The organism is Polynucleobacter rarus, assembly GCF_003072505.1.
Taxonomy (GTDB): Bacteria; Pseudomonadota; Gammaproteobacteria; order Burkholderiales; family Burkholderiaceae; genus Polynucleobacter; species Polynucleobacter rarus.
Genome location: NZ_NTGB01000001.1, coordinates 504,351 through 965,723, shown reverse-complemented (window position 1 = coordinate 965,723; position 461,373 = coordinate 504,351). Strand labels below are relative to the sequence as shown.

Genomic DNA, 461,373 nt, shown 5'->3' with positions numbered 1-461,373 from the left:
ATGCGGCAGTTGAAGCAGCTGAAGCTGGTGCATCCATTGTGCACTTGCACGCACGTCACCCAGTGACCGGTCAACCAGTTCAAACAGTAGAAGCTTTCATGGAGTTTTTACCGAACATCAAAGCACGTTCGAATGTGGTGATTAATATTACTTCTGGCGGATCACCTGCGATGTCAGTTGAAGAACGCTTAAGACCTCATTTGACTTTGAAGCCAGAAGTCGCTTCACTCAATATGGGTTCGATGAATTTTGGCTTGTATCCAATGTTGAAGCGTAAGAGAGAATACCAGTATGACTGGGAAGTACCATATCTTGAAGGTTCTGAAGACCGTATTTTTAAAAATACGTTCAAGGATATTCGTTACATTTTAGAATCCTGCGCTGAAAACAATACGCGTTTTGAAGTGGAGTGCTATGACATTGGTCACCTTTATACATTGGCTCACTTCTTGGACCGTGGACTGATTAAAGCACCTCTACTAATCCAATCTGTTTTCGGTATTTTGGGCGGTATTGGTACCCACCCGGAAGACGTTCAAATGATGAAACGTACTGCTGATCGACTTTTTGGTGACCAATACTATTGGTCAGTTCTCGGCGCTGGTAGAAGCCAAATGCCGATTGCTAGTATGTCTTTAGCAATGGGTGGTAACGTCCGTGTCGGCTTAGAGGATTCATTATGGGATGGTCCAGGTCAGCTTTCTAAATCGAATGCTGATCAAGTTAAACGTATTGTTGGCATCGTTCATGCATTGAATCTAGAAGTCGCTACACCTGATGAAGCCCGTGCAATGCTTCAGCTTAAAGGTGGCAATAACGTCAATTTCTAAACCAACGAATCCCTCCTTGCGTGAGCAAGGAGGGGTTTAACTGGTACGCAAAGTACCAATCGTGTTACTAAATGGCTGAGATAACAAATAAGCCAGTAATCGCTAAAATCCCAACTGACCAGCACACACTTCTCAAAGTCGCTTTATCTAATAAATAACAAGCAACGAAAGAAATTCTTGCTAAGAGATAAGTAATTGCGAGTAGATTAATATCTACCTGAGGTGCCTTGGTATAAGTTGCGACCAAAACAGCCGCTGCAAAAAACGGAAAGGACTCAAAACAGTTTGCTTGTGCTGCATTGGCACGTGCTCTAAAGCCAGTTTGATTGGCTAACCATTGTCTTGGGTTATTGTTATCGTAGTTTTCAAAGCCCCATTTAGCAAAAGCTGTTGCAAAATAAGGTAATATTCCTGCAACAAAAATACTCCAAAGCCCTAAAGTCATAATCTATTCCTTAAAATTTAATTCATTAATCTTATACTGAAAACTCTAAAAAAAGTCGTATATTCAGTAATGTGTATATATCATTTCTTAAAAAAAGGTCTGCTATGCAATTTCAAGATGCGATTAAAACCTGTTTTAACAAGTATTTACAATTCGAAGGCCGCGCTGGCCGCTCCGAGTATTGGTGGTTCTTCTTGTTTACGATTTTAGCGGTTCTGGCCGCTGAGATTTTGGGCCAAAATGTCGCGGCAGTGGTTGGTTTGGTCTTGATGGTGCCACATATAACGGTGGAGGTGCGTCGGTTGCATGATATCGATAAGTCAGGCTGGTGGATCCTTTTAAAAATGATTCCCCTACTCAATCTGATTCTTTTATATTGGTTAATCAAAAAAGGCGATCCCAAAATAAATCAATTTGGAGCTCCTTCTGATAATCCATTGCACGAAATTAGCTAAATACAGATTAAGGAAGGTAAAGATTCAACTCTTTACCTTCTATTTTGACTAGATTAACTAGACCTGCGCCACGCTCAGAAGCCAAAAAGCCTCATTTGAACTGACCCATAAAAGTTGGACAGTTTAATTAGGATAGCAGAAGGGATTGATTTCGGTAATTAACCGGACTCAATCCCTTTAATTTTTGCTTGATTCGATCATGATTGTAATAGTGGATATATTCTTTTAATCCTTTCTTAAATAAATCAACATTTTCAAACTTCTCTTGGTAGTAAAACTCTGTCTTCATAATGCCAAACCAGTTTTCCATAACCGCGTTATCCAGGCAGTTACCCTTTCTCGACATGCTTTGTGTGATACCGTTATTCGCAAGTTCTCTTTGATAATGACGCATTTGGTATTGCCACCCTTGATCCGAGTGGATGATGGGTTTTTCTTCAGGTTTAAGTTCCCTTATTGCTTGGTTGAGCATGTTCATCACCATACTTATATTGGGTCGCTGTGCGATCTCATAGGAGATAATCTCTCGGTTATAAAGGTCGAGGATGGGTGAGAGGTATACCTTCTCACCTTTAATATTGAACTCGGTGACATCCGTGACCCACTTTTGATGGGGCTTGTTGGCTTCAAAGTTACGATTGAGAAGGTTCGGAGCTGCTTTTCCCACTGTTCCTTTATAAGATTGATAACGCTTCGGCCGAACTAGGGATTTGAGGCCCATCTGTACCATTAATTTTTGTACTGTCTTAGGGTTTAAGTAGCAGTTCTGATGACCTAGTTCTTCCTGTACGCGTCGGTATCCATACCTACCCTTGTGTTTATCGAAGATAGCTCTAATCTGCTGCTTCGTAGTTTGATAAGGCTCGGGCTTACTACTGGCTTTCAGCCAGTAGTAATAAACACTCCTAGGCAAGTGTGAGACATCTAACAAGATCGTTAATGGATAATCTTGCCTTAACTCAGTAATTACTTGGACTTGGTCTTGTTTGCCAAGGCCTTTTGCTGAGCTAAGGCTTCTAGCTTTTTTAGATAAGCATTCTCCGCTTCCACGTAATGAACTCTTTGTAGTAACTCTTCATGGGAGAGTTCATTAATCGGCTTCTTGAGAAGAGTTTGGATATCCTTAGAGGTTCGTTTCACAGGTCGTCGTCCTTTCGGCTTAGGCTCTAGAGTCGTTTCACCACCTTGATTGTAAAGCCGTAGCCAAACTCCTATCAAGCTAGGTGACGGTATATTAAAGTAAGCAGAAGTTTCTTGGTTAGACCAAGAGTTTTCAAAATGCTTTTTAAGAACATTCAACTTAAATTCAACACTGTAATTGGTATGACGCTTGGCTAGACTTTCCGTTCCATGCAGTTCATATAGCTTGACCCAGTTGGCTATATAGCGAGGATTAACGCCATATAGTTGAGTTAAAGTCATATAACCAACTTTTCCTTCTAAATATTACAGAACAATCTTTAATTTAAACTCAGATGAATACTTTGACATAAAACTAAACCCCCAGAAGTTAGACATTTCGTCCAACTTTTGGGGGTCAGTTCAATTTAAGCTTTTTTCAAAGAGCCTAGTAATTGTGTAGCAATCGAACTAAGCTGTTCCGCATTTTGTGGGAGCTCACCATTGGGTGTAAAAGAATCGATTAGTGTTGGTAAAAAATGGGCAATTTGTTGAGAGGCCAGTTCTGGATTAACACCTAACTGCTGGGCCAGTTCTGCAACTTTGGTATTCCCCAAGACTTTCATAATGTCACTTGCCTCAATCGGTTGATTAGCTCCTGTACCGACCCAAGATTGAACGTGACTAGAAAGTCCTGATTGTTCAAACATATTGACTAATGTGCCGATGCCGTTTACTAGATTCGGTTCATTCGTTTGTGTATTTGCTTGACTATTTGGATTGCTTAAAAAAGCCGTTAAGACATTCATTAACATCGGCGAAGCTTCTTGATTAGACTGTGATTTATTTCCCAATAAAGCACCTAATATGCCCATTACATTCATCGTTTTCTCCCAAAATTCTTAGTATGAAAGTAGATTGTGACATGTTAGTGATGATGTCGAACGAGTGAAATAAGTTTATGCACCGATATCAGTAGGTTTTTCTTGAATTAAATTATTAGACTAGGCTTACAATATAGTTACTAATCATGATTTTGAGATTTTTAGTATCTCAATGAGAAGATTTAAAATATTAGAAGAAATAAATTTTCGTTGTAACTTTTCCAGGAGAAATTGATGTTAGAAGCTTACCGCGCCCATGTTGCAGAACGTGCTGCATTGGGTATTCCACCGCTACCTTTATCTGTTGCCCAAACGACTCAACTCGTTGAATTGCTCAAAAATCCACCCGCCGGTGAAGACACAAGCTTAGTTGATTTACTAACCTTCCGTATTCCCGCAGGTGTAGACGATGCGGCTAAAATTAAAGCTGAGTTTTTAGCCAAGGTGTCTCATGGTGAAGTTGTTTCACCTTTAGTGAGTAAAGTAAAAGCGACTGAATTACTTGGCACGATGTTAGGTGGCTACAACATTAAGCCTTTGATTGATTTATTAGCGGATACAGAGTGTGGCGAAACGGCTGCAAAGGCACTCAAATCAACACTTCTGATGTTTGACTATTTCCATGATGTTCAGGAATTAGCAGAAAAAGGCAATGCCAATGCCAAAGATGTAATGCAAAGTTGGGCGGATGCTGAATGGTTTACAAACCGTCCAGAACTACCAGCCAGTATGAAAATTACAGTGTTTAAAGTTTCAGGTGAAACAAACACGGATGATTTATCTCCAGCCCCAGATGCTTGGAGCCGTCCGGATATTCCACTACATGCAGTAGCGATGTTAAAAAATGCTCGTCCAGGTATTACACCAGATGAACCCGGCATGAAAGGACCCTTGAAGCTGATTGAAGAGCTAAAGAAAAAAGGTAATTTGATCGCTTACGTTGGCGACGTAGTTGGTACCGGATCTTCACGTAAATCAGCCACAAACTCTGTACTTTGGTACACAGGCCAAGATATTCCATTTGTACCGAATAAACGCTTTGGTGGCGTTTGTATCGGCAATAAGATTGCACCGATTTTCTTCAATACAATGGAAGATGCTGGTGCATTACCTGTTGAGATGGATGTTAGCCAAATGGAAATGGGCGATGAAATTGAATTGCGCCCTTATGAAGGTAAAGCCTTTAAAAATGGCCAAGAAATCGCTAGCTTTGCGCTCAAGTCTGATGTGATTTTTGACGAAGTACGTGCCGGTGGTCGTATTCCCCTCATCGTTGGTCGTGGTTTAACCATGAAAGCACGTAATGCCTTGGGTCTACCAGCATCTACTGTTTTCCGTTTACCTCATGTACCTGCCGGTGATGACAAAGGCTTCACATTGGCCCAAAAGATTGTTGGTCGTGCGTGTGGATTACCAGAAGGTCAAGGCGTACTGCCTAACTCCTATTGCGAACCACATATGACTACGGTTGGTTCACAAGATACAACAGGACCAATGACACGGGATGAATTAAAAGATTTAGCTTGTTTAGGTTTCTCTGCTGATTTAGTAATGCAGTCTTTCTGCCACACAGCGGCTTATCCAAAGCTCGTGGATATCAAAACACACCGTGAATTACCAACCTTCATGACAAATCGTGGCGGTGTTTCCTTGCGTCCAGGTGACGGTATTATTCACAGTTGGCTCAACCGTTTACTACTCCCCGACACAGTTGGTACTGGTGGCGATAGTCATACACGCTTCCCAATTGGTATTTCTTTCCCAGCGGGTTCTGGTTTAGTGGCTTTTGCTGCTGCGACTGGTGTGATGCCCCTCGACATGCCTGAATCTGTTTTAGTACGCTTTAAAGGAACGATGCAGCCTGGTGTCACTTTACGTGATTTAGTCAATGCCATTCCTATGTATGCGATTAAAGCAGGCTTATTAACTGTTGAGAAAAAAGGCAAGAAGAATATTTTCTCAGGTCGTATTCTCGAAATCGAAGGTTTACCAGACCTCAAAGTAGAACAAGCGTTTGAACTGTCTGATTCATCAGCTGAGCGTTCTGCTGGTGGTTGTGTAGTCCAACTCGACAAAGGGCCAATCATTGAATATATGCGCTCCAATGTTACGCTCATGAAGTGGATGATTGCTAATGGCTATGAAGATGCACGTACTTTAGGTCGCAGAATTAAAGCAATGGAAAAATGGATGGCAGATCCACAACTCCTCAAAGCCGATCCGAATGCAGAGTACGCCGCAGTGATTGAGATCGATTTGAACGATATCAAAGAACCGATTCTTGCTTGCCCGAATGACCCAGATGATGTGAAGTTCTTGTCCGAAGTTGCCGGTAACAAAATTGATGAAGTCTTTATTGGTTCTTGTATGACCAATATCGGTCACTTCCGCGCTGCTAGCAAAATTCTTGAAGGTCGTGATGACTTACCAACACGTTTGTGGATTGCTCCGCCAACGAAGATGGATGCGATGATTCTGACAGAAGAAGGCTACTACAGCACTTTTGGTAAAACAGGTGCTCGGATGGAAATGCCTGGCTGTTCACTCTGTATGGGTAACCAAGCACAAATCCGTAAAGGATCGACTGCTGTCTCAACCTCTACACGTAACTTCCCAAATCGTTTAGGTTTAGATACACAGGTGTACTTAGCATCTGCTGAACTTGCGGCCGTCTGCGCTTTACTCGGTAGAATTCCAACGACTGCTGAATACCTCGAAAAACATCATATTTTGATTAGTCAATCTGCAGAGATTTATCGCTATATGAATTTTGATCAAATCAGTGAATTCAAGGACTTAGCTGATACGGTTACAGAATAATTCGATTATTCGATGTTGTTGTTTATAGTAGTTGATGTAATTTCATAAAATTTGGCATATACTGTATAAATAAACAGTATATGCCATGCCAAAAACTCTCAAATCCGAACTCTACCCTCTTTTTAGCCACTCTATTTCTGCAGGATTTCCTTCGCCTGCGAGTGATTACATTGACCAACGTCTAGACCTCAATCAGTATCTTGGCATGCACTCTGAAGCTACGTTTTTTCTACGTGTGCAAGGTGATTCCATGCAAGGTGCTGGTATTTTTGATGGCGATTTACTCATTGTTGATCGATCCGTTCAGGCCAAATCAGGCAATGTCGTCGTCGCAGTCGTCGATGGTGAGTTTACTGTCAAACGTTTACAACGACGTGCTGGGGTGACCTGGTTAAAAGCTGAAAACCCAGCCTATCCTCCAATAGAACTCAGAGACGGTCAAGAGCTGGAAGTTTGGGGGGTTGTCTCACATGTGGTACACAAGCCTTAATTATCCATCATGCTATTGCCGACAGAAAAAGCGATTGCGCTAATTGATGGTAATAATTTCTATGTCTCTTGTGAGCGTGTATTTAATCCAAGTTTAGAAAAAAAATCCTTAGTCATTCTGTCTAACAACGATGGCTGCATTGTCTCTCGGAGTCAAGAAGCAAAGAACCTCGGAATTGGCATGGGTGTGCCACTTTTTAAAGTAAAGCATTTGATGACGAAGCACCAATTGCAATGGCTGAGTTCAAATTACACCTTATATGGGGATATGAGCGCCAGAATGATGGCGACTTTAGCTGAATTTTCACCTGAGCAAGAGATTTATTCGATTGATGAATGCTTCTTAAACTTATCAGATGTCATCTCAGTACAAGAACAGATTCCTTACGGTAAAAAAATGCGGGCACGTATTCAACAATACTTAGGATTACCAACTTGCGTTGGTATTGGTCCCTCCAAAACATTAGCGAAATTAGCAAACCATATCGCGAAAAAAAATCAGCAATTTGAAGGTGTTTTTGCTTGGGCTAGCTTAACTCCGACTGAGCAAACCTATTGGCTCCAACAAATCGCTGTGGGAGAAGTATGGGGCGTAGGTAGAAAAATTGGAGCACATCTAGAAAAGATGGGGATTCAGACAGTCTATGATTTACAACAAGCTGATAGCGAAACCATTCGACGTAGGTTCTCGGTAGTAATGGCTAGAACGGTCAACGAGTTAAAGGGGATCTCGTGCATTGCGATGGCAGATATCGCAGATTCTGAACGGAAACAACAAATTATCTCCAGTAAAAGTTTTGGCAAGCCAGTACGTGAGCTCTACCATTTAGAAGAAGCGACTGCTAGTTACGTGAGTCGTGCCGCTGAGAAGCTGCGCCTACAAAAGAGTGTTTGTCATTACGTGACTGTCTTCATTCATACCAATCCGTTCAAACCCCAAGAGCCACAATATCGTAACCAAATCACTATCCCACTCTCGATTGCTAGTGCGGATAGTCGACGTCTCATCAAAGCCGCATTATTTGGCTTACATCAGATTTACCGAGTAGATTTTGCCTATAAAAAAGTGGGGGTCATTCTGTCTGATTTTAGAGATGCTGAACACCATCAAAATGACTTATTTACGCAAATTGATGAAACAAAATCCCATCAGGTAATGCAAACGATGGATTTACTCAATCAACGTTTTGGCGCCAATACCGTTGCGATTGCAGGGACTGGCAGCAACGCGGGGAATAATCAACATTGGCGAATGCGAGCCAATCATAAAAGTAAACGATTCACCACCTGCTGGCAAGAGATTCCCATTGCACGCGCATCTTAAGCTCTCAAAGCCAACTCCATCTATACTATTCAGTATTGTTTGAAAACCGCTAAAATCAAATGAGTTTGGTGGTACACAAGTAAACCAAACGATTTCTTTAAATGATTCTTGATAGGACGTATGTAACATGCCATTTTCTTTAATGACCAGAGCATTCTTCAAACAACTCACGAGAATAAGTCTTAGTACAGTTCTCGCCTTGAGCATCAGCTTTGTAGCGCAGGCGCAAAGTGTTAAGCCATTACCGCAAGTAATCTTTACGACGAACATGGGACAATTTACAGTAGAACTAGAACCTGAAAAAGCGCCTAAAACCGTTGCCAACTTCTTAGCTTATGTGAACAGTGGTTTTTACACTGGTACTATTTTTCACCGCGTCATTAACGGTTTTATGGTCCAAGGTGGTGGTTTTACTAAGGATCTAATGCAAAAACCAACGCGCGCACCGATTCCGATTGAATCCAATAATGGCCTCAAAAATACCAAGTATTCGATTGCAATGGCTCGGACCAACGATCCGAACTCTGCTACTGCACAATTTTTTGTCAACGTAAAAGATAATGCGATGCTCGATTATCCAGGTCGTGATGGCTATGGCTATACCGTCTTTGGACGTGTGATTGCTGGGATGGAGGTAATCGACAATATTAAATTTGTTGACACCAATGTACACATGCCAACTCGGATGTCTGACGTACCCGTTTCAGCGATTGTGATTGAATCTGCCAAAGTCATCAAATAATTTAGCCCATGAAATACTGTTCCCTTTGCGGTAAGCATGTTGAATTTAAAATTCCACAGGATGATAATCGACCACGTTTTATCTGTAACTCCTGTGGTGAAATTCACTATCAAAACCCTAAAAACGTTGTTGGAACAATCCCTATTTTGGGTGAAAAAATCTTACTCTGTCGACGCGCCATTGAACCACGTAAGGGTTTATGGACTTTACCTGCTGGTTTTTTAGAACTCGACGAAACCACCGCCGAAGGTGCGCAGCGTGAAACGATTGAGGAAGCCGATGCGCAAATAGAAATAGGTCCACTATTTTCCATCCTCAATGTGGCACATATTGGGCAAGTACACTGGTTTTATTTAGCACAAATGACGAGCCCAGTATTTAGTCCAGTGACATCTGAGAGTCTAGAGGTCGCCCTCTTTGATGAAGCAAGTATTCCGTGGGATGAAATCGCATTTTTGACCGTAAGAACAACTTTGCAATGGTTTTTTGCTGATAGAAAAGCCGGTAAAATCTCCTTTTCAGAAAGCATGCCAACCCATCAAATTGATTTAAAACCGGTACTTCGCGTTGAATGAATGAGTTATCCAACGTATTTAAATCCGAACGATCCCCTACCACTTCCAAGGTTATTTGAACAAGATCCAAAATTCCCTGATGGCTTGATCGCAATCAGCGACTCAATCGACCCCAAACGGCTCATCGAAGCTTACCAAAAAGGGATATTCCCTTGGCCTAGTGAGAACCAACCAATTCTGTGGTGGTTTACTTCACCAAGAATGACACTACGCCCTAGGGACATGATTATTCGGCGTAGTTTTAAAAAAAAGATTCAGCAAGTACTAGTCAATCCAGATTGGGAAATCAAAATTGATCATTCCTTTGAAACGGTGATCCAATCTTGTGCGAATAGCCCTAGACAAGGCCAAAACGGTACTTGGATTACACCGGAAATCCAAGAAAATTATATCGAGTTATTTCATCAAGGAATTGCACATAGCATTGAGACTTGGTACCAAAATGAGTTAGTCGGTGGTCTCTACGGTATCAATTTGGGCAGAATGTTTTATGGTGAATCGATGTTTATGAAAACTGCCGACGCCTCAAAACTTGCTTTAGCTGCTCTTTGTGCAATCGCGATCCAAAGCGGTATTGCCTTGATTGATTGCCAGCAAGAAACACCCCATTTAAAATCACTTGGTGCGCAACTGATGGATAAGACATCCTTTCTCAATGCCATCGAAAAGTTAACCATAGAGCCATCCCCAAATTGGTTTTTTAATAAAGAAGTATTGGCATATTGGCTTTAATTCTTGCTAAAATTATCTATGGCTAATCTTCATGACTTCCCAATCAAATCCTTGCAGTTTTATGCAACATCGCCATATGAGTGTAGCTATTTACCGAACATAGAAGCTCGCTCGCAGGTTGTGACGCCGACTCAATTCATCACAACAGAGGTATATGACAACCTCATCTTGGCAGGATTTCGTAGAAGTGGACACTTTACCTATCGACCTTATTGTGACAACTGCAAAGCGTGTATTGCTTCACGGGTGAAGGCGTATGATTTTCAGCCAACAAGGAGCCAAAAACGGGCCTTTAAAAAGCACCAAGGACTTACCGCACGAATCATACCATTGCAATTTGTAATGGAACACTTTGAACTTTATCAACACTATTTAGCATCTCGTCATACTGTTGAGGATAAGCCGACAAGCGCCAATAATATCGCTGACGACGAAGAGCAATACCGGCAATTCATTATCCAGTCTCATATAGAATCCTACTTAGTTGAATTTAGAGAAGGCCCTACACTTAGGATGGTGAGTGTCATTGACCAGGTGAAAGATGGCATCTCTTCCGTCTATACTTTTTTTGATCCCTCGGTTGAACGGGCCAGTTTTGGTACCTATGGAATTCTTTGGCAAATTCAATACGCTAAAGAAATACAACTACCTTATGTCTACCTAGGGTACTACATCGAACAGAGTCGAAAAATGTCCTATAAATTACAATATCAACCCCTTGAAGGTTTGGTTGATGGTAAATGGTCAACATTAAGAAATACTGATACCTAATTTTTATGACACGCGGAAAAAATCTATTAAACTGTTCCCTATGGATTTATATTCAATAATTCGCCCGGCTTTATTTCGCTTTGACCCTGAAAACGCTCATCATCTCAGTTTAGAGAGTTTGTCCTTTTTACATAGGCATCAACTTTTAAATCCATTCATTAATAAATCCAGTTATATTCCTACAAATTTATGCGGACTGACTTTAGGTAATCCAGTTGGACTTGCAGCAGGACTTGATAAAGACGGAAAATATATTGATGCCTTAGCGGCACTAGGTTTTGGGTTTCTCGAAATCGGGACGGTGACCCCCTTGCCTCAATTTGGTAATCCGCTGCCAAGAATGTTTCGACTTAGCAATTCAAAAGCCATTATCAATCGTATGGGTTTTAATAACGACGGAGTTCAAGCCTGTATCAAAAGGGTTGAAGCTTCATCCTACTATCAGGATGGTGGCATTATCGGATTAAATATCGGAAAAAATGCGACGACTCCGATTGAAGAAGCTCATACTGATTATCTGATTGGATTAAGATCTGTTTATCCTTTTGCTTCCTATATCACCATCAATATTTCCTCACCTAATACAAAAAATCTCCGTCAACTTCAATCGAATAATCAGTTGTATCACTTACTCGAACAAATTTCTATTGAACGAGATAAGTTGATCCAACAATTCAGTAAGCGTACACCGATTTTTTTGAAAATAGCTCCAGATTTAACACTAGAAGAAGTAGAAGTCATTGCTCAATATATTGAGCAATTTCAAATTGATGCCATCATCGCAACAAACACTACCATTTCCCGTGATCAAGTTTCCCAAGAGAAACAGAAGGATCAAGCTGGTGGACTATCAGGTGCTCCCTTGGCCCATCTTTCAAATCAGATTATTAAGCAATTCAACCATTTATTAAATGGGAAAATCCCCATTATTGGTGTGGGTGGAATTATGACTGGGACAGATGCTCTCGAAAAGAAATTAGTGGGTGCTAAAGTAGTTCAACTTTATAGTGGTTTAATCTACCGCGGCCCTAATTTAATCCAAGAATGTATTTCAGCAATGGATCTCGACTAAGTAAGGCTGAATAATTTTTTTATTTATTTACGCTTTTTTTATGGTGAATTGGGCTTTCATGATGTGCAATTAATTGTATTAAAGTTACAATAAGAAAATGATTAATGCCAACTGCAAAATTTGACAATGACAACCGGAAAGACTGCAATCCAAGTCATCGAAAGAATGATGAACTTGTTAGATGTTTTAGAAATTTTTGATGAGCCCTGCTCCTTAAAAACTCTTGCGGAAACCACTGGATTACACCCCTCTACAGCCCATAGAATATTAAATGACATGGTTGCATGTCGATTAGTGGACAGGTCTGAGGGAGGCGCTTATCGACTTGGACTACGCCTTCTTGAACTTGGCACTTTGGTTAAAGCTCGTTTGTCTGTTAGAGATGCTGCGCAGCTACCAATGCGAGCATTGCACAAATTAACCAATCAAACAGTCAATTTATCTGTCCGTCAAGGTGATGAGATTGTGTACATCGACCGTACCTACAGTGAGCGTTCTGGCATGCAAGTGGTGCGTGCAATTGGTGGTCATGCTCCGTTGCATTTAACCTCCGTTGGCAAACTTTTTCTAGCGCAAGATGATACCGCCAGAGTACGTGCTTATGCTACTAGAACTGGGCTTGCTGGCCATACAAGAAACAGTATTACGCAAATTGCTCAATTAGAAAAAGAACTAGCCGAGGTCTTGAAGAATGGCTCTGCAAACGATGATGAAGAGTTAGAACTTGGCGTTAGTTGTATGGCGGCAGGCATTTATGATGATAGCGGCAAAATGGTAGCTGGCCTTTCTCTGAGCGCCCCGACAGATCGACTACAGCGTGAATGGAATAAACCACTTCTAGAAACGGCATTACAGATCTCCAAAGGCATTGGATTTAAACCACGTGAAGATAAAAATTCTGATAAGTCATGATAAAAATATATTGCTCAACAGCCTTTAAATCAATACTACCGACATTGTTAGACAATTTTGAGAAAATGCATGGTGTTAGTGCCTCAGTTGAATTTGGTACCACAAATCATCTGCTTAACTTAATTCATCAAGGTGATTCAGCGGACTTAATGATATTAACGCATGAAGGAATCAATACATTAATTGATACGGGTTATTGTAAAAAAGGAAGTCTGAAAGATCTTTGTAAAACCAGTATTGGTATGGCCATTGCAGCAGATGCAGTTAAGCCAGATATACAAAATACTGCAAACTTCATCCAAGCAATTTTAAATACGCCTTCCATCACTTTTACAAGTAAAGGCGCTAGTGGAGTTTATTTTAGAGATTTAGTTGAGCGCTTAAACTTATTAGATGAGATTTTGCCTAAAGCAATTATTCCTGAGGGAGGTCTCGTCGCAGAACAAATACTGTTGGGTAAAGCTCACATGGCTATCCAATTAATTAGTGAAATTAAAGCAGTACCCCAAGTGCAATTAGTAGGACCACTTCCAGAGGAAATCAACCAAACCACCCTCTTTACTGCTGGTATTGGTATCGATTCAACTCATACTGAAACCCTGGAAAATCTTTGCAATTTTCTGACAAACATCAGCAATCAAACTTTCTTGATTGAAAAAGGACTTAATCCAATTTAACTGCTTTTTAGATGGAAGTACTAACTATTTCTACCTGAACGATCAACGATTGTTTTTTAGAACACCTTCAATCGTCTGACTGTTAAAAGGCGCTTCTTCTGCAGGAGATGCATTAGCAGCATTCGATAAGCTAGGTATCAAGTAATTGGAGTTATTCGGATTTGAATTTCCTTTAAGTGCTAATTTACGCACTGATTTCAGATCAGGTTGATCATCAATCCATTGTTTTACCCGAACTGCATCTGCAAATCGCGACTGACTTCCCTCAGAGTCCAGAAACACCATGATGTAAGGTTTATTGTTTATAAATGCTTGCATCACAAGGCATCGACCAGCCTCAGAGATGTACCCTGTTTTCTGCAGACCAATCTGCATATTTCCAGACCGAACTAAACGGTTACTACTAATGAACTCTTGCATACGATTACTAATAAATTTGGAATACTCATGAGTAGTAGAAAATTCTCGGATCATCGGATACTGAGATGCAGCGTTCACCATCAAAGCGAGGTCTTCAGGACTTGATACATTCTTACTGGTTAGACCCGTAGGATCTTCAAATGCAGAATGAGACATACCAATTTCACGGGCTTTACGGTTTACAGCAGCCATAAACGCATCAATTCCACCAGGGTAATTTCTACCTAAGGTATAGGCAGCTCTGTTCTCAGATGACATCAAAGCCAATAATAGTGCCTCACGACGCGTTAGCTCAGTACCTTTGGCCAATCTTGACTTCTTGTAGATAGCAGCGTCTTCATCATTGATTCTCAAGGTTTCATCGAGATTTAATTTACTATCCAAAACAGTCATTGCCGTCATTAATTTGGTAATAGAGGCAATAGGTAAGATAGCGTTAGCATTTTTTTCGAAAACAACAGCTTGACTTTGCTGATCAACCACAATCGCTGCATTCGATTTAAGATTGAGTATATCTAAATGTTTGCCGAGGCCCATCGCATTCCCTAGAGAAACACGCTTTGGTGGAGTGGCATTTGCGGTAGTACTGCGAGGTAGAACAGAGGTTCTAACTTCTCTTGAATTTTTAGGCCTTTTTTCTACTTTTTTGCGTTCATTTGACTGTTTTACATTACTATCTTGCTTCTTCTTAGAAGTAGTAGTCTCATCAGACGTTTTAGAAAAACTTACTGCAGGAAAAAATACATTAATGGAAAGGGAAATTAGTAAAGAAAGAGTTAGATATTTTATTTTCATTCGGTCTTGGTCAATATTAAAAGAACTACGAGATGATTTTAAACGCTAAAAATCATTTTCTTTAATTTTTGTAGAGAAACATTTTGATTCACGATTAAAACACCTAACATGCTAATCACGGTACCAATAATAATCAGGATAGACAACTTCTCATCAAACAGAATCCAGGCCATCAGAGCAGTAGTTGGAGGGGTCAAATACATTAAACTACTTACCTTCGTCGCATTACCCTTTTGAATTAAAAGGAATAGTAAGGTCATTGCACCGATTGAAATACAGAGAATCCCCCAAAGTAATGCTCCAATCATTTGCACATTCCACTCAACCTGTCCTGTTTCAAAAAAATAAGCACCGATTGAAGCTAAAACAGCACTGGTAGCAAATTGAATCATTGAGCCGGTTCGCAAATCAAACTGAGGGCAAAATTTCTTTTGATAAATAGTCCCACCTGTAATGGCAATTAAAGCCACCACATTGAATAATAAGTTCATCATCGAGACGCCAGTGGTGTCAATCTTTGCATAAACCACTAAAAAAACTCCTAATAAACCTAGCATCAAACCAACCCACTGTGTTCGAGTCACTTTCTCGGCCAGTATGGATGCAAAAATAGCTGTTAGGATAGGTTGTAAACCAACAATCAGAGCAGATAAACCGGCAGGCATTCCATGTCTAACCGACAACCAAACGCCACCAAGATAAACAAACTGAATTAATGCACCAGCAACAACAATATGTCGGGCCTGTTGCCAAGAGGGCCATGGTGCTTTAAACCATAAAATAAAGGGAAAAAGGATGAATAGAACACCAACAAACCGCATTGCTAAAAAGGTCATTGGTTCAGAATAAGGCATGCCGTATTTAGCAATAATAAAACCCGTACTCCAAATAATAATAAATACTGGAGCAAACCAATTAGGATGTTTTATTTCCACAAATTTCCAATCGCTAGTTCAATCGTTTTTGTATGAATGGCAACAGTCTCTGTAATATCATGACCATAACCACCCGCCATCGCTACCGCAATGGGCAATGTTAACTCTTTGCACCAATCAAAGACTATTTGATCTCGCTGCGCAAGACCGGCCATCGATAGGTTTAAACGTCCTAATCGATCACCGATATAAGGGTCTGCGCCAGCTAAATAAATAACGAGATCAGGTTCAAAAGATTTTACTTGATGAAGTCCCCCTACTAAAGCGTCAAGATATAAAGTATCTGTACAACCATCTGCTAACGCAATATCTAAATCACTACTTTCCTTACGAAAAGGAAAGTTCTTTTCGCCATGCATTGAAAACGTAAAAACGCTCGTATCACTCTTTAAAATGGACGCAGTCCCATTACCTTGATGAACGTCTAAATCGACGATAGCTATCCTAGGCAAGCGATTCAGCTCAGGAAATTTTAATTGTTGCATTACCTTTGCAGCAATTGCAGCATCATTAAAAACACAAAAGCCACTACCTTTATCAGTATAGGCATGATGCGTACCGCCTGCTAAATTTGCTGAAACGCCTTGATCCCAGGCTGTTTGACAGGCGGCAATCGTTGCTCCCGCAGATCTTGCTGAGCGCACAACCATTTGGGGAGTCCATGGAAATCCAATCTCTCGCATTTGAGCATCCGTCAAGAGTCCATTAAAAACCGCCTCAACGTAGACTTCATCATGAACTAAGGTTATTTGATCTCTCGAAGCAAGAGGTGCCTCTAACAACTGCACTTGTACAAATTGCTCCACGGATTTACGCAGTAAAGCATATTTCTCCATAGGAAAACGATGCCCTTCTGGCAAAGGTAACACAAATTGATCTGTATAAAAAAGGGAGATTTTATGCAATGTCGATTAACTCTAATTGAAGTAGGAAAAGATGATTAGTAGAAATACTAAGTACTATTTTCCCATATCAAGACATTAAAGATCGCAAGCTGGTTATTTTTAGGATAAGATGAACTTCAACAGTTATATTTTTTTACAAGGGTTTTTGATGACGCTCACTCCAGAACAAATTAGTGCCTCAAACAAAGCGAATATGGAGACATTAAACAGTCTCTCTAAAAATGCCTTTGCTGGCCTTGAAAAACTATTAGAACTTAATTTACAGGTTGTTAAAACCGTCTTACAAGAACAATTAACTCACATTCAATCAACTGCAAATGTGAAGGATGCGCAAACCTTATTGATCATGCAAGCTCAATTTCTTCAGCCCTTTGCGGAAAAACTAAGTTCCTATAGTCAGCACCTTCAGAACATTAATTATGAGACCCAAACCGCGATTATGGAAACGGCTAATGCTGATATGAAGGATCGTTCTTCGAAAATCCAGAATCTAGTGAATGAAATTTCAATATCCATCCCAGGCAATGAGGATTTGATGGTCACAGCGCTAAAAAATGCCATTGCAAATGCCAATCAAGTCTATGAGTCTTCACAAAAAGCGATTAAACAGGTCATCGATATTTCGACTCAACAAACTAAAACGATGACGGATGCCGCCATCAAAGTAAGCGAAGAACTGTCAATCATTGCGAAACAAAAAACGCTTTAAACCTTCTCTAGATTACTGCGTCACTTCGAGTCGGATTTGGTGAGTCGTAATCGGTAATTGATCTTTTTCCCAAGGTCTTAGGCTGTTCCACTGTAAAACAAAAACTCCTGAGCAACTTGGCTTGATGACCCATTCTTGAAGACCGGGAGCTCCTACTAGGGGAATCGCCTGATTGGCTGAGTTTGGATCTCGCAAAAATTCTCCATCCTTTAATATCGATAAACAATTCACCGCCTTAGGTGGCAAAGATAAAGTCCAGCGGTATCCAGTAGAAGGATTACTTGGTACCTGAACTATCAGAGCGGACTGCCCAGTCAATAACACCCTCGAAATACCCGCTCCTAACTTAATCGGCCCCACTGGATTTGACAGAGTAGATTCTTGATTATCTGCCATCTGCACACATGAAGATAATAAAGTGATCAAGCAGATATAAATTTGTTTTCTCATACAGCTTTTTCGAGCATCTCTATCGCTTGTTTAACCACTAAACCTCGATAAATCAAATAAAAGCTAACCATCGTAAAAGCTGTGATAACAACAAGTTCAATCAGCATGGGCGATTTCATCACATAGAAATAAACATAAACGCCAAGAATAAAAAACACGATTCCAGCCAAGATGTTTGCCCACCATACAGAACTATTTTGTGTTAGATTTTGACTAAAGTTTTTAAAAGTTAAAACGTTCAACTTACCATTTTTTTCTTCACCACAAACCGAAATCTGATCACCATTCTTGATCAATACTTCTTTTGGGAATTCAGCATTGATTTGCTTTTCTCCCAGTCGAAATTGCGCAATATAGGTCGTCCTTGTATTCTCTTTGATCAACTGTTGATGAGGGTCGCCATCTTTACGAATCTCAATGGTTTGCTGGAAGTTTTGAACTATCCCCGAATAAACAGAAAGAGATTTCCCTGAAAAAATTTGTGGATTAATAAAGTTCACAATCACTCCTAACATGAGTAAAAAAAGACTTAAAACAATAACAAAAATTGGCTTAGATATTCCGATACTCATTTGATTTCAAGCTTTATGGGCTTACTGTTTTAATTGCAACACTTGCTAATTTGGCAGTTTCTCTTGCTTGGTCGGTATCATTGGCACTCGCCAACGTCACCCCCATTCGACGCTTCAGAAACGCTTCTGGTTTACCAAATAATCGAACCGCGACGCCGGGCAATGCTAACGCTTTTTCTAGGCCAGTAAAACCAATTCCTTTGACATCCATGCCACCATAAATAACGGAACTAGCGGCAGGCGTTTTCAAAGAAACGTCAACTGGCAAACCTAAAATTGCCTTTGCGTGTAGTTCAAACTCACTCTGAGTTTGACTTGCCAATGTTACAAGACCAGTATCATGAGGCCTTGGACTGACCTCAGAGAACCACACTTCATCGCCTTTAACAAATAACTCTACGCCGAAAATTCCTCTTCCACCGAGATTATCTGTAACTTTTTTGGCAATCTCTTGTGACTTTTGTCTTGCTTTCTTGGTCATTTGCATGGGCTGCCAACTTTCAACATAATCACCATTTTTTTGTACGTGACCTATCGGCTCACAAAAGGCAGTAACCGACTCACCATTCGCATCCAGAGTTCTCACCGTAAGTTGCGTAATTTCATAATCAAAATCAATTAATCCCTCCACAATGACTTTACCAGCATCAACCCGTCCAGCTGAGGCAGCATACTCCCAGGCCTTCACCACATCTTGTGGCCCGTCTAGTTTCGATTGACCCTTACCCGATGAAGACATTACTGGTTTGACAAAACATGGATAACCGATCCCTTGATCAATGGCTTGTTGCAACTCTTCCAAACTAGAAGCAAATTTAAATGGCGAAGTCGGCAAACCTAAATCCTCAGCCGCAAGCCTACGAATACCCTCACGGTTCATCGTTAAGAAAGTTGCACGTGCTTTTGGAATTACCTCCACAATGCCCTCAGCTTCTAGTTCTATGAGAGTTTGAGTCGCAATTGCCTCAATTTCTGGCACGATTAAATGGGGCTTTTCCTCTAAGACCAAGGCTCTGATTGCCATGCCATCTGTCATATCAATCACATGTGATCGATGCGCTACTTGATGACCTGGTGCATTCGGATAACGATCTACAGCAATCACTTCGATGCCGAGTCGTTGCAACTCAATAATCACTTCTTTACCTAGTTCACCGCAACCTAGCATCATGACTCTGATGGCGTTTGAGGTTAAAGGAGTTCCAATGATTGGAAAACGTGGATAGGAATAGGTAGACATAATATTACTCAAAAAAAAAGACATGGTTTATTTTCCCATGTCTTTGATTGTTTCCTGAAAATTTGATAACTGATTACGTTATTGAATCACTGAACACTTCTTATTTTTTTCTTACGGGTGGTAAGTCTGTACAAGAACCATGAGCGACTTCAGCAGCTAATCCAACAGACTCCCCTAAAGTTGGATGAGGATGAATTGTTTTACCGATATCGATAGCATCTGCGCCCATTTCAATCGCCAAACAAATTTCACCAATTAAATCACCTGCATTAGTACCGACAATGCCACCACCAATAATACGGTGGGTAGTTTCATCAAATAGCAGTTTTGTAAATCCTTCACTACGCCCGTTGGCAATCGCCCGACCACTTGCAGCCCATGGAAATAGACCTTTCGTGTAAGCAATACCTTTTTCTTTACATTGCTCTTCAGTAAGTCCTGCCCAAGCAACCTCAGGATCGGTATAAGCAACTGAAGGGATTTGTTTAACATCAAAGTAGGATTTCTCCCCATTGGCAGCTTCTGCTGCAACATGGCCCTCATGTACTGCCTTGTGGGCCAACATCGGCTGACCTACGAGATCACCAATTGCAAAAATATGTGGAACATTCGTTCTCATTTGCTGATCTACTGGAATAAAGCCACGCTCATCTACCATTACCCCTGCTTGATTTGCAGCAATTTTCTTACCATTTGGGGTTCTGCCTACCGCAACTAAGACTAAGTCATAACATTGGGGCTCTGACGGCGCCTTGTCCCCTTTAAAGTCTACCCAGATACCATCATCTTTAGCTATAGCAGAAGCAGCACTCGTTTTTAACATGACCTTGTTAAATCGTGGCAAGTTCATTTTTTCCCAAACTTTGACTAAATCTCTATCAGCGCCAGCCATCAGAGTATTAGACAACTCCACAATATCAATTTGAGAGCCTAAAGAACTATAGACGGTGGCCATTTCTAAACCAATAATTCCCCCACCAATAACTAACATGCGTTTAGGAATGGCTGAAAGTTTTAGGGCACCAGTACTATCTACAATGCGGGGATCGACAGGTAAGAACGGTAACACTACGGACTGGCTACCGGCAGCAATAATGGCTTTGTCAAATTTGATGACCTCTTTCTTAGAGGTCATGTCCCAGCCGGTTCCTTCAGTAAGGGTAACTTCTAAATGATGAGCATCTAAAAAAACACCAACGCCCCGAATCGTTTGTACTTTGCGAGCTTTGGCCATTCCAGCCAGCCCAGAAGTTAACTGTCCAATTACACCATCTTTGTGCGTCCTTAATGCATCTAAATCAATTTGTGGTTGACCATAAGAGATACCGTGCTTAGCCATCGACTTGACCTCTTCCATTACAGCCGCAGTGTGAAGTAAGGCTTTAGAGGGTATACAACCGACATTCAGACAAACACCACCCAAAGTAGCATAACGCTCGACTAGGATTGTTTTCATACCGAGGTCAGCGCCTCTAAATGCAGCACTATAACCACCGGGACCTGAACCCAACACTAACAACTGACAATCATGTTGAACGCTACCTTGGTATGCTCCAGCTTGAGGTGTAAAAACAGTAACTTGAGGAGTCGGTACAACCGGCTTGACAGGTTCTTTTTGCGTGGTATTTGGTGAAATGTTAGGAGCTGCTGCAGAAGAGGTAAGGGTTGGTTCAACATGGGCAACAACTGATCCCATACTGATTAAATCCCCCATCTTCACTTCAATAGATAGCACAGTTCCGTCCACGTCACTCGGCACTTCCATCGTTGCTTTATCAGACTCAAGAACAATTAAAGGCTGTTCTTTTTTAATCACATCCCCAACTTTGACCAATATTTCAATCACAGGTATCTCAGAGAAATCTCCGATATCAGGTACTTTAATAGCTAATGATTCCATCATCACTCCTTATAAGGTAACGCGACGGAAGTCACTTAATAGTTCAGCGATATAGGCGTTAAATCGCGTCGCAAGGGCTCCATCAATGACCCGATGATCTGCGGTTAGTGATAGAGGGCAAATTAATTTAGGATTAAATTGTTTACCATCCCAGATAGGTTTCATCGCTGCTTTACTGACACCTAAAATGGCTACTTCTGGAGCATTGATAATCGGTGCAAAATAAGTTCCACCGATGCCACCAACCGAGGAAATAGTAAAACAAGCTCCCTGCATTTGATCTGGCTTTAACTTACCATCTCTTGCTAATTTCGCGAGTTCGCTCGTTTCCTGAGCAATTTGCATGACACCTTTTTTATCAACGTCTTTAATCACTGGCACCACTAAACCATTTGGTGTGTCTGCTGCAAAACCTAAATGAAAGTATTTTTTAAGAATTAACTCGTCACCATCAAGTGAGCTATTAAACTCCGGATATTTCTTGAGTGCCTGGACACAGGCTTTCATTAAAAAGGCTAACAGAGTAACTTTCAAGCCTGATTTTTCATTGAGCTTATTCGTCTCAACTCGGAAGCTTTCTAAAAGAGTGATATCCGCATCTTCATGATAGGTTACCGCGGGTATCATCGCCCAATTACGAGAGAGATTTGCCGCTGAAATTTTTTGAATTCGAGATAAGGGTTTAGTCTCAATTTCACCAAATTTCTTAAAGTCGACCTTTGGCCATGGCAATAAATTCAAACCACTACCGCCGCTTACAGGGGCCGCAGCTGCTGTCTTAGGCGCAGAAAGAATTTGTTTAATAAAAATTCTAACGTCCTCTTGGGTAATTCTACCTTTCGGTCCAGTACCTTTAATTTGACTGATATCGGCACCCAACTCACGGGCATACTTGCGTACAGTTGGACTGGCATGGCTTATCGTCGCCCTAACGTCTGGCATTGAAGTAACTGAAGTCGCACTCTGCTGGGCCACAGAACTGACTGGCACTTGAGGGACCGGAGTTGGAGCGACAGTTGGTGCCGGTGAGGAAACTGCGCTTTGCGCAGTAGTGATTGCCTGAGTTACTGCAGGGATCAATGAACCGGAGGCTTCTAAAAGAACAACGACACTTCCTTCTGAAACCAAATCACCTAATTTCACCTTCACTTCTTTCACAACTCCTGAGGCTGAACTAGGTACATCCATTGTGGCCTTATCAGATTCCAAAGTGATCAAAGATTGTTCGGCTTTCACCACATCTCCAACCTTCACATGAATTTCAATGACAGGAATTTCTTTATAGTCGCCAATATCAGGTACCGAAACTACCGTCGCTTGCGGGGATACAGCAATACTTGGAGTTGGGGCTACCGAGTTTGTAGCTTTAGGAGTAGCTTCAATCGTTGAAGAACTAACAAGCTCTTCCAACACTAATACAACAGTGCCTTCAGAAACATTGTCGCCTAATTTGACACGTAACTCTTTAACAACCCCAGCTCCTGAACTTGGCACATCCATCGTCGCTTTATCTGACTCCAAGGTAACAATAGATTGCTCTGCCTTGACGGTATCACCGACCTTGACATGTATTTCGATAACAGGAATATCCTTGTAATCACCAATGTCAGGTACTTTAATTTCTAATAAATTCGTCATGACTTTCACTCCTTAAACGGACATTGGATTTGGTTTACTAGGATCTAACTCATATTTAGCAATTGCTTGTGCAACCACTTTGGCTTCCAACTTACCATCATCTACGAGTGCTTTTAAAGCTGCGACCGTAATCCACCGACGATCTACTTCAAAGAAATGTCTTAAGTTCTCACGTGTATCTGACCGCCCAAAGCCATCCGTACCAAGAACGGTATATCGTTTGCCAACTTGCTGAATCGCTGGTCGAATTTGTTCTGCAAAGGCACGAATATAATCGGTTGCAGCAACTACTGGACCCGCATGATCCTTCAAACAGGATTCAACATGGGATAAGACACTCGGCTGTGTTGGGTTCAATAAATTCGTTCTAGCAACTCTCTGAATATCTCTGCCTAACTCTGTAAAGCTCGGACAACCCCAAATATCAGCCGCAACTCCCCACTCTTCCAAAAGCATTTCTGAGGCAAAGATAACCTCTCTAAAAATGGTGCCACTACCTAATAATTGCACTTTCAATTTAGCTTTTGGAGTGCCAGTACTGGATAAATAATACATACCTTTAAGGATGTCTTGTTCAGCACCTTTAGGCATCGCAGGATGAGCGTAGTTCTCATTCATGAGAGTAATGTAATAGTAAACATCCTCCTGCTCAGTCAACATTCTGCGCATACCTTCTTGAATGACAACAGCAAGTTCAAAACTAAAACTTGGGTCATAACTTACGCAGTTGGGAATAGTTGCACTCCATAAATGACTATGACCATCTTCATGTTGCAAGCCTTCACCGTTCAGAGTTGTTCTACCAGCAGTTCCGCCGAGTAAAAAACCACGAGAGCGCATATCAGCGGCAGCCCAGGCTAAATCACCAATTCTCTGAAATCCAAACATGGAGTAGAAAATATAAAAAGGCAACATTGGGACGCCGTGGGTGGAGTAAGAAGTGGCAGCGGCTATCCAATCACACATAGCACCCGCCTCATTAATACCCTCTTGCAAAATTTGGCCAGTTTTATCTTCTTTATAAAACATTAATTGATCACGGTCTTGAGGCTCATATAACTGGCCGATATGACTCCAAATACCTAATTGGCGAAACATCCCTTCCATACCAAATGTTCTTGACTCATCAGGAACAATTGGTACTACGCGTTGTCCAATCTCTTTATCTTTGATGATCATATTTAGCATGCGTACAAAAGCCATCGTAGTAGAAATTTCACGACCTTCAACTGTTGCTTCACACAGCGCCGCAAAAGTTTCTAATTTCGGCACATTCATCGACTCCGCTTTTGAACGACGTTGCGGTAAATACCCCCCCAACTCCATTCGACGCGAACGCATGTACTCTAATTCAGGACTACCTTCAGCAAATTTAAGATAAGGGACGTTTTCTAAATCTTCGTCCTTAACAGGCAATTTAAAACGATCGCGGAAAGCTTTCACATCTTCCATGCCCATTTTTTTCTGTTGATGAGCAATATTCATCGCCTCACCAGAACTGCCCATGCCATAACCTTTAATTGTTTTAGCTAAAATTAATGTAGGTTGACCTTGATGGTTTGCGGCAGAGTGAAAAGCCGCGTATACCTTGTGTGGATCATGCCCGCCGCGGTTTAAGTTCCAAATATCCTCGTCTGACCAATCGGCTACTAATGCAGCGAGTTCTGGAGTGTTGAAAACTTTTGCTCTAACATAGGCCCCGTCTTTGGATTTAAGAGTTTGGTACTCTCCATCAACAATTTCGCCGAGCCTTTTCATTAAAATACCTTTTTTATCTCTTGCAAAAAGTGCATCCCAATGAGTACCCCAAACTACTTTGATAACGTTCCAGCCAGAACCTCTAAATTCTCTTTCTAATTCTTGGATAATGCTACTGTTACCACGGACAGGACCATCAAGTCTTTGTAAATTACAGTTAATCACAAAAATTAGATTGTCTAAATGCTCACGCCCAGCCATGCCAATAGCGCCTAATGATTCCGGCTCATCGGTTTCACCATCACCTAAAAAAGTCCAAACTTTACGGCCCGTAGTTTTAGCCAGTCCACGATCATCCATATACTTCATGAACCTAGCTTGATAAATAGCCATAATGGGACCTAGGCCCATTGAGACAGTTGGAAACTGCCAGAAATCAGGCATTAACCATGGATGCGGATAACTAGAAATACCTTTACCACCGACTTCCTGACGGAAATTATCGAGTTGCTCTTCTGTTAAACGCCCCAACATAAATGCTCTTGCGTAAACCCCAGGTGCAGAGTGACCTTGTACAAAAATCAAATCACCACCATGTTGCTCGGAGGGTGCATGCCAAAAATGGTTGTAACCGACGTCATAAAGTGTTGCTGCGGATTGAAATGAGGAAATATGCCCACCAACGTTGGTGGACTTATTGGCTCGTAATACCATTGCCATTGCATTCCAGCGCGTGTAAGAACGAATGGTATGTTCAATCTCTTGATCGCCAGGGATTCGAGCCTGTCTTTCTACAGGAATCGTGTTGATGTAAGGAGTTTCAGCATGGAAAGCTTGATCAACACCGTTGATTCTTGCGTAAGAAATTTGTTGATCAATTAAATAAGCGGCTCTCTCAGTTCCCTCGGCCTGAATTACCCCTTGCAGAGCCTCCAACCATTCCTTGGTTTCAAATGGGTCAATGTCAACTGATTGATTATTATTTACGCTCATTTGCTCTGGAATAGTAGCCATTTTAATCTCCATATTAAGTTATGTTTAAGTCTAAGTTTTGACATATAAAATTACAAGAACTATTTCACATTCCGAATTAATATTTTACATTGTGAAATTTAATAGCTAGCTAAAGATTTATTAGAAAAAACTTTTTTGTTGATGACTAATGGAGCAAAATATCAAACATGATATTCAAAAAGAAAACATTACGTCGATTCACATCGTGGTTCAAACCAGCTAAGTCGACGCAAATTTTCACGAATCAATCCGTAGATTATCTTTACACACCTATTATTGCAAGCATGCTGTTCATGGTTGCGATGTTCACTATTTTGTGGACACTGAATAATCAAGAAACTAAACAAGCAGAAATCACATTATTTCGCGATATTGATTATTCGGAGCAAAGAATACAAGTAAACTTTGATGAGAATGAAGAAGAGTTTTTAATCCTCAGTAAGGTTTTTACTGACAACATTTCAAATTCAACGATTGAGTTTTACCAACGAACTGGGGATTTATTATCTCGGCACACCGAGATTTTACAAATTAGAGCCATATCAACCGATAACGTCAGAACTCTGAAATACCCACTCAATGGTGGAGACGATTGGACAGATGCTCTAGAACATAAAAATAACGTTATAAAAAACTATCAAGAGACCCTTCAAGACGCTCTCAAATCAGGAAATGGTCAGTATGGAAAACTATTTAATCTAGAGCCTATCAGCTCAAATCAATCAATTAATCGTAACCGATCTTTGGTATTTTGGTACGTACAACCCACTACCATTTTTAGTTCAACAAATTACCACATTGCAGTCTTATACTCAATGCCTGCACTCCTATCTAAAATTATCCCTAAAGACATTTTGAGTCGCCATCGATTTTCGATCATTAATGAAAATGGGCGTCCAATCATTAGCTTGTCTGAAAAAAACCTTAACAAAATCCATGCCACCCATCAAATTCGCTTAATTAAGTTCCCTGAGAATATCTCACTGCAGGCTGAAAGTTACCCTTCTCCAAGTAATATCAACTATAAAATGTTGTATTGGCTGGTGATTGGTTTAAGTGCTTATGTTATTTGGAGCTTTTGGTCTATTTGGCGTCAAATGAAATCACGCCAAGATATTCAAAAGAACCTCATTCAAGAGACAAATTTTCGGCGAGCTATTGAGGAATCCAATCCAGTAGGTTTAAGAGTGCACGACATGGACGGAAGGATCAACTATGTCAACCCTGCCTTTTGCAAAATGGTCGGCTGGAGCGCAGATGAATTATATGGTAAATATCCTCCCTTTCCATTTTGGTCAAGTGTGGAAGAAGTAACAAATAATATGCTCAAACTTGATAATGCATTTAAAACTAAAACGGGGTCGATTGTAGGGATAGAAGCCACGATTACATCTAAAGCTGGCAAAAAAATTGCCGTAAGAAATTTTGTATCGCCAATGATTGATGCAAAAAATCGCCAAACTGGTTGGATTAATTCATTAATTGATATTTCTGAACCTCAAAGAATTCGAGAAGAGTTAGCAATTTCTCAACAACGATTTATAACAGTGCTTGAAGGTCTTGATGCTGCAATCTCCGTAATCAATCCTAAAAATGGGGAATTACTTTTCACCAACGGTCTATATCGTGAAATGTTTGGAAACTCTTCTGCAGCACACCTACAATTAATTGGTAATCCAGATGGAGTCATTTCGGATATATTAACCGAGGACGATAGTGTTGATGACTATGCGGGGATTCCATCCGCAATGCTGTTGCCGATTACAAGTGACTCTGAAGAGGTTCAATTGCCTAGTCTTAATGAAAATTGGTATGAAGTACGCCGAAGGTACATTCCATGGACGGATGGTGGCTTAGCTCAACTCTTGATTACAACCGACATTTCATCAAGAAAACTAGCTGAAGAGAACTTGAGAAATCAGGAGGAAAAACTTCAATTTTCTAGTCGTTTAACAACCATGGGAGAAATGGCCTCATCAATTGCTCATGAATTAAATCAACCACTTGCGGCCATTAATAACTATTGTATGGGCGTCATCACCAGAGTAAAAAATTATTCGGATCCAAACTTTCAATCTGAAATTTTACCAGCCCTTGAAAAAGCCTCCGCACAGGCACTTCGTGCTGGAACCATTATTCAAAGGATTAGAAACTTCGTAAAAAGAAGTGCTCCACAACGAATTATTTGTCGGATTGAGGATGTCGTTCAACAATCTGTCGAACTAGCCGAAATTGACGCGAAGAGATATAGCTTAGAAATTAGGTCACTAGTACCCAGCAATTTGCCAGATTATTATCTTGACCCAGTCCTCATTGAACAAGTCATCGTTAACTTACTGAAAAACGGAATTGACTCCATGCGCAGTTCAACTCCTCTTCACCTAAGATCTCTGGTAATACCCTTGCATTTAATTGTTGATTTAGATAAAAGTTCAGGTAATGAAATGTTACGTATTAGGATTATTGATAGCGGCCTAGGAATTCAACCAGCCGCCATTCCCCATATTTTTGAACCCTTTTACAGTACTAAGGCAGAAGGAATGGGCATGGGCTTAAACATTTGTCGATCCGTGATTGAATCCCATCAAGGTCGTCTTTATGTGGTGAATAATTCTGATATAGCAATTGAAGAAATCAATACGGAAACTTATTTACCAAAAGATAAAGGCTGTACTTTTGTTGTACTGCTTCCAATTGGTGTTCATAATTAGTATTATTTGTTACAAATCTTGCTGAATTATGTAAAGTCAATCATCTAGGTAGGTATTTTTTCTACCCAATTTCGAAAATCGTTTTAAACTAAGGGTAAATTTACTTTAAATCCTATAAATATGCCAACAAATGAAAAATCTCGAGAAATCATTTATGTAGTAGATGATGATGAAGCCGTTCGCGACTCCCTTAGCTGGTTACTAGAAAGCAATGGATATTTTGTTAAATGTTTTGGCAGTGCCGAACGTTTTTTACAAACAGTCATTGGTAACGAAAGAGAAGTCACCTCTTGTGCCATCCTTGACGTCCGAATGCCCGGAATGTCAGGCCTAGAATTACAAGAACATTTATTGGCAGAGTCGATTCCGATGCCAATCGCATTCATTACTGGACACGGCGATGTGACGATGGCAGTTTCAACCATGAAAAAAGGTGCCATTGATTTCATTGAAAAACCTTTCAATGAAAACGAGTTACACACCTTAGTTGAAAAAATGTTGGTTCAAGCTCGGTCCTCTTATAAAAATGCAAACTTACAAAAGAATAATCAAAACTTATTAAGTAAACTCACCAGCCGAGAAAGACAAGTCTTAGAAAGAATCGTGGCGGGTAGATTGAACAAGCAAATTGCCGATGACTTAACCATTTCTATCAAAACAGTGGAAGCACATCGAGCCAACATCATGGAAAAGTTAAATGTAAATACAGTAGCTGACTTACTTCGATTGGCTCTGTCTGAAAAAACCTCTTAATAATTAAAGTATGCCTGCAAAAATTTTAGATGGAAATGCCTTATCAAAACAACTTCGTACTCAAATTGCTACCAACTCTGCAATCTTAACGGCTAAAGGAACAAAGCCTGGATTAGCGGTAGTCTTAGTAGGAAACAATCCCGCTAGTCAAATTTACGTTAGAAATAAAATCAAAGCTTGCCACGATGCCAACATTCACTCGGAATTAATTTCCTTAAGTGAAAACGCGACTCAAGAAGAATTACTTTCTGTGATTCACGGGCTCAACGATAATTCATCGATTCATGGCATCCTAGTTCAGTTACCACTCCCCTCTCAGATTGATTCTCACGCTGTTCTAGAGTCCATTGATCCAGAAAAAGATGTTGATGGCTTTCATGTGGCGAATGCAGGGGCTTTAATGACCGGTAAACCATTATTTATTCCTTGTACACCATATGGTTGTATGAAAATGTTAGAGAGTATTGATTACCCAATTCGCGGGGCAAGAGCGGTCATTGTCGGTGCATCGAATATCGTTGGTAAGCCAATGGCAATGCTCCTTCTTCAAGCAGGTGCAACCGTAACTATTTGTAATAGTAAAACCAAAGATTTATCCGCTCATACCAGAGAAGCAGATATTTTAGTTGTGGCTACCGGTAAACCTAAAATGATTCTTGCACAAATGGTAAAGCCAGGAGCAGTCGTAATTGATGTTGGCATCAATCGTCTGCCGGATGGTAAGCTATGCGGTGACGTTGATTATGATGAAGTGAAATATGTTGCTGACTGGATCAGCCCTGTACCGGGTGGAGTCGGCCCCATGACCATTACCATGCTATTACAAAATACACTTGAAGCAGCACAACACTTTCACCAGAAAAAATAATCCATATGCACAACCCGTTATTATCAATTGGGCGGGATGTACCTGCCTATAATCAAATCCTACCTGAGCATATTCAGCCAGCGATCAATACCCTACTTACCAATGCCTATCAGGTTTTAAAAGAAATCGAAAATCTTCAAGATGTTCCAAGCTGGGCGAATTTGATTGAACCATTGGAAGATGTGAACGAATCTCTGGGGCGTGCATGGGGGGTTGTAAACCATTTAACCAGTGTTATTGATTCACCTGAGTTACGAACTGCTCACGCTGCCATGATCCCAGAGGTAACGGCGTTTAGTAGTTACTTCTCACAAAATTTAAATATCTTTGAAAAAGTTAAAAATCTCAAAAACTCCTCTGAGTGGCCGACACTCAGCATGGCGCAACAAAAAAGTATCAACAATACCATTCGAGATTTCCAATTAGGTGGTGCAGAGTTAGCCGATAATTTGAAACCTATATTTGCCAAAAATTCGGAGAATCAAGCAAATGCTTCTAAGGAATTTTCTGATCACGTGTTAGATGCAACGGATCAATTTATCCATGTCGTCACAAACAAGGATGAGCTTGCTGGCTTACCAGAGGATATTTTAGCTGCAGCCAAGGAGTTTGCAACTGAGAAAGGCTTCGAAGGATGGGCCTTTAGTCTTAAATTTCCCTCTTATTTTCCAGTACAACAGCTCGCTCAAAACCGTCCCCTTCGGCAAACACTTTATCAAGCCTATGTCACAAGGGCTTCAGAATTAGGTCCTGAGTATGGCCAAGGAAAAGCCGAATGGGATAACACTCAATTAATGTTAAAAATATTGAGCTTACGGCAAGAAGAAGCTCAACTTCTTGGCTACCCAAGCTACGCTGCATTAAGTCTAGTTCCAAAGATGGCGCAAGATGTTGATCAGGTTAGAAAGTTCTTAAGTGAGTTTGCCACCAGAGCCCATCCGAAGGCGCTATTAGACCTCGAAGAATTATCGGCGTTTGCCAAATCAAAATTGAACATAGAGTCCTTAGAGCCATGGGATGTTGCTTTTGTTTCAGAGGCTTTGAAAGAAGAAAAGTATTTATTTTCTGAAAATGAAGTCAAACAATACTTCCCAATTGATCAAGTTTTAGCTGGACTTTTTAATGTAATTGAAACGGTTTTACAAATTAAGATAGAAGCGTTTGACCTACCCAAATGGCATGAAGATGTTAAATCCTTTCAAGTGCGCAATGAGCATGGAGAAATTGTTGCCTACTTTTATTTAGATGCTTATGCTAGAGCTGGTAAGCGTGGCGGTGCATGGATGGATGATGCCAGAGGTCGTAAACTGCTGAGTAATGGTGTAATTCAAACTCCGATTGCTTATTTAGTCTGCAATTTTCCAGCTCCTTTAAAATTAGCAGATGGGGTATTTAAACCTGCGACGATCTCGCATGATGATGTGATTACCCTCTTCCATGAATTTGGTCATGGGCTCCATCATATGTTGACAAAAGTTGATACGCTTGGCGTATCGGGTATTAACGGGGTTGAGTGGGATGCCGTTGAATTACCTAGCCAGTTTATGGAAAATTTCTGTTGGGATTATGAGGTTATCTCAAAACTTTCAAAGCATGTTCAAACAGGTGAAAAATTACCAAAAGATTTATTTGCCAAAATGAATGCTGCTAAAAACTTTCAAAATGGTTTATTCACACTCAGACAAATGGTGTTTGCGATATTTGACTGGGAATTGCACGCGTCCTTTGAACCAAACAAGCAACAAGCCTCTGATATCTTAGCCTTAGCCAAAGAGATCAACGCGAGGATACATGTAATGCCACAATCAGATTTATCGCGTTGGCCAAATACTTTTAGCCATATTTTTTCTGGTGGATATGCAGCTGGCTACTATAGTTACAAATGGGCTGAGGTTTTATCAGCTGATGCCTTTGCAGCCTTTGAAGAGCAAGCATCAACTGTTGGCTCGGTGTTAAATTCTGAAGTCGGCATTCGTTACCGCCATGAAATTTTAGAAGTTGGTGGAAGTCGTTCTGCAACAGAGTCCTTTGCCGCCTTTAGGGGTAGAGCACCCTCAATTGATGCCCTACTGCGACACGGCGGTTTGCTTGCCTTGAATGAAGGATTACCACGTTGAACCAATACCGAATTGCTACTTGGAATGTGAACTCCATCAAGGTGAGACTTCCTCATCTTTTAAATTGGCTTGCCCAACAGGCGGCAAAAAACGAAGCGATTGATATTATTGGACTACAAGAACTGAAGTTGACTGAGGATAAGTTTCCGTTTGATGAGTTAGAGAAAGCCGGTTATTACAGTCTTGTTGCAGGTCAAAAAACCTATAATGGAGTTGCTGTTCTAGTCCGTAAAGAAGCACTCTCACTCGTCACACAAAACCCTGAGACTGCGTTCTTAGATTTTCAAAAAAATATCCCTGGATTCGTTGATGAGCAACAGAGGTTAATTGCTGCCACAATTCATTTAAAAAACACTCAACCTTTACGATTTATCTGCGGATATTTCCCCAATGGTCAAGCTGTTGGGTCAGAGAAATTTAGTTATAAATTAAGCTGGTTGGAAGCACTACAGAATTATTTACAGAGCCAATTAAATGCTTACGACAGACTATTACTCGTTGGCGACTATAACATTGCTCCAAAAGATCAAGATGTACACGATCCTGCAGCATGGGTTGGTCAAAACTTAGTATCCGATGAAGAGCGAAAATACTTTTTTAATATGGAAGCAATGGGACTGATCGATAGTTACCGACTGTTTGATCAAGCTCCGAAATCTTTTAGTTGGTGGGACTATCGTATGATGGGATTTCGCCGAAATGCTGGTATGCGAATAGACCATATCTTAATCAGTCCGGCCTTAAAAGAAAAAGCCCTTGCTTGTACCATTGATAAGATACCTAGAACATGGGAACAACCGTCAGATCATGCTCCAGTAATCATTACTATCAACCAGTAGTCAATTTACGACTCGGACAATAAAAAATTACGGCTCAAAAAATTACCGCACTAAAGGCGGTAATTTTTCACTCATAAACCAATCATCATTTACCGAGTTACAAACAGGTATTTTCGGCAAAAAATATTGATACTAAAGGATATTTAATTCTTGAACCTTGCGAGTAATGGTATTGCGACCAATCCCTAAACGCTCCGCTGCCTCTACTTTTCTGCCTCTGGTAACTTCAAGCGCAGTTTCAATCAAGGATTTTTCAAATTTATTCAATAACTCTTGATAAATACCTTCGTTATTTGCCTCTAACATTTTTTTTGCTACCGTCTTTAAGCCACTTTCCCAGGATGAAGAGCTACTCGGTTGAATCACTTGTTTAGGAATCGCTGCTACAGGAATAATGTTTTCAGGATTGACATAGTCTAATGAATTGACTGAGGAATTTGTTGGAGTAAATTGATGAAAATCCTTTGGAAGGTCTTTTGGCATAATTTCTTGAGCAGAAACCATCACTGTTAAACGGTGACAAATATTTTGTAGCTCACGAACGTTTCCAGGAAGTTGCATCATGGAAAGAATATCTAAAGTTAAGGGATTTAAAATCTTCGGTTTTACATTTAATTCTCGAGCACTCATCATTAAAAAATGTTGCGTCAAAATTGGAATATCCTCTTTTCTTTCGCGTAAAGCTGGCAAACGAAGGCGGATCACATTAAGTCGATGAAACAAGTCTTCTCTAAACTGACCGCTGGCAACTAAGGCCTCTAAATTTTTAAAACTAGAGGCAATAAATCGGACATTACACTTCAGTTCTTGCTGACCACCAATTCGGTGAAATCGACCATCTTCAATTAGTCGTAGTAAAGTGCCCTGCAATTCAAGCGGCAAATCCCCTACCTCATCCAAAAACAGAGTACCACCATCTGCTTGTTCAAAACAACCCCGCTTCATGGTTGCTGCATTGGCAAATGCCCCACGCTCGTATCCAAATAACTCAGCTTCAATTGAATCTTTTGAAATTTTTGCTAAATTAAATTCAATAAAGGGTGCGGAAGAACGATCACCGTGGCGATGTAATGCTCTGGCAACTAATTCTTTACCAGTGCCAGATTCACCCGTAATCAAAATACTGGCATTGGACTGAGCAAGTCGGCCAACTGCTCTGAAAATCTCTTGCATCGAAGGTGCTTGTCCAATCAGTTCGGTTGGCATGGAACTGCTTGCTACCATATTAGGAGCAAATTGCGTTTTAACCACTTCTAAACTAATACTTTCATTGACCGCACGCGTGATGAGAGCAATCACTTCACCAATATCAAAGGGCTTCGTAATATATTCAAATGCACCACCTTGAAATGCAGAAACAGCTGACTCCATATCAGAGAAGGCAGTCATGATGATGACTGGAATCTTAGGAAAGTCCTGTTTTATCTGTTGAAGCAAAGTGATACCACTACCCTTAGGCATACGAATATCTGAAATAATGACTTGGGGCTTTTCTTTTTCTAATAGATCTAAAACATCATCTGGGTTAGAAAAACTTTTAAAGGGAATTCCTTCTCTTGCTAAAGACTTTTCTAAAACCCAACGTATAGATTGATCATCATCTACAATCCAGACCGCTCTCATTATGAACTCCTTGAATCAATACTTGTTATGAAATCTGCAGAGGTATACGGAATTTGTATATGAAATTCCGTCTTACCAGGAACACTTTGAACGCTAATAAACCCTCCGTGCATCTGCACAAATGACTGGGCAAGAGTCAGACCCAAACCACTGCCAGAGGCTCTCCCAGACACTAAAGGTAGAAAAACATGATCAATGATCTCAGGGGGTATTCCCGGTCCGTTGTCAATGACATGAATATTAAGAGCGAGCTTAAAACGTTTTTTTGCAATCGTAATATTTCTTGAAATACTCGTTTGAAGCTGTATCAACGCATCACCTTCTTTTATACGATCTTCAAGTATTTGAGCTGCATTGTGCACAATATTCAAAACGGCTTGAATCAATAATTCTTTATCACCCACAAAGTCCGGCATACTAACGTCATAGAAACGAGTAATGTTTAAGCCTTTCGGAAACTCGGCAAGCACAACGCTGCGAACTCGCTCTAAAACCTCATGAATATTGACTTCGCTAACTTGCTTTTGCTTTTTTTGTGGTGCCAAGAGGCGTTCAACCAAGAGTTGTAAGCGGTCAACCTCTTTAATCATTACCTTGGTATATTCTTTTAAGGAAGGATCTGGTAATTCGTAATCTAGCAACTGCGCAGCGCCCTTAATCCCACCCAAGGGATTTTTAATTTCATGGGCTAAATTTCTCATTAAATCTTTATTTGCCCTTGCTTGCATCATTAAACGTTCTTCCAGAGCACTCTTATTGCGTTGATCAATTTCAAACCATTCCATTAAAAATAAATCTGCACCTTCTAAATTCGAAAGGATGAGGTAAGCCTTACATTCCTTTTGATCTAAACGAAGGGAACCAACACCTAACAAAATATCAACGCGCTGCGTAATTCCTGTTCTTTGAAATAACTCGAGGGATTCATAAAATGGCCCATCATCACCAAACAAATCTCTCAATTCACACCCTACAAATGACTTTCTCGAAGATTTAAAAAAGACTTCAGCTGCCGTATTCGCATAAATGACAGCTAAGGTACTCTTATCAACGATAAGTACCGAGTTTGGCATCTGATCGAGTGCCTCTTGAGGATTAAAAAGGGCAGCCGAAGCTGCCCTAGTCGGTATCATGCGCATGGGCGCTTATTTCTTAAATTAGAGTGAATAATACATTTCAAACTCAATTGGATGAGTCGTCATACGGAAACGTGTGACTTCTTCCATTTTGAGGGCAATATAAGCATCAATCATTGAGTCAGTGAAAACACCACCACGCGTTAAGAACTCGCGATCCTTATCAAGATGCTCTAAAGCTTGATCCAAACTGCTACAAACCGTTGGGATTAATGCATCTTCTTCAGGTGGCAAATCATACAAGTTTTTATCAGCTGCTTCACCTGGATGAATCTTGTTTTGAACGCCGTCAAGACCAGCCATCAACAATGCTGAGAAAGCCAAGTATGGGTTTGCAAGTGGATCTGGGAAACGTGTTTCAATACGACGACCCTTAGGATTAGATACGTAAGGGATACGAATTGAAGCAGAACGGTTACGAGCAGAGTAAGCAAGTTTCACTGGAGCTTCAAAACCAGGCACTAAACGCTTATATGAGTTTGTTCCTGGGTTTGTAATTGCATTCAATGCACGTGCATGCTTGATGATGCCGCCGATGTAATACAAAGCAAACTCAGACAAGCCAGCATAACCATTACCAGCAAAAAGATTGATACCATCTTTCCAAACTGACTGGTGAACGTGCATACCTGAACCGTTATCACCAACTACTGGTTTTGGCATGAATGTTGCAGTTTTGCCGTACTGATGAGCAACGTTATGAACAATGTATTTCTGGAGGATTGTCCAGTCAGCACGTTGTACTAAAGTACTAAATTTTGTACCTAATTCGTTTTGACCTTGACCAGCAACTTCGTGGTGATGCACTTCAACAGGAATACCAACTGATTCTAAAATTAAACACATTTCAGAACGCATATCTTGGAATGTATCTAATGGAGCAACTGGGAAATAACCGCCTTTTTTACCTGGACGATGACCAGTATTACCACCTTCGATTTCCAAGCCAGATGACCATGGAGCCTCTTCAGATTGAATCTTAACGAAAGAACCTTGCATATCAGTATTCCACTGAACGCCATCAAAAATAAAGAATTCTGGCTCTGGACCAAAGTAAGCTGTATCACCTAAACCAGTGCTCTTTAAGTATGCTTCACAACGTTTAGCAATAGAACGTGGGTCACGGTCGTAACCTTTACCATCTGAAGGCTCAACTACATCACATGTTAAAACAAGGGTAGGCTCTTCATAAAATGGATCAATGTAAGCAGTAGTCGGATCTGGCATCAACAACATGTCAGATGCTTCAATACCTTTCCAGCCAGCAATAGATGAACCATCAAAAGCATGACCACTTTCAAATTTATCTTCATCAAATACTGAAACAGGAACGGAGACGTGCTGCTCTTTACCTTTGGTATCTGTAAAACGGAAATCAACAAAAGTGATTTCTTTGTCTTTTACAAGCTTTAAAACATCTGCAACTGCTTTACTCATTTAATTCTCCTAAAACATTAAAACTAGGTTAAATAATTCTTAATCTATTAAAACAAATTAAGGTTTTGCTTAAAACTCCTCAAGCACTATTATCGTGCATATTTAAAATCATGCCCCAAAATCGTACCTACCTCACTACTCAATGTCATACGTAACAGAATTTAATGCCTCAACCCCATTACGTAGTTCAATTAAAGCTTTTTCAACTGCTTCACTATTACCTTTAACACCTAATTCGATATGACGTGTAGCGTAAATACCGCCCCGAGATGGATCGCCTAGGGAAGGTAAGCTAAATACTTTAATCCCCGGAAAAGCAGCCTCAATTTGCTCCATCACTGGAGTAATCGTCGCTTCTATAGCGCCCTGAACGATAAAACTCTTTTCAACATAATCATTTTGATGAAATAAATCACTATAAAAGGTATCTAATACCCAAGTCATCATTGGATCTGCCATCACTGGAAAACCGGGCATAAAATAATGCTCACGAATATAAAAACCTGGAATTTTGTTATAAACGTTGGGAATAATGTTACTACCGACCGGAAACTCCCCCATCTTAAAGCGATGTTGGTTACCTGGGGAGGATAAATCAGCTTTGACTGGATCACCCTCTGCCATATCAATAATTCTTTGTCCAATTAAATCCTTTGCTTCAGGATGCAAAGCAAGTTCTAAACCCAAAGCTTTGGCAACACAGGCTCTAGTATGATCATCTGGCGTAGCGCCAATACCTCCAGTACTAAACACAATATCTGTACTAGCAAAAGTACGCTGGAGTGTTTCAACAATCCGTGTTGGATCGTCCCCAATATACTCAGCCCAAGATAACTGCAAGCCCCTAGCCGATAGATGCTCGACTAACTTAGGTAGGTGTTTATCAGTTCTACGACCTGACAGGATCTCATCACCAACGACGATTAATCCAATTTTTTTTAATGCATTACTCAAAGACTTTCTCCTCTTAACTGTCGATCAACCCTTAAAGCGAACAATAAATAATGACCAAACCACAATGATACAAATATAAAAATTAAAGAATACACCCACATCATAAACAAAGAAACAAACGGGAATAAGATTAAAACAAATACAGAAGATAACCAGAAAAAGCTAGGGACGGCCCCAAGCAATCCAGACAGTATTCCAATCAATAACAAACCATAACGTCGTTCCTCACAAATTTTAATTCGCTCAGCCTTTTCCGCATGAATTGATAACAAATCGTAACTCATTAACCTCGCCGTTAACCAACCCCAAATACAAGGGGGAATGAGCGAAAACAAAGGTGGTATCCACCACAAAGGAAAAGATAGCGTCAATAGTAATAAAGCTAACACGCTTAAACCAAGCGTATTCCAAAGACTTCCTAAAAAAGATCCCCCCTTACCCCTGCGAAGACCCTGATAATATTTTTGTTGCTCCAAAAGAGTCACAACTGCAGTCATTGAGGTATAGGAAATAATTACGATTAAAGTAATAATAATGAATGGCATCAAAATAATTGCCGTCAAATAAGGGCTCATGATCGCTCTCACCCCCTCCCAACCAACGCTAGTCAAGACTTTACTGATCCAACCAGACAACCAAGATTGGGTGATGATTAACTTAGTCCAATCTAATAAGGGATTCCAAGTAAACCAAAGAATGATGGACCAAAAAATCGCCGTTAACAAAAAGGGACGAAAAGATAACCACAATACTTTAGGTTTTAAGATGTCTCTGCAGGCAAATAAAAAGGCACGAACGATATCATTCATAGGGCATCCTGCCGAGAAAAAGCCCTTTTCAATGACTCGATACTATTGCGCAGAAATTGAATTTGTTGGATAAATGGGTTATTGGAAGGAACAATAGAGTCCACTCCAGTAGGATGATAGGAATTGTCAAAAATAGCGGTTTGAAACAAAAGATCCCACCAAGGAAACAGAACCCCAAAGTTACAACCTCCAAGCACACCAGGCTTCCCTGGCAACTCGTAACCCAAGCGCATGGCATGATGATATCGATGAAAGCTAGGGGTCACAATGAGGTATTTTAAAAAATGAAATTGATACACATAATAACCATGCTGCCAACTTTGGATTAAATGGCTCAATGCCACAAGCAAGATGAACTGACTCGGTTCGATACCAATCACTAAGGCAACTGTGGAAAATACAAACGCCTTCAATACGTCATCAATCAAATGATTGCGATTATCAGTCCATACAGTCATGTGTCGCTGACTATGATGTAAAGCATGTAATTGCCACCACCAACTAAAACGATGCGAGACCCGGTGGTACAAGTAATCCACAAAATCAAGAATAATTAAATAAATGATAAAACTCAGAAGTGGTGTAGCGTTGATACTCGGTAAAATATTTTCCAAGTTCAGTCTTTCAAAACGCACATCATGTAAGGAGGAACCAATCTTAATGAATAGTGGATTGAGGGTAAAAAAGAACAGTAACTGAATCAAGCCCAAACGATGAATGAAACAATAAAAAATATCTGAACTAATTGCTGCTTTACCCGAATAACCGCTCTTAGACAGCCCCTCTTCCTTGGCCTCCGCTGGTCTAAGAATAAAGGCAATGATGGTAATTTGGAAAACACCCAACAGGAACCAATCTACTGCAAGGGTACTATCTTCCACATAGCTCATCCAATCCAACTGAAAAAAAATGGGCAAAATGAGGTTTTGCATTAACCATTCATGTAAATCATCGTAAAGATTCATCAAAATGTTTCCCCAATTTTTCTAAAACAAAAACCTTTACTCTTCAATCCAATGATTAAAGGTTCTAACACTGCTGGGGCCCATGGATCTTTGCGCGACCAGATTCCTAGATGTGCCATGGTTATATTATCTTTTTCTAGAGAATTTAAAGCGCGATTCAGTAAAAAAGTATTCGGAAAATCTGTCGAAGAGAGCTCATCGCCTAAAAAACCAGTTTTTGACCAGCCAATATGTCGATAACCGCAAATATCCCCAAACTGCACGAGACGAGGAGATGTTTTACCTCCCGGAGCTCGCCAAATTCTACTTAATGCCTTGCCAGTTAGTTCTTGAAAGCGTTGGTCTACATTTTTGATTTGTTGACAAAATTGCACATTCTTCATTTGAATATTACGACCAGCATCAGGACCAAATTGCGACTTTACCAACACGCTGTCTGTACCAACATCTTTTTGCCAATAGGTATGGTTTAAGGTATGACTACCAAAGGCATGACCCTCTTCGACTAAAGTATTCCAGAAACCCTTCCAAGAATCATCTAATGCGTAATCATTTCGAAAGGTTTTCTCATTTGCTAAGAAAAAAGTTGCTTTCACTTGCTGTTTTCGCAATATGTCAGCAACTTGCTCAGCTACTGACATATTGCCTGTATCAAAAGTTAAATAGATATTTTTACTACATGCATTTGCCGCGAAAGCAGGTAATGAGAGGGAGAAAAAAATCATTAAAGCTATGCAATATGATTTTACAAACCAATTCAAATACGCCTGGATTGAATCCATTTGATACACCACTAATTCCAACTTGAGTTCGGGGTAAAGAAAATACCGTGGGGACTTTTTCCTACTTTAATAGTTTTTTCTAATTGGTTAGTGCTTAAATTAATCACACCCACTTTTTTAGAAAAACGAAAACTAACCCACATTTCTTTTTGATCAGCGGTAATATCCATGCAATCAGGACCTGCAGGTAGACCTTTGATATCGGCGATTTTTTCTAATGTCAACATATCAAGTTTGCTAATTGTTGCTTCAATACGATTCGAGACAAATACATGTCGACCATCTCCAAGGGGTCTAAAGTTATGAGCGCCTTTACCCGTTGTGATGGATTTCACAATTTTTTGTTCACGCCAATCAATTACCTGAACCTTATCTTCGCCGGTTAGGCCAATTAGTAAATACTTATCTTCAGGGGTTAACCAGACTCCTGCGGGTAATTTACCAACTTGCATCTTCCATAAAATCTTTTGCTGTTCAAGTTGAATCGCTACAATTTCATTTGAGTCCTGCAGAGTCACAAAAGCAATCTTGCTGTCTCGTGTAAAGTTAATATGGCTTGGCGTCTTTGGTGTTTTTAAGATTTTCGGAGGCTGTTGAATTTCCCCATTGACCACAGCATAAATATCGACCCGATCCAATCGATTACCAGCGACAACAAACCATTTATTGTCCGGTGAGAAACCTAATTGATAAGGGTCAAAAATATTTGGAATGATTTGTTTTTTTTGCCCTGTTATGGGATTTATTAACACTAAATTATTGCTCGCTGCATTGGCAACAACTAAATTTTTTTGATCTGGCATGATCATCAAATGGTGAGGCTCTTTACCCACCGGATAATCATCAATCACTTCTCTTTTTTGCATATCTATGCGACTGATCGAAGCAGATCCCGAATTGAGAACAATCGCAATTTTAGGGCTTGGTGACAGCGAATCGTTACCCTTAGAGGTGTTTAATGGAGCAATTGGTTGCGCAATTGAGCCATTTACTAAAAGGACGCATTGTAAGAAAACGAACTTTTTGATTAATCTATTGAATTTTGTATTCATAGTGATATTTTAACCTTGAAAACTAAGAATGATTTTTTCAATCCTTTTTATCGACATGGGTACAGGAGTTTTTAACTCTTGGGCAAAAAGGGCAATCCGTAACTCCTCAAACTGCCAACGAACCTCCTGAATTTTTTGAGCATGCTGGTTACCTGATAAACCTTGGTTTTGCATCATTCGTTGCCATTGCCTAGTTAATTGCGCAAAATTATCTTGATTTTCTTGATCTCTGGCCAATGCGCCCCGCATTTTCTCTACTCTAACAACAATTCCCTTTAGATATCTAGGTAAATGAATTAACTGTTCATACGGTGTTGACATAACAAAGTCTGGATAGATCAACTCCTCTAATTGCTTTGCAATATCAGTATGTGCAGAAGGTGAAATGAGTTTCACTTGTGATAATTTTTTCTGGACTTCATGATAGTTTTGCAAAGCAACACTCACGTGACGGGCAATTTCTTGGGCAATTAAGGATAACTTGGTTTTCCCTGCTTGTAAGCGGGCTAAAAATTCTTCCTGATTTTTGGGTAATGGCTCGTTAAGACAAGCACGGTTAAGGGCTAAATCAATAATTTGTTGCATCAAATGTTCTGGTGTGCCAATTTGTAAAAATAGCAATCCCAACTCGCGTGCTCCAGGTAATTGTTTTTGAAGCGCTTTAATAGAGTCCTTTTGAGCTAACGCAAAAAGTCGTCTTAAGCCTTTTAAATGAATCGCTCTGGCTTTGACAGGATCATCGTATACATTCAGTTCGCAATGGGTTATGTGATCTTCTAGGGCGGGATAACCCAAAAGTACTTGACGATTCTTTTGTATCTCTAAAATTTCTGGTAATTCCCCAAAACTCCATTGAGTGATGTGGGGGGAAGATTCACGATTACTCTCATTCGCATCATCTTTCAGCTTTTGGGGCGTTACGTTGGTCAACTTCTCATTTTTTATGCCTACCGGAGTAATCACTTGTTGAACCGCTTCTGCAGCCGCTTTAGAAAAAATTTCCCGAACTTCATGCACATACTTATTTTGTAAAAGACTTAAGTTTCTTTCCAATTCTAGTTGGCGACCATGCTGATCAAGCAAACGATAGTTCATAAAACAATGAGGCGGTAAATTTTCAGGCCGAAAGTCGGCTCTTTGCATCACTACTTTCGTCATTTCTCTAATGTCAGCAATTAATGCATCGATCAATTCTCCCCTACCAAATTGATCGTTATCTAAAGCCCGATCAACAAATTGCTTGGCGTACTCGGGTAAAGGAACGCAATGACGCCTTAATTTTTGAGGTAGTGTTTTTAAATATAAATGGATCTTTTCTACACACAAACCAGGTACCAACCAATCACACTTGCGTTGATCAATTTGATTCAGAAATGCGATGGGGACTACCAAAGTAACACCATCTTTAGGACTGCCTGGCTCAAAATGATAAGTTAGGCTTAAATTTGAACCCATCATGCTCAATGTTTTGGGATAACGATCATTGGTAATACTTTCGGCACTATGCCGCATTAAGTCTGCTTTAGTTAATAACAGCATCTCACTATTTTTAGCATCTTTATCTAACCAGGCTTGCAAAGTGCTTCGACTGAAAACCGATTGAGGAAGTATTTTTTGATAAAACTCAAAAATAATTAAATCATCTACCAATACATCTTGACGTCTTGAACGATGTTCAATTGCTTCAACCTGTCGGATTAATTGATGGTTTAACCAAAAAAACCTAAAGGCACTGCCAAACTGTTTTTGAATTTGAGCGATTTCAGTTGAACCAAACAACTCTCCTTCGACCATGGCTCTTTGGATAAAGAGTAGCCTTGCTTCTTCGGGTTGCATTAAAGAAAAACGTACTTTTCGACCGTTGTATAGAACTAAGCCGTATAGCGAGCCTTGTTCGTGGGCCATCATTTCACCGGTCCGTTGATCCCAAAAAGGATCACTCCAACTTTTGATAAGGCGATGTTGGCAAATCTTCTCAACCCATCTGGGGTCAATTTTGGCAATAGTCCTTGCATAGAGACGATTTGTCTCAATCAGTTCAGAAGCCACTAACCAGTTGCCTACTTTTTTAGAGAGGTTAGATCCAGGCCAAATATTTAACTTAATACCACGGGTACCATCATAAATTTTTTCAAGTTCCGACTTTTTGGCGATATTGCCAAGTAGTCCTGTGAGTAATGAGATATGAATTTGCTCATAAGTCGCTTCAATTTTATTTTCTCGCCATCCCTGTTCATTCAAAAGACTTTGCAGTTGACGATAAACATCTAACCATTCACGCATGCGTCGAGGGGATATAAATTGTTTTTTACAAAGGGTATCTAATGCCCGATGACTTAGTTTTTGACTCAGGGCCTGTTGATACCAATCCATCATTTTTATATAGGATAAGAATTCAGACTGAGCATCGGCAAAAATTAGATGTGCCCGATCAGCTACCTGCGCTTGTTCTAAAGGACGATCACGCGGATCTTGAATCGCGAGTGCTGAAGCAATTATCAACACCTCCTTAAGAGCCTGATTCTCCCTCGCCGCGATTAACATTCGACTTACTTTTGGATCAAGCGGTAATTTGGCAAGCTCTTTACCAATCGGCGTGAGTTCAATGATTTTGCCAAAGGAGTTCTCACTCGATTCAACTGCGCCTAACTCTTCTAACAACTGAACACCGTCGCTAATGGCTCTACCAAGGGGCGGCTGCAAAAAAGGGAAATCTTGAATCCTTGACAATTTCAGGGCCGCCATTCGTAAAATGACTGCGGCTAAAGAGCTTCTCAATATTTCTGGATCAGTTTGTCCTGGTCTCGCTAAAAAATCTTCTTCACTATACAAGCGAATACAAATTCCATCTGATACCCGTCCACATCGCCCAGCTCTTTGTTTAGCAGCGGCTTGAGAAATAGACTCAATTTGGAGTTGTTCAACTTTGTTACGGTAAGAATAGCGTTTTACTCGTGCTAAGCCAGTATCAATCACAAAACGAATGCCAGGTACTGTTAGCGAAGTTTCCGCCACATTCGTAGATAAAATAATTCTGCGACCGCCACTATTCCCAAAGACCTTCTCCTGCTCAGAGATGGACTGACGAGCAAATAAACTCAGTATTTCTGGTTGATACTTTTGCATCAGACTGAAATCTTTTCTTAAAACCTGTTCACACTCCCTAATTTCGCGTTCGCCAGGAAAAAAGACCAAGATATCACCTGCACCTGAAACACCTGATTGCCATAATTCCAGAATTGCATCTTTGATAGCTTCCGACTGTTCTTTGCTATCCTTTGTCTCACGCCCCTCTTTCGTCAAGGTAACATCAATCGGACGATAACGGACTTCAACGGGATAGAGTCTCCCGCTGACTTCAATAATGGGTACGTTTTCATCAATCGATGAAAAATGCTTAGCGAAAGCTGTCGCATCAATGGTGGCTGAGGTAATGATGACTTTTAAATCAGGTCGCTTCGGTAATATTTGCTTTAAATACCCCAAAAGAAAATCAATATTTAAACTTCTCTCATGGGCTTCATCGATGATGATCGTGTCATAGGCTAACAATAGAGGATCATTTTGCGTTTGCGCCAACAAAATACCATCGGTCATCAGCTTAATGGAAGCAGTCGCGCTTGATTTATCGCTAAACCTTACTTGAAAACCAACATCTTGACCAAGGGGAGTACCAAGCTCTTGAGCAATTCTTTTCGCTGTAGCGGTAGCGGCAATTCTTCGAGGTTGGGTATGACCTATTAAACGATTTGTCTGATTCATCCGTCCCCGACCAATAGACAAACAAATTTTTGGTAACTGGGTTGTTTTACCCGAACCAGTCTCACCACAAACAATTACCACTGGATGGTCTTTAATTGCCTGCGCAATGATTGCTCTTTGGCCACTGACTGGCAAAAGTTCGGGAAATTCGATGTTTATGTGAGATTTTTCCAACTTTAAATACTTTTTTTAGCAATTAGAATGATAAGCGTCCTATAATTTTCGCTTATGTTGAATAATTCCTCCCAAAATTCCAATTCTGACTCGATGAACACTACTCCGTCAGAATTAGACACCTTCCCTTTCGTCAGTTGGTTAAGGACTGTTGCACCTTATATTCACTCATTTCATGGTAAGACTTTCGTAATTGCCTTTGCGGGTGAATTAGCCACAGATAGTGAATTAGAAAACTTGGTAGAAGACATTGCCATGCTGCATGCCATGGGAATGCGTATTGTACTAGTTCACGGCTCTAGACCACAAATCCAAGAACAATTAGCACTGCACTCCATTGAAGCCAAATACGGCACAGGACAAATGCTAGGCTACCGGATTACTGATTTGGCCACCATGGAATGCGTAAAAGAAGCGGTTGGTGAATTAAGACTAGATATTGAAGCTTGCTTTAGCCAAGGTCTTCCCAATACCCCAATGGCAGGTTCAAGGATTTCAGTAATTTCTGGCAACTTTATAACAGCACGTCCTGTCGGCATTGTGAATGGTGTAGATTTTGTGCACACAGGACTAGTGCGTAAAGTGGACCATGAATCGATCATGATGTCCTTAGATCATAACAAGATTGTTCTTTTATCACCTCTTGGCTATTCGCCCACAGGTCAGGCTTTTAATCTTGCCTATGAGGACGTAGCTTGCTCCGCTGCTACGGCATTAAAAGCAGATAAACTCATTTTCTTATCGAGCGTTCATGGGCTAAAAGATGAATTTGGGGAACATATTGCTGAAATCTCTTTACCACAACTGACGCCGATGCTCGGACCGGAAGGGATGGAACCAGGAGAGTTGAGATCTTTATTACACACAGCGGTTAAGGCTATTAAATTAGGTGTTAACCGCGTACACTTGTTGCCCCATAATCGAGATGGAGCCGTACTCGAAGAACTTTTTACCCACGACGGCATTGGCACAATGATTGTGGCCTCGGATATCGAAAACCTTAGAGAAGCGACGATTGATGATGTTGGTGGTATCCTCCAAATTATTTCTCCTTTAGAAGATGAAGGAGTGCTCGCGCCTCGGGGACGGGATGTAATCGAACGTGATATTTCCTCCTTTTCAGTGATCGAACATGACCATGTCATCTTTGGCTGTGCCGCCCTATTTCAATTTTCTGGCGGGTTAGGCGAACTAGCTTGTTTAGCTGTTGACCCAGACACGCAAGGAACTGGCGATGGCGAAAGACTATTAAAACGGATTGAAGCACGTGCTAAAGAAATTGGTATTAAAAGACTCTTTGTGCTTACAACACGCACCGAACACTGGTTTTTAAAACGTGGCTTTATCAAGAGTTCCGTTGATGAACTGCCAAAGGAAAGAAAATCGCATTACAACTGGGATCGTCGATCCATGGTTTTAATCAAAACACTTTAAAAACTCTTTAAAAACATTACCGAGGTTAATATGACAAGAATGGTCCAGTGCATCAAGTTAGGCAAAGAAGCAGAAGGTTTACAGTTCGCTCCAGTACCTGGAGAATTGGGAAAAAAGATTTGGAATACTGTATCAAAAGAAGCTTGGGCAGATTGGTTGAATCACCAAACAATGCTTATTAACGAAAATCGTTTGAATATGGCTGACGCTAGAGCCCGTCAATATTTACTCAAGCAAACAGAACAGTATTTCTTTGGCGATGGAGCCGATCTTGCGACCGGATACGTTCCACCATCAAATACCTAAAAAACTGAAGAGTTAAAAATAATGCTCAGTTGTTTTTATCTTTTCTGAAATGGATGGTTTGCACTTTGTCATTGAGAGTTACCAAAAGTGTATCCGCTGATTGCACGGCGAACACTCCATTACAAATCACCCCTGGTAATTGATTTAATTGGGTCTCAAGGGCTAAGGGTTGATCAATGACGAGTCCTTTCACATCTAAAATCCAGGCTTGATTATCAGTAACAAAATTTTGGTTCAAGTCGGTCTTGGTTTTCCGTAATTCAACATTGCCGCCGATAGACTCCAAAAATCTTTGTATTTGTGCACTAGCCATCGGGATGACTTCTACAGGCAATGGAAATACTCCAAGAACATTTACCAGTTTTGTGGCATCACAAATACAAATAAACTGATCGGCTAGTGAAGCGACAATTTTTTCTCTAGTTAATGCGCCTCCCCCCCCTTTAATCATGTTTCCATGGGGATCAATTTCGTCAGCGCCATCAATATATAGAGGTAAAGAGGTCACTTGATTAGCGTCTAATACCTTAAAACCTCTCTCTTGCAAAAGTTGAGAAGTCTTATCAGAACTTGACACAACCCCTCGAAAATAGCTGGCATGAGTCTGGAGTGCATCAATCAAATAATTCACTGTAGAACCTGTCCCCATACCAATCAAGGATTGGGGAGGTAAAATCGCTAAGATTTCTTGAACAGCAGCAGTTGCTACCATTTGTTTTAATTCATCTTGAGTCATCAACAATACCTTATATTAATAATGGCTATTTTAGCTTTCTCGGTTAAAAAATTCATCAATATTGGGTAAAATAAAAAAATGAATTTACTTGAACAATTAAAGAAAGTAACCTTCGTGGTTGCTGATACCGGCGATTTTGAGCGGATGAAAGACTTCACGCCAAAAGATGCCACGACCAATCCTAGCTTGATTTTAAAGGCAGCTCAACTGCCTGCTTATCGCTACCTGATTGATGAAACTATTCAAAAAAACCCAAATACAGAAATCAACCAACTGATTGACCATTTATTAGTTGCTTTCGGGGTTGAGATTTTAAAAATTATCCCTGGACGAGTTTCTACAGAAATAGACGCTGAATTCTCTTATGATCTTGAAGCTTCTGTTGCAAAAGCTCGCCGCATCATCGACCTTTATAAAGCTTTAGGAATCGATCAAAATCGAATCTTAATTAAAATCGCGGCAACTTGGGAGGGAATTCAATCGGCAAGAATACTGGAGGCGGAAGGTATTCATTGCAATCTCACCTTAGTCTTTAATTTGACGCAAGCTGCCACCTGCGCAGAGGCTAAAGTAAAACTAATATCCCCTTTCATTGGCCGGATTACCGATTGGCACAAGAAAAATTTAGGTGAACAATGGAATGAGTCCACGATGTCGGGTCTGAATGATCCAGGAGTTCTATCAACATCAAAAATTTACAATTATTTTAAATATTTTGATATTAAAACTGAAATCATGGGAGCAAGTTTCAGAAATATCGGTCAAATCCAAGCATTAGCTGGTTGTGATTTATTAACTATTAGCCCCGAGTTACTCGAGCAACTTCAACTCGCTGAAGGTGACTTACAAACACAGTTGAGTTTTTTTAAAGCTAAAGCCATGTCCTTTGAACCCGTCAAATGTGATGAGATTTCTTTTCGAAATGGCATGAATGGTGACCCAATGGCTTCAGAAAAATTATCTGAAGGTATTCGGAACTTTATTGCAGATACCCAAAAACTTAAAGAATTATTAGGTTCTTGGCAGTAAATCATATCCCTATCAGTCTTACTTAGGCAACCTTTGTCGTAAAGCTTCGTACAAACAAACACCGCTTGCAACCGAGACGTTCAAGCTTTCGACACCACCCGACATGGGAATGTTTACTAGTTCGTCACAGGTTTCCTTGGTTAGTCGTCGCATGCCTTCCCCTTCAGCTCCCATCACAAGGGCAATAGGACCCGTTAAATCATGCTCATAAATTGTTTTAGGAGCATCTTCTGAAGTGCCGATAATCCAAACACCAAGTTCTTGAAGTTCACGCATCGTTCTTGCTAAATTAGTCACCGCTATGAATGGCATCGTTTCGGCAGCTCCACTAGCCACTTTACTCACCGTAGCATTCAATTGGGCAGACCGGTCCTTTGGCACAATGATTGCATCGGCTCCAGCACCATCAGCAACCCTTAAACAAGCCCCTAAATTATGAGGATCTGTCACACCGTCTAAAATCAAAAGTAATGCTTTTTTGTTACCAAGTGAGTCCATTAACTCAGGTATCGTTCTGGCCATCGATGTCGGCTCTGCAAAAGCAACCACACCTTGATGACGATCATGCCCTGCTAATTGACGCAGACGCTCGGTATCAGCTTGATGAAGTTTTCTTCCTAGCAACTCATTTGCGACCTCAATAAAATCTTTCATCCTACGATCTCTTCTAGAAAAATCATAGTAAACCGTTTTAAGACTATCCGGTGCCTGACGGATTCTGGAAATTACTGCATGAAAACCTACTAAAATTTGTTGACTCATTTAACGCCGACTCCGAGTTTTACGTGAGGATACTAAAGTACTTTCAGCTTTATCCATACTGACTAAAGAACTTTTTGAATTACTCTTCGATTTTGATTTATTACCACCTTTGGCTGCGGCAGATTTTTTCGATGCTTTAGATCTTAAAGGTTGAGGTGCCTTTTCTGGCGGTCTTGTGTGTTTCGAAGCTGCTTTTTTTTGTGGTCTACCTGTATCGTCCACCGTCAGAATGGGAGCGTAGCGTCCTCGATCTTGATTATTCTTAACTAGACTAAATTCAATTTTTCTAGCATCAAGATCTACCCTGCTCACTAAAATATGCACTCTGTCACCGATTCGGTAGCGAATCCCCGTTCTTTCACCACGTAACTCTTGCCTGGCTTCATCATACTGAAAATAATCGCCACCTAATTCAGAAATATGGATTAAGCCTTCTACAAATAAAGTTTCTAACTGAACAAATAATCCAAAGGTCGTAGCTCCAGTGATAGTTCCGGCAAACTCTTGACCTAAACGATCTCGCATAAAGTAGCATTTCAACCATGACTCGACATCTCGAGAAGCTTCATCTGCCCTTCTTTCATTAGCTGAACAGTGAACCCCTAATTGCGCCCAAGCTGCCATATCAACTCCATCACTAGCAGTTTTTCTACGCGGCTTGGTAGTTCCTCCATCATTCGAAATATCAATCGCAATTTGTTGTTTTACTTGTGCAACGTTAACCCTACCTGGTCCTTTTCTTGGCATTGCCAAGTTAAGAGGAACATCTTCCGGAATAGAAGGTTTATAGTTTTTCTTAGCCAAAATTGCTTTAATGGTTCGATGAACGAGTAAATCAGGATAACGACGAATCGGACTTGTAAAGTGGGTGTAAGCTGGATAAGCTAATCCAAAATGTCCTAAGTTCTCAGGTTGATAAACAGCTTGTTGCATTGAGCGAAGGATCACGGTTTGTAACATGGAGGCATCTGGCCTAGGTTTAATCGATTGAATCAATTTTGCATAATCCATCGGATGCGGTTTTGTACTTCCCTCTAAAGTTAAGCCAGAAGATCTCAAGACGTCTCTTAAAGCATTCACCTTTTCTATTGTCGGCTCACCATGCACCCGAAATAAACTAGAGTGATTTTTAGCTCCAATAAAATTGGCGGCACAAACGTTCGCTACCAACATACATTCTTCAATCAAACGATGAGCATCATTTCGTGTTCTTGGTTCAATGCGTTCAATCTTCCCAAACTCATTACTGATAATCTGCGTTTCCGTTGTATCAAAATCAATCGCCCCTCTTTTCTCACGAGAGCCTTTTAATACATGGAATAATTTATATAAATTTTGTAAATGGGGCTTTAAGTTTGCAAACTTCGTTGCTTCAGGCCCACTGGTATTACTTAAAATTTCCCAAACGATATTGTAGGTAAAACGCTGCACTGAATGCATAATTGCAGGATAGAACTGATAAGCTAGAATTTGCCCTTTATGATCAATGATAGCGTCACTCACCATACATAAGCGATCAACAGATGGCTTTAAGGAACACAATCCATTAGAAATTTTTTCAGGCAACATCGGTATGACTCTTCTTGGAAAATAAACCGATGTACCCCGTCGTATTGCGTCAGAATCTAATGGATGGCCAGGCTTAACGTAGTGCGAAACGTCTGCAATCGCAACAATTAATCGAAAACATTTCGATCCTTTATAGTTCGTTGGCTCACAATATACTGCGTCATCAAAGTCCCGTGCATCTTCACCATCAATTGTCACTAACGGAATATCTCTTAAATCTACTCTACCTTCTAAATCTGATTCCTGAACTTCATCTGGAAGTGCAGCAGCCTCTTTGACTGTTGCGGGTGAAAACTCGTGGGGAACCCCATACTTTCTCACCGCAATTTCGATTTCCATACCTGGATCATCAATGTCACCTAATATCTCTACTACTCGGCCAACTGCTTGTCGATAACTATCGGGGTAATCGATAATTTCTACACTCACAACCTGCCCCATCTTGGCATTCATATAGCCTTTGGGGGGTATTAAGATATCGTGAGAAATTCTTTTATCTTCTGGCGCCACAATTAAGACACCGTTTTCATTTAAGAGGCGTCCAATTACGAATCGATTTGCTCTATGTACTACCTCCGAAATTTGTCCTTCAGGCCTTCCTTTACGGTCAGTTCCTGTAACCCTAACGATCACACGATCGCCATGCATGACTCGAGCCATTTCTCTTTCTGAAAGAAAAATGTCCAACTGTCCGTCATCTGGAATCACGAATCCAAAACCATCTCTGTGACCTTGGACTATTCCAGTTCGTTCGTCTTTTTTTTCTTTCAAAGGATTGGATTGTTTTATCATGTGGACCTTGTTCAAAGTTCTATACTAACTACGATAATAACAACTAATTTAACTCATTTCGGAGAACATTTGAAATTGTCGGAAAAAACACGTATCGTAGTCGACACGAACATATTACTAGACATTATTTTTTTCGAAGATCCCCATGTTGAGGGACTTAAAAATGCCCTTGAAAATGGTCAGCTTGAAGCCTGGTCTTGCGACTTGATTTGGGAGGAGTTTCTTGATGTGATGAGACGCCCCGCTTTTTACAAAAATGAAGAAACCTATCAAAAAATGATTGAAAAAGCACTGAAATATTTTCAATTTGAAGTCAGTAAAATACCACCATCAACATATAAATGTAGGGATCCAGATGACCAAACTTTTATCGATTTAGCAGTAATAAAAGCTCCTTGTTGGTTAATTAGTCGAGATCTTGAGGTATTAAAACTAGCTAAAAAATTAAAACTGGTTAATGTCGAAGTTACCTCAAATAAGAAAACAAAACTTTCGCTAACTCCCCCATGGGAGAGCCTGATTCAAATCGCCTAAGATCTTCCCAACTTCATAAGGTATAGAAATATACTATTTCCAATTGTCGTTATTTAACGATCCAATGCCGACCAACTTTTATTAAAATTTTTTATGCCCAGAATTGAATGGATTCCAATCAATTTAAATGATCATAGCCAAGAGCCGATGAACATTACGTATTTCGCTCCGGAACCAGCTTTTGCTTATTACCTTAAACAAAGAAAAGATTCTCTGCTGATGAAGTGCCCCGCATTTTCAGAACAGCTAAAAAATACGTATGTGATTAAAAGTCCTTATGACATCTCATTTAAGTTTGACAAGGAATCAAAAAAATTAAAAACAACTAAAACTAGTCAAGATTTTTATAATGAAAATATCAGTTTTAGATTGTCAGAGACAGATCCAATAATCGTCCATTTCTTCCCTCGCTATCTCTTTTTAACTGATAGCAAGACTCCGCTTCAAATCATCCAATCGCCTCTCTTGCTTCAACCAAGCAAGGTGGGAATGGTTGCAGGTACCTTTGATATTTCTAAATGGGTGCGTCCCATTGAATATGCCTTTGAACTATATGATGAAAACCCTATTCACATCAAACGTGGAGATCCCTTGTTTTTAGTGAAGTTTGTTTCTTCTGAAAACACTCCGATTCATTTAGAAAAAGGACTAATGACTCCAGACATTCTTGCTTTAACTAAAAACTGCATTAAAGTCAAAAAACTCATTCCTCAGATGAATTTAAAAGCACTTTATTCAATGAGTGAAGAGTATGTCAATTTAATGCAAGACAAGATTTGGGAAGATAAGTCTTAAATCAACGTTCGGATTTAATCAGTACCTAAAGCCAATTGAGTAGAAATACAATTAGGCTTTAGGAATATCGTTTTGAAGGAGATTCGAATCTGATATTAATTTTTAAACGGATGTCTGAGCAAAATTGTCTCATCACGATCTGGCCCCGTAGAAACCATATCAATCGGGGTTTGACTAATTTCTTCTATACGCTTCAGGTAAGCCTGAGCTTGTGGTGGCAATAAGTTCCAATCAGTTATACCCACAGTACTCTGAGTCCAACCTTCAAAGTACTCATAAACAGGAGTACAGTTGGCAACTAACTCAGCCCCTCTAGGCAATACATCCCAAAACTTACCATTCAGATCATATCCAACGCATAATCCGATTTGTTCAAGGCCATCTAAAACATCTAGTTTCGTCATACACAAACCATTGACACCATTAATTTGAATAGAGCGCTTTAAGGCTGCGGCATCTAACCAACCAGTTCTTCTAGGTCTTCCAGTTACAGAACCAAACTCTTTGCCAACTTCTGCCAAACGAATACCAATTGGACTATTTTTTTCCGGATTGTCGTGATCATAAAGTTCACTTGGGAATGGTCCGGCACCAACTCGAGTACAGTACGCTTTAGTAATTCCTAAAATATAGTGAAGACTACTAGGACCAACTCCAGAACCAGCGGCTGCATTACCAGCGACGCAATTGCTAGAAGTAACGAAAGGATAGGTGCCATGATCGATATCGAGCATTGTTCCTTGTGCACCTTCGAATAATAGGTTTTTACCTGCACTTTGAGCTGCATATAACTCACTTGAAATATCAGATACCATCGGCTTTAACTTTTCAGCAAAACTCATCGCCTGATCATAAGTAGTTTGATAATCGACGGGTGCAACACCGTAGTATTGGGTCAAACAAAAATTGTGAAACTCTAAAATTTCTTTTAATTTTTTTGCAAAATCTTTTGGAGAAAATAAGTCTTGGACACGTAATGCTCTTCTAGCGACCTTATCTTCATAAGCAGGGCCAATACCTCTTCCTGTAGTACCAATTTTTTCAACTCCACGCTTTACTTCGCGAGCTTGATCGATAGCAACGTGATAAGGGAGAATTAGAATTGCTGCTTCAGAAATTTTTAAACGTGAACAAACATCAAGTCCTGCAGTTTCGAGTTCTCCAATTTCTTTAAACAAAGCTTCCGGGGACAGCACAACACCGTTGCCAATATAGCAAACAACCTCAGGGTGCATAATTCCCGAAGGAATTAATCTTAAAATTGTTTTTTTTCCACCAATAATTAAAGTATGACCAGCATTGTGTCCACCTTGAAAACGAACAACACCATGAGCATGATCGGTCAGCCAATCTACAACTTTACCTTTACCCTCATCTCCCCACTGAGTCCCAATTACAACAACATTCTTACCTAAATTTAACTGTTCCATGTCAAGTGTTTGCTCTTTCGTTCGGTGATTGCCATTATTTAATGGCCAATATTACATTTTACTGTGTTGTGCAAGTGTTTAGACAGAAACGACTTTCCACTGATTTTCCTCCAGTATCAGTTTTCGATCAAACTCATAGATCGATTGTGAATGGGACTCATCAGAAAAGTGCTGAATAACTACTTCTCCTGATTTTCTTAGTTCGCTAATTGCGTCTCTTAAGTCTTGACGATTGTCCCAAGGGGCACTGATAGCCTTTAAAGCAAAATCTAACTTAGAAACATTGCTCAGAGCAAATAAATCTAAAGAAAAACCCGTGGCAGCTCGGTCTCTTCCAAAAGCACTACCTACCTGGTCATAGCGTCCACCTCTTGCAATTGCCACAGGATAGTTATCGACATAAGCAGCGCACATCAATCCTGTATGGTATTGAAAGCCATCTAAATCCGCTAAATCAATATTCAACTGAGTCTGGGGACGAATTAAATGAATAATCTGACAGAATTGTTCTAAGGCATTGATTGCTTCATTAAAGATTGATGTATTCGGTAAAGCCTCACGCGCGCGGGCAATCACACTAAAGGCCTCACCACTAAGATCCAATAATGAATGCAGTGTTTTAAACTTTTCCTCGCTCCAATTTGCACAAAGATTTGTGAGTAATTTTTTATTTTTAGCTTGTAATGCAACGTGAAGAGACTGAACATCTTCTGCTGACATTTCAACATTTTCTAGTATCGCCTTCAGGATACCAGCATGACTTAAATCAAGAGTAATGGTACCCACATTTGCACAGTTCAATGCATCTAACATCAAAGACAGAATTTCAATATCCGCTTCAATCCCAGAGTGGCCATAGATCTCTACGCCAATTTGTAATTGTTCTCTAGAAAAAATACCAGGTACAACCTTAGTTTGTAATGTAGTACCCGCATAGCAAAGACGACTCACCCCTGTTTGATTGAGAATATGCGCATCAATTCTAGCAATTTGCGTGGTCATATCCGTTCTAAGGCCTAAAGTTCTGCCTGATAGTTGATCAATCAATTTGAAAATTTGCAAGTTCATATCACTGCCACCAGCAGTTAATAAGGACTCCAAATATTCCAACATAGGTGGAATTGTTAATTGATATCCATAAGATTTAAAAACACCGAGTAGGGTACCTCTTAGGTACTCTACTTTGAAAGCCTCAGAGGGCAATACATCAGAAATATTTTCTGGCAATAACCAACGATTTGTCATTCTATTTAAATATATTATTTACTTTTTTTCATGAATTTTAAAAATTCATTATTAGGTTCGAGAACCATGACGTCCTTCTTATCGGTAAAGGTATTTCTATAAGCCTCTAAAGAACGGTAAAATTGGGCAAACTGTGGATCTCGGTTGAAGGCTTCATTATAAATTGCATTTGCCTTTGCATCGCCCTCACCTTTGATTTTTTGCGCTTCTCGGTAAGCCTGGGCAAGAATAACATCCCTCTGCCGTTCAGCATCGGCTCTAATTTTTTCTGACTCAGCAGCCCCCGTTGAGCGTAATTCGTTAGCAACTCTTTTCCGCTCAGCCTCCATACGACGATAGACTGAATCACTAATTTCAGCTAATAAATCGACTCTTTTTAAACGGACATCAACAATCTCAATCCCAATTTCACGGGTATCTTCGATGACTTTTTTCTTAATACCTTGCATCACTTGTTCGCGTTGTTCAGAGATCAACTCCCGCACAGTTCGCTTTGTAAACTCCTCATTCAGAGCAGACTTAACCAATTGAGACAATCGATCTTGCGCTAATCTTTCATCTCCCTTAAAACTAATGAAGAATTTTCTAGGGTCAACAATCCGCCATTTTACGTAAGAGTCTACTAAAAGATTTTTCTTTTCAGAAGTAATAAAACGCTCTGCTTCTGGATTGTCAATGGTCATGATTCTACGATCAAAAAACAATACATTTTGCAGAGGTGAAGGCAGCTTTAAACTTAACCCTGGCTCTTCAATAACGCGTTTAATTTCACCAAACGAAAACACAACTGCATATTTACGTTGATCTACAACAAACAACATAGAGTTGATTAAATAAAGTACGCCCAATAATAGAGCTGAAATCGGAAATAGTTTTTGGTTCATTTTTTTATCTCAATTTCTCTCACGACTGCGAAAAAGATCGCGTTTATCTGAATTTGAATTGCCAGGCGTAGCAGGTACAACACCTGATGATGAATTATTTGGCGAGTTTAATGGGACCGTAATTGATCCACTCGGGGGTTGAACCGCAGAGTTCGGATTCAATGCTCCAGGGCCTGCAGGACTACTTGCATCTCTAGGAGTAGCTTGCTGTATCAACTTATCTAGTGGTAAATATAACAATTGATTGCTTGAATGCGTATCAACGATGACTTTAGTGACATTTTGATAAATCTGCTGCATGACATCAATGTACATCCGATCACGGGTAATTTGAGGAGCTTTGGAATACTCGGTATAAATTTGCTTAAACCTCGATGCATCACCCTCAGCGGTAGCTACCACCTTCGCCTTGTAACCCTCAGCTTCTTCGATTAATCTACCGGCAGCTCCCTTTGCACGAGGCACAATATCGTTAGCATAGGCTTGACCTTCATTTTTTTGGCGCTCTTGATCTTGCCCAGCTTTTACTGCGTCATCAAAAGAAGCTTGCACCTGCTCAGGTGGTTGGACGTTTTGTACGTTAACGCTGGTAATGAAAATACCAGTTTTATAACTATCTAAAATTGCCTGAATCGAACTGGCCAAATCGATTCCTATACGCTCTCTACCGACGTATAAAACATCATCCATCTTACTTTTACCCACAATTTCACGAACAGAGGTTTCTGCTGCCTGAACAACCGCAGCATCAGGATCCCTATTTAAAAATAAATAATCGGTCGGATCTTTTAATCGATATTGAACTGCAAATTTGACATCAATAATATTTTCATCCTCAGTCAACATGGATGAGTCTTTTAAATTTGTTGCCTGGATGACAAAAGATCTTCCAATCTCTACCGACCTGACGTTGGAGACATTGACGATTTCATGAGATTGAATCGGGAAAGGCAATCGCCAGTTAATACCAGGACGTGTCGTATCTTTAAATTTACCGAATTGTAAAACAAGACCAGCTTGTCCCTCTTGAACGATAAAGATTCCACTAAACATCCAAACCACGAAAATACCTAATAAAACAATCCCTGCCCCAATTTTTGGAAAAATCAAATTTGGTTTTTTACCGTTGTTATTCGAATTATTCATATTGCGTTTAATCCAATCTTGGGCTTTATTACCAATATCTTTCGGATTGTTATTCGAATTATTTTGATTGATTGGTTCAGGGCGAGAAAAATCTTGATTCTTACCTTCGGATGAATTTGAATTATCTGTAGGTTTTTGATTTTTATTGCCGAACAAACTACCAAGTTTACGGTTAAAGTCATTCCATAACTCATCTAAATCGGGCGGTCCATCTTCAGGCCGAGGATTGGGTTTGGAATCAGAACTAGGCTTTGTGTTCTTTGGAGCAGAGGTTTGCTCACCTGACTTCCCTGCATCATTATTGGCGTCATTTTCCTGATTCAATAAGGGTGTTTGTGGCTTTACTTGAACGAGTCTAACTAAAGTCCACAAAAAACGATTACGCATTACTAGAATTTTATTCATCAATGATTTGCTAACTTTTAAAGATTTACTTAAATTTTCGTTAAAAAACTGCGCCATTTATATATCTCTCGGAATGTAACCCTTACCAATATCACTCAGGTCATTAAAATAATCAGCTTCTGCTGGCCTGTTTTCTAAGGTTTCGGGGATATTTGTTTCATTTTCCAATAAATTTTCATACTGTTTGATTTTATCAGTGTCTGAGGAAAATTGGCTCAGGACATCCCTTAATAATTCTATGCCATCTCCATTTTGTGCTGATAAGTAAATTCTCGAAACACTACCATCTTTGTGATAACGAATTTCTGGCTCTCTACCAACATATTCCGGCAATTGGTCTATTTTATTCATGACTAAGATTGTAGGGATATTGTTTGCGCCAATTTCTTCAAGAACTTTATTCACCTCAAGAATTTGTTCTTCTCGAACGGGACTTGCAGAATCCACCACGTGAAGAAGTAAATCAGCATGAACTGTTTCATCCAAGGTTGCCCTAAATGCCTCTACTAACTGGTGGGGTAACTCTCGAATGAAACCAACCGTATCAGAGATTACTGCGTTTCCATAATCTGGCAAATAAATTCTTCTAGTAGTTGTATCTAAGGTTGCAAAGAGCTGATCGGCTGCGTAGGTACCTGCCTTTGTCAGTGCATTAAAGAGTGTTGATTTCCCAGCGTTTGTGTAACCCACCAATGAAATTGAAAAAACATCTCTTTTCATTCTAGAGCGTCTTTGATTCGCTTGCTGTTTTTGTAACTTACCAAGTTCCACAGAAAGTCTTTTAAAACGATTTTCCAACATCCTACGATCCAACTCCATTTGAGTCTCGCCGGGACCACCTCGGAGACCAATACCACCTTTTTGTCGCTCTAAATGACTCCAGGCTTTTACTAGCCTGGACATGCGATATTTAACATTTGCCAGCTCAACCTGCACTTTACCAATATGGCTTTTTGCTCTTTGAGCAAATATATCTAAAATTAGGCCAGTCCGATCAATGACGTGACAACCTAAAGTTCTTTCAAGATTTCTTTGTTGGGCGGGTGTTAGTGGGTCATTGAAAATAGCAATCTCAAGATCATTTAACTCCATGAGACTTTTAATTTCTAGTGCTTTACCAGATCCAATAAAGAGTGCAGGATCTGGCTTTTGCCTTTTAGTCACGACAATTTCGACTGGATTTGAGCCGGCTGTCTGAGTTAATAGCCTTAACTCAGACATACTTTCAGAAAAGTTTTCTTGTCCTGAATCTACGCCAACAATAACTGCCCTGACTTGTTCAGATTGTCGCAGAGTACTAACTTGAAACTTCCTCGTCGGGACGGAAGGTTACTGATTTAGCAGGAACAATAGTAGAAATAGCATGTTTATATACCATTTGCGTCACGGTATTTCTAAGCAAAATAACATACTGATCAAACGAGTCAATGTTACCTTGCAATTTAATTCCGTTCACTAGGTAAATAGATACAGGAATGTGTTCTTTACGAAGAGCGTTCAGAAACGGATCTTGGAGGAGTTGGCCTTTATTAATATTCATATTTCGCCTTTTTTTTATTTTTTATTGTTTGATGGTGTTTACTACTTTTTTATTATTTTTTACTACTAGTTCTACTAGTTCTACTAATTACTACTATTCGATACTTTAAGAGATAGTTCTAATTTTACAAAGAGAAATTTTCATGTCAATGTCATATTAAAACTGTAAAGAACTCCAATGTTATGATAAACCATTTGTTAATTAGACTCAAGGAATGGGTTTTTACTTGAACGGAATTCAATTCTTAGAGGTGTTCCTCTTAACTTAAACTCTTCTCTATAACGACCTTCTAAATAACGCTTATAACTATCGGTGACACCGTCCAAACCATTACCATGAATAATGACGATTGGAGGATTTGAACCGCCCTGGTGAGCATATCTGAGTTTAGGTCTAAAACGTCCCACCCTTTTAGGTTGTTGAAACTCCACTGCCTCAATCATAATTCTAGTCAATTGAGGAGTTGGCATTTTCATCATGGCAGCACCAAATGCGAGGTCAATATCTTTAAATAATTCCTTTAAGCCAAATCCTTTAATTGCAGAGATGGTATGAACATTAGCAAAGTCTAAAAACCTTAACTTTCTAGCAATGTCATTACGACAAGTTTCTTTTTGATGGGCGTCTAAACCATCCCATTTATTAACCGCCACAACTAGGGCTCTGCCAGCTTCAACAATAAATCCAGCTATATGAGCATCTTGCTCCGAAATATCCTGTTGTGCATCTAACATCAGGACAACGACGTTGCAATCAGCAATAGCTTGTAATGTTTTGACAACAGAGAATTTTTCAATTGCCTCAAAAATTTTCCCTCTTTTTCTCAGTCCGGCAGTATCAATTAAGGTATAAGGTTTGTTACCCCTGACAAAAGGAATTTCAATCGCATCTCTGGTTGTACCAGGCATGTCAAAAGCAATCACTCTTTCTTCACCGAGTAAAGTATTGATTAAGGTTGATTTCCCCACATTTGGACGACCAACTACTGCAATCCGAGTTGACCGGTTTTTTTCTTGAATATCATCATCTGGCTCAGGTATTTTTAGGGTATCTAAAGCCTCATCTAACATTGCACGGACACCATCACCGTGCGCTGATGAAATGGGAATTGGCACACCGAGGCCCAACTCATAAAAATCAGAGGCTACTACATTACCCGAAATACCCTCTGCTTTATTAACCGCCAAAATAATCGGCCTACCTGTTTTTCTCAAAAAATCTGAAATAACACGATCTTGAGGGGCAAGACCCAAACGACCATCAACCAAAAACACCACAATATCCGCTTCGACAACGGCTTGTTTAGTTTGTTTAGCCATTTCTGCCAAAATTCCAGTTTTGGCTACAGGTTCGAATCCACCTGTATCAATACAAATAAACTCTCTATCACCGAGACGACCATTACCATAATGGCGATCTCTAGTTAACCCTGAAAAGTCAGCAACCAAAGCATCTCTGGACCTAGTTAAACGATTAAATAAGGTTGACTTTCCGACATTGGGACGACCTACTATTGCAATTACTGGTTTCATTGCAGCCTATAAGAAGCTAAAGTACCACCTTTGGACTGAACAATAATCTGTCCGTTACTTGGAATCGGAGGAGCTTCAATTGGGGTACTATCAACTCGAACTCTTCCTAAAATATTACCATTGTCTTGTCCAAATAGGTGTAAATATCCTTCAGAGTCACCAGCAAGAATCACTTTCCCAACCGCTAAAGGCTCGCCTAAATCTCTCCACACCAACTTTTCGTTGCGCCAAATCTCCTGTCCATTTGCAGCATTAAATGCCACTAGGTAAGATTTTTCATTGACCGCATAAACAGCATCTGGGCTCTGAGTAGTGCCACTGAAGCTAGAAAAGTCCTTGGTCCAAGACATCGCAGCATTTTTAATTTCACCGCAACCAATTTTTCCTTGATATGAAACTGCGCACATTCTTGAACCCAACAAAGTTGGCTTCGCTGTTACATCACTCAATCGTTCGATTTCTGAAGCGCCTTTTGGTGGCGCTAATAAACTTTCCCAAATCAAATTACCATTAGTAAGAGCCAGTAATCCGTATTTACCGCCAGAAAGACCAGTAAAAATGACCTCATTATTGATAGAACCCATGCTGTAACTTGTTCTTAAGCTCAGCGCCGATTGTCCTCGTGGATTCACCCATTTTCTTTTACCGTTACTAGCATCCAGTGCAATAAATCGATTGTCAATGGTTCTAATCACTACAACACCTGCCACGACGAGTGGTTCAGTAAGTACTTCGGTAGCTACGCTGGTGTCCCATAAAGGTTTGCCCGTTTCAGCATCAAATGCGTATATATTTCCTTTGATGGTTGGCACAATCACAATTTTTCCATCAGTCCCTGGACCAGCAGAAATGGTTTCTTTAATATTTGCTTGCCATAAGGATTGACCTGTTTGGCTATTGAATTTATAAACTTCCCCAGCAGCTGCAGCTGTATAAATCGCATTGTTGACTAATACAGGCTTAAAGTTATAGGGCATCGATTTACCAATCGACACCGACCAAACTTTTTGCAAGTTAACCGGATTTGTAATTGGGGTTAACTCTGCGGCTAATCTTCTCTTGCTACCTGAACAAGAAACTAAATTAGTGAAAACCAATAGCAGACTAAAGACAACACATATTGTTTTGAAAAATTTCATTAGAAGCCGCCCAAACTGTCAATTTTAACTTTTAATAAACGCTGATTTTCACCAGGATTTCTCTTTTCCATTTCCTTGGTCATTGCATCTAATTCTTTGAGGCCTGATTGCTTTGCTTTTTGCGCATCTAAGATATCCCATGCTTGAAGATACTCTTTTTTTGCTTCCTCGTTTTTACTTTGAACCAACCACAAGTCTCCTTGCCTTTCATGTAGCAGAGCTTCATAACCAGGAGCTACTTTTTTCTTTAATAGCTCAGTTGCCTTTGTGATGGAAGATTCATCCTTTTTGTCAATCAAGAGTGCAATTAGTCTTAACCTTGCCAATGACTGGAAACTTGGGCTTTTAGCCTTATCCTCAACCCACTGAAGTTGTGTGCTTGCTTGCTCAAAGTCACCAATACTATACGCAAGATTCGCGGCAACTAAACCTGCCATCGCAGAATAAGCTGTGTTCGCAAAATTTTGCTCTAAGTTCTGTGCTTTTTTAAGCACTAAAGGAAAATCAGATTTAGTCGCAGCTGCAACTAATTCATCGTATTGTTGGGCAGCATCTAAAGCGACGCTTTCTTGATGTTTTTGATAAAACCAATAAGCACCATAACCAATTAATGCAATCACAATACCAATTGCTAACCAACGACCATAGTTAACCCAGAAGGATTTTAAATTTTCTAACTGTTCTTGTTCTTCTAAATCTAAAGGCATAGCTATATCTTTCTTTGGAAATCTAAACTTATTTAATCACTCTGAGAAACAATGGCGTCAATTACTTTATCCAATAAATCTTCCATTTGATAACTGAACTGGTCACCACTTTTTCTTAAATCTTTTAGTAAAAAGGAGTTTGTTTCTAATTCATTTTCGCCAATGATCAATGCAAAGAGAGCACCACTCGCATCTGCTTTTTTCATTTGAGATTTAAAACTACTCACTTTGCCATCTGGACTAGCATGGACCATCACATCGACTCCAGCAGAACGTAATACCTCGGCACTAACCATTGCTGGCACAACTGTTTTTCCGCCAGAGTGCAGGACATACACATCGCACTGAGTTGATCGGTCTTCAACAATATCCTGTTCCTTCATCAACTCAACAATTCGCTCGATACCCATTGCCCAACCACAAGCTGGAGCAGGTTTTCCGCCCATCCGTTCAATTAATGGATCATATCGACCACCACCGGCCACAGTTCCTTGAGCTCCTAATTGATCGGTAATCCATTCAAAGACAGTTAGATTGTAATAGTCTAAACCCCTTACTAATCTAGGGTTGATTTTAAAAACCACATTATTTGCTTTTAATATCTCTTGTAATTGGTCAAAGTGACTTAGTGACTCTTCACCAAGAAAATCAATTAATCGAGGTGCCTTCTCCACCATATCTTGCATTGAAGGGTTTTTTGTATCCAGAATTCTTAAAGGATTCAATTTCAAACGGCGAAGAGAATCCTCATCTAGTAGAGCTTGATTCGTTTCAAAGTATTCAACTAAAGCTGTACGATGCGCTAACCTCTCGACTTCATTACCAAGAGAATTAATTTCAAGTCGCAAACCTGAAACACCCAGATCATCCCATAAACGTTGGCTCATGAGAATGATTTCAGCATCAATTTCAGGGCCAGAAAAACCTAAAGCCTCAATGCCAAACTGGTGAAATTGACGATAACGCCCTCTTTGCGGTCTTTCATGACGAAACATTGGACCAATATAGTAAAGCCTACGAGGTCCATCATACAAGAGATTATGTTCAACGCAAGCACGCACTACCGATGCAGTTCCTTCGGGCCTTAAAGTGAGTTGTTCACCATTCAGTCGGTCTTCGAAAGAGTACATTTCTTTTTCGACGATATCCGTTACCTCTCCAATTCCTCTTAAAAAGACCCCTGTATTTTCTAAAATGGGCGTACGTATATTTTGATACCCATAAGTTTTAGCGAGGCTAATCAAACTTCTTTCTAACTTTTCCCAAATAAAAGAATCGGCAGGCAATAGGTCATTCATCCCTTTTACACCAACTAATTTAGCAGGTTTTGGGGGATTTTTTTTAATAGGATCGGAGATATTTTCTTTTGAATCTGACATTCTTTGTAACTTTTAAATATTATTTAGATGAATATCTCTGATGAACATATTGTTGAACAATTTGCTCAAACTCACCGAGGATATTGTCGCCTCTGAGAGTCTTCGCTTTTTGTCCATCAATAAAAACTGGCGCCGATGGAGTCTCACCAGTTCCGGGCAAACTAATACCGATATCAGCATGTTTACTTTCACCAGGGCCATTTACGATGCAGCCCATTACAGCCACACTCATTGATTCAACGCCTGGATAATCTTTTTTCCAAATTGGCATCTGATTTCTAAGGTAGGACTGTATTTCCGAGGCAAGGTGCTGAAAATAAGTACTAGTCGTTCTTCCACAACCAGGGCATGCAATCACCATCGGTGTGAAATGTCGCAGATTCATGGTTTGCAAAATTTCTTGAGCAACAATCACTTCGTTATCTCTAGATGCACCGGGTTCAGGAGTTAAAGATATACGAATCGTATCTCCAATTCCTTCCTGTAAAAGAACACTTAAGGCGGCAGTTGATGCAACAATACCTTTACTACCAATTCCCGCCTCAGTGAGGCCAAGATGCAAGGCATTATCGCAACGCGTAGATAATTCTCGGTAGACACTAATTAAATCTTGTACGGCACTGACTTTGCAAGAAAGAATAATTTGATTGCTCGGCATACCAATTTCAATAGCCTTTTGAGCGGATTGTAAGGCTGATTGGATGAGCGCCTCTACCATCATTTCGCGAGCATCTTTAGGTTGAGCAAGAGCAGCATTGGCGTCCATCAACTGCGCTAATAAATCTTGATCAAGACTACCCCAATTGACTCCAATTCGGACCGGCTTATCGTACCTGATAGCTGCCTCAATCATCTGTGAGAACTGAATATCTCGTTTCGCCCCTTGGCCAACGTTGCCAGGATTGATCCGATATTTAGATAAAGCCTTGGCGCAATCTGGATAATCTTTTAATAAAGTGTGGCCGTTATAGTGAAAGTCACCAATTAACGGAACTTTTACATCCATCTTATCCAACTGTTCACGTATATAAGGCACCGCAGCAGCAGCTTCTGGTGTATTGACAGTAATCCTGACGAGCTCGGAACCGGCCCTAGCTAGTTCTTTAACCTGAATTGCTGTACCAACAGCATCTACAGTATCCGTATTAGTCATTGATTGAACACGAATTGGTCCATCACCACCAATCGTCACGATGTGATCACCCCAAGACACAATCGCCTGTTGGGTTTTTTTCCTAATATAGTTGGTTAATTGCAAACTTGAATCACTCATATCAATTAAGTTTAATTTTTTTCCATCCAACGAATTTCACGTTGGGCCAAATTAGTTCGATCTTGCACTTCTCCTGCTAACTGCCCACAAGCGGCATCGATATCATCACCGCGAGTCTTACGAACTGTTGTTACCATTTTTGCATCTAATAATATTTTTGCAAATTGATCAATTCTAGACTTTGGCGATTGTTTTAATCCAGAGTCCGCAAAAGGATTGAAAGGAATCAAATTTACCTTACATTTTATCGATTTTAATAGTTGAATTAACTCGTGTGCTTGTTTATCTGAGTCGTTAACTCCATCTAGCATACAGTATTCAAAAGTTAAAAAATCTCTAGGTGCAAACTCTAGGTAACGTTTGCAAGAGTCCAACAAAACAGCTAAAGGATATTTACGATTGATGGGAACTAACTCATTTCGTAGTGCATCATTGGCTGCATGCAATGAAACTGCAAGTGCAACAGGTAAATCTTGCGATAGACGATCTATGAATGGCACAACGCCGGAGGTTGATAAGGTCACTCTTCTTCTAGATAGTCCATAAGCGTTATCGTCGAGCATCAACTTCATTGCGCTCAAAACGGGCTCATAATTTAACAGCGGCTCACCCATGCCCATCATTACAACATTAGAGATTACTCGACCCTCTTCATGTGCTAAGGTGGTTTTGTCGTAAGCATCGACCCTTTTAATCGCCTTAGGATCATTCCTCAGATGATGTTCTGCGTACCATAACTGCCCAATAATTTCGGCAGCCGTCAAATTTCTGGAAAAACCCTGTTTACCGGTAGAACAAAATCGACAATTAACTGCACATCCTGCTTGGGAAGAAATGCAGAGAGTTCCTCGATCTTCTTCAGGAATATAGACCATTTCAACTGCATTTCCCTCACCAACATCCAATAGCCATTTACGAGTTCCATCGGAGGCAGTTTGATCGGAAATTACGGGTAAGGATTTAATTTCGACTAAATCCTGTAATTGGGTGCGAAAAGTTTTCGCTAAATCGCTCATTTGATCAACGTCGGAAACACCTCGTTGGTGAATCCAACGCATCAATTGCTTTGCTCTGAAAGGTTTTTCGTCCAGGCCGGCTATAAAGCTAGCCAGCCTGTCCCCGTCAAGATTTAGAAGATTAATACGGGGTTTATTGGTCATCAATTAACGTGTGTAAACCTGCATGCCTGGAAAAAAGAAGGCGATTTCTGCAGCAGCAGTCTCTGCGGCATCAGAACCATGCACAGCGTTGGCATCAATACTTTGAGCAAAATCAGCACGAATAGTACCTTTTTCAGCTTTTGAAGGATCTGTAGCACCCATCAATTCACGATTTTTGAGAATAGCATTTTCACCTTCTAGTGCCTGAATCATTACAGGACCAGAAATCATGAATCCGACTAAATCTTTGAAGAAAGGACGCTCTTTGTGAACAGCATAAAACTGGCCGGCTTCCACTTCAGATAAATGAACCATTTTTGCAGCAATAATTTTCAAACCAGCGTTTTCGAAACGACTGTAAATTTGTCCAATTACATTTTTTGCAACTGCGTCTGGTTTAATAATTGAAAGGGTTCTTTCGATTGCCATGGGAAAAGCTCCTGATTAATAATAAAAGATAACATTATACCTAGTTAATACCTTAAAACTCTCATAAAATTAAATTAAACACATTGACAAGAAATTAACATTTTGTAGAATAAATTCATTATTTAGGGTTATTTTTAATCCTCCTATTGAAATTTTGAAAAATGCCTATAATTAAACTACAAGTATCAATAAATACTTTTTAAGGAGAGTAATCAATGAGTGAATTAAATAGTTTTGGTTATAGTGGCCGCAGTGGTCTAACAGACGCCATTACACGTAATAGAGTATTGCGTAATACTTTTGCTTTGTTAGCCCTTTCAATGTTACCGACAATGTTAGGTGCATGGATTGGAGTTACAACAGGTTTTTCTTTCTTCAAGTCTAGCCCATTTATGGGTATGATCATTTTCATGGGCGTCGCATTTGCTTTCTTCTGGGGTATTGAAAAGAATAAAAACTCCGGGACAGGCGTATTACTTCTGCTCGGCTTCACCTTCTTCATGGGCCTAATGCTAACTGGATTACTTACCCATACGCTCCAGTTTAGAAATGGTGCCGAGCTAATTATGATGGCGTTTGGTTCCACTGCTTTGATCCTTTTCGGTATGGCATCCTGGGCTGCAACTTCAAAATCCAATTTTGAAGGTCTTGGAAAATGGTTGTTTATTGGCGTAGTGTTGATGATTCTTGCTTCTGTTGCCAACATTTTCTTGCAAATACCTGCCCTCATGCTAACCATCATGGTTTTTGCCGTTGGTATTTTTTCAGCGTTTATTTTGGTTGATGTACAAAGAATCGTGAACGGTGGAGAAACAAACTACGTAATGGCTACACTTTCGATTTATTTGAATATTTACAACATTTTCACTAACTTACTAGCTATTTTCGGTATTGTTGGTGGCGATAGAGACTAAAAAAGTTCACTTCGTTAAAAGCTGCTTTTCAAAAGCAGCTTTTTTTACGCCTTTTCAAACACGGCGATTGATTCAACATGAGATGTGTGGGGAAACATATTCATGATGCCAGCTTTTAACAATTGATACCCTGCTTGATGAACTAATACCTCTGCATCTCTGGCAAGCGTCGCAGGATTACAAGATACATAAACAATTCTTTTAGGTAAAAATAATTGATCACCTTTATCCTGGGAAGAAGCTAATGTCGCTAAAGCATTAACCAAGGTAAAAGCACCATCTCTTGGAGGATCAATCAACCATTTACTAGCAATTCCCCAAGACTGAATGATGGCAGTCGTTACATCAAATAAATTTGCTTGAAGCCACTGGGTATTATGGTCAACCCTATTCAATGAAGCATTATTCTTGGCTCTTTCAAATAGCTCATGACTACCTTCAATACCTAAGACTTGATTTGCTTTTTTGGCGATCGCTAAAGTAAAGTTACCAATCCCACAAAACAGGTCCAACACTCTCTCCTGTGATTCAATTTCCAAGAGTCTAATCGCCTTAGACACCATCACTTGATTCATGGCATGATTCACCTGTGTAAAATCTGTTGGATGGTAGTGTAACTTTAGATCAAATTCCGGGATTGTATAAAACAAATCGCCCTCAAGGGGATAAAAGGGTTTAGTCGTTTCAACACCCTGTGCTTGGGTCCATATCCAGAGATTATGCTCGTCAGCAAATTGCTTAATCAGCGATTCATCCTGTATTGTGAATGGTAATAAATGTCGAATTACCATGACTGAATTTCTGATGGAGGAAGGGTCGCCTCGTGATAACTCAATTTGTGGGATCCGATCTCGAATCGACAGAGCCATGACAAACTCACGCAGTGGCATCAATAAATGAGACCATTCCTCGGGGAGTATTTCGCATGAAGTCATATCTGACACATAGCGGTTTTGAGGTTCATGAAAACCAACTAGTACAGTACCTTTTTTAATGGAGCGATTGACTACACTTAACCTAGTACGATGGCGATAGCCCCAATCTGAACTGACAATCGGACGCATGATCACTTGTGGGGTCACCCGTCCAATGAATCGTAGGTTATCTTCCAACGCCCTTTGCTTAATGGCAATCTGGGTACGTGAATCAATATGTTGCATGGTGCAACCGCCACAATTACCGTACCACTCGCAGCGAGGTTTTATTCTTGCAAAGGACTCTGAAGCGATTGAATTAATCTTTCCTTTTTGAAATCGACTTTTATCTTGGGTGATGGTATAGCTTATTTTCTCACCAATCATGGCTCCATTGATAAAGACAATTTTTCCTGGAGAGTTCGGATCATCCTCAGGAAGTCGACCAATTCCATTCGCTTCTAAATCGATAGCATGGATTTGAACAGTCTTTTTTTGACCTTGCAGTGGGCTGATCGATTTTTTTCTCAAGATAGTGCATTCGTAAAACCAGATAAATATTCCTGCCAATGGCTGCCATCTGGATTACTTGCCTCTTGTAATAAGTTTTTCTTCACAAATTCCAGCTCTAAAAGGTACTCTTCCTTGGAAAAAGCGCCCCTTAATAGTTGGAATCGACAATACATCAAATAAGTATTCGCCACGTCTGTTTCACAATATCGACGGATCTCAGGAAGTTTGCCTTCTAAATAGGCGGGCCACACTTGTGAACCATCCATCCCCATCTTGCCAGGAAAACCGCACAGCTTGGCTAGGGAATCTAGTGGGGCATTAGCTTTTGATTGGTAAAAAGCCAAAAGATCCATCAAGTCCAAATGACGCAGATGGTACCTAGCTATATAGTTGTTGTATTTAAACTCTTTAGAATCATAATCTTGGCTCTCACCCATTTCCCAAAATCTTGACGCGGTTACTTGATTCACTAAGGCCCTGTAATTTAAAACGGGTAAATCAAATCCTGAACCATTCCAGGACACCAATTGAGGCGTGTAACGGTCAATTAATTGATAAAACTCTTGAATAATTTCCCCCTCAGAGCTTTCAATTTTGCCAAGAGTACCGACCTTAAATTGTGGACTTCCATCTTTTAAGGTTCTACGTATAACGCAAGAAATGGCTACGATCTTCTGCAAATAAAGTGGGAAAAAGTCATTTTGCCCTTTATCTAGTCTTTCTTGCTTGGCTATTTCAACAATCTCTTGGTCTGATAAATGTTCATCATAATCCCCTAGTCGACGCAGGCCAGATGCATCTGGAATCGTTTCGATATCAAAAACAAGGATCGTTTTCATCTATAAAATTAATTTTCAACAAAATAGCTACTTGGGTCAATGGGTTTACTATTTTTGCGTAACTCAAAATGGAGTTTGACCTTATCTGACTCAGAATTACCCATTTCCGCAATTTTTTGACCACGCTTCACTGTTTCGCCTTCTTTGACTAGTAAGGTTTTGTTGTTTGCATAGACTGTCACGTAACTATTGTTATGGTTCAGAATAATCAGATTCCCATAAGTGCGAAGATTACTACCAGAATAAATAACCCTACCATCAGCAGCAGCTAAGATAGAATCACCTAACTTACCTGAAAACTCAACTCCTTTACTAGTCGTATCATTAAATGGGGTAATAACGGGCGCATTAGTAGGTTTTAATAATTTAAAACTGGTTTCCGTTGGGGTTATAGGCTTTGGGTTTTCAGTTTTTGTATCAGATTTTGGCTCTGTTTTTGGCTCAGTTCTCACAACCTCACGAGGATTACTCTTTTGAATCATTGGCTTCGGTGCGGCAATTGGAGTCACTTTCACACTGGGATTTGAGTTAACTGAATTCAGATTGGTATTAGCATTGCTTGAGCTTGAACTAGTTGTGCGATCAGAAATAGGTGCAGGTTTACTGGCTGAACAACTAGCTAAGGTGAAAATGATTAGCATTAGGGCTAAGAGCAGGATACCTTTTGAAAAAATAAAAGCGGAAAAAGAAGTTTTATTTCTAGACTGTTGGAAAAGAAAATCGTCACAAAACATAGTTAAATTGTTCCAGTTTGTAATGGCACAAAAAACACCTCATCCAGCGTCGTTCTTTTATAACGCATGGAACTGAGTCTCTCGACTAAGAGTAACTGTTGTTGATTCTCACCATTTGCAACTGGAGCTATCAACTTTCCACCAATCGCCAATTGCTCAAGCAGTAGCCTTGGGATTTCTGAACCCGCAGCAGCCAAAATAATATTGTCAAATGGGGCAGCTTGAGGTATCCCTTTATTACCATCATCAAAAATCAATCTTAAATTTGAAATTCTGAAAGGTCGCAAATTCGCTCTAGCATTCTCATGAAGCGAACGAATTCTCTCCACAGAATAGACTTCTTCGGACAATAAACTGAGAACGGCCGCTTGATATCCACAACCTGTTCCAATTTCTAAAACCCGCCCCATTTTTGTTTGTTTTTGCATTAGTGCTTGAATCATTTTTGCAATAACAGATGGTTTGGAGATGGTTTGTTCCCGGCCAATTGGTAAAGATGAATCCTCATAAGCCTGACCTTCAAGAGCAGGCTCTACAAAAACGTGCCTTGGAACAGTTGCCATCGCTTGTAAAACTTCATGATGGGTAATTCCTGACATCGCAAGACGTTGCGCCATCGAACGTCTTGCCGCATCCAAATGAGTCCAGTCTGGTTTCACCACAGTCTCTAGCCTTGGTTCCAAGTGGATTGCATCATCTTCAAACGTCGCTCTTCGTCAGACAGATTGAGTTGCAGTGGAGTGATTGAAACATAATTTTGATTAACTGCATGAAAATCAGTGCCATCAGATGAGTCTTTGGCTTCTCCTGCAGCACCAATCCAATAAATCCTATCGCCCCGCGGGCTGTTTTGCTCAATCACAGGTTGGGAAGGATGACGATTTCCTAATTTTGTGACTCTCCACCCCTTAAATTGTTCATAGGACAAATTGGGAAGATTTACATTCAGTAATGGAGCATGTTGAGTATGTTCATTTTTTAGACCAGACTGAATTGCATGAGCCACGATATCGTGAGCAACCCTTGCTGCATCATCAATTTTGGACCAACCACGATCAGTTTGAGAAAAAGCAATACCTGGTACGCCAAACATAACTCCTTCAATCGCCGCCGCAACGGTACCTGAATACAGAACATCTTCACCCATATTCTCACCCTGATTAATACCAGAAATAACAAAATCCGGCTTTTCAGTCAAAAATCCTGTCAAGGCTATGTGCACGCAATCCGTTGGGGTACCATTAACAAAAATAAACCCATCCCGCTCACCACCAGCCACACGATGTACAGAGAGGGGTCTAGAAAGTGTCAAGGAGTTAGAAGCGCCACTATGATTCTGCTCAGGTGCAATCACTGTCACTTTTCCAAGTGGACGCATTGCCTTAACGAGTGCAAGAAGACCCGGAGCTAAATAACCATCATCATTCGAAACTAATAAGTGCATAGTTATATTATCAACTAAAGTTGCCGTTTTATAAAAAAAATTGAAATATTTTTTTCAGTTTATTGGGGATTTGAAACAAAAATGAGGTTTCTTTTTGACTTACCTAAATTCAATCCTATTTAAAAATTGATGACTTTCTTCATCCAGCAAAAAAGAATTAGCTTCCTAAAGGTCTTCGATCCATCATTGCTCTGGCAAGAGTACCTGCATCAACGTATTCTAATTCCCCACCCACTGGAATGCCTCTAGCAATTCGAGAGATTGCGATACCTTTTGCTTTTAAAACTTCACCTAAATAGTGCGCCGTAGCCTCACCTTCACTCGTAAAGTTCGTCGCAAGAATAACCTCTGAAACAGGATCTCGACCATCAAAAGGCGACAAAAATATTCTATTCATCAGTACATCAAAACCAAGTTCCTTGGGCCCCTGCCCCTCCATTGGCGAGAGCCGACCCATCAATACATAGTAAAGCCCCTTAAAAGAGAGGGTTTGCTCAACCATTAATTGGTCTGACGGAGTTTCCACAATACACAGGATTTTGGAATCGCGTCGATCATCGGAACAGGTCTTACACAACTCAAATTCCGAGAATGAATTACACATTCGACAATGCCCAATGTGATTCACAGCAAACTGTAAGGACTCTCCTAAAATTTGTGCACCAGCTCGATCATGTTGTAATAAGTAATAGGCCATGCGTTGTGCAGATTTTGGGCCAATTCCAGGAAGTACTTTGAGGGCTGAAATCAGCCTTCCCAGAGCATCTTGCTGAACTTCTTCCTGAAATTTTTTATTCATTTAAATCGATCAAAATGGCAGTTTGAAACCTGGAGGCATTGGCATCCCTGCTGTAGCACCTGACATTCTTGATTCAGCAGCTAATTCAACATGTTTATGCGCATCAGTTAAAGCTGTAACTAATAAGTCCTCTAACATTTCACGATCATCCATCGCACTAGGATCAATTTCTACTCGCTTTACTAAATGTTTGCCAGACAAGGTAACTTTAACTAGTCCACCAGCAGCTTGCCCAACAACTTCTAAAGCGTTCAACTCTTCTTGAGCTTTTTTCATTTTTTCCTGCATTTGCTGAGCTTGTTTCATTAAACCCGCAATTTGACCTTTCATCATCTCTATTTCCCTCAATTATTTGTTTTGAAAATTTTACTTGTTCTCTTTTAAAGGTCTAATTGAACCTTCAATTACTTTGACGCCAATAATATTTTGTAAATCTTGTAGATAAGGATCTTTTGTCAAAGATGCTTCTACAACCAATTGCTCGCTAGCCTGTACTTTCGCTTCTAATTTTGCAACAGTATGTTCTGAAACTCCTACATCTACCTTCATTCTGACGGACCTCTTGAAATGGTGTTCAAGTGCTTCAGTTAACTTTTCGATTGAAAATGTGGTTGCAAGCTGAGGTAATTCGCTAGTTAGGTGCAGATTAATCGAGTCAGGTTGTTCGTGCCAAGATTTCAGAGCAGTTTGCAACGCAAATTGACCAACTAGACCCTTTAATGGTAATTTTTTAACTAAATTTTGCCATTCAATAGGATCCGCAATACTCGTGTTGGTTATGGGACTAGAATCTTGAGCTGCGGCACTTTCAACTAGAGTTTTTTTTTGAGGCTCAGGACTTAAGGGCTTTACTATGCTTGGCTTAGTTTGCTCTTGAAGCTTTGGAGTTATCCCCCTAGCTGCCAGATTTGATGTTGGAGTTGCATTAAATGATCCATCATCCACTTTAAAAGCTAACATACGCAAGAGTGCCATTAAAAACCCGACCTCTTCTTCTGGTGCCATTTGTAAATCGGCCCGACTAGTTATGGCAATTTGATAAAGCAGTTGAACCTCTTCTTTAGTAAAACTAGTGGCCATTTTTTGAACAGCTTCTGCCTCTGGCCATTCTTGAAGTATCGAGTTTGGTATTAATTGTGCCATTGCCACTTTTTGCAAGAGAGATGCTAAATCTTGCAAGGCAACCAAAAAAGACATACTCATGATTGCCATTTCTCTCGATATGTCAACCAACTCCTGCCCATTATTAGTGGCAAGGGCATCTAATATTCTAATTAAGTAGGCATCATCAAGAGAGCCCAGCATATTACGCACTAACTCTTCAGTAATGCTTCCAGAAGTATAAGCAATAGCTTGATCAGTTAAAGACAAGGCATCTCGCATCGAACCACGAGCGGATTTTGCAATGATTCGAAGAGCCTTTTCTTCAGCACTGATTTCTTCTTTTTCTAAAATACTTTGTAAGTGCTGAACAATAATTGGGGACGGCATTTGCTTCAAATTAAATTGTAAGCAACGAGAAAGGACTGTTACGGGAATTTTTTGCGGATCGGTCGTTGCCAAGATAAACTTGAGATGAGGTGGTGGCTCTTCCAAAGTCTTTAACATCGAATTAAAGGCATGATTGGTTAGCATGTGGACTTCGTCAATCATAAACACTTTAAAACGCCCACTCGTCGGACCGTAGATAGATCTTTCCAGTAACGCTGCCATGTCGTCAACCCCGCGATTACTCGCTGCGTCCATCTCGACATAATCAACAAACCTACCGGCATCAATTTCTTGACACACATAACATGTTCCGCAAGGTTTTGAGGTCGGAGCAATCACGGGGTGATCTGAAGTACCCACACAATTTAATGATTTAGCTAGGATTCTGGAAATGGTAGTTTTACCCACACCACGCGTACCCGTAAAGAGCCATGCATGATGGAGTCGATTTTGGTCTAAAGCATGCGTTAGGGCTTTAACAACGTGGTCTTGACCGACCAAAGTACTAAAATCGCGAGGACGCCATTTTCTAGCTAGCGCTAATCCTGCTTGAGAAGGGGAAGAAGGCGTTTCGAATAAATTAAATTCAGACATATCTCTATTCTAACAAGCAACAGGGTACAATATCATTAAGACGGGCCTCCCCGCATATTGGCATGGCAATCTGGTCAGGTCGGGAACGAAGCAGCCAAACCCATTACCCAATAGTGCCGGGGGTATGGCTCGTCCCACTAACATCCTTGCATGCATCAGTTTTATGATTATTCAACAATTAAATTATTTATATTAACCTTATAAATAGATCCATGTTGATCGATTAAATACCCTTCGACCAACTTATCTCCTCTTAGCTTTCGAATTATTTCTGCATATTTCTGAATTTGATTTTCGTATTTAAGAAGTGCCTCAGAACCATGTGCTGGGATATTCAATTTGTAGTCAAGAATGACTAGTTTTTCTTGCAACTCAACCAAGCGGTCGACCTTAAATAAATTACTATTTTCATCAATTAGATCCAACTCATTCCAAGCATTAAGGTATTTACTAGGATCAAAATAATTTAATAAATGTGGTTGGGACAAAATGGATTGCGCAGCTTGAAAAGCTTCATTCATCAATTTGGCATCAATATTTAACCAATTTTGTAAAACTGAAACCTCCGGTAAGGCTGTAAATATTTTGCGACGGTCTACCTCATTCAGATGCCTTTCCAGAATCAAATGAATTGCCGTACCTAACTCTTGAGCATAAGAGGGAGAATGATTATCTTTAGCTTCGATTAGATCTTCATTCTTTTGCGCTAATGGATCAATCAATATTGCAGTTGGTATTTTAGGTAATACTGGAAAGGTAACGTTTAACTCATCAGCAATCGTAGTTGTATTTTTTAACTTTACAAGTGATTCACTATCTGTCTGGCTAACTAGCTTCATCAATTCTTCAGAATTCATTTCTGACATGCCAGCATCAATTAGAGAGCCATACCAAGATTCATCATTAACAAGTGAAAGATTATTCGTCGTCTTTTTCCGTCCAAGGCCTGAAACAACTAAACATTGTTTAGCCCTGGTCATGGCAACATAGAGTAAATTCCAGTTTTCTTTATTGGCAATTTCATTTTCAATGGCAAGTAAACGATCCACATACTCTGATTTCAACTTAGACTTATAGATCGAAAGGCCTTGTGGAGTTGTCTTACCCAATGGCCAATCGAATAGCACAGCACTACTATCGGTCTTTTTTCCTTTAGTATTTGCATTTGTTAAAAATACAAAAGGTGCCTCAAGTCCTTTGGCAGAGTGAATCGTCATGACTCTCACAAATCGAGAATCTTCAACCGATGAATCAGGCATATCCTCATTTTGATCACTCGCCTCTTCTTGCATTTCTCCTTCATCTGGACTATCTTGAAGATCCCCTTTTGAAAGAATTTCTAATTCATCAATAAAACGACTTAAAGAAGGATATCTGCCAGCATTTGTATTTAAAGCAAGCAATAAAAAAGCTTCTAAATTGGCTAATACCTTTGCACGGATTAAGGCCGGAGATGCGCTTGCATAAACCTGCAAAATATTTCCTTCGTGATAAATCCGATCTAATAAATCATGCACTGGTAAAAATTTTGCTAGATCTCTCCAAGCATTTAAATTCACACAGGCCTTCTTCAAATTAGCATTGCTAACAACTTGTAATGCGGCCCACCAATTTTGATGATATTTTTTCGCATAAATCGCTAATTCTTCAAGGTCTTTCTCTGAACAAGAAAAAATCGGCGATCTTAAAACATGGGCTAGAGTTAAATTATTGGCAGGAATTAATAGAGTTTTCAGTAAAGCAAGAATGTCGTCTGCCTCGAGAGATTGAAGCAAGCCACCGGTTCTTGGCGTATCGCAGGGAATCCCTAATTGGTTAAACACTTTCTCAATCACTTGTAAGTGTTTTTTTACCCGAATAAGAATTAAAAAGTCGCCAAAGTTTGGTCTCCTTGGCTGTGTTCCTTCCTTTGTATCCGGAATAACCCACTCAGTTTCGCGCCACTGCAGAATGAGTTGACCAATTTGCCTTGCTTCGTCTTCGCTTTGAATAGAGTCAATTTTCAAATTCCGATCGATCATGGGCGTTTCGAATGGATTGCGGGAATCAATTTCAGAAGGCAACTCAAGTTGATCTATCAATGGTAAGCAGAAAACCTGCGCTTTAATATGCTGCTCTGAAGGATTTTTCCATAAAGTAGAATGTTCTTCAAATGGATAATCAGTAATCTTTTCCTTCACTTTAAAGAACAAATTATTGACTAGATTAATTAATTCTGGAGGATTCCTTCGTGTCTCAGAATGACCGTAAGGAATTGCGCCAAAATTTTGATGTAAATAAGATTTGGCTTCATTAAACAACCTAGCATCCGCTCTTCGAAAGCGATAAATTGATTGCTTTGGATCTCCTACTAAAAAGATTTTAGGTTTTTCACTTACACCCTGATATCCATCTAACCAAGACTTCAAAATCTGCCATTGGAGAGGATTCGTATCTTGGAACTCATCAACCAAAATATGTTTATATTTGGCATCCAAACGCTCTTGTAAATAAGAAGCAGTTTTTTCATCAGACATTAAGCGATAGGCATTGTATTCAAAATCACTGAAATCAAGCACACGATTGTTTTTCTTGAATCGAAGATAGTGATCAGCGGCTGATTTAGCCAGGTCCAGCCAATTCAAATTTAGCTTGATTAGCTCTGTTTCAATGCGCCAGAGTTGGTAATTTTCAAAATGGCCAATCCAATCTGCAAATATTTTTAAAATTTTCTCTTCAAAATGAGAGATTTGATTACTCTTTAGAAATTTTTTAACTGCTGTAGAGTTCTTTAATAATTTCGATCTGGGCTTTTTTATTTTATCTTTCGTAAATAAAAACTGATCAAGCAGATCAATCAAAACTAATGAATCAACCTTAGACTCTTTCTTAGAAATGATATCTAAAATATCAGTTGAAGTTTCTTGATCCTCAGGTCCACCATTAACTAAATATTGAGCCACTTCTTCGAGTCCTGCCCAATCAAATTTCTTTTCATCCAACATATCAAGAAGTGGATTCGGTTTATTAGCTATGGGAAATTGCCTCTCTAACACTTCTTGAACACTAGAGCCTTGATCTAAACAATGTTGTTCAAATAGATCCCACATTGCTTTTTGTTGTAACAGACTTGATTTACCGACAATCAAGGCATTAAGTTGACTTGGCGAGAGTTGGTCAAATAATTCTAAATATGTGTTTTTTAATTCGGCAAATTCCCCCTCACCTTTACCGAGTTTTTCCCACCAAACTTCCATTGCTTCTTGCATCATTCGAGCTTGATCCTCTCGAACTACCCCTTGAGTATTTATATCTGAAGTCAAAGGGGCGGCTTGGCTAATCTTACTAAACCAACCATGGAAGGTATCAATCGATATTTCTTGTGGATTAGACAAGACCTTTTCAAACAAGGCACGAGCTCGAGGAATATTTGCATCAATATCGCTTTCTTTAATACCTCGGTCAAGTAACTCTTTACGAATTTGCTGATCATCAAATGTTGTAAAGTCAATCAGGATTTTTTCTAATCGATCCCGCATTTCTTGTGCTGCTTTACGTGTAAAGGTAATCGCTAAAATTTCGTGTGGCGCAATACCACTTAGAAGTAGGCGGAAAATTCTGGAAATTAAGATCCAGGTTTTACCACTTCCAGCGCAGGCTTCAATGACAATGGAGATGTCAGGATTACAAGCTTTAATGGCAATTGATTGATCGGGTTCAGAATCTACAGTTATCACTTCTTGATGCTCATTCATTATTCCACATGCCTTTCCGACAAATTCCTCTGACATCACAATATTGACAAACATGGTTTGGACCACTAGCAATTAGTGGCTTACCTTGCCAAATGGATTGAAAATCTTTTTGAATTTGAATTTCTATTTCACTCCTCAGTTCGCGTGTCACCTCTTTCGAAAGATAAATTTCTTTATCATTTGCATCAGGCTTTAGACTGACCCACTCTACTTCATTAACTGAGTGAGTCGAACCGATAGATTGTTGATCTAGTGCCATTGCATACATTAATAATTGTGGATCATCATTAAAATGTTCATCTCTATCCTGTAACTTTTTTTGACCTTGAACTTTATAGTCAAGGACCAGAGCTTGCTCATCGCGAAGATCAATTCGATCAATTTTTCCTCGAATTTTAATGCTGTATGAATCGTTAATTTTAAAATCGTATTCGAAAGGTGCCTCAGATTGATAAACTAACCACCCCTCTTTTTCATGATCCAACTGCCAATTAATGAAGGTTTCAATTTGTTCGTTCCAAAGATACTGATTACCAACATACTTACCATTACTTTGGGTTAAGCTTAACCATTCAGCATTAGAAATTTCTGTTAATTTTTGAATCATCCAAGCACGCCGATACTCTCCCCCTAAACTTAACTCTTGATTCACTTCACTCTCAACTTTTAAGATTCGATAAAACTTATCTAAAACTGTATGTAGGAGTTGTCCAATTTCGCCAAAGATTGATTCTTCTGCATAAGCTTTAGGTGAGGATATTTTTAGAGATCTAGTGACATAAAATCGATAGGGACATTCGCGCAGAGTTTTATAAGAGCTTGGGCTTAATTGGCTTGGCAATAAAGGATGTTCGCCCCCCAGGATCACGTTAGATTTTTTTACTGGGGAGTAACTTGTTGAGTTAATCTCAACTTGAAAACTCTTTTCATAAAAGCCGTCAATACTACTAATCAGTCGGGTTAACCAAGAGGTTCGACGATTTTTTTCACCCGCTTTTTGATACTCTTGCCATAAAAAATCGACATACTGATGGGATTGCATCAATTGAGATAAATCTCTTGCTTGTTGTTGATAATCATCTTCAATCGAAGAAAGACCAAGTTCTCTCATTAAACTTTTTGAAAAAATTAAACCTTCTTTTCTTTTACTAGGGAAATGTTCATCATCACAACCAACCACAATGACCGCTTTATATTGATGCAGTCTCATGGCGGAAAGAGGAATAATCGAAATATTGATAGCACTTTTATTGGTTTTTTCTGTAAAAGATGACTCTTCCATACCTAAATCTAACAAACTAAACCAACTGTTTGCTTGAAGTTTTACAGCATTCATCTTCATTAAGTCATCGATTAGACCCAAAAAGGTTTGACCAGCTTCATCTTTTTCTAGTTTATTCGCCATCTCCAATTGTTGAAGTTGTGTTAACAGTAGATGCGAATAAAAACTTCCATTTTGAAACTGTCCCTGCCATTCTTGGCATTTGAGAGTCAAAAATTGGATCACTTTTAGGGAAAGGGTATTAAAAGTTTCGGTATTGAATTCGCTACCAAATATCCTTTCATCGGCTGATTTTCTCTGAAATGCATTGATTAAGGCACTCCATCCAACGCCATCCATTCGTTCTAAAAGTTGCTGATCTAGATAATTCATCCAATTATCGATTTGCGCCAAGTCAAAATTTGGATCTATCTTTTTAATGACCTCAGACCACTCGATCAAAGGATTTTTAAGAAACCCCATCCATTGATGTAAGTTTGGCCCTTCGGGACTTCTAACGATCTCAATCCAACTATTAATTGCGGCAGCAACCCCAGTCGTTGAGAGTTTCCAACCAGTAGCATCCTGAATGGAAATACCCACGTAACGGGCTAATAATGCTCTGACTCGCCTGACCACCAATCGATCCTGAGCAATAATAGCTATATTTTTACGATCCTCTTTTACATGAAGGGCAACTCGTTGAACTGTTGCCCAAGCCAATTTCTCAAAACTTGGCGGTGACATTAAATGCCAGTGATCTTTGCAGACAGCTTTCCGGTTTGTTTGCACTAACGATTGTTTTTGTTCCTCGGATAAAGATGGGCTTTCTAAACTGAAAGCCTCTGGCCATAATGCGATCTCTTTCCAGTCTGGAGTTAAGCGATAAACATGACCAAGTTGTCCATATTGTGATAAAAATTCCTCTTGGGTTTTTAATTCAGCTCCTTTAACTTGAGTAAATTCAACCCAAATTAATGGCGGCAATTGCTTTGATTCAATTAATTCTTGAATTCTAAATTTCCAAGAAAGTTGTCTCCTAACTGGAGCATCTTGGATCGTACTAATATATTTCCAAAAGGTTAGTAAGATATTTGCTTCTGGTAAGACAAAGTGTTCCGAGTTTGGATAAGCGCGTTTTAACGCCTCCTGAAACAAGGATTCAATATTACCTAAGTGAATGTCTCGGCCACCCTCTTTAACTTCAGTCAAAGATAAATATGCACTTGATAAATAATCACACCCCTGCACAATCGATTGACTCAGGGCCCATTTGCTAGCATCACCATGAACACCAAGTCTTGCACTAATTTCTTGATGAATCTCCAATTGCTTAAAGACAATTTCCCATCGTTGAAAATCAGAAAATACATTTTGGGTGCTTTGCAAATCTGATGTTAAATTTAACCACTGATCCAAACCAAATAGTGTCGGTAAAAATGCCAGCTCAATGGGGCAAGGAGTAGGTCTTTGAGACTCTAAAATTTGTCGTAGTTGATATGTGGGACCTGAAGTACTCAGAATAACAAGAGGTCTTTGAAGATATCGCTTCGATACTTCCCAAATATGATCAGCAATTTGCTCTAGAGCACCTTGGTTCGGTTGAAATGAAATCTTTTCGATGGGCATTATTGTTTTAGTTTTGGGTAATGTTTTATTAAATCATTAATCAGCATCAAAAAGTGAGCCTTAGATATTTTTTTAGAACAGATGTAGAATAAGGAATTAGAAAATAATATCAACTTTTACTTACACAGTTAATTAAGGAAGCTTTATGAGCGAAGGAATTAAATACGTTACCGATAGTTCTTTTGAAGAAGACGTAACCAACTCAACCAAACCAGTTCTTCTAGACTTTTGGGCAGAATGGTGTGGTCCTTGCAAGATGATTGCCCCCATTCTTGAAGAAGTAGCAAAAGACTATGGCGATAAAATTCAAATTGCTAAAATTAACGTGGATGAAAATCAAGCCGTTCCTTTAAAGTTTGGAATCCGTGGCATCCCAACATTAATTTTATTTAAAAACGGTGAAGTTGCAGCACAAAAAGTCGGTGCTTTAGCTAAATCACAATTGACTGCATTCATCGATTCACATTTGTAAAATATGGCCTTATCAGATTGATTTAGCCACATCATTAGAATTTTTTTTGCTAGAGTGTGTTGTATATTTAACAAGAATGTAGGACACACTTTAAATAGTGTTAGAATCATCCCATAAACGCTGATTCAACATCTGAACCCAGACTTATTCAAGTTTATTGCCTGTTTTCTTCGCTAGACTTGGTTGCTGAACCAAAAACATCTTACTTTTCCTTGTTCGTTATAGTCTTACTAAACCTTGATTTAACGCCTCTTTTTAATCTTTAGATTTTTTTATTTTCTACTGACTTTAATTTAACTTCATTTTCCTACCTATCCTCCTTCTAATTCTGACCACTCGCCTCAGACTCCCCACATTTAACTGTTTATATATTTATGCAACTAACTGAATTAAAAATCCTGCACGTTTCTCAACTACTCGAGATGGCTGCATCACTTGAAATTGAAAATACCCAAAGGATGCGCAAACAAGAACTGATGTTTGCTATCTTAAAAAACAGGGCCAAGAACGGTGAAACCGTATTTGGCGATGGCGTTTTAGAGGTGTTACCTGATGGTTTTGGTTTCTTAAGGTCACCGGAATCCTCTTATTTAGCTTCTCCGGATGATATCTATATTTCTCCAGCTCAAATTCGTCGCTTTAATCTTCATACTGGCGATGCAGTTGAAGGTGAAGTTAGAACGCCAAAGGAAGGTGAGCGTTACTTTGCTTTGGTAAAGGTCGATAAAGTCAACGATATCGCCCCTGAGGCTCTCAAAAATCGAATTATGTTCGAAAACTTGACGCCATTACATCCCGACCGTCCGATGTTGTTAGAACGCGATATTAAAGCTGAGGAGAATTTAACAGGTCGAATTATCGATATGATCTCTCCGATCGGATTTGGTCAAAGGGGTTTGATTGTTGCCTCACCTAAATCAGGTAAAACGGTCATGATGCAACACGTTGCACATGCAATTGCTGCAAACCATCCAGATGCTATTCTAATTGTGCTTTTAGTCGACGAGCGTCCAGAGGAAGTTACAGAAATGCAACGTTCTGTTCGCGGTGAAGTAGTGGCATCGACGTTTGATGAACCTGCAGTAAGGCACGTTCAAGTTGCTGAAATGGTCATTGAAAAAGCAAAGCGTTTAGTTGAAATGAAAAAGGATGTCATCATTCTTTTAGATTCGATCACTCGTCTAGCACGTGCTTACAATACTGTGGTCCCTTCCTCTGGCAAAGTCTTATCTGGTGGTGTCGATGCAAATGCCCTGCAACGTCCTAAACGCTTTTTTGGAGCTGCTAGAAATATTGAAGAAGGTGGTTCATTAACCATCATCGCAACTGCCTTGATTGAAACCGGCAGTAGGATGGATGATTTGATTTATGAAGAGTTTAAAGGTACCGGTAACCTTGAAGTACATCTCGAAAGACGCTTAGCTGAAAGAAGAGTCTACCCAGCAATTAATTTGAATAAATCTGGCACTCGTCGTGAAGAATTACTCATCAAACCTGATATTTTGCAAAAAATATGGGTCCTCAGAAAGCTGATCTCAGACATGGATGATGTTGAGGCGATGAACTTTATTGTTGATAAGTTAAAATCCACTAAAAATAATGCCGAGTTCTTTGATTTAATGCGTCGTGGTGGATAAGTAGGAAGATTTAATCACTTTTCCAGGCCTTTAATTCAATTTATGGCTCTACAAAACAGTAAAATTGTGTCATAATAGTCATTTATCTGGAAAGTTTTACACCTCTAACATGCTTTTAGATGTGCAATGTGTAAAGGCTACCTAAACAATAAGGATCAAACATGAAAGACGGAATTCACCCAAATTACAGAGAAGTTGTTTTTGTTGATGTATCAAACAACTTCAGTTTCAAAACACGCTCCACGATTAATACTCGTGAAACCATCAAATGGGAAGATGGCAAAGAGTATCCATTATCCAAGATTGAAACATCATCAGAATCTCACCCTTTTTACACTGGTACCCAGAAGATTATGGATACTGCTGGTAGAGTTGAGAAATTCCGTCAGAAGTTTGGTGCTAAAGCAGGCGCTAAGTCAAGCACAAAGAGCTAAGCTAAAAACCTACAGAAATCAGGCAGCAAAGGATTACCTTTGCTGCCTTTTTTATTGTTAATATGCAAAATCCCATCAAATTAACTTCTGACGCAACCACCTCTATTCCGAGGTGGATTATGCTTACGATCACGTTGATTTATGCCTTTTCTGGGCTATTTGGACATGACCCTTGGAAAAACGATGATGCTGTGGGCTTTGGTGTCATGTGGACTTTGGCACATGGTAGTTTCATGGATTGGATTTTACCGAACCTACAAGGTCGTGGTGTTTTAGTAGGCCCCCCATTACCTTATTGGTTAGGTGCTATTTCCATCAAGTATTTTGGTGGAATCATTGGAGAAGTAAACTCAGCGAGATTGGTCTCAGGCTGTTGCTTTGTTCTAAGTTCAATCAGTATTTGGTATGCAAGCTATTTATTAGGCAGAAGATCTGAAGTGCAACCAATGCAATTTGCCCTGGGAGGACAACCTAGCCCTAAAGAATATGGCAAGACAGTGGCTGATGGAGCACTATTAATCTTTTTAGCATGTGTAGGATTAGCCCAAAGAGTGCATGAAGCCTCACCACTTTTAGTTGAACTACTTGGACTTACCTGGTTGATTTATGGCATTGTTAGAAGCTATGACAAACCTTGGCAAGGAGGTATCATTTCTGGCCTAGGCATGATATCAATTGGTTTATCAGGCATGCTATGGACAGCAATCTTTCTTTGGGTTGCTGCCTGTCTAGGCTTTTATACTCGCCCTAATAAACGATTAATTGGTTGGCTGATTGGATCTATTTTGGTGACAGTTATTGGTCTTTCTTTTTGGCCAATACTTTGGTACCAAGCAGGTTTATCACCAGAAAAAATTACCAACGCATGGTTTATTTGGCTAGGTAGAGACCAGCTACAAGCAAGCATCTCCATCAATTCATTGGAATTTTTAACCATTAATTTTTGGGCATATACTTGGCCCGTTTGGCCACTCAGCTTTTGGAGTATCTATTTATGGAGTACCAAAGGTAAATCCGGTATTAACGCAGCTCACTTGGTCATTCCTGGCCTATTATTTGTGGCTGAGATGATCTTGTTTTTACTTTACAAAGATTTGAGCGAGCGCGATTTAATGTTGCTCTTACCACCAATGGCAATCCTTGCTAGCTTCGGCTTACCATTTTTACGTAGGGGTTTGATTAGTTTTATTGACTGGTTGTCTTTATTAACCTTCACTCTTGCCGGTGCATTTATTTGGGTGATATGGTTTGCCAAAATGACTGGATATCCGAAATCTACAGCAGATAATGTCGCACGTTATCTGCCAGGTTTTGTTGCTCAATTTAGTTTTTTAGATTTATTCTTTGCGCTAATTATCACCGCTATTTGGTTCGCAATTGTCCGTTGGCGAACCTCAAGAGCACCCAAAGTGATTTGGCGATGCTTAATTATTTCAACTAGCGGAACGATTTTATTGTGGGTCTTACTAATGAGTTTATGGCTACCTACCATCAATTACGCAAAAACTTATCAACCAGTTGCTATGCGGTTCTTAAAAGCTTTACCAAAAGATGCTAAGTGCGTTGATAGTACATTTTTAGGTGACGCTCAATTAGCTTCATTTCATTTCTTTACTTCACTTAATTTAAAAGATGATGAGAATTGTGATTACAAATTAACACACTCTTCAGAAGAGGCGCGAGCATCAGAAGTTCTGAATCGTCATCAACTTGAATTAGTATGGGAAGATCGCCGTGATAGCGATCGAGACGAAAGATTAAGGCTCTATCGAGTCAGTACTAAACCATAAATTACTAATATGTCGACATCCAAACTTCCACTATTTTCTCGCTTACGTCGGGACGTTCCACAAATACTTAAGTTGGCAATTCCAATACTTTTGGGTCAACTAGCCATTATTACTTTTGGAGTCATGGATACAGCAATGACTGCTAGGTATTCCACGGACGACTTAGCAGCACTGGGTATGGCAGCCTCCATCTTTATTAGTATATATGTTGGTTTGACAGGCATTTTATCCGCTCTCAATCCAATTGGTGGCCAGTTATTTGGGGCAAAAAAATATAAAGCCATCGGTGAAGAAACCCGGCAAACATTATGGCTTTCTTTAATTTTGGCTGGGATCGGGATGTTGGTTTTAAATCATCCCGAGATGTTTATTGAGATTGGTAACGTTTCACCAGAGATTGCAGAAAAAGCAAAGTTCTATTTAATGATCTTATCTTTTTCAACACCAGCAAATATGATCATGCGAACCTATATTGCTCTTCATAATGCAATATCCTTGCCAAAAATGATTACCTGGCTTCAAGTGATTGGCTTGGGCTTAAAAATTCCTCTCAATTATTTATTTATTTTTGGTGGATTTGGCATCTCTGCAATGGGCGGTCCAGGTTGTGCAATTGCTACTTCCATTGTTCAATGGTTTTGGGTCATTACTTTAACCATCATTATTTGGAATGGTTCAGCCTATAAAAAATTCCATATATTTACTACTTTTAGTCGGCCAAATCTCAAAAGAATATGGAAAATTCTTAAGCTGGGTGCACCGATTGGTTTTAGTTATCTAATTGAGGTTACCTCTTTTGCTTTTATGGCATTGTTTATTGCTAGATTTGGTACATCTGTTTTAGCGGGACATCAAATCATTGCCAATATGGGCACTGTGATTTATATGGTCCCCCTCTCCTTATCGATTGCAACCATGACGGTTGTATCCCAACATCTGGGTGCAAAAGAATATACGCGATCTGAAGAAGTGGGTTGGTCAGCGGTGATTTTTAATGTTTTTGTCAGTGTCGTTATTGGTGCCCTAGTTTGGATTTTTCAGGATGCCCTACTTGGCTTATATGCACCTAGAGATGAAGCCCGAATGATTGCTAAACAACTCATCTTTTTTATTGCTATTTACCAAATCAGTGATGCAATGCAAGTCACAGCAGCGTTTATCCTACGTGGATATAAGGTGGCATTTTGGCCAATGGTGATTTATGCAGGCTCACTTTGGGGAATTGGACTACTTGGCGGTTACTTAATGGCTTTTAATAAAATCCCTCATGTCCCCGAGATATTGCAAGGAGCAAAAGGATTTTGGGCAGGAAATAGCATCAGTTTGGGCATCGCTGCGCTTTTCTTACTGATGCTCTTTAAAATGACTGCTAGAAAAAAACTACTACAGCTCAATACATAGTTCCGCCCCACTTGGGGAAGGAACTTGGAAGTTAGTTAGCAGTAATTCCCCTGGCATCTACAACCTTACTTAAATTATCAATATCTCGTTGCACTCTGGTTTTAAACTCCACGGAACTACTAGCCTGGGGCTTACCACCAAAATCAGTTAATTTTTGTTTGACATCGGGTTGGTTCACCACCGCAATGATTTCTTTATTGAGACGAGTTGTGATTTCGGTTGGTAGGTTTGCAGGAGCCGCAATCCCTAACCAGGATTCGAATTGCACTCCCGGCAAAGAATCCGCAACAGTTGCAGCACCTGGAATGGGGCTCATTCCTTTAGGAGAAGTCACAGCTAGCAACCTCACCCGCTTATCTTTTAGCAAGTTAGCAGTTAATGTCATCGTATCAATCATCAAATCTACTCGGCCAGCGAGAAGTTCCTGAAAAGGTTGCGTGCCTCCTTTGAATGGCACATGTACCACATCAACCTTCGCCTCAGAAAAAGTCCACTCAGCCATAATATGCATTGCGGTGCCAACTCCAACGGAAGAGTAGGTATATTTTCCAGGCTCTTTTTTAGCTGCTAACAGAAATTCATCAAAGCTCTTAAAAGGAGAGTCTGGTGCAACAGTAAAAGCGAGCGGATAAGTGGTCACTGTACTGATCCAAGTAAAGTCATTGACAGCATCATAGGTGGAGTTTTTACGTCTTAATGCGGCAATACTGGCATGTCCACTTGGCACGAAAAATAATGTGTAACCATCAGGCGTTGATTTAGCAGCCATATCGGCAGCAATAATTCCCCCTGCACCAGCATGGTTTTCAACAATAACATTTTGTCCTAATCGGTCGCCCAGGTTCTTAGCAATCAGTCTCGCCACAATATCCGAACCACCGCCTGGAGGATAGCCTAATAACATTTTGATTGGTTTATTGGGCCAAGTTGATTGCGCATTGACACTACTTGAGAATGTAAAAGAAGTGATTAACCCCAGGGCAGTAACGAGGGCTAAAAAATTTGTAGTTTTAAATTGATTCAAAAATATCTTCATTGGTTATTTAAGCTCCCATTAAATGATTCATTTTTTTTAACCAATCTTCCCGCAAACAAAACCCAGGGCGAGACTGAGCACTTGCTAAAGCTTTTGCCATTAACTCGTCATCCGGCAAATTTAAATCAATCATGTCTCTATGGGGTTGTTCACAGTACCAAGGCGTGTCGATAAAAATCTCAACGCGGTTGTTTTCAGGATCACGCAAATAAATGGACAGAGCATTGCCGTGGCAAATACTCACGCAGTCTTTGGTATCAGGATGATCAGAAGCTCGCTGTTTGAAAAGCCGCAGATACTCCAAACTTGGTACCCGAAAAGAAATTTGATTAACCACACAAAAATCGATGGTTGAAGGTCGTCCAGTAGCCATCACTATTTGATGATGCTCTAGGGGGTTTCTGCTTAAAAAAACCAACTCAACATCAGCTAACTGCCCACGATCCGTAACCCTAAAATCTAATACTTCTTGATAGTAATTCGACATTGAAACAATATCTGTGACAAAAATACCCATATGACTTAACTGAATTGCTTCTGGGGGTAAATGTTGCAAAGTTTTTGACATATGTTTACTCAGCCTTGATATTGTTATTTAGGGTGTGCCAACCGATTAAACAATTTACAAAAATCACTTTACTGAAGATCGATTGAAAGCGCTTTAAATTCGTGAACAAGATGATAAATCCCCTAATTTATAATTATTTTTAATTTACCTCCTAACAATTAATCACTGTTTAGGAAATCTTTTCAATTCAAAATATCTTATCATGTCGTATGATATTGCTAAATTGATTAAACACTAACTATTGAGAGACACCTCACCATGCAATCCCCAAACCCATTAGGCAAAGCTGATCAAACCTTATCCAGAAATATGACCCTTCTTGCACACCACGAACTAGGTGGCTTTGGCGGTCTTGGTGAAGGTATTAGTTTACAAATCACTGCGGATGGCAGACGCATCCTATGGGTTGCCCATGAATCAGCGCCTAAAAATTTCAGTGGTATCGATGTCACTGACCCCAAGAACCCCAATCTCATCGTTCAAACAGATTTGCCGCACATGCAAGTCCGTTCCAATTCATTGGATGTATTTGGCAATATTCTAGCTGTGGCCTATCAAACCCAAGTAGTTGGCTTAAAACCAGCTGGTGTAGATTTATTTGATATCAGCGTCCCGGAACAACCAAAACTTTTATCTCACTTTGATTGCTCAGGACCTCACTCTCGTGGCGTCCATGCCTTATGGTTTGTCGATGGCAAGTATATTCATATGTCATCTGGGTCAGAAGATTTTGAACCAACCCACCCTTTAGATGACCAGTTTTATCGCATCCTTGATGTAACCGACCCAACCCAACCTTTTGAAGCTGGTCGTTGGTGGTACCCTGGAACTCGTAAAGGCGATATTAGTCCGCCGCCACCAAGAATGCCAAAACTAGACACTGGCTATCGTGTTCACAACACCAATGTATTTCCAAGAGAGCCAAATCGTGCTTATGTTGGGTACATTGATGGCGGAGCTTTTGTATTAGATATTGAAGATATGAAAAATATCAAAGTGATTTCACACTGGAATCATTCACCGCCACTAAATGGCTTTATTCATACCGTTTTGCCACTATTTGATCGTGGTCTATGGATTGTTAGTGATGAGTGCGTAATGGATGATGGCGCGGATTGGCCAAAACTAGTTTGGGTGGTAGACGCTAGAAATGAAGAAAATCCCGTTTCTATTGGAACATTCCCAATGCCAAATCCAGAGGTATTTACGAAACGCGGCGGTCGTTTTGGTGCACATAATCTGCACGAAAATTTACCGATTCCCGGATCTTTTTACTCTGATACGATCATCATTGGTACTTTCTTTAACGGTGGAGTCAGAGTCTTTGACACGACGAATCCATACCGTGTTGAGGAAATTGCCTACTACGTCCCAGGTGCCCCAAAACTATCCCCCGCTGGTGCCATTCAAATTAACGATGTTTTCGTTGATGAAAATGCCATTGTTTACGCGATTGATCGTTTCGGCGGAGGAGTCTATATCCTAGAAATGAATATTTGATTGTGAACTTTAAGAGAGATGTAATTTCTGGAAAAATCCCTGTAACGATCATTACAGGATTTTTAGGAAGCGGTAAAACCACTCTTATTCGTCAGTTATTGGTGCATCCATCGATGAATAAAGTAGCCGTGGTCATTAATGAAATTGGTGAAATTGGTATTGACCAAGACTTGGTGACACTTAGTTCGGAAAATATCTCTTTGTTAGCCAATGGTTGCATTTGCTGTTCGGTAAGAACAGATATGCAAGAAACGTTACGAGACTTATTCACGCGCAGAACGATCGGTGATATTTTTGATTTTGACAGAATCATTATTGAAACTACTGGACTCGCAGATCCCGCGCCCATCTTACAAACTCTAGTCAGTGATACTTTACTAGAGGCCCAGTTTCGATTTGATGGCTTAGTCACACTCGTCGATGCAGTTAACCTGCCAGATCAGCTTGAGAACTTAAAGGAACCAGAAAAACAATTAGCAATCGCTGATCGAATTTTTGTCACAAAAACAGATTTAATTGACACAAACCAAATGGATCAGTTAGTTCAATTAATTCGCAATGTTAATCCTTCAAGCCCGATTCAAAAGATTTTGCATGGGAATATTGATCCAAATGAATTAATGGGTATTGGTTTAACCTCCTCGAAAGCAAGTCAAAAAACGCTTCATTTTTTAGGTGAAAACACTCCTCAAACTGGTGAAAAATACTTAGGTGTCTTCGCTAAGCGCCATACCAGTAATATTCAGACTGAAACTCTGAGATTTAAAACTCCGTTTACTTGGCAAGCTTTTTCATCAGCTTTAGATTTATTAACTACACTTCGGGGTGTTGACCTTTTAAGAGTAAAAGGTATCATTAATGTGGAAAATCAACCGATTGTCGTTCAAGGAGTCCAGCATATATTCCATCCACCAATTACTCTTGATAGATGGCCAAGTGAAGACCATGATTCTCGGATTGTTTTTATTACTAGAAATATTCCAAAAGAAGTATTAAAAAGTTTATTTGATGTGGTAACCCAAGTTGTCAAGCCTGCTGGATTAAATTAGTTCTTTATTGAACCCAAGATTAAAAGGATTTAAGTATGTTGAAAAATACTACTCAAGATATTGAAGCGCTTCAAGGGAAGAAATTAGATCAAGGTTTAACTAGAAGAGACTTTATCAAAACCACCTCAATGGGAACGCTTGGCGTTGGGTTTGCAACCTGCTCTGATGCAATCAAGGCCCAAGCCATCAAGACTGATTTTGAAGGTATTGTCAGCAAAGAGGATACAGTTAACTACAAGGACTCCAAATTACCTGTTTATGTAGCTTATCCTAAAGACGCTAAAGGTTCATTACCACTGATGATCGTTATCAGTGAAATCTTCGGAGTGCATGAATACATTGCAGATGTAACGCGACGCTTTGCTAAACTTGGTTTTTTTGCAGTAGCTCCTGAATTTTTCTATCGAGCTGGCGATCCATCTAGCATGGGTACGATGGCAGAACTCTACAGTAAGATCATCACGAAAACACCAGATGTTCAAGTATTACAAGATGTTCAAGCAGTGATGGATTGGTCTAAAGGACAAGGTGTCAATCCTAATAAAATTGCTTTGAATGGATTTTGCTGGGGCGGTAGGATTGTTTGGTTAGCATGTGAACGACTAGAAAAAATCACCACTGGCATAGCTTGGTACGGCAGACTGAGCGGTGATAGATCATTAAACAATCCAACTCATCCACTAGATGGTGTGAATCAACTAAGCGCTCCAGTTTTGGGCTTATACGGTGGTAAAGATACGGGGATCCCAATCCAACAAGTTGAAAAAATGAGTTCTTTATTAAAAGAACAGACCAATAATATTTCAGCAAAGAAATCAAAGCTGATTATTTATCCAGATTCTGGTCATGCTTTTCATGCTGACTATCGTCCTAGTTACATCCCCAGTGACGCAAAGGCTGGCTGGGAGGAAGCAACTAAATGGCTAAAGCAACAAGGTTTTTAATTATTTTTTTCTAGGTATTTAAGAGCCAAATAAGCGCCACCAATGAAACCAGCGATGGCAATCATTGAACTGATGGATAAAGTAGAGATGCCACTAAGCCCCTGGCCAAAAGTACAACCAAGAGCTGTCACTCCTCCCACACCCATGAGGGCAGCACCAATTAAATGGCGGCTTAAATCAGGCAAGCCAGTAAAACCTTGCCAACGCCAATCCTGATCCAACTGGACGGCTAGAAAGGATCCAAACATCATGCCAAAAATGCTAACGATACCTAATGTTAGCTTTTTGGATACGTCGCTGAAAAGAGTGAGATAGTCTAATAAATAGGCAATTGGTGCAACAAATGAAACCATTTCTAGTCGATTTGAATTAGTTGCCAGATATGCCTTTTCGAGGGTGTTTGGATCTTCTTCTAAGAAAGCAAAATTTCCTACTAACCACCAAAAAGAAATAATACAAAAACCTACAAACAGACCGATTAAGCAATTTTCTAAAGTCCAAAATTTCTTTTCTGAAAAGACCCAAGCAATCATCGCTAAGCCTAAAACAATGGTGAACAGAAAAATGGCTAAGGGACCTAAAGCAAATAGATAATCAAGAATACTTAAAACATCTTGATTGGAAGGCAGTGTAAAAAATACTTGATCAACCGTATTGACGCGAATCACGGCAAAAACGCCACGCAGCGCCATTTGTGCAAATATTCCAGCAACCACCACAACTACCAAAGCGCGAATACTGCCACTACCAACGCGCATCAAATTTCGTCCGGCACATCCAGAAGCAAAAACCATACCGACACCAAACATCAAACTACCAAGAAGCACAGATAACCAAAGAACTTTCGGGGCAATGTAAATAGAATCTTCAAGCACCACCAATTGGAAATACCTCAACGCCCCAACCCCAATCACGGACACGGCAATGGCTAAGATCCATTGACGAGCTCTAGTCAAACTGCCCATTAGAAAATAATCACTAATCGCACCCATGGTGCAAAAGTTAGTTCTTTGCATAATGTAACCAAGTATCAAAGTGATACTAAATGAACCACACAAGACGAGGTCATAAATTGTCTCAGGTGAGTGTAAATTCAACATTAATTTGCTCTTAACTTTTAGAAAAATACAATTTTAGTCTTATTTCAGAATAGCGATTAATCGATACTGATTTTTTTCTCTTTAATTACCTTCGACCACTTCAATATTTGCGCCTTTTCAAACTCAACGGCTTGTTGGGTATTGCCAGTAAATATCTCACCACCTAAACTCACAATTTTTGCTTTAACCTCAGGGGTTTGTAAAACTTTAGAAATTGCTTCCGTGATTTTTTGATAAATCTCCTCTGAAATACCGCTTGGAGCAAACAGCGCATTCCACTCATACACTTCATATTCCGGAATCCCTGCTTCTAACATCGTTGGAATAGTTGGCATGGAAGTAGCTCGTTTTTTACTGGTAACGGCAAGGGCAATTAATTTACCCGAGTCCACATATTGCTTGGTGGACGCGACGCTACCGAAGAAAACAGGTACTTGTCCGCCCAAAACATCATTTAAAGCCAGTCCAGCGCCTTTATAAGGTATGTGTTGCATTTCAATACCAGAGCGCAACTCGAACAACACACCAGATAAATGTTGGGCAGAACCGTTGCCAGAGGATGCGTAAGAAATACTATCAGGATTTTTTTTAGCGAGGTTGACCACATCTTTTGCGGAACGAGCCGGAAAACTCGGATTGACGAGTAAAACATTGGGATACTGCGCAATCACACCAAGCATCCTAAAGTCCTTCAAGGTGTCATAGGGGAGTTTGTTGAAAAGACTGGGATTTACAGCAAAAGAGGAGGCATCTAACATGAGAGTGTAGCCATCAGGATTAGATTTTGCGACAAAATTTGCCGCGATTTGACCACTTGCGCCCGGTTTGTTTTCTACAATGATGATTGTGCCAAGGAATTTACCCAAGGGATCAGCAATAGTTCGAGCCATAATATCTGCGGTTCCGGCAGGAGGGTAGGTAACCACGAGAGTAATTGGGCGACTCGGCCATGGCTTTGTTTGAGCTATGGAATGACTTGAAATGAGTGCCATAAACACAGTCAAAGCAAGCGCTAAATGATTCCTTTTTAGCGCATTAATGGCATGCAATTTTGATCTCAATTTTTGTTCCTCCCAATTTAACGCAGTGGCGTTTTAGTATTAGACACATTAGCATACAAGACTTCATCGACACATTACACATAAGAACCTACAATAGACTCTTTTGTTCTTTCATCAATATTAATGAGACTCAACAATTTATTCAAAAATCCAGTACTCCGAGAATCGTTCAATGATATGTTAGGACCTTCGATCGGCATTTTTACCTGGTCGATTGTTTTAAATCTGGCCATTATCAAAACCGGGTTTGCCGTATTGAACACGATTGTTATGTCTTTAGCTGTCTATGCAGGCTCTGCCCAACTTGCATCCATTCCGCTGATGAATGGTAACTTTCCAATTTGGATTATTTTTTTTACAACGATGGTGATTAACTCCCGTTTTATTGTCTACAGTGCTGCTATTGCACCCCACTTTAAAGACTTATCTTTTTTTCAACGAGCTATTTTAGGTTATTTAAATGGTGATATTTCTTTTGCCGTCTTTACTAGAAAATATCCAACTGCAACAACAGATTCCAAGAAAGAGGTTTATCAGTATTTTTTAGGGACAGCCACAATCAACTGGGTGGTATGGCAATTGGGGCTAGTAGTAGCCTTAGTCTTCGGGATTTATATTCCTAATGAATGGAATTTTGCCTTTGCAGGAACCTTGGTGTTGATTTGTTTAATCGCCCCTAATTTAAAGACTCCTAAAGAAATTACCATCGGCATAGTCAGTATTCTTGTTACCATGTTTACCATTAATCTCCCCTACCGTTTAGGTATTTTAAGTACCGTGTTAGCCGCAATGTGTACTGCTTTTTTAATTGAACGTATGCGTCCGGTGAACACATCTTGTCCTGAAGTACTTATTAAGTGAACATGTCTCCACTTAAAAAATAAGTGGAGAAGTGTACACTATGGATCTTACTAGTCCAACCGAAACACGAATAAGACAACGATATAGTAAAGATTTTAAATCGGAGGTCGTTGCTCAAGCGCGTCAACCACATGTTTCGATTGCATCTGTTGCACTTAGTAATGGGTTGAATGCGAACTTATTGCGACGATGGATCCGCGATGCTGATCCAAATTACGTTAAGCGAGGAAATAGTCTCTCAGGTTCCAGTGGTTCTGTATTGATGGGTCATACGCCAGGTTTTTTACCGGTAAGCCTTCCTCACCCCTCCTCTAAAGCTGATGGCCAATCGATTGAGATTGAAGTTCACAAGGGTAGCTCGACGATTAGAGTGAAGTGGCCCATGCAAGCTAGTGCGACTTGTTTAGCGTGGTTACGGGAACTTACCAAATGATTCGTGTTGACGCCGTATGGATTGCAACGGAACCGATGGATATGCGAGCGGGAACTGATACGGCGCTAGCACGCGTAGTGAAGGTGTTTGGGTCGGCATATCCAAATCACGCTTATCTATTTGCGAATCGTCGCGCTAATCGCATAAAGGTGCTAGTGCACGATGGTTTTGGCATCTGGTTAGCCGCTCGTCGCTTACATGAAGGTCACTTTATTTGGCCTCGAACGGACACTGCAACACAGATGCAAATCAGTCGGGAACAGTTCGATGCATTGGTCCTTGGACTACCTTGGCATCGCCTCGGAGAGGCAGGTATCATAAAGCTCTTATGATCTTTTTAGTTGGTTTAATAACTTAAATTTTTCCTTAATTTACCTAAAAAATCAATTAGGAAAACCTATAATTATCAGCTCATTACGAATGTGAAATACTATCGTTATGGTTACTTCACAAACTCTTGAGCATCTGAATCCGCAAGCTTTGCGTGAGTTGGCCTTGAGGTTGATGTTAGAGAACCAAGAGCACAAACAAGTCATCGCTCAGAGTCAGGCGGAAATTGAGCAGCAGAAAAAAGAACTGTTGTATCGACAAACCAAGATTGATCAACTCACCCATGAGATGGCTATCAGTAAGCGTTGGAGGTTCGGACAGCAAAGTGAGCGATTAGATCCTGCACAGGCTAGCTTACTTGAAGAAACGCTCGACACGGATATCGCTGCCATGGAATCAGAAATGGAGGAGCTGGCAACTCCCGAAGTCTTTCAGCGTCAGCGTCAAACACCGAAGCGTACCCCTTTACCTGCGAACTTACCTCGGGTCGAGTTCCGACATGAACCCGATTCAACCCTCTGTCGTTGCGGATGTCAACTGAAACGCATTGGTGAAGATATTAGTGAGAAGTTAGATTACACGCCGGGTGTTGTCACGGTAGAGCGTCATATCCGTGGTAAATGGGCTTGCGGTTCTTGTAAGACATTGACGCAGTCACCAGTCCCTGCACAAATCATTGATAAAGGCATTGCTACTGCTGGTTTATTGGCACAGGTATTGGTTGCGAAGTATGCAGACCATTTACCACTGTATCGTCAAGAAACTATCTTTACTCGCGCCGGTGTTCATTTACCACGCTCGACCTTAGCTCAGTGGGTTGGTATCTGTGGTGTGCGTTTACAACCACTAGTAGATGCACTGCGAGAGCTAGTACTGACTCATCGTGTCTTACACGCAGATGAAACACCCGTACAAATGCTCAAGCCTGGCAATCAGAAAACACATCGTGCTTATTTATGGGCTTACGCTCCTGGAGTACATGAAGATTTAAAGGCCGTCATTTACGATTTTGCAGAGAGTCGCTCTGGTGAGAACGCCCGTAACTTTGTGGGGGATTGGCGAGGGAGTTTAGTTTGTGATGACTTCAGTGGCTATAAAGCAATGATTGCCAATGGCGTGACCGAAGTCGGTTGTATGGCACACGCACGACGAAAGTTTTTTGAATTGCATGTGGCGAATAAAAGTCAGATTGCAGAACATGCCCTTGAGCTCATGCGGCAACTTTATGAAGTAGAGCGGGAAGTAAAAGATTTGGACTGGCCAAGAGTCGTCAGAAGTTACGACAAGAGCGATCTCGCCCAATTGCAAATGTTTTATTTGAATGGATGCGTTTGCAACGAATGAAGATTACTGATGGCTCGGCTACAGCACGGGCATTAGATTACACCTTGAAGCGATGGACAGCACTCACGCGTTACATTGATGATGGTCAGTTGCCGATTGACAATAATTGGATTGAAAATCAAATACGGCCCATCGCTATTGGACGCTCAAACTGGTTGTTTGCTGGCTCGTTACGTGCAGGCAAACGTGCTGCTGCCGTCATGAGTTTGATCCAATCAGCGAAGATGAACGGTCATGATCCATATGCCTATATGAAAGATGTTCTAACAAGGTTGCCCACCCAAAAGAACAACCAGATCGAAGAATTATTGCCGCATCGCTGGCAACCCACTTCGCAGTAACACAAGCCCATCAAAATGCAACATGTGTTGGCTAAACGCTTACAATTGAACAAGTTCAGAGGAAAAATGTCTGAAATTTATTTCTGGTCTTGCATCCTTACCTTAAGTTTTGTAACCTTTTTTACGCGTAGTTTTTTTCTGACTGTTGGTGCTAAACTTAAGTTGTCACCATCCGTCAGAAACTTAATCCAATATGCCCCAACAGGTGCATTAATAGCAATTGTGATTCCAGAATTGCTTTTTGAAAAAGATGCCCTCACTAAAAGCTACCAATTTGCAATGCAGCCAGTGCAAATTTACTCAAGTATTTCAACAATCGTGATCTTCTACTTTTCTAAAAGTATGGTGCTGAGCCTAACTACTGGTATGGTAGTTTTGACATTATTGTCAAAATATTGGCAATAGAAATGAGAGTGAAAATTAATAATATAAACTTGTTGATGGAATACCTAAATTTAATTTCTGTATCAATTCATGAATTTAAATAAAGGCTGGCTATTTTAGTTTCATCTGAATCAAAAATGTAGGACTAACTAAAATTTAAAATAAAACTTATTTAGGAAATTTACATCTAAGTTGTAACCAAGGAAGTTCAAGTTTTCCATCTGCGGCAAATCTATATCGATTTTCAAAATGCCCAACACCGAAAAGGGACAAAATATAATCATAATAAAAGGCAGGATTAGTATCTCTATTTTCAGTTTTGGTAGTCTTAATTTGATTTTCTTTGGCAGTAATAAATAGGGATTTAGCCAAAGAAGATGAACCTAAAGCGGTCAAATAAGGCAAAAGAGCCGCTGTAAATCCATAAGGAGCAAGCTTATCACCCTCTGCATTTGATACGGAAACTTCTTCAGGAGGAAATCCTTTTTTTTCAACAATCTTTGCCATTCCTCTAGTTAGAGAAAGAAGCTCGTTTGATAAGGGATCTTTTTTATTTACTAATCCAGCCCACAAATATACACGGATAGAGTTATACGAACTTATAGTACCCCTTGTTGGAACAACATAAAAAAAACCTGCTTTAGTAAATTCATCATACTGATATGAAACCCATTCAGGAACGATTCCAATTGGGCTGGTTTCTTTAATCATTTTTAAAGAATTAATTGCTATTTGATTCCAATCACCTTTAGGATTTATATTATCCATGTAACTTAACTGAAAGATAGGAAGGTAACTTGGATTAAACTCCCAAGATTTTGGGTTCTCAGTAGCAAAGCCGAATTGACCAGGTAACATCATCGGTCCTAATGATGGAATATTAACTATTTCTAAGCTTTCGATTTTATTGAGAATCCTTAAACCAGCTTGGGTATAGTTTTCATTTTTCCAAATACGTCCAGCTTCTAGTAAAGAATATGAAATCCATAGATCTGCATCAGATGCAGAATTTTTATCTAATACGGTAAAAATACCAGATTTATTCTGCCCCCAAGACCATGATGGTAAATTATTCTCATCACCACGCATGAGATTATTTTTGGTCCATACCCACAGTTTTTCAAAAAGCAATGGGTTATTGTTAACGAGAGCAAAAAATAAACCGTAGGATTGACCCTCGCTTGTTGTCTGATTAAAGGTTGGATTATTGTCCATTACCCGTCCATCATAAGAAATAAAGTTTTCAACGAAAGTTACCCACAAAGGCCAACTTTGAACTTTACAATTTTTAGATGAAATTAAGGGCACTGAGAAACTAATAATTGAATAACTCAGTGCACCTAATAAAAATACAACAAACGATAATAAGATTTTTTTCTTTAACCCAAAAAACCAATTATTTTTAAATTTTTCCAGCATTACTTCTTTTTTTAATAAGGTCACGAAGCAAATAATAACTAACTATCGACAAGAATAAAATAACTAAAACTGTAAAAAATACAAAGAAGAAAGGGTATTTAGCAAGGAAAAAGTATAAGCTTTCAGTTAATGTAAGGCTTCCCAAATAATACTCACTTTTGTCAGATAACGAAAACTTACTTTGATTAGTTACAACTGTTCGTGATCCATATACTTTGCCGCTTAACTCGTCAGACTCACCAAAAATATCATCAATTAATTTATAACCATCCTCCGAGTTAAATGAAAATAAAACTACTGTATTTTTATTTGACAGAGGTGATTGGAATTCAAGAATATTTGCTTTAACATCAGTCTGGTTAAAATTTGGCGTTGAATTTACAGGGTCTGGTTCTTCCTTTAACAGTTTTGAGAATAGCCTATTAATTTTATCAAGATAAGTATCACTTACATTACCAGTATCTAAGTTGATATCCCATGAGTTTAATAACTTTGAACTATTAGAAGAGTTATTGAAGATTATTAAATTCTTTTGCTTAAATTGATCAACTTCGTTTTCATTATTAACCGTCATAGAAACAGCTGGAAAACGAATTGATTTACCAAACCATCCTAAAACATTCAAATAGGATTTAACCAAGCTAGGTGATAAATCTCCAGAAATAATGAAAGAAGTATCTGAAAGATCTGCCATCCGACTAAATGGATAACCATGAGTTTTAAAGACTGCCAAATTTGGCATTTTTATAAAATGGGATAAATTCGAAATATCAATTGTTGAATTTGGGTTTATTGATTGCTTCGTACTTGCAATCATTAAATTGTTTACACAGTCCATTTTATTAGAATAATTATAATTAAAAGAAGGTTTTAATTTTAATAAACTATTTTTTTGTTCAACTGGAACATGAGTTGAAAGTGTACCATCTAAAAATCTAACATTTTCTTCACTTTTTGCTTTAAAAAAGTTTGTTGGATTTAACAAATTCTCAAAAAAATTGTTTTTACTACTACTGTTTAAAGTAGTTGCTCGAATTATTTGATCATCTGTGGAAATGATAAATTTAGCACTTTGACCTTTTGCAAAATTAGGCTCATCGTAGCTATATTTAATATCTATTTTTATTCCATTATTTTTATTCGTTAATGCAAATAAATCAGGGGGAAGATTAATATCTACAGGGAATGTGCTTGTCCCATAACTTGATGCATTCAACGAGTTTAGGTTAGGATATACTTGAGAAAACTTTACAGGCCCTTCTGACTGCAGCCATGCTGGTGAATCATATGGTCTTCTTTTCTCCATTAAAGGTTTTGAAGTAAAAACTGCTAAATTACCAGACAATTTACTTGATTTAGATATTAAATTTAAAATTGTAGTTTTTTGATCCTCAGGATTTTTACCATAAACAAGCAGTAGTTTTCCATTTTGATCGCTTGGATTAGAAACAATTAATAATTGAGAGTCAGAATTGCTACTATCAGAAGAATTATTGAAACTATTTAGAGTTTCTAAACTATCCAGAAAAACAATAGCATTACCTTTATTGGGGATGTTGTTGAAATAAACTGGATAATCAATATTATTATTAGTAGAGATAGATCCAAAATATGAAGCAAGAATACCTGCTGATTCTAACGATGTTTTTCCTAATTTATTTAGAAAGACAAAAGGTACGCTGGACTTTTTAACATCTTGTGCATCAAGAAAGGGCAAAGGGAAATATTGCAAATCATTTTGAAGTACAAACTGATTTGATACTATCTCAATTGTGCTGTGATTACTGATGACAGACCATAAACGACTATCTCTAGGGTCTTCACATTCTTTTGAATAGTGAGCAATCAGTTGAAATGTAAGAATATTATTATCAGAAACTAATTCTTTGGGTATTTCAATTGTTTTATTGATACGTTGGCCACCAAATCCATCTTCTATGTTAATAGCATCTAAAGGCTCACCGTTCATTAAAATATTAATTTGAGAAAGTTCACTAAGTAGTTGCTTTGAATAATAAAAACTTAAATTCAACTTTGCACTACTAACTACTTCATCAGATCTAATTTTGAAGTTAATGTTTTGTTCACTTTCAATACCTCTGAGAACAATAGGAGATTCAATACCTAACTTTTGAAAGGTAAGAATATGAGGTGCTCTTTGTTCGACTGGTATTAGACTATTTTTATTTGTTTCATTTTTTGGGAGACTAGTTACTTGCTTTTCATTTTCTTGATTCGTGTTTACTTTAGCAAAAACAGTTGTAGGTTCTATGAAAAAACTAGAAGTTGGAATTAAGTAAATAAAACTGAAAAAACAAGTCTTAATAAAACGATTCTTTAACAAAGGTATTTTTAACATTAAATTTCTCTTTTAAATTTTATTTAAGTTCCTGAGATTCAAGAGCTTTTTAGGACTAACAACACCATGCCCCATTAGCTCCTTTAAAGATGCAAGTGGAGAGGCTCTTCTGTTATTACCCCAATCCTTTGCCCAATTATCTGCACGAGAAAACGTAACATTTACTAATTTGATTAAATCTTCTTGACTTATTTTTTCAATTTCTAAACCCAATTCATTACCACCTTTTTTTACTTTAGCTGTAATAATCGACTCCTCCTTACCGCGGAATATGCCAACTGAAAGGGTTGAACCAGCAGGGATATTACAGCCCTCAGGTAATAACAAGCCAAACCCATTACTTGAAAAGTTCGTGGTGCTACAAAATATAGTCTTTCCGTTTGGCAAATAAATTGCTGCTGGTAAAGTCATCTGTACTCTCGGTGTAGATCTTAACTCTCGAGCCTCAAGCGCAACGAAAACACAAGCACCTAGAATAATGATATTGAATACTACCCAAACAAGATTTAAAAGTGAAGTGTATAGATCACCATTTTCTAAAACAATCTTATGTATTGTGCCGTAAAAAAGTCCAAATATATTTAAACCAAGCAAGATAATTATGGGAGTTGCGATTCGTAAATCGAAATAATCGTTTGCACTGGTTTGTCCACCTTTCTTAGTTACGTTAAAGCTACCTAACTTTGGATTAATAAGGGCAACAAGAACCGGCAGGAGAACGTAAGGAGATAGTAAGGTATCATAAATTTCTCCCCAAAATGAATGCCTAAATTGAGCTTGGACTTTATGCCCTGCAATTTGAGACATGACAACGTGAGGAATTGCAAATGAAAACACTGTTAATGCAAAAGCTTGATAAATCTGCAAACCAGCAAGCAAATATGCAAGCGGTGCTAATAAAAACAAAACTCTTGGAACTCCATAGAAAAATCCAACCATTGCAGTAGAGTAGCAAATTCTTTGACCAAATTTTAGTCCTTTACCAAAAAAGGGATTATCAATTCGGAAAATTTGAGCCATACCCCGAGCCCATCTAATGCGTTGGTTCACGTGGGCAAACAAGCTGTCTGTAGCTAAACCCGCAGCTAACGGGATAGCTAAGTAAGACAGGTTATAACCTAATCTACTAATTTTTAAAGCAGTATGAGCATCTTCCGTCACTGTTTCAACAGCAACTCCACCAACCTCTTCAAGAGGTTTTCTTTTCAAAACAGCACATGATCCACAAAAGAACGAAGCGTTCCATAAATCATTACCTTCCTGAACGATTCCATAAAATAATTCCCCTTCATTAGGAACCTCTCTGTGAACCTTAAGGTTACGCTCAATAGGGTCAGGTGAAAAAAAGTAGTGCGGAGTTTGAACGATAGCAAGTTTGTTGTCTTTGAAAAACAAACCCATAGTCATCTGAAGAAAAGATCTACAAGGAATGTGATCGCAGTCAAAAATTGCTACAAACTCGCTTTTAGATTCTTTAAGCGCATTGTTTAAATTTCCAGCTTTCGCGTGTCTATTATCTTTACGAGCAATGTAATTAACACCTAATTCTGAAGCAAATTTTTTAAACTCAGGCCTATTACCATCATCTAAAAGATAAATATGTAATTTGTCCTCTGGCCAATCAATCAATTTAGCGGCAACGATTGTGATTTTTACAATACTTAGAGGTTCATTGTAAGTTGGGACAAAAATATCTACATGTGGCCATAAGTTTTCATCAGATGGTAAAGGAACTGACTCCCTCTTGTAAGGCCAAGAATTTTGAAAATAGCCCAGCAACATAATTACTAATCCGTAAAGCTCAGCGGATAATAAAAGATAACCTAGGACAGCCTCGAGAGACGACTCAAACTCAAGGGTAGTTGTGAAACGCCAATAAAAATATCGCATTGTCATTATGAAAGACATAAATATTACCAACAACACTGCGAATCGATTGTCAAATTTCCTGGAAATATAAGAACTCAAAATTATAAAAGCAACTCCAAAGATAAACTGCATTTTATAATCTAGAGGAAAGCTTATAACAATATATAAAAGAATACTTGAAATTCCTAAAAGAACAATTCTTATTAAGGGATTAGACCAGTTAATGATGCTTAATTGAGAAGATAAATTATCTATTAAAGAATTATTCTTAGAATTTTCTTGCTTCATTGTAGATAAGGAATTCATAAAAATTAATTCCCTAAAAGATAAGATTCTAAAGTCTGAGCTGCATCAATAAAGTCTTCAGTAGCTAAACTTTGAGGAGCGTATTTCAAAATATTCATTCCATTTGCCAAAGACTCAGCAACAGCCTGGTCTTGATGAATTTCAACGATAATATGGTTTTGCAGTTGATATTGCAACATATCAAAGACGTCGCTATTTAACTCAAAATTTCGATGAACTTGATTTACCAAAAACATTGTACCTATGTAGTCTTTTCCGACACAATGTTTGTTAATTAACTTTAAAGATCTTTCCAAAGTTAAGTAAGAAGCGGCATCAGGTAACATAACCAAAACAGAAATATTTGCAGCATTAAGAACTTGTTGTGTAAAGATAGAAGAACCTGAAGGAGCATCAAGTAAAAGAATTTCATTATCTTTTAACTGTAAAGAAGCAATTTGTTTTTTCAAAAAATAGGGATCTTCTAACAATTTTTTTTCATATGCAACTAACTCTACTTCTGTTAAGTTACCAAAAGGAATAATTTTTTCGCCTGTACTAAGTTGATGTACACAAGAAGAGATAGGAGAATTGTTCAGTCCTAGCAATGCGTGACCTTCGGAATAGTTCTGACTGAGGCCATAATGGTATTTGAGCGTATTGTTAGGGTCACAATCCATTGAAACAACTTTACGGTTCTCAAGATTCATAACTGAACCAAAATTTGAAGTAACAGTTGACTTACCAACTCCACCTTTTGTGGAAAACATAGCTACTATTTTCAATTTTTTTCCAATCTTTTAAATAATGAAGCAATTTGACTACTTTGACTTTCAACTACTAAGTTAGATTCGACGCCAAATTGAAGTACTTTTGGTAAATTTGATTTTTCTTGAGCGTCGTTAGAAATTGTATTAGTTTGGAGAAATGTTGGGATTGAACTTACTTTCTCTACATTTGTCTGACCTAAGGTTACCGGAATTGAGAAAACATTCTCTTGAATTTGATTGGTTAAAGCTTTTGAAGGCTCTACTTCAATTTCTGTAGAGACCTGATTAGAAATAGGATTAGATGAAGGCTCCTCATTTTCTAAACTCTCAATAGAATTAATAGCTGGTTTTGTAAAAATATTTACAGGAGTTTGTAGCTGTATAGGTTGTGTAGGACGATTAGTTCCTGAAATTGATATACCAGCCAAAAATGGCCACTTGCTTAAAGCAATTTCACCCTCTTTTTTAGGGTAGAACTCTAAGTATCCATCAGGAGACTGATTAATTAAAGTATATAAAACATCAATGTCACTATCATTTGCCATAAGTAAATTCTCATAATTATCAAAACATATTAAAAATCAGTTACTTTACTAACCGATGATTTGCTAACAAAATCAACTGTAATACATTACTATCGAACTATCTGAAACAGCTTAAAATACACTTTTTCGATTGTTACATCAAAATAAAAATCTATTATTAAATCGTGGATTCAAGTACGAAGTGCAACACGTTTTAATGATTACAATTTTACATAATAAATTTAAAAAATCACTTTTATATTAAATTATTCAACTCTATTTTTAGAATTTTGAATAACCCTTTCAGGAATTTCCCAAATCAAACAACTAGGAGGAGTTTCCTTAAAGGATGATGATCTAAGATAAGAACTCATAGAGCCTGCAAAATCACCACCATCTTTAGCAAAATTACCAACCTTAGTTTTCAATGCCTTACCTAGAAAATCTGAAAAATGTGAATTATTAGAATAAGAAGTACCTATTAATGCAATATTGGGTAAATCTTTATCCCCAAACAAATCATCTACTACGTTAGATGATGTTGATGAAATTGGTTTATAAACAAATGTTGAAAACTCTGTATAGTCAAGTGCAGGTTGCTTATCAGCTGAAAGCCAATCTAAACCAGCTAATTTAACTAAGTCTCCGCTACGATTGCGTAATTCAGTATTTGAAATCACTTCCATCTTTGGCATTGGTTGACATTTACCATCTAAAAGAGTCTGGCCGATAGCTGTAGCAGCTAATTGAGCACCCGATTCACTCCAATGAGTATCAGCTTTTAAAAAGAGAGGTTTAACCTTGACTTTTTCTAGAAAAATGTCAGTAACATTTAAAACATTAACTTTTGACTTAAGTAAGTTTTGCTCAAAAAAGTTAACTCTAGAAATTAAACTTTCTGATCTTTTTAAATTACCTAATTGTTCTGATTGAACTCTTGACTTATCTGGGATTAGCAAAACAAATAAAGTAGTCCCTTTATCTGCAAGAAGTTTTTCGACACGTTTAACTTCGTCTGTTTTCGATATGACACTAGCCACAGCATTTTCATGGATAACAAATTCATCACTTAGGAACAACCATCCTTGTGTTCCTTCTCTTACTTCCGGACCTAAATCTCGAAAAAGTGTCCAAGAGCTAAGTCTTTGTAGCTGAGCAGATTTTTCAGAAAATCCAGTCTTTTTTAATGCAGTTGCAATATCTGCAGTAGTTTTGCCTGACAAAAATCTTTCTTTTGAGATCTCTCCAGGAAATAAATTTAATTTGTCTGTCGATACCTCATAAATGGTGTTTCCGAAGCATAAGATCATTACTAAAAAGAAAAAAATGCCAGATACCAAGCTACTTGAACTCAAATTTTGAATTAAAGGTATAGGTTCAACAGGATGTTGTGAGTTATGAGTCATTTTTAGAACTGAAAGTAAAGAAAAGGTGATTCACCGCGACTAGAGATTAAAGCAAAGGCTATTAAAAACCCAACGATAGGCCATACAACTCGAACTAACTCAACCATGCCTTTTGCTAAAAATTTTTCAGGCATTTTAATCTTTTGCAACGCAATACAAAATATGGCTAGAAGTATTGTCATAATATGAATCCAACGAATTTTTGCACTCAATGTATCAGATATCCCAAAGTCATTCAAACCAAATTGACCCATATACATATTCATTGCCCCATCGAAGGTATGTGCTCTAAAAATTGTCCAAGCAAGCATCACAAAAATCAAGGTCAATATGTAAGATACAAATTCTGGAATCTTTGGCATAGATTTTGCTCTAGACCATGCTCGATCGAGACATAAGGCAATACCATGCATTAAACCCCAGAATAAAAAGTTCCAACTATCCCCTCCATGCCATAAACCGGCAATCCCCATAGTTAAGATAAGATTGATATAAGTACGGATTGAACCCTTGCGGTTTCCACCTAATGGTATGTAAAGATAATCTTTGATCCACGACGAAAGAGATATATGCCATCTTCTCCAGAAATCCTGAATACTTGTAGCTAAATACGGGTTATTGAAGTTTTCTGGAAACCGAAATCCCAACATCATACCCAAACCAATTGCCATCGCACTATATCCAGAAAAGTCAAAAAATAACTGCAGCGAATAGCAAAGACAACCAATCCAAGAGTCAACAAATGATGGTGTAGATATTTTAAAAACTGTATCAGCGATTGGAGCGATAGTATCAGCAATCAGCACTTTCATGCTTAATCCAATCATAAATCTTCTTGCACCAGCAAAAAGATGAGGCAAATCGAAAGGACGATTGATTAGTTCTTTTTTAACCCAATCGTATCTTATGATTGGTCCTGCAATTAAATGAACAAACATTGATTGATAAGCACCAAAACTAACTAGACTTCGATCTACAGGGATAGTCTTGCGATATACGTCAATCAAATAAGAGATAGATTGTAAAACAATAAATGAGAGGCCAATTGGTAGCAATACAGATTCCCATTCATAGGGCAATTTACCAGCATACTCTCTAAATTGATTGGTTGTTAAAACTACAATATTGGCATATTTAAACCAACAGAGTAGTCCGATATTACTAAAAATAAAAGTGAATAAGGCATATTTTCGACCATTTTCTGTTTTTGTCTTATCTATGAACAGACCACCCAACCAACCATTGAGAGTCAACCCCATAAATAAGATTAAGAAAACAGGACTCCACCAACCGTAAAAAACCCAGCTTGATAAAAGCAAAACAGTATTTTTAAACTTTGAACTAACTAGAGAGTAAAGTATTAGAAAAAGTGGCAGGAATATTGTTATAAACTCAAGAGATGCAAAAACCATATTATCAACCCTACTGAAGGGTGTCCTCAGTAAATTTTAAATGTGCTGATTTTGAACCAGGAAGAGCAAAAAGCGTATATCTTTTACCTGCCTGTAGGTTTCCTAGATTAAAATTTATGCCCGTATTTTTATTATCACAAGAAAGCTCAACTGAAATGTTTAAGGGGTTAATGGAGCGACGAGCAATCTGATTCTGTTGAACTTTCTCAACTAGATTCACTCCTTTTCCCACAATTACTAAACTTGCAACATTACATTGCGACCCAGATAAGTTATAAAGTGCGACTGAAGCTTTCAAAGAGTTAAAGTCATCAGGAGTTTCACGAACGATAATTGGCTTTAATTTATTATCTTTTAACACTGCGACTGCTGAAACAAATTCCCCTGGCTTGACGGTTAGGGCAACATCTGATTTGAAAGTTTCTCCAACAAATTGACCTTTAATTTCCTTATTAGCTGCAATTGGAAAAAAGTTAGATGATGGTTTTTTTTCATTTAGTAAGATTTTTGATTTCGATCCTGATGCCACAATCTCCAATGAGCTTTCTGAACCATTTACAAACCTAACAAACGCAGAATCTTGACTCGGTCCGGTAGGATACAGTGCCATTTCAGTTGCAAATACAACTCCGAAAAACATACTAGCTAAAAATAGAATACTTTTGGTGATCATTTTGTTAATCCCTTAGATGAAACAATTGCTTCAGTTATGGCTTCTCCCCATAATTTATAACCTGGGGCTGTAAAGTGCTGACCATCAATTGTTGCCCAAGCACCTGGCTTAGATAATTTTAAAGAATTTAAGTACTGACAAGGGCTAACATTTTTCTCAATTAGATTTGATAACTCCTCTACACGAGCAAATGTTTTACGAAACTTTCCACCCTCACTTCCCCACGCTGGACCAACCCAAATACATTTAGTATTTGTCTCCCCTACTTCCCTTGATAAAGTGGAAACTTGTTGCCATATCCAACTCTTAGGCAGGGATGGCTTATCATAAGAAGCAATTGTGTCTCCTTGTACGATTACTACCAAGTTTGTTTTTTCACTCTTGATCAATTCTTTTATCGGTATAGTTCCCTCAGTCATTCCGTAAACTTTAGCTGGGCTTGTACCTATTTTTTCTGCTTTGCCGCATGTGCCCTTAGCGCCTTTAACCCAATCAACTGGATTTGATCCACATACGCCAATTGAGTGTACTTGAGCTCCTTGGGCCAACAAATCATTGTGTAATGAATTTAATAAGTGATCAGGAAATGCAAGATGACTATCCCCGATAACTAAGATAGATAATCCTGCTAAAAGTGTTGTAGTTGCCATAATTTCTAATTTATTGTGCTAAGTAAGAGTAAGGAGAGTAAAGAGCAGACGCTGGCATAGTTAATGGTATGGTTGTTATTCTTTCAAAAGGAATGCGTAAATTAACTCCCAGTCCCCATTGGCGATAGTTTCCTGAGTTATCAAATAATACATTTCCACCCATAAACAACTGCGGTGCAACTTGGTACTCCATAGCACCAAATAAGTTAAATGCAACACCAGTATTAGAACTAGATACTGAATTAGGTGTAGTTGCTCCATATAAATTGGAATTAGTACTCAAGTATTTCGTGGCTAAATCTTGCATACTAGGATCATTTGGATAATAAGGAGCACTATTTTCATTGAACTGTTGCCAACCTACTGCAGTTTTAATTAAATAGGAAATATTACCTGTTCTTTTTTCAAAGGACAACGGAACCGTCAAGGCAACGTACTGTTGAGGACTGAAGTAACCACCATTTCCATAAGTAAAGCCGCTTAGGTTATCTTTATAAAAAATACCTGAAGCACTTAAACCTAATTTAAATAACGAATTAGATGTTTTCAACAAATCCTTATGGACTTCAGCTGTTATTTCGGCTCGAGTATTCGTTTTAACATTGGTTCCATTAATTTGATGATACGAGGCAGTAACAGAGCTTCCAAAGGATGGATTAGCCACGAAAGTATTTGAGAAGCTTACACGTGCACCATTGGCCATTACGCCACCCCAAGATAAACCCGATCTTGGATCAGTTGATCCTGCAAAAGAAACAACAGAATCTGTTACTGGCCTTGATGACAGACTAAAACTCATGAACTTTGTTGAATTATCATCAAGAGCGGTTTGGTATTTAAGACCACCAGTAAACTTAGAAAACAAAAATCCTAATGGAGTTACACCAACGTCAGCAGTAAGACCACCTTGTTGAATTCCCGCTGATAATCCTACACCCCTTGCAGAAATTCCACCTAACACTGGAGGTATGTTGTTAGCAATATCGCTCGTCAAAACACCGCTACCAAAGGTTGAGTTATTATAAAAACTATCTTCAATAGTCCCAGCATTTAGAGAAACTTGTGTAAGTTTAAGGCTTACTTTTGAATCGTTTATTGGAAAACGGATTTCTAGGGGAACTTCTTGGTCAGTTAGATTTGATGAACCAGAAGTGCCATTTTTAGATCTATAAGAAAAACCAGCAAGTACCTCTGGAGATCTTTCTTGTTTAATTTGATTAACTTCTAGCTCGGTCTCTTCTTGTTTTTTAGCAAGATTTGAAGCAACTACAATCTGACCAGATATAACATCTGCAATTGTCTCATTTAAAGGAACTGGCTTAGTAACTGGCTTAGGCTCAGCCTTAGCAATAATTTTATTTTTAGAGGATTTAGGTGAAGGTCCTGCTGTCACAACAACTTTGTTGGTATAAAAGTTATCTGGATTAGTTCCAACAGTTTTTATATCAGTTGGTTTTGAGGAAAGAATTGGCGTGTCCGGGTTGTTAACCATTGATTGCTCAAACATACTTAGTGCCAAAGCATTTTTTCCTATACTACGGTATACCTTTCCGGCATTCCTCAAGTATTCAGAATTATTAGGATCTAAGGATAAGTATTTATCTAATGTTTGAGTTACCAAGCTAAAATTTCTTGACTGAGCAGCAACCTGAGAAAGTCCAAGTAAAATTTCAGGCTGATTTTCGTTTTTTTGAAGTAACTCATTGTAAGTGTTAATTGCTTCTTGATTCATGCCTAATTTGGAGTATGTTCGAGCTATAGCGCCATCAACATATGTTTCATTGGGTCGTTTTGCTTTTAGGATGATTAGTTTTTCAAGTGCCTCTCTAGGGTTACCATTTTGATTTAAGGATTCAGCTTGGCGAACTGAGTAAGGAAATAGCAAGTCATCAAATAAATTTCGTTGCTCAACTGTCAATTTTCGAGATTGAATCTTATTAATTACATTTCCGAATTCAACATCTTGATTTGTTTTTAATAAAATAGATGCCTGTTGCAACAATACGTCCGTTGATGGATCACTAGATTTATTAACCATTTCATTAACTAGTTTCATACCTTCTTGAGGAAAACCTAAATCGACATATGAATTTGCTAATAAACCCGTTAGATTAGTATTATCAACAACTAGTGGTTTTACTTTTGACAATATAGTTAAGGCATCTGACTTCTTACTAGACTGATCTAAAGTTTCGGCGTAAGCAATTTGTGTTTGAACCCAAGCTATTTTATGGAACTCTGCAATATCTTTAGTTCTCTCAGATGGTTTAATGAGCTCTAAAGTTTTCAGAGCATTTTGCCAGTCAGGGATTGTAGATGAAAAAATTGCGCTCGCAAAAAGTGCTTGTGTATCGGAGGGGTTTGAAGATAAGTAACCGTTTACAAGTCCCTTTGCTTCACTTGCTTGGCCGTTTTTCATGTAGATTTTTGCCAACTCTAATCTTGTCCAAGGATCATTACGATCAATGGCTAAAGCATCTAGAAAATATTTTTTAGCTTCAAGGTCATTTCCTTTAACTAATGCATCACTAGCTTGTTTTTTTGCGGCAATCAAACGAGGATTAGCCGAAATTGGAGGTGGAGCACCAATAACACCTGCTGACGATCCTTGGGAAGCTGCTGCAGTAGTTATGTCAACTAATTTCTTTTTTCCAGCATTCAATTGGGCAATAATTTCTTTGTCGTCTGGAGTTATTTTTAAATATTGTTCAAACAATTGAAACTCTTCAGGTCGCGGAGGACCAAACCAAACTAAAGCCTGTCGAATACTTTCCATCGCTTCACTTTTAACAGATGGATTAGCGGTTAACCTGAGTAACTGTTTTAGTCCTTCAATACGCGTAGACTCTGCAACAATCAAGCGCTTAGCTAAAAATAAATCAATTTGTAAGTCATTAGGTGATTCTTTTTTAAGTCTAATAAAGCCTTCAATCGACTCTTTCGCTTTCTCTGGCAGATGAGCCATTGCGCTATAGTACTCAAAAGCTTCAGCACCATGAGGCGTGTTTGTCCCCAAGGCCTCGCGATATTTTTCTACAGCTCCGGAATAATCTTGATTCTGAGTTGCTATTCTAGCCAACTCCAATGATTTGGAATTAGTTGGGTTTCTTAAACGAATGTCTTGATCAATTCTTTCTAAAAAAGAACTTTTAGGATTGATAGCAACTATTTTATTATAGTAATCCATCGTTACATCTAAATTCTTTTTATCTAATTCACTGATAGCCATTCCATATAAGGCATTTTCATCTTTTGGATTGATTAGTAATAGTTTTTTCCAAGCTTGGGCAGCCCTTTGAGAATTTCCTCTATCAATCCAAAATTGGCCTTGTGCATTTAGATCTTTAATTACATCTATATCCTGAGAGAAAGAAACTGGAGCTGAGCTCAACAATAGAACACTAACAGAAAATTTGAATTTTGAAGTTGACAAAGAATACTCCTGAAATTGATAAATTTTGAATAATTAATTTAAGTCTAGATTAAATTTTCTTTGGTTTCGTCAAAGGGCTATTGAGGACTGATTGGGTTATCTTGCTACTCCAACTTTTATAACCAGCTGGGGTTAGATGCTGACCGTCTATAGTAGCCCAATCCCCTATATTGGAAAACTTTGTTGATGCAACATATTCGCAAGGCGAAACATTGTTTGCCAAAAAAGTACTGAAAAATTTCACTCGATCATTATTCTTTCCGTACTTACCACCCTCTTTACCCCAGGCTGGGCCAACCCAGATGCAAGGAGTATTTGTTGAACTTATTTCTTTAGCTAAACTTGTTACACCTTGCCAAGCCCAAGCCTGAGGAAATGGCTTTCCATACGATGCCATAGTATCCCCAATAATTACTAGAACGATATCTGGTTTGTCAAAAGAAATTAAATCTTTTATCGGAGTTGTTGTAGCATCACTGCCTTTTACAGTTGCCTTTTCACTACCTACTTTTTTAGCGCCACACGGTACTTGAATTTTTTTTAACCAATCACCAGCGCTTGCTCCGCAAGCTCCATATGCATATACCTTAGCTCCTTGATTAGTCAAACTCTCAGTTAGCGGGTCTAACAAATAAGACGGAAGAGACATATGACTCTCTCCAATGACTAAAACTGCTATTCCCGCTAAATTCGCTAATGCCATTGATTTCTTTCTTAAAAAAAATTTTTATAAACTTAATGATAATACAAAAATAAGTCATATTAACTTTTTTGTAACAAGTATTTAAAAGGATAATTTAAAATACCCAAACTGATTACATTAAGTCAAACATTAAAAAATTCAAAAGTATAATTAATTTCATTCTCAAGCTAATTTGAGTAGTAGCTTTATTAATTTTGGTGATTTTTTGCTACAAATATATTGTAGATTGGATTGATATCCTCTTTGTGGGTGAGTGAATTTAGAATCATTACTTACTCATAGGAGGCCTTCTCCCAAAAATCAGATTGTTTAAAACTAAAATTTGCTGCTTACTATCGTATTTCTGAATCCGCTTACACTAACATTTTTCAGCTCATTTTGCATCGGATTATTAGTGCTTGAACGGAATAACAGCCACATGGAATGCTTAAAGACCTTATCAATGACTATTCCATTAATTCGCCTTCCCCAAATCATAAGCATGCTTGTGGGGACCAGTTTAAGATTTTTTGAAAGATATTTTACTTAGATAAAATCCGCCAGGAGCCCCCTTAGCCAAGTGTTTTCATCCCTATCAAAGCTTAAGAAGACTTTTTCAGCCAAGTAATGTTTACAAAATTAAAAAATGTAACCAAAAGGAATGTTGATAAAATACCTAAAATTGAAAAAAAGACAGCATCTATGAATGTTTGAGTTTTCCAGCTCGTGTCTTCAATTCTTTTTAACGTCATATAAACATCTCTAGAAGAAATAATCTCACCATTTCTAGAGCTTGCGAATTGAGTAAGTCTAATAGCAGTCCAAATTGATACAAGGCCGGAGCACTTTATACCTGCAGATACCAATACATCTTCAGGGATTATCATGTAATTAGAACTAATAAGTTCTTGACAATTAGGACTGTAAAAATCTTCAATGGCATTCTTTTGCAGAAAAACCCAGTATGCATCAGGTTTGCTATTTTGATACACCCCATAAAGGAAAGAAAGGGAGAAAAACAAAAAACCGCTTATGGCAATTAAACCAAAACTTGGTAGGATTTTGTTGAAGTATGAAAGTATACGCTGGAATATGTTCATTTAAGATATTGAAAGGTTTGTATTTATTTTAATTAAAGTTTTTTCCATTTTTTATTTTATATTTTCTAGAGTAATTACGAAGTTTTCTAATGATAACAAGTGTTTATGCATTATAATGCTAATACAGCTAGACGTATATTTAAATATTTAAACACAAAGAATATCCCCCGTCAAGGGGATATTCTTAATAATTACAAGAAACTAAAAAGGCTTGGCAATATAAAAAAAGAAGGTTTGCACAGAATTACAACTAATTTTTTATTAAAAAACTTCAGTTGAATTAGGAGCTAGTACGCAATCAAAATTGCACAAGTAAAACATAAAACCAGGTTTTTATTGTTTTTATTCTTAACTATGAATACTTAATTTTCAAAGCAAACGAATTTACTATTGACCTCCGTTGGTGTGTATGAATTAATTATCAAAACATGCCCTTTATTTAATGGCATTACTATTTTCTTGCCATATGCACCGAAATTTTCGTAACCATAGTTCTCCAAAATTTTATAAGTATTGTTTTCACAATTAATTAGAATCTTTTTTTGGGAACTGCGGATAGTTTTGTTATAAAAAGTTTTAATTTCTTCAGAAGAATAATTGATAATCACTTTATATTTCACAAAAGGATAATCTTTTTGAACAGAATCCGTAACTAAAAAATATAAGTTATCGTTTCCCGAACTTTGAAAACTAAGAAGATTTGCTCCAATCACTTGAAAAGGGAACAAAACCAAGAAAATATATATTAATTTCATTTTTATTTACAAAATTAAGGCCATAGTAATTTTAATGGTTCTATTCTACTTGTTCCAAACTTAAATTTTCAAATTATTTAGTTTATAAATATTTGTTTCAACTCCAAAGGGAAATAACCCTTTAATTATCGAGATGGTGTTTATAAAATAATAATCATGTAAAACCCAAACAATCATTTCTTTGCCAGAGAAAAAATATAAGGCAATTTTTTAATAGGGAAAATGTATTTAATGTCAATCTAAAAATTTTTCCTATCAAGAAATCATCCTCGACCATACTGATCTGACAATCGAACAATATCGTCTTCACCCAAATAAGAACCTGATTGAACCTCAATTAATTCCAAGGGCAATTTTCCAGGATTTTCCAAGCAGTGAACAGCTCCAATCGGTATATATACCGAATGATTTTCACTCAGCAATTGTTCTTTGTCGCCAATTAAAACCTTCGCAGTCCCTGATACAACGATCCAATGCTCCGCTCGGTGATGATGCATTTGAACCGACAGTTTAGCACCTGGTTTGACTGTAATTCTTTTTACTTGGTAGCGCTGACCCTGATCAATAGAATCATAAGATCCCCAAGGACGGTGGACTTCCCGATGAAGTTCAGTTAAGGTACTTTTTCTTGCTTTGAGTTCCTCAACGATTTTTTTCACATCTTGTACTTTATCTTTGTTTGCAATTAATAACGCATCTGAGGTTTCGACAACAACAATATTCTCAACACCTAATAAGGCAACAAAGCGATGATCAGCATGTACAAAGCTATTTTTACAATCTTTAAGAAGGGTATCACCTCTTTGAACATTACCATTCTCATCTTGGGGTAAGGCTTGCCAAACAGAAGACCATGAACCAACATCATTCCATCCAGCATCCAAAGGGACTACCAAAGCATTATTGGTTTTTTCCATTACAGCATAATCAATTGAGTCAGATCGGCACTTACCAAAACTCTCTAAGTCCAAACGGATAAAATCTAAATCTTTTTTAGCTTCTTCCCATGCTGTTTTAGCTGAACTATAAATATCTGGTTGGAACTTCAATAACTCTGCAAGAAAGATAGAGGCTTTAAACATAAACATGCCACTATTCCAGGTATAAGTTCCCTCTTGAATGTATTGTTTAGCTGTCTCAAGATCTGGTTTCTCAACAAACTTTTCAACCGCTACCGCTTTTGTTGGATCAAGAGGTACTGAGGACTTTACATATCCATAGCCAGTTTCTGGAGCAGTCGGAATAATACCAAAAGTTACCAAGCCATCTATTTCTGCAGCATTAGCACCCACTTTAACTGCATCCAGAAAAGCTTGATTATTCGTAAAGATATGATCAGATGGGAGTACTAATAAAATTGGATCTTCCTGCAGTAGAGAAAATGCAGCGACGGCAATCGCTGGGGCAGTATTTCTACCGATGGGTTCCAAGATTAATGATTTTGGCACTACATTAATGTCCAGACATTGTTGAGCAACCAAAAAACGATGATCATCGTTCGCCACGATCACAGGAGACTCTATCTTTAATTCATTTAAATTACTTTGTAAGCGACTCAAGGTCAATTGAAATAAAGATAACTCCTCCGTAACACCCAGGAATTGCTTGGGACGTAATGCTCTTGATAACGGCCACAATCTTGAGCCAGAACCGCCAGATAAGATAACAGGTGTGATATTTGTCATAAAAAACTTCTTAGGTTAAATAATTATGACTTATATTATCTCATTGTATTATTTACATCTAAATATTGATTTATTTTGTTTTGTTGAGAAAAAATAGAATAAAATCAGCAAATAATAAGAAATTATTCATTTCAAAAAAACGGAGACAATTCATGCAAAGTTGCTTAACTCAGGCATTAAAGCCCAGCCTTTTTAAACTCATCACTATTAGTTTTTTAGCGCTAACAACACTAAATAGCGTTGCCCAAGGTGTTACAGATTCCAAAAATATGGCCTTATTAGGCTACAGCGATTTGCAAGGAAGAACTGCATATCAACCAACCATTCAAAAGCAAGGGAATCGTTGGATTGCTTATGTAGGTCACCATGGTGACTTCAAGTTAAATACCTTGAATGGTCAAATGGAAAACAACGGCACTTCAATTATTGATGTTACTGATCCCAAAAATCCAAAATATTTAAAACATCTGCCTGGTGAAGAAGGCAAAGCTGAACAAGGTGGCGCACAAATGGTGCGCGTATGTTCAGGTGCCACATTACCTAGAGCAGATAAGAGCAAATTTTACATGTTGAGAGTTTTTGGTAATCAATCTCATGAGATTTGGGATGTTACACAACCGGAAAACCCTAGTCTTTTGACTACTGTCGTAAAAGGTTTAAAGGGAACACATAAAAGCTTTTGGGAGTGTGATACCGGAATTGCTTACCTTGTTTCAGGTAATCCACAGTGGCGAACGAACCGTATGACGCAAATTTATGATTTGTCAGATCCAGCAAAGCCTGTCTTCATTCGGGACTTTGGACTCGTTGGACAAAATCCTGGATCTAGTGGAGCCGTACCGATTGCTTTGCATGGTCCAATTTCAACAGGTCCTAAAGGAAATAGAGTGTATTTTGGTTACGGAACCAACACAGAAGGGATCATTCAAATTGTTGATCGTGAGAAATTATTAAATGGTCCAAAAGAGCCAACTCCTGAGAATTTACTGTATCCACAAGTATCTAGAACAGAGTTACCGCCAATGCACGGCGCCCACACTACCTTCCCGATGTTAGACATGGAGTTTCCACAGTTTAAAAATAGCCTATTAGGAAATAAAGGCGATATTTTGGTGACTACTGACGAAGCAATCCAAAAAGAATGCTTAGAAGGCCGTCAAATGGTCTGGTTTATGGATATTTCAAGTGAAACCAAACCTTATGGAGTTTCTAACTGGGCCTTACCTGATATGCCAGGAAATTTGTGTAAAAAAGGTGGCCGTCATGGTGCTCACTCATCTAATGAAAATATGACTGATATTTTCTACAAGAAAATTATGTTCTTCGCCTATTTCAATTCAGGGGTTAGAGCTCTTGATGTGAGAGATCCTTTTGCACCCAAAGAAATTGCCTATTTTGTGCCCGCCATTAATAAAAATACGGTAGCCCTTGAAACTCCAGCAAGTTCTGCAGGTGCGAAATTACCGTATACAGCGGCTGCAACGAAAATAGCAATACAAACCAATAACGTGGAAGTTGATGACAGAGGCTATATTTATATCGTCGATCGTGCAAATACAGGAATGCACATTCTTCAGTTAACAGGGCCTGCTAGAAAGATTGCTAATTGGGATGCAGTAGTTAAGTAAACCACCATAAGTCAATTTCATTTTTAAAATGAAACGATTTTTGTGTTTGATATTCTTCAGTTGGGTAATGGTTTACCCAACTGAAGGAATTACTGATACGACTAAAAAAGTATTTCAATTTCAATTAATTGATGATCAACTAATTCACTCAGAAAAACCCCCACTTCGCATTAAAGTAAAGCAGCATGAGCAGATTGAATGGCAAATAACTAGTAACAAACCTGGTGAGTTGCACCTGCATGCCTACGGAATAGAAGTGAGAGTACCAAAAAATCAATTAGTGGTTTATAAGTTTGAGGCAAAGGCAACTGGCAAATTTCAAATAGAGTGGCATCCACAAAACAGTAATACCAGTCCCAATGCCAATATCAAATTAAATCATTCACCCTCAGCCTATTTTGAAGTTTATCCGAATTAAGTTTTTTTCTATCCTTTACTTTTTTTCATCGCAAGCCTTCGCGCATGCTTTTGATGAAAAATATGATTTACCACTCCCCATCAATTATTTTTTATGGGGAGCAGCAGGAACTGTTGCAGTCACTTATTTTTTAGCCATTCTGTTCTTAAAATTACCCATTGATTCAATCAGAAAGAATGAGCCACTTCAAATTAGATCTTTCACTTTTTCAAATACGAAGCTTCGATTCTTGTTATTACCTATTCAACTTTGCTTTTTAAGCATCGTTGGAGGGTTATTAATCATTGGTTTAACTGGTCCACAAAATCCTCTCATGAATTTAATTCCTCATGTTTTATGGGTAAATTGGTGGATTGGCATGCCTCTTTTATTTATGGTCTTTGGTAATGTATTACAGCTCTTTAGTCCTATTAATACTCTTTTTAATGGCATTTCCCTGCTATTCAAAAAACCTTTAATTCCACTTTTAAAATATCCAAGTTGGCTAGGCTGTTGGCCAGCAACATTTCTATTATTATCATGGTGTTGGATTGAAGTCGTTTATCCCAATGCGGCCCTACCTCGTTATATTAGTGTCATCGTGATTATTTGGTTAATTACCTGTACCAGTTTAAAAATAGTATTTGGTAAAGATTGCGTTCGAAATCATCTAGATTTTTTTGCAATTTATTTCTCCTACTTTGGCCAGACATCCCCTTTTTACTATCAAGAGAAAAAAGCTCAAGGAGTCGCCTTTATTTGGCCATTCAAAGGCTTGTTGGTAAATAATCAACCCTCAATTTCTGGGTCAGTAAGCTTCGTTATAGCGATGCTTTCCACGGTTTTATTTGATGGCTTACACGGCAGTGATGCATGGCAATTTTATGAACAGTTTTTAATAAAATACGTACCAAAACTTTTAGACCTTAATGGCTATGTGGCAGGAGTAATTGGGGTTTTCCTAGTTTGGTTTGTCTTATATGCTATTTTTCTTTTGAGTTGTGTACTCAACTTAATACTGTGTAGATACTTGTATCCACATATAAAAATTAATTTCCAGATCATTGTTAAAAATTTTGCGCCAACGCTTGTTCCCATTGCAATTGCCTATTTGATAGCACATAATTTTTCAAGCTTGATATTACAAGGACAAAATTTTTTAGCCTTATTGTCTGATCCATACCAATTAGGCTGGGATATTTGTGGAACCGCAAATCTTAGACCTGATATCACTTTGATTGATGCAAAATTAACTTGGTACATTGCTTTAAGTTCAATTTTGCTTGGACATGTAATCTCCATTTGGCTATGCCACATGACAGCCTTACAAATTTTTAATTCGCGCTCAATTGCAGGAGTTTCTACTCTCCCATTGAGTCTAGTAATGGTTATTTATACCGTAATCAGTTTGATTGTTTTAGCGGAGCCATTAGTCAACGGCTAATGCTAACTTCCAAAACATTCTTTGGAAGTTAGCACGAAGAAAGATCCTACTGTAGAAAAACTGACAAGGGTTTAATGCGCTTGATAACCAATATCTTTAACCAATTTGCCGTATTTGTTATAGTCTTTTAACAACTCTTGAGCAAAGTACTCTGGAGACTCTGCCACCACTGCAAGACCATATTGAGCCATTTGTTCAACAATTTCTGGTGACTTCATGGCTTTGTTAATTTCTGTATTTAACCGCTGAACTATCTCTTTAGGAGTTCCAGCTGGAGCTGAATAACCGAACCAACCATTCGAATCCCAACCCGTTACAGTTTCTGCAACGGCAGGAGTATTTGGCCAATCCTTGACTCGAACTTTATTGGTTACTGCTAGTAACTTAATCAGGCCAGATCGAATATGCGGTGTCGGACCACTTACTCCGTCAATTCCCAACATGACTTGACCACCAGCCATATCTGTAATCACTGCAGCTGATCCTTTATAGGGTACGTGAGTAAAAGTAAAGTCTGCTGCTTTTGCTAAATGCTCAAAAGTTAAATGAGGGAAACCACCCTCACCGTTAGAACCAACCGTTAATTTACCAGGGTTTGCTTTAGCCCAAGCAATCATCTCCCCTACGGTTTTAAAAGGAACGTCTTTATTACTAATCACCACTAGATAATTCGTAGTAGATAGTGCAATAGGCGCAAAGTCTTTAATTGGATTGTAGGGAATCGTTTTACTAGTGTGAGGCAAAACCACCATGTTTCCGCCTTGTGAAGCAGCGATCGTATATCCGTCAGGTTTTGATTTGGCCACAAAATCCATCCCAATCGTTCCAGACGCACCAGCCTTATTTTCAACCACAACAGTTTGACCCAGAGCTTCCTGAAGTTTAGGTTGAATCATCCGAGTCATAATATCCGTGGTATTTCCAGGGGGAAACGGAATAATAATTTTAATCGGACGATTAGGAAAGTTTCCACTTTGAGCAAAAGCAAAACTACTCGTGATAGACAAAAAAAGACCTAATAGAACTTGTTTCATCCAATGATCATTAGACATCAATATCTCCTTATTAATTTGATTCTTTACTTGGTATTACCGGAATTAATAACTCGGCAGGGTAATTGGGTCCAGTCAGTAAAGTAACTTTTCCACCAAAAATTGCAGGTGGTCTATCCGTCTCATCATCATGCATGAATGGACCACAACCTGTCATCGGATTCTTCATATTTGATAAAACAGCTGCTTCACCTGCAAACTCGTAATCTTTTCCACGTATCGTTAATGCAATCCTGTAACCTTTAGGAACCACAATACAGGTTGGCCAAATTTCAACATCTAACTCATAAATTTCGCCAACGACTAAGGGCTGTTTTTCATCATGAGTGTGCCATGGACGATAAGGTAGACATTTCGTTAGGTCCAGTTTTCGATGTGAAGCTCTCAACCATCCTTGGGCAATGGGAGTGTGCGGATCGAGCGCACCATGGAAAGTCAATTCTTTATTATTTTCATCAAATACTCTGACAATGGCAAAGATATCAGCGTCAATCGTACTTGAAGAGATAAAGAGCTTTAATGACATTGGCCCAGTGATTTCCACTTCCTCAGTTTGAACGGGCAGGGAAAAGGTAACGCCCTCACCCATCATGTCATACGTTAACTGGCCTGCACTAGATACAGGGGCTGGCTCAAGAGACATCTTCTCGGCATTTAAATACAAATGAGTCCAATTTGTTCTAGCTAATGGCCATTCATATTCATCGCGCTGCTCGAACTTTTCACCAGGACTTCTTACAAGTAATGAAATCGGGGGTGTTTTATCCCAGCCGTTGTCAATTCCTTTTAAAAAATGATCAAAAAATCGTTTTTGAATATCAATTCCATAATCAGTATAAAAAGGCGCCCAATGTGAGCCACCGTGGACTTCAAGCCATTTTTGATTGGAAGCAGCACGCACATAACCTTCAAAATTGCCTCTGCCGTGTAAACCTTGACCACCCCAGTTTGCAGCTGATAAGACTGGGACAGTTACTTTACTTAAATCAGCAGTTCTTTCTATGTACCAGTCTGTCAGCATTTCTTGTTCAATCACCTTCTGCCATACATTCTCAACATTTTTAAGAAGTTCTTCTTGTGTGAGTGTCTCTGGTCCACAGACTGTTTCACCAGTGATTGGATTACGTTTACCGCGATCACCCACACCATGTTGAACTGTTTTAACTTGCATTTCCATCCAATTTTTGCGGAAGGTACAAGCAATACCCCCATGTCGATTCGACTCACGATAACCATCATTCCACCCCTCCCAAACGCAGATAGCAGCCAAATGAGGAGGTTGTACCGCTGCGGCACGCCATTGATTGCTTGCGAAATAAGAAATACCATTCATCCCAACTTTAGTATTCGACCAATCTTGTGCAGCCGCCCACTCAATACATTGAGCAATATCTTTTGTTTCGCGCGCATTATTGTGGGCCATAAAACCTGGTGAACGGCCCGCCCCTCTTGAATCGACTCGGATACAGACATACTCATTTGGAACCCACTTTTCAGGATCTACAACTTCCCAATTTTGATATTGATTAGTAGTTCCACGCATGACATCAGGGTTCTCTTTTTCCATAATCTCCCAAGCTGTCTTATAACCTTCTTGAAAGGACAGACCTTTGCCGTAGGGTCCATAAGTTAAGAGGGTCGGAAATTTACCCTCATGGATTGGGCGAAAAATATCAGCTCTTAAAATAAGACCATCATCCATTTGAATGGGCATATCCCAATCAATTCTCATACCATCGCGTATTTCTGATTTCAAAGCTTGCATTGTTGTCTCCAATTAATATTTTTTATTTATTCATCTTTTTATTAATCATTTGATTAATTAATGGAGTAAGTATAAATTGCATCTAGTAATTCTAGTAACAATTTTGAAAATATTTAATGTCTAGAAAATCTTATTTTGGTGTTCTTAGCACCAAAAACAGGAATGCTTTTGCATAAAAACGAAATCACCACAATGTTTGGTTTTTTAGAAATTCACCCCAGTTTCTTGGGATAACTGCATCAGACTTTGAATAGTGTCTTCTGGCAGAGTTAATCCTTGGGCACGATATTTTTGGTTCGCTAGAGTTTCCATCTCTCCAGGGTAAAAAACTTGATCAAATCCTTGAGCCAAAGGAACATCTTTTAGCGATGCCACATAGGCCTCGATTTTTTCTTCAAATTCTGATAATTTTTGAAATGCGTCCACATTCATACAAATCATCAAATGTCCTGCGCCACTTCGATTCACCGGGTCGTATGGACCATGGACTTGATCTAAGAATGAACTACCCGAAAGAACTCCGGATAAGATATCGATCATGACCCCGAACACATAACCTTTGTGACCCGCCATAGGTAAAATCAAGCCCTCAATCGCTGCAGCCGGATCCGTTGTTGGTCGCCCCTCTTTATCAATCGCCCAATCATTTGGAATTGGCTCACCACGGTTTTTCGCAAGATAAATTTTGCCTCTAGCAACCCCTGAATTAGCCATATCCATGACTATCGCATCATGTTTGCCGCCAGGCACAGCAATTGACCAAGGATTAGTACCGATTTTCTTCTTTCGACCACCCCAGGGTGCCATGTTCGGGCCAGCATTACTCATTAACATGCCAATACAACCTTGTTTAGCAGCCATCCTTGTGTAATACATACAAGTGCCAAAATGATTCGAGTTTCTAACTGAAACCACACCAATACCGTGTAATTTAGCTCGCTCAGTCGCTTGTAAAACAGCTTGCTTAGCAATAACCGGACCAAGACCATCATTACCATCTATCACAGCAACAGCGCCTGCATTGACTACTGTATCAACTTGAGTAAGTGCTTTCATGGCTCCAGACTTTAAGCGGGCAAAATACCAAGCAAGTCTTAAAACACCATGCGATTGATGCCCCCATAAATCTGCTTGAACTAGAGTATCAGCAGCAAAATCAGCATCTTCCTTGGGAACCCCAATAGATTGGTACACTCGAGAACAAAAATCAATGAGCTGCTCCGACTGAATCGGAGAATTATTGATTGGAAAATTAGTTGTCATACAAAGCCTCAAAGCCAAAAATAAAGTGAGTTGGCTGTTAATTAAAATTGATAAAGGATGGCGGGATTATCCACTAGTATTTTTTTTATCATTTGAGAGTCTTGCGCCCAAGCTGCAAATCGATTCAAGGCATGACCATCATCAATTGGATGAAATGGTTCAATGCTCTCTTTGACTCTAGGTACGCCAGGATGCGCTCCAGAATGCGGCCAATCACTCCCCCAAACCAAACGATCAGGATTCATTTGGATTAATTTTCTCGCTAAATCTGTAACGGCTTGCCCATCAGGATTATTTGAGATGCGTTGAGGAGCAGACATTTTCATCCATACTTTGCCACTTTCAAGTAGCTCAAAAATATCCTTTAATCCTTCTTGATTTAAACCTAAATCAGCTGGGATACGTGCAAAGTGATCTAAAACAACCGGTATATCACTTTGTAAAATCACCTCTTTCAGTTGAACAATTAGGGCCACATTAGAATAAAGTTGAACGTGCCATCCCATGGATTGAATGAGCCGAGCCGTCTTTATAAACTTTTCTTTAGCCGCTGTTGGCTCATGCATACCAGCAGTTTCTAAATTGAGTCGCGCTCCCCTAAAACCTGCTTGATGTAGGGATGCTATTTCTTGCAAAGAAACTGTATCTTCTTCGATTACCGCAACACCTCGCGCATTTTGATGAAAGAAAGCAATCCCATCTTGAGACCGTTGGTTATCAACTCCATATGGACTTGGATGAACAATCACTAAACGTTCTATTCCTATTTTCTGATGCAATTGTGCTAAGTCTTCTTCACTCGCATCACTTGGGGTATAGGCCCTATCCTCTGAATAAGGGTATTTGCTCTCTGGACCAAATACATGCACATGACAATCGCAAGCACCTTTTGGAATGCTAAATTGAATCTGTTCTTGCTCTACTTTTGGCAACATATAACTCCATTATTTATCGGTGATTAACTCTTTAGTAGTAATATTAAACCTAAAATAATTGAATTAAATTTTAAAAAAAGAGACTGATGAATTATTCTACAAATTTCCCCAGCGTTAAAAATCAGGTTAGTCCTGAAGAATGGCAAACCCGCGTTGAACTAGCAGCATGCTACCGCTTGATTGATTTATACGGCATGTCAGATTTAATTTACAACCACATCACATCAAAAATTCCGGGTACGGAGCATCTTTTGATTAATCTTTACGGTTTACTTTATAAAGAAATAACCGCCTCAAGTTTAGTGAAAATTGACATCAACGGAAACATCTTATCGAGTCCACAAACTGATTACGGCATTAACAAATCAGGCTATGTAATACATGGCTGTATTCATGAGGCAAGGAAAGATGTCAACGCGATTATTCATACCCATACTCGAGCAGGTATGGCTGTATCAGTAATGGCCTGTGGCCTTCTACCAATTACTCAAACTTCAATTCGCTTTGTAGGTCATCATGGTTATCATGAATTCGAGGGCCCGGCAATTGATCTAGAGGAACGTAAGCGACTAGTAGTTGACTTGGGTAATCACGATGCAATGATATTAAAAAATCACGGTCTACTTACCTGCGGTGCAACTGTTCAACAAGCTTTCAACACCATGTATCAATTAGAACTGTCCTGTCGAGCTCAAGTCGATGCAATGGCAAGTGGCCAGTCTTTAAACATGCCAAGTAAAGAGGTCTTAGAAAAAACGGCCCACTTATATCAACCTGGCACAAGAAGACCTTATGGAGTCCTAGAATGGCCAGCAATGATCAGATATCTTGAGGCAGAATCAAGAAATTCTGGTTATCCACGCTACGATTCTTAGATACACTTCAGTAACAAAACCACACTATAACAACGACAACTACAGAGAGACTGCCATGAAAAAAATTGCTTTTGGAATACTACCATTCATTTTTTTAATATTGGGTTTGCAACAACCTGTTTACGGCCAAACCAGTGATTATCCTAATAAGCCAATTAAGATCATCGTGCCTGTTGCTGCAGGTGGAAACGTAGATATTATTGCGAGAACCTTAGGCCTTGAAATTGGTAAGATCTTAAATCAAACTGTCATTGTAGAGAACAGACCCAGCGCAGGTTCGATTATTGGTGCACAAGCAGTTGCTAAAGCTGCACCAGATGGCTATACGCTCCTAGCTAATTCCAGTACCTTTTTTTCTTCTTCCCTAATATCTGCTAATGCTGGCTATGATCCAGTCAAGGACTTTGCACCGATTTCACTCACAGGTAAAGTTCCCATGTTTATTTTAGTCAACCCTAATGTAAAAGCTAAATCGATTCAGGAATTTATTCAACTCGCAAAAAATAATCCAGAGATGGCTTCTGGAAGCAGTGGTAATGGCTCAACTGGTCATATTGCAACCGAAGTGTTTGCTCAGAAAACTGGAACTAAATTTACCAATATTTTTTACAAGGGCAATGCACAATCAATGCTTGATGTAATGAGTGGTGAAGTACCCATGATGTTTGATCAACTTAGTACTGCATTGCCAAATATGAAAGCAGGTAAGGTTCGGGCTTTAGCCATTACCAGCTTAGAGCGATCTCCTCTTGCGCCAGAAATTCCAACGATGGCAGAGTCAGGCTTTACAGGATACGAGGATGTTACTTTAACGATTCTCGTGGCACCTGCTGGAACCCCAAAAGAAATAACCCAAAAATTAAATGCGGCCGTTCAAAAAGCATGGGCGCAACCTGAGCTAAAAGCTAGATTTGCTGAAAAAGGAATTGAGTTAGTAGCCAGTCCATCAACGGAACAGTTTGGAAACCTGATTAAATCTGAAGTCAGTCGGCTATCAAAAGTTATCAAGGATGCCGGTATTAAAGCAGAATAATTGAATTTAGAAAACCTCAGCCAATCATTTTGTCTGAGGTGGCACAATCCAGTCAGCGGGATCAATTGGATTACCCAGTTCAAAATTGGCAATGTTTTTCATGCCATGTTCTATCACACTGATAACAGCTTCAATCACACTTGCCCCTGAGTGAGGAGTTACCACCACCTCATCAAGATGTAATAGAGGATTATCAGGCTTTGGTGGCTCATTGGCAAAAACGTCTAAGCCAGCGCCACGAATCATTTTTGCTTGAATAGCGTCTATCAAAGCTGCTTCATCAATCAACTCGCCTCTTGCAGTATTGATAATAATTGCATCTTTTTTCATTAATGATAAATTTTCAGCATTAATGATGTTTTTTGTTTGCTCAGTCAGGGGTGCATGGAGACTCAAAATATCACTTCGTTTTAAGAGTGTTTCAAAATCGACATATTCAATATTTAATTTACGCTCTACCTCAATGTCTAATCTGGTTCTAGTGCAATAAATAATTGGTGTATCGAATCCTCTGAGTTGCTTGATTACTTGTTTCGCAATATTCCCTAAACCAAAAATACCAACCGTTTTACCAACGAGTTGTGAACAAGTTACCCTGAGTTCTGAATTAATCCACTGGCCATCAACCAGTGATTTACTTGCATAAGGCAACTTCCGGAGAGTTGCTAACATGAGTAAGATAGCATGCTCAGCGACTTGAGAAGCGTTGGCTCCATTAGTGATCGCAACAGGTATTCCTCTGTCCTTCGCTGCCAATAAATCAATCTTATCGACTCCAATGCCCCATTTTTGAATGAATTTGAGACTTGGTGCATTTTTGATTAAATCAGCATCTAGGTAGGTACCACCTAAAAATGCATAATCTGCGTTTTGTAATAATTCGCGATGTTCATCACGATCATTTTGAGATGCAATCTTAAGATCAAAACCATTTGGCAGAAATCGAAAAAGCTCTTCAGCTGTTTTTTTCGCCACGGGAGTTAAAAAGACAATTTGAGGTTTTTTCATGAGATTATTTTAATGGATTGAATATAGATTAGACAGCTAGAAAAAATAATGCTAACAAACACTAAAGTCATACATTCAGCCTAAATTGCTATCTTAGGTGATCTTTTATCTTTGTTTTAACGAAGATTTGACTAAGAATGTTGGATTTTTTAAAAAAAAGTGACTATTTTATCTATTTATTCAAAAAAATCAATAATATTCGTTGACTTATCCCTAAACAAATAACAAAATGTTCATTCAGTTCGTTATTTTTAGTAAGTTACTGGTAAATAGCGAATCGAGGTGAGGGTGTTTATCTATTCATCTTCAGATTTATCAGTTTAATTTTTTATTTGAAAGTTCTTTTTTATGGCAACAGGTATTGTAAAGTGGTTTAATGATGCAAAAGGTTTTGGTTTCGTAACTCCTGATGAAGGTGGTGAAGATTTATTCGCTCACTTCTCAGCGATTAATATGAATGGTTTTAAAACCCTCAAAGAAGGTCAAAAAGTCTCTTTTGAAGTGACTCAAGGACCAAAGGGCAAACAAGCTAGCAATATTCAAGCTGCCTAATTACCTTTCAAATTTTCTGCCTGTTAACTTTGTTACTAATCAGTACTCTATTAATAGGTAGAAGTCATTATGTTTTTCTCCCCTACCGAAAAATCCCTTAATTATTGATGATACATTGATCCCTTAACCAGGAATAATCAATGCGATTTCATCAAGAAATTTTTTAGGATCTTGTTTGTAGGAAGGGATGTTTTTTTAATTAATTTGTTTCAACTAACGAAAGTATTTATGGCAACAGGTATTGTAAAGTGGTTTAACGACGCTAAAGGTTTTGGTTTTGTAACTCCTGATGAAGGTGGCGAAGATTTATTTGCTCATTTCTCAGCAATTAACTCCAATGGTTTTAAATCTTTAAAAGAAGGCCAAAAGGTTTCTTTTGAAGTAACAACTGGTCCTAAAGGCAAACAAGCTAGTAACATTGTGCCTATGTAATTAAGTCATAACGACTTAGGTACTAGATTGATGTTTGTTTGAGTCTGTAATTTGAATTCTTTGAGTTCAATTTACAGACTTTTTATTTTTTTAAATTCGTAATCACTAATGATGTTGGTGCAGTTCGGTTAATTGAGTTGTTCTTCAATCAAATTCGTTGCTTCTTCACTTGCAACAATCACGACTTTCAATCTAGCCCTTGTCAAAGCTACAAATAGTTTATTTTTTTCATGTGTACTCCATGAAGTAAAGTCCACTTCAGTGATAATCACTGCATCAGCAGACAATCCTTTGAATCGATAAATAGTATCCACCAAAACATCTCCGTTACTCCAGATTGGTTGATTTTCAGGACTATATCCAATTAATTTCTTTATCGGCTTATTGGCTATATGCATCTGATTGGAATTCAGAATCTCACTTCGATTAGCGCCACAAAAAGTCACGATTGCGATATTGGCAGCATCATATCCATTATTTAATAAATTTTGAACTTCAATTTGGGTCGCTTTAAATAGTGCACCTTTTTCTAATTTTTGATAAGTTCTCAATCCGGTCAACTCCCCTATCATGGGACTGCCACTAACTATTTCCTCACTAGTTAATTGCAACTCATTAATTAAATCAACAATGAGTTTTGGAGAACGGAAATTAATTGGTAATTTAAAATTTACCCAGCCTCCCCAATCGTTCATAAGTCGATCAGGATAAATGGTTTGACCCACATCTTCCATCCAAATGATTCTTCCATCAGGCTTGACCATTTGACAAATTGAGTCTCTCCACTCAACCTTAAAGTCTTGTCCTTCATCAACAACTAAATAATCAAACTGATTGGCAAGTTGTCCTGCATGCTTTGCAAAAATCATTTCTAATTCTAAAAATGCTTGAGTAGATAACAAATTAACAGGTAAGTTTAATAAATCAGCAATATTTTTTGCAAGTTCATGAAAAGTAAAACAAATTTGAGGGTTGGGTACAAATTTTTTAATCGAATCTACCAATGGTCTGTTAAAGCATAAATACAGGCCATAAAGATTTTTTTCATTCGCTAGACTTAATTCTTTTAAGGCGAGCTGAGTTTTACCTGAACCTGCGGTGCCTTGAATATGCAATCGAAACGGACTAAATTCTAATCGGTGTACCCAATCACTAAGCCCTCGTGATAAATTAAAACTAACCTCTTTAACCTGTTGGCTGAGAACACCAACATTAGGTGTTAACTTTAATTGCGATATAAGGAATCGGTGAATATCCTCATGTAACGCTAAATTCTTCGGGAGTGAATCTGTGTAAGATTCCAAAATCTCTCGGATTATCTCAGGTAAGTTATTTGCATTAGAGCTATCGACAATACGCCCTACATTCACCGGCACAGCCGCGCTGTAGTTTGAGGTAGGCAAATACAATATGTGATCAATTTGCAAGGCAAGGTGGGGATGCGTATCTGAAAACTTGGTTCGAAGATTAGAAATATTTCGAACAATCTGGGATGTTACGACTTTTTCTTCTTGATTTTTTCCGTAACGAGCAATTAAATCACCTTGTCGAAATTCTAATTCAATATTTTTTTGTTCTATTGCTAACAAACGTCCATTGGGATGAAGTATTAAAAAATCAATTTCACCATAGATAGCTTTTCCTTTAAAGTTGCTCCAATGGACACCATGAAATATCTCATACTGATCTGACAAACCCGCTTTGAGTTTTTCTAAAGTCTCAAATTCACTACTGTAAATTTCAGTAGAGTAGGTATCTAAATAGTCATCAGGATAAAGGCGTGCCATGGATCAGATATCTTTTAAACGAGTAATGTCCACAATACGGTCAACGCATTATATGTGGGAATTTTTAATCATGAGTTGCTTCGAATAAATCAGGAAAGCTTGTTACATGAATTCAATGTATCATGTAAAAGATGACGATTCAAGTAATGTTAGGATCATACAATGAAGTATTTCTGATTCAAATGTTGGATGCTTTAAATTTCAGTGGGCAGGCTATCAACTTCAAAGACTTTAGAGAATATAATTCTTTTATTCCGAATACTTCATCCAAGAGCTGGTAAATTGATGCAGAACAAAAAAAAGAGACTTCGATTCATCCAATACTCCCTTTATTTGATTGGTTTTATTTTTACAGGACTTGCTCATGGTGCGGCTTATCCTACCAAGCCAATCAAGTTAGTCGTTCCCTTCGCTGCAGGAGGTGGTAACGACTCTGTCGCTCGAGTAATTGCAGCTAAACTAACTGAAAAACTAGGTCAACAAGTATTTATCGACAATAAACCTGGCGCTGGAGGTAGTCTTGGCGCCGATTTCTCAGCTAAATCTGCACCAGATGGATATACGATATTTTTAGGTGGTATTGGTAGTTTGGCCATTAATCCAACATTCAATAAAAACCTCGCCTATCATCCTACTAAAGACTTTGAACCTATTATTCTACTAGCTGAGGCTCCTCTTCTAGTAGTAACAAATCCAAAAATTCCAGTTAATTCCATATCACAGCTAACTGAATACCTCAAATCACGTCCTGGGCAAATTAACTATGCTTCTAACGGTAATGGTAGTTCAGCTCAATTAGCCGCAATGATGTATGAGTCGATGGCAAACGTTGAGATGGTTCACGTCCCTTATAAGGGCTTGGCACCGGCAATGACTGACTTGTTGTCTGGCCAAGTACAAATAATGTTCAGTAGTGTTGTAGCAATTGCTCCTATGGTAAGTAGTAACCGTCTCAAAGCAATTGCCGTAACAAGTAAAAAACGTAGTAAGGCATTTCCACAATTACCAACGATGGCGGAGTCTGGATATCCAGACTATTCAACGGGCTCGTGGTATGGACTTCTAGCTCCTGTAGGCACTCCCTCAGAGATTATCACTAAAATCAATCAGGCTGCTAATAGTTGTTTGCAAGACAATTCAGTAAAAGAACAATTACTGCAAGAAGGAGCTGAGCCAATTGGCGGAAGCGCTCAACAATTCAAAAAATACATTCAATCAGAACTTGATAAAACAATCAATTTATTTAATCAACAGAAATTGGTCGCTCAGTAATAGGAAGGGACTAATTTTTCTTATGAAAAGTTTTAATTCAATATAAAAATAATCTACTTCAAAAACTCGAACCTGGTTGCTGAAGAAATTCGATTTCCTCAACAGAAGACTCTCTCCCTAAAATGTGATTACGATGGGGATAACGACCAAAGAGTTGAATAATTTCCTTATGCCGCTTTGCAGATCTAGCATAGGATTCACAGCCTTCTTGTGAAAAAAATGATTCAGCATAATCATGAACAAGAAGAGACTCACTATGCATCATCGGCATATACAAAAATCCCTTTTGATCTGGTGTCATTCCTGTATCTGCATGAGCATCTATTGCAACCATGCTTAAGGCTAGAGCCATTGGGTCGCACTTAAATGATTCTGGTTTATCGCGAAACATATTTCTAGAAAACTGATCTAATACGATAATTTCTGCAAGTCGACCCAATGGGTATTGACGCCAAGAAAAAAGTTCACCCGCATGGGCCGCTTTGTGGATCTCTTGAAATCGATCCGCAATCATACGATCAAAATCAATAGATTTTATCCACCAATCTTTTGGTGCAATTTCTACAAACCAAAAATCAATTATTTGCCCAAAGTTTTTTTCCATCATATCTCCATATTACCAATTTCTTTTAAAAGTGAAATAAATGAGTTATTTGAATCAATGAATCTCATGAAATGGCAGAAGTTACTGCCACTACTATATAGCGAGTCTTTAATGAAGGCAGAAGTGAAGTTGCGCTTGAAGCTGAAGAGCTCTAATATTAAGTAAATATAAATCTACAGGAGATACAAAGTGACTGACACGAATACCAACAAAAATCATGATTTACTTATGGGAAATATGATGTACCAACCAATGATGATTTCTAGCATCATTAAGCATGCTAAAAACCATCACGGATCGACAGAAATTGTCTCTCAAAGAACTGAAGGTGATGTTCACCGTTACACTTATGGCGATTGTGAATTGCGTGCCAGAAAAATTGCTCAGGCACTGAACCGATTTCAACTAAAAACTAGCGATAGAATTGCTACCCTTGCATGGAATGGTTACCGTCATTTAGAACTTTATTATGGGATTTCTGGTAATGGTATGGTTTGTCATACCATTAATCCTCGCTTGTTTGAGGATCAAATTAGTTATATTATTCATCACGCTGACGATCAATGCATTTTTTTTGATATTACTTTTCTGGCTTTAGTCGAAAAACTATATCCCCACTGCCCCAATGTAAAACACTGGGTATGCATGGTGGATAAAAACAAGATGCCTGAAAGTTCTGTACTGCCGATTTTTTGCTACGAAGATCTAATTGATAAAGAAGACGGTAATTTTGATTGGCCTATTTTTGATGAAAATACGGCCTCAGCACTTTGTTATACATCGGGTACGACTGGTAATCCAAAGGGTGCGCTTTATAGTCATCGATCCACGCTTCTTCATACTTACGCATCCGCCCTTCCTGACTCTCTTAATATATCAGCCATGGATACCATCATGCCTGTTGTGCCAATGTTTCACGTCAATGCATGGGGAACTCCTTATAGTTGTGCGATGGCAGGATCAAAAATTGTTTTCCCAGGAGCAAATCTAGACGGAGCCTCACTTTATGCACTAATTGAGTCAGAGCAGGTCACCATGTCCGCTGGAGTTCCAACGATTTGGGCTGGACTTTTACAATATGTTTTAAAAAATCAACTAAGATTCTCAAGTTTTAAGAGAACAGTCATTGGCGGCTCTGCTTGCCCTCCTGCGATGATGGAAAACTTTGCTAATTTAGGTGTAAAAGTTATTCATGCATGGGGCATGACAGAACTTTCTCCTTTAGGAACAGTTGCAAGCCTCAAAGCAAATGACTTGAAAAAAAATCAAGAGAATCAAAAGTTAATTTTACAAAAGCAGGGTAGATCCTTATTTGGCATTGATATGAAAATTGTCGACGATGTTGGACAAACTTTAATAAACGACGGAAAAGCATTTGGTAATTTAATGGTCAAAGGATCTTGGGTCATTTCGGATTATTTCTCCTCAGATCAATCCCCCCTTCTCGATGGCTGGTTTCCAACAGGTGACGTAGCAACTATCGATACCGACGGATGTATGCAAATTACCGACCGAACTAAAGATGTAATTAAATCTGGTGGTGAATGGATTTCTTCTATTGAAATTGAGAACATTGCTAGTGCACATCCTGATATTTTAATTTGTGCCTGTATTTCAACCCCACATCCTAAGTGGGATGAGCGACCTATTTTGGTAGCTGTAAAAAAACCAGAAGTAACTAAAAAAGAGGATGACTTAAAAGCTGATTTACTAGCTTTTTTGACTGGAAAAATTGCCAAATGGTGGATGCCAGATGACGTTTTATTTATAGAAGTGATGCCCTTAACCGCAACTGGAAAACTTTTAAAAGTTAAATTACGAGAAATGTTGAAGGACTATAGTCTCAAATCATAGTGAATCAACTAAATCTTGATTTTTGAACGCTTGAAGATCTTTTCAAATTACAAGTTCGGTTCAAGAAAAAGTTAAAGAGGCAACTATGATAATGGGGTGGCTGATGGGGCTCGAACCCACGACAACAGGAATCACAATCCTGGACTCTACCAACTGAGCTACAGCCACCGTAGAAAAGAATATTATTTTAACCTAAGATTACATTCAACTGAAGAATTACTTAGAAAAAAATAATTTATTTTTTGTTGTAGCTAAGTTTGTGCGGAATTTGTCTTAATCAGTAATCTTACAAACCCACTCACGCTTACCAAATTCGCCAACAGATTCGTCAAAAATTAACCATACTAAGAATGATTTAAAACCAGATGTCATGTATTTCATTTTTATTCCTTCACAGTGTCTATGAAAGAATATTACTGTATAAATAAACAGTAATCAATAGTTATTTGTTGAATCATCAGCAAAATGTTGCTTTTATGCTGTGCATAAGCACAGTATTCCATTAATTTACACTATTTTTATCTTTTTGTGGGCTCCAAAGAGTAATTGGTGACATATTTTCGGGATAAAAACCTAATTTACCCTCATAAATCTCACGTATCCTAGCAAAATCAATCTCTTCATCGCCCGTCATCTTAAAAAAAGAAGTTAAGCCAATCGTTTTTTTTCCATAATCCAAGTAAACAAAACCAACTGGATAATTTGTTTCTAGCGCAATATGATAAAAACCACTTCTCCACCCTAGTGTTTTTATTCTAGTTCCCTCAGGAGTAATAGCCAGCCAAAAGTAACTGGCCTGAGCCATATTCTGAGCTATGTTCTTAACATAACCTTGCGGGCTATTTCTTATCACGGGACTCCCCCCCAAGTAACTTAACCACCAACCAACTACAGGGATTTTAAATAAGCTATCCTTTGCTAAAAAATTTGCTTTAATACCGCATGCGGACTTGGCTATCATACAAAGAAAAAAGTCGAGGTTAGATGTGTGGGGATATGCCGCTAATATACCGTGCGTGCCTGGCAATCCGGGGACTATGAGCCTCCATCCAAGAAGCTTCAACAAAAAAGTGGCAAATTTACTTCCTTTTACAGGAATAGTTATTGGTAATGATGTACTCAAATGCATCTCTTCTTAATGTAAAAAAGTTTAGAGCTCAACTTTTAAATAACATCGCTCTTAAACTTTGCTCGAATTGCTTTTTAAAAGCAGCCCTTTTTTGAAAGTGTATAAATTTACCAATTTCTTTGATCTGGCCTTGGTATTGAATGCCGATTAGTTTACTACTAGTAAGTTCGTTGGATAATTTTATCCATTCGGCGTTCGCCTTAAAAGTAGTAACTTGATTAGCATTAGCCGTTGTCACTGTAAGCATCCCATTCTCAAGCGCGATCTCCTCAAAATCAGTGGCGTGCTTGGCATAAATTAGTAAAGCAATCGCTAGGACAACTAACTCTATTAAAGTAAATGGCAACACCAACCAAACTCCTTGTAATAAAAAAAAACTAGCAACCATCAATGAAAAACAAGACTGAGCAAGATAAAATAGACCTACTTGTTTGGGTGTAAATGAGCAATTTTTTTTAAAAATCCAACGACTTGGTTCAAAATTAGTATTCATATGAAAATTATTCCTCAAATCAGCTTTTTTTGCTTACTCACACTATTTTTATTTATTTCTGGATGTAGTCGTCATGATTACACTACTTGGGAATGTCGAGGGGTGTACCCTGAAACCAAAAAATTCTCATTCATTCTAGATGGGTCCAGTATGCAATTTGATAATCGTCAATTAAAGTTTTGTGGAAGCCTCGGCAACTCCAGCTTTTTTGATGAGTTTTGTCCAGCAAAAATAGAAAGCTCAAAAGTTGTTTTTATCTCAAAAAAAGGCGACTTTATTGAAGATTTGCATGCTTATCGCTGTTCTGCACTTTAAATTTAGGATGTATTAATGTTGAATACAATGCTTTTGCTTAGAATGTTTTTAGGCGTTCTTTTTACCTTCTGGCTCCTTCAATCGATTCAGCACACGGTTATTCCTCGTCATTTTCGTCAATTAAAAAAATCAGAGTTTTACTTAGCCGTAGCCTTTGGAACGGTCCTTTATGTGTATTTACCGCCAGCGTGGTTCATCATCGTCATCGCTTTATATCTTTATCATTTCAAAATTCGATCGTTAAAATAAATTCATTGTCCAATTCCATCATCAAGGCTTAATTTGAGCTATGAATACAATCATTTCAGAAATTTTAAGTAATACTAAAACTATTGCCGTTGTTGGTCTTTCAGCAAAGCCAGAAAGACCTTCCTATGATGTTGCGCTTTACATGCAAAAACAGGGTTTTCGTATTATCCCAGTCAACCCAAACGAGGAAATCATTTTAGGTGAAAAGTCTTATCCAAATTTATCCGCAATTCCCTTCAGTATTGATTTAGTCAATGTATTTCGTAAATCACAGGACTGTAGTGAAATTGTTACTGAGGCCGCCAAAGTCAGAGCGAAACACGTGTGGTTACAATTGGGTGTTGTAAATCTAGAAGCTCAAGCAATTGCTACCAACGCAGGAATCAATTTTGTGATGGATCGATGTTTAAAAATTGAACATTTTCTTATAAAAAAATGAATAAAATCCCCTTCTTCTTTGTTCTTGCCTTACTGTTGGTCTGCTTAAGCTCTCAACGATATGCTTTGGCAAATGTAATAGAGCCAACACACATTACCGATATCCACGCACCAAATTTAATTCATTTGGGGCATGGAAATTACACTAGGTTCGGCTTTGAAATCTATCAAGCACATTTGTATGTTGATGAAACAAAGCTAATCAAAAAATTCGCAATTATTCTTGATTACGCCAGACAAATTCAAAAAGATGTTTTAATCAAAGCAACTATCGAACAATTAGAGAAATTAGGATATCCAACTAAAAAGACTTTAGAGTGGAAAAGTCACTTAGATAAGATTTATCCGAATATTAATAAGGGTGATCAATTTGCGGCAATTTATAGCCCAACAAGTGGCACTACTTTTATTTACGGTGATAAGATAGTTGGAAATGTTTTGGATCAGGATTTTGCTGAAGCATTTTTTGGAATTTGGTTATCCTCAAAAACCTCAGATCCAGAACTACGCTCTAAGCTTTTAGCAAAAACATGTCCAGAATTCATTCTTCAATCCTTATCCTGTCAGTGATGGTGCAACCATGCAAGCATTAATATCCGCGTCTCAAAGAGACAGCCTCCCAATTGAATGTCCAGGTTGGAGCCTAATGCCATCTCGGGATGCACTACAAAAGATCTTTATCTTTAAAAACTTCAAAGATGCTTTTAGCTGTATGTCAGAAATTGCAATCATTGCCGAAGAAATCAATCACCATCCTGAGTGGTTTAATGTCTGGAATCGCTTAGAAGTCACGCTATCAACCCACGATAGTGGTGGCCTGACAGGCAAAGATATCGAGCTTGCTAAAGCAATCGATCTTATTTGCGGAAAATTGAATCGCTAGGGGTATTAGTTCCTCGCTAATTCCTCTTTTAAAATTAGCGAGACTACATATTGGTAATGTTCATTTCGTCAAGAAGATCCAGAATGAGATCTAACCTTAACCTTGGATTTTCTATCCCTAACAAATGTTCTTTTTGTCCTGAGTTAAGAGGCAATAACTCGGCCCAACGATTTGCTACCCAGCCACAATCTTGTAGTAGATAAGGTTGTTGGAAAGGCATTTGGGATTCTAAAACACCTTGTAGTTTCATTGAATCAATTACTTTAGATAAGGCTGAAGAGCATACTTTTAACTCATTAGGAATAGGTGTAATCTGATCTTCCAACAAGATATTTACTTCTGCTTGCCATTGGCCATTACTTAATTTTTCTGAATTGATTACTTTAAACCTAGCACCTCCAGAACAACGGATGAAATATAAATTGGCTTGAACTGGATCATACCGATCAATGTTCGCCAAAGTTCCAACTTGAGAAAAATGAACCTCTTCAACTGGGCTACGCACTTCACCACCACTATTTAGGGTGACGATACCAAACGGTGATTCTGTTTTCACACAATCCTTAATCATATTTAAGTATCTCACTTCGAAAATTTGTAACTCCATTACACCCTTTGGAAACAGTGTAGAACTCAGTGGAAATAAAGGTATAGTGATAATTTGTGATGAGAGTGTCATGAGATTTCCTGCCAAATTGGGTATTTAACCATCGCGAGATTAAAGATTTCAGAGTTCTGAAAACACTCTATCCAACGATTTGTTGATTGTAAATTTAATTCCATAAACTTTTCCTCATTCGTTCGCATAAATTGCCGAACAAATGGGAATAACGCAATATCGACCATACTAAGTTCATCACCCAAGATGTAGGGCGAATCAATTAGTGTTTTTTCAATTGGTCCAAAATATTGATCAAGAGCCTGTTTTAAGGTTTCCTGAGGCGAGTTAGCTGGATACCTTTCTGGATATTTGTATGCATCTAATAACTTTTTAAACACATCGTCATTTAATTTAAACCAACTTGCCATCGTTTCATCCACACTACTCGATGCTTTATTCCACATTACTCGATGGGGCACTGGGTTGATTTGATAAGCCCACAACATAATATCTAAACTTTGCTCCAAAACCCTTCCATCAGGAAGCAACAAAACAGGAACGGTTCCTTTAGGAGATAGACTGATCATGCTAGACGGTTTGTTTCTTAAAGAAATCTCCCTTAATTCAATTTGAATGCCAGCGTCAATCAATGCCATTCTTGACCTCATGGCATATGGGCAACGCCGGTAGGAATACAAGATGGGAATCAAGAAAAGGCTCCTCGTTTAATCATTGTATTCGTCACGAGGATTAGGTCTACTTAATGGCACGATATTATTCTTATCTATTATTTTCAAGAATTTTTTAATGATCTTATAGATATCCAAATCAAATTCAGGCTTTCCTGCACTCAACAACTCAAACACTTCCTCTTCATTAATTGCAGTTCCTAAATAACACCAATGATCGATCAGGTGTAATTCGTTTCCTTCCCTAATACCAATAGGGGTTTTAAATGGCCAAACACTGACTTTGAATTTTTTTAAAGCCAGCATTAAACGTAAATGGTAGGATTCAAGTGATTCAGCTCCAACACAAGCTCCTCGGCATTGTTTTACTTGAAAACCAAAACAAGACTTACCAGGCATCAACTTTTCTATCCCAAGGAGACCTTCACACAACTCATTTTTTTTAGCGATGGATTGTAAAGTTTTCATTGCCTCATTACGACTATAGAATAATCCATACAGATGTTCTTGAACACCAGGCTGTAAATCATCATGACGCACTAACTGCGGGGTAATAACATTGCCATCATTTGGCATAAAACGCCAGGCACAGAGATCCTTTGAGCGCCTAAGCTTGATATTCAAACTTGGCAATTTCTCTTTAATCAGCCTAGATTCAAGTAATAAGGCGCCAATTTCTCCCGCAGTCTCTATCCAGTCAATATCGGCTACTTGCATAGATAGTTTCATTTCTTTGCGAACACTTAATGCACTAGAGAAATGACCTAAAACCCTAGTTTTTAAAGCATTACTTTTACCAATATAAATTGGGACCCGGTTTTCAGCATAAAAAAGATATACCCCAGGACGATCTGGAATCGCTTCAATCAATTTTTCATCAATTTTGGGTGGCAAACTTGGATGCGCCAAAAGTGCTTTTACTGACTCTTGAAGACGATTTACCCCAAATCGACGTATACAGAGGTCCCAAAACTGCTCTAGAACTTGGGCATCCCCTAGGGCTCGATGTCTCGAACTCACTGTTAACTGATGAGTTGCAATGATCGTATCTAAATTATGTCGCGGCTGCTCCGGAAATAGAAGTCGCGATAACTTCACAGTACATAGGACCTTAGCCCGAAAATCTAAATCAGCACGCTTAAATGATGCCTTCAAAAAGCCATAATCAAACCTAGCATTATGAGCAATAAATATCTTGCCTTCTAGTTGCTCATAAATTTCTCGAGCGACTTCTGCGAACGGGGGTTCATTTGCAATTAAATTATGATCAATTCCTGTCAATCTTTGAATATTTTGAGGAATAAAAACCCCAGGGTTAATTAACCTACTCCACTCATGAAGCTGACCATCTTGGAGAGTAATCACAGCAACCTCAGTAATACGGTCCCGATCGGAATTACCTCCGGTTGTTTCTATATCTACAAAAGCTAAGGGTGGGAAATCAGAAATAAGTGCGCTCATATGAAAAACAGTGAATGATCAAAACCAGAAAAAATGAATAAAATTTCCCCTAAAAGGATTATGCTTGAAATATAAAATATTTTATTAATCTCAACTTGGAATGCTTTTTTCAAGATTATGCATAACTCTCGACGAAAATTTATACAACAAACTATTTTAGGAAGTTATTTGGGCGCTCAGGGCAGCTTATTATTTGCCGAATCCCCAACCAAAATTCAGTCGCCTAGTTTAAAAAAGGCAAAAATAGTAATCGTTGGTGCTGGGTTTGGTGGAGCTGCGACCGCAAAATATTTAAAAATCTTATCAGGTGGGCAGATTGATGTGATCCTCATAGACCCCTCACCAAGTCTGATTTCATGTCCGTTATCTAATCTTGTCATTAACGGACAAATGCAGATTTCTGACATCACTAAAAGTAGAGAGCTACTTCAACAAAAATATGGTGTTAGAGTAATTCAGGACACTGTCGAGCGAATCCTTCCAGAAGTGAAAAAAATTGTTTTACAACAAGGAATGACGGTCCCCTATGACAAATTAATTCTATCTCCTGGGGTGGATATGATTTGGGATAGTTTGCCCGCCATGAAAGACCCCGTTCTGCAAAATCGTTTCGTGCATGCCATGAAAGCAGGATCACAAACTCTAACTTTAAGAAAACAACTAGAGTCCATGCAAGACGGGGAAGTTTTCGCTATATCGATCCCTCTTGCACCCTACCGCTGTCCGCCCTCGCCTTATGAGAGAGCCAGTCAAGTAGCAAATTATTTTAAAAAATATAAACCACGATCAAAAATTCTAGTGCTAGATGCCAATGCAGAAATCACCTCAAAATCCACCTTATTTAAAAAAGCTTGGTCGAACTACTACCCCAACATGATTGAATACAGAAATAACCATACATTGGTAGATGTGGACGCATCAGAAAATGCCTTAATGTTTGAAGTTCAAGATGATGTTAAAGCAGCCGTTTTAAATGTAATTCCGCCTATGCGAGCTGGTGACATTGCGTTTCGTTCAAACCTGGCTAATATCAATAAACGATGGTGCGAAATTGACTTTTTGACCTATGAATCAAAAATGATTTCTGATATTCATATTTTGGGAGACGCCATCCAAAGTTCCACCCAAACACCAAAATCTGCGCAAGTTGCAAATGGACAGGCCAAAATTTGTGCATCCGCTATTTACCAACAATTAGCAGACTTACCAATCAATAAAACCCCCACATTTTCAAGTATTTGTTATAGCGTTTTAGGAGAAAAGACGGGAGCACACATCTCAACCATGCATCAATTTGACCCAAAAATGCAAAGTATGGCGGTGGTTCCTGGGTCGAATAGCATTTCAACCGTGGACAATGCTCAGGAATATTCTGCTGCGATAAAGTGGGCACATGATATTTGGTCTGACACCCTGATTTAGAAATTTTTGTAATTTTTTTACAAATTTCAATTTTTAAACAATAATTCAATATAAACTAATAAAGTTGTTTAATTAAATTCCTAAAACTAGAGGAGATCAAAGATGCAGTTGAATATTAACGGCAAAATGCACAATATCGATGTAGAACCCAATATGCCCCTTTTATGGGCAATTCGCGAAATCGTTGGTTTGACTGGAACTAAGTATGGCTGTGGAATCGCCCAGTGCGGCGCCTGTACAGTTTACTTGAACGGTGAACTAGCAAGATCGTGCTCTATCCCAGTGTCCTCAGTAGGTAGTATGAAAATCACAACGATCGAAGCTTTATCAGCCGACAATACTCACCCTGTACAAAAAGCATGGATTGCATTAGATGTTCCACAATGTGGCTATTGTCAGTCAGGCCAAGTCATGGCAGCAGCTGCTCTCTTGAAAAGAATTCCAAAGCCTACGGATGCTGACATTGACAATGCCATGTCCAACATTTGCCGTTGCGGTACTTATCAAAAGATTCGTGATGGTATCCATGTTGCTTCTGGTCAAAAGAAATTAGCAGAAGTTCTAGCTACCTATGATGCGACTCCTCAATCACGCGGATAAGAGAGACAAAAATGACTAAAATTACAGATAATCAAGTAGATCAAATGAACTTAGAGAGCCAATCCCGTCGTCGCTTTATCGTTGATACATCCTTTATTGGTGGTGGCTTAATGTTAGGCATCGGTAGCTTTGCAAGCACTGAAGCTATGGCAGGCACAAGTTATAATCAAAATACGATCATGAACTCATCTTCTCCTGAGGTGAATGCATGGGTCAATATCAAGCAAGATGATACTGTGGTGATTCGTATTGTTCGTTCTGAAATGGGGCAAGGTACAAGAACTGGTCTAGCACAATTAGTTGCTGAGGAGTTAGAATGCGACTGGAAAAAAATTATTACAGAGTCACCTACTCCAGGTCAAAGCGTTGCAAGGAAAAGAGTTTGGGGTGAGTTTAGTACCGGTGGAAGTCGCGGTATTAGAACTTCTGAGGACTACGTAAGAAGAGGTGCTGCGGCAGCTAGAATTATGCTATTGCAAGCAGCTGCTAACGAATGGAATGTGCCCGTCTCAGAGCTAACAGTCAATAAGGGCGTAATTTCTCACAAATCTGGCAAGAAAACCACCTACGGTAAAGTTGCCGAGGCTGCAGGGAAAATAACTCCGCCAGATCCAAAATCAATTACGCTTAAAAAACCAAGCGAATGGAAAGTTGCTGGTAAGCCGCTTGCTAGACTCGACACCGCTGACAAAGTAAATGGTACTAAAGTTTTTGGTGTGGATTTACAGTTGCCTGGCATGTTATGTGCTGCTATTAAAGCTTCCCCCGTTTTTGGTGGCAAAGTTAAATCTTATGACGAAAACAAAGTCAAAAATTTACGTGGTGTTAAGGGTGTTGTTAAAGTTGGTGACAACGCAGTTGCAGTGGTTGCTGATACTTTTTGGCGTGCTAAAGTTGCCCTCGAGGCCCTCCCAATTGAATGGGATGAGGCTGGTAACGGCAACGTAAACCAAGCTGATATTGAAAAACGCCTAAGAGAAGGTTTAGAGGAGGTTGGTGATTTCTGGCAACGTAAAGAAGGTGATGCTGTAGCAGCAATCCAATCTTCAGGGAATGTTGTTGAAGCCGTTTATTACACACCTTACCGTTCACACGCCAATATGGAGCCGATGAACTGTACAGTAAAATTCACCCCAGAAAGAGTTGAAGCTTGGGTTCCTACTCAAAATGGAGAAGCATCACATGCTGCTTTAGCTGAAGCGGCAGGATTGCCACTGACGCAATGCGAGGTGTATAAACTTGATCCAGGAACGGGTCTTGGTCGTCGTGGCGGTACTCAGGAATATGTGACTCAGGCAGTAGGGATTGCTAAAAACTTCCCAGGTGTACCAGTAAAAATGATGTGGTCACGTGAAGAAGATATGACACACGATTACTATCATCCGATTGCAATGGCTAAAATGAGAGCCGGTATTGATGCTAACGGTAATATGACGGGCTTACACGTTAAAGTTTCTGGTCAATCCATTAACTCAACTGTCGCGCCAATGGCGATCAAAAATAATAAGGATGTAAGACAGCTTCAAGGTTTCTACGAGGAAGCTGGTGATGCGCAATTAGGCTATAAATTCCCAACCCTACTCACTGAGTATGTCATGAAAAATACCCATGTACCAGTTGGTCCATGGCGCGGTGTAAACACGAACCAAAATGGTATGTTCATGGAAATTTTTATGGATGAGTGTGCTAAGGCCGCTGGTAAAGATCCTTTAGCCTTCCGTCAAGCTGTCATGAAAGATCATCCTAAACATTTAAATGTACTCAATGCAGCAGCAAAGCGTAGTAACTGGGGTAAACCACTGCCTAAGGGTGTTCACCGTGGTATCGCTCAGTTTATGGGTTACGGTAGTTATTCCGCATGTGTAGCTGAAGTTTCTGTAACAGATAACATCGTGAAGATTCACAAAATGGTGTTTGCGCTAGATTGCGGTCACGTCGTGAACCCATACGTAGTGCGTGAGCAAGTAGAAGGTTCAGTAGTAATGGCCCTTTCTTCGATTTTCAATCCAGAAATTACAGTAGAGAACGGTAGAATCAAGCAAACTAACTTTGACTCCTACCCTCTCTTGAGATTAGCCCAAAATCCAAAAGTGGATACGGTCTTAGTACCAACATTTGATTTCTGGGGTGGCGTTGGCGAGCCGACAATTTGCGTAGTTGGACCAGCAGTTATCAATGCTATTTCAGCAGCACTTGGTAAGCCTCTACGCAACTTCCCACTAATTAGAGAAGGCTTGTCTATCGCTTAAGTTCACCTCAAGCTATAAAAATCCCATTACTTGTAATGGGATTTTTTTTTACTTCTTAGCGTCTAATGGAGGGGCCTTCCCAAATCATCCCTTCAGACCTATTCTTTAAAAATAACTCGAGTGAGCGAAGATCACGATGTCCACTTGGAGGGATAGCAGCTTGAACACCTGAATAACAGGCCCTCAAGCGCCGATCCATCGAGCCCATCGCTTGCCAACTTTGACGATAAATCGGAAATCCCGTAATATAGCCTGGACTAATCACATCCGATCTTAAATTTTTACCAATATTCAAATCATGACATTGGGTACAAGAAAGATTAACCCTTCCCTGACGTTGAGTATAAATGTGGGCTCCATGATTCAGTGCTTCTTGCCAAGCCGTTTTTTCTGCAGGATCAATTGGAGATTGAACTTGCACCTTTAAGCCCTTTGCACTATCAGATAGAAAGGTAGACACCGCTAAAACGTCTGCGCTTTCAAGAGATAAACCTGTAATCTGTTTTTTTGCAAAACATTGAACAATCTGATCCTCTAGATTAACCAATTGATTTTTTTTCCAACGTGGAAAATCCACCACCGATTGACGAATCGAATTTAGATCTTGATGGCATCCTTGACAATCTTTTTGCCAAATTTGTGCTCCTTGATCAATCCACAGAGTAATTGGATTGATTGATGAATCTTTTGATAAATTTAAAAGCTCGCTCGTTAAAAATTGATTACCACTTTGTCGCGATTCAGCCCAAACAAATCCGTTACTAATTAGACAAAATAGAGTTATTAAAAAAATCAGACGCGAACTGATTATTAGACGAATGACATTCAATTTGGATCAGTCCTTACGATTTAAAACTAATCAATTCTTTTTCAGTTTGACCTGTATTACCTTGGTCATCAACCCAGTTCACAGAAAGAGTACCGCCCTTTTCTGGGACCTCGATTAGAAAACTAATTAATGGATTTGCTGCAATACCAGTCCCCACTTCTGCGGTAAAAATTGTTTCTTGATTGAGCTTAACAACAACACTCTCAATGATATTTTTAGGAATTTGATCAATACCGTTATCAGCCATCCGAAATCCCGTTTCCATAGGATGACCAATCAAAATACGAACTTCAACCGTTGCACCAGGTTTAGGATTACCAATAAAGCTGACCCGAATTGGAAATTTATTATGCGTTGCCATCATAAACCTTTGTTATTGAGAGATTAAGTTGCATCAAAACAAGCGTTCAGGGTCACGACAGATGGCACAGAGTTAGCAATTTTCTGACCATTGTCTAGTGTTGCAATCACCCATACATCCTGACTTAAAGCCAAACGAATTCGAGTAGAAAATTGATAGGAACTTTTAGCTTGGGGGACTTTTACTCGAATCACCATTGGAAATGGGTTCTCAGGAGCGATAATTTCAAAAGACTGAATCAACTTTCCTGCTGGTGCTTGTAATTTGATAGTAAAGGGAATTGAATTACCAGTATCCGCTAGAGGCGGAATATCTAATTGAATAGCCTTTTCATTCATTGTTAATTTTTTTAATGACGCCGGTTGATATTCTGGAAATTGGCTTTGCATCATTTGTACAGCCTGCAGCTTTTGCGCAAATGAGTTGGTAGATTTAGCCATTAAAAGCATACCTGAAAAGACCAGTAAAAAGTCTCTTTTCGAGTAACTCAAATTAGTCCCAAACTTTTTAAGCGATTGCTGATCCACTTTTCGCATTCAATCATCCTTCTGAAATATTCAGATTCAATATAAGATTTGATTGTAATTGGTTTTATTGATAACTACTTTAACATTACAAGCACTTCAACCACATCATTAATTTGCTGCGAATCTAAAATAGGTTTGGGGATGTTAGGATTATTGATATTAGTCTGACTACCATATGGCGGCATCAAGGTTTCAGGGTTCATGCGTCTTGCATCGGTAACCCACTGCCTTAATTGGTCCGGAGAATATTTAGCGCCAACTTTACTCAATGGTGGTGCAAAATTCCCTTGCTTCTCTTTTATACTTTTTTCAGAAAGATAAATAGTGTGGCAAGTAATGCAATTGCCCTGTCTGCCATCTTGCATAATTTTCCAACCGGGCATAGCAGTGACTTTTTGCTCTAATTCCATTTGTTGAGCGGATACATTCACTGAACTCAAAAAAGAAACAAACACCAGCATTGCAAGTCTGTGAAAGAAGAAATATTTCTTGTTATTCATGATTGTTTCATTTTAATAAATAAAACAATCATGCAAGCCAAATAGCTTTATTTTAGCCATGGCGCTTTGAGATCATTTAAACCCGCAATGACTTTTGGCATCATGGATAAGTAACCACTTTGTCGACCAATAATCCAAGCTGTGGCCACATCTAATTGAGCAAGATTTCTTTTCGATAACAATATTTCTGCAGTAGCTAAATCATTCATTTGCCCCAACAACTCTTGAGCTCGCGACAGCGTTTTCGTATAACGAGCCATTTTATTTTTTGGGAATAACTGAACAAAAAACTCAAATGAATAACGAAGCTTTTTTAAATAAAGTCGAAGTTGATGGCTTTCCTCTAGGCTTCTGCTCGGTACAGATAACTCTCTTTGGAAACGACGATGACGACGCTTCAATAAGCGAGTTGCGAACTGCTCTGTATTTTCTGGCACAATCGGCTCTGCAGTTGATTGACTCTCAAGAATCATCTTTTGGCGATTCTTTATTTCTGGATGCGTTTTTAAACTCATCACAGCCTCTGCGAAAGAAATCACTTTCACCGAATAGTTTCGATGTCCAAAAGTGGCAATCGCACTTTGATGACCAACTGCTCTTTCAGTAAAAGCGAATTTCTCTAATTCCACAATATCAGGATGATTACCAAAGGTTTGCTTTAACAAGGGCAAGAGTTCATCACTAAAAACATCCCAATTTCTAGCATCACCTAGAGCATTAGCTAAATCTCTCCAGATATTATTCCAATGACCAACAAAGGTCATTGGCAGAACAGGAGCAAAGAGCTTAATTGCTGATCGAATTCTACGCATTGCAACCCGAGCTTGATGAATATACTCATCGTCGTTATCAAGCAAAATACCAACATCATTTAGTTGTAAATGATAAAGACACTCAAAACAAATAAGTTGAAAAGTATCTAATGGATCAGCCTCAGGATTAATTTCTACAATGGCTGGTTTGACTGGCGAAATTACTATATTCTGGTACAAACGATAGCCAATTTCCGCTTTAGAGCGACTAGAAGGATGTAACCTCACCCTACGACTGAGAACTCGTGCTAAACCGAATAAATTAACGGGATTACCTTCTAATAACTCTAACTCAACTTCACAAATCTCTGAATCATAAAGAAATCCATCTGGCCGCTTTGTTACTATTTTGCCCTGGTCAATCGCAACTTCGATTTTTGAACCTCGAAATTCGACATCCCAAGTTCGTCTAACAAATTCTGTGGTGAATATTGGTACTAATTGAGGAGCGAGCATTGTCATTTTCTCAGCTAACACTGGATCATCAATCAAAGTTTGAAAATCAAATTGCCCCGGAGTAGTTGGTGCTTCCCACTCTAATCGACGATGCAGTCCACCTAGTGATGGAGATGCCAATTTGACGGTAAGCAGTGTTTTACGAAGAATCTTGCGCTCTCTGACGGCTGCTCCGCTTTTCATTAAGGATAATTCAGGCGTGTCATAGTAAACATTGAAAAGTTTATGACGTTTGGACGGTCCACTGATTAAAGGATGCTCTAAAAGGACTGGTAATTGGTTGGCAGAAAAACTTAGCTTTAATTCAGTTTCTATAGACACAGTGAATTTATTACCTTATAAAGTTAAAAAATTGTATTTAGAAGGTGATTTTAATGAAACTGAAACAAATTTACTATCTATAAATAATTAAAAATGCATGTCATTCTTATGAATTGACATGCATTTAATTACTTCTATCATCAAAAAAGAATTACTTTTTGCGACCCAAACCTAGGGCTTGAACCATTCCTTTAAATACTTCAGTGTTATCAATGAAGCCTTTGAAAACATCAGATCCAGGTCCCATGGCATTTAAAACCGCATCATCTGCAGTATGGACACCCGCCTCATTAGTTGATGGTGTATTACCCTCAACCATTACAGCGTCCGGATTTTGTTCTTTATAAATAGGATTAGCTACAAATTTCTTTGTTTCTTTATCTAGTACAGCAGGCACAAAGGTACCATTTAATTTTGGTTTTAAGGTTTCATAATGGTCAGGGAAGTTACCATAATTAAAGACCATACGTTTACTTACATCAATCGTCTCTGGATAACCTTGAGCATTTGCTTTAGGATAATTGGGAAAACCAGCTTCGGCATAAACACCAACTTTTTCACGTAAAGCACCTTTACGATCATCTGAAATAACCCCACTAATTGAACCACCATGGGTATGGTCAGGGACTACGATAATCAAAGTATCTTTGTTTTTTGCAGCAAAATCCTTCGCAACTTGCACAGCATTACTCAACATAATCGTATCAAATGCAGCTCTTTCCCAATCTAACGGGTGATTAAATTTATCAATCAAAGCGGCTTCCACCATTAAGAAAAATCCATCCTTATTTTTTGAAAGGACATTAATTGCGGCCTGTGTCATTTCAGTTAAATCCGGCTGATCTGGATAATCTTTTACCGTGTTTTGTTTTAAAAATAAGCGGTCTAATGAACCATCCATATTGTCGTGGTGGAAAGCGCCAAAAAGCTTCGTCGTAGAAGTTTTTGTAGCTACCTCCATTAATTCCGTTTTATTCTTAACCAGTTCATAACCGTCTAACTTAAACAACCTCATTAAATCATTGTTATCTTTTCTTTTCGAAAGTTTGTTCGTCTGTGGTAAAAAATAGGCAGATCCACCACCTAAAATCACATCAACTTGCTTTAAGAATAATTCATCAGCGATATATTGTTTATCAGCACGTCTTCTAGTATGCGCAATAACGGCAGCAGGAGTTGCATCTTCAATTTCGGCGTCTGACACAATTCCGATCGACATTTTTGTTTTTCTTTTAATGAGTTCTGCAATGGTCTCAACTTTAGGATGCACCAAGTTATCAGTTGCTCTAGATGCATAGACACCTAATGCATTCACGGATGATTTATGACCCGTAGTATAAGCACTCATGGAGTTGGCCGAGTCCGTCAACAATGAATCAGCCCCAGATGTTCCAACTAATGCCATTTGAGGCATTTCATCAAAAGATAGCTTCCCTTGATATTTGCCTTGAGTAATCCCCTTTGACAACACTCTAGCAGCAGTTCTGTTGGCAATACTCATGCCATCCCCAATAAACAAGATAACATTCTTTGCTTTTCTTGGACCCGTTGCGTAAACCTCCCAATTGATACTTAAAAATTGCTCTTTCACATCAGCAGTTCTGGCTGTTATTTTGACCGAGCCTGGATTATCTAAGGAGACATTACGCCAAACAAAAGAGGAACCTTTACCATTTTCGTTACGAATATACTCCGGACGTGCTTTCAGAACGGAAGCCATATCTTGATCATTTAAAGTAATCATCGCCTCATTAGGTTCTAAAACTTTATCAAACTCAACTTTCAAGTCAAATTTGCTGCCAACAAGAATTTCAGCTTGGTTAATTGGATAAATAGAAACTGCCTCTGACTGCACAATATTGCCCAAAAGGCTAGCCATGATTAAAAGTTTGGTTAAGCGGCCAAACTGAAAAGTTTTTTTCATTAATTATTCTCCAAGGTTAGAATTTTCATAATAAATGATGAAAATGACAATTTGCAGAAGCAATGACTTTATTTAAAAATAAGCTTATTTTTCTATCCAGACCCAATTAAAAAAGGTAAAAAATGCTTCAAAAATCCTATCATTTAAAACATCTTCTCAGTGTGACTTTTGCGTTGATTTTTTTAACATTAACTTCGTGCTCATCTGACAAGCCAGAAGGACCTATTCATCAAAGTGACCCTAAACCTTTAACTGTTTTAATCTCTATTGATGGCTTTAAACCAGAATACCTTCAGCGTAATGCCTCGCCAAATTTAAATCAACTCGCAGAAAATGGTGCCATTGCTAAAGGTTTAATTTCAAGCTTTCCCTCAGTTACCTTCCCCAATCACTACAGCATTGTTACTGGCCTCTATCCTGATCATCACGGTATTGTGAATAACACCATGTATGACCCCCACATTAACGAAGTTTTTAAACTATCTTCGCGAGATGCGGTCACAAATCCAGCTTGGTGGTCGGATGCAAAACCTATTTGGGTGAGCGTTATCGAACAAGATAAAAAGGCCTCTACTCTTTTCTGGCCTGGCACTGAAACTAAAATCAATCAAATTCAACCCAATGATTGGTTGAATTACGACCACAACATGAGTTCGACGGCGAGAGTTGACCAATTATTAACCTGGCTCAATAGACCCAATAGTTCAAGGGCTGACTTTGCGACCCTCTACTTTTCAGAGGTAGATTCTGCTGGACACTCATTTGGCCCAAATAGTAAAGAAGTGAACCAAGCAGTGAGTAATGTTGATATCGCCATTGGTAGGTTTGTAACGGGTTTAAAAAACATTGGCCTTGATCAAAAAACTACCTTTATCATCGTCGCTGACCATGGTATGTCAGAAGTCCCAAAAGAAAACTGGCTTGAAGTATCTACGGTTTTAAAAGATATTCCAGGAGTTAAGTACGAATGGACGGGACCTGTTGCAGGAATTAACCTTGCAGACCAAGATGTTGCTCAAACTTTACAAAGTCTAAATAAAATCAAGCATATGGAATGTTGGAAAAAATCTGAAATCCCAGCAAAATACCACTTCGGTACGCACCGTCGAGTCCCTAAAATTGTCTGTTTGGCCGAAAATCATTATGTCATCACTGATAAAAAACCTCTCATTACCTACCCAGGACATCATGGCTTTGATCCGCAAGTCCAAGAGATGCATGGCTTATTTATTGCTTCAGGTTACAAGATTAAAAAAGCACAATTAGATTACTTTGAAAATGTCGATGTTTACCCATTGATGGCTCAACTTTTGAATATCAAACCTGAAAAAAATGATGGTTCCGATCATTTATTCAATAAGATTGTGAAATAAAGATCGACCTAGAGGGATTCTCTGGGTCTAAAAAACTCAGATTAATAGTCATCGATGGATTATTGCTCAAACGATTGGGACAGTAACTTGACCCTAATCGTTTGACTTTCAATATATTTGACTTTTTTCCTTGCTCCAACCGCCCCCTAATGATTGATAGAGGGAAGTTGTGTCACCTAAATAGGTAGCTGTTGCTTGAAGCCTGTTGATCTTAGCTTGAAGATAGGTTTGTTCAGTTTGTAACTTAACAGGCTCTGAAATATAACCTACCTTAAATTGGTTATTGGCTTGGTCAAAAATCACTTTACTAGCTGCTTCATTTTGAATCGCCGCATCTAGATAAGTTTTATCGGATTGAATCGCATACAGAGTATCAGCCACGTTTTGGTATGCAAAAAGTACTGTTGATTTGTATTGGGCTACTGCAACGTCTGTAGCCGCATCAGCAGCTTGCTTTCTTGAAAATAAAGTCCCTCCAGCAAACAAAGTTTGACTTACACCGCCACTAATACTCCAAATTTTACTGACTTGATCAGCAATATCAGCCACAACAGCAGTTGCACTTCCTGCTGAGGCTAGGACATTAAATTGCGGCAACATATTAGCCAATGCCACTCCAATTTGAGCATTCGCTGAGCGCACATACTCTTCAGCAATTTTGATGTCTGGGCGTTGAGTCAATAAATCTGCAGGCAAGAGGTTAGGTAAATTAGCGGGAACTTGGATTTGCTCTAATTTGGGTAATAACAATTTCTCACTTGGCATTTGACCGCACAAAACATTGAGCAAATTCAGCGTCTGCTCCCTACTTTTTTCAATCACAGGTGCTTGTGCAATCGCTTGTGCATAAAGGCTTTCCTGCAATGCAAGGTCTACACTACTAGCATATCCAGCATCTCTGAGTCTTCGTGCATGTTCAAGCTGTGCCTTTGCAGAAGAGGCTAACTGCTTGACAGTTGCAAGTTGCTCTCTGAGGGAAGCTTCCTGAATAGCCGCTGCCAACACATTATTCGCGACTGTAATACGCAGAGCGTCCAGTTGATAACTTGCAGCATTACCAAGCGCTTTTAAAGATTCAACCTGCCTGCGATTACCACCCCAAATATCAGGCACAAAGCCCACTGAAATTCCTGAAGTTTTTAAGGTATAAATGGAATTATTTTGATCAGGGCCATAGACTGCAGGTTGAATAGCAGAACCTGTATTTTGTCGAAGCGCGTTATAGCCAAGGCCTACCGTTGGGAAAAAATACCCTTGTTGGGCCCGCACATTTGCTTGCGCAACTTTTAAGTTAGCTGAAGCTGCTTCAATATCAAAATTATTTTTTAATGCAAGTTCAACTAATGCATTCAACTCCGGAGAACCATACGCCCTCCACCAACCATCTTGAATTTTTTGCGAAACCTGCCTGATCGTTTCTTGAGGAGACAGTGTTTGCCTGGTAAAACTATTGGGGCTACCTATTTTGGGTTGCACAAAATCTGGCCCAATCGAGCAACCAGAATAAAAGCCAGCTATACCTAAGAGTAAGCAAATAGTGGAGGTTTTCTGAAGAGGGAATATTGTTTTTTTCATCTTATCCTCCCAAACCTTTACGACGTTTCTTTGGCTTAACTCGTTTTAATACCTCTGTATAAATAGCTGGAACCACAATCAATAAGAAAATTGGACCAATAATCATCCCCCCCACTACGACGGTGGCTAAAGGCTTTTGAACTTGACTACCAATACCATTAGAAACAGCAGCAGGAAATAACCCAATTGCAGCGGATAGCGCAGTCATTAATAATGGCCTCATCCGGTGTTCATGAGCTTCTAAAATTGCTTGCGAAATGGTTCTACCTGAATGGATTAATTCCCGATAGTAGGTTTGAACTAAAATTCCGTTCATTACCGATACCCCAAGCAAGGAAATGAATCCAATAATTGCAGAGATACTAGCGGTTTGACCTGAGAGATATAAAGCTATTACACCGCCCAACATTGCAAAAGGCACTCCTGAGACTGTCAATAAGCAATCCAAGACGTTATTAAACAGGGCATAAAGAAGAGCAAAGATCAATAACAATGCGAGTGGCACAATGATTGCAAGTCGTTCCTGGGCAGCTTGTAACTCCTCAAATTCACCTGCATAAGAAATTCGGTAGCCCTCAGGTAAGATAATTTGAGAACCAATTTTTTCTTGAATTTCTAATACTGTAGAACCTAAATCACGCCCTCTAGTACTGAACTTGACAGGTATATAACGCTCGTTCTTTTCATGGTAAATGTAGCTAGCTCCGGTATCCAAAGTTATATTTGAAATATCTTCTAGTGGAATGTAAGCCACAGTACCGCTTGAAGTGGTATAGCCAATTCTAAGTCTTCTCACATCCTCAATACTATCCCGGCCTTCTTTCTTTAAACGAACAGTCAAATCAAACTTCTTGTCACCTTCAAGCACTGTTGTTGCTACAGTGCCAGCAAAGGCCGCTTGAATAACTGTATTAACATCGCCAGTGTTTAAGCCATAGCGTGCAGCCTTTTCACGATCAATGATGATATTCAAATTGGGTTGTCCAAGAATGTAGAAAATGCCTAAATCACTAACCCCTGGAATTCCCTCCATGACATGCTTCACTTGATTTGCAAGCTCTTCTAGTTTCACAAGATCAGGACCAATAATCTTAACCGAGTTTGCCCCTTTAACCCCGGATAAACCCTCTTGAACGTTATCCTGAATATACTGAGAAAAATTAGTAGTCACACCAGGAAATTCGTTTTCAAAATCTTTTTGCAAGCCTGCGACTAACTTTTCCTTAGTCATTCCATCTTTCCATTCATCAAATGGTTTGAGTGGTGCAAAGAGCTCAATGTTATTAAAACCTGCAGCGTCACTGCCATCATCAGGTCGACCATGTTGCGAAACGACTGTTACTACTTCAGGATGACTTTTGATCAGTTCCCTCATTCGATTGACGCTCGCAGTTCCTGCTTCAAGCGAAATAGTTGGGGGCAATGATGCTCGTATCCATAAATTCCCTTCTTCCAAGGCAGGTAAAAACTCACTACCCAAACGAGAAAGCATTAAGAAACCTAAAAATAAGCAAACAATTGAACTTATTATCACAACTTTAGTATTTTCTAAAGCCCAATTTAACTTAGGGGTGTAGAATTTTCGGATTGCTTCAACAATAAAGGTCTCGGTTTCCTTTACCCTACGAGGTAATAACAGTGATGCGAGAACTGGGGTAATCGTGAATGTTGCAATCAATGCTCCAGCCAAAGCGTAACCATAGGTTCTTGCCATCGGACCAAAAATTTGCCCCTCAACACCCTGCATCGTGAATAGCGGTAAAAACGCTGCAATCGTAATGGCAGTTGAAAATAAAACAGATGTATCTACCTGAGTTGAACTTAAGAAAATTAATCTTAATCTTGCAGTCCAGCCTTTAGAAGGATCAGTTAATAGCCCATCGGGTCCGAAAGCCATTTTTCGTAATGTTCGAGCTCGATCTTCAGGTGACTGCTGAAAATTTCTGAAAATATTTTCAACTAAAATAACTGCCGAATCGACAATGATGCCGAAATCGACCGCCCCTAGGGATAAGAGGTTGGCAGATTCCCCCGTCATTGTGAGGATAATAATGCTGAAAAATAATGCGAATGGAATATTCATACTGACGATCACAGCACTTCTTAAATCGCCCAAGAATACCCATTGGATAAAAAATACTAAGAGACAACCAAAAATTAAGTTATGAATAACTGTATGAGTGGTTACACCAATCAAGGTTGATCGATCGTAGTAAGGCTCCACTTTTACACCATGTGGCAAGGAACCATCAGAGTTGATCTTTTTAATCGCCTCTTCGGCTCGTTCAATAACTTGTTTAGTTTGGAGAGTTCGGTTCATGATGATGACGCCTGTTACTACATCATTTTGGGCATCTCTACCTGCTTCTCCAAGCCTTGGTACGAAACCTTCTGTAACATCAGCAACATCTTTCACTCTAATGGCGAGACCATTTTGTTGAGTTAAAACTATTTGTTCGATATCTTCAATATTTTGTACCAGGCCAACTCCACGAATATTAATGGACTGATCACCTACACTAACGGTTCGACCACCCACATTCGAGTTGGAATTACCAATTGTCGAGAGTAGTTGTTGCAGTGTAATGCCATACCCCTCAAGTCTTTTGGGATGAACTTCTACATGGTATTCCTTGGTTGTTCCTCCCCAAGCAACAACTTGAACAATTCCAGGGGTTGTCAAAAGTCGCTTGATAACAACCCAATCTTGAATTGTTCTTAAATCAGTAAGGCTATAAGTTGGCGGTCCTTTGAGTTGATATCTAAAAATCTCACCAACTAAACTCGACGCTTGAATCTGAGGTTGGACCCCATTCGGTAAATTTACATTTTGAGATAAACCATTAGCAACTTGAGTCAAAGCAAAGAAATAATCTACGCCGTAATTAAAAGTAACCCTCACGAAAGACAATCCAGCGAAAGAGGTAGAACGAATTATGTCTACCCCTGGAGTAGTAGCAAGGCCAATTTCTATAGGTCTTGTGTAATACCGTTCCATCTCCTCTGAAGATGAGCCAGGTGACTGCGCAGTAATTTCAATAATGACGGGTGCAGGGTTTGGATATGCCTCCACATTGAGTTTCATGAAGGCAATCAGTCCTGCCACAATGAAAGCCATCAAACACAATAGGACAATCGGGCGACGCGTTAGGACAAAGTAAAGTATTGGTTTAAACATTTCGTGATTTCTTAGTAAGTTTAGTGTGTCACGCTATATAAATTGCTTAAAAACAAAGCTTTATTTAAAGCTATCGTTTCACCTGGTTCTAAACCATCGAGTATTTGCACTAAGTCCGCTTGTAAAATACCAATTCGCACTAACCTTCTTTTGAAGTCTGTGCCGTTGTTCGTAACCCAGACTGAACGAAGACCATTGCTTTCTCTCACTAAGGCCTCCAGTGGAACAGCTGGCCAAGTTTCAGGTTTGGTTAATTCAATTGTAAATCCAGCCAGCATTTGGGGTTTTAACTCATGGTCTTTATCATCCAGAGCTGCGTAAATTGTAAGTCTGCGGGTAACGGGATCTACGGAGTCTGCAACATATACAATTTTTCCGGGAAATAGGCGATCCTTGTAAGCTTGTACATTCACAATGACATTTTGACCAATTCGATAATATGGCACCTCTGACTCTGGGACATTTGCTACCATCCAGAGTTTATTGATATCTGATATGACAAAAGGAGCTGGTGCCACGCCTGGTTGAACTAATTGACCAGGAGTTGCGTTTTTAGTAATGACTCTACCGTTGATAGGGCTACGAATATTCAGTTCAACATCAACCTTACGACCTTTCACAATTTCTTCAATTTCTGTATCAGTGAAACCAAATAAATACATAGTTTTTTTTGCGGCAATAAAATTTGCCTCAGCAGTTTGTTGATCTGACACATTGAGTTCTAACTCTTTTAGAGAAATACTTTTAAATTCATATAACTCTTTTGCTCTTTTCAGTGTTTCATTCGAAGTTCTGAGAACTCCAGCAGTTGAAAGGAGGCTGGCTGATGCTTGCGCGGCATCGGGAGAAACAACAGTGTACAAGACTTGGCCTTTTTTAACATCTTCACTGGCATTGACCAATACACGATTGATCCGACCTTGGTAAGTTGAGTAAATTTCAGCAGTCTTATTTCTATCGAAGTCAATAATTCCAACCGCTTCTTTTCTTTCTTGAAAATCGTATGTTTTGACTGGACCCCACTTAATTTGCTTCGCTTGCTCTTCAGAAATTTTCAAGGTATTTTCAGGAGAGGCAACAGGCACTTCAATAACATCATTCTTTTTAAAATCTGTAAACAAGAAGATTGCCGCTAGGATTAAGACTCCTACAAGAATCAAAATATATTTCTTGTTTTCTTTCATCTTTGAGACCAATTGATCTCGATTTGTACTCTGTAAATCAGACGATTTATTTTTTAATTCAGTCATTTCTGTGCCAATTGATCTTTAAGGTTAAATATCTTTTTAATGCGTTGAAAATTACTTTAAAAGCTATAAATAGCTAATTTAAGATGATATCTTAGTTTAGTGATACATTTAATAAATTGCTGATCAAAATTGGTTGGCCGACAATACGGGAATATCAGAGTTAAATTGAATGCATCTTAAGAAATTTTCTATTGTTCTTTTTGGTAGTTTTATTACAATCAGCTTGGTTTTTTATTTAGTAAACCTAACGGATAATCACATTTGGTTAGCATCCTTTGCTAGTTCTACAGCACTTTTATTCACCGCCTCTAATCACTCAGTTGCTCAGCCTAGGGCATTAATTGGTGGTCACTTAATTTGTGCCATTGTGGGGATTAGCTTATTTCATTTTTTTGGGGATGCTTGGTGGGTATTGGCAATTTCGTTATCTTTGGGGATTTTTTTAATGCTAGCGACTAGAACGTTTCATCCACCTGCTGCCGCCAATACAGTAATTATGATTCATGCTCATGCAAGTTTTTTTATTCTCATTTCAACTATTTTGCTAGGAACATTAAGTTTAGTCATTATTACCGCGGTGCTGACTCGAGTAATGAAAAGTAAAACAACTTATCCTACGCATTGGTTTTCTCCCTCACCCAGAGCACGTGATTGGGGCATCAAACATTGAAATCAAGTTAGAATAATCGAGATTAACGAATTCTAGAATGCACCGGAGATTCAAATGCTTGAGGAGAAGATTGTGCAAGATGCTTTTTATTTTTACGAACCTCATAAAGGACATGGATTACCACATGATCCTTTTAAAGCCATTGTTGCACCCAGACCAATCGGCTGGATTGGTAGTATCAGTTTGGACGGCGTCAAAAATTTAGCTCCTTATAGTTTTTTTAATGCCATTAACTCTGACCCACCAATGATAGGCTTTACGAGTACGGGTTATAAAGATTCTTTAAGAAATATTGAGCAAACAGGTGAATTTACCTGGAATTTAGTCACTAAGCCACTAGTAGAGGCGATGAATATTAGCTGTGCGAGTGTGCCACCTGAGGTTGATGAATTCGAGTTAGCCAACCTGACCCCAACTCCTTCTAGACTCATTAATGCGCCTCGTGTTTTAGCGAGCCCAGTCTCTTTTGAGTGCAAACTGTCAGAAATTATTCAATTAAAAAATACTGATGAATCCGCGCTGGAATCTTGGTTTGTAATTGGCCATGTAATTGCCGTTCATATTTTACAGAGTGCCTTAAAAGAAGGCTTATACGACACGGCAAGTATGCAGCATGTAATGCGTGGTGGCGGACCTGCTGATTACTTCACTGTTGGCGCTGATCAACTTTTCAAACTATATCGCCCAAGATAAAAAGGACTAAGTAAACTTAGTCCTTTAAGTTAAAACATCGCAATTAATTTTTAATTAATTTGTTGAATCCCACACAATAACCACCCTGTGTTACCTTGTATTGGCTTGACCCAATTCCAAACTTCTTGGAATTCAGAAATCGGACCATCTTTTTCTTCTCTTAGAGAGCCTGAGAAACGCGTACTCGCCAAATATTCTTTGCCATCTTCCTCAACTGCAATTAAATCTGCCGCAAGGGTTAAAACTTGCGTAAAACTGAAGGCTGAAACTCTAGAGAGCATATCTTGCCGTAATAACTCAAATAGTTCTGGAGTTGTATATTCTTTTAGCTTATCTAAGTTTTGTTGGTCAGATGCTTCTTGAAGTTGAATAAATAAGGCCTTAGCATTTTGCAAAAAAGAGTCTTTGTCTGACATATTCGATGGAGAAATATCAGATTGATTTGATCCATTCCCAACAGACTCAAGAACGGGAGTGGCTAAATTTAAACTTTTGAACTGCGGTTCTTGGTTAATCGATGGACTAGTTGAGTTCCAACCTCTATTGAGATTAGGTTCAACATTGGCATTATTAAATATTCCAGGAGTTGCAGGTGCATAAGCCATATTCGTCTTTGAGCTAAAGCGACGAATCAAAAACATCACCAAAAATCCAACAACAGCGATCATTAAAATACCGGACAGCATCGAAGCTAGTCCATCGCCCATACCCCCCATGCCACCCATGCCCATATGAGAAAACAGGTAGCTCAAACCAATACCAGCAGCAACTCCGCCCAAAATACCACCCATGCCGCCAAAGCGACTAGGTTGGGCAGCCGGAGCTGGGGTATTGGCTGGAGCGGTATTAGGCTTAGCAGCTGGAGACGTATTTTGTCCGACAGGAGTTGCATTAGGCTTGGGGGGGAGGCTATTTTGATTGTTGGTTACAGTGCTAGATTGCCTCCCCATGCTTTTACCGCTTCCCATTTTTTTTGCATACGCAACATTACAGGTTAGCATTGCTAAAGCCAAAAGACTGATCACTAACTTATTCAACAACTTAAAATTCACCATTCAATTTCACCTATGTTTATTAAGATAAGTTCTATTAAATACTAATTTAGCTATTTTGTCTTTAGATCTCAAAATAACCCCATTAGTAGTAAAGGATATAAGCATTACTCCCCGGTGTAAACCGGCTTTGGCATTGTATAAAAGCTATCCAAAATATGATACGGAATCATGACGTTCTTTTCCTGAAAACTGGCATGAGCAATGCCCTGCATCACACTAAAATGTTTATCTGGATGGGGTAATTGGGCAAAAAACTCAATTAAATCGCCAAAACTTGCGATGCCATCATATTGACCTCGCATCATCAGGACTGGTAAATTCAATTTTAAAGGGTCAATTAAGGGTAAATTAATCGACATATCCAAATAAGTGCCGGTAGGCATCGTGTCGTCCAAATCAGTCACGGCCTTGGCAAAGGCATCAACGATTGATTGATCAGCAGTACCAGGGTGATCTCTAGTGAATACACTACCTATCATAGCTTGATCAACTGGTCTGCGGTTTAAATTCTGCCATTGGGCAATACGTTTTTTACGCTCAGTTAAGGTGGGACTATCTTTCCCAGTCCAAACAAATGCATCTAGCGCAATACGAGATATTTTTCCAGGATTATTTTGGGCGAACATCGCTAACTTGAGGGATCCTGAACTGATACCGTAGCCAAAAATCTGTTTTGCTTTTGTTTCTTGGAGTATTGCGTCAACCACAACCTGCAAATCCTCTGAGCCGTTCTTCACATTGAAGTTAATATTTCGGGATTTATCTGATCTACCGTAACCTTCGTTATCAATACACCAAGTGTCATATCCCAAACCTGCAAAATAATCCATGGCTGAATATTCAGGCTTTCCAGGAATATAAAGATCAAAGGTCGGAGTACCCGCCATAGATGAACCGTGGACGAATAAAATAATGCCACGGGTGACTTTATTTGGTTTTTTACGCCATAAGTGTAATTTGACGGTTCCCCCATCTACTGGCTTGTTAATCCAATAGGATTTTCCTGAAACTTGACCTTTGTTGTTTGTAGCATTGGTTTGGGCATAGACTGATTGTCCTGAAACCAAAGCGCCTCCTAAAGCCATTGAAGATGCTAATAATAATTGACGACGTGATGATTCCATATAAATTCTTCCCCTAATAAATTTGAATAGTGTTGTCTGTAAATTGCTTTAATAATAATTCTTCAACAGATATTACACAAAAAAAGTCTCGTTATGCTAAATGGTTAAAATACAACATAGAAATTAAATAAATTAATCGGGGGAAAAATGTTAAAACCACATTTATTGCTTTTGGAATTGCTGAAAATATGCTTAGTTTTTTTCCCTCTTTTCAACAGCGTCCAGGCACAAAGCGCTTACCCCAATAAGCCAGTTACCCTTGTCGTTACCTACGCACCGGGTGGTTTAGGTGATATGTTAGCTAGACAAATTGCTGAGCAACTGACTTTAAAAACAAAACAAAACTTTGTTGTAGAAAATAAACCAGGCGCGACTGGTGCCTTAGGGACTCGCTACGTTACAAAGGCTAAACCGGATGGCTACACCCTGTTATTAGGTCAAACAGGAGAAATCGTCATTAACACCTTTGTATCCAAAGAGCTAGGATATGACTCAATGCGTGATCTAAAACCCATTGCTCTGATTGGCGAGGTCCCTTTAACCCTCGTTGTCGCAGGAAATGCTAGTACTAACTCCGTCAGTGATCTCATTAAAAAAGCGAAGTCTAATCCCGATAAATTAGTTTATGCGTCATCTGGTACCGCCACTCCGGGCCATTTAGCTGCCGCGGCATTTACCCAAGCCGCAGGTATTGAAATGATTCATGCCCCCTATAAAGGAGCTGGTCCGGCAACGGCAGATGTTTTGGGCGGTCATGTTGACATGTTTTTCTCCAGCACACCTTCTATTCTTCAACTTGTGGAGAGTAAAAAGTTAAAAGCACTGGCAGTTTCCTCTCCTAAAAGAACAAACGCATTACCTGAGGTACGCACAGTTTCTGAGGAAGGGTTCAAAGATTTTAGTTTTACCTTGTGGGGTGGTGTTTTTGCACCCAACGGTACCCCTGAAGAGGTTCTCAATTATCTCAATAAAGAAATTAATAGCATCTTAGAAGATCCAAATTTTTCTAAAGCATTAGAGAAGGATGGCGTCTTAATCAAAGCGAACTCAAGAAAAGAATTTAATGACTTTTTAAAGAATGAATTTACTAAGTATGCCAAAACGGTGAAGTCCATCGATCTCAAATCAGAATAAACCTAAAGAAAGTAATTATGAAACTAGTAGTAATCCCCGGTGATGGTATTGGACCGGAAACAATGGCAGTAACCCTGGACGTTTTAAATGCACTTGATCAACGTTTTAACTTGGATTTAAAAATAGAACATGCTATTGCAGGTAAAGAAAGCTTAGCGAAGCATGGTACTACCATTGCTCCAGGATTATTAGAGTTAGTCAAAGCTTCTGATGGGCTTATGCTTGGGCCCATGTCCACCTATGAATTTAAGGATGAATCGAAAGGCGAAATCAACCCTTCAAAATACTTTCGTATTAATTTAGATTTATACGCCAATATTCGACCGGCCAAAACATTTCCTAATGTACCAACAAGAATGGATCCGTTTGATCTTGTGGTGGTCAGAGAAAACACCGAAGGTTTTTACGCTGACCGAAACGTAGAATCAGGTAACAGTGAAATCTTGGTCACGAAGGATGTTGTGATCTCATTAAGACGGATTACGCGAGTCTGTTGTGAGCGAATTGCTAAAAGTGCTTTTGAACTCGCGATGACCAGAAAAAAACATGTCACGATTGTGCACAAAGCCAATGTATTGCAAATTGCTGATGGGATGTTTATTGATATTTGTCATGAAGTCGGCAAAGCTTATCCAGAGGTAAAGATTGATGACTTTATCGTCGATGCGATGATGGCCTTAGTTGCTAGAGACCCAGGAAAATTTGACACGATTGTCACCACGAATATGTTTGGTGATATTTTGTCTGACCTTACTGCTGAACTTTCTGGCAGTCTTGGTCTAGGTGGTTCATTAAATGCGGGTGATCATTTTGCGATGGGACAAGCAGCCCATGGCTCTGCTCCAGATATTGCTGGGAAGGATATTGCTAATCCTTTTTCTCTGATGACTTCAGCTGCCATGCTACTGAACTGGTTTGGGGCGCGTAAGCAGTTAAACAACTATGTTTTGGCAGCCCAAGCACTTGAAAAAGCAATTGAAGAAGCAATTGATGCCCGAGAGACCACTAAAGATATTGGTGGTAATTTGGGAACTAGCGCGACAGGTCAAGCAATCGTCAAAAAAATACTACTGGCTGCTTAATTCAGTCAGTAGTTTCAGTTGTACTATCAAGTAAATGACTTTAAGACGGCAATTTACTTAAATCGAAGACATCGGAATGTTCGATGTTTTCGGTAAACCAAGCATAGATGCCGGCAGTGCGGGTGCCAACGTGAACTGGATGTTGATTTTCATCCAAAACCATCGTTACATCATGACCCGGAATCAGAAGGCTACCTGGTTTTTCTAGCCACTTTTGCCAAATCAATTCAATGGAAGCTGCACTTTCTGCTGGATCTTCCGTATCTATGACCTTCCTACAAATTAACTCTGCTTTGTTTTTAGCGGAATCTCCAGTAAATAAAATATTAGTTGCGCCATTGTCTAATACAAAAAGTAGGTGTCCTGGGGTATGACCTGGAACTTCAAAAGCAGTTATACCCGGAATGAACTCTTCTTGATGCTGTACTTTTTTGACTTTTGCAGAACTCGATAATTCTTTTACATACAACTCTGGTAAGGGATTAAATCCAGGCTTTTGGGCTGCTGCCCAGTCGATTTCAACTTGTCCAATCCAAACAGTGGCATTGGGGAATAAGACAAAATTGACGGCATGATCATAATGGGCATGGGTCAATATCACATCGGTGATATCAAGCGCAGATAATCCGTGACTTTTAAGGCTTTTCTCAAGTGGTTTACGCATACCAAAGGCACCAACATCTAACAAAATGGTGCGGCCATGTCCGCGAATTAAACTCACGGAACTCCAACCTAAACCACCATGACAAACAGAGCGTCCTGGAAAGCCTTGAATCAATACATCTACTTGATAATTACTCATGTAAAGTCCCTTTATATTTATTCTGATTGAATATGTGCTGCCTGAATCAACTTACTATACATTTTTAATTCTGACTGAATTTGATTGGCAAATTCAGTAGGAGAGCTTGCAATAATTTCGTTACCACCATCATCTACCAAACGCTTTACAGTTGAAGGAACTTTTAAAGCCTTCACTACTTCCTCGTTTAGGCGTTTAATAATTAAAGGATCCGTTCCGGCTGGAGCTAAAAGTCCTTGAAATTGAGAAATATTAAAACCTTTGTAACCAAGTTCGTTCATTGTTGGCACATTCGGGATCGCTTTACTTCTAGTAGCAGAAGACACTGCAAAGGGTCTCAGTTTTCCAGCTTTAATCAATGGTACAGCTGTAACTAAGGGCTCAAAGGTAAAAGTTAAATGGCCACCTAATAAGTCAGCCAGCGCAGGGGCTGCGCCTTTGTAAGGTACATGGGTCATTTCTACATCGGCAGTTAAAGCGAGTAACTCCCCAGCAAGATGCCCACCACCACCAATTCCAGTCGAGCCATAACTGACCTCTTTGGGTTTTTGTTTAGCTAAATTAACGATTTCGCCAACACTTTGTAGTGGAGATGAAGCTATTACTACTACAGCATATTGATAAGTAATCGCGGCACTAATTGGAATAAAGTCTTTAACCGGATCGTAATTTAATTTTTTTGGCATTACTGGATTAACGACAAGTGGGCCACTTGCAGTAAAGAGCAAGTTATATCCATCCGCAGGCATCTTAGCCACCAGCTCAGTGCCAATTACTCCATTTGCACCAGGTCGATTTTCTACGATGACAGATTGCCCCATACTTTCTGTCATACTTTGTGCGATGAGCCTAGCTGTTATATCAGCGGCACCCCCTGCTACATAAGGGACAACCATTTTAATTGGCTTCTCAGGGTAGGTTTTTTGAGCATGACTTAAACTGATTAAAGAAAAACTCAAAGCGCTAACAACAAGGAATTTGGAGTATTGCTTAAGAATGTTATTCATGGGCGGGTAATCCTTCATTAGTAATACACTTATTTGTTGGCGTGGGACTCAAGAAGCGCAATCGTCTCATTGCTGATTTCAATACCGTTAGCTTGTTGTTTAGCCATTTTATTGAGTTCAATCGTGCCAGGTACTATTACGGGTTGATTAGGATTAGAGGCTGGACTATCCGTTAAGATTTGGGCAAAGTCATTCATTCGATTCGCCAACCACTCTGTAGAGCCTAAGCGTTTTGTATCTAATAGAATGAAGAAATGCCCGAGGTTTTGTGGTTCATCTGGCGCATCTTGCCATGACTTCACATGGGTCAAGTAGGCGGCGTTCGATAAAAGTCCAGCAAACAAATCCACCATTAAGGCAAGACCATAACCCTTATGCCCGCCGATCGGTAACAAGAAGCCGTCTAATGCGGATTTAGGATCTGTGGTTGGAACACCACTCGCATCCGTTCCCCAAGTATTCGGAATAGATTGACCTGCTTTGAAAGCATTACGAATTTTCGCTCTTGCTACCACGCTCATCGCCATATCCAAAAGGAAGGGATTCCCACCAGGATTGGGCACCCCAAAGCCGAGAGGACTATTACCTAATCTAGCATCCGATCCACCCCAAGGGGCAATCGTCGTCGTTGCATTACTGCCAATCATACTGGCAAAACCCTGTTGTGACGCGATGTAAGAGTATGGGGAAATTGGCCCAAAATGATTACTACCGCGTGCTAAAGCAATGCCAATGCCGCATTCAGAGGCGACTTCCATGGCAGCATCTAAGGCGTGCATACCAACTAAAGGTCCGACCCCGTTATCGCCATCAATCTTAACCATCGCAGGTGCAACTCGCTCTTTTGTAATATTCGCCTTAGGATTGATTCCGTTAACTAATAAACGCTCTCCATAGGACTCAATTCGACTCAGACCATGCGTTGATAATCCAAATAAATCAGCCATAACTAGAACTTTTACAATTTGAGTAGCGTCCTCAGTTGATAAACCTAATGCAGAAAATGCTTTAATGCCAAGTTCTGTGAGTTTTGATTCTGAAATGATTTGAGTATTGCTGGACATGGGAAATTTTCTTTTAGTAAATCTTTGGTTGAATAATAGATAAATGACGCAACAGATAATTGACTTGATTTTTTTTTAATCAATGTAGTATCGTTAGGTATTCTAACAAATTAACAATGAGGCACTCTATCAACTAATACGCTTTGGATAGTTACAGAAAGAGAACACTATTCAGCCATAGTGGATGGCCTAACAATGAGGAGATAAAATGGGACTGCGATTTATGGAGCACATCTTGATTCTTACCCACGATCCAGAGGGTACCCGAGATTGGTTTTGTAACAACCTAGGGTTTGTTAGTGGCTACCACCCTGAGTTTGGGTTTCCCGTTTATTGGTTGTATATTGGTGATCAAGATGTGGTGCACATTGGCAAAGCCCAACACTCGGAACATCAAAATATTTATTTAAGTACCCCAAGTGATACACCAGATGTTGAGAGTTCAAGACCTGACTCTTTAGGATCGGGAAGAATCGACCATGTTTGCTTTAATTGCGATGGAATTTTGGAGTTCATCGATCGCTTAAATAAAAATAAAGTCGAATTTAGTGAACGTAAGGCGCATAACTCGAATCTTTATCAATTATTTATGCGCGAGCCCATCAATGGGATCAAGGTAGAACTCAATTTTTCTGCTCAAGAAGCACTCAATGCAAAAAGGCTTGCCAGTTGGACAAGTACTGGAGAGAATGCAACCGAATAATACCTATTCGATACCAGCATCCTTGAAAAAATGTCGATTGCTCTCTTGAGTAATGTAGGTTAATAATTCTATAGCGATCTTTTCATTATTAGAGCCTTTCATTACCGCGCCCACATAACTCGTATAGTTTTGAATATCTGCGGGTAATGGTCCAACTAAACGCAGTCCTTTGGATTCATACATTTTAATTTCAGGGATTGCGCCGAACCCAATCTCTCTTCCTTTACCATTGATAATGTGCGTGAGAACCATATCTCCGTTGGCAAATTTCTTCGTTTTAGACTTTAACTGCTCCGCAATGCCCATTTTTTCAAAAAGTTTATCCAGGTAAAGACCAGTTGAAGCAGAGTTATAAACTAAAGAATCCGCTTGAATGAGTGCCTCTTTAAACTCTTCAACAGTCGCAACTTTAGGATTCATTAACTCATTTCGAACCGTGATGCCAGCACCAACTTTACCGATCAATTTAGGAACTGGTTGAACGATTTTCCCTGCATTGATCTGATCTTGCATCACACTAACTGGAGTAACTAATACATCTGCAAAAAATTGATTAGCCAGTTTTTGAGATAACTGTGGTGATGTTCCAAACTGGATAGTGACCTTGTGACCTGACTTTTTTTCAAAATCTTCGACGACCTTCACTAAGCCTGGTTCAACCGCACCAGCACTTAAGATGGCTAAATTTTCAGCTCTTGGGGAAAACGATAGAACAATCGCAAACCATAATAATCCGCGTATGAATACATTGTTACTGAATCTCATTTTGCTGTCTCCTTGGTTTAATTAAAATCAACTGACTAACTCTTGAAAGGTACGTTTAATTTTCACTGGATTTTCTATTTGCAGAAAAGTCTCCCGGGTGCCACCCGTGCCAATGATGGTAAAAGAACCAAAGCCTAAAATGCGACCGATGATGCCTTGATCAACATTCACAGATTCGATTTTGGAGAGGTTGATTTCAACAATTCTGCGCGAGATAATCCCTTCCTTGGCAATAATGCGTTTGTTCGTAATGGCGTATTCATTTGAATTCAGAAGATAGGCCAAAAAGTTGCTAGAGAAAAAGTTTACCCAATGATTTTTTGCACTCAGGACCACTTCTTCGCCAGAAATTAGGTTTTTATTAATATAACTTCCCATTGAAGCCCCCTAGATTCTCTGCGTGTCATCATTTTTAGGACGCCACACCATTAATTTATCTTCCACAAAACCCACCAAGGCATCTAGAGACAATGCACAAACCGTCAATAAAACAATCCCGGCGAAGACGGTATTAATATCAAAAGTACCTTCTGCTTGCAGAATCAGGTAACCAACCCCCATTGAAGATCCCAAATACTCACCAACCACTGCCCCAACGAACGCTAAGCCAACTGAGGTATGTAAGCTAGAAAAAACCCAACTCGTAGCAGAGGGTAAATAAACAGTACGAAGCAACTGTGAGCGATTTGCACCTAACATTTTTGCATTCGAAAGTATCGCGGGACTCACTTCTTTTACCCCTTGATAAACATTAAAAAAGACTACGAAGAAAACCAAGGTGACGGCTAAGGCAACTTTAGACCAAATCCCGAGGCCAAACCAGACACAAAAAATCGGTGCAAGAATCACTCTCGGCATGGAATTAAAAGATTTGATGAAAGGATCAAGGACAATGCTGGTTCTTGGTGAGAGCCCTAAAAACAAGCCGCATGCTGTGCCTCCAACCGTACCAATGAAGAAGGCCAAACAAGTTTCTAATAGGGTGACTCCCAGATGGATATAAACATCTCGGTTAATAAATAACCAATCCACTAAGCGACTTAAAACAATTAGTGGTTCACCAATAAAAAAAGCTACGTTGAGAGATCGACTTGCTAGATGCCAAGTGATTAACACAGAACTTAAGATCAACAATTGCCAAAATTTAATTTGTAGGCTCGATTTAGAAAAAATCATGTTATGCCTTATCCATCATTAATTTTTGTTTGGCATAACTTCGTAATACTTCGTCTCGAAGAACCTGCCAAATTTGATTATAAATTTCGTAAAACTTTGGATGTGTTTTAATTTCTGCAACATCCCTAGGCTTTGGTAAGTCAATCAAAAAATTACCAATTGGGCGAGATCCTGGCCCAGCAGACATAACTATCACCCGATCACTCATCGCAATGGCCTCGTCTAGATCATGCGTGATAAAAAGAACTGCTTTTCCTGGCTCATCCTTCGCAGGCTGACATAAGCCAAGAACCTCATTTTCCATCAACTGCCTAGTTTGTAGGTCTAATGCAGAGAAGGGTTCATCCATTAAAATAATTTTTGGTTCAAGGGCTAAAGTCTGAGCTAAAGAAACACGTTTTTGCATACCGCCGGACAGTTGATGTGGGTAACGATCTTCAAAGCCGCCAAGACCCACCCTTTTTAACCAATCTCTAGCAATGCTGAGGGAATCTAATTTAGATCTACCTTGGTACTCTAGACCTAAGCAAACATTTTGCAAGGCACTGCGCCATGGCATTAAGGTATTCGATTGAAACATATAGCCAGCGTCTGTATTCAAACCATCTAAGTTTTTACCGAATACTTTTACAGAACCAGCACTGGGAGAAATGAGTCCAGCTGCCACATTAAGGATGGTAGATTTACCACACCCAGTTGGACCAACAATCGCTACGAATTCGTCCGCTTGCAAATCTAAAGTCACTTGTTCGATGGCAGTGTAAAAGTCTCCACTACCATCGCTAGATGGGAACTTACAAGCGATGTCCCGAATTTCAAGTGCTAGTGCAGCCATGATTTTACAATCTACTTAAATTTTTGATTTGCCTTAACAGTAAAGGTATTCGTAAAGGTTTTAGATAAATCGATCGTTTTACCAGCTAAATCTTTTTCAAAACCCATTAACATTTTATAGGCAGTATCGGGTCCATCTTTTGGCATCACCCCGTCAGGAGAAATCGCCTCTTTTACCCCACCCCATGCATCTAAATACAAAGCGCGATCACCTAATAAGTAATTTTCTGGAACAGTTTTGACAATGTCAGAGGGACCTGCGTTTTGTAGCCACTTTAACGAACGAACAATCGCATTGGCAAGCGCTTGCGTTGTATTCGGATTTTTTTCAATAAAGGCAATTGGGGCATATAAAACTGCAGCAGGCATATTGCCGCCATATACCTTTTTTGTATCCTTGAGAGTTCTGGTATCTGAGATGACTTTTAACTCACCTTTTTGAGTGAGCATGGTAATCACCGGATCCAGATTTGCCATGGCATCTAATTGACCAGATCTAAATGCAGCAACCGCACCGGCCCCTGCACCAACGCCAATCACTGAGACGTCGGTAGGTTTGAGGCCGCCCTGTGCCAAAATAAAATTGAGCATCATATTACTAGAAGAACCTGGAGCAGTAACTCCAATCCGCTTTCCTTTTAAGTCTGCGATGGATTGATAATTAGGCATATTTTTGGTGGAATAACCCAACACAATTTGTGGGGCCCTTCCTTGCAAGACAAATGCTTGAATCATCTGACCTTTTGCTTGCATATTGATCGTATGTTCATAAGCACCAGAAACCACATCAGCACTACCACCCACTAAGGCTTGGAGTGCTTTGGCTCCGCCTGGAAAATCAGAGATTTCAACGTCTAAACCTTCATCTTTAAAATACCCTAAACGCTCTGCAATAGTTAATGGCAAATAATAAAACAGGTTTTTACCACCAACGGCAATACTAATTTTGGTTTTTTCTAAATTAGCTGTATTTTTGTTTGAAGTGGCATTCACAGGACTATTCTGTGCAAAAGCACCAGCGCAAATCAAACTCAAAGAAAAAGCAAAGATACGTAGTTCTTTTTTAAAAGATAGGTTCATTCAAAATCTCCTATATCAATATTCAAGTGCTTAAAAATGTTTGGCAATCTCAGGATCAAAGGTACCATCGATTAACACAAAGAGCATTTTGCAAGGCTTACCTGAACGATTGGCCCAAGCATGGCTCGTGCCTCGTTCAACTAAAAAATCACCTTGCTGCATCAAACGCTCTTCTTTATCGAGAACTAAATGGATCTCGCCCTCTAAAACTAGAGCGTAATCGACTGACTCGGTACGATGCATCAGAGGATGACCGCCCTCTTTATAAGTTGAAGCTTTATTGGTACCCATCGCCCCAAAAGCTTCTTTTGCCCCAGAATTATCTAACTGCTTCGTCCACTCCCCTTCAGGTCCGAACTCAATAATACGAACAACAGAACCATTTTTAGGTGGCTCTAGCTGCAGTGGGGCCAAAGTTGGGTCTGTGCCATTGTCTACTTTTACAGGCATTTCATGGGTCAACCACAAATTAGTAAGATAGTAGCCAACTCGTTTAGGGTTTGTATGCACAGAAGGTGCTGGACCATCTTCCGTCACGATTGAATTTCCTTGATCATCATGACCAGTGACTATTCTTCTTACATATCCTTTTGGGTGTTCCATTGCGTCTCCATTATTGTCTGATTTGCGTCTATTAGATTATAGATTCTTTATTTTCTCAAGTTGAAATACGAAAAAGAGAATTTCTGATGCTAGGACTTGAAAAAAAATTGAAGATTACTGTAGTTCACCTCTTGAAATTTGAAATTTCAGCCTCATATCCAAATTGTTAGTATTTAATTATTTATTATTTTCTCTTATTCAGGATAAAAAATGACCGTAGCAAATAAAGAAACACTTGATTTTCAAGCAGAAATTAAACAATTACTCAAATTAATGATTCACTCTTTGTATTCAAACAAAGAGATTTTTATGCGAGAACTAATCTCAAATGCGTCTGATGCTTCCGACAAACTTCGATTTGAAGCGATTAATCAGCCTAGCTTGTATGAGTCTGATAGCGAATTAGCCATTCAAGTTGCTTTAGATCCTGTCGCAAAAACAATCTCGATTACCGACAATGGTATTGGTATGAGTCGCGATGAAGTAATCGCTAATTTAGGTACCATCGCCAAATCAGGCACCAAAGAATTCTTTTCCAAACTTTCTGGCGATCAGCAAAAAGATGCGTCCTTAATTGGTCAGTTTGGCGTTGGCTTTTACTCCGGCTTCATTGTTGCTGACCGAGTAACGGTTGAATCACGTAAAGCCGGCCTTTCGGCAGAGGACGGAGTTCGTTGGGAGTCACAAGGTGACGGTGAATTTACGATTGAACCAATCACCCGTGCAAAAAGAGGCACGACTATCATCTTGCACCTAAAACCGGAAGAAGAGGAACTCCTCTCTAGTTGGAAAATCAAATCCATCATCCGTAAATATTCAGACCATATTTCGATTCCTATTCAAATGTTTAAGGAAGATTGGAGTGATGAAGAGAAAAAACAGGTTACTTCAACTGAACTTGAAAACGTAAATGAAGCGAGTGCTCTTTGGACTAGAAATAAAAACGATATTACTGAAGAACAATATCAAGAATTCTACAAAAGCATTTCACATGATTTCGAGGCACCTCTTTGCTATTCTCACAACCGCGTTGAAGGCAGAAGCGAATTCACTCAACTCCTTTTTGTACCGAAAAAGGCGCCCTTCGATTTATGGGATAGAAGCAAAAGGAGTGGTTTAAAGTTATACGTCAAACGGGTCTTCATTATGGATGACTCTGAACAGCTCATGCCGTCCTACTTGCGCTTTGTGGCTGGAGTTATTGATTCAGCAGATTTACCCCTCAATGTATCCCGTGAAATCTTACAAGAATCTCGAGATGTAAAGTTCATCCGTGAGAGCTCGTCTAAGCGTGTCCTCAATATGTTGGATGACTTAGCGAATAGTGAAGATGAAGCAAAACGTACCCAATACCAGGATTTCTGGAACGAGTTTGGCCAAGTTCTCAAAGAAGGCACTGGAGAAGATGCTCAAAACCTAGAGAAGATTGCGGGTTTATTGCGTTTTGCAAGTACTCATAATGACTCTGATGTTCAGTCTACGTCCTTAAAAGCGTATGTAGAGCGCATGAAAGAGGGCCAAGAAAAGATTTATTATGTAACGGCTGAATCTTACCTTGCAGCTAAAAACAGTCCTCATTTAGAAATCTTTAAGAAAAAAGGGATTGAAGTTTTGTTGTTGATTGACCGCGTTGATGAATGGATGCTTTCCTATCTAACTGAGTTTGCCGGAAAGTCCCTCACTTCTGTGGCAAAAGGTGGTCTTGACCTTGGAAACTTAGCCGATGAAAAAGAAAAAGAAGAGCAAATTGAAGCGGAAAAGCAACATAGTGATCTTCTACAAAGAATGAAGAAAACATTAGAAAACAAAGCTAAAGATGTACGAATCACTCTAAGATTAACTGATTCCCCTGCTTGCCTCATTGCTGATGAAAATGAGTTATCAGGTAACTTACTCAGAATGTTAAAAGCTGCAGGCCAACAAGCGCCGGATACGAAGCCAATCTTAGAAATTAATCCAGACCATCCTTTAGTCAAAAAAATCGAATCTGCTAAAGATCATTTTGATGATTGGACGCATATTTTATTTGATCAAGCCTTACTTGCAGAAGGTGGACACATTGAAGACCCTGCTAGTTTTGTAAAACGAATTAATCAAATGTTACTAGCTTAATTTAGCTTTACTAAAAATTAAAATAGGCCTTTAAAAAAGGCCTATTTTTTTGCTCTTCAAGTTTGTACTATTCCACTTTAATATTGGCTGCTTTGACTACTGAGCGGTACTTAGCAAGATCTACTTTAATTTGTTCTTCAAATTGCTCTGGAGTCTCTGGCGTGGCGACGATACCCATTTCTTCTAAACGATCTCGGCCCTCTTTAGAACTTAATATCTCATTGAGTGCGGTATTTAGTTTTTGAATGATTGGTTTAGGTGTTCCAGCAGGAGCAAGTAGTCCAACCCAAGAACTCACTTCAAAGTTAGGCACGCCACTTTCAATAAAAGTTGGCACGTTTGGTAGGGACGGAGCTCTCGTTTTACTCGATACCGCGATGGGCGTTAAGCGGTTCGTATTGACATATTGCGCAGCACCCGCAACAGCGGTATAGACCAAAGGAATACTGCCGCCAAGCACATCAATCAAAGCCTGCCCGCCCCCTTTATATGGAATATGGATTAGATTGGCACCCGTCTTTTGCTTGAATAACTCACCAGCAATATGTGGGGTTCCACCTGTTCCAGAAGTGCCATAAGATAAACCATTCGGATCTTTTTTAGAAATCTGAATCACGTCAGTTAAGGTTTTACCTGGGAAATTATTATTGGCAACTAAGATTAATACTGCATCACCAATTTTTCCAACCGGAGCAAAATCTTTTACTGAGTCAAAGGGAATTTTTGCAAAGACGTTAGGGTTAATTACTAGCGTTCCATCAAAACCAAGTACCAAAGTGTAACCGTCTGGGTCGGCCTGAGCGACAAGGCCTGTACCAATGTTTCCGGAGGCACCAGTTCGGTTCTCTACAATCACAGACTGTCCTAATTTTTTAGATAATTGATCAGCAATATATCTGCCACTAGTATCAGTAACCCCAGCGGGTGCGAAGGGAATGATTAAACGAATTGATTTATTGGGATAGGTATTTTTTGAAGTCTGGGCATGAGACGACTGCAATCCAAAACATAAAAAACTAAAAAATGTAAATATCCCTACTATCCACTGATGCATGAAATTTCTGTTTTTCAAATGACGCTCCTTTAGATCTTTCTTTTAGGTCTTTCTTTTAAATCTCTCATACTACTCAGCATACTTTTTTTCAAAATCCCAAACTTCTTGAAATCCCATCAATTTTGATAACTCATTAAATTCATATAACTGATTGGCCATGTGCACTGAAGATCCTTGTGCTTTAAATCCAGCATAAACCTGTTGCATTGCCTTGACACTAGCCAGCATGGCTGTGACTGGGAAAATAGCTAACTGGTATCCAATTGCTTGTAATTCATCTCTAGAAAGTACAGGCGTTTTTCCGGTATCCACCATATTAGCAACTACTGGTAAATCAAACTGTTTACCAATCATTTGCATTTCTTCTCTCGATTCAGGGGATTCAATAAATAAAATATCAGCCCCTGCTTTTGCATAAGCTTCACCACGTTTTAAAGCCTCATCAATCCCGAGCGATGTTCTCGCATCAGTTCTTGCAATAATCAGAAAGTTCGCATCAGAGCGACTATCACTAGCTACCTGAATTTTTTTGACCATATCGTTCATTGGAATAACTCGTCGACTCGGAGTATGGCCGCATTTTTTAGGAAACTCTTGATCTTCCAACTGAATGGCGACTACCCCAGCATTCTCATAGCCACGAATAGTATGTTGAATATTGAGTAAACCTCCATAGCCGGTGTCACCGTCCGCAATCAATGGCGTTTTGGCCATTGCCGCCATCATCTGTACCTTCTCGAGCATTTGCGTATAGGAAGCAAGGCCGGCATCAGGCAATCCTAAAGAGGATGCAACAGTGCCATATCCAGTCATATAGAGTGCCTCAAAGCCAAAGCTATCAGCCAAACGTAAAGAAACCATATCATGCACTCCAGGGGCTATGATGATTTCAGGTTTAGCTAACCTCTTTTTAAACTGCTCACGCAATTGATCAATCTTTAATCTACTATTCATTTTTTCGATGCATCCGTATTTAATCAAGCTTTAATTTGCTTTTGTTGACACTAGGTACCCATAAATTAATTTGTGAAATTAAAAACTTGTCTTGTTCATTTTGAGCCACATTTAATACTCGACCACCGTCTTTTTCGACTTGTAAAATAAACTCTGGGTCTTTATTAATTTGTGCCATTGCTTCTCTTAATTTAGCAATGACTGCAGGGGGAGTTCCCGCAGGAGCAAAAATACCAAACCAACTCTCCCCAGTAAATTTCGTCAGATTGGATTCATTAATAGTCGGTATTTCAGGTAAAAAAACAGAGCGACTTTCACCAGATGTGGAGAGGCCTTTTAATTTTCCGGACTGAACATATGCTTTTACCGCTGAGATATTATCGAAAATCACATCTAGACGGCCGGCCATCATTTCTTGATAAGCTGGCGGTGCGCCTTTAAATGGGACATGGACTAAGTCCAATCCTAAATTAGTAGTAAGAACATGCGCCCAAACGTGTTGTAAAGTGCCAATCCCAGCAGAGCCATAAGACAGTTGACCTGGTCTTTCTTTGGCATAACGGACAAACTCTGGAAAATCCTTCACCGGTAAGTCAGATCTCACCGTAAACACAAAAGGATAAGAAGATACATAACCCACGGGAATAAAATCTTTGGCAGGATCATAGGACAAATTTTTCATTAAGGCTTTATTCATAACCATGTTGAATAAGCCACCAACTAACAGGGTATATCCGTCAGGTGTCGCCTTTGCCACAAAATCCGTACCAATCAATGATCCTGCACCAGCCTTATTTTCAACAAAAGCGGATTGATGTAGGATCTCACCTAATCTCTGAGCAACTTTACGCCCAATGATGTCAGTCCCTCCGCCAGGTGCTATCGGGACAATCATTTTTATAGCTCGACTGGGGTAATCGCTCGATTGCGCAAAAGAGTGACCTGAGATGCTTCCCAACAACAGTAAAGCGCCTAACAGTTTTAAGAACAGTATGTTTTTCTGCCAATTTTTCACGTTGTCTCCGTTTACTAATTCATATTTTCATTAATTTTAATATGCCTTTAATTTAGCATAAGGACGGATTTAAAAGGATTTTTCTTGTACAAAGTATGTTATCTTTTAAGCAAATAATAACGGGGAATTCTTATGCTGACACGTCGTCAATTTGTGCAAATTGCTACTTTGAGTATGGGGACTTATTTTCAGTCATTGCAAGCCCAAGCCATCAAATCAGAGAACGCCAAAATTATTGTTGGTTTTGCCCCAGGCGGCACAGCTGATATCGTGGCCAGAAGAGTTTCTGAAAAGTTAAATGGTCATTATGCAAACAATGTCGTTTGCGAAAACAAGACTGGCGCAGGTGGTCAAATCGCCGTCCAATTTGTAAAGAATGCTGTGGCGGATGGGTCAACTATTTTGCTTACCCCCATGTCAATGTTAGGTATTTATCCCCATACTTATAAAAAATTACCTTATGACTCTTTGCTTGATATCGTGGCAGTCAGTGGCGCAGCTAAATTTGATTACGCACTCGCAATAGGTCCACAAGTGCCTGACAGCGTAAAAAATATTGCGGATTTTATGAGCTGGTGCAAAGCCAACCCCAAACTTGCCAACTTTGGCTCTCCAGCATCTGGCTCATCGCCTCATTTCATAGGCCATTTGATTGGAAAATCAAGTGATGTTGATCTTCGACATATAGCCTATAGAGGGACGCAGCCAGCCATTTTAGAGTTGATTAGTGGTCAAATAGCAGCTGTCGTTGGTCCTACCGGTGAATTTACGCAGTACACCAAGTCAGGCAAATGTCGACTACTGGGAACTAGCGATAGTCAGCGCAACCCTTTTACGCCGAATATTCCGACTTTGAAGGAGCAGGGTTTTAAAGACTTCAACTTTTCTGAATGGTATGGATTTTTCTTACCTGCTGGCAGTTCAAAAGAAACGATTCAAAGACTAAACACTCAAATTCAGGCTGTTTTAAATGACAAAGATTTTGTGAACGGATTAGCAGTTTCTTATTTAACGCCCTATCCAACCACTCCCAATGAATTAGCGCAAGAATTAAAAAATGACTCGGCTAAATGGAAAAAAATTGTCGCTGAAATTGGCTTTACTCCAGAAGACTAAACTGTAGGTCCCTTTTTTTCGGATGCCTTAAGAATCAATTTCTGACCTAACCCAAATGTTATGATAGCTCTTAGAAAATACAAAACGATCTAATCAACTATCGATTCTGAGACTAAATATGATTAAAACTGCTGACTCTAGTGCCCTGAAGCACCTCAAAATTTTAGACTTAACGAGAGTGAGGGCTGGCCCTACCTGCGTACGTTTTTTTGCTGATTTTGGTGCAGAAGTTTTGAAAGTTGAATCGCCCGACGGCGTTGAAGCTAATGAAGGCGTTATTGGTGCAAGAGACAACTACGATAACCTTAATTTACACCGTAATAAGCGCTCATTGACCCTTAATTTTAAAGAGCCTGAAGGTCTTGAAATTTTGTACAAACTCGTCAAAGATGCCGATGTTGTGGTGGAGAACTTTCGACCGGATGTCAAACATCGGTTAAAAATTGATTACGAAACGCTTTCTAAAATAAATCCCAGAATCATCATGGGAAGTATTTCTGGCTTTGGACAAGATGGTCCCTACGCAAATCGGGCTGGCTTTGATCAAATTGCGCAAGGTATGGGTGGCTTAATGTCCATTACCGGTATCCCAGGGCAAGGTCCTGTGCGGGCAGGCATTGCAGTTTCTGATTCAACCGCCGGTAATTACGCCGCAATTGGCATCTTGATCGCCTTGCTTGAACGCGAGCAATCAGGTAAAGGGCAATGGGTGCAATCAAACCTCTTGCAATCAATGATTGGACTGTGTGATTTCCAAGCTGCTAGATACTTAGTGGATCAAGATATTCCTCCGCAAGCAGGGAACGACCACCCCTTCTCTACTCCCATGGGCGTTTATCAATCTGCTGACGGGTACTTTAACTTAGGAGCCTCAGGTAATGGCCAATACTACGCCCTCTGTGATGTATTAAGTCGCCCTGATTTAAGAGATGACCCTGAATTACAAACACTTAAGGGAAGAACCTCAAGAAGAGAGTTTGTCAACAACGAACTAAATAAAGAGTTTGTTAAACAAACGACCACTTATTGGATTGACAAACTGAATGAAAAAAGCATTCCATGCGGTCCAATCTATAATATGGACGAGGTATTTGAAGATGCACAAGTTGCGCATTTAGGCGTTGCAGTCAAGGTAACGGATCCAAATCGCGGTCCAATCGAGTTAGTAGCAACACCCGTTAAATTATCAAGAACTCCAGCAGCAATCAGTTTTACTTTACATGCTAAAGGAGCTGATAATTTAGAATTACTAAAGTCACTTGGCTATAGCGAAGATGATATTAAAAAACTTCAAGAGAAAAAGGTTATTTAAAACATGTCAGAAGAACAAATAAACGTTGGTGTATTAGATCATTACATTGCAAACCGAGTTGGTTACATTGTTTTTAACAATCAGTCAAAATTTAATGCCGTTAATTACGACATGTGGTGCGCCCTGCCAAAAATCATTGACTCATTTGTCAAAAATGATGAAGTACGCTTAATTGTGATCACAGGTGCTGGGGAAAAAGCATTCATCTCTGGAGCGGATATTTCTCAATTTGCAACCAAACGTACAGGGGACGCTGCAGCTGAATACAATAAAGCAACTGATGCTGGCTATTTAGCCGTTGTCAACTGCCCAAAACCTACCATCGCTAAAATCAAAGGCGTTTGTATGGGGGGCGGTTTAGGACTAGCCCTCAATTGTGATATTCGTATTTGTGCCGACAATGCTAAGTTCAGAATGCCCGCAGCCAGATTAGGCTTAGGCTATTCAATGGACGGTCTCAAGCGTTTTGTCGAAATCGTAGGGACGGCCAATACTGCTGATTTATTTTTTAGTGCCCGAATCTTTGATGGTCAAGAAGCACAACGCATTGGCTTAGTTAAACAAGTCATCTCTGTCAATGATTTTGAAGAGCAATTTAATCAGTACATTGAGTTGGTTGCGATTAATGCACCGATTACAATTGCTGCGGCTAAACAAACCTTGATTGAACTACGTAAAGCAACTTCTGAGCAAAATGCTGAACTCGTTAAATCGATGGTGGATGCGTGTTTTGCGAGCGAAGACTATCAGGAGGGACGCAAGGCTTTCATGGAAAAACGGATCCCCAATTTCCAAGGAAAATAATCTGCTCTAAAAATCCAAAAGGCTCTTCGTTTCAATACGAAGAGCCTTTTTCTTTAGTGCCTTTGAATCGTTTTTCGAAGCAGATTCTAATTAACTCATGATACCAATTTGCCAAGGAACAAACTCGTAATCTCCAAGACCTAAAACCTCGCTCTTGGACTGCTCTCCAGAAGCAACTTTTAGGAATAGTTCGAAGATTTTTTGACCCATTTCTTGTAAAGTAGCGGTCCCGTCTAAAATTTCTCCACAGTTAATATCCATATCATCTGTCAAACGATGATACATCGGGGAGTTGGTCGCAAGCTTGATACATGGTGCTGGTTTGGAGCCAAACATTGATCCACGACCCGTTGTAAAGGCTACTAAATTAGCACCACCAGCAATTTGTCCTGTAGCTGAAACCGGATCAAAGCCAGGTGTATCCATAAATACAAAACCCTTAGCTGTTACCGGCTCAGCATATTTATAAACTGCCATTAGAGGTCCTGTACCGCCCTTCATGGAAGAACCGAGTGACTTTTCAAAAATATTAGCTAAACCTCCGACTTGATTACCTGGGCTTACCTGTCCATTAATTTGCACATCTCGTCCAACTGAATACTCGTCTTTCCACCAACGAATTCTTTCAATTAATTTTTCACCGATTTCACGGCTTGCCGCTCTACGGGTTAAGGTATGTTCTACACCATAAATTTCTGGTGTTTCTGACAAAATACCAGTGCCACCATGACGTGCGAGGATATCAATCGCCGCTCCAAGTGCCGGATTCGCAGTAATGGAAGAAAATCCATCTGAGCCACCACACTGCAGTCCTACCGTTAAATGAGCGGCACTTACCGTTTCGCGTTTGACATCATTGGCTTTTGCTAACAGTGCTTTGACTGCTTCAATCCCCGCTTGAATGGTTTTAGTCGTTCCGCCAGACTCTTGCATAATAAAGGTATGGAGGTTGGAGCCCTCAGTCAGATTTTCCTGCTCCATTAAGCCTTTTAATTGATTACGCTCACAACCTAATCCAATAATCAGGGCAGCAGCCAAGTTGGGATGGGTAGCATAACCCGCCATCGTTCGACGCAATAACTGCATTGGCTCACCCGTCATTTCCATACCGCAACCAATCGAATGACTAAAGGCAACTACGCCGTCCACATTTGGGAAGTCTTTGAGGCGCTCTGGAGTAAACCAATCAGCAATCTTATTCACGACCGTTGCCGAGCAATTAACTGTTGAGAGAATACCAATAAAATTTCGAGTGCCGACACGACCATTAGCGCGCACATATCCTTGAAAAGTGGCCCTTTCATTTTCTGGAATCATTTCGACGGGTTTAAATTCGCTTGCGTGGGCATAGTCACGATCAAACTCACGAAACTCCGTGTTATGACTATGAACCATATAACCGGGTTCAATATCCGTATTTGCAAAACCAACAGTAACTGCATACTTAAGAATTGGCTCACCCTTGAGAATTTTTCTGGAAGCTATCTTATAACCGGCAGGTACCTGGCTTTTACAGACCATATTTTCACTGGGAACATCAGTGCCAATCGTCATATCAACTCTTGCAACAACAATATTATCGTTAGGGTGCAAGCGAATAATGGAACCACTTAATTTTTTTTGGGATGTTTCAATCATGTTGATTTATCTCTTTAATCTTTTTTAATTTATCTGAAAATGCTATTAAGCTATTTTACCCACAACGGCTGTAGTGTTTTAAATTCAGGCAGAGAACAAAACGATATAGGCAAACTCCTAATTACTCTAGAGGTGGGGCTTCGTAACCAGGAATTTGGGACACATCAATGAAATCAATTTGCTCTACTTTTAAAAATTTCTTGGCATATTGCTCATAGACTTTTTCCCAAACAAATACATTAAAAATATCTGGATCAAGGTGTTTATCTAGTTTCATTTTCCCCAGAATCATCAAAGCCTCACTTAACTTTTTACCTTTTTTATAAGGTCGGTCAGATGCTGTTAATGCTTCAAAGACATCGGCAATCGCCATACATCTTGCTTGAACTGACATTTCATCGCGCGTTAGTCCTTTGGGGTAACCTCTGCCATCCATTCTTTCATGATGTCCTCCCGCGTATTCAGGAACGCGTTGTAAATGTTTCGGCCAAGTTAAGTTTTCTAGCATATCAATCGTTACCTCAATGTGATGATTGATGATTTTTCGATCTAGAACATTTAATGTTCCGGAACGGATTGATAAATTTTCCACTTCTTCTGCTGTAATAAAATCATGAGAGTTGTTGAGATAATCTTGCCATTGATGGGATTTAGCAATCTGATTGATACGACGAATCGAGAGATCACTCATCCACTCTGAACCAACATTACTCTCTTTCAAAAATTGAATATCATCAATTAATTGATGCTCCATTTTTTTCCAATCCTCTTCAGAACATTTTCCTTTTAAAAATGCTATCTCTAAATCCCGTCGAATAATTTCTAAACGTAATTCTAAGACACCGATTCGATCATAAATTTTTTCCAGCTTGGTTGCTTTATCTACAATATGTACTGGTGTGGAAACTTTACCGCAATCATGAATGAGGCCAGCAATATGTAACTCATAACGATCGGCATCGGTCATTTTGAAATCTTTTAAGGGACCTTTATCATTATTATTTACCGCATCTGCAATCATGCTCGTTAATTCGGGAACGCGACGACAATGTGCGCCTGTATAGGGTGACTTATCATCAATCGCACCATTAATTAAATCAATAAATTCTTTGAATAAATTTTCTAAACGAAAAATTAATAAGCGATTACTAAATGCAATAGCTGCTTGTGAAGCTAAGGCTTCAAGTACTTCCTCATCTTCGGATGTAAAAGGGATAATTTGATTCGTTTCTGGATCCTTGGCATTAATTAATTGTAGGACGCCAATAATCTCACCTTCATGATCCTGCATTGGAGTTGTTAGAAAAGAAGTTGATTTATACCCTCTTAATTCATCAGCTTGACTTGGAGAAACCATGTCAAAGTGAAGCTCCTTGTAAGCATTTGGAACATTAATCGTTCTGTTTTCATGAACAGCCTGGGTTGCCTCAATAAAAAAATTAGGTGAGCCATCCCTGTGATAGAGGGGTTTGTTGGGTATTTCAATTGTTTTACCTGAGGAACCACCTTCTTTAATATTCAAACTTTTAACAACAAGAATCTCACATTGCAACTCGTTAGCCTGAGTCATTAGATAAAGAGTACCGCTATCACAATTGGTAATATCAATAGCTGATATTAAAATTTCTTCTAACAAGTTTTCAAGATTTTTTTGACTCGATAGGGCAATACCCACATGAACTAATTTATGGAAGTTAGTAACAAAATTATTCACTGAGCTCATGCATGGGTCCTGTTGAATTTGTAGCTGGGTTTCAGCAAACATTTCTGCTTGCTTGTTAAATGATGAAATATGAAGTTATTAGCCGCAAGAATTAAAGCGCAATAACTCATTAAAATTATATTTTCCTAAGGTCCTTATCGGAAAAAAGGGGTTCTATTTCAATATTATATGAAAAGTATCCCCAATTTAGATAATTAGTGTCATAAAAATTCATTAAAATTGAACATTCAAAAAAATTTCTTTTAAACCAATCACTACAGTGATTGTTTTAGAACACTACCTCAAAAGAATTTATTATTTTATTATGCGTCAAATTGTTGTAATTTTCATTTTATTGATCATTGGCAATGAGAGCTTTGCTCAAACCAATTCAATATTAGATGCATACTTAAAAAATAAAGCAAATGCTTTTTTAACGGTAAATGGCTTGACATTGACCCCTGATGTGACCACGGGCTCCATTTCGATTTCAGACACAAAAACTCAAAACCCTAATTTACAAATGACTTCCCTCGGGGGAGGCGGCACTCTTTCTCCTAGTTTTCCTTTATATGTTGAAGGCACGCTAGCCTTGAATCGATACGATCCATCCTTTGTGAATAGTGCAGGAGGTGTTGCTCAGCTGATTCCTGTTAAGTGGAATAGTATTTCAGGCACTGGTGGGATTGGCTGGGATTTCCAACTGATGGATAAGCTGAAGTTTAGACCAATGGCCAACCTTTCTCTAGGACACGTAGAAAGCGACTTATCCATTTTATCTAGACTGATTCAATATAAATTAGGGAAAGATTTTGATTTTCTAGATGGTGGTAGGCTCAATTCTTATGGCTTAGGCGGCTCTATCATGTTGGATTATGAAGACTATCGTCCTGAAGAAGAGATTGATATCGAACTGCGTTACACCAATATTAACTTAACGAGTTTTAATAGTAATGCCGTGGTCATGGGTAATTTAGACGCCCAATCAATTAGTCTATGGGCTAGACGCAGAGTTCCTTTGGGCTATCAGGTGTGGGGGATGCCCTTCAGATCCGTTACAGAATTTTCACATAACGAATTTCTTGGTGATATGCGCGGCGCTCTTGGTTTTAACTTTCTGACTTCTTTGGGGGCTGGACTTGAACTGGATATCGAACAAAAAGCGATATTTTTTACTCGCGCAAGAATGATGTTACGTTACGTATTTGGTGAAAATGTCCAAGGCTGGTCACTGGGTTTTGCAGCTAGCTTTTAGCTGGGGGTAATTCCTGCAGCCTTAACCACCTTACTCCATCGATCAATCTCTGATCGAATAAAATTAGCAAACTCTTCTGGCGAATCTAACTCGACATTTGCTCCCGATTTTTTTACTTCCTCTCGCGCTGCAGCAGGTCCAAAAGTATCTTGAACACCCTTATTTAAAATAGCAATAATCTCTTTGGGAGTTCCAGCTTTTGCCACGACACCATACCACTGGGTTGCTTCAAAGCCCTTCAATTCTGGAATGCCAGACTCAGCAATTGTTGGTAATTTAGGTAAAGAGTCAATTCGTTTGCTACTAGAGACCGCAATTGGATTTACTTTTTCAGCCTCTATAAAGGGCATTAATGGAGGGGATCCTGTCATGATCATATCCACCTGCCCACCAATGACATCCGTTACAGCGGGTGAGGTTCCTTTATAAGGGATATGAATTACATCAATCCCGGTTTGTAATTTAAAGTATTCCATCGCAATATGCGCAGCACTCCCGTTTCCGCCGGAACTATACGATAACTTACCGGGACGTGCTTTGGCATATTGAATTAATTCCGCAACTGTTTTAACAGGAATTTTCGAGTTCACAACAAGCACGTTAGTAACTTGAGCTATTTTAGAAATTGGGGCAATATCTTTACGTGGGTCATAAGATAAGTTTTTAAACAAAGGCACGTTCACCGCTAAATTACCGATATTCCCCAAATAAATCGTGTAGCCATCGGCAGGAGCTTTGAGCATTACGTCCATCGCAATTTGACCACTAGCACCTGGCTTGTTTTCAATAATGACGGGTTGCTTGTAAATTTCGGTTAGTTTATTACCCAACATTCTTGCAAAAATATCTGTCGATCCACCTGGCGTATAGGGCACTAATAAGCGAATGGGTTTATTAGGATATGTATTTTGGCTCAATCCAGTCGCAGCGTATGTCAGCATTAAAATGGGGATTAATTTCTGGAAGATATTTTTTATCATGGTGCTTAAACGATTTAATTGAAATCTCATGATAAAGGTTCAAAAAAATATTACAAGAGGGCAATCCCTTTACTAAGGACTTAACAAATAAGTTTCCTGATTTTGAATGTTTAATGAATCAGCAACCGATACAAAATGATTGCGGTTCTTTCCTTTAGAGACTTGACTGGATGTGGTTTCGAACAATCGGATAGATATACTTTTCCCAACGTTTGCCATTAAAAACACCATAATGACCTACCCCTGCTTGGAGATGATGTGACTTACGGTAAGCGGGTAGTAAGGCACAGAGATCTTGTGCGGCTAGGGTTTGACCAATTCCACAAATATCATCTCTCTCGCCCTCAATCGTTAATAAAAAAGGTTTCTTAATTGCTCTTAGATTAACAATACGGCCTTGGCATTCCAAGATACCTTTAGGTAATTCAGTTTTTTGAAATATTTTTTCTACGGTTTCTAGATAAAAATTCTCCGATAAGTCCATTACGGCGAAATACTCTTCATAAAAATCAGCAATTACTTGGGCTTCTTCATTTTTACCTTGAACGCGAAGTTTGTAGAGTTTTTTAAAGGTTTCTTGATGACGGTTGAGATTCATATTCATAAATGCTGTCAGTTGTGTCACACCTGGATAGACTCGACGACCTTTACCTAAACATTGATAAGGAACACTCTCAATCAACTTATTTTTAAACCAGGTGATAGGTTTTTGGATAGCTAATTGATTTACCTTCGTTGGGTTCATTCGAACATCAATCGGACCTGCCATGAGAATCAAAGAAGCAGGTGTTAACGCACTTCGATCTTCCGACAATATTGCAGTTGCAACGAGTGCAGCTACGGTAGGCTGACAAACTGCCATTAAATGGGTATCCTCCCCGATAAATCCTAAAAATTGAATGATGTGATCAACATAACTATCAAAATTAAAGTCCCCATCTACCAGTGGTACTTCTCTAATATTTATCCAATCAGTAATGTATACCTCATGATCTTTTAAAAGAGTTTTCAAAGTCCCTTTTAGAAGCGTTGCAAAGTGCCCTGACATCGGCGTGACAAGTAAAACTTTTGGCTCACCGACTACTCCTTCTTTTTTAAAATGTAATAAATTACAAAAAGCAGTCTTGACAGCAAGATGTTCTTCAATTTTTTTTTCATTTTCGTCGGAATCGAAAATAAATTGAATATTAAATTCAGGACGGTTATGAGTAAACCCCATTAGTGATATTTGTTCATTAATGGCTTTAATATTTTGTAAAGACTTAGGAATAAACCTATCAAAATAATGATCTAATGCGTTGTTTTGTTCTTTGGCGGCCCATCTCAATGGGTCTACGAAATTAGCAAAATTTTGATAGGTTTGATACATCATATAGTTGTCCTAATTTTTACCACGGCGTAACTGGAGGAACATCGCATGGGCCTTCAGTTGGAATTGAGCTGAAATCTGCTGGTCCTACAATTTCTAAATACTCCATATCAGGCGAGTAATCAAATAAATAATGCACAATGCCAGGGGCTTGGTGAACACAATCGCCAGCAGACACCAAGGTGACTTTATCTTCATACATGAACTTGGCCCAGCCTTTCATCATAATTACGATTTGAAAATCCGCCACATGGTAGTGCCAACCCGTACCATCCTTAGGGGGCAAATTAGCTTTGACAAGATGAGCGATCACTTTGCCCTGTGTCGCCTTAGCCACCCCTAAATCTCGATATAAAAAAAAGTCGCGTAAACCGTCTGGCAGGTACTTTGTATCGCCTGGTTTATTATGAGAAAAATCTGTTGTTTTTTCAAAAGCAGTAATGTTATTCATGATTAAAACTCCACGTCTAGTTCTTCAATGTCATCGGGTTCTTGAAGGGCGCCCATCACCCATTCCTGCATCTGCGGCATCCCTAAAATCGTATTACTGTACTGCAGACACTTCCCTGACAATGGAATATTGTAGGTTTGGAATCTTGTCACAACAGGTGCAAACATTGCATCTGCGATGGTTGGATTTTTACCAAATAAGAAGGGGCCCTTATACAAGGTTAGACATTCCTCCCAAATGCTAAAAATACGTTGAATATCTTGCTGGGCTTTTGACCATACTTTAAAGTTTGACAATTTCACTTTTAAGTTCATCGGTAATGAAGCACGAAGAGAAGCAAAGCCAGAATGCATTTCACCTGAAATCGATCGACAATGAACTCTTTGCTTCATATTAATTGGCAGTAACTTTGCCTGAGGACATATTTCATTGAGATACTCACCGATTGCTAAGGTATCCCAAATCTTTAAGCCTTGATGATCTAACCTTGGGACAAGAATGGACGGAGATAGTAACAAAAGTTCTGCACGATTTTCTATGCTATCTGATTGAACTTGTACTTCCTCAAAAGATAAGCCTGATAACTTCACCATTAACCAACCTCTTAGTGACCATGAAGAATAGTTCTTACTACTAATTGTTAAGGTTGTTTTATTTGTCTTCGTTGCCATAATTTCCACCGATTTAATTAGACATATAACAATTACAGTCTAGTAGTGAAAAATTGAGCCCAAAAAAGATAAGCACTTGATGAGTGCAAAATAAGAAAGAATATCTAACAATAAGTTAACTTTTGGGGAATGTTAAAAATAATTTTTATTTTAAAGCTAATTTTAGAAAAATTAGTCGTGCACCAAAGGATTCCAACAAGCAACTTGCGTTTGCTCTATAAGCAATAAATCCGGAGCAACGAGTTCACATTGTTTATTTAAGTAGGAACACCGTTTAGCAAATGAGCAACCCTTGATATTCTCTCCCACATGAGGGGGAGATCCTGGGATTGCTAACAATGACTTACCCTTCGATTCAAAGGTAACAACGGAATTAAATAGTCCCTCAGTATAGGGATGAAACGGACTTGCTAAGATTGTGTTCAGTTGTGCTTTCTCAACAATTTTGCCCGCATACATGACAGCAATTTGGTCTGCTAACTCTGTAGCCGCACCAATATCATGCGTTACAAAAATGAGGGCCATATTTAATTCTTTTTGTAACTCTTTTAGCAACAATAAAATTTGCATTTGCACTGTTGCATCTAGTGCCGTAGTGGGTTCGTCGGCTAACAGAATTTTGGGGTGGCAAGCAAGTGCTAAAGCAATCATAGCTCTTTGGCGCATACCTCCGGAAAGTTCATGTGGATATGCCTTAAAGCGCTGCTTAGCTTGAGGAATTTTAACCATATCCAATAAATCAAGAGCACGTTTTTGGGCATCTTGATAAGAAATAGATTCATGGGCTCTAATCATTTCGACAATTTGATATCCGATGGTGTAAACCGGATCAAAAGCTGCACCTGATTCTTGAAAAACCATTGATACAGCTTTACCGCGATAGTCATTCAATTCTTTTTTATTGAATTCGAGGACGTTTTTTCCTTCAAAAAGAATCTCTCCAGAAATAGCAGTACTTCTTTCCTCATACAGTCTCAATAAAGCTCTGAGTGTAACGCTTTTGCCAGAGCCAGATTCTCCCAGCAAAACGAGTGACTGCTTCTCATGTAGCTCAAAACTTAAACCATTTAATACTCTCGTCAGTTTTTGATCTTTAAGAAAATCTAAATGAAGTTGATGAACTTTTAACAGGGGTATATTTTTCATCGATATCACTCCTTACCTTGTTCAGGATGAGCTAAGTGGCAGGCAACCCAATAATCTTGATGGGGATTAACAGCCTGCAAGACAGGTTCCTTTAGACAAACTTCTTGAGCCTGCGGACATCGTGTTCTAAATTTGCAACCACTTGGTAAATGAATTGGATTAGGTGGATCTCCTGACAAAATAATTTTTTCCACACCATTGATTTTTTTATATTCAGGTACCGAGGAGAATAATGCTTTTGTGTAGGGATGCCTTGGCTTTTCAAATATTTTATCGGAAGGCCCATATTCGACAATTTGTCCCAGATACATGACAATCAATCGGTCACTAATGTAATTGACAACCTGTAAATCATGGGAGATAAATAAAAAAGTCAGCTTACTTTCTTTTTTTAACTCAATCAATAAATTTAAAATTTGTGCTTGGACTGATTTATCTAATGCCGCGACTGACTCGTCAAGAATTAGCATCTTGGGATTGAAAGCTAAAGCTCGAGCAATGTTCACTCGTTGACGTTGTCCACCAGAGAGTTCACTTGGATAGCGATTACCGAATTGATTCGCATCAAGACCAACTCGACTCAGTAATTGAATCGCTAATTGCCTAGCATCTTCATGACTCATACCGTGCATTGTTGGACCGAAGGCAATTGCTTCTTCAATCGTAAGTCTAGGATTTAAAGAAGAATAAGAATCCTGAAAAACCATTTGTAAATTTTTTTTCAGATTTTTGAGCGAAATTCCACGAATTTCATTAACCCCTTGACCATCAAAAATTAAATTTCCTGCATCATGTTTTAATAAGCCAGAAATCAACTTGGCAAGCGTAGATTTACCACAACCTGACTCACCAACGATGCCAAGAGTTTCACCTTTTTTTAATTCAAAACTAACGCCATTCAATGCATGAACATATTTTTTCTCTTTTGAAAAAAATGAACCTTTTATTGGAAATCGTTTATAAAGCTGGTCAATAATCAAGAGCGGTTGATTAACCCCACCCAAATCTGGATCTTGAACAATATTCACTTGATTATTCATCATGATTTTTTCGACATCGCTTGACGGAATGCATCTGAGAGTAAATTAAAGGCAATCGAGGTAATAAAAAGCCAAATCCCCGGCAAGGCAGATAAAAACGGTTTGGTATAGATGGCTGGCCTTAAAGTGTTGAGCATTAAACCCCACTCGGGTTCAGGGGGTTTTACTCCTAATCCTAAGAAAGATAATCCGGAAGCTAAGATCATACAAACACTAATAAGACTCGTCGCGTAGACAAAAATAGGACCAACTACATTACTCAGGAGATGAACCCGAATAATTGTCAATGAACTAGCGCCACTCATTCTTGCAGCATCAATGTATTCCATATTTCTAATTTGAGTAGCTGCACTTTCCGCAACACGAACAATCTGCGGTGTAAAAACAACCGTCAAAGCAATAATGCTATTCATTATTCCAGGGCCCATTGCCCCGGAAATCGCCACGGCAAGGAGAACAGATGGAAAAGCATAAAAGATATCTAAGGTTCTCATTACAAAAGTGTTGATCTTGCCACCAACAAAACCGCTGACTAAACCAATGGTAGTGCCTATCACAAACGCTAAAAAAATCGGCGTAAACCCAATTAAAAGTGTCATACGTCCACCGTAAATTAACCGAGTTAACATATCTCGGCCTAGCTCATCAGTACCCAGCAGATGTCCAGGGGAACCAATATCAAGAAGTCTAGCGCTCATAGAACCTTGATAAGGTCCATATGAACAGATCCATGGGGCAAATATCGCTGATGCAAAAATGACTATGAGAATAAAACCACTAATCCAGGCTGAACGATCTTTCAAAAAAATAGTCAATACATCTCGCCAATAAGTTTTTCTTCTAGGCACGTTAGATATTCCTATTGAATTCATGACTAGGACCTCATAATCCGTGGATCTAAAATAGATTGAAGAATATCAATGACTAAATTTAGTATCACAAAGAACATACAAAGAATGAGAACGATGCCCTGAAGTAAAGGGAAATCTCGTTGAAAGATCGCTATGTTGAGCAAAAATCCAGTACCAGGCCAAGAAAAAACGGTTTCTATGAGGATAGAACCACCCATCAAATACCCAATTTGAAGACCAACTACAGCCAATACCATGGGTAAAGCATTTCTAATCACGTGTTTTAATACGGTCATATCTGTTAAACCACGGGCACGAAGAGAAACCAGAAACTCTCTAGCTAAAATCTCGGCAACGATGGATTTAACACTTCGGGTAATAATGCCAGTAGGAATGACTGCCATCGTAATTGCTGGCAACAACATAAATTTAATGTGTTCAAAGTCCCAGTAAAAAGCTCCGCTATCAGGTCCAGCCCCCATAGATGGAAGCCAACCCAACCATACTGAAAAAACAATCGTTAACACTAAACCTAACCAGTAGTGCGGAACACTAATACCGATGAGCGATAAAAAAGTGGCAATTCGATCAAGCCATGAGTTTTGATAAAAACCAGCAACTCCACCCAAAAAAAATCCTAAACCAACTCCCAAAAAACTTGCAATTAAAGCAATCGAAAGAGTATGTGAAAAAGCTGTCAGGATCTCGCCCAAAACTGGTCGCCCCGATGCGATTGATACTCCTAAATCGCCAGTAACTGCCTTCTTTAACCACAGCAAATATTGAACAGGAACTGGGCGATCTAAGCCATAACTAATTTTCAATGCCTGGACAACCTCTTCAGGTGCATCTGCAGGAGCTATGGCACTAATTGGATCTCCAGGTGCCATAAAAACGAGAGCGAAAGTTAAAATCGATACACCAAGAATGATGGGTACAGAGTATAAAATTCGCTTCAAAACATATAAAAACATCTGTTACATCTTAATTGTAGTGAGATCTTGAAACCAATGCTGCGCTTGTGTGTAGTTTTTCACTTTGGGCGATAACATGTGTGGATTTGTGTCATGCACCACCCAAACCATCAAGGCATCATTCACCATCGCTTCATGCACTTTAGCCAAATAACCATCCTGTTTTTTAGTGTCATAGGTAGACCTGATCTGCATAATTAAATCATCAATAATTGGATTAGCATACCCGCCCCAGTTCACGCCATTAGGTGCGATATATTTACTGTCCATGAACCGTACTAATGCATAAAATGGATCAGCAGTTACATAACCGAGGTTGATCGCTGTGATCCCTTTTCCAGCATTCAATGGATCTGCTGACCCTTTTCTCCAATGTAAATAAAGATTTTCTAGCTCTACTACCTCAAACTCAATGTTGATGCCAATTTCAGCTAAGCTTTGTTGCATAAATTCATTCATTGGCAACGATAACATCTGCCCTGTACCACCTTTGGCAATAATGACTTTTGCTTTGACAGGTCGGTCTTTGGAATAACCAGCTTGCTTCATGAGTGCTTTTGCCGCAGCCAAATCGTATTTGATTTCGAAGTTGGGTTTGCCAAACCAAGGGTTAGTTTTATCTACTTGCCCAAAGGCTGGTTGAGCCAAACCATTCATTAAAGCAACGACTGCATTTCGATCAATAGCTAAATTCGCTGCTTTTCTAACTCGAATATCTAACCAAGGTGAACCGAGTTGAGTACTGAAATGATAGGGCCACACATGAGGAGTTACGTTTTGAACCAATTTAAAACCTGAAGACTTTAATTTTTCAACAGAATCCGGTGGTGGACTTTCAATCATGTCTACCTGCCCGTTCATCAAAGCATTAACTCGGGTTAAGGCATCCGGAATTGTCATTAAAATGACGCGATCTGTTTGGGCAAGTCTTGTTTTATCCCAATAATCGTTAAACTTTACCAACTCTGCACGCTCACGTGGAACAAGTTTATCTAGTTTAAAAGGACCCGTTCCAGAGGGTTCGTAAGAAAATTTATTCCAATCTTTAGTCTTAGACCATTGAGTAGGACTAGAGATTAAAAACCATGGCAGCTGATAAGGAAACAAGGCATCTTCAACTTTAGTAACGATATCAATATGAGAGTCGTCAACTTTTTTGTAACTTGCTATGGAAGGTATTCTTGGCTTTACTTGTGCAGCTTGCTTAGCATCGTATTGTTCTGACTTATCATTGAGAACTTTTTCTAAGTTCCAAAATACTGCTTCTGCATCAAAGGAAGAACCATCATGAAATTTGACCCCTTTACGCAAAGTAAAATGCCAAACTTTTTTATCCTTATCGTCTACTTTCCAGTCAGTGGCTAGGCCCTTGATTAGTTTACCGGGACGATTAGAAATATTAGCTTCCCAAGCAATTAATGGATCATAAATAGTGTGACCAGTAAATTGATAACCACCTGCACCCTCATTAGGTTGTCCTGATGTTAATGGAATGTCTGCCATAGAAATACCATAACGAACAACCGTTTCGGCTGAAGATTGTTGGCTTACCAACAAGCCACATAATCCGACCATCACTAATTTCAGGATCAAAGATTTTTTTGACATTAGATTCATTGAAATTTCCCATTTGAGTTTTCAAAATCTAATTATCAGTAATGCTAATCTATCAAGGATAAGGCATCTCCCCAGAACTGGGCTTATGATTTCGAATGAAACATGAAAACACCGCAATGGTGCATTAGGGAGGATCCGTTAGAGATTCAAGCCATTTACTTATTAATAGAATTCACAATATCGGGAATAGTATGGCCTGCAAGAATTTTTCGGCTTAAATCATCTTCAAGACGAGCTTTTTTTTGGGCTAAAAGTAATACTTCCTCAACATATATTCTAGGCACAAAACAAACTCCTGACTCATCAGCTACTACTAGATCACCGGGATTGACAAGTACATTACAAATGTAAACAGGCCCGTTGATCTCTTCAGATTGAACCCGCCACTTTCCGGTTATGGGAGTAACCCCTTTAGACCAAATAGGATAATCAACGGCTTTAAAGTCGGCCACATCCCGCACTACGCCATCTACTATTGCCCCTAGTTCACCTTGGCGCTTACCCATGCGTCCACCGACGCCACCCATATTCGAGGCAGTTTGTACACCTTGAATCACTAAAACATCACCTTTTTGAGCCAAATTATGGCATTCCGCTTCTGCCATTAAGTTCTTTTTTCCCTTCACAATCTCTGTAAAGTCTCCTTGCCGTTCAATATTTTTCAAGGTTAAAGCAATGCCAACAAGGTGCCTTCCAGGAATGATGCACTTCAGAACTGATCCAGGAATAGCTCCTGGTATTCCTAACTCATCCAAGGCGTCAGAAACTGCACAGGTACAATCTCCCAAAGCATGAAACGCATTCAAAATGTCTTCATGAATACGTGGAGTTTCGATTAATTTAATTTTCTGGGGATCAATTTTTCCAGTCAATTGTTTGGGTTGTGAACTCACTTAAGACTCCTGTGGTGTTAGGGGAGTTCTTAATTCAGGATGCTGTGCGAGATACTCAATTAATAGCCCTTTTAAACCCTCTTTCTCAATCATATTTTTGACACCTTGATCCATCCCAGAAAAAGACATAGAGGTATTTTGCGAAAGATTCAAAACCTTGCCAGTTAGATAATTCACTTCTAATTCATCTCCGTTATTGACCTGTTGAGTGATACCATAACACTGCGTTAAGCAAGGAATAGCAGTTGCTACAACTCCCTGGAAAGCCCTTACTCCCATGGATTCACATAAGATAGTTAGATTCAGGTACTTCATGGCAATTAAGCCAGTATTGTGAGCCTTGCCCGCTAAAAAATTCTTCCCACCTACAATAATGTCGCCGGGTTGAATTCTTTGAATCAATTCGGGATCAATTTGAGCAAATAGTTGAGGCATTATTTTTTCAGGATCCGTTATACGTGCAGTCACCATCTCAAAGGCAATCACTCCACCATCATGGGGTACATCATCACCTAATACATGAGCTTTTCCTCTAACAAGCCATTCCATCTTTACCCTTTCAACTTTTGTAACTCTCTGGGATCTTGAATAAACCCAGCCATTGCTGAAGCAACAACGGTTAAGGGGCTCGCCAAATAACATTCTGCCTCTGTCGACCCCATTCGGCCAGCACCATTAGTTGCAGCTGTAGAAATTGAAACCTCTCCAGGCCCAAGAGGTCCCCCTACTCCACCCGCACAGGGACCACAACCTGGTGGGAGCATTATGGCCCCAGCATCTAGCAAAATATTAGACAATCCAGAATCAGCTAATTGCTTTGCAACTTTGACCGTACCAGGAACTAAAATCATCCGAACATGTTCTGCAATTTGATGATTTTTTAAAAGTTTTGCAGCCAATTGAAAGTCATCAAACATTCCAGAACCACAGGCTCCAATATAAGCATGATCAACTTTTCTGCCGATGACCTGAGAGATATCCACGGCATTATCAGGTGCTCCAGGTAATGAAACTTGAGGCTCAATTTGCGCGATATCGATCTGAAGAATATTTTCGTAGTTCGCATCTAGATCACTTTTAACAGCGGCAGGATTTTCTCTTACCATTTGATCGGTTGGCTCAAACATAACATTTGCTACGCCAATTTCAGTCAGCGTATTACAAAGAGCTACCTTATAGGAAAGCGGCATTCTTTGAATCGCTTCACCTGCAAATTCAATAATCCGATAATCATATTCGACATCAAATTCTTTAGCTGTCAATTTAGAGCTTAACCAAAACCCTAAATCTCTAGGATGAACACCCGAGGAATAATCGCCCACTAATTCAATTCTTAAAGTCGGTGGCACAATCAACCAATTGGTACCAGTTGCCAGCACTGCTGTAATATCAGGGCCCGCTCTTTGGGCAAAAGCGCCCACAGCACCAAAATTTGTACAGTGCATATCGTAAGCAAATAAAAACATTCCAGGTCTTACGAGCCCACTTTCCATTGGAAAAATATGTCCATGCCCACCTCTACCAGCGTCAAAAAAATGTCCTACTTGCCATTTTTTTGCGATTTGTCGATTCGCACTTGCTTGAGCAATTGATTTTGGGGTGGTATAAATGACTTGGTGATCCGTTACAAACATAACCCGTTCTGGGTTAGTTATTCTCTGATAGCCTAGACCATCAAGTTGTTGAAAAGCAGTTTGTATAAATCCATCATGCAGAATAACTAGTTCGGGATCTGGATAAATAATATCTCCCGGTGAAACCAGATTCCGATGCGCAGCCTTTGCTAAAATTTTTTCGCTGAGATTAGCGCCCATCTTATTCGACCTTAATTTTTGCTAGTTTGGCGCTTCTTGACCATTTATCTGTTTCAGTCTTGATAAAACTTTTAAATTGTTCTGGTGAACCGGGCCTTGCTTCAAAACCTTGTTGCTCCATAATCACTTTGGTCGAAGGTAGATTCAAAAATTTATTTAACTCGAAATTAAGTTTTTGAATCACATACTGGGGCGTACCAGTCGGCACTAATAACCCATTCCAATCCACCACTTCAAAATCAGTTAAGCCCATTGAGTCTAAAGTTTTCACTCCAGGATATTGAGGAACAGGCTTTTTTGATGTCACACCAAGGGCAATCAATTTACCAGCTTTAACAAAAGGTAAGGTTGGTGATAGACCTGAAAAACTAAAATCAATTTCACCGGAAACCAGAGCGGTCGTTGCTGGTCCAGCTCCCTTATAAGGGATGTGAGTAGTTTTAATATTTGCTGTTAAGTTAAATAGTTCACTCGCCATATGCGCAGCACTACCGCTTCCGGCAGTACCAAAAGTTTCTTTATCTGGATCGGCCTTTGCTCTACGAATCAAATCATCCATAGATTTAATACCAGTTTTAGGAGCTGTCACTAATACCAAAGGTGTCACCACGGATAAGCCAACTGGCTCAAAATCCTTCATTGTGTCGTAGGGTAATTTTTCATAAATAGCTGGATTAATGGTTAAAGCACCAATATGACCGACTAAAACGGTATATCCATCAGGAGAAGACTTCGCCACGAAATCAGTACCAATCCCCCCACCTGCACCTGCTTTATTTTCGACAATAACACTTTGACCAAGTTGTTCAGTGAGTCCTGTTGCAACAATTCTAGCGGCGATATCCGTATTACCGCCAGGTGCAAATGGGACGATAAATTTAATCGGTTTATTAGGATAAGACGATTGATCTGCAGCACAAGCAGCTCCTGCATTCAAACAAAGAAAGAAAGAAATTATTTTTAATGCTTTCTTAAATTTAGCCATTACTTTGTCTCTAAACGGTAGTCATTATTATTAAAAGAATTTTACTCTCGTTTTTAGGGCATTTAATCTAATTTCTATTTGAATGAATTGGTATGACAAAAACAATCTTTGAGTTTTGTCTCATAATAAACATTCCTTGAATTCATCTAAAAACTCATGACAAACAAAAAAATAGGCATTATTGGAGCTGGTATCGCCGGACTATCTTGTGCAAAACAATTACTCAATGCTGGTTTTGAAGTACAGATATTTGATAAAAGTCGTGGTGTTGGTGGACGAATGAGTCACCGTGTATTTGATCAATGGCACGCAGATCATGGAGCACAATACTTTACTGCTACCCATCCTCAATTCGTCGAAGAGCTCCAAGAGTGGATCTTACATGGAGTTGCGCAAGAATGGCATGCGAAAATTGTTAATTTTTGTGATGGTCAATTCTCTGAGAAAAAACATCAAATCAAGCGCTATGTCGGCGTTCCAGCGATGACAGCACCAGCAAAGTTTTTAGCGAAGAATATGTCGGTATTTCTGTCTCAGACAATCACTGAGATTAGAAAAAATCAAAAAAAATGGCAACTCGTCTCCGAAGAGTCTGGGGTACTAACTGACGAGTTTGATTATTTGGTTTTTGCCATCCCGCCCATCCAAGCAAAAAAAATCATTAGTCAGCAATCTGACTCATTAAGTTTAATATGCGAGCAAGCCAATATGCTCCCATGTTGGACCTTACTAGCCTATTTTAAGGAACCCTTAGGCCTAGACTTTGATGCTGCCTTGGTTCAAGATAATATCTTCTCGTGGATTGCACGTGATAATTCAAAACCGAGTCGAGTCAACTCGCATGCATGGGTAGCTCAAGCAAATCCAGATTGGTCTTTAAAACAGATTAATTTAAATAAATTGGAAGCTGAAAAAATTCTTCTTCAAGAATTTGAAAAGATCAGTGGTGTTGCTAGCGATTTCAATCAAATTCAATTGTGGCGTTATGCCAAACTAGAAACTCCTAATACGCAAAATTTTGCCATTGACGAAAATATGCAACTTGCACTTTGTGGCGATTGGTTACGCAATTCAAAAGTAGAGGACGCATGGCTCAGCGGCTACTTCTTAGGAAACAAGTTAAAGAAGACGTTAATACCCAGCGACTAGACCGTCTCTTCTAGAGTCACTTGCCGCGATATAGCCATCTTCTTGGTTGTCACTCAAGCGACCAATAAATTGTCCAGAACCAAAATCCATATAGGGGTCTTCAACACTCTTAATTTGATGACCCATTTGACTGAGCTCACTTGCAACTGTAGCGTTAAAGCTTGCTTCAATATCAAGCGTAAAGTCGCGGTTCACCTTCCATCGTGGCGCATCACAAGCCGCTTGAGGCTGTTGTTGATAATCCAACATTCTGATGACGGTTTGTAAATGACCTTGGGGTTGCATATCCCCACCCATTACACCAAAACTCATTTCTGGCACGGTAATACCGTTTACCTGCTTGGTAATAAACGCTGGAATAATGGTGTGAAATGGACGCTTACCACCAGCAACGACGTTTTCAGATTGAGGATCCATCGAAAAACCAAATCCACGATTTTGTAAACTGATGCCAAACTCAGGCACGACCACACCAGAGCCAAAGCCCATATAGTTACTTTGAATAAAAGAAACCATCATGCCTGACTCATCCGCACTCGTTAGATAAACAGTTCCACCAGTTGACGGTAAACCTGCAAGGGGCGTTTGCGCTTTTTTCAAATCAATTAACTTCGCACGTGACTTTAAATATTCGGGGTCTAGCATCTCAGAGGGTTTGACACGCATACTTCTGGGATCAGCAACATAAGCATAAACATCAGCAAAAGCTAATTTCATGGCCTCAATTTGAATGTGCTGACTCAAGGTACTATCGACCTCAAGCGCTGACATATCAAAATTCTCAACAATGCCCAGTGCAATCAAAGCGCCAATCCCTTGTCCATTAGGCGGAATCTCATGAACATCATAACCACGATAATTCTTTGAAATTAACTCTACCCAATCGGGTTGAAATTTTGCAAGATCCTCTTGCGTCATACTGCCACCGTGAGTCTGAGAATGCTTTGCGATGGCACTTGCAATTTCACCTTCATAAAAATCACGTAAGCCTGCGCGGCATAGTTGTCTGAAAGTCTTCGCCATTTCAGGCGCTTTAAATATTTCACCGACATTAGGAGCCCTGCCATTAGGCATAAAGAACTCTTTAAATCCAGGACCAGTAAGTAATTCAGGGATGGCAGCAGCCCATTTATGGGCCACAATCGGAGCTACAGCGTGCCCTCTTTCAGCAATTTCAATAGCGGGTTGCAAAATTGTCTCGAAAGAAAGACTACCGAATTTTTCATGCAATGTCATCCATCCAGCAATAGCTCCTGGAACAGTCACACTATCCCAGCCTCGTTTAGGACGCTTCGCTAAACCATTCCCCTCTTCACCATACTTATTTTTAAAATAATTTGGATTCCAACTCTGAGGTGAAACGCCTGAGGCATTCAAACCATGCAACTGCTGGCCATCCCAAATAATAGCGAACATATCACTACCTAAACCATTGGAGACGGGTTCAACCACCATTAACATGGCAGCCATCGCAATCGATGCATCCACCGCATTTCCACCTAATTGCATCATCTTTAAGCCGGCTTGGGAGGCGAGAGGATGCGAAGTTGTCGCCACATTTCTGGCAAACACGGGGATACGAGTAGAGGGATAATGGGCGTTCCACTGAAAATTCATAAGCGGCTTTCTAAGTTTTAATCGGCTTCGATACGTTGGTCTTTGATAATTTTAGCCCACTTGGCACGATCAGAAAGCATTTGGTCTTTGAATTGTGTAGCAGAACCACCACCAACCTCAGCACCATTACTTACCAATTGCTTAATCACTTCAGGATCTTTTAAGGTCTTGTTCAATGCCATATTTAACTTTTCTAATATTTGTGGTGGTAAATTTTTCGGACCATAAAATCCCCAAATATTTTCAGAGACAAAGTTCCCTAAATTATAGGCACCACCAATTTCCATCAGTGTTGGCACATTGGGTAACAACGGTGTTCTCTTGCGGCTTGTGACAGCTAAGACAGTTAACTTGCCATCCTGAATACTGGGTAATGCTGAAACAAGCGCATCAAACAAGACTTGTACTTTTCCTGAGATTAAATCAGGCATCGACAAGCTTGATCCTTTATAAGGAATATGCATCATGTGGGTTCCTGTGTCAGCATTAAACATCTCACCCGTTAAATGCATAATGGTGCCAGTACCTGCAGAAGAGTAATTTAACCCATCAGGATGAGCCTTAGCATAAGCGATAAACTCTGGTAAATTTTTGACGCCAATTTGTTTGGTTACCAAAAATACATGGGGCGATGTCGCTGCATGAATAATGGGGGTGAAGTCCGCATCATAGTCAAAGGGCACTTTTTTGCCGAGGGCTGCGCCAATAGCATGTGTACTGGATGAGGTAATTAATATGGTGTAACCGTCCGACTTTGCTTTGGCGACTAGATCACAGCCAATATTTCCGCCAGCTCCCGGGCGATTATCAACCACCACACTTTGCCCGAGTTGAGTTGAGAGCGACTTGGCAATAATCCTAGCAACAATATCCGTTGAACCACCAGCTGGGAAAGGTGTAATTAGTGTGATTGAGCGATTTGGATAATCAGTTCCTTGAGCACCGGTTAACTGGGAAAATAATGCAAGTACCGCAATTCCAACAGAACATATAAATTGATTAGTTTTCATAAACCCTCCTAGGATGATTCTAAAGTTCAATCCTAACAGAGGATGAAAAAATGCACCATGATGTTTCAAGATGCATTAGGAGTGGGAATGTGATCCCTTCATCAAAAGTCTAATAATTTGGAGGTACGTCATTCAATTACATTTTTGGATTCTTGTCTTGAACAATCTGGTCTTGGAAGTCTTTAAAAACCTTAATAGAACCAGATGTCGTTAAGTACCCTCTTTCACGATACAGTAAATTACCATCATCGAATTTCACAGGGCAGTGATTGTTTTGACAAATCATCGGATAAGGATCAAAAGATCGTACCTGATTCGCATTCAACATTTCATTCAATTGGCTTCTTAACTGAAAAAACTGTGGGGGAATATCCTTTACTGCTAACGAACAGCTTTCTCTTAATACCGGTCGGAATGGGGGCATTCCAACACACTCAATTGGATCAAAATTAATTTCAGGAGGTGAATAAATAAAAATGAGTTCTTTGCCATGAGCTCTTAATTCAAATATGGTTTGTTGAAGTTGCATTAATAAAAGGGTTGGATCAGCGATGTTGGACGTCCTCATTGCCAAAATAACCGTTTTGATATTTGGATCTTTTTGTATTCCTAGGATTAATTGATGCATCAATTCTGAGGATTCATTTTCTGGCTTGTCGGCGGAACCTAGAATGAAAGGCTTTTGCCCTGGCCATCCAATCATCGCAAAAGGTTTTCCTTCTAACGAATAACTAGCTGCTAAACCTTCATAATTATTGTGAGCAATACTATCTCCAATCAACAGAACTTCAACAGGATGTTCATTATCAGACGCCCGACAAAATTTAGGGGCATACTGTCCAAACTGTTTAAGGCAAGCCTGATCCACTTGAGGTGGACGACCACCAAAAGAATCTTTGATATGTTTCTCTCTAAAATTTAATCCATCTCTGGTATACACACTCCAACCTTGACTACCAACAAAAATCAAACTAATCAGGAGAATCAAAGTAATTTTTTTAGATCCATATCGAACGTAACGTTCTAAAAATCGATACGTAAGATAGGCTAAAACAACTGCAGCGAAAAGAAGTAAAAACTTATAAAAAGGGGTGAGCCTCCCGTTCGTCACAATTTGTCCAAAGGAGATTAAAGGCCAATGCCAAAGGTATAGGGGATAACTAATGATGCCTATGCCTACCATTACGGGGTTGCCTAAAACTTTTTTCGCCATCAACGAATTTTGGCTGAATAAAATAATACTTAAGGAAGCAAAAGTACATAAAAGTACTAACAAGACTGAGTGAGTTTGAAAACTAGGAGTCATGAAAGCTATCAGTAAAAAAATGGTAAAACTGAATAAAATGAAATAGTTTGAATACTTAAAACTCAATCGTTCATAAAACGAGGAATATTGTTGAATAAACAGTGCGCACATTGCCCCTATTTGAAATTCCCAAAAGCGATTAAATGAAAGATAAAAGGCGCCAATTGCATCTTTTTCTATAAAGAGAAGATTGAGCAGCAATGAAATACAGAATACGATCATCGTCACTTTAAAAACATTGAATTTGAATTGATAAGTGAGTAAAAGGATTAATGGCCAAAAAATATAGAATTGAATTTCTACCGATAGCGACCATAAATGAAGTAAGGGTTTGAGCATTGACTGGGTATCAAAATAGCCACTTTCTTGCCATAAAACAAAATTTAAGAAAAATCCAACCGCCGCAAAAATATGATTTCCAAGCGACGCAAACTCTTTTGAATAGAGTGCAAACCAACTAAATGCAAAGCAAGCAATGATGACTAAAATAAGAGCCGGAAATAAACGCTTGATGCGTCTACTTTAAAAAAGTAGGAGATTAAATTTACTTTTACTTAAGCCACTGGCAATCAAAGAAGTAATTAAAAAACCTGAAATAACAAAGAAAATATCAACCCCGAGAAATCCAACAGGAAAAAATTCAGGAAAAGCGTGATAAGCAATGACACTGAGAACAGCCACTGCTCTCAATCCATCGATTTCGGCACGATAAAATTCACTAACTTTATTCATAATGGGGTTTATATCGCTTTTTAACTGATAGTTAACAATAATTTTATGGCGCTATTCTGTTGATCCATAAGATGTACCATAGTACATAGATGTTTCAGCGTAAATATGAAGATTTGCACCAAAAAAATACCTTGTTTATTTTTAATTTACTTTGGAAAAAATGAAGAATCTCATTCCCTTGCAACAAATTGAAATCGCTAAACTAATTCATCGTTTACATCGTTCTCCATCAGAGCATAAAGGTGATGCTGGCAAAGCAATTTTGATTGGCGGTCAAACAGGTATGGCAGGAGCACTTTTTCTGGCCGGTCAAGCATGTCTTTATTTAGGTGCTGGTTGGACAATGCTTAGGATATTAGATAAAAAGTCACCACTCGTGCATTTTAATCACCCTGAAATCATGATTAGTCAGGCAAGTTTAGCTGATGCTAACCATTTACAAGATTTAAAACCTGACGCTATTGCCATTGGACCTGGGCTTGGTCAAACTGACTTGGCCAGATCGTATTTGAAAAATGTCCTCGCTTATCCTGAAATCCCTCTAGTCATCGATGCCGATGCATTGAATCTAATTGCTAATTCAAGACAGTTGCTTTCACAATTAAAAAAACGCAATCAAGCTTATCCCAATAGATCAGTCTTAACCCCCCATCCAGGCGAAGCCGCTAGACTTCTAAAAACCAATACAACAGTAATTCAAGCAGATCGGATTGAAACTATCAGGGAGCTAGTTGAATTAACTGGGTCGATCATAGTACTCAAAGGACAAAATACACTTATATCTTCACCAGATCATGAACCTGTAGTTTGTCGTGCAGGAAACCCGGGAATGGCTACTGGAGGAATGGGCGATATTTTGACGGGTAGCATTGCGGCAATCGCTGCTCAAGGCGTTCGTCATCACCTCAATCTATGGGAATCGACATGTATCGCTGTTAACACGCATGCATTAGCAGCTGATCTACTTGTAAAAAAAGGGATCGGACCGATTGGTCTAACCCCTTCAGAGACGATTACTCAAATGAGAGCAATCATCAATCAGTGTTTAAGTCAGCAAAACTCTAAAGTTACTTCTTTTTAGGAATCACTGGCAACAACAAATAAGACTGATGTTTTGGTCCCATATGCAATGTCACCTCAGTATTAAAGACTGCTGGTGGACGATCAGTTTCATCATCATGCAAGAATGGTCCGCAACCGCGCAATGGATTTTTTGTATTTGACAAAAATCCAGCTTCGCCATCATGTTCATAATCTCTACCTAGTATAGTAAGAGCGATACGATAGCCTTTTGAAACCACAATACAAGTTGGCCAGATTTCGACATCTAATTGATAGATCTCACCGGGAACGAGAGGTTGCTTTTCATCATGTTGATGCCATGGACGATACGGCAGACTCTTTTTCTTATCTAACTTACGATGCGAGGCACGTAACCAACCTTGAGCAATCGGTGTATGCGGATCCATCGCCCCTTGGAAGGTAACTTCTTTATTCTCGGGGTCAAATACTCTAACCACCGCGAAAATATCGGCATCATTCGTTTTTGAAGAAACAAAAAGCTTCAGTGCGATAGGACCCGTAATTTCTACTTCTTGCTGTTGCGGTGGGAATGAAAAGGTCACGCCAGCGCCAGTTGTATCGTAAGTAACCGATTGTTTTTCTTTAATCGGGTCTTGTTTAAAACTCATTGAAGCCGTATCTAAATGGAGGCGTGTCCAAACAGTTCTAGCTAAAGGCCATTCATACTCAGCACGTTTAACAAATTTCTCACCGGGACTTCTAACTTGAAGTGTGATTGGGGCTGTCTTTTCCCAACCATTCTTTTTACCTTTTAAGAAATGATCAAAGAATTTTTTCTGCAACAAACGTCCATAATCAGTATAAAAAGGAGCCCAATGGGAATCTCCATGTATTTCCATCCATTTATTTTTAGATGCGCTTCTCACAAAGCCTTCAATATTGCCACGACCATGGAGTCCTTGACCGCCCCAGTTACCTGCAGATAAAAGTGGGACAGTTACTTTAGAGAGATCTGCGGTTCTTTCTTGATACCAATCACAATTTAACTCTTGATCAAGTACCCGTTGCCAAATATTTTCAACGTTCTTAGCTAATTCTTCAGCAGATAATGTAACTGGGCCACAAACTGTTTCACCTGTGACACGACTCCGTTTACCGTTGTCACCCACTCCGTGTTGAACAGTTTTAACTTGAATCTCCATCCAGTTTTTTCTGAAGGTACAGGCAATTCCACCATGACGATGGGATTCACGGTAAGCATCATTCCAGCCTTCCCACACGCAAATCGCTTTTAAATTTTTAGGCTTTGATGCAGCAGCACGCCATTGATTACTAGCAAAATAAGAAATACCGTTCATACCCACATTAGTGTTTGACCATGCTTGTTTTGCAACCCAATCAATACATAAATGAATATCTTTTGTTTCACGGGCATTATTGTGATCCATGAAGCCTGGGGAACGTCCAGCACCTCTAGAGTCAATTCGAATACAAATGTATCCATCAGATACCCATTTTTCAGGATCGACTGTTTCCCAGTTTTGGTATAAATTAGAAGAGCCTGCTAGCACGTCTGGATTGTTTTTTTCCATTGATTCCCAAGCCGTTCTGTAACCCTCTTGGAAAGATAAGCCTTTTCCGTAAGGGCCATAAGTCAAGATTGCAGGATATTTACCTTTTTTAGTAGGTCTAAAAATATCCGCCCTCAGAACTAATCCATCATCCATCTGAATTGGAACGTCCCACTCGACAATCATTCCATCACGTACTTCAGATTTGTAAGCATCCATGCATTTCTCCGTATTTTAAAAATAATTAATTCTGTAGTTCATCAAATTGAATCACAGCGTCAAGTTTACTCAATTTATTAGCGCAGGTAAAAACTTCAATGCTTTAATTTAGAGAAAAGCCCTATTTCAAGATTCGATTTTAATCTCCCAGCACAACTCCTTCACGCCGAGGGTCAGCTCCACCAAAAAGAACCCAGTCTTTAGGATTACTTGGATTTAAATATTGCAAGGAAAATCGACCCTCACTCGTATTGGAGCCTCTAGTAATGCCCTGCAATCCACTTGGAGAATCAAAGTAGCGAATCAGATGGCCTCGATCTTTTAAGTCTTTAATCATCGGACTCCAATTTCCTGATTGCTCCAATTCGGTTTCGCGATTACGACTACCAAAATTTGGCAAACTAATCGCCTCTTGTATATTCATCTGCCAATCGATATAGGCAACTAGTGTTTTGGCAACATAATTAATAATGCCACTACCACCTGCAGAGCCTAAATTCATAATGAGATCACCCTTTTGATTGAATACTAATAATGGTGCCATGGAACTTCTTGGGCGTTTATTTGCTTCAACACGATTAACTACCTTTTTGCCATCCACCGCCGGAACTAATGAAAAATCCGTTAATTGATTATTTAGCAAAAATCCATCCACCATAATGCGCGAACCGAATTGGGATTCAATGGTATTGGTTAAAGATACTGCGTTACCTAATGAATCAATGACGGAAATATGGCTAGTACCAGCCGGCTCTGAATAACTATCAGGATAATACTCCGCAACAACCCCCTCTGGCTTTCCAGGCAAAGCCTTCTTTAAAGATTGATCCCAACGAATAGTTTCTCTTCTTTTGTTTAGATAATTAGCATCTAACATGCCATGAATTGGTGGCACAACAAAGTCTGGATCTGTAATATATTCATCACGATCTGCAAACGCCAATCGCCCCGCTTCAGAAAATAAATGGACTGCTTGCCAAGTGTTTACAGGATAGTCTGACATTGGAAAAGATTCTAAAATACCGAGCATTTGTAAAATTGCCAATGTGCCAGAGGATGGTGGTGGCATCCCGCAAATATTGAAACTCCGGTAGCTGTTACAGAGGACGCCTCGTTCCTTAGATTGATATGCCAAGAGATCTTGTTCACTTAAGTCTCCAGGTCGATCAGTCATTTGAACAGCTTGCACAATATCTTTTGCGATCCATCCTTCGTAAAAAGCCCGACTACCATGCTCTGCGATTTCCGAAAGAACCTTAGCCAATACTGGATTCTTAAGCAGAGTTCCTACTTGAAGGGCTTGACCCTTCTCATCATAAAAATATTTTCGTGCTTCAGGATTCTTCTTTAAGTATGGATCTTTGTCAATTAAGATGTGTAAACGATCGGATACAACAAAACCTTTTAAAGCTTGCCTAATTGTGGGTTCTAAGACTTTTTTCCAAGACAACTTTCCATGAGCTTGATGTACCTGTTCAAGCATCTTTAAAATTCCTGGCGTGCCAACAGATTTACCACTTGTTATTGCATCTTCAAACATCATTGGTAAACCACTTGCCAAAAGAAAACGTTCAGGGTTTGCTAATGCAGGTGCCGTTTCTCGACCATCATACGTTTTGATTTGTTGATTATTGGCGTCGTAATGTACTAAAAATCCACCACCGCCAATACCGGTAGCATTTGGTTCGGTAAGTGTAAGCATGATTGAAGCTGCAATTGCGGCATCAACTGCGTTACCACCATTTTTTAATATCCCATAAGCAGCTTCAGAGGCATAAGCATTTGCTGTAACCACCATCATTGATTTACTAGAAACTATTTTCTTATCAACAATCCCAGAAAACATCTCTGGTTCTGGAATAAAGGTTTGTGAGCTATTAACCTGAGCAGAAAGAGGAGAGAAATAAAGGCTAAAAGTGATTAGAGTCGCAAAAACTCTCGACCGTATTGAAAACAAAGAAGGTTCTTTCATTTTTAAACTTATATTCCAGTCCTAGTAATGATTTACTGTGCCTCAATTAGGACGTAACCTCTATTTTCGACTTTATCAAAGGTTTTCATGGCTTTAAATAATGAAGACAATGGTATCCATACCCAACTATGAGCAGCTGGATTAACATCTAAAATTAACACCGAATCTGAAGCTGCATCATAAGCGCCTATCGGAGAAATATGAGCACCGCCAGATTGTCCCACTTCTTCACGTCGATAATTAACCACTAAATAATCACCAGACGTCTGCAGATTTTTAACAAAATCCTGGCGAACCTCATTAAGCTCCATTTGGTTATCAACTACTATTAATTTTGTCTTGAGTTGGTTCGCTCGAAGCATCTCATCAAATTGACGCAATTGATATCCACCATCACGCATCATTTTGCCATTGATTAACATGGGTTCGCCCAAGATTTGAGCACGAGTTTTTTGGCCTTTTTGAATCACTGTTTCTTGGGTAAAACGAGCAACAGTTAGATCAAATCCTGGATTCAGATTTTTTAAGTCAACTGCTTGAATACGGCTATTATCTCGTGGGAGAGAAGAGCTCTTTGCAAAGACACTATTCAGAATAATTGCAGCAGTAGTTGGTCCACAAAACGCTCTATTAGATTGCGCTTCAAATTGATTTGCTAGTAATGCAAAATCTGACTTAGCTGAGGATCGAATCAGTCTTTGCAGGCCTTCATCACTTTGAAAGGGAATGACCAGACTTTGCTTCTCTTCGATAGAAGGTGGGCTCTGATCAATTTCCTTTGCTCGAATACAAATAGAACCAAATAATTCAATAACAATGAAAAAGCTGAGTAAGGTAAATTTGTTAAACGGCTTCATTATTTGATTAAATGGAATTTGTAGACATTACTTCATCATATGCCATTGTTTGGCCAAATTTCAAGTAAATGCTCTAGCTTGGAACAATAAGGTACATCAGTGGGAACTAAAGTACCTGAATCTGAACACTTAAAGACTTTTTTCCAATGAAAAACTACTTAGCTGGAGTTGCAACTGGCTTACCCTTATCAACAACATAAGTAGCTAACACCTTCAGTTTGCCTGAGCTTGTATTGATGCCGTCATGAACTAATCCGTTAGGAATAAAAAAGGTTTGACCCGCTTGAACAATTTTTGAAGGCTGACCATCAATTTTAATCTCTATTTGGCCTTCTAAGACGTATCCCATCTCCTCTCCGGGATGAGTATGGCGACCAGCAGCAACACCTGGTTCAAATTCAGCTACCGCTTGTACGACTACTTTTTCTGAAACACTTAAATCTTGTGTTTGTAAGAGCGTTCTTTTAAATCCTGCTTGTTGAGCAATAGCTAAACCTGCAATGCCAATTAATAGGCATGAGATTAATAATTTTTTCATTTCAGTTCTCCCTTATTATGTAATTCATCTCGCCTAGAGTTTCAATTACTATTTGTCAATTGGCTAAATTTGAGATCTAAACTCTAAGATAACCATTTTATTTTCAATCGCCTAGTAGGGAATATCCCCATCAGTTTTATTAAAACCACCTGATTAAAACTCTAACTTCTAATAATCGCTTAGTCAAATACAGCTAACCACAGGTTTAAGCGGACTGATTATCCAACTAAGAAGCCCAAAATTAGTCAGGTTTAATCTTTCCTGCCTTAATTACCGTTCCCCACTTATCAAGCTCCATTCGTATTTTCTGGGCAGTTTGTTCTGGGGAATTGTTATATACAAAATAACCTGCGCTAATCAACTTCGCTTGCAATTCCGGATTCGAAAGTGCCTTATTAAATTCTAAATTCAGTTTCTGAATAATGGCCGTTGGCGTTCCAGCAGGAGCAACGATGAATTGTAAGGTCTCCCCTTCTACTTCAGCGACTCCAGACTCAACCAAAGTTGGGATTTCCGGTAGAGCTGGTGATCTTGCGCTACTGGTAAAGGCGATTCCAACTAATTTTCCCGCCTTGACCTGGGCCATCGCTGGCGGCAAAGTAGAAAAAGCAATTGGCACTTGATTACCTAAAACTGCTTGAAGTGCAGGTCCACCTCCATTAAATGGGATATGTGGCATATTCAAATTTAACTTCAATTTAAGCAACTCTGCACTCAGATGTGGGCCAGAACCACCACCAGGACTTGCAAAGTCATATTTACCAGGATTTGCTTTGATTAAAGCTAAAAATTCTTGAATATTTTTAGCAGGAAAACTTGGGTGAACCACAATCAAATTTGGTGAACCAGCTGGCATGATAATTGGAGCAAAATCTTTGATGACGTCATAACCTGGATTGGCGTACAAGTTAGGATTGATCACGAGATTACTACTCACCAACAAAAGTGTATAACCATCGGGATTAGACCTAGCAACATATTGCGTACCAATATTTGCTGCAGCACCAGCTTTACTCTCAATAATGACTGGTTTTCCTAAACTTTCACTCAGAGCTTGACCAAGTAGACGACCCACAATATCAGAAGGTCCTCCAGGAGGATAAGGGATCACAATTTTAATGGGCCGATTTGGATACTCTTGTGCCTGAAGACATACATTCAAACCAAACCCAAAACAAATTACAGTGAATATTGTCAGAAACCGTTTCATTAATTTCATCATTATTTCTCTTTAAATTTATAAAAGATTATTTACCTACCACCCGAATACATCCACCCTCTGCCTGTGCTGTTTGATCTAATACATCTAAAAACAAACAAATCATGCGCAAAGTGGGTGTGGGAATATTTAAAATTTCACCCATTTCAATTACTACTTTGATGATCGCAGCGCTCTCAAGTGGTCGACCTGCTCTAATATCTTGAAGCATGGATGGATTATTACGAAAATCTCCCTTGGCACTTAGCAATTCGCTCGCAGGATTTATTTCAAGATGAATCCCTAGTTGATTGGCGATTGCCAAGCTCTCATGCATGATCAAATGAACGACTTCCGAACCATAGGGGTGCGCCTCATACCGACCAGGAGGAGACTGTCCAATTGTGCAAAGCGTGTTCCAAACAATGTTTCTGAGTAATTTCTGCCATTTTGCCTTTCGAATATCTTCAACCACTTGAACACCAAATCCGGTAGAAGTTACGAGTTTTTCAATTTCAAATAGCCTAGGTCGAATTTGATTATCCACCTCACCAATCGATAACCATGACTTAGGAACTTTGGGCAGAACATAATGAGTAGGACCGACCTTAATTACAGGTCTGAAAATGACTGCCCCGACAATCGCCTCAATTGGAATATTTTTTGTAAGAGAACCGTCTGGATCTAAAGTTTCGAGGCTTCTACCACTCCACGGGGAGTCAATGCCACTGAAGTACCACCAGGGTAAGCCATTTTGGATCATCACAATTGAACCACCCGGTGCCAGTCTAGCGACGATATCCTCGGCTGCAGCCGCGATTTGCATTGACTTCAGCGTAACAAAAATAGTTTCGAAGTTTTTTTCATTCGACTCTGGCGAAATGCAACGAATAGGTACCTGAAACTGCTCACCACCCATTTCACCGTAGGTCACACCATTGGCTTGTAAATTCTGAAGGTTTTCACCCCTTGCTAAAACACATACATCTTGATTAGCCTTGGTTAACTCGGCAGTTAACCAACTACCGATTGCCCCCGCTCCATAAACTAGAGTTTTCATATTTTATTTTTTTAAGATTATTAATTTTGATACAACTTACTCACCTTAAATTTCTTTTTCACTAAAAGCAATCCGTAATCTCCCTATCAAGAAGTCAAATCTTATGTATGGTGATTCAGTTTATTTATTCAATTCACAAAATAGGAAAAATCAATCCAATCTCAAGGATTTTTAACAGAATTTAAGATTTAAGATTTAATATTGAGCTATGGAAAATAATGTGAAAATTTCGTTTAACCCAAGTGAAACCTTCATTAAGGTGAAATACAAAGCGGGCAAATTTCGAGATGGGAGAGACTACCCCGCTGTCGATGAGAAACGCCCTCTCACTTTATTAAATGCAGATTTACAAACTTTATTTACGTATACAGGGGGAAATGACACTATTCCGAACCCGGAGAGAAGCCGTCCACGTCAAGAGCTAGTAGTCAGCATCATCATGCGTAATATCACCACCCCAAAACCATGGGAAGAGGCCTGGATTAGTTTTTGGAGAGATCATTTTTCTATCTTTGGTAATGATCTAAACGTTGGTGCGTTTTCACCTCACTGGGAAGAACAGGTGATCCGTAAATTTTGTTGGGGAAACTTTCGCGAAATGCTAGAGGCTGTCGCTTGCCATCCTGCCATGTTGTATTACTTAAATAATCGTTCATCTAGGGCAGGTAGTGCCAATGAAAATTTTGCAAGGGAACTGTTTGAACTGCATACCTTTGGTAAGCAGGCCTATCTCAATAGCATCTATTCTGATTGGAAAAAAGTTCCTGGGGCATTAGAAGGTAGCGCCACAGGCTATATTGATGAGGATGTCTACGAGGCTGCAAGAGCTTTTACTGGCTGGACTGTAAATGACGGCTCAAATATTGGAAATAATAAAAAGCTTCCAGAGACAGGTGACTTTACTTATGTGGAGTTACGGCATGACAACTATCAAAAAAGAGTTCTTGGCATAGAACTCCCTTCCTACTCCGGCTCAATGGTAGATGGTAGAAAAGTATTGGATATCTGTGCTTTCCACTCTGCAACAGCCCATCACATTGCTGAAAAATTAGTAAGGCGGTTTATTAATGACACACCTCCAAAAAAATTAGTTGATAGTACCGCTGCACTTTTTTTGAACCAAAAATCAAACGCTAATCAGCTTAAGAATATTTTTAATCATTTAGTTAAAGAGGCTTCCTTAATCCCCGATAGTGATAAACAAAAAATCATGACCCCCATTCGTTTAGCGAGTAAATTTATCTCTGTTGCGAACATACCATTCAAATTTAATGATGAAGGATTTCTAAGGGGTATCGAAGGAGCAGGCTTTAGTCCATATAGTTGGCCAAGTCCTGAGGGGATACCTGATAGCATGGTTGAAATTCTTTCACCAGGCTATGTAAAAGAAAGGATTTCTCTGATTCAAGGCCTTGCTGAAAATTGGTGGCAGACGGGAGAATTTGACCCCTTTTTAGAGATAGGCTCTAATGCATCTTTTCAAGTTTTATTGGGCTTTTGGGAAAAAAAGTTATTTGGAAAAGAACGTCCCGACCTAAGGAATCAAATGTTCAAGTTTGGAAAAATTAGCCCAAATGAAAAAGCCAATAATCCTGAAGTGGTTCGTAAAATGATTGGGCTTTTGGCCTGTACTCCGACTTTTCAAACCGAAGTTGTATTACCGAAAACAGTCATTTAGGAGTACATATGAACAGACGAGAATTCCTCAATACAACTACTCACTTGGGAATATCCTCCGCTCTACTGGGAGGGATCAATCAATATGCTTTAGCTGAAAAATCCGACCAAATTCAATCGATAAAACAAACCGGCCCATTGATTATTGTTTTTTTACGAGGTGGTGCTGATGGGTTAGGAATACTCTCGCCACTTGAGGACCCCAATTTTATTGCAGCAAGATCACCGCAGCTTTTATTTGCACCAACTGAAAACCCAGTATTACTGGATGGCACGAAATTATTTTGGCATCCACAAGCAAGTGCTCTGTCTGAACTAATGCTCTCAGGAAGACTAGTGCCATGGCCAGCAACCGGCATCATTAATGGCACAAGATCGCACTTTGAAGCACAAGAAATGATGGAAAGAGGAGTCAGTGAGCTTCAGCATTTGCCAGATTCCTTAGGAATGATGACCCGCATTGCTTCTGGGAAATTGAATCCCGATTCATTTTTATTTGCTGGGGGATCAAATCTTCCCCGATCAATGCAAGGAAATCTTCCAGCCATAGCCATTCGCGATCTACAAAATGGTATTCAGTTTCCTGGTGGATTACCCAATTTAGCAATTCTCTCTCAGCTAGCTAAAGTTGATAAAAGTCATCCTGCATCGGAACCTATTCAAAAAACCCTAAACCTTTTATTCAATATCCAAAAATCGCTTGATCCTTCAATCAATGTTGATTTTAAAAAAATCAAACCTTATGAATCTCAAGGTAAAACGCCCTATGCAAACAATAACCCAAGTGTAGGCCTTAGATCTATTGCAAGGCTCTTAAATGCCCATGTACCTCTTCAATATGCATGGGTAGACCATGGTGGGTGGGATATGCATGAAGGTCAACCCTTTAGGATGAATAATGTACTTGGTCAATTAACCCAAGCTCTGAAAGCCTTTGATGAAGACTTACAAGCGCAACAGCAAAACTATACTTTAGTAGTTCTCACTGAGTTTGGCAGAAGATTTAGAAGTAATGGCAGTAATGGGACTGACCATGGTCATGGTAGTCTCGCGCTTGTCATGGGTAGTAACTTGCCAAAAAATAAGGTAATGGGACGCTGGCCAGGATTAACAGAAAAAGATTTAGATCGTGGAGTAGATTTAGATGTCACGACTTCCTACCAAGAGGTATTAAATCAGGCCATAAGGTGGGGACAGCTTATTTAGTGATTCAAAAGCAAAAAATCAGGCTATAAAATAAAACCCTAATGCATTAAATACAATGCAACTATTGATAATTATTTAATTTTGCATTATATTTAGTGCATGGAACTAAATGAAATTGGTGCATTAATCAAAGAAGCCCGTAAAAGTAAAGGATTGAGTCAGGAGGCAGTGGGTAAGTCGCTAGGGATGAGTCGAGCCACGATTTCTGGGATAGAGACTGGCAAAATTGCTGAGGTAGGATTTCGCAAAACAATGATGTTGTGTGCAGTGCTTGGTCTTGAAATAAATGTCTCACCTCGCCGAAAATATCCAACCCTGCAAGAGTTACGGAAAGAAAACAATGCAAAAAAACGAGATTAGTGTATTTGCTTCTAATACGTTAGCTGGGGATATTATTCGCAGCGACATGGAAGAAGATACCTTCTTATTTACTTACGAACGGGAATGCAAATCGAATTTTGCAGTGTCATTATCGATGCCCGTTGCACGGGCTCCCTACGACTCAATGGGAACGATACACCCAATCTTCGAAATGAATTTACCAGAAGGAGCATTAAGAGAAAAGCTGGAACGAATGTTTTCAAAAGTAATACCAAATTTTGATGCTCTATCCTTATTACAGATTGTTGGTAAATCCCAAATTGGTAGGTTACGCTATGCCCAAACGGGGAACGAACTTGAAGAAGTACCAACACAAAGTGTAAGCAATCTCCTGTCTTATACTGGTGCTGAAGATTTATTTCATGATTTATTGGGCCGTTTTGCCGAGTATTCCGGTATTTCAGGTATGCAACCAAAAGTATTGATTCGTGATGATAATGGACAGCCACTAAACCGACTTAAACATCGAGGTGCAACGCATATTGTCAAAAGCTTTGATTCACGTGAGTATCCTGAACTCGCAGCCAATGAATTTTTTTGTATGGCCGCATCTCGATATGCGGGGTTACCAACTGCGAAAGTTCTATTATCAGAAAATCGCAAAATGTTAGTAGTGGAGCGTTTTGATCTATTTAACCAAACTTATTTGGGGTTCGAAGATTTTTGTGTACTCAGCGGAATGCGATCTAGCGGTCGTTACGAATCTTCTTATGAAAAGTTAGCTGAGCGCATTAAGCTTTTTGTGTCACCTGAACATCAGGCTGATTCGATGTCTCATTATTTTGGTGCTGTGGTACTTGCATGCATCATTAGGAATGGTGATGCGCATTTGAAAAACTTTGGTGTACTTTATAGTCACCCAGATAGTGACGTACGCCTTGCACCGATTTACGATATGCTGTCAACCAAACCATACCAGCCTCATGACGTTTTAGCCTTGGAGCTGAATGGATCAAAACAGTATCCGTCTTACCAGAAATTGATTCAATTTGGAAGACAAGCGTGCGGTCTGTCCAAAGCATCTGTCAATTCCATATTTGATAGGGTTATACAAGGGGTAAGTAAATCAATACTCGACATGAATGCATTCACTCAATCTCATCCGGACTTTGAAAAGCCCATGGAACACTTTTGTAAAGTATTTCAGGATGGTATTGAATCAATGAACCTTTGAAAATCGAAATCTTTATTTAAATCAACTTTTCATCAAAAAAATTAAGCAAAATGACATGAAAATTTGAACTAGTTTGAAAAAAATTGCAAAGGCTAAAATTGAAGGATTCAAAGCCATCACCAACCAAGGTTCAACGGCCTTCTTAAAATAAAATAGATCAAATAACTTTATAAATAATTAATGTGTTATTTTGGTGTCGTACTCTTCAGCAGAGGCAATGATAATCCGATAAAACACAATTAGAATTCCAATACCAAATAAAATCGGCTTATAACCTTGAACATAAATCATTAAGCCAGCAAGAGTTATTATCCAACCCGTCAAGCTCCACCATAAATTATTCGAAAGTTTGCTCATAATCACCCCTAGAAATTGTAAATTTCTAATATTTTGACATACTCTGAACTTTAGTGGATTAACCGTTGCGAAATGTTTAACGATTATTAGCAAACGTCCCGAGAAATTTGCTATGACCCCTATTCAACCGAACATCGTTTTTATAGTAAACGACTGGGCTCTAGCTAGGGCATACGACTATGTTTAAGGAAAGGAAAGGAAAAAAATGAAAAAAATGAAATCAATGCACATGTTACATAGGGTCAGGCAAAATATGTTGTTTTACGATTGAAAAAAATCAGAGTACCATGAAGCAATTATTAACTATATTGAGTTAACCCATGAATACGCTAACCCGTAACTTAATTTTAGTTTTACTTAGTGTTCCTCTTCTTGCTCTATCTGCTCCATCTGAGCCAGTGATGTCAGCAGTTAAAAAAGAAGCTGCTCCTTATCTTGACACTCTCAAATCCTTGGTATCGATTGAGTCCGGTAGCGGAGATCGTGAGGGTCTCGACAAAATCTCTGCTCTTATCGCCGAAAATCTCAAGATCATAGGCGGTAAGGTGGAGTTTATAGAGCCAGGTCCAGATACCTACAAAATGTTTGATACTCCAACTCGACCTGGTCGAATGGTACACGCCCAATTCAGAGGAGCTGGCACTAAGAAAATTTTACTGATTGCGCATATGGATACTGTCTACTTGCGCGGTATGTTGGCTGATCAACAATTTAGAATTGATGGTAACCGTGCTTATGGCCTTGGCATTGCAGATGACAAGCAAGGTATTGCGATGATTCTGCATACTCTTAAGGTTTTGAAAGCCAATAACTTTAACGATTATGGATTGATCACCGTACTTATCAATGGCGATGAAGAAATCAGTTCACCTGCATCAAGATCTACCTTAACAAAATTAGGCGCTGAACATGATGTGACTTTTTCTTGTGAATCCTCATTGGCTGCGTTTGATCGTATTTCCCTTGTTACAGCTGGTATTGGAGCCGTTAATTTAACCGTTACTGGCAAAGCATCTCATGCTGGTTCAGCCCCTGAACAAGGCCGTAATGCTCTTTATGAGCTTTCACATCAAATCCTACAAATGCGTGATTTGTCTGATCCTACAACCGGTGTGAAGTTCAATTGGACTATTTCTCAGGCCGGAACCAACCGAAATGTTATTCCGGCTAAAGCAACTGCAAATGCTGACGTTCGTGTGTTAAGGGTCGACGACTTTAATAGTATTGAACCCAAGGTCACTGCTCGTATTAACAATAAACTCATTCCTGAGACCAAAGTTGAATTTAACTTTGAACGCCGTCGCCCCCCTTTACAAGCAAATCCTGCAGGGCTAGTGGTAGCAAATTATGCCAAGAAGATTTATCAAGAAGACCTTGGCTTAGATTTAAGTTTTAGTACTCAAGCTGAAGGTGGTGGAACAGATGCAGCCTTCGCTGGTCTAAATAATCAAAACGCAGTTTTAGAGCGTTTTGGCGCTAGAGGTTTTGGTGCGCACTCCAATGATGCTGAGTACATATTAATTGATTCGATTGCGCCTCGAATGTATTTGCTGACCAAGATGATTATGGATATTTCTACTGGCAAAGTTAAATAAATATCTATTATTTTGAAGAAAAGAGATTATCTAATTCAAATCTTATTCTTTTAAAGTCCCTGACAACTGTTTCAGAAGAGCGCCAAACAAAGGCTTAGGGTAAAAGAAATTAACTAGATCGTCATGCTTCAAATGGGCTCATTTGATGAGACTGTTTTCATCAGTCTCAATAAATCATTATCATGATTAGGCATTCCGTCCAATACCTTCGCCATTTCTTTGAAGTGCTTGGCAATTTGTTCTGCCCCATAAAATCGAAGCTTCCAGTCAGGATAGCTTCTTTTCTCAATCGAGCTCAATTCAAGACGCCTGAGAATCTGATGCCTTGGGTCAGAACTAATTCTCTCCCAGACACTCAAAATTTCATATTTGTCACCCTCTAATAATTGACAAAAATGTCCATTGTCATAAAACAAAACTCCCGTAAGTTCGTGAGCTTCATTCCACCTTACTGAGCTGTCTAAAATTTGAGTCAAAGAAAGCATCCCCATTAATTGGGTTGCTTTACTAACATAAATGAGCTGTGTGAGATTCATATAAAAGGCCTTTTACACATTCTTCTCTTATCTCAGATTAAAACTAGTATGGGAAACCCTAGTTGATATAGAAAGCTGAACATTTCAATTACGTGTGAGAATAAAATATTTGAATCGAATGCTTCAAGTTATAGTTAATCAGTATTGCCAAGTTTATTTCTTAAAACAACGGAGCCTCATAACATTCAGTATTGTCAGCGTCCTTACACCACATAACGATCTTTGATTTCTTGAATAATCGACCCTATTGAGTATGGGTGTTTTAAATTAAGTATCCATCCTAAAGGTCCTTGTTATTTAAACACCAGTACTGATGCAACTAATCCGAGGATGGCGTAAAGAAAAAAGAATACCTTGATATTTTTAATCAGCTCTTTCTTATCCACTTTTTTGTATTTCCAAAGATAGAAATTATGAAAGATAGGAGCCGAAAGAATAACCATAAATTCTATTAGTAGTTCAATCTTTAACACCGTCGTTTTAACCCTGAATAACAGTTAGAAAGCTAGTCAATAATACAATCCAAAATAAGTCTCTGTGTTAGAAAGACTGACGTAAGAATCTTCAACTCTCTTTGAAGACTCTCACTAAAGATGTCACAGTTATCTCATCAATTCTATATCTGGCAATACCCATGTGCGATCGAAAAACTCTTGGGTTGGACCATAAAGTCTGAAATAAGCAAACCAACCCTTCCCTGGAATTGTTTTTATCCAATTAGACACTGGCTTACCTTTTGGCGGCGTTTGTGAAAAATAAAGATCGATAGATCCATCTGGATTTTTAGTGACTGCATCACGCGAAGATCGATCAGGTTGCACTCCTGTATCAACAAAACAGCGTGTTTCATTGTCATATACTGTAACTGACCAAAATTGCACTACGGGAGCATTAGGCGGTACATGAAGAACATAGGACTTCGTTCCATCTAGCCATTTGCCCTGATGATCTTTTGTACTTTCTAAATAGACTTGTCCAGCGCCAACGGTTCGTCCCATCATTCCTTCAGAGACGCCAACGGCTTCATAGAACCAAGATGCGCGTTCATCAAGCTGTGTGCTGCTTGGAATTTCTTGATTAGTCTCCTTCATAAACAATGACATTTCCCATTGCTTACCAGTCCAAATTCGAACTCCCTCAAAACGTTTATCAAACGCAATAGTACGAGCCATCACTTCACCCACTTGCGATGCATCTATTAAGATTTTCTTTTGCCTTTCAGTAGGATTAAAAGGCTTCCCTTTTTCAATACCCAGTGGCTTTAGCATACCAAGCATCATTCGATCACGCTCTAGGACCGGCTCCTCATTGATTACCCTTGAGAGCCCTTCCCAATAAGCTAAGCCCCTTGGCTGAACTCCACTCCACTTGCGCCCAGCAGGAGAAATATGACGTGTTTCAGGAGGATTATCACGCTGACTGTAAGGATACAAACGTAAACCAGCAATTGCCTCTAAAGCTTTTTTTTGATCAGGATCTACTGCTCTATGCCCAATAAATACATTAGATGTTGGTGAGCGGACAATATAAAATCCCTCAGGCTTTATGTCTGGATCATTAGGCCCTAAGATCAAATACTTTCCACCGCGCCCTTTATCTGGTCCTGTTTGCCCTGAATCAGTTAAAGGTCTTTGCCAAAAGTCAGTAACTCCGCCCGCTGTAGCTCCTTGAGGTACTTCCATCACCAAAGGTCCAGATTGATCTAAGTTCGGAAAACCCATTACATAGGGTGTCGTTGCATTTGCAGTTAGTAACCCTAGCTTATCTTGAAATGTTAAGTAATCAACGTAATCTAAATTGCTAGCCCCAAACTTATTTTTCTGTTCGGATTGCCACTGCACCATTCCCATTAGAGGCAATGCCCAAAGGTATGCTTGTGCAGCTCTTTGTGAATCAATCTCATCATAAATCTTGCGTGAAGTGTTTTCTGTTGGGTAGCCATTTTTAATACTCAGCTTACCAATTGATGTACTAATTGTTCCAGTAGTGGGAAGCTCTTTAGCAAAGGAAGGATAAATGAGAGTCAGAGACACTGCTAGAGTGAGTGCTATTTTGTATTTTTCAAATCTTAAAAAATTTATACTTGTCATGCGTTGGGCTTTCTTATAAGAATATTGAAATCAATATTAGCATAGACAAATTAACGCTTTAGATGAGTTTTAATTTTGTAATATCAAGAAATTTTTCTAAAAATAGGTAAAAGTTCGAAGCAAACGCAATGAGAAAAAATAGAAAATAACTGATTGAACTGATCTCAAAAGTGAGTGCTATCGAGAATCCTTTTGGTCCCAAAGTAATCGGGATGTGATCGGAAAAGTGTAAAGTGTTTGCCCGGTACAGACCCTTATCGGGATTTTTTAATCAAAACACTATTTTTACTGATGATTTCTCGAAAAGCCTCGGAAATATTTTCCCACTGGACTATGTCAACTTTGAATGTAAGGTCTGAATTAGAAAAAGCTTCTTTAAGATCGACGACTGAACTCAAATTTAAAGGCATTTCACCTTTTAAAGCAAGATCTAAATCGGAATATGGCTTTGCTAAAAACTTTGCTCGTGAGCCAAAGGCTAACACTTCTTGATTAGGGGCAAATGTGATTAAAATTTCTTCAATAATTTTCCACTCTGAAGAACTAACTTCGATCGGTGGATATATTTTAGACATTTCTCTTTTGAAGTTGTTCTAAAAGGACTGTTGCTTCTCTAATAAAGTCTTCGATTACAGTTATAACTTCTAGGGCAACACCTTCATCGAAAGTATGACTTGATTTTGCTCGCATTTCTCGAAATATCTTCCATTTACTCCAATCACTTAAAAGTAAGGATTGCTCATTGCCACTTCGGATCAAATCAGCAAACGACATTGCGTCAAACTGCTCAGGATTGGGTGCAGTTCTTTCAAGAAAACGTTTTAGCATCTTATGGCTTATTTCATAAGTAAACTCAAATCTTTGAATTAATCCATCCCGAATTTGGCTATCTTTAATATCTTTTCGATAGCGTGCATAGCCCTCTTGAAGTCTTGCAAGTGCATTCTCTAAAGGAGTTAGGTAAAGTTTATCAGTCGGCATATGGAATTTTTCTCATCAACCTTATTTTAAACTAGTTGGTTTGAACCTTATTAAACTAACTGAAAAGAACTTGTAACTTTAAGGATTTAAAGAGTAAAGAAGTGTTAACAATGTGACCGGGTCATACCATTGGCTTAGTGGTCTGCCCAGCACGATTTGAACGTGCGAACTTGGGCTTGTCTTGCCGCAAACCCAAACTTTACTCGTGAATAACTATCGAGTTGAAAGTTAGTTCTACGAAACGACTTTGTAAAAAAGCATCTGATATTAACTGTAGATTTGATTTAATCAAGACTTCAAGTGCGAGGTTGCTAATATTTCCCGTTGAAATGAGTAACAAAGATGGCTCTCCGTTGATCAAATAAGCCTGCACAAAGTCATCGTCTTTACTGATAACGATTCAACCTTGGGAGACTGCAAATTCAGTTAACTCCATGTCTGACGTGAGATTTTTTTATAAATTTCATGCAGCGATGCGTTCAACTCTTTTAATACGAGTTAAGCGAGCAGCATAGGCCAAAGCAGCCAAAATATCTTCACGCTGAAGATCCTCATAGTCACCTAAGATATCCTCAATTGTCATGCTACTTGCTAACCATTCGAGAATACCTTCGACAGGATATCTCATGCCTCGAATACAAGGCTTTCCATGACAAACTGCAGGATCAATTGTGATTAAACTTGCCATTGCATTTCCTAGATAGTTTATTTGTCTATGCTATTGATTTTAAAACCATTCAATTAATAATTGTAGGTTTATGGTTTTTGAAATCCTAATTTGGTCTGCCCAGCACGATTCGAACGTGGGAACTTGGGCTTCTTATACCGTGGGGATAATTACCTATTATCTAAAAGGCTATCATTTGCTCAATTCAATCTTTGAGTGCATAATAAACTCATTAAGAAGAGGAGTATCTCATGCTACTAACCGCTATATTAAGTCCTGCTGAAGAAGGGGGTTATGTTGCCTTAAATCCTGAAACTGGCACAACTACTCAAGGTGAAACTGTTGATGAGGCAATTGCTAATTTAAAAGAAGCCACCTCTCTTTATTTAGAGGAGTTCCCAATGACCTTCAATGTTCATCCATTAGTAACAACTTTTGACTTAGCACATGCCTAAATTTCCAGGCCTCTCTGGCAAAGATATCATTCGTGCCTTAGAAAAATTAGGCTTTCAAGTAGCAAGACAATCCGGTAGCCATATTATGATGAAACGTGGTGGAAAAGGTTGAGTTGTACCAAACCACAAAGAAGTAAAAGTTGGCACAGTCAACGGCTTACTACGCCAAGCTGAAGTATCAGCAGAAGATTTTCAAAAAGCACTTTTAGATTAGTTTTTCAGCATACTAGGTTTATGACCTAAGACATACTTTATGTATGACCTGAGACATACTTTACACTTTATACCGGACACATACTTTACAGTTTTAGGCATAAGGAGGGCCAACTTATGCCATGGAATGAAAGTACGAAGATGGATGAAAAGCTTAAATTTGTGTCTCGTTTTTTAGATGGTGAGAAGATTTCTCGACTGTGTGAAGAGTTTGGTATTTCTCGAGTGACCGGTCATAAAATAATTGATCGTTATAAAGAGTCAGGGTTAGATGGGTTTAATGACCGCAGTCGAAAACCTTCTCGACAAGCAAATCGACTGCCATTTCAAGTCGAACAATTGATAGTTAATCTCAAAAAAGAGTTTCCAAACTGGGGTGCCCCAAAGATTAGAGAACGAATCCACACCCATTACTCAGAGATAACTTTACCCGCTAAGAGTACCGTTCATGCTGTACTTGACCGACATGGCTTAGTAAGGAAGAAGCGTCAAAGGCGCCACCCTAAATTAGAAGGAACAGCTCTGTTTGATGCTCAGCAACCTAATGCTTTGTGGTGTACCGATTACAAAGGTGAGTTCATGATGGGCAATAAGAAGTACTGCTACCCTCTGACCATCACTGATTATTCCACGCGGTTCTTGATCTGCTGCGAAGGGTTAGAGAGTACGCAACAAGATCAAGCTTTTACCGTGTTTGAACGGATATTTAAAGAATATGGCCTACCGAATAGTATTCGGTCCGATAATGGCGTGCCGTTTGCTAGCGCAAACGCACTCTATGGTCTGAGCAGTTTATCGGTGTGGTGGTTGCGTTTAGGAATTGGTATTGAACGCATTAAGCCTGGTAATCCCCAGCAAAATGGGCGACATGAGCGGATGCATCTGACGCTGAAACAAGCTACCACCAAACCACCTGGGATGAACCTTCTCCAACAACAAGATAAATTCGAAGACTTCATCCAAGAGTACAACTATGAACGACCCCATCATGCCCTAGGGATGAAGAGGCCGGCTGATTTATATCAGCCATCCACTAGAAAATATGAAGGACTGCCAGATGTTGCCTATCCCTTCCATGACAAGACCGTAACGGTAACAACGTGTGGTCGAATCTGTTTAGATAACAAGAAGATCCATCTCAGTACCGTCTTTGCCGGACATGATGTAGGACTTCGACAGGTGGAAGAAGAAGTATGGTTGGTGAGTTTTATGGATTACGATATAGGTTACTTTGATATGGAATCTCGAAAAGTGAGTGCTATTGAGAATCCTTTTGGTCCCAAAGTAATCGGGATGTGATCGGAAAAAGTGTAAAGTATGTGCCCGGTACATTGTGTAAACAATGTGACCGGGTCATACCTTACAGTTTTGGTCTGCCCAGCACGATTCGAACGTGCGACCTACGGCTTAGAAGTGTTTACGGATGTATTAAATATCAATTATTTCAATAGTTTATAAATTTTTTAAAAAATGTGCACGCAACTGTGTATAGATTAATACTTAAGTAACTATTACAGTAACACTTTAAATTTAGTTGTAAATGATCTGCCATCTTTTAAAAAACTTTCTTAAAAGATAAAGAAACTTCTTAAGGATAGAACAAAATATCCTGACTAATCTCTAAAGCTCTTTTGTTTTAAGAAAATAAGAAATTTAGTAATTCAAATTACAAAATATCATTCCTCTTTGTACTAATCTTGAATAAAACGCTCATTACCGATAATGCCAACTTTGGTAAATCCTAACCCTTGTAACTCAGACAGCACTGCCGTCAAGTACTGATAGTGTGTCTTTTTACTAGGCTTAATATGAAACTCTGAAGATATCTCTTCACGATTTTTTAAAATAATTAAGCGTTGTTTTAATTCATCCCGACTAACCATCTGGGAATTCCAAAATAAGCGTCCTTGTTCATCAAGATCAATTTGAATTACAGTAGGTGTTTTTTCTATCGCCGTAGTCGTTGTTGGCATATTCATATTAATGGCATGCAGTTGGGGTGGAACAGTAATAATTAGCATTACCAATAAAACTAGCATTACATCAATTAATGGCGTAGTATTGATTTCCATCAACAAATCATCGTCGTTCGAATGAAGATTAAAAGCCATATTTATCCTTTAGGCGGGGGTTCAGTAAGGAAACCCACTTTAGAAATTCCAGCTCTTTGACAAGCTAATAAAATTTTTGCTACAGCTTCATATTCTGCTTCTCTATCACCACGAACATGAACATCAGGCTGAGGTCTTTTTGAAGATATTTCCTTCAATCGGTCGGTTAACTCTCTATCATTTTTGATCAGGTAATCATTCCAAAAGATCTTGCCGGATTGATTGATAGAGATATTGATATCCTCAGGTTTGGTGACCCTGATTTGGTTAACCTCCTTGGGCAATATCACTGAATGGGTTTGTACCGCAACAGGAATAGTCATTAAGAAAATAATTAGTAGAACTAACATTACGTCCACTAAAGGTGTAGTGTTAATTGTTGCCATGACTTCTTCTTTTTCAACTAACCGTTTTATCATTTCTTACTCTTTTAAATTATGCGGGTTTTGTTCCACCAAGTAAGACTTTTTCCAAATCTGCTGAAAAAGAAGTAATTTGAGCCATTGCCGATTTATTTCTTCTAACCAACCAGTTGTAACTTAGAACGGCTGGAACTGCTACCGCCAAACCTAGAGCAGTCATAATCAATGATTCACCAACTGGACCAGCAACCTTATCGATGGAGGCTTGACCAGCAATACCAATGGCGGTTAGTGCATGATAAATTCCCCAAACTGTTCCAAATAAGCCAACGAATGGTGCCGTAGAGCCCACAGTGGCAAGGAACGCCAAACCCACTGAAAGTTTTGCTTGGATTTCATCAATCGCACGATTAAAAGACATCTCAATCCATGTATTCAATGCAACTTTAGTTGCTAAATCACCATGGTGTTCATTCTTTGCAGTCATAGCCATTTCTACCACATAACGAAAGGCACTATCTGCGTCCAGACCATTCAATGCAGATTCAAGACTTGGCTGTGACCAAAACTCTTGGCGTGTTTTCCGCGCATTACTAAATAATTTGCTTTGTTCTAAGTACTTCATTAATAAAATTATCCAAGTACCTGAAGACATTATTAAAAGTATGAGTAAAACAATTCTGGCGATCCAATCTCCTTGGTTAATTACTGACATTAGGCCGTAGGGATTTGTAACAGTATCAGCGTTTTCGGGGTTCACTACTTCTGCAAATGTATTTCCTAAAAACATCATTCCTAATAAACAATTTACCGATATAACTCGAGTGATGCGACTTCTCATTTCATTATCCTTATTTAATTTAAACGCCACGTATATTTGATTTTTGCCCATGATTCGACCGCACGACCATCCTCCGTGCCTGGTTGGAATTTACACAATACAAATGCATCTCTCGCTGCTGTATCAAGACGACGAAATCCACTGCTAGTAATGATTTTAGATTCTTTAATTTTTCCATCTGCGGCAATTAAAAAGCCCACAGTGACAGAACCTTGCTCACCATCAATTCGAGAATACTCAGGGTATTCAGGTCTCTGACATCCTCCACTCATATCAATCCTTGCAAGATTAACGATGGTAGCGGAAGGAGAACTTGGCGCAGAAGTTAGGATTGCTTGGTTTTGAGTTGGTGCAATGGTTGCTTGAACTGGGGAAGGAATAGATTGTTGCTCAACCTCCGCCTTAGCAACGTATACTTTTGGCACAATTTTCTGCTTAGGAGTTTCTGGTTTGGGTAAATGTTTTACCTCTTCAATTAAGCTCGCATTCATTGGCTGTTCAATATAAGCAGATACTTTTTGCACGAGCCCAGAAGTGAATAACCAGATAATTAATGCATGTATAAAAAGAGCAATTGTTATGATTGTCAAATAACGAAATTTACTCTTTTTGGGCTGTAAAAAACTCATAAATTAATTGACTGCCTTAGTTTTGTTTGTCTTCCATAGAGTTGCAACAGCTATAAAGACCAAACCGCTAAATAAAGTTGCTAGAGGTAAACCAAAGCCAGCGCCACCCTTTACTATACTTTTGGCTAACCAATCACCAACAGCGGTACCAGCGATTCTAGCAAAGGCAATACCAAACCAGTAAAAGCCAGTAAAAATTAAGAACTTCTTGTAACCCAAAGTAATAATTCCGAGCAGGATAACCGACAGGACAAGTGAGGACATTTGTAAACCAAAAGCGTGGGCTAACTCATCACCGATTAAAGTTCCTAAAACTCCAGCAATAATCATCATTCCCCAATAAAAATGATTACTATTTGGTGTAAAGAAACCCTCAATTGGTTTTTGTCTTTGACTTTGCCATATAAATCCACCAATAGCTAACAAAATTGTTGAAATTGAGATGGTCGTTACAACAGGAATTAGTACATCATCGTTTAATGAATCCGCAATATTCGTAGCAGCTGTTCTAATGATGATAATTGCGGTCCAAAAATATAATTCGATTTTTTTTGAGTCCAATTTTTCAATGAAATATAACGCTACAAATAAAACAACTAAGATTGGTAGAGGCCCTAAATGCTTTAAGCCAAAAAGAATTGGCAATCCCATAACATCAGATGCTTGTTTATACCAACGAACGGCCAAATCTCCTGTATTGGTTCCAAAAATACTCGCTAAACTAATTAATACCCAATATCTCAAATCAATAAGGGGGTTATGAAAAGATTTCATGCAGTGTGCCTTTTAAATAAAAAATCCTATTCAACTTTTAGAGCAACTGAGAATAGGAAAGATAGAGGAAATAAAGAAATGGGTAGGAAAGTACTACCCATTCAATTATTTAAAAACTTACGTTCAAACCTGCGCGATAAGTTGGACCGTAGTATTCTCTTTGTATTAACTGACTTGGTTCGCCTTGATAATAAGACAATGGTGTATTCAAGATATTTGATGCGCTAACATAAATTTGGTAATGTTCATTGAATCTATATCCCATTGAAGCGTCCATAAATGTCCTTGCATCATAGTAAATATTGTTTGCAACATTTCCACCCGTTGAATAAAGACTTGCAGAAGCATAGTTCAAACCTACTCTTGCAAAGTAACCATATTTTTCATATAAGACTGCTGCGTTCGCAATGTTTTTTGATGTTCCAGGAAGTGTTGATTTCTCTCCAGGGTTTTGTTCAAAGGTAGAATTTACCAATGTCATATTTACAGAAGTACTCAACCCACCTAGTGGGCCATTCAAAAGTTGATTGAATTTTTGCACGTAATTAAATTCAATGCCATTTACTCTAGAAGTAGAGTCGATGTTCGAAAAAGTAGTAGCATAAACCGTATTTCCAGCTGGAATTACGTTTCCATTTTGGTTGTACCCATTCGTGTAAGTTGTTGTTCTTGGTGCAATAACATTAGCCAACTCTTTATCGAAAACTCCAATCGAAATAATTCCGCCTTTACTTAAATATTTTTCTAGAGAAAGATCAAAAGAATTTGAAGTTGTAGGTTTTAAAGTAGGGTCTCCACTGGCAACAGAATAAATTGCCCCACCAGCGTTCGCAGGAGTCGTGGCTGGATTTAGCTGATTAAAGGTTGGACGCGCAATACCGGTTGAATAAGCAAATCTCACGAAAGTATCTTTTTCAAGTTCATACTTACCTTGAATGCTAGGGAATAAATTTCCATAATTATTTTTTGAGTCATTGGGAACAATATTTCCATTGATGTCTTGACCATTTGCAAAAATAGTTGTGTTAGTGTATTCATAACGTACACCACCCAATACACTCCAATGCCCTTGCTTAAACTCATATTGCCCATATCCTGCATAAACATTCTCTGTATTATGTTGATATTGAAGAGCCTGTTTAGTGGGATCTGCAACATAATTTAGGCCATTTTGAATCAATCCAGTCTTAATTAATGGACCATTGTTATATTGTCCACTATAAAAAGTAGGAATCTGACCATCAGTTAGCCCAGTTAAGGTCTCGTTAGGAAGATTTGTAGCTGTTAAGCTACCAAATTGCATATCTTTTCCTCTAAATCTTCCATTTAAGCCAAACTTAACAGATTCAGATTCAAAATCTCCGATTGATACTTTGCTTTTTAAGTTAATACCAGTGGAATATTGATTGTCAATTGAATTCTCAGTAGCGAGTGTGGATTTACTCAATACATAGTTGGCAGGATTAGCATAATTTGCTGGGGTCACAATTGAAGAAAGATTATAAATTGGAGTTCCACCAACACCGCCGTTAGAAAAGACTAGGTTATTTCCAGTTACAGGACCAGTATATTGGAATCTAGAGTTGTAATCATAATCAACTGTATATTTCCCCTGAGCAAATGCTGCATAGTAATCTAGGGTCTTATCATCAAAAATATTTTTACCACCAATACTAATAACCTTATTATTAACCTGCTCTTGATGATCGACTAAAGAGTGTTGAAAAATTGGGTTTGATAAAGCGGATGAGTAATAACCATTTCCGACATTTGTAGCGCTTGAATCAGAATTTGGAGTAACTATATTATCCGATTTTTTCTCTATGTAACCAGTGTCAAATGCTTTCACATAATATGTATCGTTAGCATTTGGTTGATAAGTCAAATTAATGCCATAGCCATGCCTTGTTCTAGTATAGTCATAATAACGTTGATCCCAAGGATCAATAACTCCTGGAGTTCCACCCACATTTGGAGTTGGCTCCAAATCATCAATTCCTCTTTTATCTTGTGCTAAGGAGCCTGACAAAATCAATGAAAATGGCTTATCACTGTAGGAATTTAGGGTATTACTTTCCTTGTTCTCACTACCTACACCAAAGCGAAAACCCATTGAAAAGCTTCCCTCGAATAGTGGAGTACCCCGGAGCGACTCATAGCCTGTTCCAAGTCTTCCATCAAAAAACATATCCTTACCATTCAGTGGCATTGATTTTGTAGTCATTTCAATTGTGCCACCAATTGCTTCAGCATCTTGATCAGGACGCAAAGTCTTGGTAACAGTGATTGAATCAATTAAACCCGTTGGAATCGAATCAAATGCAACAGCACGACCACCGCTGCCATTAGAAGGACTACCTTGAGCAGCAGGTAATAATTTAATACCGTCTAAAGTCGTACTGTTGTAATCCGCATCTAAACCTCTTATATATACGTATCTTGCTTCCCCAGTATCATGCGCCTCACTTACTCCAGGTAAGTTTCTAACAACATCCGCAGGATTAAAACTAGGAATTTGTTTGATTTCTTCAGCACTGATGACATTAATAAAGTTTGCTGCCTCTTTTTGAATAATTACGGATTTTTCCGCATCAGTAACTTTATTTGATTCGATAATAATTTCTTGAGTTTGTTCAGACTGTGCAAAGGCACTAATAGCAAATAACTCAGAAACTGCAAGGAAGATAATTGAATACTTTAAGTTTTTAGTCATATTAGATTTAATTGGTTAAAAAGTAATTTACAAATATAAAAGTGAATTACTACAGAGGCGTATATTTTTTATGACGAAATTATTAAGATATTTCTTTTGATATCCATACTCTCAAAAAGGCTAGTTGGAAGTATGAATCGCTTCTAAGAAACTATTGATTAAGAGTGTCTGTGGAAAACAAAAAATGGCAAGATTGTGCAGAGCACCAATGATGGATGGGGTCAACAAATCCCTCTTATCTAAATAAGTGAAGAGTTCTTTTCCCTCAAGCTTTCTGGATATCTTATTACCAACTCAAAGTATTTCCGATATCCGAACTACAATAGAAAATCCTTGCAAATATAACTGGAAAGATCATGAAAACGAATGTACTTGGTAAAAATGGACCTCTAAGTTCAGCTGTTGGTTTGGGTTGCATGGGTATGTCAGACTTTTACGGCCCAGCTGATCGTAGCGAAAGTGTTGCTACCATTAAGTCAGCAATCGATTCGGGGGTAAATTTGCTCGATACAGGCGACTTTTACGGCATGGGCCACAATGAGCTGTTGCTATCCGAGGCGCTTAGCGCAGTGGCAAGAGAGCGCTATTTATTAAGTGTGAATTTGGTGCTCAAAGAGATCCTAATGGAGCATGGCATGGATTTGATGGGAGGCCAGCTGCAGTTAAAACTTCTTTAGCATATAGTCTGAAACGTTTAAAGACTGACTATATAGACATCTATAGACCTGCAAGACTTGATCCCAATGTCCCGATTGAAGAGACGATTGGCGCCATTGCTGACATGGTTAAGGCCGGTTATGTAAGGCATATTGGATTATCTGAGGTGGGCAGCGAAACTATTAGAAGGGCAATGGCCGTTCATCCTATCTGCGATTTGCAAATTGAATACTCTCTTTTTAGTCGAGGCATTGAAAAATCAGTTTTAAATACTTGCAGAGAGCTGGGCCTAGCTATCACCGCCTACGGAGTTTTATCCCGCGGGCTGTTTGATCCAAACTGGGGAAAAAACCCAATCACTCCTAGTGATTTTAGGGGCTACAGCCCACGCTTTCAGGGCGAGAATTTACAAAAAAACTTAGCTTCCTTGAATGCCATTAAGAACTTGGCGCAAGAAAAAAATACCTCAGTTCCTCAAATAGCAATTGCATGGGTGTTAGGTAAGGGCATTGATATTTTCCCCCTAATAGGCAGCAGAAGAGTAGCAACCTTGCGAGATTCGCTCAAGGCCCTTGAAATCAGTTTGAGTCATTCTGAAATGATATTACTGGATGAGGCTTTTCCAGAGGGTATAGCGGCTGGAACAAGATATGCCGAGACGATGATGTCTCACCTAGATAGCGAAAAAGGCTAATCCCAAGATAGTCCCAAGAGATAGGTTTGCGAATGGTATCAACCTATCTTTGTCTTAGATCTTCGATTTTTAAACCGGGGCACCAAGAAATACCATAGCTACCTTCGGGGAGTTTTTTAATCCCTTTTGCGGGGAAACAAAACTTCTTGGCAAAATGAAATTGTTAGCCGCAATTTTGAATACGGTCCTCAAGGCCGAAAGATATTTATTAATGTTGGCAGTTCTCGGCTAAGGTATTCTAGAATCGGGTCGTCTTTAAATCCAACGATATCTAGGCGCCATCTTACGGACGACGAGACGAGTCCTTCTTCAACGTATTCATAAGTAATTTCAACTACCGACAATGGTGAAGAGCATCGATTTAGAACAACGCCCTCATTTTAAAAGTCGCGTTTTTCCTCTGTATTTCGTCAAATTCTAATTTGGTCTGGCTAGCACGATTCGAACGTGGGAACTTGGGCTTCTTATACCGTGGGGATAATTACCTATTATCTAAAAGGCTATCATTTGCTCAATTCAATCTTTGAGTGCATAATAAACTCATTAAGAAGAGGAGTATCTCATGCTACTAACCGCTATATTAAGTCCTGCTGAAGAAGGGGGTTATGTTGCCTTAAATCCTGAAACTGGCACAACTACTCAAGGTGAAACTGTTGATGAGGCAATTGCTAATTTAAAAGAAGCCACCTCTCTTTATTTAGAGGAGTTCCCAATGACCTTCAATGTTCATCCATTAGTAACAACTTTTGACTTAGCACATGCCTAAATTTCCAGGCCTCTCTGGCAAAGATATCATTCGTGCCTTAGAAAAATTAGGCTTTCAAGTAGCAAGACAATCCGGTAGCCATATTATGATGAAACGTGGTGGAAAAGGTTGAGTTGTACCAAACCACAAAGAAGTAAAAGTTGGCACAGTCAACGGCTTACTACGCCAAGCTGAAGTATCAGCAGAAGATTTTCAAAAAGCACTTTTAGATTAGTCTTTCAGCATAATAGGTTTATGACCTAAGACATACTTTACAGTTTTGGTCTGCCCAGCACGATTCGAACGTGCGACCTACGGCTTAGAAGGCCGTTGCTCTATCCATCTGAGCTATGGGCAGTATGTGGGGATTGTGTAACTGTTGAAATTATAAATAATATGACTTCATTTGGGAATAAGATTTTGGTCGGGGCGGTGGGATTCGAACTCACGACCCTCTGCTCCCAAAGCAGATGCGCTACCAGGCTGCGCTACGCCCCGAACAATCCAATATTCTACTACGGTTTACTTTTTTTTACTAGTATTTAATTTCTTAATTTCACAACTTGCTCCCAAGCCAACTCTGACAAGACTTTCCGATTCACTTCATCTTTAATCGGTTCGCCAATACGAACACGAACAATTAACGGTGCGTTCTTTAAAGTATTGTTCATTGATTCCAACAGTCCCATATCACCAATAAAAGCTGTTGCAATACTTACCTCCCCAGTCTTGGGCTGGATATAAGTAATAGCTGTTGGTAAGCAGATACTTTGAGCATCAATGACAGATTGAAATAAATTAGGCTTAAATTTAAGAACCGATAAGCCGTCTGAAGAAGTTCCTTCTGGAAAAATACAAATCCTATCTCCCGCTTTTAAAGCTGATGTCATTTGATCAGAAACATCCCTAGAGTGACCACTTTTTTGTCGATCAATAAAAAGAGTATTTAATTTTTTTGCAAACCACCCAAATACTGGCCAAGAAGCAACCTCTTTCTTTGCGACAAATCGCATAGGAAATAAGGCGTTGATCACATGAATATCCAACCATGAAATATGATTACTCACCACTAGGTGCGATTGCAAATCTTTGGGGATCTCACCTTCAAGTTGTAACTCGATGTTGAATACCTTTAATAATCCATAACTCCAATTTTGCAAGGCTAAATTCTGTTGTTGAGTATCTTTTCTCGGAAACAAAAAAACAACAATGAAAAATCCCCTAAAAATATGTGCAATAACGCGTAAATAGCTGATAACCAACATAAAATTCTCTATTCAATTATTAAATGTAACAATTCTGTCTTAAAATGTGCATATTACAGTAACTTAACTATGGCTTAATGTCATCATGCAATATCGCACCATATGGATTTCTGACATACATTTAGGTACTTCTGGCTGCCAGGCTGAGTATCTACTCGATTTTTTAAAACATAATGAAGCAGAGACATTTTATCTTGTCGGCGACATTATTGATGGTTGGCGGTTAAAAAAATCTTGGTACTGGCCGCAAGCTCATAACGACGTTGTACAAAAAATTCTCAGAAAAGTACGTAAAGGTTCCGAAGTCTTTTATATTCCCGGAAACCACGACGAAGTCGCACGTCAATTTATTGGTATGACCTTTGGTGATATTCAAATTCGTAATGAAATGATTCATATTACTGCGAACGGTAAAAGGTTATGGATAACGCACGGCGATTTATTTGACAGCGTCATGCAATATGCCAAATGGTTGGCTTATTTAGGTGATTCAGCCTACACCATCATTTTGGTTATTAATCGTTGGTTTAACAATATTAGAATTAAGCTAGGATTTCAATATTGGTCACTATCTCAATTTTTAAAGCATAAAGTGAAAAATGCAGTCAGTTTTATCGCTGACTTTGAAGCCATCATGGCAAGAGAAGCGCGTAAAAGAAAATGTGACGGGGTTGTTTGTGGTCATATTCATAAAGCAGAAATTCGAGATATCGATGGGCTGCTCTATTGTAACGATGGCGATTGGGTCGAAAGTCTTACTGCCTTGGTTGAAACCTTTGAGGGTGAGCTAAAGATTATTCATTGGCCACATATTTTGAAAGAAGAAGAAGGGGCTCACATTGAGCCAATCGTCATTAATTCTTTTAACGGTTTCCCAGTCAATGCTTTAGCCAATGCTGAAAATCCAGCGCTTCCTGTTGCTAGCTCAGCTAGTGATTTAATAATTCAGGAACTTGAGACTTAGGATCAATGCAATGAAGATTTTGATCATCACTGATGCTTGGGAGCCTCAAATTAATGGTGTTGTCCGAACATTAAAACAAACAAGACATGAACTTGAATTAATGGGACATGTAGTAGATATCCTATCTCCATTAGAATTCAAGACAATCCCCTGCCCGACCTACCCAGACATTTCTTTATCCATACTTCCAGGCAAAAAAATTTCGCGCAGGATTAAGTCTTTTATGCCGGATGCATTGCATATCTCAACCGAGGGCCCTTTAGGGTTAGCCGCCAGAGCTTATGCTGTAAAAAATCATTTGCCATTTTCAACCGCATACCATACTCGATTTCCGGAATATGTGAAGGCCAGAACGGGTATCCCATTAAAACTGACTTATCGATTTTTAAAGTGGTTTCATCAAAAGTCACTAGCTGTAATGGCTCCTACTATCACGGTAAAAAAAGACTTAGAAAGTTATGGCTTCAAAAATGTGGTTCTGTGGACTCGAGGCGTTGATTTATCGAGGTTCGAAGTCAAGCATAGCGACGCATTAACCAGCGCTAAGCCAATATTTTTAAATGTTGGTAGGGTTGCAGTTGAAAAAAATATCGAAGCCTTTTTACAACTCGATTTACCAGGCTCTAAAGTAGTGATTGGCGATGGTCCATCACTTTCGTATTTAAAAGAAAAATATCCGCTAGTTCAATTTTTGGGTGCTAAAGACCAATCAGAATTGCCACAGTATTATTCCAGCGCTGATGTGTTTGTATTTCCAAGTAAAACTGATACCTTCGGACTTGTTCTTTTAGAGGCGATGGCTTGTGGACTTCCTGTCGCCGCGTATCCAGTTACCGGCCCTATCGATGTTATTGGGGATAGTGAATCAGGTGCCCTAAGTGAAAATTTAGAAGATGCTTGCTTGGCTGCTCTGAAAATCTCGCGGGCAAGTACTCGTCAATATGCTGAGGGCTTTTCTTGGCGGGCAGCTACTGAACAATTCGTAAAGCATCTTCAACCTGTTCCTCCTGGATTAGTTGAAGCAAGTACTGATATTTCCATATGAACGACGATCATTATTCGTACGATCAAAACCCTCACAAAGGCAACAAAGGTGTCACCAGAGCAATCAAGGCTAGCATCAACTCCTGGCACGGACTTCAATTTGCTATCAAGGAAGAAAGTGCGTTTCGACAAGAGTTAACTTTAACGGCGGTGTTACTCCCTATTTCTTTATTTTTACCCGTTAGTCGAGTTGAGCATATACTACTTTTGATGGTGGTAATTTTGGTTCTCATTGTCGAGTTGCTAAACTCTAGTGTTGAAGCTGCAATTGATAGAATTTCCTTTGATAATCATGGTTTATCAAAAAGAGCAAAAGATTATGGCTCTGCTGCGGTGATGCTAGCACTGCTTCTATGTATATTTACGTGGATTTATATACTGATTCCGGTCATTAAGAATTTAAAAGTGACATTTATTAACGATTCGACTTTAATTTGTCATCTTCATGCAACTTTTTCTTAATACAATTAACCAATATCTGGAAAATTACTCATAAAATGAAAGAATTACCTAACCCACTACAGTCTTTAAACTCCATCGGTGATGGTTTGACGACTAAAATCGCCGGTAAACTCTCAAAAAAACTCTCAAGAATGCAGAAGTTTAATAAGTTTCCTAATTTATTTCTTTTAAAAAAACATAAGTCTAAAAAGAAAAATGCCAAAATTAAGGAACTAAAGAAAACAGTCAGCGAGTTACCCAATATTTCAGAGAATGGCCAAGCCAATAAATCAAGCCCTATCCAGGTATATATTGCAAGGGACTTAGAAGAAATTAAAGAAGCACAACGTCTTCGTTATCATGTTTTTGCTGAAGAAATGGGTGCTAACCTTCCGAATAAAGAAGAAGGTTTAGATGTTGACGAATTCGATGCCTATTGCGACCACCTTATTGTGCGTGACACGAAAACCCTGCAGGTTGTGGGCACTTATCGAATTTTGCCGCCCGATCAAGCAAAATTAATTGGACGCCTATATTCTGAATCAGAATTTGATTTATCTAGACTTGAGCACCTTTATCCGAACGCAGTTGAAGTTGGAAGATCATGTGTTCATGCAAACTATCGCTCTGGTGGTGTCATTATGGCTTTGTGGGCTGGTTTGGGCTCCTATATGAAGCAACACGGTTATGAAATTATGCTTGGCTGCGCAAGCGTACCAATGGGTGATGGTGGCCACTATGCAGCTAGCTTAAATAGAATTTTTAGTGAAAAGAATTTAAGTCCTGTTGAATATCGAACTTTTCCAAAGCTACCACTACCCCTCGAAAAGTTAAACTCAGATTTGGATGTTGAACCACCTCCTCTAATTAAAGGTTATCTCAGAATCGGGGCAAAGATTTGTGGTGAACCAGCATGGGACCCAGATTTCAATACAGCTGACTTCTTAACGATGTTAAGACTGACTGATATCAACTCTCGATATGCAAAGCATTTTTTTAACTAAACAATAAGTTTTTATTCTTGTTTTTTAGCCAGCCAAGCCATCAACTATGATGAAAGCTTGGCAGACTTAGGTTCAGAATATTTCATTACCACTTCAGCTCTTTTTAGAAGTGGTAATAGCTGAATTCAACTGAGAGCTGAATTCAACTGAGAGCTGAATTCAACTGAGGTGAGCTGAAGTAGTGAATGCACATAACAGTTTCAGTTATAACGGCTTAAAACTATTTAGATAATCACTATTCTGCTGAAAAATAACTACTCTTAATAAAAATCAAGTAAGAATTCTTTGCCGATTTTAGTCCAGTCTTCAGCTTCTTTATTGAGACTAAACTCAGTCAATGGATGATTTTCAATCCATTTCTTTGAAATCGTTACTTTAAAGCCATTACTGGTCTGTTGTACCAAAATTTCAGGCAACTCTTCAGTAACTCGTCTTCTGGAAAGCAAGAATGCCAAGCGGAGGCAAAACAACATTCGCCAATCAATAAAATTACTACTTGTATACACTTTAGCTAGTTTTCCAGTGTGACCAATCAAAAGTGTCGATAGGCGGGCTTGATCATTTTTTGAAAAGCCTGGCATGTCAGCATTTGCTGAAATATAAGCCGAGTGCTTATGGTAACCATTATGGGAGATAGATAAACCAATCTCATGGAGTTTAGCAGCCCACCCTAGTAAGGATGCATTATTAATGCGATCTTCATCTACTGGCATTGGAAACTGCTCCAAGAAGAATATCGCTAACTCTTCAACCCGCGTTGCTTGCTCCGCATCAACACTGTAACGTTTCATGAATTGCTCTACCGTTACAAAACGCATATCGTGATGCTGAGCACGCCCTAAAAAATCGTATAACACACCCATTCGAAGGGCTGCCTCAACGATTTCCATGGATTCAATTTTTAACTCATCAAAGGCAGCTATCATGATGGCTAAGCCGCCGGGTAGAACTTGACGACGATCTGGTTTTAATCCAATCAATTTCGCATTTTGGACAAACTCAGCTTCAATTAAGATTGACTTCAGCGCTTCTAAGCTTTGCCGCGTAATAGTCCCTGAAGCCTCAGTTCCGAAAGGATCTGGATGCAAATTATTTTCAGTATCTAAGCCATTGAGACTAATCAATTCTGCAATTGCTTTTGCTGTACCGGAGGAACCAATCACCTGATCCCAACCTTTTTTTCTGAACTCTTTGGAGATAATTTGAATTTCTTGTCTTGCGGCTAACTCTGCTTGTTTAAAATTGTATTCATCTACCGCACCATTGGCGAAAAATTTTTGACTATGCGAGACACATCCAATATATAAGCTTTCCAAGAGTTTCGGTTCATATCCCTGACCAATAATAAACTCAGTTGAACCACCACCGATATCAATCACGAGTCGATTTCCTGAATTAGCAGGTGCACCGTGAGCAGCACCTATATAAACCAGGCGCGCCTCTTCTTGACCTGCAATCACTTCAATCGGGAATCCTAAAGCTTTTTCCGCCTGTGTGATAAATTTTGCAGCATTACGAGCAACCCTAAAAGTATTCGTTGCTACTACTCGGACTTGCATTGGCGAAAAATTTCTTAAGCGTTCGCCAAAACGTTTAATTGAATTAATCCCCCGACTAAATGCTTCTACATCAAGATTTTTTTCGTGATCCAAACCTGCAGCAAGCTTGATTGAATCGCGGAGTGTATCTACCGGTCTTAATTGAAAGCCTGAGGGTGTCTCTACTATTTGGGCAACTACCATCCTGAAACTGTTTGAACCCAAGTCTACCGATGCGATTAATTTAGGCTCAGACTGAGCATTTTGGGATGGTTTCAATTCAAGAGCCATAATAGATACAAAGGGATAATTAACAATTAGACAGGCTTATATTTTAATGTTAAAAATGAGAAAAAAAACCTAGGACAAAAATTTATTTCACCCCTACAATTCAAACAATGACAAATAACTTTATTCCATTGCTCAACCGTGAATTAGGCCAACTGGAGTTTAACTCTAGGGTACTTGCGCAGGCAGAAGATCCAAATACGCCTCTTTTAGAAAGACTAAAATTTTTGTCTATTGTTTCAAGTAATATGGATGAGTTTTTTGAAATTCGTATGTCTGGATTAAAGGAACAATTAATAGATAATCCAAATAAAATACAAGCTGACGGATTAACTGTTGCAGAGTCTTATAAACTCATTACTGAACAAGCACACATACTAGTTCAAAGGAAATATGCTCTATTAAAGGAAAATATCTCCCCAGCTCTCAATCGGGAAAGGATCTTTTTTAAATTTCCATCTACTTGGACACCGCAACAGTTTCAATGGGCTAAAAACTTCTTTCATCGCGAGTTAGTTCCTCTAATAACTCCCATTGCCCTTGATCCTACACACCCTTTCCCAAGAGTCATTAATAAAAGCTTGAATTTTTTAATTTCCCTAGAAGGTAAAGATTCTTTTGGCAGAAATGCTGATCTTGCTGTTGTACAAGCTCCAAGGTCTTTACCGAGGTTGGTGCAATTACCAAATCACTTAGAATCCAAGGGTGAGACTAGTTTTATATTGCTTTCTTCATTTATGCAAGCTTTTGTACATGAGCTATTTCCTGGTATCAAATTAACTGGTTGCTATCAATTTAGAATCACTAGGAACTCAGATTTATTTGTTTCAGAAGACGATATTACGGATTTACGAAGTGCCTTGGAAGGAGAATTAACGACGCGCCATTTTGGTGATGCCGTAAGGTTAGAAGTTAACGATAAGATCCCATTGAAATTACTAGATCGATTAAAAATTGAGTGTCAGCTGAATGATGCCGATTGTTATCTAGTAAGTGGTCCGGTCAACTTAGTGCGTTTATTCCAAATGCCTGATTTAATTGATCGCCCCGACTTAAAATACCCAGTCGTCACCCCCAAACTACCAGAAGTGTTTTCCCATCACCAGTCCCTTTTTGATGTCATTTCAAAAAACGATGTATTGTTACATCACCCTTATGAAAGTTTCTCTCCCGTTCTTAACCTTTTAAATGAAGCCGCAAATGACCCTGATGTCCTAGCAATTAAACAAACTGTTTATCGCACCGGGGATGAGTCTTTAGTAATGGACGCACTGATGGAGGCGGCTCGCAATGGTAAAGAGGTCACTGTAGTGGTGGAGCTATTAGCTAGGTTTGATGAGCACACTAACATGCAATGGGCCGCTAAACTCGAAGCAGTTGGAGCTCACGTCGTCTATGGGGTTGTCGGGCATAAGTGTCATGCAAAAATGCTTTTAATTGTTCGCAGAGAAATGATTTCTAAGGGACGCAGCAAAGGTAAATACCAACTAAAAAGATATTCTCATTTTGGAACCGGCAATTACCATCCTAGAACAGCTAAATCCTATACTGACTTTGGATTATTAACTTGCAACCCCCAACTGACTAGTGATATGCATTATGTATTTCAACAACTCACGGGGACTGGCAAACACATTTCTTTGACGAAATTATGGCAATCGCCGTTCACAATGCAAGAGGAAATCATCAAGAGCATTCGTGGTGAGATTAAAAATGTGAAATTAGGTAAAAGGGCGCATATCATTGCAAAAATGAATGCCTTGCTTGAACCAAGTGTCATTCAAGAGCTCTATAGAGCTTCACAAGCTGGAGTGAAGATTGACTTAATTATTAGAGGTGTTTGTGCTTTAATGCCCGGTGTAAAGGGTTTATCTGAAAATATCAAGGTACGATCTGTTATCGGTAGATTTTTAGAGCATCACCGTATTTATTATTTTCTTGCCGATGGTAAAGAAAATATTTATTTATCAAGTGCCGATTGGATGGATCGAAATCTTTACCGAAGAGTCGAGGTGGCTTTCCCAGTTGAAGATTCAGTAATCAAAGAGCGGGTCATACAAGAAGGTTTAAAAATGCTGTTAAAAGATAATCAATCTGCTTGGGTCATGAATTCTGAGGGCAAATATCGTCGCCTTAAAACCAGAAGTAAGACACCGTATATTGCTCAATTAGAAATTTTAAAATTAATTGAAAAATCTTCTCAGAATTAGTCAGCTTCCACTAAACGATCTTTAGGGAAGTGTATAGAAAAAGTACTGCCAATACTGAGTTCACTCTCAATTTTCAAAGAGGCATTGTGTCTCGAAGCGACATGCTTCACAATCGCCAATCCCAGACCAGTACCACCGGTATCTCTAGAGCGGCTGCGGTCTACTCGGTAAAAACGCTCAGTAATTCTGGGGATATCATCTTGAGCAATGCCAATCCCTGAATCTTTGACTGAGAATACAGCCCCACCCTCACGATCCGCTTTCCATTCAAAAGTAATCGCCCCACCCTCTGGGGTATACCGAATTGCGTTAACGATTAAATTACTAAATGCAGAGAAAATTTCACTTTCTGCGCCAAGGATATCCATGTTTATCAGGCGATGCGCTTCAATCACGTGCTTATCTTGCGATAAGCTTTTAGCATCAAGGATAAGTTTTTCAAACAAATCCTCAATATGTACCTTGGTCGTTTTTGAGGTCAAAGGACTACTATCTAACCGAGTCAAAATCAACAGTTCCTCCACTAGTGTCATCATTCGACTGGTTTGAGCAAACATCAAATCAACATATCTCTTTTGATCCAGCTTGGAAATTTTCAAATCACGAAGTGTCTCTAAAAATCCACTTACAACAGTCAAGGGAGTCCTTAACTCATGGGAAACATTCGCCACAAAATCTTGGCGCATCGATTCATTTTTTTTCAGAATTGTAATATCTTGGCTTAATAGAAGTTTGCGGTTTTCCCCATATGGAAAAACTTGCAACATTAACATTAAACTCCCTTGCTCACCCATATAATCCAAGTGCAGTGGTCGTGTAAAGTCACGCACTTGCATGTAACTTATAAATTGAGGGTTTCGGAGTAAAAATGTAACCGGTTGACCAACATCTTTGAATGGATCCAGTCGGAAATGATCGCGGCAGATATTATTACACCATTCGATATGATCCACTTCATCTAACATAATTAAACCATTCGGTGAAGCTTGTATTCCTTGGATAAATTGATTGTATTGCACCTCAGATTGAAGAACTGCTTGGCGCCATACTTTTGATTTTTTTTCTATCTGATCATAAATTTCTCGCCAAATTCCAATACCTCTTTTTTTTCCTATCAAATCATCTTTTTGAAGGTTGGAAAGAAAGTTAATTTTGTACCATGCTTGAAAAAAACTATAAATTAATAGGACAAAAAATCCAAGATAAAAAGCAGCTGAAAAAGAAAAAATCTCACCCCAAATAAAGCTGATCAAACAAATAGCAAAGGGGAAAAACAGAGCTTTAAAAATCTCTCTGGGCATAATAAATAAGGTGCTTATTTAAGAATTAATTGAAAATCTATAGGTTGAGATAAAGATTAACATATAGATACAAAGAAACTACATTATTTCAATGCAGTATCACACCACTAATGCAGGATTCCTGGTTAGACGATAACCGCTACCACGAACAGTTTCAATCATCGTATCACATCCCACCGGGGCTAAAGCAGCTCGTAAACGCTTGATATGGACATCAACCGTACGTTCTTCAACAAAAACATGATCACCCCAAACTTTGTCAAGTAATTGACCGCGGGCATGAACCCTTTCAGGATTTGACATTAAAAAACGTAATAAACGGAATTCTGTAGGGCCTAAATCAATTTTGATTGTTTCTTCATCAAGTTGACAAGTTACACGATGCGTTGTTGGATCTAACTTAAGAGCATTAATTTCAATCACTTCATCAGTTAATTGGGGTGACTTTCTTCTTAAAACAGCACGAATACGAGCGATTAACTCTTTTGGAGAAAAGGGTTTCGTCAGATAATCATCAGCACCAGCATCTAAACCAGCAATTTTATCCATTTCTTCTGTTCTGGCAGTGAGAAATATAATTGGAATATCTTTGGTTCGGTCATTGTTACGTAAATCTTTGGCAAATTGAATACCTGATTTACCCGGCAACATCCAATCCAGCACGATTAAATCCGGTAATACTTCCTTCATCAGCATCGCTGCTTGATCTGCTTGAAAAGCGCGGACGGGTAAAAACCCCTCATGGCTTAGGTTGATAGAAATTAACTCAGCAATGGAGGGTTCATCTTCAACAATAAGAATGCTACTAGCCATTTTATTTATTTGCCTCTTCAATTAATTTTTCATGAGGAATATGCCTCACATCCATACCTTTGTCGACATAGATAACAAACTCAGATATATTTTTAGCATGGTCTCCAATTCTCTCTACAGCCTTTGCTATAAAGAGAATTTCTAAGGCAGTGGAAATAATACGAGGATCTTCACTCATGTAGGAATTGAGTTTTCGTACAAAGCCTCTAAATTCATTATCAATTTCAATATCATCAGCCACAATCTGCGCCGCAGCCTTAGAGTCCATTCTAGCGAAGGCATCGAGTGAGCGACGTAAAAGACCTAAGGCCATTTGTCCTGCAATACGAATTTCAGCTACGTTAATATGATAGGGAGCATTAACGTCAACGATTTTTCTAATTCTGGCAGCAATATGGTCTGCTTCATCACCAACCCGCTCTAAATTAGAAATCGCCTTTGAGACACCCATAACCAATCTTAAATCTTTAGCCGTAGGCTGACGGCGAGCTAAGATTTCCGCACATTCTGCATCAATCGCAATTTCGTAATCATTCACTGCCTTTTCTTTTTGCATTACTTCATCGGCAAGCTCGGCATCCATCGAAGAAAAAGCTTTCATCACTTTCGCAACTTGCGACTCTACCAAACCGCCCATTTCAAGTAAATGAGCATTAATATTATTTAAATCCGCATCAAACTGAGATGATAAATGTTTATCTGGCATGTTGATCCCCTAAATTTTTATACTAGCCAAAGCGACCAGTAATGTAATCTTCCGTTTCCTCACGATCAGGCTTTAAGAAGATTTGTTTGGTGTCATTGAACTCGATCAATTCGCCAAGATACATAAATGCAGTATAGTCTGAAATACGGGCCGCCTGTTGCATGTTATGGGTAACGATAGCAACCGTGTAATCTTTCTTCAGTTCATGAACAAGTTCTTCAACCTTACCGGTTGAAATTGGGTCTAAAGCTGAAGTTGGTTCATCTAGCAATAAAACTGTCGGCTTCACTGCCACGCCTCTGGCAATACATAAACGTTGTTGCTGACCACCGGACAAAGACAAGCCACTTTGATTGAGTTTATCTTTCACTTCATTCCACAAAGCTGCTTTATTCAATGCCCACTCAACGCGTTCATCCATATCAACTTTGCTCAAATTTTCATATAACTTAACGCCAAAAGCGATGTTATCGTAAATTGTCATCGGAAATGGAGTTGGCTTTTGGAAGATCATCCCGACCTTAGATCTTAAAAGGTTTAAGTCTAGTTTTGGATCTAAGATATCTTCACCGTATAAATTAATTTGACCTTCAGCGCGCTGACCAGGATACAAATCATACATCCGATTAAAGGTTCTTAATAGCGTGGATTTGCCACATCCTGAGGGACCAATAAATGCAGTAACTTTGTTTTCAGCAATATTTAAGTTAATAGACTTTAAACCTTTGAACTTCCCATAATAAAAGTCTAGGTTTTTCACTTCGATTGCATTTTTTACATTTGCAGTTTCTAGCATTATGATTTCTCTCTAAAAAATACGCGGGCAAGAACGTTTAGCCCTAAAACAGTTAAAGTAATAATTAAAGCTCCGCCCCAAGCTAGGTTGACCCAGTTCTCATAAGGACTTAACGCAAATTGGTAAATCACCACCGGTAGATTCGACATCGGCTTACTCATATCAGCTGAGAAAAACTGATTATTTAGAGCTGTAAATAATAATGGCGCAGTTTCTCCACTTACCCGAGCAATCGCTAGCAATATGCCAGTGATTACACCGCTTTTAGCCGAACGTAAAATAATTGAGAATGAAACTTTCCACTTCGGTGTTCCAAGAGCATATGCAGCTTCACGCAGTGTGCTAGGCACAAGTCTTAACATGTTTTCAGTTGTTTTAAGGACCACTGGAACAGCAATTAATGAAAGAGCCAACGTTCCAGCAAAGCCTGAGAAGTGCTTAACTTGAGCAACATAAATTGCATAGACAAAAAGCCCAATCACAATGGAGGGAGCTGATAGCATGATGTCGTTAACAAAACGCGTAATACTCGCAATTTTGCTTCTATCACCATACTCAGCCAAAAAGATACCAGCAAGAACACCAATTGGTGTGCTAACAAAAGTACATAATCCAACCATCATTAAGCTACCAACAATAGCGTTAGAAAGACCACCACCTACTGAGCCAGGTGCTGGAGTGCTATTCAAGAAAAAATCTAAACTGAGGGCTGCAAAACCTTTAGAAAAAAGGATAAATAAAATCCATATTAGCGCAGTCATACCCAGTAACATTGCACCCATCGAAAGAGTAAGTCCGACAGTATTACTAATTTTTCTAGATCTATAAATATTTTTATTCATAAATTAGTTCTTACTTCCTTGATTTTTTTCCATGTTAATCAACATCCATTTTGCTAAAGCCAAAACAAATAAAGTGATAATGAAAAGGGTTAAACCGAGTGCGAAAAGTGAGGAGTAGTGAAGTCCAGGCTCTGCTTCACCGAATTCATTTGCTAAGGTGGATGCGATAGAAGACCCAGGTGAGAACAGTGAAGGACTAATGCGATGGGCGTTACCAATCACGAATGTAACTGCCATCGTTTCTCCAAGTGCCCGGCCTAAACCTAACATGACTCCACCCACAACCCCAGTTCGTGTGTAAGGCAGTACCACCCTAGTCACTACTTCCCAAGTAGTACAACCAATTCCATAAGCAGCCTCTTTCAAAACTGGAGGAACAATTTCAAACACATCCCGCATTACTGAAGTAATGAAAGGAATAATCATAAAAGCTAATATTAATGCAGCTGTTAAGAGACCAATACCGTTTGGAGCTCCTTTGAATAAAATACCGATTACTGGTAATTGCCCAAGTGTTGAGGTCAAGAATGGTTGGACGTATTCGCCGAAAACAGGCGCAAACACAAACAAACCGAACATACCGTAAATAATAGAAGGCACAGCAGCAAGAAGTTCAACCGCAGTACCAAGAGGTCTTTTCAACCATGAAGGACACATTTCGGTTAGGAAAACAGAGATTCCGAAACTGACTGGCACTGCAATTAAAAGAGCGATGATGGCAGTAACCAGGGTACCGTAAATAGAGTCAAGTCCGCCAAATTCAGAGTTAACTACATCCCACTCATTACGGAAAAAGAACCCTGGACCATATTTAGCAAACGTTGGCCAAGAGGTAATAATTAAGGAAATAATAATACCGGCCAAAACAACTAGCACAAGTGATGCGAAGGTCAAAGTTACTTTGTGGAAAATAAAATCTTGCAAACGTTGTTTACGAATGATTTTACTCATTTCTGGGGATAGCTTAATCCCTTTACTCACATCAGTTTCTGACATCATATTTTCCATAAAAAACTCAAAATTGATTCAACAATAAATTGAAAGAAACACCTCAACCGAAATTGAGGTGTTTGTTGAAATTACTTGATTTGAGACCAAACGTTTTTAGCAATGTAATCAACTACTGGATCAGGTAATGGTACATAGTCAATTGCAGCAGCCATTGGATCACCAGACTTATAAGCCCATGTTAGGAACTTAATTGTCTCGGCTGATTTTTCCGCATTGGCAGGATTTTTGTACATTATTATGAATGTCGATCCAGTAATAGGCCAAGAATTCGCACCAGGTTGCTGTGTCAAAGAAATACCCATGCCAGGTGTTGAAGACCAGTTAGCACCTGCAGCAGCAGCCTTGAATGTATCCAGTGAGGGACTTACAAACTTACCATCTAAATTCTTCAATTGAAGAAATGTCATGTTGTTAATTTTTGCATAAGCATATTCAACATATCCAATAGAACCCTTAACTCTAGTTACGTTTGCGGAAACGCCTTCATTTCCCTTACCGCCTACTGTAGAAGTTGCAGGCCATTTAACGGTTGCACCAGAACCCACTTTCTCAGCCCACATTTTGTTGGCTTTTGATAAGTAGTCTGTGAAAACAGCAGTTGTTCCTGATCCATCTGAACGTGTTACAACGGTAATTGCTTGGTCAGGTAGCTTTACTCCAGGATTCAGGGCGGCTAGCTTTGCGTCATTCCAATTTGAAATATCACCAGCGAAAATTAAGGCCATTGTTTCACCATCCAACTTCAATTGGCCTGGCTTAAACCCTGCTAAATTAGCTACTGGAACTACTCCACCCATAATTACTGGGAATTGAACCATACCACTTTTTTCTAAATCTTCGCCTTTTAGTGGAGCATCGCTTGCGCCAAAGTCTACAGTCTTTTCACGAATTTGCTTGATACCACCTGAAGAGCCGATAGAGGCATAGTTTACATTGTTACCAGTTTGTTTTTTGTACTCTTCTGCCCATTTACTCATCACTGGAGCAACAAAGGAAGAACCTGCACCGGTGATATCTGTAGCAAATATTTGGCTTGAAACGGCTAATAGTGATCCAATTAGCAATGTATTGGTGATTTTCTTGAACATACTTTCCTCACGGTTTAATTTGACAAACAATAGTGATACTTTAAATGATGAATATGAGGGAAATATGACAACAATTTAATATGTCATATATTAAATTAAATTCTTTATAAAACAATTACTTAAAAAAATCAAGGAATACATTTTGCGATTAATTGCGCGTATTTTTCAGCAATACTTTTATCATTTGCTTCTACCATTACCCGTAAAACAGGCTCGGTTCCAGAGGCTCTGAGTAAAACACGACCGATACCTAAAAGCTCACTTTCAGATTTTTGCACCACTTTAGATAAATTTTCATCTAGCTTAAAGTCATAGCCTTTTTTAAATTTGACGTTTATCAAAATTTGTGGATATAGTGGAACTTCAGCCAATCGCTCAAGAATCACCCCTTTCGTTCTATAAATTGCAGATAAGACCTGAAGTGCGGCTACGATGCCATCACCCGTACTATGCTTATCTAAAAACAATAAATGGCCAGATCCTTCTCCACCAATTTGCCATCCGTTATTTTTTAGTTTTTCCAAAACATATCGATCACCGACATTAGCTCGCTCAAATGGCACGCCTAGGGCCTTAATAGCATTTTCAATAGCTAAATTAGTCATTAAGGTACCTACTACGCCAGGAACTTTATTGCCCGTCTCTAAGCGATCTTTCACCACCAAATAAAGTAGTTGATCACCGTTGAACAAATTGCCATTTTTATCTATCAGTTGCAATCGATCCGCATCCCCGTCAAGGGCAATCCCGAAATCAGCTTTCGTTTCTAAAACTTTATCAATACAAGCTTGAGGCGAAGTCGCTCCAAAGCCATCATTAATATTCATGCCATTTGGCTGGTTACCAATCGGTATCACTTCAGCACCTAGCTCATGAAACACGTGCCTAGCAATATGATAAGCAGCCCCATTGGCCGTATCCACAACCAGTTTCAAATTAAACAAATCAGAGTCATTTGGAAATGTACTCTTACAAAACTCGATATATCTTCCTGCAGCATCGTCTAAGCGCCTTACTTTACCAAGTTGATCAGAAGAACAACAAATAAGAGGCTCACTAATTGCTTGTTCAATTTCATATTCGATCGAATCTGGTAATTTATCCCCGAAGGAGGTAAAGAACTTAATCCCGTTATCTTGATAAGGATTATGTGAAGCTGATATAACCACGCCGGCAGATAATCTGAGCGTTCTAGTTAAATAGGCAATACCGGGGGTCGGTATCGGACCACATAAGACCACATCCACACCAGCAGCACAAAAACCAGCTTCTAAAGCTGATTCCAACATATAGCCAGATATTCTTGTATCTTTGCCAATTAATACTGTTTGACGACCATGACCATCCCAGTATTTTGAAAAAACACGGCCAGCAGCGTAACCTAGTTGCATTACAAAATCAGGGCTGATTGGAGACTTACCCACTTCACCGCGGATACCATCAGTGCCAAAGTATTTTTTCTTCATTATTTTTATCTTCTTTCTGTTAAATGATCTCATTACTCAATGAGGTCCACACCTTAATAGCCTGTACGCTTTCTTTCACATCATGAACTCGCAGTATATTCGCCCCTCGCGAAATACTAAATAGCATGGCAGCAATACTTGCAACAGTTCTATCTTCCGTATCAGATCCTATGATTTTTCCTAAGGTACTTTTTCTGGAAATACCAATAAGGGTAGGCATCCCAAAATGATCAAAGGAACTTAGTTGATTCAGGAGATGTAAATTATGTACTGGGGTTTTACCAAAACCAATGCCTGGATCTAGACAAATTCGATCAAGACAAACTCCCAATGACTCTAAAATTTTAATCCGTTGAAAAAAAAAATCATTCACTTCTTGGATGACATCTTCGTAGCTTGGACGGATTTGCATGGTTTTAGGGTCATTTTGCATATGCATTACGCATAAGCCTATGGCAGGATAATCGACCGCAACTTGTTGGTTGCCTGGGCTTGAAAAACCTGAAATATCATTCAAAATATCAATTCCCGCTTTAGCTGCTAGGGACATTGTTGAGGTTTTATATGAATCCAATGACAAAGCGACTTTAGCGTCTTTGAGCGCCTCAATGATGGGCATCACCCGGTCTTGTTCCTCAGAATCGGAAACTGTTTCAGCGCCTGGCTTGGAAGATTCTCCACCAATATCAAGAATCCTTGCGCCATCTTCAATCATTTGGAAAGCGTGGTCAAGGGCTTTATTTTTACTAAAGTATCTGCCACCATCCGAAAATGAATCTGGCGTCACATTTAAAATGCCCATCACAATCGGCAATGCAGGACTAGCGCAGAGGTCATCACCTGGTGACCAGTTAAAAAGAAAACGCCCGCAACGCCACGTTGCGGGCTTTTGATTACTCAATTCCATACGGTACTAGCTTAAATCGTTGCAGGTGAACTACCCTTAGCAGTATTTGGCGAGTTACCACCGTCACCATTCGTTGAACCAGTCGTACTTTTAGCGTCTTCACTTGGTTTTGGTGGACGAGGAGTATTACCAGCCATGATGTCGTTAACTTGATCAGCGTCGATTGTTTCCCACTCAAGTAATGCCACAACCATTGCATCAACTTTATCTCGATTATTTTCCAAGAGGCTCTTAGCTAGAGCGTACTGCTGATCTAATAATGAACGGATTTCAGCATCCACTTTTTGTTGAGTGACTTCTGAAACGGTTTTTGAATTCATTCGACCAAACACACTATCAGACTCTGTATCAACATAAACCATGGTTCCCAAGGATTCACTCATACCGTAACGAGTCACCATATCTCGGGCTAATTTTGTTGCTCTCTCAAAATCATTGGATGCGCCAGTACTCATGGAGTTCAGGAATACTTCTTCTGCTGCACGACCACCAAATAAAATCGCTAAATCTTCTAGCATACGATCTTTATATAAATTTACGCGATCAAACTCAGGTAATTGCCATGTCACACCTAGCGCCATACCACGTGGCATGATCGTAACCTTGTGAACTGGGTCTGCCTTTGGCAACAACTTTGCAACTACCGCATGTCCGGACTCATGATAAGCCGTATTACGACGCTCATCTTCCCTCATCACAGCAGATTTACGCTCAGGTCCCATGTAAATTTTGTCTTTAGCATCTTCGAAGTCAGACATTTCTACAGAACGCTTGTTTCTTCTAGCAGCAAACAATGCTGCTTCATTCACGAGGTTGGCAAGATCAGCACCTGAAAAACCAGGAGTACCACGCGCCAAGACTGCTGCATCAACATCAGCGTCAATTGGAACTTTGCGCATATGGACTTTTAAAATTTGCTCACGACCACGAATATCAGGCAAACCAACATAAACTTGACGATCAAAACGTCCCGGTCTGAGTAAGGCCTTGTCTAATACATCAGACCTATTGGTAGCAGCAATAACGATCACACCGCTATTCGCTTCAAAGCCATCCATCTCAACTAACATTTGGTTCAATGTTTGTTCACGTTCATCATTACCGCCACCTGTACCGGCACCACGATGACGACCAACAGCATCAATCTCATCAATAAAAATGATGCAAGGCGCTTGTTTTTTGGCATTTTCAAACATGTCACGTACTCTTGCAGCACCGACACCTACAAACATTTCCACAAAGTCAGAACCAGAAATAGCAAAAAAAGGTACTTTTGCCTCACCAGCAATAGCGCGTGCTAAGAGGGTCTTACCAGTTCCAGGAGGACCTACCAATAAAACGCCACGTGGAATCCGACCACCTAGTTTTTGAAACTTTGAAGGGTCCTTTAAGAAGTCAACTAACTCTGCTACTTCACCTTTCGCTTCATCACAGCCAGCGACGTCAGTGAAATTTACAGGATTACTGTTTTCATCAATTAAACGTGCTTTTGATTTACCAAATGAGAATGCTCCACCCTTACCGCCACCTTGCATTTGACGCATCATAAAGAACCAGAAACCAATAATGAGTAATGTAGGCCCCAAGTAATACAAGGCAGACACAAAAACACTCGGCTCGTCCTCAGCTTTACCAGTAACCTGCACACCAAACTTCATTAAGTCGCCAACCATCCAGATATCGCCTGGAGAAATAATATTGTATTTGTTACCGTCTGAACCAGTAACTTGTAAAGTTCGCCCTTGCACGTCTACACGCTTGATTTTGCCAACTTTAGCGTCTTCCATAAACTGCGAGTAGGTCAACTGATCCTGCGCGCGAGGTTTGTCAAACTGTTTAAAGAATGTAAATACGACTAAAGCAACAATCAGCCAAATGCCGACTTTTTGCATCATTTGATTATTCAAAATAACTCCAATGGATAAAAGTAAGGTTTCTAACCTTATAAGTAATTCTACTATCCTTCATTTTCAAGTGCTGAACAACTATTTATTTTACTATTTTTGCCTTTTTTTCTCTATAGGTCAATAATTTCAGTTACTTAGTAAATAGTTTATAAGGACTTTAAAAACCTTCCTAACAGAAAGGTTTCTGCCGATCGATCTCTAGATGCCTTTGGTTTTCGAGGGGCAACTACTTTAAAGACTTTTTTAAATGACTCAACGATTTGACTATAACCACTTCCATGGAAACATTTAATCAATAAAGAACCCTCTGGAGTTAAATGTTTTTGAGAAAACTCTAGGGCTAATTCAGCTAAATGGCCCATTCTGGCCGCATCAGCAACAGCAACTCCTGATAGGTTGGGAGCCATATCAGACAACACTAGATTTACCCTACGAACATCGACTTGAGCACCTCCAGGCAGAGCTAGTTCTAGCTGCTGAAAGACACTATCCTCCCGGAAATCACCTTGAATAAATAAAACATCAGCAACCGGCTCCATTGGTAACAGATCAATCGCCACTACTGTGCCGTCTGGTTTACCATCCGCAATATCAGAATTTTTTTTACCTAATTCAGTTAATCGATTTCTTGCGTATTGACTCCAACTACCAGGAGCACTTCCCAAGTCAACAATCACCATACCGGCTTTAATTAAATGATCTTGCTCATCAATTTCTTTCAATTTAAAGGCCGCACGTGCGCGATAACCTTCTCTTTGTGCCATTTTCACATAAGGGTCATTGAGGTGGTCTTGCAACCAGTCTTTGTTAAATTTATTCTTCGACATGATAAAAACTAAAAAAAGGCTTTAAGTGTTGGGTCAAGTGAGAGATAATACACCTCTATGACTATTTTAGAAATTGATTCTTCCGTTCGTTCAGACCTTCGTGCTCAGGCGCATGCACTTTCACCCACCGTAATGATTGGCGCCGATGGCTTAACGCCAGCGGTGATTAAAGAAGCCGACCACGCCTTAAATTCCCATCAACTCATCAAAATTAGAGTGCTTGGAGATGATCGTGAAGCCAGATTGGCAATGTACGATCAAATCTGTGACCAATTAAATGCGGCAAAGGTCCAACATATTGGCAAGTTATTAGTGATTTATCGTCAACAAATGCTGACAAATGAGGAACTAAAAAACCTACAAAGTAAATCATCCAACCATAAAAGGAACGATGAAGGCTTTGGGGCACCTCGCACTGTAATGGTTAAGAAATACACAAGAAACCCTCAAAAAAGACCTAAACCTGTTGCGACACGCGTTTTGGGAAATGAAAGAGTGGCGGCTGGTGGTCAGTTAAAAAGAGCCAAAGCTAGACAACCTAGTATTAAAAAGAGAAGCTTAGGCTAATTTTTTTAAGTACGGCAGTTGATCGCTAGTGTTGTATCTTGGTAGATCGCCAAAACACCAATCCGAGTAATGCGAGTTCAACTAAAAAAATACTACTAGAAACGCCGTGTAGTGTTTGGAAAAGTTGAGCTTTATTCGAAAGCAAAACCGGAAAACCCTCTGAAAGTGTGTTTTCTCGGATAGCGACCATCCAAGGCTGGATGATGAAATTGCCAATCATACTTAGGATGAGGGTTCCAAGTAAATACCAACGGATGAGTTTAAATTGCCCAAGCCCTCGACGGACTAAAGTATTTGCAAATAAGAGCAAGCTCATCCCCAAAATAATGCTGATAATACCCGCATTTTTGAAAATCTGGCCAGCAACCATTCCAGCAACTTGTTTATCTGTCAAATAGCTAAAAATAGTCATCGGGACTAATAAACCAACCGCTATCATTAATCCGACCCATATACCAGTAAAGCAAACAAATACTCTTTGAGAGTTGGTATAAGTATTTGTCATGCTATTTTAGGCAAAATCAATTAGATATACTGAACAGAAATAATCTCAACTTCACGTTCACCACCGGGCGTAGCAATTTTTACTACATCTCCAGACTCTTTTCGAATGAGCGCTCTTGCGATCGGTGAACTAATTGAAATTTTATTTACTTCGATATCAGCCTCGTCATCACCAACAATTTGGTAACTCATTTTCTTACTGGTATCTAAGTCTTCTAATTCAACCGTGGCACCAAATACTACTTTGCCATCAGCATCAATCAGCGTAGGATCAATTACTTGTGCTGCAGACAGCTTGCCTTCAATTTCTTGGATTCGACCTTCGATAAATGCTTGCTTTTCTTTAGCAGCATCATATTCGGCATTTTCGGATAAGTCCCCTTGGGCTCTTGCTTCTGAGATGGCAATCACAACTGCTGGACGCTCAATGTGTTTTAAACGATGTAATTCATCTTTTAGGCGTTCGGCACCAACTACTGTGACAGGTATTGTATTCATCAAATATGTTCCAAATAAACTTAAAATTAATTATTAATGCAAAGACTTATGTAAGGTTTGTAAATCATAAACTTCTAATTCATTAATTGCGCCAAGACCTTCCACAACCGCAGCCGCTGCACTAATAGTAGTGTAGTAAGTAACCTTATTAGCTTGTGAAGTGGTTCTGATGGATCTTGAATCAGCAATCTCACTTCGATTTTCATCGACAGTAGTAAAGACCAAAGAAATCTCACCGTTTTTGATCATGTCAACAATATCGGGTCTGCCTTCTTTTACTTTGTTCACAGTCCGAACTGGAACGCCAGCAGCTTCAATTGCTTTTGCAGTTCCTCGTGTTGCCACCAATGGATAGCCCATTTTATGGAGCATCATGGCAACCTCAACGGCTCGCTTTTTATCTCTATTTTTAACAGATAATAAAACAGTGCCACTCTCTGGTAATAGAGTACTTGCTGCCATCTGGGATTTAAATAAAGCCTCTCCAAATGTTTTACCCACTCCCATGACTTCACCTGTAGAGCGCATTTCAGGCCCTAAAATTGGATCAACTCCAGGAAACTTATTAAACGGAAAAACCGCTTCTTTTACTGAATAATAATCAGGTATTACCTCTGCCCCAATCCCTTGTTCATCAAGTGATTGACCAACCATACAACGTGCGGCAATCTTCGCTAATTGCAGGCCAGTTGCTTTAGAAACAAAAGGTACGGTTCTAGAAGCTCTAGGATTTACTTCCAACACATACACGACATCTTTTCCATCATTTTGTTGGATCGCAAACTGCACATTCATCAATCCGACTACATGCAGGCCTTTGGCCATTTCAGTAGTCTGACGACGTAACTCTTGGATTGTTTCTTGAGAGAGTGTGTAAGGTGGTAAAGAGCAGGCGGAGTCACCAGAATGAACACCTGCAAGTTCGATGTGTTCCATCACACCACCAATAAATACTCTTTGCCCATCAGAAATACAATCAACATCGCATTCAATGGCATCATCTAAGAAGCGATCCAGTAGAACTGGTGAGTCGTGTGAAACCTTGACGGCCTCCCGCATATATCTCTCTAAATCATGCACATCATTGACGATTTCCATCGCACGACCGCCGAGCACGTAAGATGGTCTCACAACTAAAGGATACCCAATCTCCACAGATAAACGGACGGCCTCAGACTCTGTTCTTGCAGTTCTATTAGGTGGTTGTAAAAGGTTTAAATCATTTAATAATTTTTGAAATCTTTCACGATCTTCTGCAGCGTCAATCATATCTGGAGAAGTACCAATAATAGGTACTCCATTCGCTTCTAAATCTAAGGCTAACTTCAATGGCGTTTGCCCGCCATATTGAACAATCACACCTAATGGATTTTCAAGAGCAACAATCTCTAAAACATCTTCTAGTGTCAAAGACTCAAAATACAAGCGATCTGAGGTATCGTAGTCAGTGGAGACGGTCTCTGGATTACAGTTCACCATAATGGTTTCATAACCATCGTCACGCATCGCTAAAGCCGCATGGACACAACAATAGTCGAATTCAATACCTTGACCAATTCGATTAGGTCCACCACCTAAAACCATAATCTTTTTACGATCAGTGGGGCGTGATTCACATTCTGCACCTTGCTGCTCGTAAGTGGAGTACATATAAGCAGTATTTGTTGAAAATTCTGCGGCACAAGTGTCAACCCGCTTATAAACGGGACGAATCTCTAATTCATGGCGACGCAACCTCACCGAGGTAGCATCGCATTGCATTAGGGTTGCAAGTCTTCGATCGGAAAAACCTTTTTGTTTTATCAATCTTAACTCTTGCTCGGTCAAATCTTGCAATTGCTTTTTACGAATCAAGTCTTCTAGACCAACTAATTCATGAATTTGGTTTAGGAACCAAGGATCAATCGAGGTGAAATTGAAAACTTCTTCAATACTAAGACCTTGTCTAAATGCGTCAGCAACATACCAAATACGATCCGGTCCTGGCGATCTAATTTCTGCGATGATCTGATGAATATCAACACTTACCTCATCTAAGCCATCCACTCCGACCTCTAAACCTCTGAGTGCTTTTTGGAAAGACTCTTGGAAAGTTCTGCCGATGGCCATCACTTCACCAACTGATTTCATTTGCGTCGTTAGATGTTTATCTGCTTCACGAAATTTCTCAAAAGCAAAACGTGGCACTTTGGTAACAACATAATCAATCGAAGGCTCAAAAGAAGCTGGAGTTGCTCCGCCAGTAATTTCATTTTGTAACTCATCCAGCGTAAAACCAACTGCCAGTTTGGCTGCAATTTTAGCGATAGGAAAACCAGTGGCCTTTGATGCCAAAGCAGAGGATCTTGAAACCCTGGGATTCATTTCAATCACAATCATGCGACCATCTTTTGGGTTCACAGCAAACTGGACATTGGAACCACCTGTATCAACACCAATTTCACGTAAAACAGCCAAGGAAGCGTTTCTCATGATTTGATATTCACGATCCGTGAGAGTCTGGGCTGGAGCAACTGTAATCGAATCACCCGTATGAACACCCATTGGATCAAGGTTTTCAATGGAACAAACAATGATGCAGTTATCATTCTTATCCCGCACCACTTCCATCTCATACTCTTTCCAACCGAGCAAAGACTCTTCAATTAATAGTTCATTGGTCGGTGATAGATCTAAACCTCGCTTACAAATCTCTTCAAATTCTTCACGGTTATAAGCAATACCACCGCCGGATCCACCCATCGTGAATGATGGACGAATAATCACCGGGTAACCACTGCCACCAGTAATTTTGGCAACTTTTTGTTGCACTTCCTGCGCTTCTAACCAAGAATGCGCAACATCTGATGTTGCAGATCCCAAGCCAATTTTGGTCATGGCTTGTTTAAATTTTTGGCGATCTTCCGCTTTATCAATTGCCTCTGGGGATGCGCCAATCAGTTCACATCCATATTTCTCTAGGATACCGTGACGGTGCAGATCTAATGCGCAATTTAGAGCAGTTTGTCCACCCATGGTTGGCAAAATCGCATCAGGTTGCTCTTTAGCAATAATTTTTTCAACAATTTCCCAAGTAATCGGTTCAATGTAAGTCACATCGGCCATCTCAGGATCGGTCATGATTGTTGCTGGGTTGCTATTCACCAGAATAACCTTGTACCCTTCCGAACGAAGGGACTTACAGGCCTGAGCTCCTGAATAATCAAACTCACAAGCCTGACCAATAATAATTGGGCCAGCACCAATGATTAAAATACTTTTTATGTCGGTACGCTTGGGCATTTAAACTCTCACATTGATTCAATAAAACGGTCAAACAAATAAGCTACATCTTGTGGGCCAGGTGATGCCTCTGGATGTCCCTGAAAACAGAATGCGGGTCGATCCGTCCAAGACAATCCTTGCAATGATCCGTCAAAGAGGGATATATGGGTGGGCTTCACGTTATCTGGCAAGCTAGCCATATCTACTGCAAAGCCATGATTTTGCGAAGTAATGACAACCCTACCTGTATTTAAGTCTTTAACAGGATGATTAGCACCATGATGTCCAAATTTCATTTTTAAGGTTTTTGCTCCCGCTGCGAGGCCCATAATTTGGTGACCTAAACAGATGCCAAATAAAGGAATCTTTTTTTCTAAAAAAACTTTAGTTGCAGCAATTGCATAGTCACAAGGCTCAGGATCACCAGGACCATTCGAAAGGAAAATACCGTCTGGTTGCATTGCTAGGACTTCTGCAGCAGAAGTTTTAGCGGGTACAACAATCACCTTGCAGCCCCGGCTTGCTAACATCCGAAGAATATTTCTTTTTACACCGAAGTCATAGGCAACAACCGTTTTATGCAGAAGGGGCTTCTTGAAACTTGGCCTGTCTGATTCATCAAAAAGCTGCCACTCGCCCTCAGTCCATTCATAGGAATTCGGGGTCGAAACGACTTGAGCTAAATCTAAACCAGACATACCGGGAAATTCAGAAACAACTTGTTTCGCTTTTGACAATAAAGCATCAAGGGAATCGCCTTTATTACCGGCAACGATAGCGCCACTTTGAGCGCCCTTATCCCTCAAATAACGCGTTAACTCACGGGTATCAATACCGCTAATCCCAACTATTTGTTGGTCAATTAAGTACTGTTGGAGTGTGGATTGGCTTCTAAAGTTGGAGTCAATGATTGATAAGTCTCTAATAATGATTCCAGCAGCACAAAATTTACCTGATTCATCATCTTGGTCGTTGACACCCACGTTACCAATATGAGGATAAGTTAAGGTCACAATTTGCTTGGTATAACTAGGGTCAGTAAAAATTTCTTGATAACCCGTCATCGAGGTATTGAAGACCACCTCTCCTACGGTTGAGCCAAGAATACCGATGCTAAATCCAGCAAAGGATTTGCCATCAGCTAATACCAAAACAGCTGGAGGTAATTGAGGTTTGAGTGAGTATGTATGAGTAATTTTCGATAGTGGCAGCAAAGCATTCTCCAGTTCCCTGCTGCAATTTAACCAACTCCCGTCAAAGAAAAACTTTCAAGGTAATTAATTAGGGGGATTAGTCTATATAAGCGCTAGGGTCTTGATGGAAGTAATTGAACTAGTCATTATTATAACAAGTAAATCAATCGCCACCCCAAAACTCTAGCTGACTCTTATCTTTCTGATTAGTTAGAGGATTCTTGAATGATCTTCTGAATTTGAATTAGAACATTCTTGTCCTCTAAGGTACTCAAATCTCCCGGATCACGGCCCTCCAAGACAGCTTGTAATGCTCTACGAACAATTTTTCCAGAACGTGTTTTCGGTAAGGCTGACACAACAATAACCCGCGCGGGTCTGGCAATCGGACCTAATTGACGATCAACTGTTTTCATGATTTGATCTTCAATTCCAATAATTTGCGTGGCATCTTTGGGAATAGCGAAAGCAATCGCCACCTGCCCCTTTAGAGTATCAGCGATACCGACTACTGCAACCTCTGCAACATTTGGGTGACTAGCAATACTTTCTTCAATCTCCCTTGTTCCTAAACGATGCCCCGCTATATTAATCACATCATCCGTTCTACCTAAGATGAAGTAATAGCCATCTTCATCTTTGATACCCCAGTCGAAAGTGGAGTACAGCATTTTTCCAGGAATTGTTTGCCAATATGTTTTGACGAAACGCTCGTCGTCGCCCCATAGGGTTTGTAAACATCCTGGCGGTAAAGGTCCCTCTATAGCTAATAAGCCCTTTTGATTTGGTCCTAGTTCTGCACCGGTATTTTCATCGATTAATTTCATGTTATAGCCAAACACTGGAAGACCGGGGGACCCTAATTTGGTCGGCATTACCTCAACACCATGTTGTAAAGCCAAAATAGGCCAACCTGTTTCTGTCTGCCAATAATTGTCAATCACAGGCTTTTGAATAGCACTCGTAATCCAGTTGGCCGTAGGCTCATCAAGTGGCTCACCAGCTAAAAACAAGTTTCTCAAAGAAGATAAATCGTATTTTTCTAAATATTTTGGGTCTTGTTTTTTCAAAACCCGAATTGCCGTCGGCGCAGAAAACATCGTCGTGACACGATATTTTTCGACTAAACTCCACCAAATACCAGCATCCGGACTCAATGGCGTTCCCTCAAACATAATCGTCGCCATACCGTTAATCAGTGGAGCATAAATAATATAACCATGACCAACTACCCAACCAATATCGGATGTGCAGAACATCGTTTCACCAGGTTTGGCACAAAAAATGGCTGGCATGGTTGCAGCTAAGGCTACTGCGTAACCTCCGGTATCTCTTTGCACACCTTTTGGCTTACCTGTGGTTCCAGATGTGTAAAGGATGTAGGAGGGGTCTGTCGACTCTAACCAGGTACAAGGAACTCTTGCGTCCAAATGAGTTTCTCGAAGTTGATGATAATCAAGATCCCGACCAGTAACCTTTTCATAATCATACAAATTACGCGATACCACTAATACCTTAGTTGGTTTATGACTTGATAAATTGATTGCCTCATCGAGTAGTGGTTTATAAGGAATTACCTTGCCTCCTCTTAAACCGGCCTCAGTCGAAACAATTAAAGTTGGTTTTGCATCTTCAATGCGGGCAGCCAAACTATGAGAAGCAAATCCGCCAAAGACAACAGAATGAATCGCTCCCAATCTTAGGGCGGCAAGCATTGCAAAACATGCTGTGGCAACCATGGGCATATAAATTAAAACGCGATCCCCTTTTTTAACTCCTTGGGATTGCATAATGGCGGCCATGCGATTGACTTCCTCATACAACTCTTGATAGGTATAAGTCACTTCAGTTTGTGTTTCAACTGAAACGGTAATTAAAGCGGCTTGATTGGCACGCTCTTTTAAATGTCGATCAACTGCGTTGTAACAAATATTTGTTCTGCCGCCAATAAACCATTTCGCAAATGGTGGATTTTGGTAGTCAAGTACCTTCTCAAAAGGTCGATCCCAATCAATTAATTTGGATTGCTCTGCCCAAAAAATCTCCGGTTGTTGAATAGATTGTTGAAAAAAATCAGTGTACTTTGACATTTTTATCCCTCTAACATTTTAATTTTTTGTAATAATTATTTTTTACTATCTAATTCTTTTTTTGTCGAATGGTTTTTACTTTGCTGCTTCTTATTGTTTGATTTTTTCGCAGCCTGTTGCCGATTTTTTTCTACTTTTTTTGCCTCTCCAGCGCTGATTTTGGGAGAATCTGAACTATTTACTTTGTTCAATCCCGTCTTGGTATTAGGCAGATAGTTGGCAAGCCGGCTAGGGGTTGCCGTACACTTTTTCCCTCGACAGTACATTTTTACTGGCACAGCAGTTAGCTCTCTTTCTAGGAGCAATGATCCATTTTGAGCAATATCGGCATTTATATCCTCAGTATGTTCCGTTTTTTTAGGTATTAACAAACTAGATCCTGCTCGAATTTTCATCCCATTGGGGATGTTATTGACCAAGCGAATATCAGCAGGAGAGACTTGAATCTGCTGAGCAATTTTTTCTACTGTTTCAGTTTTATTAACCTTGACAGCCGTCCAAGAAGATAGCGGCTTTTGATGAGCCCTGAGATTATCTTTATAAATTTCTGCCTTGCCATAAGGTAAAAGAATCGATTGATTAAACTCCTTCAAAATAACAGGCTTAGTAAAGGATGGGTTTAGGGCAATAAACTGATCCTTAGCCATATCTGAAAGTTCAATCGCTTTATCTAAATCAATATCGCGCGTGACTGGCACTTCTACAAAATAGGGGTGATTTGGCACACTTGGCAATCTAAAACCATATTTTTCAGGATTTTCGATAATTCGTTTATAAGCCAAGAGCCTTGGGACGTAATTTTTCGTTTCATTAGGCATTGAAAGACTCAAGTAATCGGTAGGGAGATTAGCATTTTGGTTTTTTTTAATTGCTCGGCTAACTGAGCCCTCCCCCCAGTTATAGGCAGCAAGAGCTAACTGCCAATCATCAAATTGATAATGTAGTCGCTGTAAATAGTCTAAAGCTGCGCGAGTTGATTTAATAATATCGCCTCGTTCATCCAGAAACATATTTTGTTTTAAATTAAAGCTCTTACCGGTAGTCGGCATAAATTGCCACATCCCAGCCGCTTTTGCTGGTGAGATCGCTTTGGGGTTAAACGCGCTTTCTACAAAAGGGAGTAAAGCAAGTTCAGTAGGTAAGTCTCTTGCTTCAACTTCTTCAATAATATAAAAAAGGTAACTGGATGATCTTTCTAGTAATCGATTAACTGACTCTGGATTTGCCTGCAGTAACCGAATATGCTTTTCAACTAAATCGTACTCTGGATCAGGTATTTCAAAACCAGTACGCAAGCGGTCCCAAATATCTTTCGCTGCAACTACCTCATTTTTTTCAACCTTATCAGTTAATTGAGGAGTTAAAACAGGTGGTTGTTTAGGCGCTAAAGTTGGACCGTCACCTCCCGTTACCAACACTGAATTTGTAGCACATCCTGAAAGTAATCCAAGAATTACCAACGGAAAAATCCAACGAATCACTTAAAAACATCCTTCCAACCACGAATGACCGAAAAAACCTCTTTGGGTTCTGAGACAGGACGACCAGCATAGGATGATGCGGCTGTCATCACCGACGCTTCTTGACATCTCAAAAATGGATTTACGGTAAGCTCTAAACCGATTGTGGTTGGTACTGTATATTTTTCTTCATGCCGAAGAGATTCAGCACGATTTGACCACTCCATTAATTCTTGGTTATTGGGTTCTACCGCTTTAGCAAAGCGAATATTTGACAAGGTGTATTCATGGGCGCAACAAACCAGAGTCTGTGTGGGTAAAATCGCCAATCGTTGTAATGAATCAAACAGCTGATTAGCAGTTCCCTCAAAAATTCTGCCACAACCAGATGCAAAAAGCGTATCTCCACAAAACAACCTGGGTGGGTTTGCTTTCTCTAAATAATAAGCAATATGACCTTTTGTATGACCACCTACGTCAATTACCTGCAAAAGCACGCCATTCAAAATATCAATCACCTCCCCCCCGCTAAACGATTGGGTTTTATGAGGTATTTCTTCTTGACTTGGGCCATATACGATTGGAGTTCCCATCCCTGATGTAATCGCCCAATCCATTAACTCATTGATACCACCGATATGGTCACGATGATGATGGGTAATTAAAAATCCGTCCAAGTATAGGGAATGGTTCTCAAGGTAATCACGAACTACGGAGGCATCTCCCGGATCAACTACCCAAACGTGCCCTGATTTCTCAAGTAGCCAAATATAGTTATCATTAAATGCGGGCAGTTGAATAAATTGCAATTTTTTATCCTAAGTCTATTATTAGTGGTTGAAATCAAATCTGGAAATGGAACCCTACTTGAATTACACTAATTAGTACTTCAAGTTACTACATAAGCATGATATCAACTGAACCAGAAAATGCCAATTACTCTTTAAATGAGTGGAATGAATGGTTGTCGACCTCTGCAGGTCAATATGCCTTGAACTGGGAGCAAAAGCAATTTAATAAAATTGTGGATGACGCCTTTGGCTTCGATGCACTCCAAATTGGTCTGCCCAGCTTGACTTGTCTGGCGCAAAATCGCATGCCGAATCGCTGGTTGATGCTTCTAGACTCTCAACCTAGTAACCAAAACCCATTATTGCCCCACATTCCCACTCTTTGCCAAGCCTCCGTGTATGATTTGCCATTTGCAAATGAAAGCATTGACTTGATCGCTTTGCCCCATGTTCTAGAATTTAGTGAAAATCCCCATGAAGCGTTGAGGGAAATTCACCGTATTTTACGACCGGAGGGAAGGATCGTAATTTCTGGGTTCAACCCCATGAGCCTCTGGGGACTGCGCCAATACACCGGTCGCATCTTTCATCAACCCTTTTTACCCCAATCTGGTCGATTTATTAGTCACTTTCGGATTAAAGATTGGTTAAATTTATTAAATTACTCAATTGATCGAGGAAAGTTCGGTTGTTACGGTTTTCCTACTAAAAAAAGTAATGCTAATCAAGAGTTTACTTTTTTAGATAAGGCTGGAGATAGATGGTGGCCATTTTTTGGCTCCATCTTTATGCTTTCCGCGATAAAAAGAAACCCAGCAATTAGGATGGTTGGCAAAATTAAAGCCAAACGCCCACTTTTAAAACCCCAACTAGCAACAGTTCAGCAGACCAATCAATCGCACGAACTCAAAAATAATGACGACAAATAATCCAACTGTAATTGTTTACACCGATGGCGCCTGTAAAGGTAATCCTGGCTTAGGGGGATGGGGAGCATTCTTAAAGTATGGAGAGCATGAAAAATTCCTCAAAGGTGGAGAAAAATTTACGACCAACAATCGCATGGAACTCAATGCGGTAATTGAAGCCCTGAAAGCACTGAAGTTCGCTTGCACAATTAATCTATATACCGACTCGAAATATGTGCAAAAAGGGGTAACGGAGTGGCTGGCTGGCTGGAAAAGGAATGGTTGGCGCAAGGCAGATAGAAGTCCGTTACTCAATGCCGATCTTTGGCAAGCACTCGACCAAGAAATTCAACAACATACCATTCATTGGCATTGGGTTAAAGGGCATTCTGGGGATCCAGGAAATGAAATCGCAGATCGGTTAGCAAATGAAGGCGCTAGCTCTGTGATTTAAAAAACTTAGATTAAATCAATAAACTTAAAATATAACCAAACTGTTAAAAAATTATGAGAAAATCGAGACACGATAAGTTAAACAACTATTCAATTTTTTTAGATAATTAACTAATTTTGTTTTTATCCCAATTCATTCGTAAGAAACCAAAAAATTCATGAATAACTCAATTAAATCGACATTTAGTATCAAAAAAATTGGGCTTTCTTTGTTACTCTTAGCAGTACTTGGATACGCAATTTACACTTTCTTCTTTTCCGCACCGAAAGAAGAGAAAAAGCAAAACCAAGGTCCTCAAACGATTGTTTCCGTCAAAGCCGAGAAAAAAGACTTCCCAGTCATTATTGAGACTTCAGGTAATGTCGTTTCAGCTAGTATTGTGGATATTCGCCCTCAAGTGACTAACATCATCTCCAAAATACATTTTAAAGATGGCCAAAACGTCAGAGAGGGAGATATTTTGTTTTCGCTTGATGACCGCGCAGACAAAGCAAATTATGAAAAAGCGAAAGCCTTAGCGGAAGATGCTCAGCGTCAATATCAAAGATCTGTTGAATTACTAAAACAAAACTTTATTTCACAAGCCACTGTTGATACAGCCCTAGCCAATGCAAATTCTGCCCAAGCGACTGCCAACGCCGCAGCGGTAGCCCTTAGCTACGACACCATTCGTTCGCCAATAACCGGTAAAACTGGAGTGATCAATGTGTTTGTGGGTCAACTTGTTCAACCTGGTAATGTGGTTTCAACCTCGACTACTTCAGCTAGTACAACCACTCTGGGCGCAATGGTAACCATCTCGCAAATTAATCCCATTTATGTTCAATTCATGATTCCAGAGGCTTATATGGCCAGCCTAGTTCAATTACAAAAATCAAGTACTGCTTTAGGCGTGAAGGTGGACATCGGCGGTGGTCAGGTTAAAGAAGGAAAAGTATTTGTGATTGATAACCAAATCGATACTTCCATAGGATCAGTGAAGGTAAAAGCAACTATAGACAATTCAGATAATACTTTGGCTCCTGGGCGTTTTGTGAATGTCACTTTGCAAACACAATTAATTAAAGATTCATTAGTTGTTCCAAGTCAAGCAATCATCTCTGATACGATGGGTGACCAAGTCTATGTTGTAGACGAAGAAAATAAAGTTGCATTGAAAAAAATTAAGATCATCGCTCAAAATAATGGTAATGCGGCAATTTCAGGTATCGAAGAAGGTACTCGGGTGGTGGTTGAAGGTAAACAAAACCTACGCCCTGGTTCAAAAGTCGCTGAATCAGCATTTGGAAAATCGGAAGACAAGCCAAAGCCAGCCAAAGAAGCAGCTCCAGGATCAAATTAACGCTTTGTGAGTATTCTTATTCTTCAACTTGAATAACCAACGTAGATATCTTTGACCAGATTCTGCCATGTGAAATTGTGTAAAGTGAAATACTAAAATGACCATATCTGAACTATGTATTAGACGTCCGGTAATGACAATTTTGTTATCTTTGGCTATTGTAGTTGCTGGTGCAATTGCGTATACGAAGATTCCAGTTGCAGCATTACCTAGTTTCAATTCTCCAGTGATTCAAGTTTCAGCGAATCTACCTGGTGCAAGTCCCGAAAATATGGCCTCTAGCGTCGCTCTGCCACTAGAAAAAGAGTTTTCAACCATTGATGGTATTAATGTCATTAGCTCAACGAATTATTTAGCTAATACTAGTATTACTCTTGAGTTCAACAATAATCGAGATATTGACAAGGCTGCAGTTGATGTTCAAGCTGCTATGTTAAGAGCCCAAAAAAGGCTCCCTATCGAAATGTTGATCCCTCCGTCATATCGGAAAGTCAATCCAGCAGATGCTCCCGTTTTGCTCTTGGCCTTGACATCCCCTTCAATGAATTTGGCACAAATTACCGACTTTGCAGAAAACCTAATCTCACCCAATCTGTCAACGATTGACGGAGTTGCCCAAGTTTTAGTCTATGGATCAAAAAGATACGCTGTTCGAGTCCGGGCTATTCCTGCTAAGCTTGCCCAGTATAACCTAACATTGGACGATCTTAATATTGCTATTAATAAGGCGAATTCTAACTCCCCTGTTGGGGTCTTAGATGGGCCAAGGCAATCTTTAACGATTTACGCAAATGCCCAAATGGTGAAGGCTAGTGATTATGCAAACCTCATGATCGCCCAACGAAGTGGCAACCCAATTCGACTCAAAGATGTTGCTGAGGTTTCAGAGTCCTTTGAGAGTATCAAAAGCTTAGGGCGCTTTAAGGATGAACGTAGTATTGTTATTGCTATCCTCAGACAGCCTAGTGCTAATACAGTAAAAGTGGTTGATTCTATTAAAGGGATGATTCCACAATTTGAAAAACAATTACCAGCCTCACTAAAGGTCAATTTACTCAATGACCGCTCGAGGTCCATTAAAGAATCGCTGCACGATGTTAATTTAACCTTAGGTTTAACTATCCTTCTCGTGGTCCTTGTAATTTTCCTATTTTTAAAACAAGCTGCTGCCACATTAATACCTGCATTGAGCTTACCTGTTTCATTAATAGGGGCTTTTTTCTTGATGTATTTTATGGGTTATAGTTTAGATAACGTATCCCTTCTTGGCATTACCTTAGCAGTTGGCTTGGTAGTCGATGACTCGATTGTTGTGCTAGAAAATATCATCCGATATGTTGAGGAGGGTATGCATCCCTTGAAGGCTGCCCTAAAAGGTAGTAAAGAAGTTGGTTTTACGATTATTTCGATTTCAATTTCGCTAGTGGCTGTATTCATCCCAATTTTCTTTATGCCTGGCCCTGTCGGTTTACTATTTAGGGAATTTGCTGTTGTGGTGAGTTTATCTATCTTGGTTTCAGCGGTCGTCTCATTAACTCTCGTCCCAATGTTGTGTAGTAAGTTTTTACCCAATATTGCACATGGTCATCATCCAAAGGATCCTTGGATTGTAAGGAAATTTGAAGTTCTTTTTAATGCGATTTTTAATGGTTATTCAAAAACTCTAGATATTGCATTGAAACATCGTTTTGTTGTGCTATGTGTAGCTTTTGCTACGTTTGCCGTCACAGCCGCTTTGTTTATGTGGATTCCAAAAGGATTTTTTCCAGAGGAAGATATTGGTCAAATTATCATCACAACGGAAGCTTCTGAAGATATTTCTTTTGAAGGAATGTTAGCCCTTCAAGATCAAGCAGCAAACTCTGTCTTAAATGACCCCAATGTGGATACCTTTGTATCAGTATTGGGCGGTGGTGCAAGTACCGGCACCAATATTGGCCGACTCTTCATCAATTTAAAACCCAAAGGTGATCGTCCTAAAATGAGTTTAGTATTGGAAAACTTGAGGAAGAACTTCAGAAAAATTCCAGGGCTATTAGTCTACATGCGTCCAATTCAAAACTTACAACTTGGCGGTAAACAAAGTAAAAGTCGATATCAATACATTCTCCAAAGTGTCGGGATTGAAGGGGTGAACGACTGGTCCGAAAAAGTCCAAGCCAAAATGAAAGCAGATCCTGATTTTAGGGATGTAACAAGTGATTCACAACTAAAGGGTTTAAATGTTCTTGTCAATATTAATCGCGAGCAAGCTGCTAGTGCCGGCGTGACAATGCAGGATATTCGGACTGCCTTGTATTCTGCTTATGGTGAAAAACAAGTATCGACCATTTACACCCCAGTGAATACTTATCAGGTAATCTTGGAGGTGACCGCGGCAGATAAACAATTTGAATCTGATTTAAATTCCATTTATTTACGGGGCCGTGCAACTGACAAATTGGTCCCTCTAAGCGGTATTGCCTCCTTTGAACGCTTTATCGGCCCAATAGCAGTGAACCACCAAGGTCAAATTCCTGCAGTGACGATTTCCTTTAACTTAGCGCCCGATGTTCCTTTAGGTAATGCGACCAAGAAGTTAGAAGATTTCACTAAAGAGATTAAATTACCTACTTCAATTATTACCAGTTATGGTGGTGACGCAGCAGTCTTTAAAGATGGTCAGTCAGGTCAAGCAATCTTATTGATAGCAGCAGTTTTAGTCATTTATGTACTTTTAGGTGTGTTATACGAAAGTTACATTCATCCTTTAACGATTTTAGCTGGCTTACCCTCAGCTGCAATCGGAGCGCTAGTATTCTTACAGCTCTTTGGCATGGAACTCACCATTATTGCTACGATTGGTATTCTGTTACTGATTGGAATTGTGAAGAAAAATGCGATTTTGATGATTGACTTTGCCTTAGACGCAAAACGATCCCAAAACTTACCTGCTGATCAGGCCATCAAACTCGCCTGTTTGGTTCGTTTTAGACCGATTCTAATGACTACTCTAGCCGCTATGATGGGTGCCCTACCGATTGCGTTTGGTCTAGGAGCTGGCGCTGAACTTCGTCAACCTCTCGGCATTGCTGTGGTTGGTGGTCTTGTATTCTCTCAAATTATTACGCTCTATATCACTCCAGTGATTTATATCTATATGGATAAAATTGCCGGTGATGGACCTTTAAATATCCCGCCAGAAATGATGCCGGATTAATCTTTCAATAGAGTCAAAGATCGAATTACCCCAGGGTTAGTGACCTTGGGGTTTCACCAAGAATAGTTTGCTAAAATCCACTTATGCGACAAATTATTCTTGATACTGAAACAACGGGTCTAAGCCCCAAAAATGGTGACCGAATTGTTGAGATTGGTTGTATTGAACTTCTCAATCGTAGGCTTACTGGAAATTCCCTTCATTTCTATATCAACCCTGAAAGAGATATCCCTGAGGAAGCGGCCCGAATCCATGGTTTGCGAGCTGAGTTTCTAAGTGATAAACCCCTGTTTAAAGATTTAGCCGAAGAAATTATTCGCTTTACAAAAGATGCTGAAGTGATTATTCATAACGCCTCTTTTGATATGGGCTTTTTAGATATGGAGTTTAGCAAAGCCGGCTATCCACTCTTTAGTTCAATGGTCTCTGGGGTAATTGATACCCTGAAAGATGCCCAACAAATGTTTCCTGGCAAACGAAATAATTTAGATGCGCTGTGTCAAAGGTTTGAAGTACGAAACGATCACCGGACCTTCCACGGTGCTCTATTGGACGCAGAATTACTAGCGGAAGTCTACTTGTGTATGACCCGGGGTCAAAATGATTTAGGGATGGATGCGAATGATCATTCCGAACAGAATAGCTCTCAGATGCAATTTTTGACCGAACTTCCCAAAAATTTAAAAGTAATCAAAGCTGATCTTAATGAACTGAGTGAACATCAAGAGTTGTTACAAGATATTCAAAAAAAGTCTAAAAAAGAGCCCGTTTGGCAAATCTAATTGCGTAGGTGGCTTTTTAAAAAAACTGCCAGTGGTCAATGGCCCCCACCACCAGCTGCGAATGGAGGTTTTGCAAACCAAATAATTGGAATTAAGCTCAGCATAATAATTCCGGACATCGTTAATAAGTGATTTGTCGAGAGCATATAGGATTGGGAAGTTACCAACAGATCAACAAGTTGTAATTGAGACGTCTGATCTAATCCAAGTCCAGTCAGATAATTACTTAACTCTATAAATTGAAGGTTGCTTGGTTGAATCGATTCACTTAATACGGCATGATTACGAATGGCTTCATTTTGCCAAATGGTTACGCCTAGAGCTGTTCCAATGCTGCCGCCTAAATTTCTTAAGAAGTTGGTTAAACCCGCCCCGGCTGCAATTTGCGGCCCCTTGAGTCTCGATAGCGAAATCGCTGTTAATGGTACAAAAAATCCAGCAATCCCAAAACCCATAATCAAACGGGTCGTTTGTAAGTTGTGAAAATCAACATCGGTTGTCATCGACCCACTCCAAATAGCTGAAATAGCAAAGCAAATATAACCAAAAGTAGCAACTCGACGTGCTCCAAGCTTAGGTAATTGTGAGCCAAATAATGGTCCCGCAACAATCGCTAAGAGACCCGTACTGGCCATGACCATACCGGCAATGACTGGAGTGTATCCTAATTGCGTTTGCATCCACAGAGGTCCAATCACCACAAAGATATAAAAAGCAAAAGAACCAATGAATAGGCAAAGACAAGAAATTAAGAAATTTGGTATCTTAAATAGCGATAAATCAACGACTGGATGCTCCTCACCTAACTCCCAGATCACAAAACTAATTAAGCTGATGACTGAAATGACGGCCACTGTGGAAATAAAGCTCGATGAAAACCAATCTAGTTCATTGCCTTTATCTAGCATAATTTGTAGACAGCCAATACCAATTGCCAAAAGTAATAAACCAATCGCATCAATTGGTTTTTTGACAGGTACATTATCGCGTCCCTTCATCAGCCAGTAAATCAAACCAGTACATAACAGACCAAAGGGGATATTGATATAAAACACCCACCGCCATGAGTAATGATCGGTTAACCATCCACCGATTAAAGGGCCAGAAACCGGCGCGATAATTGTCGTTAAGGCCCAGATACCAAGAGCCATACCTCGTTTTTCAGGTGGAAAACTTTTAACAATTAATGCTTGAGACAGTGGAATCATCGAAGCACCGACAATACCTTGAAAAATTCGACCAATTAAAAGTACCGGAAAAGACCATGCAAGCCCGCATAACACCGAAAATAAGGTGAAGAGCAAGGTTGCAATAATGAATTGCCTAATCTCACCAAAACGACTAGAAAGCCAGCCGGTAAGAGGTAACATGATGGCTTCACTAACCGCATAAGAAGTAATAACCCAAGTGCCTTGTGCGGGACTTACAGCAAAATCGCCTGCAATCGTTGGCAAAGAGACGTTCGCAATCGAAATATCCAAGACATTCATGAAGGAACCAAGACCCAATGCAATCGTTGCTAAGACGAGTTTAATGCCATGTAATGGCGCTTGGTTGGGCGAACCCCCTTTAGTTAAGGGAGGGTTAATAGCAGACATAGTTATTGATTTGCCTTAGCAAGAAGGATCGAAGCATGCTTTTCCGCTTCAAGTGCTTGCTGTTCAAAAATATGGGTAGAAATCTGCTCACTATGCAACATGGACTCCAAAGGCATTCCTTTGCGATTCGCAATATCAATTTTTGCAACCATCGATAAACCAACTTTGAGTGGATACTTTTTTAAAGTTTCTGCATCAATCTCGATTCTGACGGGTAAACGTTGCACAACCTTTACCCAGTTACCCGTTGCGTTTTGAGCTGGCAATAATGCTAATGAAGCGCCAGTGCCTGGTGAAAAACCAATCACTTTGCCAGGAAAACTGACTTTGGAACCATAAATATCAGCCTCTAATTCAACGGGTTGACCCACCCTAATATTCGCTAATTGATTTTCTTTAAAATTAGCATCTACCCACATCGAGTCATCTAAAATTAAGCCTGCTAATACCGTTCCAGGAATCACACGTTGACCAACTTGAGCATTTCTTTTTGCAACGACGGCATCAACTGGGGCCTTCACTTCAGACCTTAATAGGGTGACGTAATTTCTTTTTACTTGACTGATTGCTTTCATCACATCAGGGTGGCTTGAAATGTTTTCAAATTTAGTAATACCGTAGGCATTTTCTAGGGCTTGATTGTAGAGATTTTTACTGACTTCGAACTGTGTTTTTAAATGCTCAATCTCTTCCGTTGAGTAAGCTGCTGGACCTTTTAGGGCAACTCTCCTTTGATAGTCTTGATTAGCGCGGTCGAGGTCTTGTTTTTTTTGTTCCGCATTTAAAACTAAACTTCTAACTGTTTTAACTGCTTTAACTAAATCGGCGTCTGCCATTTCAGAGGCAATTTTAGACTCAGTCATATCAATCCTATAAAGCGTTTCACCAGCCTTTACAAATTGTGTTTCAGCGACTAAGACTGCAGAGATAGTCCCTTCCACTTGCGAGCTAACCTGCAATTGCGGAGCGCTTACATAGGCGTTATCAGTAGTTTCGTAATGCATCCCAATCGAAAATTGATACCCCAAATAAGCGATTAAGACAATAATCAATAGGATAAAGAAAATCTTAAATGATTTTTTACGATTCAATTTGGCGTTAGTTTCACTCATAGGATTCTTAAATTTAAAGTTATTTTGTTATTGATGTTAATTCTTGTATTGGTGAAGTAAAACCACCACCCAAAGCTTGAATCAGGAAAAGATAAGAGCTTTCAGCATTCAGATTTGTCTGTTCTAGAAGTTGTTTTTGAGCGATCAGAAGTAGCTCATTCTGTAACAATTTCTCATTAGAAATCAAGCCACTTTTCTGCCGTGATACAAGCTGGTCATAAATAAATTGTGATTTCTCTGTTGCTCGACTTTGAGAATACAACTGTTGGGTCGCAAATTTTACTTTGGTAATACCATCAGCAGATTGTTTGAGGGCTTGTAATAAGGCCTCATGGTATCTAGCAATGACTTCATCATTGGTGGCTTTCTTCGCTGCCACGTTGGCATCAATTCTGCCACCATTAAAAATCGGTAAATTAAAAACGGGGCCGATGGAGAAAAACTGACTCGAACTACTCAGAAAACGATCTAGGCCAAAAGACTGGTAACCCACATTGGCTTGTAAGTCAAAGCTTGGCAGATAGTCGAGTTTAGCCGCTGAATATTCCAAGCCACTCGCATCAATTTGACTTAATAAAACCTGTAAATCAGGTCTTCTGGCAATTAAGTCTGAAGGTATTTGTTGATTAGGAACCAGCGATTTTTCTGGGAATTGTATCTTCGGTGTTGTGATATTACTAGCCCAACTTGGAGAGTTACCAGTTAATATCGCAAGTTGGGTAGCATACATATCAACCACCGATTGCGCCATTGCCAATTGCGCAGAGGATCTTTCGACTTCAATTGCTTCTTGCTCTACAGCAAGCTGATCGATTAAGCCATTTTTTTGGCGTATTTTGTAGATTGCTAACAATTCTTGATGAATGGTATTGACTCGTTGCATCAAGTCTCTAGTCTTAAGAGCAATATCGAACTCGGCATAGGCAGCAACGATGGCGATTTGTAAATTTAAGCGCGAGAACTCACTCTCCAGTAAAGCACCCTTCAAACGATACTTGGATGCCTCAAATAACTTTTCATTCTTACCCCATAAATCAAGGGACCAAGAAAATGTTCCAGCAACAAAGCCATAATTTGAAATTCGGTCCATTACCCCAGGAATAAAAATATAATTCTCTGATAATTGCTGGCGATTAACTTGCCCTGTAAGTCCTACTTGTGGCAATAAAACAGAACGACTTGAATTAAGCAGTGCCTGCGAGGCTTGAACTCTCTCATTGGCCACTTTTAAAGTAGGCGAGTTACCAACTCCCAACTCAATGAGTTTGTTGAGTTGGGGATCTTCAAAGGATTCCCACCATTTGGATTCAATAGGGTGAGCATTTGTTTCTAATCTAGATTCAACTTTTGCTATATCGGGTATCGGTGGCTTGGGATCAGACTTAATCAAGCTTGTACATGCTGATAAATTCAACACTACCAGTGTCATTAGGAGATAATAATGGGAGTTTTGGGGTTTCATTAAAGACCGGATATTGTATTGAGAACTTTATAAACGTTAAGCCCTAAATCGTAACATAACTTTTATTTTTTTCTGTGAAGAGTGCATTTTTTTTGCTCCTCATTAAAAATATTATTCTCATTTTCTTCTTTACAGTGCAATTTATGAAACCTTCCGCTAAAAAAGTCCAAGACAAATACGAGATTAAAGAACATCAATCCATTGAGCTTCTAAAAGAACTACATATTTTGACGCGCGATGGAAAAATGAATCAAGATAGTCGGCGTAAACTCAAGCAGGTCTACCACTTAGTTCAATTTATTGAGCCTATCATCGAATCACTCCTTTCTCAACAAGCAAAGGTTCAGTTAGTTGATTTTGGGTCCGGAAAATCTTATTTGGGATTTATTCTTTACGATTTAATTGCCAAACTACAAAGTAAGCCTTTGGAAATTATTGGCATTGAATTACGTAAAGATTTAGTGGATTATTGCCAAGCATTAGCGAGTAAACTCGAATTCAATTCGATGTCGTTTCATCTTCTATCCACTGATGAAGCAATTCAAAGTGACGCCCTCCCCACTGAGCTTGACCTAGTTACAGCACTCCATGCCTGTAATACGGCAACAGATGATGCCATTCGCTTTGCGCTGGCTAAAAACGTTCAGCATCTTGTTTTAGTGCCCTGCTGTCAGGCTGAAGTAGCCTCTTTTTTGAGAAAAAAGAAGTCCATAGAGGGTGAAGATAGTTATCTAGCCCAAATCTGGCGGCACCCGATCCATAGTAGAGAGTTTGGTAGTCACATTACCAATGTACTTAGAACTTTGCAATTAGAATCGCACGGCTACAAAGTAACCGTGACTGAGCTGGTTGGTTGGGAACATTCTATGAAAAATGAACTCATTGTGGCAACGAAAGGCTTGAATTCAAAACAACAATTAAAAGCGCACCAAGATTTAAAGACCCTTTTAAATAAGCTGCACCTTACTGAACTAGAAGAACGTTTTAGTTAGATTTTTTCTTTTTATCAAACGTCAACTTTGTTGGAATGCACTCCGTTATAGAAGTGTACAAACCAATTCCTGACGAAAGGGGAAGATCATGAGATCCGGTGGTTCATTTAGAAAAATTGTTTTTTTCAGCACTCTTATTCTTTTAGGTACAGTTCAACAAGTTAAAGCAGATCCAGTTGGAGCATTGATTGGTGGTATTGCTGGTGCTCAATTTGGTCAAGGGAATGGCAAATTAGCGATGGCGATTATTGGTGCAGTGGCAGGTGATGTAGTAACGAATCAGGTCAGCAATGGTCCAACTGGGTATGGTTATAGTAATGGTTATCAAAGAGCCCACTATGCGCCACCAGTCTATTCATATGGCCCAAGTTATTACCAAAATCCAGCTTATGGGGTTTATTACAACCCACCAGTTGTTCCTCAGGTTTATTATCCCGCACCAGTTTATAGACAACCTTACGAATCATACAGAAGAGATGATGATAGATGGCATGAGGCACGTCGCTACCGTGAGAATGGCTATCGCGAGTATCGCGAGCATGATTTCAGAAGAGATTGGCGCTAGGTACAGGAGAGTTATGCAAGTAGGTTGCTAACTCTTTTGTAAAGTTTTTCGAAACGAGTTTTAGAAAAGAGTTTGGGTTGTTAGGCGGCTTTTTGTTCCCTAGACTGATGTGCAAGGGCTAAGTATTGATAAGAATCAAGGCGGGTTTGAAAGTCATGCGCCCAGGTAATGACCGCGACCTCTTCAATATTGAGGTCATCACAGAGATTGTTCAACTTATTGATGACTTGCGCAGGATTTCCAATCAAGGCTTTTTCACACATACGGTCAAAAGCATTGAGTTCTTGAGAGCTTAAGTTATCTAAAGCAAACTTCGGATCTTGCATGGCACCAAGTAAGCCTTTATTGCGATCTAATTTCCAACGCGCTCTGCTTCTAAAGGCATAAATCGCATTTTCTTCTGTATCTGCAGTTAATGACCAAGCACAGATAATTGCTTTGGGTTTAACCAAGTATTTTGAAGGTTTAAAGTTTTCAAAATATAAATCTAAGGCCTCTTTAGCTCCTACTCCGTCAGTAATGAAGTGCGCAAAGACATAAGGTAAGCCAAAGTGGGCAGCTACCTGTGCACCATAATCTGAACTGCCTAACACCCAAATTTCAGGAACAGTAGAACCCGCCGGATAAGCATGAACCCCACGCGCTGGATGACCAGCAGGAAATTCTTCATCATTTAACCAAAGTTGTAGTTCTTGAATTTGAGTTGGAAAACGGGCTGCGGATTGTGGATCTGGGTTGAGTAACATCGCTGTTCTTTGATCACTCCCAGGTGCTCTGCCCACCCCTAGATCAATTCTTCCAGGTGCCAAAGAATCAAGGACTCGAAACTGTTCAGCCACTTTTAAAGAGCTATAGTGCGGCAACATCACACCAGCGCTGCCAAGACGAATACGTTGGGTCTTCCCGGCAATATGGGCCATCAGAATTTCTGGGGCAGTACCAATTATGCTCGGGTGACTATGGTGTTCAGAAACCCAAAAACGTTCATACCCTAAGCTCTCGCAGTGCACTGCAAGTTTAGTTGCTTGAGTAATCGTCTGTTGAGCACTCTGCCCCATTACGGAGGCAGATTGCTCGAGAACAGAAATTCGCTTTAACATTGAAGGCTCGTCAATTAAATCGCTTGGGCAATCACTTTACCAAAATCAACTGTATTACCTTTGCCACCCATATCAGGAGTTAAAGGTGCGTGATCTGGTCCAGCAGCAAGGACTTTTTCAAATGCATTCACAATCGCGGTGGAGGCTTCCACGTGACCTAGATGCTCAAGCATCATGGCAGCACTCCAAATCTGGCCGATTGGGTTAGCAATGCCTTTACCAGCAATATCTGGGGCAGAGCCATGAACTGGTTCAAATAGTGACGGGTAAATACCTTCTGGGTTGATGTTACCAGATGGTGCGATACCAATGGTGCCAGTACAAGCTGGTCCTAAGTCTGACAAAATATCACCAAACAAATTACTACCAACGACCACGTCAAAATGATGCGGGCGAAGGACAAAAAACGCTGTCAAAATATCGATGTGATACTTGTCTACGAGAATGTCAGGATAACTCTTCGACATGTTTTCTACTCGTTTATCCCAGTAAGGCATCGTAATAGAAATACCGTTTGATTTCGTTGCAGAAGTTAAATGTTTCTTAGGGCGTTTATTAGCAAGTTCAAAAGCGAATTTGAGAATACGATCAACACCAACTCTCGTCATCACAGTTTCTTGGATAGCAAACTCTCTGTCAGTCCCCTCAAACAAAATACCGCCAGCATTTGAATACTCACCTTCGGTATTTTCTCTGACTACATAAAAGTCAATATCCCCAGGTTTTCTGTTTGCAAGAGGACTTGGCACGCCTGGAATTAATTTCACAGGACGTAAATTCACGTATTGATCAAAGCGCTTACGAAACTGAATCAAGCTTCCCCATAAAGAAATATGGTCTGGCACAAGTTTAGGCATCCCTACCGCACCAAAAAATATCGCATCTTGTTTGACTAAAGTATCAAACCAATTATCTGGCATCATTTGGCCGTGTTTTAAGTAGTAATCGCAACTAGCAAAATCATAATGATTGAGCGTCAAATCAATATTGAATTTTCTACATGCTGCATCTAAAGCTCTTAAGCCCTCCGGCATCACCTCGACACCAATACCATCACCGGGAATCACTGCAATTTCGTGTTTATTTGTCATTTTTACTTACTGCCCTTCGTATTTCTTTTAGTTTTTGTATATTTTCCTGATCTTCATCAGACTCATTTGTTACAACATCATTTCCCACTTGTTCCATCCGAATCGTATCCTTTGGACATATAGGCGCACCATAATCAGCCCATTTCTTCAATAAAGTAACCTCATATCCACACTGAGGGCATTTTGCTTTATTTCTGGAGGCATTACTTGGTCTGGGTGGAGGAAAGTTTAATGCACGATGGGGATAAGGGCCTAATTTATTACTCAATGTCATTAAACGCACTTTTAATGCTTCCCCAGCATGAGCCATTCTAGCTGGCCCTTCTAAGCCGACAACTTGAGCAATGCCCTGAAAATCTGCCCCATGACCACTTTGGCAATCATCAATTGCATGACAAATTTCGTGCACAAGTGTGTCAAGAACATCTACAGGATCTTCAATTTTCGGCGAAATGAAGATCTCATTCACCATATCTCCAGACCGCTCCCTAGGCCAGCACTGACCTAATGTGGTTCGGGGACTGCTAGAAGCAGCGAAGCCGCAAGAAACCTTGAGGGGAGGAATTCCATAACCCACCTCTGAAAAAATAGGCTCCAAAATCGAAACGGCCTGTTGAAGCCAAGTTTCCCGGTTTGAATAGTTGTCAGTCATATTGCTTGTTTAGTTATTTTTAGCTTCTTATTATCGCTTGAATTCTGAGATACTGACTTAAAAATATCTATTTATACCGAAAATTCACCAGAGTTGTAAAATATAACTTATTTAAATAATCCTCTTTTTGGAGATTCCATGTCAGCACCCTTTTATAGCGCATCAGAAGACGTTATTCATTATGTAAATGGACAAAAAACGATCGGTGAATCTGTTCGTTTTAGCGATGTTTTTAATCCTGCCACTGGCCAAAAATCAAGAAGAGTTGCTCTCGCTACCAAAAATGATGTGGCTACTGCAGTTGCAGCGGCTCAAAAAGCGTTTCCGAAGTGGGCTGATACTCCCCCGCTGCGTCGTGCACGTATCATGTTTAAATTTCTGACGCTACTCAATGAGCACCAAGATGAACTCGCTGCAATTATTACAGCCGAACATGGTAAGGTTTTTACCGATGCACAAGGTGAAGTTGTAAGGGGGATAGAAATCGTCGAGTACGCTACTGGAATTCCTGAGTTACTCAAGGGTGACTATACCGATCAAGTTTCTACTAACATTGATAACTGGACAATGCGTCAACCTTTAGGTGTCGTAGCTGGTATTACCCCGTTCAATTTTCCTGTCATGGTTCCAATGTGGATGTTCCCAATGGCAATTGCTGCTGGTAATACCTTTATTCTTAAACCAAGTCCAACTGATCCATCAGCGGCAATGTTAATTGCTGATTTATTCAAAGAAGCTGGATTGCCAGATGGCGTCTTTAACGTGGTGCATGGAGATAAAGAAGCAGTTGATGCCTTAATTGAGCATCCAGATGTCAAGGCAGTCAGCTTTGTTGGATCGACGCCGATTGCAAATTATATTTATGAGCGTGGTGCCCACTTTGGTAAACGTGTACAGGCTTTGGGTGGCGCGAAGAATCACATGGTGATCATGCCAGATGCTGATATTGAGAAATCAGTAGATGCCCTAGTAGGTGCTGCGTATGGATCTGCTGGAGAGCGTTGTATGGCAATTTCAGTTGCTGTATTAGTTGGCTCTGCTGCTGAAAAAATCATGCCTGCATTAATTGAAAGAACAAAAACTTTAAACATTAAAAATGGTATGGACCTTGCCGCAGAAATGGGTCCTATTGTGACGGATGTTGCAAGACAAAGAATTACTGGTTATATCCAGGCTGGTGTTGAAGAAGGTGCAAACTTATTGGTCGACGGTAGATCATTTAACGTAGCTGGATTTGAAAATGGTTTTTGGTTAGGCGGAACATTATTTGATAACGTCACACCAGAAATGAAAATCTATAAAGAAGAAATTTTCGGACCTGTTCTATCTTGTGTAAGACTAGCCACATTTAGCGAAGCAGTAGATTTAATTAACGCGCATGAATTTGGTAACGGTGTGTCATGCTTCACTAGTGATGGCAATATCGCTCGTGAGTTTGCTCGTCGTATTCAGGTAGGTATGGTTGGTATCAATGTACCTATTCCTGTTCCGATGGCGTGGCATGGCTTTGGTGGTTGGAAGAAATCATTGTTCGGTGATATGCATGCTTATGGTAAAGAAGGTGTGAGATTCTATACAAAACAGAAGAGTATCATGCAACGCTGGCCAGAAAGTATTTCCAAAGGTAACGAATTCGTAATGCCAACAGCGAAGTAATCGGCTTTATAAGTAAAAATAAACCCGTTGAATTGGATTCAACGGGTTTTTTGTTGATGGGTTTTCTTGGACTTGTGGATCTAAAACAGTAATGAGCCCAAAGAAAGCTATTGAAGTGTGCTCTTGAGGGCTGCAGAAGTGGGTAAAGAGAACACCTCGATGCCTTCGTCAATTAGATTTGCTGCTTCATCAACCGTAGCAACGCCGCGAATACTTCTTTGCGGACTTTCCTTGTAGTGAATTTTCCGAGCTTCTTCTGCAAAAGAATCACCTACATCCTCAGTTTTAGTCATGATTTCTCTAACAACGGAAAGCATTGTTGCCTGCATTTTTTGCTGAAACTCTTGCTTTTGATCCGCAGTGAGATGCATTGAATCATTTGTAGGAACCACAACACCATTTGAAGGAGGTGCTGCTTCTCCATTATTTTCAACTAACTCTTTAGAGTTACTTTTCTTCGTTCCCAAATAAGGTGCCGAAGGCATCCGAGTAATTTCAGCACTTTCGCAGATAGGGCATGACAACATCGATTTTTGCTGTTGCGCAAAAAAATCATCCTCTGACCTAAACCAGCCTTCAAATTGATGAGTTAATGGACAAGCTAAATTGTAGACTTTCATATTCTTTATGTAGTGCTGAAAAATGTAATTTCAAGAGTCAATACTAGATTATGACTGATTTATTAAATACCTATCATCTGATGGGTATTTGTCATCCGAGACTTTACTATTGAAATGAACATTTATTGTGCAGATAAATAATCTTTTAACCAGTAATGGGAAATAATTGTCTTCACATCAGTAATTGAACCCTTTTTGATCCACTCACTAATTTCTGGCAGAGTAGCCCTAAAAATATCTAAAAACTCTTCATCGTCTAATGTGGCTTGTCCCTGAACGAGGCCTTTTGCTAAATAAATATCAATAAACTCAGTGGAGTAAGAAATCACTGGATGAATTTTCCCAAGGAAAATCCACTCCTTGGCCTCATATCCTGTCTCTTCCTTTAGTTCTCTTTTGGCACACAATAATGGATCTTCACCGAACTCTAATTTACCAGCTGGTATTTCTAAAATTGCTTGATGCATTGGATAACGATATTGTCTCTCCAGTAATACGGAGTTATCATCAAAAAGAGGGACTATTGCTACGGCACCAGGATGTTTAATGAATTCACGATTGGCAAGTTTCTGATTAGGTAACTGCACTTCATCGGAAAACACCTTCAAAAACAGACCATCGTATGCTAGGCGACTATCTAGAGTCGTTTCTTTTAGATGGTCATCTCTTTCTGATAGTTCAGAAAAATTTTTTAAATCTGACTTATTACTAGACATTAGCCTTGCATTGTTAAGCGCATTGCCGATAGGCATAACGCAGTCAAAGTTGCCGGGAAAATGCCTGCCAAGAGAATGAAGAGACCGTTCAAGGTAAGAACAGAGCGGGCAAAATTTGAGCCTTCAATCGGCGTCAAGTCAGTCGGTTCTTCAAAGTACATCGTTTTAACGACACGCAGATAATAAAATGCTCCGATTAATGAAGCTAGAACTGCAAACAAAGCTAAGGCAACATAACCCGCATCCACTAGTGCCTCTAGGATGGATAATTTCGCAATGAAGCCAACCGTTGGTGGAATACCGGCTAAGGAGAACATCAATAGCAACATAATGAAGGCAAGTAAAGGATTGCGTTTATTTAAACCCTTCAAGTCGTCAATGGTTTCACATTCGAAGCCTTTTTTGGACAAAAACATCAATAATCCAAAAGTACCTAGGGTGGAGAGAACATAGGTGATGGCATATAGGAAAGCAGCACTATAAGCATGGCTATCAAATACTGACATAAAACCTAAGAGCATGAAACCCATATGAGAAATGGTAGAGTAAGCCAACATGCGCTTAATATTTGTTTGTGCAATCGCCGCTAGGTTACCAATGAGTAAAGAACAAATTGCTAGGAAAATTAAAATCGGTTGCCAATCTGATTGAATAGGCTGTAAACCATCTACTAGTAATCTAAAAGTAATAGCAAAAGCTGCGATTTTTGGGGCACCACCAATCAACAAGGTAACCGCAGTTGGCGCTCCGTCATAGACATCTGGCACCCACATATGAAAGGGGGCAGCACCCAATTTGAATGCCATGCCAGCTAGTAGAAACACGAGTCCAAAGGCCATCACAAGACGCATTACTCCATCATTGGTAGTGGCACGATAAATATCGTCTAAACCTAAGGACCCAGTCGCGCCATAAATCATGGACATACCATATAGCAAAAATCCTGAGGACAAGGCACCCAAGATGAAGTACTTCATCCCTGCTTCGATTCCTCTTGGGAAATTAGGGCGCATTGCGGTCAGTGTATACGTAGACAAAGCCAACAACTCAATGCCCAAGTAAAGGGTCAACATGTTAGAGCCAGAAATCATGATGAACTGGCCGAGCAAAGCGAGTAGAGCAAGTGCAATGAAATCAGTTCTAAAAAGATCTCGATCAATCAGATACTGCTTTGAATAGATGAAGGTAACCATTACGGCAATACATGAAACACTTTTTAAAACATTTGATAATGGATCAACTTTATATAAGTCATTCATAATCATTTGCGGCAAATCGGAAGTTCTGATACCAAACCATATTGCCAAGATGAATAAGGTCAACAAAGAGAGTTGATATGCTAAGGAAGCAGCCTTAGGTGTAAAAAAAACATCTTCCTCTTTTAATTCCACTTCTTTGATAAATGGCGTAACAAGCAGAATAAAACAGACGACTAGCAGTAAGAGTAGTTCAGGTAGTATTTCAATCAGGTCTAAGGCTTGCATGTTGGTTCCAATGTTTTAAATCTTACTGACAGCGATATGTTTGAGTAATTCAATCGTTGCCGGATGAATAATATCCGTAAACGGTTTTGGATAAACTCCCATAGCAATTGTCAAAATAGCGAGTAGGCTCAGAATTAAAAATTCACGTCCGTTAATATCTTTTAATTCCGCCACATGTGCATTCGCAACATCACCAAAAAACACTCGCTTGGTCATCCATAAAGAATAGGCTGCGCCAAGGATTAAAGCTGTTGCTGCTAAAAATCCAATGACAAAATCATAATCAACAGCACCTAAAATCACCATGAACTCGCCAACGAAACCCGAGGTTGCTGGTAAGCCACAATTGGCCATCGCGAATAAAACTCCAAAGGCAGCAAATCGTGGCATGGTATTTACTACCCCACCGTAATCTGCAATTTGACGGGTGTGCATACGATCATACAAAACTCCGATGGAGAAGAACATTGCTCCAGAAATAAATCCATGAGAAATCATTTGTACGATGCCACCTTCAAAGCCCATGGGATTAAAAATGAAAAATCCCAAGGTAACAAAGCCCATATGCGCAATTGAAGAATACGCAACTAGCTTCTTCATGTCTTTTTGAACTAATGCCACGAGCCCAATGTAGATGACCGCAATCAAAGAAAGACTGATCATGAAAGGCGCTAAATATAGACTTGCATCTGGAGCAATCGGTAAGGAGAACCTTAAGAAGCCGTAAGCACCGAGTTTTAACATGATGGCAGCAAGGACGATAGATCCACCGGTTGGTGCCTCAACGTGAGCATCTGGTAACCAAGTATGAACTGGCCACATTGGTACTTTCACGGCAAAGGCCATTAAGAAAGCAATGAAGATCAATAACTGCTCTTTAAAGTCTAACTTTGCATTTTGCCAAGTCAGAATATCAAAAGTGTCTGTCGCATTGTATAAATACAAGAACGCAATGAGGGTAAGTAAAGACCCCATTAATGTATATAGGAAAAATTTAAAAGCTGCATAAATTCTGTTTTTTCCACCCCATACCCCAATAATGATATACATCGGGATCAGAGTCGCTTCGAAAAAGACATAGAACAGAAGACCATCAAGTGCAGCAAACACACCAATCATTAAGCCTGAAAGAATTAAAAATGCCGCAAAGTATTGGGCTACCCTTTCTTGAATAACTTCCCAAGCGGCTAGAACCACGATGACCGTAATAAAGGAGGTCAATACAACAAACCAAACAGAGATACCGTCCACCCCTAAGTGGTATTTGATGTCATACCTAGCAACCCAAGAAACGTTCTCAACAAACTGCATCCCTGCATTAGCGATATCAAAATCAATCACGAGTGGTAAGGTAATGACAAAACTAAGAATGGATGCAATCAGAGCAAACACTCTCACAAAACCTGCATTGCGATCGGAACCGCTTGCTAAAATAATGATACCGAAGACAATCGGCATCCAAATTGCTATAGATAAAATCATGACTTGCCGCTTATTTAATTGAACCCATATGGGTATAAAGAATCCATGTAATCAAACCAATGACTCCGATGATCATTGCAAAAGCATAGTGATATAAATATCCTGTTTGCAACTGTCTGGACAAACCAGAAAGCCATGCAACCACCTTTGCACTACCGTTGACTACAAAACCATCAATCACGTTTTGATCACCAAACTTCCAAAGTCCTTCACCAATGGCTTTAGCGCCGCCGCCAAAAACCATCTGATTAAAATCATCAAGATAGTATTTGTTGTCTAAAACTTTTTTAATTGGTGCAAAAATACGAGCGATGGTTGTTGGGATAATCGGTAACCACAAGTAAAAGACTGCGGCACAAACCACCCCAGAGAAGGCTAACCAAAACACTAAAGTAGAAAATGCATGCATTGCCATTGGGATCGCTCCATGAAAGGCAGCTTGAAGCTCTTCCATAGTGGCATGCTTTTCAAAGTTAATGAAAATCGCCCCATCGAAAAATCCACCGAACAACATGGGCTCAATCGCAAAGAAACCGATGAGTAGAGATGGAATCGCTAACATAATTAAAGGCACTGTAACCACCCATGGTGATTCGTGTGGCTTCTGGCCTGGTGCCAATCCATGATGTTCATCGTGTGCATGATCATCATGGTGAACGTGGTCGTCATGGTGCTCATGATGATGATTAATACCAAAGCGTTCTGGACCGTGAAAGACCAGGAAGTACATCCTAAAAGAATAAAAAGCAGTTACGAATACGCCAATAATAACTGAGTAGTAAGCAAATGTAGAGCCATAGAGATGACTTTCAGCAACCGCTTCAATAATCGAGTCTTTGGAGTAAAAGCCAGAGAAGAATGGTGTTCCAATTAAAGCTAAACTACCAATTAATGAGGTGATCCATGTAATTGGCATGTACTTTCTTAAACCACCCATATTGCGCATATCTTGATCATGGTGCATACCCATGATGACACTACCGGCTCCTAAAAATAACAATGCTTTGAAAAAAGCATGGGTCATTAGGTGAAAAATCGCAACTGGATATGCTGAAACCCCTAAGGCAACTGTCATGTAACCGAGTTGCGAAAGAGTTGAGTAAGCCACAACTTTTTTAATATCGGTTTGAACAATTCCAAGAAACCCCATAAATAAAGCTGTAATGGAACCAATGATCAGAATGAAAGATAAAGCAACATCTGACAGTTCAAAGAATGGTGACATTCTACTCACCATAAAAATACCAGCCGTTACCATGGTGGCAGCATGGATCAATGCAGAAATTGGGGTTGGACCTTCCATCGAGTCAGGTAACCAAACATGTAATGGGAACTGAGCCGATTTACCCATCGCACCAATAAATAAACAAATACAGGTCACCGTCATTAAATTCCAACTAGTTCCTGGTAGGCTTTGAGCAGCAATGTTATCGACCTGAGAAAAAGCAGTTTGATAATCCATCGTGCCAGTTGATGCAAGTATTAATCCAATACCTAGAATAAAACCGAAATCACCTACTCGGTTCACTAAGAATGCTTTCATATTGGCAAAAATAGCGGTTGACTTTTTGTACCAAAAGCCGATCAAAAGATATGAGACTAAACCTACTGCTTCCCAACCAAAAAACAATTGTAAAAAGTTATTACTCATCACCAGCATTAGCATGGCAAAGGTAAACAGAGAAATATAGGCAAAAAAGCGGTTATAACCCTCATCTTCAGCCATATATCCAATGGTATAAATGTGAACCATTAAAGAGACGAAAGTAACTACCACCATCATCATGGCAGACAAAGGATCAATCAAAAAGCCAACTGGAAGAACGAGTTCATTACCCAGCTTCATCCATTCATAAATATTGCCATTGAATCTTGCGCCGTTCAATACATCTAACAAAACATGAATAGAAAGACCACAAGCGATGGCCACGCCTAAGATAGTAATCCGATGGCAAGATGTTTTATCTAATAGATTACCTAAAAATTTAGTACCAAAAAAACCCGCTATGATTGCGCCAAAAAGTGGTGCTAATGGAATAGCTAAAAGCAGGTATGGGTTAAGTGTTTGCGTCATTATCATGTTTACCAAATTTTCCTATTAACCCTTCAATTGACCGAGATCTTCAGTGCTAACGGTATCTCTAGTTCGGAATAAGATCACCAAAATAGCTAAACCTATCGCCGCCTCTGCAGCTGCTACAGTCAAAATAAAGAAGACAAAGACCTGTCCGAGCATATCCCCACTATAATGAGAAAACGCTACAAAATTGGTGTTTACAGCAAGCAACATGAGTTCAATTGACATTAATAAAACAATAATGTTCTTACGATTTAAGAAAATGCCGATAATGCCGGTAGCAAACAATATAGCTGCTAAAACTAAATAATGGGCTAAGGTAATCATATTATTTTTTCCCGTCCTGACGATTGGCTATATCTGCAGGCATTGAAACAATTCGAACGCGGTCTTCTTTCTTGGTTCTAATTTGTGCAGGGACATCTTGAGATTTGTGATCTTTACGGCGACGTAATGTTAATGCAACAGCTGCAACAATAGCCACCAACAAAATAATGCCCGCGATTTCGAAAGCAAATACATAGTCCCCATAAATCAGCTTACCAAGGCTCATCGTATTACTTTCACCCTCGGGTGTTTGCAGTGGCATTGGGATTCTTGAGCCAATGAAACCTCTCACTAGAACAACTGTCATCTCTACCACAATGACAAAACCCACAATGGTCGCTACAGGTAAAAATTGTTTAAATTGATTACGTAAATGTTCGACATCTAAATCAAGCATCATCACAACGAACAGGAACAAGACCATCACTGCACCGACGTATACAAGAATCAATGCAATAGATAAAAATTCAGCTTGCAATAACATCCAGATACCTGCGGCATTAAAAAAAGCTAATACGAGGAACAAGGCAGCATGCACTGGATTTTTAGTACTAATCACTTTGAAGCCAGAAACTAAAAGCACCAAAGCGAAAATATAAAAAAGGATAGTTTGAGAATCAAAATTCATGGTGTCTGTCTTTTATCGGTATTTAGCATCAGCAGTTTTTTTCTCTGCAATTTCATTTTCAAATTGATCACCTACTGCCAAGAGCATATCCTTGGTAAAGTACAAGTCCCCTCGCTTCTCACCGTGGTATTCATGAATATGGGTTTCAACAATAGCGTCGACTGGACATGCCTCTTCACAAAAGCCACAAAAGATACATTTAGTTAAGTCAATGTCATACCTAGTTGTTCGACGAGAACCATCATCTCTTTGGTCAGACTCAATCGTAATAGCTAAAGCAGGGCAAACTGCTTCGCATAATTTACAGGCAATGCATCTTTCCTCGCCATTAGGGTATCTGCGTAAAGCATGCAACCCTCTAAAACGAGGTGACATCGGTGTTTTTTCTTCAGGATATTGAATAGTTGATTTAGGAGAAAATAAATATTTCCCAGTCAAACTCATGCCTTTAAAAACTTCTTTTAAAAGCAAACTATTTAAAAACTCGCGAACATTATTCAACATCTAATTTTTCCAGTAAATGACAGGTCTTTATTTCCATACGCTCAGTGGAGAAACAACCCAAGCACCAACAACAACTACCCAAAATACCGACAGTGGAATAAATACTTTCCAACCTAAACGCATAATTTGGTCGTAACGATAACGAGGTAAAGAAGCTCTTAACCAAATAAAAACGGACAACAACAAGAAGGTTTTAAGAAGCAACCAAAAAAAGCCCGGTATATCTCTTAGAATTGGTAAGTCCACAATTGGTAACCAACCACCTAAAAATAAAGTTGCACACATCGTAGTGATGAGAATCATATTGGCGTACTCAGCCAAGAAAAACATTGCGAATGCCATTCCTGAGTACTCAATCATATGACCAGCAACAATTTCAGACTCCCCTTCAACTACGTCAAAGGGATGACGATTCGTTTCTGCAACACCTGAAATAAAATAAATCACAAACATTGGTAAAAGTGGTAGCCAATTCCATGATAAAAAATTCAAGCCTATCTCTGCAAAGAATCCGTGCGATTGAGATTTGACAATATCACCTAGGTTCAAAGTCCCTGAAATCATTAACACGCCAACCAAAGCAAATCCCATTGCAATTTCATAAGAGACCATTTGAGCTGAGGCTCTCATTGCACCTAAAAAGGCATACTTTGAGTTTGATGCCCAACCAGCGAGAATCACACCATAAACGCCGACTGAAGTAATTGCCATCACATATAGAAGACCTGCATTGACATCAGCCAAAACCAAATCTGCTTGAAAGGGAACAACTGCCCAGGCAGCAAATGCTGGGGCAATGACCATCACCGGACCAATAATAAATAAAACTTTATTCGCTCTTGTCGGTTGAATCACTTCTTTTAACAATAATTTCAGAGCATCTGCGATCGGTTGTAACAAGCCTAGAGGCCCAACTCGATTGGGTCCCATCCGCACGTGCATCCAACCAATCAACTTTCTTTCCCATAAGGTTAGGTATGCAACACAGGCAAACATGGGCAGAACAATGATAACAATTCGCACTAAGGCCCAAACAATCGGCCATAACTGGCCAAAAGTTTGTTCACCTTGAGCGGTGATGATTTCGATGATATTCATACTCGCTCCAAAGTTAACAAGCCAAACATTGAACCCAACAATGAACTAGCGGGGGTAGCTGCGGACAAACGAATCACGCCATCTACTAACTCTTTTTCCAACGTGGCGGGCATGACAACTTTTGATTCGCCTTGAGAAATTCGAATCGCATCGCCCTCTTTTAAATTCATTTCTTCAAACAGTTTTTTAGGCAAGCCAACTTTCAGGGCTTTTTTACTGTCTAATGTTAGTTTTAAAGCCGCCGATCTTCTCACGATTGGATCAGTAAAATGAATTGGTACATCGGCTAAACGCTCATAGGTTGATGAAGTGTGACTTTCCAATTGCGCATTCACCTCAATGGATTGATGAGTAGGCATTACCACTTTATTTTCGTATTGACCGATCGCTACGCTGCGCACTTCTTCAACCGTATTGAAATTAAATGTGGGCAGTTCAAGTAAACCACCTAAAACTCTCAACACTTTCCAAGCCGGTCTAGCTTGCCCTAAAGGTTTTACACTAGCTTGCGTCGATTGAATTTCACCAGCAATATTAATGTAGGTACCAGCTTGTTCAGCATAAGGAGTGATGGGTAAAATTACATCCGCAAGTTCTAATAAATCATCTGAAGCATAAGCGGATAAGGCAATCACAGTTTGCGCGTTTTGTAATGCTGACCTTGCTAGCAAAGGATCAGGTAAATCAACCATTGGCTCAAGATTTAGAAGAACAAAAGCTTTTACCTTGGAATGCAAAATTGCTTGAATACCACCTTGATCGCCAGAACTGACCGCACCCAAGACTTGTGCTCCAACGAAGTTAGCACCATCACCGAGAAAACCTAGACTCGCACCGACTGAACTCGCGATCCAAGTTGCTAAAGCATCAATTTGAGAATAATTTGGGTGAGCTAGTGCTGTGTTGCCAATGAACACTGCTTTTTCTTGACCTGAAATGAGTTTTTTCGCAAACGCCAATATTTGATCAGAGACTTCAACCACCTGACAAGGAGCATTGATGCCTTTTTCGGTTGCAATCGCGCAGGCGAGCTCAATCAGTTGATTGATCCAGTTAGACGGAGCTGATTTAATTCCTGTTGTATTGTTAATTAACCAGTCATCAGAACCACTGTCGATTCTCATTAATTGCAGACCTGATTTTGCAGCTTTTCTTAATCTTGCGGCTAATAAGGGATGATCTTTTCTTAAAAAGCTACCAATCACCAAACAACGATCTAAATGTTCCAGTTTTTCAACCGGCATTCCTAACCAATTCGTACCAGAAGGAATTTGATTATCAATCTGGCGCAAACGAGACTCAATCTTCGATGAACCAAAGTCATTCATTAGTTTCTTGAGCAGATACAACTCTTCAACGGTAGACATGGGATGTGCTAAAGCCGCGATTGAATCAGCGCCATGGTCGGCTTTCACACCACTCAAACCAGACTGAACATACTCTAATGCATCTTGCCAATCACATTCAATCCATTCGTTATTTTGCTTGACCATTGGCGAAGTAATTCGATCATTACTTCTTAATCCTTCATAAGCAAAACGGTCTTTATCTGAAATCCAACATTCGTTGACACTCTCATTTTCGAGGGGTACCACTCTTTTCACTTCATCAGACTTCGTTTGAACAATAATATTTGTCCCAAGTGAATCATGCGGACTTACCGATTTTTTACGTCCGAGTTCCCAAGTTCTAGCAGCATATCTAAACGGTTTACTAGTAAGGGCTCCAACTGGACAAATGTCAATCATATTGCCTGACAATTCAGAATCAACCGTTTGACCAACAAAGGCGGTAATCTCAGAATGTTCACCTCTGTTTAACATGCCTAATTCCATTACTCCAGCAATTTCTTGACCAAAGCGAACGCATCTTGTGCAATGAATACAACGACTCATCTCTTCCATTGAAATTAATGGACCCACATTCTTATGAAAAACGACCCGTTTTTCTTCATGGTATCTAGAGTTTGACTTACCATAACCAACCGTTAAATCTTGTAACTGACACTCACCACCCTGGTCACAAATCGGACAGTCTAAAGGGTGATTGATTAACAAAAACTCCATCACGGCTTTTTGAGCTTCAACGGCTTTCGGTGAACTAGTAAAAACCTTCATTCCGGCATTCACCGGCGTGGCACATGCGGGCATTGGCTTAGGAGCTTTTTCAACCTCGACTAAACACATACGGCAGTTGGCGGCAATCGACAACTTCTTGTGATAGCAAAAATGAGGAATGTACGTCCCAATTTGGTGGGCAGCATTAATTACCGTCGTACCTTCTTTGACTTCAACCGATTTGCCGTCGATTTCGATTTGAACCATTTCTAAATCACCTTAATCATTAAATACTTTAAATGCCTCAAACATATTCAGGCACGATACAACGCTTATTTTCAACGTGGAATACAAACTCATCCATGTAGTGCTTTAACATTCCTCGAACTGGCATCGCTGCCGCGTCGCCAAGTGCACAAATCGTTCTGCCCATGATATTTCCTGCGATTTGATTGAGTTGATCCAAATCTTCCATCTGGCCTTTGCCATGCTCAATTCGATCCACCATCCGCCAAAGCCATCCAGTGCCCTCACGGCACGGTGTACATTGACCGCAGGATTCTTCATGATAGAAGTAAGATAAACGCAATAATGACTTGACCATGCAGCGTGTGTCATTCATCACAATCACAGCACCAGAACCCAACATGGAGCCAGCTTTAGAAATACTGTCATAGTCCATGTCCGTCGCTAACATCATGTCGCCAGGAATCACCGGTGCAGAGGATCCACCTGGAATGACTGCCTTTAATTTACGCCCTTCCCGCATACCACCCGCTAACTCAAGTAAAGTCGAAAAAGGCGTTCCCAAAGGAATTTCATAGTTACCAGGTCGTGCCACATCTCCAGATACTGAAAAGATTTTTGTACCACCATTATTGGGCTTGCCTAAACCCAAATAGGCTTCAGGACCTACCTTAAAAATAAATGGCACCGCAGCAAAGGTCTCCGTATTATTAATCGTGGTTGGTTTACCATACAAACCAAAGCTTGCAGGAAATGGCGGCTTAAATCTTGGCTGACCTTTTTTACCCTCTAGAGATTCCAATAAGGCAGTTTCCTCGCCGCAGATATAGGCACCATATCCGTGATGCGCATATAACTCAAATGAGAAATTGGAGCCCAAAATTGATTTACCAAGATAACCACCCGCTCTTGCCTCTTCGAGCGCTTGTTCAAAGATTTCATATTCATTCCAGATTTCTCCGTGAATATAGTTATAACCCACAGGAATACCCATCGCATAGGCTGCAATTGCCATACCTTCAATCAATGCATGTGGGTTATAGCGAAGAATATCTCTATCTTTAAAAGTACCAGGCTCTCCTTCATCTGAGTTGCAGACAAGGTATTTATCACCAGGCAGTTGCCTTGGCATAAAACTCCATTTGAGACCAGTAGGGAATCCAGCACCACCCCGTCCACGCAGGCCAGAGGCTTTTACCGTGGCAATAACTTGCTCCGGAGGAATATTTTCAGACAAAATTCTTTTCAGCGCACTATATCCGCCGCGAGAAACATAATCAGCTAAATGCCAATTGGAACCATTGAGATCTGCCAATATTAGTGGCTTGATATGTAAGTTATGAAGAGAGCTCATGCTGTGTGTCCTGTTTGCATTGATGCGCTTGCTTTTAATTCGTCCAACATTGCATCAATTTTTTCGTTACTCATCCAACTACACATTTTTTTATCATTAATCAAAGCTACTGGAGCATCGGCACAAGCACCCATGCACTCGCCCTCTTTTAAGGTAAATGTTCCACAAGGCGTTGTCTCATTGAAGGAAATACCGAGTTTTTCTTGAATATAACGGGCAGCTTTTAGACCACCAGATAGCTCACAAGGTAAGTTCGTACAAACCGTAATTTTGAATTTACCAACTGGCTTGTTGTTGTACATGTTGTAAAACGTAGCAACTTCTTGCACCCAGATTGGCGGCATTTCTAAAATTTGTGCGACTTCTTGTAATACTTCAGGTGAAATCCAACCAAATTCATCTTGAGCCACAGTCAGGGCAGCCATCACAGCTGATTGTTTTTGGTCTGCTGGGTACTTAGCAATATTTCTTGCTATTTCTTTTAATGCTTTTTCGGAAAAATTTATCATTGGCATCCTTACCTATCAATCTCACCAAATACGATATCTTGCGTACCAATGATGGTAACGGCGTCAGCAATCATATGTCCTTTGGCCATTTCATCTAATGCTGCAAGATGCGGGAATCCAGGTGCACGAATCTTTAATCGATAAGGCTTATTAGCTCCATCCGAGATTGCATAAATACCAAATTCACCCTTAGGATGCTCTACTGCAGCATACGCTTGACCCTTCGGCACATGCAAGCCTTCAGTTGCTAATTTAAAGTGATGAATTAACTCTTCCATATTTGATTTCATATCAATACGGCTAGGCGGGGCTATCTTATGATTATCAGAAATGACTGGGCCAGGATTCGCTCTTAACCAGGAAATACACTGTTTAATGATGTTATTCGATTGACGCATTTCTTCAACACGCACTAAATAACGATCATAACTATCCCCGTTTACACCCACAGGAATGTCAAAATTCAACTTATCGTAAACTTCGTAAGGTTGTTTTTTTCTGAGATCCCATTCTATTCCTGAACCTCTTAACATCGCACCAGTGAAACCTAGTTGAAGAGCACGCTCTGGAGACACAACTCCAATGCCTACTAATCGCTGTTTCCAAATACGGTTGTCTGTTAAAAGCGTCTCATATTCATCCACATAACCAGGGAAGCGGTTCGTAAAGTCCTCAATAAAATCGAGCAAAGAACCTGTTCTATTTTCATTTAATTTTTTCATTGCCTTTTCACCACGAATTTTATTTGCGGTGTATTGCGGCATCTGATCAGGCAAGTCTCTATAAACTCCACCTGGACGATAGTAAGCAGCGTGCATTCTGGCGCCAGAAACAGCTTCATACATATCAAATAAATCTTCACGCTCTCTGAATGCGTATAAGAATACTGCCATCGCTCCAACGTCTAGGCCGTGACAACCAATCCAAAGAAGGTGATTCAAGAGACGAGTAATTTCATCAAACATCACGCGTATATATTGAGCTCGAATAGGAACATCAACTTGCAATAGTTTTTCAATCGCCATTACATATGCATGCTCATTACTCATCATAGATACGTAATCTAAACGATCCATATAAGGAATGTTTTGAATCCATGTTCTAGTTTCTGCTAGTTTTTCAGTTGCTCGGTGCAATAAACCAATATGTGGATCTGCTCTTTGAATCACTTCGCCGTCTAACTCTAGAACTAAACGTAATACTCCATGGGCAGCAGGATGCTGAGGACCAAAATTAAGAGTGTAGTTTTTGATTTCTGCCATTTATTTCACCCCATAACTTTCTTCTCGAATAACCCGAGGAGTCAACTCTCTAGGCTCGATCGTGACAGGCTGGTAAATGACCCTTTTTTGTTCTGCGTCATATCGCATCTCAACCTGACCAGAAACTGGAAAGTCTTTTCTAAAAGGATGGCCAATAAAACCATAATCCGTCAAAATTCTACGCAAATCATCATGACCTTCAAAAATGATTCCAAAAAAGTCAAAAGCTTCACGCTCATACCAATTCGCCGAATTCCAAATAGGGGTAATGCTCGGAATGAGAGGAAAATCTTCATTAGGTACAAAAGTACACAATCTCAATCGCCAGTTATTCGAAACCGATAACAAGTGAGAAACAACCGCGAAACGCAAGCCTGTCCATGCACCATCTGCGTAATCTTGGTAATCCACACCACATAAATCAATCAGTTGTTCAAATCCCAGTGTAGGTATTTCTTTGAGCTTTTGAGCACTCGCAAAATACTGTTCAGATGGAACTGTAACTGTCAGTTCGTTCAAGCTGATCTCAGTCACCACATCAGCTCCCAAGTGTTGCATAACGAGCTGGTTTAATAAATTTAAATTTTCATTCATAGACATTGACTCAAGCTTTTCTAGCAATAGTTGAAGTACGTCTAATTTTTGCTTGTAACTGAATAATTCCGTACATCAATGCTTCAGCTGTTGGCGGACATCCAGGCACATAAATATCAACTGGTACGATACGATCACAACCTCTGACCACTGAATAAGAATAATGGTAATACCCACCGCCGTTGGCACAGGAGCCCATCGATAGAACCCATTTGGGTTCAGGCATTTGATCATAAACTTTGCGAAGTGCTGGGGCCATTTTGTTACATAATGTACCAGCTACAATCATCAGATCAGACTGCCGTGGGGAGGGTCTGAAAACCACCCCAAAACGATCTAAATCATAACGAGCTGCACCTGCGTGCATCATTTCGACCGCACAACAAGCTAGCCCAAAGGTCATAGGCCATAAAGAGCCAGTTCGTGTCCAATTAATGAGTTTGTCAGCAGAGGTAGTGACAAAACCTTCTTTTAATAATCCTTCTAGTGCCATAAGTTTTAGTACCTTGACCTATTCCCAGTCAAGTGCACCCTTTTTCCAAATGTAGACAAAACCGACAATAAACTCCAGGAGAAATACGATCATTGATGCGTATCCAGCCCAACCGATTTCCTTAAGAGCAACTCCCCAAGGAAATAAAAATGCAGTTTCAAGGTCAAATAGAATAAAGAGAATTGCTACTAGATAATATCGAACATCAAATTTCATTCGAGCGTCTTCAAAAGCATCAAACCCACACTCGTAGGGTGATAATTTTTCAGGTTCAGGTTTCGAAGGTCCTAAAATTTTTCCCAAAAACATGGGTACGACACCGACACCAACGCCAACTAAGATAAATAATAGGACAGGTAAGTAGCTTGCTGTGTTCACATTCATTCCTCGTAAATAAATAACAACGAGATTGTTTTTTATAATGATGTAATTGTAGAACAACTTTGATGACAGCATAAAAAATAAGCACTAAAAGTAACCTGAGATTACATGCCATCACTTAAACCAAGCATAATAGATTGATATTTCTTAACTATTGAAAATTTAAAATTAAAAAATTTATGCAAAATCGCCTAATTAAATCTCTTATCCTGCTTTTGACCATTGCGTTAGTAGCAAATAACCACTCTTACGCTGCTAACAAAACCCTTTTAGGAAAAGGCATAGTTCTCACACAAGGAGAGTTCTCAATTTATGAAGGTACGGTATCCAAAATCAATAATAATAATAGAGAATTAACCTTAACTAGCTCTGATGGGCAAACTGTATACAAAGCGCCACCCGAGATGAAGAACTTTCAGCAAGTTCAGATTGGTGACCAAGTAAAAGTCAGTCTTGAAATTTTTGTAACGATTGAAAAGTTATCTAAAACTAGTGCCGTCCTTACCAAAACCTTGGATACTTCGCAATCATCTAATTTAGAGTCTGCCAAGCCAGAAAAAACCATGACTCGCAAAATTGCAATTGAGTCACAGATCATTTCTAAGAATACTGAAGAACACTATGTTGTCATCAAAAACACGAATGGTGAGGAAGAAAAAATACAAGTAAACAAGGCAAGCTTTCTTCGTAAGCTAAACGTCGGAGATACCATTAAGATCACATATTCAGACCAAATGAAAGCGCTAGTCTCCTCCAGTAACCCGAAATTGAACTGAGGCTTTCATTTACAAAAAAAAAGAGTTCATAAAATGAACTCTTTGATGGTGCCGTCGGCGAGACTCGAACTCGCACAGCCGTAAGCCACTACCCCCTCAAGATAGCGTGTCTACCAATTCCACCACGACGGCTTGTTTGTAACAAATTTAATCCGTTATTTTAACTTTTTCTTTTGTGCAAAGCAAAGTTATCTTAAAAATTTTTATTTTGGAACCGATGAAGCGTTTTTATCCGCTTCAACTGGAACATCTGCTGACTTCGCATCACCAGACTTATCTTCTGCTTTATCCGCTGGTAAAACAATACCAGGCTTGGATAAGACACCAGCATCTTTAGGTTGGGTATTACCAATATAACTGATCATTAATGTTGTAATAAAAAATGCTGCTGCAAGGATGCCAGTTGTTCTTGATAAAAAATTAGATGAGCCAGATGCTCCAAAAATACTACCAGAGGCGCCAGAACCAAAGGCAGCACCCATATCTGCGCCCTTACCCTGCTGAATTAATACTAGTCCAATTACACCAATTGCAGCAATAATTTGCACAACCATTAAAATTGATTTCATCCACTCCATATATCCCTACTTTCCTATTTACTATTTAAACTAGATAAACAAATTGCCAAAAACTCGGAGGACATCAACGAGGAACCTCCAACTAATAATCCATCAATATCGGGCGTCCCCAAAAGAACTTGAGCGTTATCAGCTTTTACACTTCCACCGTAAAGTATTGATACTTTTTGCCCACATAACTCGCTATATTGCTGTAAAACCCCACGAATAAATGCATGCGCTTCTTGAGCTTGATCCACCGTTGCAGTAATACCTGTTCCAATTGCCCAAATGGGCTCGTAAGCAAACACTACCTCACTAATGTCATCTTTTAAACAATCGATCACACTCTGAATCTGTTGTTGAATCACCGCATTCATCTTGCCAGAATCTCGCTCCTCGAGTGTTTCACCAACGCAAATAATGGGTATCAATCCACAAGCAAGAGCTGTCTTTGCTTTTAAAGCGACTAACTCGTTCTGTTCTTGATGTCGAACTCTTCTTTCAGAATGGCCAACTAGTGTGTAACGACAGCCAAATTCTTTGAGCATTTGACCAGAAGTCTCACCGGTATAGGCACCAAAGAATTGTTCAGAAACATCCTGTCCACCTAACAGAATAGGTACATCCGTCATTAAGCCATTCAGTTGTTGTAAATAAACGGCAGGTGGGCAAAGAATGATTTCAAGATCATGCCATTGAACTTCCTTTAATCCTAAAGAAAGTTCAGACATCATCACTTCATTAAATGCCCAATTACCATTTAATTTCCAATTCGCAACAATTAACTTCTTACGCATTCGAGACCCTGATTACTGTTCCGAACTTGGTGTAGTTGGCACTTCTTCAGGAGTAATGTCTACTTTAGGGGCTTGCTGAGAAACTGGAGGTACTGGACCACCTTCTTCTGGGCTTAGCGCCTTCATCGACAATTTCAAACGGCCTCTTTCGTCTGCAGCAAGTAACTTGACTTTAACAATCTGGCCTTCTTGCAAGAAATCTTTTACTTCTTTTACTCTTTCATGAGCAATTTCAGAGATATGAAGTAATCCATCTTTACCTGGCAGAATGTTAACTAAAGCGCCAAACTCAAGAATTTTAACGACTGGGCCTTCGTAAATCTTACCAACTTCAGCTTCAGCAGTAATACCTTCAATCATGCGCTTTGCTTCTTCCATACCTGAGGCACTTGTAGAAGCGATAGTAACAGTTCCATCATCTTTAATATCGATTGAACAGCCAGTATCTTTAGTAATTCCCTGAATCGTTGCGCCGCCTTTACCAATCACTTCACGAATTTTATCTGGATGGATTTTGATAGTTACCATACGTGGAGCGTGCTCAGACAGTTCTGTTCTGATTGCTGCCATTGACTCTTGCATCTTTGACAAAATATGCAGTCTGCCTTCTTTAGCTTGCTCAAGTGCAACTTGCATAATTTCTTTAGTGATACCCTGCACTTTAATATCCATCTGGAGTGCAGTTACTCCATTTGCAGTACCAGCTACTTTAAAGTCCATATCACCTAAGTGATCCTCATCACCTAAGATGTCTGTTAACACTGCAAAACGATTACCATCTAAAATCAAGCCCATTGCAACGCCAGCAACATGCGCCTTCACAGGAACACCAGCATCCATTAATGCTAAACAGCCACCGCAAACAGAAGCCATTGATGATGAACCATTTGATTCAGTAATTTCAGAAACCAAACGAATACTATATGCAAACTCATCACTCTTCGGTAATACAGGGATCAAGGCGCGCTTAGCTAAACGACCGTGACCAATTTCACGGCGCTTTGGACTACCAACACGGCCGGTTTCACCTGTTGCAAAAGGAGGCATGTTGTAATGGAACATGAAACGATCACGGTATTCACCATCCAACGCATCAATAATTTGTTCATCTTTAGCAGTACCTAAAGTAGCCACTACTAATGCCTGAGTTTCACCACGCGTAAAGAGTGCTGAACCATGGGTACGAGGTAAAACACCTGTTCTAATTTCAATTGGACGAACAGTTCTTGTATCACGTCCATCAATCCGTGGCTCGCCACTTAAAACTTGACTACGAACGATTTTAGATTCAAGTGCAAATAAGATATTACCGACTGCTACCTCATCAACTTCACCGTCCTGAGCAAGTTGAGTCATAACAGAAGAGGTCACTTCTTTTAATTTTGTAGAACGAGCTTGTTTTTGACGAATCTGATAGGCATCTCTCATTGCTTGCTCAGCAATCGTGTTAACACGTGCAATTAACTCCTCATTTTTTGCTGCAGGAGTCCAATCCCATTCAGGTTTACCAGCATCTTTTACCAAATCCTGAATTGCATTAATTGCAATTTGAGCTTGGTCATGACCATACACTACACCACCCAACATGATGGCTTCAGATAGCTCATGCGCCTCTGACTCGACCATGAGAACAGCAGTCTGAGTGCCAGCAACAATTAAATCAAGCTGACTATCCAACTGTTCTGTACGAGTTGGGTTTAGTAAGTATTCACCATCTTTATAACCTACCCGGGCTGCACCAAGTGGACCATTAAAAGGAATACCTGAAACGGCTAATGCGGCAGATGCACCAAGTAAGGCAACGATATCAGATGGCACTTCAGGATTGATCGACATGACATGAATCACGATCTGAACTTCATTGTAGAAGTCTTCAGGGAAAAGTGGGCGAATTGGACGATCGATGAGGCGAGAAATTAATGTTTCACCTTCAGATGGACGACCTTCACGGCGGAAAAAACCACCAGGGATTTTTCCAGCAGCATATGTTTTTTCAACATAATCAACTGTTAACGGGAAGAAATCTTGTCCAGGTTTTGCTTTTTTAGCACCAACAACGGTAGCTAAAATAACTGTTTCATCCATATCAACTAAAACTGCTCCACCTGATTGACGTGCAATCTCACCAGTTTCCATGCGAACTGTGTGCTTTCCCCATTGGAAAGTTTTTGTAACCTTATTAAACATACTCATTATTTTTCTCCAATAAATATAGTTGTATGAACACCATACAACTACCGCCGTAGTAAAAGTGCTACGACATCACCAGAGTAGAGCTATTGCTTAGAAAAAATATGAGAAAAGGGCATGCCATTCCATAGATTGTTTTACTTAAACAATCTATGGAATGACACATACCCAATGATTTCCAAACTTATAGACCACCCAATTACTACAATTTAACTACCAACAAAACAATAATGCCCGCTTTTTATTGCGGGCATATCGCGATTTACTTACGTAAACCTAATTTTTCAATCAAAGTGCGATAACGATTTAAATCTTTACCTTTCAGATAATCCAACAATCTGCGACGGCGAGAAACCATCTTCAACAAGCCACGACGGCTATGATGATCTTTAGCATTGGATTTGAAATGGGGAGTTAAATCATTAATGCGAGCAGTCAATAAAGCGACTTGAACTTCTGGACTACCCGTATCATTTTCAGCACGTGCATGCTCTTTAACAATACTTGCTTTTGCTTCTGTATTTACAGACATTTGTAACTCCTAACTTGCGAACACTGCAGCTTATCAATCAAAATGAGAGTAAACCGCATAAAGTGTCGTGATTAAAAAAAGCTAACCTATTTCAGATTAGCCTCTTATTATATCAAGATTGAAGATTTATTTCACTAAAATCTTCTGAAGGTATCTCAAGATGACATTTGAGCGTTCAATTTTTCTTGTGATGGATCATACAACCTATTTAAAGCGGCTAGATAAGCCTTTGCCGAAGCAGCCACAATATCCGGATCCGTGCCGACTCCATTCACAACCCGACCACCTTTGGATAATCGAACTGTCACCTCCCCTTGCGACTGGGTACCAGTCGTGATGGCATTTACTGAATAAATCAATAAATCCGTACCACTTTTTGCTTGTAATTCAATCGCGTTAAAGGTGGCGTCCACGGGTCCATTGCCATGCGCTTCTGAAATATGCTCTAAACCAGCATGTTTTAAGACAATCTTTGCAAATGGTTGTTCCCCGGTTTCTGACTTTTGCGACAAAGAGATGAATTGGTAAAAATCTTCATCTACATTTTGCTGGGCAGAAGAAATAATCGACATAATGTCTTCATCAAAAATTTCTGCCTTTTGATCTGCTAAGGCCTTAAATTTTGCAAAAGCTTCGTTTAAATCTGCCTCAGATTCCATGCTTACGCCAAGCTCTTGTAATCTCTGTCTAAAAGCATTTCTACCAGAAAGCTTTCCTAAAACAATCTTATTCGCACTCCAACCAACATCCTCTGCACGCATAATTTCATAAGTATTTCGGGATTTCAAGACGCCATCTTGATGAATACCAGAGGCATGTGCAAACGCATTTGCTCCCACAACCGCTTTATTGGGTTGAACCACAAAACCAGTGATTTGAGAGACCATTTTTGAACTAGCCACAATTTGACTAATATCAGTCCCGACCGAAAGGTTAAAGTAATCTTTCCGTGTCTTAATTGCCATTACCACTTCTTCCAAAGCAGTATTTCCGGCTCTCTCACCTAAACCGTTAATCGTGCACTCAACCTGTCTTGCCCCGCCAATATGCACACCAGCTAATGAGTTAGCAACCGCCAAGCCAAGATCATTATGACAATGGACCGACCAAATAGCTTTATCTGAATTGGGGATTTTGTTACGTAAATCCAAAATGAATTGACCATAAAGTTCAGGAATTGCATAGCCAACCGTATCAGGCACATTGATTGTGGTCGCCCCTTCTTTAATCACTGCTTCAAGCACTTGATATAAAAACTCGGGATCAGATCGATAACCGTCTTCAGGAGAAAACTCAATATCATCCGTAAAGTTGCGGGCAAATCGAATTGACTGTATTGCCTGTTCGAGTACCTGCTCCCTCGTCATACGAAGTTTCATCTTCATATGTAACTCACTGGTGGCTAGGAAAACGTGAATTCTCTTAGAATTTGCCGCAGCAATTGCCTCCGCGGCTTTAGAGATATCCTTATCGTTTGCTCTGGCCAAAGAACAAATAGTGGAATCTTTTACTGCTGCAGCAACCGCTTTAATCGCCTCAAAATCTCCGGGAGAACTGGCAGCAAAACCTGCCTCAATGACATCCACTTTCAACCTTTCAAGTTGCCTAGCAATGCGCACTTTTTCCTCTTTGGTCATTGATGCACCAGGAGACTGTTCACCATCACGTAATGTGGTGTCAAAAATAATTAATTTTTCTGTTGCTGATTGATTCATAAAAAGCTCCTCAAATGTCCAACCTCAAAAATAAAAACCCCAGCTATTAGCTGGGGTTGGTGATGATTAGTTGCGATTATTTATTACCCAAGCGCATTCTCACGAACCCCAAAATAATGGTCCAGTTTCAGAAGGTTTAATAATAATAATGCAAAAAATTTTGTATTCATGTAAATATCATACACCTAATTAAAGTAGATGTCATTCCTGAAAAAATTAGTTAATTTGATAATGTTGGATTTTTTGGTTTTTTCAAAGCCAACCAAACCCATCTTATATAGCCAGATAGAGCATAAATAACAAATAAACAGAATAATGTTAATGGCGGATCACTTGAAATAAGAACAAAGGCTAAAATCACCAATAACATGACACCAAACGATACCTTATATTTGATGTCTAAGGCTTTTCCGCTATAAAAGAGGACATTAGAGACCATGGTAGTTCCCGCATAGATAGTCAGAAAAAACATGATCAAAGGAATTGCATAGGAATGAACGGGTAATTTATTATCTTCAACCAACCATACAAATCCGGCAATAATCGAAGCGGCAGCAGGACTCGGTAATCCTTGAAAGAAACGCTTATCAACTACAGTGGTAGAGATATTGAAGCGTGCTAACCTTAGTGCTGCACCGGCGCAATAGACAAAAGCAGCCAACCAACCCCATCGGCCTAGTCCTTTTAAAGACCATTCATATGCCACAAGTGCAGGCGCAACACCGAAAGATACCATATCGGCTAATGAATCATATTGCTCGCCAAAGGCGCTTTGCGTGTTAGTCATTCTGGCTACACGTCCGTCCATACCATCAAGAACTAGCGAACAAAAAATTGCAATTGCCGCCATTTCCCACTTTTGATTCATGGCTTGAACTATCGAAAAGAAGCCAAAAAATAATGCCGCTGTAGTGAATGCGTTCGGCAATAAATAAATTGCCTTACTTCTAGGTCTTGCTGGGAAAAAATCTTCAGCATCTGGCTGAGAAGCCAGTTGAATATCCATTTGCTGTCTTTTTTGTCGACTACGACTAAAGATTTTAGGGCGAATGTGTTTCGCTTTTTTGGTTATCTTAGATGAATCGGTCATCAGTCTAAATTTGGAATAATCGCCAACAAAGAAGATGTTGCAGCAACCTTATCACCCACTGAAACTAGGGGTTCTGCATCCAAAGGCAAATACACATCGACTCTTGATCCAAATCGGATAAAGCCATAACGTTCGCCTTTTTTTACAACATCACCAACTCTTGCGTAACAAAGAATTCTTCTAGCAATTAAGCCTGCGACTTGTACCAAAGTAATCGTATGTCTACCGGTATTGATAACCATCGCATTACGCTCATTTTCCAAGGAAGCTTTATCAAAATCTGCATTTACAAACTTACCAGGAAAATACTCAATTTTTGTTATGCGACCATTCACTGCAATACGATTTGAATGAACATTAAATACGTTCATGAAAATACTTATCTTCAGTGCCGGTCTATTCGCGTAAGGATCTTCTGTTTTTTCAACGATGATGACCCTTCCATCTGCAGGTGCTAAAACCGCATTTTCTGCAATGGGCAACAATCTTGGTGGATCTCTAAAAAACTGTAATACAAAAAAGAAAATAATCCAAAATGGCCATGCATACACCATCCCTGCAAAATAAGTTACTAATAAAACAACGAGGCCAATGCCAAATAAAAATGGCCAACCTTCTTTTGCGATCAGGGGATGGTTATATGTCATGTATTTTCTAGAGTCTTCTGAATTTAGTTCTTAGATTGATCAACTAACTTGTTCTTCGCAATCCAAGGCATCATGGCACGAAGTTTACTTCCAACTTGCTCAATCTGATGCTCAGAATTTAAACGGCGACGTGAAATCAAAGTAGGAGCTCCTGCACGATTTTCTAAAATGAAACTCTTCGCATATTCCCCAGTTTGAATATCTTTTAAAACATCGCGCATCACTTGCTTCGTTTCATCAGTAACAATTCTTGGACCAGTCACATACTCACCATACTCAGCATTATTTGAAATTGAGTAATTCATGTTGGCGATACCACCTTCATAAATCAAATCTACAATCAATTTCAATTCATGTAAACACTCAAAGTAAGCCATCTCTGGAGCGTAACCAGCTTCAACTAAAGTTTCGAAACCAGCTTTGATTAACTCTACCGCGCCACCACATAAAACTGCCTGTTCACCGAATAAGTCAGTTTCAGTTTCTTCACGGAAATTAGTTTCGATAATTCCAGCGCGTCCACCACCATTGGCAGTTGCATAGGAAAGGGCGATGTCTCTAGCAGCGCCAGATTTATCTTGATATACAGCGATTAAGTGCGGTACACCGCCACCTTGTGAATAAGTACCACGAACAGTGTGGCCAGGTGCCTTAGGCGCAATCATAATCACGTCGATATCAGCTCTAGGAATAACTTGACCATAATGAACATTGAAGCCATGAGCAAATGCTAAAGCTGCGCCTGGTTTAATATTTTCAGCTACTTCATTTTTATATACTTCTGCAATCTGTTCGTCAGGTAATAACATCATCACGATATCAGCACCTTTTACAGCTTCTGCAACTTCTTTAACATTTAATCCAGCGTTAACCGCTTTATTCCATGATGCTCCGCCTTTACGTAGTCCAACCGTAATATTTACGCCTGACTCATGTAAATTTAAAGAGTGTGCATGACCCTGTGAACCATAGCCAATGATGGTTACTTGTTTACCTTTAACTAGAGATAAATCCGCGTCTTTATCGTAAAAAACTTTCATAAAAATTCCTATCAATATTTGTTTTAATAATTAACTTCAACCAAAGATTACTAATCGGTTAGACTCGTAAAATTCTTTCACCACGACCGATTCCTGAAGCACCTGTTCTGACAGTTTCTAAAATCGAGGACTTATCAATCGCTTCAATAAATGCATCTAGTTTAGAGGAGTCGCCAGTCAGTTCAAGTGTGTAGCTTTTATCAGTGACGTCAATGACCCGACCTCTGAAAATATCAGCTGTTCTTTTCATCTCTTCACGTTCTTTACCTACTGCGCGCACTTTAATTAACATGAGTTCGCGTTCAATATGTGAACCTTCGCTGAGATCATATACTTTTACAACTTCTACCAATCGGTTTAGATGTTTGGTGATTTGTTCAATCACCTCATCTGAGCCGTTAGTAACAATTGTCATTCTAGACAAGGATGGGTCCTCTGTAGGAGCAACAGTCAGACTTTCAATGTTGTAACCTCTAGCAGAAAACAAACCTACCACTCTTGACAATGCACCAGGTTCATTCTCGAGTAGGACTGAAATGATATGTCTCATTCCTTACCCTCCCCACTTAACAACATTTCAGTAATTCCTTTACCAGCTTCAACCATTGGCCATACGTTTTCGGTAGGGTCTGTTTGGAAATCCATAAAAACCGTTCTATTCTTGAGTTTTAAAGCTTCTCTGAGAGCGCCTTCTACATCGGATGTTTTTTCAATTCGCATACCAACGTGACCATAAGCCTCGGCAAGTTTGACAAAGTCAGGCAAAGAATCCATGTAGGAGTGTGAGTAACGCTTGCTATAACTTAATTCCTGCCATTGACGCACCATACCTAAATAACGGTTATTCAAGGAGATAATCTTGATTGGTGTTTCATATTGAAGACAAGTAGAAAGTTCCTGAATACACATCTGGATTGATCCTTCGCCAGTAATTGTGCAAACTTCTTCATTTGGAAAAGCTTTTTTAACACCCATTGCATAGGGGAGACCAACTCCCATTGTGCCTAAACCACCAGAGTTAATCCAACGGCGTGGTTTATTGTATTTATAAAACTGGGCAGCCCACATTTGGTGTTGGCCCACATCAGAACAAATAAAAGCATCACCATTAGTGAGTTTACAGAGTGTTTCAACCACATATTGTGGCTTCACAATTTCTGATTTTCGGTCAAATCTTAAACAGTCGGTTTTACGCCATTCGTTAATTTGACTCCACCAATTTTGTAAACTTTCTTTATTCTTATAGCCGCCAGATGCACGAATCTGGGCAATCATATCAACTAATATTTCCTTCAAATTCCCCACGATTGGCACATCAGCGCGAACTCTTTTAGAAATAACGGATGGGTCGATGTCAATATGGATGACTTTTCTTGGAACGCTCATGAAATGACTTGGATTACCGATTACTCGGTCATCAAATCTAGCACCGATAGCAATCACCACATCAGAATGCTGCATCGACATATTGGCTTCATAAGTTCCATGCATCCCAAGCATACCCACAAATTGTGGATTCGTCCCAGGAAAACCACCCAGCCCCATCAGAGTATTGGTAACAGGAAAGCCAAGCAACTCAGCAAATTCCTTTAATTCTTTCGAAGCATCAGCAAGAATTACCCCACCACCAGTGTAAATGTAAGGCTTTTTCGCCTCAAGCAACATACCAATTGCTTTTTTTATCTGTCCTGAGTGACCGCGCACTACAGGATTATAAGAACGCATTTCAATTTCTTTAGGATATATGTACGCTGCTTTTTGGAATGAAATATCTTTAGGGATATCAATTACAACAGGTCCAGGACGGCCTGTTCTTGCAATGTGAAAGGCTTTTTTGATGATCAGCGCTAAATCTTTAGCATCTTTCACTAAAAAATTATGCTTGACGATTGGGCGCGTAATACCCACTGTGTCGCACTCTTGGAAGGCGTCCTCGCCAATCATGTGAGAAGGTACGTTACCGGTAATTACCACCAATGGAATTGAATCCATGTAGGCAGTTGCAATTCCCGTTACAGCATTGGTAACTCCAGGACCTGAGGTCACTAGAGCGACACCAACATTTCCGGTTGCTCGTGCATATCCGTCGGCAGCGTGCACAGCACCCTGCTCGTGACGCACTAAAATATGTTCAAACTTATCTTGTTTGTGAATCTCATCATAAATATATAAGACGGATCCACCTGGATAGCCCCATACAAATTCAACTTTCTCTTCAGCTAAAGCACGAACAAGAATTTCTGCCCCAATTATCACTGGCGCATTGGCGAGCTCTTCTTGAGTAGGGTTAAGATTTGAGTGAGGGAGTACTGCTTCGTTTATCGAATTCATTATATAAAAGTCCTTTGCAATTTTCGGCAAAAAATTGTTTGGTCTGCCCGTATTCATGCTTTTGACTTGACTTAGGGCGGCGAATGCTTGTTAAGTTCCAATCCATCTTTTGAAAGGTTAGTACAAGCGAACTGTAAATTATATTACAGATTAATGATTTTTATCTACAATTTAACGCAATGCAGTCTAAAATCTTAATATGGCTTCAAATAAAGAACTTTCCGATTTTCTCATCTCGAGTGAAAAACGCGCCTTTAAACAGGTACTTTTTGCGGTTCGAGATGAGGATGCAGCATTGGATATTGTGCAAGATGCAATGATTAAACTTGCGGAAAGCTACGGCGACAAAAATATTGCTGAATTACCACCACTTTTCACTAGAATTGTGCAAAACTGTACAAAAGACTGGTTCAGACGGCAAAAAGTTAGGAATACTTGGGTCACCCTCTTCTCAAAATTTGGTAAAAATAGTGATGGGGAAGAAATTGATCCTGAAGAGTTTTTTGAAAACCCAGAGGATGCTCTTTTTGGTCAGGAATCTTCAAAGCAGTTAGAAAGGATGGAACTTTCAACAATTTTGGAAAAAGAGATAGAAAAATTACCAAAACGTCAACGCGAAGCCTTCCTCATGCGTTATTGGGAAGAGTTAGATATTTCTGAAACTGCCAAAATCATGGGAGTTTCTGAAGGAAGCGTTAAAACACATTGCTCTAGGGCAAGTCAAAGTTTGGCAGCAGCACTAAAAAAATTGGGAATTAGTTTTTAAAATAGGCAGATAATCATTATGAACACTACAAATCAAATACTTTTATCTGGTGAAGAGTCACACTCACTTCAGTCTCAGGACTTGATTATTGACCAAATTGGCAAAACTGTTGCTGTTTCTCTTGATAAAGAATTAAAACATTTATCTCCCCATGTGCTCGCTCGTCTTGAAAATGCTCGGGAAATTGCCCTAACTAAGCAAAAGATTAGCTCTCGTACCTCTTCTTCTGCCACTTTTGACCTACTAAACCTCAGATCTTCTATTAATTGGGTTGGTATGTTGCTAGTGACATCCATTGTTCTGTACTTTGTAGTTGATTGGCAACAAAACTCTCGGATCAGCGATATTGCTGACTTAGATACTGCAATTTTGAGTGACTCAGTGCCACCCGACGCTTACGCCGATGAAGGCTTTCGTGTTTTCTTGAAAGAAATGATTCAACGTAAAGAGACTGAAAAAGAGCAAGCCATCAAAAATAAAGATCAGATAACTGTTCAAGATACTGTTCAAGATACTGCTCATACCGAGGCCGTCAAAGATGCTAGCCAAAACCCTTGATCAGCAAAGCCGAACAATTTCTTATAAAACAGTAGTCTTCCATTTACTTTTACTACTCGCAATCTTCAGTGGTTTGATGGCTCAACAACCTCTGAAGGCGCAATCACTGCCATTAATTGGTGGCAGTAGCCTCGCCAAAGCTTCTAATTGGTCAGATTTATCGACTGTTCAAAAAGAGGTTCTATCATCACTTGAGGAGGACTGGTCTAATTTAACGGTAGAACAAAGAGTTAAATGGATTCAGTTAGCGAATCGTTTCGATAACCTAACTGAGGCGGAAAAAGAACGTCTTAGAGCCAGAATGGCAGACTGGTCTAAACTCCCAGCTAACGAGAAAAGAATCGCCAGAGCCAATTTTTTAAAAGCACAATCTGTTTCGAACGATCAAAAGCTAGAAGCTTGGGAAGCGTATCAACAACTTACTGCCGAAGAAAAAAAAGAGCTTGCTGAGCACGCTCTGTCGAAGAAACAAAAGAAACCATCCCTAGTGAATTCACCATCGCTAAAATCAAATTGATGTTTTTGGTTTGATAATAACTATCTAAGAGCTATTTTGAATACTTTTTTACCTGCTGTAACAATCAAACGTCGCATTTATATTGGCCTTTACGAAATGTTGATGTTACTCGGGGTTTGGGCTCTAGGTTATTTGGTTCCTACACTCTTATTGGGCATCATTTTCAATATACAACTACCAAATTGGCTAGCTTTTGGTTTAGTCTATTCATTATTTGGTATTTATTTTGTATGGTACTGGAAGAAGACCGGTCAAACCTTAGCCATGCAAACTTGGCATGTCAAACTGGTTAATCTTGAAGGAAAGCTTCTGAGTCAAAACCAAGGTCTAATTCGGTATGCCTTAAGCACACTCTGGTTAATCCCAACAGTGATCATTTATGGAGTCTTCAAAATCCTGATGGGGCATCCTTTAGGCCATTGGCCAACCATTGAGTTAATGTTTTTTATGGCTTTACTCTTTTGGCCGATGACTTGTTTATTAGATAGAGATCGAATAAATGGGCCACAGTCCCTTGTCGATCGTCTGGCTAAAACTAGGCTTGTGCAATTACCAAAAACTAAATCTACCTAATTAGGCTGATTACGCATCCAATCCGCTGTATCTAAAAAAGCCTTCAGCAATCTCTCCCAAAGCGCTTCTGGCAATTGCATGTCATACATTGCCTGGCCCATGCATTGCAACCATTGGTCACGCATGGCCAAATTAATCGGGAAAGGGAGGTGGCGAGCTCTCAATTTAGGATGACCATATTTTTCAATGTACAAATTGGGTCCACCAGTCCAACCACTAAGAAACATGGTTAATTTTTCTCTAGATGAGTCTAACTGATTAGGATGTAACTTTCGTAACTCCGAAAACGCGCTATCCAGTTCCATCAAGTCATAAAACTGGTCCACCAGTTCTTTGATTTTGTCGTATCCCCCTATTTCGTCGAATAAGGTCGGTGATGTTTTATTTTCAGAATCGGACATATCAAAAACTTTGGAGAATTTTTACTGTGGAAACATTACTAATTTTGTATTTTAAATAGAGGCCGGATACAAAGCTACAAACTACTCCTAAAACGATCGCCATGCCAATCAACCAAAAAGGATAATCCATATCGGTTTCTAAGAAGTTTTTTACCAAAACCCAAGCCGAAACTCCTGCGATATTGCCACTTAAAATACCAGCTAGTATTCCTACCGTTATAAATTCAAAAAACCAAACTCGATTTAGGTAGTTTTGATCTGCACCATAAGTTTTCAGGATTGCGGCTTCTCGTAGTCGTTTAGTTTGAACACCTAAAACAGAAATAAATAAGACAATCAAACCCGCTAGCAAAGCAAAAATAAATAATGCTTGAACCGCATAAAAAAGTTTTCCCAACATTTGATTCACTTGCCCAATGGTTTGCTCTACATTAATTGCTGAGACATTAGGAAATTGCTCAATAATCCTATCATCGACCGGTGAATTAGGCGATTGGTGATAGGCCATAATCCAAGTTTGAGGTGCCTCTTTTAATAATGTGGGTGGCATTATGGCAAAGAAATTGACCCTCATTGAGTTCCAATCCAATTTTCGAATCGAAGTTATTTTGACATCATAGGCAACACCTGCAACATCAAAAGTAATTTGATCCCCTAACTTCAAGCCTAGCGATTTCATGATGCCTGCTTCCATCGATACCTCACGAGCATCTTTAGCATCACCGAACCACTTACCCGCAATCACTGAATTTTTAACCGGTAAGTTCTGTGTATAGGATAAATTAAACTCTCGGTCAATTAGTCTTTTGGCATTCTCATCGACAAAACTCTCAGAAGATAATGCCGTTTGGTTTACCTTTACTAACCTGCCTCGAATCATAGGATAGACATCCCAATTCTTTTTTACAGGAGATTCTTCTAATAACTTATTTACTTCTAGCTTTTGTTCAGGAGCGATATTTAATAAAAAACGATTAGGTGCATCGGGCGATATACTCGATTGCCAGGTACTCAGTACATCCGTTCTAATTACAGTTAACAAAAGCAAAGCTAACATGGCAATTGAGAGGGAAGTGATTTGGACTACCGTAAATTGTGTGCCGCCAAACATTCTTTGACCTATAAATTTAAGGCCTAGTGGAGCGTTAGTAAGACCGGTAATCAGTTTACCGAGCCATTTAGAAATTGCCCAAGCAAACATCACAACAACTAAAGCACCCAAAACAAAGCTTGTTAGAACCGTTAAACTCAAATAAATGTTTCGAGAAATAGCAATCAAGAGGACTGCATAGGTTAAAAGGCTCGCGACAATACTAATAAAGAACCATTTAGACTTTTTGTACTCTAATTGACGCAGCGCCGTAACCGGAGAGATCATCGTCAACTCTAAAAGCGATGGACCCGAAAAGCCAAGCAATAAAGTAAAAGCAACTAAAAAAGCCCAAATAACAGGCAATATGCTTGGTGGCAGGATGTCTTGAGTAACGAGAGAGCCAATCCAATGCAGCAATAATTGATGCGTTAGATAACCTGTACCGATACCAATTAAAGTCGCAACGAATCCAATCAATAAAAGTGGCTTGAGGTGACTGACTAAAATTTGCTTTCTAGAAGCGCCAAAGCAACGCCAAATAGACACACTAGTGATATGTTTTTGGGAGTATCGATGGGTGGATAGAGCAATCCCTACAGCAGCAATCATCGCTGTAAATAATGCTGCCAAAGACATCATCTTATTTGCTTGTTGAATCGTTTTTCTGGCAACAGGTTGACCGTTTTCTAATTCCTCGATCTTCACTCCACGTAGCCCTTTTTGGAGGATATAATCTTTTGTCCACTCTTGAAATTGACTGATCTGTTTCTGAGTACTTCTAAAATCTAGGGAATCCTGACTCGCTAACAGGAGTCGATAGGTAGCTCGACTTCCCAAACCCAATAATTCCGTTTTTGCCAAATCGGCTTCTCTAATCATGACTCTGGGTGAGAAGTTGATAAAGGCAGCTCCTCGATCCATTTCTTTGAGAATAATATCCGTGATTTTGAACTCACTACTACCTAACTCAATCCTTTGCCCTATCGAAAGATCGAGTTGCTTAGCTAGTTGCTCATCAATCCATATCTCTTGAGCGGATAAACCTTTAGATCCAAACTTTAAAGTTAACTGACCTCGCAAGGGGTACTCGTCTGATACGGCTTTCAGCGCAACCAATTTCGATTGACTTTGGAAGCGAGCCATTGTGGGGAAAATTATAGTTTTCGCAGTTCGAAGTCCTTCTTGCTTTGCTTTAGTTTCAAAGGCTGGATCAAGTACTTGATCCCCTCGAACGAGAAGGTCTGCAGCTATTAGCTCGTGGGCATTTTTCTCAAAAGTTTGATCTAGTCGATCCATCAAAAAAGTGACACTACTTAATGATGCAATCGAAATCCACAGCGCTAAACCTAGCCAAATCAACTCACTGGATAAAGTGTAGCGCTTCAAGAAAGTAAGCCATTGATTCATCAAAATTAGAGCCTAAAAGCCAGAGAAACTGCCTCCATCAATGCGCAGAGAAGTTCCCGTAATGTAAGAGGCTTTGGACGAGGCTAGAAAAGTGACAGCATCGCCATATTCAGTTGGCGTACCGTAGCGCCCCATAGGGATCGAGGCAATCATGCGTGTCGCAATCTCATCAACCGTCTTACCCTCTTTTTGCGCCCTAAACTGGTCAAGTTGGCCTAATCTTTCGGTCGCAACTCTGCCAGGTAAAACGATATTTACAGTGATGCCATGCTTAGCAACTTCACTGGCTAAGGTTTTTGACCACCCCATAATGGATGCTCTAAGTGTGTTGGAGATGGCAAGTCCAGGGATTGGTGAAATCATGCCGGAACTTGTACTCGTGATGATACGTCCCCAAGATTTCTCTTTCATACCAGGCAGAACTCTGTCTGTAATCTTAATCACCATTAAAACCATCTGTTGAAATTGAGTAAGCCATAAATCAGAAGATTGATTCTCTGCTGTAGTCGGAGGCGGGCCACCAGTGTTATTGACTAAAATATCAACTGTTCCCCACTCTTTTTCAATGGTCGATATTTTTTCCTCAATTGAATTCAAATCCGACATATCCCAAGGTAACACCATCACTTGACCACCAAACAGGCGTATTTCATTAGCCGTCTCATCGAGTGCAGCCACTGTTCTACCTGAAATAACCACTTTGGCACCCTCACGCGCTAATGAAATAGCAATCGCACGACCAAGGCCCTTACTGGATGCTAAAACTAGAGCGACTTTTCCTTGAATTCCTAAATCCATCTTAATCTCCTTAATTAATTTCTAAATCCTTACTGGATAACTCATCCCACCGGATCATTAATTTTTCTAAATCTTCACTCATTTTCGTCATTTTCGATTGTAATGACTTAGCGCGTTTGAGATCTTCAGTATAAATTTTAGGGTCGCTCAACTGTTGAGAAATTTCACTTTGCGCAAGTTCTAAGGCTTCAATTTGAGAGGTGATTTTTTCTAATTCTTTTTCTTCGTACTTATTTAAACCACTCTTTTTATTACTGGTTTCTTTGCTTGAAGCACCTTGTGTCTTTTTCACATCAGATGCCTGATTACTAGCAGAGCCCGGCGATTTTTGTGACTTTGAGATAGATGCTAATCTTCTTGCATTTTGAATTTTCCAGTCCTCATATCCGCCTTCGTATTCGCGCCAAAAGCCATCGCCTTCAAAGGCAATCATACTGGTCACTACATTATCCAAAAACTGACGATCATGACTTACTAAAAACACAGTACCACGATAGTCTTGTAAGAACTCTTCTAACAAATCCAAGGTATCAATATCTAAGTCATTCGTTGGCTCATCTAATACCAAAACGTTCGCTGGTTTAGCAAAAAGTCTGGCTAACAGCAATCGATTGCGCTCTCCACCGGATAGTGTTTTAACTGGTGAACGTGCTCTCTCAGGAGAGAATAAGAAATCATTTAAGTAAGATTTAACATGTTTTCGTTGGCCGCCAATTTCAATCCACTCACTACCTGGACTAATAAAGTCTTCCAAGCTGGCTTCCAAATTCAATGATTCTCTTAATTGATCAAAATAAGCAATTTCAATTTGACTGCCTTGTTTTATATCACCACGATCAGGTGGTAATTCACCCAGGATTAGTTTTAATAGGGTCGATTTACCAGCGCCATTCGGCCCCAAAATACCAACCTTATCGCCACGTAAAATGGTTGCAGTAAAGTTTTTAACAACTTGTTTCTCACCAAAAGCTAAATCCACATTTTCAAGGGCAGCCACAATCTTGCCAGACCTGTCCCCAGTATTAATATCTAACTTTACCTGACCTACTGTATTACGTCTGGCACTACGCTGTTCACGTAACTGCTCTAGACGACCGATTCTGCTGACGCTCCTTGTTCTTCTAGCTTCGACCCCTTGACGAATCCAAACTTCCTCTTGAGCAAGTAGTTTATCTGCCCGAGCATTCGCTAAAGCCTCATCGGCTAACTGTTTTTCTTTTAAATCTAAATAGGCTGTGAAGTTACCGGGGTAGCTACGAATAATGCCACGATCCAATTCAATAATTCGGGTCGCAACCTTATCTAAAAACGCTCTATCATGGGTAATAAATACCAACGAGCAATGCATATCCACTAACAGTTGCTCTAACCATTCAATCGAATCCATATCAAGGTGGTTCGTTGGCTCATCGAGTAATAACACTTCAGGTTGAATGACTAATGCTTGGGCTAAAGCAACCCGTTTCTTGTTTCCACCGGATAACTCTGACATCAAGCGAGAACCATCTAGGTGTAGCTTTTGCAACACCTCATCAATTTTCTGCTCCCAAGCCCAACCTTGATTGGCATCAATCTGAGAATATAAAACATCCATTTGATGTTGTATGTCATCATTCCAATCCTGCATACTCAAGGCTTCGTAATCGGCCCGCATTTGTTTCACATCTTGCAAACCGACAGAAACCGTATCAAAAACCGTATCGGACGATAAAAACGCTGGCTCCTGAGCTACATAGGCAATCCGTATTCCCTGCTGTTTCTGAATCAAACCATCATCTAATTTTTCAATTTCGGCAATAATTTTTAAGAATGAAGATTTTCCTGCACCATTTCTGCCAATTAAACCAACCCGCTCTCCCTCTTCTAATGAAAATGAAGTATTAGCAAGTAAGTCAACGTGCCCATAGGCGAGTTTGGCGTTATTTAAAACAAAGAGGGCCATGTAAATCCAGTAAGGTAGGTAATTTAAGTGTTGAAAATAGATGTATTTTCAATGAAGCATCAATTTTAAGCCACTCTGATGTAATTTGTTCGATAATACGGATTATGGAAAAAGTACGCATATCAAAACTACTCTCTGAACAAGGTCTTTGTTCAAGACGTGAAGCAGATCAATATATCGAACAAGGATTAGTAACCGTTGACGGGGAAGTCGTTTCCGAGTTAGGGTCACGGGCATATCCTCATCAAAAGATTGAACTCAAAAAAGAGGCGTTGAAGTTACAAGACGCAAGGGCCACGATCCTGCTCAATAAGCCAATCAGTTATATTTCTCATTTTGATGATGCAAAAGAATATCCCCCAGCTGCAGCCTTGGTTACACCTGAAAATTTCTTTAGAACGCATTTAGATGCCAATAGAAATGCAAAATTTAATACTAGGGGTTTAGCTCCTGCTGGGCGTTTGGATATTGATTCATCAGGCTTATTGGTATTAACGCAAGACGGTCGCATTGCCAAACTGTTGATTGGTGAGAATAGCCCCATTGAAAAAGAATACTTAGTTCGGGTTGAGGGCAAAATTGCTCCGAACGGTTTACAACTGCTGTGTCATGGTTTGTCTTTAGACGAAGTCCCATTAAAACCGGCAAAAGTAAGTTGGCAAAATGAAGATCAATTGCGATTTGTTCTAAAAGAAGGACGCAATCGACAAATCAGAAGAATGTGTGAATTAGTTGGCCTTCATGTGGTTGGCTTAAAGCGTATTCGGATCGGCCAAATTCCTCTAGGTAACATTCCAGTTGGACAATGGCGATTCTTGAGGGATAACGAAAAGTTTTAACTCGGTGAAGTAGACATCCGTTGATTGAATAGATTTATTTATGATGTTTAAATATAATTGTTGAATATGGAAATAACCCAAGTTGAAGCCCCAAAAAAAAGTATCAGTGACAAGGTCTATTGGCATGGATATATTCCCTTCTACGAAACTTTTTTTGCTGGACGAGAATTTACTCGAATAGCTGAGTTCGGAGTCTACAAAGGGAATTCGATCCGCTGGTTGCTTGAAAGATTTCCAAACTCTAAAATATTTGGCGCGGATCTTTTTTTAACTTTCCAAAGCGAATGGCCGACGGATGCTCGGTTTGAATTTACGCAATTGGATCAAGGAGATCCGGGTCAAATCGCTGACTTTCTGAAGTAGGATCAATTTGATTTAATTATTGAAGATGGCTCACACATTCCCCAGCATCAAATTAATTGTTTACTTGCAGGTCTCGAGTCACTAAAAAGTAATGGCATTTATATATTAGAGGATATAGATACTTCATTACCCGGCCATGTATGGTGGACAAGCGATATGATTCGTCCTAGATGGTGGAAATTCAAAAAAGTAAAAGAATATAAAAAATTGAAGGCTCAGGTTGAAGTGGGTAATGCTTTTCATGCGCTCATTAGTTTGCAGCATTTTCAAAGAATCAACGTTAAAGTCAACGATGAAATCGCTAATAAAATCGCAGAAAACTCTTTACTAACTAAAAACCAAATTTTATTTTTATCAGAATCAATTAAACAAGTTCACTTTTATAGACGTTCGCATCTTCCCGACTGGTGTCATCAATGTGGATCAGAAATTTATAATTTCAGTCAATTAAAATGCATTTGCGGACAAGAAGTTTTTTCTAACGCAACTTCGATGTCCTTCGTATTAATCAAACGATAAAAATGTAAAAAAGGTATCTGCTCGATGTAATCTTCTTAGAAATGGTGCACCTCCCGCTGTTAAATTGCGGGAGTGAACTCAACTAATAAGTAATTCAAAATGCTCCATCGCTGGGGGCTTTTCAAAGAATGGCCCCACATAACCGCGCCACTGCGCAAACTCAGGAGACTCACGAAAATCAACCATGTGATTTTCTAAAGTTTCCCATTCGATCATTAGCAAGTATCGATTCGGGTTTTCAATCCCTTTTTGGACCTTAAAGCCAATAAATCCTTTCGCCTTTGAAATGACTTCTTTCACACCGGCGGCAATTGCAAGTTCAAACTCGGCATTTTTTCCGGGCAAAATGCTTAAATCCGCAATTTCTAGAACCATGATTAGCCTATTCTTTTGAGTGTTTCTTTGAAGATTTTTGCTCGGTTAGCATAACCAATCGTGCCTTTTGCTAGGCGATCAATCATTTCTTGACTGACATCTTTAACTTCCTTAGCAGGCGCACCAATCGCCATTTTGCGGGGTCCAACGACCTTGCCTTCCGTTACTACAGCTCCGGCACCAACTAAAGCCTCTTTACCGATCAAGGCATTATTTAAGACAATCGCTTGAATACCAATCAAGGCGCCATCTTCAATCGTGCAACCATGCAACATCGCCTGATGACCAATCGTGACATTGTTACCGACCGTCAGTGGGCAACCTTTATCGACGTGCATAATCGTACCTTCTTGAACACTGGTTGAATCACCGATGGTAATGGGTTCATTGTCTCCACGAATCACAACACCTGCCCAAATAGTTGATTTCGCGCCAATAATCACATGGCCAATCACTACCGCTTCTTCTGCTACATAAGCCTCTGGGTGGATCTGTGGGATTTTATCCCCTAATTGATAAATTGCCATTTGAAGCTCCTATTTAAAAAATTTAAAAATATAAATACCAATGAATGTCATGCATAAGGACCCCATCACATGCAGCAGAATCGTCAACAATGCGGTGGTTAAATCGCCATCTTGAATCATTTGCGTGACTTCAGCTGAGAAGGTGGAAAAGGTTGTTAGCCCCCCTAAAAAGCCCGTAATGATGAGTAATCGCCATTGTGGCGGGAGGTCTTGATGTTGCTCAAAAAAGGTAATAGCCAAACCGATTAATAAACCACCTATCAGATTTGCCATCAAGGTCCCAATCGGGACGGATTTGGAAACAGTATTCAACATCAATGCTAGCGACCAGCGCAGTAATGCCCCTAATGAGGCACCTATACTAATGGCAAGAATGGATGGAAACATAGTTAGATGAGTGCTGAATTATTAAAAAAATAAAAGTTGGAATTTTTAATCCAAAAGGCGTTGTGATGTCTCATCTCTAATTCTTAATTTTTTATATTTAATATTGTTAAGCTTCATTGTATTTTAAACTAAACGAAGTGATCTTTTGCTATCCATTTTTTCATCGTAATTAACAATATAAGACTTATGACTAAAAATATTGCTGTTTTCTGTGGCTCTCGGTTTGGAAATGTTCCTGAATGGAAAGACTGGGCTTACAATCTGGGCCAAGGAATTGCTGAAAGAGGCTGGGGCTTGGTCTTTGGTGGGGGTAGTAGAGGTCTCATGGGCCAGGTTTCTGATGGCGTTTTTCAGAATCAAGGTCGGGTAACCGGCGTCATACCCGAAAATTTACTTTCAGAAAAACCAGATCAAGAACGACTTACCGAATTACATTTTGTAAAAACAATGAGTGAGCGCAAAATGTTGATGGGCCAATTATCAGATGCCTTTGTCATCATCCCCGGCGGCATTGGGACCTTTGATGAATTGTTTGATGTATGGGCAACTGCGCAAATTGGCTCCCATCAAAAAACAATTGTTCTGGCAAACTGGTCTGGGTATTACGATCCACTAATCCAATTTCTCCAACATAGCTTAGATCATGGCTTCATGGTCGATACGCATTTTGAAAAGATTCAGATTGTTTCGAACGTAGCGGATATTTTTAGTCGACTGCACCCAATAAGCGAATGATTGGCTGGGACATTTGACTGGGAAAGCACTCTAAAAATACGCCCATCACTTATAATCAATTTTCTGATCTAACGGACTTCCCATGAAAACCACCACTTCCCCATCTACACTTCGTCAGCAATTCAAACGTTTACTTACTAAACGCTTAATTCCTTTAATGGGCATAGGATTCGCTGCTATGAGTATGCACTCGCTCGTGCACGCACAAGCCTACCCAAATAAAACGATTACGATTGTGGTTCCTACCGCACCTGGCGGAGCTAATGATGCGATGGCCAGAATTATTGGTCAAGGTCTCAGTAGTAGACTAGGCCAACCCGTCATTATCGAAAATAAGGCTGGTGCCAATGGTGCCATTGCCAGTGAATTTGTGGCACGTGCTAATCCCGATGGTTATACCCTCATGTTTGGTTATATTGGGACTCACGGCATCAACCCTGTCTTACAAAAATTACGTTACGATCCAATTAAAAACTTTGAGCCTATCACCATGGTTGCGACATCACCCACCTTGTTGGTAGTCAATCCTAGTGTAAATGTTAATTCTGCAAAAGAATTGATTGCCCTACTAAAGTCACAACCGAATAAATTTAGCTATGCATCTGCAGGAAAAGGCACGGCACCACATTTAACCGGTGAGCTTTTTAAATTAAATACTGGTACTGACATGCTTCACGTTCCGTATAAAGGATCGTCACCCGCAATCGTCGATACGATGGCAGGGGTTACACAGGTCATGTTTCCAAGTTTATTTACTGCCTATCCTCAAGTTAAAGGTGGCAAGCTTAAGGCGCTCGGGATCGCTGGTAAAAAGAGATCTGCAGTACTCCCTAATGTGCCAACTTTAAATGAACAAGGTATTTCAAATATTGAAGTAGATCAGTGGTATGCAATGTTTGCCCCCGCTGGTACGCCAAAACCAATCATTACCGAACTCAATAAGGTCTTAATAGAATTACTACACGATAAAGCGGTTGAGAAGAAAATTGAAGAGCAAGGTGCTGATGTAGAAACGACCACACCGGAAGAACTATCTGCCTTTGTGAAAAAAGAAGCGATTCGTTGGAAAAAAGTCGTGGACGATGCAAAAATTACGGTAGATTAATCGCCCGGTCTAGCTGGATACTGTGGGGCATCATCGAGAATATCGTCCCACAGTGGTTTGGAATCAACGAAGATATGGAACGCAACTTTTTTATCAATTTTCGTATCCAGAGTACCTAGTCGCACCCGCATCGAATCAGGAGTGGCCTCTCGTTGACTAAAGAGCTGAGAGCCACAGCGTTTGCAGAAGAAACGGTTTACTTGACCTGGGTTTTCATAACACTGCACTAAATCATTGCCTTGCGTAATCGCAAAGTCACTACGCTGGATTTCAACGGAATGAACGCTAGCAGAGCCACTCGCTTTTTGACAACGTTGGCAATGACAATAAACAATCGGTCCAAGTTGATTTGTAATTTTGTAGTGCACGCCAGAACACAAACAAGAACCTAAATATTCCTGCATAAAATCTCCCTAGTACAGTTCAAGCAAATAATTTTTCATTGAAAGGCAATACTGTCACAGCCACAGATAAATGGTGATTACCACCGCCATGAATCACCCCCCGGATGGGCGAGACATCTGTATAATCTCTACCTCTGGATAAGATAACATATTCCTCTCCAGGTGCGTGACGCCCCCAGCGATTGTTCGTTGGGTCAAAATGAAACCAACCTGCCTCAGAAAAACCGTTTACAGCAGGAATATAGATCGCCACCCAAGCATGAGAAGCATCACTGCCAATTAACCTTGGTTTACCAGGTGGTGGTTTAGTTAACATATAACCACTTACATACTGCGCCGGTAAGCCTAACATCCGTAAGCAAGAAATCATAATATGGGCAAAATCTTGACAGACCCCTTTACGATTTTTGAGGGAATCAATCGCACGGGTATTGACATCAGTCGAAGCTGTTTCATATTGCAGCTCATGATGAATTTTTTGCATCAAAGCAACAACTGCAATAAGGATAGGTGTTTTAGGCAAAAAACACTCCTTTGCAAACTGTATAAATGCATCGTCAAACAAAATCATCGGCGAAGAAAAAACGAAGTCTGCTGCGGGTGCAATGGGTTGGTGCGCTTGATAGCGATGAAAATTTCGGGCATCTTCCCATACTGGACTGATTAAGTTATTTTGCACATAAGCATTGGCAGGATCGATTTCGATGACACTTTTGGCAACTGTCTTTAAGCGGGTATGCCTAGACTCAATTGAGAAAAACGTACTAACATTACCGAAAATGTCGGTTCGATCTTCGAAGTAGTCTGGTTCAGGACTCACCATTAGGCTTGTGGATAAAACCCGTTGACCAAGACAATCATTGGGTTTTAGATGCGCTAAATGTTGGGTAATATCGACTGGAAAATCATAATCGTAAACCGTCTCATGCAGAATATCGAGCTTCACATTTACCTCTGAATTTTATAAGCGCTATTTTTGATATGCGTGAAATAGCGCCCCGTAATTTCATCAGAAATCGTCCAGGCTTGACGAATACAATCTTTCACACAATCCAGTAAATCTTCAAAAGCCACTTCTTTTACATGAGGCACTAAATGCACTAAAACATCGACATGGCTATTTTCAACCCGTGTTTCTGAATTTGTTAATTTTGCTAACCGATTTCTTAATTTACGACTAATCCATGCGATTGAACGCGGATTTTCAGTATTAAAAACGAGTAACTCTAGTAGTTCATTTAAATCGCGACTTTGCTGATGTTGAGCTTGAAACGTAATAGTGCTATCAAACAATCCTAAGAGGGTATTAAATCCAGAAGTATCGTTAAATGGATTCGATAACACACCCTCTTCAATTGCGCTTTCCAAAATACTCGAGAAAAATTGTAAACGTTCAATCAAACGTCCAATATTCATCAGAGTCCAACCAGCATCCCTAGTCATTCGATCGTTTTGCGCACCCGTAATAGCAGATAAAAATTGATTAGCAGTTGATAAACTTTGAAGCGCTAGGGTAATTGAATAATCATTTCCCACCTTCATCAATTGACAATCATTTTCAAAACGCTCCACACAACGATTAATCATCGACCACAAGTCTGTGGAGAGAGATTCACGAACTTTGGAAGCTGCTGATTGCACTGCCCGTAGGTTAAAACCGACGCTCATGAGGGTCGACGAGTTCAACTGCGACAAAAGCATCCGTTCATCTCTCGGTTCCATTTCTTCCGAGGTCGTTGGCATAACAGCTTGGGAGAAGGGCATCAGACCATTCATTTGACATGATTTATCCAACCAATTCCAAAGTAGATCAGATTGAGAGTTTTCACTATTTAAACTCTCTAAGTACATCGTCGCTAAAGCGATGGTATTTTCACTACGTTCTGTGTATCTACCAAACCAATATAAATTTTCAGCAGATCGACTCGTAATCACCCTATCTCGATGGGCTTTACCTACCGAGGTGGCTTTACTCGGAAATAAGATGGGTAACTGAGTATAGCTTTGTCCTTGAACCCAAACATCGGTACTACTGCCCCCTCTTTGCATGGAGGCAACGCCGTCTGGATCGGCCGCAATCCTAGCTAAACCACCAGGCAAAATCTGCCAAGAATTCCCAATACCATCGCTCATCGCAAACACACGCAGCATATAAGAGCGCGGTTCAATACACTTTTCTAAATCAGGATTACTATCAGCTTGCCAAGTCGGTATTTGAGCGAGAGGCAAATAGGACTGAATCGTAAAATCATCCGGTGATTTTTTAATTTTTTCAAGAAGTTTCGAAGACTCTTTAGCACCTAAGTTTTTGACTAAAAAGGAATCAAAATGTTGATGCCCTTCTAACGAAGGATAAGTCGCTTTTACAGCACTATTCACCAAATTCTCTTTGGCCGATTCAAAGGCAGCATCTTCACCACACCACCAAGTATCGACTGCGGGCAATAACAAAGGTTGCCCTAGTAAACGCTCACTAATACTGGGTAAAAAGGCAAGTAAGCCCGGAGACTCTAAAAATCCACTACCAGGTGCATTAGCGATCACGACATTGCCAGCACGAATAACTTGCATCAGCCCTGGCACCCCTAAGGTCGAATCTTCTTTCAACTCTAAAGGGTCTAAAAAGGTATCATCTAAGCGTTTAATGATGACATGGACCGGTTCTAAACCATGAATAGTTCGCAGATATGCGCACTGATTGCGTACTGTCAAATCATTGCCTTCAACTAGGGTCAAACCTAAATATCTGGCCAGGTAGGCATGTTCAAAATACGTTTCGTTATAGGGTCCTGGCGTGAGCAACACAATGTGCGCATTTTGGCCTGCCTTACTTTCCCGCTTTAAAGACTGAACTAAACCACGGTACACCCTCGTCAAAGACTCAATGCGCATTTGCTCATAGGCTTTGGGAAACTGCTTCGAAACTAAGTTACGATTTTCTAATAAATAACCAAGGCCTGAAGGGGCTTGAGTGCGTTGCGATAAAACGGACCAATTACCATTTGGACCACGGGCCAAATCAAAGGCCATAATGTGTAAGTGCTTCTTATCTTTTGGAATCGCCTGATGCATGGCCCGTAAATAACCAGGATGGCCATTCACTAAAGCCGGTGGAATTAAACCTTCTTTGATTAAATTACCCGGCCCATAAACGTCTTGCATCATGGCTTCGAGCAATTGCGCTCGTTGCATAATCCCGGCTTGAATAACGAGCCATTCCTCATGCGGAATAATTAAGGGAAATAGATCAATGGTCCAGGGTCTTTGAGGACCATTTTCGTCGACGTAAATATTATAGGTAATGCCATTATCTCGAACTTGTCGTTCTATTTCTTTCGTACGAGCATTAAAGTCACTCAGTCCTTTGGGCTGTAAATAGCCAAAGAAATCTCGCCAATGCGCACGCATGGTTGGCGAGCCTGGTTGCTCAGAATCATACAACTCATCGTAATGAGTTGCATCTGCTTTCGAAACAGACTCATACTGCTCGTTACTCGACTGCTGCTGAGTCGTTAGTTCTTTAAAGAAACTCGATTGACTTTGAGATTGGGACATGCCTTATTATCAACTAAAGTCAAATCTAGCGGCGTAAATCTAGCGTAAATGGAAACTCCTTACTACCTGCTAAGTCAATATTTGGTACAGTCTGTAAGGAAACTCCTGGCGTATGACCCATGGTAAAGAATCTAGACAAACGACGCGCTTCCGCTTCATATGCATTAATTGGGAAACCAGCGTAATTCGTGCCACCCGGATGAATCACATGATATTGGCAACCGCCTACTGAACGCTTCGTCCATGTATCAATTAAATCAAACGTCAACGGTGAATGAATACCAATACTAGGGTGCAAACTAGACGGTGGATTCCATGCTTTATAGCGCACTCCAGCACTAAACTCACCTGCACGCCCCGTTGACATCAGTGGCACAGCTCGTCCATTACAAGTTACAACATAGCGACTTTGATTCAAACCACGCACTAAAACTTCAACCCGCTCAAGAGAAGAATCAACATAGCGCACTGTTCCACCATCCTCTTCACCCATCACATGCCAAGGCTCGAGTGCTGTGCGTAATTCCAACTCACAGCCCATCGTACGCATTTGGCCAATCAATGGGAAGCGGAATTCGAAATGAGGTGCAAACCACTCAAGATCAAAATCAAAGCCAGCGGTTTTTAACTCTTGGATAACATCAGCAAAATCTGCCTTCACAAAAGATGATAACAAGCAACGATCATGTAACTCAGTTCCCCAACGGGTTGCTGGCGCAAGATAAGGTTCATCCCAGAAACGGGCGATCAAAGCTCTGAGTAATAACTGTTGCACGATACTCATACGAGCATGCGGCGGCATCTCAAAAGCACGTAGTTCTAATAAACCTAATCGACCAGTAGAGCTATCCGGTGAATACAGTTTATCGATACAAAACTCGCTACGGTGGGTGTTACCCGTAACATCAATCAAAATATTTCTTAGCGAACGATCCACCAACCAAGGTGGCATTTGTGTGCCATATTTTTTACGATTTGCATAAATTTCTTTAATAGCGATTTCTAATTCGTAGAGTTGATCATTTCTAGCTTCATCGACCCGTGGTGCTTGGCTTGTTGGGCCAATGAAAATACCACTAAACAAATAAGAAAGACTTGGATGGTTATGCCAGAATAAAATCAGGCTAGCCAAGAGCTCAGGCCTTCTCAAGAATGGGCTATCGGCTGGTGTTGCACCGCCCATGACAAAGTGGTTACCACCACCCGTCCCGGTATGGCGTCCGTCCATCATGAATTTTTCAGCCGTTAAACGCGATTCAAAAGCCGCTTGATATAAGAACTCCGTATTATCTTTGAGTTCAGTCCAGTTATAGGCCGGATGAATATTCACCTCAATTACACCTGGATCAGGGGTCACGCTTAAGGTCTTCAGGCGGAAGTCTTTCGGCGGTCCGTAACCTTCGAGCACAATCTTATATTGCAGTTGATCCGCTGTTTTTTCTATCGCAACGAGTAAAGTTAAGTAATCTTCTAAACGTGAAAGTGGCGGCATAAAGACATACATCACACCATTCTTACCACCAAATTCAGCGACTGCATCAGGTCCGTTAGCACGCATTGGATCACGCACTTCAACGCACAATGCAGTGCGAGTAACCCAGTGTGCTGACTCTTGAAAGTCTGGCACTTTACGGATATCTGTCACCATCTTGCTGGTGACTTTACCAGGGCCTGTGACGGCAGTCATGTCAGACTGTTTACCACTCACTTCAAACTGTTTACGACGTGGATCAGTCTTAGAAGACCCAAAGGTGACAGATTGCATGCCGGACGGGAAATGACCATCGTCTAACTGTTGTCGAATTTGTGCATGGGAAGCAAGTGGCGCTTTAGGAGCGAAATGATCTTCTTCAATCAAATAAGGATATTGCTCTTTAGATACCCAGGGCAAGGAATTTAAAGGTAAGCGATAACCCATTGGTGAATCACCAGGCAACAAGTACATCCGGTCATCTCTAATTAACCATGGACCTGTGGACCAAGTGGTTTCAGAAAGAGTATGACTAGGCTTAGCACTGATCGGTAAAACATAACCAATTACTGCATCATTTTTTTGTTCAAAAACCCGTTTTAAACGTTGACGCTCAAGTGGATCTTCTAGGTTTGACTCAAAAGGATCGACATTGACTGGCAACTTTGATTCACGCCACAAATAATAAAAGACATCCTCATAAGCTGGGCGAATAAACTCATCGGTCAGACCCAGGTTTTTAGTTAATGTGTCAATAAACTTTTTAGAGTCGCTACTCGTGTAATGCAAGTCATCGCGTTCATCCGCAAATAATTCAGGCTTACCCCAGACTTTTTCACCATCAGCACGCCAATGGATTGACAAAGCCCAACGTGGTAACTGCTCACCGGGATACCACTTACCTTGACCAAAATGTAGGAAGCCACCTTTACCATATTGCTCATAAAGATGTCCCACTAATTCAGTAGCAAAACCACGCTTCGTAGGGCCAAGTGCCTCGGTATTCCATTCGGGAGCGTCTAGGTTATCGATACCCACATAGGTTGGCTCACCACCCATGGTTAAGCGAACATCCCCGTCCACTAATTGTTGTTCGACATAAGCACCCAACTCATTAATCCTCTCCCACTGATCTTCAGTGTAAGGTTTGGTGACTCTTGGAGATTCGTAAATACGGGTCACTTGCATGTGATGCGCGAACTCTACCTCTGACTTATCAACCGCTCCTTCAATTGGTGCAGCACCACTTGGATCTGGCGTACAGGCGAGTGGTACATGGCCTTCACCAGCCAAGAGTCCGGAAGTTGGATCTAAACCGACCCAGCCGGCACCTGGTAAAAACACTTCACACCAAGCGTGTAAATCCGTAAAGTCCACATCTGTTCCACTAGGACCATCGAGAGCCATTACGTCTGCTTTTAGCTGAATTAAATAGCCTGAAACAAAACGGGCTGCCAAACCGCAATGTCTTAATAGTTGCACCATTAACCAGGCTGAGTCACGACAAGAACCACTCCCCAGTGTCAGCGTTTCTTCAGGTGTTTGAACGCCTGGCTCCATACGGATGAGGTACTTAATATCTTTTTGTAATTTCTGATTTAACTTCACCAAGTAATCAATTGTCCTGACCTCAGTACGGTCAACACTAGCCAAATACTTCTTAAAATTAGGTGATAATTCGATGAGTTCTAAGTAAGGTAAAAGTTCCTTTTTTTCACTCGAGGTATACGTAAATGGATATTTCTCAGCATGCTTTTCTAAGAAAAAATCAAAGGGGTTAAAAACAGCCATTTCAACCACAAGGTCGACCGTCACTTTAAAGAGATTGGTTTTTTCAGGGAAGACCAATCTTGCTTGATAGTTTGCAAAAGGATCTTGCTGCCAGTTAACAAAATGGGTTTTTGGTTCAATCTTGAGGGAATAAGAAATAATCTTACTTCTGGTATGGGGAGCAGGCCGTAAGCGCACCACTTGCGGTCCTAAATTGATCATACGATCATATTTATATTCAGTAACGTGATTTAAAGAGATATGGATAGACATAGTTTCAGAATAAGGTAGAAATCGTTGATTAAAGTTGACCTAAAGAAGTACTAGGAGAATATTTTGCACTGCATTCATGAAATAGTCATGTAAATAGTAATTTAACAACACATAGCAATGAACTCAGACTTTATATACCCTATTTAAAAAGGGTATGCCCCACTTTGAAGCATTTGTTCAGTGAAGAGCTCTCACCTGAGTTGCTCTTTTAAGTTATTAAGTTGGGATATTAGGATTAGAAAGGGACATTGTTGGAGCTAGAACCACCAGAATTACCCGTAAAAGGATTTGATTGGTAACCATGAGCTAGATTATCAAATTTAGTGAACTCTCCCTGCCAAGACAATTCGACGACACCAATTGGGCCATTTCGTTGTTTACCAATAATAACTTCTGCGACACCGGGGCGGTCCGTCTCAGGGTGATAGACAATATCACGATAAATAAAAATAATCACGTCCGCATCCTGCTCAATCGCACCAGAGTTGTGGCAAACGATGCCACCAGCTAACCATGAGCCGTGACTAGGTACGGTTAAATCAAAAACTTCCTCTTCACCAGCATCCTCCATGGTAACAATTGGATCCCAGGATATACCGCTAGAAGTATTCGGTGCAAGAGATAGGGTTGGCTTTGCTATCGCAACCGCATCACCAATCGTTATATCGGCAACAGTCTGCCAACCTTTTTGGGTATAAATACGGTGATTCTTGGTTGCTGTAAGGGTTAGGCCACTTTGTGTCTGAAGCCGTTGCACTGCCTTGACTCCGACTGACCAAACACAATCACTCACCGCACTTTGCAGTTGCTGTTGTTCATCCATCGCAATCACAGTTGGGGTTGTGCCGACTAATTCTTGAATTGGTCTGGTCGTTCCGTCCGCGAGCACTACTTGGGTGTTACCAGAGACGCACTCGCGTAAATCGGACATAATCGGGCGCTTGTTTTCGCGGTTTTCTAAACTACGATTTAACTGCGATAAAGCAATCACCGGACAGCCCATTTCTTTAGCTAGAGACTTTAACGAGCGAGAGATTTCAGAGATTTCGGTTGTACGGTTATCGCCTGAAGTACCACCTTTACCAGCCATTAATTGCAAATAGTCAATCACGACTAAACCGACTTTGCCGTACTTACGAGCCATTCTTCTAGCACGAGCACGCAACTCAAGAGAACTCAAAGAGCCCGTCTCATCGATGAGCATTGGCGCTTTATTCAGTAGGCCAATGGCATTGGTAAAGCGACTCCATTCCTCATCGTTTAAATTACCAGTCTTTAATCGTCCTTGATTAACGCGACCGACTGAACCGAGCATTCTGGTTGCGAGCTGAGAAGCACCCATCTCCATCGAAAATACTAAAACTGGCAAGCCTTCTTTAATTGCTACGTGCTCTGCGATATTCATCGCAAAAGAGGTATTGTGGGTTACTACATAGTCATCAGTGAGATAGGTTTTACTGGGATGACTAACCGAAATACACTGAGCCTGCGCCCTTCTTACCATTTCGATCTTCGCTAATGTAACTACAGGTGTATGGTTATCATCAGGTAAATCAATTTGCAATTGATAGATAGGTAATGAAGGCTCTATAACTTGATTTGTAAGCTCACAAGTCCCGCCTAATGACCTCACTAGAGAAGTAATATCTTTAGCAAATGAAGCTGACAATACAGTCAGTGATTGCTGTTGAGACGAATTAACCTGGGTGTTTGCAAAACTGGCCATGAGCCCCTGCAGAAGTGCTGTACGAGCCGGCTTTTTCGCTAGTAAATAATTGCTTGGAATGTTGGGGGCATAGGAGTCCAGTTGTAAACCAACCTGACTGAAAGCCTCGGTAATAGGACATGGCGTAGTAAACGATGGGCCGTTGACGAGTAATCTACTCGGCAACACTCTGCGCCAGCGCAACTGACCGGAATTTGTTTTTACTATTGCAAAAGTCGTAAGGATGTCCTGAAATTCTTGAGTGAGTTCAGTTTGAAGTTTTTCTAAAAAGAGCCCATTGAGGTCTTTAAAAGTAATTTCGTCAGCGTCAATGCTTTCGATACTGCCGAGTAAAGCACCGAATAACCAAGGGTCCATCGGTAAGGGTTTTGTTACACCAAAATCACCCGTAATGGCATCAATGGAGAACTGACTTGGTTGGTCATCTTGCTTTAAAGCATTTGCTAGCTCTACTGTAGAGATTACTTTTGAAGCACTCCAATCAGGATGAGAGACTTTCCACAAGTGCTCAGCGCAACATTGGGTAGCTCTTCCATCAGAAAAAACCACTTGATAAATTTCTTTTAACCCTTGTGGATAAATACCTGTCACAAAGGATGCTTGACCGTCGATGGAGGCAAGTGCATCGCCGACCATTACATCTTGCATCTGCTTCCAACCGCTGTAGGTTTTAATCTGAGCATCGAGTGGTTGGGCTTTACCCATACTCGGACGACCAGCAACAATGATCAAATCGCCTTTTTGTAAACCACTGGTTTTTTTATCTAAATCAATAAAGCCAGTTGCCACACCCGTAATTTCGTTCGTTCCATTGCGTGCTTGTAGTTCTTGAATACGTACAACAGCTTCAGTCATTAATTCTTCCATCTCGAAGAATTCGCGAGTGCTACCACCCACTTCACCAATGGCTAAGATTCTCGTCTCTGCCTCATCGAGCAGGGTACGTACTGCTTTGCCTTCAGGATCAAACGCGGAGTTCGCAATACTATCTGCAGTCTGAATGAGACGGCGCAAAATACTACGGTCCCTAATAATCTGGGCATAGCCGCGGATGTTCGCAGAGCTCGGCGTATTGCTACTCAGTTGATTTAAATAAGTGATACCAAAGTTTTCGGCTAGACCCGTTGATTTGAGTTCTTCATGGACTGTAAGCACATCTGCTGGCTTGTTTTCATTTACGAGTTTGCCAATCGTGCGAAATATAACTGCATGTTCAGTGCGATAAAAATCAACTTCACCAAGAATTGGTGCGACAAAGTCCCAGCTAGTATTATCAAGTAACAAAGCACCGAGTACGGATTGCTCTGCTTCTACTGAATGAGGGGGAATTTTTAGACCTTGTACAGCCCGATCCAACTCACCCGTGGGGGTTTGAGGTAGAAGGGGATCTGTACTTGGCATCTTCAATCTTTAATAGTTGAAGATTTAGACTTAAGCAGCTGCGCCAATAACCTTGACGTTGACTTCAACTACGACGTCAGTGTGAAGTGCAATCGCTACTGGGTATTCACCAACCGCTTTTAATGGACCATTCGGAAGACGAACAGCACCTTTTTCGATTGTGAAACCTTTGCTGATTAATACTGCAGCAATATCGTGGTTAGTAACTGAGCCGAAGAGACGACCATCAACACCAGCTTTTTGGCTGATTTCGATAATCTGACCGGCTAATTTTTCACCAACAGCTTGTGACTGTGCGAGTTTTTCAGCAGCAACTTTTTCTAACTCTGCACGACGTGCTTCGAAATCAGCAATCGCTGATTCAGTAGCGCGACGAGCCATACGTTGTGGAATTAAGAAGTTACGTGCAAAACCATCTTTAACACGAACTACATCACCTAGATTGCCTAAATTGGCTACTTTTTCAAGAAGAATGACTTGCATGAATATTTCTCCAATTAGTTTTTATGTTGATCAGTAAACGGCAAGAACGCTAAGAAACGTGCGCGCTTGATTGCTGTATCTAACTGACGCTGATACTTTGCTTTCGTACCAGTTAGACGAGCTGGGGTAATTTTACCGTTTTCGCCAACGAAATCTTTTAATGTTTCGACATCTTTATAGTCGATTTGATCAACGTTTGCTACAGTAAAACGGCAAAAACGCTTACGCTTAAACAGCGGGTTTTGTGCCGGCTTTTTCTTAAAATCTACATTTTTTTTGCCAAAGGCCATGATATTTCCTTAATGTATTAAGTATTAATGTTAGTTATATGAAAGACAAGTGCTTTACGATTAAATCCCATCTGCGCCATAAACCCTGTTGCATCAACTAACTGCCCTATTTCTAATTGGTCTAGAACTTCTACAACTTGTCCTACTCCAATTGCCATCAAACTCATTTCCACTTTTCGCACCATATTTGCTTCTAAGGCGGTACCGGAATGTTGTAACTCACATTTCAATACTGCTTGTCCTGCTGGTGTATATCGAATAGCTTCTTTTGAACTGAGGCGAGCTGTTAATCTGAAAGAATTAATGTTCAGACTCGGGTCAATCATTAAGCAGCAGGTGCCTCCACTTGCTGAGTTTTGCGAGATTCTTCACGCTGAACTTCTTTCATCATGATGGAAGGTTCAGTTTCAGCTTTTTTCATTTGAATAATCAAATGACGTAAAACAGCGTCGTTAAATTTAAATGCATGCTCGAGCTCAGACAAAGTCGCCTGATCACACTCAATATTCATACATACATAATGGGCTTTGGCTAATTTGTTGATTAGGTAAGCCATTTGGCGACGGCCCCAATCTTCAACACGATGTACTTTACCGTTAGCAGCAGTTAAAGTTGCTTTGTAACGATCAATCATCGCGGGCACTTGCTCGCTTTGGTCCGGATGGACGATAAATACGATTTCATAATGACGCATCAAACACTCCTTATGGTAATAGCTACCTGGGCGTCCAAGCCTTAAAAGAGACTTGTCAGTGTAGCAAGGGTGACAACTAAAAACTTCACTCAAAGAGAAAAAACTCATTTCGTAAAGGGTAGCCTTAGATTGTATCAAATAATTGCCCTAAATCCAAGTCCTTCTTACTCAGACATGCATAGAGAAATAATTGCAAAGCAATTCTCGCTTTAGCTGGGGAGAAGTTTCTGGCAGCAATTGTGCCTAAAAATTGATCACTGACCGGCACTTCTGGACGTATATCACCCAAAAGTGTCCGAGAGGCTCTGATCATGGGAATCTTCTGCTCTTTTGCTTCTAAAATGCTCGCAATTAAATTTTGGTGAACATTACCCTGCCCAGTACCAGCCAATACAACCCCCTCAACTCCTTGATTGATTAGCCACCTTAATAAATCTGGTCGAGCTCCTGAATGACTTGTTAGTATCTCCACCCAAGGCCAAGATTCGCCCTTTTTTGGAAAATCTAAAGCAAATTCAGTGCTCTTTATTGGTATAGACATTGACTCAGAACTTAAATTAGGACTATCCATGACTGGGGCATTGATTTGATTAGAGCTTCTTTTGAGGTAATCTTTAGCGAAAACCACCTTACCTGCAAAGGTCCCGTAAACTCCACCATCTAATTGAAGGCTAGGCTCCAAGGAAGCTCCTAAAAATGCCGCTAGTTCTACAGCCTTAGATAAATTTTGTGGCCCATCCGCGAAAGGTGCATTCGATGGCAACATAGCGCCGGTTAATACCACCGCCTTGGAAAGCTTCCTTGCCAATTCGGAACAGACCAAATGCAAAAAGATACCGCTCTCTTCGATTGTATCCGTACCGTGCGTGATGACGATGCCATCACAATTGGGGTTTTGAAGGGCTTGGCGAACAGCTTCTCCAAGTTCAGACAGTAAATCCTCAGTTAAATCAGCACTATTAATATTGGCGAGTTGTAAGGTTTCTAAATGAACTTGGTCGCTGAGTAGAATCGGTAAGCTATTTTTTAAGAGGTCCGCAATACTCAGTTGACCTGCAGCGTAATGTAAAGGATCAAGATCAGGATTGGGGGCTACACCTGCAATCGTGCCGCCCATGCCAATGATTAAAATATTTTTCAACGTTATTATCTCCTCGACCATCCAGCAACCTCAAAAACACACTCTTCTAGGTTATTGATTTTATATCTCAGCACTCACTTTAAACTGGAAAAACGGTATCTCCATAGAAAACAAGGTGAAACTGTTGCATTGACTAGAAAAACTGTATAAAATGACACCATGTATATAACAACAGAGAAAGTCGCCTATTATGAGTGATTTACCTAAATTAACCCCAAGGCAAGCTGAAATATTAAAGTTGGTGGAAGATTCAATTCGTGAATTCGGAGCCCCGCCAACTCGCTCTGAAATTGCCCAACAATTTGGCTTTGCCTCTGCCAATGCCGCCGAAGAGCATTTAAAAGCCCTAGCTAAAAAAGGTTATTTAGAACTTAGTCCCGGTACATCTCGTGGCATCCGTTTATCCGAGCACCTCAGAAAAGCAGCAAAACAATTAATACTACCCTCCCAAGCTTTTGCGCAGTTGACACTCCCTTTAATTGGTCGTGTTGCAGCAGGTTCGCCAATCCTAGCAGTTGAACATGTTGAAAAACAAATTCCAGTTGATCCCTCTTTATTTTCACAAGGAGCTGATTACTTACTCAAAGTCCGTGGGATGAGTATGCGCGATGCTGGCATCTTAGATGGCGACTACTTAGCTGTAAAAAAAGCCCATGAAGCACGCAACGGCGATATCGTCGTAGCCAGAATTGAAGACGAAGTCACCGTCAAACGTTGGCTCAAACTAAAAACGGCACAAGGTCCACAAATTCAATTAATAGCTGAAAATCCAGACTTTGAACCGATTATTGTTAACTCCGGTGTAGATTTTGCAATTGAGGGTCTCGCCGTTGGTTTAATTCGGCCAAACGGTTTATAGCAGATAAGCTAAATCTGGTTTTAAGAGTGTAATTTTAAGCCTAAGTTTTCTCCATGGGAAATTCGCGACCAACAATTTAGACGGATTGAAGAGACTTTTCGTCGTAAATGACGATATACCGTTCTGTTCTTTTACCTCTTTTAATTTATTAACCAATTTCCTAAAGAGTTCAATTATTCGATAGTAGAAATAAAAAATAAATTTCATTTAAGTTGTATTCTTTTTACCTAACGTGTGCGTTATTGAGATAGAAGTATTTTTTATCTGATCGAAATTCGATTAATAAAAATATTTTTAATTTTGCGTAAGTAATATGCACGATGAGTAGTCATAATAGAAAGTGTTTAAAGATTTAATTTAAGAACAACATCAATGGATTGGAGTCAAATGAAAAAAATACAACTACTTATACTATCCCTCGTAACCATTATCTCAATTGGTAATGCTAATGCATATGGTTATGGTCACTGGCATGGTGGTTGGGGTCCACGTTTTGGGATTGGTGTCAATTTAGGTCCCTACCCCTACTATGGCCCTATTTATCCTTACCCTTATTATGGACCTGTAGCTGTGCCAGCAAATCCTGCTCCAGTAATTATTCAAGAACAAGCTCCAACATATATTCAACCTGCTCAAGCGTCGAATAATTGGTATTTCTGTGAAAGCAAAAACACCTATTATCCCTATGTCAAAGAATGCGCTGAAGGGTGGAAAACAGTTCCATCTCAACCGCAGCCTCAAAGGCCTAATTGAAAATTATCATTGGAAGCTTTAAAGTAGAAAGGTAAAACTGCCAACGATTACTTCGCTAGCAAAGTATCGCTACGAGCTGACTACTGACATTGTCGAAGGGAAGGTGTTTGAACTGTTTTGAAACAGATTAAACGCCGTAACAAGACCCTTAAGGTTAAGTAGTACCGAAGTAGTGTTATTAACGTAAGAGGATTTTGATACTTGAATGGTTTTTGTGCTGGATCAACACAGTAAGGTCTTAATGCCTTGCACCGAAAAGCGGGCTAGATTACTTCTAGAGCGCAATCGTGCTGGCATCCATCGTTTATATGCGATGGTCCTTCGAGTGCGCGATCGTTTAGCTCAAAACTGCAAGGTGGCTATTCGGGAATCAGGTGGTTTTAACAACAGCACCAACGCTGGTGTGATTCAAGGTGTATCGTATCGATACTGCAAGGTAGTTCAACGCGCAGATGGCTATGGATACTTGTTCAACCAAGATAGCTTACTCAGTCGAGACAAGGGGCTTGTACAACAAGCCGCGCTATCCCTCCCCGGCATGAATGCCGAGGTATCTCGCGCATGATGATGAATAAAACAATTTTGACTATCGCATTAATTGCTACACTAACTGCCTGCGCAACAAAGCCACCTGGGCCAAGTGTTGCAGTAATGCCTGGCGCTGGTAAACCTTTTGATGTCTTCAGATTTGAAGATTATGAATGTCGTCAATTTGCAGATTCTTCAGTGGGTACTGATCCAAACAAATCTGCTGCAACAGATACAGCTAAAACTGCCGCAGTAGGTGCAGCCCTCGGTGCAGTTGCTGGTGTCTTGATGGGTGACAGCGGTAGATCTGCAGCTACAGGTGCAGGGATTGGTCTGGTCGGTGGCGCGATCGCTGGCTCAGGTGCTGGCTCAAGATCTTCAGATGATGTGCAACGTCGCTATGACATTGCCTATCAACAATGTATGTATAGCAAAGGGAATCAAATACCTGGTTACAGAAGTCAACCACAGAGCAAGGCTCCAGTACCGATGAATCCACCACCGCCGCCACCTGGATATACCCCTCGCTAAGTACTCAGTAATAATCAATCACTCCAAAAACAGCATCCACACGGTCTATACCTTGTGGATGTTATTTTTTTAGACAGCGTATTGTCAGCTGAATCTTGATGGAAAAAACATCACTATCCCTCGGAAAGAGGAAGATAACAACTTAAACTCACTTTAAAACAAGCAAAGTCTGCCGAAATAACCTACAATTGGGCACTAATTATGGGCGATCCTAAACTACCTTTCTCAATACCATCAGCACCGTCCCTGAATTCTTACCCTAAATACTGGGCAGAATGTTATGGTCGCGCCCCATTCTTTCCGATGAGTCGTAAAGAAATGGATGATCTAGGTTGGGATAGTTGTGACATCATCATCGTTACTGGTGATGCATATGTTGATCACCCTAGCTTCGGTATGGCTATTATTGGTCGTTTACTCGAATCACAAGGTTTTCGTGTGGGGATTATTTCTCAACCAGCTTGGCAGTCCGCTGATCCTTTTAAAATTCTGGGTGAGCCAAATCTCTATTTCGGAGTCACTGCCGGCAATATGGATTCGATGATCAATGGCTATACGGCCGATCATAAAATTCGCAGAGATGACGCTTATACAGCCGGTGGTGAGGGTGGCAAACGTCCTGATCGTTGCTCTCTCGTATACGCTCAACGTTGCCAAGAGGCTTATCCAGGTGTGCCGATTGTGATGGGTGGTATTGAAGCCTCTCTTCGTCGTATTGCTCACTATGATTATTGGCAAGATAAAGTTCGTCGCTCGATTTTAGTTGATGCTAAAGCGGATATTTTGTTGTATGGCAATGCAGAGAGAGCCTTAGTTGAAATTAGCCATCGTTTAGCGAATGGTGAAGCGATTAGTGATATTACGGACGTTCGCGGTACTGCTTTTATTCGCAGAAGCTCAGCCAAAGGATATTTGGAAATTGACTCTACCGAGGTGGATGAACCCGGTAAGATTGATCCGCCAATTAATCCGTATTTAATGCCAGATGAACAGGCAGCAGCGCAAGGTGAAACCTGCGCCAAGGAAGATGCTAATCTTGCCAGTAGTATTAATGCAGAAGCGCCAGCACCTGCTATGACCAAGCCTGTTTTTACGCCGGTACAGATTACTTTATCTTCTAAACAACGTTTAACCAGAGATACCACTGTAATTCGTCTGCCGAGTTATGAGGCAGTTAAAAGAGATCCTGTTCTATACGCACATGCAAGTCGTATTTTGCATTTAGAAACCAATCCTGGTAATGCACGCGCTCTCGTGCAACAGCATGGTGATGGTCCCTCCAAGCGCGATGTCTGGTTGAATCCACCACCGATTCCGCTGACGACAGAAGAGATGGACTTTGTCTTTGACCAACCCTATGCTCGCGCACCGCACCCTAGTTATGGCGATGCCAAAATTCCCGCATGGGAAATGATTCGTTTTTCAGTCAATATTATGCGTGGCTGTTTTGGTGGCTGTACTTTCTGTTCAATTACAGAACATGAAGGTCGTATTATTCAGAACCGCTCTTCTGATTCGATTATTCGTGAGATTGAAGATATTCGGGATAAAGTCCCTGGTTTTACTGGTGTCATTTCTGACTTAGGTGGACCAACAGCGAACATGTACCGGATTGCTTGTAAGTCCAAAGAGATTGAGGCGCATTGCCGTAAACCTTCTTGCGTTTACCCAGATGTCTGCCCTAATTTAAATACCGACCACACGCCACTTATTCAGCTTTATCGTCGTGCCCGCACCCTTAAAGGTGTGAAGAAGATTTTAATCAGTTCAGGCTTAAGATATGACTTGGCGGTTAAAGCCCCAGCTTATATTAAAGAACTCGTCACGCATCACGTTGGTGGTTATCTCAAGATTGCTCCGGAGCATACCGAAGGTGGCCCGCTATCAAAGATGATGAAACCAGGTATTGGTAGTTATGACCGCTTTAAAGAGTTATTTGATAAATACTCAAAAGAAGCCGGTAAAGAACAGTATCTCATCCCCTACTTTATTGCTGCCCATCCAGGTACCAGTGATGAAGATATGATGCATCTCGCGATGTGGCTCAAGAAAAATGGCTTTAGAGCCGATCAAGTACAAACCTTTTATCCGTCCCCGATGGCAACCGCTACAGCGATGTATCACACGAGTAAAAATCCTTTGCGTAAAGTCACCAAAGACAGTGAAGTGGTTGATATTGTGCGCGGTGAAAAACGTCGTCGTCTGCACAAAGCGTTCTTACGTTATCACGATGCCAATAATTGGCCGCTACTACGTGAGGCTTTGAAAAAAATGGGTCGGGCAGATTTAATTGGGAATGGAAAACATCATCTCATTCCAAACTATCAGCCGCAAACGGATGGTAGCTATCAAAGTGCTAGACGTAAAAACTCCTCTACTGCCAGTACAGTGAGTTCAGCAGCTAATCCGCGTGTACCAGCGAGAGTGACTACCAAGCTCGTGAATAATCCACGTGACTTTACTTTGCCTGAAAATAACATTAGTTCTAAACCAGCAAGGCCTGGAATAAAAAGTCAGGGACGACCTGGTTTGGCCAGCAAGACTGCCAATCCAACTAGGTCCAGCTCAGCAAGAACCACGGTAGGAAGAACAAACTCTCCTGTTAAAGGTCAAATTTTGACGCAGCATACCGGTTTGCCTCCAAGATCGACTAGACCTAGCAAAAAAATTAAATAAACCAAGAATTAAAGGCTCCCCATGTCTGATGCTATTTCTACGCCCTTTCCCGGTGAAGCCATGGATAAACTTTTACAAGCTTACTATTTGCAGTACCCTGCAGAAAAAGTAGTCCTAGAACCTTTATGCGCATTTATTGCGACTGCAACGGATCCTTTTGTACGAAGTAACCTACCCGGTCACATCACCGGTAGCGGCTTCGTTATTCAAGGTGAGGAAATGTTACTCATTCATCATCGCTACATTAAAGAGTGGTTCCAACCTGGTGGTCATGTTGACCCCGGAGAAAACCCACTACAAACTGCCCTGCGTGAAATTGAAGAAGAAACTGGATGGCATACGACGGCTAGACCAACGAATATCAATCCGCTTGTACCGATTGATATTGATGCGCATTTAATACCAGCAAATCCCATTAAAAATGAACCGGAACATTGGCATATTGATTTTGCTTATTTATTAGATCCTGTTGAACTGCGCGCTGCGTCGGATTTAGAGCAGAACAAATGGTTTGCAATGAATGATCTGACTGCCACAAGGCTGGCACGGGTCATCAAAAAATATCGAGCAATTAAGTAATTTTTGTAAAAGAGTGAACACTCTCGTCTTTTAACTGGACGCCAGACAATTGCTTTTCAAAAGCATTACATAAAAGATAATACAGTTTGAGTGCTGCCTGCTCATCTGGCAAACCTTCAGGTCGAACATTAGAAATACAATTTCGACCGGAGTCTAGGTTGCCCACTTTCGGCTCATAAGTCATATAAATACCCAAACTATCCGGCGAACTCAATCCAGGTCTTTCACCAATTAAGATCACTACCATCTTCGCTTTGAAGATACTGGCAATTTCATCACCCAAAGCAACTCTAGCTTGCTCAGCAATGACAATCGGCGCTATTTTGAAACCTTTTGATTCTACTAAAGGTAAAAATGCCTTTAAAAAAGCTTGCGTTCTTTTTTCAATCGCTAAGGGAGATAGGCCGTCTCCCACCACAATCAATAAATCAAAAGTTTGATTATTGTTGACAATAAATGACTCCAACTCCAGCTTGGATTGTTCACTAAGTTTTCTTCCAAAGTCTGGTCTTTGTAAATACGTTACGCGGTCCTTTGCGGCACTTTTCACAGACAACAAATCGTAATTTAACTGGCTTAATTCTTGTTTAAATTGGGTAAAGTTCATTTGATAATGCACAGCGTCTCGAGCTAGCGCGTGATCCAACTGGAAGGCAAGTTGAGCATGTGTTGGCAAACTCGTTCCTACTCGACCGAGCGCAATTCTGGCATTGGTAAATTGCTTTAAATCCTGCCAATCATCCCGATGCACGAGGGCACGAGGATCCTCTATCGCTTCAATATCATTAGACTCCTGAGAAGGATCGAAGGTACTCATGGCTTCAGATTACTTTCCATTTAATTTCAAAATGTCTCTCAAACCAACAGAGATTTGCTTATTCAATCGAGTGGTATTAGTTGGATCAACAATTCTCATTTTTTCTAACCAAGCTTCAAACTCCGGTGCAGGTTTTAAACCTAACACTTTTCGTGCATATAAAGCATCATGAAAAGAGGTAGTTTGGTAATTCAGCATAATGTCATCTGAGCCTGCTACACCCATGATGTAATTGACTCCAGCCACCGACAACAAAGTTAAGAGTGTATCCACATCATTTTGATCGGCTTCGGTGTGATTCGTATAACAAATATCGCAGCCCATCGGTAAGCCTAATAATTTTCCACAAAAATGATCTTCTAATCCTGCTCGAATAATCTGTTTTCCATCATATAAATATTCAGGACCAATAAATCCAACGACGGTATTGACCAGCAAGGGCGCAAAAGCTCTAGCTACTCCATAGGCTCTGACCTCACAGGTCTGTTGATCCACCGAGGCATGAGAATTAGACGATAAAGCACTGCCCTGGCCGGTTTCGAAGTACATCACATTCTGTCCAACTGTTCCTCTTTTTAAGGAGAGGGCTGCGTCCTGTCCCTCTTTGAGTAAAGCGAGATTAATGCCAAAACCTTGATTTGCAGCCTGTGTTCCCGCAATTGATTGAAACACTAAGTCAACCGGTGCTCCTTGGTTAATGGCGGCAATAGTACTGGTGATATGGGTTAGAACACAAGATTGTGTGGGGATTTCAAACTTACTAATTACCCCATCTAATAAATGATTCAGTAAGCTGATCGTGGCAGTATTATCAGTGGCAGGATTAATGCCAATCACCGCATCACCACTGGCATACATCAAACCATCAATGATGGCAGCAGAGATGCCAATTGGATCATCCGTCGAATGATTCGGTTGTAAGCGCGTTGAGAGTCGACCTCGTAAGCCAATCGTATTTCTAAACCGCGAGATAATTTCACATTTTTGAGCGACTAAAATCAAATCTTGGTTACGCATAATTTTAGAAACAGCCGAGACCATTTCAGGGGTGAGTCCTTTTGAAACACTGGCAATCAGATCTCCGTTTGTCTCATCCGCTAAAAGCCAATTTCTAAAATCACCCACGGTTAAATGACTAATCAATTGAAAGGCGCTTTGATCATGACTATCAATAATCAAACGCGTCACCTCATCGTCTTCGTAAGGGATCACTGCTTCATTTAAGAAATGTTTGAGTGGTAAATCAGCTAAAGCGAGCTGTGCCGCGACTCTTTCCGTATCTCCAATAGCTGCAATGCCAGCGAGACAATCACCTGAGCGCAAGGGAGTTGCTTTTGCAAGCAACACTTTAAGACTATCAAATTGAAATGTCTGAAATCCTACAGAACTGGTGAACAAGAGCTTCGATTCCTAGAAATGAATGATCGAACAATATTTTTGTAATGCAATCCATCTTACCCTAAATTAGTTCTGCTAAGAGATGACAATATTTCGACAACATCGTCTTTTGCCAATATCTTATTAGGCAAATAAAAAGCTCCCGATGACAAGACGAGTCTCACACGGGAGCTTTTGTTGGGATGAAAAAAGTAAACCTAAAGTAAAAACACGGCTCTAGCTTACTAGTTTGATTTAAGCAGGTAAACCTGTTTCAATCGGTAACGCTGGATCTCTTGACCACTCATTCCATGAACCAAAATACATCTTGACGTTCGCAAAACCTGCTTGTTTAAGGGCTAAGTAGGTGTTAGAAGCTCTTGCACCTTTAAAGCAATAAAGAATGATTTCATCGCTAGATTTGATACCAGCTGTTTGACATTCTGCTTTGACTTCATCAGGGCTCTTAAATACTGGACCTGTTCCTGAAGGCTTCATAAAACGATACCACTCCAACCATTTAGCACCTGGTAAGCGACCTTTTCTTGGCGCAAAATCTTTGCCATAAGGGGAGGAACTATCACCGATCCACTCATCTACATCTCTTACATCCATGAGAACAGCTTGGCTGCCAAGTTTTTGTTTCACATCTTCGAGTGTCACCATCACATCACTGCCTGCAGTACTGATTGGAAATACTGCTGGAGTTGGTGTTGGCACTTCAGTAGTAGTAGCAAGACCAGCAGCTTTCCATGCTGATAAGCCACCATTGAGTACCTGAATCTTCGGATAACCTAACCATGTCAATAAAAAGTAGCCACGGCAAGATTGGCCATAGCCACTGTTCATGGAGTCTTCATAAAATACGGCGGTTTCTTCGCCAGATAGACCGATCGCACCTAATTGACTGGAGAAAGATTCTTTTAAATCTTGTAAGCCTTCGGTCGTTGAAGTTGCGAGAAAGGTAAAGATTTCACGCAGATTTACGGCCCCTGGAATATGCTCAGCTGCATAAGTATCCGCATCTCTCGTGTCAATAATGACCATTGGGACTTCAGTCATTTGTGTTGATAAATCTGCTGGAGAAACTAAAATTGGTAATGCCATCATGTTTGCCATACGATTTCCCTTATTGAAATTAAAAAAAAATAAACTAACCTAAATCTAATAAAGCACTCACTTGGTTTTTTGACCATTGAGCCATTTGCCATTTGGAGTTGAACTGCTCCGCTTTTGCTTTTGAAATACGCCACTCACCTTGTCTCTCAATCACGCCCTCAAGACGCATTGGCAGGGAACTAGTTTTAATACGGATCGGTAAAGTATTTGTAGTAAACACAATGGATTGATCACCTGCAATCTGATTTGCAATCACTTGTGCTTGTCGTAGAATCGGTTCGATATACCGACTCACTTTACCGTCAACGCTAATGCAATCTCCGAGGGCAAAGATATTCTCAACATTCGTTTTTAAAGTTTGTGGGTCTACCGAGATACCCTGATTCCATTCAATACCCGCTGACTTAGCCAGTGAACTATCGGGCTGTAAACCCATGCATAGCACGATTTCATCCACTTTTAGAGATAGGCCTGATTGCATCGATAAGACTTTCTTACCATCTTGGTGAGACATCTGTTCAATTTGCTGCTCACCGTAAAATTGAATATTTAATGCTTGCCAAGACTTCATCAGTGCTTCTGATGCGGCTTCTGGGATCAAGTGTGCCAGGGGTCTTTGGGCTGCATCAAGTAAAGCAATCTGATGCCCTGCTAAAGCCAAATCATTCGCTAACTCACAACCAATGAGACCTGCGCCAATGATAGCGATTTGGGACTTTTTACCGTCGAGGGTTTTACGTAACTCACGATAGGTACTTAAGTGATTTACATGCCAACAATCTTGGGCGGATAAAAGGGGATGACGAATTGGTTTAGCACCATGAGCGATGACTAAATACTTATATTTAAAAACCCCTTTGGTCGTTCTTAATTGTTGATTATGATGTGAGATATGAACTGCATGAGTAGAGGCAAACAGTTTCACACCAAGTTGCTTCGCTGCTTGCTCACCAGTCTGTAACACCATCCGATCCATCTGAATCTTTTTTAACAGCGCGTTCGAAAGTTGAGGCTTTTCGTAAAGTTCTCCATTACAACCGGTCACTATCGAAATAGATAAATCATCACTCTGCGCTCTGATTGCCTTTGCAACTTCCCATCCCGCTTTGCCAGCACCAATGATCAAGACATCACTATAGTTACTTCTTGAAAAGTTAGTCTGATCTGCACTTTGATTCTTAGTAAATTGTTTTTTATCCAATACTACATGCAACACAAAGTCAGCTTTGGTCACACCACATAAAGGACAGAACCAATCTTCCGGAATATCTTCAAAACGAGTTCCTGGCGCAAGACCACTATCAGGATCGCCGTCCTCTTCCTTGTAAAGGAGTCCGCAGGCTTTACAGATATAAGTTAGCCAGTCAGTCTTGCTTGCGGTTACAGCGGAGTTCATGTTTATGCTTTAGCCTTTAGTTTAAAAAATGTTGGCCTTTTAACTTCGCCATTTCATAACGCAGATGTTTAAGAGCAGGTGTCACGATGGCAACAAAGTGGGACTCACGCACCCGACGTTGCACTGCTGAACTCAGTAAATAACCACGCGCTCCTTGATGTAAGAGTGCAGACTGCGCAGCGCGTAGCGCGATTTCAGAAGCATGCGCACGCACATCCAATACTTTCAAAACATATTCGTCAGAAGATTCATAAGGTGTTTTTGCCAGCACCATGATTCGGTTCCTGAGGTCGTCGAGTTCGTGTTGCAAGGCAACTGGACGATCTTCCAAAAACTGATTCACTTTACCGAGTTGGGATTCAACTTCCCACATGGAATCAATCGCACCTTGAGCAACGCCTAGTCCCATGCCAGTTTGTAACAAAATAAAGGAAGCCTTAATATTTTTAATGAAAGGTTTTGCTGGATCTGCCACGAGATCATCTGTGGTGATCAAGACATCTTTTAGATGTAAACCGTAGGTGGAAGTACCTTCCATCGCAGAGAAAGAAGGACAATCTTTTAGGGTAACGCCCTCTCTATCACAAGGCAGAATAAACATGATTTGATGATCAGGATCGACCTCACCTGTTTGTTCATTGAGTACCGCACACACAGTGCCAAAGTAATGCTTGAGCCCAATATGACTAACCCAAGGCAAGGTGCCACTCACTAAATATCCACCTTCTACTTTTTTCGCTTTTAGCATCATCGTTTCAATGCCAGAAAAGGTTTTCATCGGATTGGACATACCGGTGCCGCCAAGTGTAATCCCTTTGGCATGCTTTTGCAGTGCTTCACCTGTGAGTGCAGGGTTTTTAGAAGCCTGCATGTATACACCGCAAACATCGTGACACCACACCACAAAACCCGTAGCGCCGCACACACGTGATACTTCTTCCATACATGAAATTGCCAAGCCAAAATCCATCTCTTCTTGATCAAGCCCCAGATGCGCACCAAAGGCGCCCGCTGAGCCTAAGGCTTTCAAAACCGCCTCTGGATAAAAACCTTCCTGGTCGCAAGCATCTACTACTAAAGCTAAGTCTTTTTGTGCAATCGATTTTACTTTTTCAAGTATTTCAATTCTTTTGGCATTACCTGATAACTGCTCTGCAGGTTGTTCTAGGATCAATTCCATGAGTCGACTTCCTTCTGTGTTTTAGATCGTACTAATTTCAAAAGCAATCGGATTACGCATCGAGTTCGCAACGGGTGAGAAATAATTAGCATGGGTAACGATGTCATCTAATTCCTCTTTCGTCGCATCCCCTTCGATATCAACCTTCACACGAATCGCCTGAAAGCCCATTTGTTCTGGAGTGCGCTCGGCACCATCCGCTCCCCAGGCAGCAGAGTTACCAATATCACCTTCTAGATGAATCTCTAACTTCGATAGCTTGACTTCACGCAGGGTGGCAACGGCAGTAATACCAACGCCTAGGCACCCGCCTAGAGCTGAAAGAACGATCTCACCAGGTGCAGGTGCAGAATTCTCACCCATGAGGTGCGGTGGCTCATCTACTACGACTGGATTATGTACACCGACAAAACTCCATGAACGAAAGACACCCTGCATCACAGTTTTAACTTTATTAGTTCCACGACGTTCTGGATTGGCACGACCAGCTTCCGCGAATTTCAATAAACCCTCGCGGTCAATTGGACGTAAAAAATTAACTTGAGTTTCTGTTGTCATAAGTTCTCTCTGAAAAATGTAAATAAATTAAATAGTTGGAAATGATTTAAGGTAAGCAGCCGGTTGCATTGGATCAAACTCTTTACCCATAATGCTCACTTTTTGATAGCCTGTTTTCGCTTGAGGTGGAATCGTAATACCGGTTTCACCCATAAATTTTTTAGCATCAGTCAATAGGAAGATTTTTTCTGCGATGTCTTTGTAATTCACATCACCTTTTATATAACCCCAGCGTTGCATTTGCGTCAGAATCCAAGTTGCCATGGTGTACCAAGGGATCGGATTAAAGTCGACTCGGTCTGGCACGTTTTGGACATTGCCTAAACCATCCGCAAATTTCCCTGTCAAGACTTGCATCAAAATGGCTTCTGGTTGATTAATATAGTTTTGTGGAGAAATCACTTTCGCAATCAATGGACGATTAACCGGATCTCTTGCCATAGTGGAAGCATTGAGCACAGCCCTGTAAAGCGCCGCAAAGGTATTAGGATTTTGTTTAATAAATTCCTCAGAAGTACCAAAAGCACAACACGGATGGCCGTTCCAAATATCTTTAGAAAGAATATGAATAAAACCTACCTCGTCATACACTGCACGTTGATTAAAAGGGTCTGGCCCTAAGAAACCATCAATATTGCCGGCTCTTAAATTAGCCACCATCTCTGCAGGAGGGGTCACCCGCAGTTGCACATCTTTATCTGGATTTAAACCATGTTGCGCTAAATAGTATCTGAGCAAAAAGTTATGCATCGAATACTCAAACGGAATCGCAAACTTCATCCCACGCCATTTAGTTGGGTCACGATTTTCTTTATGTTTATTTGCTAAGGTAATAGCTTGGCCATTGATATTCTGGATTGTTGCCACCTTCATTGGCGAAGGATTAGAGCCTAAACCCATGGAGATAGAAAGCGGCATAGGGGATAGAAAATGGGAAGCGTCCAGTTCCTTGTTGATCATCTTATCCCTGATCAAAGCCCAACCAGCGGTCTTCATCAAAGAAACGTTGAGGCCTTGTTTTCTGTAAAAGCCTAATGGCTCTGCCATGATGAGTGGCGTTGCACACGTAATTGGAATAAAGCCAATATTCAAATCTTTCTTTTCTAGGGGACCTTTTTCCTGAGCCATTGCTTGAATTGCATCAATCGGTAAGAAACCACTAAGAACACTTAAAGCACTGCCAGAACCGACCGCTTTGAGGAAGGCTCTTCTTTTTACTTCGCTCGGGAATAGTGCTTTGACTAAACTTGCTTCAATAAAGTTGTTACCAATGTCTTCCGCTGCCATTTTTTGCGAAGCTAAATCATGCTCTAGTGCGCTGGCATGCTTGCCACAACTACATGAAGTGCTAAATAGCGCTTGATCTGGATCAAAAGGACGGTGGATGGTCATAGTTCTTTTTCCTAAAGCAATGAATTGGTCAAATAAAATTGATAATTCATTTTGAACAAGTTTCAAACAGTGTTTGAAAGGATTGCACCATCATCATTCATGCATTTACCCATTACGTTCAGATAATGATTGTTTTTGGTGCGGTTTGTGCTTTAGGGTGCTGAATCAGGCATGCCACGATAAATCTCTTGCTCGCCATTATCAAACAGTAATTTCATTAAGTCTTTAAGGATAAGCTTACCTGGTTTATCTGACTCCATGCAGAACTCCATATCTCAGCGCCCTAAGTCCACTGTAGGGTCTAGTTCGATTAACTTGAAAGTATTCTTATAATCTCTAGTGATGGTTTGATCGAAAAGAGTCAACCATTGCGAAGGGTTGTAATTCACATGTTCAGAATGAACTTTTGGCGGGATAAAAATTATTTAGTTTTAGAAATGGCTATGCTTGAATATCAACCATCGCTTCAACGAGTTTGTCCATATCTGTAGAGGGATTGATTGCACCAGTTTCACATAGGGCATTTCTGAGTCGGGCTGTATTTACGATCGCACGTTTCAAACCTTCGCCTCCTCCCACTTTTAAAAATATTGCAGGATCGTTTTTTTGATAATTGGGTAGATTAACCTCTAGCTCTGGCAGCAAGCTAGCAAAGTTATGAAACGGTTGGTCAGAAAAGCGGAAATGCAAGAGTAGCCAAACCTCAAAACATGGCGAACTTAATATAGGTTCAATCCGAATTTCAGGAATTTCCTTTTTCTTGTTTTCGTGTTGGAGTGGTTTTTCGCATTGTTTGAGCGCTTTGGTTAAATCAGCCTGTTCTGCGTCGATTAGCGCAAAAACACGGTCTCTTGGGACTTGCTCAAACCGTTGACGAGCTCGCTTGACAACGGCTATTGCATTGCTATTGGTCTGCCCCTCAATGATTTCAACACTTGCTGCCGAGATTTCTAGATACCTAAGTAGACCCTGCAAATAACATGGCTCGGTACACTTTCCCTCGCACACCAAAAGTGCCGAGCCTCTTTCGCGACGGCACACGTTCTTGCGTTCAGTACTGATTCGTGCTTTGACTAGTTTTTGATTTTTATTCTGGTTGCCTGACATCAAATCCTCAAAATAAAAACTCACTGATGAAAGGCACAGCCCCATAACGACCCTGCAAATAACCGCGCTCAATAGCATCATTCTTGCGAGGACTGAATTCGAGTAATGAATATAGCTCAGAGGTTTGATCGTTCTTTTTTTCGACAAACCAAATTTGATCGCGTCGCAGCAATTCAGGATCAAGTAAAGAAGTATCGTGCGTAGTCATCCAAAGTTGAGCCCCGTTTTTTGAGAGGTGTGGCTTATGCAGCATATGCAAAATATATCGCGTGAGCAGAGGATGCAGACTAGTATCGAACTCATCTACTACGAGTAGTTTTCCATTTTCAATTGCATCCAATAACGGCGCTGCATAACTAAGTAATCTTAGAGTACCAAATGATTCAAAACGGCGATCAAACCACTGCTCTATGCCATCAGAGGTAGTATGACAAAATGCCACATCCGGTAGTTCACCTTCAAAGGAGCGAAGCTCTGGCGGTTTGCCAGACTCAAGTTTAAATTCAACTTGTTGGCTATTTCGATTTTCTACCTTAATATCACTAATGTGAATGTCAGCCGCGTTCATTAGTTCAAGTACCCATTTTTTATATTGGGGATCCTCAAGTCGATGTAGCGTAGGAAGAAGATTGAATTCGGCGCGGGCGGGCAACACAAGTAAATCGTTTGCGAACCAATTAAATAGTGGTTGTAAAAGTTGACTATTAGATTGAGCAGCTTGTGTCAAGAACAGTGAACGGACAGCTGTACTTGCTTTCCAAAGTTCACCCTGCCCTTTCTTTTCTCCCTTAAAGTGAACCGAAAAAGGTTCCCAGTCATTTTTTCCCGTTTCATGGTTATAGTGATACTCAAACCATCGTTGCGCCTTACTTGTCTTGTAAACAAGCAGCCACTCGGCGACAATTCTTTCGCCGTCGTACTGAAATCCATATTGATAGCGAACACCATCAATTAAGATCGTGACTTCGAACGCCGTTGGCTGTTTACGTGACTCTTGATCAAGCAGAAATGGAGTGTAAAGCTCCCGGTATTGGGGCTCTAGCAAGCGTGTGGAATTGAGTACCATTTGCTGCATTGTCATCAACGCAAAGATGAGATTACTCTTTCCACTCGCATTAGCACCATAAATCACAGCTGAACGCACCAATTTTGGAGCTGCACTGTGTTGCGTAGCGATGCAGTGAATTTCATCCTCCCCTTTGTCATGAGCAGAAGCACAAAAACTAAGGCATTGCTCATCACGGAAAGACCTGAAGTTCGTTACCCTGAATTCAACCAGCATTTTCATCTCTATTAAAAAATAAACTATATTATTGCTAAATTACAACAAATAATCAACTAATTTTTAAGTTTAGAATAAAAACCCCTTATAGAGTTCAAGATTAATGGTTTTCCCATTAATTAAAAAATTTGCCTACTGTAACAATGGTTTTATAAGTACCCCAAGCTAAAGGAATACCCACCGCAGTCCATGCTAAAACCACCACTAGCGAAGAACTTTGCGATGTATCTGTCGAATTACTTTCAAGGACAGATTTTTCAGACTTGTCATGAGCCAAATGCTTTTCTTCAGCAAGTTCGGCATCACTCATAAACCATTTATCCGCAACGGGTTTAATAGACAGAACTTGTCCACAACATATTCGTTTTTACCAAATAATATTAAATGAAGACTTCTTTGTTTTTACTAGATCTAATGTCTTTCTTATATTGCTTTAATTTAACTTTCCGAGATGACTAGTGTATATCTTGAGATAGTAAAATCCATAAATTTTCTAAGTGTAAAAGTTGTATCTAGAAAAAATAATGTTAATATAGAACCAACACGGCCCCCTTCAATTAAACCATTTTTAATGGAGAGATTGCTTGGGGGTTATTTTATTTGGCATAGAAAGAGAATTCCAATTTACTTCCTCAATCATTCCCATTCCCTTCAAGTTCAAGCCCAAGTGGGATAAGTCTGGGAATTTATTAAAAAGTTCATCCACTTGAGATGGCCAACTTGATTTGGGGTTTATGTAAAGTAATAGCTGTCGCATAATAACAAACAATAAATAACTTCGAACTTGAGATTGTGGATTTCTCTTAAAGAATAAAGCCCAATCGGTGTCATTTTCAAAAGGTAATTTTGGTTGCTCGACAATATTTCTATTCCACAATCTACCATGATGGGCGCAAACATTTCTTAAGTAATTTAAGCTACGAAGCCAACTTGCAAAAACTCTTCCATTGTTTATTCCATACTTTATGGATATTTGATCCTGCTCCTCTGATCTAATTCCTGAAAACAATGTAGAAAGTGTTCCAAAATCCCAAACTTCACAAGCAACCCAAATGGGTAGAGGCAGACCATATTTTTCACGATTATGTCTAACAAATTCTTCTTTTGATCTCATGATTAATAAAGAATTTTTAGAAAGCCATTTATGATGTTTTGTAAGACCAGTTTTGGGATCAATAATTTGAGTAAATTCTTGATGTAAAAATGCACTCTCTAAATATGCAAATTTGCTAAGCTTTCCAAGTGTATAAGAAATATCAACTCTGATGCTAATTTCAATTCTCTCAAGAGCATCCATCGCAAGCATCCTAAGACGCTTATCAAAAACATATAAATCTACAGCATTTTTAAAAGTTGAGGATTCTATAAATTCATCTGAAGCAAAATTATTAGATTTTGTAATAGCTGATTTTTTTAAAGCTTTCTCTTTTAAATCTAATTTAGTTAAACGCTTTCTAAAAGGAAACCAATACCCACTTAAACGATAATATCCTATTCGCTTCAGATAATTTAAAGCTACAGATTTATCATCTACAATCAATCCCCTTTTAATTAGAATGCCTAATTGCTCTTCATAATTTAACCAAGGTTTCTTGTATCCATCTTTCATGTTTTTATTCTATCTTGGTACATTTTTTTGAAAATTTAATTCCATTACAAAGCTTAAGGATTTTTTAGAAAGCTCTCGAATACCACTTCGTATTTGCTTTATAGATGCTAAATACTTTTAATAAAGTCAAATAATTAGCTTTAATTCGACTGAATGTTTAACTTGCATTACTAGAATGAATTAAACGATCACTGTGACGGAAACTCTGTCCGATTGAGTTTTCAACTTCTCGTAAGGAAAGGTCGCCTACTTTACGACTTTTTATTTAAATTTTTTACATCGTTATTTGTATAGTTCTTCTGAAGTATCAGTTAAGACTTTATTCATCAGTCATGAAAACCCTAAAAAAACTATTATCCAGAAACGATTTAAAGATCTCCAACAGTCTTTAAATTCAATTGTTTGAATACTTAATTAAAAAATTTGCCTACAGTAACAATGGTTTTATAAGTACCCCAAGCTAAAGGTATACCCACCGCAGTCCATGCTAAAACCACCACTAGCGAAGAACTTTGCGATGTATCAGCCGAATTACTTTCAAGGACAGATTTTTCAGACTTTTCATGAGCCAAACGCTTTTCTTCAGCGAGTTCGGCATCACTCATGAACCATTTATCCGCAACGGGTTTAATGAACAGGTTCGCAATCAAACCAATTGCGAGCATGCCAACTAAAATGTACATGGTTTGGTTATAAACCTGATCTTTTGGAATACCGATACTCAATTGATAATCTCGCATGTAGTTCACAACTACTGGCCCTAAGATTCCCGCTGTTGCCCAAGCCGTCAAAAGTCGACCATGAATTGCACCAACCATTTGCGTACCGAATAGGTCTGCGAGATAAGCGGGTACAGTCGCAAAGCCACCGCCGTACATACTTAAAATAATACAGACTGCTGCGACGAAGAAAAACAAACTGTGGCTTAGTGCGCTCGAAGGAATACTAAAGTAGCAGATTCCGCCTAAGATGAAAAAGATCGAATAGGTTAATCGGCGCCCTAACTTATCAGAGATACTAGCCCAAAAGAAACGTCCACCAATATTAAATAAACTTAGCAGCGCTGCAAAACCTGCGGCTATGCCAGCAATCGCCGTTTTATTCTCAGCAGTTAATGTCCCTGTCACACCAATTAAAGATCCGCCAAAAATTTCTTGGAGCATCGGTGAAGCCATCCCAATTACGCCGATCCCAGCAGAAACGTTCATACATAAGACAATCCAAACCAACCAAAACTGCGGGATTTTGAAAGCATTCTTGACGTGCACATGTTTCTTGGTAATCATGGCGTTGGATTCCACCATCGCAGGCATCGTCCACCCCTCAGGTTTCCAACCAGTAGCAGGCAACCGATAACCAAAAGCACCGGACATCATAAATACAAAATAACCAAGACCCATGACTACAAAAGTGGCGGCAACACCTACATCTGTTGGCGTCGCAAAATTTTTCATTAAAAGTGCTGCTAAAGGTGAACCAATCATAGCCCCACCACCAAAGCCCATAATCGCCATACCTGTTGCCATACCACGACGATCGGGGAACCATTTAATTAAGGTAGACACGGGTGAGATGTAGCCAAGACCGAGACCAATACCACCAATCACACCGGAACCCAGAAGCATCATCCAAAATTGGTGGGTATAAATACCAAGGGCGGAGAACAACATACCGCCGCACCAGCAAAAAGCTGAAACCACACCGGCCTTGCGCGGACCGGCACGCTCCAACCAACCGCCACAAATCGCTGCGGCAGAGCCTAGAAATACGAAAAACAAGGTATACATCCAACCCAAGGTGGAGACTTTCCAGTCACAATTGGTCACGAATAGTTCTTGAAAAAAACCAATCTCAGGACCACACTTGACCGACTCAGTAATTCCAATCGCTTTAGACAATGGCAACCAAAAAACCGAGAATCCATAAGCCATGCCAATACATAAATGAATTGCGAGTGCGGCAGGAGGAACTAACCAACGATTAAAACCTTTACCCGCGATTGTTCTCTCTTTTTGTAATATATCAAACATGGTTTTTAGATCTTTCAACAATAGAAATTTGCACAATTAAAGCAGTTAATAAAACATTACTCTAGTAGAGCTAACCCTATTCACAGTGGTCAGCAATCCATCCTTTTAAATGATAACTACCGATCTAGTCTCAGAAGAGGTCGTATTCCAAGCATGAGAAACTTCAGCGAGAGGGATTGAATTTACCTTTACATTGAAATCTGCACTGGGTGCATGGGTTAAGACTTGAAGTACTGAATTTAACATCTGGGCAATAGAAAGACTACCAAGACCACTACCCATTAATCTTAAGCCACTAGAACGCAGTGCCGATGCGGGGAATGGAATCGTTGCGCCACCAATTGAACCAATCTGAACAAATTGAAGAGCTTTGTTTGCAGGACTATTTTTTGCTGCCAGATTAATTAAGCAAAGTGCGCTTGGGCCCCATAAATAATCTAGAACAATATCGATCCCTTTTTTGAATTCGGCGTAAAAAGCTGCTTCGGTTTCCTTCATATTTTCAGACAACACAATACATTGATCTGCGCCGAGCTGATACAAATCATCAAAGGTGCTGGCACGTCTAGCTGTCGCGATGATTTTTCCCGCACCTAAATATTTTGCAATTTGAATTGCTAGTCTTCCTGATATCCCATTCGCGCCATTAACCAATACGGTCTCACCCACGCACATTTGTGCTTGTTCAACCAAAGCAGCCCACGAGGACATGCCAGTAATTGCCATTGCTGCCGCAACCTCAGAACTCAATGTACCTGGTATGACTATGCAGTTTTCTTGTGCTACAGAACAATATTCTGCCATCGCACCAAAGGGATTACGAGGCAGCAAAAAATAAACTCTAGAGCCATCCTCTAAGGTGCCTACCCCATCAAATCCCGGAACAAACGGCACCTCATTATCTGAACTATAGTGTGATGCAGAGGCTCTTGCCTTCGTAATTTGACTGATTGAGGACGCCTGCACTCGAACAAGATGGTGACCTAATGCAATCTCGGGATCTTTAAAGTCTGCGTAAATGGGCGCTAGTTCTTTATCAACAATGACAGCTGCTTTCAAATGCACTCCTCATAAAAATAAATGGAAAAAGGAAGCTTGCAGAATAATCATCTTACCTACCAATATTGAAAGACTACTAAAATCATTATTTATTAAGCTAGAATAAATAAAATATCATAAAAAATAATCACCGGAGACATATGGCTGAATTTACTCTATACAATGCCCCGCAATCGACTTGTAGTCAACGCGTTCGCTTTGTTCTCAATGCTAAGAATTTATCTTTCACAGAACATAAATTAGATCTCTTTTCTGGGGATCAATTAAAGCCAGAATATTTGGCAATCAATCCCAATGCAGTCGTTCCCGCATTAATTCATGATCGGCATACGATCTTAGATTCTTCGGTCATCATCGAATATCTCGATGAAGTTGCGAATGATGTAATTTGTTTTACTCCACCAGAACCAGAAAAAAAAGCACTCATGCGCTGGATGATGCGTTATGTCGACGAAATTCCAGCACCTGCGATTCGAGTTCCCTCTTATAACCTTGCATTCCTGCCTCATTTTCAGCAAATGACAGAAGAAGCTTTTCTGGCCTTAGCGAATTCCAAACCACTACGTAAAGAGTTTTTGCTCACGATGGGCAGAACCGGCTTTCCCAAAGCTGAAATGGATCAAGCCTTAGATAAATTGAACCGGACAGTCATCAGAATGAACGAATGGATTACGCAAAACAAAGGCCCTTGGATCATGGGAGATAAGCTGAGTCTCGTAGATATCGCCGTCATGCCAGTGATTGTGCGGATGGAAGATATTAACCTCAGTGAGTCTTGGGCTGATAAACCACTGATCAGTGCTTGGTTAGAAAATATTCAAGCACATCCAGTGTTTCAAAAAACCTATTATCCTGGCTCTTTACTTACCGAAAAATATCCACATCTGGCTTACTTAAGGCCTAAAAAATAATCCTCAACTAATTTTCATTCAGCGGTAGCACCGGACTCTTTGACGGCTCTTGCCCATTTAGGGACCTCTGCTTTAACGTATTGTTTAAATTCACTTGGTGATAAAGATTTGGTATCAAGTCCTAAGCCAGTGAGTTTTTCTTTGACATCTTTCGACTCAATTGCGCGGTTGATTTCAGCATTTAACTTCGCCAAAACATCAGGTGGTGTTTTGCTAGCTGAAAAGAAACCAAACCAAGTCGTGTCATCAAATTCCGGAAACCCTTGTTCTGCCATTGTCGGCACATCAGGAAGTGCTGCTGAACGCTGCGCACTCGTAACCGCTAAGGCTTTTAATTTACCCGCTTTAATGAACGGAATGGTTGGTGGCATCGAGGTACTCGAGATTTGTGTGTGACCTGCAACCGTTGCACCTACTGCTTGCGCAGGTTGATAAGGGGCATGCACAAAGTCAGAATTCGTCATATTTTTAAAACGCTCAATCGTCAAATGAGTGGTTGTACCAATCCCAGAGGATGAGTAACTCAATTTTTCTTTTTTGCCGTAATTCACTAACTCTTTTAGATTATTCACGGGTAAAGAAGTATTGATACCAATCACATTCGGTGAACTTGCGCCTAATGCAACAGGTTCAAAATCATTAATCGCGTCATAGCCAGCATTTTTATAAATACTTGGATTGATCGCAAATGACACACTATGAACCAAAATCGAATAGCCATCCGGATTGGATCTTTTTACATAGACGCAAGCAATGTTGCCACTGGCTCCTAACTTGTTTTCTACTACGACATTCCAACCTAAAGTTTCAGTCAACTTCGCGGCAACTAAGCGGGCAATGGAGTCGGTCGAACTACCAGGACCAGTTGCCACAATAAAAGTAATCGGTTTTTGTTTAGGAAAATCACTTTGTGCGAATGCCGAACTGCTCATCAATGCACAAAGCGCAAAGGTAAGGGATTGCCAAATTTTAATTTTCTGGAAAGAGGACTTTATTGATTGCAATGCCATATCAAATTCCTTATTAATTAAAGTAATTTTTGTGAACGGTCAGAATAATTTAGTTGAATCGTAATCGATCCTTCATTAAGTAACCAAGGACGGACTTTAAAAGACCTTGCGCCACATTGATGCATCGGATCTTTAGCAGCAATTTCCTGCGCATGGGCTAAAGAATTCGCCCGAATAATCACCATGCCTTCACCATTCCAATCCGATTCATTCTCAGCGAAAAATGGTCCTGCGCCAAACATCACGCCTGATTTTTCTAGGGCAATTTGGAACTCTAAATGCTTTTCCAAGTTTTCCATGACTGGGCCCATACCATTAGTTGGCGTTGTAAATACCACATAGAGTTCTTTGCAAAGCATGTCTTTACAAGCTTGCAAAATATCAGCCTTAGTCACTGAAGGGGCAGTCATCTGGTCTCCTGATTTTTGGATGATTCATTTTGACGAATCTTATTGAGAATAATCTATCAATATATACAAAACTAAAACAAATACTACTTAGGACTTTCCCCAAAGGCTTAGATCTTCACTAAGCCTTTGGGAATCCAAAACCCCGGTACAAAGTTTATTTTGAGACAGCGACGCGCTGTTGAATCACCCTTGGTACTAAACTAGTAGTTGCTAAGCCTTTAAAGGTAGGATCCTCCAGATTAGATACTTTCTCCTTTAATTGTAGGAAAATTTCACCCGCACTCGTTTCAAACCAAAACCAATCTTGAATACTCATAAAAGTATGCTTACCTGGCTGAACCGATTTTGCTTCGTAATAAAAAGCTTTTAACTCATCGGTCGCTAGCTTCAAGATGGCTGCTGGTAAGTAAGAAAGACTTTTTAGGCTCTGATTCGGTGAATCAGTCAACCAGGATGCAATGAAAGATCCTAGTTCCTCTGGTGTGCAACCTGTGATTCCCGTAGTCGTGCCCCCTTTGACTTGTTTCGCTAGAGAGTACCAAGCCTGTAACTGTGCGATTTCATTTAAAAGGCGAGCTTGCAAATCACCTTCCACCGTTTTAGTCGGAAAGCTTACTGGGCAGACTAGATTTTCAGAATAAAAGCCCAGTTCATCTGCAGGCGCTTCTTCATTAAAATCTTTTAATACAGGCCAATTTGTTTCTTGTAATAAATCTAAAGCCTCTTTTAAAACACGATGTTGAAATGCTAGCTCGTTGGGTGCACCTAAGGGGCGACCTAGGATAAACGGGACCCATAAAGCTCTTGGCGCTTTTAAGGCGACCGAGTGTTCACGAATCAAACTAATGGAAACAGTGGCGATTCCTTGTGCTTCTAAATACCAGCCGATTGCGCTCACGGCGCAAGTGCAGAGTGGTCAAACTGGAGTTAGAACAACAGCGTCAACCTTATCTTGTTTCAGTAAGCCAACTAATTCCTGCACCTTATCTTTGTATCTAGTAACTGGAGCAATGGCACCCATAAAGGAGTAATGAAATTTGGCTAATGAACCAATCACTTTCTCTGAAACTAATTCTTGCATCCTTTGCAAGGGAAACACGACATTCACATCCGACTGAAAACCGGTACGATCAAAGTTCACTGAGGCATGGCTCATGACGAGATTTTTTTCAGTCACATCGTTTGGAATTACGCGGTAATCCATCCCCGATCCCATCGTATCAAAAGGCAAATCTTGTTGCGTGTGGATACCTGCCGTAGTAATTAAGGCAATACGCATTTGATTCAAAGGTTTACAACGATTCAGGATTGGGTCAGCAAATTCGGGTAGTGTTGCCACCCGGTCTAAGTGCATTTTACGTTCTGCTTCTGATAAATCAGCAAGTCTTACCATAGCGATATTCTCCTATCTCTTAAATATTGTGGATGAGGTGCAAAATCAATTTTTATCATCTAATTTAATAGTAACCATTTTTTGAATGGATGGCATTGATTTTTATATTGTGTAGAATCGACTTATAAATATAAATCTGGAGACACCATGTCAGATCGCTTAGAAGATATCAATTTTCCTTTAGCTTTTTTATCAAAGCAAGGTAATCATTCTGCAAATGATTCACTATACAGTTTTCATGTTGAGGCACGACAACTGCATCATCACCAAAAAGAAGCTGTCGTTGCGTGTTCAAACACCGGTGATGAATGGCGCTTTACATCTGATGAAGGTGGTCATCTTAAAGGTAGTGACTTAGCCCCTTTCCCACTTGGCTACTTTAATGCTGGGATGCACGGTGATATCATGCAGTGGATTTTGCAACTAGCTAAAGATAAAGCAATTGAAATCAGCTCCATCGAGCTGAATGTCATTAATCATTACTGGTTAACTGGCTCTTTTGTTTCAGGAACTGGCCATGGCCACTCAGAGCCGCCAGATATTAATGTATCGATCCAAAGTCCAGCGTCAAGTGCGCAAATTAATGACCTAGTACAAGAGGCTTTGCAAAAATCTGCCGTAATCAGCTATTTAAATCAACAACTTCATAATACCTTCGCAATCTATGCCAATGGTCGACGACGTACTGTGATTGACTTAAATGACTCCACAGCAAATGACATTGAAGATCCCTTCCAAGTTCGTCTGACCGCCCCATCACCTGCTGCAGGCTATGTCACCAATGATGCGATTCATAAGCTGACAACGAAGGTAGATGGTGAAGTGGTTCTTGCCTCAGCTAGCCCTACTGGCAAAGTATTACGTAATATTCATGGCAAAAGTAAATGGGTTCCCGGTGCATCTACCATTGATGTGGATACGTATCTAGAACTTGCTGGAGCCAGCCATTTTAATTTCAAGGTCTCTGTCTTGGAAACCAATCGCCAGTATCCTTCTGGTTTTACCCTACTTTGCGCTGGTATCACTTTTTGTTTCATGACGCAGTTATCTCGTTATATCGAAAACATGAAGATGCCAATTGCAGGTCTCAGAGTCGTGCAAGATAGTTCTTATCAGATTCAGAATGGACATGCAGTCGCTAGTCCCTTAGATACTCATTTATTTATCAATGGCACAGCTGATGACGCGACCTGCACAACCCTTTTAAGTGTCTCAGAGCGCACGTGTTATCTGCATGCAACAGCTATTACTGCGCTGATTCCGATTGTGAATATTCGATAACTACATTCAATAAAAAAGTTTCAACTATATTTGCTTAATTCGTTAACGTTTTTTGATGAACAATTTCTTGTTGATTGAGCTGTATTGAGTAATGAATTTCGTTACTACTCTCTAAAGCAGCATGCAAAAAACAGACTTGATGTGCCATCTTAACTAAATCTGTGCCGACTTCATCACTAAAATCACCATCAACAAAAATATGTGTATCAAATACCAAGTTTTGATTATTATTTAGCTCCAAATCAAAAGGTGTTAATTGCACAATTCTTAAGGCACTCAGATCAATTTTATTGACATCAGCATATCGATGAAATTGCGTCATAAAACAAAAAGCTAAAGATGCGCCGTGATATGTAAGAGCTGAAGGGGCCTCATTACCGGCCACATCCTGCTCATGTAAGTCACTCACATATTGGAAAATACTGCCAAGGGGATGATAAAAACTTGTTTGAACTTCATTCTGATGCTCGTTTTTGACTTTACCAATTCCCCTTATATGCACAGTACGGTCAATTTCTGGCAATAAGCCAACTGGAATTTCTCCAGGCTTAGGTGGCTCCATGGTTGATTTTGCTTTTTTTTCTAAAATCACATCTCCTTCATGATGCAAAGGCTTTAACTGTTGATATCCTGAGATTCTTGATATTGGATCAGCGACTTGCTCTAGCCCAGATTGCATTTTAGAAGGTAAGGCGATTTTCTTGCCATTCGCTTTAATTGAAAAAGTATTTTGCATTGGATAGCGAATCGCTCGAATTGTTGGTGATCGTCTTAATGCCTCTGCAATACAAAGCTTTAATTGATCTTCATGGATAGAAGCTTCAATCTCAAAACTAACCACAATATCCTTTAAACAGCTCTTAATATCCCCTCGAAAGAAAGAGCCTTTAATATTGAAGTACGTATCGACTTTGACAACAATGCTCTCAGCCTTTACTCCTTCTTCATTAAAAATCTTTTTGAGTTGATCCAGTAAACACATTTGTACCGAAGCATTATGAATCGCCAAGGGCTGAGGAGCAGCGTCAGCACCTCGTAAATGTAAACTTTCGTCAGTAGGTAGCCTCCATCCAGAACTGTTGCGAGAGGAAGAAACAAAAGCTTCCTTTTGCATGCCATCTAAATCAACTGCCTCAGTACAGATATTTACAATCGTTGAATCAGTACTTTTAACTGACTGTGGATCAAATTTTTTATATGAATAAATGAGGCTTTTATGCTCAGTATCAAAATTATTCATTAAATGTGATGGTATTTTTTGATTGGTATTCATCTTGGTCTCTCTTATATTTTTGTTCTAATATCTTACATCACTCCATTGCCTTAAAACTTGATATCAACTCAAAATTGATTAAATCATTCTATATGGAGTAACTAGGTACTTTCTTTTTGAATGAGTCGGGAATTTCTCAATCATCATGATTAAGAAGATAACTGCAATGGTATTTGCATTATTAAATTTAGGCTTACTTTGTAGATTTGAGGATGCGTTAGCAAACTTCGTAATCTACTCACCGATTCCATTTGGATTGTTAATCTGAAACCGTTACTCAGGCAAATAAGGATTTCATAAAAAACCAGGATAAAAATTAATTGAATAATCTCAAAAATATCAGGTGTTTTATTGGATAACAATCATTCATTTATTAGATAATTTTTAATCATACTCAATTTAACTTTTGACTATATTTACATATCGCTTCACCTATTTAATGTGGCTACAGTAATAATGAAGATGAAATTAATTAGACCGAGTGCCAAAGAAGATGTGGCAATTACTAAAGCAGCAAAATCCGATCCAAATTCTCGTCCATTTACCAACAAGGAGTGGGAGCGTATTAAACCTACTTTAGTTAAAGGACGAGGGAGACCGCTAGGCAGTAGCACCTAGGAACAAGTTACCTTAAGGATTGACAGTGAGACCTTGGCTTTTTATAAGTCTAAAGGTCCAGGCTGGCAAACTTTTATCAATCAAGTATTAGGTGAAGTAAAAAAGGAATCAACATCGGTAGAAATGGTAAGTAAAAAGATGAGTAGCGGAAACCTCATTTCACTAAAACGCAAAGCTGCGGCCTAAAAAAACAACTGTATCTAGATTCATAAAAGTTGAGTTTTTATAAATCGCCTCAATTTTTGCATCGTAGTACGAATGGTTGTAGTTTCTCATTCGATTCTGATAATGCAGCCAAACACTCAGCAACAAAGGTAACAAGCAAATCCGGCTTAGCTAACGCCGCACGTCCAACCAATGCCCACTGCTCAATTTGACCTGCAATCGTTCTCTGCTCGACTTTAGCTTCGGCCTTTGCTTGCTTATAGAGCGTATCATTGATTCTGACAATTACTGTCATAAGATTCCTTCTTCAATTCATTAACTTAATTTATTTTTACACCCAAATTTACATCTTCAATTTAGAGCGCGCCATGGGTATTAGTGTCGTTCAAATATCAATAACTTGAATCCAGTACTTAGCTTAAAGATTTTTTAAAAATTGCCAATACATTTTTCAGAAATAAATAGAATAGTGAAAATTGTTCCGTTATTACAAAACAATTTTCAGTCAAGAATTTCTAATCCATCATGATTAGAAAGATGATTACAAAGGTTTTTCTATATTGAAACTGAAACTAACTTTACTGTTTTGTAACTGCAGTAGCAAACTTCGCAATCCGTTCACCATACAGTCTTGCAGTCTCAAGATCGCCACCATTTACTTCATCCGCACTAGCATCAGATGGAGTCTGCATCATTGCGCCTGCAAAAGAGCCAACATAATTTACATCATCACGCTTGGCAGCCTTGGAATTTGAAGGCATAAGACCAGTTCCAATCCAAACTCCTGAGTGCTGCATCGCTAGTGTAAAGAAGTAATGAATGGTCGAGTGTTTATCACCATTCATTGTGGCTGAATTGGTAAATCCACCAAATACTTTATCTTTCCACAACTGCGTAAACCATGGCTTAGAACTTGCATCCGCAAATTTCTTAAATTGCCAACTAACTGTTCCCATATAGGTTGGAGAACCAAAAACGATGGCATCTGCTGCATTTAAAGTAGCCCATTGCTCATCCGTCAAATTACCTTCCGCATCGATGCCAATTAATATACCATTCGCTCCTTTAGCAACTGCCTCGGCCTGTTTTAGGGTGTGGCCATAACCACTATGAAATACTACTGCGACTTTAGTCATTTTAAATTCCTTTAGTTATTGTGAAGTTCGTTCTATTAGTTCAGTTCTTTAAGACCATCGATACTGAATTTACCGGCACCATTTGAAGCTAACACGAATAATCCACCTATCACCGCGATATTCTTAAAGAAGAGTAACTGCGTCACAAATGCTTGCTCAGCAGGTGCTGCCCAGAATGCATGTCCGAGTAGTGTTGCAGCAAAAGTAAAGATAGCGAGAACGATAGCAACGAGGCGAGTATGGAAGCCCACTATCAATGCAATAGCACCTAAGATTTCCACAACGATGGCAATCACCAAAGCCAAGCTAGGTGCAGGCATACCGAGTGAGTTAAAGTAGCCTAGTGTCCCTTCAAAATTCATCAGCTTGGATAAGCCTGCAGGCAAGAAGAGTGCCACGATAAGTAATCTGCCGAATAGATTCGATAAGTTTTGCGCTGTTTTCATGAGATAGTTCCTTTTCTGTTGTTTAATTAAAAATTGCTTTTACTGTTTTTAATACACTTACTGCTTGCTCGATTTGTTGCGAATTTAATTGCTGAAATACCTTTTCTAAATGTTGTAGATGCTCTGGAAAACATTTTTTAAAGGTCTTCTCCCCTAATTTAGTCAGACCAATTTTGTAACTTCTTCCGTCCTCTTCATTTGGAATTTTTTCAATCAGACCTTTTGCCTCCATCCTCTCGAGTACTCCAGTCATCGTGCCCTTCAGTATTAAGGTTTTATCGCCCAATTCTTTACAGGTCATAGGAGGCTGATTCCCAAGAGTCGCCAAAATATCAAACTGAGTTGCCGTGAGCCCCATTTCTCTGACATGCGTTGCAGAGTAATTTTCAAAAGCTTGGTAAGTTGTTGCCAACTCTTTTATCAGAGATAGGTAAGTCATCTTCTTTTTAATCCATTTAGTCTGTATGCGTACTATATTAGTACGTATACAGACTAAATGCAAGTACTTTTTCAAAAAAGTAAGATAAAACTGTTTAAACTTCGAGGATCTAAGCCTTAAAAAAGACCTGAAATGGAGAGAATTGAATATTGGAATAGATTTTCTATATGGCCAATCCCATAACATAAATACTATTTAAGAATTGCTCCATTGATACTAAATTATTCGATCCCTATTTTTAAATAATGCTATTTATTTAGTACCTCAAATGTAATAACAGGTGGAGAGTTTATCCACTAGACTACAAAATTAATCCTTTATTTATTTTTGTAACATCCCCAAGCAAACGATTTCTAATAAAATTAAAAAAATCTATTTACATTATTTAGGTTTTATTGGAGTCCAAACACTTCCGACTTGCGCCGGAATATCGATACCAATTGGCTGATCAGTTAAAACTCGTGGTCTTCTGTCAGGTCTTGTTGGATTGAGCATTTCGTTGATAATTTCGTCAGCTGATGGAATTAGTTTCACTGATTCCAATCCTCTTAGCAAACCAACTGTTGAAAGTAAATGAAGGTTACGTGGACGCCTTAAAAATTGGACCTGATATATATCTTTATCTTCATAAAGAATTACTACAGGATCACTTTTTGAAACGTATTTTTCAATACCGTCAGACATGAAGTCCGCTATCGCTATGTCACCAACATTTTTCCTTAACTTTTCACCTTGAGCGCGCTTGCTGCGAGCATCAACACCGGTACCCGTACTTTCAATGACAAACGGAGGCATGTTCCCTTCAACAAATTTTTTCACCTCAAAATCTTTGGGCCAATTTTCTGGATCACTTGTTAACTCATCCTACATTGCGTCAAATAGAATTATTGCCATATCTAACTTTAATAACAAAGAAAGTTGATCAGCAACCCAAAGACTGTTAATAGGTCCCGCATCAGGAATAATCAAGGAACAACGCTTCAAGTTTCTTTCCAAATCTGCGTAAATATTGCCACTTGTTCTGCAATTACACTATCAGGTAAAACTGGGAGTGGTAAATCTGCGTCGCCAAGTGCAACCAATAACTGAGAGTAATCACGAAGCCCTAGCTCTGCAATTGCTTCCTCCTTTGTCATATCCCCTTGAGAAAATTCAATTAGAGGGTCATTTTTTTCGGCAATCACCGTATCCAAATGTTTTCTAATGATTGCGGTTAGGGTTGTGTGATGCTCTTGGGCATATTGATGAGCACGAGCAACCAAGTTATCTGGAAGTTTGAATATGGTTTCGGTAAGCACTTTGAACTCCTAACAATTAAAACTGTACTAATCAAATAAAAGTATATCTGACCAAAACAAATATTCAAACAATAAAATCGGCATAACCTTATTGAATTATTGGGAATTCCAATAACTAAAACTAGGCAATCCAGCCGGTCATACCGACCAGCGCACCAATGCCAAGTAAGGCAAGGATATGTAAGCGGGTAAATACAACTAACAAGACTGCGACAAAAGCTAATAACCAGGTCGGCCAATAGACCTGAATATTCATATCATGGGCGACGATAATCCAACTTGAGGCAAGCATCGTTCCCACCACAACTGGTGCCACGCCTTTTTTAAAGGCCATCACAATAAGACGCTCACTGTTTTTATGAACCCAGCGTGTAGCCATAAAATTCAATAAACAAGATGGTAATAAGATACAAATCATTGACATGACAAAAGCAATCACAGCATACGGGATGGTTGATTGACCTACGGGCGTAGCATTTACACCAAACCCCCAGCCAAGCATCGCCATCATTAAAGCATTCGGGCCCGGAGAAGCCTGAGCTAAAGCAATCCCGTTCGTAAATTGGTCCTCGGTAATATATCTGTTGTCATTCACGAAAAACCGATGCATTTCAGGGAGCAAACCAATCGCGCCACCAATCGCAAATAAAGAAACACTTAAAAATTGCCAGGCTGTATTCAACCAATCAGATAATCCGAAGCTCATGGCTGATTCTCCGAATTATTTGGATGATTACTAGGGAGCTCACGAATACGGCGATAGGTTAAATAAATACTTAAGGGAGCAAGTGTTAGAAGTAAAGAAATTAACTTAAAGTGAAAAATCACTAAACCCAAAAAAGCAAAAAAGGAAAAGACTAGAGCACCCCACAAGGAAATCGGATGGGTCTTCAGACCGGTAGCTAATTTAATCGAAGAACCCGCAATTAAACCTGCAGAAACTGCCCCCATACCCTTTAGAGCTCCTGCCACAAGAGGTAGGTCTTTAATATGTTCAAAAAAGATGGCGACGAGAATCAAAACAACAGAGGGGAAAAAAAAGATCCCTAATACTGCTAAAAAGGCCCCTAACCCACCGAACCAGCGATTACCAAGCATCACGGATAAATTCACAATATTCGGACCTGGTAAGACCTGAGCGACCGCCCACTCTTCTAAAAATTGTTTATCCGTTAGCCATTTCCGCTCTTCGACGATCACCCTACGGGCAATCGGAAAAACTCCACCAAAACCTTGCAGGGCGAGCATCGACAAGGCCCAAAAAAGGGCTTTAGGACTCTCAGGACGAGCATTATCTGAGTGGTGCTCTACTGATTTTGAATCGCCTAAAAAAGTATCTTGCATAATTACGCGTGTCTCATCATCAAATTCTTATAATTTAATAGAATAACCGAAACTGTTTTCAATTGAAAAAAATTGGGGGTATCAAAAATATTCATTAGAATAGATTAATTAATAACGATAAGGAGATCCCGATCATGGCAAATATACAAGAGATTTTGAAAGACTTAGCCCCTACTGGCAAACTCAGAGCATCGATTAACGTGGGTAATCCCATTTTGGCTAAGAGAGACGGCGTTGGGACCCTCCCTTACGGTGTTTCAATTGATTTATCGAATCAATTAGGTAAAGAACTCAATACTGAAGTCGAACTCGTGGTGTTTGAAGCAGCTGGTAAGTCAGTTGAAGCGGTTTCCAACAAAAATGCTGATTTTGGTTTTTTTGCAGTAGATCCTGTGCGCGGCAAAGAAATTTACTTTACTTCTCCTTATATCGTGATTGAAGGTGCCTATTTAGTAAAGAATAGCTCTGCACTTAGAGCCAATGAAGAAGTGGATAAAGCACCGAACCGCATTGTGGTTGGTAAAAATAGTGCGTATGACCTCTACCTCACGCGTGAAATTAAAAATGCCCAACTCATTCGTGCTGAAACTTCACCGACGGTCATTAATGTGTTTCTCGAAGGAAATTACGAAGTTGCAGCGGGCGTGAAGCAACAATTAGAATCCGATATCACTAAAAACCCGAACTTACGTTTGTTACCAGGTCGCTTTATGGAAATTCGTCAAGCTATGGGTGTACATAAATCTACCTCTGCAGCAACGCAGGCATTTATGTTAGATTTTGTAGAAAGAATGAAACGCTCTGGATTTGTATCTGAGTCCATGGTTCGTCATCAAATCAAAGGTGCGATGTTAGCACCACTCAATTAAGTAATCTTTTAAAAGAATCTCTCGATATACTGAATGACACTTGAGAACTCCGGGCCATTAAAACGATGGTCTGAGTTCTCAAAAATTGAGATTTCCTCACTCCCCAGTAGCGCCCCAATCAGTTCAGTATGATCAATCACCTCATCGTAGCGTGAAATGAAGTAATGGGCTTTGGGCAGCGGCTTAATAGCTTGATACTGCACTAACAAGTCAGCATGCTCAGGATGGACAGAGCGAACCACGGCAGGATCTAAACAGGGATTAATTAAGACGAGTTCGCAGGGATAGTCGACCTGGAGTTTTTCAAGCAGACGACAGGCTAACCAACACCCCATCGAACTACCCACTAAGATAAGCCGAATAGCACTTGCACCTGAAGTTAATTCGTCATTGGATTGTTCGATACTCGCTTGTTTAGCTGCAATCACCTTCTGAATATTCGCTAGCACCTCAGTTTGTGCAATCTGTGGATTCAGATCCGCCGCAAAAGCAAATACTTGCTCTGGTCCGAACCTGTCAAAAAGTTTTTGAAACTTTTCGGCTTTAGGACTAGAGGCATAGCCATGAAAAAAAATGATGATGTTTTGCATTGTTTGCATTTCAAAGGAGTGAATAATCAGATTTTACTGACAGTAGTTTCAGATAGGTCTGATTTTTTTAAAAAGACGTTTTGCTTAAACTAAATTAATCGGAATAATTAAATTTTGGATCCCGATAACTAGTAGTTAGGCATGAGTGTACTAGTGGAACAAACCGTGTCAGTGATGCAAGGGGGTTGAAAACTACTCTGGTGATCTTTTCTTTGGGCATCACCGATTGACTCCCGTAAGGAGTCATTTTTTATTTTCACTTTTGTTAGAACTACCACTGTGAAGGCCATCTTCAAACTGAACATGGTGGGCAATCAACAGGGCCCTTGCTTCTTCAAATCCGACTTTCTTTGGATCGCGCAAAAGATTAAATAAAGAATTATGCTGTTGACTCAAATGACTAATTCGAACCTTTGCTTCCTCTAGCGAATATCCTAAAGAAATTTTTAAATCATCCCGCCCTACTGCCGCTTGTAAATCTTTCGGGATTTTACGGTGATAGACATAGAAGGGTTTGCCACTCGGATCTAAGAGCGTCAATAAATGGGGAACTGATTTCATTTTTTAATAAGACCTGAGAAGATCTTTTTTAAAACAGGCTGCTTTGTAAAAGACTCCTCAAGATCATTGACTAAATTTAAATCAATCACGTGAGCGCCTTGCTGCTCATCCAGCTGAATCACACTTTTAAAGCGCATATCCCACAAAATATCTTGCGGCAAATACGAATAAACATGGTTGACGTTTTGAGAGATCGTGCCATCGATGCCGGTAATCGTCGCAATCAAACAGGCATTTTCTGCGATAAAGTCTTCTTGGGTTTTATGAAAAATGGGACTATCTTTAGTAATCTGATGTTTAACCACCCAACTAGCAGTCATGACATGATAGAAATCCTTCTCTAGCGGCAGATCAATCAAGTTAATTTCTATTTGGCCATGAGAGTTAGTGGTTGGCATCAAGACTTGCAAGCTAATCTTGGCATTCATGATCATATTGTTACGGAGATGTACCACCCGAAACATGAGCTTTGGCTCCCCATCATCGAGATTAATCACGCACTGCTCACTAAACTTTAAGCGACCACTCGGTAATGAAATACGCGCAAAAGTTAAGGCCGCAAAAGTACCAATCCCCACTAAGCCAATCATGACTTCAATAGTAACTAGGATATGTGCATAGATGGTTTGGGGGGTGTAAGCCCCGTAACCAATCGTCCCCATCGTTTGGACACTAAAGAAAAAACAATCTAAGAAATTATGTTGCGCGACCCCAGCAATCGAGTTGGGTTGGAGATAGTATAAAAAACCGAAGATTGCGTTTAGGCTCAAGAAAATGAGTACAAAATTACCAATAAAGGTAAAGAGTGAGCTCTTAAGCGTACTGTGATAAAAATCAAAGCCTTCAGATCGATACTTTTCAAGGAAGTTCGTACGAAGGACTCGACTGTATTTATTTTTTTGGAACATAACGATGATTTTAAATAGGATGAGGCCTATAAGCTGATATTTAAAAACAAAAGTATACGCAGAAAACGGGGGGAGTCGTCTCTGTTTTCAAATAAACACCAATAAGACTACTTTTACTAGGGGATTGATTGGCATATTTTGAATAAATTTGTTATAAAAGATATTATCTAAACAAAAAACACCCAAATGACACCTAATCCAAACGCATCACTTGCCCTCAAAGTCGAGCACTACCTCTCACATGGCTTATTTTTTATGTTGATCTTTGGACTCGGCTACTGGATTTGGCCACTTGAGAATAAAGGCACTTCCGAATTTGCCACTTATATGGCAGCGCTGCTGACTGGCACGATTCTGTTCAATCTTTGGAAAAAGAATTGGACGAACCGGATGTACGAACAAAGTGAGAAATAATCAGTTCTTACTTTATTCAAGTAAGAACTGACTTCGTAACAAACTTAATTACTCTACTTTAGCGCCGGAGCTCACCACTACACCAGCCCATTTTTTGACTTCGCTTTGCAAGAACGTACCAAATTGTGCTGAAGTATTTTTAGTTGATTCCATCCCTTGGAGCACAAACTTTTCCTTCGCTTCTGGTGTTTCCATCGCACGGTTGATGGCAGCGTTCATCTGATCGACTAGCGCAGGTGGTGTACCAACCGGCACGAAAAATCCGACCCAAGTATAGTCATCAAAATCTTTATAACCAAACTCACCAACAGTTGGGACGTCTGGTAACAAGGAAGAGCGCTTCGAACTCGTGACAGCAATTGCGCGCACATTACCAGCCTTAATTTGCTGCACAGCTGGTGGCATCGAAGTAGAAGAGATTTGAGTATGACCCGCTACTGCTGCACCAACTGCTTGGGCTGGTTGATAAGGCACATGGGTAATATCAACGTGGGCTGCAGTCTTTAGACGCTCCATGGATAAATGCGTAGTGGTGCCAATCCCAGAAGAAGCGTAGCTCATCGGTTCTTTTTTAGCGAGTTCAATCAATTCTTTTAAATCTTTGGCCGGCACTTTTGGATTGACCGTAATAATATTAGGTGTACGTGGGCCGAGTGCGAGAGGTGCAAAGTCTTTAATCGCATCATAGCCCGCATTAGTATATAGAGAGGGATTCACCGCATAGGCAACGCTATGAACTAGGATGGAATAACCGTCGGCAGGCGCTCTTTTAACAAACTGGGTAGCAATATTACCGCCTGCACCAGGTTTGTTTTCGACCACAAAATTACCACCTGTAGTTTTAGCAAGTTCTTGACCGACAATCCTAGCAATGACGTCAGTAAATGCGCCGGGAGCAAAAGCCACATAAATCGTGACGTTTTTCGCTTTTGGCCAATCTGTTTGAGCAGATACAGCCTGGCTAATTAAGCCGCACAGAAGTCCTAAGATGAGAACTGATTTAGTTTTAATGATTTTCTGAAATGGTTTATACATTTCTTATCTCCAAAGTTGTATTTGAAGAGTTTAATACAGGTGCGATTATTTTTTGGAATTTTTCTTGCTAGATGAGGGCAAAACTCTAAGCAAGGTTCTTGCAATACAAACAAACTGAGAGATCAATTACAAGTTTCAGAAAAAACTTAGCTCCTCAATACAATTTAATATTGGAGTTTTTGATCACTTTCGTCCACTTCTCATTTTCTGACTTGATATAAGCAGCGAAATCTTTACTATTTAGATACGAAGTCTCAATTCCTTGTGCTTTAAATTGTTGTTGCACTTCAGGAGACTGAATCGCTTGTGCAATCGCCTTATTTAAATTGGCGTCAATCGACTCTGATATTCCGTTAGGGCTCATTAAACCGAACCATACCGTAGATTCAAATCCGGTCAGTCCTAGTTCATTCAAAGTTGGAATTTCACTAGCGATAGAGCTTCTTTTGAGTCCTGTGGAAGCAATAGCCTTTAATTTCCCCGTATTAACATGCTGCATTACTGTCGAGGCGGGGACAAACATGACAGAGGTTCTGCCGGCTAATAAATCTGCCATGGCCGCGTTACTACCCTGATACGGCACATGAATCATTTTCACATCAGCCATCATCGAAAACAACATCGCAGCCATATGTAGGGCAGTGCCGTTACCAGCACTGGCGTAAGCAATTTCATTAGGCTTTGACTTTAGTAACTGAATTAACTCACCGAGTGTATTCACATTTAGTGATGGATGAACCACTAAAATATTAGGAACACTGCCAATCATACTCACAGCAGTTAAATCTTTGGATAAATCTGTTTCGGCAGCGCCCTTTGCTACCGTATTAATCACATTGGCAACCGTACTTAAATACAAGGTATAACCATCGGGCGGCAACAAAGCAACCGCTTTAGCAGCGACGCCAGAACTACCGCCAGGTTTATTTTCAACGATAACTGATTGACCTATTACCTGTCCTAGTTTATCGCCCGTGACTCTGGCTGCCACATCTGATGAGCTACCCGGCGCAAACCCCACAACAATTTTGATGGGTTTGTTGGGATAAACAGATTGAGCCTGCGATTGGGCTATCAATAACTGCGAGGCCATTAACCCAAGACTTAAAAATAGTGGACAAAGCCACTGGGCTGATTTGCGTTGAGAGCACATTATTTTGCTAAAAACACAGGTGGAGTTTGACTAAAGAAAGCTAGTAACACATCGTAAACCAATAAATAATTGGTTTGCTGAAAACTAGCATGAGCAACGCCGGGCATTACAGCAAAGTGCTTATCGGTATTTGGCAAGCGCCTAAAAAACTCAATCAAATCATCGATACCGGCAATCCCATCATATTCACCGCGCATCATAATGGTAGGAACCGTTACTTTTAATGGATCAACCATGGGTAGCTTGGTACACATATCAACATAAGTGCCAGTCGGTACAGAATCATCGAGCTCTAAAGAGGCGGTGGCAAAAGCATCAATCATCTTTTGATCTGCGGTACCTGGGTGATCACGATCAAATACGCTTTGAATCACTTCACGGTTAAAAGGTCGACGATTTACACCGACTAAATTCGGCAACATTTTTCTGCGCTCAACCAGAGTTGGACTACCCTCACCAGTCCAGACAAAAGCGTCTAAGGCCAAACGAGAAACGCGCTCAGGATGCCACTGCGTAAACAAAGCAGACTTCAAGGCACCGGACGAAATACCGTACAACAATACTTGTTCAATCGCATCCTGCTTCAAAATATAGTCAGTCGCTGCCACAATATCCTGCGCGCCATTTTCAACCCCAAAGTTTATGTCACGACTCTTATCAGACCTGCCATAGCCTTCATTATCTAAACACCAAGTGTCATAACCTTTCGATGCAAAAAAATCCATCACGGATGACCAAGGCCTGCCATCGACATGTAAATCAAAGGTCGGTTGGGAACACCAGGAGGAGCCATGAATAAATAGAATCGTGCCTTGGTAACTCGTATTTGCAAAGCGTTTTTTATTCCAAAGAAAAAGCTTCACCCCCTCTTTAAAAGCCCAGTGGGTTTGGCCTTCTACGCTTGCCTGTAATGCGGACATCTTGTCTCCTTCGTGCTATTTTTAATTTTTATTTATTGTATTTACTTCTTTGTTTACTGCATTGGTAAATTGCTCACTTCGGTTGCAATTTTCCCCCAACGTACTACCTCAGATGAAATAAAGTCCGATGCTTGCTTCGGTGTGCCGCCGAGCATCACAAAGTCATTTTGTTCTAACTTTTCGATCACATCGGGAGACTTCAGCGCTTGATTTAAAGCCAGGTTTAATTTTTGAATAATGGCTGGTGGCGTTTTAGCTGGTGCAAAAAAACCTTGCCAAATATCATCTTTCATTTCGGGTAATCCCAGTTCCATGACAGTAGGAGCATCCGGGAAATTAGGTACGCGTGCTTCGCTAGTAACTAGCAATACTTGTAACTTACCTTGCTTCACAAACTGTGCTACACCCACCGGAGCGCCACAATAAATCGGCACTTCCCCACCAACCAGTCCAGTAATTGCTGGGGAGATTCCCTTATAAGGAATGTGAGGAATATTTAATTTCCATAGACCATTAAAAATTCGCTCACAAGCAACATGGGGTTGTGTTCCAGCGCCAGCTGAAGCAAAAGATAATTTTTGCTTCGTCGCAATTTCTTTGAGTTGATTAAAGTTTTTCACACCCAATGCTTGATTCACGACGATGACCATGGGCTGGGTAGCACCAATCAGAATCGGCGCAAAATCTTTTTCAGGATTATATGAGGCTGTTGCGGCATTTAAAGCAGGATTCACAACAATAGCGGAGGAGCCGGCTAGGATTGTGTAACCATCCGGTGCTGAACTCGCTACAAACTGCGTGCCAATCTGCGCACCAGCTCCTGGTTTATTTTCGACTAAAACAGATTGATTCAGAATCGTACCTAGTTTTTGGGATAGAACCCTCGCGGCGGTATCACCAGCTCCACCGGCAGCGAAAGGAACAATAATCCGAATCGGTTTATTTGGATAAGCGGTATTCGATTGGGAGAAGGCGTTGCTAGAAAACAAAAGAAAAATACTTAAAAATCCATTTAAAAATTTGCTCATGTTGCAATCTTTCAATGTCAATCTTCGTTATAAAAATTTTATTTAGCTACTTATTTAGCAGCTTTGTCTCGAGAAATAGTCTAATCGAAATTTGTGCCAAAAATTCTCTCACTAGGGTATATCCCAATAAAGACGCTACTGTAATTTCTATTACTTGGCTTCATAATAGACAAAATTTAAATATAAAAAAGGAGACGTTTCATGAGTAAAACTATTTTGACCTGTGCCATTACTGGAAGTTTGACTAGACCAGATATGACACCATACCTGCCGATTACCCCAGCCCAAATTGCCGAGTCTGCCTTAAGAGCTGCGGATGCTGGTGCGGCGGTTGCCCATCTACATGTTCGTCATCCAGAAACAGGCACACCGTCCATGGAACTAGATCACTACGCAGAAGTACTGCACTTAATTAAGGCGCGTAATCGTGAACTCGTGATTAATTTAACGACTGGCGTTGGTGCTCGCTTTGTTCCGTCAACCGATGATCCGAAAATTTTTGCCCCAGGTACCAGCTTATGTCATCCTCTCAGAAGGGTTGAGCATATTACGGCCTTAAAACCAGATATTTGTTCCTTAGATTTAAACACCATGAATACAGTCAATGAAATTGCTGTGAACACGCCTGCTTCAGTGCGCGTAATGGCAAAAGTAATCCGTGACGCAGGGGTAATGCCTGAATTAGAAATCTTTGACACAGGAGATTTAAACCTAGCAAAAGATTTAATGAAAGAAGGCACACTAGAAGGTCCAGGACTATTCACTTTTGTATTGGGTGTGAAATACGCCCTCAATTCAGATCCACAGACACTGATGTATATGCGTAATCAATTACCGCATGGTGCGAAATGGGCTTCCTTTGGTATTAGTCGCGCTGCCTTCCCAACCGTTGCCCAATCTTTTCTCTTAGGTGGCGGTGTACGTGTTGGACTAGAAGATAATATTTATATGTCTAAAGGCGTTTTATGCGAAAGCAATGCGCAGCAAGTAGAGCGCGCTAAACGCATTGTGGAAGATTTAGGTGGTGAATTAGCTTCTTCTAATGATGCGAGAGAAATACTCAAACTCAAACCTCAAAATTAATTAGTAAAAAATTACTTCAAGGGCCACTACTCAGAACTCGTTTCTGAATAGAGGCCCTTATTTCTTTGTAGCAATTTTTTATTCCTTCATTTGGAAAACGACATTACCTCCAACAACCGTCGTGACTGGCTTTAACCAACGAATCTCATCTTCAGGAACAGTGAAATAGTCTTTATCTAGTATCAAGAAATCTGCCAACATATGCTTGGCGATCGTGCCTTTCTTGTTCTCTTCCCAAGTAAACCAAGCACTACCTTGGGTATACATCTTTAAGGCTTCTTCGCGAGTCAACTTCTCAGTCGGTCTCACGATATCACCGCGCCAATTTTTGCCAGAGATTAACCAATGCATCGAAATGAACGGTCGGTAAGAAGATGACGTCGTACCGTCTGTACCACCGCCTAAGGGAAGGCCACTTTGATACACGGTTTTTACCGGGGGAATATCAACGGCGCGAGCACCCCAGTTAGCCTGCATCAAATCACTCCCGAGCGATTGGCGATTTTGCATTTGTACGCCCATGCCCAGCTTTTTCATTCTCGCCATAATGCTAGGAGTAATTTGCTCAGCATGTAAAAAGGTAATGCGCAAATCACGGATCGGTGTAGTTTGATGCACTTTTTCTAATGAATCCAACATGGCATTCATCGTCGTTTCTAAAGTCGCGTGAAATTGAAAGTTAATTTTATTTTCAGCTCCCAAAGCAACTATCTTGGCGAGTTCGTCTTTCGCCTCGTTATTAATTGGGAATTCCTTTGGCAAGTAGCCGTCACCCGCACTATTTAACACTCCCTCGCCCAAGCCATTAAATAACAGCATGTCATCGCTTGCACTACTTGCGGCAGACTTGATCCATTTTTTTGCGTCATCATGATTGATCGTCGGAAAATGTAAACCAACCCGCAGACTCATCTTCTTGCGTCGCCAAGCTTCAAACAAGACTTGATAATCTCCTTCATCGACACCAATACCAAAAGTCTCCCCGACGCTGGTAAGTCCGGACTGATTAAAATCCTGCATCACTAATTGCAGGCCTGCCACTTTTTCTTCAAAGCTAGGTGTTGGAAATGCTTTTAATGCTAAAACTTGGCCGTTGAAGCCTTTAATCAATCCATTAAAGTTTCCTGTAGCGTCTTTACCAATAGTGACGCCACCGGGTAATTCAGAATTTGCAGTAATCTTGCTAGCTTTGATAGCAGCTGAGTTCATTTGCCCCATATCTCTTAAAGCTTGAATATAGACAGGATGATTCGGAGCTACTCGGTCTAATTCCTCGAGAGTGGGCATGCGACGTTCTTTAATTTGACTAGGATGCCAACCACCTAGCGTCAGAATCCAAGTCCCTTTAGGTGTCTTTTGTGAGCGCTCACCAATGAGTTGTAAGATTTCAGAGATAGAAGTGGCTTCATCTAATCGCACTTCATACTTCCAGTACATCCCCGCTCTAACCATATGAATATGCGCGTCGTTTAAACCTGGAATCAGTGTTTTACCCTTCGCATCAATAATCTTTGTCTCTTTATTGATGAGTGCCTGAATCTCGTTATTACTGCCGACCTTGATGAATTTACCAGAACGTATTGCCACTGCCTGGGCTTGCTGATTACTCGCATCTAAAGTGATGACTTTGGCATTAATGACCACTAAATCAGCGCTAGTATTCAATTCGTCTTGGGTAAGACTGCTGCAAGCAACTAAAGAAAGGCTAAGAAATAAAAATACAATTTTGGTAAATTTGAGCATGAATATCTTCTTCATCATGATTAGTGAACATTCACACTAACTGACTTTATCTCTTTTTTGAATTAGCAATTACCATAGCAAGAGCTATTCTCTAAACGCACTAAAGCATTAACAATTTGAGTTAATATATTCAGTATTAATTATAAAAACGATGGAGACAATCTCATGAAACGCATTTCATGGCTCTTACTGCTATGCCTTGGCATTTTCTCTTCTCTCACTTTTGCACAGTCTTTTGCACAGCCCTACCCTAATAAACCGATTAAATTAATCGTGCCCTTTGCACCGGGTGGACCGATTGATCAAACAGCTCGAATTGTTTCGCAAAAAATGAGTGACCTGTGGGGTCAGACAGTGATTGTCGAAAACAAAACGGGCGCGAATGGCGTCATTTCTGCGGAATACGCAATGAGTCTGCCAGCCGATGGTTACTCACTACTCTTCTCTGTGATTCATCATACGGTCCTGCCAAGTCTTAAAAATAATCTCAGCTACAACATCGAAAAAGATTTTCTACCAGTGACTTCAGTTGCGGTTTACCCCATCATCCTAGTGGTGAACAATAACTTCCCCGCGAAGAATATTCCTGAGCTGATTAAATACGCCAAAGACAATCCAGGCAAACTGACTTTTGGCCACTCTGGTTATGGTGGAGGCACATATTTAGCGGGTGAGCTGTTTAAAATGCAAGCCAAAGTTGATATCCGCGACATCCCTTATAAAGGTAGTGCTCCAGCCATGGCAGATTTACTGGGCGCGCACGTCGATATGATGTTTAGTGACGCCCCAACCTCGATGCAGCATATTTTGGCTAACAAACTAAAACCTCTAGCAATTTCTAGTTCCGGTCGATTGGCTCAGTTACCCAATTTACCGAATTTCACAGAAGTCGGTTTACCCAATTACAACGCTTACTCTTGGGGTGGTATTTCTGTCAAAGCAGGCACGCCGAATGAGATTGTCCAAAAATTAAATACGGATATCGTACAGATTTTGAATGATCCGCAGGTCAAAGAGCAATTTGCGAAAATTGGGGCTGAGCCACAACCTAGTACAACGCAACAATATGGTGCCTTTATCCGTGCTGAAATTGCTAAATGGGCGGAAATGGTCAAACTAGGACAAATTAAAATTGATTAAGGATTAGTTTTGAAAAATCGTATCGGGATTATTGGCGCAGGAATTGGTGGGATGACTTTGGCTGCTCTATTGCAAAAAAGAGGCTTTGAAGTTTCTGTATTTGAACAAGCTAGCAAATTTGCACGGGTTGGTGCTGGTATTCAGCAAAGTGCCAATGCTGTCAAAGTGTTACGAGATATTGGTTTAGAGGATCACTTTCGTAACACGGCTTTTTGTCCTCAAACGTGGAGTAACCGTGAATGGGATACAGGGGCGATGAAGCATGAACTCACCCTAGGTTCAGCTTATGAAGAGAAATACGGAGCGCCCTATTTTTTATTACATCGGGGAGATTTACATGAGGCGATTACATCAAAGGTCGATCCTAATTCGATTCATTTGCAAAAGAAACTCAAGCAGTACACTAACCAAGGTGATTCAGTAAAGTTAGACTTCGAAGATGGCAGTACTAATGAGGTCGATGCACTAATAGGTGCAGACGGAATCCACTCCAGAATTCGTGAACAAATGTTAGGGGCTGATCAACCCCGCTTCACTGGCAGAGTGGCCTATCGTACGACTTTTCCGGCATCGCTCATGAATGGCTATACCATCGATGACTGCACCAAATGGTGGGGAATTGATCGGCATATTGTCATCTATTACGTCACACCCCAAAAAGATGAAATCTACTTTGTAACAAGTGTGCCTGAACCGCAGTGGAATAATGAGTCCTGGTCTGCCAAAGGCGATCTTGGTGAACTGCGAGCTGCTTTTAGTGGTTTTCATGAACAGGTTCAACGTGTCTTAGCCGCTTGCCCCGATGTGCATAAGTGGTCTTTGTGTGAACGTGATCCTCTCCCTACTTGGTGTGATCAACGCGTTGTCTTAATGGGAGATGCTTGTCACCCGATGGTGCCCTATATGGCACAAGGTGCAGCGATGGCGATTGAAGACGCTGCTGTTCTCACCCGCGTGTTGGAGCAAGAGCAAGATATCCCAGTCGCTTTTAAAGAGTTTGAAGCCCTGCGTAAAGAGCGAACCTCTAAAGTACAACTGACCTCCCATAAAAATCAATGGATGAGTCAACGCACTGATTCGGATTGGGTGTATGGTTACGATGCTTGGGCAGTCGAAGTCTGATCATCTAAACCTGACTGCCTAGATTCTTATCCTGCTAGTTTTACTAGCCTAGGAACTTTTTGGGCCTTGTTTTGTTTGGATATTGATCCTTGGATCAGTGGGCAACCATTCATCAAAATCATAGCCACTATCCTTAACTACTTCTGAAAATTTTTTGAGGTAAACATCCGGCACAATACCACTTTGTTTTGCAATGAGCTCAACGTCCTCCAAGGTGTAACTAAGCAACTCATCAGATATCAGTACCACCTGCCAAGCAAATAAAGTAACCCCAGTATCCCCCTCTTTTTCATGGACAATCACATTGCCATATTCACTCACAATCAGTACTGCCTTACCCACATTTTCGGTATTACCATGCGCATCAACAATGATGGCAACATCACCCACTTCACAATTTCTCATTTTTTTCTCCTCTTTAGCTGATTCGCAAGATGCAGGCTCAGCAATTCGGTATAAATCCGCCCTTCCAACGATCCTTCATTACAAACTATCTAAAAACGTAACAAAGATTGCAAGCTACTTTTGCTAGAAGTTGCAATCTAGGTAAAAAATAAAACATTAAATATCTAAAATATCGCCGGTTAATTTAAAAGACTCTCTTACCGCCTCGATGGCAGGATCAAACGGCAAGTTTTGCAGATCCAAAACTTTTCCTTCTTTGTAATCCTCTTCAAATAAATCTGGCAACCTTCGTAGAAAGGCATCCGGAATATCACCAGTTCTCTCTCCATAAAGCACACCCTCAATTTCATCTAAATAAATGATTTGACCGTTATCAGAAACAACTTCTACATGCCAAGAATTCAAATTCATGACCACGCGTTCGGGAGGCTTACCCTCAACACAAATAATTTCCACCCAATTTACAGGTCCGCAGTCATTAAGTACTCGCACAATTAAACCCAAATTTTCCATCTTGCCAGTATCTTTGACGACTACGGCTAAATCACCCACTTTGCAATTTCTCATTTTTTTCTCCTCTTTAGCTGATTCGCAAGATGCAGGCTCAGCAATTTGGACTAACTCCGCCCTTCCAACCATCACGTATTACAAACTTTCTAAAAACGCATCAAAAACTGCTATCCACTTCGACTCAAAAACTTCTGCTTCTAACTCTGCCATATCTTGGGCCAGTTCACTTGCTTCCGGCTCTGTTATATCGATGTTGATTGTTTGGTAAAACACCGTATATTTATCAGGTAATTTCCAAACTTGAAAACGACCACCCACATACACCACTTCCACCGGAATCGTGGTGCCATCCTGCACTATTCGTGCCATATCAATCTCCTCAATTGTTAAAGAAAAAATGGGCGAAAAAAAAGCCCTCAGAAAGAGAGCTTGCCGTTTAGTTACCCGAAGGTCACATCCGCTTTTGCGCAACCACCTTGCCCGGTTTAGGCAGGTTGGTGAGGCTTTCGCCACTCTCTTAATGATGTTTTTATTATAAAGAAAGTAAGTCTAAATTTCAATAAAAATGATGCAAATTCTTGAAAAAAATTACTACGAATTACTGCATTAATTGATCTTATTTTTAACGCTAACTTCCATTAAAAATTCGACTAAATGAGCGGATTAGTTTGTATTTAAATGCACGAGTTGGCATGATCTCAGTATAAAAACTAGTTTCAAAAAAAGTTAAAAAGTAGTAGGATAAAAAAAATAACTTACAAAAGAGACCCCTATGAATAAAACCACCCTACATATTGGTGCGATTTTTGCATTTTTACTCAGTACTTTTGCAGTGATATCGAACGCACAAAATACTACTTCATCCGCTGCCCCTTCTGATTTCGCAATTAAAGGTGTGGTTTCTTCTAGTAAAGAAGGTTTGATGGAAGGGGTCGTGATTAGTGCGAAAAAGAAGAACTCAACCATCACCATCTCAGTAGTTAGCCATGCCAAAGGTGATTTTGCTTTTCCGCGCTCAAAAATCTCCTCAGGTGATTATGAATTAACCATCAAGGCGACTGGCTTTGAATTACCTAGTCCAATACAAATTAATGTCAGTGATAAGGCAACCGTCGTCAAAGATATTAGTTTACAAACAGTCAAAGATATCTCAACACAGCTCAGTAATGCCGAATGGATGGCGAGTATGCCAGGTTCTGAGCGTGAGAAAAAAGCTTTACTCACCTGTGTAACTTGTCACACATTGCAAAGAGTCGTGGGCTCTAAATACAGCTCTGAAGAGTTCTTAAAAATCGTTTTGCCTCGGATGCAATCTTATGTAAATCAAAGTAAGCCTGGTCTGCCACAAATACGTAAGGGTGCAAGGGTCATGGAAGAGCAAGGTGAAGACCGTGTGCGAATTTATAAGGAAATGGGCGACTTTTTAGCCAGTATTAATCTCAATAATCGCCAAACTTGGAACTATGAACTCAAAACTTTCCCGCGTTTAAAAGGCGCATCCACTAACGTAATTTATACCGAGTACCAGTTACCAAGACCACTGATTCAGCCGCATGATGTGGTTTTAGATAAAACCGGTACCGTTTGGTATTCCAACTTTGGCGAGCAACAAATTGCAAAGATGGATCCGGTGACAGGTCAAATCAAAGAATACGAAGTTGGGATTTCAAAAAAGGATTATCCAGTTGGAGTACTCGCCATTCGTAACGACCGTGATGATAAGTTATGGATTGGCAATATGTATCAAGCATCGATTGCTGAGTTTGATCAAAAAACGGAGAAGTTCCACTTTTTCACACCACCCCCTGAAGATAATCTACCATCCACCCAGCTCAATCAAGTGGACGCCTGGAATAAGCATGTAGATGGTAAGGTATGGACACAAAATAGTGGCTTTGCAGGTGTGCATCGTTTTGATCTGAAAACTGGAGCAATTGAGACCTGGGCACCTTTTAAAGGTTCGAAACTCCAACACAACATTTACGATGTCATTAGTGACTCGCAAAACAATTGCTACTTTACGGATTTCCGTCAACAAGAGATTGGTCGAATTGATGCTAAAACGGGTAAGGTTACCTTTTACAGCTTCCCAACCAAAGAAGCATCCCCTCGCAGAGGCTCGATGGATCCACAAGACCGTTTGTGGGTAGGACAGTACCGTGGCCACAAGATTGGTATGCTCGATACTAAGACTGGTGAAATGAAAGAATGGCTGGTGCCTACTCCGTATTCAGCCCCCTATGATGTCACTTTAGATAAGGACCAATTTGCTTGGACAGGCTCCATGACAACGGATCGTGTGGCAAGATTAAATACTAAGAACGATCAGTTCACTGAATATGAATTACCAAGGCCGACGAACATTCGTCGCGTGTTTGTCGATAACACACAAACTAAACCAGTTTTGTGGATTGGTAGTAATCACGGTGCATCGATTGTTAAATTAGAAACTTTGGATTAATTCAGGAATAAAACAAGTTGGATAAAAACTAGCCTGTAGAAAATGAATACAATTTTTAGTTTGGTAAAAACGTGTCATGTGTATAATTATTTAGACGGGTAAATCCTAGGCAAATCGCGATACCCACAAGGCGTCGTAAGCACGGTGTAAACGTTGCCGATCCTAGGGTCTGTCTATTAATTTAGTAATGGCTCCCATAGTGGAGCCATTTTTTTAGGGGAATTGGTGGCTACATTAATATTTGTAGATAAGAGTGGTCCTTTGATAAAACAACTGACTATGCAGCCATCAAATGACATGGCTCTATCTTTTTTAATACCTCACTTAAATTCTCACGGGTAATCGCAGTATCGTAATTGGCCTGACCTCTTAGCCACCAGCCATCACTTAAACCAAAGTACTTACAAAGACGTAAATCAGTATCAGCTGTTATAGAACGTTTTCCAGCAACAATATCACCAATACGCTGAGGTGGTACCCCAATATCTTTTGCCAACCTGTACTTAGTCAAACCTAAAGGTTTTAAAAACTCTTCTTCTAACATCTCACCAGGTGAGACGGGGGCAACTTTTCTCATCTTCAATCCTTTCAATGATAATCAACAATTTCTACGTTTTTTGGCCCATGAATTGTCCATATAAAACAAACTCGCCATTGATCATTAATCCGAATACTGTACTGACCTTTTCGAGACCCCTTCAATGCTTCCAGTCTATTACCTGGTGGAACTCGTAAGTCATCTATGACTAAAGACCAGTCCAACTGTTCTAACTTTCTTAGGGCAGGTCGTTCAATTGCAATCCATCGACGAACCCGGTTTCCTTGAAAAAGTTTTTGAGTATCTTGGCATTTGAAACTTATTATCGACATAAAATATAGTAACGTTCAACGTTAATGGTTGTCAAGCGTTAATAGTATGCTTTAAAAATATCAAAACTACAAAATTTTTAGATTTAGTCACTTTATCGAGTATGGGAAATGAATCGATAAATTTAGGAATTACTAAGCACTAACTCAGTTTTGTAATTAAATCGATTGGGCGGATAAATAGAGACAGTCACAACAAATACTTGATCAAGCTGATCAAAGTAGTATCTTGTGATCTGAAAGCCAATCGAGTTCTTTTCTAATCGTAGACTCTCTGCTGCCGAATTAGGAATAGTTAAGGCACTCATCTCTTGTTGAACACGTATGGTTTGAATACCAAACTCTTTCTCAATCATGGAGTAAATCGGTACTTTTTCTTTACCTAATTTCTTAATGATGCTCTTGTATTGAGGCTTAATATAGATATGCTTCCAAGCAATGGGAGTAAGACTATCGATGGCACGAGTCGCCTCAACCACAATCCACTCATCATTGTTTTGACTATTCGGAATATTCGCGAGCGCCTCACCAGCAAAAATTTTTCCTTTATTCACAATCTTTAATTGGCTGTTTTCTACAAATTCCCATAAATCAGGAATAGCGTCCATTTTCATTTGGTATTGATTTTTACGCTCTTTCGATAAAATAGTAATCCCAAAGCCTTGCCGACTTTCAATTAAGCCCATTTCCCGCAGCAACTTCATCGACTCTCTTAAGGTATATCGACTGACATTAAATTTTTTACACAGTTCTGGTTCTGTCGGTAATAAAGAATCAATCGGGAAATAATCGCTTTGAATCAATTCAATGATGGATTCAGCTAAGAGGATGTAGCGGGGTTTTTGAAATTGATTGATCATGAGCAAGTACTTAGCAGTTACTCTTTTTCGATTTTAGCGATTTGAATAATTTCTTGATACTTCTTCTGCTCAAGACTTAGAAATTGTCCAAATACCTCTGCCTTACTGGAATAAGCTTGTTCGCCATGTTTGGCTAGTGTCGCTTGGATATCTTCTCTAGCGAGTATCTTCTTGATGGCATCATTTAAGACTTGCACAATCGAAGCAGGTAGTTGACCTGGGCCAACGAGGCCATACCAACCTGAGAGTTCAAAGCTAGGTACGCCTGACTCTTTGATCGTTGGGGTATTGGGTAATGCTGGGCTTCGTACATCCGTTGAAATACCTAGCGCACGTACTTTATCACTTTGGATATAAGGTAAAGCGGTAGATTGACTGGCAAAATAAACATCCACATCGCCGCGCATCACATCCAATAGTGCAGGACCACCGCCTTTGTAAGGTACATGGACTAAGTCAACCCCACCCCTAGAGCCGAGCAAGGCGCCAGCTAAATGTGGTGCACTACCAATTCCTGAGGAAGCATAGGTCATTTTATTGGGTTGCTTACTGGCTATTGCTAACAAGTCCTGTACTGATTTAATCGATGAGTCTTTATTCGTTACTAGTACGTAAGCAGATTTCGTGAGTTGTGTAATGGGCGTAAAGCTTTTTACAGGATCAAAGCGTAACTTGGTATAAATTGAACTACTGATAACGTGGGCTGCAGAAACTAAAAGCAAGGTATAGCCATCAGGTTTTGTATTAGCAACATACTCTGCACCAATGGTTGTCCCAGCACCAGCCCTGTTTTCGACAATGACGGTTTGCTTGAGCTCAACAGAAAGGGCCTGCGCAATAATCCGCCCTAAGGTGTCATTCGCACCACCTGGTGCAAATGGAATGACTAGTGTAATTTGCTTTTCTGGATAAGCTGCTTGAGCCGATTGAATTGTAAAAAAGACGACTACACAGGCAAGCCAATAACGGGGCTCTAACAAGAACTTAAGAGATCTCATATTTTTTTGCCATCGTGCGTCGTGTATTAAAAAATAGTGAGCGCATTTTGGCGGTCCACGGCGTTTTTCTAGCAATCAGTCCTGCGGGAGATTCAAAGGCATTAGGATCATCCAAGCTATATGCCGTTAAATAACGTGGGCTTTGACCTGTGCAGATAAATCTTCTTGCTCGGTTTACTCCTGGTACCGTTACTAAACGTGGTAGATGTTCTTCGTCATTCCAATGATTGTATTCATCAACAATATCTGCCGGAATATCCGTATGAACGATATAGAGCCACTGTGAACTTTTATTGGCATCACCGACATCACACTTTAATTCTGCCGTAAAACTCGCTTCAATTTCTCCTACCTTTGAACCCAAAGGAGTCGGTTGAACTGAAGACTCGTGCCAACTGATGAAGTTGCTTGGGATCTCTTTATGTTGATAAAAAGTAGATCCCTCTAAATTGCCATACTGCTCCATCATGAACTGAGCAATCTTCTCGCTCGCATGAGGAGCAGACGCCTCAGCAAACTCCCACCAATTCGCTTGTATGAACATGAGAATTCCTTAAAACGGAACCGTGCCACGCACCGTGGTACGGTACATTAAACGACGCAGTGGCAAGCGATAATCAAAGGTAGCTTTATGCTGAGCAGCACAGTTATCCCACATCAATAAATCACCTACACCCCAAGTATGCTTAAATCGAAATTCTTCCTGCACGATATGTTGATAGAGTTCCTCGAGGATTTCTTTACTCTCTGCTTCAGAGACTCCAACGATATGTGAAGTATGGGCCTCATTCACAAACAAACCTTTTCGACCAGTCACTGGATGCGTTCTGACAATCGGTGAAGCCACATCTGGCACCGTTTTTAATTGCTCTTCAGAGAGTTCTTTCTCTTCAATCACTCTGCCACCAGATAAAGCTTCTTCTTTTTGGGCTTGACGATTTTTATTGCGATAAAAGGCGTAGCTATGTACCGATTGAAGATTTTCTAAACGTTTTTTCATGGCCTCTGGTAGTGCGTCATAAGCAGCCGTTGTACTTGCATAGTGCGTATCGCCTAGGACTACTCCATCCTCACGTACTGGAATCTCCACAGAATAGAGGGCGGAGAGCATACTGGGATGTTCTTTGTAAGATAAGTCACTATGCCAAAAACGCCCTGCATCAATCGCGCCAATTGGCTTACCATCTGCACCTTCAATATTGGATAAAACAAATATTTCATCATGACCACCATGGCGGCTCTCTTTTCTGACGTGAGCCTCTAAGATACCAAAGCGTTTCGTAAAATCAATGTGCTGTTGGGGTGTGATGTTTTGATTTTTAATTACGACCACTTCATTTTCAAAAAAAGCCTTAGAAAATGCTTGGAAAGTTTCTTCATCAATCGGTTTCGATAAATCCAAACCGGAGATTTCAGCACCTAAATGACGACCTAGTTTTTTGACTTCAAACATATTTGCCTCTTTAATAAAATTCATTCGAATGTTCGAATCTTAAAGATAGCTAGAGGTGAAGTCAATATGTTTCAACTCAGTACAAACACTTACTTTATTAGATATCCCACTTGTTAGATAAGGTTAATATCAATTCGGAATCATTCTTTAGAGCTTTTTTATTTGATATGGTATGTTAGTAAAATTCAAATAAAATTTAAGTAATTTCATGAGTAGAAAGCTAAAAGCTAGATCAGCGTTATCTTCTTCTGAGAGAGAGCGTTTAGAGAGAATCGCTGTCATTGAAGCGGAAGCAGAAGAGGTATTCGGGACACCAGAAAAAACCCAAAGCTGGATGCTAAAAAACCACATGACGCTCGGCAATACTCCGCTCTCATTGTTAGATAATGATATCGGGGCGGATGAGGTAAGACGCGTATTAAATGCCATCGCATATGGCGGAGCAGCTTAATGGTTCAAACCATCAATCATAAGTAATATTAGCCGACTTAATGACCTTACCCCAACGCTCTAAATCTTGATTAATCTGCGCTTGCATTTGTGTTGGGGTTAAAGAAATTTGATCGTAACCTTCTTTACGAATTGACTCTTGAACTGCAGGATCTTGCAGCACCGTATTAAAAGCAGTAGTTAATTTATCAATAATTGGCTGTGGCATTTTTGCTGGGCCAACAATCCCAAACCAAATACTGGCATCAAAGTTTGGATAACCCGATTCGGCTAAAGTCGGTACATCTGGAAACATCGAGCTACGTTTAAGGGAAGTAACGGCAAGTGGCTTAATCCGTCCACTAAGTACGTGAGGAGCGGCTGCGCCAAGGGAAGAAAATAACAAAGGTACATGGCCACCAATCAACTCAACAATGGCAGGAGCTCCTCCTTTATAAGGAACATGTGTCATTTTCACGCCACTGGCTAATTGAAATTGCTCTGCTGCCAAATGCCCTACTCCACCAATACCAGAGGTACCATAACTCCAAGGCTTGGATTTATCTTTCATGAGCTCGATAAGTGTTTTTAAATTCGTAGCCGGAGAATTCGCAGGGGTAACCATCAATGTGCCACCAATACCAACCATCGCAATGGGGGAAAAGTCAGTCATTGGGTTATACGATGTTTTTTTCATTTTTGGCACAATTGTCATTGGACCTGAATCAGTAATATGCAGGGTATAACCGTCTGCTGGCGCTCTAGAGAGAATATCCGCTGCAATTACACCCCCAGCACCTGGGTGATATTCCATTACAACGGATTGACCAAGTAACTTAGACAAACGGTCAGAGACTGGTCTAATCAAGTTATCTGCAGCACCGCCAGGTGCATAGCCAACTATCATCCGAATCGGCTTTTCGGGATATTGAGCAAAGGATAGAGTTGATGCCGTGGCAAATGCTACCCAACTCAAGACAATCAGTGATTTTTTTAGAAATTGGTTCAAAAGGCTTGGCAACATTTCATTCCTTATTATTGGGAAAATACAGCTTGAGGATTATCAATTCCTTTAACTTCAAGGGCGTTACCTGAGGGATCAAAGACTAAGAAGACATCTTGTTCTCTAGGAGTATCGTTAAAGATGGTTTGGTGAGGCATCGCAAAGTGAACATTATTAGCAAGAAGATTATTGAGGATTGTGTTGTACCTCGACTTATCTACAATCACACCAAAATGTCTTAGTGGATACCGGTTCGGTAAAGTCCCAATCGAGATGCTTTGATGTGCTGACTCCTCAATGGAAAGTTGTGCAACTAGATGATGCTCAAAAAAATCAAAGTCAATGCGGTCAGATGCAATCTTCGTCGCTCGACAGCCGAGAAGCTTTTCATAAAAGAATAGCGTGTTTTCAATATGGTTGATGGGGATGGAGAGATGTAGCATTGTCATGATCGAATCCAATTTATGGAATTAAAACTATTGCACCTTTGGTTAAACGACTTTCAATCATCGTATGGGCTTTAGGCGCCTCTTTTAATGGTAGGACAGCTTCGATATCTAGTCGAAAACTTTCATCACCCAAGATCTCAAATGATTCTTTGGCCATGGCTTGTAAATCTTTTTTATCAGCAATATAGGTTCTCAGAGTCGGCCGACAAATCCAGAGAGATTTAGAGTGCAAGTCTTGCAAAGCAAAGTTCTCGACTTGTCCTGATGCAGTTCCAAAGTTAATCACGAGGCCCTTTGGCTCAAGGCAGTCTAAAGATCCCATGAAGGTATCTTTACCCACGGATTCAAAAACAACTTTTACGCCTTTACCTTGTGTAAGCTTTTCTACCTCTTTAGCAAAATCTTGTGTACGGTAGTTAATAACATGATCGGCACCGAGTTCTTTCACGAAATTTACTTTTTCATCAGAGCCTGCAGTAGCAAATACCTCGAGTCCCATCCTCTTCGCCCACTGCACTAGAACTTGTCCAGCACCACCTGCCCCCGCATGAATCAATACCTTATCTCCAGGCAATAATGGACGCATTTGTTTCAGAAGATATTGCGCCGTCATCACTCTCACAAAACCTGCGGCACACCTTTCATCGGAGATATTACTTGGGACTAGGACTAAGCGATCTGCAGCCACAGCCACATGAGAACAATAGGTACCAACTCCTGCATTGGTATAAGTAACTCGGTCTCCAACTTTTACTTCGGTCACAGCACTTCCGACTTCTTTGACAATACCAACAGCATTCACACCGGTGACAAATGGTGGCTCAGGATTATGAGAGTGCGCTTGACCAGCTCTTAAGTAAATATCGACGAAATTGACACCTACTGCAGTTTGTTCAATGAGTGCCTCATGACTTTTAGGAACAGGCATTGCCATAGCCTGCGCTTGCATCACATCAGGTTCTCCGATGCGAGTAACAATCATTGCATAGCAAGATTGATTCATTGATGTCTCCGTTGTTTTTTATATTATTTTTAAATTTAACATAGGAACCAAATCAACATTCTTATTTTTAGTAATTACCCTGATTTTTTTAAACAATCAGTCGCAAATACACCTAGATTTATTGTGCTAATAAATGAAAAAAACTAGTGCTAATCTTCTCTTCACGTAGAATAAATTCTATGACTAATACTGTTCACTTCACCATAAAATATGATGGTCCCGCTTTAGAAAATCATCAAATGGATGTGAGGGAACTAGCCCCTGCATTAATGGCTTTATCCAACATGCTTGAAGAGGCAAATAAAGTAGCCTTTCCAGATTCTGGTAGTGTAAAGGTCCATGTACAAGGTAACTTTAAAGGAGGTTCCTTTGGTGTCAATTTAATTGCGATCCAAGGAATTACAGATCAGATTGTTGCAATACTATCTGGACCTCATTCTTCTGCCTTCTCAAATCTAATGGCCATTCTGGAAGCTATCGGTCTAATTGGTGGCAGCGGTTATGGGCTGATTGGATTACTGAAGTGGTTACGAGGACGTAAGCCAACATCGATTCAAATATCTGATAACCAGTATATTTTTGAGGTGATTGAAAGTAATTTCTCGGAGACATTTGCAGTTGATTTCATTACTGGAAAACTCTATCAAAGCCGCCTTGTTAGAAAGGAACTCGCTCTTGTAGTTAAACCACTCGAGCGAGATGGTATTCATCTTTTTGCATCCGGTAAAGATGGTAAAACATCAGAGGTGATTGAAAAGGAAGATATGTCTTGCTTCGAATTCACAGAGTCTGAGGAGATTATTTCTGACATCATCATGGAGAATATTTTGTTGCAGATTGAGTCTGCTGCTTTTAAAGACCAAAATAAGTGGCGCTTTAATGATGGGACTTGTTCATTTTTTGGTGAAATTGCCGACTCAGAGTTTATTCAAGAAATTAATAATGGTATAGAGCGTTTTGGCAAAGGAGATGTTCTGAATGTCGATTTAAGGCGTACCCAATTCATTTCGGAAAAAGGCTTGAAAACCGATTATTCAATTGTGTGCGTTCACGAGCACCGCGGCCCATTGCAACAAAAGTTCGGGTTTTAATCTCACGTTTTAAAGCCATAAGCCTGTAAAGAAAATACCCGAATTTTAAATAAAAGTGCATTTTTATCGACATTAATGCAAAATAAAAGCATTATTATCTACAAAATTGGCTAAATAATGAGTTTATGAACACTTTTATCGACAACCTTCCTCTCCTACTTTTTAGTTCAGCCGAAGATAAAACAAACGCTCAGCGCATCGCTCGATTGGCTAAAGCGGGGAGTTTGCGCAAGATTCATAGCGGTATTTACACTAGTGATTTGATAAACCCCATTGAGCAAATCGTAAGGTCTGCTTGGCGCCAGATTGCTGAGTATCTTTATCCAAATGCAGTAGTCGCCTATCGTTCAGCACAATTAGGCATGCCAGATGAACAAGGCAACATCTATTTAGTCAAAGGCAAGCGCGTTCGTACTTTGCAACTACCAGGCCTTACTTTAAATATTTTGTCTGGAGCACCAGCTATCCAACATCATGCTGCTTCGATGAATGACATACCTTACGGAAAACTATTTGTCTCTTCTGAGGCAAGGAGACTTTTAGAGAATTTATACTCAGGTAAATATTCAGAAAATAGGACGATGGGTCGAAGTTGGGTTGAGTCTCACCTAAGTAAACTGTGCACGATTCGTGGGGAACATAAACTCAATGCACTTCGTGACGATGCCAAATTCATCGCGAGCGAACTAGGATTTGAGGCACAGTTTAAAACTTTAAACACCATTATTTCTGCCTTAATGCAAACTGGTAAAGGTCGAGCACTTAGTGCGGTAGATGCGGTTGCGAGAGCTGCAGGTAGACCTTACGATCCAGACCGCGTAGAGATATTTGACACCTTATTCTCCGCTTTGAGAAAACCTTTCCCGATGATTACTGATCCTGCTAAAAATGGCGTGAGTGGACTCAATTTTGCTTTCTTTGAATCTTATTTTTCTAACTATATTGAAGGGACAACCTTTACAGTGGAAGAAGCATCAGAAATTATTTTTGATGGAAAAATGATCCCTAAGCGTAATGAAGACTCTCATGATGTACTTGGAACATTCAGAGCCATCTTGGACCAACCATTTCGATCACAGCCGCCAAGTAATGAAGATGATTTCTTGGTATGGTTACAACAATGTAACTACAAAATCCTTTCGAGTAGACCTGATAAAAATCCTGGAGAATGGAAAGAGCAAGCTAATCAGGCTGGCAATACTATCTTTGTTCATCCCGAATTAGTAAAAGGAACACTGAGAGAAGGATTCAAACGTATTGCCTTACTTGAGGATCCATTTGCGCGTGCCCTCATGGCCATGTTTATCGTTACTGAGGTTCATCCCTTCATGGATGGAAACGGAAGAACGGCACGCCTGACCATGAATGCTTACTTAACCCAATCATCCGTTTGTCGTATCATTATTCCAACGGGATATCGGGAAGATTACTTACTACCTCTTAAAGCTTTGTCCCAAAATAATGACCCTACTCCGTTTGTAAGATCAATGACTCGGGCATGGAACTGGACTGCTAGCTTTGACTATTCTGACTTTCAAAAGCTTTGGGGGAAATTAAAAGCTTGCTATGCGTTTACTGACAATACTTTCCAATACCAACTTCTTGATCCCCACGATATAACCTGAAGAATTACATAAAAATAACTGATAAAAAAATAGGAGATTAGCTATGAACATTTTAATTACTGGCACCACCTCTGGCATCGGCTGGGAAACTGCGATTGAACTTGCAAAGCGCAATTGCAATCTTTACTTAGCCAATCGATCTAAAGAAAAGACGGATGAGCTCATCCGTAAAATAACTGAAATTGCACCTCACGTTAAAGTTACCTATTTGCCGATTGAACTAGATGATTTGCAATCTGTGAAAAATGCAGCAACGCAGTTTTTAGCACTGAACGAACCACTTGATCTTCTGATTAATAATGCAGGTCTACTAGGTAAAAAAGGTTTAACCAAAGATGGTTATGAAGTCGCCTTTGGTACCAATCATTTAGGACACTTTTTATTAACGCAACTTCTCAGACCAGCTCTTCTCAAATCACCGACACCAAGAATTCTTAATCTTGCTAGCAATGCGCACCGATCTGCTGAATTTTATGGTTGGGATGATTTAAGAACACCCACCAAATCAGAAGAAGGTTATCCAGAATATGGATTCTCTAAAGTATGTAATATGCTACATGTACAAGAAATCGTACAGCGAGAGGAATACAAAGGCGTTACAGCGTATAGTGTCCACCCTGGTGTGATTCTCACAGAAATCTGGCGGTATACTTCACCTCCCGCAAGACTAGTAGAGTCGACCACTTTTCTGAAAAATGCTAATGAGGGATGTCAAAACACTCTCTTTTGTGCCTTTACGCAGGAACCTTTTCCGAATGGATCATTCATTGTCAGTAAAAAGCCTTCCGATGTTTCCGAGATGGTAAAAGATAAGAATCTACAAAAAGAACTTTGGGAATTTAGTATGAAGGCTGTGCAAGCTTATTTATAATATAAAAAAAACTTTGAAGAGAAAATGAAAAGCTTTGGTCAAAACTTTTTACTAGTTATCACTCATTGTGATTTAAAAAGTTAGGAAAGTTTTCAATGCTTAAAAAGCAGAAGAGCTCCTAAATATTCATAGGAGCTCAACGCCGGCCAAGTAGTCTCAACCCATTTGATTGAGGATATCACAAAAGTATTTTCGTAAATCCCACAAAGTTGAAAAGGTCAAACATTTAGCTTTTAAGCTTTAACCTTAGTTTTATGATGGGTTTTGAGTTTTTCTACAATAGATTCTTTGAATCATTTAATCCAAAGTGATTCATCATTTAGGTCTAGAAAACAGATGGAACTCTTTACTGCACTGGGATTTCGATGGAACAGGTCAAAAGTTCCTCATAAACTGACTATTCACTCTATCGAGCGAGTTAACTTTCGCTTCCATCGTATGTTGCCAGAGTTCGTTTGGGAGGCAAGTGTCCTTGAAGGTAATCCATTCACTTTTACTGAAGTTAAAACTTTACTAGATGGTGTTACTTTTGGTGGACGAAAACTCTCTGATCAAGAGCAAGTTCTTAACCTTGCGATTACCTCTCAACACCTTTTGGCTCTGGTCAAGACAAATCAGTTCTCACTAGATAAAAACACCTTTACGGAATTAAATGGGCTGGTAGCTCGCAATACAGCGTTAGGGTGGGGTCACTTTCGTGGTGAAGGCAATGTGACTGACGAGACTAAGGTCACTCCGTATGTTGATCTAGGTAAACATGGTCGGTATACATCAAAAACTACTGAAATGCGTGCACTCGAATTGAATCGTATTTTTAGTATCGGACTCGATGCACTTCAATTTCATGTTCAACATCCATTCGAGAAAGCAGTTGCCTTCTTTCTATTTGGATCTTTGCACAAGTTTTTCTTCAATGGCAACAAATGCACATCCCGTTTGATGATGAATGGCATCCTCATGTCAGCTGGTATCGACGCACTTAGCATCCCAGCGGATAAAGTTGCACTATTTAATGAAAAAATGATTCAGTTTTATCTGAAAAAGGATGCGACAGAAATGATGGAGTTCTTGATTAATTGACACCTAGATGCTAAAAAAATGAATTAATTTCCATAAGGCGTAAATCTCTACATTTAAAGTTATAAGGAAAGGAAAAGACGCTCATACAAAAAAAATTCTACAATAATTAGAGGTAAAGCTAGGCAATAAGATTAAATTCACTTTGATTCATAAGGGTAAAGTCGTCATTCAAGCTGATAGACCAATAGGGGAAATAGATGACTTCATAAGTTGTTTAGATCACAAAAAAAGACCTCACCATAGAGGAAATAATTGAGACCATTCAAAAGCTTAGGCAATCAAATATAAACCAATTTAGTACAAAGTTTTAATAAAGGGAGTTAGGAGTCTACACTTTTTTAACGTGGCTTAAGCATAAGGAGTTTCGAATCAACCACATAAATATCAACAACTTAACTTGAAATCTCATAAAAATTGTATTATACTGAGTAAAATTACTCACATATATGAAATCACTTTACAGCCGCAAATATCTAGCCACACTAAAAAGTCGACTCAGTGAACCACCACGGTTTATGATTGTGATCGCAGGCCCACGTCAAATTGGGAAATCAACTTTAGTTCGGCAAGCACTAAATGGAGTGCCATCTACTTTTGTAGCCACTGATCAGCCAGTATCAACGGAATTAGATCCTTTCAGTAATGTCACCACTACAACCCAAATAGAACTGGGGTCTAGACCAACTGAAAAATGGCTAATTAACCAATGGAGTCAATCTAGAGCAAAAGCACGATCTTTACCATCTGGTAAGTGTCATATTCTAGCCATCGATGAAATACAAAAAATTCCCCGATGGTCGGAAATTGTGAAAGGACTTTGGGATGCGGATCGAGCCGAGCAGTTACCACTCCATATTGTGCTTCTTGGGTCATCGCCTTGGTTAATGCAAAAAGGATTGACCGAAAGTCTCGCTGGTCGATATGAACCTATTCACATGTCACATTGGTCATATAAAGAGATGCAAGAAGCTTTCGACTTTTCTTTAAATGAATTCATTTATTTTGGGGGATACCCAGGCTCAGCAGATCTGATAAAGGATGAAACTCGTTGGCGGCAGTACGTTCGTGACGCACTGATCAAACCAAACATTGAGAGTGATATTCTGCAAATGACCCGCGTTGATAAGCCTGCACTACTCAAAAACTTATTTGAATTAGGTGCAGGAGCCTACTCAGGTCAACTCGTTTCGCTAAACAAGCTCCTTGGACAACTTCAAGATGCAGGCAACACTGTCACGTTAGCTCACTATCTTGAACTTCTATCACAGGCAGGTTTATTGACAGGACTACAAAAATATGCTGGCCAAGAGTTGCGTCGAAGAGCGTCAGCTCCAAAATTCAATGTGCATAACAATGCACTTGTCTCAGCCCAATCAAAATATAGCTTTGAGCAAGCAAAAAACGACCGAACTTACTGGGGACGTTTAGTAGAAAGCGCAGTCGGAACTCACCTTATCAACAACAAACCCGATAATACGAGTCTATATTATTGGCGGGATAGTCCTGACGAAGTAGATTTTGTCCTTACATCAGGAGAACAATTACTTGCCATAGAAGTGAAGAGTAGTGAGGATTATGCAACTCCAAAAGGAATACAAGTTTTTGCTGAAAAGTTCAAAAATGTAACAACAATGGTAGTAGGAGCGGACGGAGTTACTTTATCTGACTTCCTTCTAGAACCGATTGAAAAATGGTTCAAATAAATGAAATTCGTCACTCGATTCGTCAAAAAAATAACTGATGACTCACTAGACAATGATCCGATTCAGTTAGAAAACTTGCGATCTCTTCCAGCATGGATATTGCTAGGAGAGCCGGGGGCGGGAAAAAGTACAGTATTTGAAATGGAGGCAAAGGCAAATAATGGCTTGTATTTGTCAATTGCTGAGTTCATTACAGTCGAAATTGAAGATGAATGGAAAAATCACTGTTTATTCTTGGACGGTTTAGATGAGGTTCGCGTAAGCAGTTTCAATCAAACCATTTTGTATCAGGTTCGATCCAGGCTCAAGAAACTGGGTTTTCCTGCGTTTCGTATTGCTTGTCGAGCAGCAGATTGGCATGGCCTCTCCGATCAAGATGAAATCATCGGAGCATCTCCAAATGGGCAGCTAGGTGTTTATACACTTACACCTCTGAAAGAAGTAGACATCAAGTACCTTCTAGCGGAAAACTTTAATAGAACCGACTCGGAAGACTTCATCGCACAGGCCAACAAGCAAGGGATCAGTGCGTTGTTGAGTAACCCACAAACACTTCAACTAACAGTCAAGGCCCTGGAAGGAACTTCTTGGCCTAATAGCCGGGATGAGTTATATCAACTGGGTTGTAATACTTTTGTTCAAGAAGGAAATAAGAAGTACCGTAATAGAAATCGTTTTCAACAAGTTTCTCAAGAAGACCTTATCAATGCGGCAGGATTTCTCTTTGCCATTTTGCTACTCAGTGACAAATCCGGTATCGCTCTCGATTCAACTGCTCAAAATGAGCTATTTATTGAACTTAGTGCTCTTCAAATCAACTCAAGCAATCAAGCTTCTTCTGTATTAGATACAACGCTCTTTGTACCTGCATCCTCAAACGAAGAACGACTGGAGCCTATTCATCGAAGTGTAGCTGAGTACCTTGCCGCCCAATGGTTAGGCGATCAGATCGACAAGCATGGACTACCAATACAACGAGTACTCAATCTAATTTTAGGCTTTGATGGTAAAGCGGTTACTCATCTTCGTGGCCTGTATGGGTGGCTGGCTTTAAAAAGCTTGAAAGCAAGGCAATGGTTAATCAAAAACGATCCTCTAACAGTCTTGCAGTACAGCGACCTCTATCCGATGGATGTAAATAGTAAAAAGCAAATCCTACAAGAGCTTCAAATCCAGATTCAAAATAACCCATCCATTATTTGGGATCTGAGAGATTTTAAAGATCTAGCCCCCCTCTTTCAGCCCGAATTAAAAAATGAATATTTGATTGCCCTACAAAATACCAATCGAGATGACGCTACACAGACGTACCTTGTTTTCATCCTAAAAGTCCTTCAACAGTCAGCTCATCAGGCAAAATTAAATACTGAGCTCAGAAGAACTGCCGCAGACGGAACTAGGTGGGAGCGTGTCAGAAAAACTGCACTAGAAACTTGGCTGATCTCAGGAATTACTTCGGGCGAAGTAATCGAATTTTTGAATGAGTTGAATGAGGATAAAATCTCTGATCCTAACGAGGAATTAAAAGGAATTTTGCTGAACGAATTATTTCCTAAATCTCTTACGTCGCTGGATGTATTGGGCTATTTACAAATTCCTCGAAGACATTTTATCGGGACTTACCAGAAATTTTTGGCATACGACTTTCCGAAAAGGGTCCCTATTGATGACCTCCCTCAATTACTCAATCAGCTATCTAAGCACAGTGATTTACAGTTCATCAACTGGAAAGATTTTCATCTTTCACGGATGCTTACTTCTTTAATCGCTAGAGGAGTTCAGGCGCATGGGGACAGAATTTCTGATTTTGAGCTTTTTACTTGGTTACACCTAGGTACCGATGAATATGGGGGTCGACTACACGAACCAGAATTTCATAAGGAAATTACAGAGTGGTTGAAAATTCGCCCAGAACGGTACAAAGGACTAATGGGTATTTGCTATGATCGTAATAAAGATAACTCTGAACCGCTCAATGCGATCTTCAACGACTTGCAAGTTCTTCAAGGTATTCCTGCCCCTTCAGATATTGGACTATGGCATTTTCAGCAAATCAACCTTACTGAGAATCAAGTTATTGTAAAAGAACATTTGACTCAAGCTACTCGCACACTTTGGTCCAATCAGCATGGACTGACGATTGAAATGCTATTTAATTTAGTAGCTAATGATTCAGTGAGGCGAGGTTGGCTTGAAACTCTTCTAGTGTGTGAATTATCTGAAGGATATAAAGCGCAAATTTATTCAAATCAAAATAGGCAAATTGAACAAGTCGAGCTTAAAAAGAAGCGAAGTGAGGAGCTATCTTTTAAAATTACAGAGATTCGTCAAGGTATGGCACAACCTGCACAGATGAATGTTCTAGCTAATGTTTGGCAAAATAGATATTCAGATACAAGAGGCGACACACCATTAGATCGCTTCAAAAATTACTGTGATAACTATGAAGAGGTATTTAAGGCAACGAAAGAAGGTATGCAGTCCTGCCTCTTGCGCAAGGACATTCCTGCAGTAGAGGACATCATCAAACTCTTTCTCAAGAAGGAATCCTATTTTATAAGGGATGCTTGCCTCCTTGGTATGGAAATACTTTGGACAGAGAATCCATCTAATATTGAATTAATTGATAGCAATACTTTAGAAAAGGTGGTTTGCTTTTATTTAACGAATGGGTCTGAAACGAGGGAAGATTGGTTCTTATATTTACTTAAAACCAAGCCTGAATTAGTATTAAAAATCTTTATTACCTATTCAATTGCAAGTTTCAAAGCAAAAAAAGACTATATCAATGGTATACATGCGCTAGAAGAAGATACTGCATACTTACCACTAGCTCGATTATGTCTCCCTGCCTTACTTCGAGGCTTTCCAACTCGAAATAAAACCTCACAACTCGCTCAATTACGATCTCTGCTGAGGGCGGCACTTAAGTATTCAATACCTGAACTTTCAGGCATTATTGAACATAAGGTGAAACTCAAGTCCCTTGACCCTAATCAGCGAGTTTACTTCCTTCTCACAGGCACATTTCTAGACCCAGTCGAATATGAAGAAAAGCTTTGGGATTTTGTAGGTCATTCCTGGCAAAGAATAGAACACCTATCTGACTTCATCGGTAACAATTTTGGTGTTTTACCAATAGACCTAACCATGAGTTCATTCACACTTGGAAAGCTTATCGAAATTCAGACACCATTCGCAGAATTTGATTGGCCAGTAGGTGGCGGATTTGTCAGTCAAGCGATGAATTTGGGTGATCACATCAGAAATCTGGTCGGAAAACTCACGGCAATAGGAACAACCGAAAGTCTAGAAGAACTCAATCGCCTCTTAGAACTTCCACCACTTGGCAAGATTAAAAGACAACTTCTAATTAGTAAGCAAGAGCTTTTACAAAGATTACGTGAAAACCGTTTTAGTCACCCAAATGTTACTGACATTGTAAAAATCCTAAGAAATCAATCCCCTGTCAATCCCTCGGATTTACAGGCTATCGTGATGAATAGCTTAGAACAAATTGCAATTGAAATAAGAACAAGTAATTCTGATATCTATCGACAATTTTGGACTGAAGGAAAAGTAAATAAACACAAGACTGAGAACAGCTGTCGCGATGCACTACTTACACTGCTGAGAAATCATCTTACTCAAATAGGTATTGAATGTCAGCCAGAAGTCGATTATATGAATGATAAGCGTGCCGATATACGAGTTTCTTATCGAGATCAATACTATTTACCCATCGAGATCAAAGGTGAATGGCACTCTGAACTCTGGTCATCTGCTCAAGCTCAACTCATTCCACTTTATACAACACCTAAAGAAACGCGGGGGTATGGCGTTTACTTGGTTTTATGGGTGGGAGGCATTGAACAGACTCTAGCTAGGGATGATGGAAAAAAAGCAACAACTCCTAATGAACTTGAACTGAGGCTAGATCAACATATCACTAAGGACTGTCAAAACTCTATTTCTGTGAAGGTGCTAGATATCAGTTGGCCGAAATCAGTCAAAAATACTAGAGAGTAACCCTTCAATTGATTACAAGTTCTTACACTAACTTTAAGTAATTCTTGGTCTAGGTGACTCATTTTTCTACCTATCAAAAATAAGCCTGAAAATAACTTTCTTAACTAGAGTTCTGGACTTACCTTCTAAAACTAGCTCTGCGCTCTCGGTAATTCCTTCACATGAAAAGGCATTAAGGTATCAATCTCTTCAACAGATTGTTTTTTCACATCCCATTTAAAAAAACTCAACACCATCTTGTCTTTGGTAAAGTCCACCAAAGTGATGGTAAAAGATAAGAATCTACAAAAAGAGCTGTGGGAATTTAGTATGAAGGCTGTGCAAGCGTATTTGTAATTTCGAAACGATTCAAAAGAACTAATTTTTTTATCTTGGAAAGCAAAAGGAATTTAAACTACGAAGCCAGACATGTCTCAAAATCAATTAGATTCGATATCTTAATGAATAAAATTGTTTTAGCATTAATTAACCACACTTTTTTAAGAGTATAGTTGAAGCTTATAATAAATTACGTCTCCAACAAATATTCAAAGAAAATGGCTTTAGATTTTTCTTCTTTTCAAGAGAAGAGTCCAGAATTCATGTTCATGTAAGTCATGCTGACGGGGAAGCAAAATTTTGGTTAACACCTTAAGTAATAATTGCTGTAAATTATGGGTTGTCTAATCAACAAATAAACGCTGTTAGAAACTTAGTTATTCTTCATTATGAGGAAATTACCAATGCTTGGAACACTCACTTCTCTGATTGAAATCACACAGGTTTCATCACAAGGTTTTTGGCTTTTGTTGCCAAATGAAGAATTGTTTCTTTCTTTTGAGAATTTCCCATGGTTTAAAGATGTAACTATCAAAGAACTCTGTGAAGTAGAATGGCCATCTGAAAACCATATCTATTGGCCAAACTTAGAAATTGATTTGTCTATTGAATCAATCAAAGACCCTGCAGCTTTTCCTCTAAGGTACAAAACTTAAATATCCTAGCCTTGTGCTCTTGGCAATTCCTTCACATGAAAAGGCATTAAGGTATCAATCTCCTCAACAGATTGTGTTTTCACATCCCATTTAAAGAAACTCAACACCATCTTGTCTTTGGTAAAGTCCACCAAAGTAAAACCATGTTGCTCAATCGGTTTAATCTCTTCAGAAAAGTCGAGTACTTGAGATGGTAACGCTGGTGTTTTACGCCAGCCTTGCGATGGCCAGCCACCCGGATAGGTAGCACCTGTCCCGGAGAGAGCCACATTAATGGGGTTCTTACTCAAATCAAAATTATTAGTGCGCTGCATGGAACCCAAAGCAATAGAATGCATATCACCACTAATTACAAGAGGAGTTCTTGCTTGATTACCAGAGAGTGCATTCATCAAACGATCATGCTGTTTTAACCATCCTGGTTGCCAGTAGGGTTTTGGCGTCACAATACTGAGTTTCTTATCATCACCGAGAACGTCAGGGTAAAATTCACCCCATTTACCAGCGGACCATCCAGGAGGATTAGAGGGACAATGAATCAAGTTTTGAACATCATTACTCTTGGTACGATTGACCAACCATTTTTCTACTTCAATATCAACACATACTGCTGATGGACCTGCTAACGTTGCAGTTCTCCTGACATCATATAAAAGAATTTCCGCTAAATTACCAAAGCGAATCGTGCCAAAACTTTCTGAAACACCGCTGGGTCGGTCGGCTGCATACGAATAAGGCAGACCTTTAGGACGATTCGAATCAGCTAAGAATTCTGGGTAATACATGGACTGTGTTGCGCGAGCGAGCTGCAACATGAAGTAAGAAGGTGGAAAGGTAATGATTTCATCAAAGGCATCATCATTATCAAAATAGTCATGATCGTCTTGCAGAAAAAATACGGGGGTAGACCTAAAATCAGCACCGTAAACAGAAGCAATTTGTGGACCAACCGCTTTCTTCAGAACGGTCTCATTATCTGCGCCGAGGACTAGGCCAGCACGATCGAACTTACCAGCAATTTTGATGGCCTGTTCCGTGTTACCACCATACCTCACCTTAGAAGTACTGGGAGAAAGTAAGTCCCAATAAACATGATCGCCATTCACAATCGTTGCTTGCGGTTTAAAACTCAGTGCTCTTCGTAGTAGACGATTTCTGACTTCGTTCGGTAAAAATCCAGCCGCTTCATGACCGCCTACACAGGAAATAAATAATGCTTTGAATTGACCAGGATTAGAGTCCTTGGCAGGGAAGGTAGTTAAATCCCAAGGCTGGCATAACTGTGCGCCTTGTTGGCTTTTGAGACTCAATTGATAAGTTTGAGCAGGCTTTAAATTCTTCGCAAAAAACTGCCAAAATTCTCCCTGCGTATCCGTCATTTTGCCGATCACTACCTGATTACCAATGCGTAAAATGGGAGGAGATTTCTGGGCTTGATTCAGAGAGAGTTTGATGAGGATTTCAGAATCACTCACTGTAGGGAGAATATGCCGGACAAGTCCAGTATCCCAATTTTTGTCGGACACCGGCTTTGCCGATGCAGAAGAAATCATCAAATCACTCGGTGCATTCACATACAAAGCGGCTGCACTTGCACCTTTTAGAAAATCTCTTCTTTCCATGGCAAATCCCTTATCTTTTTTTTATTTATCTCTATGGCAGTGCGCAAATAAGTCTTGTGATTGGATCTGCCCGTCTCTTGACGAATAGTCTACCTTGATTTCGAATGAATTAGCAATGACAGCTTTAGTTAGAAGATCTTTCTGTAGACGATTAACTAGTTATGAATCTTCTAAAAAGACGGATGCAATTGAGTATGTGCATCATTTGCACATACTGAAATTCTTTCTATGTTTTTCCATCTGAGGGCGATTAGCCAATGAGGTCGGGATTGACAACAGATTGTTGCTTAGATTTTTAATCATCAGTAATCTTTATACTGCAATCTTTACAATAAAATTGATGGTTAATTTCAAATGACTGTATGCCAAGTTTCTTGATACAGAGAAAACAATATAGATTTGATGAAGGAATAAATTTTCGCTGCGGAAAGTCTGAAATTTCCTCTACTATGTTGCCAGTAGGAGTTACTTGTACTTTTCCAAATACAAATTCCCATACCTTAACAATAAGATGGCATCGATAGAGGCCATATATCACTGCAACTCCAACTGAAAATTCTAAGGTGAATAGCCAATTTTTTTCAATCCAAGCAAGCGCTGCTAAACCGAGTAAATAAGCAATAAAAATACCCAGTAATACTAAAAGATAAGGCCAAATTGCTACCAATACCAAGGCTTTAATAATAGCGCCTAATAGACTATCAGGACTATTTTCATCCATGTCATCTGACATGATGCTTTCATGGTACTTGAATGCTCCAGTCATAGGCAGTATCAATGAAAAGGGAGGCCTGTTTCGATAGATATTTTGGCGCTGGAATGATTCCGACTCGTCCTAAATCTAATCGGTCAGCATCCCAACAGGTTTGGATGGTTTTATTGGTTGACACCTCTCCACCAGAATGATGTTTCATTGCATAACAAAGAGTGTCGAGTTGCTTTGGGGTTAACTGGAAAAAAGTCCCATGAATCCCGTGAGCAAACTCTGCAGCACGCGTACCGTGTAACAGATCTTGATGCTCATCGAAACGACAACTATCATGGAGAAAGCCAAATAGTTCAACTACTAACAAATCCGCCCGACGAATTGTGCCGATTGTTTTGCCGTGATGCAAGACACGCGCCCAATGATTGGCCCCATGGACACCATGCCAATTGAGCTTAAATTCACGTTTAATTAAAGCAACTAATCCTGAACGATCAAAATCCATCGAAGACCTCACAATTTAGGTGTCGATTCATTTTGAGAAGTAACTGATGTGCTATGAGGAAAAAATTCATTCTTGAATATTTCTAAATAAAGTATTAGTTGATTTTAGCAATCTCTCAGAAAACCTTATCTAACACGGAAGGTTTGGTTCTTTTAGTTGTAAAAGTAAACCAAGTAATTCGCACTCTGATCAACCTTTGATCAACTTTCGTAAATCAATCGTCTATAAAAAACGAATGAAGGCCGTTTCAATTTACTCTAAAGCTCCTGTCACCCGACTTACTCAATGGATAAATGCCTCCGATGCCTCAGGCTTTCCCTCCGGATTCTTGGTTTGCTTAGATACCAAATACTCCTTTGACTCTAAGGCCACTATTAAATACGCATCCATTGCCACTCTAAAAGCCTCATAGCCCTCTTCTTTCCCGAATAGGTAAGTAAGGCTATAAATGAGATTGTCAGCCTCCTCACCATCCACAGTGATTGTATTCACTTCATGATGATCAACAATACGTAGTCCTCTGGTAAATTCTGGTTTTTCACTATCAACCCAACTCAGATCGAGACGGTCGACATCAAATCGCAAACTACGAAATAGATTATTAACTGAAAAACGAGCACCGTTCAAAAATGTATAGTCACGCATGATTTCTCCTCTGTCGAACCGATAGCTATAGTTTAGAAAAGTCTAGGCTCATAAGTTGAGCTAATAACTCAAATCCCTCTTATAAATTAGCTAGATTCAAACCTAAAGGAATGTCATCTAGATTCATTTTCACTTTAGTTATTAGGGTTATTAGTAATTGGTTTTATTTAAGCCCTGCTAAGATAAAAGCATGAAAGCCCTGAAAAGTGAATTAGCCAAAGCCATTCTTGCAGATGCAAGGAATAGAGAGAAATTAAGCAATTTTTTAGACCAGAATAATACGATATCTGACTATTCACAAAATAAATCTTTGGAACTCATTGTTAATAACAAAACCGTCTGATTTTTTGTCAAATCAATTGGAGAAAAATGATTGGATGAATTAAAGGTACTTAAGGACCTTGCAATAATCTATAAAGTAAATGCTAAAAGCCCAATTTTTGAGGCTGTTCATGAAACAGCTAGTGATCTTCATCACCTAGGCTTTATTAGTAGGAGAAAGTTGAATAAGTTTGAAGCTCTATGTCTTGATTCAATTCCGAAATATGGCACGAAGAATTTGCAATTGAACTATGATGGTAAAGTTTCTTTGACAAGTGAATCTAACAACAAGTCTGAAACTAGTCTTGATGTTTAATAATAATGATAAAAAAGTGATTTACCTACCATGAAAAAATTCTTCTACGCCTTACCCATTTGTTTTTTCATTCTGAGTGGATGCAGTAAAAACTCAGAAACAAAAATTGTCTTTATATGTAAGGGGCTGTTAAGCTCTTCACACATTCAAAATAATGGAACTACTTTAGAAACACCCCCAAAAGAAATCAACCCAACTCTTACAGTGTCGTACATACCAGTATCAACTACTAATGAATTAAGTAAAAAAAGTGATGTCTGGCTAATTGAGTCAGACAATCCAGATTTCACCTTTGTGACGAACAACCATCGTAACGATACGGGTGTTGAGCATATGTCCGTAGTGGTTGATGAAAAACATATCAGAGTGAATGGTAGTTTCTTAACTCAAGGTCGTGATAAAACGGTCAAACTTCTGATCAATCGGTCTTCAGGTGAAATCATCAAAGAAGAAGTCAATTTCCTTCCTGAGTTTGTTAATCCTCAAACTTCCACATACAAAGGGGTTTGTGAAAAAGGTTGAAATCAAGTAATAATTGAGTGCATGTTTTTTAATTCAGGATATATACCAAGATAATTAAATTACCCTGAATAGATTACTTCCAAAGATCTTTGGCTGTCCAATTTACAGGGAACCCCATTTTTTCAATACTAACGGTTGGGTGTTCATTTAATAACTTACACAAGTTGTGTGACCATCCAGAGTCGGGAAAGATTACTTTTAACAGTACCTGTATCAATACTGCTTGTGCATAAAATCTATCTTGTGAAGTCAAGTCATCAGAAAACTTTTTTGCAACGGCAGGTTTAATCGTAAATTTTCTATTCCATAAACGCTGATGATGAGCTACCAAATTTCTTAGGTAACTTAATGAATGAAGCCAAGATGAAAATATCGACCCATCAAGTTCATATTCCTTTGCGATTTGTTTCTGATGCTCTCGTAATAAATTTTTAAAAATTTTAGATACCGTTCCTAAAGATAAAATCTCAAAAATCATCCATGAAGGTGGTAAAGGAGGATCAGTATATTTTTTAAAATAATGCTGAATAAATACTTGTCTTACAGCTCTTTTAGAATAATCATGCCCAATATCCTTCTTCAAACGATCAAAAAAACTAAAATAATCAAAATTAGACGAAAATGTCGAACAATCTAAATACCAATGGACGCCGACACGTTCACTCATCACTTGACTAATGGTTGATCTAACAGCAACTTCAATTCGCTCTAACGCATCTATAACCAAAAGCCGAAGTTTTCTATCAAATACGTATAAATCACTTATGTCTTCAAAGCAAGTATTTCGTATAAAAGTGTGAGAGCCATCATTGTTGTAATTCAATTGAAAAGGTAAAGCGTAGCCAGATAAACGAAAGTAGCCAACAAATTGTAAACATTGCCTTGCATAACTTTCATCCTCAATGATCAAACCTCGATTTCTCATAATCGTAATTTGTTGTTCGATTGAGGTTGGTGGCTTCTGATATCTCATAAGAAATAAAAAACCCTCCTGGGTGAGCATTGTTAAGAGGCTTGGAGGGTGTTGTTATTAATATAGTTACATAAAAAGGCTTTTAAGTCTATCGAAATGCACAATTACAACATTATTTTTTGGATAATAAGTTTTATCGTACTTTGAAAATTTAATTACTTAGATCAATGTTCATCTTAACCTGTTCACCAATTGCAACCTCAACATTACCCATAATTTTTATGTTGGATTTGTCTAACAGAAAATATTTTTACGTTTTTAACAAGACTAGAAATTGAGCGAAAATTTTTTCACCCATGACCTTCCATTAAATTTGAAGTCTATGGTTGGTGATGAAAAAAATATCACGGTGAATAGTAGTTATTAACTCAAGGTCACGATAAAACTGTGCAACTTATTCTCAATAAATCTTCAGGTGAAATAGTAAAAGAAGAAGTTAATTTTGTTTCTGAATATGTTAATCCTCAAGTTTTTAAATACAAAGGGGTCTGTGAAAAAGATTAGCAAAAGTTGCGATGACTTCTCATTACTTTAACTAGTTATTCTCTGCAATGGCAACGTGGACAAGTGAGCAAAAAAAGTCCTAATCAAAGGTTTGCCTCAATTTAGTTAATCTAGATCCTTGCTTTCGCATCAACTAATAGCTTTCTCACTTCATCAAAGGTAGTATCCGGATGATTGTTGTAATCCATTAAGCGGTGTGTTTTAACACGATCACCGCCAACTTCATTTAAAACCTCTCGCACTTTTTCATGGGCAGGTTGTCGATAGTGAACTCCGCCTGAAACCTCTATCGTGGCCTGCGTTAAGGCACAAAATAGACTGATCTTAGCGGCATTGGGTAAACAAATACGATTGTCATTTTTGTTCCAAATATCGGGACTAGCAAGTAATTGAAGCGCGCGATCGATGATGTTCAGATCATCTTGGGTCGCAGGCAAGACTTTGTCTGCATTAATGGTCACTTGTAGAGAATCACCCTCTTCCTGGATTGATGCCAGTGGAAACCAACCAAAAGGTAATTTAGCCACCTTGGTTGCGACATACTTACTATCGGCAATTTCAAACCGAGTGGGATCTTCAGGATACTTGCCTTCCATCTTACCTAAGTAATTTCCTTTCAAATCGACTTTCTTTAAACTCGCTGTAACAATCCTGGGTGGTGAAGAGTCACTACAAGACTGCAACAACTTATCAAAATTCGCTTTTAAGGCATTGACTGCACAGGGCACACTACAGGTTCCAGCAAACTCACTGCCATTATTTTTTAATTTACACACGACGAAGTCTTGGTTCGATTGACTCAGTGCAGAGTTCGAACTCATTAACAAGACAATGGGTAGTAATGAGGTAAGAATTAATTTTCCTAAAGTGGGCAGTTGATTTTTTATCATGATCATTTCTTAGATAGAACTTTTGTATGAAACGGTTGCAGTTGATCAATATCCGCCACTGACTGCGTTTTGATATCCCACTTGAACATTTGGATTTTGATTTCATCTTCCGTAAAATCTACAATGGTGAAACCATGTTGTTCAATTGGACTGATCTCTTCCACAAAATCAAGATAAAGCGATGGCTTCGCACCAGTCCCTCTTCTGCCTGAAGGCCAACCATTAGGGCCAGGTCTCGAGCCAATGGGTCCAGACAACAAAACATTAATTGGGTTTTTAGAAAAATCTAAATTACCAGATCGATGCATATTACCTAAAGCGATGGCATGTAAGTCACCACTGATAACGAGTGGAATTCTGTCTTGCTTGCTATGAATGGCCGTCATGATGCGATCATGCTGTTTCAGCCATCCCTCTTGCCAGTAGGGCTTTTTCTCGGCAATCGTGAGCTTACCGTCTTTACCCAAAACATCCCCGTACCATTCGCCCCACTTACCCGCTGTCCAACCTGGTGGATTGGAGGGGACATGCACAACATGTTTCACACTAGAGCTTGTTGTCCGATAATTTAGCCAGCGCTCTACTTCAGGATCTAAATACACTGCACTGGGTCCAGCTAAGGTTTGAGAGCGACGAACATCGTACAGAAGGATTTCTGCTAAGTTGCCGAAGCGCAGTGTGCCGAAGCTTTCTGAAACGCCTGCTGCTTTATCTTTAGCAGAGGACCATGGCAAACCCAGGGGACGTCCTTTATCTGCCAAGAACTCTGGATAATATAAGCTCTGAGTAGATCTAGCGAGTTGCATCATAAAGTACGAGGGCGGAAAGGTAATCACCTCATCGGTAGCTTCATCATTATCAAAATAATCGTGATCGTCTTGTAAAAAGAACACTGGGGTTGAACGCAGGTCTGCACCGTAGACGGGGGTAATTTGCGAACCAGCAGCCTTCTTTAAAACATCCTCATTACTCGTCCCTAAGACTTGCGAGGATCTTTCATAGCTACCAGCATAAGCAATTGACTCTGGTCTTTTTGCAAAAAGCGTTGATCCCACCGGGGCGAGTAAATCCCAATACACATGATCACCATTCGCAATTACCGCATCGGGCTTAAAACTTAAACCGCGCTTTAATAATTGGTTACGAACTTTAGATGGTAAAAATCCATGGATCTCATGTCCACCAGCACAGGTATAGATAAATAAACGAAAGTTTTTAGTTTGCTCTTGGGGCGCAGGAAAGGTTTTTAGGGGCCAAGTCTCACATAAGCTTTTACCAGAGCTACTGGTTAAATTGAGTAGATACTGTTTATTGGGTACTAGATTATCTTGATAGAAGCTCCAACACTCTCCTTGGGTATCTTCTCTCTTACCGATGACTTTTTGAGTGCCGATCTTCAGAATCGGCGGTTTATTCTGCAAAGTATTGAAGGAGACTTTGATGAGCATTTGCGTGTCATTCACCGTCGGCAGAATATGTCGAACCGTACCTTGATCCCAGTTACCCTTATTAGTTTGAGCCTTATTTGGCAGAAAATCAGCAAAGATTTCGGGGGAGATAGCGCTAGATAAGGCTAAGGCCGAACTTGATTTAAAGAATTCGCGACGCTTGCTGCTCATACAAAAGTGTCCCCTGTAAGGTTTTAATTATTTAGGTTTTAATTATTTCGGTATTACTTATTAAGCTTTTATAAGCAAAGTTTAATACTCAATTTTGAATTAGTACAGTTCAGGGAAAGAAGATCAATTCAAGGGGAAGTGTTACTGAGACATACAACAGGGGACAGTAAGAATCGACTCTCTTATCTTAAATCCTCATAATTTCCTTTGTAAGCAATAACGTGACGTACGCCCCCTTTAGGATATTCGGTATCGCCTTTTCTTCTGGGGATTAAGTGAACATGGCAATGCCAGACTGATTGACCCGCAGTTTCGCCGCAATTCATGCCAATGTTATAACCATCGATAGTTTTATCAAAATTGCTTAAGTATGCTTTTTGAGAATGTATTAGATTGTGAATCGCAATCACTTCTTCTTGGGATAAACCAAAGTAATCGAGTACGTGGCGTTTAGGTATAAAAAGTGAATGATGCTCAGATACTGGAAATGCATCCCGAATCACAAAGGCTAAATCATTTTCTTCAACAATTCGACCACGATCAATCGTCTGAACAATACAGAACAAACAACCCTCTGGTTTATTTTCACTCATTTAATGATTCCTCTAAATTCTTTTTTGTGAAAGAGGTAGCTTGCTTGCAGGAAACCATCTGTTCATAAGTCCTTATTAATTTGACTACGTTAATTTTTACTCTAGTTTTTTCTAGGGGATTTTCTAATGATCTTTTTAGGCTTCTGCTAAGATGAAATCATGAAAGCACTTAAAAGTACATCCGCTAAAACCATCTTATCCGACTCTAGGAATAGAGAGATATTAACAAATTTTTTAGCACAAAATACTGACTCGTCGGATCATTCTCAAAACGAACCGTTAGAGCTTTTGGTTAATAACAAAACCATCAAAATTTTCGTTAAAGTAGTTTCAAAAGCGAATTGACATAGTCAACCACTCCGCCCTAAATTATGGAAACTTTTGAAATATTTCGCTTAAAAAATCAATAAACACACGCATCTTAGGCGGTAAATTTTTAGATTGTCTAAATACGACAGAAATGTCATGGCCTTTGACTGTATAAGACTCTAAAATTGGAATAAGTTGACCAGCATCAATCATTGGCCGAACATAGTATTCAGCTGACTGAATTACACCTAGACCAGCAACAGCTGCGCTTACAAGGGCTTCGCCACTGTTAAATGTGAGATAACCATCGATCTCCATATGTTGATTTTTATCTCTGTCTTTAAATCGCCACTCTCGTATCAAACCATTTCTTGGACGACGATATGAAATACAGGCATGCTGTTTCAAGTCTTCAGGCGTTTGTGGAATCCCCTTTGCGTCTAAATATTTTGGCGATGCACAAACGACATAGTTAATACTTGATAAATGTTTCATCACCAGTCTTGATGAATGTAGTTCACCAACCTGGATTGATAAATCAAGCCCATCATCAATCGTGTAAGGAACAAAGTCACTACAAACAATCTCTAGGGAAACTGCTGGATATTTTTTAATAAAGTCAGGCAAGTGCGGAACCACCCACATTTTGCAAAGACCTGATGGAATACCGACCTTTAATTTACCCCTAGGCTCTTTACCTGCACTACCTATAGATAATTCAGCTTCATCAAGGTCAAACATTAATTTTTTACATCGTTCGTAAAACTCTGCCCCCTCTTCCGTAACCCTTAAACGACGAGTCGTTCTATCAAGTAGGGTGACAGATAGTTTGGCCTCTAATCTAGCCAAAGTAGCACTAATTGCAGCAGTAGAAACCCCTAGATCTCTTGCTGTTCCACTGAGTGTGCCAATTTCAACAATTCTGAGGTATACAACAATGCCGTGTAAGCGATCCATGGTGATATTTAATTGTAGAGTTAAAGGTGATTGTATACCTAGCTATGATTCAAAATCCTTAAATTTCACTAGAATAAACAAGGTAACAGACAGATAGATAGCTACCCACAAACCTAACTATGGATTGGAAAATACATGCCGCTTATTCTTAAAGGCGTAATGCAAAGTCCCGTAACACCTTTGAAGGATGATTTTTCTCCTGACCTACCAACCTTTGAAAAATTACTGGATTTTCACGTAAGAACTGGGGCTACAGCAATATCATGGCCTCATCACAAAGGAGAATCACTGAATTTAACCATACCTGAGCGTAAAGCTTTTGCAGAAGTAGCGGTTAAAACTGTTGCTGGAAGAGTTCCAGTTTCTGTCCATGTCAGCGCACTTTCTGTGGAAGATTCTATTGAGCTTGCCCAGCACGCTCAAAAAATTGGTGCCGATGCAATTATCGCAATCACTCCTTATTTCTGGAGCCCATCACAAGATGCTATCTATGAATATTATGTTCGCCTAAGCAAGTCAATGGACCTCCCCATCATTGCGTATAACTCGCCAAGCTACCTTGAAGGTATTGAATTTACAGGTGAATTAATTACACGACTACTTGAAAATGTTCCTAGCTTAGTTGCCATGAAAGAAGCGAGCTTTGACAGTGCTAAATTTTTAGAGATCTCAAGAGCTGCCCTAAAAGTACGTCCTGACTTTTCAATCGTAGCAGGAGTTGAATTTTTAGCTCCTTCAGTGCCACTCGGTTGCGTTGGATCTTACTCTTCTGCTGGCGGAATTTGCCCTAACTTATGCAGCCAATTATTTGATGCTTGCACTAGAGGTGATAGTGTTAAAGCGCGAGAGCTTCAATTTAAATTAGCTCAATTGTGGGATTTATTCCGAGATCAATATCCATCTTCATTAAAGGGTGGTATGGTCATCATGGGTAGACCCGTAGGCCCTACAAGACCTCCCTTGCCAACAGCAACTAAGGAACGTCAAGCCTTTATTGCTAAGAAGCTTGAAGAGTTAGGCATTCTTGATACCGAACCTCATGGTTGGTAAATCCATCTTTTAATAAGGCCCCTTCTATGTCTACTTTTACCCCCGGTTTAGTTCACGCACCAATTACGCCGTTTAACCAAGATCGTAAAATTGATTACGCTAAATTTGAACAAGTCATCGAGTTTCATATCAAACATGGCGCCCAATCCCTTGCGATCACAATGCATCCTGGTGAATCTGTCAGCTTGACTGATCTTGAACAGCGCGCTCAGTTTGATTTTGTTCTAAAACAAGTCAATGGTCGCATTCCTGTTCTTGCTCATGTGAGTGATTCTGGAACATCAATTGCAGTAGCTCGAGCAAAATACGCAGAAGCGGTTGGCGCAGAAGCGATTATTTGTACGACACCCTACTACTGGACTCCGCCAGCTGCGATGATTTCTGAACACTTTAGTCAAGTTGCCAAGGCAGTAAAACTTCCCTTCTTTCTCTTTTACACTCCCGATGAGATGGGCGGCATTAAGCTTTCAACCGACCAAGTCCTCAAACTTGTAGAGCAATTGGGTAATTTTTCGGGATTAATTGATGCTAGCCTTGACTGGCAATTTATGATCAATATCATCTCAAATGTTTGGCGTACTAAACCAGATTTCCAATTATTGGCTGGTAATGAATATATGGTCTCATCCGGCGCCATTGGTGCGACGAGTATGATTTCTTCACTCAGTAGTATCGCCCCTAATCTTGTAAAGGAGCTATATACCATTTGTAGAACTGAGCGTTATTCAGAGGCTCGTAAAGCTCAAGAAGATATGGCTGCATTAATGTTTTTATTGAAGAAATATGGTTTCGCCTCATTAAAAAGCGCCCTTGTCGCCATGGGTAGAGATTGTGGTATTCCAAGACCACCACAAAACCAATTAACTCAAACAGAGCACGCAGCACTCGCTAAAGAATTAATGGCGTTATCATTCATGAATAATGAACCTAAAGGATGGTAATCACTTCATAATTTATGAAAACAATACTCACGCCAGTCGCTATCGTCACAGGTGCAGCCCAAGGTATAGGACATGCTACCGCTCTTGCGCTTGCACGTGATGGCTATCGACTAGCTTTAACCTCTTCTAGTGATATTCAAAAATTAGATCCAGTACTCGCAGAAATTAAAGCGATTGGTTCTGAAGCAATCGCTATACAACTTAATCTTCGCGATCAAAAAAGTATTGCTCAGTGCATTTCATCCACGCTAAAACAATTGGGTCAGATTAATGTGCTAGTCAATAATGCCGGAGTCGCACTTCGTAGAGCTGCAGAAGACGTTAGCGAGAGTGATTGGGACCTTGTGATAGATACCAATCTAAAAGGCACATACTTTATAACTCAAGCTGTAGGAAAGTATCTGATACAGAATAAGCAAGCTGGTTCAATCATCAACATTGCTTCATTACATGGTGTCGTAGGCACAGCCGAAAGAAGTACCTACGGAATTTCAAAAGCAGGCATGATGCAAATGACAAAAATGTTAGCCCTTGAATGGGCGCAGCATGATATTCGAGTTAATGCCATAGCACCAGGTCGTGTTGAAACTGCTGCTCGCATTAATCAATTTAATCCCGATGAAGCGTATCGCCAATCTAGACTGAGCAAGATTCCACTGGGGCGTTTTTGCACTGCTGAAAATGTTGCCGCAGCAGTAAGTTACCTGGCTAGTGAGGCTGCATCGATTATGACTGGTCAAACCCTCATCTTAGATGGTGGTATCACCTGCGCTTGACATCCTAGATTAATCATTCATTTTGATATTAGCGGTCTTAGCGACTTTTATCCAACGAGGTACTTCTATCGATAAACGTTTACGGAAATCTTCTGGAGATCCCTTAAATGGAGAAAATCCCTCTGCCAAAATTCTTTCTTGCATTTCAGGAGTATCGATCACCTTAGATACGGCCGCATTTAAGCGGTTCACAATTTCTGGTGGGATACCGGCTGGCCCCCATAATCCATACCAATGTTCCATAGAACCAAATTCAGGAATAAATTCCTTGATCGTAGGAACTTCTGGCAAACTATCGACACGATTTTCCGTCGTTACAGCTAAGGCCTTTAACTTACCCGATTGAATAAATGGTGTCACAGCAACTGAGGTGTAATACCCTAGATTAAGATGCCCTGATAATAAATCAGTCAGACCAGGTCCTGCTCCTTTATAGGGGATATGTGTCATTTTGACATTGGTAATTTGATCAACCATCTCACCAACCAAATGAGCATTGCTGCCTATACCTGTTGATCCAAAAGAAACTTCATACGGATGAGCCCTAGCATAGGTAATTAACTCTGGAAACGTTTTCACTTTTAAAGAAGAACTTGCTACTACAATTAAAGGCCCTGTAGCCAACAAACTGATAGGCGTAATGCCATTAACAGGGTCATAAGGAAGCTTATGTAATGCTGGAGTAGCAGAGTAACTTCCTGAAACAATACATAAGGTATAGCCATCTGGAGTTGATCTAGCGACTTGTTCAGCACCAATCGTACCGCCCCCGCCTGGTCGATTATCAACAATAAAAGTTTGCCCAAAGATTTTAGTTAACTTTTGAGCAAGTACGCGGGATAAGTTATCTGTCCCACCACCCGAACTAAAAGGAATGATAATTTTTACAGGCCGAGACGGCCAATCAGCAGGATTCTCAGCCGCATGTATCATCGCTGTAGAACCAACTAGTAATACTCCAATCAAGCTAATAAGGCACTTTTTATAGTGTTGCATATGTCTCCCCCTGAATAACTAAACTCTTATTTCATTCTGGTTGAACTACGGAATAGGTATTAGTAAATCAATCAATTTCCTTAAATCTAAACTCTGCATTAAATGACTTGCTTCTTGGTATAACTCTTCTGATTGCTCCGGTCCAATTGCACGCTTGGCACAATCTATAAATTTTATTTTTTTATCTTTTTCAGAAAGTGGCCACGCGGGAGATCCTGGAACTTTATCAATTCGAGTTTTAAATTCACCTCTACTTGTTGATACAGTTAAATCGGTATACCCTGAGATACCAGAATAGATTTTTTCATCCTCAATGGCGTAACGCTGAATTTTTTTAATGAAGCTTTGAGCTGAGCCTCGCATTACCATTTCATCTGAGAAGGTCTCTAAAGTTAGCTCCCCATCTAAAAATATGGCAGATAAAACATATTCAATACTAAATTTACCTTCAAGGCCTGTTTTAGGATCTTTACTGACAAGCGCTGTATCTGTACCTGGTAAAAACCCAATGGAAATATTTTCAATTTCTTCGGCAACTAATTGGTACTTCTCTATTAATCCAAAAAGACCACCAATAGCACGATGATTTGAATAGCAACAAGGCCAACCTTTAACGTACACACCAGGATTAACGATTTCCCAGGGGCTCCCTAAGTAACTCAAAATCTCTTTCGGGGACAGTCTATCTCTGCCACCGTAAGTATCTAAAAAGCTATTCTTCCCATCAAAAATAATAGGATCTGATGTAAACCCTTGCTTGACTAACCAAGCAGATTGAATTGCACTTCTTGCTGCATGCCCAGCATGAAATGGCTTGGTCATCGTGCCAAAATTACGAACTAGACCACTCGTTTGCGAAGCTAAAAGTCCCCAAGCATGCTGTAATTCCAAAGAGTTTAACCCCAACAAGCATGCAGCAACCGTTGTCGCTCCAAAAGCACCCATCGTTGCGGTAGAATGCCACCCTTTCATAAAGTGTTCCTCACCTACCGCCCTTCCAAGCTTACCCGCAATCTCAAGCCCAAGAACATAGGCTTTTAATACATCTTTTCCTGATGAGCCTTGCATCTGTCCAATTGCAAGAGCAGTTGGGACTAATGTCACACTAGGGTGTCCCCTGAGATTAGGGTGGCTATCATCAAAATCAAGCGCATGAGAAGATATTGCATTAATCAATGCAGCATCAGCAAGCCCAACCGAGGTACGCTGACCAAATATAGCAAAACTACCAGTACCATTCATCTTGCTCCAAGCGATTGCTTTTTCTGTCACAGGTTCTAAAGATCCTGCTAAGCCAACTCCCAAACAATCAATGAAAGCATCTTGGGCTTTGAGCAATAGGTCTTCTGCCATAGGGCATGACCATGCGTCTGAAACGAAATTCGCTAAATCCTGTGTGAACATATTTATTCCACTTTGTCAGCTTTGGCCTCTTATTACAGAAAGGCTCTTAGATTAATTGGCTAAAGAAGCCTCACCAGCACCATTTCCTGCAATCATTCCAAAGACCACACCTGAAACCAAACCAGTTCCTGCTGGGTAGTTGAAATAGAATATACCGCCCACCATTTCACCAGCTGTATATAGCCCTTGAATTGGATGATGATGCACATCAAGCACCTGACCATTTTTTGGATTAATACGTAAGCCACCAAAAGTGAATGTGATACCACAGGTGGTGTGATAAGCCTCAAATGGTGCCGTATCTAAAGGATTTGCCCAATTGGATTTGGGTGGATCAATCCCTTCTGTTCCTCGCCCATCTTTAATCGCATGATTAAATGGCACTTCAGTTTTTACCGCAGCATTAAATTCTGCAACTGTTTTTAAGAATTCTTGAGTATTAACGCCTTCCATTTTTTCAGCCAACTCTTCTATGGTATTGGCAACAACACGGGTGACCATCCTATCACCATACTCAGGACGAAGGATATGTTTGACCTTTGCATCAAATACTTGCCAAGCTTCTTGTCCTGGCTGCTTTAAGACCTCGCCACCATATTTTGCATAGGTAAAATTATAAAAATCGATTCCTTCATCTACAAAACGTTTACCTTCGTTATTAATCATCAATGACATTGGATAACTATGGCGATATGAACTATGAGGCAAAGTTAAGTCCCCGAATTCAGGAGCGTAACGCTCCCATGAAACAGCATGTCTTCCAGACCAATTTCCGTAAGGACACGCCCCAATATCTAGCGCCATTTTTAAACCATCACCCATGTTGTATTTTGTACCGCGGACTTTAGCTAATTCCCAACCAGGACCTAGGTATTTTGTACGCCATTCTGGATTTGCTTCAAAACCACCACAGGCAAGGACAACAGATTTTGCATGAAATTCAGTGGGTACACCTTTAACTTTCGCATTAACACCTGACAATTTAACCCCATCATAGATTAAAGAAACAGCTCGAGTTTCATAAAATATCTGTACTCCTTTTTTAACTGCTGTGTCATTGAGATATTGCACCAAACCAGGACCACCACCGGATATTTCCATGGGCATGCGGCCAAAGAATTTTCTCTTACCATTGACAATGGCAGATTGTGCGCGGTAAGTGGGCACAAACCTCACACCCTGACTTCTTAACCAGACCATTGCCTCCAAGCTATTATTCACAAGTGTTTCACATAAGTCAGGATCTGTACGGTCATTGGTAACACGGAGCAAATCATCGAAGAAAATATCTCTTGAGTTGTTGTCCCAATCAGTTGATTCAGCTTCATCATCAGGAATATCAGCTAGACGTTGTAAGTCTTTCGCAGAGCTATACGCAAATCGCATTACTCCCCCCGCAAAACGACTATTACCTCCGGAGTCTTCAATTGGTGCCGCTTCCAACATGGCAACTTTTGCGCCTTTATCACAAGCAGCTAAAGCAGCACATAATGCAGCATTTCCTTTTCCAACAACAACCACGTCAAACTGTTCCATAAAAACCCCAAATGTTAGTCATTTTAAAAATAGTCATTTGTTACGCATTAAACCAATCTGATACTCAATTGATTTTATAGAAATACCACTATAAAAAAGATCATGCCAGAAAGAATCACTGTTAACTGCAAGATTTAAAATCAGTTGTTTTAGCTCTTCTCATCCTGGTCATTTAAGTAAAAGAATACTAGGGCTAATACCTAGTCAGTTTTATCATCTTATCTCCTAAGCAAGCAGTAAGCATGAGGATTAACCCCAATTTGAGTTACCTGTTTTTATATTTTTTCTAGTTTGCCAAAGGTAACTAGGATATCCTTAGAACAACATAACAATAATTCAATCTAAAAAGTAATTTCTGGGGGAGGCTCAACCTGTTTAAAGTTCTTTCAACAACAGTATTCTTTGTAACTTTTATAATAGTTACTAGTCGTTTATAAGCTCAGCAATTACCCCCCTTCTTCAATCATTCAGCAGGGAAGAGTCGTAGGCGAATAATGATTAAGGATGCTTTTTTGTATGTTGTATAAATTTTATTCAACGAGGTTTAACTAAACATCTTATGCGCTATTTTTTTGCTTTTATCGTTTTCATATTTACTTCCTCGGCATCTAGTCAAGGCTATCCTAATCGACCCATTAATATGGTGGTTCCATTTGCCCCAGGAGGTTCCGCCGACACGATTGCCCGACCATTAGCAGATCATCTAGGTAGGCAATTAAACCAACCCATTATTATCTCTAACCGAGGTGGTGGAGGTGGTGCTCCAGGAACCGCCGTTGCCCTGGCAGCTAAACCTGATGGATACACCATACTATTTAACCTTTCGACAATTTCTGCCTCTCCTGAAGCAGATAAACTGTTCGATAAAAAACCTTTGTATGAATTGAAACAATTAGCTCCTATCGCTTTAATCTCATCGGAGCCCCTTGTCTTAGTGGTCAAAACTAATTCTCCATTCATGAATATGAATGACGTAATCAAAGAAGCAAAAGCGAAGCCTTCAAAAATCACCTATGGTTCATCAGGTGTTTACGGTCCGATTCATTTAGCAATGGAAATGTTTGCTAATGCTGCTGAAATTAAATTGCAACATATCCCTTATACAGGAGCAGGCCCTGCTCTGACTGCACTGCTTGGTGGTCATTTAGATATCTCTATTTTGGCACTCAATAATGCGCTCACTCATCAAAAAGCTGGCACGGTTCGAATTTTAGGAAGCTGGTCGAGTCAACGAAATAATCTGATACCGAATGTACCCACCTTAAAAGAAATTGGTGTAAATGTTGAATACCCTAATTGGGGAGGACTTTTTATCTCTAATAATGCGCCAGAGGACGTGATACAAACTTTGCGCAATGCAGTAAGAGTAGTTTCAACTAACCCAGATTATTTAAAATCAATGGAGAACTTAAGTATTCCGGTAACTTATATGGATGCCCCTGAGTTTGATAAGTTTTGGAAATTGGATGCTACTAGAATAGGTGAAACACTCAAGAAAATAGGTAAAGTTGATTAAAGTATTCATTTGCGTTGTATAAAAATTTTTTAAAAAATAAAAGGAGACAGTATGAAAGGTTTAGAAATTTCCCCATCAGAAATGGAGCAATATGTTGCTCGGTTTAATGACTTATCCCCCAGCAAGAAAAGCTTTAAAGTAGAAAATACAGGTATTCCTGGCGAGGCCTATGAAATGATCGCTGCGCATAGCGTCTACTCAATCATGGCGCCAGAGGGTAATACACGTAAGGCTGCAAAGCCGGGTGTAATTGGCGTGCCAGGACTCGAGGTGGCGATTGCTGAATGCCCTCCAGGCAATGGTCCGGCACTTCACAACCACCAGAGAACTGTAGAAACCTTCATGTGCCTCACTGGTCAATATGAAATCGTTTGGGGTAACAATGGGGAACATAGCGTTGTTCTTGAACCATTTGATTTATGCTCAGTGCCACCTGGTGTCTATAGACGCTTTAAAAATGTTTCCCAAGTTCCTAATGCGAAATTACTAGTCTTAGTTCAAGGTAAGGTGGAAGATACTTTTGGCGACGTGGCTTTCGATCCGAGAATTGCAACTGAAGTGGAATCACGCTGGGGACCAGAAGTCATTAAAAACTTTAAAAATATTGGTATCACTTTTGGCGAAAGTAACTGATCCAATAGAGGTCATAAAACTATCAAGAAACACATTTAAAAGACAGGAGACAAAGATGTCCTATTCAGAAGAAGAAATTGAAAAAACGCGCATTGCCCGCTGGGGAAAAGTTGCCCCGTACGGTGAGTCTTTTATTGAAAGTCGTATTCCGGGTTTTCAGAAAAACTTATATAAGATCATTAATCGTGGCGTTTTAGAAAATAAAGGTGTTGAACCCGCTATTCAAGGAGATCATCGTTTTGGTGTGAGCCTGATTGAGATTATGCCTGGTCAAGGCGCTAACCTGCACTCACATCTTACAGAGGAAGTTTTCTTTCCTCTGAACGGAAAAATGATCGTGTTTTGGGGAGATAATGCCGAGCATCAGGTGGAACTCAACCAATGGGATTGCTTCTCCGTACCAGTCGGCTTGATGAGAGGTTTTAAAAATCCAAATGACTTTAATTTAGTCGTCTATTCCATCGTGGGTGGAACCGATGCTGAAGTTGGCAAAATCACTTGGCATCCTGATGTTCTTAAAATGGCCGATGAAACAGGACTCACATTTGGTAATGACGGATTTTTAAAAGACAAATAAGCGAATTGAGGAGATTGAAATAATGCATCTAGTTAAATTTTTAGTCATCAGCCTTCTTTTTCTATCTCCTCATTCCTTGGTCTTCGCACAAAACTATCCGTCGAAACCGATCAAAATGATCATCGGCTATCCGCCAGGAGCTGCCACGGATCTTTTTGGCAGAGCCATTGCAAAACAATTACAAGACTCCATGGGTCAGGCAATTGTGGTTGAAAACAAAGTGGGAGCTGCAGGGACTGTTGCTGCCGAATCAGTGGTCAGGTCATTGCCAGATGGTTATACGATTTTAAATAGTGCTTCACAGATCACCATTAACCCATTTGTTCAAAAATTACCTTTTAATTCGGAGAAGGATTTAATCCCTTTAATCCAAACTATTTCAGTTTCTTATGTTTTAGTAGCAAACCCTAAATTTACGGCCAATAATTTAACTGAATTAGTCGATTACGCATCTAAAAACTCTGGGAAAATTAACTATGGATCATATGGAAGTGGGTCTGGTCCTCATCTGAGTATGGCGATGCTTGAAAAAACTGCTGGTATTCAAATGCAACATATTCAGTACCGCGGATCACCGCAACTATTAACTGCACTCATGGCTGGAGAAATTGATATTGCCTTTGACACCACCACCTCTACCTTATCGCTCTTTCAAAGCGGCAAAATTAAAGCCTTAGCGATCGGCGGATCCAAGCCTTCTGAGTTATTTCCGAATGTACCTACCATTGCAAAATACTATCCAGGTTATGATTCAGATGGCTGGCAAGGCCTCTTCCTTCCTGCTAACACGCCGAGTGAAATTGTTAAAAAGCTCAATGCAGAAGCAAATATTGCTCTGAAGAATCCAGTCATCAAATCTCTAGCGGATAGTCGCGGCGTCAGAATCGAAGGTGGTTCTAGTGAACAGTTTTCCATACTCTTCAAAAAAGAGTTAAAAAAATATGAGCAGTTGATCATAGAAAATAATATTAAGATGGATAACTAAGCAAATCACTAACCCAATGGCTCCAAAATAAATGATCTCATCTGAAATTTCTTACGCAGTATCTATTAATAATCGTTAATCATCCTAAAGGAATAGGTATTCACCTATCATCACCATCATGAAATATCCTGAGACACCACTTAATCCGAAATTATTAAGCGTCATGCAAAAAATGAAAGAAATAGGTCTTGGTGCGGTGGACGTAACGACTGCAGATCTTTCTTATGCTCGCGCAGAATTAGAAAAACAATATGCCTATCTGAATGCAGCGCCATTCCAAGTTTCAACAGTACAAACCTTAACCATGAATTTTGAGGATGAGTCGATCAATATCAGACTCTACCTGCCGGAAGCCCCCTATGAATCATCCACATTCGCCGTCTATTTACACGGTGGCGGTTGGACATTTGGTAATGAACAAACGCATGACGGCATAGCAAGAGCTTTTTGTAAGAGTAGTCAGTTACCGGTTGCATCGATTGGCTATACTCTCGCACCTGGTAAGAAATTCCCATTTCAGAATCAACAAATTGCTGAGGCCCTGCAATATTTAACCAGGGTTTTCCAAGAACAATTTGGACTTACTCAAGATAGCATCAAGTTTATTTTCATTGGCGATTCTGCAGGTGCAAACTTGGCCTTAGCGACTTATCAAGATTATTTAACAGATTCAATCCGATCACGAATTATCGGCATGATCCTTTATTATGGGGTTTTTAGTGGCGATATCAAAGCAGACTCCTGGAACCGAATCGGCGATGGTCGATATGGCTTATCGACCACAGCCATGAATTGGTATTGGCATCAATACCTAGAGAAGATGGAACAAATAGATCTTCCCCAAACTTCACCCCTACTATCGAATGAATCATCTCTTCCGCCGATGTGGTTAATAGTCGGAAACTTAGATCCTTTATTAGATGACACCTTAAATTTTGCAGAAAAACTCAAGCGTCACCATATAGTGCACCAAGTCATTGTCCTTGAAGGTTATCCGCACGGATTTCTGCGTTTTTGTAATCAAGTCGATAGTGTCTATGACATCATCAAACAGTCTAGTCAAGCAATGCAACAAATGGCAAAAGGAGTTTATTCATGAAAATTAAAACAGTTGAGAGTTTTATCGGTCGTCTCAAGCTTGGCATACCTTTAAAAATGGCAGGATCATTAATTGAAACTTCAGATAATTTATTTATTCGGATAGAAAGTGACGACGGCTTTGTGGGCTGGGGAGAGGCTGCTTCAGCACCGAACATGACCGGTGAAACCCCAGCAAGTATGCTTGGTACTGCCAGGCATCTCATTCCAAAAATTGTTGGGCAAGACTTTTTAGATGTAGAGAGTTTTCTAAACCAACTAGACAAAGGCATTATTGGCAATAATGCGGCAAAATCCGCTATTGAAATGGCTTTTATGGATGCCTTAGCTCGCCAGAAAAAAGTGCCTCTGCATGAATTACTTGGCAAAAAACAACGCTCTCATATTCCAGCTCTATGGATGATTGCCGGACAAGGTGGCATCAAGGATGCGGAGCAAGCTTTAGAAAAATATCAAGAGGGTTGGCGCTGTTTTAAAGTTAAAGCGGGGATGGAATCCCCAGAAACGGATGCGAAAAGAACGATTGAAGTTCTGAATGCCTTACCGAAAGATGCTCAAGTCTCAGCAGATGCCAATCGAGGCTATCAACTAAAAGACGCTCTAAGCTATCTTCAGTTAGTTTCTAATCATGGCTTGGCTTTTTTTGAGCAACCAATCAATCCCAAAAATGACGATCAATGGCGTAGTCTTTCAAGTGCTTCAGAGATTCCAATTGGGGTTGATGAATCACTGAGCAATATTGAAAAACTAGAGCATTTTATCGCGGATAAATTAGTTCATGGGGGCAGCTTCAAAGCGATCAAACTGGGCGGAGTGAGCCGGCTCTTTCAAGCATGTTCAAGCGCTCATCAAGCTGGCTTTAAAATCAACTTAGCGTGCAAAGTCGCTGAAACTAATATTGCGACATCGGCTTTGTTGCAAATAGCGGCAGTCTTACCTGAAATTTCCTGGGGCATTAGCTTGACGAATCTTTACTTACAAGATGAATATACTTTAAATCCGCCTTTATTTGCCGCAGGGACCGCAACCATACCTACCGGTCATGGGATTGGAGTGGAGGTCAATGAGGAACTTTTGCGATCCACCAAAGTTGATGAAGCCAAACTATTTTAGTTAGTTATCTAGAGTAAGTTATCTCGCCTAACTTCTACTTATTAAGTGACATTGATTTGATCGCTCGACCGTTCTTTTCGATATCACTTAGATAGAATTTACTGAATTGGTCAGGGGTGTTACCCACCACTCGAAATCCTTGAGATTCTAACTTCGCTTTGATATCACTTTGCTGAACAATATTAATCAAAGCTTTACTCAGCATATTTTTAATATTTTCTGGCGTCCCTTGTGGTACAAAAAATCCAAACCATGCTTCAGTTTCAACTTTAGGATAACCCAACTCAGTCATCGTCGGAGTATTGGGGAGCACCATGGTTCTGGTTGGCGGGGTAACGCCTAAAACTTGTATTTTTCCACCATTGATGTGTTGTGCAGCCGCCATCGTACCCACAAAAGAAACTTCAACTTGCCCACCAATCGTATCATTAAGAACCTGTGGCGAAGCTTTATAAGGAATACCATTCATGTCAATTCCAGCCTCTGTTTTTAACGCCTCTGCAGCGAGTTGAGCCACACTTCCCTCTCCCCAATGTCCATAATTAATCGGTACTGGAGCCTTTTTTGCATAGTCAATAAATTCTTTCATGGATTGAACACCCAATTTATTATTCACAATCAAAGCCATTGGTAATGTGGTCATCATGGTCACAGGCACAAAAGATTTGCGGGGATCATAACTTAAGGAATGAAGCCAAAGATTCATCGACGCCGAGCCTGAACCTAACATGATGGTATATCCATCTGGTTTAACTTTTGAAAAATATTCTTCCCCAATCAGTCCGTTAGCACCTGCACGGTTTTCAACAATGACTGGTTGTCCTAACTTTTCACTTAAAAGAGGAGAAATGGTGCGTCCTAAAGAATCGGAAGTCCCGCCAGTGCCCATTGGGATCATGATGGTTATCGGTCTATTCGGATAAGAATTCACTTGCGCTTGAGCATCAGCAAAGTGGTAATGAAAAATCATTATTACTAAAAATAAACAGAACCTAACCATGAGTATCCTTCGCAAATGTTGAGTTAAATGAAATCAGCTATATATACTATTGGGACTACTCCATTGAAAAACTTCTTCAAAATACATCATTAATTTACGTCATTACTTTTTACAAATAAGAGAAAAACATTGTAGTTGCCCCTATAAAACCGATCATAGTGCCGCTGCTACTTCCCGAATAAATTCTCTCGGAGATTTCAGTTTTAATCCTTTGTGAGGATGATTTTCATTGTAATCATTAAACCAGTCATTGAGACATCCAATCACTGTTGTTGCATCCGGACGATCATTAATATAAGCATAATCCCGTTTAAAGGTTTTAACAAATGCTTCTGCCATACCATTCGATTGAGGGCTTCTAACGGGCGTAAAACACAGGATTAAACCTAGTTGTTTACCAAACTCCATCGTTTCTTTGGCAGTGTAAGCAGAGCCGTTATCCGTTAACCACTGCACCGGATGTGGGGTTTGATATCGACCAAAACGCTGTTCTACACTCATCAACATCAAGTTTCTGATGGTTTCACCCGTAAAACCACCTTTCGTTGCTTCCCATGCAATGACTTCTCGATCACAGGTATCCAATACAAATGTAACCCGAACCACTTCTTGGTTCCAACAACGAATCTCAAAGCCATCCGAACACCAACGCGAGTTGGATCGTAAGGTAATTACTTTCCCTTCGTGGATTCTCTCTGGTATCGGCTTACCCGTGTGTCTGGTTAATAACAGATTGTTTTGCTTCATGAGTCGATAGACTTTTTTATGATTCAAAACGGGTAATCCTGAACTTTTACGGAGGCGGTTGAGTAAAGCGCCAATCCGACGATAACCATAGGTTGGCCTTTGATCGACTAAAGTACGGATTTGAGGCAATACCTCCGCATCGCTCGTCATTCGATAGTTACTGCGCGCTTTAGGAGTCTCTTTCATCCGTTGACTTAAATGCGATCTCGAGATACCAAGCGTTTCTGCAATCATTTTCATAGAGTGTCGTCCTCGGGCAACGAGGGCAACTGCGAGATCAGTTTTTTTTGGCGAGCCAAGTCTACGGCATCCTTCAATATCTCATTCTCTAAGGTTTTTTTACCCAAGACTCTTTCTAATTCACGAATACGCTGCTTCAGTTCCTTCACTTCAGCAGCAGCTACTACCTCATCATCTACCGCAATCGCTTTTTTTCCGCCTTCAGCCATACGATTTCTCCAAAGAAATAACAGACTAGGAGAAATACCATACTTTCGTGCAATATGCGAGACTGAAATGCCTGGTTGGTTGGTTTCTTGCACACAACGAATCTTTTGTTCTACTGAAAAACGCCTTCTTCGCTGGACTTCCGTTACAACATGAATTGTTTCCATTTTCTTTCCTTAAACATAGTCATATGACTAGGCTTACGCCTAGTCGTTTACTTTAAAAACTATGTTCGGTTGAAATAGGGGCTATTACACCCTTAATTTTAACCCGTGAAATTAACGAATAAAAATCAAAAAAACAGTACTATAGAATCATGCCACTCTAAGGCACTTCAGAAACAATAATCTTTTTTTGAACAGATTTATTTAATAAATCTTATCACACCAGAAAAAAGAAATTATGATATTTTACCTATAAATCAGTTACTTACAATCACATTAGAAATCAGACAGGGAAAAAATGAAACTGGGGGGAATAAGTTTGCAGAATATGTACCCTATTGGGTTTAGTTGGCACTTCATCATAAACTGGGTACACAGTATTTATTAAGCTAGTTTTTTGGAGAAACGTTTTTAATTAAGGTAATACATATGTCTCATCCAGATTCTATCCTTGGTCTGCCTTAACTTAAAGGTTTCTTAAAACCACTGATTGATTTATAAGTCTTCGCTCTTGCGCCAGGATTCGTGATTACTGCACCATTAAGCACTAGTAGATTGTCACCGATGATCAACCCAATGTAATCACTTCCAAACCATAGCGGGTATGGATACAACCAACCTTCGATACAGAGTCAGACGCTTGTATCCATAAAGATATCTGTACCTAAATTCTATTCCATATCAAAGGCAATTCATCTAATCAAGAGAAATCTTTGCTTTTTCTACAACCTTAGCCCAGCGAGCTTGCTCAGATTTAATAAAGGCGCTAAATTGGGTCGGTGTATCACCAATTAAAACAGCACCGTATTCCAACATCCTCTTCGATTCTTCTTTAGAGTTCAAGCCTTTGGCAATATCTTTCTGTAGCCGCTCAATAATCGCTGGTGGCGTTCCCGCAGGAACAATGATTCCGTACCACTGCGAAGTTTCAAAGCCCTTGTAACCTAACTCCGATATTGTCGGAACATTACTCAGCATTTTTGACCTTTCAGCAGAACCAGTTGCTAAGGGGCGCAGCGCCTTGCCTTTGAATTGTCCAATCAGTGATGGTAGGCCATTAAAGGTTGCTTGAATTTGGTCGCCAATCAGATCCGTCAACATGGGGCCAGAACCTTTATAGGGCACATGCACTAAATCAATCCCAGCTTCGGAGGAGAAGTACTCCATGGCCAAGTGCCCTGCACTACCGTTGCCAGCTGAGCCGTAATTAATCTTGCCAGGATTCTTTTTCGCATCAGCCACTAAATCAGCAAGGGTCTTGTATTGGCTTTTTTCACTGATAGTAATGATGTTGGGTACTTTTGCTATCAAAGTAACGGGGGCAAAGTCTGCATTGGGATCATAGGGTAATTTACTCCCAAATAAGGCAGGATTAACCGCCAATGTGCCAACGTGACCCAGCATCAGGGTGTAACCATCTGGTTTGGCACGCTTAACCTCTTCCATGGCGATATTACCTGCTCCACCTGGTTTGTTTTCGACATAAACGATTGCCCAAGACTGGTGGTCAGACTATTCGCCACAGACCTCGCAATAATTTCTGAGGTTCCACCAGTAGCAAAGGGCACGACCAAGCGAATCGATCGCTCTGGATAGGCGGCAAAGGTCATTTGCGTAACCATTTGCGAAGCCAGCAAGATGACTAAAGTTGAAAATAATTTAAACACAGTAAACCTTTATCAATATTGCGTAACTAAATTGAATAACTAAAAGTAATCTCACCTTCATGAAGCAAAATCTTCAATCACTTTGCCAGTTTAGGCTGGTGAGATGTGACAAAAGATGCGCAAATAGAAAGTTAAATATTTTTGAAAGTTAAATATTTTTCACTGTTTAAATTTTTAAATTCAATAACTTGATCGCGTTAGCTCCCAACATATTGTATCGATCATCATCGCTGAGCTCTGGTGTGTTCATGATGTGCCCAACTGGATCTTCCTCCCAAGGAATTGGCCAATCAGTACCAATCATTAACTGACTAGGCCCTACCTCAGCCGCTAGATGTCTTAGCGCCTCTCCCGTAAATACCAGAGTATCAAAGTAAATTTGTTTTAAATATTCGGTTGGCAATTTCTTCAACTGAATCTCAGGATTACAGTTGGAAGGAGAAATATAACAACTACGATTCATTCTAGGCGCATAGGAACCTAAGAATCCCCCACCATGTGCAGCTAGAACTTTCAGTTTAGGAAACTGATCAAAGATTCCCTCATAAATGAGTTTTTCTAGTGCTATCGTCGTATCGAGAGGATTGCCAATCGTGTTCGCTAACCAACCATTGCCTTTAAAACGTGATTCAAGTTGGGGAGTACTTTGCGGATGAATAAATAAAGTCGCACCTAGTTCTTCAGCCTTCGCTAATACGGGATGATATTTAGGATGACAAAAGTCATCTCCTAAAACGCTGCCACCAATGGCTGCACCTTGTAATCCATACTTTGTCATGGCTTCTTCTAACTGCACTACCGCTAAATCAGGGAACTGCATGGCTAGGGAAGCAAAAGCACCAAATCGAGTAGGTGCCATGGCACATAATTCTGCTAATTTCTGATTATTTACTTCACAAATCTTTTGTGCCAACTCTCTATCTGATTTATACCAAAAGGGATTGATACTTAAGATTTCCATATCAATGCCCATCGCATCCATATCTTTGAGGCGGTCAGCTATTTCAATAAAATGCTCCTGCGCACCTTTTGTTGGGGGAATAATTCCTTTACCGTTTTCGCCCATTAAATCGATCGATTCTTGAAACAAACAATGCGTGTGCACATCAACAGTCTTCGCTACCCGACCATTAATCACCACGGGAGGTCTTCTGTAAGGCTTAGTACTACCCCCGCCCTCTGGAACAATTGACTTGATGCAGCAACCACAAAAGATCAACCCACCCAAAGCTTTGGCACTTTTATTCATGCCATGAAAATAATGACTCATTGTTTCGTCTCCTATCTATTTATTTTTTTTAATATTTTTAATCATGCCAGCATCAAAACGAAAAGTCATTTTGATGCTTTAAAACCAACTATTTGAACTTTTTATTATTTTGTTAGGCGATAAACTTCTTACCATGCAAACCGCTAGAAGAATCTTTGCAGGTAAAAAATACACAATCTGCCTCAGGTGTAGCACCTGCTTTATGCAGTTTCTCGGCTGGTATATAAACTAACTCTCCAGGTCCAACCTGCTTTTTCTGATCCTCAATGACGAACTCTAGATGGCCTTCTAAAATGTAGATCCACTGCTCATTCGGATGGCTATGTAAGTCAGCAGATTTGCCAGCCGGGGCCCTCATGACCGCAACTATCATTCGGTCTCCTTCAACACAACCACCAAACACCGGTGAATAGTCTGGTCCGCCCATAATTTGATTCACTTGATTGAAATCAAAGAAAAACTCTCCTGGATTAGCCCTTTTAGCGCCTGGTGTTCTGGCTTCTAATTTGTCATTTGTATTTGTGTCCATAAAACAATCTCCTTTTTTCTATTTTTTTGATGATTGATAAAGTCATATTTTTGATCAATATGCTGTCTCAAGATTTAATTTTTATTCGGCTCTGGTACGATTAACTTACCAAAAACTTTGATGACCTTTTTGGCATCTTCGTCTACAAAATTTTTAAAATCCGTTGATTCTTTAAAGTCTAGTATCAGATTTGCCTGCTTCATACCATTGACAAACCGGGGCGTTTTCACAGCCTTTGCGATTGCGAGGTTTAACTTTTTTAATACTTCGGGAGGGGTGCTAGCAGTCGTATAAATGCCCGTCCATAAGCGGTAACTAGAATCTAAAATACCTAATTCTTTAAAAGTGGGCGCATCTGGCACTAAGGGGTGTCTTTGATCGCCGGTTACCCCCAACACGCGAATTTTGCCACTACTGAGTTGAGCTGATAGGGTTGCGGGATTGACAGCCGTCGTATGCACTTCGCCACTCAGTAGTGCTAAGACGCTGGGACCTACTCCTTTGTACTGAATCTGCGTAAAGGAGGTTTTCAAAGCACTGCCAAGCAGTTCATATTGAATATGAATAGGGCCTAAATTACCTGAAGAGGAGTAATCAAAAAAACCAGGTTTTAGTTGAGCCGCTTTAAAAAACTCGCCCATATTTTTATAAGGCAAATCGGACCTAATGATGATGAAAATAGGATCATTCGATAAAAGTGCTAGGGGCTCAATTTGATTTAACTCATAAAGCGGTTTTCTAGCAGCTAGTCTCTCCGCTTCTGGGTAAGTAATATTCGCACTATTTAAAAGTACTAAGTTATAACCATCTGGATTGCCGTTGGCAACCTCTGCCGTACCAATTGCACCACCAGCACCTGTCTTATTAATCACAACAACCGGTTGATTTAATTCAAGAGAAAGAGGGCCGGATAACATTCGAGCCACCAAATCATTACTACCACCTGGCGCAAATGGCACAATCAGATTGATTGGTTTGGATGGAAATTTATCCTGTGCAAAACTACTTTGATGCAATAAACTGAAAACAAAACCGAGTGCAAAAATCGATACCTCTTTAAACCGATTGATCTTGAACATGATGTCCCTCAAAAAAGTCTTAGATTTATTGTTGATAGCTTTAATGTTTCTACTTCATACTATAAAACTAAAGAAAAAATAAGAGATCCCCATTTACCCTAAGATTGCTCTAAGATTGCCCTAAAATCACACTAAACTCACAATAAGCTCACCCTAAAATAAACCTAAGTTTTTAGAATGAAAACCGAAATAAATTATGACTAATTGGTTCGATTCAGTCGATATGTATTGTGAGCGCTTAGATCCGAGTTTTTGGGCTGAGCCTCTGAATGCCATCAGTAATCTATCCTTCATCGTGGCAGGGTTTTTACTATGGCGCTTAAGATCTCCTCGTTCTAAGCTGATTGCGACTCTGGTCATCCTCATCGGCTTAGGAAGTTTTAGCTTTCATACCTTCGCGAATCGCTTAACAGGCCTGATTGATGTTTTAGTCATCGCGATCTATTTGGTCACTTTTGTCTTTCTGATTCCCAAGCAGTGGTTCAGAAAATCAATCCTCATTCAATTGGGATCAACTCTACTGTTCATCATCATGGTTGTTTTGGCTCAACTGCTGATGAATCTATTAAAGCCTTCTGCCCCATGGTTACCACCAGGCATGTATCTCGGTGCTTGGTTAGCCCTGATTGTGTATGCAGTGGTTACCCAATATTCAAATAGACCGGCAGCTCGGTTTTTATGGCTAGCGGTCATCGTTTTTCCATTCTCTCTTCTAAGTCGTCAAGTTGATACGCCCTTATGCGATCTCACTAGTGTTTCACACGGTTCACACTGGTTATGGCATTTATTAAATGGACTCACTTTATACCTGAGTAGTTATGGTCTGTGCTTGAAACGAGACGCTAAATCTTAGGACTTAGGCTTTACAGGTTCTAGAGGTTCTACAAGTTATAAAGGGTTCCAAAGGAATCTGAAGGTTCTCTACTACGACCTATTTGACATCCTCTTCACCCAAAGGTCGGGGGGATATCAAAAAATGATTACTTAGCCGTGTTTTTTGGATATGATAGATACTATAAATATAAAAATACCAGCATCAATTTCTCGCGAGCACTTTGCGAGGATTGCATGAAAGTGCATAAGAATATGTATAAGAATATATATAAGAATATGAATAACTAAGGAGACAGAAGTTAAATGAGTAAAGATCCACGTGTTGAGTCAGCTATTGCCCATTGGGGGCCACGCTTTGTGTCGAATGGTATTTTACTAACCGATTTTCAAGAAGTGACGCAGGGCATTGATCGCTGGGAGGATTGGACTAGTGCTTGGAGTCAAAGAGCGCTCGTCCACGAAAATCTCGGCAAAGAAGCCCTAGATCAACAATATTTCTTGAGTGCTAGTGAGCATTTATCCCGCGCGGCGGTGTACTATCATTTTGCCAAATTCGTATCTGTAAATGATATCGATGTGATGCGCGTAGCGCACATGAAGGCGGTTGAATGCAAACAATTAGCTTTGCCCTATATGCGCCCTCCAGCGATACGCGTTGAAATTCCTTATATGGGGAAAACCTTGGCTGGTTTCTTACGCTTGCCTCATGTGGCTCACGGTGCCGCAGGTACTAATCAAAAACCACCCGTACTGATTATGGTCCCAGGCCTAGACTCAGCCAAAGAAGAGCTAGAAGCGTATGAGCTGCCCTTTTTGGCACGCGGCATGGCCACTTTACTGGTGGATGGTCCAGGCCAAGGTGAAGCGGAATATGATTTCCCAATTCGTGGGGATTATGAGGTGCCAGTAAAAGCAATCGTAGACTGGTTGATTCAGAGAAATGATATTGATCATACCCGGATTGGTTTATGGGGTGTGAGCTTAGGTGGTTACTACGCTCCTCGCGCAGCTGCTTTTGAAAAACGCTTAAAAGCCTGTATTGGTCTTGCTGGGCCTTATGATTTTTTTGATACTTGGGACCAATTACCACCCGTTACTAAAGAGGCATTTCGGGTGAGAAGTCATTTGGCGACCGAGGCGCAAGCGAAAGAATATAGCCGCACGCTGACCATGAAAAATGGTATTGCTCAACAAATTACTTGCCCCTTATTTTTAGTGACGGGTAAGTTAGATCGCTTAATTCCTTGGCAGGATACCAAGCGTATGGCAGATGAGGCTTCTGGTCCCACCGAATTATTAATTGTGGAAGATGGTAACCATATTGCCAATAACCGCCCTTACCGCTATCGACATCGCACAGCAGATTGGATGGCCGAGCAATTAGGTTTGCCACGCATTTAATCATCTTTCAATAGGAAAAAATATGACTCAATGGCAATTGATGAGAAATAAAGCAATCCATTTAACTACTGTTTTGCTGTTTAGTATTGGTCTTGGACTCACCCATTTAAATGGTTTTGCCCAAGCCTTCCCGAGTAAACCCATCAAACTAATTTCGGGGGCAACTGCCGGTAGTGCCTCAGATATTATTGCTCGGTCTATTGCAGAAAAATTGCAAAATGAATTTGGCGTTTCTGTGATCGTCGAGAACAAGCCCGGAGCTGCTGGGACGCTGGCGATTCAGACCATCTTAAATTCTCCGGCAGATGGGCACTCTGTCTTTGTGTATACGGGAGCGCATACTGTGTTGCCTCTGCTCAATAAGGTGAGTTACGACCCAGTCAAAGATTTTTCTGCTGTGGTACCTCTTGCCGTCGTCCCCAACGTGATGGTTGTATCACCCAATAAAGGCTATAAATCGGTCAAGGATGTCGTAGCAGCGGCTAAAAATATGCCAGGACAACTCAATTATGCATCGGCTGGCTTAGGTAGTGCTACGCATATGAGCGCAGAAAAATTTAAATTAGCCACTGGCATTGACGCGGTGCATGTGCCCTACAAGGGTTCTCCTGAGGCCATTACGGAGACGATGACGGGACGGATCGATTACTTTTTTGCGCCCTTAGTCTCAGCCTTACCAATGATTAAAGCGGGTAAATTAATTCCATTAGCAGTGAGCACACCGAAGCGTTCGTCCCAATTACCGGATGTCCCTACCCTAGCTGAAGCGGGTGTTGCTAAATCAGAATATTTATTTTGGATCGGCATGTTGGTGTCTTCAAAAACTCCACGCGATATTGTGAATAAATTAAATCAATCCACTTTAAAAGCGCTACAAGACAACGAAGTCAAAGAGCGCTTAGTGAGTCTCGGAGCTGAAGCATTACCCATGACTCCTGAGCAATTTGATCAATTAATTAAAGATGAACTCACTGCGAATGCAGTCGTGATTAAAGCAGCAGGCATTAAATCTGAGTAGGTAAAAGTCTGATCAGATAACTGCTACGTTTAACAGTTATCTGATTGGATATGAGTTAGTTCCAAAGCGTGAGTTAGTCCCAAAGCGGTGCTCTGCCAGCTGGGTTTGCTATTCTGCCATCGGGTTTGGCGAGTGCGTGGATTTGGGCCATCTCAGAAGGGCTTAGCGTGAAATTAAAGATATCTAAGTTTTGCGCAATCCGCTCAAGATTCGATGATCTTGGAATAGGAATAATATTGCCTTGTTGAGTGAGCCACCGCAGCACAATTTGGGCGATGGATTTATCTTTGTTTTTTGCCATCTCTGTCAGGACTGGATCATCAAATAAACGACCACGCGCGAGTGGGCAATACGCCGTAAAACTTAAGCCTTTGCTTTGACAATACGCTAATAATTTACTCTGATCGAGGTAGGGATGATACTCGGCTTGTAAAGAGACAATCGGTTCAGGGCAAAGCGACATCGCCTGCTCTAGGAGGGCAATATTAAAGTTGGCTACACCAATATGACGCGTTAAGCCTTGTTGCTTGGCTAGGGCTAAGGCAGTCATGGTTTCAGCCATTGGAATATTGTCAACAGTTGGCCAGTGGACGTGCAGCATATCAACATAGTCGACTTGAAGATTTTTTAAACTCTCATCTACTGATTTAGCAAAAGCATCTTTAGAGAGGTATTCGTGGGAGACTTTTGTGACTAAGAAGATTTCGCTACGTGGCACACCCGATGCACGGATCCCTTCGCCGACGCCTTTTTCTGAGCCGTATTTCCAGGCAGTATCAATATGCCGATAACCTAATTTTAAGGCATGGCAAACGAGTTCGGCACAGTCTCCTAATTGAGAAGTTCCAAAGCCAATTTGAGGAATACTACATCCTTGGGAGGTAATGACAGGTACAGAGGTTGGGTTATTCATGTGTGCTCCTTTTGTATTTAATTATTCTATGACCATCGTTAATCAGGACTCTTGAATGAAATGATTTCAATTTAGTACCACGTTCAAAGAGAGTATTTATATCTTATCATTGGATCAATGACCCCCTCCCAAAAAAGTACTATGTTTCAAAACTAGAGTAATGTTGCTTTTGACTCCCCTAATTATGGAGAAAATTGCGATGAAAAAATCCCGTTTTAATTAAGAACAAGTTACTGATGCATGACGTCAAATAGAATTTTCTCCTAAAGGATTGTCTACTTAATTGGGGGCACTACATCAGGAGATGAACGTTAGATACAGGGAAGTATGGTTTTAGCTCTCGACTCACTAAGGCTCTACCTTTTTCTACTGAGACAAGGCGCGATAGTACTAAAGCAACTTGCATATTACTAATGCATTAGTAATAAAATCATAATAGTTTCTGAACAAAATGGCTACTTTTACTCACTAGATGAAAGGCGCTCTAAATCGAGGGCGTCACTTTGTAAATATTCAGCTGCGCTCATTGAGTGATAGTCAACAATCAGCCCCTCGGGATTTGTAAAATGCTTACAGATGGGTAGTCTTTTCATCCAATCATCGCACCACTTCGCCCAAGTATGCCCGATAAATTTTTCAGGCGAACCTTCCTGCCGAACAAAATAGAAAGTTAGATCCACATGATCAGAATTCCAAGATGGTGCTGCTGCTACCCTGATTTCCGCTAAAGCTCTTAGTGCTTCCCCCTCGGACGATTCCTTGCCATGCTTTTCTTTAATCCTTTTTTGAAGTGGCTTTACAAATTCAGTAAATTCATCTGGAAACGCAAAACGTTGTCTTTTCCGAGCCAGTACTCTTTGAAAAGCTCTGACTTCGTCATCAGACTGTAATCCTCTGATTCGATCCCAGTCTGCGATAACTACCTTCTGCACAGTCATTACTCTATCAAGATCAGCAACGAGTTTTTTATCGGCGACCCCAGGTATAAAAGCATAACCAGGCCTTCGCCACCCAATAACATCTTCCAAGATTTCTTGTTTTACTTGAATTAGCGGTGCCAGTTCAACGAAGGGACGCAGGGCACAGGTTCGCACAAGGTCACAAGTCTGCGTTAATATTACAAAGCCCGCTACTTTAGAAGCAACCCAATCATCTTCCTCAACATCATCAATCATTACACGTGCTAGGGTGATGAATTCTCGATCACCCAAGTAACAATCTCCTTGCTTACAGTTTGCAAGAGTTGTGTCGATACGTTTGATCGTATCCTCTGAACAAGTAATTATTGACAAGATTAAATCCTATGAACGCGGACTCTTCTTGCAGTAGCATCAATGCTTTGCACTGGTTCTTCGATAGCATCTACCAAGATAGTGGGTTCGATTGGGAGACGCTCTTTAGATACAATAGTGGCTAGTCGAATGGGCGTTGATTTTTGAGGCTTCCATGTTCCCATCGCAGTCACGAACTCAACATAGTGCTTTTGCACCAGAAGATCAAAGGGCGCAACTCCATTCTTATCTGTCACAAACAATGATTGCCGATTAGCAGGCGCGTTTCCCTTATCAGCAGCTTTCATGGAAGAAAGTGATCGCTCTAAATGTTCGTGATGAGGTGCGGTCATTGTTTTACCGTTTGCCCAAAAATGTACCGCGCGACGAGACACTCCAAAAAGTTTTCCTATTTGATCCCAAGTCAGTCCAGTTAACTGACGTAATACAGCCAAGGAATGAAGATGCTTTTTAGTATTACGACTTTCTGCAAGTCCTGCGTCTGTTTTTGACTCCGCAAATCGAAAAGCCGCAGGATCAACAATAATCCCCGCAGAAGAACCAGGGGATACAGCAGCACTTATTAATGAGACAAAAATAAAACCCACGACTGGTTGTCTGCTCAATGAAGTTGGATATGCTGTATTGCTTGACCTTACCGAAGGGCTATGGAAATTCTCGACCATGTTCATTCTAGGCACCAAATCGAAGGAGGAATTCATCAGTTACAGCCCATCTGAAAAATGCGTAGCTTCTTTCCGCAAATAACTTCGCCTTTATTGTGATCTCACCAGATTGAAATCCGCTTGGGATCTCTTCGAAAACATCAAGATCAATCAAAAAACTTGGCTCATCAATTGGTAGTGTCGTTGATGGATCAACTGTTACGCCAGAAGGAACCATTCCCCAACGGGCAGTCATTTTCTTTCCTTCAAGATCAAATACTGTTTCCGATAATGAGAGATATATCGAATTAGCCATAGATGTTCCAACTACACCCGCTATCTCAGGTCGCACAAGTAATGACAGATCTTGCAGTTCTTTTCCGAGTATTCGATTTATATATCGAATACCAAGCCTAATCATCATTGCTGGTTTGATGTGCTCCTCAACGGCCTCAAGAATTACTTGTAACCGTTCAATGAAGTCATCACGGCTTGTATATTGAGTTGACTCCAACGTAATAAACTGAGAAGTCAGTGTGACCCTCCACTGCCAATCTACTGGATGATCAGAAAATCGCCAGTGCGTCATAGGAGGCGACAGATGCATCCCAATTCCAGGCATCTGAGAATTAAATCCGCTTTCCCTTATCAATGATGCGTATGAATGACTAATGGCGTCTTGAAAATCTGCAACTAACTCCGGGCTCTCAACTCCAAGAACTTCAGAGAACTTAATTTGAGCGATTACCCGAACCAGCGGAGCCTTGCTCAACGGAACTTGGGCGGGAATAGGCCCGTGAAGAGGGCTCATTTCAGTATGTGGAAGGGTGGCTGACATATCAGAAAAGAACTTTATTTTTGTGAAGTATGTAGTGAAGTAAGTGAGATTAATCTTACCACAAGACAGACGCAATCAGTTGCTAATTTACATAACCTCACATATTGAACCTCGCAGAAGATTCATAAGCTACTGATTTAAAGTTACTTTTTACTTCTTATTAAAAATTGAGGCTTCTGACATGAAATCATTAATGGATATAACGTTTCATTACTAATATCCATTTATTTATAGTTACTTTGTCTGAATAGAATAAAATCAACCAATACTTTATTTGCATAAAACAACATGAAATTATTAAAAAATAGAATTTCATTAGAAATCCCAAGCAGAGTCTTAAGAACTATCAACTCTATTAACAGGGAGTCTTTTTGCTGAATATTAATGAACAGAAAAGTCTAGAGCAAGAAGGTTTCAAATTACTTCGACTAGTTCTAATCGATTCACTGAGTCCGGGCAGAATCATTGAATTACCACTTGATGGTGGCACTGTTCTGACAGGTCGTAATGGCCGAGGCAAAACATCTCTTTTGCAACTATTACTGCTGTTTTATGGTGAAAGCCCCAATAAGATCGTCATCGCTGAGGCAGGACGTGAAAGCTTTGTTGGCTATTACTTACCTCGCACCACTTCCTACCTTGGCTTTGAATATCAACGCCAAGGTGGTCATAAACGCATGGTCGTTGCTTACCCTGATAAGCATGGTGAGCGAGTCTTGTACCGATTCATTCGACATGGCTATGACATCAACCAATTCCTGCAAGAGAATGGAGAATTCGTAAAAGTTTCTGACTTTTATAGACATCTTAAAAATCTTCAATTCCAATGCTCTGAGCGTCAAATAGAGACGCAAACGGAATATCGAAACATCATCCAGGGCATCCCAAGCAATTCGACTGATAGAAACCATCTCAAGTATTTGCGGGAGTTGACGCAAGAGTATTCGTTCACGACCTCCAAACAACCGTTACGACAAATCGAAAAAATTGTCAGCGGTATGTTTCGACGTAAAACTAATTTTGATGATCTACAAAGCATGGTTATCGACTGCGTATCGGATGATCTAGCATCACACGCTATTTCTGGCGACCGCCGTAAAATTGAGGACTGGCCCAAAGGTTATAAAGCTTACATGTCAGTCATGGCGCTTGCTCCAAAGATGCTAACGGCGGAAGAGGCTGAGACTCAGTTGAATGCGACCGAATATGCACTCGGTGAAATCTGCGCTAAATTTCGAAGTTTAATCAACCATCTAGATCTGCAAATTCATCAGCAAACCAGTGAAAAAGCCCAACTAGAAACATTGGCTGAAGAAGAGAAAAAGCAGTTTCAGATTAAATCTGATGCAATTAGTGGCGAGCAATTAAAGTCTCAGCAGAATACAGAATATGCTGAGGGTAAAGCACAAGAATTAAAACGAGCTTTTGACGCCTACGAAAAGAAGAATATTCAAGCACTTGCAACAAGAGTTCGCAATGCTCAAAGTTTACGAGACGAATTATCCCAAACTCAAATACGGAAAGACACATTACTAGGAGCTCAGTCAGAAATTGCTGCACGTTTTGAGAGTCTGAAACAAACGGTTAAAGACAGCTTCAATCAATTCAAAGATCAGCAATTTACAAACCGTCAACATCACGTCGAGGCTTTCGAACTAGAACTACATCAACTTGAAGAGGCTTTTGAAAATAATGATTTACGAGTTAAGGATGAAGTAGTAATCAAGCGTAAAGAACTGGATGAGCTTGTTCAAACTGCGATTCGTGAGTATGGCCGTTGTCTGCATGCTGTGGAGCATCCTCAGCCCGATGTCAAATCACTGGAGCTTCTTGAACACAAGCAAAGTGCTCTTGAATCCAAGAGAGCAGAAAAGGTACGGGTAGAAAATCAACGACGAGAGTATGAAGATGCTTATCAAAAAGCATTACAGGATTTTCAAAAACAAGAAGGTATCGTGTCCTTGTGTAATCGACAAGTGGTCGATGCGGAAAGAGAACTTGCTGAAAAAAGAAATCAGCTCACCCCTCTAGAGGGAAGCTTATTACATTTTCTCAGGTTAGAGAATCCCCATTGGGCGTCTGATATCGCCAAGGTAATTCGGGCTGATGTATTAGAGCGGTCTGACCTAGAACCGGGAATGATGGAATCCAACAATACTCTGTTTGGCTTATCGCTTGATCTAGAAAGACTTGATGCCCTCCCCGCTGCAAATATTAGTGAGGCAGAACAAGAAGTCGTTGTGGCAGAAACACGTTTCAAACAAGCTCAAGCAGAGTTAGAAAAAGCTCGCTTGCTACTTCAAAAAATATCTGAAAGCCGTGAAGCAATAGAGAATAATCGTAAAAAGCATGAGATATCCATCCAAAAAGCGAATGCTCAAGTACAGTCTGCACAGGCCGAAGTAGACGAGGCTAAAAGACAAGTTAAGAACAGTAAAGATCAGGTTCTTACTCTGGCAAATGAGCTGTTAGTCAATGCAGAGCAAACGTTAAACAAAGCTAAACAAGATTTAGTGCGATTTGATGAATCAGTTCAATCAGAATCAAAGCTATTGCGTGAACAATATCATCAACAAAAACGTGCCTTAAAGAAGAAGCGGGATGACGAAATCAATGTCATTAGGGCAGAAATCAACGCCCAAGAAGTGCAGCTTCAAACGAATCTTTCAAAATATGATAGCGAGCGTGATGCCGCCCTGCGCGAACAAGGTGTTGATACTGCAAAATTAAAAAGTATTGAAGATGAAATCACGCAGATCAAATCCGAGCTAGTAGCAATCCAAGGTTTTATCAAAGAAGTACAACAGTGGCAATATTGGCAAGAACATGAGTGGCCTAAATATGACGGCTTGGTAGCTGAAGCACAGAAGTTTCGAGCTGAGCATCAAAAATATAGCCAAGCATTGAGTGATCTCAATACTGAATGGCATAAACGAAGTCAAAGCTTGCAAGACCGATTAAAACAGTTTGGGATAAAGCTAGCGAATTATTATGAACAGCGTAAATCAGTAAATCAACGTTTAGAAACCATGATGGGCTATCCTGAAGTTGGTGTTCCTGAGTACGATCCGTCTTGGACTTTCGACGCTCTATCAAGCCTGGCCAATCAGAACACCAAAGAGGTTCATCGTCTTCTCGATACTATTCGTACTTTGATGAGTGAAGTAGCATCCGGTTTTCGACTGCATCAGGGCACGCCCCCAGAGCAATACATGCAAACGACCTTAGCGAACTTATCACCAACCCCTAGTAGGGAATGGATTTCACCCTTTAAGGCATGGTTCGCGAAGTCGCACCAAGAGCATCAGCGTCTCTTATTAATGGACGCCGTATCGATTGCTGGAGAAGTAAATGCTTTTCATCGATCGATGGAAGCATTTCATCTTCGGGTTCATCAATTTAATCGTGAACTACAGGATCACCTAGATACTAGCCTTGCCTTTGAATCTATTTCGAAGATTGGTGTTGAAGTAGTTTCCAGTATTAAAGAGCTGAAGTATTGGCCAGCCATTTGCGAGTTGGCTGAGGCATATCGTGCTTGGAGTAGTAGTGGTTCAAACGATCTGCCACCTCCTGAATTTGCTCAGACGATAGAACAATTACTTGAACACTGGGAAGTCAAAACGGGTATCCGAGCTGATCTCAAGGGTCTGATCCGTATTCAGGGTGAAGTGACAGAAAACGGTAATCGCAGAATATTCAAACGCGCGTCTGACCTTGAAGCAGTTTCCTCTAATGGTCTTTCTTACTTAGTACTCGCCACTATTTTTGTAGCATTTATCAATCGAATTCGTCGTAATGCCAACGTCAACATCATTTGGGCACTGGATGAACTCAAAGACCTCGACAATGGTAACGTCGTTGCGTTAATCGAGTTGCTTCAACAAAATAACATTACCCTTGCTTGTGCTTTTCCTGACCCAGATCCTGAAACGATGGAGTTGTTCCGGCACCGATTTACGGTGGAACCAGATCGACAATTAGCGCAGGTTCGAGTTGCTTTTGACGAACCGATTGATGAATTGATAGATCGAGATTCCGCAGGAGCCAATCATGTTTAATCAGGTGGTGCAATCATTATTAGCCGGAGAATTCATTTGCCAGGTGAGCGATCATGCCGGGTTTTCATATCTAAATGACCCTGCTCATCAACATGAGGTCAATACCTATGTTGGCCGAATTGGCTTGCAATTAACGGTTACCCGCCAAGGTGGTGCTTTTTTTATTGCTCATAACGTAGACGGCGGAGTAGATCGGAAAGCGGCCAAAGAAGTGTTTACAGAGATTAAACAGTCACTACGACCGTTGGTGAGTTTTCTGGATATGGTTATGCGTGTGATGCAAAACGATAATTTACTGATAGTCGGCACGCCAATAGAGGTGAATAAGTTAATGGCGGCCATTGATTCAAATCCCAGTTTTCGCAGTGACTTACAGACTTTAGCGATTCAACTGAAAGTCTCAGGGGATGGAACAGATCGTAACCGGTTAGAAAAAGTACTCAGGGTCTTTCGTGAAAAAGGCTATTTAATGCTTTCAAATCCAGAACGTGAAATTTACCAAATTACTGGAAAGATTGAATTTATCCAAGAGGTCATTGAATTTCTGATGGAGCATGATGCTATTGGGGGAATGGAAGATGAGCCACCATCTACTCAAGGTGAACTGTTATGAGTCAAAGTGTTGATACGATCGTGGCTTACCTCGAGGTATTGCACGCGAATAAGCATTTGATTGCAGCAGCTTACTGTAACAGTGGTATTGCGTCAAATGAGGAGAATCAGCGTAAGATTCGCCAACTCATGCAACATCGTGTCTTGATTCCCTATGTCCAACAAGACTTTAGAATTAGTCCTACTTTGGGTCGTCATTTAGACGAAGTCTTTCAGAGACAACGGAGCTACGCGGTAGGTGCTAATTTTGTTGATTTAGCCAATCGCTTGCGCCAATTAATCATCGAATATACGACCGCTAGTAATGAAAATCGACTGGAAGACCAAGAAGATTATGCAGCTGAATATGATGCTGGAGTTTTCGAATTAGCCTCATTGATTCATGATGAACTTCTTAGTCTTCGGGCTATCACAGAAAACCAATTTGCCAATGTCAGTACGATGGCTGAGAAGCAACGTCAAAATGAGTTTTATCTTGACCGTGCTGAAAAAATTGGTGAAACCATTGCATTACTTGAAGGAGAAAATTTACTAGGCACTCTCTCCGAGTCGCCACTACTAAAGCCATTATTAGAAGTCTATCAACATCAAGTTCTGGTGAAACTAGCTGGATGGCGCTCCACGCACATGGATATCACGTCAGTACTCAAGGCGTTCTTGTATCGTTTACGCCAAATTGAACCGAACGCAAGGCGAATTCGAGCATTTGCCCATTTTCTTCGGAAAAACCCAGACTATCAAACTCCTGATTCAGAAAGTATTCAAACATTACCCGCATGGTCATCTCGGTATGCGGGGCTTCGCCTCAAGACACATCCAGATTTATCTGTTTCACAATCGAGGGATGCGCTAGCTGAGATCGCCCAAAGTATCCCTTCTGCCAAAATTAGTATTGTTCGAGAAAGAGCTGCTGGTAGCCGAATCAATGATGGTGAAGTAAACGGAGTGCGAATCCTTCAGCCCAAACCCGTTCAACTGGCTTTTCATCGCTATTTGCAAGCAGCCTCTAGTTCACAAGTTCCGCTCTCAGCAATTGACTGGAAACGAAAGCAGTCTAAGTTTTCAACCCTAGGAGATGATGCCTGGTTACTTTACGCAATTCACTCCATTGAGATGTTAGGGAAGGAATTTAAATCGGGACGTTGGCAAGGCATTCAAGTAAAAAGAGATTTAGCCCCTGCTGAGCATATTAGATCAGGAAACATCGTAATTAAGGATGTGGCGCTATGGAAAAAAACCTGATTAATAGTTTGCTACGAATTTATCATGGTGAGAAGGATCGATATGCTGCTTCAGGCGTACTTACTCGTTTGATGGAAGATTTTAATATTGGTCAAAGAGTCGGGACTTCCATCGTTTTCTCGAATAATGATCGTGATTCGATTCGCAAATTATTAGCGACTGAAGGAATCGATGTTGAAACAACCCAGCTTGGACAGTGGCAAGAATTAAGTCGAACTGATAGTTTGGAGTTTAGTCATAATGAGAAAATGACAAATGCATCGGTCAGACAAGGTAGAGTCGCTGTAAAAGCCTTACCTGGAAATTTATTGTGGCTCGGTGATGAGAAAATATCTTTACCAATCAGCTCAAATCTTGATATCGATTGGCGATGGTTAGTAGGAAATTGCGATCACACATCTGTCTTACTAGTAGAAAACTGGGAAGCATTCGATAGAATCCATGAAGTTACTTTTGATCTTTCCCAAGCAGGTAAAAATCCTTTGGTAGTCTTTAGAGGAAGTCCTGTATATCGCCAAGATTACGTCATCGCCTTGTTGAATGTTTTAGCGCTGCCAGTCTTTGCATTTGTTGACCTTGATCCCTCTGGACTCATTTTGGCGCAAAGTACGCCACATTTTGAGGGGCTGATGGTTCCTCCTACTCTTGAGCTCGTATCCGCATTGAAGTCTGTCAAGAATTACTCACGGTATCGTAGTCAGTTGATTCAGTCTCAAAGTATTCTGAATAATTCAACACATCCAGATATTGTTAAGCATTGGAAGTTACTGCAAGAATATGGAACAGCATTGCCGCAAGAGTATTTTTTGATGAAAAGAACTTCCTAGAGAATCTCATTGAGAAGATTGAAGCTTTAAATTTTATAGCTTTACTTTATGGTCGAAATTTCTAAATTCACTCAACAAAAAATTAATCTTGCAAAAATCATTGTTTAGCTATATATATCAATACATATCAATAAATACTCTGATAAATCAACATAATGAAAAATTAAGATGCAACCATGATCTGACCTTAAGTTATCAAGATCTAATTAGTTTTTTACTTAACACTCCCTACTCAATTCTGACTAACTGAAATACGGTATTTAACCTTGTGGTTTATTTAAGAACTATGTTCGGTTGAAACAGGAGCCAATACACTTAGTTACCCTGCATTAAAAATTCCGAGACATTTCATGTCATGACAAAGAAGATTTGACAATTGATAAAGGCATGGATTCAAGTCCGAATTACTTAAAATATGAGCACTTCAATTTATTGAGTTAATATTCCTATATATTTTATTAATTTTGGTGAATATATGGCTTATGTTTCATTCATTTCTGACCAGCGCTTTAAAGAAATTGTTAGTGAACTATTAGCAATTGGCGATACCGCCAAAATCAAAGCAACGCAAGATTTTGACCGAAATGTGATTGATCCCTTCTCTATGCTGATGGAAATGGCAAGTTTTGACATGAATTTTGAAGAATGGGTCAAAAGTGAAAAGAGCCGACAAGTACAAAAATCTTTATCAAATGACATAGGTCTTCTTCATCAAAAGATTCTTGGCTCTGTGGGTAATTGGCAAGATTTAAAAAAAGGTAATGTGGTTGATCTCGTAAATACTGACTTAAAAATCATCGCTGAAGTTAAAAACAAACACAACACCGTAAAAGGTTCAGACAAAGTTGGTACATACAAAGAATTAGAAAGCCTAATTATGCCTAAAACCAGTATTTATAAAGGCTATAAAGCTTACTATGTAGAAATTATTCCTAGTACCTCAAACGGTTATGAAAAGGTATTTACACCTTCTGATAAAAAAACTGGGACAAAATGTGACCCAAATCCAAATATCATTCAAATTGATGGTCTTCGGTTTTACAAATTAGTCACCGGGGTGGATGATGCTTTAGAACAAATATTCAATGCAATTCCACAAGTTATAAAAGACTGTCGAGCCAATGTAACAATGGGCGGAATTGACGAAGCCAAGAAGTTCTTTAACACAGCTTATATTCCAAAACTAAAGACTTCTCATCGTAAGAGTTAGACAACATTGCAATAATTGCTTTACCAATGTGATAACCAAGATTGACTGGTACTGCATTTCCAATTTGCTTATATTGCGATGCAGTTGAACCTGAGAATTGCCACTCATCAGGAAATGATTGAATACGAGCATACTCTCTAACATTTAATGGTCTAGTTTCGCTTGGGTGACAGCGTTCAGTTTGCTTTTGAGCTGGGTTACAAGTAAGGGTTAGTGAGGGTTCATCCCATGACAATCTTCTAGCCATACCGGTCTTACCGCCTCCGAGGTAAAAACTTGCCCCCATATATTTCTTCTGAAGATCCATCGGCAAATCTCTCCAATATCCTCCTTCAGGGATTAATTCCATAATTTTCTTTTTTTCAGTAGTGTAGTTTTGACCACTTGCTGGTGGCACTCCACGCAGAACTTCTCGCATACTAACTGTATAGTTTTGTTCTTTTGGGAAAGCAATTAAATGCTTTAAATCTTTTCTTATTCCGAAGATGACCAATCTCTCACGCTTTTGTGCCACATCGAAATACTGAGCGCGCAGTACCCTATAAGCCACATCGTAGCCAAGCTCATCCAACACGTCAAGCATTGTCTGAAGCGTTCGTCCATTATCATGCCTCTCTAAGCCTTTAACATTCTCACCAAGAATCACTTTAGGATTAATTTCTTTTACTGCGCGAGCATATTCAAAAAATAAAGTTCCTCTTGTGTCTTCAAAACCCATTCTTTTACCGGCATAACTAAAAGCTTGGCAAGGAAAACCACCCGCTACAACATCCGCTTGAGTTTTCTTAAAATCAACCTTTGCTATATCTTCAGCAACAACATTCCACTTAGGACGATTGATTTTTAAAGTCTCTGCCGCCTTTTTATCTATTTCGACAAGCAAGTTACAAGCTAAGCCTGCATTTTCCATACCTAGGGCTAATCCTCCAGCACCTGCAAATAGTTCAACAACAGAGTATCCAGACTTCTTTTTAGCCTTTAAAACCTTATATCCAACATCGCCATTCCCGCTATTTTTGGCTAATAACCTATCCAATTCTTGCTTATCAAAATAGCGGTGGCCAGAACTAGACCGATGAGCCTTAATTAAGCCCTTCTTCTCCCAACGACGAATGGTATCAAGAGAAACGCCAAGCTTTTCGCTTGCGTCAGATATTGAAATGTGTGATGAAGTTAGGATCATTAGTAACCTTTGCCTATGCAATGGTTACTATTTTACATTCTTTTTATTATCAAGTCTACTTTATAGTTGGCGAACACTAAATATGTTTAGAATTCCGAAAGTAATTAGCTGGAAATTTCACTTAAATGTTTTAATGCTAATTGCATTGAGAAATTATGCAGTTCTTCTTGGTCAATGAACTGCTCGTTAGATTCAATTTGAAAACTATCAGGGGAAATTTCTTCCACTCGAATACCCACAGAAGATAAAAAAAAGATAATTGTTGAAAGGTCTCTTCTTGAAAATATAACTTTATGAGCATTTTCTTTTATCTGTTGTAGAGGGTCTTCAACAGGTAATTCCATGCTTGGATCAGTTTTTTCTAAATATTCAATTGTTAAAGAACCTTCTTCAACTTCAGTATAAATTTTGTTATTTTTTGGAAGTGATTCTAATGGAATGACAGGAATGGGTTGGCTCATTTTTACCTCGGAAGTATTCTCTTCCATGAGAATCGATTCGGGCTGACCTAATTCTTTAACTTTTTTTTTAAAATATTTTGAAATGACCTCATCTCCATTAGAATCCCTTAGTTTGGCAAAGTCTAGTACAAGAGTTTTTTTGCCGAAAGACTCAAAGTAAATGTCAATTTTAGAACTCGGTTCATCACCATTCAGGGCTAAAATTCGCCCTTCTCCAAACTTGGGATGTGAAACAATATCACCAACTGCAAGTGCTTTTATCTTCTCTAACTCTTCAGAAGCGGATATTTCAGAACTACCATCTTGATTCGATTGAGGATCAACATTCAAATTTTCGTCACTAAATGTGAGTGGCGAATTTTCGATGACCTCTTCCACCTTGTCAATAGATAACTTAATTGATGGGGAATCACTCACAACTTCCACCTCAGTTTCAGGATTAGAAGTCTTTGACCCAAAAACCCAAGTTCTCTTCAAAACAAGGCTTGGTATAGAAGTTAAAGCTCCTAAAGGCTGAATACCTCTAGACGTCAGCTCATTAATAAGTTCGTTAAAAACCATATCTTTATTTAATGACCAAGTCGATGCAAAACAACGCCAAAATTCCCAACCGGCTCTCTCGAGTATTCTTTGTCTTGTCATATCAGCTTGCCAGCGTTCGGGGCCGTGAAAATCATCCCCATCCAACTCGATAGCAAGTCGAGCATCTCCTGCACCTTCAACAACCATATCGATACTAAATGAACCAGACTTCACTTGGGGAGTAACTTTGTATCCCTTATCTGATAGGAGTTTGAAAACTTCTCTCTCAAATCCACTTTCACAAAGATCAATTAACTCAGCAGTATCTTTAATATCTGCAACTAATGGCTTATCAAAATGCTCCAACAATGTTCGCCTTAAGTCTTTAGCGGAAAGCTCATCGAATTGAATCGATCTAACTAAATACATACGATCTCTTGCTCGACTAGCTGCAACGTTGAATCTTTGTTCATATTGATTACCTGACAAGGCATATGATGAGTTTCTATCAATAACCATCGACAAAAAAACAATATCTCTCTCACTACCTTGGAAAGTTTTTGCATCTCCACAAGCAAAATCTCTCTTCATTAACTCAGCCGCAGAATATCTCTCACGAACAATTGAATCTATCAACTTAGCTTGCTCAAAACCGAGAAGAGAAACAACTCCAATTGTTCTTTCTTGCATTTCATGATTTGCAAGAATCAGCCCTATTTCTTCAGCGATGAATTCGGCTTCAAGTCGATTGGTGTTTCGATCACTCTTAAGACCTTCGGTAACGTATACATCGACCAAGGGAGGGTCTAACCTCTCGGTAGCTTTCGGTATTCTTAATGGAAGAATTTCATGTTGATAAAAAGTTTTATTCGAATACTCAATAATTGCTGGCACGCATCTAAAGTGCTCTCTTAACATCACTTGATTACCAGCATATACCCTGGCGGCCAAATCGTACAAAGAACTTTCAGGTGTCATGTTTTGTTTATAGGGCATGTCCCTCAAAAATCGATTAATCAAATTATCGATATGAGTCGACTTGATAAATCCAGCATCGGGCGATACCTGCTTATCATCTCCGACAACTAAGACTTTCTTACCTCTCACAATTGCAGGTAAAGCTAATAAGTCGGATTGACTAGCTTCATCAACAATAACCAAATCAAAGACTCCAAATTCAGATGGCATAGATTCAGATATCTTGCCATGACTCATAATCCAACAAGGAATAGCTCCTTGTGCATCTAACATGGCCGTTCTAGCATCTCTTCTATATCGAGGTGCATTAGTCCCAGTTCCTTTGCCAATTCTTTTAATAGCAGTTGCATAACCAGATAATGCTTGTAGAACTCGCGGAGAAGCATTATTTTTAGTTGATAGCCATGCTTCTTTTGCAACCATTTCCTTGTAAAGTCTAGCTAAATTAAGCTCAGCTGCACGTCTTTTTGCATACATTTCAACTAATTCAGACCTTGCTTCAATTTGATCCAAATAATTTCGGATTCTAGCCCAATTCCAAGCCTCACGCCAATTCAAAGGCAATGCCAAATCTTGATCTGATTGATCAACAGGGTCAGTTCTTAATTTTTGAGCAAGCTTAATGCCTCCGGAGTTCTGAATATATTTACTTAATTCACTAATTGTTTTTAAATAACTACTTAAACCATTAACGCGTTTAAGTTCAGCAATAAGATTTGCATATTGAGACGTCACGGTTATTTGTGGCAAATCTTTATCGCCAAGAATCTTTTCAGTAAAAACCTTTAATTTCTCGGTAATATCACCCGAACAATCGGAGAGTTTTGCCTGAAGTATTCTTAAGTTTATAGTCGCTTGATTTAAAGACTGTTTAAATAAATGTTGATTTAAATGTTGGCGAACAACATTTAAATCGTTTAATCCTCCATGTAACTCAATTAAAGGAGGATTCTTAAATATCTTTTCAGCATACCTTGAGAGAGATTTATCATAGTTTGTTGCTAAATCATGAGCTTTCTTGGCGAGTAATGCCATGCGCTCAATATTTCTCAAAAATAAAATACCACCCTCAAGTTGAGGAATACCTAAAGAATCAGCTATTTGATTCCAACGAGTGGTAAATGTTATTAACTTTTCATCTAAATCTAAATATTTTTTAATATGTGCCCAATCTTCTTGGCTGCTTGGAGGCAAACCAGAAACTCGAATAACAGTAACTAGTTTTTTAATATCTCCATTCCCAATAAATGAAAACAAAGAAAATGGCTTACCATTTGATATGGCTTTAATAATTGCCTGTTTAACCTTTGCGGATCTTATTCCCTCCTCAGGAAAATCAATTGGCTTCTGAAGAAACTCTAAACGGGCATTAATTAGATGATCAATTTCATTAAATAACGCCTCAAGAGCTAGTTTTTCAGCATTAAATGATGGATTACGCAGAGACTTTCTAAGTAAAAATGGCCATGAATTTTCTTCCGTTTCAAAATCTAAAGCAATTTCTCTAGCTTTTTCTAAGTCAAGTAACATCCGCCTTATAACTTCAAAGATTTCCTCTGTAGAAGAAGTAATAGGTAAAAGCTTGCCGGAAGACTCACTTTCATTCAATTCTTTAATTTTTGAAAGAGTCTCGTGAAGTTTTGCGATTTCATCAATAGTTGGAAGAGATTCAGTAACAGGAACTTTTACATCTAAATAAGTAATATCATTTTTTAAGAATCGTCTTGCGTCTCTCAGTCTGTTCTCTTGATCTAAATCAATAGGAATAGCATTTGATTGATCAAGAGTTAATTCATCACGGAACCATCCAAATAAATCTTGTCCACTAACAACAAGGTCAGCCATTTTTTGTGCTCTCAACTTTTGACCATCAACCTCAACGTCAGATAACTGAGCTAAAGCAATTTCATCAACCCTTCGGTCAATTTTTATTAATTCAGAATGAACTAAATCAATCTTATTTTTTAAGATGTCAATTTCTTCTCTAGCAATTTGGGGATGAATTTGTGAAACGCCATGTTGAATTGAACTAATAGACTTCTCAAACTGCGCCATACCCTGACGGTCATTCGTCAACAAAGCGACGGTTAAATGACGAACATCTTCTGGGATTTTTTCTTGCAAAACCTTTAAGGCTGGTTCCCCCTTAGATGTTACTAATACCCGTTTACCTGTAGCTAAATAATGGCAAATAATATTTGCGATGGTATGCGTCTTACCCGTTCCTGGTGGCCCTTGAACAGTAACGCCTGGAGAACTTTCTAATTGCTGAATTATGGTTACCTGTTCTTGGTTATAAGGTAAAGGGAAAAATAATTCTTTTGGCTTTGATCCACTACCATTACCCCGGCTAGATACACCTCTGAAATTAATGGTTTCATACCGAACCACGTCATCCGAGGGAGGAGTAACTAATGCCAAGGAACCTAAAGGAATCTCACATCCTTCCTCTAACTTTTTAATTAGACGCTCCAAGTCTGCTTGCAAGTAACTATTGTTTTTAGGTCGTGTAAAAATTACCCACAAATCTGTTACGTTGAAATTATCAGTCGGGGTAAGAAAGTTTTTTGGCTCAATAGTTTCTTCATATGTACCTTTACTTTGAATGCCTCCCGAAAGCATTTTAAGTACATCTTGATAGGTCGAGGAGTCAAAAGGATTCAGAACCCTTTCTGGATTACTTGTTAATTGAGCTTTACCTCTATATTCAAGATCTGCAGCTCCAGCTATCGATGCGGCTATAAAAGGTTCAATCTCAATTCTTGGTTCTAGAGACCTGGATCTAAGTTCAATATCCATATTCTCTTCTAGAGAAATTTCAACTGCCTGAGTAATCAATGGGTATTGGTAATCAAATAAGCCACCTTCATATTGCATTTTCCATGCTGAAACGCCTATCCCCCAGACTAATTCCGAAGGTTTTGAAGCCTCTTCAGACTCCATTTGATTTTTTAATGCAAATAAGTCCGAATACAACTTGATTGTTTCACGCCTTGGTTTTTCAGCTAAGGCCCAACTCCGCCAATTTTGCTTATATGCATCTAAATATACTTTTAAGCTGGTTCGTAGTTGAACTAACTCCCTATCTCTCTCTTCTTGCGAAAATTCATCTCCAAATTTTTGAATAATTTTCTGAAGAAGCGCTGACTCAATAATTTCAGGTTCTTTGGAAAAAGGATTATCTCTGACCTCGATTAAATCCTTGAACTCTTCATTGGTAATTCTTGGGGAGGGCTGCTCTTCTAACCGACTAACACGTAACCAAATATGATCTTCTGGTACCTGAATATTTAAAGTTACACCCGGCTTATTCTGAATATCTAATGCCTTGATTTTCCAACCAACTTGATTAGCTAAGTTAAAACCTCGTGGATCAATACTTTTTAATTGTTCACCAATATAATCAAATACTTGGCACAAAAGATTTCTTGGTTCTGGCATTTTTATTAGTTCACAAAAAGAATTGTTTAATCATAACAAAATTAAGTAATTATTTAATCAAAAAGAAAGCTCAATGAATGAGCCTAATCGCCTCTAAATTGAGCCCAAAGCTTTAAAAAATCAACAGCCTTTTGCTCAGAAGCAATTTTTCTTGCTCCATGAGCGCTAAAAAGAATAGTAGTGTTGATTCGGTTTAGTTGCTTACGAACTACTGTAGAGGATATATTTTTTGCACCTTTTATTTTTTCAACATAGATTAATTTCTCGCCAGTTTCTTTTATATCTTCAATTAAGATAACTCTAGAGGGACACTGAAATTCAAAACCTCTTCCCTTAGACCACCGCCAACTTATCAAATCATCGACTGAAACATTCTCCGAACCGTCCCAAAATATTTTATCTAGCTTAAATTTTTCCTTATCAAGAATTAATTCATTTGCCTTCACTACAGCTAACTTGTCTACTGCCATAGCTTCTTGAGACCAATCCGCACTTATAACTGACGCAATCCATACCGGAGACCTATTAGATTTTTTCTTTTTTTGATTTAAATTTGAGCCTCCAAAGAAAAAACTGTCTTCCTGTTTATAAAGTGGAATTGATGATTTGGCAACTCAACAGTAATTAAATCACCACATAATTCCTTTATGAAAAATTTTGCATCATTAATCAACCCCAAATCTGTGGTTTCGATACATGCTTCAGATAAGCCTTGGGAGGTCTTAGATACATTTGGGGATCCCACAAACAATCTTCGCCCTAATACGTAAACTTTGGCATGTAGTGACGAGTAGTTATAAACTTGAACGCCCCGATTAATTAATTTCAAAACTTCTGATGGGTTAACTTGTCCTGCCTTAATTGACTCACGATTAAAACGAGTAACCAACACACTTCCTTTAGTCATTGGTAGGTCAATTGCAGAGCCTTTTCCTAAAAAAGGTACGGCTACCCAACTTTTTTGTTTTGAGGTATATTTTTTAATTTGGGGCCATGGATGGGGAGCGTGAAATTTTAGTATCATTTGATTAACTCATTTACAGTAATTAGCTATAGACTATCAATTCAGAAGCTCACTTGATGATCCTAGCTTTCTTACGATTTATACATCAATCGGTTTAACATTGCCATTATTCAAAATACAGACTGTCCTTATGCTTCTCTCAACGAGATGTTCATAGAGAATTAACTCCACTAGAAATGTTCCAGTTAAGATATTAAAAAGGGTTTATCTTTACGCTAGCGAACGCTTTATTAGTAATATGACTAGACTCACGCCTAATCGTATACTTTAAAAACTATGTTCGGTTGGGGCTATTACAGTATATTTCCAACACATTTAAATTTCTAATTTTATTAACTAAAAAGATTTTCTAACCTTGTGATAATCCAAAGCTACTTCTATATCCAGTTATCCTGTGGATGTTTACGGTGAGAATTTCAAGACCTTATAAATTAAACCAAACATTTTCTGATCAAATGTTAAGATGTGCTTTAAAATTTAAAATTCTAATTAAAATTAGTCCAAAGCTTAAAAATTAATTAAAGCCATTGAGCAATTTATGGAAAGTTGTGATCAACCATAGATAATATAAGGCGTGGAATGTCAGAACCAATACCCGTAATCGATTTGTTTGCTGGGCCAGGGGGGCTGGGAGAAGGTTTCTCATCTTTAAGGAAGAATGGAGAAATTGCATTCAAGCTAAAACTTTCAGTCGAAAAAGAACAAAGCGCATATCAAACACTAATGCTCAGGGCATTATTTAGGGCATTTGGAAATAGGGTGCCAGATTCTTACTACGACTTCATAACTGGGCATATTTTAAGACAAGAGTTTTATAAAGATATCGTAGTTGCTAGTCATTTTGACGAAGCTACAAATGAAGCAAGGAATGCAACATTAGGAGTTACCCCCACTTTAGATATTGATAGATGGATTAAATCTGGGGTTAAGGGGCAATCGAAATGGGTATTAATTGGTGGTCCTCCGTGCCAAGCTTATTCTATTGCCGGTAGATCAAAGATGATGAACAATATTGAAAAGTATGAGTCAGATGTAAGACACCTGCTATATAAAGAATATTTACGTATTATTGAACATCATGCACCCCCCGTATTTATTATGGAAAATGTAAAGGGGATGCTTTCTTCAAAACTTAATGGTGAACTGATTTTTAAAAAAATCATTACCGATCTTTCTAATCCCAAAACGGGGTTGGAATATGAAATTAGATCTCTAACACTTGACACTCCATCAGATGAGCTTGAACCAAGAGATTTCATCATTAAATCTGAGCTCTACGGCATTCCTCAGGCTCGGCATAGAGTCATCTTATTTGGGGTGAGAAAAGATTTAGCTAAAAAGAAGCACCTCACTCTTCGACAAGAAGATCAAATGGTAACTGTTAATGATGTATTGAAATCAATGCCCCATATACGAAGCAAACTCTCTCAAGAGAAGGACTCTTTGAACGAGTGGTATGAGGCCGTGCAAGGCACTAAATCAATGTTAAGCGGTTGGAATCCAGAACTTAAAAAGACTTTAATTGCTGAAATGGAGCGAAATGCCCAACTAAGCCTTGAAATAATGAATGCTGGATCACCTTTTTGTAAAGGTAAGCCAAAAGCTTTAAAGAACTCTGAACTAAATGACTGGTTAATAGATCCAAAGCTAAACGGGGTTATTCAACACCAATCTAGATCACATATGCGCTCAGATATTCAGAGATACTTTCTGTTATCAAATTACGCGAAAGTACTAGAAAGATCGCCCAAAATTAGGGAGCTACCGCCTAAATTGTTACCCAATCATCAAAATGCTAGTTCAATTGATGCGCCTTTTCAAGATCGATTTAGAGTGCAGCTAGGAGACCAGCCCAGTACAACTATTGTTTCTCACATCTCTAAGGATGGACACTACTACATTCATCCCGATCCGTCTCAAGCACGAAGTTTGACTGTAAGAGAGGCTGCCAGACTTCAAACATTTCCAGATAACTACTATTTTGAAGGAAATAAAACCTCTCAGTATGGTCAAGTTGGCAATGCCGTCCCGCCGTTGCTAGCAAAAAAGATTGCTGAAATTGTTTACGCTTTTCTAGGCAACTAATTAAACTCAGGTATGTTATCAGCCGGTGGAGAATACTTCCCTTCCTTAACCGCCTCCCAGCATTCAGATTTTTTAGCCCACTCTGAAATCATTCGGCCAGCCGATGACTTATGAAGAGCAGTATTAACCTCTCCAGCCCAAATTTTTAGTTGATTTCTAAGTTCCGTGGATATATCTTGATTTGTCCAAACGCGATCAAAGTTAAATTTACTTCCATAAAACTCAGAGAGCATAGCAACTAGATATGTGGCCACATTTCCTTGGAAGGCTGGGAACATTGGTCTAACTAACGCACTAGTTTTCTTATAAATAATGGCCTTTGAAACCATATTTTTAAATTCAGAGACAGTTGGCGTAGGGAAGGGATTCCCATCAAGGCCTGTATTGATATAGTCCATAAATTTTTCAAAATTCTTTTGCGAACCTAAGCTCACCAAGTCAGGTCTTCTATCCCAAGTAAGCATATATTTTGCCAAATCAGTTTTTGTGATCTTCCTCGAAGATGGGATAACATCTGTTTTCAGTGTCTTCAGTTTTGCTGGAGTATTACCTTCACGACTGAGCAAGGTATTGTAACTACCCGCAGCTCTTTCATAAAACCAACGCCCGATGCCATTTGGGCAATAGGTTGAAGATGCGAGCTTTTCAATCTCGACATGGAATGGCTTATTAGCGGCTAAATCTGATTGCCTAACTGAGTTTTGACTATTAGCATATCTTGAAATATCCGACACCAATGATTCTTCGTCTTCCGGGCTGGTAGATTTAAGAATGATAATTTTTGCGGGAATTCGGACGCTAGCTAAATTAATCTCTGGGAATTTCTTCTTTGAGAAATAGATTGATGCGGTTGTTTGACCACCGTTAACAATCTGCATACCTTTCAACCCTTTAATACCTGGGCCTCCATCTGTAGTTTTCCCCAGCATTATTTCATCGGCAACTAGAACAATTCCATTGTTATAAGCCATGAACTTTTCAGGATCACTCCTCAAAGTATCTCTAATACCTCGATTGATTTTCCCGGTAGAGCTTAAAAATGACCGTACGTTAGCCTCCAGCAATCTAGGTCCATATTTTTCATAAATGAACCGTAGGGCTTCTCCATTAATTACCGTTAAAGCGTAGTCATAATCATCTATCTGCCCAGGGACGTAGACACAAGGTAGCGCTGTACCAGACACATCCTCAAAGTTCACAATCAATTCATCTCTAGGCTTACCTTCAGACCAATGTCTAAATAAGCGCTCAATATCCATAACCTCCAACTTCACTGTTTTCCCGCCGATTTCACGAGACTTAAAGTTTTTGGATTTAGCTACGCGGTCAGATAATACATAAACCCTAACTTGCTCTAAGGATGAGTAGCATTGCTCAATTGTTAAGACAAAGGCATAGGCATCATGAGATTCATGCATTGTTGCAGCCAACTGACCGTCAGCGCACTTTGCTAAAAATCTCAGGCACTGTTCAGCTGCGGTTTTAGTTTCTGTTTCAGAAATTTGTTGAACTTCTCTTGTGTCACTATAAAGGCATACGAATAAATCTAGTTGCTCCATATCCTCAGAAAGTGAGAAGCCGGTTAATCGTAAATTTGCATTTCCAACTTTTCCAGAGTAGTGACAAATATCCGGATCGAATGTCATTCCAATTTCGGACATGTGCTTCATTACCTTTTCCGAAAATACTAGCTCCGGGAATGGAAAACCATCTTCATTTGATTTGATCCGGCTCTCAATATCTTGATGAACCTCATCCTGTAACTGATTTAAGAATTCTAGTAATTCCATTAAATGCTTACTCCTAATTTATTTAGTATTTCCATTATGTCTAAACTCTTGGCTGGCAGGGAACTAATATCTATTTCATATCTTGCAGATTTCACCAAAGGATTAACCAATTGTGGCGTCAATCTAGGAAAGTCTTCATCTACCTCATACATTAAAGATTTTTCCACTACTAAAAAGCGATCATAGGCACCGGAATGTGTATCTAAATATCCTGAGCGCAATAATCTACTCTCAAAATTACTTAACAAGCTTAGATCCCCAGCTAAAGCAATGCGTATTTCATCGATTAACATTGGTAACGTTGTCCCATTTGGGGATAGTGCTAATCTTTTACCGACTAGATAAAGGGGCTTATATGTACTATCACTTAGCTGATCTAATGAACCTATCTTTGCAATAAATCCATCTTGCGAAATAGTAGATTTGACCTCAATTGCTCCAAAGCCAATATGGAAATCTTGCAATCCATTCAGAGGACCATCCCAAGTTTTAATAGCCCCCTCTTTAAGCCCTAAGCCAAGCAAATCCTTCAGAAAAGAGAGCTCTCCAAAGAGTCCGGTTTGACTTTCTATTGTGAGATTCTGTCGTCCCTTCTTCATGAAATCTTGCCAGGCTGAAACCCTATCCAAAAAAGAATGTAAAAGGATGTCTCCTTTTACAGTACTCAGCTCCTCTATAAGTTCAAAAAGGTTTTCTAGCATTGCGACATATAGATCAAGCTTTCCGTCTTGGGATCTAGTAAGTGCAAGCCATCTTTTTCCCTCAATATCTACAGGCTCAACAGAGAAGCCCTTCCCACTGGGCAGTAGCTCAGCTCTTGGCAAAGTTGCTATCTCAAAGTTAAAAATTGCCGCTTCGCTAAGCCGAGGAAAGGCCATGCCCGCCAACAAGCGACAATTCAAAAAGCTTGTAACAGGAATTACCTGCCAGCCATTTTCAGTGGTGGAAGCCTCAAATGTTTTCCATGCTCCTAAAAATTCATTAATCAGCTTCACCAAACTCCTCCCAGAATACTTGATTCACTTGGTATTCCACCTTAACGCCATCTTCACTTGCTTTAGTGGATGGAAAGCTGATTGCAAAGCCCATAACGGGGTCCCGATAGCCAACATCTTCAAACATTGAATCCTTGATTGCATCCTTACTTGAATCAAGCGGGTAAAGAATCAATAAGCCCTTATTAATAGGTGCATGACCTTCATACCCAAGACCTTTGATTTTTCGGATATAAATACCGCCAGGGATTTTTGGTGGCACCAGATTACTTCTGGCAGGGTCAAGCATCCAAGCCTTTTTAGTAGCTTCTAAAGCGGCTGACCAAGTAGTCTCATCTAAATCAACGGCTTCATCACTAGGGTCGGTTAGAACTCCAATTGAATATTTACCCTCAACACTTTTATGTTTTCGAGTTTTCATACTATCAATCTTTAAGCCGCTTTCGAATGTATATGCAGCGCCACTACCCTCACCCATTAATACAACATTCCAATCCTTTAATTGATCTGCGACTAATAATTTCTTAACAAAATTAGCAATCATTTGACTATTAACTCTAATCGAGGTTGGGTGAGACTCATATTCACTCAGGAAGTCGATAATTTTTATAGGATCAACCCCT

425 protein-coding genes, 4 tRNA genes, 1 other RNA gene, 7 pseudogenes and 1 riboswitch (2 of these 438 running past the window's edge) are annotated in these 461,373 nt (G+C 39.8%); of the genes and pseudogenes, 148 read left to right on the top strand and 289 right to left on the bottom strand.

From position 1 onward, the window contains the following. Window positions 1–830 carry the 3' portion of a 3,5-dioxohexanoate:acetyl-CoA acetone transferase gene (gene kce / locus AOC35_RS04485; protein WP_108645961.1) on the top strand. Its footprint begins 106 nt before the window's first position, so 830 of the gene's 936 nt are visible here — the last part of the coding sequence; the start codon falls outside the window, past its left edge; it ends in the stop codon at window positions 828–830. A gap of 67 nt (window positions 831–897) precedes the next feature. Here kce and AOC35_RS04480 read toward each other — a convergent pair whose 3' ends face one another. Next, complete coding sequence (locus AOC35_RS04480) at window positions 898–1,275, bottom strand: MAPEG family protein (protein WP_108645960.1); 378 nt, start codon at window positions 1,273–1,275, stop codon at window positions 898–900. Window positions 1,276–1,379: 104 nt separating this feature from the next. On the opposite strand from AOC35_RS04480, the gene AOC35_RS04475 reads away from it, so the two are divergent. Beyond that, entirely contained in the window at window positions 1,380–1,730 is a 351-nt protein-coding gene (locus tag AOC35_RS04475; protein WP_108645959.1) for a DUF805 domain-containing protein, read from the top strand. Between the two features lie 127 nt (window positions 1,731–1,857). Here AOC35_RS04475 and AOC35_RS04470 read toward each other — a convergent pair. After that, window positions 1,858–3,221, bottom strand: a pseudogene (locus AOC35_RS04470) (IS3 family transposase). A 56-nt stretch (window positions 3,222–3,277) separates the two neighbouring features. Beyond that, window positions 3,278–3,733, bottom strand: a complete 456-nt coding sequence (locus AOC35_RS04465) for a YidB family protein (RefSeq protein WP_108645958.1) — start codon at window positions 3,731–3,733, stop codon at window positions 3,278–3,280. 234 nt (window positions 3,734–3,967) lie between these two features. Between AOC35_RS04465 and acnB the strand changes: the two genes are divergently transcribed. The 10 genes from acnB (at window position 3,968) to AOC35_RS04415 (ending at window position 13,847) form a co-directional block, all read left to right on the top strand. Continuing rightward, window positions 3,968–6,553, top strand: a complete 2,586-nt coding sequence (gene acnB, locus AOC35_RS04460) for a bifunctional aconitate hydratase 2/2-methylisocitrate dehydratase (RefSeq protein WP_108645957.1) — start codon at window positions 3,968–3,970, stop codon at window positions 6,551–6,553. An 85-nt stretch (window positions 6,554–6,638) separates the two neighbouring features. Continuing rightward, on the top strand, window positions 6,639–7,043 hold the full coding sequence (locus AOC35_RS04455; protein WP_108645956.1) for a LexA family protein: 405 nt from the start codon (window positions 6,639–6,641) through the stop codon (window positions 7,041–7,043). 9 nt (window positions 7,044–7,052) lie between these two features. Continuing rightward, window positions 7,053–8,366, top strand: a complete 1,314-nt coding sequence (locus tag AOC35_RS04450) for a Y-family DNA polymerase (RefSeq protein WP_108645955.1) — start codon at window positions 7,053–7,055, stop codon at window positions 8,364–8,366. Window positions 8,367–8,508: 142 nt separating this feature from the next. Beyond that, on the top strand, window positions 8,509–9,108 hold the full coding sequence (locus tag AOC35_RS04445) for a peptidylprolyl isomerase (protein WP_108648714.1): 600 nt from the start codon (window positions 8,509–8,511) through the stop codon (window positions 9,106–9,108). An 8-nt stretch (window positions 9,109–9,116) separates the two neighbouring features. Then, complete coding sequence (locus AOC35_RS04440) at window positions 9,117–9,683, top strand: NUDIX hydrolase (RefSeq protein WP_108645954.1); 567 nt, start codon at window positions 9,117–9,119, stop codon at window positions 9,681–9,683. Continuing rightward, complete coding sequence (gene aat, locus AOC35_RS04435; RefSeq protein WP_108645953.1) at window positions 9,684–10,415, top strand: leucyl/phenylalanyl-tRNA--protein transferase; 732 nt, start codon at window positions 9,684–9,686, stop codon at window positions 10,413–10,415. Window positions 10,416–10,433: 18 nt separating this feature from the next. Continuing rightward, the gene (locus tag AOC35_RS04430; protein WP_108645952.1) at window positions 10,434–11,186 is read left to right on the top strand and encodes an arginyltransferase; all 753 of its coding nucleotides are present in this window, start codon (window positions 10,434–10,436) and stop codon (window positions 11,184–11,186) included. 40 nt (window positions 11,187–11,226) lie between these two features. After that, window positions 11,227–12,258: a quinone-dependent dihydroorotate dehydrogenase gene (locus AOC35_RS04425; protein ID WP_108645951.1), complete on the top strand. Its 1,032-nt coding sequence runs from the start codon at window positions 11,227–11,229 to the stop codon at window positions 12,256–12,258. A 126-nt stretch (window positions 12,259–12,384) separates the two neighbouring features. Beyond that, window positions 12,385–13,170 (top strand): IclR family transcriptional regulator, encoded by a 786-nt coding sequence (locus AOC35_RS04420; protein WP_108645950.1) that lies wholly within the window; start codon window positions 12,385–12,387, stop codon window positions 13,168–13,170. After that, a complete protein-coding gene (locus tag AOC35_RS04415) occupies window positions 13,167–13,847 on the top strand; it encodes a molybdate ABC transporter substrate-binding protein (protein ID WP_108645949.1) in 681 nt (226 codons plus the stop codon). The genes AOC35_RS04420 and AOC35_RS04415 overlap by 4 nt, the downstream gene beginning before the upstream one ends. 42 nt (window positions 13,848–13,889) lie before the next feature. Here the strand turns inward: AOC35_RS04415 and AOC35_RS04410 are convergent, their stop codons facing one another. The 3 genes from AOC35_RS04410 to AOC35_RS04400 are packed head-to-tail and all read right to left on the bottom strand — an operon-like array spanning window position 13,890 to window position 16,893. Beyond that, a complete protein-coding gene (locus tag AOC35_RS04410; protein WP_108645948.1) occupies window positions 13,890–15,062 on the bottom strand; it encodes a serine hydrolase in 1,173 nt (390 codons plus the stop codon). A gap of 38 nt (window positions 15,063–15,100) precedes the next feature. After that, window positions 15,101–15,997, bottom strand: coding sequence for a DMT family transporter (locus tag AOC35_RS04405; protein WP_245898424.1), 897 nt, complete (start codon window positions 15,995–15,997; stop codon window positions 15,101–15,103). Continuing rightward, entirely contained in the window at window positions 15,988–16,893 is a 906-nt protein-coding gene (locus tag AOC35_RS04400; RefSeq protein ID WP_245898550.1) for a histone deacetylase family protein, read from the bottom strand. Before AOC35_RS04400 ends, AOC35_RS04405 begins: the two co-directional genes overlap by 10 nt. A gap of 157 nt (window positions 16,894–17,050) precedes the next feature. Between AOC35_RS04400 and AOC35_RS04395 the strand changes: the two genes are divergently transcribed. After that, a complete protein-coding gene (locus AOC35_RS04395; RefSeq protein ID WP_159077475.1) occupies window positions 17,051–17,611 on the top strand; it encodes a phasin family protein in 561 nt (186 codons plus the stop codon). 12 nt (window positions 17,612–17,623) lie between these two features. On the opposite strand, the gene AOC35_RS04390 is transcribed toward AOC35_RS04395, so the two are convergent. The 6 genes from AOC35_RS04390 to aceE form a co-directional block, all read right to left on the bottom strand. After that, window positions 17,624–18,007: a protease inhibitor I42 family protein gene (locus AOC35_RS04390; protein WP_159077474.1), complete on the bottom strand. Its 384-nt coding sequence runs from the start codon at window positions 18,005–18,007 to the stop codon at window positions 17,624–17,626. A 50-nt stretch (window positions 18,008–18,057) separates the two neighbouring features. Next, window positions 18,058–18,633, bottom strand: coding sequence for a hypothetical protein (locus AOC35_RS04385; RefSeq protein WP_108645945.1), 576 nt, complete (start codon window positions 18,631–18,633; stop codon window positions 18,058–18,060). A gap of 13 nt (window positions 18,634–18,646) precedes the next feature. Continuing rightward, the gene (gene purT, locus AOC35_RS04380; RefSeq protein WP_108648712.1) at window positions 18,647–19,873 is read right to left on the bottom strand and encodes a formate-dependent phosphoribosylglycinamide formyltransferase; all 1,227 of its coding nucleotides are present in this window, start codon (window positions 19,871–19,873) and stop codon (window positions 18,647–18,649) included. A gap of 100 nt (window positions 19,874–19,973) precedes the next feature. Then, window positions 19,974–21,773 (bottom strand): dihydrolipoyl dehydrogenase, encoded by a 1,800-nt coding sequence (gene lpdA / locus AOC35_RS04375; protein ID WP_108645944.1) that lies wholly within the window; start codon window positions 21,771–21,773, stop codon window positions 19,974–19,976. Window positions 21,774–21,782: 9 nt separating this feature from the next. Next, the gene (gene aceF, locus AOC35_RS04370; protein ID WP_108645943.1) at window positions 21,783–23,411 is read right to left on the bottom strand and encodes a dihydrolipoyllysine-residue acetyltransferase; all 1,629 of its coding nucleotides are present in this window, start codon (window positions 23,409–23,411) and stop codon (window positions 21,783–21,785) included. A gap of 12 nt (window positions 23,412–23,423) precedes the next feature. Then, the gene (gene aceE / locus AOC35_RS04365) at window positions 23,424–26,123 is read right to left on the bottom strand and encodes a pyruvate dehydrogenase (acetyl-transferring), homodimeric type (protein ID WP_108645942.1); all 2,700 of its coding nucleotides are present in this window, start codon (window positions 26,121–26,123) and stop codon (window positions 23,424–23,426) included. 167 nt (window positions 26,124–26,290) lie between these two features. Between aceE and AOC35_RS04360 the strand changes: the two genes are divergently transcribed. From AOC35_RS04360 to xth, 5 genes are all read left to right on the top strand, one after another. Beyond that, complete coding sequence (locus AOC35_RS04360) at window positions 26,291–28,834, top strand: sensor histidine kinase (RefSeq protein WP_108645941.1); 2,544 nt, start codon at window positions 26,291–26,293, stop codon at window positions 28,832–28,834. 120 nt (window positions 28,835–28,954) lie between these two features. Then, on the top strand, window positions 28,955–29,587 hold the full coding sequence (locus AOC35_RS04355) for a response regulator transcription factor (protein WP_108645940.1): 633 nt from the start codon (window positions 28,955–28,957) through the stop codon (window positions 29,585–29,587). Between the two features lie 10 nt (window positions 29,588–29,597). Beyond that, a complete protein-coding gene (gene folD, locus AOC35_RS04350; protein WP_108645939.1) occupies window positions 29,598–30,455 on the top strand; it encodes a bifunctional methylenetetrahydrofolate dehydrogenase/methenyltetrahydrofolate cyclohydrolase FolD in 858 nt (285 codons plus the stop codon). A 5-nt stretch (window positions 30,456–30,460) separates the two neighbouring features. Beyond that, the gene (locus AOC35_RS04345; RefSeq protein ID WP_108645938.1) at window positions 30,461–32,572 is read left to right on the top strand and encodes a M3 family metallopeptidase; all 2,112 of its coding nucleotides are present in this window, start codon (window positions 30,461–30,463) and stop codon (window positions 32,570–32,572) included. Next, window positions 32,569–33,411 carry an exodeoxyribonuclease III gene (gene xth / locus AOC35_RS04340; RefSeq protein WP_108645937.1) on the top strand — a complete coding sequence of 281 codons (843 nt, stop codon included), beginning with the start codon at window positions 32,569–32,571 and terminating at the stop codon, window positions 33,409–33,411. The genes AOC35_RS04345 and xth overlap by 4 nt, the downstream gene beginning before the upstream one ends. Before the next feature lie 132 nt (window positions 33,412–33,543). On the opposite strand, the gene ntrC is transcribed toward xth, so the two are convergent. From ntrC to hrpA, 9 genes are all read right to left on the bottom strand, one after another. Further along, window positions 33,544–35,034 (bottom strand): nitrogen regulation protein NR(I), encoded by a 1,491-nt coding sequence (gene ntrC / locus AOC35_RS04335; RefSeq protein WP_108645936.1) that lies wholly within the window; start codon window positions 35,032–35,034, stop codon window positions 33,544–33,546. Then, window positions 35,034–36,173 carry a nitrogen regulation protein NR(II) gene (glnL, locus tag AOC35_RS04330; RefSeq protein WP_108645935.1) on the bottom strand — a complete coding sequence of 380 codons (1,140 nt, stop codon included), beginning with the start codon at window positions 36,171–36,173 and terminating at the stop codon, window positions 35,034–35,036. The genes ntrC and glnL overlap by 1 nt, the downstream gene beginning before the upstream one ends. 18 nt (window positions 36,174–36,191) lie before the next feature. Further along, on the bottom strand, window positions 36,192–37,607 hold the full coding sequence (glnA, locus tag AOC35_RS04325) for a type I glutamate--ammonia ligase (protein ID WP_108645934.1): 1,416 nt from the start codon (window positions 37,605–37,607) through the stop codon (window positions 36,192–36,194). A 135-nt stretch (window positions 37,608–37,742) separates the two neighbouring features. Beyond that, window positions 37,743–38,561, bottom strand: a complete 819-nt coding sequence (locus AOC35_RS04320; protein WP_245898423.1) for a competence/damage-inducible protein A — start codon at window positions 38,559–38,561, stop codon at window positions 37,743–37,745. Then, a complete protein-coding gene (locus AOC35_RS04315) occupies window positions 38,558–39,370 on the bottom strand; it encodes an EI24 domain-containing protein (RefSeq protein ID WP_108645933.1) in 813 nt (270 codons plus the stop codon). The genes AOC35_RS04320 and AOC35_RS04315 overlap by 4 nt, the downstream gene beginning before the upstream one ends. Continuing rightward, window positions 39,367–40,335 carry a sterol desaturase family protein gene (locus AOC35_RS04310; protein ID WP_108645932.1) on the bottom strand — a complete coding sequence of 323 codons (969 nt, stop codon included), beginning with the start codon at window positions 40,333–40,335 and terminating at the stop codon, window positions 39,367–39,369. The genes AOC35_RS04315 and AOC35_RS04310 overlap by 4 nt, the downstream gene beginning before the upstream one ends. Further along, complete coding sequence (locus tag AOC35_RS04305; RefSeq protein WP_108648710.1) at window positions 40,335–41,117, bottom strand: polysaccharide deacetylase family protein; 783 nt, start codon at window positions 41,115–41,117, stop codon at window positions 40,335–40,337. The genes AOC35_RS04310 and AOC35_RS04305 overlap by 1 nt, the downstream gene beginning before the upstream one ends. Before the next feature lie 11 nt (window positions 41,118–41,128). Further along, window positions 41,129–42,169, bottom strand: a complete 1,041-nt coding sequence (locus AOC35_RS04300; protein ID WP_108645931.1) for a YncE family protein — start codon at window positions 42,167–42,169, stop codon at window positions 41,129–41,131. Between the two features lie 9 nt (window positions 42,170–42,178). Then, window positions 42,179–46,105 carry an ATP-dependent RNA helicase HrpA gene (gene hrpA, locus AOC35_RS04295; RefSeq protein ID WP_108645930.1) on the bottom strand — a complete coding sequence of 1,309 codons (3,927 nt, stop codon included), beginning with the start codon at window positions 46,103–46,105 and terminating at the stop codon, window positions 42,179–42,181. Window positions 46,106–46,198: 93 nt separating this feature from the next. Here hrpA and argA point away from each other — a divergent pair, with 93 nt between their 5' ends. Together argA and AOC35_RS04285 are read left to right on the top strand one after the other, a co-directional pair. Continuing rightward, entirely contained in the window at window positions 46,199–47,539 is a 1,341-nt protein-coding gene (argA, locus tag AOC35_RS04290; protein ID WP_108648709.1) for an amino-acid N-acetyltransferase, read from the top strand. 30 nt (window positions 47,540–47,569) lie between these two features. After that, window positions 47,570–47,845, top strand: a complete 276-nt coding sequence (locus AOC35_RS04285) for an oxidative damage protection protein (RefSeq protein WP_108645929.1) — start codon at window positions 47,570–47,572, stop codon at window positions 47,843–47,845. A gap of 25 nt (window positions 47,846–47,870) precedes the next feature. Here AOC35_RS04285 and rpiA read toward each other — a convergent pair whose 3' ends face one another. Next, window positions 47,871–48,581: a ribose-5-phosphate isomerase RpiA gene (rpiA, locus tag AOC35_RS04280; RefSeq protein WP_108645928.1), complete on the bottom strand. Its 711-nt coding sequence runs from the start codon at window positions 48,579–48,581 to the stop codon at window positions 47,871–47,873. A 78-nt stretch (window positions 48,582–48,659) separates the two neighbouring features. Between rpiA and tal the strand changes: the two genes are divergently transcribed. Next, a complete protein-coding gene (tal, locus tag AOC35_RS04275; protein ID WP_108645927.1) occupies window positions 48,660–49,610 on the top strand; it encodes a transaldolase in 951 nt (316 codons plus the stop codon). A gap of 18 nt (window positions 49,611–49,628) precedes the next feature. Here the strand turns inward: tal and rlmB are convergent, their stop codons facing one another. Together rlmB and rnr are read right to left on the bottom strand one after the other, a co-directional pair. Continuing rightward, window positions 49,629–50,372, bottom strand: coding sequence for a 23S rRNA (guanosine(2251)-2'-O)-methyltransferase RlmB (gene rlmB, locus AOC35_RS04270; RefSeq protein ID WP_108645926.1), 744 nt, complete (start codon window positions 50,370–50,372; stop codon window positions 49,629–49,631). Next, the gene (gene rnr, locus AOC35_RS04265; RefSeq protein ID WP_108645925.1) at window positions 50,373–52,733 is read right to left on the bottom strand and encodes a ribonuclease R; all 2,361 of its coding nucleotides are present in this window, start codon (window positions 52,731–52,733) and stop codon (window positions 50,373–50,375) included. Between rnr and AOC35_RS04260 the strand changes: the two genes are divergently transcribed. Both AOC35_RS04260 and AOC35_RS04255 read left to right on the top strand, forming a co-directional pair. Further along, entirely contained in the window at window positions 52,734–53,267 is a 534-nt protein-coding gene (locus AOC35_RS04260) for a PIN domain-containing protein (protein ID WP_159077473.1), read from the top strand. It begins immediately after the preceding gene. A 147-nt stretch (window positions 53,268–53,414) separates the two neighbouring features. Continuing rightward, entirely contained in the window at window positions 53,415–54,062 is a 648-nt protein-coding gene (locus tag AOC35_RS04255) for a hypothetical protein (protein WP_159077472.1), read from the top strand. 95 nt (window positions 54,063–54,157) lie between these two features. Here the strand turns inward: AOC35_RS04255 and AOC35_RS04250 are convergent, their stop codons facing one another. The 13 genes from AOC35_RS04250 to ndk all read right to left on the bottom strand — a co-directional run bounded on the left by AOC35_RS04250 (window position 54,158) and on the right by ndk (window position 68,331). Continuing rightward, window positions 54,158–55,492 (bottom strand): adenylosuccinate synthase, encoded by a 1,335-nt coding sequence (locus AOC35_RS04250; RefSeq protein WP_108645922.1) that lies wholly within the window; start codon window positions 55,490–55,492, stop codon window positions 54,158–54,160. A gap of 78 nt (window positions 55,493–55,570) precedes the next feature. Continuing rightward, window positions 55,571–56,737 (bottom strand): ATP phosphoribosyltransferase regulatory subunit, encoded by a 1,167-nt coding sequence (locus AOC35_RS04245; protein ID WP_108645921.1) that lies wholly within the window; start codon window positions 56,735–56,737, stop codon window positions 55,571–55,573. A gap of 14 nt (window positions 56,738–56,751) precedes the next feature. Further along, a complete protein-coding gene (hflC, locus tag AOC35_RS04240; protein ID WP_108645920.1) occupies window positions 56,752–57,621 on the bottom strand; it encodes a protease modulator HflC in 870 nt (289 codons plus the stop codon). Between the two features lie 9 nt (window positions 57,622–57,630). Then, window positions 57,631–59,172, bottom strand: coding sequence for an FtsH protease activity modulator HflK (hflK, locus tag AOC35_RS04235; protein ID WP_245898422.1), 1,542 nt, complete (start codon window positions 59,170–59,172; stop codon window positions 57,631–57,633). Between the two features lie 57 nt (window positions 59,173–59,229). Continuing rightward, the gene (gene hflX, locus AOC35_RS04230) at window positions 59,230–60,465 is read right to left on the bottom strand and encodes a GTPase HflX (RefSeq protein ID WP_108645919.1); all 1,236 of its coding nucleotides are present in this window, start codon (window positions 60,463–60,465) and stop codon (window positions 59,230–59,232) included. A 4-nt stretch (window positions 60,466–60,469) separates the two neighbouring features. After that, entirely contained in the window at window positions 60,470–60,712 is a 243-nt protein-coding gene (gene hfq / locus AOC35_RS04225; RefSeq protein ID WP_108645918.1) for an RNA chaperone Hfq, read from the bottom strand. A gap of 197 nt (window positions 60,713–60,909) precedes the next feature. After that, window positions 60,910–62,244, bottom strand: a complete 1,335-nt coding sequence (gene der, locus AOC35_RS04220; RefSeq protein ID WP_108645917.1) for a ribosome biogenesis GTPase Der — start codon at window positions 62,242–62,244, stop codon at window positions 60,910–60,912. Next, entirely contained in the window at window positions 62,241–63,383 is a 1,143-nt protein-coding gene (bamB, locus tag AOC35_RS04215) for an outer membrane protein assembly factor BamB (RefSeq protein WP_108645916.1), read from the bottom strand. The genes der and bamB overlap by 4 nt, the downstream gene beginning before the upstream one ends. Beyond that, window positions 63,383–64,090, bottom strand: a complete 708-nt coding sequence (locus tag AOC35_RS04210) for a YfgM family protein (RefSeq protein WP_108645915.1) — start codon at window positions 64,088–64,090, stop codon at window positions 63,383–63,385. Before AOC35_RS04210 ends, bamB begins: the two co-directional genes overlap by 1 nt. Window positions 64,091–64,122: 32 nt before the next feature. After that, entirely contained in the window at window positions 64,123–65,469 is a 1,347-nt protein-coding gene (hisS, locus tag AOC35_RS04205; RefSeq protein WP_108645914.1) for a histidine--tRNA ligase, read from the bottom strand. 19 nt (window positions 65,470–65,488) lie between these two features. Continuing rightward, the gene (gene ispG / locus AOC35_RS04200; RefSeq protein ID WP_108648707.1) at window positions 65,489–66,742 is read right to left on the bottom strand and encodes a flavodoxin-dependent (E)-4-hydroxy-3-methylbut-2-enyl-diphosphate synthase; all 1,254 of its coding nucleotides are present in this window, start codon (window positions 66,740–66,742) and stop codon (window positions 65,489–65,491) included. A gap of 11 nt (window positions 66,743–66,753) precedes the next feature. Then, window positions 66,754–67,902 (bottom strand): dual-specificity RNA methyltransferase RlmN, encoded by a 1,149-nt coding sequence (rlmN, locus tag AOC35_RS04195; protein ID WP_108645913.1) that lies wholly within the window; start codon window positions 67,900–67,902, stop codon window positions 66,754–66,756. 3 nt (window positions 67,903–67,905) lie between these two features. Further along, window positions 67,906–68,331 (bottom strand): nucleoside-diphosphate kinase, encoded by a 426-nt coding sequence (gene ndk / locus AOC35_RS04190; RefSeq protein WP_108645912.1) that lies wholly within the window; start codon window positions 68,329–68,331, stop codon window positions 67,906–67,908. 215 nt (window positions 68,332–68,546) lie between these two features. On the opposite strand from ndk, the gene AOC35_RS04185 reads away from it, so the two are divergent. Then, window positions 68,547–69,245 (top strand): Bax inhibitor-1 family protein, encoded by a 699-nt coding sequence (locus AOC35_RS04185; RefSeq protein ID WP_108645911.1) that lies wholly within the window; start codon window positions 68,547–68,549, stop codon window positions 69,243–69,245. A gap of 44 nt (window positions 69,246–69,289) precedes the next feature. On the opposite strand, the gene rlmD is transcribed toward AOC35_RS04185, so the two are convergent. The 9 genes and pseudogenes from rlmD to dnaX all read right to left on the bottom strand — a co-directional run. Then, the gene (gene rlmD, locus AOC35_RS04180) at window positions 69,290–70,690 is read right to left on the bottom strand and encodes a 23S rRNA (uracil(1939)-C(5))-methyltransferase RlmD (RefSeq protein WP_245898420.1); all 1,401 of its coding nucleotides are present in this window, start codon (window positions 70,688–70,690) and stop codon (window positions 69,290–69,292) included. Then, window positions 70,687–71,511, bottom strand: coding sequence for a 3'-5' exonuclease (locus tag AOC35_RS04175; protein WP_108645910.1), 825 nt, complete (start codon window positions 71,509–71,511; stop codon window positions 70,687–70,689). Before AOC35_RS04175 ends, rlmD begins: the two co-directional genes overlap by 4 nt. Before the next feature lie 8 nt (window positions 71,512–71,519). Continuing rightward, window positions 71,520–72,245, bottom strand: coding sequence for a murein hydrolase activator EnvC family protein (locus AOC35_RS04170; protein ID WP_108645909.1), 726 nt, complete (start codon window positions 72,243–72,245; stop codon window positions 71,520–71,522). A gap of 2 nt (window positions 72,246–72,247) precedes the next feature. Continuing rightward, window positions 72,248–72,904, bottom strand: a complete 657-nt coding sequence (locus tag AOC35_RS04165) for a protein-L-isoaspartate(D-aspartate) O-methyltransferase (RefSeq protein WP_425440621.1) — start codon at window positions 72,902–72,904, stop codon at window positions 72,248–72,250. Window positions 72,905–72,912: 8 nt separating this feature from the next. Next, window positions 72,913–73,689 carry a 5'/3'-nucleotidase SurE gene (gene surE / locus AOC35_RS04160; protein ID WP_108645908.1) on the bottom strand — a complete coding sequence of 259 codons (777 nt, stop codon included), beginning with the start codon at window positions 73,687–73,689 and terminating at the stop codon, window positions 72,913–72,915. 157 nt (window positions 73,690–73,846) lie between these two features. Next, a complete protein-coding gene (gene recR, locus AOC35_RS04155; protein WP_108645907.1) occupies window positions 73,847–74,488 on the bottom strand; it encodes a recombination mediator RecR in 642 nt (213 codons plus the stop codon). Between the two features lie 9 nt (window positions 74,489–74,497). Further along, window positions 74,498–74,821 carry a YbaB/EbfC family nucleoid-associated protein gene (locus tag AOC35_RS04150; protein ID WP_108645906.1) on the bottom strand — a complete coding sequence of 108 codons (324 nt, stop codon included), beginning with the start codon at window positions 74,819–74,821 and terminating at the stop codon, window positions 74,498–74,500. Between the two features lie 33 nt (window positions 74,822–74,854). Next, window positions 74,855–75,241: a DNA polymerase III subunit gamma/tau C-terminal domain-containing protein gene (locus AOC35_RS15905; RefSeq protein ID WP_425440638.1), complete on the bottom strand. Its 387-nt coding sequence runs from the start codon at window positions 75,239–75,241 to the stop codon at window positions 74,855–74,857. A gap of 135 nt (window positions 75,242–75,376) precedes the next feature. Next, window positions 75,377–76,573 (bottom strand): annotated as a pseudogene (dnaX, locus tag AOC35_RS04145) (DNA polymerase III subunit gamma/tau); the annotation flags it as partial. Window positions 76,574–76,612: 39 nt separating this feature from the next. Here dnaX and ffs point away from each other — a divergent pair. Next, window positions 76,613–76,710: signal recognition particle sRNA small type (gene ffs, locus AOC35_RS04140), an RNA gene on the top strand. Between the two features lie 30 nt (window positions 76,711–76,740). Here the strand turns inward: ffs and AOC35_RS04135 are convergent. Both AOC35_RS04135 and AOC35_RS04130 read right to left on the bottom strand, forming a co-directional pair. Further along, window positions 76,741–80,361: a UvrD-helicase domain-containing protein gene (locus AOC35_RS04135; protein ID WP_108645904.1), complete on the bottom strand. Its 3,621-nt coding sequence runs from the start codon at window positions 80,359–80,361 to the stop codon at window positions 76,741–76,743. Continuing rightward, complete coding sequence (locus AOC35_RS04130; RefSeq protein WP_108645903.1) at window positions 80,300–83,197, bottom strand: PD-(D/E)XK nuclease family protein; 2,898 nt, start codon at window positions 83,195–83,197, stop codon at window positions 80,300–80,302. Before AOC35_RS04130 ends, AOC35_RS04135 begins: the two co-directional genes overlap by 62 nt. Before the next feature lie 145 nt (window positions 83,198–83,342). On the opposite strand from AOC35_RS04130, the gene trxA reads away from it, so the two are divergent. From trxA to AOC35_RS04105, 5 genes are all read left to right on the top strand, one after another. Next, window positions 83,343–83,669 carry a thioredoxin TrxA gene (gene trxA / locus AOC35_RS04125; protein WP_108645902.1) on the top strand — a complete coding sequence of 109 codons (327 nt, stop codon included), beginning with the start codon at window positions 83,343–83,345 and terminating at the stop codon, window positions 83,667–83,669. Between the two features lie 374 nt (window positions 83,670–84,043). Continuing rightward, window positions 84,044–85,306, top strand: a complete 1,263-nt coding sequence (rho, locus tag AOC35_RS04120) for a transcription termination factor Rho (protein ID WP_108645901.1) — start codon at window positions 84,044–84,046, stop codon at window positions 85,304–85,306. Window positions 85,307–85,467: 161 nt separating this feature from the next. Beyond that, a complete protein-coding gene (locus AOC35_RS04115; protein ID WP_108645900.1) occupies window positions 85,468–85,740 on the top strand; it encodes a type B 50S ribosomal protein L31 in 273 nt (90 codons plus the stop codon). Window positions 85,741–85,859: 119 nt separating this feature from the next. Next, the gene (locus AOC35_RS04110; RefSeq protein ID WP_245898419.1) at window positions 85,860–87,530 is read left to right on the top strand and encodes an ArnT family glycosyltransferase; all 1,671 of its coding nucleotides are present in this window, start codon (window positions 85,860–85,862) and stop codon (window positions 87,528–87,530) included. A 9-nt stretch (window positions 87,531–87,539) separates the two neighbouring features. Then, window positions 87,540–88,931 (top strand): MATE family efflux transporter, encoded by a 1,392-nt coding sequence (locus AOC35_RS04105; protein ID WP_108645898.1) that lies wholly within the window; start codon window positions 87,540–87,542, stop codon window positions 88,929–88,931. A gap of 31 nt (window positions 88,932–88,962) precedes the next feature. Here AOC35_RS04105 and AOC35_RS04100 read toward each other — a convergent pair whose 3' ends face one another. Further along, on the bottom strand, window positions 88,963–89,955 hold the full coding sequence (locus AOC35_RS04100) for a Bug family tripartite tricarboxylate transporter substrate binding protein (RefSeq protein ID WP_159077471.1): 993 nt from the start codon (window positions 89,953–89,955) through the stop codon (window positions 88,963–88,965). Window positions 89,956–89,974: 19 nt separating this feature from the next. Continuing rightward, window positions 89,975–90,535, bottom strand: a complete 561-nt coding sequence (locus AOC35_RS04095) for a VOC family protein (protein ID WP_108645896.1) — start codon at window positions 90,533–90,535, stop codon at window positions 89,975–89,977. Between the two features lie 258 nt (window positions 90,536–90,793). Between AOC35_RS04095 and AOC35_RS04090 the strand changes: the two genes are divergently transcribed. Genes AOC35_RS04090 through AOC35_RS04080 form a run of 3 tightly spaced genes read left to right on the top strand, consistent with a single transcriptional unit; the run spans window position 90,794 to window position 94,028 of the window. After that, window positions 90,794–92,035 (top strand): LVIVD repeat-containing protein, encoded by a 1,242-nt coding sequence (locus tag AOC35_RS04090; protein ID WP_211307470.1) that lies wholly within the window; start codon window positions 90,794–90,796, stop codon window positions 92,033–92,035. Window positions 92,036–92,037: 2 nt separating this feature from the next. Further along, window positions 92,038–93,084 carry a CobW family GTP-binding protein gene (locus AOC35_RS15650; protein ID WP_159077470.1) on the top strand — a complete coding sequence of 349 codons (1,047 nt, stop codon included), beginning with the start codon at window positions 92,038–92,040 and terminating at the stop codon, window positions 93,082–93,084. 35 nt (window positions 93,085–93,119) lie between these two features. Next, window positions 93,120–94,028 carry a dienelactone hydrolase family protein gene (locus tag AOC35_RS04080; protein ID WP_108645894.1) on the top strand — a complete coding sequence of 303 codons (909 nt, stop codon included), beginning with the start codon at window positions 93,120–93,122 and terminating at the stop codon, window positions 94,026–94,028. On the opposite strand, the gene AOC35_RS04075 is transcribed toward AOC35_RS04080, so the two are convergent. Both AOC35_RS04075 and AOC35_RS04070 read right to left on the bottom strand, forming a co-directional pair. Next, window positions 94,025–95,128, bottom strand: coding sequence for a YeeE/YedE family protein (locus tag AOC35_RS04075; RefSeq protein WP_108645893.1), 1,104 nt, complete (start codon window positions 95,126–95,128; stop codon window positions 94,025–94,027). The two genes, AOC35_RS04080 and AOC35_RS04075, sit on opposite strands and share 4 nt — an antisense overlap. Window positions 95,129–95,184: 56 nt before the next feature. Further along, on the bottom strand, window positions 95,185–96,189 hold the full coding sequence (locus tag AOC35_RS04070; protein WP_245898418.1) for a tripartite tricarboxylate transporter substrate binding protein: 1,005 nt from the start codon (window positions 96,187–96,189) through the stop codon (window positions 95,185–95,187). 177 nt (window positions 96,190–96,366) lie between these two features. On the opposite strand from AOC35_RS04070, the gene AOC35_RS04065 reads away from it, so the two are divergent. The 5 genes and pseudogenes from AOC35_RS04065 to AOC35_RS04045 all read left to right on the top strand — a co-directional run bounded on the left by AOC35_RS04065 (window position 96,367) and on the right by AOC35_RS04045 (window position 99,903). Further along, window positions 96,367–97,050 (top strand): AzlC family ABC transporter permease, encoded by a 684-nt coding sequence (locus AOC35_RS04065; protein WP_159077469.1) that lies wholly within the window; start codon window positions 96,367–96,369, stop codon window positions 97,048–97,050. Between the two features lie 40 nt (window positions 97,051–97,090). Beyond that, window positions 97,091–97,483: an IS66-like element accessory protein TnpA gene (tnpA, locus tag AOC35_RS04060; protein WP_108645891.1), complete on the top strand. Its 393-nt coding sequence runs from the start codon at window positions 97,091–97,093 to the stop codon at window positions 97,481–97,483. Next, a complete protein-coding gene (gene tnpB, locus AOC35_RS04055; RefSeq protein WP_108645890.1) occupies window positions 97,480–97,815 on the top strand; it encodes an IS66 family insertion sequence element accessory protein TnpB in 336 nt (111 codons plus the stop codon). The genes tnpA and tnpB overlap by 4 nt, the downstream gene beginning before the upstream one ends. 106 nt (window positions 97,816–97,921) lie before the next feature. Then, window positions 97,922–99,498 (top strand): annotated as a pseudogene (gene tnpC, locus AOC35_RS04050) (IS66 family transposase). A 66-nt stretch (window positions 99,499–99,564) separates the two neighbouring features. Next, a complete protein-coding gene (locus AOC35_RS04045; RefSeq protein ID WP_159077468.1) occupies window positions 99,565–99,903 on the top strand; it encodes an AzlD domain-containing protein in 339 nt (112 codons plus the stop codon). Window positions 99,904–100,050: 147 nt separating this feature from the next. On the opposite strand, the gene bcsZ is transcribed toward AOC35_RS04045, so the two are convergent. From bcsZ to AOC35_RS03975, 14 genes are all read right to left on the bottom strand, one after another. Continuing rightward, complete coding sequence (gene bcsZ, locus AOC35_RS04040; RefSeq protein WP_159077467.1) at window positions 100,051–101,325, bottom strand: cellulose synthase complex periplasmic endoglucanase BcsZ; 1,275 nt, start codon at window positions 101,323–101,325, stop codon at window positions 100,051–100,053. Then, window positions 101,285–103,660: a cellulose biosynthesis cyclic di-GMP-binding regulatory protein BcsB gene (locus tag AOC35_RS04035; protein WP_108645887.1), complete on the bottom strand. Its 2,376-nt coding sequence runs from the start codon at window positions 103,658–103,660 to the stop codon at window positions 101,285–101,287. Before AOC35_RS04035 ends, bcsZ begins: the two co-directional genes overlap by 41 nt. Before the next feature lie 12 nt (window positions 103,661–103,672). Beyond that, window positions 103,673–105,835, bottom strand: coding sequence for a UDP-forming cellulose synthase catalytic subunit (gene bcsA, locus AOC35_RS04030; protein WP_108645886.1), 2,163 nt, complete (start codon window positions 105,833–105,835; stop codon window positions 103,673–103,675). A gap of 5 nt (window positions 105,836–105,840) precedes the next feature. After that, window positions 105,841–106,599 carry a cellulose biosynthesis protein BcsQ gene (gene bcsQ / locus AOC35_RS04025; protein ID WP_108645885.1) on the bottom strand — a complete coding sequence of 253 codons (759 nt, stop codon included), beginning with the start codon at window positions 106,597–106,599 and terminating at the stop codon, window positions 105,841–105,843. After that, entirely contained in the window at window positions 106,596–107,129 is a 534-nt protein-coding gene (locus AOC35_RS04020; protein ID WP_108645884.1) for a hypothetical protein, read from the bottom strand. The genes bcsQ and AOC35_RS04020 overlap by 4 nt, the downstream gene beginning before the upstream one ends. A 245-nt stretch (window positions 107,130–107,374) precedes the next feature. Then, window positions 107,375–108,514, bottom strand: coding sequence for an alginate O-acetyltransferase AlgX-related protein (locus AOC35_RS04015; RefSeq protein ID WP_108645883.1), 1,140 nt, complete (start codon window positions 108,512–108,514; stop codon window positions 107,375–107,377). Between the two features lie 2 nt (window positions 108,515–108,516). Then, a complete protein-coding gene (locus AOC35_RS04010) occupies window positions 108,517–109,773 on the bottom strand; it encodes an MBOAT family O-acyltransferase (protein ID WP_245898417.1) in 1,257 nt (418 codons plus the stop codon). 163 nt (window positions 109,774–109,936) lie between these two features. Next, window positions 109,937–110,599: an alginate O-acetyltransferase AlgF gene (locus AOC35_RS04005; RefSeq protein WP_108645881.1), complete on the bottom strand. Its 663-nt coding sequence runs from the start codon at window positions 110,597–110,599 to the stop codon at window positions 109,937–109,939. Then, entirely contained in the window at window positions 110,596–111,249 is a 654-nt protein-coding gene (locus AOC35_RS04000; protein WP_108645880.1) for a DNA-3-methyladenine glycosylase, read from the bottom strand. Before AOC35_RS04000 ends, AOC35_RS04005 begins: the two co-directional genes overlap by 4 nt. 10 nt (window positions 111,250–111,259) lie before the next feature. Further along, window positions 111,260–114,682, bottom strand: a complete 3,423-nt coding sequence (locus AOC35_RS03995) for a cellulose biosynthesis protein BcsC (protein ID WP_108645879.1) — start codon at window positions 114,680–114,682, stop codon at window positions 111,260–111,262. A gap of 49 nt (window positions 114,683–114,731) precedes the next feature. Further along, window positions 114,732–115,385, bottom strand: a complete 654-nt coding sequence (locus AOC35_RS03990) for an SGNH/GDSL hydrolase family protein (protein ID WP_108645878.1) — start codon at window positions 115,383–115,385, stop codon at window positions 114,732–114,734. Window positions 115,386–115,966: 581 nt separating this feature from the next. Then, window positions 115,967–116,464 carry a hypothetical protein gene (locus AOC35_RS03985; RefSeq protein ID WP_108645877.1) on the bottom strand — a complete coding sequence of 166 codons (498 nt, stop codon included), beginning with the start codon at window positions 116,462–116,464 and terminating at the stop codon, window positions 115,967–115,969. Between the two features lie 362 nt (window positions 116,465–116,826). Then, window positions 116,827–117,219 (bottom strand): surface-adhesin E family protein, encoded by a 393-nt coding sequence (locus tag AOC35_RS03980; RefSeq protein WP_108645876.1) that lies wholly within the window; start codon window positions 117,217–117,219, stop codon window positions 116,827–116,829. Between the two features lie 263 nt (window positions 117,220–117,482). Further along, the gene (locus AOC35_RS03975) at window positions 117,483–118,904 is read right to left on the bottom strand and encodes a mannose-1-phosphate guanylyltransferase/mannose-6-phosphate isomerase (RefSeq protein WP_108645875.1); all 1,422 of its coding nucleotides are present in this window, start codon (window positions 118,902–118,904) and stop codon (window positions 117,483–117,485) included. A 152-nt stretch (window positions 118,905–119,056) separates the two neighbouring features. On the opposite strand from AOC35_RS03975, the gene AOC35_RS03970 reads away from it, so the two are divergent. From AOC35_RS03970 to AOC35_RS03960, 3 genes are all read left to right on the top strand, one after another. Then, window positions 119,057–120,532, top strand: a complete 1,476-nt coding sequence (locus tag AOC35_RS03970) for an LVIVD repeat-containing protein (protein WP_108645874.1) — start codon at window positions 119,057–119,059, stop codon at window positions 120,530–120,532. A 67-nt stretch (window positions 120,533–120,599) separates the two neighbouring features. Beyond that, complete coding sequence (locus tag AOC35_RS03965; protein ID WP_108645873.1) at window positions 120,600–120,950, top strand: hypothetical protein; 351 nt, start codon at window positions 120,600–120,602, stop codon at window positions 120,948–120,950. Further along, the gene (locus tag AOC35_RS03960; protein ID WP_108645872.1) at window positions 120,931–122,373 is read left to right on the top strand and encodes a hypothetical protein; all 1,443 of its coding nucleotides are present in this window, start codon (window positions 120,931–120,933) and stop codon (window positions 122,371–122,373) included. Before AOC35_RS03965 ends, AOC35_RS03960 begins: the two co-directional genes overlap by 20 nt. Window positions 122,374–122,444: 71 nt before the next feature. Here the strand turns inward: AOC35_RS03960 and AOC35_RS03955 are convergent, their stop codons facing one another. The 4 genes from AOC35_RS03955 to AOC35_RS03940 form a co-directional block, all read right to left on the bottom strand. Further along, the gene (locus AOC35_RS03955; protein WP_108645871.1) at window positions 122,445–123,425 is read right to left on the bottom strand and encodes a Bug family tripartite tricarboxylate transporter substrate binding protein; all 981 of its coding nucleotides are present in this window, start codon (window positions 123,423–123,425) and stop codon (window positions 122,445–122,447) included. 13 nt (window positions 123,426–123,438) lie between these two features. Beyond that, window positions 123,439–125,190, bottom strand: coding sequence for a CocE/NonD family hydrolase (locus tag AOC35_RS03950; protein WP_245898416.1), 1,752 nt, complete (start codon window positions 125,188–125,190; stop codon window positions 123,439–123,441). Between the two features lie 204 nt (window positions 125,191–125,394). Further along, the gene (locus AOC35_RS03945) at window positions 125,395–126,453 is read right to left on the bottom strand and encodes an Ldh family oxidoreductase (RefSeq protein WP_108645870.1); all 1,059 of its coding nucleotides are present in this window, start codon (window positions 126,451–126,453) and stop codon (window positions 125,395–125,397) included. Window positions 126,454–126,494: 41 nt separating this feature from the next. Continuing rightward, window positions 126,495–127,388 (bottom strand): amidohydrolase family protein, encoded by an 894-nt coding sequence (locus tag AOC35_RS03940; RefSeq protein WP_108645869.1) that lies wholly within the window; start codon window positions 127,386–127,388, stop codon window positions 126,495–126,497. Window positions 127,389–127,474: 86 nt separating this feature from the next. Between AOC35_RS03940 and AOC35_RS03935 the strand changes: the two genes are divergently transcribed. Further along, on the top strand, window positions 127,475–128,263 hold the full coding sequence (locus tag AOC35_RS03935) for a class II aldolase/adducin family protein (protein WP_108645868.1): 789 nt from the start codon (window positions 127,475–127,477) through the stop codon (window positions 128,261–128,263). A 55-nt stretch (window positions 128,264–128,318) separates the two neighbouring features. Next, window positions 128,319–129,296 (top strand): tripartite tricarboxylate transporter substrate binding protein, encoded by a 978-nt coding sequence (locus AOC35_RS03930; protein ID WP_108645867.1) that lies wholly within the window; start codon window positions 128,319–128,321, stop codon window positions 129,294–129,296. A gap of 24 nt (window positions 129,297–129,320) precedes the next feature. Here AOC35_RS03930 and AOC35_RS03925 read toward each other — a convergent pair whose 3' ends face one another. Next, complete coding sequence (locus tag AOC35_RS03925) at window positions 129,321–130,304, bottom strand: 2-hydroxyacid dehydrogenase (RefSeq protein ID WP_108645866.1); 984 nt, start codon at window positions 130,302–130,304, stop codon at window positions 129,321–129,323. A gap of 348 nt (window positions 130,305–130,652) precedes the next feature. Between AOC35_RS03925 and AOC35_RS03920 the strand changes: the two genes are divergently transcribed. Both AOC35_RS03920 and AOC35_RS03915 read left to right on the top strand, forming a co-directional pair. Further along, window positions 130,653–130,856, top strand: a complete 204-nt coding sequence (locus AOC35_RS03920; protein ID WP_084283571.1) for a cold-shock protein — start codon at window positions 130,653–130,655, stop codon at window positions 130,854–130,856. A 228-nt stretch (window positions 130,857–131,084) separates the two neighbouring features. After that, window positions 131,085–131,288 (top strand): cold-shock protein, encoded by a 204-nt coding sequence (locus tag AOC35_RS03915; protein ID WP_108645865.1) that lies wholly within the window; start codon window positions 131,085–131,087, stop codon window positions 131,286–131,288. A gap of 128 nt (window positions 131,289–131,416) precedes the next feature. Here the strand turns inward: AOC35_RS03915 and AOC35_RS03910 are convergent, their stop codons facing one another. Then, the gene (locus AOC35_RS03910) at window positions 131,417–133,075 is read right to left on the bottom strand and encodes a nuclease-related domain-containing DEAD/DEAH box helicase (RefSeq protein ID WP_108645864.1); all 1,659 of its coding nucleotides are present in this window, start codon (window positions 133,073–133,075) and stop codon (window positions 131,417–131,419) included. Window positions 133,076–133,360: 285 nt separating this feature from the next. On the opposite strand from AOC35_RS03910, the gene AOC35_RS03905 reads away from it, so the two are divergent. Next, on the top strand, window positions 133,361–134,347 hold the full coding sequence (locus tag AOC35_RS03905; protein ID WP_108645863.1) for a tripartite tricarboxylate transporter substrate binding protein: 987 nt from the start codon (window positions 133,361–133,363) through the stop codon (window positions 134,345–134,347). 58 nt (window positions 134,348–134,405) lie between these two features. Here AOC35_RS03905 and AOC35_RS03900 read toward each other — a convergent pair whose 3' ends face one another. Further along, window positions 134,406–134,951 (bottom strand): DUF924 family protein, encoded by a 546-nt coding sequence (locus AOC35_RS03900; RefSeq protein WP_108645862.1) that lies wholly within the window; start codon window positions 134,949–134,951, stop codon window positions 134,406–134,408. Between the two features lie 228 nt (window positions 134,952–135,179). Here AOC35_RS03900 and AOC35_RS03895 point away from each other — a divergent pair, with 228 nt between their 5' ends. Further along, window positions 135,180–136,805: a 3-(methylthio)propionyl-CoA ligase gene (locus AOC35_RS03895; RefSeq protein ID WP_281259301.1), complete on the top strand. Its 1,626-nt coding sequence runs from the start codon at window positions 135,180–135,182 to the stop codon at window positions 136,803–136,805. Window positions 136,806–136,897: 92 nt separating this feature from the next. Here AOC35_RS03895 and AOC35_RS03890 read toward each other — a convergent pair. The 3 genes from AOC35_RS03890 to AOC35_RS03880 form a co-directional block, all read right to left on the bottom strand. Further along, window positions 136,898–136,973, bottom strand: a tRNA-His gene (locus AOC35_RS03890). Between the two features lie 334 nt (window positions 136,974–137,307). Further along, on the bottom strand, window positions 137,308–137,928 hold the full coding sequence (locus AOC35_RS03885) for a 1-acyl-sn-glycerol-3-phosphate acyltransferase (RefSeq protein ID WP_159077466.1): 621 nt from the start codon (window positions 137,926–137,928) through the stop codon (window positions 137,308–137,310). Window positions 137,929–137,962: 34 nt separating this feature from the next. Further along, window positions 137,963–138,427, bottom strand: coding sequence for a DUF2244 domain-containing protein (locus AOC35_RS03880; RefSeq protein WP_108645860.1), 465 nt, complete (start codon window positions 138,425–138,427; stop codon window positions 137,963–137,965). Between AOC35_RS03880 and AOC35_RS03875 the strand changes: the two genes are divergently transcribed. Genes AOC35_RS03875 through AOC35_RS03855 form a run of 5 tightly spaced genes read left to right on the top strand, consistent with a single transcriptional unit; the run spans window position 138,428 to window position 140,312 of the window. Beyond that, window positions 138,428–138,742: a hypothetical protein gene (locus tag AOC35_RS03875; protein WP_108645859.1), complete on the top strand. Its 315-nt coding sequence runs from the start codon at window positions 138,428–138,430 to the stop codon at window positions 138,740–138,742. Between the two features lie 15 nt (window positions 138,743–138,757). After that, window positions 138,758–138,991 (top strand): hypothetical protein, encoded by a 234-nt coding sequence (locus tag AOC35_RS03870; protein ID WP_108645858.1) that lies wholly within the window; start codon window positions 138,758–138,760, stop codon window positions 138,989–138,991. Between the two features lie 40 nt (window positions 138,992–139,031). Further along, window positions 139,032–139,430, top strand: coding sequence for a CoA-binding protein (locus AOC35_RS03865; RefSeq protein WP_108645857.1), 399 nt, complete (start codon window positions 139,032–139,034; stop codon window positions 139,428–139,430). Beyond that, a complete protein-coding gene (locus AOC35_RS03860; RefSeq protein ID WP_108645856.1) occupies window positions 139,427–139,999 on the top strand; it encodes a chalcone isomerase family protein in 573 nt (190 codons plus the stop codon). Before AOC35_RS03865 ends, AOC35_RS03860 begins: the two co-directional genes overlap by 4 nt. Before the next feature lie 10 nt (window positions 140,000–140,009). Continuing rightward, a complete protein-coding gene (locus tag AOC35_RS03855; protein WP_108645855.1) occupies window positions 140,010–140,312 on the top strand; it encodes a 4a-hydroxytetrahydrobiopterin dehydratase in 303 nt (100 codons plus the stop codon). Between the two features lie 43 nt (window positions 140,313–140,355). Here the strand turns inward: AOC35_RS03855 and AOC35_RS03850 are convergent, their stop codons facing one another. From AOC35_RS03850 to AOC35_RS03840, 3 genes are read right to left on the bottom strand one after another with little or no spacing between them, the layout of a single operon-like run. Continuing rightward, the gene (locus AOC35_RS03850; RefSeq protein WP_108645854.1) at window positions 140,356–140,991 is read right to left on the bottom strand and encodes an LON peptidase substrate-binding domain-containing protein; all 636 of its coding nucleotides are present in this window, start codon (window positions 140,989–140,991) and stop codon (window positions 140,356–140,358) included. Beyond that, window positions 140,988–141,623: a glutathione S-transferase N-terminal domain-containing protein gene (locus tag AOC35_RS03845; protein ID WP_108645853.1), complete on the bottom strand. Its 636-nt coding sequence runs from the start codon at window positions 141,621–141,623 to the stop codon at window positions 140,988–140,990. Before AOC35_RS03845 ends, AOC35_RS03850 begins: the two co-directional genes overlap by 4 nt. Before the next feature lie 15 nt (window positions 141,624–141,638). Beyond that, window positions 141,639–143,063, bottom strand: coding sequence for a 3'-5' exonuclease family protein (locus AOC35_RS03840; RefSeq protein ID WP_108645852.1), 1,425 nt, complete (start codon window positions 143,061–143,063; stop codon window positions 141,639–141,641). A 168-nt stretch (window positions 143,064–143,231) separates the two neighbouring features. On the opposite strand from AOC35_RS03840, the gene AOC35_RS03835 reads away from it, so the two are divergent. The 3 genes from AOC35_RS03835 (at window position 143,232) to AOC35_RS03825 (ending at window position 147,334) form a co-directional block, all read left to right on the top strand. Continuing rightward, window positions 143,232–144,485: an FCSD flavin-binding domain-containing protein gene (locus AOC35_RS03835; protein WP_159077465.1), complete on the top strand. Its 1,254-nt coding sequence runs from the start codon at window positions 143,232–143,234 to the stop codon at window positions 144,483–144,485. Between the two features lie 102 nt (window positions 144,486–144,587). Then, window positions 144,588–145,085 (top strand): (2Fe-2S)-binding protein, encoded by a 498-nt coding sequence (locus AOC35_RS03830; protein ID WP_108645850.1) that lies wholly within the window; start codon window positions 144,588–144,590, stop codon window positions 145,083–145,085. A gap of 11 nt (window positions 145,086–145,096) precedes the next feature. Continuing rightward, window positions 145,097–147,334, top strand: a complete 2,238-nt coding sequence (locus AOC35_RS03825; protein ID WP_245898415.1) for a xanthine dehydrogenase family protein molybdopterin-binding subunit — start codon at window positions 145,097–145,099, stop codon at window positions 147,332–147,334. Between the two features lie 55 nt (window positions 147,335–147,389). Here the strand turns inward: AOC35_RS03825 and soxA are convergent, their stop codons facing one another. The 6 genes from soxA to AOC35_RS03795 all read right to left on the bottom strand — a co-directional run bounded on the left by soxA (window position 147,390) and on the right by AOC35_RS03795 (window position 153,064). Beyond that, entirely contained in the window at window positions 147,390–148,163 is a 774-nt protein-coding gene (soxA, locus tag AOC35_RS03820; protein WP_108645849.1) for a sulfur oxidation c-type cytochrome SoxA, read from the bottom strand. Between the two features lie 13 nt (window positions 148,164–148,176). Next, window positions 148,177–148,524, bottom strand: a complete 348-nt coding sequence (gene soxZ, locus AOC35_RS03815; protein WP_159077464.1) for a thiosulfate oxidation carrier complex protein SoxZ — start codon at window positions 148,522–148,524, stop codon at window positions 148,177–148,179. Window positions 148,525–148,547: 23 nt separating this feature from the next. Continuing rightward, window positions 148,548–149,060, bottom strand: a complete 513-nt coding sequence (locus AOC35_RS03810; protein WP_108645847.1) for a thiosulfate oxidation carrier protein SoxY — start codon at window positions 149,058–149,060, stop codon at window positions 148,548–148,550. Between the two features lie 65 nt (window positions 149,061–149,125). After that, a complete protein-coding gene (gene soxX, locus AOC35_RS03805) occupies window positions 149,126–149,551 on the bottom strand; it encodes a sulfur oxidation c-type cytochrome SoxX (RefSeq protein ID WP_108645846.1) in 426 nt (141 codons plus the stop codon). Window positions 149,552–149,598: 47 nt separating this feature from the next. After that, window positions 149,599–151,140, bottom strand: a complete 1,542-nt coding sequence (locus AOC35_RS03800) for a CYTH and CHAD domain-containing protein (protein ID WP_108645845.1) — start codon at window positions 151,138–151,140, stop codon at window positions 149,599–149,601. A 151-nt stretch (window positions 151,141–151,291) separates the two neighbouring features. Beyond that, window positions 151,292–153,064, bottom strand: coding sequence for an alkaline phosphatase (locus AOC35_RS03795; protein ID WP_108645844.1), 1,773 nt, complete (start codon window positions 153,062–153,064; stop codon window positions 151,292–151,294). A gap of 122 nt (window positions 153,065–153,186) precedes the next feature. Between AOC35_RS03795 and AOC35_RS03790 the strand changes: the two genes are divergently transcribed. Then, window positions 153,187–154,437, top strand: a complete 1,251-nt coding sequence (locus AOC35_RS03790) for an alkaline phosphatase family protein (protein ID WP_108645843.1) — start codon at window positions 153,187–153,189, stop codon at window positions 154,435–154,437. A gap of 108 nt (window positions 154,438–154,545) precedes the next feature. Here AOC35_RS03790 and AOC35_RS03785 read toward each other — a convergent pair whose 3' ends face one another. Genes AOC35_RS03785 through AOC35_RS03775 form a run of 3 tightly spaced genes read right to left on the bottom strand, consistent with a single transcriptional unit; the run spans window position 154,546 to window position 160,440 of the window. Further along, on the bottom strand, window positions 154,546–156,012 hold the full coding sequence (locus AOC35_RS03785; protein WP_108645842.1) for an efflux transporter outer membrane subunit: 1,467 nt from the start codon (window positions 156,010–156,012) through the stop codon (window positions 154,546–154,548). Window position 156,013: 1 nt separating this feature from the next. Further along, window positions 156,014–159,190 carry an efflux RND transporter permease subunit gene (locus tag AOC35_RS03780; protein WP_108645841.1) on the bottom strand — a complete coding sequence of 1,059 codons (3,177 nt, stop codon included), beginning with the start codon at window positions 159,188–159,190 and terminating at the stop codon, window positions 156,014–156,016. Between the two features lie 20 nt (window positions 159,191–159,210). After that, a complete protein-coding gene (locus tag AOC35_RS03775; RefSeq protein ID WP_245898414.1) occupies window positions 159,211–160,440 on the bottom strand; it encodes an efflux RND transporter periplasmic adaptor subunit in 1,230 nt (409 codons plus the stop codon). 169 nt (window positions 160,441–160,609) lie between these two features. On the opposite strand from AOC35_RS03775, the gene AOC35_RS03770 reads away from it, so the two are divergent. Together AOC35_RS03770 and AOC35_RS03765 are read left to right on the top strand one after the other, a co-directional pair. After that, entirely contained in the window at window positions 160,610–161,110 is a 501-nt protein-coding gene (locus tag AOC35_RS03770) for an HPP family protein (RefSeq protein WP_108645840.1), read from the top strand. 54 nt (window positions 161,111–161,164) lie between these two features. Further along, a complete protein-coding gene (locus tag AOC35_RS03765; protein WP_211307469.1) occupies window positions 161,165–161,803 on the top strand; it encodes a flavin reductase family protein in 639 nt (212 codons plus the stop codon). Window positions 161,804–161,853: 50 nt separating this feature from the next. Here AOC35_RS03765 and AOC35_RS03760 read toward each other — a convergent pair whose 3' ends face one another. Next, window positions 161,854–162,858 carry a Tim44 domain-containing protein gene (locus AOC35_RS03760; RefSeq protein WP_108645839.1) on the bottom strand — a complete coding sequence of 335 codons (1,005 nt, stop codon included), beginning with the start codon at window positions 162,856–162,858 and terminating at the stop codon, window positions 161,854–161,856. A 104-nt stretch (window positions 162,859–162,962) separates the two neighbouring features. Beyond that, window positions 162,963–163,982: an alpha/beta hydrolase gene (locus AOC35_RS03755; protein ID WP_245898413.1), complete on the bottom strand. Its 1,020-nt coding sequence runs from the start codon at window positions 163,980–163,982 to the stop codon at window positions 162,963–162,965. A gap of 147 nt (window positions 163,983–164,129) precedes the next feature. Here AOC35_RS03755 and AOC35_RS03750 point away from each other — a divergent pair, with 147 nt between their 5' ends. Together AOC35_RS03750 and AOC35_RS03745 are read left to right on the top strand one after the other, a co-directional pair. Beyond that, window positions 164,130–165,116 (top strand): Bug family tripartite tricarboxylate transporter substrate binding protein, encoded by a 987-nt coding sequence (locus tag AOC35_RS03750; RefSeq protein WP_108645838.1) that lies wholly within the window; start codon window positions 164,130–164,132, stop codon window positions 165,114–165,116. Window positions 165,117–165,133: 17 nt separating this feature from the next. Beyond that, complete coding sequence (locus AOC35_RS03745) at window positions 165,134–166,198, top strand: isocitrate/isopropylmalate dehydrogenase family protein (protein ID WP_108645837.1); 1,065 nt, start codon at window positions 165,134–165,136, stop codon at window positions 166,196–166,198. 40 nt (window positions 166,199–166,238) lie between these two features. On the opposite strand, the gene AOC35_RS03740 is transcribed toward AOC35_RS03745, so the two are convergent. Genes AOC35_RS03740 through AOC35_RS03730 form a run of 3 tightly spaced genes read right to left on the bottom strand, consistent with a single transcriptional unit; the run spans window position 166,239 to window position 169,071 of the window. After that, entirely contained in the window at window positions 166,239–167,000 is a 762-nt protein-coding gene (locus AOC35_RS03740) for an MBL fold metallo-hydrolase (protein WP_108645836.1), read from the bottom strand. 17 nt (window positions 167,001–167,017) lie between these two features. Continuing rightward, entirely contained in the window at window positions 167,018–168,007 is a 990-nt protein-coding gene (locus AOC35_RS03735; RefSeq protein WP_159077463.1) for a Bug family tripartite tricarboxylate transporter substrate binding protein, read from the bottom strand. Window positions 168,008–168,036: 29 nt separating this feature from the next. Then, window positions 168,037–169,071, bottom strand: a complete 1,035-nt coding sequence (locus AOC35_RS03730) for an Ldh family oxidoreductase (protein ID WP_108645834.1) — start codon at window positions 169,069–169,071, stop codon at window positions 168,037–168,039. A gap of 208 nt (window positions 169,072–169,279) precedes the next feature. Here AOC35_RS03730 and AOC35_RS03725 point away from each other — a divergent pair, with 208 nt between their 5' ends. Next, window positions 169,280–169,774: a VOC family protein gene (locus tag AOC35_RS03725; RefSeq protein WP_108645833.1), complete on the top strand. Its 495-nt coding sequence runs from the start codon at window positions 169,280–169,282 to the stop codon at window positions 169,772–169,774. A gap of 3 nt (window positions 169,775–169,777) precedes the next feature. Here AOC35_RS03725 and AOC35_RS03720 read toward each other — a convergent pair whose 3' ends face one another. The 6 genes from AOC35_RS03720 to AOC35_RS03695 are packed head-to-tail and all read right to left on the bottom strand — an operon-like array spanning window position 169,778 to window position 174,232. Further along, window positions 169,778–170,539 carry a substrate-binding domain-containing protein gene (locus AOC35_RS03720; RefSeq protein WP_108645832.1) on the bottom strand — a complete coding sequence of 254 codons (762 nt, stop codon included), beginning with the start codon at window positions 170,537–170,539 and terminating at the stop codon, window positions 169,778–169,780. Window positions 170,540–170,566: 27 nt separating this feature from the next. Continuing rightward, entirely contained in the window at window positions 170,567–170,917 is a 351-nt protein-coding gene (locus tag AOC35_RS03715) for a PH domain-containing protein (protein WP_108645831.1), read from the bottom strand. 9 nt (window positions 170,918–170,926) lie between these two features. Then, window positions 170,927–171,715: an ABC transporter permease gene (locus AOC35_RS03710; RefSeq protein WP_108645830.1), complete on the bottom strand. Its 789-nt coding sequence runs from the start codon at window positions 171,713–171,715 to the stop codon at window positions 170,927–170,929. Between the two features lies 1 nt (window position 171,716). Further along, a complete protein-coding gene (locus tag AOC35_RS03705; protein ID WP_108645829.1) occupies window positions 171,717–172,550 on the bottom strand; it encodes an ABC transporter ATP-binding protein in 834 nt (277 codons plus the stop codon). A gap of 11 nt (window positions 172,551–172,561) precedes the next feature. After that, window positions 172,562–173,629, bottom strand: a complete 1,068-nt coding sequence (locus AOC35_RS03700) for an ABC transporter substrate-binding protein (protein ID WP_108645828.1) — start codon at window positions 173,627–173,629, stop codon at window positions 172,562–172,564. Between the two features lie 30 nt (window positions 173,630–173,659). Then, window positions 173,660–174,232, bottom strand: coding sequence for a cupin domain-containing protein (locus AOC35_RS03695; RefSeq protein ID WP_108645827.1), 573 nt, complete (start codon window positions 174,230–174,232; stop codon window positions 173,660–173,662). 210 nt (window positions 174,233–174,442) lie between these two features. Here AOC35_RS03695 and htpG point away from each other — a divergent pair, with 210 nt between their 5' ends. Beyond that, window positions 174,443–176,344: a molecular chaperone HtpG gene (gene htpG, locus AOC35_RS03690; protein ID WP_108645826.1), complete on the top strand. Its 1,902-nt coding sequence runs from the start codon at window positions 174,443–174,445 to the stop codon at window positions 176,342–176,344. Between the two features lie 67 nt (window positions 176,345–176,411). Here the strand turns inward: htpG and AOC35_RS03685 are convergent, their stop codons facing one another. From AOC35_RS03685 to AOC35_RS03675, 3 genes are all read right to left on the bottom strand, one after another. Beyond that, a complete protein-coding gene (locus AOC35_RS03685) occupies window positions 176,412–177,398 on the bottom strand; it encodes a Bug family tripartite tricarboxylate transporter substrate binding protein (RefSeq protein WP_108645825.1) in 987 nt (328 codons plus the stop codon). 69 nt (window positions 177,399–177,467) lie between these two features. Next, window positions 177,468–178,352, bottom strand: coding sequence for an isocitrate lyase/PEP mutase family protein (locus AOC35_RS03680; RefSeq protein WP_108648696.1), 885 nt, complete (start codon window positions 178,350–178,352; stop codon window positions 177,468–177,470). Window positions 178,353–178,371: 19 nt separating this feature from the next. After that, window positions 178,372–179,367: a Bug family tripartite tricarboxylate transporter substrate binding protein gene (locus AOC35_RS03675; protein ID WP_108645824.1), complete on the bottom strand. Its 996-nt coding sequence runs from the start codon at window positions 179,365–179,367 to the stop codon at window positions 178,372–178,374. Between the two features lie 132 nt (window positions 179,368–179,499). Between AOC35_RS03675 and AOC35_RS03670 the strand changes: the two genes are divergently transcribed. The 3 genes from AOC35_RS03670 (at window position 179,500) to AOC35_RS03660 (ending at window position 182,599) form a co-directional block, all read left to right on the top strand. Then, window positions 179,500–180,483: a Bug family tripartite tricarboxylate transporter substrate binding protein gene (locus AOC35_RS03670; RefSeq protein ID WP_108645823.1), complete on the top strand. Its 984-nt coding sequence runs from the start codon at window positions 179,500–179,502 to the stop codon at window positions 180,481–180,483. A 118-nt stretch (window positions 180,484–180,601) separates the two neighbouring features. Then, entirely contained in the window at window positions 180,602–181,795 is a 1,194-nt protein-coding gene (locus AOC35_RS03665) for a CaiB/BaiF CoA transferase family protein (RefSeq protein ID WP_108645822.1), read from the top strand. A gap of 3 nt (window positions 181,796–181,798) precedes the next feature. Beyond that, complete coding sequence (locus AOC35_RS03660) at window positions 181,799–182,599, top strand: enoyl-CoA hydratase (protein WP_108645821.1); 801 nt, start codon at window positions 181,799–181,801, stop codon at window positions 182,597–182,599. Window positions 182,600–182,689: 90 nt separating this feature from the next. Here the strand turns inward: AOC35_RS03660 and AOC35_RS03655 are convergent, their stop codons facing one another. Beyond that, complete coding sequence (locus tag AOC35_RS03655) at window positions 182,690–184,237, bottom strand: UxaA family hydrolase (RefSeq protein WP_108645820.1); 1,548 nt, start codon at window positions 184,235–184,237, stop codon at window positions 182,690–182,692. Between the two features lie 121 nt (window positions 184,238–184,358). Further along, a complete protein-coding gene (locus AOC35_RS03650) occupies window positions 184,359–185,960 on the bottom strand; it encodes a GAF and HD-GYP domain-containing protein (protein WP_108648695.1) in 1,602 nt (533 codons plus the stop codon). Between the two features lie 304 nt (window positions 185,961–186,264). Between AOC35_RS03650 and AOC35_RS03645 the strand changes: the two genes are divergently transcribed. Continuing rightward, window positions 186,265–187,194 carry a hypothetical protein gene (locus AOC35_RS03645; RefSeq protein WP_108648694.1) on the top strand — a complete coding sequence of 310 codons (930 nt, stop codon included), beginning with the start codon at window positions 186,265–186,267 and terminating at the stop codon, window positions 187,192–187,194. Here AOC35_RS03645 and AOC35_RS03640 read toward each other — a convergent pair. From AOC35_RS03640 to AOC35_RS03580, 13 genes are all read right to left on the bottom strand, one after another. Next, complete coding sequence (locus AOC35_RS03640; protein WP_108648693.1) at window positions 187,191–188,174, bottom strand: Bug family tripartite tricarboxylate transporter substrate binding protein; 984 nt, start codon at window positions 188,172–188,174, stop codon at window positions 187,191–187,193. The genes AOC35_RS03645 and AOC35_RS03640 overlap by 4 nt on opposite strands. A gap of 154 nt (window positions 188,175–188,328) precedes the next feature. Further along, the gene (phaZ, locus tag AOC35_RS03635; RefSeq protein WP_108645819.1) at window positions 188,329–189,546 is read right to left on the bottom strand and encodes a polyhydroxyalkanoate depolymerase; all 1,218 of its coding nucleotides are present in this window, start codon (window positions 189,544–189,546) and stop codon (window positions 188,329–188,331) included. A gap of 16 nt (window positions 189,547–189,562) precedes the next feature. Next, the gene (locus AOC35_RS03630) at window positions 189,563–189,994 is read right to left on the bottom strand and encodes a cupin domain-containing protein (protein ID WP_108645818.1); all 432 of its coding nucleotides are present in this window, start codon (window positions 189,992–189,994) and stop codon (window positions 189,563–189,565) included. A 2-nt stretch (window positions 189,995–189,996) separates the two neighbouring features. Beyond that, window positions 189,997–190,665 (bottom strand): glutathione S-transferase family protein, encoded by a 669-nt coding sequence (locus tag AOC35_RS03625; RefSeq protein ID WP_108645817.1) that lies wholly within the window; start codon window positions 190,663–190,665, stop codon window positions 189,997–189,999. Window positions 190,666–190,836: 171 nt separating this feature from the next. Continuing rightward, on the bottom strand, window positions 190,837–191,811 hold the full coding sequence (locus tag AOC35_RS03620; RefSeq protein ID WP_108645816.1) for an ABC transporter ATP-binding protein: 975 nt from the start codon (window positions 191,809–191,811) through the stop codon (window positions 190,837–190,839). A gap of 5 nt (window positions 191,812–191,816) precedes the next feature. Then, window positions 191,817–192,854 (bottom strand): ABC transporter ATP-binding protein, encoded by a 1,038-nt coding sequence (locus AOC35_RS03615; RefSeq protein WP_245898411.1) that lies wholly within the window; start codon window positions 192,852–192,854, stop codon window positions 191,817–191,819. Next, window positions 192,851–193,723 (bottom strand): ABC transporter permease, encoded by an 873-nt coding sequence (locus AOC35_RS03610; RefSeq protein ID WP_108645815.1) that lies wholly within the window; start codon window positions 193,721–193,723, stop codon window positions 192,851–192,853. The genes AOC35_RS03615 and AOC35_RS03610 overlap by 4 nt, the downstream gene beginning before the upstream one ends. Before the next feature lie 2 nt (window positions 193,724–193,725). Next, window positions 193,726–194,676, bottom strand: coding sequence for an ABC transporter permease (locus AOC35_RS03605; protein ID WP_108645814.1), 951 nt, complete (start codon window positions 194,674–194,676; stop codon window positions 193,726–193,728). Window positions 194,677–194,679: 3 nt separating this feature from the next. Beyond that, window positions 194,680–196,293: an ABC transporter substrate-binding protein gene (locus AOC35_RS03600; protein ID WP_245898410.1), complete on the bottom strand. Its 1,614-nt coding sequence runs from the start codon at window positions 196,291–196,293 to the stop codon at window positions 194,680–194,682. A 155-nt stretch (window positions 196,294–196,448) separates the two neighbouring features. Then, the gene (locus AOC35_RS03595; protein ID WP_108645813.1) at window positions 196,449–197,186 is read right to left on the bottom strand and encodes an RraA family protein; all 738 of its coding nucleotides are present in this window, start codon (window positions 197,184–197,186) and stop codon (window positions 196,449–196,451) included. Continuing rightward, complete coding sequence (locus AOC35_RS03590; protein ID WP_108645812.1) at window positions 197,187–197,735, bottom strand: 3-isopropylmalate dehydratase small subunit; 549 nt, start codon at window positions 197,733–197,735, stop codon at window positions 197,187–197,189. 2 nt (window positions 197,736–197,737) lie between these two features. Continuing rightward, window positions 197,738–199,000 (bottom strand): 3-isopropylmalate dehydratase large subunit, encoded by a 1,263-nt coding sequence (locus AOC35_RS03585; protein ID WP_108645811.1) that lies wholly within the window; start codon window positions 198,998–199,000, stop codon window positions 197,738–197,740. 1 nt (window position 199,001) lies between these two features. Beyond that, window positions 199,002–199,985 carry a Bug family tripartite tricarboxylate transporter substrate binding protein gene (locus tag AOC35_RS03580; RefSeq protein ID WP_108645810.1) on the bottom strand — a complete coding sequence of 328 codons (984 nt, stop codon included), beginning with the start codon at window positions 199,983–199,985 and terminating at the stop codon, window positions 199,002–199,004. 156 nt (window positions 199,986–200,141) lie between these two features. Between AOC35_RS03580 and AOC35_RS03575 the strand changes: the two genes are divergently transcribed. Next, complete coding sequence (locus AOC35_RS03575) at window positions 200,142–201,134, top strand: NAD(P)/FAD-dependent oxidoreductase (RefSeq protein ID WP_108645809.1); 993 nt, start codon at window positions 200,142–200,144, stop codon at window positions 201,132–201,134. Here the strand turns inward: AOC35_RS03575 and AOC35_RS03570 are convergent. The 4 genes and pseudogenes from AOC35_RS03570 to AOC35_RS15715 all read right to left on the bottom strand — a co-directional run. After that, window positions 201,117–202,751, bottom strand: coding sequence for a gamma-glutamyltransferase family protein (locus AOC35_RS03570; RefSeq protein WP_108645808.1), 1,635 nt, complete (start codon window positions 202,749–202,751; stop codon window positions 201,117–201,119). The genes AOC35_RS03575 and AOC35_RS03570 overlap by 18 nt on opposite strands. Before the next feature lie 17 nt (window positions 202,752–202,768). Beyond that, window positions 202,769–203,761, bottom strand: a complete 993-nt coding sequence (locus tag AOC35_RS03565) for a Bug family tripartite tricarboxylate transporter substrate binding protein (protein WP_108645807.1) — start codon at window positions 203,759–203,761, stop codon at window positions 202,769–202,771. A 136-nt stretch (window positions 203,762–203,897) separates the two neighbouring features. Then, the gene (locus AOC35_RS15720; RefSeq protein ID WP_245898549.1) at window positions 203,898–204,629 is read right to left on the bottom strand and encodes an SGNH hydrolase domain-containing protein; all 732 of its coding nucleotides are present in this window, start codon (window positions 204,627–204,629) and stop codon (window positions 203,898–203,900) included. Window positions 204,630–204,806: 177 nt separating this feature from the next. After that, window positions 204,807–205,799 (bottom strand): annotated as a pseudogene (locus AOC35_RS15715) (acyltransferase family protein); the annotation flags it as partial. Window positions 205,800–205,959: 160 nt separating this feature from the next. On the opposite strand from AOC35_RS15715, the gene AOC35_RS03550 reads away from it, so the two are divergent. Then, entirely contained in the window at window positions 205,960–206,880 is a 921-nt protein-coding gene (locus AOC35_RS03550; RefSeq protein WP_108645804.1) for an NAD(P)H-hydrate dehydratase, read from the top strand. On the opposite strand, the gene AOC35_RS03545 is transcribed toward AOC35_RS03550, so the two are convergent. The 6 genes from AOC35_RS03545 to AOC35_RS03520 all read right to left on the bottom strand — a co-directional run bounded on the left by AOC35_RS03545 (window position 206,867) and on the right by AOC35_RS03520 (window position 214,237). Continuing rightward, the gene (locus tag AOC35_RS03545) at window positions 206,867–208,612 is read right to left on the bottom strand and encodes a CocE/NonD family hydrolase (RefSeq protein WP_245898409.1); all 1,746 of its coding nucleotides are present in this window, start codon (window positions 208,610–208,612) and stop codon (window positions 206,867–206,869) included. The genes AOC35_RS03550 and AOC35_RS03545 overlap by 14 nt on opposite strands. A 139-nt stretch (window positions 208,613–208,751) precedes the next feature. After that, a complete protein-coding gene (ggt, locus tag AOC35_RS03540; RefSeq protein ID WP_108645803.1) occupies window positions 208,752–210,584 on the bottom strand; it encodes a gamma-glutamyltransferase in 1,833 nt (610 codons plus the stop codon). 32 nt (window positions 210,585–210,616) lie between these two features. Then, window positions 210,617–211,441, bottom strand: a complete 825-nt coding sequence (locus AOC35_RS03535) for a phytochelatin synthase family protein (protein WP_108645802.1) — start codon at window positions 211,439–211,441, stop codon at window positions 210,617–210,619. Window positions 211,442–211,595: 154 nt separating this feature from the next. Beyond that, window positions 211,596–211,979: a cupin domain-containing protein gene (locus tag AOC35_RS03530; RefSeq protein WP_108645801.1), complete on the bottom strand. Its 384-nt coding sequence runs from the start codon at window positions 211,977–211,979 to the stop codon at window positions 211,596–211,598. 241 nt (window positions 211,980–212,220) lie between these two features. Continuing rightward, entirely contained in the window at window positions 212,221–213,198 is a 978-nt protein-coding gene (locus tag AOC35_RS03525) for a Bug family tripartite tricarboxylate transporter substrate binding protein (RefSeq protein WP_159077462.1), read from the bottom strand. Between the two features lie 28 nt (window positions 213,199–213,226). Next, on the bottom strand, window positions 213,227–214,237 hold the full coding sequence (locus AOC35_RS03520) for a ketopantoate reductase family protein (RefSeq protein WP_108645799.1): 1,011 nt from the start codon (window positions 214,235–214,237) through the stop codon (window positions 213,227–213,229). A 220-nt stretch (window positions 214,238–214,457) separates the two neighbouring features. Here AOC35_RS03520 and AOC35_RS03515 point away from each other — a divergent pair, with 220 nt between their 5' ends. From AOC35_RS03515 to AOC35_RS03500, 4 genes are all read left to right on the top strand, one after another. Continuing rightward, a complete protein-coding gene (locus AOC35_RS03515) occupies window positions 214,458–215,915 on the top strand; it encodes a DUF1800 family protein (RefSeq protein WP_159077461.1) in 1,458 nt (485 codons plus the stop codon). A gap of 8 nt (window positions 215,916–215,923) precedes the next feature. Then, the gene (locus AOC35_RS03510) at window positions 215,924–217,120 is read left to right on the top strand and encodes a DUF1501 domain-containing protein (protein ID WP_108645797.1); all 1,197 of its coding nucleotides are present in this window, start codon (window positions 215,924–215,926) and stop codon (window positions 217,118–217,120) included. A gap of 99 nt (window positions 217,121–217,219) precedes the next feature. After that, the gene (locus AOC35_RS03505; RefSeq protein ID WP_108645796.1) at window positions 217,220–217,480 is read left to right on the top strand and encodes a helix-turn-helix domain-containing protein; all 261 of its coding nucleotides are present in this window, start codon (window positions 217,220–217,222) and stop codon (window positions 217,478–217,480) included. After that, the gene (locus AOC35_RS03500; protein ID WP_159077460.1) at window positions 217,461–218,675 is read left to right on the top strand and encodes a type II toxin-antitoxin system HipA family toxin; all 1,215 of its coding nucleotides are present in this window, start codon (window positions 217,461–217,463) and stop codon (window positions 218,673–218,675) included. Before AOC35_RS03505 ends, AOC35_RS03500 begins: the two co-directional genes overlap by 20 nt. A gap of 177 nt (window positions 218,676–218,852) precedes the next feature. Here the strand turns inward: AOC35_RS03500 and AOC35_RS03495 are convergent, their stop codons facing one another. After that, window positions 218,853–219,032, bottom strand: a complete 180-nt coding sequence (locus AOC35_RS03495) for a hypothetical protein (RefSeq protein ID WP_108645794.1) — start codon at window positions 219,030–219,032, stop codon at window positions 218,853–218,855. A 320-nt stretch (window positions 219,033–219,352) separates the two neighbouring features. Here AOC35_RS03495 and AOC35_RS03490 point away from each other — a divergent pair, with 320 nt between their 5' ends. Continuing rightward, window positions 219,353–220,627, top strand: coding sequence for a M20/M25/M40 family metallo-hydrolase (locus AOC35_RS03490; protein ID WP_108645793.1), 1,275 nt, complete (start codon window positions 219,353–219,355; stop codon window positions 220,625–220,627). A 128-nt stretch (window positions 220,628–220,755) separates the two neighbouring features. On the opposite strand, the gene AOC35_RS03485 is transcribed toward AOC35_RS03490, so the two are convergent. The 7 genes from AOC35_RS03485 to AOC35_RS03460 all read right to left on the bottom strand — a co-directional run bounded on the left by AOC35_RS03485 (window position 220,756) and on the right by AOC35_RS03460 (window position 224,922). Next, on the bottom strand, window positions 220,756–221,163 hold the full coding sequence (locus AOC35_RS03485; RefSeq protein ID WP_108645792.1) for a BLUF domain-containing protein: 408 nt from the start codon (window positions 221,161–221,163) through the stop codon (window positions 220,756–220,758). Between the two features lie 602 nt (window positions 221,164–221,765). Beyond that, complete coding sequence (locus tag AOC35_RS03475; RefSeq protein ID WP_108645790.1) at window positions 221,766–223,253, bottom strand: DUF1254 domain-containing protein; 1,488 nt, start codon at window positions 223,251–223,253, stop codon at window positions 221,766–221,768. Between the two features lie 254 nt (window positions 223,254–223,507). Beyond that, window positions 223,508–223,828, bottom strand: a complete 321-nt coding sequence (locus tag AOC35_RS03470) for a nucleotidyltransferase family protein (protein ID WP_108645789.1) — start codon at window positions 223,826–223,828, stop codon at window positions 223,508–223,510. Continuing rightward, the gene (locus AOC35_RS03465; protein ID WP_108645788.1) at window positions 223,821–224,234 is read right to left on the bottom strand and encodes an HI0074 family nucleotidyltransferase substrate-binding subunit; all 414 of its coding nucleotides are present in this window, start codon (window positions 224,232–224,234) and stop codon (window positions 223,821–223,823) included. The genes AOC35_RS03470 and AOC35_RS03465 overlap by 8 nt, the downstream gene beginning before the upstream one ends. Before the next feature lie 199 nt (window positions 224,235–224,433). Next, window positions 224,434–224,628, bottom strand: a complete 195-nt coding sequence (locus AOC35_RS15900; RefSeq protein WP_425440637.1) for a hypothetical protein — start codon at window positions 224,626–224,628, stop codon at window positions 224,434–224,436. 32 nt (window positions 224,629–224,660) lie between these two features. Further along, entirely contained in the window at window positions 224,661–224,717 is a 57-nt protein-coding gene (locus AOC35_RS15895; protein ID WP_425440636.1) for a hypothetical protein, read from the bottom strand. Continuing rightward, on the bottom strand, window positions 224,698–224,922 hold the full coding sequence (locus AOC35_RS03460) for a DUF433 domain-containing protein (protein WP_108645787.1): 225 nt from the start codon (window positions 224,920–224,922) through the stop codon (window positions 224,698–224,700). The genes AOC35_RS15895 and AOC35_RS03460 overlap by 20 nt, the downstream gene beginning before the upstream one ends. 230 nt (window positions 224,923–225,152) lie before the next feature. Between AOC35_RS03460 and AOC35_RS03455 the strand changes: the two genes are divergently transcribed. The 3 genes from AOC35_RS03455 (at window position 225,153) to AOC35_RS03445 (ending at window position 226,868) form a co-directional block, all read left to right on the top strand. Next, window positions 225,153–225,356, top strand: coding sequence for a HicB family protein (locus AOC35_RS03455; protein WP_108645780.1), 204 nt, complete (start codon window positions 225,153–225,155; stop codon window positions 225,354–225,356). Beyond that, window positions 225,349–225,468, top strand: a complete 120-nt coding sequence (locus tag AOC35_RS15645; protein ID WP_211307468.1) for a type II toxin-antitoxin system HicA family toxin — start codon at window positions 225,349–225,351, stop codon at window positions 225,466–225,468. Before AOC35_RS03455 ends, AOC35_RS15645 begins: the two co-directional genes overlap by 8 nt. Before the next feature lie 218 nt (window positions 225,469–225,686). Then, window positions 225,687–226,868: an IS481 family transposase gene (locus AOC35_RS03445; RefSeq protein WP_108645786.1), complete on the top strand. Its 1,182-nt coding sequence runs from the start codon at window positions 225,687–225,689 to the stop codon at window positions 226,866–226,868. Between the two features lie 392 nt (window positions 226,869–227,260). Here AOC35_RS03445 and AOC35_RS03440 read toward each other — a convergent pair whose 3' ends face one another. The 6 genes from AOC35_RS03440 to AOC35_RS03415 all read right to left on the bottom strand — a co-directional run bounded on the left by AOC35_RS03440 (window position 227,261) and on the right by AOC35_RS03415 (window position 232,999). Then, complete coding sequence (locus AOC35_RS03440) at window positions 227,261–227,680, bottom strand: ExbD/TolR family protein (RefSeq protein WP_108645785.1); 420 nt, start codon at window positions 227,678–227,680, stop codon at window positions 227,261–227,263. 2 nt (window positions 227,681–227,682) lie between these two features. Further along, complete coding sequence (locus AOC35_RS03435) at window positions 227,683–228,099, bottom strand: ExbD/TolR family protein (protein ID WP_108645784.1); 417 nt, start codon at window positions 228,097–228,099, stop codon at window positions 227,683–227,685. Window positions 228,100–228,115: 16 nt separating this feature from the next. Further along, on the bottom strand, window positions 228,116–228,883 hold the full coding sequence (locus AOC35_RS03430; RefSeq protein WP_245898408.1) for a MotA/TolQ/ExbB proton channel family protein: 768 nt from the start codon (window positions 228,881–228,883) through the stop codon (window positions 228,116–228,118). 14 nt (window positions 228,884–228,897) lie between these two features. Further along, entirely contained in the window at window positions 228,898–229,473 is a 576-nt protein-coding gene (locus AOC35_RS03425) for an energy transducer TonB (protein ID WP_159077459.1), read from the bottom strand. Between the two features lie 42 nt (window positions 229,474–229,515). Then, window positions 229,516–230,286 carry a COG4705 family protein gene (locus AOC35_RS03420; protein WP_108645782.1) on the bottom strand — a complete coding sequence of 257 codons (771 nt, stop codon included), beginning with the start codon at window positions 230,284–230,286 and terminating at the stop codon, window positions 229,516–229,518. A 109-nt stretch (window positions 230,287–230,395) separates the two neighbouring features. Then, window positions 230,396–232,999: a TonB-dependent receptor gene (locus tag AOC35_RS03415; protein ID WP_108645781.1), complete on the bottom strand. Its 2,604-nt coding sequence runs from the start codon at window positions 232,997–232,999 to the stop codon at window positions 230,396–230,398. 356 nt (window positions 233,000–233,355) lie between these two features. Here AOC35_RS03415 and AOC35_RS03410 point away from each other — a divergent pair. From AOC35_RS03410 to AOC35_RS15640, 3 genes and pseudogenes are all read left to right on the top strand, one after another. Further along, window positions 233,356–234,350: pseudogene (locus tag AOC35_RS03410) on the top strand (aldo/keto reductase). Between the two features lie 562 nt (window positions 234,351–234,912). Then, entirely contained in the window at window positions 234,913–235,116 is a 204-nt protein-coding gene (locus AOC35_RS03405; RefSeq protein ID WP_108645780.1) for a HicB family protein, read from the top strand. Continuing rightward, window positions 235,109–235,228 (top strand): type II toxin-antitoxin system HicA family toxin, encoded by a 120-nt coding sequence (locus AOC35_RS15640; RefSeq protein WP_211307468.1) that lies wholly within the window; start codon window positions 235,109–235,111, stop codon window positions 235,226–235,228. The genes AOC35_RS03405 and AOC35_RS15640 overlap by 8 nt, the downstream gene beginning before the upstream one ends. Window positions 235,229–235,376: 148 nt before the next feature. Here the strand turns inward: AOC35_RS15640 and AOC35_RS03395 are convergent. The 3 genes from AOC35_RS03395 to AOC35_RS03385 all read right to left on the bottom strand — a co-directional run bounded on the left by AOC35_RS03395 (window position 235,377) and on the right by AOC35_RS03385 (window position 236,360). Beyond that, window positions 235,377–235,453: transfer RNA gene (locus tag AOC35_RS03395), tRNA-Arg, on the bottom strand. Between the two features lie 63 nt (window positions 235,454–235,516). After that, a tRNA-Pro gene (locus AOC35_RS03390) sits at window positions 235,517–235,593 on the bottom strand. Window positions 235,594–235,637: 44 nt separating this feature from the next. After that, window positions 235,638–236,360 carry a lysophospholipid acyltransferase family protein gene (locus tag AOC35_RS03385; protein ID WP_108645779.1) on the bottom strand — a complete coding sequence of 241 codons (723 nt, stop codon included), beginning with the start codon at window positions 236,358–236,360 and terminating at the stop codon, window positions 235,638–235,640. Window positions 236,361–236,448: 88 nt separating this feature from the next. Here AOC35_RS03385 and AOC35_RS03380 point away from each other — a divergent pair. The 4 genes and pseudogenes from AOC35_RS03380 to AOC35_RS03365 form a co-directional block, all read left to right on the top strand. Continuing rightward, window positions 236,449–237,165: pseudogene (locus tag AOC35_RS03380) on the top strand (UDP-2,3-diacylglucosamine diphosphatase); the annotation flags it as partial. A gap of 169 nt (window positions 237,166–237,334) precedes the next feature. Then, window positions 237,335–238,369, top strand: a complete 1,035-nt coding sequence (locus AOC35_RS03375; protein ID WP_108645777.1) for a glycosyltransferase family 4 protein — start codon at window positions 237,335–237,337, stop codon at window positions 238,367–238,369. Continuing rightward, window positions 238,366–238,830: a diacylglycerol kinase gene (locus AOC35_RS03370; protein WP_108645776.1), complete on the top strand. Its 465-nt coding sequence runs from the start codon at window positions 238,366–238,368 to the stop codon at window positions 238,828–238,830. Before AOC35_RS03375 ends, AOC35_RS03370 begins: the two co-directional genes overlap by 4 nt. Before the next feature lie 131 nt (window positions 238,831–238,961). Beyond that, entirely contained in the window at window positions 238,962–239,813 is an 852-nt protein-coding gene (locus AOC35_RS03365; protein WP_108648688.1) for a GNAT family N-acetyltransferase, read from the top strand. Window positions 239,814–240,073: 260 nt separating this feature from the next. Here AOC35_RS03365 and AOC35_RS03360 read toward each other — a convergent pair whose 3' ends face one another. After that, window positions 240,074–241,642 carry a Ppx/GppA phosphatase family protein gene (locus tag AOC35_RS03360; RefSeq protein WP_211307467.1) on the bottom strand — a complete coding sequence of 523 codons (1,569 nt, stop codon included), beginning with the start codon at window positions 241,640–241,642 and terminating at the stop codon, window positions 240,074–240,076. A gap of 107 nt (window positions 241,643–241,749) precedes the next feature. Here AOC35_RS03360 and ppk1 point away from each other — a divergent pair, with 107 nt between their 5' ends. After that, window positions 241,750–243,849 carry a polyphosphate kinase 1 gene (gene ppk1 / locus AOC35_RS03355; RefSeq protein WP_108645775.1) on the top strand — a complete coding sequence of 700 codons (2,100 nt, stop codon included), beginning with the start codon at window positions 241,750–241,752 and terminating at the stop codon, window positions 243,847–243,849. Here ppk1 and phoR read toward each other — a convergent pair. From phoR to AOC35_RS03300, 11 genes are all read right to left on the bottom strand, one after another. Beyond that, window positions 243,846–244,967, bottom strand: a complete 1,122-nt coding sequence (gene phoR / locus AOC35_RS03350; RefSeq protein WP_159077458.1) for a phosphate regulon sensor histidine kinase PhoR — start codon at window positions 244,965–244,967, stop codon at window positions 243,846–243,848. The two genes, ppk1 and phoR, sit on opposite strands and share 4 nt — an antisense overlap. 282 nt (window positions 244,968–245,249) lie before the next feature. After that, complete coding sequence (gene phoB / locus AOC35_RS03345) at window positions 245,250–245,963, bottom strand: phosphate regulon transcriptional regulator PhoB (RefSeq protein WP_108645773.1); 714 nt, start codon at window positions 245,961–245,963, stop codon at window positions 245,250–245,252. A 1-nt stretch (window position 245,964) separates the two neighbouring features. After that, window positions 245,965–246,669, bottom strand: coding sequence for a phosphate signaling complex protein PhoU (gene phoU / locus AOC35_RS03340; protein ID WP_108645772.1), 705 nt, complete (start codon window positions 246,667–246,669; stop codon window positions 245,965–245,967). A gap of 22 nt (window positions 246,670–246,691) precedes the next feature. Continuing rightward, window positions 246,692–247,465 (bottom strand): phosphate ABC transporter ATP-binding protein PstB, encoded by a 774-nt coding sequence (pstB, locus tag AOC35_RS03335; protein WP_108645771.1) that lies wholly within the window; start codon window positions 247,463–247,465, stop codon window positions 246,692–246,694. Then, window positions 247,465–248,307 (bottom strand): phosphate ABC transporter permease PstA, encoded by an 843-nt coding sequence (pstA, locus tag AOC35_RS03330; RefSeq protein ID WP_108645770.1) that lies wholly within the window; start codon window positions 248,305–248,307, stop codon window positions 247,465–247,467. Before pstA ends, pstB begins: the two co-directional genes overlap by 1 nt. A gap of 3 nt (window positions 248,308–248,310) precedes the next feature. Continuing rightward, on the bottom strand, window positions 248,311–249,303 hold the full coding sequence (pstC, locus tag AOC35_RS03325) for a phosphate ABC transporter permease subunit PstC (RefSeq protein WP_245898406.1): 993 nt from the start codon (window positions 249,301–249,303) through the stop codon (window positions 248,311–248,313). An 83-nt stretch (window positions 249,304–249,386) separates the two neighbouring features. After that, window positions 249,387–250,406 carry a phosphate ABC transporter substrate-binding protein PstS gene (gene pstS, locus AOC35_RS03320; protein WP_108645768.1) on the bottom strand — a complete coding sequence of 340 codons (1,020 nt, stop codon included), beginning with the start codon at window positions 250,404–250,406 and terminating at the stop codon, window positions 249,387–249,389. A 128-nt stretch (window positions 250,407–250,534) separates the two neighbouring features. Continuing rightward, window positions 250,535–251,872, bottom strand: a complete 1,338-nt coding sequence (gene glmM / locus AOC35_RS03315; protein WP_108645767.1) for a phosphoglucosamine mutase — start codon at window positions 251,870–251,872, stop codon at window positions 250,535–250,537. Between the two features lie 19 nt (window positions 251,873–251,891). Next, a complete protein-coding gene (gene folP / locus AOC35_RS03310) occupies window positions 251,892–252,779 on the bottom strand; it encodes a dihydropteroate synthase (protein ID WP_108645766.1) in 888 nt (295 codons plus the stop codon). 11 nt (window positions 252,780–252,790) lie between these two features. After that, window positions 252,791–254,686, bottom strand: a complete 1,896-nt coding sequence (gene ftsH / locus AOC35_RS03305; protein ID WP_108645765.1) for an ATP-dependent zinc metalloprotease FtsH — start codon at window positions 254,684–254,686, stop codon at window positions 252,791–252,793. A 146-nt stretch (window positions 254,687–254,832) separates the two neighbouring features. Continuing rightward, window positions 254,833–255,513 carry an RlmE family RNA methyltransferase gene (locus tag AOC35_RS03300; protein ID WP_108645764.1) on the bottom strand — a complete coding sequence of 227 codons (681 nt, stop codon included), beginning with the start codon at window positions 255,511–255,513 and terminating at the stop codon, window positions 254,833–254,835. Window positions 255,514–255,570: 57 nt separating this feature from the next. Between AOC35_RS03300 and AOC35_RS03295 the strand changes: the two genes are divergently transcribed. After that, the gene (locus AOC35_RS03295; protein ID WP_108645763.1) at window positions 255,571–256,080 is read left to right on the top strand and encodes a YhbY family RNA-binding protein; all 510 of its coding nucleotides are present in this window, start codon (window positions 255,571–255,573) and stop codon (window positions 256,078–256,080) included. Window positions 256,081–256,105: 25 nt separating this feature from the next. On the opposite strand, the gene AOC35_RS03290 is transcribed toward AOC35_RS03295, so the two are convergent. From AOC35_RS03290 to gloB, 7 genes are all read right to left on the bottom strand, one after another. Continuing rightward, entirely contained in the window at window positions 256,106–256,585 is a 480-nt protein-coding gene (locus tag AOC35_RS03290; RefSeq protein WP_108645762.1) for a DUF4149 domain-containing protein, read from the bottom strand. A gap of 20 nt (window positions 256,586–256,605) precedes the next feature. Next, on the bottom strand, window positions 256,606–257,082 hold the full coding sequence (gene greA / locus AOC35_RS03285; RefSeq protein ID WP_108645761.1) for a transcription elongation factor GreA: 477 nt from the start codon (window positions 257,080–257,082) through the stop codon (window positions 256,606–256,608). A gap of 33 nt (window positions 257,083–257,115) precedes the next feature. Further along, window positions 257,116–260,364: a carbamoyl-phosphate synthase large subunit gene (gene carB, locus AOC35_RS03280; RefSeq protein WP_108645760.1), complete on the bottom strand. Its 3,249-nt coding sequence runs from the start codon at window positions 260,362–260,364 to the stop codon at window positions 257,116–257,118. A gap of 8 nt (window positions 260,365–260,372) precedes the next feature. Further along, window positions 260,373–261,557 carry a glutamine-hydrolyzing carbamoyl-phosphate synthase small subunit gene (gene carA, locus AOC35_RS03275; RefSeq protein ID WP_245898548.1) on the bottom strand — a complete coding sequence of 395 codons (1,185 nt, stop codon included), beginning with the start codon at window positions 261,555–261,557 and terminating at the stop codon, window positions 260,373–260,375. A gap of 188 nt (window positions 261,558–261,745) precedes the next feature. After that, window positions 261,746–263,629, bottom strand: coding sequence for a propionate--CoA ligase (locus AOC35_RS03270; RefSeq protein ID WP_108645759.1), 1,884 nt, complete (start codon window positions 263,627–263,629; stop codon window positions 261,746–261,748). Window positions 263,630–263,664: 35 nt separating this feature from the next. After that, window positions 263,665–265,110, bottom strand: a complete 1,446-nt coding sequence (locus AOC35_RS03265; protein WP_108645758.1) for a transglycosylase SLT domain-containing protein — start codon at window positions 265,108–265,110, stop codon at window positions 263,665–263,667. Then, entirely contained in the window at window positions 265,107–265,898 is a 792-nt protein-coding gene (gloB, locus tag AOC35_RS03260; RefSeq protein ID WP_108645757.1) for a hydroxyacylglutathione hydrolase, read from the bottom strand. The genes AOC35_RS03265 and gloB overlap by 4 nt, the downstream gene beginning before the upstream one ends. A gap of 98 nt (window positions 265,899–265,996) precedes the next feature. Here gloB and AOC35_RS03255 point away from each other — a divergent pair, with 98 nt between their 5' ends. The 5 genes from AOC35_RS03255 to dnaQ all read left to right on the top strand — a co-directional run bounded on the left by AOC35_RS03255 (window position 265,997) and on the right by dnaQ (window position 272,565). Beyond that, on the top strand, window positions 265,997–266,809 hold the full coding sequence (locus tag AOC35_RS03255; RefSeq protein WP_108645756.1) for a class I SAM-dependent methyltransferase: 813 nt from the start codon (window positions 265,997–265,999) through the stop codon (window positions 266,807–266,809). After that, entirely contained in the window at window positions 266,796–267,242 is a 447-nt protein-coding gene (gene rnhA / locus AOC35_RS03250) for a ribonuclease HI (protein WP_108645755.1), read from the top strand. Before AOC35_RS03255 ends, rnhA begins: the two co-directional genes overlap by 14 nt. A gap of 157 nt (window positions 267,243–267,399) precedes the next feature. Beyond that, a complete protein-coding gene (locus AOC35_RS03245; RefSeq protein WP_108645754.1) occupies window positions 267,400–268,584 on the top strand; it encodes an efflux RND transporter periplasmic adaptor subunit in 1,185 nt (394 codons plus the stop codon). A gap of 97 nt (window positions 268,585–268,681) precedes the next feature. Continuing rightward, window positions 268,682–271,783: an efflux RND transporter permease subunit gene (locus AOC35_RS03240; RefSeq protein WP_108645753.1), complete on the top strand. Its 3,102-nt coding sequence runs from the start codon at window positions 268,682–268,684 to the stop codon at window positions 271,781–271,783. Between the two features lie 83 nt (window positions 271,784–271,866). Then, window positions 271,867–272,565 carry a DNA polymerase III subunit epsilon gene (gene dnaQ, locus AOC35_RS03235; RefSeq protein WP_108645752.1) on the top strand — a complete coding sequence of 233 codons (699 nt, stop codon included), beginning with the start codon at window positions 271,867–271,869 and terminating at the stop codon, window positions 272,563–272,565. A gap of 35 nt (window positions 272,566–272,600) precedes the next feature. Here dnaQ and AOC35_RS03230 read toward each other — a convergent pair whose 3' ends face one another. The 3 genes from AOC35_RS03230 to AOC35_RS03220 are packed head-to-tail and all read right to left on the bottom strand — an operon-like array spanning window position 272,601 to window position 276,737. Next, on the bottom strand, window positions 272,601–274,163 hold the full coding sequence (locus AOC35_RS03230) for a DHA2 family efflux MFS transporter permease subunit (RefSeq protein ID WP_108645751.1): 1,563 nt from the start codon (window positions 274,161–274,163) through the stop codon (window positions 272,601–272,603). 2 nt (window positions 274,164–274,165) lie between these two features. Beyond that, window positions 274,166–275,275 (bottom strand): HlyD/EmrA/EmrK family protein, encoded by a 1,110-nt coding sequence (locus AOC35_RS03225; protein WP_108645750.1) that lies wholly within the window; start codon window positions 275,273–275,275, stop codon window positions 274,166–274,168. A 19-nt stretch (window positions 275,276–275,294) separates the two neighbouring features. Beyond that, window positions 275,295–276,737, bottom strand: coding sequence for an efflux transporter outer membrane subunit (locus AOC35_RS03220; protein WP_108645749.1), 1,443 nt, complete (start codon window positions 276,735–276,737; stop codon window positions 275,295–275,297). A gap of 143 nt (window positions 276,738–276,880) precedes the next feature. On the opposite strand from AOC35_RS03220, the gene AOC35_RS03215 reads away from it, so the two are divergent. Both AOC35_RS03215 and AOC35_RS03210 read left to right on the top strand, forming a co-directional pair. Continuing rightward, entirely contained in the window at window positions 276,881–277,729 is an 849-nt protein-coding gene (locus AOC35_RS03215) for a class I SAM-dependent methyltransferase (protein WP_108648685.1), read from the top strand. Window positions 277,730–277,817: 88 nt separating this feature from the next. Further along, complete coding sequence (locus tag AOC35_RS03210) at window positions 277,818–278,294, top strand: glycine zipper 2TM domain-containing protein (RefSeq protein WP_108645748.1); 477 nt, start codon at window positions 277,818–277,820, stop codon at window positions 278,292–278,294. A gap of 80 nt (window positions 278,295–278,374) precedes the next feature. Here AOC35_RS03210 and AOC35_RS03205 read toward each other — a convergent pair whose 3' ends face one another. The 3 genes from AOC35_RS03205 to AOC35_RS03195 are packed head-to-tail and all read right to left on the bottom strand — an operon-like array spanning window position 278,375 to window position 281,137. Beyond that, entirely contained in the window at window positions 278,375–279,394 is a 1,020-nt protein-coding gene (locus AOC35_RS03205; RefSeq protein ID WP_108645747.1) for an LLM class flavin-dependent oxidoreductase, read from the bottom strand. Window positions 279,395–279,408: 14 nt separating this feature from the next. After that, a complete protein-coding gene (locus AOC35_RS03200; RefSeq protein WP_108645746.1) occupies window positions 279,409–280,485 on the bottom strand; it encodes a tartrate dehydrogenase in 1,077 nt (358 codons plus the stop codon). Further along, entirely contained in the window at window positions 280,475–281,137 is a 663-nt protein-coding gene (locus tag AOC35_RS03195) for a SprT-like domain-containing protein (protein WP_108645745.1), read from the bottom strand. Before AOC35_RS03195 ends, AOC35_RS03200 begins: the two co-directional genes overlap by 11 nt. A 138-nt stretch (window positions 281,138–281,275) precedes the next feature. Between AOC35_RS03195 and AOC35_RS03190 the strand changes: the two genes are divergently transcribed. Further along, complete coding sequence (locus tag AOC35_RS03190) at window positions 281,276–282,793, top strand: CoA-acylating methylmalonate-semialdehyde dehydrogenase (protein ID WP_108645744.1); 1,518 nt, start codon at window positions 281,276–281,278, stop codon at window positions 282,791–282,793. A 107-nt stretch (window positions 282,794–282,900) separates the two neighbouring features. On the opposite strand, the gene AOC35_RS03185 is transcribed toward AOC35_RS03190, so the two are convergent. From AOC35_RS03185 to AOC35_RS03110, 16 genes are all read right to left on the bottom strand, one after another. Further along, window positions 282,901–283,413: a DUF1178 family protein gene (locus tag AOC35_RS03185; RefSeq protein ID WP_108645743.1), complete on the bottom strand. Its 513-nt coding sequence runs from the start codon at window positions 283,411–283,413 to the stop codon at window positions 282,901–282,903. A 122-nt stretch (window positions 283,414–283,535) separates the two neighbouring features. Further along, the gene (locus tag AOC35_RS03180; RefSeq protein ID WP_108645742.1) at window positions 283,536–284,129 is read right to left on the bottom strand and encodes an NUDIX domain-containing protein; all 594 of its coding nucleotides are present in this window, start codon (window positions 284,127–284,129) and stop codon (window positions 283,536–283,538) included. Further along, window positions 284,129–285,613 (bottom strand): NADH-quinone oxidoreductase subunit NuoN, encoded by a 1,485-nt coding sequence (nuoN, locus tag AOC35_RS03175; protein ID WP_108645741.1) that lies wholly within the window; start codon window positions 285,611–285,613, stop codon window positions 284,129–284,131. The genes AOC35_RS03180 and nuoN overlap by 1 nt, the downstream gene beginning before the upstream one ends. Window positions 285,614–285,628: 15 nt before the next feature. Then, entirely contained in the window at window positions 285,629–287,095 is a 1,467-nt protein-coding gene (locus AOC35_RS03170; protein ID WP_108645740.1) for an NADH-quinone oxidoreductase subunit M, read from the bottom strand. 10 nt (window positions 287,096–287,105) lie between these two features. Beyond that, window positions 287,106–289,169: an NADH-quinone oxidoreductase subunit L gene (nuoL, locus tag AOC35_RS03165; protein WP_108645739.1), complete on the bottom strand. Its 2,064-nt coding sequence runs from the start codon at window positions 289,167–289,169 to the stop codon at window positions 287,106–287,108. Between the two features lie 24 nt (window positions 289,170–289,193). Beyond that, window positions 289,194–289,499 carry an NADH-quinone oxidoreductase subunit NuoK gene (gene nuoK / locus AOC35_RS03160; protein ID WP_108645738.1) on the bottom strand — a complete coding sequence of 102 codons (306 nt, stop codon included), beginning with the start codon at window positions 289,497–289,499 and terminating at the stop codon, window positions 289,194–289,196. A 1-nt stretch (window position 289,500) separates the two neighbouring features. Next, window positions 289,501–290,127: an NADH-quinone oxidoreductase subunit J gene (locus tag AOC35_RS03155; protein WP_108645737.1), complete on the bottom strand. Its 627-nt coding sequence runs from the start codon at window positions 290,125–290,127 to the stop codon at window positions 289,501–289,503. 12 nt (window positions 290,128–290,139) lie between these two features. After that, on the bottom strand, window positions 290,140–290,631 hold the full coding sequence (gene nuoI / locus AOC35_RS03150) for an NADH-quinone oxidoreductase subunit NuoI (RefSeq protein ID WP_108645736.1): 492 nt from the start codon (window positions 290,629–290,631) through the stop codon (window positions 290,140–290,142). Window positions 290,632–290,658: 27 nt separating this feature from the next. Continuing rightward, window positions 290,659–291,729 (bottom strand): NADH-quinone oxidoreductase subunit NuoH, encoded by a 1,071-nt coding sequence (gene nuoH / locus AOC35_RS03145; RefSeq protein WP_108645735.1) that lies wholly within the window; start codon window positions 291,727–291,729, stop codon window positions 290,659–290,661. Beyond that, entirely contained in the window at window positions 291,726–294,053 is a 2,328-nt protein-coding gene (gene nuoG / locus AOC35_RS03140) for an NADH-quinone oxidoreductase subunit NuoG (protein WP_108645734.1), read from the bottom strand. Before nuoG ends, nuoH begins: the two co-directional genes overlap by 4 nt. A gap of 37 nt (window positions 294,054–294,090) precedes the next feature. After that, window positions 294,091–295,386 (bottom strand): NADH-quinone oxidoreductase subunit NuoF, encoded by a 1,296-nt coding sequence (gene nuoF / locus AOC35_RS03135; protein WP_108645733.1) that lies wholly within the window; start codon window positions 295,384–295,386, stop codon window positions 294,091–294,093. Further along, entirely contained in the window at window positions 295,383–295,895 is a 513-nt protein-coding gene (gene nuoE / locus AOC35_RS03130; RefSeq protein ID WP_108648684.1) for an NADH-quinone oxidoreductase subunit NuoE, read from the bottom strand. Before nuoE ends, nuoF begins: the two co-directional genes overlap by 4 nt. Window positions 295,896–295,903: 8 nt before the next feature. After that, window positions 295,904–297,157, bottom strand: coding sequence for an NADH-quinone oxidoreductase subunit D (locus AOC35_RS03125; RefSeq protein ID WP_108645732.1), 1,254 nt, complete (start codon window positions 297,155–297,157; stop codon window positions 295,904–295,906). Next, on the bottom strand, window positions 297,158–297,751 hold the full coding sequence (locus tag AOC35_RS03120; protein WP_108645731.1) for an NADH-quinone oxidoreductase subunit C: 594 nt from the start codon (window positions 297,749–297,751) through the stop codon (window positions 297,158–297,160). It abuts the gene before it with no gap. A gap of 10 nt (window positions 297,752–297,761) precedes the next feature. After that, entirely contained in the window at window positions 297,762–298,244 is a 483-nt protein-coding gene (locus AOC35_RS03115; protein ID WP_108645730.1) for a NuoB/complex I 20 kDa subunit family protein, read from the bottom strand. Window positions 298,245–298,262: 18 nt separating this feature from the next. After that, window positions 298,263–298,622, bottom strand: coding sequence for an NADH-quinone oxidoreductase subunit A (locus tag AOC35_RS03110; RefSeq protein WP_108645729.1), 360 nt, complete (start codon window positions 298,620–298,622; stop codon window positions 298,263–298,265). A gap of 182 nt (window positions 298,623–298,804) precedes the next feature. On the opposite strand from AOC35_RS03110, the gene AOC35_RS03105 reads away from it, so the two are divergent. Beyond that, window positions 298,805–299,401 carry a hypothetical protein gene (locus AOC35_RS03105; protein WP_108645728.1) on the top strand — a complete coding sequence of 199 codons (597 nt, stop codon included), beginning with the start codon at window positions 298,805–298,807 and terminating at the stop codon, window positions 299,399–299,401. 46 nt (window positions 299,402–299,447) lie between these two features. Here the strand turns inward: AOC35_RS03105 and AOC35_RS03100 are convergent. The 11 genes from AOC35_RS03100 to AOC35_RS03050 form a co-directional block, all read right to left on the bottom strand. Next, window positions 299,448–299,533: transfer RNA gene (locus AOC35_RS03100), tRNA-Leu, on the bottom strand. A gap of 71 nt (window positions 299,534–299,604) precedes the next feature. Beyond that, on the bottom strand, window positions 299,605–299,979 hold the full coding sequence (secG, locus tag AOC35_RS03095) for a preprotein translocase subunit SecG (RefSeq protein ID WP_108645727.1): 375 nt from the start codon (window positions 299,977–299,979) through the stop codon (window positions 299,605–299,607). A gap of 14 nt (window positions 299,980–299,993) precedes the next feature. Beyond that, on the bottom strand, window positions 299,994–300,758 hold the full coding sequence (tpiA, locus tag AOC35_RS03090; protein WP_108645726.1) for a triose-phosphate isomerase: 765 nt from the start codon (window positions 300,756–300,758) through the stop codon (window positions 299,994–299,996). Between the two features lie 12 nt (window positions 300,759–300,770). Continuing rightward, complete coding sequence (gene pnp, locus AOC35_RS03085) at window positions 300,771–302,951, bottom strand: polyribonucleotide nucleotidyltransferase (protein WP_108645725.1); 2,181 nt, start codon at window positions 302,949–302,951, stop codon at window positions 300,771–300,773. A gap of 259 nt (window positions 302,952–303,210) precedes the next feature. Beyond that, window positions 303,211–303,480 (bottom strand): 30S ribosomal protein S15, encoded by a 270-nt coding sequence (gene rpsO / locus AOC35_RS03080; protein WP_108645724.1) that lies wholly within the window; start codon window positions 303,478–303,480, stop codon window positions 303,211–303,213. Between the two features lie 155 nt (window positions 303,481–303,635). Further along, complete coding sequence (locus AOC35_RS03075; RefSeq protein ID WP_108645723.1) at window positions 303,636–305,195, bottom strand: 2-isopropylmalate synthase; 1,560 nt, start codon at window positions 305,193–305,195, stop codon at window positions 303,636–303,638. Window positions 305,196–305,415: 220 nt separating this feature from the next. Further along, window positions 305,416–306,201, bottom strand: coding sequence for a CDP-diacylglycerol--serine O-phosphatidyltransferase (gene pssA, locus AOC35_RS03070; RefSeq protein ID WP_108648683.1), 786 nt, complete (start codon window positions 306,199–306,201; stop codon window positions 305,416–305,418). An 83-nt stretch (window positions 306,202–306,284) separates the two neighbouring features. Beyond that, complete coding sequence (locus AOC35_RS03065) at window positions 306,285–306,932, bottom strand: phosphatidylserine decarboxylase (RefSeq protein ID WP_108645722.1); 648 nt, start codon at window positions 306,930–306,932, stop codon at window positions 306,285–306,287. Window positions 306,933–306,955: 23 nt separating this feature from the next. Continuing rightward, window positions 306,956–307,972, bottom strand: coding sequence for a ketol-acid reductoisomerase (ilvC, locus tag AOC35_RS03060; protein ID WP_108645721.1), 1,017 nt, complete (start codon window positions 307,970–307,972; stop codon window positions 306,956–306,958). A gap of 58 nt (window positions 307,973–308,030) precedes the next feature. Then, on the bottom strand, window positions 308,031–308,522 hold the full coding sequence (gene ilvN, locus AOC35_RS03055) for an acetolactate synthase small subunit (protein WP_108645720.1): 492 nt from the start codon (window positions 308,520–308,522) through the stop codon (window positions 308,031–308,033). Continuing rightward, window positions 308,519–310,303, bottom strand: coding sequence for an acetolactate synthase 3 catalytic subunit (locus tag AOC35_RS03050; protein WP_108648682.1), 1,785 nt, complete (start codon window positions 310,301–310,303; stop codon window positions 308,519–308,521). Before AOC35_RS03050 ends, ilvN begins: the two co-directional genes overlap by 4 nt. Window positions 310,304–310,502: 199 nt before the next feature. Between AOC35_RS03050 and AOC35_RS03045 the strand changes: the two genes are divergently transcribed. The 4 genes from AOC35_RS03045 to AOC35_RS03030 are packed head-to-tail and all read left to right on the top strand — an operon-like array spanning window position 310,503 to window position 312,717. Further along, entirely contained in the window at window positions 310,503–311,069 is a 567-nt protein-coding gene (locus tag AOC35_RS03045; RefSeq protein WP_108645719.1) for an RNA polymerase sigma factor, read from the top strand. An 18-nt stretch (window positions 311,070–311,087) separates the two neighbouring features. Continuing rightward, complete coding sequence (locus tag AOC35_RS03040; RefSeq protein ID WP_108645718.1) at window positions 311,088–311,627, top strand: DUF3619 family protein; 540 nt, start codon at window positions 311,088–311,090, stop codon at window positions 311,625–311,627. Further along, a complete protein-coding gene (locus AOC35_RS03035) occupies window positions 311,608–312,144 on the top strand; it encodes a DUF3106 domain-containing protein (RefSeq protein WP_108645717.1) in 537 nt (178 codons plus the stop codon). The genes AOC35_RS03040 and AOC35_RS03035 overlap by 20 nt, the downstream gene beginning before the upstream one ends. A gap of 36 nt (window positions 312,145–312,180) precedes the next feature. After that, complete coding sequence (locus tag AOC35_RS03030) at window positions 312,181–312,717, top strand: RDD family protein (RefSeq protein WP_245898405.1); 537 nt, start codon at window positions 312,181–312,183, stop codon at window positions 312,715–312,717. Here the strand turns inward: AOC35_RS03030 and AOC35_RS03025 are convergent. The 4 genes from AOC35_RS03025 to AOC35_RS03010 are packed head-to-tail and all read right to left on the bottom strand — an operon-like array spanning window position 312,714 to window position 318,358. Beyond that, window positions 312,714–313,118 (bottom strand): group II truncated hemoglobin, encoded by a 405-nt coding sequence (locus AOC35_RS03025; protein ID WP_108645716.1) that lies wholly within the window; start codon window positions 313,116–313,118, stop codon window positions 312,714–312,716. The two genes, AOC35_RS03030 and AOC35_RS03025, sit on opposite strands and share 4 nt — an antisense overlap. A gap of 1 nt (window position 313,119) precedes the next feature. Further along, window positions 313,120–315,618 (bottom strand): ABC transporter permease, encoded by a 2,499-nt coding sequence (locus AOC35_RS03020; RefSeq protein ID WP_108645715.1) that lies wholly within the window; start codon window positions 315,616–315,618, stop codon window positions 313,120–313,122. 12 nt (window positions 315,619–315,630) lie between these two features. Beyond that, the gene (locus tag AOC35_RS03015) at window positions 315,631–316,416 is read right to left on the bottom strand and encodes an SDR family oxidoreductase (RefSeq protein WP_108645714.1); all 786 of its coding nucleotides are present in this window, start codon (window positions 316,414–316,416) and stop codon (window positions 315,631–315,633) included. 10 nt (window positions 316,417–316,426) lie between these two features. Continuing rightward, on the bottom strand, window positions 316,427–318,358 hold the full coding sequence (locus tag AOC35_RS03010) for an ATP-binding cassette domain-containing protein (RefSeq protein WP_108645713.1): 1,932 nt from the start codon (window positions 318,356–318,358) through the stop codon (window positions 316,427–316,429). Between the two features lie 104 nt (window positions 318,359–318,462). On the opposite strand from AOC35_RS03010, the gene AOC35_RS03005 reads away from it, so the two are divergent. The 3 genes from AOC35_RS03005 to AOC35_RS02995 all read left to right on the top strand — a co-directional run bounded on the left by AOC35_RS03005 (window position 318,463) and on the right by AOC35_RS02995 (window position 320,079). After that, complete coding sequence (locus AOC35_RS03005) at window positions 318,463–319,197, top strand: pseudouridine synthase (RefSeq protein WP_108645712.1); 735 nt, start codon at window positions 318,463–318,465, stop codon at window positions 319,195–319,197. Between the two features lie 66 nt (window positions 319,198–319,263). Then, window positions 319,264–319,560, top strand: a complete 297-nt coding sequence (locus AOC35_RS03000; protein ID WP_108645711.1) for a hypothetical protein — start codon at window positions 319,264–319,266, stop codon at window positions 319,558–319,560. A 156-nt stretch (window positions 319,561–319,716) separates the two neighbouring features. Then, entirely contained in the window at window positions 319,717–320,079 is a 363-nt protein-coding gene (locus AOC35_RS02995) for a hypothetical protein (RefSeq protein WP_108645710.1), read from the top strand. Window positions 320,080–320,157: 78 nt separating this feature from the next. Here the strand turns inward: AOC35_RS02995 and AOC35_RS02990 are convergent, their stop codons facing one another. The 3 genes from AOC35_RS02990 to crcB are packed head-to-tail and all read right to left on the bottom strand — an operon-like array spanning window position 320,158 to window position 321,368. Beyond that, on the bottom strand, window positions 320,158–320,454 hold the full coding sequence (locus tag AOC35_RS02990; RefSeq protein ID WP_108645709.1) for an antibiotic biosynthesis monooxygenase family protein: 297 nt from the start codon (window positions 320,452–320,454) through the stop codon (window positions 320,158–320,160). Window positions 320,455–320,456: 2 nt separating this feature from the next. After that, window positions 320,457–320,981, bottom strand: coding sequence for a gamma carbonic anhydrase family protein (locus AOC35_RS02985; protein ID WP_108645708.1), 525 nt, complete (start codon window positions 320,979–320,981; stop codon window positions 320,457–320,459). Window positions 320,982–320,990: 9 nt separating this feature from the next. Continuing rightward, a complete protein-coding gene (crcB, locus tag AOC35_RS02980) occupies window positions 320,991–321,368 on the bottom strand; it encodes a fluoride efflux transporter CrcB (protein WP_108645707.1) in 378 nt (125 codons plus the stop codon). A 186-nt stretch (window positions 321,369–321,554) separates the two neighbouring features. Here crcB and AOC35_RS02975 point away from each other — a divergent pair, with 186 nt between their 5' ends. Together AOC35_RS02975 and AOC35_RS02970 are read left to right on the top strand one after the other, a co-directional pair. Continuing rightward, window positions 321,555–322,103 (top strand): LOG family protein, encoded by a 549-nt coding sequence (locus tag AOC35_RS02975; RefSeq protein WP_108645706.1) that lies wholly within the window; start codon window positions 321,555–321,557, stop codon window positions 322,101–322,103. A 157-nt stretch (window positions 322,104–322,260) separates the two neighbouring features. Further along, window positions 322,261–323,208 carry a Bug family tripartite tricarboxylate transporter substrate binding protein gene (locus AOC35_RS02970; protein ID WP_211307544.1) on the top strand — a complete coding sequence of 316 codons (948 nt, stop codon included), beginning with the start codon at window positions 322,261–322,263 and terminating at the stop codon, window positions 323,206–323,208. Here AOC35_RS02970 and AOC35_RS02965 read toward each other — a convergent pair. From AOC35_RS02965 to AOC35_RS02920, 10 genes are all read right to left on the bottom strand, one after another. Then, on the bottom strand, window positions 323,205–323,612 hold the full coding sequence (locus AOC35_RS02965; RefSeq protein ID WP_108645704.1) for a GFA family protein: 408 nt from the start codon (window positions 323,610–323,612) through the stop codon (window positions 323,205–323,207). The genes AOC35_RS02970 and AOC35_RS02965 overlap by 4 nt on opposite strands. Window positions 323,613–323,631: 19 nt before the next feature. Further along, a complete protein-coding gene (locus AOC35_RS02960; RefSeq protein WP_108645703.1) occupies window positions 323,632–324,558 on the bottom strand; it encodes a transglutaminase family protein in 927 nt (308 codons plus the stop codon). Window positions 324,559–324,560: 2 nt separating this feature from the next. Continuing rightward, window positions 324,561–327,167, bottom strand: a complete 2,607-nt coding sequence (locus tag AOC35_RS02955) for a circularly permuted type 2 ATP-grasp protein (RefSeq protein WP_108645702.1) — start codon at window positions 327,165–327,167, stop codon at window positions 324,561–324,563. Between the two features lie 25 nt (window positions 327,168–327,192). Then, window positions 327,193–330,681 (bottom strand): transglutaminase family protein, encoded by a 3,489-nt coding sequence (locus AOC35_RS02950; protein WP_108645701.1) that lies wholly within the window; start codon window positions 330,679–330,681, stop codon window positions 327,193–327,195. Between the two features lie 235 nt (window positions 330,682–330,916). After that, window positions 330,917–333,808 carry a replicative DNA helicase gene (dnaB, locus tag AOC35_RS02945; RefSeq protein ID WP_108645700.1) on the bottom strand — a complete coding sequence of 964 codons (2,892 nt, stop codon included), beginning with the start codon at window positions 333,806–333,808 and terminating at the stop codon, window positions 330,917–330,919. 30 nt (window positions 333,809–333,838) lie between these two features. After that, on the bottom strand, window positions 333,839–334,291 hold the full coding sequence (gene rplI, locus AOC35_RS02940; RefSeq protein WP_108645699.1) for a 50S ribosomal protein L9: 453 nt from the start codon (window positions 334,289–334,291) through the stop codon (window positions 333,839–333,841). A 14-nt stretch (window positions 334,292–334,305) separates the two neighbouring features. Continuing rightward, complete coding sequence (rpsR, locus tag AOC35_RS02935; RefSeq protein ID WP_108645698.1) at window positions 334,306–334,581, bottom strand: 30S ribosomal protein S18; 276 nt, start codon at window positions 334,579–334,581, stop codon at window positions 334,306–334,308. A gap of 17 nt (window positions 334,582–334,598) precedes the next feature. After that, on the bottom strand, window positions 334,599–334,907 hold the full coding sequence (gene priB, locus AOC35_RS02930) for a primosomal replication protein N (RefSeq protein WP_108645697.1): 309 nt from the start codon (window positions 334,905–334,907) through the stop codon (window positions 334,599–334,601). Next, a complete protein-coding gene (rpsF, locus tag AOC35_RS02925; protein ID WP_108645696.1) occupies window positions 334,907–335,275 on the bottom strand; it encodes a 30S ribosomal protein S6 in 369 nt (122 codons plus the stop codon). Before rpsF ends, priB begins: the two co-directional genes overlap by 1 nt. 124 nt (window positions 335,276–335,399) lie before the next feature. Beyond that, complete coding sequence (locus tag AOC35_RS02920) at window positions 335,400–336,416, bottom strand: asparaginase (RefSeq protein ID WP_159077457.1); 1,017 nt, start codon at window positions 336,414–336,416, stop codon at window positions 335,400–335,402. A 190-nt stretch (window positions 336,417–336,606) separates the two neighbouring features. Here AOC35_RS02920 and lexA point away from each other — a divergent pair, with 190 nt between their 5' ends. The 6 genes from lexA to AOC35_RS02885 all read left to right on the top strand — a co-directional run bounded on the left by lexA (window position 336,607) and on the right by AOC35_RS02885 (window position 342,342). Beyond that, the gene (lexA, locus tag AOC35_RS02915) at window positions 336,607–337,275 is read left to right on the top strand and encodes a transcriptional repressor LexA (RefSeq protein WP_108645694.1); all 669 of its coding nucleotides are present in this window, start codon (window positions 336,607–336,609) and stop codon (window positions 337,273–337,275) included. A gap of 387 nt (window positions 337,276–337,662) precedes the next feature. After that, window positions 337,663–338,028, top strand: coding sequence for a hypothetical protein (locus AOC35_RS02905; RefSeq protein ID WP_108645692.1), 366 nt, complete (start codon window positions 337,663–337,665; stop codon window positions 338,026–338,028). Between the two features lie 205 nt (window positions 338,029–338,233). After that, complete coding sequence (locus AOC35_RS02900) at window positions 338,234–338,593, top strand: RRXRR domain-containing protein (RefSeq protein ID WP_108645691.1); 360 nt, start codon at window positions 338,234–338,236, stop codon at window positions 338,591–338,593. Continuing rightward, on the top strand, window positions 338,593–339,087 hold the full coding sequence (locus tag AOC35_RS02895; protein WP_245898404.1) for a YMGG-like glycine zipper-containing protein: 495 nt from the start codon (window positions 338,593–338,595) through the stop codon (window positions 339,085–339,087). The genes AOC35_RS02900 and AOC35_RS02895 overlap by 1 nt, the downstream gene beginning before the upstream one ends. 201 nt (window positions 339,088–339,288) lie before the next feature. Further along, window positions 339,289–341,763 carry a YgiQ family radical SAM protein gene (locus AOC35_RS02890; protein WP_108645690.1) on the top strand — a complete coding sequence of 825 codons (2,475 nt, stop codon included), beginning with the start codon at window positions 339,289–339,291 and terminating at the stop codon, window positions 341,761–341,763. Window positions 341,764–341,784: 21 nt separating this feature from the next. Beyond that, on the top strand, window positions 341,785–342,342 hold the full coding sequence (locus AOC35_RS02885) for an NUDIX hydrolase (protein ID WP_108645689.1): 558 nt from the start codon (window positions 341,785–341,787) through the stop codon (window positions 342,340–342,342). On the opposite strand, the gene eutC is transcribed toward AOC35_RS02885, so the two are convergent. From eutC to AOC35_RS02820, 13 genes are all read right to left on the bottom strand, one after another. After that, a complete protein-coding gene (gene eutC / locus AOC35_RS02880) occupies window positions 342,335–343,159 on the bottom strand; it encodes an ethanolamine ammonia-lyase subunit EutC (protein ID WP_108645688.1) in 825 nt (274 codons plus the stop codon). The genes AOC35_RS02885 and eutC overlap by 8 nt on opposite strands. Before the next feature lie 9 nt (window positions 343,160–343,168). Beyond that, complete coding sequence (locus tag AOC35_RS02875; protein WP_108645687.1) at window positions 343,169–344,557, bottom strand: ethanolamine ammonia-lyase subunit EutB; 1,389 nt, start codon at window positions 344,555–344,557, stop codon at window positions 343,169–343,171. A gap of 234 nt (window positions 344,558–344,791) precedes the next feature. Then, window positions 344,792–345,655, bottom strand: coding sequence for a sulfurtransferase (locus AOC35_RS02870; RefSeq protein WP_425440620.1), 864 nt, complete (start codon window positions 345,653–345,655; stop codon window positions 344,792–344,794). 34 nt (window positions 345,656–345,689) lie between these two features. Next, window positions 345,690–347,051, bottom strand: coding sequence for an FAD-dependent oxidoreductase (locus tag AOC35_RS02865; RefSeq protein ID WP_108645686.1), 1,362 nt, complete (start codon window positions 347,049–347,051; stop codon window positions 345,690–345,692). Window positions 347,052–347,067: 16 nt separating this feature from the next. Further along, window positions 347,068–348,231: an acyl-CoA dehydrogenase family protein gene (locus AOC35_RS02860; protein ID WP_108645685.1), complete on the bottom strand. Its 1,164-nt coding sequence runs from the start codon at window positions 348,229–348,231 to the stop codon at window positions 347,068–347,070. Window positions 348,232–348,252: 21 nt separating this feature from the next. Next, a complete protein-coding gene (locus tag AOC35_RS02855; protein WP_108645684.1) occupies window positions 348,253–348,789 on the bottom strand; it encodes an OsmC family protein in 537 nt (178 codons plus the stop codon). A 27-nt stretch (window positions 348,790–348,816) separates the two neighbouring features. After that, complete coding sequence (locus tag AOC35_RS02850; protein WP_108648678.1) at window positions 348,817–350,181, bottom strand: CmpA/NrtA family ABC transporter substrate-binding protein; 1,365 nt, start codon at window positions 350,179–350,181, stop codon at window positions 348,817–348,819. Window positions 350,182–350,622: 441 nt separating this feature from the next. Continuing rightward, the gene (locus tag AOC35_RS02845; RefSeq protein ID WP_159077456.1) at window positions 350,623–351,288 is read right to left on the bottom strand and encodes an RloB family protein; all 666 of its coding nucleotides are present in this window, start codon (window positions 351,286–351,288) and stop codon (window positions 350,623–350,625) included. Between the two features lie 7 nt (window positions 351,289–351,295). After that, a complete protein-coding gene (locus AOC35_RS02840) occupies window positions 351,296–352,570 on the bottom strand; it encodes an AAA family ATPase (RefSeq protein ID WP_108645682.1) in 1,275 nt (424 codons plus the stop codon). Between the two features lie 115 nt (window positions 352,571–352,685). Next, window positions 352,686–352,880 (bottom strand): MFS transporter small subunit, encoded by a 195-nt coding sequence (locus tag AOC35_RS02835; protein WP_108645681.1) that lies wholly within the window; start codon window positions 352,878–352,880, stop codon window positions 352,686–352,688. Window positions 352,881–353,138: 258 nt separating this feature from the next. Continuing rightward, window positions 353,139–354,179 carry an Abi family protein gene (locus AOC35_RS02830; protein ID WP_108645680.1) on the bottom strand — a complete coding sequence of 347 codons (1,041 nt, stop codon included), beginning with the start codon at window positions 354,177–354,179 and terminating at the stop codon, window positions 353,139–353,141. Between the two features lie 410 nt (window positions 354,180–354,589). Further along, a complete protein-coding gene (locus AOC35_RS02825) occupies window positions 354,590–356,209 on the bottom strand; it encodes an OFA family MFS transporter (RefSeq protein ID WP_108645679.1) in 1,620 nt (539 codons plus the stop codon). A 105-nt stretch (window positions 356,210–356,314) separates the two neighbouring features. Beyond that, window positions 356,315–357,268, bottom strand: coding sequence for a quinone oxidoreductase family protein (locus AOC35_RS02820; protein ID WP_108645678.1), 954 nt, complete (start codon window positions 357,266–357,268; stop codon window positions 356,315–356,317). A gap of 140 nt (window positions 357,269–357,408) precedes the next feature. Between AOC35_RS02820 and AOC35_RS02815 the strand changes: the two genes are divergently transcribed. Next, a complete protein-coding gene (locus AOC35_RS02815) occupies window positions 357,409–358,179 on the top strand; it encodes a glutathione S-transferase family protein (RefSeq protein ID WP_108645677.1) in 771 nt (256 codons plus the stop codon). 14 nt (window positions 358,180–358,193) lie between these two features. On the opposite strand, the gene AOC35_RS02810 is transcribed toward AOC35_RS02815, so the two are convergent. The 4 genes from AOC35_RS02810 to AOC35_RS02795 form a co-directional block, all read right to left on the bottom strand. Then, the gene (locus AOC35_RS02810) at window positions 358,194–359,189 is read right to left on the bottom strand and encodes a Bug family tripartite tricarboxylate transporter substrate binding protein (protein WP_108645676.1); all 996 of its coding nucleotides are present in this window, start codon (window positions 359,187–359,189) and stop codon (window positions 358,194–358,196) included. A gap of 17 nt (window positions 359,190–359,206) precedes the next feature. Further along, on the bottom strand, window positions 359,207–359,599 hold the full coding sequence (locus AOC35_RS02805) for a YciI family protein (protein WP_108645675.1): 393 nt from the start codon (window positions 359,597–359,599) through the stop codon (window positions 359,207–359,209). Window positions 359,600–359,753: 154 nt separating this feature from the next. Then, entirely contained in the window at window positions 359,754–360,497 is a 744-nt protein-coding gene (locus AOC35_RS02800; protein ID WP_108645674.1) for a hypothetical protein, read from the bottom strand. 18 nt (window positions 360,498–360,515) lie between these two features. After that, window positions 360,516–360,992: a glycine/sarcosine/betaine reductase selenoprotein B family protein gene (locus AOC35_RS02795; protein WP_108645673.1), complete on the bottom strand. Its 477-nt coding sequence runs from the start codon at window positions 360,990–360,992 to the stop codon at window positions 360,516–360,518. A gap of 147 nt (window positions 360,993–361,139) precedes the next feature. On the opposite strand from AOC35_RS02795, the gene AOC35_RS02790 reads away from it, so the two are divergent. After that, window positions 361,140–362,273 (top strand): hypothetical protein, encoded by a 1,134-nt coding sequence (locus tag AOC35_RS02790; RefSeq protein WP_108645672.1) that lies wholly within the window; start codon window positions 361,140–361,142, stop codon window positions 362,271–362,273. A 34-nt stretch (window positions 362,274–362,307) separates the two neighbouring features. Here the strand turns inward: AOC35_RS02790 and AOC35_RS02785 are convergent, their stop codons facing one another. After that, window positions 362,308–363,546, bottom strand: a complete 1,239-nt coding sequence (locus tag AOC35_RS02785) for an OsmC family protein (RefSeq protein WP_108645671.1) — start codon at window positions 363,544–363,546, stop codon at window positions 362,308–362,310. 456 nt (window positions 363,547–364,002) lie between these two features. On the opposite strand from AOC35_RS02785, the gene AOC35_RS15710 reads away from it, so the two are divergent. Further along, complete coding sequence (locus tag AOC35_RS15710) at window positions 364,003–364,164, top strand: hypothetical protein (RefSeq protein ID WP_245898403.1); 162 nt, start codon at window positions 364,003–364,005, stop codon at window positions 364,162–364,164. Window positions 364,165–364,176: 12 nt separating this feature from the next. Beyond that, window positions 364,177–364,350: pseudogene (locus tag AOC35_RS15705) on the top strand (BrnA antitoxin family protein); the annotation flags it as partial. A 49-nt stretch (window positions 364,351–364,399) separates the two neighbouring features. On the opposite strand, the gene AOC35_RS02775 reads toward AOC35_RS15705, so the two are convergent. From AOC35_RS02775 to AOC35_RS02740, 8 genes are all read right to left on the bottom strand, one after another. Continuing rightward, window positions 364,400–364,624 (bottom strand): ParD-like family protein, encoded by a 225-nt coding sequence (locus AOC35_RS02775; RefSeq protein ID WP_108645670.1) that lies wholly within the window; start codon window positions 364,622–364,624, stop codon window positions 364,400–364,402. Between the two features lie 283 nt (window positions 364,625–364,907). Next, entirely contained in the window at window positions 364,908–365,465 is a 558-nt protein-coding gene (locus AOC35_RS02770) for a flavodoxin family protein (RefSeq protein WP_108645669.1), read from the bottom strand. Between the two features lie 35 nt (window positions 365,466–365,500). Next, a complete protein-coding gene (locus AOC35_RS02765; protein WP_108645668.1) occupies window positions 365,501–365,911 on the bottom strand; it encodes a DoxX family protein in 411 nt (136 codons plus the stop codon). A 22-nt stretch (window positions 365,912–365,933) separates the two neighbouring features. Beyond that, window positions 365,934–366,350: a MarR family winged helix-turn-helix transcriptional regulator gene (locus tag AOC35_RS02760; RefSeq protein ID WP_108648677.1), complete on the bottom strand. Its 417-nt coding sequence runs from the start codon at window positions 366,348–366,350 to the stop codon at window positions 365,934–365,936. A 381-nt stretch (window positions 366,351–366,731) separates the two neighbouring features. Then, entirely contained in the window at window positions 366,732–367,145 is a 414-nt protein-coding gene (locus AOC35_RS02755) for a hypothetical protein (RefSeq protein WP_211307466.1), read from the bottom strand. A gap of 185 nt (window positions 367,146–367,330) precedes the next feature. Continuing rightward, window positions 367,331–367,648, bottom strand: coding sequence for a DUF6364 family protein (locus AOC35_RS02750; RefSeq protein WP_108645667.1), 318 nt, complete (start codon window positions 367,646–367,648; stop codon window positions 367,331–367,333). A gap of 121 nt (window positions 367,649–367,769) precedes the next feature. Continuing rightward, window positions 367,770–368,354 (bottom strand): chromate transporter, encoded by a 585-nt coding sequence (locus AOC35_RS02745; RefSeq protein ID WP_108645666.1) that lies wholly within the window; start codon window positions 368,352–368,354, stop codon window positions 367,770–367,772. Next, window positions 368,351–368,992: a chromate transporter gene (locus tag AOC35_RS02740; RefSeq protein ID WP_108645665.1), complete on the bottom strand. Its 642-nt coding sequence runs from the start codon at window positions 368,990–368,992 to the stop codon at window positions 368,351–368,353. The genes AOC35_RS02745 and AOC35_RS02740 overlap by 4 nt, the downstream gene beginning before the upstream one ends. 134 nt (window positions 368,993–369,126) lie before the next feature. Between AOC35_RS02740 and AOC35_RS02735 the strand changes: the two genes are divergently transcribed. Next, complete coding sequence (locus tag AOC35_RS02735; protein WP_108645664.1) at window positions 369,127–369,861, top strand: ABC transporter substrate-binding protein; 735 nt, start codon at window positions 369,127–369,129, stop codon at window positions 369,859–369,861. Between the two features lie 8 nt (window positions 369,862–369,869). On the opposite strand, the gene AOC35_RS02730 is transcribed toward AOC35_RS02735, so the two are convergent. The 3 genes from AOC35_RS02730 to AOC35_RS02720 all read right to left on the bottom strand — a co-directional run bounded on the left by AOC35_RS02730 (window position 369,870) and on the right by AOC35_RS02720 (window position 371,920). After that, the gene (locus AOC35_RS02730; protein ID WP_108645663.1) at window positions 369,870–370,460 is read right to left on the bottom strand and encodes a YqiA/YcfP family alpha/beta fold hydrolase; all 591 of its coding nucleotides are present in this window, start codon (window positions 370,458–370,460) and stop codon (window positions 369,870–369,872) included. A 234-nt stretch (window positions 370,461–370,694) separates the two neighbouring features. Then, window positions 370,695–371,012 (bottom strand): DUF6538 domain-containing protein, encoded by a 318-nt coding sequence (locus AOC35_RS02725; protein WP_108645662.1) that lies wholly within the window; start codon window positions 371,010–371,012, stop codon window positions 370,695–370,697. Next, window positions 371,009–371,920 carry an ion channel gene (locus AOC35_RS02720; RefSeq protein ID WP_108645661.1) on the bottom strand — a complete coding sequence of 304 codons (912 nt, stop codon included), beginning with the start codon at window positions 371,918–371,920 and terminating at the stop codon, window positions 371,009–371,011. The genes AOC35_RS02725 and AOC35_RS02720 overlap by 4 nt, the downstream gene beginning before the upstream one ends. 186 nt (window positions 371,921–372,106) lie before the next feature. On the opposite strand from AOC35_RS02720, the gene AOC35_RS02715 reads away from it, so the two are divergent. Then, window positions 372,107–372,334: a hypothetical protein gene (locus AOC35_RS02715; protein ID WP_108645660.1), complete on the top strand. Its 228-nt coding sequence runs from the start codon at window positions 372,107–372,109 to the stop codon at window positions 372,332–372,334. Between the two features lie 48 nt (window positions 372,335–372,382). On the opposite strand, the gene AOC35_RS02710 is transcribed toward AOC35_RS02715, so the two are convergent. The 4 genes from AOC35_RS02710 to AOC35_RS02695 form a co-directional block, all read right to left on the bottom strand. After that, window positions 372,383–373,369, bottom strand: coding sequence for a Bug family tripartite tricarboxylate transporter substrate binding protein (locus tag AOC35_RS02710; RefSeq protein WP_108645659.1), 987 nt, complete (start codon window positions 373,367–373,369; stop codon window positions 372,383–372,385). Between the two features lie 154 nt (window positions 373,370–373,523). Continuing rightward, on the bottom strand, window positions 373,524–374,522 hold the full coding sequence (locus tag AOC35_RS02705; protein ID WP_108645658.1) for a Bug family tripartite tricarboxylate transporter substrate binding protein: 999 nt from the start codon (window positions 374,520–374,522) through the stop codon (window positions 373,524–373,526). Next, window positions 374,522–375,442 (bottom strand): alpha/beta hydrolase, encoded by a 921-nt coding sequence (locus AOC35_RS02700; RefSeq protein WP_108645657.1) that lies wholly within the window; start codon window positions 375,440–375,442, stop codon window positions 374,522–374,524. Before AOC35_RS02700 ends, AOC35_RS02705 begins: the two co-directional genes overlap by 1 nt. Window positions 375,443–375,495: 53 nt before the next feature. Continuing rightward, a complete protein-coding gene (locus AOC35_RS02695) occupies window positions 375,496–376,470 on the bottom strand; it encodes a tripartite tricarboxylate transporter substrate-binding protein (RefSeq protein WP_108645656.1) in 975 nt (324 codons plus the stop codon). Window positions 376,471–376,671: 201 nt separating this feature from the next. On the opposite strand from AOC35_RS02695, the gene AOC35_RS02690 reads away from it, so the two are divergent. Further along, complete coding sequence (locus AOC35_RS02690) at window positions 376,672–377,553, top strand: beta-keto acid cleavage family enzyme (protein WP_108645655.1); 882 nt, start codon at window positions 376,672–376,674, stop codon at window positions 377,551–377,553. 78 nt (window positions 377,554–377,631) lie between these two features. On the opposite strand, the gene AOC35_RS02685 is transcribed toward AOC35_RS02690, so the two are convergent. After that, the gene (locus tag AOC35_RS02685; RefSeq protein WP_159077455.1) at window positions 377,632–379,296 is read right to left on the bottom strand and encodes an amidohydrolase; all 1,665 of its coding nucleotides are present in this window, start codon (window positions 379,294–379,296) and stop codon (window positions 377,632–377,634) included. 165 nt (window positions 379,297–379,461) lie between these two features. Between AOC35_RS02685 and AOC35_RS02680 the strand changes: the two genes are divergently transcribed. Both AOC35_RS02680 and AOC35_RS02675 read left to right on the top strand, forming a co-directional pair. After that, window positions 379,462–380,436, top strand: coding sequence for a Bug family tripartite tricarboxylate transporter substrate binding protein (locus AOC35_RS02680; protein WP_108645653.1), 975 nt, complete (start codon window positions 379,462–379,464; stop codon window positions 380,434–380,436). Between the two features lie 9 nt (window positions 380,437–380,445). Continuing rightward, window positions 380,446–381,558, top strand: a complete 1,113-nt coding sequence (locus AOC35_RS02675; RefSeq protein WP_211307465.1) for an FAD-dependent monooxygenase — start codon at window positions 380,446–380,448, stop codon at window positions 381,556–381,558. A gap of 48 nt (window positions 381,559–381,606) precedes the next feature. On the opposite strand, the gene AOC35_RS02670 is transcribed toward AOC35_RS02675, so the two are convergent. The 3 genes from AOC35_RS02670 to AOC35_RS02660 form a co-directional block, all read right to left on the bottom strand. Further along, window positions 381,607–381,963, bottom strand: a complete 357-nt coding sequence (locus AOC35_RS02670) for a hypothetical protein (protein WP_108645652.1) — start codon at window positions 381,961–381,963, stop codon at window positions 381,607–381,609. A 156-nt stretch (window positions 381,964–382,119) separates the two neighbouring features. After that, window positions 382,120–382,530: a hypothetical protein gene (locus tag AOC35_RS02665; RefSeq protein WP_159077454.1), complete on the bottom strand. Its 411-nt coding sequence runs from the start codon at window positions 382,528–382,530 to the stop codon at window positions 382,120–382,122. 78 nt (window positions 382,531–382,608) lie between these two features. Further along, window positions 382,609–382,842, bottom strand: a complete 234-nt coding sequence (locus AOC35_RS02660) for a hypothetical protein (RefSeq protein WP_108645650.1) — start codon at window positions 382,840–382,842, stop codon at window positions 382,609–382,611. 57 nt (window positions 382,843–382,899) lie between these two features. Continuing rightward, window positions 382,900–383,002: riboswitch (SAM-I-IV-variant riboswitch) on the bottom strand. Window positions 383,003–383,245: 243 nt separating this feature from the next. Between AOC35_RS02660 and AOC35_RS02655 the strand changes: the two genes are divergently transcribed. Then, window positions 383,246–384,934, top strand: a complete 1,689-nt coding sequence (locus tag AOC35_RS02655; RefSeq protein ID WP_108645649.1) for a virginiamycin B lyase family protein — start codon at window positions 383,246–383,248, stop codon at window positions 384,932–384,934. Between the two features lie 277 nt (window positions 384,935–385,211). On the opposite strand, the gene AOC35_RS02650 is transcribed toward AOC35_RS02655, so the two are convergent. From AOC35_RS02650 to AOC35_RS02625, 6 genes are all read right to left on the bottom strand, one after another. Beyond that, window positions 385,212–385,511 (bottom strand): HigA family addiction module antitoxin, encoded by a 300-nt coding sequence (locus AOC35_RS02650; RefSeq protein ID WP_108645648.1) that lies wholly within the window; start codon window positions 385,509–385,511, stop codon window positions 385,212–385,214. Window positions 385,512–385,522: 11 nt separating this feature from the next. Next, window positions 385,523–385,804, bottom strand: coding sequence for a type II toxin-antitoxin system RelE/ParE family toxin (locus tag AOC35_RS02645; RefSeq protein ID WP_108645647.1), 282 nt, complete (start codon window positions 385,802–385,804; stop codon window positions 385,523–385,525). 122 nt (window positions 385,805–385,926) lie between these two features. Then, window positions 385,927–386,661 carry a GntR family transcriptional regulator gene (locus AOC35_RS02640; protein ID WP_108645646.1) on the bottom strand — a complete coding sequence of 245 codons (735 nt, stop codon included), beginning with the start codon at window positions 386,659–386,661 and terminating at the stop codon, window positions 385,927–385,929. 17 nt (window positions 386,662–386,678) lie between these two features. Further along, complete coding sequence (locus AOC35_RS02635; protein WP_108645645.1) at window positions 386,679–387,659, bottom strand: tripartite tricarboxylate transporter substrate binding protein; 981 nt, start codon at window positions 387,657–387,659, stop codon at window positions 386,679–386,681. Beyond that, window positions 387,646–388,203: a DUF4286 family protein gene (locus tag AOC35_RS02630; protein ID WP_108645644.1), complete on the bottom strand. Its 558-nt coding sequence runs from the start codon at window positions 388,201–388,203 to the stop codon at window positions 387,646–387,648. The genes AOC35_RS02635 and AOC35_RS02630 overlap by 14 nt, the downstream gene beginning before the upstream one ends. Before the next feature lie 9 nt (window positions 388,204–388,212). Continuing rightward, complete coding sequence (locus AOC35_RS02625) at window positions 388,213–389,136, bottom strand: TauD/TfdA dioxygenase family protein (protein ID WP_108645643.1); 924 nt, start codon at window positions 389,134–389,136, stop codon at window positions 388,213–388,215. Between the two features lie 184 nt (window positions 389,137–389,320). On the opposite strand from AOC35_RS02625, the gene AOC35_RS02620 reads away from it, so the two are divergent. Beyond that, entirely contained in the window at window positions 389,321–389,563 is a 243-nt protein-coding gene (locus AOC35_RS02620; RefSeq protein WP_108645642.1) for an MbcA/ParS/Xre antitoxin family protein, read from the top strand. A 12-nt stretch (window positions 389,564–389,575) separates the two neighbouring features. On the opposite strand, the gene AOC35_RS02615 is transcribed toward AOC35_RS02620, so the two are convergent. Genes AOC35_RS02615 through AOC35_RS02605 form a run of 3 tightly spaced genes read right to left on the bottom strand, consistent with a single transcriptional unit; the run spans window position 389,576 to window position 391,996 of the window. After that, entirely contained in the window at window positions 389,576–390,565 is a 990-nt protein-coding gene (locus AOC35_RS02615) for a Bug family tripartite tricarboxylate transporter substrate binding protein (protein WP_108645641.1), read from the bottom strand. An 11-nt stretch (window positions 390,566–390,576) separates the two neighbouring features. After that, window positions 390,577–390,993, bottom strand: a complete 417-nt coding sequence (locus tag AOC35_RS02610) for a VOC family protein (RefSeq protein ID WP_108645640.1) — start codon at window positions 390,991–390,993, stop codon at window positions 390,577–390,579. Between the two features lie 13 nt (window positions 390,994–391,006). Next, window positions 391,007–391,996 (bottom strand): quinone oxidoreductase family protein, encoded by a 990-nt coding sequence (locus AOC35_RS02605; protein ID WP_108645639.1) that lies wholly within the window; start codon window positions 391,994–391,996, stop codon window positions 391,007–391,009. A 179-nt stretch (window positions 391,997–392,175) separates the two neighbouring features. On the opposite strand from AOC35_RS02605, the gene AOC35_RS02600 reads away from it, so the two are divergent. The 8 genes from AOC35_RS02600 (at window position 392,176) to AOC35_RS02565 (ending at window position 403,369) form a co-directional block, all read left to right on the top strand. Continuing rightward, entirely contained in the window at window positions 392,176–393,087 is a 912-nt protein-coding gene (locus AOC35_RS02600) for an LAPAL motif-containing putative phage structural protein (protein ID WP_108645638.1), read from the top strand. Between the two features lie 125 nt (window positions 393,088–393,212). After that, a complete protein-coding gene (locus AOC35_RS02595) occupies window positions 393,213–394,712 on the top strand; it encodes a Fic family protein (RefSeq protein WP_108645637.1) in 1,500 nt (499 codons plus the stop codon). A 43-nt stretch (window positions 394,713–394,755) separates the two neighbouring features. Then, the gene (locus tag AOC35_RS02590) at window positions 394,756–395,583 is read left to right on the top strand and encodes an SDR family NAD(P)-dependent oxidoreductase (RefSeq protein WP_108645636.1); all 828 of its coding nucleotides are present in this window, start codon (window positions 394,756–394,758) and stop codon (window positions 395,581–395,583) included. A 336-nt stretch (window positions 395,584–395,919) separates the two neighbouring features. Then, the gene (locus AOC35_RS02585; protein ID WP_108645635.1) at window positions 395,920–396,663 is read left to right on the top strand and encodes a Fic family protein; all 744 of its coding nucleotides are present in this window, start codon (window positions 395,920–395,922) and stop codon (window positions 396,661–396,663) included. 446 nt (window positions 396,664–397,109) lie between these two features. Further along, entirely contained in the window at window positions 397,110–398,366 is a 1,257-nt protein-coding gene (locus tag AOC35_RS02580) for an ATP-binding protein (protein ID WP_211307464.1), read from the top strand. Next, window positions 398,367–402,395 carry an NACHT domain-containing protein gene (locus AOC35_RS02575; protein ID WP_108645633.1) on the top strand — a complete coding sequence of 1,343 codons (4,029 nt, stop codon included), beginning with the start codon at window positions 398,367–398,369 and terminating at the stop codon, window positions 402,393–402,395. A 487-nt stretch (window positions 402,396–402,882) separates the two neighbouring features. Next, window positions 402,883–403,029: a DUF4160 domain-containing protein gene (locus AOC35_RS15890; RefSeq protein WP_211307542.1), complete on the top strand. Its 147-nt coding sequence runs from the start codon at window positions 402,883–402,885 to the stop codon at window positions 403,027–403,029. A gap of 88 nt (window positions 403,030–403,117) precedes the next feature. Next, a complete protein-coding gene (locus AOC35_RS02565; protein ID WP_108645632.1) occupies window positions 403,118–403,369 on the top strand; it encodes a DUF2442 domain-containing protein in 252 nt (83 codons plus the stop codon). Between the two features lie 5 nt (window positions 403,370–403,374). On the opposite strand, the gene AOC35_RS02560 is transcribed toward AOC35_RS02565, so the two are convergent. The 4 genes from AOC35_RS02560 to AOC35_RS02545 form a co-directional block, all read right to left on the bottom strand. Next, the gene (locus AOC35_RS02560; protein ID WP_108645631.1) at window positions 403,375–404,991 is read right to left on the bottom strand and encodes a hypothetical protein; all 1,617 of its coding nucleotides are present in this window, start codon (window positions 404,989–404,991) and stop codon (window positions 403,375–403,377) included. Between the two features lie 295 nt (window positions 404,992–405,286). After that, window positions 405,287–405,724: a hypothetical protein gene (locus tag AOC35_RS02555; RefSeq protein WP_108645630.1), complete on the bottom strand. Its 438-nt coding sequence runs from the start codon at window positions 405,722–405,724 to the stop codon at window positions 405,287–405,289. 7 nt (window positions 405,725–405,731) lie between these two features. After that, window positions 405,732–406,202 carry an HD domain-containing protein gene (locus AOC35_RS02550; RefSeq protein ID WP_108645629.1) on the bottom strand — a complete coding sequence of 157 codons (471 nt, stop codon included), beginning with the start codon at window positions 406,200–406,202 and terminating at the stop codon, window positions 405,732–405,734. A 282-nt stretch (window positions 406,203–406,484) separates the two neighbouring features. Continuing rightward, window positions 406,485–406,847 (bottom strand): hypothetical protein, encoded by a 363-nt coding sequence (locus AOC35_RS02545; protein ID WP_108645628.1) that lies wholly within the window; start codon window positions 406,845–406,847, stop codon window positions 406,485–406,487. 373 nt (window positions 406,848–407,220) lie between these two features. On the opposite strand from AOC35_RS02545, the gene AOC35_RS02540 reads away from it, so the two are divergent. Together AOC35_RS02540 and AOC35_RS02535 are read left to right on the top strand one after the other, a co-directional pair. Further along, window positions 407,221–407,484, top strand: coding sequence for a hypothetical protein (locus AOC35_RS02540; RefSeq protein WP_108645627.1), 264 nt, complete (start codon window positions 407,221–407,223; stop codon window positions 407,482–407,484). 30 nt (window positions 407,485–407,514) lie between these two features. Further along, window positions 407,515–408,006 (top strand): hypothetical protein, encoded by a 492-nt coding sequence (locus tag AOC35_RS02535; protein WP_108645626.1) that lies wholly within the window; start codon window positions 407,515–407,517, stop codon window positions 408,004–408,006. Between the two features lie 73 nt (window positions 408,007–408,079). On the opposite strand, the gene AOC35_RS02530 is transcribed toward AOC35_RS02535, so the two are convergent. From AOC35_RS02530 to AOC35_RS02505, 5 genes are all read right to left on the bottom strand, one after another. Further along, complete coding sequence (locus tag AOC35_RS02530) at window positions 408,080–408,931, bottom strand: Abi family protein (RefSeq protein WP_159077452.1); 852 nt, start codon at window positions 408,929–408,931, stop codon at window positions 408,080–408,082. Window positions 408,932–409,593: 662 nt separating this feature from the next. Beyond that, the gene (locus tag AOC35_RS02525; protein ID WP_108645624.1) at window positions 409,594–410,373 is read right to left on the bottom strand and encodes a DUF6197 family protein; all 780 of its coding nucleotides are present in this window, start codon (window positions 410,371–410,373) and stop codon (window positions 409,594–409,596) included. Between the two features lie 2 nt (window positions 410,374–410,375). Next, window positions 410,376–411,992: a metallophosphoesterase family protein gene (locus AOC35_RS02520; protein ID WP_108645623.1), complete on the bottom strand. Its 1,617-nt coding sequence runs from the start codon at window positions 411,990–411,992 to the stop codon at window positions 410,376–410,378. A 182-nt stretch (window positions 411,993–412,174) separates the two neighbouring features. Next, window positions 412,175–412,585 carry an HIT family protein gene (locus AOC35_RS02515; RefSeq protein ID WP_108645622.1) on the bottom strand — a complete coding sequence of 137 codons (411 nt, stop codon included), beginning with the start codon at window positions 412,583–412,585 and terminating at the stop codon, window positions 412,175–412,177. Window positions 412,586–412,954: 369 nt separating this feature from the next. After that, window positions 412,955–413,851: a LysR family transcriptional regulator gene (locus AOC35_RS02505; protein WP_108645620.1), complete on the bottom strand. Its 897-nt coding sequence runs from the start codon at window positions 413,849–413,851 to the stop codon at window positions 412,955–412,957. Window positions 413,852–413,986: 135 nt separating this feature from the next. Here AOC35_RS02505 and AOC35_RS02500 point away from each other — a divergent pair, with 135 nt between their 5' ends. Genes AOC35_RS02500 through AOC35_RS02490 form a run of 3 tightly spaced genes read left to right on the top strand, consistent with a single transcriptional unit; the run spans window position 413,987 to window position 416,618 of the window. Then, window positions 413,987–414,901: a dihydrodipicolinate synthase family protein gene (locus tag AOC35_RS02500; RefSeq protein ID WP_108645619.1), complete on the top strand. Its 915-nt coding sequence runs from the start codon at window positions 413,987–413,989 to the stop codon at window positions 414,899–414,901. 26 nt (window positions 414,902–414,927) lie between these two features. After that, a complete protein-coding gene (locus AOC35_RS02495; protein WP_159077451.1) occupies window positions 414,928–415,842 on the top strand; it encodes a dihydrodipicolinate synthase family protein in 915 nt (304 codons plus the stop codon). Window positions 415,843–415,856: 14 nt separating this feature from the next. Further along, on the top strand, window positions 415,857–416,618 hold the full coding sequence (locus AOC35_RS02490) for an SDR family NAD(P)-dependent oxidoreductase (RefSeq protein WP_108645617.1): 762 nt from the start codon (window positions 415,857–415,859) through the stop codon (window positions 416,616–416,618). Window positions 416,619–416,627: 9 nt separating this feature from the next. Here the strand turns inward: AOC35_RS02490 and AOC35_RS02485 are convergent, their stop codons facing one another. The 3 genes from AOC35_RS02485 to tcuA are packed head-to-tail and all read right to left on the bottom strand — an operon-like array spanning window position 416,628 to window position 420,554. Then, window positions 416,628–417,614 (bottom strand): Bug family tripartite tricarboxylate transporter substrate binding protein, encoded by a 987-nt coding sequence (locus tag AOC35_RS02485; RefSeq protein WP_108645616.1) that lies wholly within the window; start codon window positions 417,612–417,614, stop codon window positions 416,628–416,630. Window positions 417,615–417,659: 45 nt separating this feature from the next. Further along, the gene (locus AOC35_RS02480) at window positions 417,660–419,018 is read right to left on the bottom strand and encodes an MmgE/PrpD family protein (protein ID WP_108645615.1); all 1,359 of its coding nucleotides are present in this window, start codon (window positions 419,016–419,018) and stop codon (window positions 417,660–417,662) included. A gap of 51 nt (window positions 419,019–419,069) precedes the next feature. Beyond that, a complete protein-coding gene (gene tcuA / locus AOC35_RS02475) occupies window positions 419,070–420,554 on the bottom strand; it encodes an FAD-dependent tricarballylate dehydrogenase TcuA (protein WP_108645614.1) in 1,485 nt (494 codons plus the stop codon). 559 nt (window positions 420,555–421,113) lie between these two features. Here tcuA and AOC35_RS02470 point away from each other — a divergent pair. The 6 genes from AOC35_RS02470 to AOC35_RS02445 all read left to right on the top strand — a co-directional run bounded on the left by AOC35_RS02470 (window position 421,114) and on the right by AOC35_RS02445 (window position 426,476). Next, complete coding sequence (locus tag AOC35_RS02470) at window positions 421,114–422,070, top strand: tripartite tricarboxylate transporter substrate binding protein (protein WP_108645613.1); 957 nt, start codon at window positions 421,114–421,116, stop codon at window positions 422,068–422,070. Between the two features lie 51 nt (window positions 422,071–422,121). Continuing rightward, complete coding sequence (locus AOC35_RS02465) at window positions 422,122–422,703, top strand: cupin domain-containing protein (RefSeq protein ID WP_084285170.1); 582 nt, start codon at window positions 422,122–422,124, stop codon at window positions 422,701–422,703. A gap of 55 nt (window positions 422,704–422,758) precedes the next feature. Continuing rightward, a complete protein-coding gene (locus AOC35_RS02460) occupies window positions 422,759–423,280 on the top strand; it encodes a cupin domain-containing protein (RefSeq protein WP_084285167.1) in 522 nt (173 codons plus the stop codon). A gap of 22 nt (window positions 423,281–423,302) precedes the next feature. Next, window positions 423,303–424,265, top strand: coding sequence for a Bug family tripartite tricarboxylate transporter substrate binding protein (locus AOC35_RS02455; RefSeq protein WP_108645612.1), 963 nt, complete (start codon window positions 423,303–423,305; stop codon window positions 424,263–424,265). A gap of 118 nt (window positions 424,266–424,383) precedes the next feature. Next, a complete protein-coding gene (locus tag AOC35_RS02450; RefSeq protein ID WP_108645611.1) occupies window positions 424,384–425,364 on the top strand; it encodes an alpha/beta hydrolase in 981 nt (326 codons plus the stop codon). After that, window positions 425,361–426,476, top strand: coding sequence for a mandelate racemase/muconate lactonizing enzyme family protein (locus AOC35_RS02445; protein WP_108645610.1), 1,116 nt, complete (start codon window positions 425,361–425,363; stop codon window positions 426,474–426,476). Before AOC35_RS02450 ends, AOC35_RS02445 begins: the two co-directional genes overlap by 4 nt. Before the next feature lie 34 nt (window positions 426,477–426,510). Here the strand turns inward: AOC35_RS02445 and AOC35_RS02440 are convergent, their stop codons facing one another. The 7 genes from AOC35_RS02440 to AOC35_RS02415 form a co-directional block, all read right to left on the bottom strand. After that, window positions 426,511–427,446, bottom strand: coding sequence for a tripartite tricarboxylate transporter substrate binding protein (locus tag AOC35_RS02440; protein WP_159077450.1), 936 nt, complete (start codon window positions 427,444–427,446; stop codon window positions 426,511–426,513). A gap of 183 nt (window positions 427,447–427,629) precedes the next feature. Beyond that, window positions 427,630–428,837, bottom strand: a protein-coding gene (locus AOC35_RS02435; RefSeq protein ID WP_425440619.1) for an IS3 family transposase whose coding sequence is annotated in 2 segments (ribosomal slippage) — window positions 427,630–428,528 and window positions 428,528–428,837 — 1,209 coding nt in all. Because the reading frame shifts where the segments join, the coding sequence is not laid out codon by codon here. Between the two features lie 693 nt (window positions 428,838–429,530). Continuing rightward, a complete protein-coding gene (locus AOC35_RS02430; RefSeq protein WP_245898401.1) occupies window positions 429,531–430,280 on the bottom strand; it encodes a Bug family tripartite tricarboxylate transporter substrate binding protein in 750 nt (249 codons plus the stop codon). Continuing rightward, window positions 430,238–430,471, bottom strand: a complete 234-nt coding sequence (locus AOC35_RS15700; protein WP_245898400.1) for a hypothetical protein — start codon at window positions 430,469–430,471, stop codon at window positions 430,238–430,240. The genes AOC35_RS02430 and AOC35_RS15700 overlap by 43 nt, the downstream gene beginning before the upstream one ends. A gap of 196 nt (window positions 430,472–430,667) precedes the next feature. Next, window positions 430,668–431,771 (bottom strand): amidohydrolase family protein, encoded by a 1,104-nt coding sequence (locus AOC35_RS02425; RefSeq protein WP_108645607.1) that lies wholly within the window; start codon window positions 431,769–431,771, stop codon window positions 430,668–430,670. Window positions 431,772–431,883: 112 nt separating this feature from the next. Further along, window positions 431,884–432,300, bottom strand: coding sequence for a cupin domain-containing protein (locus tag AOC35_RS02420; protein ID WP_108645606.1), 417 nt, complete (start codon window positions 432,298–432,300; stop codon window positions 431,884–431,886). A gap of 74 nt (window positions 432,301–432,374) precedes the next feature. Continuing rightward, the gene (locus AOC35_RS02415; protein WP_108645605.1) at window positions 432,375–433,379 is read right to left on the bottom strand and encodes a tripartite tricarboxylate transporter substrate binding protein; all 1,005 of its coding nucleotides are present in this window, start codon (window positions 433,377–433,379) and stop codon (window positions 432,375–432,377) included. Between the two features lie 196 nt (window positions 433,380–433,575). Here AOC35_RS02415 and AOC35_RS02410 point away from each other — a divergent pair, with 196 nt between their 5' ends. From AOC35_RS02410 to AOC35_RS02400, 3 genes are all read left to right on the top strand, one after another. Continuing rightward, complete coding sequence (locus AOC35_RS02410) at window positions 433,576–434,232, top strand: ceramidase domain-containing protein (RefSeq protein ID WP_108645604.1); 657 nt, start codon at window positions 433,576–433,578, stop codon at window positions 434,230–434,232. A 284-nt stretch (window positions 434,233–434,516) separates the two neighbouring features. Beyond that, entirely contained in the window at window positions 434,517–435,614 is a 1,098-nt protein-coding gene (locus tag AOC35_RS02405) for an alpha/beta hydrolase family protein (protein WP_108645603.1), read from the top strand. A gap of 22 nt (window positions 435,615–435,636) precedes the next feature. After that, the gene (locus AOC35_RS02400) at window positions 435,637–436,632 is read left to right on the top strand and encodes a Bug family tripartite tricarboxylate transporter substrate binding protein (RefSeq protein WP_108645602.1); all 996 of its coding nucleotides are present in this window, start codon (window positions 435,637–435,639) and stop codon (window positions 436,630–436,632) included. Window positions 436,633–436,705: 73 nt separating this feature from the next. On the opposite strand, the gene AOC35_RS02395 is transcribed toward AOC35_RS02400, so the two are convergent. From AOC35_RS02395 to AOC35_RS02380, 4 genes are all read right to left on the bottom strand, one after another. Then, entirely contained in the window at window positions 436,706–437,545 is an 840-nt protein-coding gene (locus AOC35_RS02395) for an aldo/keto reductase (RefSeq protein ID WP_108645601.1), read from the bottom strand. A gap of 461 nt (window positions 437,546–438,006) precedes the next feature. After that, window positions 438,007–438,837 carry a hypothetical protein gene (locus AOC35_RS02390; RefSeq protein WP_211307463.1) on the bottom strand — a complete coding sequence of 277 codons (831 nt, stop codon included), beginning with the start codon at window positions 438,835–438,837 and terminating at the stop codon, window positions 438,007–438,009. Between the two features lie 2 nt (window positions 438,838–438,839). Then, window positions 438,840–439,538 (bottom strand): hypothetical protein, encoded by a 699-nt coding sequence (locus tag AOC35_RS02385; RefSeq protein WP_159077449.1) that lies wholly within the window; start codon window positions 439,536–439,538, stop codon window positions 438,840–438,842. Next, window positions 439,510–440,319 carry a TIGR04255 family protein gene (locus tag AOC35_RS02380; RefSeq protein WP_108645599.1) on the bottom strand — a complete coding sequence of 270 codons (810 nt, stop codon included), beginning with the start codon at window positions 440,317–440,319 and terminating at the stop codon, window positions 439,510–439,512. Before AOC35_RS02380 ends, AOC35_RS02385 begins: the two co-directional genes overlap by 29 nt. A gap of 371 nt (window positions 440,320–440,690) precedes the next feature. Here AOC35_RS02380 and AOC35_RS02375 point away from each other — a divergent pair, with 371 nt between their 5' ends. The 5 genes from AOC35_RS02375 to AOC35_RS02355 all read left to right on the top strand — a co-directional run bounded on the left by AOC35_RS02375 (window position 440,691) and on the right by AOC35_RS02355 (window position 448,271). Beyond that, entirely contained in the window at window positions 440,691–444,380 is a 3,690-nt protein-coding gene (locus AOC35_RS02375; RefSeq protein ID WP_108645598.1) for an ATP-binding protein, read from the top strand. Then, window positions 444,373–444,993 carry a condensin complex protein MksE gene (locus AOC35_RS02370; RefSeq protein ID WP_108645597.1) on the top strand — a complete coding sequence of 207 codons (621 nt, stop codon included), beginning with the start codon at window positions 444,373–444,375 and terminating at the stop codon, window positions 444,991–444,993. Before AOC35_RS02375 ends, AOC35_RS02370 begins: the two co-directional genes overlap by 8 nt. Beyond that, window positions 444,990–446,234 carry a hypothetical protein gene (locus tag AOC35_RS02365; protein WP_108645596.1) on the top strand — a complete coding sequence of 415 codons (1,245 nt, stop codon included), beginning with the start codon at window positions 444,990–444,992 and terminating at the stop codon, window positions 446,232–446,234. The genes AOC35_RS02370 and AOC35_RS02365 overlap by 4 nt, the downstream gene beginning before the upstream one ends. Continuing rightward, window positions 446,219–447,061 (top strand): DUF7281 domain-containing protein, encoded by an 843-nt coding sequence (locus AOC35_RS02360; protein ID WP_108645595.1) that lies wholly within the window; start codon window positions 446,219–446,221, stop codon window positions 447,059–447,061. The genes AOC35_RS02365 and AOC35_RS02360 overlap by 16 nt, the downstream gene beginning before the upstream one ends. Before the next feature lie 475 nt (window positions 447,062–447,536). Further along, window positions 447,537–448,271, top strand: a complete 735-nt coding sequence (locus AOC35_RS02355; protein ID WP_108645594.1) for an Eco47II family restriction endonuclease — start codon at window positions 447,537–447,539, stop codon at window positions 448,269–448,271. Here AOC35_RS02355 and dcm read toward each other — a convergent pair. The 4 genes from dcm to AOC35_RS02335 form a co-directional block, all read right to left on the bottom strand. Next, the gene (gene dcm / locus AOC35_RS02350; RefSeq protein ID WP_108645593.1) at window positions 448,222–449,454 is read right to left on the bottom strand and encodes a DNA (cytosine-5-)-methyltransferase; all 1,233 of its coding nucleotides are present in this window, start codon (window positions 449,452–449,454) and stop codon (window positions 448,222–448,224) included. The two genes, AOC35_RS02355 and dcm, sit on opposite strands and share 50 nt — an antisense overlap. A gap of 104 nt (window positions 449,455–449,558) precedes the next feature. Continuing rightward, window positions 449,559–454,856 (bottom strand): AAA domain-containing protein, encoded by a 5,298-nt coding sequence (locus AOC35_RS02345; RefSeq protein WP_108645592.1) that lies wholly within the window; start codon window positions 454,854–454,856, stop codon window positions 449,559–449,561. Window positions 454,857–454,939: 83 nt separating this feature from the next. Continuing rightward, window positions 454,940–455,302, bottom strand: a complete 363-nt coding sequence (locus AOC35_RS02340) for a hypothetical protein (RefSeq protein ID WP_159077448.1) — start codon at window positions 455,300–455,302, stop codon at window positions 454,940–454,942. A 101-nt stretch (window positions 455,303–455,403) separates the two neighbouring features. Then, the gene (locus AOC35_RS02335) at window positions 455,404–455,880 is read right to left on the bottom strand and encodes a hypothetical protein (protein ID WP_108645590.1); all 477 of its coding nucleotides are present in this window, start codon (window positions 455,878–455,880) and stop codon (window positions 455,404–455,406) included. A 579-nt stretch (window positions 455,881–456,459) separates the two neighbouring features. Here AOC35_RS02335 and AOC35_RS02330 point away from each other — a divergent pair. Then, window positions 456,460–457,965 carry a DNA cytosine methyltransferase gene (locus AOC35_RS02330; RefSeq protein WP_108645589.1) on the top strand — a complete coding sequence of 502 codons (1,506 nt, stop codon included), beginning with the start codon at window positions 456,460–456,462 and terminating at the stop codon, window positions 457,963–457,965. Here AOC35_RS02330 and AOC35_RS02325 read toward each other — a convergent pair. The 3 genes in view from AOC35_RS02325 to AOC35_RS02315 are tightly spaced (each overlapping or abutting the next) and all read right to left on the bottom strand, a layout consistent with a single transcriptional unit that may run on beyond the window. After that, complete coding sequence (locus AOC35_RS02325) at window positions 457,962–459,755, bottom strand: AIPR family protein (protein ID WP_108645588.1); 1,794 nt, start codon at window positions 459,753–459,755, stop codon at window positions 457,962–457,964. The two genes, AOC35_RS02330 and AOC35_RS02325, sit on opposite strands and share 4 nt — an antisense overlap. After that, window positions 459,755–460,750, bottom strand: a complete 996-nt coding sequence (locus tag AOC35_RS02320) for a PD-(D/E)XK motif protein (RefSeq protein ID WP_159077447.1) — start codon at window positions 460,748–460,750, stop codon at window positions 459,755–459,757. The genes AOC35_RS02325 and AOC35_RS02320 overlap by 1 nt, the downstream gene beginning before the upstream one ends. Further along, window positions 460,737–461,373, bottom strand: the 3' portion of a protein-coding gene (locus AOC35_RS02315; RefSeq protein ID WP_108645586.1) for a Z1 domain-containing protein. It continues 2,252 nt past the right edge of the window; the window shows 637 of its 2,889 coding nt (coding positions 2,253–2,889); its start codon lies beyond the right edge, outside the window — the gene reads right to left on this strand; it ends in the stop codon at window positions 460,737–460,739. Before AOC35_RS02315 ends, AOC35_RS02320 begins: the two co-directional genes overlap by 14 nt.

Excerpts from the sequence above, each read along its gene's own strand:
- AOC35_RS04455 (WP_108645956.1), top strand. The coding sequence starts at position 6,639 with ATGCCAAAAACTCTCAAATCCGAACTCTACCCTCTTTTTAGCCACTCT.
- nuoN (WP_108645741.1), bottom strand. The coding sequence starts at position 285,613 with ATGCAAGCCTTAGACCTGATTGAAATACTACCTGAACTACTCTTACTG.
- AOC35_RS02855 (WP_108645684.1), bottom strand. The coding sequence starts at position 348,789 with ATGACAACAGAAACTCAAGTTAATTTTTTACGTCCAATTGACCGCGAG.
- nuoL (WP_108645739.1), bottom strand. The coding sequence starts at position 289,169 with ATGACGCAAACACTTAACCCATACCTGCTTTTAGCTATTCCATTAGCA.
- AOC35_RS04130 (WP_108645903.1), bottom strand. The coding sequence starts at position 83,197 with ATGCCCATCGAAAAGATTTCATTTCAACCGAACCAAGGTGCTCTAGAG.
- AOC35_RS02365 (WP_108645596.1), top strand. The coding sequence starts at position 444,990 with ATGAGTCAAAGTGTTGATACGATCGTGGCTTACCTCGAGGTATTGCAC.
- AOC35_RS04360 (WP_108645941.1), top strand. The coding sequence starts at position 26,291 with ATGATATTCAAAAAGAAAACATTACGTCGATTCACATCGTGGTTCAAA.
- AOC35_RS03910 (WP_108645864.1), bottom strand. The coding sequence starts at position 133,075 with ATGGCACGCCTTTATCCTGATGACTATTTAGATACCTACTCTACTGAA.
- AOC35_RS03105 (WP_108645728.1), top strand. The coding sequence starts at position 298,805 with ATGCAAAATCGCCTAATTAAATCTCTTATCCTGCTTTTGACCATTGCG.
- AOC35_RS03230 (WP_108645751.1), bottom strand. The coding sequence starts at position 274,163 with ATGTCTGCTATTAACCCTCCCTTAACTAAAGGGGGTTCGCCCAACCAA.
- AOC35_RS04115 (WP_108645900.1), top strand. The coding sequence starts at position 85,468 with ATGAAAGACGGAATTCACCCAAATTACAGAGAAGTTGTTTTTGTTGAT.
- rho (WP_108645901.1), top strand. The coding sequence starts at position 84,044 with ATGCAACTAACTGAATTAAAAATCCTGCACGTTTCTCAACTACTCGAG.
- AOC35_RS03745 (WP_108645837.1), top strand. The coding sequence starts at position 165,134 with ATGAAACTAGTAGTAATCCCCGGTGATGGTATTGGACCGGAAACAATG.
- AOC35_RS04250 (WP_108645922.1), bottom strand. The coding sequence starts at position 55,492 with ATGGAACAGTTAAATTTAGGTAAGAATGTTGTTGTAATTGGGACTCAG.
- pstS (WP_108645768.1), bottom strand. The coding sequence starts at position 250,406 with ATGTTCAAGAAAATCACCAATACATTGCTAATTGGATCACTATTAGCC.
- tpiA (WP_108645726.1), bottom strand. The coding sequence starts at position 300,758 with ATGCGTAAGAAGTTAATTGTTGCGAATTGGAAATTAAATGGTAATTGG.
- AOC35_RS15710 (WP_245898403.1), top strand. The coding sequence starts at position 364,003 with ATGAAGATGAAATTAATTAGACCGAGTGCCAAAGAAGATGTGGCAATT.
- AOC35_RS02355 (WP_108645594.1), top strand. The coding sequence starts at position 447,537 with ATGGCTTATGTTTCATTCATTTCTGACCAGCGCTTTAAAGAAATTGTT.
- rnr (WP_108645925.1), bottom strand. The coding sequence starts at position 52,733 with ATGATAAAACAATCCAATCCTTTGAAAGAAAAAAAAGACGAACGAACT.
- AOC35_RS02380 (WP_108645599.1), bottom strand. The coding sequence starts at position 440,319 with ATGTCAGCCACCCTTCCACATACTGAAATGAGCCCTCTTCACGGGCCT.
- AOC35_RS03740 (WP_108645836.1), bottom strand. The coding sequence starts at position 167,000 with ATGAGTAATTATCAAGTAGATGTATTGATTCAAGGCTTTCCAGGACGC.
- nuoI (WP_108645736.1), bottom strand. The coding sequence starts at position 290,631 with ATGTTGAATAATGTTCGCGAGTTTTTAAATAGTTTGCTTTTAAAAGAA.
- AOC35_RS02685 (WP_159077455.1), bottom strand. The coding sequence starts at position 379,296 with ATGCTCAAATTTACCAAAATTGTATTTTTATTTCTTAGCCTTTCTTTA.
- nuoG (WP_108645734.1), bottom strand. The coding sequence starts at position 294,053 with ATGGTTCAAATCGAAATCGACGGCAAATCGGTTGAAGTCAAAGAAGGT.
- AOC35_RS03370 (WP_108645776.1), top strand. The coding sequence starts at position 238,366 with ATGAACGACGATCATTATTCGTACGATCAAAACCCTCACAAAGGCAAC.
- AOC35_RS02410 (WP_108645604.1), top strand. The coding sequence starts at position 433,576 with ATGACTAATTGGTTCGATTCAGTCGATATGTATTGTGAGCGCTTAGAT.
- rlmB (WP_108645926.1), bottom strand. The coding sequence starts at position 50,372 with ATGAGTCAACAAATTTTAGTAGGTTTTCATGCAGTAATTTCCAGAATC.
- AOC35_RS04255 (WP_159077472.1), top strand. The coding sequence starts at position 53,415 with ATGAACATTACGTATTTCGCTCCGGAACCAGCTTTTGCTTATTACCTT.
- AOC35_RS03875 (WP_108645859.1), top strand. The coding sequence starts at position 138,428 with ATGAAAATTATTCCTCAAATCAGCTTTTTTTGCTTACTCACACTATTT.
- AOC35_RS03025 (WP_108645716.1), bottom strand. The coding sequence starts at position 313,118 with ATGTCCGATTCTGAAAATAAAACATCACCGACCTTATTCGACGAAATA.
- AOC35_RS03730 (WP_108645834.1), bottom strand. The coding sequence starts at position 169,071 with ATGTCCAGCAATACTCAAATCATTTCAGAATCAAAACTCACAGAACTT.
- AOC35_RS02805 (WP_108645675.1), bottom strand. The coding sequence starts at position 359,599 with ATGACTGCCCCTTCAGTGACTAAGGCTGATATTTTGCAAGCTTGTAAA.
- AOC35_RS04015 (WP_108645883.1), bottom strand. The coding sequence starts at position 108,514 with ATGACTCATAACTCACAACATCCTGTTGAACCTATACCTTTAATTCAA.
- AOC35_RS15645 (WP_211307468.1), top strand. The coding sequence starts at position 225,349 with ATGCCTAAATTTCCAGGCCTCTCTGGCAAAGATATCATTCGTGCCTTA.
- AOC35_RS02885 (WP_108645689.1), top strand. The coding sequence starts at position 341,785 with ATGTCTGATGCTATTTCTACGCCCTTTCCCGGTGAAGCCATGGATAAA.
- AOC35_RS02630 (WP_108645644.1), bottom strand. The coding sequence starts at position 388,203 with ATGTTCATACAAGCGAATTGGTGGGAGTTTGCTGAGGCGTCTGCTCCT.
- pstB (WP_108645771.1), bottom strand. The coding sequence starts at position 247,465 with ATGCTAGAAACTGCAAATGTAAAAAATGCAATCGAAGTGAAAAACCTA.
- hflK (WP_245898422.1), bottom strand. The coding sequence starts at position 59,172 with ATGAATAAAATTCTAGTAATGCGTAATCGTTTTTTGTGGACTTTAGTT.
- AOC35_RS02690 (WP_108645655.1), top strand. The coding sequence starts at position 376,672 with ATGAGTAAAACTATTTTGACCTGTGCCATTACTGGAAGTTTGACTAGA.
- AOC35_RS02385 (WP_159077449.1), bottom strand. The coding sequence starts at position 439,538 with ATGAATTCCTCCTTCGATTTGGTGCCTAGAATGAACATGGTCGAGAAT.
- AOC35_RS04445 (WP_108648714.1), top strand. The coding sequence starts at position 8,509 with ATGACCAGAGCATTCTTCAAACAACTCACGAGAATAAGTCTTAGTACA.
- dnaB (WP_108645700.1), bottom strand. The coding sequence starts at position 333,808 with ATGCCAAGTACAGATCCCCTTCTACCTCAAACCCCCACGGGTGAGTTG.
- AOC35_RS03005 (WP_108645712.1), top strand. The coding sequence starts at position 318,463 with ATGGAAAAAGTACGCATATCAAAACTACTCTCTGAACAAGGTCTTTGT.
- AOC35_RS02370 (WP_108645597.1), top strand. The coding sequence starts at position 444,373 with ATGTTTAATCAGGTGGTGCAATCATTATTAGCCGGAGAATTCATTTGC.
- AOC35_RS03670 (WP_108645823.1), top strand. The coding sequence starts at position 179,500 with ATGCTGACACGTCGTCAATTTGTGCAAATTGCTACTTTGAGTATGGGG.
- AOC35_RS03615 (WP_245898411.1), bottom strand. The coding sequence starts at position 192,854 with ATGATGAATAATCAAGTGAATATTGTTCAAGATCCAGATTTGGGTGGG.
- AOC35_RS02990 (WP_108645709.1), bottom strand. The coding sequence starts at position 320,454 with ATGGTTCTAGAAATTGCGGATTTAAGCATTTTGCCCGGAAAAAATGCC.
- pstA (WP_108645770.1), bottom strand. The coding sequence starts at position 248,307 with ATGAATAAAAATATTTATAGATCTAGAAAAATTAGTAATACTGTCGGA.
- AOC35_RS02560 (WP_108645631.1), bottom strand. The coding sequence starts at position 404,991 with ATGGAAAGAAGAGATTTTCTAAAAGGTGCAAGTGCAGCCGCTTTGTAT.
- AOC35_RS04315 (WP_108645933.1), bottom strand. The coding sequence starts at position 39,370 with ATGAATGATATCGTTCGTGCCTTTTTATTTGCCTGCAGAGACATCTTA.
- AOC35_RS02360 (WP_108645595.1), top strand. The coding sequence starts at position 446,219 with ATGGAAAAAAACCTGATTAATAGTTTGCTACGAATTTATCATGGTGAG.
- AOC35_RS03600 (WP_245898410.1), bottom strand. The coding sequence starts at position 196,293 with ATGAATCTAATGTCAAAAAAATCTTTGATCCTGAAATTAGTGATGGTC.
- AOC35_RS04020 (WP_108645884.1), bottom strand. The coding sequence starts at position 107,129 with ATGGCAAATGATAGTGACATTGATGTTTTATATACTTTAATTAATCAG.
- AOC35_RS03645 (WP_108648694.1), top strand. The coding sequence starts at position 186,265 with ATGCGTCAAATTGTTGTAATTTTCATTTTATTGATCATTGGCAATGAG.
- AOC35_RS02860 (WP_108645685.1), bottom strand. The coding sequence starts at position 348,231 with ATGGAATTGATCCTAGAACAACCTGCAGAGCAGTTATCAGGTAATGCC.
- AOC35_RS03775 (WP_245898414.1), bottom strand. The coding sequence starts at position 160,440 with ATGACTGAATTAAAAAATAAATCGTCTGATTTACAGAGTACAAATCGA.
- AOC35_RS03655 (WP_108645820.1), bottom strand. The coding sequence starts at position 184,237 with ATGATTGAAACATCCCAAAAAAAATTAAGTGGTTCCATTATTCGCTTG.
- purT (WP_108648712.1), bottom strand. The coding sequence starts at position 19,873 with ATGTCTACCTATTCCTATCCACGTTTTCCAATCATTGGAACTCCTTTA.
- AOC35_RS03240 (WP_108645753.1), top strand. The coding sequence starts at position 268,682 with ATGACCATATCTGAACTATGTATTAGACGTCCGGTAATGACAATTTTG.
- AOC35_RS03220 (WP_108645749.1), bottom strand. The coding sequence starts at position 276,737 with ATGAAACCCCAAAACTCCCATTATTATCTCCTAATGACACTGGTAGTG.
- AOC35_RS02535 (WP_108645626.1), top strand. The coding sequence starts at position 407,515 with ATGAAAAAATTCTTCTACGCCTTACCCATTTGTTTTTTCATTCTGAGT.
- AOC35_RS02505 (WP_108645620.1), bottom strand. The coding sequence starts at position 413,851 with ATGGATCGCTTACACGGCATTGTTGTATACCTCAGAATTGTTGAAATT.
- AOC35_RS02665 (WP_159077454.1), bottom strand. The coding sequence starts at position 382,530 with ATGAGAAATTGCAAAGTGGGTGATTTAGCCGTAGTCGTCAAAGATACT.
- AOC35_RS02700 (WP_108645657.1), bottom strand. The coding sequence starts at position 375,442 with ATGTCCGCATTACAGGCAAGCGTAGAAGGCCAAACCCACTGGGCTTTT.
- AOC35_RS02815 (WP_108645677.1), top strand. The coding sequence starts at position 357,409 with ATGGCTGAATTTACTCTATACAATGCCCCGCAATCGACTTGTAGTCAA.
- AOC35_RS03125 (WP_108645732.1), bottom strand. The coding sequence starts at position 297,157 with ATGGCAGAAATCAAAAACTACACTCTTAATTTTGGTCCTCAGCATCCT.
- AOC35_RS03590 (WP_108645812.1), bottom strand. The coding sequence starts at position 197,735 with ATGGAATGGCTTGTTAGAGGAAAAGCTCATGTATTAGGTGATGATGTA.
- AOC35_RS02975 (WP_108645706.1), top strand. The coding sequence starts at position 321,555 with ATGACTAAAAATATTGCTGTTTTCTGTGGCTCTCGGTTTGGAAATGTT.
- AOC35_RS02830 (WP_108645680.1), bottom strand. The coding sequence starts at position 354,179 with ATGAAAGATGGATACAAGAAACCTTGGTTAAATTATGAAGAGCAATTA.
- AOC35_RS02995 (WP_108645710.1), top strand. The coding sequence starts at position 319,717 with ATGATTCGTCCTAGATGGTGGAAATTCAAAAAAGTAAAAGAATATAAA.
- AOC35_RS02600 (WP_108645638.1), top strand. The coding sequence starts at position 392,176 with ATGACTAATACTGTTCACTTCACCATAAAATATGATGGTCCCGCTTTA.
- AOC35_RS04035 (WP_108645887.1), bottom strand. The coding sequence starts at position 103,660 with ATGTTAAAAATACCTTTGTTAAAGAATCGTTTTATTAAGACTTGTTTT.
- AOC35_RS03195 (WP_108645745.1), bottom strand. The coding sequence starts at position 281,137 with ATGACTGACAACTATTCAAACCGGGAAACTTGGCTTCAACAGGCCGTT.
- AOC35_RS03990 (WP_108645878.1), bottom strand. The coding sequence starts at position 115,385 with ATGGCATTAGCGAATTTAGCGGGAATAGCAGTTTTAGTCATTGGAGAG.
- AOC35_RS03225 (WP_108645750.1), bottom strand. The coding sequence starts at position 275,275 with ATGAGTGAAACTAACGCCAAATTGAATCGTAAAAAATCATTTAAGATT.
- rpiA (WP_108645928.1), bottom strand. The coding sequence starts at position 48,581 with ATGACTCAAGATGAATTAAAACAAATGGTAGCAACTGCTGCTGTTCAA.
- rplI (WP_108645699.1), bottom strand. The coding sequence starts at position 334,291 with ATGCAAGTCATTCTTCTTGAAAAAGTAGCCAATTTAGGCAATCTAGGT.
- AOC35_RS04465 (WP_108645958.1), bottom strand. The coding sequence starts at position 3,733 with ATGAATGTAATGGGCATATTAGGTGCTTTATTGGGAAATAAATCACAG.
- rnhA (WP_108645755.1), top strand. The coding sequence starts at position 266,796 with ATGACGACAAATAATCCAACTGTAATTGTTTACACCGATGGCGCCTGT.
- rpsF (WP_108645696.1), bottom strand. The coding sequence starts at position 335,275 with ATGCGTCATTATGAAATCGTATTTATCGTCCATCCGGACCAAAGCGAG.
- hfq (WP_108645918.1), bottom strand. The coding sequence starts at position 60,712 with ATGAATATTAATAAAGGCCAACTCCTCCAAGATCCGTTTCTGAACGCT.
- tnpB (WP_108645890.1), top strand. The coding sequence starts at position 97,480 with ATGATTCGTGTTGACGCCGTATGGATTGCAACGGAACCGATGGATATG.
- AOC35_RS02790 (WP_108645672.1), top strand. The coding sequence starts at position 361,140 with ATGTCAGATCGCTTAGAAGATATCAATTTTCCTTTAGCTTTTTTATCA.
- AOC35_RS03650 (WP_108648695.1), bottom strand. The coding sequence starts at position 185,960 with ATGAGCTCAGTGAATAATTTTGTTACTAACTTCCATAAATTAGTTCAT.
- AOC35_RS03945 (WP_108645870.1), bottom strand. The coding sequence starts at position 126,453 with ATGACAACTAATTTTCCAATCAATAATTCTCCGATTCAGTCGGAGCAG.
- ndk (WP_108645912.1), bottom strand. The coding sequence starts at position 68,331 with ATGGCAATCGAAAGAACCCTTTCAATTATTAAACCAGACGCAGTTGCA.
- AOC35_RS03550 (WP_108645804.1), top strand. The coding sequence starts at position 205,960 with ATGAAGAATCTCATTCCCTTGCAACAAATTGAAATCGCTAAACTAATT.
- ppk1 (WP_108645775.1), top strand. The coding sequence starts at position 241,750 with ATGACAAATAACTTTATTCCATTGCTCAACCGTGAATTAGGCCAACTG.
- AOC35_RS03870 (WP_108645858.1), top strand. The coding sequence starts at position 138,758 with ATGTTGAATACAATGCTTTTGCTTAGAATGTTTTTAGGCGTTCTTTTT.
- phoB (WP_108645773.1), bottom strand. The coding sequence starts at position 245,963 with ATGGCTAGTAGCATTCTTATTGTTGAAGATGAACCCTCCATTGCTGAG.
- AOC35_RS04185 (WP_108645911.1), top strand. The coding sequence starts at position 68,547 with ATGAGTGAATTAAATAGTTTTGGTTATAGTGGCCGCAGTGGTCTAACA.
- AOC35_RS03530 (WP_108645801.1), bottom strand. The coding sequence starts at position 211,979 with ATGAAAAAATTATTAATCTCATGCCTATTAATTGGCATTGCAGGTTTA.
- AOC35_RS02680 (WP_108645653.1), top strand. The coding sequence starts at position 379,462 with ATGAAACGCATTTCATGGCTCTTACTGCTATGCCTTGGCATTTTCTCT.
- AOC35_RS03465 (WP_108645788.1), bottom strand. The coding sequence starts at position 224,234 with ATGCCGACTGATAAACTTTACCTAACTCCTTTAGAGAATGCACTTGCA.
- AOC35_RS03270 (WP_108645759.1), bottom strand. The coding sequence starts at position 263,629 with ATGTCAAAGTACACTGATTTTTTTCAACAATCTATTCAACAACCGGAG.
- bamB (WP_108645916.1), bottom strand. The coding sequence starts at position 63,383 with ATGAAATTTTTCAAAACAATATGTGTTGTCTTTAGTCTGCTATTGGTT.
- htpG (WP_108645826.1), top strand. The coding sequence starts at position 174,443 with ATGACCGTAGCAAATAAAGAAACACTTGATTTTCAAGCAGAAATTAAA.
- AOC35_RS02490 (WP_108645617.1), top strand. The coding sequence starts at position 415,857 with ATGAAAACAATACTCACGCCAGTCGCTATCGTCACAGGTGCAGCCCAA.
- rlmN (WP_108645913.1), bottom strand. The coding sequence starts at position 67,902 with ATGACCAATAAACCCCGTATTAATCTTCTAAATCTTGACGGGGACAGG.
- AOC35_RS03940 (WP_108645869.1), bottom strand. The coding sequence starts at position 127,388 with ATGTTGCCAAAAGTAGAGCAAGAACAGATTCAATTTAGCATTCCAAAA.
- AOC35_RS04065 (WP_159077469.1), top strand. The coding sequence starts at position 96,367 with ATGTTAGGACCTTCGATCGGCATTTTTACCTGGTCGATTGTTTTAAAT.
- AOC35_RS02405 (WP_108645603.1), top strand. The coding sequence starts at position 434,517 with ATGAGTAAAGATCCACGTGTTGAGTCAGCTATTGCCCATTGGGGGCCA.
- AOC35_RS02325 (WP_108645588.1), bottom strand. The coding sequence starts at position 459,755 with ATGGAATTACTAGAATTCTTAAATCAGTTACAGGATGAGGTTCATCAA.
- AOC35_RS03710 (WP_108645830.1), bottom strand. The coding sequence starts at position 171,715 with ATGATTTTTTCTAAATCGAGCCTACAAATTAAATTTTGGCAATTGTTG.
- AOC35_RS03695 (WP_108645827.1), bottom strand. The coding sequence starts at position 174,232 with ATGGAACACCCAAAAGGATATGTAAGAAGAATAGTCACTGGTCATGAT.
- AOC35_RS03405 (WP_108645780.1), top strand. The coding sequence starts at position 234,913 with ATGCTACTAACCGCTATATTAAGTCCTGCTGAAGAAGGGGGTTATGTT.
- AOC35_RS02955 (WP_108645702.1), bottom strand. The coding sequence starts at position 327,167 with ATGTCCCAATCTCAAAGTCAATCGAGTTTCTTTAAAGAACTAACGACT.
- AOC35_RS03255 (WP_108645756.1), top strand. The coding sequence starts at position 265,997 with ATGATATCAACTGAACCAGAAAATGCCAATTACTCTTTAAATGAGTGG.
- AOC35_RS03015 (WP_108645714.1), bottom strand. The coding sequence starts at position 316,416 with ATGGATTTAGGAATTCAAGGAAAAGTCGCTCTAGTTTTAGCATCCAGT.
- soxZ (WP_159077464.1), bottom strand. The coding sequence starts at position 148,524 with ATGGCAACGCATAATAAATTTCCAATTCGGGTCAGCTTTATTGGTAAT.
- nuoK (WP_108645738.1), bottom strand. The coding sequence starts at position 289,499 with ATGATTACCTTAGCCCATTATTTAGTTTTAGCAGCTATATTGTTTGCT.
- AOC35_RS04425 (WP_108645951.1), top strand. The coding sequence starts at position 11,227 with ATGGATTTATATTCAATAATTCGCCCGGCTTTATTTCGCTTTGACCCT.
- ggt (WP_108645803.1), bottom strand. The coding sequence starts at position 210,584 with ATGAAAGAACCTTCTTTGTTTTCAATACGGTCGAGAGTTTTTGCGACT.
- AOC35_RS03545 (WP_245898409.1), bottom strand. The coding sequence starts at position 208,612 with ATGGATGCTTACAAATCTGAAGTACGTGATGGAATGATTGTCGAGTGG.
- AOC35_RS03200 (WP_108645746.1), bottom strand. The coding sequence starts at position 280,485 with ATGACAAATAAACACGAAATTGCAGTGATTCCCGGTGATGGTATTGGT.
- AOC35_RS02470 (WP_108645613.1), top strand. The coding sequence starts at position 421,114 with ATGCGCTATTTTTTTGCTTTTATCGTTTTCATATTTACTTCCTCGGCA.
- AOC35_RS03720 (WP_108645832.1), bottom strand. The coding sequence starts at position 170,539 with ATGAGATTCAGTAACAATGTATTCATACGCGGATTATTATGGTTTGCG.
- AOC35_RS03900 (WP_108645862.1), bottom strand. The coding sequence starts at position 134,951 with ATGGAAAAAAACTTTGGGCAAATAATTGATTTTTGGTTTGTAGAAATT.
- AOC35_RS04345 (WP_108645938.1), top strand. The coding sequence starts at position 30,461 with ATGCACAACCCGTTATTATCAATTGGGCGGGATGTACCTGCCTATAAT.
- AOC35_RS04300 (WP_108645931.1), bottom strand. The coding sequence starts at position 42,169 with ATGAATACAAAATTCAATAGATTAATCAAAAAGTTCGTTTTCTTACAA.
- pssA (WP_108648683.1), bottom strand. The coding sequence starts at position 306,201 with ATGGATATTCAACTGGCTTCTCAGCCAGATGCTGAAGATTTTTTCCCA.
- AOC35_RS02695 (WP_108645656.1), bottom strand. The coding sequence starts at position 376,470 with ATGAGCAAATTTTTAAATGGATTTTTAAGTATTTTTCTTTTGTTTTCT.
- phaZ (WP_108645819.1), bottom strand. The coding sequence starts at position 189,546 with ATGATGTATCAAACCTATCAAAATTTTGCTAATTTCGTAGACCCATTG.
- AOC35_RS04080 (WP_108645894.1), top strand. The coding sequence starts at position 93,120 with ATGTTGAAAAATACTACTCAAGATATTGAAGCGCTTCAAGGGAAGAAA.
- AOC35_RS02530 (WP_159077452.1), bottom strand. The coding sequence starts at position 408,931 with ATGAGAAATCGAGGTTTGATCATTGAGGATGAAAGTTATGCAAGGCAA.
- AOC35_RS03685 (WP_108645825.1), bottom strand. The coding sequence starts at position 177,398 with ATGCATCAGTGGATAGTAGGGATATTTACATTTTTTAGTTTTTTATGT.
- AOC35_RS04135 (WP_108645904.1), bottom strand. The coding sequence starts at position 80,361 with ATGTTTGTCAATATTGTGATGTCAGAGGAATTTGTCGGAAAGGCATGT.
- AOC35_RS02465 (WP_084285170.1), top strand. The coding sequence starts at position 422,122 with ATGAAAGGTTTAGAAATTTCCCCATCAGAAATGGAGCAATATGTTGCT.
- AOC35_RS03770 (WP_108645840.1), top strand. The coding sequence starts at position 160,610 with ATGCATCTTAAGAAATTTTCTATTGTTCTTTTTGGTAGTTTTATTACA.
- AOC35_RS03445 (WP_108645786.1), top strand. The coding sequence starts at position 225,687 with ATGCCATGGAATGAAAGTACGAAGATGGATGAAAAGCTTAAATTTGTG.
- AOC35_RS03210 (WP_108645748.1), top strand. The coding sequence starts at position 277,818 with ATGAGATCCGGTGGTTCATTTAGAAAAATTGTTTTTTTCAGCACTCTT.
- ispG (WP_108648707.1), bottom strand. The coding sequence starts at position 66,742 with ATGAGTGATTCAAGTTTGCAATTAACCAACTATATTAGGAAAAAAACC.
- AOC35_RS03760 (WP_108645839.1), bottom strand. The coding sequence starts at position 162,858 with ATGGTGAATTTTAAGTTGTTGAATAAGTTAGTGATCAGTCTTTTGGCT.
- AOC35_RS03785 (WP_108645842.1), bottom strand. The coding sequence starts at position 156,012 with ATGAAAAAAACAATATTCCCTCTTCAGAAAACCTCCACTATTTGCTTA.
- AOC35_RS04390 (WP_159077474.1), bottom strand. The coding sequence starts at position 18,007 with ATGGCAGATAATCAAGAATCTACTCTGTCAAATCCAGTGGGGCCGATT.
- greA (WP_108645761.1), bottom strand. The coding sequence starts at position 257,082 with ATGAATACAATACCTGTCACAGTAGTTGGTGCCGAACGCCTAAAAGAT.
- AOC35_RS03500 (WP_159077460.1), top strand. The coding sequence starts at position 217,461 with ATGCAAAAAAACGAGATTAGTGTATTTGCTTCTAATACGTTAGCTGGG.
- tnpA (WP_108645891.1), top strand. The coding sequence starts at position 97,091 with ATGGATCTTACTAGTCCAACCGAAACACGAATAAGACAACGATATAGT.
- aceE (WP_108645942.1), bottom strand. The coding sequence starts at position 26,123 with ATGGCTACTATTCCAGAGCAAATGAGCGTAAATAATAATCAATCAGTT.
- AOC35_RS02545 (WP_108645628.1), bottom strand. The coding sequence starts at position 406,847 with ATGCGTGACTATACATTTTTGAACGGTGCTCGTTTTTCAGTTAATAAT.
- AOC35_RS03810 (WP_108645847.1), bottom strand. The coding sequence starts at position 149,060 with ATGCGAAAAGTGGATCAGCAATCGCTTAAAAAGTTTGGGACTAATTTG.
- AOC35_RS02335 (WP_108645590.1), bottom strand. The coding sequence starts at position 455,880 with ATGATACTAAAATTTCACGCTCCCCATCCATGGCCCCAAATTAAAAAA.
- AOC35_RS02580 (WP_211307464.1), top strand. The coding sequence starts at position 397,110 with ATGAAATCACTTTACAGCCGCAAATATCTAGCCACACTAAAAAGTCGA.
- AOC35_RS02440 (WP_159077450.1), bottom strand. The coding sequence starts at position 427,446 with ATGATTTTTCATTACCACTTTGCTGATGCTCAAGCGCAAGTGAATTCT.
- AOC35_RS02900 (WP_108645691.1), top strand. The coding sequence starts at position 338,234 with ATGGTTTTTGTGCTGGATCAACACAGTAAGGTCTTAATGCCTTGCACC.
- AOC35_RS03155 (WP_108645737.1), bottom strand. The coding sequence starts at position 290,127 with ATGAATTTTGATTCTCAAACTATCCTTTTTTATATTTTCGCTTTGGTG.
- AOC35_RS02670 (WP_108645652.1), bottom strand. The coding sequence starts at position 381,963 with ATGAGAAATTGTGAAGTGGGTGATGTTGCCATCATTGTTGATGCGCAT.
- AOC35_RS03915 (WP_108645865.1), top strand. The coding sequence starts at position 131,085 with ATGGCAACAGGTATTGTAAAGTGGTTTAACGACGCTAAAGGTTTTGGT.
- AOC35_RS02865 (WP_108645686.1), bottom strand. The coding sequence starts at position 347,051 with ATGAACTCCGCTGTAACCGCAAGCAAGACTGACTGGCTAACTTATATC.
- AOC35_RS03510 (WP_108645797.1), top strand. The coding sequence starts at position 215,924 with ATGAACAGACGAGAATTCCTCAATACAACTACTCACTTGGGAATATCC.
- AOC35_RS02965 (WP_108645704.1), bottom strand. The coding sequence starts at position 323,612 with ATGCAGGAATATTTAGGTTCTTGTTTGTGTTCTGGCGTGCACTACAAA.
- AOC35_RS03985 (WP_108645877.1), bottom strand. The coding sequence starts at position 116,464 with ATGAACATATTCCAGCGTATACTTTCATACTTCAACAAAATCCTACCA.
- AOC35_RS02565 (WP_108645632.1), top strand. The coding sequence starts at position 403,118 with ATGCTTGGAACACTCACTTCTCTGATTGAAATCACACAGGTTTCATCA.
- AOC35_RS02970 (WP_211307544.1), top strand. The coding sequence starts at position 322,261 with ATGGGCATAGGATTCGCTGCTATGAGTATGCACTCGCTCGTGCACGCA.
- AOC35_RS03455 (WP_108645780.1), top strand. The coding sequence starts at position 225,153 with ATGCTACTAACCGCTATATTAAGTCCTGCTGAAGAAGGGGGTTATGTT.
- AOC35_RS04385 (WP_108645945.1), bottom strand. The coding sequence starts at position 18,633 with ATGAGTATCGGAATATCTAAGCCAATTTTTGTTATTGTTTTAAGTCTT.
- glmM (WP_108645767.1), bottom strand. The coding sequence starts at position 251,872 with ATGAAGAAAAAATACTTTGGCACTGATGGTATCCGCGGTGAAGTGGGT.
- AOC35_RS03780 (WP_108645841.1), bottom strand. The coding sequence starts at position 159,190 with ATGTTTAAACCAATACTTTACTTTGTCCTAACGCGTCGCCCGATTGTC.
- AOC35_RS03840 (WP_108645852.1), bottom strand. The coding sequence starts at position 143,063 with ATGAGCGCACTTATTTCTGATTTCCCACCCTTAGCTTTTGTAGATATA.
- AOC35_RS03605 (WP_108645814.1), bottom strand. The coding sequence starts at position 194,676 with ATGTTTTTATATGTTTTGAAGCGAATTTTATACTCTGTACCCATCATT.
- lexA (WP_108645694.1), top strand. The coding sequence starts at position 336,607 with ATGAGTGATTTACCTAAATTAACCCCAAGGCAAGCTGAAATATTAAAG.
- nuoF (WP_108645733.1), bottom strand. The coding sequence starts at position 295,386 with ATGAGCTCTCTTCATAACTTACATATCAAGCCACTAATATTGGCAGAT.
- AOC35_RS03505 (WP_108645796.1), top strand. The coding sequence starts at position 217,220 with ATGGAACTAAATGAAATTGGTGCATTAATCAAAGAAGCCCGTAAAAGT.
- AOC35_RS03965 (WP_108645873.1), top strand. The coding sequence starts at position 120,600 with ATGGTTTACCCAACTGAAGGAATTACTGATACGACTAAAAAAGTATTT.
- AOC35_RS02485 (WP_108645616.1), bottom strand. The coding sequence starts at position 417,614 with ATGCAACACTATAAAAAGTGCCTTATTAGCTTGATTGGAGTATTACTA.
- AOC35_RS02395 (WP_108645601.1), bottom strand. The coding sequence starts at position 437,545 with ATGAATAACCCAACCTCTGTACCTGTCATTACCTCCCAAGGATGTAGT.
- AOC35_RS02795 (WP_108645673.1), bottom strand. The coding sequence starts at position 360,992 with ATGGTAAGACTTGCTGATTTATCAGAAGCAGAACGTAAAATGCACTTA.
- AOC35_RS02525 (WP_108645624.1), bottom strand. The coding sequence starts at position 410,373 with ATGATAAAAAATCAACTGCCCACTTTAGGAAAATTAATTCTTACCTCA.
- AOC35_RS03895 (WP_281259301.1), top strand. The coding sequence starts at position 135,180 with ATGGGAAATATGATGTACCAACCAATGATGATTTCTAGCATCATTAAG.
- AOC35_RS02445 (WP_108645610.1), top strand. The coding sequence starts at position 425,361 with ATGAAAATTAAAACAGTTGAGAGTTTTATCGGTCGTCTCAAGCTTGGC.
- AOC35_RS03485 (WP_108645792.1), bottom strand. The coding sequence starts at position 221,163 with ATGAATCTCACACAGCTCATTTATGTTAGTAAAGCAACCCAATTAATG.
- carB (WP_108645760.1), bottom strand. The coding sequence starts at position 260,364 with ATGCCCAAGCGTACCGACATAAAAAGTATTTTAATCATTGGTGCTGGC.
- AOC35_RS02550 (WP_108645629.1), bottom strand. The coding sequence starts at position 406,202 with ATGGATTTTGATCGTTCAGGATTAGTTGCTTTAATTAAACGTGAATTT.
- AOC35_RS03725 (WP_108645833.1), top strand. The coding sequence starts at position 169,280 with ATGGGACTGCGATTTATGGAGCACATCTTGATTCTTACCCACGATCCA.
- AOC35_RS03950 (WP_245898416.1), bottom strand. The coding sequence starts at position 125,190 with ATGCAAGCTTTGAAATCAGAAATACGCGATGGTATGAGAATTGATTGG.
- AOC35_RS03490 (WP_108645793.1), top strand. The coding sequence starts at position 219,353 with ATGAATACGCTAACCCGTAACTTAATTTTAGTTTTACTTAGTGTTCCT.
- AOC35_RS03065 (WP_108645722.1), bottom strand. The coding sequence starts at position 306,932 with ATGACATATAACCATCCCCTGATCGCAAAAGAAGGTTGGCCATTTTTA.
- AOC35_RS02740 (WP_108645665.1), bottom strand. The coding sequence starts at position 368,992 with ATGCAAGATACTTTTTTAGGCGATTCAAAATCAGTAGAGCACCACTCA.
- AOC35_RS03035 (WP_108645717.1), top strand. The coding sequence starts at position 311,608 with ATGCTAGCCAAAACCCTTGATCAGCAAAGCCGAACAATTTCTTATAAA.
- ntrC (WP_108645936.1), bottom strand. The coding sequence starts at position 35,034 with ATGAGAGCGGTCTGGATTGTAGATGATGATCAATCTATACGTTGGGTT.
- AOC35_RS03660 (WP_108645821.1), top strand. The coding sequence starts at position 181,799 with ATGTCAGAAGAACAAATAAACGTTGGTGTATTAGATCATTACATTGCA.
- rpsO (WP_108645724.1), bottom strand. The coding sequence starts at position 303,480 with ATGTCTGTAAATACAGAAGCAAAAGCAAGTATTGTTAAAGAGCATGCA.
- AOC35_RS03850 (WP_108645854.1), bottom strand. The coding sequence starts at position 140,991 with ATGACACTCTCATCACAAATTATCACTATACCTTTATTTCCACTGAGT.
- AOC35_RS03520 (WP_108645799.1), bottom strand. The coding sequence starts at position 214,237 with ATGAAAACTCTAGTTTATGGAGCGGGGGCAATCGGTAGTTGGTTAACT.
- AOC35_RS03735 (WP_159077463.1), bottom strand. The coding sequence starts at position 168,007 with ATGAATAACATTCTTAAGCAATACTCCAAATTCCTTGTTGTTAGCGCT.
- AOC35_RS03630 (WP_108645818.1), bottom strand. The coding sequence starts at position 189,994 with ATGAATAACATTACTGCTTTTGAAAAAACAACAGATTTTTCTCATAAT.
- AOC35_RS03585 (WP_108645811.1), bottom strand. The coding sequence starts at position 199,000 with ATGGGCGCTAATCTCAGCGAAAAAATTTTAGCAAAGGCTGCGCATCGG.
- AOC35_RS04110 (WP_245898419.1), top strand. The coding sequence starts at position 85,860 with ATGCTTACGATCACGTTGATTTATGCCTTTTCTGGGCTATTTGGACAT.
- aat (WP_108645953.1), top strand. The coding sequence starts at position 9,684 with ATGAGTTATCCAACGTATTTAAATCCGAACGATCCCCTACCACTTCCA.
- AOC35_RS02835 (WP_108645681.1), bottom strand. The coding sequence starts at position 352,880 with ATGAGTGATGCCGAACTTGCTGAAGAAAAGCATTTGGCTCATGACAAG.
- AOC35_RS04410 (WP_108645948.1), bottom strand. The coding sequence starts at position 15,062 with ATGAAAATAAAATATCTAACTCTTTCTTTACTAATTTCCCTTTCCATT.
- AOC35_RS03415 (WP_108645781.1), bottom strand. The coding sequence starts at position 232,999 with ATGACTAAAAACTTAAAGTATTCAATTATCTTCCTTGCAGTTTCTGAG.
- glnL (WP_108645935.1), bottom strand. The coding sequence starts at position 36,173 with ATGCGCATGATACCGACTAGGGCAGCTTCGGCTGCCCTTTTTAATCCT.
- AOC35_RS02400 (WP_108645602.1), top strand. The coding sequence starts at position 435,637 with ATGACTCAATGGCAATTGATGAGAAATAAAGCAATCCATTTAACTACT.
- AOC35_RS03525 (WP_159077462.1), bottom strand. The coding sequence starts at position 213,198 with ATGAAATTAATGAAACGGTTTCTGACAATATTCACTGTAATTTGTTTT.
- AOC35_RS03970 (WP_108645874.1), top strand. The coding sequence starts at position 119,057 with ATGCAAAGTTGCTTAACTCAGGCATTAAAGCCCAGCCTTTTTAAACTC.
- AOC35_RS02845 (WP_159077456.1), bottom strand. The coding sequence starts at position 351,288 with ATGTCAGGCAACCAGAATAAAAATCAAAAACTAGTCAAAGCACGAATC.
- AOC35_RS02840 (WP_108645682.1), bottom strand. The coding sequence starts at position 352,570 with ATGCTGGTTGAATTCAGGGTAACGAACTTCAGGTCTTTCCGTGATGAG.
- AOC35_RS03755 (WP_245898413.1), bottom strand. The coding sequence starts at position 163,982 with ATGGAATCATCACGTCGTCAATTATTATTAGCATCTTCAATGGCTTTA.
- AOC35_RS03045 (WP_108645719.1), top strand. The coding sequence starts at position 310,503 with ATGGCTTCAAATAAAGAACTTTCCGATTTTCTCATCTCGAGTGAAAAA.
- ilvC (WP_108645721.1), bottom strand. The coding sequence starts at position 307,972 with ATGAAAGTTTTTTACGATAAAGACGCGGATTTATCTCTAGTTAAAGGT.
- lpdA (WP_108645944.1), bottom strand. The coding sequence starts at position 21,773 with ATGGAATCATTAGCTATTAAAGTACCTGATATCGGAGATTTCTCTGAG.
- secG (WP_108645727.1), bottom strand. The coding sequence starts at position 299,979 with ATGGAGTGGATGAAATCAATTTTAATGGTTGTGCAAATTATTGCTGCA.
- pnp (WP_108645725.1), bottom strand. The coding sequence starts at position 302,951 with ATGAGTATGTTTAATAAGGTTACAAAAACTTTCCAATGGGGAAAGCAC.
- AOC35_RS02775 (WP_108645670.1), bottom strand. The coding sequence starts at position 364,624 with ATGACAGTAATTGTCAGAATCAATGATACGCTCTATAAGCAAGCAAAG.
- AOC35_RS03570 (WP_108645808.1), bottom strand. The coding sequence starts at position 202,751 with ATGAATTTTCAGTGGAACGCCCATTATCCCTCTACTCGTATCCCCGTG.
- AOC35_RS02725 (WP_108645662.1), bottom strand. The coding sequence starts at position 371,012 with ATGAAATCAGTTCCCCATTTATTGACGCTCTTAGATCCGAGTGGCAAA.
- AOC35_RS04450 (WP_108645955.1), top strand. The coding sequence starts at position 7,053 with ATGCTATTGCCGACAGAAAAAGCGATTGCGCTAATTGATGGTAATAAT.
- AOC35_RS02770 (WP_108645669.1), bottom strand. The coding sequence starts at position 365,465 with ATGACTAAAGTCGCAGTAGTATTTCATAGTGGTTATGGCCACACCCTA.
- nuoH (WP_108645735.1), bottom strand. The coding sequence starts at position 291,729 with ATGAATATCATCGAAATCATCACCGCTCAAGGTGAACAAACTTTTGGC.
- AOC35_RS02735 (WP_108645664.1), top strand. The coding sequence starts at position 369,127 with ATGGCAAATATACAAGAGATTTTGAAAGACTTAGCCCCTACTGGCAAA.
- AOC35_RS03180 (WP_108645742.1), bottom strand. The coding sequence starts at position 284,129 with ATGTCTAGTAATAAGTCAGATTTAAAAAATTTTTCTGAACTATCAGAA.
- hflC (WP_108645920.1), bottom strand. The coding sequence starts at position 57,621 with ATGAACCAAAAACTATTTCCGATTTCAGCTCTATTATTGGGCGTACTT.
- AOC35_RS04480 (WP_108645960.1), bottom strand. The coding sequence starts at position 1,275 with ATGACTTTAGGGCTTTGGAGTATTTTTGTTGCAGGAATATTACCTTAT.
- AOC35_RS03680 (WP_108648696.1), bottom strand. The coding sequence starts at position 178,352 with ATGAATAGTAGATTAAAGATTGATCAATTGCGTGAGCAGTTTAAAAAG.
- AOC35_RS02870 (WP_425440620.1), bottom strand. The coding sequence starts at position 345,655 with ATGGCAAACATGATGGCATTACCAATTTTAGTTTCTCCAGCAGATTTA.
- AOC35_RS02825 (WP_108645679.1), bottom strand. The coding sequence starts at position 356,209 with ATGTTTGATATATTACAAAAAGAGAGAACAATCGCGGGTAAAGGTTTT.
- AOC35_RS04420 (WP_108645950.1), top strand. The coding sequence starts at position 12,385 with ATGACAACCGGAAAGACTGCAATCCAAGTCATCGAAAGAATGATGAAC.
- AOC35_RS04105 (WP_108645898.1), top strand. The coding sequence starts at position 87,540 with ATGTCGACATCCAAACTTCCACTATTTTCTCGCTTACGTCGGGACGTT.
- AOC35_RS02785 (WP_108645671.1), bottom strand. The coding sequence starts at position 363,546 with ATGAATACCAATCAAAAAATACCATCACATTTAATGAATAATTTTGAT.
- AOC35_RS03435 (WP_108645784.1), bottom strand. The coding sequence starts at position 228,099 with ATGATAAAACGGTTAGTTGAAAAAGAAGAAGTCATGGCAACAATTAAC.
- AOC35_RS02480 (WP_108645615.1), bottom strand. The coding sequence starts at position 419,018 with ATGTTCACACAGGATTTAGCGAATTTCGTTTCAGACGCATGGTCATGC.
- AOC35_RS03860 (WP_108645856.1), top strand. The coding sequence starts at position 139,427 with ATGAATAAAATCCCCTTCTTCTTTGTTCTTGCCTTACTGTTGGTCTGC.
- AOC35_RS02765 (WP_108645668.1), bottom strand. The coding sequence starts at position 365,911 with ATGAAAACAGCGCAAAACTTATCGAATCTATTCGGCAGATTACTTATC.
- tcuA (WP_108645614.1), bottom strand. The coding sequence starts at position 420,554 with ATGGAACAGTTTGACGTGGTTGTTGTTGGAAAAGGAAATGCTGCATTA.
- AOC35_RS04310 (WP_108645932.1), bottom strand. The coding sequence starts at position 40,335 with ATGAATCTTTACGATGATTTACATGAATGGTTAATGCAAAACCTCATT.
- AOC35_RS03190 (WP_108645744.1), top strand. The coding sequence starts at position 281,276 with ATGTCAGCACCCTTTTATAGCGCATCAGAAGACGTTATTCATTATGTA.
- AOC35_RS03290 (WP_108645762.1), bottom strand. The coding sequence starts at position 256,585 with ATGACAAATACTTATACCAACTCTCAAAGAGTATTTGTTTGCTTTACT.
- AOC35_RS02495 (WP_159077451.1), top strand. The coding sequence starts at position 414,928 with ATGTCTACTTTTACCCCCGGTTTAGTTCACGCACCAATTACGCCGTTT.
- AOC35_RS03120 (WP_108645731.1), bottom strand. The coding sequence starts at position 297,751 with ATGAATGAAAATTTAAATTTATTAAACCAGCTCGTTATGCAACACTTG.
- AOC35_RS03470 (WP_108645789.1), bottom strand. The coding sequence starts at position 223,828 with ATGTCTAAAATATATCCACCGATCGAAGTTAGTTCTTCAGAGTGGAAA.
- AOC35_RS04210 (WP_108645915.1), bottom strand. The coding sequence starts at position 64,090 with ATGCCTTTAGATTTAGAAGAACAAGAACAGTTAGAAAATTTAAAATCC.
- AOC35_RS03050 (WP_108648682.1), bottom strand. The coding sequence starts at position 310,303 with ATGAATTCGATAAACGAAGCAGTACTCCCTCACTCAAATCTTAACCCT.
- soxX (WP_108645846.1), bottom strand. The coding sequence starts at position 149,551 with ATGAATAACAAGAAATATTTCTTCTTTCACAGACTTGCAATGCTGGTG.
- AOC35_RS02615 (WP_108645641.1), bottom strand. The coding sequence starts at position 390,565 with ATGTTGCCAAGCCTTTTGAACCAATTTCTAAAAAAATCACTGATTGTC.
- AOC35_RS02745 (WP_108645666.1), bottom strand. The coding sequence starts at position 368,354 with ATGAGCTTCGGATTATCTGATTGGTTGAATACAGCCTGGCAATTTTTA.
- AOC35_RS02415 (WP_108645605.1), bottom strand. The coding sequence starts at position 433,379 with ATGTTCAAGATCAATCGGTTTAAAGAGGTATCGATTTTTGCACTCGGT.
- AOC35_RS03565 (WP_108645807.1), bottom strand. The coding sequence starts at position 203,761 with ATGAAAACTAATCAATTTATATGTTCTGTTGGAATTGCGGTACTTGCA.
- aceF (WP_108645943.1), bottom strand. The coding sequence starts at position 23,411 with ATGACGAATTTATTAGAAATTAAAGTACCTGACATTGGTGATTACAAG.
- AOC35_RS03040 (WP_108645718.1), top strand. The coding sequence starts at position 311,088 with ATGAACACTACAAATCAAATACTTTTATCTGGTGAAGAGTCACACTCA.
- AOC35_RS03020 (WP_108645715.1), bottom strand. The coding sequence starts at position 315,618 with ATGAATCAATGGCTTACTTTCTTGAAGCGCTACACTTTATCCAGTGAG.
- AOC35_RS04355 (WP_108645940.1), top strand. The coding sequence starts at position 28,955 with ATGCCAACAAATGAAAAATCTCGAGAAATCATTTATGTAGTAGATGAT.
- AOC35_RS02500 (WP_108645619.1), top strand. The coding sequence starts at position 413,987 with ATGCCGCTTATTCTTAAAGGCGTAATGCAAAGTCCCGTAACACCTTTG.
- AOC35_RS02625 (WP_108645643.1), bottom strand. The coding sequence starts at position 389,136 with ATGAATTTTATTAAAGAGGCAAATATGTTTGAAGTCAAAAAACTAGGT.
- AOC35_RS03925 (WP_108645866.1), bottom strand. The coding sequence starts at position 130,304 with ATGAAAAAACCTCAAATTGTCTTTTTAACTCCCGTGGCGAAAAAAACA.
- AOC35_RS02640 (WP_108645646.1), bottom strand. The coding sequence starts at position 386,661 with ATGATCAATCAATTTCAAAAACCCCGCTACATCCTCTTAGCTGAATCC.
- AOC35_RS03610 (WP_108645815.1), bottom strand. The coding sequence starts at position 193,723 with ATGAATTCAATAGGAATATCTAACGTGCCTAGAAGAAAAACTTATTGG.
- AOC35_RS03795 (WP_108645844.1), bottom strand. The coding sequence starts at position 153,064 with ATGAAAAAAACTTTTCAGTTTGGCCGCTTAACCAAACTTTTAATCATG.
- eutC (WP_108645688.1), bottom strand. The coding sequence starts at position 343,159 with ATGAGTACCTTCGATCCTTCTCAGGAGTCTAATGATATTGAAGCGATA.
- AOC35_RS02660 (WP_108645650.1), bottom strand. The coding sequence starts at position 382,842 with ATGGCACGAATAGTGCAGGATGGCACCACGATTCCGGTGGAAGTGGTG.
- AOC35_RS03575 (WP_108645809.1), top strand. The coding sequence starts at position 200,142 with ATGACAAACAAAAAAATAGGCATTATTGGAGCTGGTATCGCCGGACTA.
- AOC35_RS02850 (WP_108648678.1), bottom strand. The coding sequence starts at position 350,181 with ATGACCATCCACCGTCCTTTTGATCCAGATCAAGCGCTATTTAGCACT.
- AOC35_RS03430 (WP_245898408.1), bottom strand. The coding sequence starts at position 228,883 with ATGAGAAGTCGCATCACTCGAGTTATATCGGTAAATTGTTTATTAGGA.
- AOC35_RS02730 (WP_108645663.1), bottom strand. The coding sequence starts at position 370,460 with ATGCAAACAATGCAAAACATCATCATTTTTTTTCATGGCTATGCCTCT.
- surE (WP_108645908.1), bottom strand. The coding sequence starts at position 73,689 with ATGCACTTATTAGTTTCGAATGATGATGGTTATTTAGCTCCGGGTCTT.
- AOC35_RS03935 (WP_108645868.1), top strand. The coding sequence starts at position 127,475 with ATGAATTATTCTACAAATTTCCCCAGCGTTAAAAATCAGGTTAGTCCT.
- AOC35_RS02755 (WP_211307466.1), bottom strand. The coding sequence starts at position 367,145 with ATGCCTCCGTTTGTCATTGAAAGTACGGGTACCGGTGTTGATGCTCGC.
- AOC35_RS04440 (WP_108645954.1), top strand. The coding sequence starts at position 9,117 with ATGAAATACTGTTCCCTTTGCGGTAAGCATGTTGAATTTAAAATTCCA.
- trxA (WP_108645902.1), top strand. The coding sequence starts at position 83,343 with ATGAGCGAAGGAATTAAATACGTTACCGATAGTTCTTTTGAAGAAGAC.
- priB (WP_108645697.1), bottom strand. The coding sequence starts at position 334,907 with ATGATTGACCCGAGTCTGAACATTAATTCTTTCAGATTAACAGCTCGC.
- AOC35_RS03000 (WP_108645711.1), top strand. The coding sequence starts at position 319,264 with ATGGAAATAACCCAAGTTGAAGCCCCAAAAAAAAGTATCAGTGACAAG.
- AOC35_RS03620 (WP_108645816.1), bottom strand. The coding sequence starts at position 191,811 with ATGAAAAATATACCCCTGTTAAAAGTTCATCAACTTCATTTAGATTTT.
- AOC35_RS02895 (WP_245898404.1), top strand. The coding sequence starts at position 338,593 with ATGATGAATAAAACAATTTTGACTATCGCATTAATTGCTACACTAACT.
- AOC35_RS03205 (WP_108645747.1), bottom strand. The coding sequence starts at position 279,394 with ATGTTAAAGCGAATTTCTGTTCTCGAGCAATCTGCCTCCGTAATGGGG.
- phoU (WP_108645772.1), bottom strand. The coding sequence starts at position 246,669 with ATGCCAGATAAACATTTATCATCTCAGTTTGATGCGGATTTAAATAAT.
- nuoE (WP_108648684.1), bottom strand. The coding sequence starts at position 295,895 with ATGATAAATTTTTCCGAAAAAGCATTAAAAGAAATAGCAAGAAATATT.
- AOC35_RS02810 (WP_108645676.1), bottom strand. The coding sequence starts at position 359,189 with ATGGCATTGCAATCAATAAAGTCCTCTTTCCAGAAAATTAAAATTTGG.
- AOC35_RS04045 (WP_159077468.1), top strand. The coding sequence starts at position 99,565 with ATGTCTGAAATTTATTTCTGGTCTTGCATCCTTACCTTAAGTTTTGTA.
- bcsA (WP_108645886.1), bottom strand. The coding sequence starts at position 105,835 with ATGAATTCCTTATCTACAATGAAGCAAGAAAATTCTAAGAATAATTCT.
- AOC35_RS03865 (WP_108645857.1), top strand. The coding sequence starts at position 139,032 with ATGAATACAATCATTTCAGAAATTTTAAGTAATACTAAAACTATTGCC.
- AOC35_RS03625 (WP_108645817.1), bottom strand. The coding sequence starts at position 190,665 with ATGGCAACGAAGACAAATAAAACAACCTTAACAATTAGTAGTAAGAAC.
- AOC35_RS02950 (WP_108645701.1), bottom strand. The coding sequence starts at position 330,681 with ATGTCTATCCATATCTCTTTAAATCACGTTACTGAATATAAATATGAT.
- AOC35_RS03185 (WP_108645743.1), bottom strand. The coding sequence starts at position 283,413 with ATGAAAGTCTACAATTTAGCTTGTCCATTAACTCATCAATTTGAAGGC.
- AOC35_RS03920 (WP_084283571.1), top strand. The coding sequence starts at position 130,653 with ATGGCAACAGGTATTGTAAAGTGGTTTAATGATGCAAAAGGTTTTGGT.
- AOC35_RS03715 (WP_108645831.1), bottom strand. The coding sequence starts at position 170,917 with ATGGGAAGTTATATTAATAAAAACCTAATTTCTGGCGAAGAAGTGGTC.
- AOC35_RS03825 (WP_245898415.1), top strand. The coding sequence starts at position 145,097 with ATGACTAAAATTACAGATAATCAAGTAGATCAAATGAACTTAGAGAGC.
- AOC35_RS02345 (WP_108645592.1), bottom strand. The coding sequence starts at position 454,856 with ATGCCAGAACCAAGAAATCTTTTGTGCCAAGTATTTGATTATATTGGT.
- AOC35_RS03750 (WP_108645838.1), top strand. The coding sequence starts at position 164,130 with ATGTTAAAACCACATTTATTGCTTTTGGAATTGCTGAAAATATGCTTA.
- dcm (WP_108645593.1), bottom strand. The coding sequence starts at position 449,454 with ATGATCCTAACTTCATCACACATTTCAATATCTGACGCAAGCGAAAAG.
- AOC35_RS02655 (WP_108645649.1), top strand. The coding sequence starts at position 383,246 with ATGAATAAAACCACCCTACATATTGGTGCGATTTTTGCATTTTTACTC.
- AOC35_RS02515 (WP_108645622.1), bottom strand. The coding sequence starts at position 412,585 with ATGAGTGAAAATAAACCAGAGGGTTGTTTGTTCTGTATTGTTCAGACG.
- AOC35_RS02710 (WP_108645659.1), bottom strand. The coding sequence starts at position 373,369 with ATGTATAAACCATTTCAGAAAATCATTAAAACTAAATCAGTTCTCATC.
- AOC35_RS02635 (WP_108645645.1), bottom strand. The coding sequence starts at position 387,659 with ATGAGATCTCTTAAGTTCTTGTTAGAGCCCCGTTATTGGCTTGCCTGT.
- AOC35_RS04395 (WP_159077475.1), top strand. The coding sequence starts at position 17,051 with ATGACGCTCACTCCAGAACAAATTAGTGCCTCAAACAAAGCGAATATG.
- AOC35_RS03955 (WP_108645871.1), bottom strand. The coding sequence starts at position 123,425 with ATGTCTAATGATCATTGGATGAAACAAGTTCTATTAGGTCTTTTTTTG.
- AOC35_RS04285 (WP_108645929.1), top strand. The coding sequence starts at position 47,570 with ATGACAAGAATGGTCCAGTGCATCAAGTTAGGCAAAGAAGCAGAAGGT.
- AOC35_RS03115 (WP_108645730.1), bottom strand. The coding sequence starts at position 298,244 with ATGGCACTAGAAGGATTATTAAAAGAAGGTTTTGTCACTACCTCTGCT.
- AOC35_RS03215 (WP_108648685.1), top strand. The coding sequence starts at position 276,881 with ATGAAACCTTCCGCTAAAAAAGTCCAAGACAAATACGAGATTAAAGAA.
- AOC35_RS04010 (WP_245898417.1), bottom strand. The coding sequence starts at position 109,773 with ATGGGGTTGACTCTCAATGGTTGGTTGGGTGGTCTGTTCATAGATAAG.
- rpsR (WP_108645698.1), bottom strand. The coding sequence starts at position 334,581 with ATGGCCTTTGGCAAAAAAAATGTAGATTTTAAGAAAAAGCCGGCACAA.
- AOC35_RS03360 (WP_211307467.1), bottom strand. The coding sequence starts at position 241,642 with ATGGCTCTTGAATTGAAACCATCCCAAAATGCTCAGTCTGAGCCTAAA.
- AOC35_RS02720 (WP_108645661.1), bottom strand. The coding sequence starts at position 371,920 with ATGTTCCAAAAAAATAAATACAGTCGAGTCCTTCGTACGAACTTCCTT.
- AOC35_RS02760 (WP_108648677.1), bottom strand. The coding sequence starts at position 366,350 with ATGACTTACCTATCTCTGATAAAAGAGTTGGCAACAACTTACCAAGCT.
- AOC35_RS02590 (WP_108645636.1), top strand. The coding sequence starts at position 394,756 with ATGAACATTTTAATTACTGGCACCACCTCTGGCATCGGCTGGGAAACT.
- AOC35_RS02455 (WP_108645612.1), top strand. The coding sequence starts at position 423,303 with ATGCATCTAGTTAAATTTTTAGTCATCAGCCTTCTTTTTCTATCTCCT.
- AOC35_RS02555 (WP_108645630.1), bottom strand. The coding sequence starts at position 405,724 with ATGTCAGATGACATGGATGAAAATAGTCCTGATAGTCTATTAGGCGCT.
- AOC35_RS04245 (WP_108645921.1), bottom strand. The coding sequence starts at position 56,737 with ATGACAAATCGTTGGTTATTGCCAGAAAATATTTCTGATGTATTGCCC.
- AOC35_RS03420 (WP_108645782.1), bottom strand. The coding sequence starts at position 230,286 with ATGAAATCTTTTCATAACCCCCTTATTGATTTGAGATATTGGGTATTA.
- AOC35_RS04305 (WP_108648710.1), bottom strand. The coding sequence starts at position 41,117 with ATGGATTCAATCCAGGCGTATTTGAATTGGTTTGTAAAATCATATTGC.
- AOC35_RS03475 (WP_108645790.1), bottom strand. The coding sequence starts at position 223,253 with ATGACAAGTATAAATTTTTTAAGATTTGAAAAATACAAAATAGCACTC.
- AOC35_RS04415 (WP_108645949.1), top strand. The coding sequence starts at position 13,167 with ATGATAAAAATATATTGCTCAACAGCCTTTAAATCAATACTACCGACA.
- AOC35_RS02430 (WP_245898401.1), bottom strand. The coding sequence starts at position 430,280 with ATGGAAGAGGTTAAGCGTGCCAAACCAGATGGTTACACCCTGATGCTG.
- AOC35_RS02610 (WP_108645640.1), bottom strand. The coding sequence starts at position 390,993 with ATGACAATGCTACATCTCTCCATCCCCATCAACCATATTGAAAACACG.
- AOC35_RS04150 (WP_108645906.1), bottom strand. The coding sequence starts at position 74,821 with ATGATGAAAGGTCAAATTGCGGGTTTAATGAAACAAGCTCAGCAAATG.
- AOC35_RS04475 (WP_108645959.1), top strand. The coding sequence starts at position 1,380 with ATGCAATTTCAAGATGCGATTAAAACCTGTTTTAACAAGTATTTACAA.
- AOC35_RS03930 (WP_108645867.1), top strand. The coding sequence starts at position 128,319 with ATGAAAAAAATTGCTTTTGGAATACTACCATTCATTTTTTTAATATTG.
- AOC35_RS03855 (WP_108645855.1), top strand. The coding sequence starts at position 140,010 with ATGCAAGCATTAATATCCGCGTCTCAAAGAGACAGCCTCCCAATTGAA.
- hisS (WP_108645914.1), bottom strand. The coding sequence starts at position 65,469 with ATGTCAGATTCAAAAGAAAATATCTCCGATCCTATTAAAAAAAATCCC.
- AOC35_RS02330 (WP_108645589.1), top strand. The coding sequence starts at position 456,460 with ATGTCAGAACCAATACCCGTAATCGATTTGTTTGCTGGGCCAGGGGGG.
- recR (WP_108645907.1), bottom strand. The coding sequence starts at position 74,488 with ATGAATAAAAAATTTCAGGAAGAAGTTCAGCAAGATGCTCTGGGAAGG.
- argA (WP_108648709.1), top strand. The coding sequence starts at position 46,199 with ATGAACACTACTCCGTCAGAATTAGACACCTTCCCTTTCGTCAGTTGG.
- AOC35_RS02985 (WP_108645708.1), bottom strand. The coding sequence starts at position 320,981 with ATGGCAATTTATCAATTAGGGGATAAAATCCCACAGATCCACCCAGAG.
- AOC35_RS03365 (WP_108648688.1), top strand. The coding sequence starts at position 238,962 with ATGCAGAAGTTTAATAAGTTTCCTAATTTATTTCTTTTAAAAAAACAT.
- glnA (WP_108645934.1), bottom strand. The coding sequence starts at position 37,607 with ATGAGTAAAGCAGTTGCAGATGTTTTAAAGCTTGTAAAAGACAAAGAA.
- AOC35_RS03440 (WP_108645785.1), bottom strand. The coding sequence starts at position 227,680 with ATGGCTTTTAATCTTCATTCGAACGACGATGATTTGTTGATGGAAATC.
- AOC35_RS03765 (WP_211307469.1), top strand. The coding sequence starts at position 161,165 with ATGCTTGAGGAGAAGATTGTGCAAGATGCTTTTTATTTTTACGAACCT.
- AOC35_RS03700 (WP_108645828.1), bottom strand. The coding sequence starts at position 173,629 with ATGAACCTATCTTTTAAAAAAGAACTACGTATCTTTGCTTTTTCTTTG.
- AOC35_RS04000 (WP_108645880.1), bottom strand. The coding sequence starts at position 111,249 with ATGGCAACTACAACACTTTTAGCAGGATTATCTATCTTAGTTATCGGG.
- AOC35_RS02425 (WP_108645607.1), bottom strand. The coding sequence starts at position 431,771 with ATGAGTCATTATTTTCATGGCATGAATAAAAGTGCCAAAGCTTTGGGT.
- AOC35_RS03170 (WP_108645740.1), bottom strand. The coding sequence starts at position 287,095 with ATGATTTTATCTATAGCAATTTGGATGCCGATTGTCTTCGGTATCATT.
- AOC35_RS02575 (WP_108645633.1), top strand. The coding sequence starts at position 398,367 with ATGAAATTCGTCACTCGATTCGTCAAAAAAATAACTGATGACTCACTA.
- AOC35_RS03880 (WP_108645860.1), bottom strand. The coding sequence starts at position 138,427 with ATGAATACTAATTTTGAACCAAGTCGTTGGATTTTTAAAAAAAATTGC.
- AOC35_RS03665 (WP_108645822.1), top strand. The coding sequence starts at position 180,602 with ATGATTAAAACTGCTGACTCTAGTGCCCTGAAGCACCTCAAAATTTTA.
- AOC35_RS04095 (WP_108645896.1), bottom strand. The coding sequence starts at position 90,535 with ATGTCAAAAACTTTGCAACATTTACCCCCAGAAGCAATTCAGTTAAGT.
- AOC35_RS02620 (WP_108645642.1), top strand. The coding sequence starts at position 389,321 with ATGAGTAGAAAGCTAAAAGCTAGATCAGCGTTATCTTCTTCTGAGAGA.
- AOC35_RS02420 (WP_108645606.1), bottom strand. The coding sequence starts at position 432,300 with ATGGACACAAATACAAATGACAAATTAGAAGCCAGAACACCAGGCGCT.
- AOC35_RS02585 (WP_108645635.1), top strand. The coding sequence starts at position 395,920 with ATGGAACTCTTTACTGCACTGGGATTTCGATGGAACAGGTCAAAAGTT.
- AOC35_RS04005 (WP_108645881.1), bottom strand. The coding sequence starts at position 110,599 with ATGATCACCAAAAGTATTCTATTTTTAGCTAGTATGTTTTTCGGAGTT.
- AOC35_RS03980 (WP_108645876.1), bottom strand. The coding sequence starts at position 117,219 with ATGAAATTAATATATATTTTCTTGGTTTTGTTCCCTTTTCAAGTGATT.
- AOC35_RS03640 (WP_108648693.1), bottom strand. The coding sequence starts at position 188,174 with ATGATAAAAAATATCTTCCAGAAATTAATCCCCATTTTAATGCTGACA.
- AOC35_RS02905 (WP_108645692.1), top strand. The coding sequence starts at position 337,663 with ATGAAAAAAATACAACTACTTATACTATCCCTCGTAACCATTATCTCA.
- AOC35_RS02595 (WP_108645637.1), top strand. The coding sequence starts at position 393,213 with ATGAACACTTTTATCGACAACCTTCCTCTCCTACTTTTTAGTTCAGCC.
- AOC35_RS03495 (WP_108645794.1), bottom strand. The coding sequence starts at position 219,032 with ATGAGCAAACTTTCGAATAATTTATGGTGGAGCTTGACGGGTTGGATA.
- AOC35_RS03790 (WP_108645843.1), top strand. The coding sequence starts at position 153,187 with ATGCTTCAAAAATCCTATCATTTAAAACATCTTCTCAGTGTGACTTTT.
- AOC35_RS03075 (WP_108645723.1), bottom strand. The coding sequence starts at position 305,195 with ATGAATCAATCAGCAACAGAAAAATTAATTATTTTTGACACCACATTA.
- AOC35_RS04430 (WP_108645952.1), top strand. The coding sequence starts at position 10,434 with ATGGCTAATCTTCATGACTTCCCAATCAAATCCTTGCAGTTTTATGCA.
- AOC35_RS04170 (WP_108645909.1), bottom strand. The coding sequence starts at position 72,245 with ATGTTTTGTGACGATTTTCTTTTCCAACAGTCTAGAAATAAAACTTCT.
- folD (WP_108645939.1), top strand. The coding sequence starts at position 29,598 with ATGCCTGCAAAAATTTTAGATGGAAATGCCTTATCAAAACAACTTCGT.
- AOC35_RS03580 (WP_108645810.1), bottom strand. The coding sequence starts at position 199,985 with ATGGCTAAATTTAAGAAAGCATTAAAAATAATTTCTTTCTTTCTTTGT.
- AOC35_RS03830 (WP_108645850.1), top strand. The coding sequence starts at position 144,588 with ATGCAGTTGAATATTAACGGCAAAATGCACAATATCGATGTAGAACCC.
- AOC35_RS02605 (WP_108645639.1), bottom strand. The coding sequence starts at position 391,996 with ATGAATCAATCTTGCTATGCAATGATTGTTACTCGCATCGGAGAACCT.
- AOC35_RS02715 (WP_108645660.1), top strand. The coding sequence starts at position 372,107 with ATGACACCTAATCCAAACGCATCACTTGCCCTCAAAGTCGAGCACTAC.
- crcB (WP_108645707.1), bottom strand. The coding sequence starts at position 321,368 with ATGTTTCCATCCATTCTTGCCATTAGTATAGGTGCCTCATTAGGGGCA.
- AOC35_RS03300 (WP_108645764.1), bottom strand. The coding sequence starts at position 255,513 with ATGTCGAAGAATAAATTTAACAAAGACTGGTTGCAAGACCACCTCAAT.
- AOC35_RS03905 (WP_108645863.1), top strand. The coding sequence starts at position 133,361 with ATGCAGAACAAAAAAAAGAGACTTCGATTCATCCAATACTCCCTTTAT.
- AOC35_RS03295 (WP_108645763.1), top strand. The coding sequence starts at position 255,571 with ATGACTATTTTAGAAATTGATTCTTCCGTTCGTTCAGACCTTCGTGCT.
- AOC35_RS04090 (WP_211307470.1), top strand. The coding sequence starts at position 90,794 with ATGCAATCCCCAAACCCATTAGGCAAAGCTGATCAAACCTTATCCAGA.
- AOC35_RS15640 (WP_211307468.1), top strand. The coding sequence starts at position 235,109 with ATGCCTAAATTTCCAGGCCTCTCTGGCAAAGATATCATTCGTGCCTTA.
- AOC35_RS02890 (WP_108645690.1), top strand. The coding sequence starts at position 339,289 with ATGGGCGATCCTAAACTACCTTTCTCAATACCATCAGCACCGTCCCTG.
- AOC35_RS02705 (WP_108645658.1), bottom strand. The coding sequence starts at position 374,522 with ATGTGCTCTCAACGCAAATCAGCCCAGTGGCTTTGTCCACTATTTTTA.
- AOC35_RS02645 (WP_108645647.1), bottom strand. The coding sequence starts at position 385,804 with ATGTCGATAATAAGTTTCAAATGCCAAGATACTCAAAAACTTTTTCAA.
- pstC (WP_245898406.1), bottom strand. The coding sequence starts at position 249,303 with ATGTCAGAAACTGATGTGAGTAAAGGGATTAAGCTATCCCCAGAAATG.
- AOC35_RS02460 (WP_084285167.1), top strand. The coding sequence starts at position 422,759 with ATGTCCTATTCAGAAGAAGAAATTGAAAAAACGCGCATTGCCCGCTGG.
- dnaQ (WP_108645752.1), top strand. The coding sequence starts at position 271,867 with ATGCGACAAATTATTCTTGATACTGAAACAACGGGTCTAAGCCCCAAA.
- tal (WP_108645927.1), top strand. The coding sequence starts at position 48,660 with ATGAATTTACTTGAACAATTAAAGAAAGTAACCTTCGTGGTTGCTGAT.
- AOC35_RS03245 (WP_108645754.1), top strand. The coding sequence starts at position 267,400 with ATGAATAACTCAATTAAATCGACATTTAGTATCAAAAAAATTGGGCTT.
- AOC35_RS03535 (WP_108645802.1), bottom strand. The coding sequence starts at position 211,441 with ATGAAGCCGTTTAACAAATTTACCTTACTCAGCTTTTTCATTGTTATT.
- AOC35_RS03375 (WP_108645777.1), top strand. The coding sequence starts at position 237,335 with ATGAAGATTTTGATCATCACTGATGCTTGGGAGCCTCAAATTAATGGT.
- AOC35_RS03975 (WP_108645875.1), bottom strand. The coding sequence starts at position 118,904 with ATGACAAATATCACACCTGTTATCTTATCTGGCGGTTCTGGCTCAAGA.
- AOC35_RS02650 (WP_108645648.1), bottom strand. The coding sequence starts at position 385,511 with ATGAGAAAAGTTGCCCCCGTCTCACCTGGTGAGATGTTAGAAGAAGAG.
- der (WP_108645917.1), bottom strand. The coding sequence starts at position 62,244 with ATGAAACCAGTAATTGCAATAGTAGGTCGTCCCAATGTCGGAAAGTCA.
- acnB (WP_108645957.1), top strand. The coding sequence starts at position 3,968 with ATGTTAGAAGCTTACCGCGCCCATGTTGCAGAACGTGCTGCATTGGGT.
- AOC35_RS02520 (WP_108645623.1), bottom strand. The coding sequence starts at position 411,992 with ATGAGCAGCAAGCGTCGCGAATTCTTTAAATCAAGTTCGGCCTTAGCC.
- folP (WP_108645766.1), bottom strand. The coding sequence starts at position 252,779 with ATGGAATTGAGTAATCAAAAGCCCGCAACGTGGCGTTGCGGGCGTTTT.
- AOC35_RS04075 (WP_108645893.1), bottom strand. The coding sequence starts at position 95,128 with ATGTTGAATTTACACTCACCTGAGACAATTTATGACCTCGTCTTGTGT.
- AOC35_RS03460 (WP_108645787.1), bottom strand. The coding sequence starts at position 224,922 with ATGGCAAGTTTAATCACAATTGATCCTGCAGTTTGTCATGGAAAGCCT.
- AOC35_RS04175 (WP_108645910.1), bottom strand. The coding sequence starts at position 71,511 with ATGAAAACGATCCTTGTTTTTGATATCGAAACGATTCCAGATGCATCT.
- AOC35_RS02450 (WP_108645611.1), top strand. The coding sequence starts at position 424,384 with ATGAAATATCCTGAGACACCACTTAATCCGAAATTATTAAGCGTCATG.
- AOC35_RS03385 (WP_108645779.1), bottom strand. The coding sequence starts at position 236,360 with ATGTTGGTTATCAGCTATTTACGCGTTATTGCACATATTTTTAGGGGA.
- AOC35_RS03010 (WP_108645713.1), bottom strand. The coding sequence starts at position 318,358 with ATGGCCCTCTTTGTTTTAAATAACGCCAAACTCGCCTATGGGCACGTT.
- AOC35_RS03705 (WP_108645829.1), bottom strand. The coding sequence starts at position 172,550 with ATGGCTGCACTAGCACTTGAAATTCGGGACATCGCTTGTAAGTTCCCA.
- ilvN (WP_108645720.1), bottom strand. The coding sequence starts at position 308,522 with ATGAGACATATCATTTCAGTCCTACTCGAGAATGAACCTGGTGCATTG.